We start from the raw sequence: 456734 nt of genomic DNA, 5'->3' as shown, positions 1-456734 counted from the left end.
GACCCGGATCGTCATCGGCGCCCTGCTGCTCGTGTTCATCGTGCTGCAACGTCTGATGAGCGGCCGCCGTCCCGCCACCGACTGACTCAGGCCAGCCCATCAGCCCGTGCCACCGCGGTCGCGCGCCGAGATCACAGCTCGTTTCCCGGCGCGCCCGGCGGTGGACCGACTTCCAGGGAATACCGCCATGGAACACGCATACGAATCTGTCGGCCGGGCCGCCGAGCCCGGGCAGACCGCCGCCGGTCCGCGGGCGGTCCGCCCCCAGCGCCTGGACGATGAGGGACCGGGGGAGAGGTGGCGGTTCGGCTTCCCCGGACGGGCCTGCGCGGAGGTCCACACGCGCGGCGCCCGCCTCCATTCCCTGATCCTGCCGGACCGCTGGGGCCACACCGCCGACGTGGTGCTCGCCGCCCGCGACCCCGGAGCCTGCGAGGGCTCCGCACGCTACTTCGGCGCGACGGTGGGCCGTTACGCCAACCGGATCGCCGGCGGCCGGCTCGTCGTCGACGGCGTCACCCACCGGCTCGCCACCCAGGAGACCGGGCACGCGTTGCACGGCGGCCCCGACGGGTTCGACCAGCGCGTGTGGCGGTGCGAACCCTTCCACACCGTGCACCGCACCGGTGTCCGTCTGTTCCTGCACAGCCCCCACGGCGACCAGGGATTCCCCGGCGCCCTCAACGTGCGCGTCACCTACACGCTGGACCGGGACGACAACCTGACCCTGTCGTACCAGGCGGTCGCCGACGCGCCGACGATCGTCAACCTCACCAACCACGCCTACTGGAACCTCGAAGGAGAGGGCCGGGGCAACGTCCTGGCCCACCATCTCCAGGTCGAGGCCCCCCTCTACACCCCCGTCGACAGCGAGCTGATCCCCGACGGCCCCCACCGCTCGGTCAGCGGCACCCCGTTCGACCTCCGCCGGCCCCGGCGGCTCTCCGACGTACTGACCCATGCGGATGCGCAGCTGGTCCTCGCCGGTGGCGGCTTCGACCACAACTGGGTCCTCGACGGCGCCCGGCGAGCCCGTCCCCGCAAGGCCGCCGTGTTGTACGCCCCCGCATCCGGCCGCCGCATGGACGTGCTCACCACGGAACCGGGCATCCAGGTCTACACCGCCCAAGGCCTGACCGGTGACATCACGGGCAAGGGAGGCAGGCCCTACCAGGCCTACGCGGGGGTCGCGCTGGAGACGCAGCACTTCCCGGACTCGCCGAACCGCCCCGACTATCCGACGGTCCTGCTGCGCCCGGGCGAGCTGTACCGGTCCACCACGATCCACCGTTTCACCACGGTCACCGTCTGAGAGGGGCGGCGCCGGCCGTTGCCGCTGTCCGGTGCCGCAGGGGCACCGGGCGGCGGCTTTCGTGCCCGCGGCGCCCTGCCCCGTACGAGGTGCCCCCGGGACCCGGCTTCCCGTCAAAGGGGCGACGGCCGGGCGAAGGTGCGGGTCAGCCGGGGGTCACGTGCCGGGGGGAACGATCCTGCGGGCCGTGCTGGCGCGCACGATGAGCTCGGGCGCCACCACCAGGTGCGTCGACTCGACGGTCCGGCCTTCGATGTGGTCCAGGAGCAGCCCGATGCTGTCGCGGCCGATCGAGGCGAAGTCCTGACGGATCGTCGTGAGCGGGGGCGGGAAGAACTCGGCCTCGGGGATGTCGTCGAAGCCGGCGACCGCCACGTCCTCCGGCGTGCGCAGGCCGGCCTCCCGCAAGGCCCGGAGGACACCGAGGGCCATCTGGTCGTTGGCGACGAACACCGCGGTGAGGCCCGCGCCCCGCCCGCGTGACGCCCGGAACCGACCCGCGAGCTGCTGGCCGGCCTGGTATCCCGACAGCGGACTCCAGTCGCCGCGCAGCAGGGGCGGCACCTCGGCGCCGGCATCTCGGAGCGCGTCCTCCCATCCGCGGGTGCGGGCCTCGCTCTCGAGCCAGTCGGGAGGGCCCGCGACATGCCACACGGTGGCGTGGCCCGACGCGAGAAGATGTTCCGTGATCATGCGAGCGCCGAGGCTCTGGTCCAGCGACACACCCGGCAGGTCGAGGGTGTGGCCGCCTTCCACGGTGACCACCGGGCACGGTGCTTCCAGTGACGCCAGGGCCCGCACCGCGGCGCGCTGGGGAGTGACGGCGACGATCCCCTCCACGCCCCACCCGGCGAGGTGCTGCATGGCTTCGGCGAGGGCCGTCTGCGTGGCGGTGCGAAGCGTGACGGCGGACGTCAGATAGCCGCGGTCCCGAGCCGCCTCTTGAACTCCCGCCACGGTGCTGGCGGGCCCGTGCAGAGTGGTGTTCACCGCGATGACGCCCAGCGTGTGGGTCCGGCGAGTGGCCAGGGCGCGGGCTGCCGAGTTGCGGCGGTACCCCAGCTGCTCGATGACCTGCGTCACGGCGGCCCGGGTCTTGGCGCTGACGTTCGGGTGGTCGCTGAGCACCCGCGAAACGGTCTGATGGGACACGCCGGCGACACGTGCGACGTCCGTCATGGTGGGCGCTCGCGAGACGTCTGGGAGCTGGGTCAACTCTCTTCCTTTCCTCATCGAGCGGCCTTCCCTCAAGGTACCGAACCGGCCGCGGCCCGCGCATATGTCGGACCGGCCGGGAGTTCGTCGATTCGTCGATCAGGATTGATGTGGGCGTTCACATTATGCAGCGTTGGTCGCATGGAGTGGGCATGAATCTTCTCGTATCTCTTGAGATCACCGCGTGTTAGCGTTAACAATTTGAGCGGGGTAGCCGGTGGAATGGCCTGGCGCGGCCCCCGATCAGTCCAGCCCGCTCATGCGCGACCGCGGGCCGGCGGGACGCCGGCCCGGGGAAACCTCCGCGCATGTCAGACAGACGGTGAGAGCGTAGTGAGCGAGACCATCCTCAAGGACCTCCGTCGCGAGGTCCTCGCGGCCAACCTGCGCATCCCGGAGGCCGGTCTGGCCACCCTCACCTGGGGAAACGTCAGTGGAGTGGATCGAGACGCCGGCGTCTTCGTCATCAAGCCGTCCGGGGTCTCCTACGCCGACCTCACCGAGGACGACCTGGTGGTCGTGGCGCTGGAGGACGGGCGGGTCGTCGACGGACACCTCAGGCCCTCCACCGACACCGAAACCCATCGGTGCCTCTACCGGGCCTTCCCCTCCATCGGCGGCGTCACCCACACGCACTCGGCGCACGCCGTCGCCTTCGCCCAGGCACGCCGCCCGATCCCCGTGCTCGGCACCACACACGCCGACACCTTCAACGGGCCCGTCCCCGTGACGGCGGACCTCACCGCCGAGCAGTGCGCGCAGGACTACGAGTACAACACCGGACAGGTGATCGTCGCCCTGCTCGACGGAGACCCCCGCCGGGCCGACGAGGTCCCCGGCGCGCTCGTCTCACGGCACGGCCCCTTCACCTGGGGTGCCACCGCGAAGGCCGCGCTGGAGAACGCCATCGTCTGCGAGGCCGTGGCGGAGATGGCGCTGCACACGCTGGCACTGGGCTCCCGCCTCGGAGACACCTCCGAACCGCCGGGGCATCTGCTGGAGCGGCACTACACCCGCAAGCACGGACCGGACGCCTATTACGGCAACTCCCCTCACACCCCTGCCCCGGGACTCTGAGGCTGCGCACCGCCCCCCCCGGCGCGGCGACCCGCGGCAGGCTGCCGACGGCCCGCGGCCCGCGGCGCCGGCGGGGGAGGGGTCGTCGGGCGGTCGCGAGGTGCCGTCGCCCGCAGCGCGTGACCTCGCCGCGCGGAGTGAACGCCTCACGGTCGCCGGTGTCCGGGCATCCAGGTGGCCGACCGGTGCGCTGGACGGCACCTCGATCCCGGCCGACGGTGGGTGGGGCTGTGGTGGCAGTGGGCCTGTTCTCGGATGCGGTTCGCTCAACTACCGGTTCGTACCGGTGGGTTGACGGGTCCATCAGGTGCCTGGCTTGATTGGGAGCGCTCCCACTCTGCCCCTCACCCACCGAGGAAGGCTTCACCGTGCCCCCAGTCACCTCCGCCCGCGGCGTGCCACGTCGCGCGGCCGCCGTGCTCGCCGGCTTCGCGCTGGCGGTCGGCGGCCTGTCCGCGACCGCCCTCACCGTTCCGGTCGCGGCTGCCGCCACCGTGGCCGCCGCTGCCGACTCGCCCGTCCGGGTCAACCAGCTCGGCTACCTGCCCGACGGCCCCAAGCGGGCCACCGTGGCCAGCTCCGCGACCGCCCCGCTCGCCTGGCAGCTGCGCGACGCCTCCGGCGCGGTGGCCGCTTCGGGCGCCACCGCGGTGCGCGGCGCCGACCAGGCGTCCGGCCAGTCCACGCACCTGGTCGACTTCGGCGCGTACACCGGCACCGGCACCGGTTTCACCCTGGTCGTCGACGGCCGGACCAGCCACCCCTTCGACATCTCCGCGTCCCTGTACGACGGACTGCGCGCCGACAGCATGTCGTTCTTCTACCAGCAGCGCAGCGGCATCGCGATCGACGCCGCCCTGGCGGGCGGCAGCGCATACGCCCGCCCCGCCGGCCACCTGGGCGTCGCCCCGAACAAGGGCGACACCGGCGTCCCCTGCCAATCCGGGGTGTGCGACTACCAACTGGACGTGCGCGGCGGCTGGTACGACGCGGGCGACCAGGGCAAGTACGTGGTCAACGGCGGCATCTCGGTCTGGGAGATGGTCAACTCCTTCGAGCGGGCCCGCCGTTCCGGCGGCGAAGCGGCGCTCGGCGATGCGACGCTGCGGGTGCCGGAGCGCGGCAACGGGACGCCGGACGTGCTGGACGAGGCCCGTTGGGAGTTGGAGTTCCTGCTGCGGATGCAGGTCCCGGCCGGGAAGCCGATGGCCGGGATGGCCTTCCACAAGATGCACGACGCCAAGTGGACCGCCTTGCCGACCCGGCCGGAACTGGATTCCGAGCAGCGTGAGTTGCACAAGCCGTCGACTGCCGCGACGCTGAACCTGGCGGCCTCGGCCGCGCAGTGCGCCCGGGTGTACGCGCCGTACGACGCCGCGTTCTCCGCGCGCTGCCTGGATGCGGCCCGTCGAGCCTGGACGGCCGCCAAGGCCAATCCGAACGTGCTCGCCCCGGCGGGCGACAGCACCGGCGGCGGTGCGTACGAGGACGCCGACGTCTCCGACGAGTTCTACTGGGCGGCGGCGGAACTCCTGGCCACCACCGGCGAGTCCCAGTACCGGGACGCCGTCACCTCCTCCCCGCACCACGCCAAGCCCGTCGACGCGTTCTGGTGGGGCGGCACCGCGACGCTCGGCCGCATCACCCTCGCCACCGTCCCCGGCGTGACCCTGCCCGCCGACGACGTGACCCGGCTGCGCGGCCTGCTGACCACGGCCGCCGACGGCCATCTGTCCACGATGTCCGGACAGGGCTACGCGGTGCCGCTCCCCGCCACCGGGTACGTGTGGGGCTCCAACAGTTCCGTCACCAACAACGCGATGGTGCTGGCCGTCGCGTACGAGATCACCGGGCAACAGCGTTACCGGGCCGGAGCGCTGGAGTCCTTGGACTACCTGCTCGGCCGTAACGCCCTCGACCTCTCCTACGTCACCGGCTACGGCGAGCGCCACTCCGAGAACCAGCACCACCGGTTCTGGGCGCATCAGAACGACGCCTCGCTGCCGCACCCGCCCGCCGGTTCCTTCGCGGGAGGGCCGAACGCCGGCCTGGAGGACCCGGTGGCCAAGGAGAAGCTGGCGGGCTGCGCACCGGCGGCGTGCTACGTGGACGACATCGGCTCGTACTCCACCAACGAGGTGGCCATCAACTGGAACGCCTCGCTGGCCTGGCTGGCGGCCTTCGCGGCCGAGCGGCGCGGCGCCCCGGCGGCGCCCGCGGTCCAGGTGGCACCGGCGGCCGTGACGGTCCCGGAGGGCGGCTCGGCGACGGTGGGCGTGCGGCTCTCGGCCGCGCCCGCGCAGAACGTGACGGTGACGGTGGCCCGGAACTCCGGCGACGAGGACCTGTCGGCGGCCGCGACCCTGGTCTTCACCCCGGCCAACTGGGCGACGGTGCAGCAGGTTTCGGTCCTCGCCGCGCAGGACGCCGACGCGTCGCCGGGCAGCGCGGCCTTCACGGCCGGTGGTCCTGGCGTGCAGCCGGCGACGTTCACGGCGACGGAGGCGGACGACGACGCGCCGGCCTCCTCCTGCACGGTGGCGTACCGGATCGACAACGCCTGGGGCAACGGTTTCACCGCGACGGTGACCGTGAGGAACACCGGAACCTCGACGATCTCCGGCTGGACCCTCGGCTGGAGCTTCGCGGGTGATCAGCGGATCAGCAACGGCTGGAACGCCACGGTGACCCAGTCGGGCAGCACGGTCACCGCCCGGGACGCCGGGTGGAACGGCACGCTGGAGCCCGGCGGCAGCGTGGGCTTCGGCTTCCAGGCGACGTATTCGGGCACCAACGCGATCCCGGCGCGCTACACCCTCAACGGGGCACTCTGCTCCTGAACGGTCACCACGACGAAGGAGTGGAGCCAGGATGATCCTGGCTCCACTCCTGACGATGCGCCAGCTCGCCCCGCTGTTTAGTTGCCGGGCTGGAAGCGCGAGCACACCTGAGAGGTCAGTCGAGGCAGAACTCGTTGCCCTCGATGTCCTGCATCGTGATGCACGACTCGTTGACGCCATCGGCGCGCTGCGTCAGCACGTGTTTCGCGCCGAGCGCCATCAGCCGTGCGCATTCGGCCTCGAGTGTGGCCAGGCGCTCGTCACCCACGAGGCCGGTACCGACCCGCACATCGAGATGCAGGCGGTTCTTGACGACCTTGCCTTCGGGAACCCGCTGGAAGAGCACGCGCGGGCCCACACCCGAGGGATCAGTGCACCCGAAGTAGATCTCATCCTCAGGTGGCAGGGAGTGGTGGTACTCCTCCCACGTGGTGAAGCCCTCCGGGACTGTCGGTACGACGTACCCCAGCACCTCGCACCAGAAGGCGGCGAGGCGGGCAGGTTCCGCGCAGTCGAAGGTCACTTGGAACTGCTTGATCGTTGACATCGGCGCACGATAGCAGGGGCCCCGCTCATCTCCCCGGGCGGGACCCAGGATCCGATCTCAGCCGACCGGTCCCGCGCCGAAGGCCAGTTGCGGGACAGCCCTCAGGTGCGGGTCCAGCGCTGGTTGCTGCCGCCCGAGCAGGAGTAGAGCTGGATCAGGGTGCCGTTGGCGGTGCCGGTGCCGGCGGCGTCGAGGCAGAGTCCGGACTGGACTCCGACGATGGACCCGTCGGAGTTGAGGCGCCACTTCTGGTTGTCGCCGCCCCAGCAGTTGTAGATCTGGACCTTGGTGCCGTTGCCGGTGCCGGCGGCGTCCAGGCACTTGTCGCCGTAGACCTTGAGCTCGCCCCCGGCGGTGTAGGACCACTGCTGGTTGGTGCGGTTGTTGCAGTCCCACAGGTTGAGCTGGGTGCCGTCGGCGGTACTGGCACCGGGCACGTCCAGGCAGCGGCCCGAACCGACGCCCTTGACCGGTCCGGACCCGGGCGTGGGAGTCGGAGTGGGGGTGGAGGAGCCGGAGTTGAGCGCGTTGAGCACGGAGGTGTAGGCGGGCTTCTTGTTGCCGTTGCCGTCGAACAGCAGCGGCGATTGCTCCGACCGCCAGGAGTCGGTGTCGCGCACGCCCCAGACGGTGATGCCGAGGCAGCGCGGGACGGCCAGGCAGTCGTTGGTCACGTTGGCGTAGGTCGTGGGCGAGGCGCCCTGGATGTCGAGTTCGGTGACGGCCACGTCGACGCCGAGGGCGGCGAAGCTCTGCAGGGTGGTGCGGAAGTTGCTGTTGTACGGGCTGTCGTTGTTGAAGTGGGACTGGAAGCCGACGCAGTCGATCGGCACTCCGCGCTGCTTGAAGTCCCGGACCATGGCGTACATGGCCTGGGTCTTGGCCCAGGTCCAGTTCTCGACGTTGTAGTCGTTGTAGCAGAGCTTGGCGGCCGGGTCGGCGGCCCGCGCGGTGCGGAAGGCGACCTCGATCCAGTCGTTGCCGGTGCGCTGCAGGTTGGAGTCGCGCCGGGCCCCCGAACTGCCGTCGGCGAAGGCCTCGTTCACGACGTCCCACTGGACGATCTTGCCCTTGTAGTGGGCCATCACGCCGTTGATGTGGTGGGTCATCGCCTGGCGCAACGCGCTGCCGCTGAGGTTCTGCATCCATCCGGGCTGCTGCGAGTGCCAGGCCAGGGTGTGGCCGCGTACCTGCTTGCCGTTCTGCACCGCCCAGTTGTGGACGCGGTCACCTGCGGCGAAGTTGAACTGGCCCTGCTGGGGTTCGGTGGCGTCGATCTTCATCTCGTTCTCGGGCGTCACCATGTTGAACTCGCGGCCCGCGATCGTCGTGTACGCCGAGTCGCCCAGCCTGCCCGAGGCGACGGCGGTGCCGAAGTAACGGCCGCTCTGCGCCGCCGCGCCACCGAGCGTGCTCTCGGCGGCGTGTGAGGCCGGCGGAACCACCAGCATGGCGGCCGAACCGAGGACGCCGGCGACCAGCGCCGTGCGAAGAACGCCGGTCTTCCGGCGGACGGTGGATGGGGGAATGGCATGTGAGCCCATGAAAGAGCCTCCAGGACAGAAAGCACGGAAGGATCGGAGCGCGGCAGGGTGCATCCGCGTGAACGACGCCCGCGTCCATTGACAAAGGACGCTCACCGCCGGGGTGTGAAGATCCAAGGCCGGCACCCGGCACCCGGACACAGCCGGGGGGCATCGCCTCGGGCCTCAGTCTGGAAACACCGCAGAAACATGTCAAGACTTTCGAAAGGCTTTCGGAAATCCGGCCCCTCTGTACAGCCCAATAGCCGCTTTTCATAAAGCGATTCTCGTCGAAACTATTTCGACGAGAATCGCTCGACCGCACTGCTGCTGAAAGATCGGGTGAGGGTCAGTAGCCGTAGATCATCTTGTAGGCGACCTCCGGCAGGAACTGTCCGGCCGAGGAGCCGGTCCCGACGCCGCAGTTGCCGTCGGACTCGCCGGGGATCTTGATCCACAGCAGCATCTCGGCACCGCCGCCGCGCTGGGTGGGAGTACCGATCCGGCGGCCGGCGGGGTTGCACCACTCGCCGTTGGAGCCGTTGCCGTTGCGGCTGGTGTCGACGACGAACGGCTTGGTGTAGCCGTAAGAGCCCAGGGCGGAGTTGACCGCGTTGCCGTAGGCGGTGTTCTGGTCGGTGGTGAAGTAGTTGGAGACGTTCAGTACGAAGCCGCGCGCCCCGCCGACCCCGGCGGCGGCGAGCTGCTGCGCCATGGTCGAGGCGCCGATCCAGCCGGGGTTCCCGGCGTCGAGGTAGACCCAGGTGTTGGGTGCCTTGGCATTGAACTGGGCGATCGCGTTCTTCAGCATGGCGTTGCGCTCGGCGATCTGAGCGGCTGTCATGCAGCTCTCGTGGCCGAGCGCGTCGGGTTCGAGGACGACGACGGCCGGGCGGCTGCCGATGCCACTGGCGAAGGCGGCGATCCAGGCGTCGTACGCGGCGCGGCTCCCGGCGCCGCCGCCGGAGTGACCGGCGCAGATGTCCCGGTTGGGGATGTTGTACGCGACCAGGACCGGCAACTTGTCGTGGGAGTCCGCGCGGCCGACGTAGGCGCCGGTGGCGGCGCCGATGTCGCCGCTCCAGTTGCCGAACCAGCGGGCCGCCGGGGTGTTGGCGATGGACGTCCGGATCGCCGCCGCCCGCCCGTCGCCGGGGTTCGCGTTGGTCCACCGCAGCGCGGAGTTGTCGGGGTCGGTGTAGAAGCCGCTGGTCATGGTGGTCGGGTCGGCGGCGTACGCCAGGCCGGCGTTGATCAGGCCGAGACCGGCGGTGAGGGCACCGGCCAGCAGGGCGGATGCGGCGCGGACGGACTTGCGCATGGTTCTACCTCCGGAGGGGGTGGGGAGTAGTTCTTCCATGGAGCGGCTGCCCCGGGCGCACCCCGATCCCGGCGCGGTCCCGCTGCCGCACGAGTGCTAACGCCTGCCCGGCGGTTCCTGGGGGCTCGGGTACGTGATGTCGAACCGCGTGAAGTGGGCTTGGCTGGTGGAGGGACGGCCGTTGGAGGTGGCGTAGAGGCCGAGCTGGATGCTGGTGAACAGCGGGGTGAGGAAGGTGGCTTCGACGGTGGTCAGGTCCTGCCAGGCTCCGTCGGGTGCCGCGTGGGCGAAGGTGTGGCTGAAGCCGCGGATGCGGACCCCCAGGCGAACGGGGCCCGGGGGGACGGGAACGCCGGCCAGGACCTCGGCCCCGCGGCGGAGGCTGAGTCCTTCCGCGGTGCGGAGGAAGAGGAGATGGGCGTCGTCGTCGAGGACTACGGCGAGGCCCGCCTGCTCCTCCGGTGCGGTGGGGGTGAAGTGCAGTTCGGTGGAGACGTCGCAGTCGGGCTGTTCCTGGGGGCGGGCCAGCAGGGACGGGGTGGTGCGTTCGCCGAGGCGTTCGTGGCGGAGCCGGAGGCGGAGCCCGTCGCCGGTGGTCCAGAAACGCTCCGGCGGTGTGCGCAGGCTGCTCCAGTCCGCGGAGAGCGTGGCGAAGTCGTCGTGGACGGTGCGGCGGAGGCCGGTGTGGACGACGGGGGAGAAGACCGGCCAGCCCGCGTCCCAGGTGATCCGGCTGAGGAAGGTCTCGCGGCCGAGGGCGGAGCCGGGGCGGACGCCCAGGAGGACGGCCCGCCAGTCGCCGTTCGGGGTCTGGACGAGGTCGGCGTGCCCGGTGCAGGTGACCGGACCCTCGGCGGGCGGTAGCACCGGATTGCCGGGGGCGCCCTCGTAGGGGCCGGTCACGCGGTCGGCGCGGGCGGCCACCACGCTGTGGTCCACATCGGTGCCGCCCTCGGCGGTGACCAGGAGGTAGGTGCCGCCGGTCTTGTAGAGGTGCGGGGCTTCCGACCATCGGGCGCCGGGGTGGCTCCCCGACCACAGGACGTGCTCGGGTCCCGTCAGCCGTCGTTCCCGGGGAAGGTATTCGCGCATCCAGATCTCGGTGCGGCCCGCGGCCTCGTCCACCACGCGGGCGGCGGTGAACCAGGCCCGGCCGTTGCCGTCGCCGTCGCCGTCGCCGTCGCCGTCGCCCTCGCCCTCGCCGTCGTCCGGCACGTCGTCGAAGAACAGCGACGGGTCGAAGCCCTCGCCCTCCAACCAGTGGGGCTCCGACCACGGCCCCGCCGGGTCGGTCGCGGTGACGACGAAATGACCCGGGCCGTCCATCAGCGTGCAGACGAGGTGGAAGACCCCGTCATGGTGCCGGATCGTCGGCGCGAACAGACCCCGGGAGGGCTCGCACCCGTCGAGGTCGAGCTGGGACGCCCGGTCGAGCGCGGAGCCGATGCGCCGCCAGTTCACGAGGTCGCGGCTGTGGAACACGGGAAGGCCCGGGAACCATTCGAAGCTGGACGTCACCAGGTAGTAGTCCGCTCCCACCCGGCAGACGGACGGGTCGGGCCGGAACCCGGGCAGCACGGGATCACCGTGGTAACCGGTCATGGAACCGGGGCGATCTCGACCGGCACGGACAGCACCCGGTCGGCCGCGGGGTGGCGTACGGGGCCCTCCAGAGTGAAGGAGCCCTGGAGCGGAAGATCGCCGCTGGACCGTCCGACGGCCACGCCGATCTCCCCGGGCTCCACTCTTCTGCGCAGGTCGAGCCCGGTGAAGGAGGTCCGGTCGGCATGGACCGAGAAGGTGACCCGGGCGGCCGCGCCCGGCCGGAGCTCGACCCTGGCGAATCCGGCGAGCCACCGCTGCGGCCGGACGACGGACGCCACGGGGTCGGAGAGGTACAGCTGGACCACCTCGGTCCCGGCCACCTCACCGACGTTGCGCACGGTGACCGACACGGCGGCGGCCCCGTCCGTCGCGGCGACGGGATCCACCGAGAGCTCCGAGCAGGTGAAGCTGGTCCAGCTCAGGCCGTGGCCGAACGGGAACAGCGGGGTCGGGTCCACCGAGCTCCAGTCGGTGTGCCCGCCGAGCCTGGCGTGCAGATAGGTGCCGGGCTGGCCGCCGACCTGGCGGGGGATGGAGACGGGCAGCCGCCCGGACGGTTCCGCGGCACCGCTGATGATCCGGGCCAGCGCCGTCCCGCCCTCCTCGCCGGGGAAGAAGGCCTGCACCACGGCCGATGCGCGCTCCGCCAGCGTGCCGAGCGCGTAGGGCCGTCCGGAGACGAGGACCAGGACGGTCGGCACCTCCGAGTCCAGAACGGCGGAGGCCAGTGCGGCCTGGCCGCCGGGCAGGTCGAGGGTCTCGGCGTCGCAGCCCTCTCCGGAGGTGCCCAGGCCGAACATGCCGGCCCGGTCCCCGAGCACGAGCAGGTTCACGTCCGGATCCTCCGCGGTGACCGTGAACCCGGCGGCGGTGAGCGCCTCGCCGAGCGTCGGGATCTCCAGCCCGAGGTCCCCGGGCAGCGCGACGTGGTTGGGGAAGGAGTAGCAGCCGAGGAAGGACTGGGGGTCGTCGGCGTACGGTCCGCTGATCGCGACCCGGCACGGCCGCAGCGGCAGGATGCCGTCGTTGGCGAGCAGCACGGTGGACCGTTCGGCCAGGAGCCTGGCCAGTGCCCGGTTCTCCGGCGGGTCGAGGTCGACCGGCTCCGGCTTGACGGGTTCCCAGTCGGGGTCGAGCAGGCCGAGCTCGGCCTTCTGGAGCAGGACCCGTTCCGCGGCCCGGTCGATGAGCTCCTCGGGCACGCTTCCCGCCCGCACGAGCTCGGTCAGCGGCTCGCCGTAGCACCGGGCCGTGGGCAGCTCGACGTCGATTCCGGCGGTCAGCGCCAGCGCGCCGGCCGCGCCCCGCGATCCGGTGACACCGTGCCGGGTCTCCAGGAAGGAGACGGCGTAGTAGTCGGCGACGACCACGCCGCTGAACCCCAGCTCGTCCCTGAGCAGTTCGGTCAGCAGCCGTGCGTCGGCGGCCACCGGAACGCCGTCCACGTCGGTGTAGCTGTTCATCACCGACCGGGCGCCCCCCTCGCGCAGCGCCCGTACGAAGGGCTCCACCAGTACGTCGGCGAACTCGCGCGGTCCCGAGGCGACGGGGGCCATGTTCCGGCCGCCGCGCGAGGCCGAGTACCCGGCGAAGTGCTTGAGCGTCGCCACGATCCCGGCGCCCTCCAAGCCCTGCACATAGGCGGTGCCGATCGCTCCGACGAGATAGGGGTCCTCGCCGATGCACTCCTCGGTCCTGCCCCACCGGTAGTCGCGGACCACGTCGAGCACCGGAGCCAGCCCCTGGTGTACGCCGACCCGCCGCATCCCCGCACCGATGGCGGCGGCCATCCGGCGCACGAGTCCGGGATCGAAGGAGGCGCCCCAGGCCAGTGGCCCGGGGAAGACCGTCGCTCCGAACGTCATGAACCCGGTGAGGCACTCCTCGTGGGCGACCGCCGGTATCCCGAACCGGCCGGCTCCGGTCACCTGCCGCTGGAGCGAGGCGAGCCGCTCCATCCCGGCTTCCGCGGTGATCGGCGCGGTTCCGTACACCCGGGTGAGCTGGCCGAGGCCGTGGGCGACGATGTCGTCGAGGCCGGGCGCGGACTCGCCGGATTCGTCCTCCATCGGCGCGACGGGTGCGCCCGGATCCGAGGGAAGCGCCCAGAAGCCGGCGAGCTGACCCGCCTTCTCCTCCAGCGTCATCCGTTTCAGCAGATCGGCGACTCGTAGGGACACGGGCATGAGGGGGTCACGCCAGGGCTCGGTCAAGGAGTTCTCCTAGGAGCGGGGCGGGGCGGTGGAGAGCCGGACCTTGAGCTCGGTCGAGAGCTCCATCCGGGGGCTGACCAGGGGCTGGCCGTCCAGGAGCTGGAAGAGTGTGCGGGCGGCGAGCCGGCCCATCTCCTCCAGCGGCTGACGCACCGTCGTCAGCGGCGGGGACAGCCATTCGCACATCGGCAGGTCGTCGAAGCCGACCACGCTGAGGTCCTGCGGGACGCTCAGCCCGGCCTGCCGGGCGGCTTCGTAGACGCCCATCGCCTGCTGGTCGCTGCCGGCGAAGACGGCGGTCGGCGGCTCGGGGAGGGCGAGCAGTTCCCGGGCGCGCTGGAACCCGCCCTCGTGCTGGAAGTCACCGAACCGGATCAGGTCGCGGTCGACCTCGATCCCGGCCCGCTCCAGCGCGGCGCGGTACCCGTCGATGCGGGCCTGGCTGCAGAGCATCTCCTTGCGCCCGCCGATCGCGGCGATCCGGCGGTGCCCCAGCTCCAGCAGGTGTTCCGTGGCGGCGAGGCCGCCCGCCCAGTTGGTCGCGCCGATGCTCGGCACACCGTTGCCCGGCAGGTCGATCGGGTCGATGACCACGAGCGCCACCCCGGCCTGTTCGACCTGGGCGCGCTGGGCCTGGGTGACCGAGGCGGTGACGAGGATGACGCCGTCGCTGTGGTGCAGGACCGGCAGTGCGGCCCAGCTCGAAGGCGTGGCCTCGCCCGGCGGGACGAGCGATACGACGGTGCCGACGCTCCGCTGGGCGCACTCGGCTTCGACGCCGCGCAGTATCTCCACTGCCCACGCGCTGTCCAGACCGCCGATGATCAGGTCGACCAGGCCGGACCTGCGGGCCCTGGCCTGCGCGCCGGGGTGGAGGTAGTTGTGGGAGCGCAGCAGGCTCTCGATCCGTTCGCGTGTCGCGGGTGCGACGTCGGAGCGGCCGTTGACCACCTTGGACACGGTGGCCTGGGAGACCCCCGCCTCAGCGGCGATGACGGCCAGGGTCGGGCGCTGCTCGCTCAATTCTCTCCTCCGCGCGGACGCCTTGGGTTGGCGACAGGTATCGCAAACTTTCGAAGAGTTTCCGGTCGTCGTGACCTGGTTGTCAACCCACAAGAGGGCTACTGCAGACGGCAAATTCGGTGAGAAGCCTTGACCGGGGGGCTTCACGTTCCTAGTTTGTGGCAGCACCAATTCGAGAATGTTACGAAACATTTTCGAACCGAACCGGCATTCCCCACCCCGGAGGTCCCATGGCCAGCACACCCCCGAGTCGGCGAAGCTTCCTCGCGCTCTCGGGCCTGACCGCTCTGTCCGTCTCGCTCACCGCGGCCTGCGGCGGCGGGGGCTCCGGCTCGGGGTCGGCGGCAGACGGCAAGGTGGCCTTCGCGTGGTGGAACATCGCCACGACGGAACCGGGCAAGTCCCTGTTCCCGCAGATCTCCTCGGCGTTCACGACCGCTCACCCGAACATCACGATCAACACGACCTCGTTGGAGAACGAGGCGTTCAAGTCCAAGCTGACGGCCAACACTTCATCGGGCAAGCTCCCCGATGTCTTCCAGACCTGGGGCGGCGGCGTTCTGCGGCAGCAGGTCGACGCGGGGCTGGTCGAGGACCTCACCGAGGCGTTCGGCTGGTCGTCCGAGCTCACCCCGGTCTCGCTGCAGGCCTATCAGTTCGAGGGCCGGACCTACGCGGTGCCCTACGACGTCGGCATGGTCGGCTTCTGGTACAACAAGAAGCTCTTCGCCCAGGCCGGGATCACCGCTCCGCCGGCCACCTGGGCCGAGTTCCTCGAAGACGTCAAGAAGCTCAAGGCGGCGGGCGTCACTCCGATCGCCCTCGCGGGCAAGGAGAAATGGCCGGGCCACTACTACTGGGCCTACCTCGCGATGCGCGTCGCGGGCCTCCCCGCGCTGCAGCAGGCCGCGACCACCAAGGACTTCACCGGCGCCGGCTTCGTCCAGGCGGGCGCCCACCTCAAGGAACTGGTCGACCTCCAGCCGTTCCAGACGGGCTTCCTCGGCGCCGGGTACTCCACCCCCGGCGGCCAGGCCGCGACCATGGGCAACGGCAAGGCCGCCATGGAGCTGATGGGGCAGTGGGCACCGTCGGTGCAGAAGGACGCGGGCGCGGACCTCGGAGCGGACCTGGGCTTCTTCCCCTTCCCGACGGTCGACGGCGGCGTCGGCCGGGCCACCGAGGTGTTCGGCGGTGGCAGCGGCTTCGCGCTGCGCAAGGGCGCCCCGAAGGAGGCACTGGACTTCCTGAAGTTCTTCGTGCTGGAGAACGAGTCCAAGCTGCTGGCCTCCAACGGCTACCTGCCGGTGGTCAAGGGCGCGGAGAGCCAGCTCACCGAGCCCAACAGAAAGGTGGTGGCCGACAGCCTGGTCAAGGCGACGGGCTTCCAGCTCTTCCTCGACCAGGCCTACCCGCCCGCGGTGGGCCAGGAGGTCAACGACAGCGTCGCCGACCTCATCGCGGGCAAGAAGACGCCCGAGCAGGTCACCAAGTCGATCACCGAGGCTGCGAAGGGTGCCTAGCTCCGTGTCCACCCTGACCGAGGAGCGGACGAAGGGCGCCGTGCCGGCGCGCCCGCCCGCCCCGGCACGGTCGCTCCTGCGCGGGTGGAGAAGCTGGGCGTCGGTCGCCTGGTTCCTCGTCCCGGCTCTGGTCCTCTTCCTCGTCTTCGTCCTCGCCCCGATCGTCGTCGCCGTCTACACCGGCTTCTTCAAGTGGGGCGGGGTCGGCCCCCTGGACGACTTCATCGGCTTCGAGAACTACGCCACGCTCTTGCGCGATCAGGTCTTCCTCGGCGATCTGAGGCGCGGGCTGTACCTCATCGCCCTGTCGATCACGGTGCAGTTGCCGTTCGCGCTGTTCACCGCGGTCCTGCTCAACCAGCGGCTGCGCGGCCGGGCCGTCTACCGGATGCTGTTCTTCGCGCCGTACGTCCTGTCCGAGGTGGTCACGGCGGTCCTCTTCACGATGATCTTCCTTCCCGGTGCCGGAATGGCCGACCACCTCGCCGGCGCCCTCGGCCTGGAGGGGCTGCAGGGGAAGTGGCTCGCCGATCCCTCGACGGTCATGCCGACCCTGTTCGTGGTCATGACCTGGAAGTACTTCGGCTTCCACATGATGCTCTTCCTCGCCGGACTGCAGAGCATCCCGAACGAGATCCTGGAGGCCGCCTCCATCGACGGCGCGGGCGCATGGCAGCGCTTCCGGCACGTGACGCTGCCGCTGCTCGGCCCGACGATCCGGATCAGCGCCTTCCTTTCGATCATCGGGGCCATCCAACTCTTCGACCTGGTGTGGGTCATGACGGCGGGCGGGCCCAACCACTCCTCCGAGACCATGGCGATCTCGATGTTCCAGTTCGGGTTCAAGCGCTACCAGGTCGGCTATGCCAGTGCGATCAGCGTGGTGCTGTTCATGATCAGCCTGGTCTTCTCCCTCTTCTACCAGCGCTACGTGCTCCGCCGTGACCTGAGCGGGGCCGTCACCCCGGGAGGTGGCCGATGAACGCACGCAGGACGGCACGAGGCCTGTCGCTGCACGCCGTGGTCTGGCTGATCGGCGCGTTCGTCGTCGTGCCGCTGGTCTACGCGGTGATCTCCGGGTTCAAGAGCACCGGCGAACTGACGACCAACCCGTTCGGGCTGCCCGGACACTGGAAGGCCGGCAACTACACCGGCATCCTCGGCGACGGAATGTTCTGGCGGCAGATCGCCAACAGTGCGGGCATCGCGATCGGCACGACGTGCTGCACGGTGGCGGCCTCCGCGATGGCGGCGTTCGTGCTGGCCCGCTACGCCTTCCGGGGCAGGGAGCTGTTCTACACGCTGTTCACGATCGGGCTCATGTTCCCGTTCGCCGTGGCCGTCCTGCCGCTGTTCCTGCTGCTGCGCAACTTCGACCTGCTCGACAACCCGCTCGGAGTGATCCTCCCGCAGGCGGCCTTCGGGCTCCCCATGACGATCATCATCCTGCGCGGCTTCTTCCGGACCATCCCGGCGGAGGTCGAGGAGGCGGCCATCATGGACGGCTGCGGCAAGTTCCGCTTCTTCTGGAAGATCCTGCTGCCGATGGCGCGTCCGGCGCTCGGCACCGTGTCGGTGCTGGCGATCGTCGCGAGCTGGAACAACTTCTTCCTGCCGCTGCTGGTGTTCAACGACCCGAAATGGCAGACCATCCCGGTCGGAGTCCAGCAGTTCCAGGGCCAGTACTCGACCGACTACGCGCTCGTCCTCGCCTACATCGTGCTCGCCATGGTCCCCGCCCTCGCGTTCTACGCCGTCGCCGAGCGGCAGTTGATCGGCGGCCTCACGGCGGGCGCCACCAAGGGCTGACCCGTCCCGCCCGACCTCCACCCCCGAGGAGACATGGTGAAACGTCTGATCGCAGTGGCAGTCCCATTTTTGTTAGCGCTAACATCGCAGGCCGTGGCCGCGCCCGCCCCCGCCCCAGCCCCCGCGCGCAACGGCATCGACTTCCGCACGGCGCTCCAGCCCATCGACGGATTCGGCTTCTCGATGGCCTTCCAGCGGGCCGACCTGCTGCACGGCGCGCGCGGCCTCAGCCCGGCCAAGCAGCGCGAGGTGCTCGACCTGCTGCTCAGCGAGGACAAGGGCGCGGGCCTCTCGATCCTGCGCCTGGGCATCGGGTCGTCGACCGACAGGGTCTACGACCACATGCCGACGATCCTGCCGGCCGATCCCGGCGGGCCGGACGCCCCACCGAAGTACGTCTGGGACGGCTGGGACGGCGGCCAGGTCTGGCTCGCCAAGGAGGCCAAGGCCTACGGCGTCAAACGGTTCTACGCCGACGCCTGGAGCGCCCCGGCCTTCATGAAGACCAACGGGAGCGAGAACAACGGCGGCGAGCTGCGGCCCGAATGGCGTCAGGCCTACGCGGACTACCTCGTGCAGTACGCGAAGTTCTACCGTCAGGAAGGCATCGGGATCACCGACCTGGGATTCACCAACGAACCCGACTGGACGGCGACCTACGCCTCGATGCGGTTCACCCCGCAGCAGGCCGTCGACTTCCTCAAGGTGCTCGGGCCGGCCGTCCGCGCATCTGGACTGAAGGCCGGGCTTGTCTGCTGCGACGCCGCGGGCTGGGACCGGCAGGTCGCGTACACCGAGGCCATCGAGGCGGACCCCGCCGCCGACGCTTCCGTGCGGACCGTCACCGGCCACCGCTACAGCGGTCCGACCGCGGTCCCGCAGCCGACCGACAAGCGGGTGTGGATGTCGGAATGGTCTCCGGACGGCGCCACCTGGAACGAGAACTGGGACGACGGCAGCGGCTACGACGGTCTCGCCGTCGCCGCCGACATCCAGAACACCCTGACCGTCGGCAACGCCAGTGCCTACGTCTACTGGACCGGCGCGTCCCTCGGAGCGACCCGCGGGCTCATCCAGCTCGCCAACCCCGGCGACGACTACCGGGTGTCCAAGCGGTACTGGGCGCTGGCCGCCTTCAGCCGGTTCATCCGCCCCGGCGCCGTCCGCGTGCCGGTCACGAACGCCGACCCGGCACTGCGGATCACGGCCTTCCGCAACTCCGACGGCAGCCGCGTGATCGAAGTCCTCAACACCGCGACCACCGAAAGCTCCGCCGAGTTCTCCCTTCGCGGCGGGCACGACCGGCACCCCGACGGCTACGTCACCGACGGTACCCGCTCGATCACCCCGGCCGACATCGTCTCCACGCACGGCACGACCCTCACGGCGACGCTCGCCCCGCGCGCGCTGACCACGATCGTCCTCGACTGATCCGCCCGCACCCCGAGGAGCAACCCGTCATGTCCCTTCCCGTGTCCCGGATCCTCACCGCCCTGTCCGCCGCCGTCTGCCTCTCGGCCGGCCTCGCCGCAGCGCCCGCAGCCGCCGAGCCCCGTCCCAGGACGCTCGGCGAACTGGCCGCGAAGCACCACAAGTACTTCGGCTCCGCCACCGACAACCCCGAGTTCACCGACGCCGCCTACCTGAAGCTCCTCGGCAGCGAATTCGGCCAGACCACCCCCGGTAACGCCATGAAGTGGTACGCCACCGAGCCCGAGCGCGGCGTCTTCGACTTCACCGACGCCGACAAGGTCGTCGCGTTCGCCAAGGCCCACCACCAGAAGGTCCGCGGCCACACCCTCATCTGGCACAACCAGCTCCCCGCATGGCTCACCGAGCGCACCTGGAGCGCCGACGAGCTGCGCGCCGTCCTCAAGAACCACATCCAGACGGAGGTCCGGCACTTCAAGGGCCAGGTGATCCACTGGGACGTCGTCAACGAGGCCTTCAACGAGGACGGCACCTACCGCGAATCGCTCTTCTACAAGACGCTCGGCCCCGGCTACATCGCCGACGCCCTGCGCTGGGCCCACGAGGCCGACCGGCACGCCAAGCTGTACCTCAACGACTACAACGTCGACGGCATGGGCCCTAAGAGCGACGCCTACCACACCCTGATCAAGCAGCTGAAGGCCGACGGCGTCCCGGTGGACGGCTTCGGCATCCAGGGCCACCTGGCGCTCCAGTACGGCTTCCCAGGCGACGTCCGGCAGAACATGCAGCGCTTCGCCGACCTCGGGGTCGACGTCGCGGTCACCGAGCTCGACATCCGGATGGCCCTCCCCGCGACCCCGGAAAAGCTCGCCACCCAGGCCACCTGGTACGCCGACTACGTCAAGGCCTGCCTGGCGGTCAAGAAGTGCGTCGGAGTCACCATCTGGGACTACATGGACAAGTACTCGTGGATCCCCTCCGTCTTCCCCGGCGAGGGCGCGGCGCTGCCCTACGACGAGAACCTGCTGCCCAAGCCCGCCTACCACTCGATCAAGGAGGTGCTGGGCGGATGATCAGGACGGCGATCGTCGGAACGGGCGGGATCGCGGGCATCTGCCACGTTCCGGCCCTCCGCGCGCAGGCGCACCGGGTCCGGATCGTGGCAGCCGTCGACGTGGACGCCGCGCGCGCCGAGGCGTTCGCGGCCGAACACGGCGTCCCCGCGGTCTACACCGACCTGCACACGATGCTGGGGGAGCAGAGCCCTGACCTCGTGCACCTGTGCACGCCTCCCTTCCTGCACGCCGAACAGGCCGTGGCCTGCCTGGAGGCGCAGGCGTGGGTGTGGTGCGAGAAGCCGGTGGCCCGGTCGCTGGCCGAGCTCGACCGGATCCGCCGCGCCGAAGGGCCCGCCTTCGCGGGCGCGGTGTTCCAGCACAGGTACGGCTCGGGGGCCCGGTACCTGCGCGACCGGATCACGGCCGGCACCCTGGGCCGTCCGCTCGTCGCGCAGTGCGTCACCGCGTGGTACCGCGACGACGCCTACTACGAGGTCCCCTGGCGCGGCACCTGGGAGAGCGAGGGCGGCGGCCCGACCCTGGGCCACGGCATCCACCAGATGGACCTGATGCTCGCGGTGCTCGGCGAATGGACCGAGGTACGCGCGATGGCCGGCCGCCTCGCGCGCGAAGTCCAGACCGAGGACGTGTCCGCGGCCCTGGTCCGGTTCGACGACGGAGCCATCGCGACGGTCGTCAACAGCGTCCTCTCCCCCCGCGAGGAGAGCTACCTGCGCTTCGATCTCACCGACGCCACGGTCGAGCTGCGGCACCTGTACGGCTACTCCAACGCGGACTGGACCTTCACCACGAGGTCGCCGGGCGTGAAGTGGGAGCCGCCGGACGACGTGCCCAGCTCGCACACCGCCCAGCTCGCGGCCTTCCTGGACGACTACGAGGCGGGGATCCGGCCCGATCTCGGCAGGCCCACCATGGAACTGGTCACCGCCCTGTACAAGGCCGCGCTCACCGGCCTGCCGGTCCGGCGCGGTGAGATCGACGCGGCCGACCCGTTCTACGGCTCGCTCAGCGGAGGGCGCCCGGGGGTGTTCCGGTGACGTTCGAACTCCTCCAGAACGAGGACTCGCTGACCGTCCGGGCTCGCGACGTCGACCTCTTCCGGTACGTGCACCGGTCGGTCATGGACCCCTTCGAGGCGCCGAAGCCCTACCTGCATCCGGTACGCACGCTCGCCGGCGACGTGGTCACCGGGTACCGGCCGCACGACCACCGCTGGCACAAGGGCATCCAGATCACGGCGTCGTGGGTGTCGGGGCAGAACTTCTGGGGCGGCGGCACCTACCTGCGCGGCCAGGGCTACGTGGACCTGCCGAACCTCGGCACGATGCACAGCCTCGCCGTGTCCGCCGAAACGGGCCACGGCCGCGCCGTGATCACCGAAGCCCTGGCCTGGATCACGATGGCGGGGGAGCGCGTGATCGACGAGCGCCGCACGCTCACCGCACACGACGTGGGGGCCGACTTCTGGACCCTGGACGTCACCACCGCGCTGACCAACGTCCGCGACAGCGGTCTGGTGTTCGGCAGCCCCGGCACGCAGGGCAGAGAGCTCGCCGGATACTCCGGCCTGTTCTGGCGCGGCCCGCGCGAGTTCGCCGGCGGCGAAGTGATCGGCCCCGCGATGGGCGAGCAGGGCGACTGGCTGGCCTTCATCGGCACCCACGACGAGGTCGACCGCTCCTCCACGCTCCTGTTCCTGGACGATCCCGACGCCCCCTGCCACTGGTTCGTCCGCAGCGAGCCCATCCCCGCCGTCAACCCGTCCCTGGCGTTCGACAAGGAACTGCCCCTGGCGCCGGGCGACACCCTGTCGCGCCGCTACCGGATCGTCGTGGCCGACGGCGCATGGACCCCCGGGCGCCTGTCCCGCCACATGGCGGAACACCCGTGGTGACCCCGTTCCCCGGCGGCGTGGGGATCTCCGGGCTGACCGTCTACGACTGGGAGGCCGCCGACGGGCTGTGCGGCGGCACGCCCCACATGCACCTCGTCTGCTCCGAGGCCTACGTCGTCATCGCCGGCGCGGGCAGCGTCCAGACCCTCACCACCTCCGCCTTCACCGACACCCCGCTGCTCCCCGGCGACGTCGTCTGGTTCACCCCCGGCACGATCCACCGCCTCGTCAACGACGGCGGCCTGCGCCTCGTGGTGCTCATGCAGAACAGCGGACTCCCCGAGGCGGGCGACGCCGTCTTCACCTTCCCCGCCCCTGTGCTGGCCGATCCCCACGCCTACCGCCGGGCGGCCGGCCTGAGCGGCGACCGTTCCGCGGCAGCGCGCCGCCGCCGCGACCTGGCACTCGAGGGTTTCCTGGCCTTGCGCGAAGGCGGGCTGCAGGAGTTCCACATCGCGGCCCACCGCCTGAAGAGCGAACTCCTGGACGCCTGGCGGATCCGCTGGCGTGACGGCGCCCTGGCCGCAGCCCTCACGACCGGCCGTCAGCTGGAACGGCTGAAGGCCGGAGACCTCTCCCACCTCGACCACGGCGCAGTGTCACGGCTGGAGCGCCCGGAGCACCAGTGCTTCGGCATGTGCGGCCGGCTCGACACCTATTCCGTACCTGACTTCCCGACGCGGCCCCTCCGCGGTGCGTCGGGGCCGACCCACCTCCCAAAGGAGCTCTTCTGATGCGGTTTCGCCATCCACCCCTGATCCTGAGTCTCGTACTCGCGGTCCTGTCGTCCTTGCTGCTCGGGGCCACTCTCCTCAGTGCCCCGCCCGCCGCCGCGGCGACCGTCGACCCCAATGCCTCGTATGCGCTGGTCAACCGCAACAGCGGCAAGGCCCTTGACGTCTACAACCTGGCGACCAGCGACGGCGCGCGCATCACCCAGTGGACCAGGAACGACCAGAACCAGCAGCTGTGGCAGTTCGTCGACTCCGGCGGCGGCTATTACCGCATCAAGTCCCGCCACTCCGGCAAGGTGCTGGACGTCCAGAACCGCTCCACCGCGAACGGCGCCGCGATCGTCCAGTGGACCGACCTGAACGGCACCAACCAGCAGTGGCGGCTGGCCGACAGCTCGGACGGGTACGTGAGGCTCATCGCGCGCCACAGCAACAAGGCCCTCGAGGTACAAGGCGGCTCCACCGCCGACAACGCGAACATCGTCCAGTACGACGACTGGGGCGGCACCAACCAGCAGTGGCAGCTCGTCCCGGTCGGCGGCGGCACCCCCGGCCCGTGCAGTCTTCCGTCGACCTACCGCTGGGCATCGACGGGCGCGCTGGCGCAGCCCAAGTCGGGGTGGGTCTCGCTCAAGGACTTCACCGTCGCCCCCTACAACGGCAAGCAACTCGTCTACGCCACGACGCACGACACGGGGAACAGCTGGGGCTCGATGAACTTCGGCCTGTTCTCCAACTGGTCGGAGATGGGATCGGCCGGCCAGAACACGATGTCGACCGGCACCGTCGCGCCGACGCTGTTCTACTTCGCGCCGAAGAACATCTGGGTGCTCACCTACCAATGGGGTGCGACCGCGTTCTCCTACCGGACGTCGAACGACCCCACCAACCCGAACGGCTGGTCATCACCGCAGGAGCTCTTCTCCGGAAGCATCGGCGCCGGAGCCGCACCCATCGACCAGACGATCATCGGTGACGACCAGAACATGTACCTGTTCTTCGCCGGTGACAACGGCAAGATCTACCGGGCGAGCATGCCGATCGGGAACTTCCCGGGCAGCTTCGGCTCGTCGTACACGACGGTCATGAGCGACACGGTGAAGAACCTGTTCGAGGCGCCGCAGGTCTACAAGGTCCAGGGCCAGAACCAGTACCTCATGATCGTTGAGGCTCGGGGTGCGAATGAGCAGCGCTACTTCCGCTCGTTCACGGCCTCCAGCCTGAACGGCTCGTGGACCCCGCAGGCCGCCACCGAGAGCAACCCCTTCGCCGGCAAGGCCAACAGCGGTGCCACGTGGACCAACGACATCAGCCATGGTGAACTGATCCGCACCACCGCCGATCAGACCATGACCGTCGATCCCTGCAACCTGCAGTTGCTCTACCAGGGACGCAGCCCCAGCTCCGACGGCGTCGACTACGGCCTCCTGCCCTACCGGCCGGGTCTGCTGACACTGCAGCGCTGACGACGTGACGCGGGTCCGGCTCCGGAGCGGAGCCGGACCCGCGTCACCGTGCCGGGCCGGGCGGTGCCGTGGCTGCGACCACCGCCCGGCCCGGAGTCTCAGGCCGCCGCCGTCACGGGTGCGGCGGCGGGCTCGTGCTCGCAGGCGTCGTCGATGCCGTACGTCTCCCACTCCGGGAACTCGTCCTCGGCCGGGACTGGTTCGCCCGGGCTGAGCAGGCAGGCTTCGAGCGCCGCCCGGAGCGCCTCGGCGCGGAGTCCGGTGCCGATGAAGACCAGTTCCTGGCCCTGGGCGGTGTCCGGCCCGCGGGCCCCCGAGGGTTCGAACCGGGCCACCGCGCCAGCGCGGAACACCAGTGAGGAGATGCCGTACTCCTCGGTCTCCGCGACGTGGTCGCCGTTGAGCTCCTTGACCCATCCCGGGGCCTGCTGGGCCCGCTCCACGTCGAACAGTCCCATACCCAGGAGCTGTTCGAGCGCGACGTGGCCGCGTACGGCGGGCACGATCCGGGCCTCGGGATTGAGCCGGGCGAGGGTGGCGCGCAGTCGCGCGGCGTCGCCCGGCCCGATCAGGTCGAGCTTGTTGAGGACGATGACGTCCGCGAACTCGACCTGGTCCATGAGGAGATCGCTGACGGTCCGCTCGTCGTCCTCGTACTGGTCGAGGCCGCGCGCCACGAGTTCGTCTCCGTCGGCGAGTTCCCGCAGGAAGTTCGAGGCGTCGACGACGGTGACCACGGTGTCGAGGCGGGCGAGGTCGCCTTCGCGGTTGCTCAGGACATGGTTGAGCAGAGTGGTCTTTCCCGCGCCGAGGAAGCCGGACAGAACCGTCACCGGCAGGCGGTCGTACGAGGTCACGCGATCAGCCTTCGGGGCGGATGAGGCCGCGCTCGTACGCCTTCACGAGGCGCTGGGGGACCTGGTGGACGGAGCCGTCGACGGTGATCGGCACGAGCTGGGGTGTGGTCGCCTTCCACTGGGCGCGGCGGTGGCGGGTGTTGCTGCGGGACATCTTCCGCTTGGGGACGGCCATGTGGGACTCCTCGGTCTGGAATGATTGCTTGCGGGTCAGTGTGCGGATGTGTCCGATCGGGCGGGTCGGCGCGGGGGCCGGGTGTCGCCTACCAGGACGACTTCGTCACTCCTGGCAGGAAGCCCGCATGCGCCTGCTGCCGGGCTCGCACTCGCGAGAGCCCGAACTTGCGCAGGTGGCCGCGCGGGCGGCCGTCCACGCTGTCGCGGTTGCGCACTCGGGTGGCGCTGGCGTCGCGCGGTTGCCGGCGCAGCTCCGCGAGGGCGGACTCCCGTTCGGCCGCGGTGGCGGACGGGCGCCGGATGACCTCCTTGAGTTCGGCCCGCCGGGCGGCGTACCGCGCGACGACCTCCTTGCGCTTCTCGTTCTGCGCGATCTTGCTCTTCTTCGCCATCAGACCTTCCCTCCCCGTGCGCGGATCCGGGTCACGGCGGCCTCGATGCCGATCGCGTCCACCGTCTTGATCGCCTTGGCGCTGAGTGTCAGGCGGACGTGGCGCCCCTCGCTCGCCAGCCAGTAGCGCTTGCGCTGGATGTTCGGGTCGAAGCGGCGCGAGGTGCGCCGGTGCGAGTGGGAGATGGTGTTGCCGAAGCCCGGCTCGGCGCCGGTCAGTTGGCAGTGGGCTGACATGCGTGCTGCCGCCTTTCTCGCTCAGATGCGTATTGGTAATGAAAACCAGTGTCATATACTAGCCCCATGGCACGCAACGAGATCCGCCCGGTCATCAAGCTCCGCTCCACGGCGGGCACCGGGTTCACCTATGTCACCCGCAAGAACCGGCGCAACGACCCCGACCGGCTGATGCTGCGCAAGTACGACCCCGTCGTACGCCGGCACGTCGACTTCCGCGAAGAGCGCTGATCCCCCGCACACCCCGCCCCGCCCCATCGAAAGGCCCCCTGCCATGAAGCCCGGAATCCACCCCGCCTACGGGCCCGTCGTCTTCCGCGACTCCGCCTCCGGCACCGCGTTCCTCACCCGCTCCACCATGACCAGCGACAAGACCGTCGACTGGGAGGACGGCAACACCTACCCGGTCGTGGACGTGGAGATCTCCTCCGCGAGCCACCCCTTCTACACGGGCACCGCTCGCGTTCTCGACACCGCCGGCCGCGTCGAACGGTTCGAGCGCCGCTACGGAGCCCGCTGATGTATCACGGTCACCAGCTCCCCGTCGTGATCGTCGCCGGTCTCCACGCCGATGCGCGCAAGAAGGTCGTCGAGCGGCTCCTCCGGACCGTTCCGGGCAGCGTGGCGCTGCACCACGACCTGGCGGCGGCATCCGACGGCACGGTGCTCCGCCTGATCCGCGACGCCGGCGGCACCGTCTCCCGCGGTGAGACACCCCTGGTCAACGACTGCGCGTGCTGCGCGCTGCGCGAGGACCTGGTTCCCGAACTGGAGCGCATGGCGGACAGCGGTCTGACCCGTCTCGCCGTGGTCGAGCTGTGGGACTCGGTCGAACCCAAGGCCATGGCGGAAGTCATCGCCGGGCACGGCGGAGACCGTCTGGTCGTGACGGGCGTGATCACCGCCGTGGACCCGGCACTCGTCCTGCCCTACCTCGCCAACGGCGACGACCTCGCCGAGGCGGGGCTTGCGGCGGCCCCCACCGACCAGCGGACCGTCGGTGACACCTGGGCCCGACAGCTGGAGTACGCGCCCGTCCTCGCCGTCGTCGACAGCGAGGAGGCCGACGACGAGGACCACGCGCTGCTCGCGCAGCTGCACCCCACCGCGCGCCGGGTGCCGGCTGAATCCGTCGACCTCGCGCGGGCCGCGTTCGCCGGCTTCGACGTCGAGGCCGCCGCGGCCGCCCAGCACCCCGCGTGCGCGCTGCTGCCCCAGGAAGCCGACGAAGCGGGCGTCACCACCTTCGTCTGGCGCCGCCGACGGCCCTTCCACCCCGAACGCCTCTACCAGGCACTCGAGGACCTGTGCTGCGCCGCCGCCCGCAGCCGCGGCCGGTTCTGGCTCGCCGACCGCCCCGACACGCTGCTCGCCTGGGACGCGGCCGGCGGGGCGCTGTGCGTGGAGAGCGCCGGGCCGTGGCTGGCGTCACTGCCCGACGCGGCCTGGGACATGGTCCCGCCCATGCGGCAGGCGGCAGCCGCACTCGACTGGCATCCGGACCACGGCGACTGCTGCCAGCACCTCGTCTTCACCTCGCCCGGCCTGGACCGGGACGGGCTGGAACGACTCCTCGACTCCTGCCTGCTGACGGACGCGGAGTACGGGTCGGGACGCGAAGCCTGGAAGCACCTGCCCGCCGCGTTCGACTCCCTCCTCGACGCCGCCTGACACCCGCAAGCCACCTGACCACGGCCCGGCGAGGCCGTAACCGAATCGTTCCTGCAAGGAGAAGCCACCCATGGCCCGACGCCCGCACCCCGGCAAGCCCGTGAAGTCCCGGCCCAACCCGCTCGACGCGGCCAGGATCACCTACATCGACTACAAGGACACCGACCTGCTGCGGAAGTTCATCTCCGACCGCGGAAAGATCCGCAGCCGACGCGTCACCCGGGTGACGGCCCAGCAGCAGCGGGCCCTCGCCACCGCCATCAAGAACGCGCGCGAGATGGCCCTGCTGCCGTACGCCGGCCGCTGACGGAGTCCGAGCGCATCGCCCGGACGCCGCCGACCGGATCGCCCGGGCCCTCGGCAAGGTCTCACCGGCCGACGCCGACGCCTTCCGGAAGAACGCGCAGGTCTTCAAGGACGAGCTGGCGGGGCTCGAGGTGCGGACGGACCGCATCGAGGCTCGCCACTCCGGTACCCCTGTGGCGGTCACCGAGCCCGTCCCGCTCTACCTGACCGAGGCCCGCGGCCTTCAGCGGGGCCGTCGAGGAGGGCGGGACGAGGTCTCGCCCGGGGTCCTGCGCGAGACCCTGGCGCTGTTCACCGGGCGTCAGGTTGACGCTTTGGTCCAAGGAAGCGCCCCCGGAGGGGCGGCGGGTCACGTGACGGCGGCCGGCTCCCGGTCAGGTCCCGTCCCCGGCCCGGAATCCGGTCCCGTCACGGGCAGCGGCATCTCGAAGTGGACGGTCCCGAATCCGCCGTGTTCGCCGGTGGTGCGGGCGTCGAAGACCTCGGTGGCCATGCTGCGCCAGAAGTGTTCCGCGCCGGGGATGTCGACGTTGGTGTGCAGGTAGATGCGCTCGTAGCCGGGTACGGCCGCGGCGAACGCGCAGGCGGTGTGCACCATGGCGCGGGCCAGTCCGTACCGCCGGTGGTCAGGGCGTACGTACACGCGCAGGAGCTGTGCGGTCCGTCCCGAGGGGTAGCGCTCGACGAGGCTTCGCGGGTGTGGCGGGTGGGCGGGGCCGCGCGAGTTGAGTGCGGTGGTGCCGACCACCTCGCCGTCGCCGTGTACGGCCACGACGAGGGTGTGGCGTGGATGCCGCAGGTAGGTGCCGTCGAGGTCGACGACGTCGGGGTGCCAGTCCGGTACGTACCCGTAGCCGAACTCCCGGTAGAAGGTGTCCAGCATGACCCGCCGGGCTCCGGGCAGGTCCTCGGTTCTCGCGTGCCGCACCGTGTACGGCCCGACCCTCTGACCTCGCGTCAGCTCTGTCATCGCACTCCGCCTCTCATGCTCCGGGGGCCGCAGGCTATCGGAAAACTGTCGTATTGGAAATGAAAACGATTTCCTATAACGTCGGCGTCGCACAGAGCCGACGGCAGTCTGGGAGGAAGTCCGGTGGGACATCTGCTGGTGATCGAAAGCTGGGTGGGGTCGATGAGCAGGCTGCTGCCCAGGGCCATCCGCGAAGACGGGCACGAGTTCACCTTCGTCACCCGCAACCTGCACCACTACCTGCGCCCGTCCCCCGCGGGGGACGGGCCGCACCCGCTGCTCACCGCCCGCAACGTCATCACGGCGGACACCAACGACACGGGCGCACTCCTGGCCCGGCTCGAAGGCCTGCACGCCGTCCTCGGCTTCGACGGGGTGGTCTCCTCGTGCGACTACTACCTGCCGGCCGTCGCGCACACCGCCCGGCGGCTCGGACTGCCCGGGCCCTCCCCGGAGGCCGTCGAGGCGGCGTGCCGCAAGGACCTGACGCGCCGTGTGCTCGCCGAAGGCGGCGTCCCCGGACCGCGTTTCGCGCTCTGCGCCGGGGCCGCGGAGGCAGCGGTCGCCGCTCGTGAGATCGGGTACCCGCTCGTCGTGAAGCCGGTGGACCTGTGTGCGGGCATGCTGGTCCGCGCGGTGGGCGACGAGCGCGAACTGGAGCTCGCCTGCCGGGCCCTCACCGAGTTCCCGGTCAACGCGCGCGGCCAGGACCGTGCACCCGTCATCCTGCTCGAGGAGCTGCTGCACGGGCCCGAAGTCAGCGTCGAGACCGTCTCCTTCGGCGGCGCCACGCACGTCGTGGGGGTCACCGACAAGAGCATCGGCGGTGCGCCCGCCTTCATCGAGACCGGCCACATGTTCCCGGCCGGCATCGAGGAGGCCCTGGCGTCGGAGGCCGCCGAGACCGCGCTGCGGGCGGTCAAGGCGCTGGGCCTGGACCAGGTGGTCTGCCACACCGAGATCAAACTGACGCCCGACGGGCCCCGGGTGGTCGAGGTCAACCCCCGCCCGGCCGGCAACCGCATCACCGAACTCGTCCGGCACGTGACCGGCGTCGACCTGGCCGCCGCCTGCGTGGACGTGGCCCTGGGACGCACGCCCGACCTCGCGCCGCGACCCACCGGCGTGTCGAGCGCCGCCATCTCCTTCCTGCTGCCCGACAACGACGGCATCCTCGCCGGCATCGAGGGGGCGGAGGCCGTTCGAACCCGGCCCGAGGTGCTGGAGCTCAGCCTCGCCGAACCCGGCCGCACCGTGCGGCGCGCCACCAGCAACAACGAGTACCTCGGCCACGTGATGACCGCCGACACCGAGGGGGGCGGCGCCCGCGCCGCCGCCGAGCGGCTGCTGGCCGGCCTGCGTCCCTGTTACGAGCACTCGCCGGTGGTGTCTGCGTGACCCCTCCGGCCCTGCACACACCTGAAACGATCCCGGTGGGCGAGCAGCGCCTGCATGCCGAGCCCGTCGTCCGGAGCGTCGACCAGCTCTTCGGCGCGGTCCTGGCCGGGGCGTACGGCCCCGACCCGGCCGGCGAGCGGATCTCGCTCGCGTTCACCACCTCCCAGGCCGTGCGGCACGAAGGACGCAGCAGCGGCTACCGCAACGAGGTGCTCAGCCTGCGGCTCGACGCGGCGGTCGGATCCTGCGCGGTCGAGCCCGGGGCGCTGCCCGGACGTGCCCTCGACGACTGCGTGGGCGCCAGCGTCGCCGACCTCCTCGGGCATCCGTTCCTGCCGGTGCGGATCGCGGCGCTCGACGCCTATCTGGCCCACGTTCGCCCGCACCTTCCGGACAACGGCGCCCGCCCGTACGCGCTCCCGGCGGGCAGTTCGCTGAGCCGTTCGCGTGCCCGGGCGCAGGCGGTCGTCGACCTGCTCCCCGCCGAGGTCTCCCGGTCCGGTGAGCGCCGTCCGGTTCTGGTGGTCGGGGTGGTCAACTCGCTGCTGGAGAGGTTGCGTTCGCGAGGCCTCGACTACCTGCCGTGCGACCTCAAAGGCGGCACCACGGAGTGGGGCGAGCCCGTCCTCACCGACGCGGCCGCACACCTGGACCACTGCGGCGCCGTCCTCGCCTCGGGCATGACCCTCGGAAACGGCTCCTTCCAGGGCCTGCTCGATCATGCTGCCGGGACCGGGAAGCCCCTGGTGATGTTCGCCCAGACCGGCAGCGCCGTCCTGCCCCGATTCCTCGGGGCCGGGGTGAGCGCCGTCTCGGCCGAGGCGTACCCGTTCTTCTGGCTCGACGGCGGCCCCGGGGTCATCCACCGCTACGGAGGCCGTCCGTGACCATCGCTCCGTTCGTGCACCGGTCCCCGGTCCCCGCCGCCAACCTCGGTCTGCTGCCCCTGTTGGGGCGGACTCCTGTCGCCCGTGTCCAGACCGACCTGCCCCACCCCCACCCCGGCTTCTGGGCCAAACTCGAATGCCTCAGTGCCGGCGGGATGAAGGCCCGGGCGGCGATGTCCATGCTCACCGGTGCCCGCAGACGCGGTGAACTGCGCCCCGGCGCCCCGGTCGTGGAGTCCACCTCCGGCACCATGGGCATCGGTCTGGCCTTCGCCGGGCAGGCCCTCGGACACCCCGTCGTCCTCGTGGGCGACACCGAGCTCGAGCCGTCCATGCGGCAGTTGCTGCGCACCTACGGCGCCCGCCTGGAGCTCGTCGACCGCCCCGCGCCGCAGGGCGGCTGGCAGGCCGCCCGCATCGCCCGGCTGCGCGAGGTCCTGGCCCGGACCGAGGGCGCGTACTGGCCCGACCAGTACAACAACCCGGACAATCCCGCGGGATACCTGTCCATGGCCGGGGAACTGATCGGCCAGCTCGACCACCTGGACGTGCTGGTGTGCAGCGTGGGCACCGGCGGACACAGCGCCGGACTGGTCGGCCCGCTGCGCCGGCGCTGGCCCCGCCTGAAGGTCATCGGCGTCGACTCCGTCGGCTCCGCGATCTTCGGACAGCCCGCCAGGCCGCGCCTGATGCGCGGGCTCGGCAGCAGCATCCACCCCCGCAACGTCCGCCACGGGGCGTTCGACGAGGTGCACTGGGTGGGCGCCGCCGAGGCCGTCGACGCCTGCCGCAGGCTGGCCCGTACGAGCTTCGTCAGTGGCGGCTGGAGCACCGGCGCCGTCGCCCTGGTCTCCGCGTGGGCCGCACGGGCCGAGCCCGGCGCCGTCGTCGCAACCGTGTTCCCCGACGGCCCGCACCGCTACCTCGGCACCGTCTACGACGACGACTTCTGCCACGCCCACGGCCTGACCGCCACGGCCCCGGCCACCCGCCCGCTGGAGATCCGGCACCCGTATGCGGCCGAGGCCCTCGGCTGGACCCGCTGCCGGACCGTCGTCGATCCCCTCGCCGATCCCGTCGCCGCCCCCGGCGGCCGAACCCGCGCTGCCCGCGTTCCGGCCCCCGGAGGTGCCGTATGAGACTCACCTGGCACACCGCCTCGCTGGAACTGGCGGAGCCGCTGCGCATCTCCCGCTCCGTGATGGCCCGCCGCGACGCGGTCTGGATCAGTCTGGAACACGGAGGGTTGCGCGGCTGGGGGGAGGCCGTCAGCAGCGTGTACCTCGGGCTGCCCACCGAACGCATCCTTCGCCACCTGAGCACCCTCCGGGCGGCGGTCGAGCGCCTGCCGGACCCGGAGACCGCCTGGGCGGAACTCGCGCCCGCCGGCCCTGTGGGCGCGGAACTGCCCGCAGGGGTCCTCGCCGCCGTCGAGTCAGCCGTACTGGACCTCGTCGGCAAGCGAGCCGGCCAACCCGTCCACCAACTGCTCGGCAGCCCTCTGCCGCCGTCCGCGGCGACGGCACGCACCATCGGCATCGTCCCGCCCGTCGCCGCTGCCGCCCAGGCCACCCGGCTCGCACTGGCCGGATTCAGCGTGCTGAAGGTCAAGGCCGGATCCCCCGACCCGGCCGAGGACCTGGCCCGGGTCGAGGCCGTCCGTGCGGGAGCGCCTGCCGTTGACCTGCTGCTCGATCCCAACGGCGCCTGGACCGAGGACCGGGCCCACGCGCTGCTGCCCCGCTTCGCGGCCCTCGGCGTCACGGCCGTGGAACAGCCGATCGCCGCCGGGCAGCCCGAGGCCTTGGCCCGGGTAGCCGCCGCCTCCCCGATCCCGGTGATCGCCGACGAGGACGCGGTCTCCTACGAGGACGCCGCGGCCCTCGCCGGGCGGGTCCACGGGGTCAACGTGAAGCTCGCCAAGTGCGGGGGCGTACGGGCCGCGCTGCGCATCCAGGCCGCCCTGCACGGCAGCGGCACCGACCTCATGCTCGGCTGCATCACCGCCAGTTCGCTCGGCATCGCGCCCGCCGTCCACCTGGTCGACCGGGCCCGCTGGATCGATCTCGACGGGCACCTGCTGCTCGCCGACGACCCGTGGTCCGGGATCGGCGGCGCCGACGGCACCGTACGCCCCGCACCGCGCGGTGGCCTCGGAGTGCTGCCCCGTGCGGCGATATCCGTAGGCGCCGGAAGATGAGAACCATCGCCGCGGTGTGCGGCTTCCCGCCGGCCGTGCGGCTCCTGCTCGTCAACCAGCTCGGCGTCAACATCGGCTTCTACCTGCTCATCCCGTACCTGGCCACGCACCTGACCGACGACCTCGGACTGTCGGCGGCGGTGGTCGGCCTGGTCCTGGGCCTGCGCAACCTGAGCCAGCAGGGACTGTTCCTGATCGGGGGCTCGGCCGCCGACCGCCTCGGGGCCCGTGGAGTGATCATCGTGGGCTGCGGCGTGCGCACCCTCGGCTTCGCCCTGTTCGCCCTGGGCGACGCTCTGCCCGTGCTGATCGCCGCATCGGTGCTGAGCGGGCTGGCCGGTGCCCTGTTCAACCCGGCCGTGCGGACCTACGTCGCCCAGGAGGCCGGTGACCGCAAGGCCGAGGCCTTCGCCCTGTTCAACGTCTTCGCCACGGCGGGCGCGCTGATCGGGCCGCTGCTGGGGAGCCTGCTGCTGTTCGGCGGCTTCCGGGTGGCGGCGCTCACCGCCGCGGGCGTGTTCGCGCTGCTCACCCTCGCGCAGGCGAGGGTGCTGCCCGCCCGGGCCGTGCCGCCTCCGGCCGGCTCCGTGCTCGGCGACTGGCGGGAGGTCGCGGGAAACCGCCGCTTCGTGGCCTTCGCCGTGGCCATGGTCGGCATGTACGGCATGGAGAGCCAGCTCTACCTGCTCCTCCCGCATGCCGCGCGGCAGGCCACCGGCTGGGCGGGGGCAGTCGGGCTGATCTTCGTCGTCGGGACCCTCGCCAATTTCGCGCTCCAGCTGCGCCTCACCCGGAGGCTGGCCGTGCGGAGCGGCGGCCGGGGCCGGTGGATCGCCGCCGGGCTGACCGTCAGCGCGCTCGGCTTCGTACCCCCGATGCTCGCGGCGGGAGCCGCGGGGACCCACCCGGTGCGGCTGCTGCCGGTCCTGGCCGGGGCGCTGCTCCTGTACCTCGGGCTGATGACCGCCCAGCCGTTCGGCATGGAACTCATCCCCTCCTTCGGCCGCGCCGAGCTCACCGGCACCTTCTACGGCCTGTTCTACGCCGTGTCCGGAGTGGCCGCCGCGGCCACCGGCGCCGGTGTCGGGTGGGCCATGGACGCCGCCGCGTACGGCGGCCCGGTCTGGCTTCCCTACGCCTGCTGCACGGCCCTCGGCCTGACCTCGGCGGCGGCCGTGACCCTCTTGCACCGGCGCCGGGCCCTGCCCCGCGTTCCCGCCCCAGCAGCCGCCTCCGCCGGCCCGGACTCCCCGGCCCCGGAGGACCCGGGCCCTGCGCCGGACGCGACGACCGCCACCCCCGACCCCCGTCCCCTGAGCGAGACCAGATGAACACCGGAAACCTCCTCACCGACCACCCCGAGCTCTACGAAGAGCGCTTCCCCGACCCCGACCGGCTCGCCGCCCGCTGGGCCGAGGACACCCTGCGCCGGCACGGCGCCGGACCCCGGGTCCTGGACGTCGGCTGCGGCACCGGACGCGACGCGGCCTGGCTGCACCACCACGCCGGACGCGAGGTCACCGGGATCGACACGGCCGAGGCCATGCTCGCCCACGCCGAACGCCGGCACCCCGGCCCGGACCACCACCGCGCCGACATGCGGGACTTCGACCTCGGCCGCACCTTCGACGCCGTCCTCTGCCTGGACAGCGCCCTGCTCTACTGCCACACCAACGAAGACCTCACCTCGTGCCTCGCCGCCGTCCGCCGCCACCTCGCCCCCGGCGGACTGCTCATCGCGGAGATGCGCAACGGCGCCTTCTTCCTCGGCAACACCGAACTCCTCGACGGACCGCGCACCGCCTCCTTCGACTGGCGCGGCACCACCCACACGTCCCGCACCACCCTGTGGATCGACCACGGCGCCCAACTCCTGCGCCGCCGCAGGACCTGGAACGCCGACGACGGCACCCCGCCCCAGGAGCAGCACTCCGCCTGGCGGCTGCTGTTCCCCCAGGAACTGCGGTACTTCCTCACCACCGCGGGCTTCGAGGTCCTCGACCTGTACGACCGTCCCGGCCCGCGCACCGAACCGTCGTGGCGTGAAGGCGACTCCCCGCACGGGACGGCGAGTTCCGACCGCCTCCACCTCGTCGCCCGGCTCAGTCCCCAGAACCACCCCCGGTACAGCAACGGAGACAGCACACCGTGAACAACCACCGCTCCGGCCTCGCCCGCCGAGGCTTCCTCCTCGCCACCGCGACGGCCACCGCCGCCGCCCTCGCCCTCACCGCCGGATGCTCCGCCGGCACCGCCAAGACCGCCGACCCGAAGAACGCCGCCGAAGCCGGCACCCCCAAGCGCGGCGGCACGCTGCGCGCCGCCTTCGCCGGCGGCGGGGCGAACGAGACCCTCGACCCGCACGCCGCCAACCTGTTCGTCGACGCCGCCCGCGCCAAGGCCCTCTACGACAAGCTCGCCGACTTCGGCGCCGACCTCGCGCCCGTCCCGCGGCTCGCCGAGCGCTGGGAGCCCAACGGGACCCTCGACACCTGGAAGATCACCCTCCGCAAGGCCGCCTTCCACGACGGCCGCCCCGTCACCGCCGAGGACGTCCTCTACAGCTACCGCCGGATCGCCGACCCCAAGGGCACCTTCCGCGCCAAGGCCTCCCTGGAACCCATCGACCTCGCCGCCAGCCGCGCCCTCGACACGACCACCGTCGAGTTCAAGCTGAAGCGCCCCTACGCCGAATTCCCCAACGTACTCGCCGCGTTCGGCGCCCACATCGTCCCCGAGGACACCACCTCCTTCGACAAGCCCGTCGGCTCCGGACCCTTCACCTTCGCCTCCTTCACCCCCGGCAAGTCCCTGGTGGTCAAGCGCAACGACAACTACTGGGAGGGCGCACCCCACCTCGACCAGGTCGAGTTCGTCGTCGCCACCGAGGAGTCGGCCCGGACCAGCGCCCTGCTCGGCGGCCAGGTCCAGTACGCCCACGAGCTCAGCCCCGCCACCGCCCGCACCCACGAGGGCAAGGGGAAGATCGAGATCACCCGGCTGCCCGGCAGCTCCATGCAGGGCTTCGTGATGAAGACCGACCGGCCGCCGTTCGACGACAAGCGCGTCCGCCAGGCGTTCTTCCTCATCGCCGACCGCAAGGAACTCGTCGACGGTGCCCTGTCCGGCGCCGGCGAGGTCGGCAACGACCTCTTCGGCAAGGGCTACCAGTACTACGCGTCCGATCTGCCGCAGCGCACCCAGGACCTGGAGCGGGCCCGGGCCCTCCTCAAGGAGGCGGGAGCCGAGAACCTCAAGGTCACCCTGGACACCGCACCCGCGGCCACCGGCTTCATCGAGGCCGCCGGAATCTTCAAGGAGCAGGCCGCCAAGGCCGGCGTCACCGTCGAGGTCAAGGTCGGCAACAAGGACACGTACTGGAAGGACATCCTCGACAACGGCACCTTCGCCTCCTACCGGTCCGGGTCCATGCCCATCGAGTCCCACATCTCGCAGCGCCTGCTGACCGGCTCGACCACCAACGCCACCAAGTGGCAGCAGAAGGACTTCGACGACCTCTACCAGCAAGCCCAGTCGACCCGCGACGAGAAGCAGCGCGCCGCCCTCTACGAGAGGATGCAGCGGCGCCAGTACGACGAGGGCGGCTTCCTGATCTGGGGCTTCGCGGACTGGATCGTCGCCACCGCGCCCACCGTGCACGGCATCTCGGCGAAGGCCCCCGCCAACACCCTCGACTGGGCCCGGTTCGACAAGCTCTGGCTCGCGTGACCCGGCACCTGAACTGGGCCGGCCGCCGTCTGCTCCTCGGCACGGGGCAGACGGCGGCCGTCGTCCTGTTCGTCTTCGTCCTCACCGAGGCACTGCCCGGCGACGCGGCGGTCGCCCTGGCCGGGGACCAGCCCGACCCCGAGCGCATCGCCCGGATCCGTGCGGCCCTGGAACTCGACCGACCCGCAGCCGAACGCTTCCTGGACTGGGCCGCCGGACTCGTCCACGGCGACCTCGGCACGTCGCTGGTCAGCGGACGGCCCGTCGCCGCCTACCTGACCGGCGGCCTCGGGCCCACGGTGCTCCTCGCCTGCGCCACCCTCCTCGTACTCCTGCCGCTGTCGGCCGGGCTCGGCGTGCTCTGCGCCCGCCGCGAGGGCGGCCCGCTGGACCGCACCCTCAGCGCCCTGACCCTGGCCGTGCACTCCGTACCCGAATTCGCCCTCGGCGTGCTGCTCGCCACCCTGTTCGGGCTGTGGCTGGGCTGGCTGCCGCCCACCGCGGTCGGCGCCGACCCGCTGACCGAGCCGGCCGTCCTGGCACTGCCCGTCCTCGTACTCATCTCGCGGCCCGTATGCACCATCAGCCGCCTGGTCCGTGCCGGGATGATCGACGCGATGGCCTCGCCGTACGTCGCCCAGGCCCTGCGCTACGGCGTCAGCGGCACCCGCGTCCGCTGGACGCACGCCCTCCCCAACGCCCTCGCTCCGGCAGCGCAGCAACTGGCCCGGACCTGCGACTGGCTGCTGAGCGGAGTGATCGTCGTCGAGGCCCTCTTCGTCATCCCCGGACTGGGAACCGTCCTCATCGACGCCGTCGCGGCCCGGGACGTGCCCGTCGTCCAGGGCATGGCCGTGGTCTTCGGCGTGGTCACCGTCCTGGCCAACCTCGGGGCCGACCTCGTCGCCCGACGCTTCGCCCCCCGCGCGGAGGTGGTCGCGTGAGGCACCGTGCATCCAGGTACGCCCTCGCCGCCGGACTCATCGCCGTCCCCCTGCTGCTGGCCGCCCTCGGACCGCTGCTCGCCGGACCGGCCGGCCCGCGCTCGGTCTCGTTCGACTCGGGCGCCGGGCACTTGCTGGGCACCGACTTCTCCGGCCGGGACGTCTGGCGGCAGGTCCTGCTCGGCGGCCGCTCCGTGGTCCTCGTGGCGCTCGCGGCGACCGGGCTCGCCTATCTGGTCGCCGTCCCGCTGGGGCTGACCGCGGCGCTCACCGGCCGCACCTGGCTGGAGGAGACCCTCATGCGGCCCCTCGACGTCCTCATCGCCGTCCCGTCGCTCCTGCTGGTGCTGCTCGTCGCATCGACGCTCTCGCCGGGGCCGGCCGGGCTCGCCGCCCTGGTGGGACTGGCCGCCGTACCCGACGCGGTGCGCGTGGTGCACGCGGCGGCGGCCGAGATCTCCGCCCGGCCCGCCGTCGAGGCCCTGCGGATGCAGGGCGAGTCCTGGTGGCGTACCGCGTTCGGCTACGTCGCCCGTTCCATGCGCCGGACCCTCGCCGCCGACGCGGGGATCCGGCTGACCGGGGCCCTGTACCTGGTGGCCACCGCCGCGTTCCTCGGCATCGGCGTCCAGCCGGACGCCGCCGACTGGGCGGTGATGGTGGACCGCAACCGCACCGGCCTGTTCCTGCAGCCGTGGGCGGTGGTGGTGCCTGCCCTGCTCATCGCGGCACTGTCGATGGGCACCAACCTGCTCTTCGACGCCGCCCTGCACACACCGGCGAAGGCCGCGAGGAAAGGAGGCCGGGGATGAACCCGGTCGCGGAAGTCGAAGGACTGAGCGTGGAGGTGGCCGGCAGCACGCTCGTCGAGGGCGTTGGCCTGACGGCCCGCGCCGGACGGATCACGGCCCTCGTCGGGCCGTCCGGCAGCGGAAAGACCACCACCGGACGCGCCCTCCTCGGCGAGTTCCCGGCCGGTGCCCGGGTCGACGGCCGTGTCATCACCCCGGGACCCGGCTCCGTCGGCTACGTACCCCAGCACCCCGCGGCCGTCCTCAATCCCGCCCGCCGCGCCGGCGCGCTGCTGCGAGACATCGCCGCCCGGCGGGGCGGGACCCGTCACGAGATCCGCGACCGTGTGGAGCACGCCCTGCGCCGGGCACAGCTGCCCGACCCGGAGATGGTGCTGCGCCGCTACCCCCACCAGCTCTCCGGCGGCCAACAGCAGCGGGTCGTCATCGCCCAGGCACTCCTGCTCGGAGCCGAGCTGATCGTCGCCGACGAACCCACCACCGGCCAGGACCCCGCCACCAAAGAAGGCATCGTCAAGGCCCTGGCCGACGTCGCCGAGCAGGGAATCGCACTGGTACTGCTGAGCCACGACTGGGACGTCGTACGGCAGCTGGCCGACGACGCGGTCGTGCTGCGGGCCGGCCGGGTCGTGGAACGGGGTCCCGCCGACGCGGTGCTGCCCGCCGCGCGGCCCGTACTCCTCAAGCCGCGTGCCTCCGTCCGGCCCGCCGCCACCCGGATCGGGGTACAGGAGCTGACCGCCCGGCACCGCACGGTGCACGGCACCGTTCCGGTGCTGCACGGCGTCACGCTGTCGGTCGGGCCGGGGGAGTGCCTCGCCGTGACCGGCCGATCCGGCAGCGGCAAGACCACCCTGGGCCGCTGCCTGGCCGGCCTGCACTCGGCGTACGACGGGGTGGTCCAGCTCGACGGGGCCCCTCTGCCGCCCAGCCTCCGCGCCCGCACCCGCACCGAACTGGCCGCTGTCCAATACGTGTTCCAAGACCCCAAGGCGGCCTTCGACGAACACCGGCCGGTCCTCGACCAGGTCGCCCGCACCGCGGTCCGGCTGCGCGGCGCCGACCGGGACACCGCACGCCGGACGGCCATACGGACCTTCGAGGACCTGGGCCTGACCGAGGAGCTGACCCTGCGCCGCCCCGGGGCGCTGTCCGGCGGCGAACTCCAAAGGGCCGCCCTGTCCCGGGCCCTGCTGGCCGAGCCCGCGGTCCTGGTCTGCGACGAGATCACCTCCGGGCTCGACACGGCCACCCGCGACGCCATCCTCACCCACCTGGCCGGACTCCGGGAACGGCACGCCCTGAGCCTGGTGTTCATCACCCACGACGGGGCAGCCGCCGACGCCCTGGCCGACCGAACCGCGGTCCTCGACACCGGCCGATTGGTCAGGTGCCGGTAGCCATGACGATGTCTTGCCGCAGTCTTGGCGGCGCTTTGGCGAGTGGCGCCCTCCCCGGCGCTACCGTTCCCGTCATGCCGCCGCTGCCGTCACACCCCCCACGCCACGGCAGGCTCCAGGTCCTGCCGTACCGCAAGCCCACGCGCGGTCGGGACTACTGGATCCTGGACGACGTCCTGGCCGACCCCGATGCCGTACGGGCCCGGGTACTCGAGCGGGACGACTGGGTGGAGGGCTACCCCCACAAGCCCGAGCCGTGGCCGGGGCTGCGCACGATGCCCGGTCTCGAACCGGCGGAGCTCGCGCACGTGGAGAAGTTGGTGTGCAGGACCGTCGGGGCCCGGAAGGTCTGGGCCGTGGATCCCGCCGGCGGTGGGACCTTCAACCACAACTGCGTCCAGGTCGTCGGAAAGGACGAGTGCGAGCCGCGCCCGCACACCGACTCCCGGAGCCTGTGCCGCTACGCGGCGGTGCTGTACCTCAGCCCGGACCTGCCCAAGGACTGCGGCACCAGCTTCTACCGCCAGAGTCTGCCCGGCGGTGTGCTCGGCGGCAATCAGGTGCTCGCCCCGCACAACAACCTGGTCGACGCGCTCGGCAGCCGCTTCGTTCCGGAGGACTCCTTCACCGAGGACCTGCGCGTCCCGCCCCGCTACAACCGTCTCCTGCTGTACTCGGCCAACCTCATACACACCGCGACCGGTTACGCGGGCAGCACCCTGGAGGACAAGCGGATGACGGCCGTCTTCTTCTGGATGGCCTGAGGCGTGGCTCGCGGATCGCACTGAGCCGGCTTCCCGCGAACGGACGGCCGACACCCGTTGCGCCGGCAGGCCGGCTGCGGTCAGTTCGCCTTCTGCTGTGCGTCGATCTCGGAGACCAGGCCCTCGATCAGACCCTTGATTTCGTCCCGGATGGGTCGGACGGCTTCGACGCCCTGGTCGGCCGGGTCCTCCAGCTGCCAGTCGAGGTACTTCTTGCCGGGGAAGTAGGGGCAGGCGTCGCCGCAGCCCATGGTGATCACGTAGTCGGATGCCTGGACGGCCTCGGTGGTCAGCACCTTCGGCCTCTGGGCGGAGATGTCGATGCCGAGCTCGGCCATGGCGGCCACGGCGGACGGGTTGATCTGGTCGCCGGGCACGGAGCCTGCGGACCGGACCTCGACGCGGTCCCCGGCGAGGTGGCGCAGGAAGCCGGCGGCCATCTGGGAGCGGCCGGCGTTGTGGATGCAGACGAACAGCACGGACGCGAGCGGGGTGGCGGACATCGGCTCTTCCTTCGGGGGCGGGTGGGCTGCCGGGGTGCAGGGCGGCGAGCGGTGGGCGCCTCACAGTTCAGCCCGGACTGGTATCAGTCCTCAGTGATGTGACAGTATCAGTCCATGATGACGTCAGTCGACACTGATCTGATCCGGGTTCTGGCCGACCCGCTCAGGCTCCAGATCGTGACCTTGCTCGCCCGCGAGACGCTCTGCACCACCCACCTCGTGGAAGAGACGGGCGCGAAGCAGACGAACCTCTCCAACCACATGAAAGTGCTGCGGGAGGCCGGGGTCGTGGATACGGAGCCGTGTGGGAGGTACATCTACTACCGCCTGCGCCCGGAAGTCATCGAAGCCCTCGCGGGTCAGTTCGCCGACCTCGCCCAGACCGCGCGGGCCACCGCCGAAGCGAACCTCAAGCGGTCCTGTCCATAGCCTTCGCGGCTCGCCTGCCCTGCCTCACCTGCCCGAGGAGACCCTGCCTTGACCGCCACCGTGCCCGCCGCGAGCGACGCCGTAGCCGCCGACACCGCTCCGCAGCCCGCCCCCGGCGCGACCCCGCCCCGCACCCCGCTGATCGCTCGCGCCGCCGCCGAGCTGGTCGGCACCGCGGCCCTGGTCGCGGTCGTCGTCGGGTCGGGCATCCAGGCCACGGAGCTCACCCAGGACGTGGCCCTGCAGCTGCTGGCCAACTCCACTGCCACGGTCTTCGGGCTCGGCGTCCTGATCGCGCTCCTCGGTCCGGTCTCCGGAGCCCACTTCAACCCCGCGGTCACGCTGGCCGAGTGGTGGACCGCCCGCCGCGGCGGCGCCGGCGTCAACGCCCGTGAGCTGGCCGTGTACGTGCCCTCGCAGATCGCCGGCGCGATCGCGGGCACGATCCTGGCGGACGCGATGTTCGGCGAGCCCCTGGTGAAGTGGTCCACCCACGACCGCTCCGCCGGGAACCTCCTCCTGGGCGAGGTCGTGGCCACCGCGGGCCTGATCCTGCTGATCTTCGGACTGGCCCGCACCGGCCGCCTCCGCTTCGCCCCCGTCGCGGTCGCCTCGTACATCGGCGCCGCGTACTGGTTCACCTCCTCCACCTCCTTCGCCAACCCGGCCGTCACCATCGGCCGCGCCTTCACCGACACCTTCGCGGGTATCGCCCCCGCCTCGGTGCCCGGCTTTGTCGGCATGCAGCTCCTCGGCGCGATCGTCGGCCTGGCGCTCGTGGCGGTCATCTTCATGCGAGGCAAGACCGACACGGAGCGGTCCGCGGCATGACGCAGCGCACCGATGTGGTGGTGATCGGCGGCGGCCAGGCCGGGCTCGCCGTCGGCTACCACCTGCGCCGTCTGGGCGTCGAGCACGTCATCCTCGACGCCCAGACCGCACCCGGTGGGGCCTGGCGGCACACCTGGGACTCCCTGCGCCTGTTCTCCCCGGCCCAGTACTCCTCCCTCCCGGGGCGCCTCATGCCCGTCCAGGAGGGCGAGCGCCACCCCGACGCCGCCCACGTCGTCGCCTACCTCGCCGATTACGAGAAGCGCTACGAACTCCCCGTCCAGCACGGTGTGCGGGTCTCCGCTGTCCACCGCGACGGCGTCCGCCTCCGGGTCGAAGCCGACTCCGGCGACTGGCGCGCCCGTGCCGTCATCGGCGCCACCGGCACCTGGACCCGCCCCTTCCTCCCCGCGGTACCGGGCCGCCGCGACTACCGGGGCCGCCAGCTCCACACCGTCCAGTACCGCAGCCCGTCCCAGTTCGCCGGGCAGCGCGTGATCGTGGTCGGGGGAGGCAACTCCGGCGCCCAGATCGCCGCCGACCTCGCCCACGCCGGGACCGACCTGGCCTGGGTCACCCAGCGCCCGCCGCGCTACCTCGCCGACGACATCGACGGCCGCGCCCTCTTCGACGCGGCGACCGCGCGCCGCCGCGCCCTCGACGCGGGCCGCACCGACACCGGCGGCGTCGCCTCCCTCGGCGACATCGTCGCCGTCCCACCCGTACGCGCCGCCCGCGAAGCCGGACTCCTCGCCCCTGCGCCGATGTTCACCCGCCTCACGCCGACGGGGGTCGAATGGGCCGACGGCACCCGGGCCGAAGCGGACGCGGTCGTCTGGTGCACCGGCTTCCGTCCCGCCCTCGCCCCGTTCGCCGCCCTGCGGCTGCGCGGCACCCGCGGCCGTATCGCCATGGACGGCACGCGTGCCGCCGGCGAACCGCGCCTTCACCTGCTCGGCTACGGTGACTGGGCCGGCCCCGCCTCCGCCACCCTCATCGGCGTCGGCCGCCCAGCCCGAGACGCCGCCCGGGAGATCGCCTCCGTCCTCGCGTGACCGGGCTTCGGCGGCCCTGGTGATCTTCCTCCTCGAGGCCCGTGCCGGGCGGTGTGCACCCGTACGCCGACACCGAAACCGAGAACGGGCCTGTCAGCCCGCGACCACACCCGCGTTCGCACACCGGTCGGAGACCCCGCTCGCCGCCACCCACCCCAGCACGACGCCGGCGTTCCCCGCCTGGTAGATGCCCAGCACCTGTTCGGCGTGCTCGGGCAGGGGCGCCTCGATCCGCACGCTGATCACGCCGCCTCCACGGCGCCGGCCAGCAGCGCACCCATCGCGGCGAGCACGGACGGCTCGACCCGGTAGTACACCCACGTGCCGCGCCGCTCCGAGGACAGCAGCCCGGCCTCCTTCAGCTTCTTCAAGTGGTGGGAGACGGTGGGCTGGGAGACGCCGACATCGGAGATGTCGCACACGCAGGCCTCGCCGCCCTCGTGGGAGGCGACGGCGGAGAACAGGCGCAGCCGGACGGGATCGCCGAGGGCCTTGAACATCTTCGCCGCGACCTCGGCCTCGTCCGCGGACAGGGGGCGCTCGTTCAACGGGGGGCAACACGGGGCGACGGCCTCGGGCTCCAGGAGCGGCAGAACCTTAGCGTTCGACATACGTCTATGTTGACACATGTCGAACCAGGGTGGCAGGGGGTCGGGTGCGGGCCGGGTGGGCGCGACGTCCACATGCCCCACAACAGCATCGTTTCGATGAATGTCTATGTTGACGGGCGTCGAAACAGGTGCCATGCTGGCACCACAAGCCATCGACAGCCATCGAAACAACCAGGGAGCCGACCGTGAACGCGCCAGCCACCACAGACCTGCCCGTCGTCGTCATCGGGGCCGGCCCCGCCGGTCTCGCGGCCGCCGCCCACCTCGTCGGCCGCGGCCTGGAACCCCTGGTCCTGGAAGCCGGCCAGGTCGCCGGAGCCGCGGTACGCGAGTGGGCCCACGTGCGGCTGTTCTCCCGCTGGGGCGAGGTCGTCGACCCGGCCGCCGAGAAGCTCCTGGCCCCGACCGGCTGGACCAGGCCCGCCGCGGACACCTACCCCTCCGGCGGCGACTGGGCCGACCTCTACCTTCAGCCCCTCGCCGACGTTCTCGGCGAGCAGGTCCGCTACGACGCGACCGTCACCGGCGTCTCACGCACCGGACGCGACCGCGTCGTCGACGCCGACCGCGAGACCCAGCCCTTCGTCGTCCACTTCCAGGGCGCGGACGGCCACGAGCAGCGGGTCCTGGCCCGCGCCGTCATCGACGCCTCCGGCACCTGGACCACCCCGAGTCCCGCGGGCGGCAGCGGCCTCGCCGCGCTCGGCGAGAAGGCCGCCGCCGACCGGATCACCTACCGGGTCCCGGATCTCAAGGACCCCGCCGTCCGTGCCCGGTACGCGGGCAAGCGGATGGCGGTGATCGGCTCCGGCGCCTCCGCCTTCACCGCCCTCGCCTACCTCGCCGACCTGGCCAAGTCCGAGGAAGGCAAGGGCACCCACACCACGTGGATCCTGCGCCGCGGCATCTCCGGCTCCACCTTCGGCGGCGGCGAAGCCGACCAGCTCCCCGCGCGCGGAGCCCTCGGTCTCGCAGCCAAGGCCGCCGTCGACGACGGCTACGCCGACGCCGTCACCGGATTCCGCACCGACGTCATCGAGAAGAACGACGCGGGCCGGATCGTGCTCGTCGGCGAGGACGGCCGCCGCCTGGACGCGGTCGACGAGGTCATCGTCCTCACCGGCCTCCGCCCCGACCTCAGCTTCCTGAACGAGCTCCGTCTCGGCCTCGACGAACGCCTCCAGGCCCCCACCGGGCTCGCCCCGCTGATCGACCCGAACCAGCACTCCTGCGGCACCGTCTACCCCCACGGCGTCAACGAGCTCTCCCACCCGGAGAGGGACGTCTACCTCGTCGGCATGAAGTCCTACGGCCGCGCCCCCACCTTCCTCGCCATGACCGGCTACGAGCAGGTGCGTTCCATCGCCGCTGCCCTCGCCGGTGACCAGGAGTCCGCCGAACGCGTCGAACTCACCCTCCCCGAGACCGGCGTGTGCGGCGGGGCAGGTCTCTTCGACGAGCCGGAGGCCGCCGAGGGGAACGGTGGCGGCTGCTGCGCCGCCCCGTCCACCCTCACCATCGGCGCAGCGCCCGCTTCCTCCGGCGGCTGCTGAACCGTGCCCGACACCCAGGACGGCGTGGCCGCGACCGGAACAGGGGACCGGTCGCGGCCACGCGCCGTCCTGCCCGCACTCTGCCTCACTCAGATCACCAGCTGGGGCATCGTCTACTACGCCTTCCCCGTCCTCAACCCCACCATCACCGCCGACACCGGCTGGAGCCCCGGCACCACCACCGCCGCGTTCTCCGCCGCCCTCGTCGTCTCCGCCATCGCGGGCATCTACGTCGGCCGCTTCCTGGACCACCGCGGCCCCCGCACCGTCATGACGGCCGGATCCGTCCTGGGCGCCCTGAGCCTGCTGGTGATCGCCGCAGCCCCCAACCCGCCCGCCTTCTTCGCCGGATGGCTGCTCGCGGGAGTCGCGATGGCCGCCACCTTCTACCAGCCGGCCTTCGCCGCCCTCACCCGCTGGTGGGCCCCCGACCACGTCCGTGCCCTCACCATCGTCACCCTCGCCGGCGGACTTGCCTCGACCGTCTTCGCACCCCTGACCGCGATCCTCGCCGACCACATGTCCTGGCGCGCCACCTACGCGGTCCTCGCCGGCATCCTGGCCGTCCTCACCGTCCCGGCCCACGCCCTCGCCCTCGGGGCCCCCTGGCCGCCGCCTCCTCCGAGCCCGCCGCACGTCACCGGGGGCCACGAACAGGTCGTACGCAGCCGCGCGTTCCGGATGCTGGCCGCCGCCTTCACCCTGTCCGCGTTCGCGATGTACGCCGTGGTCATAGGCCTCATCCCACTGCTGATCGAACGCGGTTACACCACCGCCCAAGCCGCCTGGGTGCTAGGCCTCGGCGGCGCGGGCCAAACCCTCGGTCGCTCCCTGTACGCGACCCTCGCCCGCCACGTGGGCGTCACCGCCCGCACCGTCACCCTGATCGCATCGGGCGCCCTCACCACCGCAGCGCTCGCCATCGTGGCCGGCCCGTACGCCCTGCTCGTTGCCGTGTCCGTCCTCGCAGGGGTGATTCGAGGGAACCTCACCCTCCTCCAGGCCACAGCCGTCACCGATCGCTGGGGCACCACTCACTACGGCCGGCTCTCCGGCCTCCTCGGCGCACCAGCCCACGCAGCCGCCGCCCTTGCCCCCTTCGCCGGCGCGGTCCTTGCCGGCCCCCTCGGCGGGTACCCCGCGCTGTTCGCATTGCTGGCCATCCTCTCCACCACGGCCGCTGTGACGGCCTTCGGGGCCCGCGCGCACCAACGCTGATCGGCGGCGGGCCGGGCGTAACGGGCGGGTGCGGCCGGGGTCGTTCCGCTCTTCTTCAGCTGACCGCCGAGGTGGGCAGCTCGGCCGTCACCGGAGGTTCGTGCCCCGCCATGGGCAGGGTGAGGACCATGGTCAGACCTCCGCCGGGGGTGTCCTCGGCGGTCAGGGTGCCGCCGATGGCTTCGGTGAAGCCGCGGGCGACGGCGAGGCCCAGGCCGACGCCGGCGCCGCGCGGGGCGTCCCCGTGGCGCTGGAAGGGTTCGAAGATGCGGTCCTTGGCCTCGTCCGGGACGCCGGGGCCCCGGTCCACCACGCGGAGTTCGACCCGGTCGTGCAGGGCGCTGGCGGTGACGAGGACCGGCCGGCCTTCGGGGCTGTACTTGACGGCGTTCTCCACGATGTTCGCGACGGCGCGCTCCAGCAGGCCCCGGTCGACGGCGACCATGGGGAGCGTCTCGGGGATGTCGAGTTCGACGCTGTCCTCCTGTACGCCGCCCAGGGCCATCGGGACCACCTCGTCGAGGTCGGTCTCACGGATCAGCGGGACGACGGTGCCGGTGTTGAGCCGGGACATGTCCAGGAGGTTGCCGATCAGCGCCGACAGCCGGTCGGCGCCCTCCTCGATGCCCTCCAACAGATCCGCCCGGTCCTCCTCCGACCACTTCACGTCCTCCGAGCGAAGGGAGGTCACGGAGGCCTTGATACCGGCGAGCGGGGTGCGCAGGTCGTGGCTGACGGCGGCGAGGAGCGCGGTGCGTATGCGGTTCCCCTCCGCGAGCCGACGGGCCTCCTCGGCCTCGCCGACCAGGCGCTGGCGGTCGAGTACGACCGCTGCCTGGGCCGCGAAGGCGCCGAGCACGCGCCGGTCCTCGGCGGGCAGCACCCGCCCGGAGAGGGCGAGGGCCATGTTCTCGCCGACGGGCATGTCCACGTCCGCGTCCTCGGGCCGGGCGACGGGGTGGCTGCCGACCGCCGCCGCCGTGGTCCAGGGGGCGACCTCGTCGGCGCGCTCCAGCAGGGCCACGGAGTCCATGGCGAAGGTCTCCCGGAGCCTTTCGAGCAGGGCGTCGAGGGTGTCCTCGCCGCGCAGGACGCTGCCCGCGAGGAACGAGAGGACCTCGGACTCCGCGCGCAGGCGAGCGGCCTGGTGGGTGCGGCGGGCGGCCAGGTCCACCACGGACGCCACGGAGACGGCGACGCCGACGAAGATGGCGATGGCGACCATGTTCCTCGGGTCGGAGATCGTCAGCCGGTAGAGGGGCGGGGTGAAGAAGTAGTTCAGGAGCAGGGAGCCCACCGCCGCCGAGGCGAGCGCGGGCAGCAGCCCGCCCAGCAGGGCCGCCGCCACGGTGCAGGTGAGGAACAGCAGCATGTCGTTGGCGAGTCCGAGCTCGGGAACGACCTGGCTGAGCAGCAGGGTCAGCAGGGCCGGGCCGGCGATGCCCGCCACCCAGCCCCAGACGATCCGGGCGCGTCCGAGCCGTGCCCGGCGGGGGACCGGCAGGCCGCGGCCCTTGGCGGCCTCGTCGTGGGTGACGATGTGCACGTCCAGGTCCGGGCCGGACTCGCGGGCTACGGTCGCGCTGACCCCGGGGCCGAACACGTACTGCCAGGAGCGCCTGCGGCTCACCCCCAGGACGATCTGCGTGGCGTTGACCCCGCGGGCGAAGTCCAGCAGGGCATCGGAGACCTCGTCCCCGATGACGTGGTGGAAGGTGCCGCCGAGGTCCTCCACCAGGGTGCGCTGGACGGCGAGTTCCTTCGGCGAGGCGGCGGTGAGCCCGTCGCTCGCGGCGATGTAGACCGCCAGGACCTCGCCGCCGGCGCCCTTCTCGGCCAGGCGCGCGGCCCGGCGGATGAGCGTACGGCCCTCCGGGCCGCCGGTCAGGCCGACCACGATGCGCTCACGCGCCTGCCAGGTCGTGCGGATGTTGTGCTCTCCGCGGTACTCCCGCAGGTACTCGTCGACCCGGTCGGCGGTCCACAGCAGGGCCAGCTCCCGCAGGGCGGTCAGGTTGCCGGGGCGGAAGTAGTTGGACAGGGCCGCGTCGACCTTGTCGGCCTTGTAGACGTTGCCGTGGGCCATGCGCCGGCGCAGGGCCTGCGGCGACATGTCGACCAGCTCGATCTGGTCGGCCCGCCGGACCACCTCGTCGGGGACCGTTTCACGCTGCCGTACGCCCGTTATCGTCTCGACGACGTCGCCGAGGGACTCCAGGTGCTGGATGTTGACGGTGGAGACCACGTCGATGCCCGCCTGGAGCAGTTCCTCGACGTCCTGCCACCGCTTGGCGTTGCGGGAACCGGGGATGTTGGTGTGGGCGAGCTCGTCCACCAGGGCGACGGCCGGGCGCCGTGCGAGGACGGCGTCGACGTCCATCTCGGCGAACGTGGTGCCCCGGTAGGCCAGGTCGCGCCGCGGCACCAGTTCCAGGCCGTGCAGCATCACTTCCGTACGCGGCCGGCCGTGGTGCTCGACGAAGCCGACGACGCAGTCGGTGCCGCGCTCGATCCGGCGGTGGGCCTCGGAGAGCATCGCGTACGTCTTGCCGACGCCCGGTGCCGAGCCGAGGTAGATACGGAGCTTTCCGCGTCCCATGATCGTGGCTCTTCTTCTGCTCAGGGTTCGAAGCGGTAGCCCATGCCGGGCTCGGTGATCAGGTACCGGGGGTGCGAGGGGTCCGCCTCTAGCTTGCGCCGCAGCTGGGCCATGTAGACGCGCAGGTAGTTGGTGTGCTCCGCGTAGGTGGGCCCCCAGACCTCCAGCAGCAGCATGCTCTGTGTGATCAGGTGACCCGGGTGGGTGACGAGGATCTCCAGCAGGTGCCACTCGGTGGGCGTGAGCCGTACGGTGCGGTCGCCGCGCCGGACCTTCTTCGCGAGCAGGTCGATGGTGAACTCGTCGGTTTCGACCACCGTGACGTCGTCGGGCCGCCGTACCGGATCGGTCTGTCTGCGGGAGGCGGCCCGCAGCCGGGCCAGGAGTTCGTCCATGCTGAAGGGCTTGGTGACGTAGTCGTCGGCTCCGGCGTCCAGGGCGCGGATCTTGTCCTCGGAGGTGTGCCGGGCGGACAGCACCACGATCGGGACCCGGCTCCAGCCGCGTACCCCTCTTATGACGTCGATGCCGTCCATGTCGGGCAGGCCGAGGTCGAGGACGATGATGTCGGGATTGCGTGCGGTGGCCAGCCGCAGGGCCGAGCCGCCGTCGCCGGCCTCGTCGACGTCGAACTTGCGTGCCTGGAGGTTGATCCTCAGCGCGCGGACGAGCTGGGGATCGTCCTCCACCACCAGCACCCGGGTCATCGGTGTGCAGCCTTTCCTTGTTGCGAGCGGAACGGTCGGGAACCGGCGGGGTGCGCGAGTCCGCGCCCCGCCGGTTCCCGTGCCGTGCGGGGGTGGACGGTCAGTTCCTGGTCAGGGCCTTGAGGGCGGTGTTGAGCGTGAGGACGTTGACGCGGGGCTCGCCCATGAAGCCGAGCGTGCGGCCCTCGGTGTTGTCCTTGACGAGCTTCTCGACCTGCTTGACGGGCAGTCCGTTCTTCTCGGCCACCCGGTGGACCTGGAGTTCCGCGTACTCCGGGGAGATGTTCGGGTCCAGGCCGGAGCCGGAGGAGGTGACCGCGTCGGCGGGCACGTTCTCGGCCTTGACCTTGTAGTCGGCGGTGGAGTTGTCGGCGACCACGGCCGCCTTGGCGTCCTCGACCAGCTTGACGAGCTCGGGGCTGTCGGCGGCCTTGTTGGTGGCGCCGGAGAGGATCAGGGAGTACCGGGTGTTGACGCTGTTGGCGCCCAGGCCGTTGGAGGGGCGCGGCTGGAACCACTTGGGGTCCGGCTTGGCGGCTTCCTCGGGGTCGTCCGGGTTCTGCTTGGGCAGGTTGTAGGTCTGCCCGATCAGCTCGGAGCCGACGACGTTTCCGCTCTTGTCCTTGATCTCGGAGCCGTTGGCCTGGTTGTTGAAGAGGGCTTGGGCGATGCCGGTGACGGCGAGCGGGTAGAGCACGCCGCACACGATCGTCAGGACGAGCAGGGCGCGCAGGCCGGCGCCGATCAGGCGGGCGGTGCTGGATACGGAAGTGTTCATTGCCGATCAGCCGATTCCGGGGATGAGGGTGATGAGCAGGTCGATGAGCTTGATGCCGATGAACGGGGCGATGAGGCCGCCGAGTCCGTAGACGCCGAGGTTGCGGCGGAGCATCTTGTCGGCGCTGGTGGGCCTGTACTGGACGCCCTTGAGGGCGAGCGGCACGAGGGCGATGATGATCAGCGCGTTGAAGATCACCGCGGAGAGGATCGCCGACTCGGGGGACGCGAGGCCCATGATGTTGAGCTTGTCGAGACCGGGGTAGACCACGGCGAACATGGCCGGGATGATCGCGAAGTACTTCGCGACGTCGTTGGCGATGGAGAAGGTGGTCAGGGCGCCCCGGGTGATGAGGAGCTGCTTGCCGATCTCGACGATTTCGATGAGTTTGGTCGGGTTGGAGTCGAGGTCGACCATGTTCCCGGCTTCCTTGGCGGCCGAGGTGCCGGTGTTCATCGCGACGCCGACGTCGGCCTGGGCGAGGGCGGGGGCGTCGTTGGTGCCGTCGCCGGTCATGGCGACGAGCTTGCCGCCGGCCTGTTCCCGTTTGATGAGGGCCATCTTGTCTTCAGGGGTGGCTTCGGCGAGGAAGTCGTCGACGCCGGCCTCCTCGGCGATGGCCTTGGCGGTCAGCGGGTTGTCGCCGGTGATCATGACGGTCTTGATGCCCATGCGGCGCAGCTCGTCGAACCGCTCGCGCATGCCCTCCTTGACCACGTCCTTGAGGTGGATGACACCCAGGACGCGGGCGCCGTCGGCGTCCTCGACGGCGACGAGGAGCGGGGTGCCGCCGGCCTGCGAGATCGAGTCGGCCAGCGAGCCGGCTTCCTCGGTGACGTCGCCGCCCTGCTCGGTGACCCAGGTGATGACCGAACCGGCCGCACCCTTGCGGACCTTCCTGCCGTCGACGTCCACGCCCGACATGCGGGTCTGGGCGGTGAACTCGATCCACGTGGCGTGTTCCAGCTCGCCCTGGTGACGCTCGCGTAGCCCGTACTTCTCCTTGGCCAAGACGACGATGGAACGGCCCTCGGGGGTCTCGTCGGCCAGCGAGGACAACTGTGCCGCATCGGCGAGCGCCGCCTGCGTGGTGCCCTTGACGGCCACGAACTCGGAGGCCTGGCGGTTGCCGAGGGTGATGGTGCCGGTCTTGTCGAGCAGCAGAGTGGACACGTCGCCGGCGGCCTCGACGGCACGCCCGGACATGGCGAGGACGTTGCGCTGGACGAGGCGGTCCATGCCGGCGATGCCGATGGCGGAGAGCAGCGCGCCGATGGTGGTGGGGATCAGGCAGACCAGCAGGGCGGTCAGCACGATCATCGACTGCTTGGCGCCGGCGTAGATCGCGAAGGGCTGGAGGGTGACGACGGCGAGCAGGAAGACGATGGTGAGGGACGCCAGGAGGATGTTGAGGGCGATCTCGTTGGGGGTCTTCTGCCGCGCCGCGCCTTCCACCAGGTTGATCATGCGGTCGATGAAGGTCTCGCCGGGCTTCGTCGTGATCTTGATGACGATCCGGTCGGAGAGCACTTTCGTACCGCCGGTCACCGCGCTGCGGTCGCCGCCGGACTCGCGGATCACGGGCGCGGATTCGCCGGTGATGGCGGACTCGTCGACGGAGGCGACGCCTTCGACGACGTCACCGTCGCCGGGGATGACGTCGCCGGCCTCGCAGACCACCAGGTCGCCGATCTTCAGCTCGGTGCCCGGGACCTGCTCCTCGCCGGAGTCGGTCAACCGCCGCGCGACGGTGTCGGTCTTGGCCTTGCGCAGGGTGTCGGCCTGGGCCTTGCCGCGGCCCTCCGCGACGGCTTCGGCGAGGTTGGCGAAGATCGTGGTCAGCCACAGCCAGGCGGTGATGGCCCAGCCGAACCAGTCCGTGGGGTCCTTGAGCGCGAGGACGGTCGTGACGACCGAGCCGACGAGGACGACGAACATGACCGGGGACTTGATCATGACGCGCGGGTCGAGCTTCTTCACCGCGTCGGGGAAGGACTTCAGCAGGGCCTTGGGGTCGAACAGGCCGCCGCCCACCCGGCCGGTGTCCGGCTTGTGTCCTGTGGGGATGTCCTCGTGCGGGGCACGGGTCGGGGTGGCGGTGCTCATGAGGCGAGTCCTTCGGCGAGCGGACCCAGCGCGAGGGCGGGGAAGTAGGTCAGACCGGTGATGATGACGATCGTGCCGACGAGCAGGCCCGCGTACAGCGGCTTGTCCGTACGGAGCGTGCCCGCGGTCTCGGGTACGGGCTTCTGCTCGGCCAGCGAGCCGGCCAGTGCGAGGACGAACACCATGGGCAGGAAGCGGCCCAGCAGCATGGCGATGCCGATGGTGCTGTTGAACCACTGGGTGTCGGCGTTCAGGCCGGCGAAGGCGGAGCCGTTGTTGTTGGCGCCGGAGGTGTAGGCGTAGAGCACCTCGGAGAAGCCGTGCGCGCCGGAGTTGGCCATCGAGTGCGGCGGGGTGGGCAGGGCCATCGCCGCGGCGGTGAAGCACAGAACGAGCGCGGGGGTGATGAGGATGTAGCAGGCCGCGAACTTGATCTCGCGGGTGCTGATCTTCTTGCCCAGGTACTCGGGGGTGCGGCCGACCATGAGGCCGGCGATGAACACCGCGATGACCGCCATCACGAGCATGCCGTAGAGGCCGGAGCCGACGCCGCCGGGTGCGATCTCGCCGAGCTGCATGCCCAGGAGCTGGATGCCGCCGCCCAGGCCCGTGTAGGAGGAGTGGAAGGAGTTGACCGCACCGGTCGAGGTCAGGGTGGTGGCGACCGAGAAGATCGCGGAGGCGCCGATGCCGAAGCGGGTCTCCTTGCCCTCCATCGCACCGCCGGCGGCCTGGAGCGCCGGTCCGTGGTGGGAGAACTCGGTCCACATCATCAGGGCGGTGAAACCGACCCAGATGACCGCCATCGTCGCGAGGATCGCGTAGCCCTGGCGCAGGTTGCCGACCATCCGGCCGAAGGTCCGGGTCAGCGCGAACGGGATGACCAGGATCAGGAAGATCTCGAAGAGGTTCGAGAAGGGGGTGGGGTTCTCGAAGGGGTGGGCCGAGTTGGCGTTGAAGTAACCGCCGCCGTTCGTGCCGAGTTCCTTGATGACCTCCTGGGAGGCGACCGCGCCGCCGTTCCACTGCTGCGTCCCGCCCGAGAACTGACCGACCTCGTGGATCCCGGAGAAGTTCTGGATCGCGCCGCAGGCGACCAGGACGAGCGCGCCGACGACGGCGATGGGAACGAGGATGCGGACGGTGCCGCGCACCAGGTCCGCCCAGAAGTTGCCGAGCTCACCGGTGCGGGAGCGGGCGAAGCCCCGTACGAGGGCGACGGCGACGGCCATGCCCACGGCCGCGGAGACGAAGTTCTGCACGGCCAGGCCGCCGGTCTGCACGACGTGGCCCATGGCCTGTTCGCCGGAGTACGACTGCCAGTTGGTGTTCGCCACGAAGGACGCGGCAGTGTTGAACGCCTGGTCCGGGTCGATCGACTGGAAGCCGAGCGAGCCGGGCAGGACGCCCTGGAGCCGCTGGAGGGCGTAGAGGAAGAGGACGCTCACGGCGGAGAAGGCCAGGACACCGCGCAGGTAGGCGGGCCAGCGCATCTCGGCCGACGGGTTGGCGCCGATGGCCTTGTAGATCCACTTCTCCGGCCTGTAGTGCCTATCGGAGGAGTAGACCCGGGCCATGTAGTCGCCGAGCGGACGGTATGCCAGTGCGAGCGCGGCGATCAGGGCGAGCAACTGGAGCACACCAGCGATCTGGGGACTCATGTCGGCTCAGAACCTCTCCGGCTTGACGAGGGCGAGGACGAGGTACCCGAGCAGGGAGACGGCCACGAGCAGGCCGACGATGTTCTCGGCAGTCACAGCTTCGCCACCCCCCGGGCGATGAGAGCCACCAGCGCGAAGATCGCGACCGTGGTGACGACGAAGGCCAGATCGGCCATCGTGAGCTCCTGATGAAGTGATGAGACGGAATCGGCCGGACTGGCCGAGACAGAGCAAACCCTGAGTGGCCGACCGCGTTAAGACACTTTGATGCGGTCCATACGCGCGCGCAGGAACCTTTGACGCAGCCCTGACGCCGATCGCCCCGACCTGCCGCGAAGTGAGGCTTTCATCCCCTCCGGGCCGGGAGCGGGGGCGAGGAGGAACCGGCCGTAGTGGACGCGTCCCCTACGCGTATGAACTGCGTGAAGAGTGGCGGGAGGGACGTATGGAACTCGCCAAGACGGGTGGCGGTGGTGCGCCGGGACTTCGACGCTGTCCTCACTTTGCCCATATCGGAGGAACACGGCGACATGGCCATACACACAGGAGAAGCGACGTCTGCGGGACGGGGGCCGGGTCGGGAAGAGCCCCCTGATCCCGGCGTCGCGGCGGTGGCGGAGGAGGGGGAGCGGCACCAGCTGACCGCCCTCCAGGGCCTGGCCGCCCTGTCGCTGGACGCCATGGCCTCCGTGGCCTACGGGCCCGAGTCCATCGTGCTCGTCCTCGCCGCCGCCGGCGCGTACGGGATCGGTTTCACCCTCCCGGTGACCGTGGCGATCGCCGCTCTGCTGGCCGTCCTGGTCGCCTCGTACCGGCAGGTCATCGCGGCCTTCCCGGACGGCGGCGGCTCCTACGCCGTCGCCAAGCGGCACCTCGGACGGCGTACGAGCCTGGTCGCGGCGGCCTCGCTGATCCTCGACTACGTGCTCAACGTGGCCGTCTCCGTCACCGCCGGCGTGGCAGCGCTGACCTCCGCCTTCCCCTCGCTGTACGGGGACCGGGTGTGGATCTGCCTGGGCGTGCTGGTCCTGGTCACCGCCGTCAACCTGCGCGGGGTGGTGGACTCCGCCAAGGCCTTCCTGGTCCCCACCGCCGTCTTCGTCGGATCGGTCCTCGCGATGATCACCGTAGGCCTGTTCCGGGACGGACCGGTCTCGACGGAGACCGCCGCCGGGCACGCCTCCGCCCTCGGCGACGGCGCCACCACCGTCGGCGCCCTGCTCCTCCTCAAGGCGTTCGCCGCCGGCTGCTCCGCCCTCACCGGCGTCGAGGCCGTGGCCAACGCGGTGCCATCCTTCCGGGCCCCCGCCGCCCGCCGGGCCCAGCGCACCGAAGTGGCCCTCGGGGCCCTGCTCGGCGTGATGCTGATCGGCCTGTCCGTCCTCATCGGCCGCTTCCACCTCCAGCCGGTCGAGGGCGTCACCGTCCTCGCGCAGCTCGCCGACGCCTCTTTCGGCCACAACGCCGCCTTCTTCGTGGTCCAGTTCGCCACCGTGGTGCTGCTGGCGCTCGCCGCGAACACCTCCTTCGGCGGCCTGCCGGTCCTGATGAGCCTGCTCGCCAGGGACAACTTCCTGCCGCACGTCTTCGCGCTCAAGGCCGACCGGCAGGTTCACCGGCACGGTGTCGTCTGGCTGGCCCTGGTCTCCGCCGTGCTGCTCGTCTTCTCCGGCGGCGACGCCAACACCCTCGTACCGCTCTTCGCCATCGGCGTGTTCGTCGGCTTCACCATCTGCCAGGTCGGCATGGTCCGGCACTGGGTGCTGGAACGCCCGGCGGGCTGGCAGGGGAAGGCCGCCCTCAACGGCTTCGGAGCGCTCCTGACGGGCGTCTCCGCGGTCGTGGTGACCTCGACCAAGTTCACCGAGGGCGCCTGGCTGATCGTCGTCGCGCTGCCGCTGCTCGTCCTCGCCCTCGAGAAGGTGCACCGCACGTACGCGCGGATCGGCGAGCGCCTGGAGCTGGGCCGTGTGCCACAGCCCCCGCGGCGTTCCCGCTCGCTGGTGGTCGTTCCGGTGTCCGGGCTGTCCCTGCTGACCTGCCGGGCGCTGACCGCGGCGCGCTCGCTCGGCGACGAGGTCCTCGCGGTGACCGTCACCCACCCGGCCCCTGAGGACCGCCGGGCCGCCCAGGCGCTGCGCCGCGACTGGGAGCTGTGGAACCCAGGCGTCGAGCTCGTCGAACTCCCCTCGCCGACACGTTCGCTGGGCCGCCCGGTGTCCGGGTACGTCCGCACGCTGGCGGAGCGGCATCCGGGCGTCCAGGTCACCGTACTGATTCCCGAAACCGAGCCGGAGCGGCTGTGGCAGCGGCTCCTTCAGAACCAGCGCGGCTCGGTGGTCGCCCACGCGGTACGCCGGGACACGGACGCGGTGATCTGCCGGCTCCGCTTCCGCATCACCGCCGGCACCGAGCCGACCCCCGCTGACCTTCGCTGAAGTCCTCCGACGCCCGTCGGACCGCTCCCGCCGCCCCCACGTCCACGCCGGCTGAACCCTCAGCAAGGGAAACGCCAGGAACCCCGCCTGTCCTCCGCAAGAGCGGGGGACAGACGGGGTGCTGATGGCGCTCGCCCACCGGGCTAGGCGCCGATGTCGCGCCGGCGCAGGTCCTCCAGGGTTTCGCGGCGCACGAGGAGCCTTGTGGCGCCCTCGTGGACCGCGACCACCGGAGGCCGGCCCACCATGTTGTAGCCGGAGGCCATCGAGAGCTGGTACGCCCCCGCCACCGGTACGGCGATCAGGTCGCCGGGCCGGACGTCGCCGGGCAGTTCCACGCCGGCGGCGAGGACGTCCCCGGCCTCGCAGTGCCGGCCCACGACCGTGGCCGTACGGGGTGCGGCCGTCCCGGCCCGGCCGATCAGCCGGGGTGCGTAGCGGACGCCGTACAGAGCGGGCCGGGGGTTGTCGCTCATGCCGCCGTCGACGGCGACGAACACCGTGTCCCCGGTGTGCTTCACGGCCAGGACCCGGTACAGGACGACCCCGGCCGGCCCTACTACGGCCCGGCCCGGCTCGATGACGAGCCGTGGGACGGGCATCCCGGCGGCGGCGCAGCTCTCGGCCACCTCGCCGCGCAGCTTGCGGGCGAGCGTGGTGACGTCGAGGGCCGGTTCGCCCGGCCGGTAGGCGATGCCGTGGCCGCCGCCCAGGTCGAGTTCGGGCAGGACGCGGCCGTAGGCGTCCCGGATGCGGGCCATCAGCCCGACCATCCGCCGGAGCGCGGTGAGGTAGGGCTTGACCTCGGTGATCTGGGAGCCGATGTGGCAGTGGAGCCCGGTCAGTTCCAGCTGGGGCTGGGCCAGGATGCGGGCGACGGCGTGCAGTGCGGACCCGTCGGTGAGGGACAGGCCGAACTTCTGCCCGTCCGTGCCCGTGCGGATCTTGTCGTGGCCGCCGGCGGAGATGCCGGGCACCACCCGCACCATCACCTTCTGGCGTCCGTCGGGTCCCACGGCAGCGGCGATGCGGGCGATCTCCGACGGGCTGTCGATGACGATCCGCCCGACCCCGAGCCGCAGTGCGCTGTCGAGGTCGCGCGGTGATTTCGCGTTGCCGTGCAGCACGATCCGCTCGGGCGGGAAGTCCGCCATGACGGCGAGTTCCAGCTCTCCGGCCGAGCAGACGTCCAGGCCCAGCCCCTCCTCGTGGACCCAGCGCACCATGGCGCGGGAGAGGAAGGCCTTGGCCGCGTAGAGGACCTCGGCGTCGGGGAAGGCGTCCCGGTACGTCCGGCAGCGCTCGCGCACCTCGCCCTCGTCCAGGACGTAGACGGGAGTGGCGAACCGCTCCGCCACCTCGGCGAGGTCCACACCGCCGACGGTCAGGCCGCCGTGGGGGAGCCGGGTCGTGGAGGCGGGCCAGACGGAGAGGTCGTCGGTACCGGAGTCCGGCGGGGGTATGACCGGGGTGGTCATCGTGTGGTCCTCCTCTCTCAGGCGGCCGGGGCCGAGGAGACGCCCTTCGGGGCCGGGGCCGGGGCCGGGACCGGTGCGGGCCCGCCCGTGGCGGAGCTCGCCGGGACCGCCCCGGTGACCGCGGGAGCGGTGAACGTCGGGTCGATGGTCAGCAGGCCCACTCCGAGAGGCTCGGCCATCGCCCGCAGCGCCGGCTCGGACAGCCGGATCCACGGCTGCTCCGCGCCGAGGGTGGTGACCAGCCGGTCCGGGCCGGTGAACCCGACGGCGGTACGTGCGCCCAGCGGGGTGCGGAACATCCGCACGACCACCTCCGCCGTTCCCGGCCGGACGGGGACGTAGAGGAGCCCGGCCGGGACCCGTTCCTCAGGTTCGGGGTCGTCGTCGTACTGGAACAAGCACATGGGGCCCTCCTCGAGGAGCCTTGAACGGAAGACGGTGCGTGCCCCGGATGCGCGGGGAGGCGGTCCGGGGCGGCACTCGAAAGCTATGCCCAGCCATCCCCGCTCCGGTGCCGCTGCGGCCCGCCCCTGATGGGAACTTGACGACGAACGACGCAGTTCATACGGATCGCTGACGGCCGGAGGCGGATGTGTCACCAACGCGCCGGAATAGCGGCCGGCCGCGTCAGAGGACCGTCGGCGGACCGGCCCCGTGCCGGTGTCGTCCATCACCGTCCAGACCCATCCGCGCCTCGGCCCCGCCGGCGAGAACCTGGGTGGAGCAACTGCTCAAGGCGAGCGGCATGGCCTGGACGATCCCGCGGCCGACGCAGTTCGCCCCGAACGCCCTGATGTGGGCGGCTCCCATCCGTGACGGGGAGACCGTCCGCGCGCCGTACGCCGAGACCGTGCTGCCGACCATCCATCCGGCGGACATCGCGGCGGTGGCGCGGGTGGCACAGACCGAGCCCGGCCACCACGGGCGCACCTGCGCATTGACCGGTCCGGAGCTCAGGTGGACCGCACCTTGAGCGGTCGGGTTTGGAGGGGTTCCCCTCGGATGGCGAGGCGTTCGTCTGTATGATCCTTCCGCTTCGGGACCGGAAGGTCCCCCACGGGGAGGGGCAGGACGTCATGCATGCAACAGGGCTGTCCGGGCCGTCGTACATAGGTCCGTTCCGGGTGGTGGCAGAACTCGGGCAGGGCGGCATGGGACGTGTTCTGCTCGCCGTGGCCCCCGACGGCCGTCTCGTCGCGGTCAAGCAGGTGCACCCCGAACTGGCCGAGGACGCCGGGTTCCGGGCCCGGTTCCGGCGCGAGGTGGCGGCCTCGCGCAAGGTGTCCGGTGCTTACACCGCCGCCGTGATGGACGCCGATACGGAGGCCCGAGAGCCCTGGCTGGCCTCGGCTTTCATACCTGGCCCCACGCTGAGCCAGGCCCTCGACGCCGCAGGGCCGTTACCCGAGGAAGCGGTAAGGGTCCTCGCGGCGGGCCTCGCACAGGCGCTGACCGACGTGCACCGGGCGGGCCTGGTCCACCGCGACCTGAAGCCGTCCAACGTGCTTCTCACCGAGGACGGGGTGCGCGTCATCGACTTCGGCATCGCGCGCGCCGCCGAGGGGCACACGAAGCTCACCCACACCGGCGCCATGGTGGGCTCGCCGCCCTTCATGGCGCCGGAACAGGTACAGGGTCTCCCGCTGACCGGCGCCGCCGACGTGTTCTCGCTCGGCTCGACCCTCGTCATGGCTTGCACCGGCAGGCCGCCGTTCGCGGGATCGTCGGTGCCGGGCGTGCTCTACAACGTCGCGCACGGCGCACCGGACCTCAACGCGGTGCCGCAGGCGCTGCGATCGTTCATCGAGTCGTGTCTGGCCAAGGAACCGGCGGAACGTCCGTCGCCGCCGGAACTCCTCACAGCGCTCGGCACGGTGACGCCGACGTCCCGCCTGTGGCCCGAGGCGGTACACCGTCTCACGGCCGAACAGCGCGCGAACATCGACCAGTTGGCGGCCGGATCCGACGGACCCGCCGTCTCCGCTGTTCCCCCCGTCACCGCGCCCACCAGGCTCCTGCCCCCGCCCGTCGTGTCCCCGCCGCCGATCCCGCCCGCACCGCCTGCCGCCACAGCCCGGCGCAAGCGCACCTGGTGGCTGGCGGGGGCGGCCGCGGTGGTGGCGGTGGCCACGGTGACGGCCCTGAACTTCCTGCCCCCGGACGGCAACGGCGGAGGAGGGGACGGCGGCCGGACGAGCGCACCCCCGGGGAAGCCGGACGCCAAGGCGCCGAGCGGGAGCGACACCGTCCCGACCCCCGGGACGACGCCCCTGTCGAAGGTCCCCGACAAGTACACGCAGCGGGTGCCCTCGTGCAAGGAGGCCAAGGGCAAGGTCGAGGTGCCGGCGGGCTACGGAGATCCGAGCGGCAACCTCGAGGCCGTCGGTGAAATGCCACAGGGGTCGAACCAGTGCTTCTGGAGCAACCGGTACGGAGACAGGGTCATCGTCTCTTGGGACCGGCACCTCTCGGAAGGCGGCAGGACCGGAGCGGAGCTGGCGAAGGAAAAGTACGAGAGCGGTTTCGCCTCCGCCCGCGGGTCGTACGAGCGCGTCGACGCCGGCGTCGGTGAGGAGGCGTACTGGCAGCGGAACATGGCCAATCTGTACGCGCGGGACATCAACATGAGGCTCAACGTCATCGTGGAGACCACGCGCTACTCCGATGACGAGGCCAGGAACATCGCCAAGGCCGCGGGGAAGTCGGCCCTGAAGCTGGCGGAGTCCGCACGATGAAGCCGCTGGGAACGGCCGACCCGGCGACCGCCGGGCCCTACCGTCTCCTCGCCGAACTGGGCAGGGGCGGGATGGGACGGGTGCTGCTCGGCGCCGCACCGGACGGACGGCTCGTCGCCGTCAAACAGGTACACGCACGGTTCGCCGCCGACGCCGGGTTCAGGGCCCGCTTCCGTCGCGAGGTCACCGCCTCTCGACGGGTGTCCGGCGCGTACACGGCAGCCGTGATGGACGCCGACGCGGATGCCCCGACACCGTGGCTCGCCTCGGTCTTCGTCAACGGGCCCTCGCTGGGCGCGGCCGTGGAGAAGGCGGGCCCGCTTCCCGAGGATTCCGTACGCCGCCTCGCCGCCGGACTGGCCACGGCCCTCGCCGAGATCCACCGGACGGGGCTGATCCACCGCGACCTCAAGCCCGATAACGTCCTGCTCGCCGAGGACGGCGTACGTGTCATCGACTTCGGTATCGCGCGCGTCGCCGAGGGCACGGAGGCGACTGAGCTGACGCAGACCGGCTGGGTGGTCGGCTCGCCCGCGTTCATGTCACCGGAACAGGCCGAAGGCCGCGGACTGACGCCGGCCAGCGACGTGTTCTCGCTCGGCGCGGTCCTGGCGATGGCCGCGACGGGCGAGAGCCCCTTCGCGGGGACGTCGATGGCGGGGACCCTCTACAACGTCGTGCACCTCGAGCCCGACCTGTCCGCCCTTCCGCCGGGGCTGCGCGTGGTCGTCAGGCCGTGCCTGGCCAAGGACCCGGCGGCCCGTCCCACCCCGGCGCAGCTCCTCACACTCCTCGGGCCGGTCGCGCCCGCCGACCGGCCCTGGCCGCCCGCCGTGCACCGGACGATCACCGCCCAGCGGGCCGACATCGACCGACTGCTCGGCGACACGGACCGAACGCTTGTGCCGGCCCTGGCCCCGGCCCTTCCCGCCGAAGCGGGAGCGTCCGCGCCGAGACGGACGCCCGCCCCCACGGCACCGCTGCCCCCGCCCCGTCGGCGCCCCGGAAGGACCACCGCTCTGGTCGCGGGCTGTGTGCTCGCCGTCGTCGGCATCGGAACCGGGGTGTACGCGCTGAAGAGCGACGGCGAACCAGTGCCGCTGCGTTATGCGAAGGCGCCGATCTGCTCCGAGGCGGCCGCCCGACTGCCGTTGCCTGCCCGGACGGAGGAGCTTGACCACTACGACGAGACCGGCACAGGTGCCTCGACCGGCTGCGCTTGGGGAAAGATATTCGGCGACCCCACGAAGGTCAGGATCGTCGGCCTGGTCGACAAGGTCCACGCGTCCGTCGGCTGGGAACTGAAGCGTGACGACAACGAAGCCGAGCAGCAGCGCAAGGAGTTCCGGGAGAAAGCCGCCAAGGAAACCCGGGCGACAGACCTCGGCTTCGGCGACGAGGCGTACTGGAGCGCCCCGTACGTGACGTATCCCGATCCCGCAGAACACTGCAGCCTGAACGTCCGCGACGGCAACCTCGTGGTCCGCGTAGCCCTGGGCGGGGAGGAACACCCCGCATCGACCTGCACGTCGGAGGCCGAGAAGATCGCCCGCGCCGCCATCGCGGCCATGCCCCGCTGAGGTGCCGGGCCGGGCTCAGGCAGGTTGGTGTCGTGTCTGAGCAGGCGGTACGGGAGGTGGCGGCAAGGTCAGGCGAGGGTGAGGGGGAGGGCGGTCAGGCCTCGGGTGAGGCGGGTCCGGCGCCAGGTCAGGGATTCCGCGGGGACGGCCAGGCGGGTGTCCGGGAAGCGGGTCAGGAGGGTGCGGAGGGCGACTTCCGCCTCGGCCCGGGCCAGGGGGGCGCCCGGGCAGCGGTGGATGCCGTGGCCGAAGGAGAGGTGGGCGGCGGCGTCGCGGTCGAGGTCCAGGCGGTCCGGGCCGGGGAAGGCGGACGGGTCGCGGTTGGCGGCTCCGGGGGCGATGAGGACCGGATGGCCGGCCGGGATGTCGGTGCCGCCGATGCTCAGGTCCTCCGTGCTGTGGCGGAAGGTGGCCACGCTCACCGGGGAGTCGTGGCGGAGCAGTTCGTCGAGGGCGCCGGGGATCAGGTCCGGGTCCCGGCGCAGGCGGTCGAAAGCCTCCGGGTGCCGGAGCAGGGCCAGGACGGCGTTGCCGATGAAGTGGGTGGTGGTCTCGTGCCCCGCGACCAGGAGGAGGGCGGCCAGGGAGACCGTTTCGTCCTCGTCCAGGCCGCCCTTCTCGCAGGCGCGCACGAGGGAGTGGAGCGGGCCGTCGCCGGGGAAGGTGCGGGCCGTGTCCACGAGGGCGGTGAGGTAGTCGCCGATGTGGTGTGACGCGGCGTCGATGCGGGCGCTGTCCGTGGCGTCGAAGAGGTCGTGGGACCGGTCGGCGAGGGTGGTGCGGTCGGCCTCGGGAACGCCGAGGAGCTCGCAGACGACGGTGACCGGCAGGGGGACCGCCAGGTCCGCCACCAGGTCCACCTGCGTGCCCGGCCGCCACGTGGCCGTGAGCTCGTCGACGACCCGGGTGATGAAGGGGCGCAGTTCCCGGACGCGGCCGGTGGTGAACAGCGGGGTCGCCACCCGCCGGTGGCGGGTGTGCGCCGGGGGGTCGCTCGACAGCATGTTGCGGGAGACGGCCGGGTGCAGGTCGCGGTCCGAGGGGCGGCCGGCGAAGAAGCGGGCCGTGTCCTTGGACAGGCGGGGGTCGGTGAACGCCTCGCGCGCCTCGGAGTGGCCGGTGATCAGGTACGCGTGGTGGCCGCCGGAGCCGGTGGGGATCCGCTGGACGGGGCAGCCCTCGCGGAGCCGGTCGTAGGTGGGGTAGGGGTCGGCGAAGAAGCGCGGGTCGCGCAGGGGGTCCTGCCGCGGGGCGGTCACGAGGCCGCGCCCGCGCGCTCGGGTGCGGGGCGGCGCGCGTAGGCGTCCGCCACGAGCAGCAGCCAGGCGGTCTCCGCCGGGAGGTCGCCCTTGCGGGAGCGGGTGCCGGCGGCGGGCGGGGCCTCGTCGCCGTCGAGGGGGAGGCCGTCGCGCTTCGCTTCGACGGCCGCGGCGATGACCGCCGCCTCCACCTCGGCGTCGCCCTCGGGAGTGCCGGCCGTGCCCCGGAGGGCGGCCTCGGCGGCCGCGGCGTCCCGTACCGGCACCTGACGGTACCGGCGCAGGGCGAGCACGCAGTCGTTGATCTCGATGACCCGGCGGTGGAGGTGGAAGTCGAGGTCGTGGGAGTCGGCCCCGGTGCCGTCCGGGTCGAGCACGACCTCGGGGACCGCCGAGGTGACCTCCCGCCACAGGGGTTCCAGCGCGGTGAACGAGTTCCGCTCCCAGCGGCGGCGGCGCAGCCGGCTGAGCGGCCACAGCAGGGCGGGGAGGGTGAGTCCGACGGTGATGAGGAGGACCGCGACGGCGGGCGCGGTCACGCTGAACGCGCAGCGGAAGGGGGTCAGCGGCGTCGAGCACCGGGCGTGGTCGGGCACGAGCCCCAGGCCGAGGCCGATGGAAACCAGGGCGAAGAGCTTGTACGCGGCGTAGACGAGGGCGAAACCGCAGCCGACGGAAGTCGTGCGCAGGCCCCAGCGCTGGCTGCGGCGGGTCGAGCGCCTGGACTGGGCCCAGGTCTGCAGCAGGAAGTCCTTGGCCGTGTACCCCAGGTAGGAGATGTAGACGAGCACGTAGCACGCGTACAGCGCCGGGTTCCGTCCGGTGAGCTGCTCGGCGGCGAAGAAGACGGTCATGCCGGCGACGCAGCCCGCGAGGGCGATGACGCGCAGCCGGATCTGCCGGTGGGCCCGCTCGCGCTCCAGGTTGAGCTGGAAGAGGAAGGCGAGGACGGAGGTGGCCGCCGTCAGGGTGAAGGTGTTGCTGAGGAGCCGGGCGACGTGGGGGACCACCGATTCGACGGCGTGCTCCACGGCGGGGGCGTAGGAGGCGAAGGCGAGGGCGAACGAGGTCAGCAGCGCCGCGATCGCCCAGGTGCCCGTGGGGCGGTGTCCGCCGCGTCCCCGCACCCAGTAGACGGCGAAGCACAGCAGCACGACGGCCGTGCCCGTGAAGAGGATGTCGATCATTTCCGGTGGCGTTTCTTCCTGTGTGGCTCGGCGAACAGTGCGTCCCAGCTCTCGGCGCCGCTGGCGGGCCGGCTCGACGGGCTTTCGCGTCCCCGGTACATGAGTTGTCGGATCACGCTGGCCATCACCTCGGCCTCGCGCTCGTCCTCGCTGGTGTAGCTGGTCCGGCCGGACATGCGCTGGACGAGGGTGGGGTTGAACCCGATCGCGCGCAGGGTCTCCTGGTCCAGTTCGAGGCTGCCGGGGTGGTCGCAGATGATGTGGCTGATCTCGTGGGCCAGGATGTGGTTCTGGTGGAGGGGGGAGGTGGCCTCCTCGTAGAACAACAGGTCGGCGTCCGGGGTCTCCAGACGGATGCCGCACGGGGCGTCCACGGCGCCCAGGGTGCTCAGCGGGCGCAGGACGATGGGGCGTCCGCGCAGTTCGGCGACGGCGTCGCGCAGATCGCGGGTGCTGAAGCGGTGCGGGAGCCGAAGCGCCTCGACGCGCGCCTCACACGTGGCGCGAAGCTGCTCAAGGTCCATGTGCCCCCATGCTGACATGTTCGCGATTCCGATTCGAGGGCGGGGTCGGGAAACGCCTGCCGCCCCCCTGGCGAAGAGCGGCCACAGGGGGGTGTGTCGGGGCGGGCGTCGTCCGGTCGCCGACCGGCGCGCGGTTCAGTCGTCCAGGTTCAGGTCCTGCTCGGGGTCGTCGGTGGTGAGTCCTTCGAGCTTCCGGGCCTGTTCGATCACGGTGGACAGCATCTTCAGGCTGTCGACGCTCAGGCCGTTGGCGCGCAGGGCCACCTTGCGGACGTCCTGGTCGCGCATGGCGGCGAGGAGGCCGATCTCGGCCATGGTGCGTTCGGCGGCCGCGCTGTCCACGAAGTAGCCCGCCGGCACGCCGAAGAAGTCGGCCAGGGCCTTGATGGTGTGCCTCGTCGGGTTCCGCTTGGCGCCGGTGCGCAGTTGCTGGATGGCGCTCGCCGTCACCCCGCGCCCCTCTCCGCTCGCGGCCCTGCGGATCCCCTCGGCGACCTCCGCGTAGGTGTAGGGCCCCCGGGACGGGGGGTGCACCTCGCGGAAGAGGTGGTCCAGGAGCTGGGCGAAGGTGGGCGACTGGTCATCCTCCACGTACACGGCCTCCTTGGCGTGATGCCGAGCCTTTGCCCACCACAGTGTTCCTCGGACCCCAACTGGAGGGCGCGGGCAACACTTTGGTTGACGCCTGACGGTTACTCTGGTGTACGTTACCAATGCTTCTCCGCCACTGAAGTGTCGAGGGGGGGCGGCGGCGGCGCGGGCACCGGGTCGGGTTCGAGCTTCACGGGGGTGAGCTCGGCCGACGACCCGGGCCTGCCCGTCGTGCGGAGCCCGGGGCGCGCTATGGTTGGGTGCGAGGCCCCGCGTCATCCCCCGTGCGCGGGGCCTCACTTGTCTGCGTACCCACCCGCGTCCCGGCCGCGCGAGCCCGGTCGCTCAGACCGCCGGGAAGCCTCCGAGATGCCGGGCGGGGGCGTTCGTGCGCAGGAGGCCGGCCGCCCCGCCGGGCGGCGTCGGGCGGCCGACCCGGGCGTACGTCAGGCGGCGGGCTTGCCGGGCTGGTCGTGGGTGGAACAGTGGATACCGCCGCCGCCCGAGGCGATCGTGTCGATGGAGACCGGGACCACGTCGCGCTTGGGGAAGTGCTCCCGGAGGATGCCGCGGGCGCGGTCGTCGGCCTTGCGGTCCCCGAACTCGGGCATGAACACCGCGTCGTTGGCGATGTAGAAGTTCGCGTAGGTGGACACGAAGTCGTCGCCGCGGCCCGTGATGCGGTTCAGGTCGGGCTGCGGGAGGTCGATGACCTCGAAGCGGCGGCCGCGTGCGTCCGTCGCCTTCGACAGGACCGACTTCGCCTGGTCCGCCGAGCGCGACCAGGAGTCCGGCGGGGTACTGGGGTGCGCGCGGTCCAGCAGGACGACACCCGGCTCGGTGAACCGTACGAGGCTGTCGACGTGGGCGTCGGTGATGTCCTCGCCGCGCACGCCGGCCAGCCAGATGACCTTCTCCACGCCGAGGGTCTGCTTCAGCTCGGCCTCGACGGCGTCGCGGGACTTGCCCCGGTTGCGGTTGTCGTTGACCATCGAGCTCTCGGTGACCATCAGCGTGCCCTCGCCGTCGGGCTCGAAGGAGCCGCCCTCGGCGACCAGCGGCGCCTGCACCCGGGGGATCCCGTACTTCTGCAGCAGCGCGCGCCCGACCCGGGCGTCGTTGCCGTGCGTCTGCTTGTTGCCCCAGCCGTTGAAGTTGAAGTCGACACCGGTGACCTTGCCCCCTTCCTCGACGAACACGGGGACCGTGTCGCGGGCCCAGAGGTCGTCGACGGCCAGCGGGATGACCTCGGCCTGGGAGCCGACGGCCCGCTGCGCCGCCGGCACCTGCTCCGGGCGGGCCATCATGACCACCGCCTCGTACTTCCCGACGGCACGGGCGATCCTGGCGATGTCCTCGCGGACGTAGCGCAGGTCCTCCTCCCACACCCCCGCGGCCAGGGCCGGCCAGGACATGAAGGTGCGGGTGTGGCTCTCCCACTCGGCGCCCAGGCGGCGCCCGGGGGCGCCGGACGCGGACCGGGCCGAGCCGGCCGGCGTACCGGACCGCAGGGCCGGCTCGCCGGGACCGCAGGCCGCGGAGCCGACGGCGAGGGCTCCGAGAGCGGAGAGGGTGCGCAGGACGGTCCGGCGAGCGGGGGGCGGGTTCGTCACGGAGACTCCGATCGTGGACCGGCGGGACAGGAACGCCGCGCCGGGACGGACGCGGGGGCGCGACCAGGCGCTCGGGCCCGGACCTACGGCAAGGGTGCGCGTCGACCCCGCGGTCGGCCGTTCGGCGAGAAACGAGAAAGCGGAACGGCCCGATGGCGCCACTCTGACACTGACTGGATTTTCAGTCAAACCGCGACGCGCGACCCGGCGCCAGCCGGTCGGCTACGAGGAGACCAGGCGGGTGCTGGAGAGGGCCACGGACGCCCGCGGCCGGCGCCTGGCCGTCACCGAGCTCCCCAGCCCCGACCGGAGCCGGATCCGGGGCAAGGGGGAGGAGTGCCTGTCGAGTTACACCAACTACTACACGCCGAACGGCGCCGTCATCGTCCCGCGGTTCGGCGCTCCGTACGCCGACGGCACGGCCCACGCGATCCTCCGGGCCGCCTACCCGGCCCGCCAGGTGGTCCAGGCCGACATCGACGGCATGGCGGGCGGGGGCGGCGGCATCCACGGCGCCACGCAGTCGCAGCCCGTTCCGCCGGCGCTCCGATGCCCACCGGGGTGCCCCGGCGGGCGGGCGGCGCACCGGTCGGGGGGCGGGCCGCGCCCGGCGCGGCCCGAACGCCCGGTGACGGGCCGCTTACGTCCGGCCGGGAGCGCCCCGGTAAGGTGCCGAACATGGCGTCTCGCAGCACTCAGATCCTCGAAGCGGCCGCCCGGGTGATCGCCCGGCGCGGGGTCCGCGGGCTGCGCGTGGAAGAACTCGCGGCCGAGGCCGGGGTGTCCACCGCCCTGATCTACTACCACTTCAAGGACCGCACCGGGGTCCTGCGCCAGACCCTGGAGTTCATCAACGACCGCGCCGAGCGGTACACCGCCGACCGCGACCCCTCCGAGCCGCCGCTCTCGCCCCGCCAGGAACTGGAGGAGACCCTCCTGCTGGAGCTCCAGGACACCGTGGAGGTGCGGGAGAACAGCGCGGCCTGGGGCGAGCTGCGGGCCAGCGCCGTCTTCGACGAGGTGCTGCGCGAGGACCTCGCCCGGGCCACCCTGGTGTGGGTCCAGGAGGTCGCCGCGTTGCTGGGCCAGGTCCAGCCGATGGTCCCGGCCTCGGCGCTCGCCGCGGCCGCCGAGCGGCTCACCGCCCTGCTGGAAGGGCTCAGCATGCGCTGGCTCAGCGGCGGCATCAGGATCGGCCACGCGCGCGAGCTGATGCTCGGCGCCATCGACGCCGAGCTGGCCGGGCTCAGGCAGGGCTGAGACCCCTCCCCTCCCCGCCCTTGATGACGGGGGCGTTTTGCCGCCACATCTACTGACTGAATGTTCAGTCAGTGCCCAGAGTGAAGCCCCTGTGTTCGAGGACGGCAGTCGGCTCGCGGCCGTCAGCGACCCCCTTCGGGGAGCACCGTCGCCGCGATACCGCGCCCGGAGCGGTCCTGCCCGCGGCGGCGGCCCCGGTGGCACCGGAACCGGCGGTCCCCGCCGGCTCGAACCCGAGGGGCGCGGCACCCGCCTCTTCCTCGTCCACGAGGGCTTCGACCCGGACGACCCGATGCAGATGATGGCCCGGAAGATCATGGGAAGTGGCTGGCGCACCCACGTCATGGATGCACTGATCCGGGTGGTGGAGGGGCTCTGACCCGCCCCCGGCCGCCCCGGTCCCGTTCGATTACTGGTTCGAGCCGTGGAAGCTCTGGCAGGAGCGGACGGTCAGCGAGGCGCTGCCTGGCGCGCCGGCGTCCGCCGCGCCAGGGTCGCCAAGGGCGGCCGCCGGACCCTGGCCCTTCGGCGCTGCCGCCCTCGAACCGGTGTGACCGCCCCGGGGCACCTACCGCAGCAGGGCGCGGGCGAGCGCGGTCATCACGGTCTTGGTCTTGGTGTCGCCGGTCGGCGGCGGGGTGAGGCCGCGTTCGCGCAGGGCCCCGTCGAGCAGGTGCTGCGCGTCCGCCGCGTCCTCCAGGTCCGCGCGTACCGAGACCTCGACGAACCTCAGCCCGCCCCCGGTGGTCCACTCCTCGACGGCCACCGACCGGGGCAGCTCCTCCCACTCCTGCTTCCACTTGACGGCGTGCACCGGGCCCAGTGCCGTCAGGCCCTCGAGGCCGCCGTCGGTCACGCCGGCGGCGCCGAGCAGCTCCAGCTGCTCCTCGATGAGCAGCCCGCCGGGCGGACCGGGGTCGAGGGAGGCGGCGAAGCCCACCTCGGCCTGGAGCGAGGCCGACACCACGTGATGGAAGGCGGGCGCCGCCCGGTCCTCTTCGATCCGGTACTCCCACTCCTCGCCCTCGCGCCCCTTCAGCCAAGGAGGCGGCAGCAGATCGGGACACGGACGCAGTTTGACCGTCATGTCCGCCTCGTCCTTGGAGCCGTGCCCCTCCCGGTCCCGGCGCAGCCGCAGGATGACGCCCCGCTCCAGCAGCGGCAGCGAAATCGTCTCGCCGGAGGTCTTCGCGGGCCTGTCCCAGAAGTGGACGGAACGGCGCCGGCCGTCGTCGCGGTCGAGGCCGAGGGCGTCGAACGCCGCAGCGGCCTCCGTCCCGGCAAAGCTGACCTTGATCTCGGCGGCCTCGGCCGCGGGGGACTGCGTCATGGTGCCGTTATCGCCCCGTCGGCCTCCCGGACCCCTGTGCTCCGGCACTGCGGGCGGCAGGATTCACCCGAGTGCCGCACTCCGTTGCCACGAACGGCCGCCGGGCTGTGGATCGGCTGTGAAAGGGTGCTGTACGGGGGGTGTGGTACGGGTCGCGTGCCAACAAGTTCTATATTCGTACGAAGCATCCATGCGCGGCCCTGCTGCGGAGATTCAGGGGGGTACGACCGCGATGGCCGAGAACGATGCCGCCGCCGGTGCCCGGGCCAAGTCCCGTACGGCCCGCAAGGCACGCCGTACGGCCCGCAACCGCAAGCGCCTCGGCATAGCCGGCGCGGTGCTCGTCATCGGCGGGGCCGCCACCGCGTTCGCGGTCGGGCTCTCGGACTCCTCGGACGCGCAGCGCGACGCACGGCTCTCGTCCCCGGCGGGCGCGGGCGGCCTGACCGGCGGCCCAGGCGCCGGCAAGGGCCCGAAGCCGAACTGGGACGGCAAGGTCGAGGTGCTGGGCGACGGCTCCACCTCCTACACCGGACCGCAGCCGGGACAGCTCAAGCCCGAGAAGCTGAAGCCGGGCGAGAAGCCGCCGCAGTTCGTGGTCTTCTCCTGGGACGGCGCCCTGGAGGGCGACGACCACCTCTTCTCGCACTTCCGTCAGGTGGCCAAGCAGAACAAGGCCCACATGACCTTCTTCCTCACGGGCATCTACCTCCTGCCCGACGCGAAGAAGTCCCTCTACCGCCCGCCGCAGCACGGCCAGGGCGCGGCCGCCATCTCGTACCCGACCGCCCCGCACGTGAAGGACACGATCCAGCAGCTGCGCGGCGCCTGGACCGACGGCAACGAGATCGGCTCCCACTTCAACGGGCACTTCTGCGGCCCCAAGGGCGGCGGGGACTGGAGCCCCGAGGAGTGGAAGAGCGAGATCGACCAGGCCTACGGCTTCATGAAGGCCTGGAAGACCAACACCGGCTTCAGCCGCGAGGCGCCCCTGCCCTTCGACCCGGACCGGGAAGTGGTCGGCGGCCGCGCGCCCTGCCTGGAGGGGCAGAAGAACCTGATCACCGCGATCAAGCCGTACGGCTGGCGCTACGACGCGAGCTCATCGGGCGACTTCCAGATGTGGCCGTCCAAGATCGACGGCATCTGGAACTTCCCCCTCCAGCTGGTCCCGCTCCAGGGCAAGGAGGTGCAGGTCCTCTCCATGGACTTCAACTTCCTCTACAACCAGTCCGGCGACAGCACCCAGGGCGACCCGTCGAAGTTCCCCGCGTGGCGGGAGCAGGTCCGCGGCTCCTACATGAACGGCTTCAACCGCGTCTACAACGGCAGCCGGGCCCCGATGTTCATCGGAAACCACTTCGAGGACTGGAACGGCGGCATCTACATGAAGGCCGTCGAGGACGTGATGAAGGACGTCTGCAACCGCCCGGACGTGCGCTGCGCCTCGTTCCGGGAGGTGGCGGACTGGATGGACGTCCAGGACCCCAAGGTCCTGGCCCAGCTGCGGATGCTCGACCCGGCGCAGGCGCCGGACTGGAAGTCGATCGTCAAGTAGGACCGGAAGACGGAGAAGACGGAGGGGCCGGGCGGCGCACGCCACCCGGCCCCTCCGTCCGCTGTTCCGGCTACTTCACGGCCTTGGCGTAGTCGGCCCACAGGTCGACCGCCCGTGCGCTGCCGGGCTTCGCGGGGGCGTCGCCGCCCAGCCCGGTCAGCGGCAGCGGGATCAGGTCCAGCAGCGACATCCGGTAGACCACCACCGCCGTGGTCTCCTGAGCGGTGGTGCCCACGAACCAGCCCGCCGTGTTCGCCGCGGTCGTGCCGGTCTTGCCCGCCGCTCCCGGCTGGGCCTTGGCCGCAGACTTGGCCGAGCCCTCGCTGACGGCCGCGCGCAGCGCATCCGTCACCGTCCGGGCGGTCTTCTGCGACATCGCCTTGACCGCCTTCGGCGGGTCGAGCGGCACGGCGGCGCCCGCCCGGGTGGCCGAGCGCACCGAGTAGGGGTCGGTGTGCATGCCGTCCGCCGCGAAGGTCTGGTAGGCCCCGGCGATCCGGATCGCGCTGGGCTTGGAGTTCTCCCCGAGCGCGAAGGTGGGGATCCGCGGCCCGAGGCTCGACGCGAGCAGCCCGGAACGCTCGGCGTACGCCTCCACCCGGTCGAGCCCGACGTCGAGGCCGAGCTGGAGCATGGGGGTGTTGACGGAGTTGGCGACGGCCTGCTGCAGGGTGATCTGCCCCCAGCTGCGGTCGCCCTCGTTGTGCCCCTTGAGGACCTTGCCGCTGCGGTCCCAGTACGGGCCCTCGGGCGTCTGCACGGTCGCCTGGTCGTTGCCGTCGTAGACGCTGGTGGGCGAGACGGGCGTACGGGCCTGGCCGCGCGTGCGCAGCACCCCGTCCTCCAGCGCGGCGGCGTAGACGAGGGGCGTGAACACCGTGCCGGCCGGGATCGTCGTCGCGTTCGCCTCGTTGAAGCCCTGCTTCAGGTAGTCGGGGCCGCCGTACACCGCGAGCAGCCGGCCGTCGCGGGCCACGCTGGCCGCGCCGATCTTCGCGAACTTGTCGGTGTCGGGACGCCGCTCGGGGTCGAAGTCCTTCTGGGCCTGCTGGACCGCCGCGGTCAGGGCCGCCATCCGGTTCTTGTCGAAGGTCGTGTAGATCTGGTAGCCGCCGAGGTCGAAGTCGGACTCCTTGAGGTGGCCGGCCTTGATCGCGTACGCCTTGGCCATCTCCACCAGGTAGCCGTTCTGCGCTCCGGGCATGCCCACGAGGGAAGCGTCCGAGGGCTCCGGGAACTTCGTGTAGGTGGCGCGCTCGGTGGCGGAGAGGTGGCCGGTCTCGACCATGCGGTCCAGGATCCAGCTCCAGCGCTCGACGGCGCGGGCGTGGTTCTCCTTGCCGAGCGAGGGGTCGAACAGGCCGGCGCCCTTGAGGAGGGAGGCCAGGAAGGCGCCCTCGCTGGCGTTCAGCTGCGACACGTCCTTGCCGTAGTACGCCTGGGAGGCGCGCTGGATGCCGTACGTGCCGCGCCCGAACCAGCTCGTGTTGAGGTAGTCCTCCAGGATCTGCTTCTTGCCCGCGCGGCTGTCCAGCTTCACGGCGAGCAGCAGCTCGGTGAACTTCCGGGACAGGGTGCGGTCCTGGTTCAGGTAGGCGTTCTTCACGTACTGCTGCGTGATGGTGGACCCGCCCTGGGTCTCACCGCCCGTCAGCGCGGCGCGCACGGCGCGCAGCACGCCGGACGGGGAGACTCCTGGATCGGAGTAGAAGCTGGCGTTCTCGGCCGCCAGGACGGCTCCCTGGACCTTCTCGGGCACCTTCTCCAGCGGCATCTCCTGCCGTTGGACCCAGCCCGTGCGGGCCATCGTCGACCCGTCGGACCAGTAGTAGACATTGTCCTGCTGTGTGGCGAAAGAGTTGAGGTCGTCGGGTATGTCCGTCGTGGCGTAGGCGATTCCGACGAAGCCGGTCATGCCGACGATCAGGTACAGGAGGGCGCCCAGCCACTGGCGGCCGGAGGGTATCCACCTGCGCCAGCCGCTGCGTCCCGGCCGCGGGTACGCCGGACGCAGCCGCCGCAGCGCCGGGCGCGCCTTGTCGAGGGCCGGTCCGAGGAGGGGGGCGAGGCGGCTCGCCAGGCCGGAACCGGAGGGCGCCCGGCGGCTCCGGGCCTTCCTGCGACGGCCCGCGGGGGCCGCGCCGCCGTCCCTCGGGGCCGCGCCACCGCCCTTCGGAGCCGCGCGCCTGCCCCGTGATCGCCCTCTTGAGGACATGTCCTGCCTGCCCACTCCGTATGCCCCCTGTGCTCCGCTTCCGCCTACACCCTAGATGCATTTCCTGTGAAGGCGGTGAGGAGGTGGTGGGAACCGGAGTGCGGCGCCGGAGCGTCTCGCGATGCGGAATCGGAGTCACGCGGCCGGGCGGTCCGGGCGATCATTGCCGGGCAACAGGGGGCGAAACGGAACGCGGCCACACGGTCGCCCAGTTGTGCGAAGATTCCGTCCTCCCGGTCTGTGTGGACCGGGTGACAAGGGGATACACAGTGATACCTAAGAGGTTCAGGCTGGCCGCCATAGGGGCCCTGACCGTGGCCATAGCCTCCGGCAGCCTGTTCGCCTACTCCGCGAGCGCGGGCACGGCGGAGGACGCCGACCGCGCCACCGCGGACGCCTTCGCCCGCATAGCCGACGACGTGCTCTCGCAGCGCACGCAGGCTCTGGTCGACGGCCGTGTGAAGCACCGGGACGCGGCGCCTTCCTCCAAGAAGAAGGCCCGCCTGTCGGACAAGCTGAAGAAGGACGAGGGCGCGGCGATCGCGTCGCTCAAGTCCCGCAAGACCCGCCTCGCGGAGCTCGGTGAGGCCTACACGGCCGCCGACACCCGCGTCGAGGTGGACAAGGCGACCATCACCGGGGGCAAGGCGACCGTCCAGGTCACCGAGCAGACCACGCTCACCTACAAGAAGGTGCGCGGGGACGAGCCGGACACCACGGACTTCAAGACGCGTTACGAGCTGACGCTGACGGGCAAGAAGGGCGGCTCCTGGGAGCTGACCTCCATCAAGTCCCAGGACAGCGCCAACGCTCCCGTCGCGGTCAACGAGCCCGTGGCCGCCAAGGTCGCCGCCACCGTCAAGGACGACGGCAACCAGTACCCGGACGGCACGCCCGCGTCCACGACGTACCCGGCCCCGGCGCCCAAGCCCAAGACGCTGACCGGTGGCGCGTACGACTACAACGCCATGGCGAAGTACGCCGAGAAGTACTGGAGCAGCTACAACCCGGCCTACCGGAAGTTCAGCGGGAACGGCGGTGACTGCACCAACTTCATCAGCCAGGCGCTGAAGGCCGGCGGCTGGAAGCCCGTCCCGGGCTCCTCGTCGGACTACCGCAACTGGTGGTACGACGGCACCCGCCAGTCCGACTCCTGGGTCGGGGTGAACGAGTGGGCCTGGTTCACCCTCTCCAACGAGCGGGCCGCGAACCTGGCGAACGTGTACCAGATGGACATCGGCGACATCCTGCAGCTGGACTTCAACAAGGACGGGTCCAAGGACCACTCCATGATCGTCAGCTACCGCAGCCGTGCGGGGATGCCGTACCTCACGTACCACTCCACCAATACGTACCGTAAGTCGCTCGCGAGCATCATCGCGTCCTACCCGGACGCGCGCTACTTCGCGTACCGCACCTGACGGTCGGCCCCTGAGCCCCTCCCGCCGGCGAAAGCCTCCCCGGCGGGAGGGGCTTTTTTTCGTGCCCGACCCGGCCGAATACCGTCGTCGGCCGCGCCAAACCTCCCGCCCATCAAGATCACTGCATCGAGGTAATGCCATCGGCGTTTCAAGGTCATCCGGGCGCACCGGCCGTTACTGTCACTCGAGATCTGGACGGATTCCCGGATATTCGCCCTCTTTTTTCCTTTTCACCGGTTACGTGCGCTTGTGCCCGTCACCGCGCTTACGAAGGAGAGCTCGTCGCATGACCGTTGACACCAGCCCGGAAGCCCAGCTGGATCCGCCGCAGCAGTCCAGCCTGAGCACCGCGGCCGCCCGCAACCTTGCCAGCACGACCAAGTCCGCCCCGCAGATGCAGGAGATCACCTCCCGGTGGCTGCTGCGGAGCCTGCCGTGGGTGGAGACCAAGGGCGGCACCTACCGGGTGAACCGCCGGCTGAGCTACACCGTCGGCGACGGGCGGATCGAGTTCGTCCAGGACGGTGCCGCGGTCCGGGTGATCCCCCGGGAACTCGGCGAACTGGCCCTGCTGCGCGGCTTCGACGACCTGGAGGTGCTGACCGCGATCGCAGGCCGGTGCGTCCAGCGCGACTTCCGGGCCGGCGAGGTGCTCGTCGAGCGCGGCGCCCCGGCCGACCAGATCCACATGATCGCCCACGGCCGGATCACCCAGACCTCCATCGGCAAGTACGGCGACGAGGTGGCCATCGCCACCCTCGCCGACGGCGACCGCTTCGGCGAGAACGCCCTGCTCGACGGCGACGCCGGCTGGGACTACACCGCCACCGCAGAGACCCCGGGCACCCTGCTCACCCTCTCCCGCAGCGAGTTCGCCGCCGTGCTGTCCGCGGCGCCGACCCTCCAGGCCCACATCGAGCAGTTCAGCTCGCTCCCGCACCAGCGGCAGAATCGTCACGGCGAGGCCGAGATCGCCATGTCGGCCGGCCACACCGGCGAGTACGAACTCCCCACCGCCTTCGTGGACTACGAGCTCAACCCCCGCGAGTACGAGCTCTCCGTCGCGCAGACCGTCCTGCGGGTCCACACCAGGGTCGCCGACCTCTACAACGGCCCGCACAACCAGACCGAGGAACAGCTCAGGCTCACCATCGAGGCGCTGCGCGAGCGCCAGGAGCACGAGCTGATCAACAACCGCGAGTTCGGCCTGCTCCACAACGCCGACTTCAAGCAGCGGATCCAGACGCACTCCGGCCCGCCCACCCCGGACGACCTCGACGAACTGCTCTGCCGCCGCCGCGGCACCAAGTACCTCTTCGCCCACCCCAAGACGATCGCGGCGATCGGGCGCGAGTTCAACGCGCGCGGGCTCTACCCGGACCACGTCGACGTCGGAGGCCAGCAGGTCCCGGCCTGGCGCGGCGTGCCGATCCTGCCCTGCAACAAGATCCCGATCAGCAAGCAGAACACCAGCTCCATCCTCGCCATGCGTACCGGTGAGGACAACCAGGGCGTCGTCGGCCTGCGCCAGACCGGTCTGCCCGAGGAGTACGAGCCGGGCCTGTCGGTGCGCTTCATGGGCATCAACGAGCAGGCGATCATCTCCTACCTGGTCACCACCTACTACTCCGCCGCCATCCTGGTGCCCGACGCCCTCGGCGTCCTGGAGAACGTACAGATCGCCCGCAGGCGCGACTAGAGGACCTGCCCACCGGCCGCGCCCCCCGGCCCACCCCGGGCCCGGCCGAGCACGCCCGGGATCCGGGCCACCTCACCGACCTCACCAAGGAGCCACGGATGCCCGACCCCGGGCCTTCCCCTCTGCAGTCGAGCCTGCCCTCAGCCGCCGCGCACTTCGGGGCGCACGTCCTGGCCGACACCCTGAGCCTGGGCCGGGCCCCGGCCGGCGCCCCGGTCGCGGAAGCCGCCGCGGCCGAAGCCGTCCCCGGAGCAGCGGTCGCCGCGACGCCCGTCGTCACGGCCCCCGCGGCCACCCGGCCCGCCCTGCCGTCCGCGCCCCTCCTGCCCTTCGGCACCCACACCCCGCCGGCGGCCGCGCCGCCGGCGGGTGAGGGAACGGTACGGCAGGCCGGCGAGGCCCTGCAGCGGATCATCCGCGGGCCCAGCGGTCTGGGCACGACCGCCCTGCACCTCGCCCGGCCTGAGGGGCCTCCCGCGCCGTCGGCCGCGCCGGCGCAGGGCAGGCCCATCCCCGGTCTCTACCACCACCCGGTCCCGGAACCGGACCCGGTGCGGGTGGAGGAGGTCAGCCGCCGGATCAAGCGCTGGGCGGTGGACGAGGTCCAGGCGTACCCGCCGGAGTGGGAGGACCAGTTCGACGGCTTCTCCGTGGGCCGCTACATGGTCGCCTGCCACCCGGACGCCCCGACCGTCGAGCACCTGATGATCGCCACCCGGCTGATGGTCGCCGAGAACGTGGTGGACGACATCTACTGCGAGGACCACGGCGGCTCGCCCGTCGGTCTCGGCGGAAGGCTCCTGCTGGCGCACACCGCACTCGACCCCGTCCACACGACACAGGAGTACGCCCCGGCGTGGGAGGAGTCGCTCCTCTCGGACGCGCCGCGCCGCTCCTACCGCTCCGCGATGGAGTACTTCGCCCGGGCGGCCACCCCCTCCCAGGCCGACCGGTTCCGGCACGACATGGCGCGGCTCCACATGGGGTACCTCGCCGAAGCCGCCTGGGCCGAGACGGAGTACGTCCCGGAGGTGGCCGAGTACCTGGCGATGCGCCAGTTCAACAACTTCCGGCCCTGCCCCACCATCACCGACACCGTCGGCGGCTACGAACTCCCGCCGGACCTGCACGCGCAGCCCGCCATGCAGCGGGTCATCGCGCTCGCGGGGAACGCCACGACCATCGCCAACGACCTGTACTCGTACACCAAGGAGCTCGACGCCCGCGGCAAGCACCTGAACCTGCCCGTGGTGATCGCCGAGCGCGAGGGCCTGTCCGACAAGGACGCCTACCTGAAGGCGGTCCAGGTCCACAACGACCTCATGCACGCCTTCGAGGCGGAGGCCGCGCAACTGGCCGCCGCCTGCCCCGTACCGACCGTGCTGCGCTTCCTGCGGGGCGTGGCCGTCTGGGTCGACGGCAACCACTACTGGCACAGCACCAACACCTATCGCTACAGCCTGCCCGATTTCTGGTAAGGATGGATTTATTCGTGACCAGCACTGATCTCACCACCAACCCCTCCGTCGGCTCCGTGCACATCCCCGCGCCGACGACGCCCTACCAGGGCGACATCGCCCGTTACTGGAACAACGAGGCCCGCCCGGTCAACCTGCGCCTGGGCGACGTCGACGGCCTTTACCACCACCACTACGGCATCGGCGACATCGACCACGCCGCCCTCGGCGACACCGAGGACAGCGAATACGAGAAGAAGCTCATCGCCGAGCTGCACCGGCTGGAGTCGGCCCAGGCCGAAGTGCTCCTGGACCACCTCGGCCCCGTCGGCCGCGACGACACCCTCGTCGACGCCGGCTGCGGCCGCGGCGGCTCGATGGTGATGGCCCACCAGCGCTTCGGATGCAAGGTCGAGGGCGTCACCCTGTCGACCAAGCAGGCCGACTTCGCCAACCAGCGCGCCCGCGAACTCGGCATCGAGGACCACGTCCGCGCCCGCGTCTGCAACATGCTGAACACCCCCTTCGAGACCGGCCAGGCCGCGGGCTCGTGGAACAACGAGTCGAGCATGTACGTCGACCTCCACGACCTCTTCGCCGAGCACTCCCGGGTACTCGCGGTCGGGGGCCGCTACGTGACCATCACCGGCTGCTGGAACCCGCGTTACGGCCAGCCCTCCAAGTGGGTCTCGCAGATCAACGCGCACTTCGAGTGCAACATCCACTCCCGCCGCGAGTACCTGCGGGCCATGGCCGACAACCGCCTCGTCCCGCAGGCCGTCATCGACCTGACCCCCGACACGCTGCCCTACTGGAAGCTGCGCGCCACGTCGTCCCTGGTCACCGGCATCGAGGAGGCGTTCATCAAGTCCTACGAGGACGGCTCCTTCCAGTACGTCCTGATCGCCGCCGACCGCGTCTGACCAGGCTCTGAGCGGGCCCCGACCGGGCCCGTCCGCAGACCGGAGGGGCCGGGACCGTCAACCGACGGACCCGGCCCCTCACGGGCATGTGACCATGACCCCCGGTACATCCGCACCACCTGGGGGAAGCATGTCCACCCGCACCACCGCCGCGCGTTCTCTCGCCGCCGCGCTCGCCGCGCTGTTCGTCCTGGCCGGCTGCACCTCACCGGACAAGGAACCGAAGGCGGCGGGCGGTTCCCCCGCGGCCGTGGCGCCGCCGCCCGCACCCGGCGGCACCGGGGCCGGGTACGAGGGGCCCCGCCCGCAGGACCAGAACCTGCTGGCCTGGACCGGCGACCCGAACGACGCGGGCCACGTCACCGCCCAGTCCGCGGCCGGCGTCGCAGGACGCGTCACCCTGGTGCGGATCGTCCTCCGCCAGGAGACCACCTGGTCGAACATCTGGCTGGGGCTGGCCGGCCTCGACCCCAACGCCCAGCTCTCCAACTGCTACCTGGGCGTGTACGACGCCACCGGCACCCTGCGCGCGGCCACCCCGGACATCTCCCCCCAACTGATGACCGACCCCGTCGCCAAGCCGCTCGCCCTCGCCAAGCCGTTCACCGCCGCCCCCGGGACCTACTTCATCGCACTCCTGCTCAACGGCAACTGGGCCACCAACGCCCTCACCCTGAAGTCCACCGGCGCCGGCATCTCGGTCAACGCGGGCCTCACGCCGCCCAACCTGCGCTACAGCACCGTCCTGACCGGCCAGAACTCCCTGCCGGCCACCCTGAACCTCGCCGAGCAGTCCACCAGCACCATCAACACCGGCTGGGCCAGCCAGTGGTACGGGATCTCCTGACCCCGTCGACACCCCCCGCACCCGCCGCCCGGCCGGAGCCGGGCGGCGGGTGCGGGCTCAGGCCGGCACGGCCTCGGCGCGCGGTACGCGGGCGGCCGGGGCGAGCCGGCCCGTGCGGTCGAGGCCGTACAGGGCGGCCGTGCAGCCGAGGCCCAGCACGAACAGGGCCAGCCAGGGCAGCGCCGACATCCCGGCGGAGCGGGCCGCGTCCAGGGCCGCCCCCGTGAGCAGGTTCCCGACGGCGATGCCGACCCCGCAGACCGTGTTGTACAGCCCGTAGTGCGTGGCGACCAGGCGGTCCCCGCAGAGCCGGACGATGGTGTCCATCTCGAACGGGTACGCGATCATCGTCCCGGCGGCCAGCAGCAGTGCCGCCAGCACCGGCGGCACCGCTGCCAGCAGCCGGGTCCCCAGCTGCGACTGGGGTACGGGCAGCGCCGTGGCGGCCAACAGGGGCAGGAACGCCGCCCCCATCGCCAGCAGCCCCCAGGCCAGCGCGCGGCCCGGCTCCAGACGGGCCTTGCACCAAGCGGTGACGCGGGTCTGGAAGAGGATCGTGCTCAGCCCGGACACCGCGAAGAGCACCGCCACCGCGGCCGTGCCGAAGCCGCCCTCGCCGCCCACGCGCCGGACCTCCAGCGGCAGCGCCATGTAGACCTGGAAGGTCATCACGTACGAGCCGATCATCGCCACGGAGAACAGCAGGAACGGCCGGTTGGCGAGGATCCCGCGCCACTGGACGAGCACCCCCTCCCGGGGGCCCCCGGAGCGTTCGGCGGCGTCGTTGCCCCGGCGGGCGGGCAGGGCGCGGATCTGCACGATGCTCAGCACCGCGAAGATGCCGGCCGCGACCAGGCAGGTGACGCGGAAGTCGACGCCCGTCAGCACCATGCCCACCAGTGGGCCCAGCAGGATGCCGGCCTGGTAGAAGACGTTGAACAGGGCGAAGGCCTCCACCCGGCGCTCGCCCGCGTCGGCCGCCAGGTAGGCCCGGGTGGCGGGGTTGAACAGGGCCCCGGCCAGCCCGGTCGCCGCGGAGGCGGCGATCAGCGCCGGAACGGAGTCGACCAGCCCGAGGGTCGCGAACCCGGCGATGCGCAGCGCGAGCCCGGCGATGATCATCGGCTTGTAGCCGAGGCGGTCGGCGAGGGTGCCGCCGATCAGGAACATGCCCTGCTGGCTGAAGTTGCGCACGCCGAGGATCAGCCCCACCGTCCAGCCGGCCAGCCCGAGCGGGCCGGCCAGGTGCGTGGCGAGGTAGGGCATGAGCATGTAGAAGCCGAGGTTGATGGTGAACTGGTTCACCATCAGCAGCTGGACGCTGCGCTCGTACGTACGGACCTGTGCGAGGGTGCCCTTCATCAGGCGGGAACCTCCGACGCGCGCAGGGCCAGCGGGTCCACCACGGCCGCGCAGCGGGTCCAGCGGGTGACCTCCTTCTCGTCCAGGCGGCCGATCGTCTCGGGCTCCGCGGCCGGCGGGGAGTCCAGCAGCCCGTGCGCGGCGCAGTAGTCGTCGTCGTACACGGTGCCGAGGTAGCGCTGCGGCCCGTCGGGGAAGACCGCGGCGATCCGGGTGTCCTCGGGCAGGGTGCGGGCCAGCCAGCCGGCCACCAGGGCGACGGCGCCGACGCTCCAGCCGCCGGCGGCGTAGTGGGAGGCGGCGAGCTGGCGGCAGGTCCACACGGCCTCGCCCGGGGCGACCCAGTGCACCTCGGAGAACTGCTCGTAGGCGACGTTGCGGGGGTAGATGCTCGAACCGAGGCCGCGCATCAGGCGGGTCCGCGCGGGCTGGCCGAAGATGGTGGAGCCGACGGTGTCCACCCCCACCAGCTTCAGCTCGGGGTAGAGCTGGCGCAGGACGCGGGAGACGCCCGCCGAGTGCCCTCCGGTGCCGACGCTGCACACCAGGACGTCGATGTGGTGCAGCTCGGTGGCCAGTTCGAGGGCCAGCGGGGTGTAGGCGGTGGTGTTGTCCGGGTTGTTGTACTGGTCCGGGCACCAGGAGCCGGGGTGCTGGGCCAGCAGCTGGGTGACGCGGTCGCGGCGGGCCTGCTGCCAGCCGCCGGTGGGGTGCGGTTCGGAGACGACGTTGACCTGCGCCCCGTACGCCGTCAGCAGGCGGGTCATCGACGACTCCAGGCCGGGATCGGTGACGAGGGTGACGGGGTGCCCGTGGACCATGCCGGCCAGGGCGAGGCCGAGGCCGAGGGTGCCGCTGGTGGACTCGATGATCCGGGCGCCGGGCTTCAGTTCGCCCCGGGCGCGGGCCCGTTCGACCATGTGCAGGCCGGGCCGGTCCTTGATGCCGCCGGGGTTGAAGCCCTCGAGCTTCGCCCAGAAGCCGCGCCCCGCCGGGGCCAGGGGCTCCGACACGCGCAGCAGGGGGGTGTTGCCGACCAGCCCGGAGAGGCCGGAGCGGGCGGGGGGAGTGACGTCGGTGGCCGAAGAATGCATTGTTCCGCTCTCGTTCGATGGTGCGTCGGTGGTCGCGCTCGTGGGTATTGCCGAGCCTGGGCAGGGCAGGGTCCGCCCGTTTGGGGGCATACGTCAGCCGTTGCGAACGGGCTTACGGGAGCGGACTAGAGCCGCCATCGACAGACGATGGTCAGAGTGGAACGTCCTGAGCGGGCGACGGCCGGCCCGGCGGGGCGCGCGGGCGCCGCCCGGGCCGCCGCCGGAGCGGCGCCCGCGCCCGCCGAAGGCCGTGCGGGCCCGGCGGACAGCGGTGCCGGCCCCTGGCCGGTGGGGGCCGGGTCGGAGGAGGCGCAGCTGGAACCGTGGCCGGGATGCGGGTGTTCGTGGCCCAGGGGCTCTGCAGGCGCTGTCGGCCCGGGCTCCAGTGCTGCTCCGGCGGCTGACGAGCCGTAGGAGACGTCGGTGTGACCGTGCGAGGAGCAGGCGAGGGCCGCGAGGAGCAGCGCGCTGAGCATGCCGACGACCAGCATGCGATACCAGGGTGAATCGGTGTGAAAGGGGCGTACGCGGGGAAGGGTCGACAAGGTTCCTCCGTGCGGCGGGCACCCCTCGGCCCGTGTGGGCGGGGGGCGGCGGGGATCGCGGGACGGGCCCGGAAGGATCCCGGGTCTACACCTGGAGGACGGCGGAGGCCGCCGGGTACGCCGGAGCGGTGGCTCCGGCCGGGTGGCAGGCCGGGCCGTGGTGGCCGGCGGCGTCCCGGCGGGCCACGGGGGCGGGCCGGGCGGCGGTGGCCGCCGGGGGAGTGGCGGTCGCGTCCGCCGGGGAGGCCGTCCGCGGAGGCAGAGGGGCGCAGTCGTGGACCGGGTGCGAGGGGGTGTGGCGGTCGGCGGGGGCCGCCGAGGCCGGGGGCGTGGCCGTTCGGGCGGCCGATGCCGTGGTGGTGGTGTGGGCGGCGCCGTGCGGGCCGGCGCCGTGCGCGCAGAGCAGGCCGAGCAGCAGCAGGGTCAGCCCGAGCAGGTGCAGCAGGCCCGCGGAGGCGCGGATCTGCGGCGTACGGGGGGACCTGGCTGTGACCACGCCGTGATCCTAGCTTGTCCCCCGCGTGACGCACGGTCCCGAACCGGACAATCGCCGACCGCTTCCCGGCCGATGCCGGTAGGCCGCGCGGGTTCGCGTGGGTCCGCGCCGGGTCAGCCCGCCAGCTCCCGTGCGTCCAGCGGGAGGTGCCACGCGTTGCGGCGGCGCACGGTGTGCAGCTGGGCCTCCAGCGGGTTCGGCGGCACGACGAGTACGGGGCACGGCGCGTGCGCCAGGCAGTGGCGGGCCACCGAGGGCCGCAGGGCGCCCAGCAGCCGGCCCCGGCGGCCCGCGCCGACCACCAGCAGGTCGTCGGCGTCCCGGGCCGCGTCGACCAGGACGGCCCGCGGGGTGCCCCGTACGATCTGCCCCGTGAGGGGGACGCCCGGGCCGCCCGGCCCGAAGGCGGCGTCGAGGGCCTCGCACAGCCGCGTGGCCGCCGCCTCCCGGTACTGGGGGTAGGGGGTGCAGGCGCAGGAGCCGCGGGCGGCCGGACCCCCGCCCGGTGTCTGCCAGGCCAGCACCGCCCACAGGCCGGCCCCGCGCAACCGGGCCTCGTCGGCGGCCCGGTGCAGGGCCGCCAGACTTCCGGGCCCGCCGCTCACGCCCACAACCACCCGTCGTCTTCCCACCGCCGGCCCCTCCCGCGTCGCCAACCGTCCGGCTCCCATTGAACGCCCGTCGGCGACGCCCGTACGTCAGCGGTGCGTATGGACCCGGTCGGCCGGCGTCAAGTTCCCGTCAGGAGACGGCGGGCGCGGCGGTCGGGAGGACGGCCCGCAGGCGGGCGCCGTGGTCGGAGGGCTCGGCGGTGAGGGTGCCGCCGTGATGGGCGGTCAGGTCGCGGGCGATCGCCAGGCCCAGGCCGGCCCCGCCGTGGTCGCGGCTGCGGGCGTCGTCCAGCCGGGTGAACCGCTCGAAGATCCGCTCCCGGTCGGCGGTCGGGATGCCGGGACCGTCGTCGAGCACCTCCAGTACGGCCGTCCGAGCCCCGGCCCCGTCGGCGGTGGTGCGCAGGACGAGCTCGACCCGGCGGTCGGCGAACCGCTGGGCGTTGTCGAGCAGGTTGGTGACCACCCGCGTCAGCCACAGCTCGCTGCCCTCCACCTGCACGCCGGCCTCCAGCTCCGTGTGTACGGGCACCCGGTCGCCCAGCCGTGCCGCCACGGCGGACCGCACCACGTCTCCCAGGTCCAGCCGGGCCGCCGCGACGGGCTGGGCGGCGTCGATCCGGGCCAGCAGGAGCAGGTCCGAGGCCAGGTGCTGGAGCCGCTCGGTGTCCTCCAGCGCCCCGCCGATCAGCTCCGGCCACAGCTCAGGGTCCCGGACGGCCAGGGCCACCTCCAGCTGGGTGCGCAGCACGGTGAGCGGGCTGCGCAGTTCGTGCGAGGCGTCGGCGATGAACTGGCGCTGGCGGTGCCCGGAGGACTCCAGCCGGTCCAGCGTGGCGTTCATCGTCTCGGCGAGGCGGGCTACCTCGTCGCGGGTGGGGGGTACCGGGACCCGGCGGTGCAGGTCCCGGTCGGTGATCTCGGCGACCTCCGCGCGGATCGCCTCGACGGGCCGCAGGGCGCGGCCCGTCACCCGCCAGGTGACCAGGGCCACCGTGGCGAGGAGCAGCGGCCCGCCGACCGCGAGCGCGGCGGTGGTGGTGTCGTCGGCCGCGTCCACGTCGCGCAGGGAGGTGCCGACGTACACGGTGACCAGGCCCTGCGGGGTGTCCGTGGTGACCTGTACGACCCTCAGCCGGTGCTCGCCGCCGAGCGGCCGGACCCGCCAGGTGTGGAAGGCGGTTCCGGGGCCCGACGGCCCGCCGGGGCCGAGCGCGGGCGCGCCGGCCAGGTTGGGGGTGGCCCGCAGCACCCGGCCGCGGGCGTTGACCACCTGGACGAAGTCGGCGCCGGGCAGCGGCGCGCGCATCCGGTCCAGGCCGCCGGCGGCGGCGAGCCGGGCGATGGTCAGGGCCTGCCGCTCGGCGTCGCGCTCGGCGTTGCGCAGCAGGTTGGCCTTGAGCAGCCCGAGCAGGGCGAACGAGGCCAGGGCGAGGGCCGCTGCCACGACGACGACCGCGCCGGCGGTGGCCCGGCCGCGGACGGTGGCGGGCCCGATCCGCCGCAGCAGGCGGCGCACGGGTCCGCGTACGCGGCCGAGCAGGCGGCGCACGGCGCCGGGCTCCGCCGGGGTCCCGGCCGGGGTCTGCGCGGGCGTCCGCGCGGGTGTCTGCGCCCGTGTCTCAGCCACCGTCGGCCGCCAGCCGGTATCCGGCACCGCGCACGGTCTCCAGGGCGGACCGGCCGAACGGCGCGTCGATCTTCCGGCGCACCGCGCTGACGTGCACCTCGACCACGTTCGGATCGCCTTCGAAGGCGCTGTCCCACACCTGTTCCAGGATCTCCCGCTTGGGCACCACCTCGCCGGCGCGCCGGGCCAGGCACTCCAGCACCGCGAACTCCCGGGCGGTCAGCCGTATCTCCGTCCCGCCCCGGGAGCACAGGTGGCGCGCGGGGTCGACCAGCAGGTCGCCGAACTCCATGGTCCGCGGGCTCCGGCGGCCCGTACGCCGGCCCAGGGCACGGAGCCGGGCGACGAGGACGAGGTAGGAGAAGGGCTTGGAGAGGAAGTCGTCGGCGCCGGTGTCCAGGGCCTCGGCCTCGTCGTACTCGCCGTCCTTCGCCGTGAGCATCAGGATCCCGGACTCGTTGCCGGCGGCGCGCAGCCGGGCGCAGACCCGGTAGCCGTTGAGGCCGGGCAGCATGATGTCGAGCACGATCAGGTCGTAGTCGTGCTCGCAGGCCATCCACAGGCCCTGCGGCCCGTCGTGGGCCACGTCCACCGAGAAGCCCTCCGACCGGAGCCCCCGCTGGAGGGCGAGCGCCAGCCGTCGTTCGTCCTCCACCACCAGTACGCGCATGCCGACCAGGGTCTCAGGTGGGGTACGGGCTTTGCTGAAGGGGTCTTCAGGCGCCTTCAGGTGGGCTTCAGCATTGCCTCGGCATGCTCGGCGACGAGCCGGGTGTGGTGCCCGGTTGTGCCTGAGGAGTCCCGGTATGTCTGAGTCTTTCCCGCAGCCCGAACAGCCCGAACAGCCCGAAGAGCAGGCGAAGCCCGCGCGCAAGGGGCTGGGCGGCGTGGTCCCCCGGGGCACGGGCGCGCGCTGGGCGGTGGCCGTCGGTGCGGCCGCGGTGATCGTGGGCGGCGGGGCGACGGCGGTCGCCGTGGCCGGCCACCACCACGGCCACGCGGACCGGGCCCGCCACCTCGTCCGCCCCGAACCGGGCCACGCGCACGCCCCCGAGGGCGGGCGCAAGGCCGAGCCGAAGATCCGGGACGGCGCCGGCCCCGCGCGCGGCGGCTCCGCCAGGCACGCCCCGGCACACGCCCCGGCGCCCGCGCCGCTGCCCGCCCTGCCCATCGGCCAGGCGGCGGAGAAGGCGGCCGCGGCGGTGGAGGGCGGCAAGGTCGAGGGCCTGCGCGCGGTCGCCCAGCAGGGCGGCGGCAGCGCCTGGCGCGCCGTGGTCCTCGGCCCGGACGGCGTCCGCCACGCGGTGACGGTGTCCGGCTCCGACGGCACCATCACCGCGAACACCCCGCTGAACCGCCGCTAGGGCCTGTCCGGCGGATCACGGCCGGGGCCGCGGTGTCCGCGGGTGCGTCGCGGAGCGGGACGGGCCGCCCGCTCCGCGCGGGGCCGATCCGGCCCGGGCGGGCCCGCCCGCGAGGGTGACCCGGTGCCGGACGGCGGTGCGCGCGGGGGATTCCGTGCGCCCCCCGGGTGCCGCGCGCGCTCCGGGCCCGCGGGTGCCGGGCGGCCGCGGGCCGGGGTTTGCTGGGCGGATGGCTGACGGCCCCTGCGAGGTACTGCTCATCGGCGGCCGGTCCGGCGTCGGGAAGACCACGGTCGCCTGGGAGGTCTCGGTGCGGCTGCGCGCCGCACGGGTCGCCCACTGCCTGGTCGAGGGCGACAACCTCGACCAGGCCCACCCTGCGCCGCCCGGCGACCCCGACCGCTCCCGCCTGACCGGGGCCAACCTGGCCGCGCTCTGGCGCAACTACACGGCGCTCGGCCAGCGCAGGCTGATCTACACCAACACCGTCTCCGTCCTGGACCCGGGCCTGATCACCCGGGCGATGGGCGGTGCGCCCCGCGTCATCGGGGTCCTCCTCACCGCCGCCGACGCCACCGCCCGGCGGCGCCTGGCCGTGCGCGAGACCGGCAGCCAGCTGGAAGCCCACGTGGCCCGCAGCGATCTGATGTCCCGGCGCCTGGAGGCCGCCGCGCTGCCCTGGGTGGTGCGCGTCCCCACCGACGGCCGTTCCGTGACCGACATCGCCCTCGACGTCGTCGCCGTGACCGGCTGGGCCGCAGAGGACGGGGCATGACCGTCTTCCGATGTGCCGACTGCGGTACGGCCGTCACCGCCGAGGTCGAGGAGGTTCCCCTCCCGGAGCGGGAGGGACCGCTGCCCTACGAGGCCGAGGGCGAGTGCCCGCCGCGGATCCCGCCGGGCCGCTTCGCGTACGACCCCCGGCCGTCCGCCTTCTCCAAGGTGCCCCACCCCACGCTGAAGTCGCACCTCGCCCCGGGCGGGCCGGTCGGCAGCATCGTCATCGGCCCCGGCGACGCCCGGGGCATGACCCCCACCACCGGCGTGGGGCGCGGCGGCTGCTGCGGCCCCGATGGCACGGGCGGGGCCAACATGCTGTGCGCCGGCTGCTCGGCCGCGCTCGCGATCGAGAGCGCCGACTGCTGGACCCCCCGGCAGATCGTCCTCGACCCCCGCCGGGTGGTCGCGGACCGGCCGGCGCCGTGATGTCCGCTCCGCCGATGGCGCGCAGAATGAAGGGGAGCGGCGAGCCCCCCGCCCCCGCGCGGGCCGGTACCGGGACTCGGCGCGCCCCGGGCAGAGGAGGCTTCGCGTGCCGTCGGAGCAGACGGGGGGCTCGGGGGCTGCCGGTCCGATCCGGTCGGAGCCGGGGTCCCTGCTGGAGCACGTGGCGGTGGCCGTCTTCGGCATGGACGGGGACGGCCGGATCCGCTTCTGGGGGCCCGGCGCGCAGGGACTCTTCGGGTACGAGGCCGCCGAGGTGCTGTCCCGGCCCGCGGCCACCCTCTTCCCCGAACCCCCCGAAGGCACCCCCGGCTCCGCCGCACGGCTGACCGAACGGGCCCGGACCCTCGGGTACTGGCGGGTCCGGCTGCCGGCCCTGCACCGGGACGGCTCGGTCTTCGACTGCGGGTTCCGGGTCTTCCCGGTGGCCGGCAGCGCCGAGGACCCGGTGATCATGGGGCTGGCCAGCAGGGGGGACGAGCTCGACCGGGTGAAGACCAACCTCGCCTTCCTCGACGCCCTCTTCGAGACCTGCCCCATCGGCCTGGTCATGCTCGACCAGGACCTGCGCTACGTCCACCTCAACCAGGCCCTGGCCGACATGGACGGCCTCCCCGTCGCCGCCCACCTCGGCCGTGCCACCGACGAGATCATGCTGACCTCCGACGGCGGCGAGTTCCAGCGGATGATGCGCGCCGTCGCCGACGAGGGCCGACCCCTCGTCGGAGCCCTGGTGGGGCTGCGCACTCCCGGCCGCCCCGACCGCGACCAGGTGCGGTCCGTCAGCCTGTTCCCGCTCAGCCGGGCCGGGGAGACCCGCCCCGGGGTGGGCGGCCTGCTGGTGGACGTCACCGACCGCGAGCGGGCCCTGCTGGAGGCCACCGCGGCCCGACGCCGCCTGGCCCTGCTGGACCGGGCCGCGGCCCGCGTCGGCACCACCCTGGACGTGGACACCACCGCCCGGGAGCTGGTCGAGGTGGCCGTACCGGACTTCTGCGACGGCTGCGTGGTCGAGCTGGTGGAGTGGATGAACCCCGCCGAGGCCTTCGACCCCCGGCTGCCCCTGTTCACCCGCCGCATCGCGTCCGGCACCGTGCTGCCGCCGCCCGCGCCCGAGCTGGTGGCCGGCGTGGAGCGGGTCAGGTACCCGGCGGGCTCCGGCATCCACCGCATGTTCGCCGCCGGCCGCCCGCTCTGCGTCCGGGTCGACGAGGAGTTCGCGGCCGGGGCCACGGACCGGCCCGGCCGCGCCCGGCTGCTGCTGGACAGCGGCCTCGCCCGCATCGTCATCGCCCCGCTCATCGCCCGGGGCACCGTGCAGGGCATCGCCATGTTCGGGCGCTCGTCCGCCCGTCCCGACTTCACCGAACAGGACCTGAGCCTCGCCGGGGAACTCGCCTCCCGCGCCGCCCTGTGCCTGGACAACGCCCGCCTCTACAGCCGGGTCCAGGACATCGCCCTCACCCTCCAGCGCGCCCTGCTGCCGAGCGCCCTGGCCCGCAGCGAGCACGTGGCCATCGCCCACCGCTACCTTCCGGGCAGCAGGGCCACCGAGGTCGGCGGGGACTGGTACGACGTGATCGACCTGCCCGGGGACCGGGTCGCCCTCGTCGTCGGCGACGTCATGGGCCACGGGGTGCCCGCCGCCGCCTCGATGGGCAGGCTGCGCATCACCGCCAAGGCGCTGGCCCGCCACGGCCCGGAGCCCGAGCGGCTCCTCGGTGAACTCGACGCGTGCGCCCGGGAGTCCGGCATCGAGCTGGCCACCTGCGTCTACGTGGAGTACGACCCGCACACCGGCCGTGTCCGCATCGCGAACGCCGGCCACCTCCCGCCCCTCGTGCGCCGCCCCGACGGCACCGTCGAGACCCTCGGCGGCGGCCTCGGAGTCCCGCTCGGGGTCGGCGGGGTCCCCTTTCGCTCGGCCGGCGCCCACCTCCCCGACGGGGCCGTACTCGCCCTCTACACCGACGGGCTCGTCGAGGCGCGCGGCCAGGACATCGAGGCGGGACTGGACGCCCTGCGGGGGCTGCTCGCGGCGGCCGGAGGACCGTTGGAGGAGGAGGTGGACCGGATCCTGTCGGCCCTGGTCCCCGACGCGGCGACCGACGACACGGTCCTGCTCCTGGCCCGGATCCGGCACGCGGGGTGACGCGGGCCGGGCCGCGGGGGAACGGGCCGGTGCGGGGCTCAGTCCATGCGCAGGGCCGCCGCGAAGTCCATCTTGTCCTCCAGCCGGGCCAGGTCCCGCCCGGTCAGCGACTCGATCCGGTTGATCCGGTACCGCAGCGAGTTCACGTGCAGGTGCAGGGCCTCCCCGCAGCGGGCCCAGGAGCCGTCGTGCTCCAGGAACGACCGGAGCGTCGGGACCAGTTCGGAGTGGTGGCGCCGGTCGTACGCGTGCAGCGGCGCCAGCAGCCGCCGGCTGAAGGCCCGCCTGACCTCCGCGGGGATCAGCGGGAGCAGCGACATGACGTGCGCCGCCATGTCCCCGGTGCCGCACACGGCGACCGGCTCCGCGTCCGGGCCGGCCGCCACCCGGCGGGCGTTGCGGGCCTCCGCCAGGGTGTGCCGCAGGTCGTCCGGCTCCGCCACCGGGTCGCCGAGGCCCAGGCTCAGCCGTTCCGCGCCGCGCAGCCCGCGCGGCAGCGCACCGCAGGCGGCGTCCCGGACCGCCTCCGGGGTCAGCTCCGCGCCCGCGGCCACCCGTACGAAGGCCACGGCCTCCCGCCCGTCGAGCGCGGTGGCGAGCCCGATCCGCCGGGCGGCGCCGGACCCCAGGCACGCCGGGTGCAGCAGCACCTCCTCCAGCAGGTCCCGCACCGGCGACGGCCCCTCGCCGCCCGGTACGCCGTCCAGCCGGGCCGCCACCGCCTGCCAGCGGGCCCCGCCGCCGGGCGCCTCCGCCTCGAGCCGCCCGGCGGCGTCCCGGACCTGCTCCCGCGCCTCGGCCCCCGTCCCGCCGGAGTCCAGCAGTCCGAGCAGCCTCCCGGCGGCCCGCCGGCGCGCGGTGCGGTCGGCGTCCCGGCCGCCGCGCTCCACCGCGATCAGCCCGGCCAGCCGTTCCACGAGGCCGATGCGCTCGTCGTGCCAGTCCCCGCTGTCGGCCTCCACCGCGACGGCCCAGTCGGTCAGCGCGGGCCCGGCCCCCGGAGCGGACCGCACCGGGAACAGCGAGTAGGGAAGCCCGTGGGCGGCCGTACGGTGCGGGGCGCGCCGGCCGGAGCGCTCGGCTGCCAGGAACCGGCCGGCCAGGGCCGTCGCCGTCCGCTCCGGCAGTGGTGGCCGCGCGCCCGCGATCAGCCGCCCGGTGGGGGACAGCACATGGGCGCGGAGGTCCAGCTCGGACAGCAGCAGTTCGAGGAGCGCCCCCGTCCCGGCGCCGCTGCCCGGCCGGGACGCCATCAGCCGCCGGTGCCGGTCCACCAGCGCGGCCAGGTTCCCGACCCGGGCCCCGCTGCGGCCCCGCGCCACGAACTCGGCGACGGGGCCGAAGGGGACGTCCACGCCCACCGCGAACAGCGGCAGGCCGTGCCGGTCGCAGGCCCGCACCAGCTCGTCCGGCACGTTCCCGAACTCCGCCTCGCCCGCCCCCAGCGCGACGGCGCCCGCTTCCACGATGATCCGTACGAAGGCGTCGGCGCGCCCGAGGTCCGGCCGCAGCCACACCAGTCCCGACAGCACCAGGTCACCGGGGGAGACGAACCGCCCCGGATCCGGCAGGTCGATGGTCACGGCGGCGAGCACGGGCCGCCGGAGCCCCTCGTCGCCGCCGCCGAGGTACCGGAACGGCGCCGGGCCGCCGGAGAGGATCACATCACGCAACTGCATGGCCACAGCCTGCCATGCGCGACCGGAGCCCCAACTGCCGCCCGGAGCAACCAAATGCGCCCTACAGCTACCCGATGATCCGGGCCGCCGCCTCACGCATCTCCACCTTGCGGATCTTGCCGGTGACCGTCATCGGGAACTCGTCCACGACGTGGACGTAGCGCGGGATCTTGAAGTGGGCCAGGCGGCCCGAGCAGTACGCGCGGACCGTGTCCGCCGTCAGCGGCTCCGCCCCCTCGCGCATCCGCACCCACGCCATCAGCTCCTCCCCGTACTTGGCGTCGGGGACGCCGATGACCTGGACGTCCAGGACGTCGGGGTGGCCGTGCAGGAACTCCTCGATCTCGCGCGGGTAGAGGTTCTCGCCGCCCCGGATCACCATGTCCTTGATCCGGCCCGTGATGCTCAGGTAGCCGTCCGCGTCCATGACCGCCAGGTCGCCGGTGTGCATCCAGCCCTCCCCGTCCACGGCCTCGGCGGTCTTCTCCGGCTCGCCCCAGTAGCCGAGCATCACCGAGTAGCCCCGGGTGCACAGTTCGCCCGGGGTGCCGCGCGGGACGGTGGCACCGGTCTCCGGGTCGACGACCTTGACCTCCAGGTGCGGCCCGACCCGGCCCACGGTGGAGACCCGGCGCTCCACGGAGTCGTCCGCCCGGGTCTGCGTGGACACCGGTGAGGTCTCCGTCATGCCGTAGCAGATGGAGACCTCGGTCATCCCCATCCGCTCGATCACCTCGTTCATCACCTCCACCGGACAGGGCGAGCCCGCCATGATCCCGGTCCGCAGGCTCGACAGGTCGTAGCCGTCGAAGCCGGGCGCGGCCAGCTCGGCGATGAACATGGTCGGCACCCCGTACAGGGAGGTGCACGCCTCCGCCTCCACCGCCGCCAGGGTGGCCGCCGGGTCGAAGGCCGGAGCCGGGATCACCATCGCCGCGCCGTGGCTGGTGCACGCGAGGGCGCCCATGACCATGCCGAAGCAGTGGTAGAAGGGCACCGGTACGCACACCCGGTCCCGCTCGGTGTAGCCGCAGAGCTCCCCGACGAAGAAGCCGTTGTTGAGGATGTTGCGGTGCGAGAGGGTGGCGCCCTTGGGGAAGCCCGTGGTCCCCGAGGTGTACTGGATGTTGACCGGGTCCCCCGGGTCCAGGGCCGCGGCCGCCCGCGCCAGGTCCGCCGGGTCGCCCTGGGTGCCGCGTTCCAGCAGCGAGTCCCACAGCGGGCCGCCGAGCAGCACGGTGAACTCCAGGTCCGCGCAGCGCGGGCGGACCTCCTCGATCATCGCCGCGTAGTCCGAGCCCTTGAAGCTCTCCGCCGCGACCAGCAGCCGGATCCCGGACTGGTTCAGCACGTACTCCAGCTCGTGCGAGCGGTACGCCGGGTTGACGGTGACCAGGACCGCCCCGATCTTCGCGGTGGCGTACTGCACCAGGGTCCACTCGGCGCGGTTGGGGGCCCAGATGCCGACCCGGTCGCCCTCGGTGATGCCGAGGTCCAGCAGGCCGAGGGCGAGGACGTCCACGTCGGCGGCCAGCTCCGCGTACGTCCACCGCCGCCCGGCGGCCACGTCGACGAGGGCGTCCCGATCGGGGAAGCGGCGCACGGTGCGGTCGAGGTTGTCCCCGATCGTCTCGTCCAGCAGCGGGACCCCGGAGCTTCCTGACGCGTGACTGGGCGCGACCTGCACGTGTACCTCCACGACTCTGTGGCCCGGCGGGGCCGGCGTGCGGCCATGATCCTCTTCCGCCGGCCGCCGGGCCACCCCCCGGAGCCCCTCATTCTTTCGAGCGTGTGTTCGATATCGGGAGTAGGCTGGTCCCATGCACGCACTCCAGGGCTCCCTCTTCGACCAGACCGACGAGATCCGGCTCGGACCGCTCTCACCGGTACGGAGGACCGAGCTCGGGGCAGGCGCCTGGGCCGACCACCTCCCCGGGTGGCTCACCGGGGCCGACGCCCTCTTCGAACGGCTCGCAGCCGAGGTGCCCTGGCGCGCCGAGCGGCGGCAGATGTACGACCGCGAGGTGGAGGTCCCCCGGCTGCTGGCCCACTACCGGGAGGGCGAGCCGCTCCCGCACCCCGTGCTCACCGAGGCCCGCGACGCCCTCGGCCGGCACTACGCCGCCGAACTGGGCGAACCCTTCGCCACCGCCGGGCTCTGCCTCTACCGCGACGGCCGCGACAGCGTCGCCTGGCACGGCGACCGCACCGGCCGCTCCGCCACCGAGGACACCATGGTCGCGATCCTCTCCGTCGGAGACCCCCGCGACCTCGTGCTGCGCCCGCGCGACGGCGGCCCCACCCTGCTGCGGCTGCCGCTGGGACACGGCGACCTCGTGGTGATGGGCGGCTCCTGCCAGCGCACCATGGAACACGCCGTCCCCAAGACGGCACGGGCCGTCGGCCCCCGGATCAGCGTCCAGTTCCGCACCCGCGGCGTAATGTGAGGCCATGCGCAGCGGGAGCCGTCTGAGGGCCTGGTGTTCCGCCCTCCCGCCCGCCGCGGGCGGAGCGGTCATGGCCTCCGGGATCCTCTCCATCGCCCTGGAGCTGACCGGCCGCACCCGGCTCTCCCTCGCCGCGCTGGCCGTCGCGAGCGGACTGTGGCTCGTACTGGCCGGCGACTTCGCCGCCCGGCTCATCGGCGACCGGGGGCGCTTCCGGGCCGAGGCGGACACCCCGGCCGCCCTCACCGCCGTCGCCGCGACCACCGTGCTCGGCGCCCGTCTCTCCCAGCTCGGCCGGCAGCGCGAGGCCGCCGCCCTGCTCGCGCTGGCCGCTCTCCTGTGGCCCGGGCTCCTCGTCTCCGTCGTACGGCACTGGCGGCGCCGCATGCCGGGCGCCGCCTTCCTCGTCTGCGTCGCCACCCAGGGCCTCGCCGTCCTCGCGGCCGCCCTGGCCGCCGCCCGGAGCGTCCGGTGGCTCGCCCTGGCCGCCCTGGCCTGCTTCTGCCTGGGCCTGCTGCTGTACGGCCTCGCCCTGACCCGGTTCGAGTTCCACGAGGTCGTCAGCGGGGCGGGCGACCACTGGGTCGCGGGCGGGGCCCTGTCCATCACGGCCCTCGCCGGGGCGAAACTCACCGCCCTGCCGCTGTGGACCGGCGCCGCGCACACGGCCCTGCGCACCGCCACCCTGGCGGCGCTCGGGATCTCCCTGGCCTGGTACGCCGTCCTGCTCGCCGCCGAACTCCGCAGCCCCCGCCCCGGCTACGACATCCGCCGCTGGTCCACCGTCTTCCCCCTCGGCATGACCGCCACCGCCTGCCTCACCGCCGCCCCCGTGACCGGCGTCCCGTGGCTGCGCCCCCTCGGCGAGGTCCTGCTGTGGATCGCGGTGGCCTCCTGGGTCCTCACCCTCCTCGCCTTCACCCTCAGCTGCTGCCGGCCCGGCCGGAGGCCGGTCTGACGGCGGCTCCGCCGGCCCCGCTCGAAGCACGGGCCACAGCCGCTCGACTGAGGCCGCATCGCCCGCCTGGCCCCCTGGGCACGCCCCTAGGCTGAACCCATGAACGTCATCCTCTACGGCGGAACCGGAATGCTCGGGCGCGGCGTACTGCTCGAATGCCTGCGCGACGACTCCGTCAAGAGCGTCCTGTCCATCGGCCGTACCCCGCTCGGCGTCAGCCACCCCAAGCTCCGCGAGCACATCCGGCCCGACCCCACCGACCTGACGGACCTCGCCGGTGAACTGTCCGGCTACGACGCCTGCTTCTTCTGCCTGGGCGTCTCCTCCCTCGGCAGGAAGGAGGAGGAGTACCGCGCCGTCACCCACGACCTGACGCTCGCCGTCGCCCGCCCGCTGGCCGCCGCCAATCCGGCCATGACCTTCACCTACATCTCGGGCGAGGGCACCGACAGCACCGAGCAGGGCGGCACCATGTGGGCCCGGGTGAAGGGCAGGACGGAGAACGACCTGCTCGCCCTGCCCTTCAGCGCCTACATGTTCCGGCCCAGCCTCGTCCAGCCCGTCAGCGGCATGCCGTCCAGGACCTGGCTCTACCGGGTGGGGTACGTGGTCACCAAGCCGCTCTTCCCCCTCCTGCGCCTGTTCGCACCGAACCAGCTCACCACCACGAAGGCCATCGGCCGGGCGATGATCGCCGTGGCCACCCCCGGAGCGGAGGCCGGCACCCGGATCCTGCGCCCCCAGGACATCAACCGCCTCGGCCAGTGACCAGTAGTAATTGATTACCGGGGACTCCCTCCCGCACGCGAGAATGAGCCATCTCGAACCGGGAGGAACCCCACATGAGCCAGGACCACCTGACTCTGCACGGCCTGCTGCCCGCGCAGGAGCTGGCGGAGGCCATCGACGCCGGACGCGTGACCCGCAAGCGGCACCCCGAACTGCCGCTGTCCATCTACACGTACACGCGCACCGCCCAGTACGAGCAGGTGTGGAACACGGTCACCACGCGCTGCCGCGGTCTCGTCGCCGACGACGAGACCGGAGCGGTCGTCGCGCTGCCGCTGCCGAAGTTCTTCAACGTCGGCGAGCACACCTCCGGCCGCCCGTACGCGCCCGCCCTGCCCGACGAGACGTTCGAGGTGTACGACAAGGTCGACGGCAGCCTCGCCGTGGTCTTCCACTACGCGGACCACTGGCGGGTCGCCTCCAAGGGATCCTTCACCAGCTCCCAGGCCACCTGGGCGCAGCGCCGCCTAGACACCCGCGACACCTCGGCCCTCGTGCCCGGGACGACCTACCTCGCGGAGATCCTCTACCCGCAGAACCGGATCGTGGTCGACTACGGCGACCGCCGGGACCTCGTCCTGCTCGCCGCCTTCGGCCGGGACGGCACCGAGGTGCCGCTCGCCGAAGCCGCCGGGCACTGGCAGGACATCGGCTCCGTCGTCAAGGTGTGGCCCGCCATGCCGCTCGACGAGCTCCTCGCGCTGGCCGAGTCCAACTCCCTGCCCGGCGGCGGGTCCGCGGCCGGCACCGAGGCCGAGGGCTTCGTGCTGCGCTTCGCCTCCGGCGTGCGCGCGAAGGCCAAGCTCTCGGAGTACGTACGCCTGCACAAGCTGCTGACCGGCGTCACCGAGCGGGACGTCTGGCGGCACCACGGCATCCAGCGCTTCGCGGGGACGTCGGTGAAGCGCCTGGCCCAGGGCCTGGGCCTTTCCGTGGCCGAGCTCGGGGGCGTCCGCTCCAAGGGCGGCCGTCCGCTGGACGAGCTCCTGGAGCAGGTCCCCGACGAGTTCGACGCCTGGGTGCGCGAGGTGATCGCGGGCCTGGAGGCGGAGTTCGCCCGCCGTGAGCGGGCCGTCGACGAGGCCTACGGCACGCTGGCACACCTGGCCGGCGACCGGGCCGCCTTCGCCCGCGCCGTGCGGGAGGTCCCCGACGGCAAGATCCGCTCGGCCATGTTCCTGCGGCTGGACGGCCGCTCGACCGAGCTCGTCAGCTGGCGGGCCGTCCGGCCGGAGACGGCCGACCCCTACACCACCGACGAGGAGAACTGAACGTGTCCGAAGAGCCCGAACTCCCCGTGGTCCACGTCATGACGGGGTTGCCGGCCTCGGGCAAGACGACCGCGGCCCGTGCCCTCCAGGCCGAGGCCGGCGGCCGCATGCGACGGGTCAACCTCGACGACCTGCGGGCCATGCTCGACGTGCCCGACCCCGAGCGCGGCCGTTCGTACCGGCACGAGCAGACCGTTCTCGCCGTCCAGGACGCGGCGGTCCGCGCGGCCGTCGAGGGCGGCTTCGACGTGGTGGTCGACAACACCCACCTGACGTCGCACATCCCCAAGCGGCTCAAGGCGGCGGTCGCCGGCCGCGCCACCTTCGTCGTGCACGACTTCACCGACGTGCCCGTCGAGGAGTGCCTGCGCCGCGACGCGGCGCGGGAGCGGCCGGTCGGAGAGGAGATCATCCGGATCCTCGCCGACAAGCACGCCAAGGCGAAGAAGGGCGGCTGGCGGCTCACCGCGGAGTGGCTGAACGACCAGCCGCCCGTCCGCCCGTACGTCGCCGACCCGGCGCTCCCGCCGGCCGTGATGTGCGACATCGACGGCACGCTCGCCCTCACCGGCGACCGGGGCCCGTACGACTTCTCGCGCTGCGGGACCGATCTGCTGAACGAGCCCGTACGGCACGCGCTCGACGCCTTCCGGCGTGCGGACGGGGACACGATCGTGCTGCTGTCGGGGCGGAGCGAGGAGCACCGGGAGCAGACGGAGTCCTGGCTGCGGCGCCACGAGGTGCCGTACGACGAGCTGTGGATGCGGGCGGCGGGCGACACCCGCCGCGACGACGTCGTCAAGGCCGAGCTCTTCGACGCGCACGTGCGCGACCGCTACGCCGTCCGGGTGTCGCTCGACGACCGCGACCGGGTGGTCGCCGTCTGGCGCCGGATGGGCCTGCCGACCTGGCAGGTCAACTACGGGGACTTCTGAAACGCCGCCGGGCGTACGGGAGGCGGCGCCGTGAGGCACCGTCCCGTACGCCCGGCGGCGCGGTCCGCGAGGGTCAGGCGCGGCACCACTTCACCGGGGTGACGTCCTTGACCCAGCGGGCGGAGACCCAGGCGCGCTTGTGGTCGTACTTCTTGCCGGCCATGCGGTCGTCGTCGTCCTTCTTCTGCTCCACCAGGTACCAGATGCTGTTGCCGTCGACCTTCTCGCCGCGCTTCTTGCACACGAGCACCAGCTTCTGGTGCGGGTGCACCTTGCCCAGCACCCTGGAGTGGGTGGTGGGCTTGCTGCGGATCTTCAGCGGGCCCTGGGAGACGACCCGGCCCAGGGCGTACTTGGGCTTGGGGTAGGTGACGGGCCCGTCGTCGCCTCCCGGCCGGCCCTCTCCGTCCTCGGAACCGTCGGAGTCGTCGGAGCCGTCGTAGTCGTCGTACTCGTCCTCGTCGTCGTACTCGCTGTACTCGTCGTCCCCGGAGCCCTCGTCGCGGACCTGCGCCGCGCCGGGCCCCTCGTCCACCGGACCGTTGTCCGCGACGGCGACGCCCGTGCCGAACAGGCCGAGCACCATGCTGCCGGCGGCAAGAGCGAGGATGGTCCTGGTGGGCTTCAGCATGAGCCGCTCCTCCACGAAGTCTTCCGCCCGGCCGCAGGGCGCGGCTCGGGGCGGCAGCGCGGTGGCTGCCACGGACGACTATGACGAGGCGGAGGGCGCAGCCCCGGCCGACGCACCGCCGATTAGCCCGATATGCCCAATATCTTCCAGGCGGCCCCGGCGCGCCCCGGCAGCCCCGGCGGCGCCCCGAAGCCCTGCGGATGCGCGCGGCCGCCCCCGGAAGCACAGTGGCCCCATGGGTATCGAAGACTACGGCGGCGGCCCCGGAGCCCAGCAGACCGGCGTCCTGGTCGTGACCACCAACGACGTCCCGGGCTACCGCGTCGAGCAGGTCATCGGCGAGGTGTTCGGGCTCACCGTGCGCTCCCGGCACCTCGGCAGCCAGATCGGAGCAGGCCTGAAATCCATGATCGGCGGCGAGCTGAAGGGGCTCACCAAGACCCTCGTGGAGACCCGCAACCAGGCCATGGAACGGCTGATCGAGCAGGCCAGGGCGCGCGGCGCCAACGCGGTGCTGATGATGCGCTTCGACGTGACGGACGCCGCCGACGTCGGGACCGAGGTCTGCGCCTACGGGACGGCCGTGGTGCTGGTGCCCGCCGGGACCTGATCCGCGGGTACGTCCTGCCCCGCCGGCCCCGGAGCGGCGGACGCGCCGCCGGCCGCCGGGTCCCCGCCGCCTCCAGGGGCGGATCCGCTCCCGCCGCGCAGCCCCAGCGCCAGCCCGGCCACCACCACCGCCAGGCCCAGCCACACCGCCGGGCGGGGTGTGGCGCCGCCCGACAGCACGCCGGCGCCCGCCGCCGCGAGCGGGGCGACACCGGTCAGCAGGCCCGCCCGGCCCGAGCCCACGGCCGCCACCGTGCGGTACCAGAGCAGGAACGCCACCGCCGTCACCAGCACCGCGAGGTATCCGACGGCGCCCCACTGGCGGACGGTCAGCTCCGCCAGGGCGGACGGGCGTTCCGTGCACACCGACAGCACCGCCAGCATCACCGCCCCCATCCACACCGCGTGCACGGACACCCCCCACGCGCCGTGCCGCCCCAGCACCGGCACCGCGAGCAGGGTGAACGCCGCCTCGCAGGCCAGCGCCAGCACCGCCCAGCCCACCCCGGCGGCGTCGGTGCGCCCCGTCCCCTCGACCAGCACCGCCCCCGCGACCACCACGGGCGCCGCCAGCAGCACCCGGCGGCTGGGCCGGCGCTTCTCCAGCAGCGGGCCGGCCAGGCCCAGCAGGACCGGTACGGAGGCCACCGCCACGGCGATGACGGCCGGCTCGGCGTGCGCGACGCCCCGGACCACGGCCACGTTGAACAGCACCAGACCGCCGGCCGCGATCCCGGCCAGCCACAGCCACTCCCGCCCCCGGGGGCGGTGCAGCGGCACCCGGGCGGCCCGGGCGAGGAGGACCAGGATCACGGCGGCCGCCACGTAGCGGACCGCCTGGGCGGCGAACAGCGGGGCGCCGACCAGGGAGCGGGAGACGGTGACGCTGCTGCCGACCAGCGCCATCCCGATGATCCCGGGGGCCAGGTCCCGCAGGGGGACGGAGCGTGCGGGCGAGGGGGACGGGGAGCCGGAGGCGGTGGACGGGGTGGGAGTGGAGGTGCTCATGCCGTCCAGCCTGGAGGCACAATGGTCCCGTGAGCAGGTCCAAAGAAGGCACCGCGGAGGGGTCCAAAACGGGCTCGGACTTCCTCCAGCTCGACATCGGCGAGGCACCGCCCGGCAACCGCACCGAGTGGCTCGCCGGCCGGCTGCGCGCCGCCATCGCCGACGGCACCCTGCCCGTCGGCAGCCGGCTCCCCGCCAGCCGGGTGCTCGCCGCCGAACTGCGCGTCTCCCGCGGGCTGGTGACCGAGGCCTACCAGCGGCTCGCCGAGACCGGCCAGGTGGCGGGCCGGGGCCGGGCCGGCACCGTGGTCGTCGCCGCGCCGCCACCCCCGGCGGCCGGGCCCACGGCCGCCGTACCGCGCGGCGGGCTGGTGGACGCGCTGCGCGCCGTGCCCTGCCGGATCGACCTCTCGCCCGGGGTGCCCGACCTCACCGCCTTCCCGCGCACCGCCTGGCTCCAGGCCGAGCGCCGGGTGCTCGCCGCCCTCACCCCCGCCGACTTCGGCTACGGCAACCCGCAGGGCGCCCCCGCCCTCCGGGAGGCGGTCGCCGGCTGGCTGGCCCGGAACCGGGGGATCCGCGCGGATCCCGCCGAGGTCGTCGTGGTCGCCGGGGTCGCGCAGGCCCTCTGGCTGCTCGCGCAGGTGTTGCCCGGGGCCGGCGTGCGCCGGGTGGCGGTGGAGGACCCCGGCTCGCTGGGGGCGCGGCAACAGCTGGAGCACGGTGGGCTGGACGTCGTCGGCGTACCCGTGGACGGGGCCGGGCTGGACGTGGCCGCGCTGCGGGCGAGCGGGGCGCGGGCCGTGCTCATGACCCCGGCGCACCAGTTCCCGACCGGGGTCGTCCTGGACGGGGAGCGCCGCCGCGAACTGCTGGCCTGGGCCGCCGCCGGGGGACTGGTCGTGGAGGACGACTACGACGCCGAGCACCGCTACGACCGCGCGCCCGTACCCGCCCTGCGGGCCCTGGCGCCCGAGGGGGTCTGCTACGCCGGGAGCGTGTCCAAACTGCTCGCGCCGGCCCTGCGGCTGGGCTGGCTGCTGGTCCCGCGCCGCCTGCGGGACCCGGTCGTGGAGGCCAAGCGGTACGCCGACCTCGGCAACCCGGTCCTCGCGCAGCTCGTCCTCGCCCGGCTGATGGACTCGGGCGAACTGGAGCGCCACCTGCGCTTCGTCCGCCGCCGCCACCGCCGCCGCCGGGACGCGATGCTGCGGGCCGTCGCCGAGCACCTGCCCGGAGCCCGGGTGCACGGGGCCGCCGCGGGGCTGCACCTGACCGTCACCTTCGACGGCGCGTCCTTCGACGACACCGCCGTGGCCGGGGCGGCCCTGGCCCTCGGGGTCAAGACGCACCCGCTGTCCTGGCACCGGCTGCGACCCGGCCCGCCGGGCCTGATCCTGGGCTACGCGGCCGGACCGGTGAGCGAGGTCGAAGAGGGCGTAGCCGTCCTGGGCCGGGCCCTGCGGGAGCACGTACGAGATCATCGGCGTTGACAACCGCCGCGCCCGCCACGTGTAATGGCCGACGGTGTCGCGTGACTCCGGCCAAAGAGCAGTGGGCCGGCCGGTGATCGGGCGAACACCCTTCACTCAGGGACACGCCATGAGTCAGTACTCCGCGCCCCGCAGTTGACGTAGAGCGGCCGCACCCGCGGCTCCCGCGTCGCGGCCCGGCCGTCCGGCCGCAGCCGCCTCCCCTTTTCCGCGAGTCCGTACGCCCGCAAGTCCGTACGCCCGCGGCTCCGTACGCCCGCTCCCGCATGCCCCGCCCCGGCGGCTCCCGCTCCACAGCGGCCCGCCGGGGGACCGGCGGCGTGCCGGACCGGCCTGCCCAGAGAGAGAACACGCACGTGCCCACAACACCCGCCCAGGACTTCAACCGTTCCGTCATCGAGGAGTTCCGCGCCAACCACGGCAAGGTCGGCGGCTACTTCGAGGGCGAGGACCTGCTCCTGCTCACCACCACCGGCGCCCGGTCGGGAGCCGAACGCACCACCCCGCTCGGCTTCGTCCGCCACGAGGGCGTCCTGCTGGTGGTCGGCTCCAACCTCGGCGCCCCCGTCCACCCCGCCTGGTACCACAACCTCCTGGCCCACCCGCAGGTACGGGTCGAGCTCGGCCCCGACACCTTCGAGGCCCTCGCCGTACCCGCCGAAGGGGCGCGGCGCGAGGAGCTCTTCGAAGCCGTGGTGCGCGCCGCCCCCGGATACGCCGACTACCGGGCGCGCACCACCAGGGTGCTCCCCGTCGTCCGGCTGGAGCCCGCCGAGCCCGACGGCTGGCGGCCCCCCGCCGAGATCCGCACCCTCGCCGGGAAGTTGCTGGAGGTCCACACCTGGCTGCGGGCCCAGCTGCGCCACGTCGGAGCCGAGACGGAGGCCCACTTCGCCGCCCGCGCCGCCCACACCGGCCCGGGGCGGCCGCCGGCGCCCGGGCTCGGGCTCCAGATCCGCCAGCGCTGCCTGGCCTTCTGCCAGGGCCTGGAGTTCCACCACACCAGTGAGGACGCCCACCTGTTCCCGGGGACCCTGGCCCACCACCCGCACCTGGCACCCGTCTTCGAGCGGCTGCGGGAGGAACACCGCACGGTCGCCCGGATCCAGGGCGGACTCGTGGCCCTGCTGGACGGGGTGGCCATCACCGGACCCGAGCGGTTCCGCGCCGAGCTGGCGCGGATGACGGCGGAGCTGAACGCCCACCTCGACCACGAGGAGGAGGTGCTGCTGCCCCTGCTGGAGGAGGTCCCCTGGCCGCCGCCGCGCCCGTGAGGCGGGGCGGGGCGGGAACGCGCGAAAAGTTTTTTCGAAACGGCGGCAACCGATCGGTCAGTCGCGCGTCGTGCGGGGGTGAAGGGCGAAGTTCCCGCCCCGGACCCGACCGTGGAGAGCCACTGTGAAGAACCTGAAGCGCGTTGTTCCCGCCACCGCCCGCCGGGCGGCGGTCGCCGCTGCCGCCGCCGGGGCGGTCCTCGCCCTCGCCGGGCCGGCCTCCGCCGCGCAGGGCCCCTCCGCCTCGCCGTCGGCCGCGCCCGCGCCCTCCGGTTCCGCGGTGCCGAGCCCCTTCCCGACGCGCACCGCGGGCGGGACGCCCACCCCGGTCCCCTCGCAGCCGGCGGGCGGCGGCAACGGCGGCGGCAGCGCCACGCCGAGCCCCGCCCCGACGTCCCCCGCGAGCGGGAAGCCCACCCCGGTCCCCTCGCAGCCCGCCTCCGCCCAGCCGTCCGCGCAGCCCTCCGGGGCGGCCGGTTCCGGTGAGGGATCCGAGCTGGCGCATACTGGCTCCTCGGCGACCACCATCGCCCTCGGCGCCGGCGCGGCCGCGCTCGTCGCCGCGGGCGGCGGGGCCCTGTTCGCCGTGCGGCGCCGCGCCGCCAACTGAGGACACCCGTGCTCGAACTCGCACCATCCACCAGCCCCCTCATGTCCGGCCCCGCCCGGACGTGGCGGGGCTTGTGGTGGTGGATCACGCGCCGCGAGCGCACCGCACCGGCGGCGGCCGGCACCGGCGGGTACGGGGCAGGCCCCGGCGCGTTCGCGGCAGGGACCCGCGCGTACACGTACGCGCACGACGACACGTACGGCCAGGGCGGCCACGGCGCGTGGGAGGCTCCGCGCCCGCCGACCGTCAGCGAGCTGTACCACGCCCACCGGCTGGGCATGGTCCGGCTCGCGGTGCTCCTCGTCGACGACCTCGGCACGGCCGAGGACGTGGTGCAGGACGCCTTCACCGCCCTCTACCGCCGGTACGGGGAGCAGATCTCGGAGGTGGACAACGCGCTGGGCTACCTGCGCACCTCCGTGGTGAACACCGCGCGGTCCGTGCTGCGCCGCCGGCGCACGGCCCGCGCCTGGATCCCGCCGGTCACCGCCGACGTCCCCTCCGCCGAGGCGTCCGTGGTCCTGGGGGAGGCGCACCGCGAGGTGCTCGCGGCACTGGGCGGACTGACCGTGCGCCGCCGCCAGGTGCTGGTGCTGCGGTACTGGGCGGACATGAGCGAGGCGGAGATCGCCGAGACCCTGGGCATCAGCCGGGGCGCGGTGAAGTCGAACGCCAGCCGCGCCCTGGACGCGCTGGAAAGGATTCTGGAGGGAAGGGTATGACCGGTTCTACGGGTCACGCGCCCGACGGCGAACGCCCCGTGGAGCGCCGGCTGCGCCAGGCCCTGGAAGCCCGGGCCGAGGAGGTGACGGTGGTCTCCCTGCGGCCCGCCGATCCGCCCGGTCCGCACCTGCGGCGGCTGTCCCCGCGCGCGCTGTGGCTGCGGCGCGGGGCGTGGACCCTCGCGGGCGTGTCCGGCCTCGCGGCGGCCGCCCTGGCCGGGTACCTCGTGCTCGGCGGGCCCGATCAGCGGCCGGTCCGTCCCGAGCCGCCGGCCGCGCCGCCGGAGCTCAGCCCGACCGGGCCCTCGGGCTCGCCCCTGCCGAGCGTGTCGCCGTCGGCCCCGGTGCCGTCGAGCGTGCCGTCCGTCCCCGCGGGGGCGGGTACCGGGGCGGGAACGCCCACTCCGCCGCCGTCGACCTCGTCGGCGCCGGTGCTTCCGCCGCGGTCCGCGCCGCCGGCGACCGTGCCCGCCGGGGGCTCGGCCACGCCCTCTCCGGCCGGCGGGGCCGGAATGCCGCAGGGCACCCCGAGCTCCTCCTCGAAGCCGAAGGGCTGACGGGGGCGGGGCGCGCCCCTACTGCCGGGTGCCGTTCTCCACCGCCGCCACCAGCGGGGCCAGCTCCGGCTGGAGCGCGGCCTCGTCCAGGGCCTCCCGCAGGGCGGCGGCGTTCGTCGGGCGGGCCTGGTCCAGGAGGGCCAGGCCCGCTTCGCTGACCTCGGTGTAGATGCCCCGGCGGTCGGTGTCGCAGATGTAGCGGCTCAGCAGCCCGCGGTCCTCGAGCCTGCTGACCAGCCGGGTCGTCGCGCTCTGGCTGAGCACCACCGAGTCCGCGACCTGGTGCATCCGCAGGTGCCCGCCCGGGCCGCCGTGCTGGCGGCTGAGCACGTCCAGCAGCGAGTACTCGCGCACGCTCAGCCCGTGGCCGGCCTGCAGGGCCCGCTCGATGTGCGCCTCGATCCGGCCGTGGAGGAGGGAGAGGGCGCACCAGCCCTGGGCGAGGCCGGTCAGTGCGCTGTCCGTGGCCGTCATGTGGCTCCTCCGTCGTGGGCGTCGTGGGCGTCGTGGGCGTCGTGGGGGCGTGGCGCGCGCGGTGCGGGCGAGTGCGTGGTCGTGCGGTCGCGCGCGTACCACCCAGGATAGGCCACGGGCGCAATAGCCCGCGCTTGCAAATATCCCGCGTCTGCAATTAATGTGGACGAGCGTAACCGGCGGGCGCAAAAACGTTCCCCGGTGCCACCTCCACCCCCACCCCCCGCACCCTGAAGGGCAGCCTCGTCATGCCTCTCGCGCTCCTCGCCCTCGCCATCGGAGCCTTCGGGATCGGCACCACCGAGTTCGTCATCATGGGCCTCCTCCCCGAGGTCGCGGCCGGCTACGGCGTCTCGATCCCCACCGCCGGCCTCCTGGTCACCGGCTACGCCCTCGGCGTGGTCCTCGGTGCCCCGGTGATGACCGTCCTCGGCACCCGCGTCCCCCGCAAGCGCATGCTGATGCTGCTCATGGGCCTCTTCATCGCCGGCAACGTGCTCTCCGCGCTCGCCCCCGCCTTCGGCGTGATGCTGGCCGGACGCGTCGTCGCCTCCCTCGCCCACGGCGCCTTCTTCGGCATCGGCTCGGTGGTCGCCGCCGGGCTCGTGGCACCGGAGAAGAAGGCCGGCGCCATCGCCATGATGTTCACCGGCCTGACCGTGGCCAACGTGGTCGGCGTCCCGCTCGGCACCCTCGTCGGCCAGCACCTCGGCTGGCGCGTCACCTTCCTGATCGTCGCCGCCCTCGGCGTGCTCGGCCTGCTCGGCATCGCCCGGCTGGTCCCCGACCTGCCCCGCCCCGAGGGCGTCCGGGTCCGCCACGAGGCGGCCGCATTCCGCAACGTCCAGGTACTGCTCGCCATGGCGATGACCGTCCTCGGCTTCGGCGGGGTCTTCGCCGCGATCACCTACATCACCCCGATGCTGACCCACGTCGCCGGCTTCGCGGACACCTCGGTCACCTGGCTGCTCGTCCTCTTCGGGCTCGGCATGGTCACCGGCAACCTCCTCGGGGGCCGCTACGCCGACCGGGCGCTCATGCCGATGCTCTACGTGTCCCTGGGCGCGCTGGCCGTCGTCCTGGCCCTCTTCACCCTGACCGCCCACGACAAGGCGGGCGCCGCCGTCACCGTCTTCCTCATCGGCGCCCTCGGCTTCGCGACCGTCCCGCCGCTGCAGAAGCGGGTCCTGGACCAGGCCGCAGGCGCCCCCACGCTGGCCTCCGCCGTCAACATCGGAGCCTTCAACCTCGGCAACGCCCTCGCCGCCTGGCTCGGCGGGCTCGTCATCACCGCCGGGCTCGGCTGGACGGCCCCGAACTGGGTCGGCGCCGCCCTCGCCGCCTCCGCCCTCGTCCTCGCCCTCGTCTCCGGAGCACTGGAGCGCCGTACGGTCCGCCGCGACGGCCACCTGATCGGGGCCGTCGGCGTCGGCGGCGGCGCTCCGCAGCAGGACCACGGCTTCGGCGCGGCGGCCGCCCTGGAGGCGCTGGAGCGGAGGGACCGCGCCGCGTAGGGCGCCGCCCCGGGTCGCGCGACCGTGTCCCCCGTGCCAGGTTGGTACGGGGGACACAGGTGCACGATGAGGCATACGACCGGGCGGTTCCGCGGAGGTCGGGCCATCGCGACGGCAGCGGCCGCCACGCTGGTCGCCTTCGCCGTACCCGCCTGCTCCGCCGGAGCGGAGGGCACCGGCACCACCCCGGGCGCCGGGTCCCGGGCCCCCGTACCGACCGCCGTGTCCCCGTCCCCGACCGGGCCGCCCCCGACACCCCCGTCCGCGTACCCCCTCTCCAGCGCCCCGCACACCGTGCCGTCCGTACGCGAGCACGTGCCCGCCCGGGGCCCCGGCTGGAAGCCCGCCCCCGGCGCACGCGTCCTCGTCGCACCCGCCGACAGCGCGGCCCTGGCCGACGAGGGGAAGCTGCTCGCCGGTGAACTGAGCCTCGGGTACGCCGAGTCGGCCCAGAGTGGGCCCGGCGACGTCCAGCTCGCCCTCGCCGCGAAGGGCTCCGGACCGGCGGAGTCCTACACCCTCACCGTCCAGGACGGCCGGGTCAGGATCACCGGCCCCGACGAGGCGGGCGTCTTCTACGGCACCCGCACCCTCAAACAGGAGATACGCGGCGCCGGTTCGGCCCCCGAGGGCACCGTCAAGGACGCCCCGGCCAAGCCGCAGCGGGGACTCAACCTCGACATCGCGCGCAAGTACTTCACCCCGGAGTGGATAGAGGGCCGGCTGCGCGAGATGGCCGACCTCAAACTCAACCAGCTCGGCCTGCACTTCTCCGACGACCAGGCCTTCCGGATCGAGTCCGCCACTCACCCCGAGATCGTCTCGACCCCGCACCTGACCAAGGCCGAGGTGCGCCGGATCAACGCCCTCGCAGCCCGGCTGCACATCGCGGTCGTCCCCGAGATCGACTCGCCCGGACACCTCGGCGCCGTGCTCCGCGTCCACCCCGAGCTGCAACTGCGCGACGCGGCGGGCCGGGCCGTCAAGGGCGCCGTGGACATATCCGACCCGGCGTCGGCCAAGCTGGTGGACGACCTGCTGCGCGAGTACCTGCCGCTGTTCCCGGCGGGCGCCTGGCACCTGGGCGCGGACGAGTACCAGGCCCTGGTGGTCCGCGACCCCCAGGCCTCCTTCCCCGCCCTCGCGAGCGCCGCGCGGGCCCGCTACGGGCCCACCGCCCGGGTGCAGGACCTGGCGACGGGCTGGCTGAACGACCGGGCGGCCGTGGTCCGGCCGTCGGGCAAGGCCCTCAAGGCGTGGAACGACGGCTTCTTCAGGGGCGGGACCGCCAAGGCCGCCCAGGACATCCAGGCCGAGTACTGGACGGGCAAGGAGATCGGCGCCCGGCCGCCGCTGGAGTACCTGGACGCCGGCCGCAAGGTCGTCAACCTCAACGACGAGTACCTCTACTACGTGCTCGGCGAGCCCAACCAGTTCACCTATCCCACCGGCAAGCGGATCTACGAGCAGTGGACCCCGCTCGTGCTGCGCGGCACCACCCCCGTCCCGGCGCGCTACGACCCGCAGGTCCTCGGCGGCCGCCTCGCCGTCTGGTGCGACCTGGCCTCCTCGCAGACCCCGGACCAGGTGGCCGCGGGCATCCGGCTGCCGCTGGCCGCCCTGTCCCAGAAGCTCTGGGACCCGCGCCCGCCGCAGGCCGCCTGGACCGAATTCCAGTCCCTCGCCGGCCGGCTCGCCGCTGGACGGTGACCGGCATCCGCCGGGCAGCAGCGGAGTCCGCACTCCGCGACGACTGAACTCATGGGGCATCGCCCACCCGGACTCGGGCCTGCCCTTCCGCTGCCACCTGGACGTGGCCGGGGTCATCGACACCCCCGGCGAGGTCTACGTCACACAGCCCCGCCGAGGGTGTGAAGCGGGTGGCTACCAGATGGAGCCGACCCACTCCGGGTGGTCGATGAACGGGTTGCGGTTGTGCTGGTAGGTGTCGTAGATCACCTGGTTGCGGCGCTGCTCGAAGGCGTCCGGCGGGTCCATCTGGTTCCACTGCTTCAGCAGGCTGATCTTGCCGAAGAGCGGGGCGGTCCCGTTGTTGACCCTGTCGTTCATCTCCAGGTCCGCGAAGCCGTCCCCGCCGTCGTAGCGCACCGCCATGTACAGCAGCATCCGCGCGACGTCGCCCTTGACGGCGTCCCGGGGCTCGAAGGAGTCGGCGTCGGTGAAGCTGCCCGGGGCCTCCGCCACGGGGCTGCCGCCCATGTCGAAGTCCTTGTTGCCGCGGGTGCTGTTGACGGTCACGTCCTCGGGGCGCAGGTGGTGCAGGTCGGTGCCCGGGCCGGTGACGGTGCCGAAGTCGCCGTGGCTCTTGGCCCAGACGTGCTCGCGGTTCCAGTCGTTGACCCCGCCGCCGTTGGTGGACTTGGACTGCGAGCGGCCCGAGTAGACCAGGATGACGTTGTTCGGGTTCGCGGGGTCCTGGTCGGTCACCTTCAGCGCGTTCCACACGCCGTCGTAGGTGACCTTGGACTGGGTCTTGACGATGTCGTGCAGGGCGCTCTTCAGCGCGGCGCCGGTCTTGCCCGCCGCGGCCGCGTAGTAGTCGTCGACCGTGACCGGGTAGGCCTGGGGAGCGGCCTGCGCGGTGTCGGCGGTGGTGCGGTGCTGGCCGGCGGTGGCGCTGGCCGGTATGAGGAACAGCGCGGCCGCGGCGAGCCCGGCGGCCCAGGGGGCAGTACGGGAGATTCTCATGACGTGGGGGATACCTCTCCACAAACACCGTCCCCGCCATGGCAGTTGGCGGGGTGTCTGGTGGCAGAGCGAGGATCCTATTGTCATGTGCCCTACAAGTAAAAACCACATGTCGGGGACGTGGAGCTTGGTGTTTGTCCGCGGTGCGCCCCGGGCACGGTAGCGGGTGCCCCCGGCGGCCCCGAGGCGGCCGCCGACAGCTCTCACTGGAGTGGCCCATGGCAGTGAAGATCCTCATCGTGACCGGCGACGCGGCGGAGTCCCTGGAGGTGCTCTACCCGTACCAGCGCCTGCGGGAGGAGGGGTACGAGGTGCACATCGCGGCGCCCGCGGTCAAGAAGCTGCGGTTCGTGGTGCACGACTTCGAGGAGGGCTTCGACACCTACACGGAGAAGCCCGGGTACACGTGGCCCGCCGACATCGCCTTCGCGGACGTGGATCCCGGTGAGTACGCGGCCGTCGTCGTCCCGGGCGGGCGGGCGCCGGAGTACCTGCGCAACGACCCGGAGGTGCGGCGGATCCTGGCCGCGTTCGCCGGGGACGACAAGCCGATCGCGCAGATCTGCCACGGCCCCCTGATCACCGCCGCGAGCGGCGGCCTGGACGGGCGCCGGGTCACGGCCTACCCGGCGCTGGAGCCCGACATGAAGGCGGCCGGGGCCGCGTTCCGGGACTCCGAGGCCGTGGTCGACGGCACCCTCGTCTCGGCCCGGGCCTGGCCCGACCACCCCGCCTGGATGCGCGAGTTCCTGACCGTGCTGCGCGGCAAGGCGCCGCTCGCGTAGCGGCCGGCCGGGAACCGGGCGGGAAGCCGGGGCGGGGGCCGGACGGGGCCCCGCCCCGGGGTTCGTCAGTTGCCGGTCGTGACCTGGGGCGCCGGCTCGTACTTGTAGTTGGCCGGGCCGAAGTTCTTCTTCACGGCCGCTTCCCAGGAGCCGTCCGAGACCATCTTGGTGAGCGCCGTGTTGATCTTCCGCTGAAGGACGTTGTCGCCCTTCTTGAGGCCGATGCCGTAGTTCTCGTTGCTCAGGTTCAGCCCGAGCAGCTTGAACTTGCCCGCGTTGCCCTTGCGCGCCGCGTACCCGGCGAGGATGGAGTTGTCGGTGGTCATCGCGTCGACCAGGTTGTCCTGGAGGGCGACGAGGCACTCCGAGTAGCCGCCGAGCTCCAGGACGCTCGCCTTCGGCGCCAGGTTCTTGCGGATGTTCTCGGCGGAGGTGGAGCCGCTCACCGAGCACAGCCGCTTGCTGTTGAGGTCCTCGGGCTTGGCGATCGAGTTGTCGTCGGCGCGGACCATCAGGTCCTGGTGGGCGACGAAGTAGGGGCCGGCGAACTCGACCTTCTCGCGGCGCTTGTCGTTGATCGTGTAGCTCGCGGCGACGAACTTGACCTCGTTGTACTGGATCAGCAGTTCCCGGTCCGAGCTGTAGACCTGCTTGAACTCGATCTCGTTCGCCTTGTAGCCGAGCTCCTTGGCGATGTACGTGGCCACGTCGACGTCGAAACCGGTGAAGGTGCCGTCGGGCTCGCGCATCCCGATGCCGGGCTGGTCGAACTTGATGCCGATGGAGATGGGCTCCTTCGGGGCTTCACCACCACAGCCGGAGGCGGTGGCGGCGAGGGCGATCACCGTGGCGACCGCACCGGCCTTGGGAACCTTCATGCTGAACTCTTTTCCTCGGGAACGCGGAATCCCGGGGGACGTCGCGGGAACGGGGGCAGGCGTGCGGAACCGCGGGGGCGCGGGGGCACGTGTATGAGGAAGCTAGGAAGGTGACGGCCGCACCGTCACTACATCTGAGGAAAACTTGAGCATAACGATCCGGTTCAGCCGAGGATCTTCCGGCGGATCCGGTGAGTGGCGGGAGAAGGGGGCTGTCCGGAGTGGCGAACGAGGGCATCGGCGCGGCGAGGATCGAGGGCAACACGCTCCTGCTGGGCGAAGAGGTACGGATCCGGTTCATCCGGACATTGCGCCTGCCCGAGTCGGGCACGCACGCACTCCCGCCGGGGCTGGGGGAGTTCCCGCTGCGGCGGGTGGAGGACTATCCGGACACCGTTCCGCCGGAATGGCTCGCCAAGGGCGGCGTGATGCTGCCGGTGTACCTGCGCGAGGCCATGTGGCTCAGCTTCGGCGGCTCGCGGGAGCCCGCCGCGCTCCAGGTCGGCGTGGGCAAGGTGTGCGCCGTGTCCGGCAGGCGGTGGACCGGTCGGCTGGAGCGCAGGCCGCAGAACTACCTGGTGCTGCCCCGCCAGCCCTGGCTCGACGGGATCAACTCCGGCGACGGGACGGTGCGCCAGTTCGTCGCGGTACCGCTCGGCCTCGGCGCCACGGTCGAGGGGCAGGTCACCGGCGAGGAGGTCACCGGCGGGGTGCAGCTCCAGGCGTTTCCGCTCGGCCCCAAGGCCCTGGCGGCCTGGCGGGAGGAGGAGCGGCTGCGGCGCGAGAGCACCGTCGTCGAGCACCTCTACGGCGCGGGCGGCTACGGCGCGGCGCCCGCGATGCCGCCCGCGCCGGGGGCGCCTCCCATGCCGATGGCCGCCCCGGGCGCCGCGCCCGCCCGCCCGGCCGCGCGCCGGGCCCCCGCCCCGGCCATGGGGCTCGGGGTGGGCGGCGCCATGCGCCAGGAGGTCTACAAGGACGAGCGCAAGCTCTCCGCCTGGGCCGACCGGCCGGCCGCGCGGGTCTTCGTCCACCTGGTCACACCGCCCGAGTGGCGCCGCATCACGGGCGAGGACGCGCCGCCCTCGCCCGTGGACCGGGCCGCCTACACCCAGGCCGGCCTGCCCTGGTACGACTACTACGACGAGACCGGCACCGACCTCCCGGCGGCCGGCCCCCTCGCCGAGGTCAAGCCCGTGGGCGACTGGATCGGCGACGACCACACGCCCTGGACGCCCCCGGCGCCCGGCCAGGTCCTGCCGCTCGGGAACGCGCCGCGCCCGGGCAAGCCGGTCCAGGACGGGGACTGGTAACCCCAGGGGTCCCGGGGGCCCCGGAGAGCCCCCGATGATTCAAACTGGTGATCGAGTTCCGGCCGCGGAGCCGCTATGATCACCGTCGGCAAGGCCGTAGCGCAGAGGTCGTCGCGCCCAAGCATCGAGCTGGAGGACGTCGGTTCGAATCCGACCGGTCTTGCCACTTCTTCCGTCATGTCGGAACGGCGGCAGCGCGGCGCGAAGGCGTGCCGGCCTGCCGCGGCTCCGCGAAGTCGCAGGGTCGCCGGGCGCCGGCGAAGGAACCGGTGGAATGCTGATGACACGGCCGACGCCCGTACGGTGCCCCGCAATCGAGCACCCGGACCTGCCCCTCGCCGACCCGGCGGACCTCGGCCCGCTGCTCGCCCGACTCGCCCAGGACCACCCCGTCGAGACCGACGAGACCTTCCCCCTCGGCACCCTGCGCGCCGACGGCCGCGTCGACCTCTGCAAGCAGGGCCTCGGCCCCGCCGGCACGGCCCGGCTGCTGCCCGTCGCGCTGGCCTCCCCGCACGCCGCGCACCTGCTCCTCGGTACCAACTCCCTGACCGACGAAGGCGCCCGCACCCTCGCGACGGCCCTCGCCGACGCCGCCGGCCGCCACGGAGTGCACACCCTCTACCTCGGCTGCAACCGCATCGGCCCCGACGGCGTGCTCGCCCTCGCCGGAGCCCTCGCCGACGACACCGCCGTCCGCGCCCTCTGGCTCAAGCGCAACCCCCTCCACGCCGACGGCGCCCGCACGGTCGCCGCACTGCTGCGCCGCAACACCGCGCTGCGCACCCTCGACCTCGTCAACACCGGCATCGGCGCCCCCGGCGTACGCCTCCTCCTGGACGCCCTGCGCGACCGGGAGGCCCCGCTGGAGCGGGTCTTCCTCGGCGGCAACGGCCTCACCGCCGAAGCGGCGCCGCTGCTCGCCGCGCTCATCCGCGACGCCGGGGTCCGCGAACTGTACGTGCCGGCCAACCACCTCGGCGACGAGGGCGTCGCCGTCATCGCCGCCGCGGCGGCCGAAGCCGGCCCCGAACGCCCCGTCCGCCTCGGCCTCGGCGGCAACGGCATCGGCGTCGCCGGAGCGCGCGCCCTCGCCGCCGCCCTCGGCGGCATCGAGGCCCTGGACCTCGGCCGGACCATGTCCGAGCGCAGCCTCGGCTCCGCCGGCAACGAAACCGGCGACGAAGGCGCGTACGCGCTGGCCGCCGCCCTGCCCGGCAGCCCGCTGCGCCGCCTGGAACTGCGCCACACCGGCATCACCGGCCGCGGAGCCAAGAGCCTGCTCGCCGCACTGCCCGAGGACGCCCCGCTGGAGCACGTCGGCCTCGGCCCCGGCACCCCCCGCCGCCTCAAGCGCTCCTTCGCCGAGCGGCTGCGCCCCGCCCGGGCCTCCCACCCGGACCTGCGGGCCATCGGGAGCGTGTACCGGTGAGCGAGAACGCCCGCACCGCGCCGCCCGGCGGGATCCCGTCCGAGGACGCGGCGGCCTGGCAGCGGATCCGCCGCTACGCCGTGCCCGCCGGCATGATCGAGCGGGCCACGGCACACCGCCTGGCCGGTGACTGGCGCGCCGCCTGCGCCGCCGCCGGCACGGAGACCACCGTCGACCCGACCGCGCTCGCCGCGGAGCACGGGACCGCCGTCGCCGAAGCGGTGGCGGAGGACCTGCGCCACTTCGCCCCCGACCTGCTGCGCTGGCACCTGCCGCGGGTCCTGGGCGGCCGCACGGTCATCGCCCCGAACCGCCGCGTCGTGCTGGCCCGTTACGGCTCCGGCCCGGACGCGCCGCTGCTGTACGTCACCACCCGCGCCATGGTGGACGGCCCGCAGCGGCTGCGCCTGCACTGCGCGCCCGTCGACCCCGGGGCGCGACGCCACTCCTACGCCTCCTGGGTCATCGAGGACTGGACCCGCGCCCGCTGGTTCTGGGACGCCCGGCACACCGCCGAGCTGCGCTCCGGCGTCGGCCCGGCCGCCGACCGGATGCCCTTCTTCCGCGCCGACGGCACCCCGCTGGGCGAGGACGAGCTGCCCACCGCCGACCCCGGCCCCGCCGATCCCGCCGGGCAGGCGGAGTGGGCCGCCGTGCTCCAGTGGCGCGGGGAGACCGTCGAGGCCTTCGCCGCCGCCGGGATCGAACTCGACCTGAGCCTCCCGCCGAACGCCTACCGCTGGAGCGACGCCGCGGCCGCCCTGAAGGCCGCCCCGCTGGACCCGTCCCTGCTCGCCACCGGGGTCCGTCGGCTCGCCGCGGCGGGCGCGGGCGACCGGTTCGAGTTCGCCCCGCACTGGCGCTGCCTGCTCCTGGTGGAACTCGCCGGCCCGGACGGCGGGCTGCGGGCGCGGCTGGTGGACTCGACCGAGGTGCGCGACGTACCCCGGCTGCCCGACCACATCTGGCGGCCGCTGCCCGACCCGTACCTCGTACGCACCGGCCGGACCGCCCCGCGCGAGCTGCACCCCCTCGTCACCGCCGCCCTCTTTCCCGCCGCCGGACCGGCCGTGGGTCCGCCCGGCCCCGCGGCGCCGCGGACCGCCCGGGTGCGCTGCGTGGGCGAGTGGCACGAGGTGGGCTCCCGGGACGGCGTACTCGAACTCCCGCACAGCGCCGAGGAGCAGCAGCGGGAGCGTGCCCTGCGGGCCTTCGGCGGCGAGGTCGCCGGCTGCTTCGCCGTCGGGGAGGCCTGGGCCTCCGGCAAGGGCCGGCTGCCGCGCGCCCTGCGTGCCGAGCGGCGGGAGCTGTTCGAGCGCGTCCAGCACGGCGACGCCCCCGGGGTGCTCGCGCTGCTCGACGCGGGGCTCGACCCCCGGGTGCGCAACGGCAGGGGGCAGGGGCTGCTGCACCTGCTGCCCTTCGTACGGCACGAGGAGCTGCTGCCCAGGCTGCTGGCGGCCGGACTGGGCCTGGAGGAGGAGGACGACTTCGAGCGCACCCCGCTCCAGTGCGCCGTCCAGAACGGCGGGACCGCCTCCCTGGTCCGGGCGCTCCTCGCGGCCGGAGCCCGTACCGACGTGGTCGACGACATGCAGCTGTCGCTGGGCCAGGTGGTGGCCCGCTACAAGCGGACCGACCTGACCTTCGTGAAGGAGCTCGTCGAGGAGCGCCACCCCGGCATCAACTTCGAGGAGTACGACGAGTTCATGGCCGAGCGCGCCGAATGGGGCGACTTCGCCGACGAGGACTACGAAGAGGACGGCTACGCGGAAGTGGGCGACGAAGGCGTGTCCGACGGCGGTGCCCGGACATGAGCACCGCACCCCCGCCCGCGCTGGCCGCCGCCGACGAACTGGGCGCCCGCCTCGGCGCCACCCGCACCGAGCCCGCCGCCAACCACCAGCTGGAGGCCCTCGCCCTCGCGGTGACGGCCAATCAGCCCGTACTGCTGTGGGGCGAGCCCGGCATCGGCAAGTCCGCCGGCATGGAACGGCTCGCCGCGTCCCTCGGGGTCGCCCTGGAGACCGTCGTCGCCAGCGTCCACGAGCCCTCCGACTTCGCCGGCCTGCCGATCGTCGGCGACGACCCCGCCACCACCGGCGTACCGATGGCCCCGCCGGACTGGGCGGTGCGCCTGGCCCGCACCCGACACGGGCTGCTCTTCTTCGACGAGCTGTCCTCCGCCCCGCCCGCCGTACAGGCCGCCCTGCTGCGCGTGGTCCTCGAACGCCGGGTCGGCAGCCTGGAACTGCCCGCCTCCGTACGCATCGTCGCGGCGGCCAACCCGCCCGCCAGCGCGGCCGACGGCTGGCACCTCAGCGCGCCCCTCGCCAACCGCTTCGTCCACCTCGACTGGACGCACGACCCGCGCACCGTGGCCCGCGGCATGGCCGGGACCTGGCCCGAGACCGCCCTGCCCGTGGTCGACCCCGCCCGCTCCGCCGGCGCGGTCGCCCGCGCCCGGGGCGCGGTCTCCGGCTTCCTCACGGCCCGCCCCGGCCTGGTCCACCACATGCCGGGCGACGCCGAGGCGCGCGGCCGCGCCTGGCCCTCCCCGCGCACCTGGGAGATGGCGCTGCGCCTGCTGGCCACCGGGTACGCGGCCGGCGCGGGCCGCGAGGCGCTGTCCGCGGCCCTCACCGGGGCCGTCGGCGACGGGGCGGGCCTGGAGCTGCTGACCTACCTGGAGCACCTGGACCTGCCCGACCCGGAGCGGGTGCTGGCGGACCCCGGCGCCTTCGCGCTGCCCGAGCGCGGAGACCGGCAGCTGGCCTTCCTCATCGCGGTCGTCGCCGCCGTGCAGGCGGAGCCCACCCGCTCGCGCTGGGAGGCCGGCTGGGAGGTCCTCGCCAAGGCCGTCGACGCGGGCGTGCCCGACGTGGCCGCGCGGGCCGCCGCCGACCTCGCGGCGATGCGCGACCTGTCCTGGCCGGTCCCCGCGGGGATCGACGCCTTCGTGGAACTGCTCCAGCTGGCCGGGGCCCTGCCCGGCGCCGGCTGACGGGCGGGGCCGCGCCGGTGGACGTCCCGCTCGACCGGGCCAAGCTGCTCGCCGCCCGCTACGCGGCCGCCGAGGCCCGGCCCTACCTCGCCTCCGCCCTGTACGCGCTGACCGTCGTCCCCTCCCCGGGCCCGTCCGGGGTGCGGACGATGGGCGTCGACCGGCACTGGCGCTGCTACGTCTCGCCGGAGTTCGTCGCCCGCACCCCCGTCCCCGAGCTGTCCGGGGTGTGGATCCACGAGGTGGCCCACCTGCTGCGCGACCACCACGGCCGCGCCGACCGGCTGCCGCCCGCCGACCAGCGCGATCCGGTGCGGATCAACATCGCCCAGGACTGCGAGATCAACGACGACCTCCTCGCCGACGGGCTGCGGCTGCCGGCCGGCCGGATGGAGCCGCGGCTGTTCGGGCTGCTCGAGGGCGGGATGTTCGAGGGCTACCTGCCGGGCGTCCCGCCGACGCCCCCGCACGGGGTGGACTGCGGCTCGGGCGCGCACGGCAGGCGGGCGCCCTGGGAGCTCGGCGGTGGCGACGGCGCAGGCGACGGCGACGGCGACGGCACGGCCCGGATCGGCCCGGTGGAGGCGGAGGCCCTGCGCCGCCAGGCCGCCCAGGCCGTACGCGCCCACCTGCGCTCGCGGGGCCGGGGGAGCGTGCCCGCCGGATGGGAGCGCTGGGCGCAGGAGGTGCTGGAGCCGGCCGTCGACTGGCGCCGCGCCCTGTCGGGGGCGGTGCGGGAGGCCGCCGCCTGGGCCGGCGGGGCCGTGGACTACACGTACCGGCGTCCCTCGCGCCGCGCGCCCGCACTGGGCGGCCGGGTGGTGCTGCCGAGCCTGCGCCGGCCGCTGCCCCGGGTGGCGATCGTCATCGACACCTCGGGGTCCATGGGGGACGCGGAACTCGCCGCCGCCCTCGCCGAGGTCACCGGGGTGCTGCGCGAGGTGGGGGTGGGCGGCAACCGGGTCACCGTGCTCGCCTGCGACGCCGACGTGCACGCCGTGAGCCGGGTGTCCAGTGCCCGGGAGGTGACCCTGGCCGGGGGCGGCGGTACCGACATGCGGGTGGGCGTCGCGGCCGCGCTGGCCCGGCCGGACCGGCCGTCCATCGTCGTCGTGCTGACCGACGGGTACACCCCCTGGCCCGCGGAGTCCCCGTCCTGCCGGCTGATCGCCGCGCTGATCGGGGCGGCGGCGCCGCAGCCGCCGGGCTGGGTCGAGACCGTACGCGTGGACCAGGCCGGCGTGGGGCGCTGAGCGGGCAGGGCCGGGAACTGGCCGGTTGTGTACGGTCGTTCGCACGGTGATCGCGAACGCGTGGCAGCATGGCGCCGGAGACGGCCTAAAGCGGCCACGCGGAGGGGGAGTTCGGTGAGCGGAGTACGCAAGAGCCTGGCCAAGGTGGAGATAGCGCTGCGCTGGGACCCCAGCCCCGCGGGCACGCCCGCGAACGACCTGGACATCGTCGCCGCCGTGTACGGCGCCGCGGACCCCTACGGGGAACCCGTCTACCTCGTCCACTTCGGCAGCCGCGCCCCCGACGGCACCATCACCCTGGCCCGGGACAGCCGCACCGGGCAGGGCTTCGGCTTCGACGAGGTGATGACCCTCGAACTGGACCGGCTGGCACCCGAGCTGGGCCGGGTGGTGGTCGGCGTGGTGATCCAGGACGCCGGGGCGGCCGCGGCGCCGGACCGCAAGACCTTCGCCGACGTCGGCGGCACGGGGCTGCGGATCCGCGAGGGCTACACCGACCTCGCCACGACCGGCTTCGCGGAGCTCGCCGGGGCCACGGCGGCCACCGTCGCCGAGTTCACCCGGGACGCCTCGGGCGGCTGGACGCTGGACGCGCGCACGCGCGGCTTCGACGCGGACCCGCAGGAGTACGCCCGGATCATGGGTGCCGCGGGCGGCTGAGCCGGCTGGGCGCGGTGGGATCCGTACCGGACCGGGCGGCGGTCATCCTGCTCGGGAGTGGCCGCCGCCCCGTCCGGGTGGCGCGCTGCCACCGTCCCCACGAGGCAGCGCGAGTGGGTCGCCGTCCGGTCATCGTGAACGGCGGCCCACCGGTTCAGGGGGTCAGGGGACCTGGGGGCGGATGCCCAGCGCGGGCAGCAGCGCCGCGTCCACGAACCTGACCAGGTAGTCGGAGTCCGCGTTGCGTCCCTCCAGCACGGGCCGGATCCGCAGGACGCCCATCAGCTGCGCCGGCAGGAACTCCACGGCCGGATGGTCCGCGGCGAGCTCGCCCCGGGCCACGGCCCGCTCGACGATCGCACCGAAGGCCTCCAGCTCGGGTTCCACCAGGGCCTCGCGCAGCGCGGCCTGGAGTTCCTCGTCGCCGAACACGGCCACCCCGAGCGCCTGGGTGAGCCGGGCGTCGCGGCCCGAGGTGCCCGCCGCGATCCGGGCGGCCTCGCGGAGGTCCCCCGCCAGGGTCCCGGTGTCCACGTCCGCCAGGGTGCGCTCCCCGCGGCGGGCGCGGCTCGCGCGCAGGGCGGCGGCGACGAGCCGGGGCTTCGTCTTCCACTGCCGGTAGAGCGTGGACTTCCCGCAGCAGGCCCGGGCGGCGACGCCCTCCATGCTCAGGGCCTCGTAGCCGTGCTCGCGCAGCTGGTCGAGGACGACGTCGTAGAACTCCTGCTCGCGCTCCGGGGTGATCTTGGAGCGGCGCGCGGTGACCTGCGGCGTCGACGTCATGGGATGGGTTTCTCCTCGTGGGATCCAGCGGTGGGTCCGTGTTCCGAGTGTACGGCCATCCGAGCTTATCGGGACACCAGCGTATCGATACGCTCATGTATCGATACACTGGCGTGTCGATATGAACCGAAAGAAGTGAGACCGGGGGATGACCTCCCACACCACACCGGACCGGCCACCAGCCGGGAAGAGCGATGCCGGCCGCCGGCTCATACGCGAGCTGCTGCTCGTCGCGGGCCTGTTCGCCGTCTACAAGGCGGGCCGGATGCTGTCGACGGGCCGCACCGACGAGGCCTTCCGCAACGCCGGCCGGGTGTGGGACGCCGAACGCGCCCTGCACCTGCCCTCAGAGGGCGCGGTCCAGCGGCTGCTGCTCCACTCGGACGCCCTCGTGCACACCGCCAACACCTACTACGCGGCCGTGCACTTCCCCGCGACCGCCCTGTTCCTGGTCTGGCTGTACCTGCGCCGCCCCGGGCACTACCTGTGGACCCGCCGGGTGCTCGCCGTCCTCACCGGCGCCGCCCTCGTGCTGCACCTCTCCTTCCCGCTCGCGCCGCCCCGGATGCTGGACGCCGCGCACCTGGTGGACACCGCGCAGGTGTACGGGCCGAGCGTCTACGGCGCCGCCCCCGAAGCCGACACCATGGCCAACCAGTTCGCCGCGATGCCCTCCCTGCACTTCGGCTGGGCGCTGATGCTGGCCCTCGGGATGATCGCCGCGACCCGGTCCCGGTGGCGCGCCCTGTGGCTGCTGCACCCCCTGGTGACCCTGCTCGTGGTCGTGGGCACCGCCAACCACTACTGGGTCGACGCCGCGGTGGCCACCGTGCTGCTGGGCGCTGCCCTGCTGCTGGTCCCGCGCCCGGCCTTCGCCGACGCCGCCGCGGCGGTACGGGGCCTGCCGCGCCCGCGCCGGTCGGCGGAGCCGGTCCCGGGCGCGCCCGGCGCCGGCGCGCCCGCGGCCGCCCCGGACCCCGCCGCTGCCGCGCCTGCGGACGCCCTGGACCCCGCCGCTGCCGCGCCCGTCCCCGCCGGAGGCGAGCGGTGAACGCCACCGTCCTCGCCGTCGCCCTCTGCCTCGCCGCCGCCGCCACCTACGCGGCCGCCGCCGTCGCCCAGGAGCGCCTCGCCCGCCGGGCCGTCGCCCGCACCGCCCGGGCCCTGCTCGGCAACGGCGCCTGGTGGTGGTCGGCCGGACTGAACGCCGCCGCAGCGCTGCTGCACGCCGCCGCGCTGCGCTACGGCCCGCTGACCCTGGTCCAGCCGCTGGGCGCGCTCACCCTGGTGGCCGCCGTCCCGCTGGGGGCGCGCGGCGCCGGGCGGCGGGTCGCCGCCACCGAGTGGCGGGGCACCCTGGCCACCGTCGCCGGGCTCGGGCTGCTGCTGCTCCCCGCCTCCGGCCCGGCCCCCGACGACACCCTCACCCTGGCCGAGGCCCTCGCCGTGTCCGGGGCCACCGTCGCCGCGATCGTCCTGCTCACCGCCCGCAAGGACCCCGGCCCGGGACTCCGCCACGCCACCGCCTCCGGGCTGGCCTCCGCCGTCGCCTCCGCCCTGACCCAGACCGTGGCCGTGGCGGGCGGCCGGGGCGGGGCCCTGCTCAGCGGCCGGGTGATCACCGTGGCCCTGCTCGTCGTGGTCTTCGCCGTCGGCGGGATGCTGCTCTCGCAGCGGGCCTACCGGGGCGGCCTCGGCGCCCCGCTCGCCGTGGTCAACCTGGCCAACCCGCTCGCGGCGGCCGCCATCGGCATGATCCTGCTCGGCGAACGCCTCCAGGGCGGCGCCCTCGGGATCCTGCTCGCCGCCGCCGGAGCCCTCGCGGCCACCCGCGGGGTCCTGCTCCTCACCCGTACCGCGCCCGCCGCCCCGGGCGCCGAAAGCCGCCCCGTACCGGCCGGCCATGTGACAGCATGATCGGCATGGCCGACCGCTCGTACCTCTCCCTCTGGTCCAGGAACTCCGTGCTGTCCATCGGCTCGGTGGGCTCGGTGCTCTCCATCGGCTCGGCGGGCAGCTTCCTCTCCGTCGGCTCCCTCGGGTCCGCGCTCTCGGTCGGCTCGACCGCCTCGTGGCTGAGCGCGGGCTCCGCCTTCTCGGCCCGCTCCACCCTCTCGCTCTTCGCCTACCGCTCCCGGGGCGGGGTCGCGGTGGTCGGCGCCGTCGCGGGAGCGGCGGCGGCCGCCGCCCTGTGGCGCGCCCGCCACCGCTGAGAACCGCCGGGCCCGCGCTCGCGTCCTTCTGGGGCAGAGACGCACACGAAGAGCGGAGAGAACGGCATGGGCATCATCGGCTGGATCATCCTGGGCCTGCTGGCCGGAGGCATCGCCAAGATCCTGCTCCCCGGCCGGGACCCGGGCGGCTTCATCGTCACCACCCTGATCGGCGTGGCCGGCGCCTTCATCGGCGGCTGGCTCTCCGCCAAGTTCCTCGACCGCCCGATCCAGGCCCAGTTCTTCGACCTCGCCACCTGGGGCGCCGCCATCGCGGGCTCCCTCGTCCTGCTCGTCGGCTACCGCATCCTCTTCGGCAACTCCCGACGCTGAGCGCCTGGCCCCCTACGCTGGGCCCCGCGCGACGTACGAGATGCGAGGAGCCCGGAACCACATGAGCGTCACCCTCCCCCAGCTACCGCCGGGGGTACCCCCCGTCCCCACCGCCGACCTGTACGACGAGCACGGCGAGGACCTCGGCATCTGCGCCACCCCGTTCCGCCGGATCGGCGGCCGGCACCTGTACGCCGGACCCGTGCGCACCGTCCGCTGCCACGAGGACAACGCCCTGCTGCGCGAACTCCTCCACACCCCGGGCGAGGGCGCCGTCCTCGTCGTCGACGGCGGCGGCTCCCTGCGCACCGCCCTGGTCGGCGACCTCATCGCCGGCGCGGCCCACGCCTCCGGCTGGGCCGGCCTGATCGTCAACGGCGCCGTCCGCGACAGCGTCGCCCTCGGCACCCTGGACCTCGGCGTCCAGGCCCTCGGCACCTGCCCGCGCAAGAGCGGCAAGACCGGCGAGGGCGCCGTCGACGAGCCCGTCACCATCGGCGGGGTCACCTTCCGCCCGGGCGACACCGTGTACGTGGACGACGACGGCGTCGTCGTGCTGCCCGCCGGGCACTGACACCGTCGGTTTCGCGCCACCTCCCGGCCACCGCCCTGGCGGCGGCGGGCCGCCAGGGGTTTCACTGCGGGCCCATGAGACGACACAGGATCATGGGCCTGCTCGGCGCGCTCACCCTCGCCGCCGGGGCCCTGGCCGGCCCCGCGGCCGCCGCCGGCACCCCGGCCGCCGGAACGCCTGCCGCCGGCGGAACGCCTGCCGCCGGCACCCCGGCCGCCGGACCCGTCCCGCCCGCCGAGTTCGGCACCGACTGGCACGACCCCCTCACCGCAGCCCCGCCCGTCAGCCGCCCCGCCACCCGCTCCTGCCAGGTGACCCTGGCCGAGGCCCAGTTCCGCGACTTCACCCCCTACAAGGGCACCTACACCCCGCCCGCCGGCTGCGGCCGCTCCGACTGGGCCAAGGCCGTCCTGCGCCTCGACGGCAAGGTCAAGGGCCGCCAGTACGACCGCCTCGGCAACCTCACCCTCGGCGGCGTCGAGATCCTGCGCACCTCCACCCCCGAACCCTCGCCCGAGGGCATCGAGTGGTCCGTCGAGAAGGACGTCACCCGCTACCGCGACGTCCTCAGCCGCCCGGGACCCGTCGAGATGCTGATCGGCAACGTCGTCAACGACACCTACACCGGCGTCATCGACGTCAAGGTGACCCTGACCCTCTACGCCGCCGACCGGCACGCCCCCGCCCCGGACACCCCCGACCGGGTCCTGCCGCTCACCGGCTCCGACCGGGGAGGGGCCGCCGTCACCACCCCGCGCAACACCGAGCGGCTCCTCGCCGAGGTGTACGCCACCGGCTCCGGCGGCGGCTGCGAGGAGTACTGGTACATGACCGTCCCCGACGCCGCGCCCTACTCCTGCAAGGCCGCCGACGGCCCCTACCGCGAGGTCCGGATCTCCGTCGACGGACAGCTCGCCGGGCTGGCCGCGCCCTTCCCGACCGTGTGGACCGGCGGCTGGTCCAACCCCTTCCTCTGGTACGTCACCCCCGCCCCGCGCGCCTTCGACGTCCAGCCCGTCGTGTACGACCTCACCCCCTACGCCGCCCTGCTCAACGACGGCCGCGAGCACCGCGTCGAGGTCTCCGTCGCAGGCGTCCCGGCCGGCCAGGCCGGCTGGAGCACCCCCGCCAACCTGCTGCTCTGGCAGGACCACGGCCGCCAGGTCGTCACCGGGGCCCTGACCCGCCACGAGGAGGGCGCCCCCACCGGATCCTCCCGCTGGACCCCCGCCGCCCCCGGCGGCGAACACCGCCTGGACACCGACGGAGCCCACCGCCTCACCGTCGTCGGGCACCTCGACACCTCCCACGGCCGGGTCACCACCACCGTCACCCGCGCCGTGTCCCACACCTCCGCGCACCGCTGGACCGACGGCGAGAACCGGGACGCCCTCACGGCCTCCTGGACCGACGAGGAGAGCGTCACCCGCGGCGCCGCCACCACCCGTACGGCCCGCACCTACACGATGGACGGCGAGACCACCCTCGGCGCCGGGGACCGGCTGCGCACCGTCCTGTCCCTCGGCGACCGCGCCGACACCGTCACCCTGCGCGGCGGCCGGCAGACCGGCCGCACCCTCCTCGACGACCGGTACACGGGCGACGCCTCGTACACGGCGAACGTCCCGCGCGACCAGCGGCACGCCGTCGGCACCTCCACCGAGCGCTACCGCCTGTACGGGCCGGACATCCGCGGCGGCTGTTACGACCGTACGGTGTCCAGCGCGCAGGGCGTTCTGACGGAGGACCGCCTCCGCTGTTGACGGTGGCGGGGCCTACGATGGCCGCCCATGGAGAACAGTGAGGCCGGCAGACGGCTGATCGACGGCCGTTTCGAACTCATCGGCCCCCTGGGCGCCGGAGGCATGGGCACGGTGTGGCGCGCCCGCGACATCGCACTGCACCGCGAGGTCGCCCTCAAGGAGGTGCGCCCGCCGGACCCCGCCACCGCCGCCGCGCAGCCGGACCTCGCCGTCCAGCTGCGCGAGCGGGCCATCCGGGAGGCGCGGGCCCTGGCCCGCCTCGCCCATCCCAACGTGGTGACGATCCACCACATCGTGGAGCCCGCCCCGGGCACCGAAGGCCACCCGTGGATCGTGATGGAGCTGCTCAGGGGCGGCTCCCTGCACGACCGGCTCGCCGCCGGACCGATGCCGCTGCCCGAGGTGGTGCGGCTCGGCCTCGACATCCTCTCCGCGCTGCGCGCCGCGCACGCGGAGGGCGTGCTCCACCGGGACGTGAAGCCGGCCAACGTCCTGCTGCGGCCCGACGGGGCGGGCGTGCTGACCGACTTCGGCATCGCCGCCCTGCACGGGGCGACCGCCCTCACCTCCACCGGGGTGCTGATCGGCTCGCCCGAGTACATCGCCCCCGAGCGGTGCCGGGGCGAGGAGGGCCTGGCGGCCTCCGACCTGTGGTCGCTCGGCATGATGCTGTACGTGGCGGCCGAGGGCACGCACCCGCTGCGCCGGGCCACCAGCCTCGCCACCGTGGTCGCCGTCCTCGACGAGCCGATCCCGGCGCCCGTGCGCTCCGGCCCGCTGGGGCCCGTACTGGAACGGCTGCTCGTGCGCGATCCCGCCGCGCGGCCCGACGGCACCGAGCTGGAAGCACTGCTCCGGAGTGCGAGCACCGCTCTCGCCACGGGTGCCGTGGCCGCCCCCGCGGCGGCGCTCGCGGGCCCCGGGCCCTACGGCCCGCCTCCCACGGTCTCCGGCACCCGCCCCTTCACCCCCGGCGGCGGCTCCCCGTACGGGCCCACCAGCCCCGTCCCCGCCGTCGCCCCGGCTCAGGCCCGGGGGCGCGGCCGCGCCGCGCTGATCGGCGGACTCCTCGCGCTGGCCCTCGCCGGCGGCGTGGCCGGGCTCGTCCAGGCCCTGCCCGACGGCACGTCCGGCGACCCGGACGCGAAGGGCTCCACGGCCTCCGCCCCGGCCACCGGCGGCGCGGCCACCAGCGTCGCCCAGGTGCCCGCCACCCCGAAGTCCGCCCCGCCCAAGGCCCAGGGCACCCCCGCCGCTGCGGCCAGGGGCAACCTGCTCACGCCCGACAAGGTCCGTACCGCCATCGAGGCGTTCAAGCAGCAGACCGGCACCACCACCTTCGTGGAGATGACCGTCTACGAGGGGTACGTGCTGGCCTCCATCCCCACCGCCCCCGGGGCGGACACCTTCGACCGGTACGAGTACCGCGACGGCCAGGTCAAGCGCGACGGACCCGGCGGCACCGTCAAGCAGGACGAGCCGCTCATCGACATGGCGGCCGTGAAGTGGGACGCCCTGCCCGGCCTCCTGGACCGGGCGCAGCAGGAACTCGGCGTCACCGAGCCGACCTCCCGCTACGTCATCGTCGAGCCCTGGCTCTTCGACGCGACCCCCTCCATGCGCCCCTACCTCACCGACGAGTACGGGCGGGGCGGCTACGTGTACGCCGACACCCAGGGCAACGTGAAGAAGGTGTACCGCTCCTGACATCGTGTAGCCGTACACGCGCACCCGTACGCGCACCCCGTACGCACCCGCGTACGGCAGACACGGCCCAAGGAGCACGGTCCACCATGCCCAGCTGGCGCAGCACCCTCACCCAGGCCGGGATAACCGACCCCCGGCTGCGGGCCGACCACACCCACGCCGCCCGCCGGGTGCTGCGCCGCGAACCGGCCCCGTACCTCACCCTGCGGCTGCTCGCCGCACCACCCCTGGTGCCCTGGCTCTCCACGGGCCTGGCCTTCATGAACCTGGTCGACGACGTGGCCGAGACCGGCACCCCGGGCGTGCGGGCCGCCGGACTCGCCGCACTGGCGGGCCGCGTCGAGTCGGCCATGGCGACCGGTGACAGCCCCGACCCGCTGCTGCGCGCCTACGCCCACGCCGTTCGCGGCAGGGGCCTGCCCGGCCACTGGATCACCCGCTTCCTCGACGGCGCGGCCACCGCCGAGGCCGGCTTCGACGGCTTCGCGGCCGAGGAGGACTTCCAGGCGTACCTCGACGCCTACGCCTGGCCCGGGATCATGGTCTTCACCGGCCTCCAGTACCAGGGCGGGCCCGGCGCCGCCCAGGCCGCGGGCTGGCGCGCCTTCGTGGACGCCGCCCAGCGGGTCGACTTCCTCGCCGACCTGGCCGGCGACCTCGCCGAGGGGCGGCTCTGCATCCCGCGCTCCCGCCTCGCCGAGCACTCCGTCACCCGCGCCGACCTCGAACAGGCCCGTGACACCCCGGCGGTCCGCGCCCTCCTCGCCGCCGAGTGCGCCCGCGCGCGCACCGCCCTCACCGCGGCCGAGGGCATCCTCGACCTCACCGAGCCCGGACTGCGCCCGGTGGTCGCCGCCATGACGGAGCTGATGGGACACCAGCTGGCCGCGGTGGAGAAGGCCGGCACCGGCGCCCTGCGCAAGGACGTCGGCTACGGCCTGGCCGCCCCCGTGGGCACCCTGGTCCGCGCACTGCGGAGGCGGTGACCTCTCCGGTGTGACATTCGTACTGTCCAGGACCGTACGGCCGGACCTGCCGGCGGCCGGGCCCCCGCCCGAACCCGCTGACCGGGCGAGGCCGATGTGCTGGACGCCGCCGCCTAGTACGCGCCGTTGACGTTGTCGATCGAGCCGTAGCGGGCGGCGGCGTAGTTGCAGGCCGCCGTGATGTTCGCGACCGGGTCGTACGAGTCCAGGGACGTGCCGGGAACGTGGTAGGCGCGGAAGGTCGGGTCGATGACCTGGAGCAGGCCCTTGGAGGGGATGCCGGCCGCGGCGTTGGAGTCCCAGTTGTTGATGGCGAGGGGATTGCCCGAGGACTCCCGCATCACATTGCGGTGGATTCCGTTGTAGCTGCCGGGGATTCCGTGCGTGGCCATGATGTCCAGCGACTGCCGGATCCAGCCGTCGAGGTTGTTCGCGTACGCGGGGGCGGCCGGTTTGGCGGCGGGCTTCGCCGCTGCCGCCCGCGCCGCCGCGCCGAGGCTCAGTCTGAGGCCGGGGCGGATCACCGAGGGGTTGGAGCCGATGACGCTGCGGTTGGCCTCGTAGAGCGCCTGCCAGCCGCCGCTCACGGAATGCCGGGACGCGATCTTCGAAAGGGTGTCGCCGCCCACCACCGAATAGGTGAGGGACGCCGTCGCCTTTTCCACGGACGCCTTTTCCGCGGCGGCCTTCTCCACCGCCGGCTTCTGCGCGGCGGCCTTCTCCACGGCCGCCTTGACGAGCGATGCCGGAACCGGCTGGGTGCCGGTCGCCCCGGCCGTCGTGGCGCTGATCAGAGGGAGGGCGAGAGCCGCTCCACCCGTGCCGGCGACCGCCAGCTTCCGGGCGATCCAGTGCTGCTTCGGCCGACGGTGCTTACCGTGTCGGGGCATGGCGCTGTTCCTCACGTGGGGGTACGGGAGAGCCCCGGCGGCGGCCGGATTCGGCAGTCGGCCGCGGGGAGTGAGGTGACCGTAGGCGAGCGCGCGGCGCGGGAACAAGACACGAATTCCACCCGTAGATCGACTTCTCGGACGGTGTCCGTTAAATGACCATGAAATAGGGATCACGAAAAGGCTGATTTCCTTTCGGGGGAAAGGGAATCAGCCGTTCCGGATGAATTGATGTTGCTCGGGCCCGCGTGACCCACATCACGGGTCCAGCAGGTTTGAAGCCGCCTCGCGCAATACGGTCAATTGGCGCCCCGATGCTGCCGATTCGGGCGACCCGCGCGAGAGCGATGAAAGCTGATGAATGGGGTATTCCGGGCATGGGTGGGCCCGCTCCGGGCCCTCAGAGGGAGGTCAGCGCCTCCAGGGTGGCGTCCACGGCCCGCCGGGACGCGGGCAGCAGGGGCAGGCGTACGTCCGGGGTGGGGATCCGGCCCTGCGCGTGCAGCACACCCTTGACCACCACCGGGTTCGGCTCCGCGAAGGCCGCCGCCGAGACCCGCGCCAGCCCGTGCCCCAGCTCCCGGGCGCGCACGGCGTCGCCGGCCCGCCAGGCCGCCGCGAGCTCCACGAACCGCTCCGTCGCCAGATGGGCCGAGGCGAGCACCGCCCCCGAGGCGCCCAGCGCCAGCATCGGGGACGCGTACGCGTCGTCCCCGGCCAGGACCGAGAACCCGTCCGGCAGCCGGCCCAGCAGTGCCACCGTCTCCGCGTCGATCCCGCCCGCCGCGTACTTCACCCCGGCCACCCCGGCCAGCGACCCCAGCGCCCGCAGCGCGTCCGCGTCCAGCGGCTGCCCCGTCCGGTACGGGATGTGATACACGATCAGAGGCAGCGGACTCACCTCCGCCAGCCGCGTGAAATGCGCCAGCACTCCCGCCGCCGAGGGCCGTACGAACGACGGCACGGTCACCAGCGCCGCCCGGGCCTCGGGCCACCGCGCCAGCCGCGCCAGCGCCGCTTCGCTCGCCCGGGTCCCGCTCGCCCCCGCCCCCACCGCGAGCGGCGCGCCCCGCTCCCCGCAGACCCGCGCGCAGATCCCGGTGACCAGGTCGCGTTCCGCCTCGTCCAGCGCGGCGGTCTCCCCTGTCGTGCCGAGGGCCACGATCCCGGCGGCCCCCGCGTCGAGCACCTCGTGGGCGAGGGCCTCCAGCGCCTCGGCGGCGACCTCCCCGCCGCGCGTGAAAGGGGTGACGAGCGGGACGTGGATCCCGTCAAGGGTGAGATGGGGGTTATCAGCTGTTTGCCCGGCCGGTGCCGTTTCCTGTCGCATGCAGAAGAGCTTCGCCCGGACCGAGCGCCGAATCCAGTTCGCATTCCTTACGCGACCCGTAAGCTGACCTGATGCTCGACGTACGCCGTCTGCGCCTCCTGCGGGAACTCGCCCGCCGGGGCACCATCGCCGCCGTGGCCGAGGCCCTCGCCTTCAGCCCCTCCGCCGTCTCCCAGCAGCTCGCCGTCCTCGAACGCGAGGCCGGCCTGCCGCTGCTGGAACGCACCGGCCGCCGCGTCCGCCTCACCCCGGCCGCCCAGAACCTCGTACGCCACGCCGAGGCCGTCCTGGAACGGCTGGAGCAGGCCGACGCCGACCTCGCGGAGGCCCGCAGCGGCCTCGCCGGAGTGCTGCGCGTCGGCTCATTCCCCACCGCCACCCGGGCCATCGTCCCGGCGGCCCTGGTCCACCTGGCCCGGCTCCACCCGGGGCTGGAGCCGAGGGTCCGCGAGACCGACCCGGCGGCGGTCGCGCACGCGCTGCGGGCCGGGGAGCTGGACGTCGCCCTGGTCCACGAGTACGACTTCGTCCCCGCGCCGCCGGAGCCCGGGCTCGCCACCCGGCCGCTGTACGGGGAGGCGATGTACCTGGCCGCCCCGCACCCGGGGGCCGGCCCCGCCGCCCCCGCCGGACCGCCCCCGGGCGCCGGCTCCGACCAGGGCGCGGTCCTGCGTACGCACCAGGACGAGCCGTGGATCACCGCCACCCCCGGCACCCTCTGCCACGCCATGACCGTACGGGCCTGCCAGGCGGCCGGGTTCACCCCCCGGATCCGGCACCAGGTCGACGAGTTCGACACCGTCCTCGCGCTGGTCGCGGCCGGGCAGGGGGTGGCCGTCGTCCCCCAGCTGGGAGTGACCGGCCCCCCGGACCCCGCCGTGGCCCTCACCCGCCTGCACATGGAACGCCGCACCAAGGTCGCCTTCCGCAGCGGCGCCTCCGCCCACCCCGCCGTGGCCGCCTTCGCCGCGGCGCTGAGCGCCTCCGTACCACCGGATCTGGCCGGAACCGGAGGCGGCGGGTGACGCGAAGGCCCGCACAACTCCCTTGGGGACCCGTGCCCGTGTACGTTCGATGATCCAGACCGATCCGACCGATCCGACCGATCCGACCGATCCGAACAGAACGGGGTACGACGTGACACATCGCGTACGAGGGGTCATCGCGCGCAGCAAGGGCGCACCGGTGGAGACGACCACGATCCTCGTGCCCGACCCGGGGCCCGGCGAAGCCCTCGTCAAGGTCCAGGCCTGCGGGGTCTGTCACACCGACCTGCACTACCGCGAGGGCGGCATCAACGACGAGTTCCCCTTCCTCCTCGGCCACGAGGCCGCGGGCGTCGTCGAGTCCGTCGGCCCCGACGTCACCTCCGTCGCCCCCGGCGACTTCGTGGTCCTCAACTGGCGTGCGGTGTGCGGCACCTGCCGGGCCTGCAAGCGCGGCCGGCCCTGGTACTGCTTCAACACCCACAACGCCACCCAGCCCATGACCCTGGAGGACGGCACCCCGCTCTCCCCGGCGCTGGGCATCGGTGCCTTCGCCGAGAAGACCCTCGTCGCCGCCGGACAGTGCACCAAGGTGGACCCCGCCGCCTCCCCGGCCGCCGCCGGACTGCTCGGCTGCGGCGTGATGGCGGGCCTGGGCGCCGCCCTGAACACCGGCAACGTCGGGCGCGGCGACTCGGTCGCCGTCATCGGCTGCGGGGGAGTCGGCAACGCGGCCGTCGCCGGCGCCCGGCTGGCCGGCGCCTCGCGGATCATCGCCGTGGACCTGGACGAGCGGAAGCTGGAGTGGGCGCGCGGCCTCGGCGCCACCCACACCGTCAACGGGCGCACGGAGGACGTGGTCAAGGCGATCCAGGAGCTGACCGGCGGGAACGGCGCGGACGTGGTCATCGAGGCCGTCGGCCGCCCCGAGACCTACCGCCAGGCCTTCTACGCCCGCGACCTGGCCGGCACCGTGGTCCTGGTCGGCGTACCGACGCCCGAGATGCAGCTCGAACTCCCGCTCCTGGACGTCTTCGGGCGCGGCGGCGCGCTCAAGTCCTCCTGGTACGGGGACTGCCTGCCCGAGCGCGACTTCCCGCTCCTGATCGACCTCTACCTCCAGGGCCGGCTCGACCTCGACGCGTTCGTCTCCGAGACCATCCCGCTCGACGGGGTCGAGGCGTCCTTCGCCCGCATGGAGCGCGGCGAGGTGCTCCGCTCGGTGGTCGGCTTCTGAGCCGCTGACCCGTGCGCCCGGGCCGGCCGCTCGCGAAGACCGGCCCGGGCGCCGGGCGGCAGGCGGCCCGGCCGCGTGGCCCGCCTGCCCGGGCGGGCCCGCGAACGGGAAGTGGAACGTCAGGTGTGCCCGCGGCCGAGGCGTTCTCCGTGCAGGCCCAGTAGGGGGACGTCGCCTATTGTGCGGCTATGACCGAACAAGCTGAGCAGCAGCCGCCCTTGCAGCCCATGCCCGCCGACTGGCGGCGCGCCCTCGCGGTGGTCGCGCACCCCGACGACCTGGAGTACGGCTGCGCCGCCGCCATCGCCGAGTGGACGGACGGCGGCCGCGAGGTCGCCTACCTCCTCGCCACGCGCGGCGAGGCGGGCATCGACGGGGTCGCCCCGGAGGAGTGCGGCCCGCTGCGCGAGGCCGAGCAGCGCGCGAGCGCGGCGGTCGTCGGGGTCTCCACGGTGGAGTTCCTCGACCACCGCGACGGGGTCGTCGAGTACGGGCTCGGCCTGCGCCGGGACATCGCGGCGGCCATCCGGCGGCACCGCCCCGAGCTGGTGATCACCCTCAACCACCGTGACACCTGGGGCGGGGCGGGCGGCGGCGGGTACTGGAACACCCCCGACCACAAGGCCGTCGGCCGGGCCGTGCTGGACGCCGCCGCCGACGCGGGCAACCGGTGGATCTTCCCCGAACTCGTCTCCGAGCAGGGCCTGGAGCCGTGGGACGGGGTGCGCTGGGTCGCGGTGGCGAACACCGTCACGCCCACCCACGCCGTCGACGCCGGGCCCGGCCTGGAGCGCGCGATCCGGTCCCTGCTGGAGCACAAGGCGTACATCTCCGCGCTGACCGACCAGGACCCCGAGGAGTACGTACGCACCTTCCTCACAGGCAACGTCCAGCAGGCCGCGGCCCGCTTCGGCGGCCGTCCGGCGGTGCCGTTCGAGGTCTTCCCCCGCTGACCGGACCCCCCTAAGCTGACGCTCCATCAGCTGATGTCGGGGGTGCGGTACACGGTGATCGACACGGTCGGCAGAGAGGTGGACGAGGGCGCGGAGCGCATCCGGCTGGACGTCGAGGACGGCATCGCGCTCCTCACCCTCTGCCGTCCCGACAAGCTCAACGGCTGGAGCTGGGAGTCCACCCGCCAGCTGGGCCTGCTCGCCGACCGGATCCGCTTCGACCCGGACGTGCGCGCGGTCCTGCTGCGCGCACAGGGCCGGGCCTTCTGCGCGGGCATCGACGTGACCGCCCCCGGCGGCGCCATCACGGGCGCCTCCGCCGCGGAACGGACCCGGAACTACTACGAGGGCATCCGCTGGGCCCACGAGCGCTTCTCGGTCCTCGCCCGCCTGCCGCAGCCGGTGGTCGCCGCCGTCCAGGGCTACTGCCTGGGCTTCGGCTTCGAACTGGCCCTGATGGCCGACATCCGGATCGCCGCCGCCGACGCCGTCTTCGCCCTGCCCGAGGCCCAGCTGGGCGTGGCGGTGGACGCGGGAGGCGACCTGCGCATCGCCCGGGAGGCCGGCGCGGGCTGGGCCAAGTTCCTCGCCCTGACCGGCCGCAGGATCGACGCGGCCACCGCCGAGCGGCTGGGCCTGGTGCAACTGGTCGTCCCCCCGGCCGGTCTGGACGCCGAGGCCCGCGCCCTGACCGCCGAGATCGCGGCGAACGCCCCGCTCGCCGTCCAGGGCATCAAGCGCTCGATCGACGCCTACGCCGACGCCGCCCTGCCCGCCGCCCTGGACCGGGTCGCCATGACGGCGGCCCTCACCCTCACCTCCGAGGACGCCGCGGAGGGCTACGGGGCCAAAGGCGCCCGCCGGCCCCCGCACTTCAGGGGAGCGTGAGCACCGGCCTCGCAGCCGGGCTTGTGCAGGTCGTGGAAGCCCTGGAACTCCGCGTACATCAGGTCGGCGAAGGACTCGTGCCGCACGGGCCCGCTGCCGCTCCAGCTGGAGAACCGGTACGCCGCCCATTCGCCGTCGGCGTTGACGTCACCGGGGTCGAGGATCAGCCAGGTCTGGTCCCCCACCAGGGAGATCTGGACCGCCCGGCCCCACCGCGCGGACTCGTACGGCTCGTCCTCGTCCCCGTCCTCGTCCCCGTCCCCGTCGCCGTTCCCGTCCTCCTCGTCGAAGTCCTCGTCCCCGTCTTCGTCCTCGTCGAGGTCCTCCTGCTCCCACTCGCTGAGCATCTCGTAGAGGTAGTCCGTCAGCTCCCGCAGCGGACCCACCTCCGCCGCCGGGGCGAGCAGCTCCACGAACTCCCCGGCCCACCGCCAGCCGTCGGTGACCTCCAGGAAGGAGCGGTACGACGGCGGCAGCGGAACCCCCAGCCTGGCTTCGAGCGCGGCTATCCGCTCCGGCGGGGCGGGGTCGAAGCCCAGCCAGCCCAGGGGAGGCTCCGAGGGGGCCTCGGCGCGCATGGCCGTCTCCCGCTCGGCGCTCCAGGTACGGAGGAAGGGTTCCCAGTCGTCGGTCTTCATGCCCCCGATGGTGCCGTACGCCACTGACAACGCCTCAGCAGCCCTTCCCGCACCCGCTCACGGGTGGAACGGCCCGCGTCCCAGCTGCTCGCGCACCGGCACCACTTCCGGCTGGACCAGGGACCGGCGCTGCCAGTTCGCCCCGTCGACCACCAGCGTGTGGCCGGTGACGAAACGGGCGTAGGGCGAGGCCAGGAAGGTGGCGGCCCAGCCCAGTTCGCGCGGGGCGCCCACCCGCAGGGCGGGCTGCCGGGAGTCCTTGGAGTCCGGGGCGGCGCGCTCCAGCCCGCCCCGGATGTCCTCCGTCATGTCGGCGTGCGGGAACAGCCCGGGTACCAGCCCGTTGACGCGGATGCCGTACGGGCCCCACTCCACGGCGAGGGTCTCCACCAGGTTCTTCACCCCGGCCTTGGCGGCGGCGCTGTGGGCGAAGCCCGGGCCGCCGGTCCAGGCGTACGAGGCGCCGACGCTGACGATCGCCCCCGGGCTGCCGGCGGCGAGGTGGCGCCGGCCGAACTCGCGGGTCATGAACCAGGTCCCGGTCAGGGTGGTGTCGACCACCGCCCGCCAGGCGTTGGGGGACAGGTCCTCGGCGGGGCTGGGGAAGTTCGCCGCGGCGTTGTTGACCAGCACGTCCGGCAGTCCCAGCGCGGCCCCGGCGGCGTCGAAGACCCCCGCGACCCGATCGGGGTCCCGGATGTCGCAGACCGCGGCCGCGACCCGGCCCGCGCCGGGCACGGCCGCCAGTTCCCCGCACGCCGCCTCCAGCTGTCCGGCGCGGCGCCCCGCGATCAGCAGGTCGGCGCCGAGCCGCGCGAACTCGGTGGCGATGGCCTTGCCCAGCCCGGTGCCGCCGCCGGTCACCAGGACCACCTGCCCCGCGTACGTGCCGGGGGGCAGGGCGGCGGCGCCGAGCGGAGGGGGCGCGGGCAGGCCGCGCCTGGTCTCGTCCGTCATGGGGCATCGATAGCGCGCCGGCGCGCAGATCGCCATGCCCGTGACGGCGCCCGCCGCTCCGGGCGCTGCCCCGGCCGCTACTTCGGCAGGTACGCCTGCTTGGCCGCGCAGGTCCAGATCACCGGCTTCAGCGTGCCGCCCGCGTTGACGGCCGCGCCGCCGACCCGGCCGTCGTCGGCGACCGACGAGGCGGCGCTGGCCTGGTTCGCGGCGAGCCGGGGCAGGGCGAGCACCGGCCCGGTGCCCGTCCACAGCTGCGCCTGGTCGGGGAGGGTCTGGGTGTCCGGGTGGAACTTGGCGGTGCCGACGGAGATGTTGTTCGTCGGGCCGATCGCCTCGAAGGTGCCGTACGGGTGGGTCTTCAGCGCCGCGGGGGCGCCGACGGGCCCGGAGTACGGCGGGGTCCAGGTCACCGGCCGGAACTGGTAGCCCATGCCGTACCAGTCGTAGCCGACGACCCGGCCGCTCTCGTCGATGTCCTGCACCCAGCTGTCGTTGGAGGTGCGGGCCAGGGCCTTCGCCGGGCCGCCGTCGGCGGGCCAGAGGACCGGGTAGCTCCCCTCCAGACGGGCGCCGGTCTCGGGGACCTCGTAGTCCTCGCGCGCCATGCCGATGACGTCGCCCTTGCTGTTGATGCCGGTGACCAGCTCGACGCGGGTGCCGGGCGCCGCGTCGGCGGGCACGGCGAGGTCGCGGACCTTCAGGCCGTCCTTCCACACGCTGCCCAGCCCCGTCCGGGTCCGCGAGACGACGAAGCCGGCGTCGTTGACGTCGGCCTCCTCGGACATCCAGTCGCTGCCCGGCAGCCGGGTGACCGCGGCGTCGCCCGCCCGGTAGGTGAAGAGGTAGCCGTCGGCGCCGCGGACGGCGCCCACCATCAGGCCGCCCTTGTTCACGGCGAGCACCGCGCCCGAGAGGTTCGTGTCGGGCACCGGGACCTTGCGGAGCCGCGTGCCGGTCCAGTAGACGGGCTTGCCTCCGGAGAGGCCGACGGACAGGTTGCCCGTGCCGAGGTCGAGGACCCCCTCGGTCTGTTCGTGGCCCGCGCTGTAGCCGCCGGTCCCGATGGAGCCCAGGACCTGGATCCGGGGCGTGCAGGCCGGGGCGGCCGCGGCCGGTCCGGCGGCGGTGACGATCCCGGCCAGGACGAGGGCTGCGGCGGCCGCCGAGCCGGCCCGGCGCGTGCGCGTGCGCATGCGTGTGCTGTTCATCTTCCGGTTCCCCCTGTGGTGTGTGCGTGGCGCAGACGCGCGCCCGGAGCGGTCGGCTCCGGGCGCGCGGAATCCCCTGGTGCGTCATATGCCCTGTGCAAGCGGCCTGTTGATGCTATCTCCAGGTGCTGGTGTTCACCTGTGGTTCGTTCGTCCGATTTCCGGAGGGGGTGGGCGGGCCCGGGGCGGGGCAGGAGCCCGCGCGGAGGGGATGGCGTGGACGAGGGTTCCCAAGGGGGCAAGCGACCGCTTAGTATGCCGCCGAGCGTGGTCCCTCGACGGCGGCTGGAGGCCCCGGATGCAGGCATGGCGAGTACACACGACCGGCGAACCCCGCGAGGCCATGCGCCTCGAAGAGGTCCCCGAACCGGTGCCCGGCGAGGGCGAGGTGAAACTCCGCGTGCTCGCGGCGAACGTCAACTTCCCCGACGCGCTCCTCGTCCGCGGCCAGTACCAGATCCGCCCGCCCCTGCCCTTCACCCCGGGCGTCGAGATCTGCGGCCTGACCGAGGACGGCCGGCGCGTCATCGCCAACCCGAGCCTGCCCCACGGCGGATTCGCCGAGTACGTCACCGCCCCGGCCCGCGCCCTGCTCCCCGCCCCCGACACCCTGGACGACGCCGAGGCCGCCGCCCTGCACATCGGCTACCAGACCGGCTGGTTCGGCCTCCACCGCAGGGCCCGCCTCCAGCGCGGCGAGACCCTGCTCGTGCACGCCGCCGCCGGCGGGGTCGGCAGCGCCGCCGTCCAGCTCGGCAAGGCCGCCGGAGCCACCGTCATCGGGGTCGTCGGCGGCAAGGCCAAGGCCCGCACCGCCGAGGAACTCGGCTGCGACCTCGTCATCGACCGCACCACCGAGGACGTCGTCACCCGCGTCAAGGAGTTCACCGGCGGACACGGCGCCGACGTCGCCTACGATCCCGTCGGCGGCGACGCCTACACCGCTTCCGCCAAGTGCGCGGCCTTCGAGGGCCGCATCGTCGTCGTCGGCTTCGCCGGCGGCACGATCCCCGCCCCCGCCCTCAACCACGCCCTCGTCAAGAACTACGCCGTCCTCGGCCTGCACTGGGGCCTGTACGCCGCCAAGGACCCCGCCGCCGTCCTCGCCTGCCACACCGAACTCACCCGCCTCGCCGCCGAAGGCGCCGTCAAACCCCTCGTCAGCGAACGCGTCCCGCTCACCGGGGCCGCCGACGCCGTCCAGCGCCTCGCCGACGGCACCACCACCGGCCGGCTGGTCGTCGTACCGTCCCAGGACCCGGGAGCCGCCCGATGACCACCGACGCCGAGGACCTCCTCGCCCGCACCCGCGCCCTCCTCGCCGCCCACCCGCCCGCAGACACCGCCCCCGCCGACTTCCTGCGCGCCCGCTTCGACGCCGGACTCGCCTGGGTCCACTACCCCGAGGGACTCGGCGGACTGGGCGCGCCCCGCACCCTCCAGGCCGCCGTGGACGCCGAACTGGAGGCCGCCGGAGCCCCCGGCAACGACCCCCGCCGGATCGGCATCGGCCTCGGCATGGCCGCGCCCACGATCCTCGCCTACGGCACCGAGGAGCAGAAGGCCCGCTTCCTGCGCCCCCTCTGGCTGGGGGAGGAGGTCTGGTGCCAGCTCTTCAGCGAACCCGGGGCCGGCTCCGACCTCGCCGCCCTCGGCACCCGCGCCGTCCTCGACGAGGCGGCCGGCGAATGGGTGGTCGACGGCCAGAAGGTGTGGACCTCCAGCGCCCACACCGCCCGCTGGGCCATCCTCCTCGCCCGCACCGACCCCGACCTCCCCAAGCACCAGGGCATCACCTACTTCCTGTGCGACATGCACGCCCCCGGCGTCGAGGTCCGCCCGCTGCGCCAGATCACCGGCGAGGCCGAGTTCAACGAGGTCTTCCTCACCGGCGTCCGCATCCCCGACACCCACCGCCTCGGCGCCGTCGGCCAGGGCTGGGCCGTCGCCCGCACCACCCTGATGAACGAACGCGTCTCCATCGGCGGCATGCGGATCCCGCGCGAAGGCGGCATGATCGCCCCCGTCGCGGCGGCCTGGCGCGAACGCCCCGCCCTGCGCACGCACGCCCTGCACCAGCGGCTGCTCGAACTGTGGGTGGAGTCCGAAGTGGCCCGCCTCACCGGCGAACGGCTGCGCCAGCAGCTCGCCGCCGGCCAGCCCGGCCCGGAGGGCAGCGGCATGAAGCTCACCTTCGCCCGCCTCAACCAGGAGATCAGCGGCCTGGAGGTGGAACTCCTCGGCGAGGAGGGCCTCCTGTACGAGGACTGGACCATGCGCCGCCCCGAGATCGTCGACTTCACCGGCCGCGACGCCGGTTACCGCTACCTGCGCGCCAAGGGCAACAGCATCGAGGGCGGCACCAGCGAGATCCTCCTCAACATCGTCGCCGAACGCGTCCTCGGCCTGCCCGCCGAACCGCGCGACGACAAGGACACCGCCTGGAAGGACCTCTCCCGATGACGACGCAGTCCGCACCGGCGCCGCAGCCCGGCCCGGCGGCCTCCAGCGCCCCCTACGACCTGCTCTACTCGCAGACCGAGGAGGAGCTGCGCGCCGCCGTACGCTCCCTGCTCGCCGACCGCTGCGCCCCCGCCGGCGTCCTCGCCCGGGCCGAGACCGGCCGGCCCCACGACCCCGCGCTGTGGCGCACCCTCGCCGCCGGCATCGGCGCCGCCGGGCTGCTCGTCCCCGAGAAGCTCGGCGGAGCGGGCGCGAGCCACCGCGAGGCCGCCGTCGTCCTGGAGGAGCTGGGCCGGGCCGTCGCACCGGTGCCGTACCTGACGGGCTCCGTCCTCGCGACCGAGATCCTGCTCGCCGTCGCCTGCGACAACGCCGAAGCCGCCGCCCTGGTCGGGGAGGCCGCGTCCGGCCGGCTGGTCTGCGTCCCCGCCCTCCCCCTCACCCTGGCCCCCGGCGCGCCCCTGCCGGCGCCGGTCCACGACAGCGGTGCCGGGGCGCTGAGCGGCACCGTCACCTCCGTCGCGGACGCGGTGGCCGCGGACGTGCTGCTGGTCCTGGCCGACACCGGGCTCTACGCCGTCCCCGCGGACCGCGCCGCCCTCACCCCCCGGGTCCCCCTGGACCTGACCCGGCCGCTCGCCGACGTCACCCTCGACGGCACCGCCGCCACCCGCCTCGCGGACCCCGCCAGCGCGCGGGCGGCCGTCGCCGGAGCCCTGCTGTCCGGCGCCGGACTGCTGGCCTCGGAACAGCTCGGGCTCGCCGAGTGGTGCCTGACCGAGACCGTCGCGCACGTACGGGGCCGCCACCAGTTCAACCGCCCCGTCGGCTCCTTCCAGGCCCTCAAGCACCGCCTCGCACGGCTGTGGCTGGACGTGGCCTCCGCCCGGGCGGCCGCCCGCGCCGCCGCCGACGCGCTGGCCACCGGCGCCCCGGACGCCCCGCTCACGGTCGCCGTCGCCCAGGCGTACTGCTCCGGGGTCGCCGTCCGCGCGGCCGAGGAGTGCGTCCAGCTCCACGGCGGCATCGGCATGACCTGGGAACACCCCGCGCACCTCTACCTCAAGCGCGCCAAGGCGGACTCCCTCGCCCTGGGCACCGCCGGCCACCACCGCGGCCTGGTGGCCGACTTCGCGGAACTCCCGGCGCCCTGACCCGACGGGCGGGGGCGCCTCCACCCGGCGCCCCCGCCTCGGCGCCCCCGCCCCGACGCCCCGCCCCGGATCCGGTGCGCCGCCGGCCGGTTCCTATCCTCACCGCATGACGACAACGATCAGCCGGATCACCGCCGCCGCCCTCAGCGCCCACCGCGGCGAACTCGCCTCCCTGCTCGTCGACATCGTCGACGGCGGGGCCTCCCTCGGCTTCCTGGCCGGCCTGGACCACGAGGACGCTGCCGCCTGGTGGGACACCCTGCTGCCCGCCGTCGAGGAGGGCTCCCTCGCGCTCTGGGCCGCCCGCGGCGCGGACGGCCGCCTGGAGGGCACCGTCAGCTGGTACCGGGAGTCCAAGCCCAACGGCCGCCACCGCGCCGAGCTGCGCAAGCTCATGGTCCACCCCGCCGCCCGGGGCCGCGGCACCGCCCGCGCGCTGCTGGCCGAGGCCGAACGCGAAGCCACCCTCGCCGGGATCGTCCTGCTCTTCCTCGACACCGAGACCGGCAGCGGCGCCGAGCACGTCTACCGCTCCGCCGGCTGGACCGAGGCGGGCACCATCCCCGACTACGCCACCGACCCGGCCGGCGAGCTGCGCCCGACCACCCTCTTCTACAAGCACCCGAAGCACGCCGGCCACCCCGAGCACCCCGGCCACCCCGGCCACCCCGAGACACCTGTCACCCCCAGAGCACCGGGTGACAGGTGACCTCCGACGGCCGCTCCTCGTTGGACCGGTGGACGCCGACCGCCGAGCGAGGGAGAACGTATGTACGCAGCACCCGCCGCCCCACTGACCCGCCGCGCGGTCCTGCGTACGGCCTTCGGCGCGGCCGTGGCGGGCGGCGTGGCCGCGGCCCTGGCGCCCGTGCTGCGCGCCCGGGGCCCCCGCCAGACCCTCACCCCGGCCCCGCTCGCCGAGGAGACGTACCGGGGCCGCCACATCAGTGTCGACCTGGCCTCCGCGCAGGTCCGCATCGACGGCCGGCCCCTGCACGTCATGCGCCGTGCCGACGGGAGCTACCTCAGCGGGGTCAACCACTTCCAGTCCTACGAGACCCCGCTGGAGCTCGCCCGCGCGGCCGTCGACGAACTCGGCACCAGCCAGCTGGCCCTCGCGGCACCCCACCACGGCTGACGGACGGGAACGGGAGGAGCCCCGCGTTGTACACGAGGCAGAACCAGAAGAACCTGACCAGCGCCCAGAAGAAGCGGTTCACGGCCGCCCTGCTGGAACTCAAGCGCAACGGCACCTACGACGAGTTCGTCCGCACCCACGGCACCTACTTCGTGCCCGACCGGGAGCGGAAGCGGCGCGTCGGGCACATGTCCCCGTCGTTCTTCCCCTGGCACCGCCGCTACCTGCTGGAGTTCGAGCAGCGGCTCAGGGCCGTCGACCCGCGGGTCTCCATCCCGTACTGGGACTGGACCACCGACAGCAGCCCCGCCTCGTCCCTCTGGGCCGAGGACTTCCTCGGCGGCACCGGCCGGGAGGGGGACCGCCAGGTGACCACGGGCCCCTTCGCCTACGAGCGGGGCAACTGGACCATCACCGTCGGGGTCAGCGAGGCCCGCTTCCTGACCCGCAACCTCGGCCGGCCGGCCAACCCGATCTCCCTGCCGACCGCCGCCGAACTCCAATGGGCCATCGACGACCCCGTCTACGACTCCGCGCCCTGGGACTCCACCGCCCGCGAGGGCGGTTTCCGCAACAAGCTGGAGGGCTGGGCCGCGCCCAGGAGCGAGCGCTGGCGCAACCACAACAAGGTCCACCAGTGGATCGGCGGCCACATGACCGGCGGCACCGCCCCCAACGACCCGGCCTTCTGGCTGCACCACGCCTTCGTGGACCTGCTGTGGGACCGCTGGCAGCAGCGCCACCCCGGCTCCGGCTACCTGCCGGCGGCCCCCCTGGAGCTGGGCGACCTCCAGCGCGGCCGGGTGATCTCCCTCGACGAGCCGATGCCCCCGTGGGACGTCACCCCGCGCGAGATGCTGGGACACCGGGGCGTCTACCGCTACGAGTGACCCCGGCGGCCCCCGTGTTCCACCGGGGGCCGCGCCCCCGCGAAGGCCCCCACGCACGCACGGAAAGGGCCCCCGCCGCACGGCGGGGGCCCTTCAGCCGGTCAGGCGGGCGAGATGATCACTCGCCGTAGCTGCCGCCCTCGGTGTGGTGCTTGTCGCCGCCACCGGAGGCGTTGACGCAGGTGTTGCCGAAGGCCGGGTTCAGCAGGGCGATCACGTTGACGGTGTTGCCGCAGACGTTGACCGGGATGTGGACCGGGACCTGCACCACGTTGCCGGACCCGACACCGGGGGAGCCGACCGCCGCACCGTGCGCTCCGGCATCGGCGACAGCCAGACCCGCACCCGCGGCCACGGCGGTGCCCGCCACAGCGGTGATGGCGAATGCCTTCGCGATACGCGACATCAAGATCTCCTCATGAGATGTGGGGCGCCGCATTCCTGCGGCGCGTGACATGGCGTACAACGCGGCGGGAGCCGAGTGGTCACGGTCCGTTCGGCTACCGGGTGACACGAAAACGGACAGAGCCGGAGTGCGACCGCACCGGAGTGACCGTTTCGCGGCCGTTTCCCGGCTGCTTCCCGGCCGCACAAGCGACACTCCCGGCCCGCCGCGATCCGTTCCGCGCGACCCGATCGTGCCTTGTCAGGCCGTGGACGCCTGTGCGACGGTGCCCGGGAGGACACCCCGGTGAGGAGAGCACGGATGAGCGCAGCGGGCGGCGGACGGCCCAGGGCCGGTACCGGACACGGCGTCGTGGAGGGCCGCTGGGAGGGTGACGGCATCGCCGTCTTCCGGGGGATCCCCTACGCCGCCGCGCCCGTCGGCGCCCGACGGTTCGACGCTCCCCGCCCCCCGGCCGCCTGGGACGGCGTACGCGACGCCGGGGCGTTCGGGCCCACCGCGCCCAAGGTGCCCTACCCGCCGGCCTTCGCCGCCCTGCTGCCCGATCCGAAGGTCCCCGGTGCGAACTGCCTGAACCTGAACGTCTGGACCCCGCACCCGGCTCCCGGGGCCGGCCTGCCCGTCATGGTGTGGCTGCACGGAGGCGCCCACACCCGGGGCTCCTCGGCGGTCCCCGTCTACGACGGCTCGGCGTTCGCCCGCGACGGGGTCGTGCTCGTCTCGGTCAACTTCCGGCTCGGCGTGCTCGGTTACGGGCTCTTCCCCGACGCGCCCGCCAATCGGGGCCTGCTCGACCAGATCGCCGCCCTCGCATGGGTGCGGGACAACATCGCGGCCTTCGGCGGCGACCCCGCCCGGGTCACCGTCTTCGGCGAGTCCGCCGGCGCCATCAGCGTCGGCGCCCTGCTCGGCGCACCCCGCGCCGAGGGCCTCTTCTCCCGGGCCGTCCTGCAGAGCGGTGCCCCCGAGGCGCTGCCGCGCGACGGGGTGCGGACCATGGTGCGGCGGATGGCCTCGCTCCTGAAGGTGCCGGCCACCGCGCGGGCCTTCGCGGGGGTGGGTCTGCCCGCGCTGCTCGCCGCCCAGGCGGCGGTGCTGCGGCGCTCCTCCCCGGTGCTCGGCGGTCCCGCCTTCGGGCTGGTCACCGACCCGGACTCGCTGCCCGCGGACCCGCTGGAGGCGGCCACCGCCTCCAAGGTGCCGCTGCTGCTGGGCTGGACCGCCGAGGAGCACCGGCTGTGGCTCGCGCCGACCGGGGGCGCGCGGCTGCTGGACCGTATCGGGCCGGCGGCCGTGGCCCTGGGCCGGCTGCGCGGCGGCAAGGACCGGGCGGCCGTACGGGCGCTGCGCGCCGCGCTGCCCGGTGCCTCCCCGGCCGACCTCGCCGGGCACCTGATCACCGACCGGCTGCTGCGCGACCCGCTGCGCAGGATCGCCGGGGCGCCGCGCCCGGCCCCGAGCCACCTCTACGAGTTCCGCTGGCCCAGCGGCGTACCGGGCCTGGGTGCCTGCCACGCCCTGGAACTGGGGTTCGTCTTCGACACCCTGGGGGTGCCGGAGTCCACCTGGCTGGCCGGCCCGGACGCCCCGCAGGCACTGGCCGACGAGATGCACGGAGCCTGGGTCCGCTTCGCCGCCACCGGGGATCCCGGCTGGGCGCCCTGGGACGGCAACGGCCCGCCGAAGTTCTTCGACGGGCCGGAGCCGGAGGCAGTGCGGGGCGCGGAGGCTGTTACTCCACTGGTCCTTCCATGACCTTGCTGATGAACTCCATCGGCCCCAGCCCCATGTTCGGGACGTAGGTCTTGGCGTTGTGCTGGCCGCCGGGGATCACCCTCAGGCTGGTGTGGATGGGGCCCTTGGTGTACGTCTGGACGAACTTCTGCACGTCCGGCAGCGTCTTCTTGTTGCTCTCGTTGTCGCCGACCTGGAAGGCCAGGTAGACGTCCGGGCCCTTCTTGTCGATGAGCTGCTTGGCGAGGAGCTCCGGGTTGTTCTCGGCCTTCTCCTTGTCGTAGCCCTTCCACAGGGAGGAGTCCGGGACGATGTCCGGGCCGGAGGCGATCACGGCCTTGAACTTGTCCGGGTGCTTCAGCACGGCCTTCAGGCCGGCGAAGCCGCCGGTGGAGGAGCCCATGAAGGCCCAGCCGTCACGGGACTTGACGGTGCGGAAGTTCTCCCGCATCAGGTCCGGGACGTCCTCGGTCAGCCAGGTGCCCATCTTGGGCTGGCCGGGGATGTCGGAGCCGTCCCAGTAGATGCCCTTGTCGTCCGGTCCCGGGTTGAGCACCGGCATGGCGAGGATGAAGGGCTTGCCCTTGCCCTCGTGGTACCACTTGCTGATGCTCGTCTGGAGGCCCAGGTCGGTGCCCATCCAGTAGTTGCCCGGGTAGCCGGCGCCGCCGGGCAGGGCGATCATGACCGGGAAGCCGCTCTTGGCGAACTTCGGGTCGTTGTACTCCTTGGGCGCCCACACCCAGACCTTGCCCGAGAAGCCGGACTTCTTGCCGGTGATGGTGGCCACGCCGATCTGCGTGCCGTCGCTCAGGGTCGAGGTGTTCTTGAAGTCGGTCTTCGGGCCGGTGGGCATCGACATCTTCGAGTTGGGCGCCTGCTTGGCCGGCGCGCCGTTCTTGTCGCCGGTGGACCCGCCGAAGGAGACGTCCTTGCCCTTGTCGGTGAAGGGGGGTATCTCGAAGTAGGCCATCGTGCCCGCCGCGATGCCGCCGAGGGCCAGGACCGCGACGCCCGCGACGATCCAGCGCTTCACCTTGGACTTGCGGCGCGGCTCCTCACCGTAGGGCGGCTCGGAGTAGCCGAACTGCGGCTGCTCGTACGGGGGCTGGCCGGGGCCCGGCTGGTACCCCTGGCCGGGACGCTGCTGCTCGAAGCGGGGCGGCTCGTAGTCCGGGCGCTCGTAGCGGGGCTGGGCCTGCGTGGGCTCGTCGAAGCCGCCGGAGCGGTACTGGTCCTGGCCCTGCGGCGGTCGGGGCGGCTGCGGCCGGCCCTGCGGCGGGCCGCCGTACGGGCCGGCTCCCTGCGGGGCGCGGCCGGCCGGCTGCTGGGGCCGGCCGCCCTGGGGCGCGTACTGCGGCGGGCCCTGCTGTCGGCCTTGCTGCCGGCCGGGCTGCTGCCCGTCCGGCCGGTGCGGCGGCTGGTCCTGGCCGTCGGGTTCGTACGACATCTGCGGTGGCTCTCCGGCTGTTGCTGCCCCGTCTGGGGATGGTGTGCTTCCGTTCGAATGATGAACGAAAGCGCTGCTGGGTTCCTCATTTTTACTTCTCTTGGGATTCCGTGGGGAAGGTCATTACCCGTCACCCACGGTGCCCCCGGTGTTCCCTTCCCGTTATCCAAGCATCCCTGGCTCATGCACATGCCGGTGGGTATGGTGCGTCCGCGCCGCCGCCCGAGACCCCCGCACCATCCCCCACGCCCGGAGGTATGTCCCCGTGTTTGGCATGACCATTTCACGACCTCGCCGCAAGACCGCCCTCGCCGCCGCCTTCGGCGCCACCGCCGCCGGAGCCGCCCTCTGGGCCGGCATCGGCACGGCCCAGCCCGCGCACGCCGCAGGCCTCCCCGCCCCCGACCACACCGTCGTCGTGGTGTTCGAGAACCACGCCTACAACCAGGTCATCGGCAGCTCCAGCGCCCCCTACATCAACTCCCTGAAGGCCGGGGGCGCCAACCTCACCAACTCCTACGGCATCACCCACCCCAGCCAGCCCAACTACCTCCAGCTGTTCTCCGGCTCCAACCAGGGCGTCACCGGCGACAGCTGCTACACCCCCGGCTTCAGCTCCGCCCCCAACCTCGCCTCCGAGCTGATAGCCGCCGGCAAGAGCTGGGGCAGCTACAACGAGGGCCTGCCCAGCCAGGGCTCCACCACCTGCTCCAGCGGCAAGTACGCCCGCAAGCACAACCCCTGGTTCGCCTTCTCCAACGTGCCCACCAGCACGGCGAAGACGATGGCGCAGTTCCCCACCGACTTCACCACCCTCCCCAAGGTGTCCTTCGTCGTCCCCGACCTGTGCAACGACATGCACGACTGCTCGGTCGGCACCGGCGACACCTGGCTCAAGAACAAGCTCAAGTCCTACGCGGACTGGGCCAAGACCCACAACAGCCTCCTCGTCGTCACCTTCGACGAGGACAACCGGCTCGCCGGCAACAAGATCCCGACCGTGCTCTACGGCCAGCCCGTCACCCCCGGCTCCACCTCCGCCACCACCTACAACCACTACGACATGCTGCGGACCCTGGAGGGCCTGGCCGGGCTGACCACCCACGCCGGGAACGCCGCCACCGCCAAGGACATCACGGGGATCTGGACCTCCTGACCATGTACGTCGCGGACAGTCGCGGTACCCCCGCGCCCGCCGTGGCCCCCGAGACGCAGGCCGCCGCCCCGGGCACTCCCCCAGCTACCGCTGGGGGGACCCCCACCCCGGGGCGGCGCGCCGCCCTCGCCCCCACGGTCCTCGCCCTCGGCACGGTCTCCCTGATCACCGACGTCTCCTCCGAGATGGTCACGGCCGTGCTCCCGCTCTACCTCGTCGCCGGACTCGGACTCAGCCCCCTCGGCTTCGGCCTGCTCGACGGCCTCTACAACGGCGTCAGCGCCCTGGTCCGGCTCACCGGCGGCCACCTCGGCGACCGCCTCGGCCGCCACAAGGCCCTCGCCGGGATCGGCTACGGCCTCTCCGCCCTGTGCAAGCCGCTGCTGCTGCTCGCCCACACCCTGCCCGCCATCGGCGCAGTCCTCGCCCTCGACCGCACCGGCAAGGGACTGCGCACCGCCCCCCGCGACGCGCTGATCTCCCTGGCCGCCGACCCCGCCGAACGCGGCCGGGCCTTCGGCGTCCACCGCGCCATGGACACCGCCGGCGCACTGATCGGACCGGTCCTCGCCTTCCTGATCCTGCGCGGCGCCGCCGACGGCTATGACGCCGTCTTCACCGTCAGCGCCTGCGTGGCCGCGCTCGGTGTCCTGGTGCTCGTGCTCTTCGTACCCGGCCGCCGCACCATTCCCGCCGCCGGCGCCGCCCCCGTGTCCCTGCGCGGCGCCCTCGGCCTGCTCCGCGTCCGCGACCTGCGCCGGACCGGCCTGTGCGCCCTGCTGCTGGGCCTGTGCACCGTCAGCGACGCCTTCGTCTTCCTGCTGCTGCAACGGGCCGCCGGGATCGCCGACCGCTGGTTCGCGCTCCTCCCGCTGGGAACCGCCGCCGCCTTCTTCCTGCTGGCCCTGCCACTGGGCCGGCTCGCCGACCGCGTCGGCCGCCGCGCCGTCTTCCTCGGCGGCCACCTCGCGCTGCTCGCCGTGTACGCCCTGCTGCTCACCGGCGCGCAGCACCCGGCGCTGCCGTACGCGGTGCTCCTGCTGCACGGCGGTTTCTACGCCGCGACCGACGGCGTGCTCATGGCCGAGGCCGCCGGAGCCGTCCCCGAGGAGCACCGGGGCAGCGGGCTCGCCCTCGTCCAGACCGGCCAGGCCCTCGCCCGGTTCGCGGCCTCCCTCGGCTTCGGCGCCGCCTGGACCCTCTGGGGCGCCCGGCCCGCCCTCGCCGCGGCCGCCGTCCTGCTCGCGGCGGCCCTCGCCGGATGCCTGTGGCTGCGGCCCGCCGCCGCCCCCTAGGGGGTGTCCGCGAAGTGGCGCCTGTCCCGCGACGCCCGGCACGCGCTCTCGCCGCACCGGGCGAAATCCCGAGTACGTCCAGTACGAGGGCTTCCGCCCGGCACGCCGAGAGCACGCACCGGACACCGCGGGACCCGCCCTCCGGGCGGACGGCGCCACTTCGCGGACACCCCCTAGGCCTGATCCCCCTTCCCCGAAAGGCCCCCATGACCCTCCAGCGCCGGATCCTGATCCTGGTCACCTCCGTCCTGCTGCTCGCCGCGGTCGGGGTGTTCGCCGTCGTGCGGGCCTCCTCGCGCGCCGCCGAGAAGGACCAGGCCCGCGCCGGAGGGCCGCAGGTCACCCGGGGGGAGGTCTCCCTGGCCCCGGGCGGCGGCAGCCGGATGGTCTTCCGGAACATGGCCTGGGGCCCGCACCGCGACGAGCTCGCCACCGTCCCGGACGGCGCACCCGCGGGTCCCCGTACCGCCTCCGGCGTCAGCTGCCTGCGCTTCCACGCCGCGGCCGGCACCGGGATCTGCCTCCAGGCCGACAAGGGAGGCGTGCAGGAGAGCTACCGGGCCGTGGTCCTCGACGCCGGGCTCAAGGAGGTGTCGGCGCACCCGCTCGCAGGGATCCCCACCCGCGCCCGGGTCTCGCCCGGCGGGCACCTCGCCGCGTGGACCGTCTTCGTCGGCGGGGACTCGTACGCCGGCACGGACTTCTCCACCCGCACCTCGCTCCTCGACCTGCGCACCGGGAAGCTCGACGCCTCCCTGGAGGACTTCACGGTCCTCAAGGACGGCAAGGAGTACCGCAACGCCGACGTGAACTTCTGGGGCGTGACGTTCACCGCCGACGAGAAGGCCTTCTACGCGACCCTCGCCACCGGCGGCAAGACCTACCTGGTCCGCGGCGACCTGGCCGCGCGGACGGTCACCACGCTCCGCGAGAACCTGGAGTGCCCCTCGCTGTCCCCCGACGGGACGCGGCTGGTGTTCAAGAAGCGGGTGGCCGGCCTGCCCGCCGAGGCGCCGTGGCGGCTGTACGTGCTGGACCTGGCCTCGATGCGGGAGACCCCGCTCGCCGAGGAACGCAGCGTGGACGACCAGGTGGTGTGGCGTGACGACCGGACCCTCGTCTACTCCCTGCCGGGCGACTTCGGAGCCGACCTCTACACCCTGCCCGCCGACGGCGGCGGCGCCCCCGCCCGGCTGGCGGACTCGGCCCTCGCCCCGGCCTTCCTCGGCTGAATCACCGGGGGAGGGGCGGGACGAGGGCCGGGACGCGGGCGCAGCAGGACCGTTACGCCGGGATCAGCGTCCGGCGCCGGCGGCGGCGCGGGGCGGCGCTGGAGAGCCGCAGTTCGATGACCGAGCGGACGGTGGGCCACTCCTCGTCGAGGATCGAATAGAAGGCCGTGCTGCGCACCGCCCCGTCCAGCCCCCGCGAATGGGCCCGGCGGACCCCCTCGCAGGTGAAGCCGAGACGTTCCATCGCGGCACGGGAACGCCCGTTGCGGGCGTCCGCGCGCAGCGAGATCCGCCGCACGCCCCAGGTCTCGAAGGCGTGGCGCAGCATGAGCAGCTTCGCCTCGGTGTTGATGCCGGTTCCCTGGGCGCCCGGGGACAGCCAGGTGTTGCCGATCTCGGCGGCATCGGGGATCGCGGTCGCCGGATCACCGAAGGGGACCCCGGGGACGGCGGGCCACACCAGCGGACCCTGCCAGTAGTCGAGTTCCAGGAACCGGGTCGAACCGACCACCCGACCGTCAGTGGCTCTGACGACGGCGAACGCAAGCGATCGACCCGCTGCCTGATCGGCGAGGGCACGGTCGATGTACTCGTGGGACGCCTGCAACCCGTGCGGCACGGGAGTGAAGGCGTAAGTCGTACGATCCTCGGCCCCGGCCACGGCCAGGGCCTCGGTGTGGTGGGGGGCGAGGGGCTCGAGCCGCACGGAGCGGCCGGCGAGGAGTACGGGTACGGGCACGGAGCCTTCGGTCCTTCTGGGCGGTGGGGTGGTTGCACAGTGTGCGCTCCTGACGTCACCCCCCGCGCAAAACGCGGGTGAAAGGCAACGGGCTGTCAGGTGAACGCGAGTGGCTCAATGTAGCCCCTTAAAGTCCTCTCATGAACCCCCAATTTGGCAATGGCGCGGCATCGTTTTCGGATGACTTCGGTCCCCGGGGGGCGGAGGCCGTCCTACTGGTCCACGGACACCCGTTCAACCGCTCCATGTGGGCGGCCCAGGCGGCGGCGCTGACCGCGGCCGGCTACCGGGTCATAGCCCCTGACCTGCGAGGATACGGAGAGAACCCGGCGGTGGGGGAGCGGACCCTGCTCGCGGACTTCGCCGACGACCTGGCTGCTCTGCTCCGCCGCCTGGGAATCGAACGGGCGGTCGTCGGAGGAGTTTCCATGGGCGGGCAGATCGCGCTCGAGCTCCGGTTGCGCCACCCGGGTCTGGTGAGGGCCCTCGTGCTCTCCGACACCTCCCCCGTTCCCGAGACCGAGGACGGCAAGGAGTTCCGCCGGAAGCTCGCCGAACGGCTCCTCGCGGAGGGTATGCGTCCGTATACCGAAGAGGTCATTGACAAGATGCTGGCGCCCTACAACGTCACCGGCCAGCCGGAGGCCGCCGCCCGGGTCACGGCCATGATGTGCGCCACCGACCCGCGGGGAGCGGCGGCGGCCCTGCGCGGGCGGGCCGAGCGGCCCGACTACCGGCCCGTGCTCGCCGCCCTGCCCGAGGAGGTGCCCTGCCTGGTGCTGGTCGGCGCGGACGACGCCTACACCCCGGTCGCCGAGGCCGAGGCGATGTGCGCGCTCGCCCCGCACGCCCGGCTCACCGTGATCGACGGGGCCGGGCACCTGCCGGGCGTGGAGCGGCCGGAGGCCTTCAACCGGGCCCTGCTGGAGTTCCTCGCCGTTCTGCCGTGAATGAACGCCCTGGCCGTGCGCCGGGGCTGCGGCTAGCTTGGCCGCCATGCGCGAAGTGATCATGGACAACGGCCGGACGCTGGCAGTGGAGGAGTGGGGGGTACCCGAGGGGGTACCGGTCCTCTATCTGCACGGCAGCCCGATGAGCCGGCTCGCTCGCCACCCCGACGATTCCCTGTTCCGGGAGCTCGGCGTCCGGCTGATCACCTACGACCGGCCCGGGTTCGGGTGCTCCACCCCGGTCGAGGGGCGCCGGGTCGCCGATGCCGCCGCCGACGTGGCGGCCATCGCCGACGCGCTGGGCCTGGACCGCTTCGCGGTGTTCGGGGTCTCCGGGGGCGGCCCGCACGCCCTGGCGTTCGCCGCCCTGCACCCCGGCCGTGTCACGCGGGTGGGCGTGCTGGCGAGCCTGGCGCCGCGCGACGCGGCCGGGCTGGACTGGACCGCCGGCATGAACGAGGGGAACCGGCGCAGCGCCGCCGCCGCCCTGGCCGGGCGGCCCGCCGTCATGGAGCACCTCGCGAACGTCGGGACGGCCGGACTGCCGCCGCTGCCGGAGGTCGAACAGGCCGTCCTGTCCCGGCCGGACGTCAGCGCCATGCTGGGCGCGGCCTTCGCCGAAGCGGTCCGTCCGGGGCTGGACGGCTGGGTGGACGACGTCGTGGCGCTCTTCGGCACCGGGTGGGGGTTCGACCCGGCGGCCATCAGGGTCCCGGTGCGGCTCTGGCACGGCGACCTGGACACCCTCGTCCCGCCCGCGCACGGTGAGTGGCTGGCCGCGCGCATACCGGCGGCGACGCTGCGGCGACAGGCCGGCGCGGGCCATGGCGGCCACTTCGACGCCACCCCCGCGATGCTCGGCTGGCTCGCCGGCGAAGCCGAAGACCCCGCCTGAGATCATCCGGGCATGGACATGGACGACGTACTGCGCCGGCTGGCCGCCGTCGGGCCCTTCTTCTCCGTCCCCTGCGGAGCCGAACCGCCCGGGCCGGGATTCCGGCCGCTCGCGGAGCTCTACGGGGAGCGGCTGGGCCCCTACGTCGAGGAGGTGGGCCGCCGGATCCGGAGCGGCCCGGGGCGGGTCGCGGCCTCCACCGCCCAGTTCGGGCTCGCCTCCCGGCTGTGGTCTCTGGGTCTCGGCTGCGCCGCCCTGTCCGGGCGGCTGCCGGACCTGGACCCCGGCCGGGTGTGGTGGAGGATGCCCGCGGCGGGCTCGCTGGAGCTCTGGCTGCCCGAGCCGGCCGCGGACCTGCCCGCCGAGGCCCTCGGGGAGAGCGTCCTCGGGAACCTCGGGCCGCTGGGCGCCGCCCTGCGGGAGCGGTACGGGGTCTCCGCCAAGGTACTGCGCGGCAACGCCGCCTCCGGGCTGGTCGGCGCCCTGCGCGTGCTGCTCGACCGGGTCCCGGCCGACGAGGGCGCAGCCGCGGCGGAGCTGGCGGGGAGCCTCCTCGCCGACGGCGGGGCGCTGGCCGGCACCGGCTCCTTCATCCACGAACCGGGCCTGGGCGTGGCCTTCGTACGGCGCAGCTGCTGCCTCTACTACCGGGTGCCGGGCGGCGGACTCTGCGGGGACTGCGTGCTGCGCACCCGGTGACGCGAAGGGCCGCCGGGGAGCGGACGTACCTTTCCCCGAGGGCCCTGCCACGTTGCGTCCGGGGCGGACGCCCCTCCGCCCGGTCGGCCGCTCAGCGGGTCGGCCGGTCAGCGGGTGCCGCTCAGCCCGTGCAGACGTCCTCGACGTACCGGCCCTCGGCCATCAGCCCGGACAGCCAGCGCGCCGCCCCGGCCTCGTCGCCGCCGGTGTGGAGCCGGTGCAGTCCGCGGAACGCCTCCCTGACGGCCGGAGCCAGGGCCGAGCCGTTACCGCAGACGCGCACGTGCGCCCCGCGCCCCAGCAGCGACCACACTTCGTCCCCCTCCGCGGTGATGCGGTGCTGCACGTGGACCGCGCCGTCCACCGGGGCGAGCGAGAACGCCGGACGCATCGACACCGCGCCCGCCTCCTCGGCCCCGGCCAGCTCCGCACGGTGCAGGTAGTCCAGGTCCGGGTGGTCGCATCCGAAGTAGCACAGTGCGGGCGGCAGCACCGCGCCCCGGCCGAGCAGGTGCATCCGGTCGGCGATGAACCCCCGGAACGGCGCCAGCCCGGTGCCCGCCCCCACCATGATCAGCGGGGTCCCGTCCGAGGCGCGGAACGCCTCCCGGCACGGCTGCACCCGGGCCAGGACCTGGTCCCCGGGCCGCAGCCCGGCCAGGTGCGCCGAGGCCACTCCCTCCCGGTCGGCCGGCACCGCGACCATCAGGTCCGCGACTCCCGGCAGGGCCGCGGCCGAGGAGGAGATCGAGTAGTAGCGGGGCCGCCGTTCGGGCAGCAGCCCGAGCAGGGTGCCCAACGGCACCTCCGACTCGGGGTGGGCGGCCAGCAGGTCGAACAGTGTGCGCCGGGGCCCGGTGATCTCGGCTGCGAACCGCTCCGCCGCCCGGTCCCCGCTCACCAGCGCCTCCAGTGCGGCGCGCCCCGGGGGACACGGGTGGTGCGCGGCCACCGCGGCGACCTGGGCCGCGGTGGCGACGTCCGCCAGCTCCACGAAGTGCGTGAGGAGCCGGCGTACCGTCACCGGCCGGTCGACCGGGAGCCGGAGCCGGGCTCCCGGCCGGGGGCGGATGTCCACGAGCCGGCCGGGATCGACCCGCAGCAGCCCGGCGGCCCTCTCCACACGGTGCGGCGGATTCTCCGGCAGCACCATCAGGTGGTCGCCGGTCCGGTAGACGGCCCCGTCGGGCAGGGCGATGCGCAGATGACGCTTGGAGCGGCGGAGCGGATGGGAGGCGTCGACGAGTTCCGCATTGTGCAGCACCGTCATCGGGACGACCTCGTGCCGCGCCTCCAGGGCGGAGGTCGCACCGCCCGAGAGCAGCCGTACCTCGTACGCGGACGCGTGGGCGTCCTCGCCCGTGCTGCCGGTGACGTCGGGGTCGCCGTGGCGTTCGAGCAGGGTCCGCCACAGCTGCTCGGCCCAGTCGTCGACCGTGCGGGGCAGATCGCCGGCGGCGTCGGCCTCGGCGCGCGGCAGGAGCCGGGTGGCCCCGGCCCCGGCGAGCCCGGTGTCGATCAGCGCCGGGATCCGCTGGTAGGTCTCGGGCCAGTTCCGGTCGCCGACGCCGAGCACCGCGTACTCGGTTCCCGACAACCCGCCGCCCTCCGCCGCGCCCTGTTCCAGCCAGGCGACGAAGCGCGCGGCGTCGTCCGTCGGGCGGCCGTTGTACGAGGCCGTCACCAGCAGGACCGGCCCGTCCTTGGGCAGCGCCGCGACACGGTCGTCCAGCGGTCCGACGCTGCTGGTGAAGCCGAGTTCGGCGCCCTCGTCGGCGAGCCGGCGTGCGATGGTCCGGCAGGTGCCGAGGTTCGAGCCGTGGAGGACGGTCAGTGCGGTGCCCGGCCGTGCCCGGCCGGCGGCCGCCCGCTCCTGCGGGACGCCGCCCTGCCGGACCCCGCCGTCCGCGCCGACCGCCGCTCCGGCGGGGGCGGGCCGTGCGCGGTCGGCGGCCGTGCGCCGCCGGAGCCGCAGCGTGAACCCGTCGGGCTTGAACGTGAGGATCTGCTGGACGGCGAGCCGGTAGTCCTCGTGTCCGGAGAAGTCGTAGCGGTGCAGCAGCAGTCCGAGGACGAGCGTCGCCTCGTGCATGGAGAACTGGCGGCCCAGGCAGGCACGGACTCCGGTACCGAACGGCTTGAACGCGTGGACGGGCCGCTGCTCCGAGCGTTCCGGTGAGAACCGGTCCGGGTCGAAGGACTCGGGGTCGTCCCCCCACACCGGGTCGCGGTGCAGCATGGGGATGAGCACCCGCACCGCCTGCCCCTTCTTGAGCGGGTACGCGCCGCCGAGAACGGTGTCCTCGTACGCCACGCGGCTGAACATCGGCGCGATCGGCCACAGCCGCAGCGACTCGTCGAGGACCTGCCGGACGTAGCGCAGCCGCCCCACTTCGTCGAAGCCGGGCCGGGGATCGGGCTGGTCGCCCCAGAGAGCGTCCACCTCGGACTTGGCCCTGGCCCAGACGTCGGGGTTCTTGACCAGGTTGTGCAGCGCGAACGTCAGCAGGCTGGCCGTGGTCTCGTGTCCGGCGATCAGGAACGTGATCACCTGATTGCGGATGTTCTGCGGGTCCATCCGCTCACCGGTCGCCGCGTGCGGGGCGTTGAGCATCAGGCCGAGCAGGTCGTCGGCGCTGCTGTCCCCGGCGTCCAGCCGGGCGCGGATCACCTCGTCCACGTGCCGGGCCAGGAACGCGGTGTCCTCGGCGTACTGGGCGTCCTCGGCCTCGTACAGATGGCCGGTGCCCGGTTCGCGGTTGTCCATTTTGCGGGCGTGCACCATGGCGCGCAGCAGCGTGGTGATGACCGGGTGCAGCTCGGGCCGCTCGAAGGAGCCGAACTCGTAGCCGAAGCCGCACAGCCCGATGGTGTCCATGGCCAGCCGGGTCATGTCCGCCAGGACGTCGACCTGCTCGCCGCCCGTGCACCCGTCCCATTTGGTGATGAGCCGGTCGGCCATGGCGAGCATGGTCCCGTGGTAGCCGCGCATCTGGCCGAGTCCGAAGGCGGGCAGCAGGATGTCGTGTGCCGACTGCCAGTTGGGCTCTTCGTTGTACGCGGTGAACAGGCCGTCCCCCGCTATGTGGCGCATCTGCTCCAGCACGGGGTAGAGGTGCTTGCCGAAGCGGGTGTCGTCGGAGAGCTCGGCCACGAGGTCGACGCCGACCGCGACCAGGCGGTCCTCGCCCTGGTGGCGGAGGATGAAGAGCGGAGCCTCGGCCTGTCTGGCGAGGGCCATCATGTGGCGGGTGGGGCCGTGGGCCGCCTCGCTCAGCACGCTCTGGATCACAGGTATGTCCACTGGCAGATTCGCCATTTCCGTCGTCGTCTCCCCTGCTGAGGGAACGCATTGATAAAACGCCCCCTTTGATGGAATCCCTGTCGCTCCTCCGGAAGCTAGCAGGGTCGGGAAGCACGGCTGTCCGACATTGTCTGCAGCTGGCAGCTTCTTGTCATCGGGCGTTCGGCCGCGGTGTGCGTCGGCCATTATGGAATGCATCCAGCCCGTCGGAAAGGACGAGACGTGACGGCGAATGAATCCGAGAATACCCGTGCGACCATCGAGGAGTTCCTGAACCGCTATCGCGGCGGTGACATGGCGGGCGCGGCCGCGGTCTTCGCGGAAAAGGTCGACTTCCGCATTCCGGGTGCGGCACACGTGCCGTGGAGCGGACTGCGCTCGACGCGCGCGGAGTTCGCCGACTTCCTGGCGCTGATGGGCAAGGAACTCGACGGGCGCAGCTTCACCGCGTACCACCTGCTGTGCGACGGTGCCGAGGCGGTCCTGCTGGCCCGGATCACTTCCGTGGCGCGGACGACCGGCCGGCCCTTCGAGACGGCGTTCGCGCTGCACCTGACGGTTTCCGATGGTCAGATCAACCGGTACCACCTCTACGACGACACCCATGCGGCGGCGCAGGCCTTCGCGGCCTGAGCCGCGGGAACGGCAACGGCCGGAGAGGGAGTCCCTCTCCGGCCGTTGCGCTCTGCCGGCAATTGCCTGCCAATCGTGAACCGGTCCTAGAAGGTGAGGTTCCAGGCGTCGATCTTGCCGGTGTCGCCGCCCGCGTTGTCGTTCACACGGAGCTTCCAGGTGCCGTTCGCGACCTCGGAGGAGGCGTTGACGGTGTAGGTCTGGCTGATGTTGTCCGTGCTGCCGCCGGCCCGGTTGTGGACCGTGTAGACGGTGCCGTCGGGCGCGACCAGGTCGACCTTCAGGTCACCGATGTAGGTGTGCGCGATGTTCACGCCGACCTTGAGGGTGGCCGGGGCGTTGCCGGTCACGCCGGTGACGGTGATGGGGCTCTCGACCGTGGTGTTGTCGCCGATGGCGAAGTCCGCGGTGTTCTCGAAGTACTTGCCGGCCGGGGGCGTGGAGCCGCCGACCGCCTTCAGCGCGTCGACCTGGCCCTCGCCGAAGAAGGCGTTGTTGGCCGTGGTGCCGGTGCAGCGGCTGTCCGACGGGCAGGGGATGTCGTTGGCCTGGGTGGCCAGCCGGTCGCGGATCTGCGCCGGGGTCAGCGACGGGTCGGCGCTGGCCATCAGCGCGGCGACGCCCGCCACGTGCGGGGTGGCCATCGAGGTGCCGCTCTTGGAGCCGTACTTTCCGCCGGGCAGCGTGGAGTAGACGTCCTGGCCCGGGGCCGCGACGTCGATGACGCCCTGGCCGAAGTTGGAGAAGGAGGCCTTGGTGGTGCCGGTGCCGTTCGCCGCGACCGTGACCACGCCCGGCAGTTCGGTCGGGATGTCGAGGCAGGCGTTGGTGATGGTGCGGGTGACCGGGGTCGAGTCGTTCGGGCTCGCCGTGTCGGTCGTCTTGTGGGCGAGGTCGTAGTTCTCGTTGCCCGCCGCGGCGATCTGCAGCGAGCCCTTGCCCTCGGCGTACGCCTGGGCGCGGGTGACGCCCTCGATGATGGCGGCCTGGTCCACGTTGTCCGGGCAGTTGAACTGCCACGGGTCGGTGTAGTAGCTGTTGTTGGTGACCTTGAAGCCGTGGTCACCGGCCCAGACGAACCCGCAGATGGTGTTCTCGGCGAAGAAGAACGAGTTGCCCGGCTCGGCCACGCGGACGGCCGAGATCTTCACGTTCGGGGCGACGCCGATGACGCCCTTGCCGTTCTTCGCGGCGGCGATGGTGCCCGCCACGTGGGTGCCGTGGGTGTCGACGTCGCGCCAGGCGCCGGCGCGGGTGTCGGCCTTGCCGTAGGCGCAGGAGACCGAGTCCGCGGCGTTGAAGTTCGGCGCCAGGTCCTGGTGCTGGTCGTCCACACCGGTGTCGAGGACGCCGACCTTGACGGAGGCGGAACCGGCGTTGACGGCCCAGGCCTGGTCCGCCTTGATCTGGCTCATGTCGGCGCGGACCGGCTCGCCGGTCGGGGTCGTCGACTGGGCCGGGTTGGCGGGCAGCGCCGGGTTGTAGGCGTCGGCCGGGACGTCCGAGGTACGGGTGGCGCCGACCTTCTGGACCCCGCTGACCCCGCGCATCGTCGTGGCGAAGGTGCCGGAGGCCGAGTGGGCGACGATCACGCCGATCGCGTCGTAGGACGCGAAGACCGTGCCGCCGTTGGCGGTGACGGCCGAGCGCACCGCCGAGCTGTCACCGGGAGCGGTGATCACGAGGTAGGCGCGGGTGCCGGCGGCCCAGGTCGCACTCTGGGAAGCCGGGGCCGCAGCCTTGGGGGCCGCCGCCGGGGCGGAGGCCGGGGAGCCGGAGGGACCGACGGGAGCGGTGCCGGCGAGCGCGGCGGGAGCTCCGAAGGTGAGGGCGGCGCCGAGAGCGGCCGCCAGCACCATCGCACGTCGAGGTCGGCTGGATATGTGGGGTATCAATGCGTCCTCCGAAGACGGCCCGGCGGTGCTGGTGGCACCTACCGGGCCGTACGAAACGAGTGGTGGACGCAAGATGTCAGACGTGCCGCCCCTGAGGGAAGTACCTTTTAGCGCAGCAGAGTTGAAGATCACATGGCTGAAAATGGCGGTTCGCCACTGTTCGTCGGCCTTTGAGGCGTGAACCGGCCGGGCTGGACACCGTGGGGGCGAGTCCTGCCCGGCCGGCTCCCGCGGGTGCGCGGGCCCGGAGGCTCAGGCCGGCACACCGTCCTTGGGGCCGGCCGCCGGACCGGGCACGGCCGGCGGGGCGGGCGGGGCGGGTTCGGCGGGTGTGCCGTGGCCGTCGTCCACCAGCGTGGTCTCGTCGAAGGGCAGCCGCCCGGCGAGGACTTCGGCGGCCCGCTCGCGGTCGAACTCCTTCGTCCACGTCCCGATCAGGACGGTGGCCACGGCGTTGCCCGCGAAGTTCGTCAGCGCCCGCGCCTCGCTCATGAAGCGGTCGATGCCGACGATCATGCCCACCCCGTCGACCAGTTCGGGCCGGTGGGACTGGAGGCCGCCGGCCAGGGTGGCGAGACCGGCGCCGGTGACCCCGGCCGCGCCCTTGGAGGCGACGATCATGAAGAGCAGCAGCGAGATCTGCTCGCCCAGGGCCAGGGGCTTTCCCATCGCCTCCGCGACGAACAGCGAGGACATGGTCAGGTAGATGGCGGTCCCGTCCAGGTTGAACGAGTAGCCCGTCGGCACGGTGATGCCGGTGACCGGGCGGGAGACGCCCAGGTGTTCCATCTTCGCGATCAGCCGCGGCAGCGCCGACTCGGACGAGGAGGTCGACAGGATCAGCAGGAACTCCCGGCCCAGGTAGCGCAGCAGCGCGAAGACGCTGACACCCGTGCAGACCCGCAGCAGGGTGCCCAGCACCACGAAGACGAAGAGCAGGCAGGTCGTGTAGAAGCCGATCATGATGACCGCCAGGGACTTCAGCGCGTCGATCCCGGTGGCACCGACCACGGCCGCGATCGCCCCGAAGGCGCCGACGGGCGCCGCCCACATGATCATCGCCAGCACGCGGAACACCAGCTTCTGCACGTGTCCGATCCCGCGCAGCACCGGCTCGCCCGACGGGCCCATCGCCTGGAGCGCGAACCCGCACAGCAGCGCCACCAGCAGGGTCTGCAGCACCTCGCCCCCGGTGAAGGCGGAGACCAGGGTGGTCGGGATGATCCCCAGCAGGAACTCCTGGGTGCTCTCCGCCCCGCCCGCCTTGGCCTGCGCCTCGCCGGCCCGTGCCGCGGCCTCGGTCAGGTGCAGTCCGCTGCCCGGCTCCAGCAGGTTCCCCACCAGCAGCCCGATGGCCAGCGCCACCGTGGACATCACCATGAAGTACCCGAGGGCCAGCCCGCCCACCGCGCCGACCTTGGCGGCCTTGCGGACCGAGCCGATCCCCAGCACGATCGTGCAGAAGATCACGGGCGAGATCATCATCTTGATGAGGTTCACGAAGCCGGTGCCCAGCGGCTTGAGCTCCACGGCCACGCCGGGTGCGGCGAAGCCGACGGCGATGCCGAGCAGTACCGCGGCGATCACCGCGATGTAGAGGTAGTGGGTTCTGTCGCGTCTGGCGGCCATGTCGCGGCTCCTGGGTGGTGAAGTGGTTCCGGGAGACCATCGCCCACGCTGTGACCCCGGTCACCCTTGCGTTCATTGAGTTCACGGCCCGGTGCACACTGAGCGCCATGCTCCGCTTTCCCCGGCCGCCCCGCAGCCTCGCCGGCCAGCTCTTCGCCATGCAGGTCCTGCTGGTCGCGCTCGTCGTCGCCGGCTGCGCGGTCTTCGCGTACGCCACCGCCCGCGACCAGGCCGAGGACGCGGCCCGGCGGCAGGCCGGAGCGGTGGCCCGGGCCGTCGCGGACTCGCCCTCCGTACGCGAGGCCGTGCGCGCCGGGGCACCCGGAGCCGACCCCTCCGCCGCGCTCCAGCCCTACGCGGAGCGGGTGCGCACCGACTCCGGGGTGGACTTCGTGACGATCATGGCCCCGGACGGGAGGCGCTGGACCCACCCCGACCCGCGCCGCATCGGCGAGCGCTTCCTCGGCAACACCGCCCCGGCCCTGCGCGGCGGCACCTTCAGCGAGACCTACACCGGCACCCTCGGCCCCTCCATCCGCGTGGTCACCCCGCTCCGGGACGCGGACGGCTCCGTCGTCGGCCTGGTCAGCGCGGGGATCACCGTCCGGGCCATCAGCGCCCGCCTCGCGGAGCAGCTCACGGCCCTCGCCTGGGTGGCCGCCGGGGCGCTGGCCCTCGGCGCGGTGGGTACGTACGTGGTCAACGCCCGGCTGCGCCGCCACACCCACGGCATGGACGCCGCCGGGCTGAGCCGGATGTACGACTACCACCAGGCGGCCCTGCACGGGGTCCGGGAAGGGCTGCTGCTGCTCGACGGCCACCGCAGGATCACCCTCATCAACGACGCGGGCCGCGAGCTGCTCGGCCTGCGCGGGGAGGTCACCGGCAGCGGCGTCGCCGACCTGGGCCTGCCCGCACCGCTCACCGGGGCGCTGCTCGCCGACCGGCCCAGGGTGGACGAGGTGCACCTGAGCGCGGAGCGGGTCCTCGTCGTCAACAGCTCGCCGGTGGCCGGCGGCGGCCGCCGCGGCACCGTGGTCACCCTGCGGGACCACACCGAACTCCAGGCCCTGGCCGGGGAACTGGACCACGAGCGCGGGTTCACGCAGGCCCTGCGCTCCCAGGCCCACGAGGCGGCCAACCGGCTCCACACCGTGGTCTCCCTGATCGAACTGGGCCGCAGCGAGGAGGCGGTGGAGTTCGCCACCGCCGAACTGGAGCTGGCCCAGGCCCTGACCGACGAGGTCGTCGCCGCCGTGGGCGAGCCCGTGCTGGTCGCCCTGCTGCTCGGCAAGGCCGCGCAGGCCCACGAGCGCGGCATCGAGCTGGTCGTCACCCCGGAGTGCGGGGCGATCGAGGCGGGGCCGGGGGTGCCGCCGGCCCGGGACCTGGTCACGCTGCTCGGCAACCTCGTCGACAACGCCCTCGACGCCCTGACGGGGGTGCCGGGCGGGCGGATCACCGTCACCGTGCGCCGGGACGCGGCCGGGCTGCTGCTGCGGGTCGCGGACAACGGGCCCGGGCTGCCGGAGGGGGCGGACGTCTTCCGGCGGGGCTGGTCGGGCAAGGGGGAGGGGCGGGGCCTGGGCCTGGCCCTGGTCCGTCAGGTGGCCCACCGGCACGGCGGCTCGGTGGAGGCCGGCGACGCCCCGGGAGGCGGAGCGGCGTTCACCGCGCGCCTCCCGCTCGCAGGCGGTGCGGGATGAGCGGGCCCGTGCGGGTCCTCGTCGTCGAGGACGACCCCGTCGCCGCCGACGCGCACGCGCTCTACGTCGGCCGGGTGCCCGGCTTCACGGCCGTGGCGGCCGTCCACTCGCTGGCCGAGGCCGCCCGGGTGCTGGAGCGCACCCCCGTCGACCTGCTGCTGCTCGACCTCACCCTGCCCGACGGCCACGGGCTGCGCTTCGCGCGCGGACTGCGGGCGGCCGGGCATCCCGCCGACGTGATCGCGGTGACCTCGGCGCGGGACCTGGCCATGGTCCGCGAGAGCGTGTCGCTGGGCGTGGTGCAGTACGTGCTCAAGCCCTTCGCCTTCCCCACCCTGCGCGAACGGCTGCTGCGCTACGCCGAGTTCCGCGCGTCCGCCGGCGAGGCGGCGGGCCAGGACGACGTGGACCGGGCGCTCGCCGCGCTGCGCGCGCCCGTCTCGGCCCAGCTGCCCAAAGGGCTCAGCGCCCCGACCCTGGACCGGGTCGCGGCGCTGCTGCGGGCGGCGCCCGAGGGGCTGACCGCCGCGGGGGCGGCCGAGGCGGCCGGGATCTCGCGGATCACCGCCCGCCGGTACCTGGAGCACCTGGTGGACACCGGGCGCGCGGACCGCACGCCCCGGTACGGCCAGGTCGGCCGCCCCGAACTGCACTACCGCTGGCTGGTGGCGGCCGGCTCGGTGTCGAACGTGTAGAACTTGCGGTGGTCGAGCATGTCCGCGGGGGTCACGTCGTTCCACGGCCGCATCGTGTCGCGCAGGTCGACCACGTTCGGGGTGCCGGCGGCGGGCAGGTAGGTGGAGTTCGGGTTCTTCGCCTGCCAGTCCGCCCACAGCTTGTCCACGAAGGCGTGGTGCATCCAGAAGACCGGGTCGTTGGGGGAGACGCCGGTGCCCATCTGGCCGCCGACCCACACGTGCACCCGGTTGTGGAGGTTGGCGCCGCGCCAGCCCTCCAGGTTGTTGCGGAAGCCGTTCGAGGAGCTGTTCCAGGGGGCCATGTCGTAGACCGGCATGGCCAGTACGGCGTCCACCTCGGCCCGCGTCGGCAGCTGGGCGACGCCCTCGCCGAGTGCGCGGCGCAGGTAGGAGCGGCCGTCCACGCGGACCGCTATCTCCCACTTGCCCGTCGCGTAGGCGAAGGGACCGTCCATGACCTGCCCGTCGCGGGCGCGGCCGGTGCCGCCGAGGAAGTCGGCGGCCCAGAGGGAGGAGCGGGCGGTGCGGTCGGCGGTCCAGTCCCAGTACGGGAGCGAGACGTTCTTGTCCACCGACTGAAGAGCCGCTTCGAATTCCAGCAGAAAGCGGCGGTGCCAGGGGAGGAACGAGGGGGAGCGGTGGCCCACCCGGTCGCCCGAGTCGGTGTCGCTCATGATGAAGCCGTTGTGGGTGGTGACGAAGCGGTCGTAGCGGCCGGTGCGCTTCAGTTCGAGCAGCGCGTTGGTGAAGGCGCGCTTCTCCTCGGCGGTCAGCGTGGCCTGGTTCTTGCGCACGGTCATCACATGCCGCCCATCTGCATCGGGGCGAGCTGGGCGCCCTGGAGCTCGCGCACGGCGGCCCGGGCCAGCGTGGTGGGGTCGGTGAAGGTCTCGTAGTGGTTGACGACGCTGATCCAGGTGCCGTCGGCGTTGCGCATGACGTGCAGCTCGCGGCCGTCTATGCGGACGGTCGGTATCCCGGCGCCGCCGTGGTGGCCGCCGTGGTGACCGCCGCCGGTGGCGGGGGATATCTGGATGCGGCGGCCCTGGTACACCTCGTCGACGGTGCCGGCCGGGGTGGTGGCGGCACGGGAGTCGGTGGCGGCGGCGTGCGCGGTGGCGCCCGCGATGCCGAGGACGGTGAGTGCGCCGGCAGTGGTGCCCAAGGCCTGCCGACGGGTGATCTTGTTCATGGCGGAAGAACTATCAGGGCCTGTACGACAGTTGACCGCTATCCGGACATCGGCGGATAAGTTCTACGTAGAACCATTTGGACGATCTTCCCGTCCGGACCGGCTCCAGTGGCCCGGACGGGAAGATCTGCGGAAGAAATACTACTCGACGGTAATTTTTTCGGCCGGGCGGGGGGTCCTATGGAGGGGGTCACACCCGGGACTCGGCCGGAAGCCGCGCCGGAATCCGCCCCGCGCGACCGGTTTTCGAGGGTTTCCGAAGCCGATATGTGTTGCAGTTTGCCCCTATAGTCCGGATATGGCTCTTCATCAGACGAAGGACACGCACGCCCGGGACGACGGGACGGACGTGTTCACGTCCGCCCTGAGCGGCCAGATCCTCCCGAAGTTCCGGATCCCCGATGACCACTCGCCCTCCGAGGTCGTCTACTCGCTCCTGCACAACGAGCTGCTCCTCGACGGCAACGCCGCCCAGAACCTGGCCACCTTCTGCACCACCTGGTCGGACGACGCCGTGCACCGCCTGATGAACGAGTGCCTCGACAAGAACATGATCGACAAGGACGAATACCCGCAGACCGCCGAGATCGAGGCCCGCTGCGTCAACATCCTGGCCGACCTCTGGAACGCCCCGCCCGGCCACGTCGGCACCGGCTGCTCCACCACCGGCTCCAGCGAGGCGGCCATGCTCGGCGGCCTCGCCCTCAAATGGCGCTGGCGCGAGCGCCGCCGCGCCGAGGGCAGACCGGCGGACCGGCCCAACCTGGTGTGCGGCCCGGTCCAGGTCTGCTGGGAGAAGTTCGCCCGCTACTTCGACGTCGAGCTGCGCCAGGTCCCCCTGGAACCCGGCGCCACCGGCCTGCGCCCCCACCAGCTCGCCGCGTACGTCGACGAGAACACCATCGGGGTCGTCGCCATCCTCGGCGTCACCTACACCTGCGACTACGAGCCCGTCGCCGAGATCGCCGCCGCCCTCGACCGGATCCAGGCCGAGCACGGCTGGGACGTACCCGTCCACGTGGACGCCGCCAGCGGGGGCTTCGTCGCCCCCTTCCTCCACCCCGACACGGTCTGGGACTTCCGGCTGCCGCGCGTGGCCTCCGTCAACACCTCGGGGCACAAGTACGGGCTCGCCCCCCTCGGCGTGGGCTGGATCGTCTGGCGCACCGCCGACCTGCTCCCCGCCCGGCTCGTCTTCGACGTGGACTACCTGGGCGGCGACATGCCCACCTTCGCCCTCAACTTCTCCCGCCCCGGCGGGGAGGTCATCGCCCAGTACTACCTCTTCCTGCGCCTGGGCCGCGGCGGCTACCGGCGCGTCCAGCAGGCCTGTGCCGACACCGCCCGCTACCTGGCCGCCGAGATCGAGGGCATGGGGCCCTTCACCCTGCTCTACGACGGCCAGGGCGCCCTGCCCGCCGTCTCCTACACCCTCACCGACCCGGCCGGAGCCGGCTTCAGCCTCTACGACCTCTCCGACCGGCTGCGGATGCGCGGCTGGCAGGTGCCCTCGTACCCGCTGCCCGCGGACCGGCAGGACACCGTCGTCCAGCGCGTGCTGATCCGGCACGGGGTGACCCGCGACCAGACCGCCCTGCTCGTCGACGACCTGCGCCGGGCCGTGGAACACCTCACCGCCGCGCCGCAGCCCGTCCCCGCCGCCGCACCCCGGTCCGGCTTCCACCACTGACCGGCGGCCCCACGGCCCCACGGCCTCACACCGACGCCTACCAGCGCATCCCCAGGGCCGTCAGCGCGGCCACCCGCTCCGGGGCCAGCTTCGCCGCCCGGGAGCGCTGGTTCGCGATCCACGCGCCCAGCCGCACCTCCTGCCCGCCGACCGGCTCCACGTGCGTGCGCGGCACCCGCAGGTGCCCCTCGCGGGCGTGGAAGCGCCGGGCGGCCTCCAGGTGCCCCGCCCAGGCGGCGGCATGGCTCCGGCGCGGGGGCGGGCGCTCCGCCTCCGTGGCCGGCGACAGCCCCAGCCCGTGCTCCAGCAGCCAGCGCTGCGCCCAGGCCAGCCGGTCCCACCCCAGCCGCTGGCTCCGCACCCACAGCCCCAGGTCCTCGCCCTGGACCACGACCGAGCCCGGGCCGAGCGGCACCGCACCGCCCGCGTCCAGGTGGGCGCGGGTCAGCCGGAACGCCCGCTGCCAGCCGATGTCCCACGCCGGGCACCAGGACGCGTCGATCTCCTCCAGGGCCTCCCGGCGCTCCTGCGGCAGCGCACCCGGCCCCTCCCGCCGGGCGGCGGCCCGGTTGTTCTTCATCCACACCCCGACCGGCATCCCGTGCCAGGTCGCCTCCACCGGCGGCAGCAGGTGCCCGTGCGCGGCGGCCCAGGCGCGGGCCGCCACGAGCCCCTCCTCGAAGGCCACGTCGAAATGGCTCCACACCATGCCGAGTTCCTCCAGCTCACGGGCCCGCTCCCGGCCCAGCGCACCCCTGCGGTACGTGCGCCGCGCGTCCGCGATCCACTGGCCGAGCGGGAAACCCGCCAGCGCCGCCGGCCACTCGGCCCGGCCCTCCGGCACCCGGAACGCGAACGGCACCTTCAGGTCCCCGGCCGACGCCGCGTAGACCCGGGCCGCCTCCGCGCCCCGCCGCCACTGCGTGTGCTCCGGGTTGAGCACGCGCAGCCGGATGAAGGCCGCCAGCAGCGCCGGATCCCGCGGCACGGAGAAGCTCAGCAGCGCCCGGGCGCCCGCCCCGGGGCCCGTGCCGGTCCCGGCCGCCGCCGGGGCCTTCGCCGCCGCGCTCGGCGCCTGCGGCTGGGCCAGGGCCTCCACCAGCCTGGAGTCGTGCGCCCTCAGCGCCTCCAGCAGCCGCGCGAGGTCCCCGTACGCCCGTGACGTCAGCATCGACTCCGGGGACTCCCCGGGCCCCAGCAGCACCGGCACCACCAGGGAGGCCACCTTGCCCTCGCCCGGCCGCATCCGCAGCGCCCGGCCCACCGCCTGCACCAGGTCCGGCATGGAACCGCGTACGTCCGCCCAGAAGACGGAGTCGCACTCCTTGGTGTCCACCCCCTCGCCCAGCACCCGCACGCTGCCCAGGAACGCCTTGTCCGCGACCCGGTCCGCGGCGAACGCCTCCAGCACCCGCCGCCGGTGCGCCGCCGTGTGCTGCCCGCACAGCCAGTCCGCCCAGACCGTGCGCGGATACACCGGCAGCGCCGCCCGGCTCGTCACCCGCATCCGGGCCGCGACCGCCGGAAGCCCCGCCGCGAACGCCTCGGCCTCCTTGGTCAGGTGATGGAACACCAGAGTCCGCCTGAAGCCCTGGTCCGCCGCGGCCTTCACCAGAGCCGCCTGGAGCGCCGCGATCCGCATCCCGCGCACCCGGTCCGAGCGGCCGTCGGCGCCCAGCAGCACCGCCGACTGGAACCCGGGGTCGCTGACATCCACGCACACCACCCGGTACGGGGCGCAGATGCCCCGGTCGATGGCCTCCGACAGCGACAGGGTGTAGCAGCGGGCGCCGAACGGCCCCTGGGGATCGTCCTCCATGGACGCGACGAGCTCGCCGCGGCCCCGCGGCTCCGCGCCGCCGGCCGTCTCCGCCGCGTACGCCCCCGCCCCCGACCCGGCCTCCTCCTCCGGCTCCTCGGCCTCCTCGCTGTCCTCGCCGTCGCGCCACACCCGGGGCGTGGCCGTCATGTACAGCCGCCGCACGGAGGGGATCCGGGCGTTGTCGTGCACCACCGCCCAGGGCTTGCCGATCCTGCCCGAGGTGCGGTGCGCCTCGTCGACCACGACCAGGTCCCAGGACGGCAGCCCCGCCAGGTGCGCCCCCTCGATGGTCCCCAGGCCCAGCGAGGCGTACGTGGCGAACACCGTCACCCGCTCCACCGGCCGCGACCCCCACCGGGCCAGCTGCCCCGGAGCGGTCGTGGTGGGCACCCCCACGTCCTCGCCGCGCAGCGAGCACACCGCGAGGGCCCGGCCCGTGCGGCCCCCCTCCCGCCAGGCGGCGACGGTCTGCACGAGCAGGTCGAGGGAGGGCACCAGCACCAGCACCCGGCCCGCCCGCAGCTCCTCGGCCGAGCGCACGGCGACCAGGGACTTGCCGGACCCGGTCGCCATGATCACCTGGGTCCGCAGGCCCCGCTCGGGCACCCGGCCGGTGGCCGGCAGCTGGAGCGCGCGCACGACGGCGTCGACGGCCTCGCGCTGATGAGGGCGCAGCTCCGGCCTCGCCATACACCTCACCTCACCCGCGTTGATCTGCTCGTTCCGCTCCAGCCCCTATCTTGCCCGGATTCTGAGTCAAAGAGGAGCGCGGGCGGCCGACCGGGTCAGCGCGCCCCGAAGTTCTGCGTCCACCAGGGGCCGCCGGACCCGGAGTGGATGCCCACGCCGATGTCCTTGAAGGAGCAGTTGAGGATGTTCGCGCGGTGGCCCGGGCTCTTCATCCAGGAGTCCATCACGGACTGCGCGGTCTGCTGCCCCTTGGCGATGTTCTCGCCGTACGTCGACCACCGGTACCCGGCGGCCGTCGTCCGCGCCCCCGGGTCGGCCCCGTCGGGGTTGGTGTGGTCGAAGAAGTCCCGCCGCGCCATGTCGTCGGAGTGCCCCTGGGCGGCGTTGCGCAGCTGCGCGTCCTCCTTCAGCGGGCCGCAGCCGGCCGCCGCGCGCTCCGAGTTGACCAGGGCGATGACCTGCCCCGCCACGCCCGCCGGAGCCGGGGCCGGCGGGGCCGGGGGCTTCGCGGTGCTCTTCGTCGGCGCGGGAGCCGCCGAGGTCTTCGCGGTGCTCGCCGAGGCCGATGGGGAGGCCGAAGCGGAAGCCGACGCGGAGGGCGAGCCCGACACCGGAGCGGAAGGCGAGGCCGAGGCGGAGCCGGACGGCTGCGGCCCGGCGGAGTCGGGCGCCGAGAGCGCGGCCAGCGGGGACGCGGGCGCCCCGCCCGCCTCGGTCTTCTTCGAACCGGGCAGCTGCCCCAGGTACACCAGGCCGCCGCCCGCGACGCACGCGGCGACCACCGCGCCGCCGATGGCCCGGCGCCGGTTCCGGCGGCGCTTGCGCTGTGCCGCGCGGCCGTCGGGGCCGTCGGGGCCCTCGGTACCGCCCGCCGCGGCCCCGCCCTTGCGCCGGGCGGCGCGGCCCGGGCCCGACACCACCGGCGAGAGCTGGGTCGCCGCGTCGGCGAAGGCCACGTTCGCCGGGGCGTAGCCGGCGGCCACGGTGGACCGTACGCCCGCCAGCAGCGCCGCCGTGACCGGCACCAGCGCCAGCCCGGCCAGCAGCCCCTCCGCCGGCACCAGGCCGTTCCACAGCCCCGAGCAGCGCAGGCACTCGCGGGCGTGCCGGGCTATTCGCTTGCGCCACAGCGCGGAGGGCCGGCCGTCCCAGGTGCCCGTCATCGCCCGCAGCCCCTCGCAGGGCGGCTGCGTCTCAAGGGCCCGCTCCACCACGCGCGCGGACTCCAGCTGCGCCTTCATCCGCTGCACCCGTACCGCCGTGTGCTGCGGGGTCAGCTCCAGCGCCGAGGCCACGTCGGCCCGGGTCAGCTCGCCCGCGCACTCCAGCCACCACAGCGACAGCAGCGCCCGGTCGTCGGGCTCCAGCCAGCGCGTGGCACGGGCGGTCTCGCGGCGCTGTCCCGACAGGTGGAGCCGGGTGACCGTCAGGTCGGCGAAGTCGGCGCCGGGATCGGCGATGTCCTGGGCGGCCTCCAGCCCGCTCTGCCCGGGGCCGCCGCTGCGGGCCTGCCAGTGCGCCCGTACGCGGTTCATCGCGATGGCCACCAGCCAGGACCGGAAGCTCTCGTCGGACCGCAGCGTGCCCAGCCCGTCGAGCGCGCGCAGCATGGTGTCCTGCACCACGTCGTCCACGTCGTGTGACCCGTTCAGAGCCCGCCCGACCACGTTGTAGACCAGCGGCAGGTGGGCGCTGACCAGCTCGTCCTGCGCGCGGGGATCGCCCGCGCGGGCCGCTGCCACCAGCTCTGCCGTGTGCTGTGTACTCATGTGAAAGTCCCTGTCCGTACCGGCGGTCGATGTTGCCCGATAACTGGGAGACCGTCGAGTGCGGCCCGGATAACGCTTATCCGGAGGAATCTTTTTCGCCGCCGCCCGGGGCGCGCCCGCCGCCGCCCGCCGGAACGGGCTGATGGCGGCGGGCGCGCCCCGGGCCACCCCACCACCCCGCTCCGGCGCCCCCACCGCCGTCGCCGGGCGAGGGGGTGACCGGGCGGCCTTCCCGTGTGTATGGTCTAGACCATCAAGTCGGGCTGTACGACGCACCGTTCCACGCCGTGGAACAGCCGGGAGGGTTCCGTGTCCTGCCATCCGTACGCGGTGCTGGCCGCCCAGCGCCTGCTCCCGGTGCTGCGGAGCGCCGACGCCGGCCGGGCCCTGCGGGCCACCGGGGAACTGCTCGGCGCCGGGTGCCGGGCCGTGGAGCTCACCACGTCCACCCCCGGCTGGGCCCGGGCCGTCGCCCGCGCCGCGGCGCTCCGAGACGCACGGGGGCGTGACGCGGTCATCGGGGTGGGCACGGTGACCACCGCCGCCCAGGCCGGGGCGGCCCTCGAAGCCGGGGCCGCGTTCCTCGTCTCGCCCTACCCCGCCCCCGAGGTCCGCGAGGTCGCCGCACGGCGCGGGACGCCCTTCCTCGAAGGCGGCTTCACCCCCGGGGAGATAGCCGCCGCCGTCCGGGGCGCGGGCGCCGCGAAGGTGTTCCCCGCCCACGTGGGCGGGCCCGGCTTCATCCGCTCCCTCAGGGCCGTGCTCCCGGACGCCGTACTCGTCCCGACGGGCGGGATCCGGCCCGGCGAGGTCCGCGGCTGGCTCGACGCGGGCGCGACCGCCGTCGGCGTCGGCAGCGGCCTGCCCGCCGACCCGGGGGAGCTGGCCGGGGTGTTCGCGGAGCTGGCCGGGCCCTGCTGCGGCGGGGAGGGGTGCTGACCGTGGCCGCCCCGCGCTACGACGTCCTCGTCCTCGGCGAGGTCCTGGTCGAGATCCACGCCGAGACCGCCCTGCGCGCGGCCGCCGACGGCACCGCCGCCCGGATCTCCTACTCCGGCGACGCCCTCAACGCCGCCGCCGCGGCCGCCGCGGCCGGGGCCCGCACCGCGCTCCTGACCGTCGTCGGGGAGGACGAGCTGAGCGTCCCGCTGCTGCGCCGTGCCGCCGAGCTGGGCGTGGACGTCGCCCACGTCCACCGCGCGCCCCGCCCCAACGGCGCCTACCTGCTCTCCGCGGACCCCGACGGGGGCCGGGAGTTCGTGTACTGGCGCACCCGCAGCGCCGCCTCCACCCTCGCCCCGGCCCACGTCGAGGCCTGGCTCCCGCTGCTGACGGGCTGCCGGGCGCTGATCACCAGCGGGATCACCGGCGCGCTCTCCCCGGGCAGCCGCGCGGCCGTGCTCGCCGCCGCCCGCGCCGTCCACGCGGCAGGGGGGCACGTCACGTACGACCCCAACTTCCGTACGCGGCTGACCCGGCGCGCCGAGGCCAGGTCCTTGCTCGCCGGGATCGCCCCGCTGACCGGGCTGCTCAAGACCTCCTGCCCGGGCGACGCGCTCGCCCTGGTGGACACCGTCGACCCGGCCACCGCCGCGGCCCGCTACCGGGCGCTGGGGGCGCGCACGGTGGCCGTCACCGCCGGCCCGGCCCGGCTGCTCCTGGACGACGGCACCCGGGCGGTCCACCACCCCGTCCCCGTCGACCCGGCACCCGTCGACACCACCGGCGCCGGGGACTGCTTCACCGGCACCGCCACCGCCCGGCTCGCCCTGGGCGACCCGCTGTCCCGGGCGGTGGCGTACGGCCTGGCGGCGGCCTCCCTGTCGGTGGCGGGCCGCGGCGGCACGGGCCGCGTACCCGCCTTCAGCGAGACGGCCGCGCTCACCGCCCGGCTTCCGCCGCCCACTGCTCTTCCTCCCAGGCCTCGGCTTCCTCGGCCTCCCGGTCCGGCTGCTCGTACGGGAGCGGGTCCGTGACCCAGCCCGCGGCGAGGACCAGGCGGGAGGTGCGGTGCACCGCCAGGAAGCCGAAGGGGCGGTGGAAGGCCACCGCCGCGTGGCGCACGCGGTAGGGGAAACGGGGCGCGCAACCGGCCGCGAAGCCGATCGCCGTCACCGCGGCGGCTTCGAAGCCCGTCGCGTGGAAGCGGGCGAGCGCCGACTGCCGCGCCGAGCCGATGGCCAGGGGGTCCGGGCTGATCCCGGGGAAGTGGCCGGAGCTGCTGTCCGAGGCGGCGCCCAGGCCGAACAGCCGGGCCTGCTCCAGGAGATCGTGGTCGGCACGGACCTCGAAGGCGGGTGTCTCGATGGAGAGCCGGGGCTCCGGCGACGTCGAGGGGACCATCGTGATGGACAGGCCCGGGCCGGGGCCGCCCGCGGGCAGGAGGCTCGCGGGCGTCGCCGGGCGCGCCCGGGTGACGGCCTCGATCCCGGTGCGGAGCACCTCGCCGGGCGAGGCCTCCGGCCCGCCCAGCACGAGGTGGACGTCCACCCCGGTGTCCCCGACCACCTCCGCCAGCGTGACCGGACCGCAGGGGCCGTGCGCCACCCGGACCCGGTCCAGCAGGGACGTGCTCCGGTGCAGCATGACCAGTTCCCGGCCGGCCCACGGACCGTCGTACACCTTGCCGGGCCACTCCTGGAAGGGCTTGATCCACTTCAGTCGCAGCGCGAGCGCGGAGGCCAGCACCAGTCGGACCGCGTCCGGGCCCTGCGGCAGCGCGATCGGCATGCGCTCGACGAGTCCGTCCGTACGCTCGGCGGTCCACGCGTCCAGGGTCTTGCCGTCGGTGTCCGGGTCGCCGGTCAGAGTGCCCCGGGTGCCCTCGGGGAGGCGGGACAGCCAGGGGGCCTCCAGGGGCAGGTCGGCCCCGGCCCACAGACCCGTCGCCTCCCGCAGGCCCCGTACGCCGGCCAGCCCGGCCAGCAGCTCGCGCGCGGCCTCCGCCGCGTCCTCGGGGGGTATGCCGAGCGCTTCGGACAGCTCCGCGCGGGCCGGTCCGGCCGCTCCGTCCGCCATCAGGGCCAGCAGGGGCCAGACCCCCGCCGCGGTGAAGACCGTACCCCCGTCCCCGCCGGAGGCTTCGGCGGCCCAGCGCGCCGTGAGCCGGTTGACCGCCCGTACTGTCGAGTTCCTCATGCCGCGGAGCGTACGTGCTGGGGCGCCGCCGAGCCGGACGAATTTCCTCGGCCCGGCGGCGCCGGTTCAGCGGCCGCGCAGGCCCTGGTCGACGGCGGTGGTCAGCTCGCCGTCGGCGGTGTCGGCGTCCAGGGACCAGAACATGGCGCCGCCCAGGCCCCGTTCGCGGACGTACCGGGCCTTCGCGCGCAGCACCTGCGGGTCGTCGTACGTCCACAGTGTGGTGCCGTCGAACAGCCAGGCGTGGCCGCCGCGCCGGTCGCGGTGCACCTGGAAGGTGCCGGAGGCGGCCAGCTTCCTCAGCTCCTCGTAGTCCTCGTACCCGGCGGCCCACTTCGCCGGCGCCGGTCCCGTGGCCGGCTTCCCCATGCCGTCCCCGCCGCCGGTGACCCCGGTCCAGCCCTGCCCGTAGAACGGCATGCCGACCACCAGCTTCCGCGCGGGCGCCCCGCGCCGCAGCCAGGAGTCCACCGTGGCGTCGACGCTGAAGTCGCCCCGGGCGTACAGCGCGGACTGCTGGGCGGTGGTCTTCTCCCCGGACACGTGGAAGTCGTAGCCCTGGAGGGTGACGAAATCGAGGTCGCGCATGATCCGGCGGACGTCGAAGCCCGCGTCGATCTTGGCGGGGGCGGCCGGGGCGAAGGCCGTCAGCTCGTACGGGCGCCCGTGCTCGCGCCCGAACGCGTCGAGCTGGGTGCGGAACTCGTGGACCAGCTCGGCGAAGTTGCGCTTGTCCTCCGGCCGGAACTTCGTGTCGGTGTCACCCTCCGAGCCCGGCCACTCCCAGTCCAGGTCGATCCCGTCGAAGACCCCGGCGGCGGCTCCGGCCCCGCCCCGGGCGCCGTCCTGCGGGAGGTCGCCCTTGAGGTAGAGGTCGATGCAGGAACGGACGAGGGCCTTGCGGGAGGCGGGGGTGAGGGCCGCGTCCGAGAAGTGGGTGGACCAGCTCCAGCCGCCCAGCGAGATCAGCACCTTGAGCCCGGGGTGCTCGGCCTTGAGCTCCTTCAGCTGGTTGAAGTTCCCGGCCAGCGGCTGGTCAGCGGTGTCGGCGACCCCGTCCACGGAGTGCGCCGCGTCCAGCGGGCGCGCGTAGTCCGCCCAGGCGTCGGCCTCGCCGGCCACGTTGCCCGTGAAGCACTTGCCGTCGGCGCCGATGTTGCCGAAGGCGTAGTTGACGTGGGTGAGTTTGCCGGCGGTGCCGTTCGCCTCCAGGTCCTGGACCTGGAAGTCCCGCCCGTAGACGCCCCATTGGGTGAAGTAGCCGACCTTCCGGTACGAGCGGGCGTGCCCGCCCGCGGCGTCCCGGTCCCCGTTCCCGGCCGCCGCGGCGGGCGCGAAGGCGGTCAGCAGGGAGAGGGAGCAGGCGGCGACGGCCAGCCGGCCGAGGGTGCTGCGGCGCATGGGGTGCATGGGGCGCGTGGAACGCATGGGCTTCCTTTGCGGATGCGGGGAGTGGTGCTCCTGAGCCGTGCGGGGACGGGCGCGGCCCTGCACCGGCGGCGCCCGTCCCACCCGGGAACGTATTGGTCTGGACCACCCGGGTCAAGGGGGCGTTCACCACGGCCGCGGACCGGGCGGTGACCCGCTGGGGACCCGTCCGAAAAACCTCCTTCACGACGCTGGGCACCTCCACGCCCCCTCGCTACCCTCCGCGCATGATTCCCACGGTGGTCTGGGGCACCGGCAACGTCGGCCGCGCGGCGATCCGCGCCGTCGACGCCCACCCGGCGCTCGAACTCACGGCAGTCATCGTCCACGACCCCGCGAAGACCGGCCGCGACGCCGGCGAACTCGCCGGACTCGGCCACCGGCTGGGGGTGGCCGCCACCGACGACATCGAAGCGGTGCTCGCCGCCCGCCCGGCCGCCGTCGTCTACGCGGCGTCCGGCGACATCCGCCCCGACGGGGCCCTCGCCGACATCAGCCGCGCCATCACCGCCGGCGCGGCCGTCGTCAGCCCCGCCCTCTACCCCCTCTACGACCACCGCAGCGCCCCACCGGAGTTCCGGGACCCCGTCCTGGCCGCGATCGCCGAGGGCGGCGGCTCGCTCTTCGCCTCCGGCGTCGACCCCGGCTGGGGCAACGACGTGCTCCCGCTGCTGATCAGCGGCCTGGGCACCACCGTGGACGCCATCCGCTGCCAGGAGATCTTCGACTACTCCACGTACGACCAGCCGGACTCCGTACGCCACCTCGTCGGCATGGGCCACCCCATGGACCACGAGCCGATGATGCTGATGCCCTCGATCCCCACCATGGTGTGGGGCGGCCAGATCCGGATGATGGCCCGCGCCCTCGGCGTCGAGCTCGACGAGATACGCGAGACCTCGCAGCGCCGCGCCCTCGACAGCACGGTGAACACCCCCTCCATGGGCGTCTTCGAGGCCGGAACCCAGGGCGCCATCCGCTTCGAGGTCCAGGGCATCGTCGGCGGCGAACCCCGCATCGTCATCGAACACGTCACCCGCATCCACGCCTCCTGCGCCCCCGACTGGCCCGTCCCGCCGGAGGGCGGCGCCGGAGCCCACCGGGTGGTCATCGAGGGCCGCCCCCGCATCGAGGTGACCGTCGAGGCCACCGACGAGGGCGGCAACCGCTCGGCCGGCGGGAACGCCACCGCCGTCGGCCGCCTGGTGGGGGCCATCGACTGGCTGGTGGCCGCGGAACCCGGCCTCTACGACGCCCTGGACGTCCCGCTGCGGCCCGCAGTCGGCAAACTCGGAAGGAAGCAGCCATGAGGATCGACATCCCCGACGGACAGCACCCGATCGAGTACGTGTGGGGGGACATGGTCCCCGGCATCGGCATGGCCGCCGCCAACTTCTCCCTCTCCGTCTACGCCCACACGACGCTCGGCCTGCGCGAGTTCGAGGCGGCGCGGCTGCGCATCGCGCAGATCAACGGGTGCGTCTTCTGCCTCGACTGGCGCACCGACCGGGACGGGGAGAAGGTCGAGGAGGAGTTCGCGGACGCCGTCACCGCATGGCGCACCACCACGGCCTTCGACGACCGCACCCGGCTCGCCGCCGAGTACGCCGAGCGCTACGCCCTGGACCACCACAACCTCGACGACGACTTCTGGGCGAGGATGACCGCGCACTACAGCCAGCTGGAGATCGTGGAGCTCAGCATGAGCATCGGCTCCTGGCTGGCCTTCGGCCGGCTCAACCACGTACTGGGCCTCGACAGCGTCTGCGTGCTGCCGGGCGGCTGAACCGTGACGCCCCGGCGCCCGCGGCACGGCCCGGGGCCGCCCGGAGGATCCGGACGGCCCCGGGAACCGGTCCGCTCAGAGAGCTGCTCAGGGACCTGCTCAGGGGCCTGCTCAGGGACCTGCTCAGAGGTCCGTGGCGATGATCTTCTCGATGTTGCGCTCGGCGAGGGCCGTGATCGTCACGAACGGGTTGACGCTGGTGTTGCCGGGGATCAGCGCTCCGTCGATGACGTACAGGCCCGGGTGCCCGTGCAGCCGGCCGTAGTTGTCCGTGGCCTTGTTCAGCACCGCCCCGCCCAGCGGGTGGTACGTGAGATGGTCGCCCCAGACCTTGTTGGTCCCGAAGAGGTCGGTCCGGTAGATCGTCCCCTCCCTGGCGTTGATCTTGTCGAAGATGGTCTTCGCCATGTCGATCGAGGGCTGCTTCCACGCCGTCTGCCAGTTCAGCTCCACCTTCCCCGCCGCCGCGTTCCACGAGAACTGCGCCCGGTTCGGGTTCCTGGTGATGGAGAGGTAGAAGGACGCGTACGTCTCGATCCCCGTCGGCAGCGGGGCCACCTCGGCGAAGGCGCCGCCCGCGTCCCAGTTGTCGATGCCGCCGCAGGGGATGGAGGCCTGCACCTTCCCGGTCGGGTCCCACATGTGGTTGGCGCGGCCGCACATGACGTTGCCGTTGTCGCCCCAGCCCTTGCCCACCTCCTCGTTCAGGTTCGGCAGTGCGCCGGTCGCCTTCAGCCGGACCAGCAGCTTGCTCGTCCCCACGCTGCCGGCGGCGAAGAACACCCGGTCGGCGGTGACGGTCTTGGTGGCGACGACGTCCCCGGTGGTGGCGAGCTGCTCCATGACGACCGTGTAGCCGCCACCGTCCGAGGGGGAGACGGTGGTGACCCGGTGCAGGGGCGAGACGGTGACCTTCCCGGTCGCCCGGGCGGCGGCCAGGTAGGTCTGCTGGAGGGACTTCTTGCCCGCGTTGTTCCCGTAGAGGATCTCCCCGTCGACCGCGGACTTGGGGACGGTGCCCGCCACCTCCTTCTTCATGTAGTCCCAGTCGTAGACGTCGGGGACGAAGACGAAGGGGAACCCGGAGCGCTGGGCGTGCTTGCGGCCGACGCGGGCGAACTGGTAGCAGTCCACCGTCTCGAACCAGTCGGGGTCGATCAGACCCACCCCGAGCCCGGCGTTGGCCCGCGGGTAGTAGGTCCCGTACATCTCCTCGGCGTCCACCGAGGGCAGGATCGCGGCGAAGTTCTGCCGCTTGGGGGTCACGGCCATGCCGCCGTTGACGAGCGAGCCGCCGCCGACGCCCCGGCCCTGGTAGACGATGATGCCGCCCATCTCCTCGGCATCGAGGATGCCCGTGTAGCGGGGGACGTCCTTGTCGATGGGGAAGCCGAGGAAATTGCTGAGCGGCGCCTTGGTCCTGGTGCGCAGCCAGTACGAGCGGTAGTCGGGCCTGGTGGTGTTGGCGAAGATCTTGCCGTCGCTGCCGGGGGTGTCCCAGGCCATGCCCATCTCGACCATGTGCACGGGGACACCGGCCTGGGCGAGCCGCAGCGCGGCGACGGAGCCGCCGTAGCCGGTACCGATCACGAGGACCGGGACGCGGGCGCCGGATTCGATGGGCCCGGCGGCGGTGGTGGTGGCCGGTTCGGCATGGGCCGGGGTGACGTTGACCGCCAGCGCCATCGCTCCGAGAATAGAACCAGTTCCAGCGATGAATCCGCGGCGGGTGACACCTCTGGATACCTTGCTGTGCAGGTTTTTGTCACTCATGTGACGTTCCTCACTCTCGATGGAGTGGGAACAAGTTCTACTGGTGAAAGCCTGCTAAGTCACTACACGCGTCGCGGTGACTTCCGGCTGATTCCGTTCCATGGGGCGCTGCCGAGAGCGCTGCTGCGGGCGCTGCGGCCGCAGGGCTCAGGACAGGCTCCAGTGGCCCACGTCGTCGCCCAGTCCCCGGTCCAGCGCGAACTGCACGGCGGCGAGGCGGGCGCCCTCGGGAAGCCGGAAGGTGACGAACCCGGACGCCGAATCCCCGGGCACCAGGGTGACGGTGTCCGGCAGGCTCGGCCCGGCACCGGTCGCGGTGCCCGTCCCCGTGAACCGCTGCCCCTCGGTGTCGAGCAGGTGCGCGGCCGGCGCGGGGGAGTCCTCGTACGGCACCGTCCCGGTGTTCTCCAGCCGCAGCTCCACCGCCACCAGCCGGTCCGGTCCGGCGCTGCCCGCGGGGTCGACGACCCGGGTCAGGGTCACGTCGAGCCGCTCCCCGGCCCGGTCCCCGTCGAGCGAAACGGTCTCCCCGGACCCGTCGGGCCCGGCACCGACGAGCAGCAGCACGAGGAGGGGCCCCAGCAGGCGCCCCGGACGGTGGCGCACGACGCCTCCCAGGCTCGGCGGTCCACCCCCTCCCCGCCCACGATCCTCCGCCCGCCCCGCTCCCGCCACCGGCGACGCGGAAAATGGATTGGATCTTCCGGCCGCTTCATGGCAGGGTGTGACCCACCGAAGGGGTATAGCTCAGCTGGTCAGAGCGCTGGTCTCCAAAACCAGATGTCGTAGGTTCGAATCCTGCTACCCCTGCCAAGCCTGAACGGGCATTTCTTGTCGAAAGGACCCCGGGAGACCTCTCCCGGGGTCCTTTTTGTCGTCTGGTGGGGACAGGGTGGGGACAGGATCCTGGAACGGCTCGCCCACCCCGGTGAGAAGGCCCCCGAACCATCCGGGTGGCCCGCCACCCCTCCGCCGCCCCTTCCGGGGGTGAAGATCGCGTCTGGCAGACTTGGCCTGGTTGTCCCGGCGGTGCAGGACAGGAAACCGGTGTGATTCCGGTGCGGTCCCGCCACTGTGACCGGCCGCCGCGTGCGCGCGACGGCCGGGAGTCAGACACTGACGCACCGCCTCTTCACTTCGACCGGGGACGAGGATCCCCCGGAGAGGCCTCACCATGTCGCGTGTCCGCGCCGCCGTGCGCTCCTTCCTGCCCTTCGCCCTCGTCGTGCCGCTCGCCGCCTGCGGCGGGCCGCCCGGGGCCGAGCGGTCCGCCGCCGGGGCGCAGACCGCGCCCGGGTTCCCGTACACCGTCACCAACTGCGGTGTCAGCAGCACCTACCAGGCGCCGCCCGAGCGCGCCGTCACCATGAACCAGCACGCCACCGAGATCATGCTCGCCCTCGGGCTCCAGGACCGGATGGCCGGCACCGCCTACCTCGACGACTCCGTGCTGCCCGCCTACCGGCCCGCCTACGACAGGATCAAGGTGCTGGCGAAGGAGTACCCCTCGAAGGAGGTGCTCCTCGGCGCCAACCCCGATTTCGTCTACGGCGGTTACGCCAGTGCCTTCGACAAGGGGCAGGGGCGGGACCGCGAGGGGCTGGCCAAGGCCGGCATCGGCTCCCGGCTGAGCGTGGAGTACTGCACCGAGGGCCCGGTCGGGCTCGAACAGCTGAAGACCGAGATCACCGAGGTCGCCCGGACCTTCGGCGTGCCCGAACGCGGTGAGGCCCTCGTCCGGGAGGAACAGCGGCGCGTCGACGCCGTCAGCGCGCGGGTGAAGGACCGGGCCCGGCCGTCCGTCTTCGTCTACGACTCCGGCGAGGCCTCCGCCTTCACCTCGGGAGGCAACGGCATCGGCAACGAGATCGTCTCCCTCGCCGGGGGCGCGAACGTGTTCGCCGACCTCAAGGACACCTTCGGCGACGTGCCGTGGGAGAAGGTCATCGAACGCGGACCCGAGGTCGTCCTCATCTACGACTACGGCGGCACCACCGTGGAGGCCAAGAAGCAGCGCCTGTTGAACGACCCGGCGCTCGCGCAGGTTCCCGCGGTGAAGAACCGGCGGTTCGCCGTGCTGCCGCTCTCCTCCGCCGTGCTCGGCGTGCGCGTCGCCGACGCCGTCGAGTCCCTGGGCCGCCAGCTGCACCCCGACGCCCCGTGAGGCGCGGACTCGCGCTCGTGCTGCTCGCCGCCGCGCTCACCGCCTCGGCGGTGGCGGGGCTGGCCCTGGGACCCGTACGGATCCCACCCGGCCAGGTCGTCGACATCGTCCTCGGCGGCCCCGGCGCCCGCGGGGCCTTCGCCTCCATCGTGTGGGACGTGAGGATGCCGCGGGTACTGCTCGGGGCGGTCGTCGGGGCCGGACTGGCCGTGGCCGGCGTCGTCCTCCAGGCCCTCGTGCGCAACCCGCTCGCCGACCCCTTCCTGCTCGGCGCCTCCTCCGGGGCCTCGGCGGGGGCGGTGCTGGTCATCGTGTTCGGTGCGGGCGCCGCCGGAGTCGCGGGCGGGATCGGGCTGCCGGCCGCCGCCTTCGCCGGGTCCATGGCCGCGCTCGTCGCCGTCTACGCCATGGCCCGGCGCGGCGGCACCATGACCACCGGCCGGCTGATCCTGGCCGGGGTGGCCGTGCAGTACATCCTGTCCGCGCTGACCAGCCTGGTCCTGGTCCTCTCCGCGCACCCCGACCAGATCCGCACCGCGCTGTTCTGGACCCTGGGCGGCCTCGGCGGGGCGCGCTGGGACGAACTCTCCCTGCCGGCCGTCGCGCTGCTCTTCGGCACGGCCCTGCTCACCGCCCTGGCCCGGCCGCTGGACCTGCTGCTCGCCGGGGAGGAGGGCGCGCGCACCCTCGGCCTGGACACCGGCCGGTTCCGGGCCGCCGTGTTCGTGCTCTCCTCCCTCGTCGTCGGGGTGCTCGTCGCCTACAGCGGGGCCATCGGCTTCGTCGGCCTGATGGTCCCGCACGCCGCCCGGATGGCCGTCGGCGCCGGCCACCGGGCGCTGCTGCCCGTGGCCGCGCTCGCCGGGGCCGTCTTCCTGGTCCTGGCCGACCTGGTCGCCCGTACGGCGGCGGCTCCCGAGGAGGTCCCGGTCGGGGTGGTCACCGCGCTGGTGGGCGGGCCCTTCTTCCTGTGGATGCTGCGCAGGACCAGCCGCACCGAGGGGGTGGCGGGATGACGCGCGGACCGGCGGAACTCGCCGTCGAGGCCCTGCGTTACGAGGTGGACGGGCACACGCTGCTGCACGGGATCGACCTCACCGCCCGCCCCGGCGAGACGGTCGGCGTGGTCGGGCCGAACGGCAGCGGCAAGACCACCCTGCTGCGCTGCGTCTACGGCACCCTGCGGCCCACCGCCGGCCGGGTGCTCCTCGACGGCGCCGACGCCGGGGCGCTGGGCGCCAAGGAGCGCGCCCGGCGGGTGGCGGTGGTCCCGCAGGACGCCACCGGCACCTTCGGGCTGACCGTCCGCGAGGTCGTCGCCATGGGCCGCAGCCCGCACAAGCGCTTCTGGGAGCAGGACGGCCCGGAGGACCGGCGGCAGGTGGCCGGGGCGCTGGAGCGGGTCGGCGCGGCCGGCTACGCGGAGCGGCGCTTCGAGGAGCTTTCCGGCGGTGAGCGCCAGCGCGCCCTCGTCGCCCGCGCCCTCGTCCAGGAACCGGGCCTGCTGGCCCTGGACGAGCCGACGAACCACCTCGACATCCGCTACCAGCTGGAGGTGCTCGGCCTGGTCCGCGGCCTGCCCGCGACCGCCCTCCTCGTCCTGCACGACCTCAACCTCGCGGCCTCCTTCTGCGACCGGCTCTACGTCCTGTCGGCGGGCCGGGTCGTCGCCGCGGGACCGCCGGGCGAGGTACTGGACGAGGAACTGCTGGCGGACGTCTACGGGGTCCGCACCCGCGTCGGGACCCACCCGACCACGGGCGCCCCCAGCATCGTCTACCTCCCGCAGCCGCCCGGTTAGCAACCCGCGCGGGGCGGAAGGCCGCTCACAGGGACATCGTCCCGAGCTCGCGGGCGATGCGTACGAAGGACCGGACCATCGGGTTGCCGTTGTCCGACCGCCAGACCAGGCCCCAGCGCATCTTCGGGGCGTCGTGGAGGTGCAGGTAGGTGATGTCGGGGCGGACATGGAAGCGGGTGACCTGGGCTGCGAAGGAGTGGACGGCTTCACCCGAGGAGATGATCATGAACAGCGAGTCCAGGTCGGTGGCGGAGCAGGTGTTCCGCTCGATCGTCCGGCCACTGGGCGTGTAGAAGGGCATGAACGCGTCCTCCCAGTAGTCGGGCTGCAGCGACTCCCCGCCGACCACGCCGTGGTCGGCGAACACCTCCAGGGACACCGAGGGCCGGACCGCCAGCCGGTGGTCGGACGCCACGGCTGCGACCCGGGTCTCCTCGAACAGCACCGGGCCCACGGTGAGATCCGGTTCCTCGACAGGGAGCCACGCGAGCAGCAGGTCGGCTTCGCCCCTGCGCAGCGGCCCGAACGGATCGATGAAGCCGTTGTAGCGGAGTCGTATCCCGCACGTCGGATGCTGCGCGCGGAAGGCATCCCAGAAGGGCCGCAGTTCGTGTGCGTTGGAGACCAACAGGTTGATCCGCAGGACGTCCGTCTTGCCCTGGGCTGTGAGCCGCGCCCGGTCCATGCTCGCCTTCAGTCCCTGGAAGACGGGGAGCAGGTCGTCGCGCAGCTGCTCGCCGACCGGTGTGAGCCGTACCTGGCGGCTGGTCCGTTCGAAGAGCTCGGCCCCGATCGACCGTTCCTGCTTCTTGATCGCCTGGCTGACCCGCGGCGCCGACACGTGCAGCCGCTCCGCCGTCCTCCCGAAGTGCAGCTCCTCGGACAACGTCAGGAAGATCTCGATATCGCGCAGCTCCACGCGCCCCCCGTTTGCTCAGTGATTCCGGCGCCTGATCCGGCCCTTACAGCGACATTGTCCCGAGTTCGCGTGCGATGCCCGCGAAGGCCCGGACCAGCGGGCTGGCGTTGTCCGACCGCCATACCAGCCCCCACCGCAGGAGGGGCGTGTCGCGGACGGGGATGTAGGTGACGTCGGGCCGGACGTAGAAGCGGGTGACCTGATTGCCCAGGAGGTGGATGACCTCCCCGTCGGCGACGAGCGTGTACAGCTCGTCCAGTGTCGTGACCAGGGCCTTCCGTTCGATGGCGCGGCCGCTGGGCGCGGTGAACGGAACGAAGGCGTTCTCGAAGTAGTCGGGCTGCGGTCCGTCCGGACCGACGATCCCGTGGTCCGCGAGTGCTTCCAGGGTCAGTGAAGAGCGGTCGGCCAACCGGTGGTCGTTGGCCACCAGCGCGACCCTGGGCTCGTCGAAGAGCACCGGCCCCACGGTCAGATCGGGCTCTTCCACCGGGAGCCATGACAGCAGCAGGTCGATCTCGCCGCGCCGCAGCGGGGCGAACGGGTCCATGTAGCCGTTGTGGCTCAGGCGCAGCCCCCACTGCGGATGGCGTGTGCGGAAGGCGTCCCAGAAGGGACGCAGTTCGTGTCCGTTGGTGACCATCAGGCCGATCCGCAGGACGTCCGTCTTGCCCCGGGCCGTGAGCCGGGCCCGGTCCACGCTCGCCTTCAGGCTCCGGAACACCGGCCGCAGATCACCGAGCAGCTGCTCGCCGACCGGTGTGAGCCGTACCTGGCGGCTGGTCCGTTCGAAGAGTTCGGCCCCGATCGAGCGTTCCTGTTTCTTGATGGCCTGACTGACCCGCGCTGCGGATACGTGCAGCCGTTCGGCCGTCCGTCCGAAGTGCAGTTCCTCCGACAGCGTCAGGAAGATCTCGATGTCGCGCAGTTCCACGCGCCCCCACGCCCCGCATGTTCGTTAACCCCAGGCTTAACCAGCGTTGCATGATCAACCGTTGATCAGCATCTTGTCCACACAGGATGCTCGGTGCATGAACGTCGTCACTACCAAGGTGTCGTTGACCGTGGATGACATGGGCGCCTCCATCCGGTTCTTCACCACCCATCTGGGCTTCCGTGAAGTCGAGTCGGCGGAGGGGTACGTCTGCCTCCGCCGGGACGACACCTCCGCCGAGATCGCCCTGTCCGAGCGTGACCCCGAGCTGCCGCCGCAGGCCTGGCGCGGCCAGGGGCTGGCCGACCTGGCCGTGACCCTGACCGTCACGGACGTCGCCGCCGAGTACGAACGGCTGCGCCGCGAGGGAGCAGCCGTCGACGGCCGGATCCGCCAAGAGCCGTGGGGTGAGCAGCTGTTCCAGCTCACCGATCCCAACGGCGTCGTGGTCCGGCTCACCGAATGGGTGCCGCCGGCCGGCGCCGCGTGATGATCACCGGGCTCGCACTGTCCGGCGCGGCCTCGGCGCTCGGCACCATCGCCGACAGCCCCGGCCAGCTGATCCTGGCCCGGGGGTCCGTGTCCGGGCTCGGCGTGGTGGGCGGCCCGCTGCCCGGCGGCGTCCTGGGCGCCGCACTGCCGGCGCTCCTCCTCCTGCGGAGCCGCAAGGCCAAAGCGGCCGCGAAGGAGGCCGCGGCGCAGGAAGCCACGCTGGCCCAGGGCCGGTTCGTCCCGCTCGCCGGCCCCTGACGCCGCCCACCCGCCATCAGAGACAACGAGCTCAAGGAGAGCACCATGCACACGTTCGACACCCCCGGCACCATCGCCGCCGTCCTCGACGTCCCCGCCGGACGCATCCGGTTCATCGCCGCCGACCGGGCCGACACCACCGTCGAGGTCCTGCCCTCGGACGCCTCGAAGGGCCGCGACGTAGAGGCGGCGGAGCAGACCGCGGTCGAATACGGCGACGACGTCCTGCGCATCACGGCCCCCGCGGCGAAGAACCGGATCCTCGGCAACTCCGGATCCGTCGAGGTGACCGTCCAGCTGCCCGTCGGCTCCCGCATCGAGGCGAAGACCGCCGCCGCCGAGTTCCACGGCGTCGGACGGCTCGGCGACGTCGCCTTCGAGGGCGCGCAGGGCACGGTCGAGCTCGCCGAGACCGAGGGCGTCCGCCTCGTGCTCCAGGCCGGCGACGTCTCGGTCGGCCGCCTGGGCGGCTCCGCCCGCATCAGCACCCAGAAGGGCGACATCCGTATTACCGAGGCCGTGACCGGCACGGTCAGCCTGAGCACCGAGCACGGTGAGATCCACGTCGGCGCCACCCACGGGGTCTCCGCCTCCCTGGACGCCGAGACCGGCCGCGGCCGGATCCACAACTCGCTCGGCAACACCGACGGCGCCGACGCCCGCCTGAGGATCCACGCGACCACCGCCTACGGCGACATCACCGCCCGCAGCCTCTGACCCCGCCGTCCCCGGCACCGGAACCGACGAAGGAACAAGAACGAATATGAGCACCACGCAGGACTACCAGGCCGCGGAGCAGCTCCTCCGCCGGGTCGCCCGCCCCGGCGAGCTGGTCGTCGGCGACAAGACCAGGCCGCAGTGGATCGACGGCGGCACCCGCTTCTGGTACGCGGTGGCCAACGGCGCCGGCAAGCGGTTCGTGCTGGTCGACCCGGCGGCGGGGACCCGTGAGCCGGCCTTCGACCACGTCCGGCTCGCCTCCGCGCTCGCGGCCGCCTCCGGGCAGCAGGCCGACCCCGAGGCACTGCCCTTCATGGGCATCGCACTGCTCGGCAACGCCGTCGAGTTCGACGCGTTCGGCGAGTACTGGCGCTGCGACCTGTCCGAGTACACCTGCGAGCGGGCCGAGTTCACGCCGCCCGGCAACCCGCTGGAGGTGCCGTCGCCCGACGGGAAGACCGCGGTCTCCCGCCGGGGGCACGACCTGTGGGCGCGCTCGCTGTCCGACGGCCGCGAGTGGGCGCTGACCACTGACGGCGCGCCCGGCCACCAGTACGGCACCGGCCCGGAGTGCACGGCGAACGGCACCCTGCTGCGCAAGATCGGCCTGCCGTACCTGCCGCCCGCGGTGGCCTGGTCGCCCGACTCGACGAAGGTCCTGGCGCACCGCACCGACGAGCGCGAGGTCCGGCAGACCCACCTGCTGGAGGCCAGGCCCGCCGACGGCGGGGCCCCGGCGCTGCACACCCAGCGGTTCGCCCACCCCGGGGACGAGCACGTCCCGCAGGCCGAACTGGTCGTACTGGACGTCGCCACGGGCACGGTGGTCCGCGCGCAGGGCGATCCGCTGCTCATGACGGTGATGTCGCCGATCACGGCCCGGTGGGCGTGGTGGGCTCCGGACGGCTCGGCGGTCTACTACCTCGCCCGGCCCCGCGACCTGCGCACGCTCACCCTGTACCGGCTGGACCCGGCCACCGGCGAGGTCGCCGAGGTGCTCAGCGAGACCGGGGCCACCCGGGTGGAGCCCAACCAGTGGGCGTACGAGCCGCCCATCGTGCACGTGCTGGCCGAAGAGGTGCTCTGGTACTCGCAGCGGGACGGCTGGGGCCACCTGTACCGGTACGACCTGCGCACCGGCGAGTTGCTCGGGCAGGTCACGTCCGGCCCGTGGGGGGTGCGCCAGATCCTGCGCGTCGACGAGGCCGAGCGGGTCGTGTACTTCACCGCCTCCGGCCTGGTCGACGAAGACCCGTACCGGCGTACGGTGTGCCGGGCCGGCCTGGACGGCTCCGGCTTCGCCAAGGTCACGGACGACGCCCTGGACCACGTCGTCACCCTCCCGGCCGGTCAGGAGTACTTCCTCGACTCCGCGTCCACGGTCGACACCCCGCCGGTGTCGACGGTCCGCGACTGGTCCGGGCGGGTCCTGGCCGAGCTGGAGCGCGCCGACGTCAGCAAGCTCACCGCCACCGGCTGGACGCCGCCCGAGCGGTTCCGCGTCAAGGCGGCCGACGGGGTCACGGACATCTACGGAGTGCTCTACCGGCCCAGGGGCTTCGACCCCGCCCGGCGATACCCGGTGGTGGACAACGTCTACCCCGGCCCGCAGGTCGCCCGGGTGACCCCGTCCTTCGACCCGGGCGGGATGGGCCTCGACGCGGAACCCCTCGCGGCGCTCGGCTTCGTCGTGGTGGCGCTGGACGGGCGGGGCACCCCGGGACGGGGCAAGGCCTTCCACGACGCCTCCTACGGCCGCGTGGCCGATGCGGGCAGTCTGGCCGACCACGTCGCGGCGCTGCGGCAGCTGGCCGGGGACCGGCCGTGGATGGACCTGGACCGGGTGGGTGTGTTCGGCCACTCCGGAGGCGGTTTCGCCGCGGCCCGCGCGATGCTGGACTTCCCCGAGGTCTACAAGACCGGAGTCGCCCTCTCCGGCTCGCACGAAGCCCGCCACTTCAACGCCGGCTTCGTGGAGAGCTACGACGGCGCGGACAGCCCCGAGGCCTGGGCCCGCACCTCCAACGTGGAGATAGCCGACCGCCTGGCGGGCAAGCTCCTGCTGATCCACGGCGAAATGGACGACCAGGTCCACCCGGACCAGACCCTCCGCCTGGCCGACCGCCTCATCGCCGCGGGCAAGGACTTCGAGCTGTTCATCGTGCCCGGCGCCGAGCACACGTTCATCGACCACCTGGCCTACGTCCGCACGCGCTGCTGGGACTTCCTGGTGCGCGAGCTGCTGGGCGAGCAGCCCCCTGCCTACCGCCCCGCACCGATCGCGATCGGCCCCGAGCTGCTCGCGGACCTGTTCGGCTGAGCCGCTCCCGCCCGGCCGGGCGGGACGCCGGTGCACGCCCCCGTCACGGGGGGCGGGGGCGTGCACCGGCACCGGACCGGCCCGCAGGGGACGGTCACCCGCCGTACCGGCGGGGACCCGTACTAGCCGCCGTACGGGCGGGTGATGATCTCCATGGCGTGGCCGGCGGGGTCCATGAAGTACACCCCGCGGCCCCCGTCGTTGTGGTTGATCTCGCCCGGGTGCTTGCGGTGGGGGTCGGCGAAGTACTCGACCCCCGAGGCCCGGATCTTCTCGAAGGCGGAGTCGAACTCCTCCTCCGAGATCAGGAACGCGTAGTGCTGCGGCGTGATGGACTCGGCCGGGATGGTCGCGAAGTCCAGGGTGACGCCGTTGGCGGTGGACACCGGGACGAACGGGCCCCATTCGGGGCCGACTTCGAGACCGAGGATGTCCGCGAGGAAAGCTGCGGACACCTTGTTGTCGAGGGCGTGGACGATCGTGTGGTTCAGCTGGACCGACATGTGTGAATGCCTCCGAAAGGCAGTCACGGCACCTCCATGCCTCACCCGGTCGGTGACCGACACGCGATGCCGTCGGTTGATCCTAAACAGCCCGTCCCGCTGCGGTCCACCCCTTTCGCACTCCTGCGGGCGCCGCCCGGGCCCGGCCGGCACACACTGTTCACGCCCCGCGGGCGGCAGCCCGGCGTGACGGACAACCGGCATGCCTAGACTGCGACTTGGCCGGCCGCGCACCGGACGGACCCAGGTGTCCGGCATGGACCGCACCCACCGCACGAGCACGGAGGAAGAACCCGCATGCGCTACGTCCCCCTGGGCACCTCAGGACTGAAGGTCTCCGCCGTCGGCCTCGGCTGCAACAACTTCGGCGGCCGCCTCGACGCCCCGGCCACCCGCGCCGTCGTCGACGCCGCCCTCGACTCCGGGATCACCCTCCTCGACACGGCCGACATCTACGGCGGCCGGGGCGGCTCCGAGACCCACCTCGGCCAGGCCCTCAAGGGCCGCCGCGACCAGGTGGTCCTCGCCACCAAGTTCGGCTACGACGGCGTCGACATGGGATACGGCCCCGCCGCAGGATCCCGCGGCGGCCGCGCCTACATCCGGCGGGCCGTCGAGGAGTCCCTGCGCCGTCTGGACACCGACCACATCGACCTCTACCAGCTGCACAGCCCCGACCCCGCCACGCCCATCGCCGAAACCCTCGCCGCGCTCACCGAACTCGTCGCCGAGGGCAAGATCCGCTACATCGGGCACTCCAACCTCAGCGGCTGGCAGCTCGCCGAAGCCGCCCACACGGCCCGCGAGACCGGTGCCGCGCCGTTCGTCTCCGCGCAGAACGAGTGGTCGCTGCTCCAGCGCTCCGCCGAGCGGGAACTGGTCCCCGCAGCCCGCCACTACGGCCTCGGCGTCCTCCCGTACTTCCCGCTGGCCAACGGCCTCCTCACCGGCAAGATCCGCCGGGGCGCCCCCGTCCCGGCCGGCTCCCGCCTCGAAGGCCGCGACACCTACCTCACCGAGGAGCGCCTCGACACCGTGGAGGCCCTGGCCGCGATCGCGGACAAGCACGACCGCAGCGTCCTGGAACTGGCCATCGGCTGGCTCTCCGCGCAGCCGGGCTGCTCCTCCGTCATCGCCGGCGCCACCTCGCCCGAACAGGTACGTGCCAACGCGGCCGTGGCCGGCCGCCCCCTGGAGGCGGAGCTGCTGGCCGAGATCGACGAGGTCGCGCGGGCCCACGCGTAGTCGCGCGGGCCCACGCGCAGTCGTACGGGCGTAGGGGCGTACGGCCGGACCCGGGGGTCCCTCCCGTCAGGACGTGACGTCCTTGCGGGAGAACCCCCGGAACGCGAGCGCGAACAGCACCACGGCGTACGACACCGACACCACCACGCCCTTGACCATCCCGCCCCACTCCAGCTGCGGCTGCAGGGCGTCCGCCCAGGCGAACTGCCAGTGGGCGGGCAGGAACTCGCGCCACGCCCCGAGGGCCGTCACCGCGTCCAGCACGTTCCCCACGATCGTGAGGCCCACCGCCCCGCCCACCGCGCCGAGCGGCGCGTCCGTCCGCGTCGACAGCCAGAACGCCAGCCCGGCCGTCACCAGCTGCGACACGAACACGAACGCGACGGCCAGCACCAGCCGCGGCACGGAATCCCCGGCGGGCAGCGCCCCGCCCGTCGGGAGCCGCAGCGGCCCCCAGCCGTACGCGGCCGTGCCCGCCGCCAGCGCCACCGCCGGCAGCAGCACGATCGCCGCCAGGCTGAACCCCAGCGCCACCACCAGCTTGCTCCACAGCAGCCGGGCCCTCGGCACCGGCGAGGCCAGCAGGTACCGCAGCGAGGACCAGCTCGCCTCCGAGGCCACCGTGTCCCCGCAGAACAGTGCCACCGGCACCACCAGCAGGAACCCGGCCGACACGAACAAGCAGGTCACGGCGAAGTTCGCGCCCGAGGCCGTCGCCGTGTCGATCAGGCTGATCCGGCCGTTGCCGCCGCCGGGCCCGTCGTCCGGGCCGCCGCCCACCGCGAACGCGATGATCATCACGAACGGCAGCGCGGCCAGCACCCCGCCCATCACCAGCGTCCGCCGCCTGCGCCACTGCCGCAGCGCCTCCACGCGCAGCGGAAGCGTCCGCCCCGCCCGGTAGCCGGGCGCGGTCTCCCGCACCCGGGTCCCCTCCACGGCGCTCATGCCGTACCTCCGATCAGGGTGAGGAAGGCGTCCTCAAGCCGCCGGTGCGGCCCCACCGCCGCCACCGGCAGCTCCAGCCGTACGAGTTCGCCGATCAGGGTCGCGGGCGACGCGCCGTCGAGCCGGACGAGCAGGCCCTCGTCGCAGCGCGCCGCGGAGGCCACCCCTTCCAGGGCGGCGACCTTCCCCACGGCCACCTCCTCCACCGGCTCCGCCAGTGTCACCAGCAGGGTGTCCCCGCCGCCGGTGATCTCGGCGACCTCGCCGGCCCGCACGAGCCGGCCGCGGTCCATGACCACCAGGTGCGTGCAGGACTGCTCCACCTCCGACAGCAGGTGGCTGGAGACGATGACCGTCCGCCCGCCGGCGGCGTAGCGGATCATCACGTCCCGCATCTCCCGGATCTGCGGCGGGTCCAGACCGTTCGTCGGCTCGTCGAGGATCAGCAGGTCCGGCATCCCCAGCATCGCCTGCGCGATCGCGAGCCGCTGGCGCATGCCCTGCGAGTACGTGCGCACCGCCCGGTCCAGGGCGTCGCCCAGCCCGGCGATCTCCAGGGCCTCCGCCATGTGCGCGTCCTCGGCGGGACGGCCCGTGGCCTGCCAGTACAGCTCCAGGTTGGTCCGGCCCGTCAGGTGCGGCAGGAACCCGGCGCCCTCCACGAACGCCCCGACCCGCGACAGCACCGGCGAGCCGGGCCGGATCGGGTGGCCGAACACCCGGATCTCCCCGGCGTCCGGCGCGATCAGGCCCATCAGCATCCGCAGGGTGGTGGTCTTCCCCGCGCCGTTGGGCCCGAGCAGGCCCAGCACCTGGCCCTTCTCCACCCGGAAGGACAGGTCCCGCACGGCGTAGCGGTCCTGCGCCTTCGCGTACCGCTTCGTCAGCCCGGTGATGTCCAGCGGTACGTCGGCCAGTGCGGGTTCGGGCTGCGCTTCCCGCGCCCGCGTCCCCGCCCGGCCCCCGCCGGTCCGCCGGATCCCGAGGAGCCCTGCGGCCAGCGCCAGCGCGCCCAGCGGCATCACCCAGGTCCAGGCGGGCAGCCCGGCGGCGGCCGTCCGCACCCCGTCCGCGACGGGCACCCGCAGCGGGCCCTCCGCCGAGACGGTGTAGACGGCCGGAGCGGCCGGGGAGGCGTAGCCGAGGTCGGTGGCGGCGACCACCAGCCGCAGCCGGTGTCCGGCCTGGACGGCGTGGTCGATCGCCGGGAGCCGCAGCTCCACGCTGCGGCCCTGCCCGGCGTCCTCCACCCGTACGGGCGCGACCAGCTGGGAAGGCAGCACCTGCTGCCGCCCGTCCGGCCCCACGTCGTACACCTTGCCGAACAGCACGGCGGAGCCGTCGGCAGCCGTCGACCTCACCTTCAGGGTGATGGTCGGTGTCCCGGTGACCCGTACCGCCTCGGTCAGCGGCTCCGACTCGAAGCGGGCGTTCTGCCCCGGGAAGTCCAGCGAGAGCCCGGTCCCGAGGGCGGCGAGCTGTCCGCCGACGCCGGGCAGCGCGGACAGCGCGGGCGGCGCCCCGCCCGCCGGGTTGGCGAAGGTCTGCTCGCGGCCGGAGAGGGCGAAGCCGCGCGGAGCGGAGGCCAGTCCCGGGTAGCGCTCCCCGCTCGCGCCGCGCAGGGTGAGCCGGCCGTCGGTGGAGTCGAACCCGCCGGAGCGCGACACCCGGAACGCCGGTCCGGTGTCCGCCGAGCCGTCGTCCTTCAGGTAGCGGTCGAACCAGGCGGCCACCCGGGCCTCGACGCGGGCGGCCTCGCGCATACCGCCGTCGTGCCCGCCGGCCGCCCAGTCCACGGCGACCGGAGCCCCGTTCGCGGCGATGGCCTTCGCCATGGCGTCCGCCTGGTCCAGCGGGAACAGGGAGTCCTCCTGCCCCTGCACGATCAGCGCCGGCACCTTGATCCGGTCGGCCACGGCCGAGGGGCTGCGCCGCTCCAGCAGCTCGCGCGCCTCGGCGTCGGGCTTCCCGGCCACCGCGACGCGCTCGTACATGGCGCACAGCTGCGGCTCGAACCGGCCGCAGCCGGGCGCCCCCGCCGGTCCCGGCTCACCGGCGCCCGCGGGAGGCTGCGCCGGCTGGAGGCCGCCCGCTGCTCCGGTGGTGAAGAAGATCCCGGCCCAGAGCTTCTTGAACACGCCCTGGGGGAAGAGGGAGTCGGCGAGGTTCCAGTACGTGATCTGCGGGGCGATCGCGTCCACCCGCCGGTCGTACCCGGCGGCCAGCAGGGCCACGGCCCCGCCGTACGAGGCCCCGGCCACGCCCACGCGGGGATCGCCGTCCGCGTCGAGCCGGACCTCGGGCCGCCGGGCCAGCGCGTCGACGAGCGCGGAGACGTCCTTGACCTCGTGCTCGGGGTCGTTCAGCCCGATCTTCCCGCCGGAGCGGCCGAACCCGCGCGCCGACCAGGTCAGGACGGCGTAGCCGTCGCGGGCGAGGCGCTCGGCCTGGGCGCGGACATCGTCCTTGCTCCCGCCGAAGCCGTGGCCGAGGAGCACGGCGGGACGTTTCGCCGAGGGGTCCCCGGCCGTGAAGAAGGAGGTGTCGATCCCGGCACCGGGCGCGCCCGGGCCCGCGGCGTCCAGCCCGGGCACCTGCACGAACCGGTCCTCGCGGCGCACGGCCGGTTCCTCCCCGGACGCCGCGGCCGTCCAGGAGCCGGCGCCCGCCAGGAAGGCGAGGGCGGCGGCACCGGCGAGCAGGCGGTCCCGGGGCCGCCGGGGCAGTCGTAGCTTCATACGGGCACCATAGAGCCCGTGATCGTCTTCCCCGAGCTCCCTCAGGGGGACCTCCGCCCCTTCTCCAGGCGTACCCGCACGGACGGGCGTACCGCAGCCGCAGTAGACCGAGCCCCGTGACCCGGCGCCCCCGGCCGGCGGCGCCCCCCCCGTCGGCGGCGCCCCCCTGCAGGCGGCGCTCCCGGCCTGCGCCGGGGCGCGGTCGGCGGGAGGATGGACGGCATGCTGCTGGCCGAGGTCGCGCGCGTGTCCCGGGAGGTCGCCGCGACCTCCGCCCGGTCCCGGAAGACCGCCCTGCTCGCGGAGCTCTTCGCGGCCGCCCCCGCCGAGGAGGCCGGTCTGGTCATCGCCTACCTCTCCGGGCGGCTCCCGCAGGGCCGGCCCGGAGTCGGCTGGCGCACCCTGGCCCAGGACGCCCCGCCCGCCGCGGAGCCGACGCTGACCGTGACGGCCGTCGACGCCGCCGTGGCCGAGCTGGCCGCCGTGGCGGGGCCGGGGGCGCAGGCCGAACGCCGCCGGATCGTCGCCGGCCTGCTCGGCGCCGCCACCGGGGACGAACAGCGCTTCCTGCGCAGCCTGCTGTCCGGGGAGGTGCGCCAGGGGGCGCTGGACGCCGTCGCCCTGGAAGGGGTGGCCAAGGCCGCCGGGGTGCCGGCCGCCGAGCTGCGCCGGGCCGTGATGCTGGACGGCTCGCTGCCCCGGACGGCGGCGGCCGTGCTGGCCGGGGGCGCCGAGGCGCTGCGCCGGGTGAGCCTGCGCATCGGGCAGCCCGTACAGCCCATGCTGGCCGGGACGGCCCGCTCCCTGGCCGACGCCCTGGCGGCGCTCGCCCCCTGCGCGGTGGAGGAGAAGCTCGACGGGATCCGGGTGCAGGTGCACCGGGACGGGGACGAGGTCCGGATCCACACCCGCTCCCTCGACGACATCACCGGCCGGCTGCCGGAGGTGGCCGAACTGGCCCGGAGCCTGTCCGGCGAGCGGTTCGTACTCGACGGGGAGGTCATCGGGCAGGGGGCCGACGGGCGCCCGGTGCCCTTCCAGGAGATCGCGGGCCGGGTCGGCTCCCGGATCGACGTGGCGGCGGCGCGCGAGGCCCTCCCGGTGACCGCGTACTTCTTCGACGTGCTGGCCCTCGGCGACGAGGTCCTGCTCGACCTGCCGGTCCGCGAGCGGTACGCGGCCCTGGCGGCCCTGGTCCCGGCGTCGGCCCGGGTGCGGCGGCTGGTGGTGGAGGACGCCGGGGCGGGGGCGGCCGCGGCCGTGGAGTTCTGGACGGAGACCCTGCGCCGGGGCCACGAGGGGGTCATGGTGAAGGCCCTGGACTCCCCGTACGCGGCGGGCCGGCGCGGCAAGCAGTGGCTCAAGGTGAAACCGGTGCACACCCTCGACCTGGTCGTGCTCGCCGCCGAATGGGGCCACGGCCGCCGCACCGGACTGCTGTCCAACCTGCACCTGGGTGCGCGGTCCGGCGACGGCGGCTACGCCATGCTCGGCAAGACCTTCAAGGGGCTGACGGACGAGATGCTGCGCTGGCAGACCGGGCGGCTGCGCGAGCTGGCGGTGGAGGACGACGGCTTCACGGTCCGGGTGCGGCCCGAGCTGGTGGTGGAGATCGCCTACGACGGTCTCCAGCGCTCCCCGCGCTACCCGGCCGGGGTGGCCCTGCGCTTCGCCCGGGTCCTGCGGCACCGCCCGGACAAGACGGCGGAGGAGGCCGACACGGTGGAGGCCGTGCTGGAACAGGGCCGCCGGGAGGGCTGAGGGAGGGAGGCCGGGGCGGGGTTTTTGCCTCTGAGGCAAGGAAGATTGCCAGGAAGGCAAGGCTCTGGCTCAATCGGGGTATGACGCCCCGTTCCGAGGAACCAGACGGCACCGGCACCGGCGGCGCGGTCCCCGAGGAGGGCCCCGCCGACGAACTGCCCGCCGTCGCCCCGCAGCTGCGCGAACTGCGCCGGCGCGCCGGGCTGACGCTGGAGGCCGCCGCCGCGCGGGCCAGGCTCTCGCCCGCGCACCTGTCCCGGCTGGAGACCGGCCGGCGCCAGCCGTCGCTGCCGCTGCTGCTCGGGCTCGCCCGCACCTACGGCACGACCGTCTCCGAGCTGCTCGGCGAGACCCCCGCCGTCGCCGATCCCATCGTACGGGCCGGCGGCCCCGGGGCCCGCGAGGCCGACGGGTGGACGTACTGGCAGGCCGGCGGCTCCGGGCGGGGGATGCAGGCGCTGCGCGTGCACGTCCCGCACGGGCGCAGCCAGGGCGAGCTGGTGCGCGTACACCCCGGGGAGGAGTGGCTGTACGTGCTCAGCGGGCGGCTCCGGCTGCACCTGGGGGAGGCCGAGCACCTGCTGGAGCCGGGGGACGGCGCGCACTTCGACTCGCTCACCCCGCACCGGATCGGCGCGGCCGGTCCGGGCGGGTGCGAGCTGCTGTTCGTCCACACCCTGCTGCAGAGCAGCCTCGCCGGGCTGTGCCTCGGCGCCAAGACCACGCGCCCGTCCTAGGGCCTGTCCGGCCGGGAGCCGTCACCGTGTCCGAATCCGAGTCCCGAGGAGACCAGATGTCCACCACCGCAGAGCAGGGCGTTCCGGAGCCGGAGCAGCAGCAGGCGTCCGCCCCGCTGACCGTCCGCCAGCGGTTCGAGTCCAAGTTCCCGCGCGGTCTGATCATCAGGCTCATCGCGTACCTGTTCGTCGGCCACCTCTTCGCCTTCTTCGTCTACCTGCTCTTCGTGCTGGGCGGCCGGAACCAGTAGTCCCGCTCGCGGCCCGGGGCCTTCTCCGGGCGCCGTACCCAGCCGAGCACCAGCACCGAGGCAGCCGCCGCGAAGGCGCACCAGGTGGAGGCGAACTCCAGCCGCCACAGGGCCGCGCAGACCACCGCCCCGGCGGCCAGCACCGCCCCCAGCAGCCGCAGCGTCCGGTCCCCGGCCGGCAGCAGGGCGCCGAGGGTGGCGTAGAGGTAGCCCGCCAGGACCAGCGGGGCCCAGGGGACGTCGACCCCGTAGCCGATCACCCGTCCCCGGATCGCGGCGCTCACCGGCCGCGTGGCCAGGCAGTACGCGAGCACCGCGGCCGTGGCGAGCCCCGCGGCCGCCGGCCCGAGCAGCCGGCGCCGGGCCCCGGGCGCGGCGGCGAGCAGCACCCCGAGCGGCAGCCACAGCGGCAGCACGGGCAGCGCGATCACCGCCCAGGCCGTGGTGGCGGGGCCGCAGCCGCCGCCCGCGCGCCAGACGGCGGCCTCGACCAGCTGGTGCGCGCCGAGCAGCAGCGGGAGCGCGGCGACGGGCAGGTCGCGGGCCCGCCGGGCGCGGACCAGACACACCACCCCGACGGCGGCCACGGCCGTGCCCGCCGTCAGGTCCGCCGCCGCGCTCCAGCACACCCGGGTCCTCCTCCCGCCGTCAGCGCGGGCCCTCCGCCCGATCCGGAGCCGAGGGGTGTTCCAGCGGCGGGGCGCCGATCGAGCAGTGCGTACGGCACTCCGGGTGGCAGGCCCCGGGCGCGGGGGAGCGTACGGTCGCCCACGCCGTGGCGGCGCCCGCCACCAGGGCCCCCGCGCACCACGGCACGGCCCGCCCGAAGGCGGAGTCGAAGGCCCCGGCGGACAGGTACGCGTCCGGACCCATCCCGGCCAGCAGCGGCAGCGCGGCCACCGCGAGCAGTCCGGCGGCCCGCGCGGCGGCGTTGTTGATCCCGCTGGCCAGGCCCGCCCGGCCGGCCGGCACCGAGGCCAGGACGGTGGCGGTCAGCGGGGCCACCAGCACGGTCATGCCCGCGCCCATCACCACCATGGCCGGCAGTACGTCCCGTGGGTACGAGGCGTCCGGGCCCACCCGCAGCATGAGCAGCGTCCCGGCCGCGCACAGCAGCGGTCCGACGGTGAGCGGCACGCGGGGCCCGATCCGCTCCCCGAGCGCCCCCGCCCGCGAGGACAGCAGCAGCATCAGGACGGTGGTGGGCAGCAGCGCGGCCCCGGCGCCGAGGGCGGAGTACCCGGACACCACCTGGAGCTGGAGCACGATGAGGAAGAAGAAGCCGCCGAAGGCCGCGTAGACGAAGAGGGTGACGAGGTTGACGGCGGTGAACTGCCGGGAGGCGAACATGTCCGGCGGCACCATCGGATCCGGCCGGTGCCGCTCGACCCACACGAACAGGGCCGCCAGCAGCACCCCGCCCACCGCCGCGCCGATGACCGGCGCCGCCGCGGACCGGGCCTCGATCAGGGCGTAGGTCAGCAGGCCCAGCGCCGCCGCGCCCAGTACCGCGCCGAGCACGTCGAACCGCCCGCCCGCCGCCGGGTCCCGTGATTCCGGTACGTGCCTCAGCGCCACCGGCACGCACAGCGCGGCCACCGGCACGTTCAGCAGGAACACCCACCGCCAGCCCGGCCCGTCCACCAGCCAGCCGCCGAGGAAGGGCCCCACGGCCGCGCCGACGCCGCCGAACCCCGACCACAGGCCCACCGCGCGGGCCCGGTCGTCCGCCCGGATCGACCCCTGGATCAGCGCCAGCGAACCGGGCGTGAGCAGCGCGCCGCCGATGCCCTGGAGGGCGCGGGCGGCGATCAGGACCCCGGCGTTCGGCGCCAGCCCGCACAGCAGCGAGCCCACCGCGAACCACACCACGCCGAGCACGAAGATCCGGCGGCGGCCGAACCGGTCGCCGAGCGCCCCGCCCACCAGGATCAGCCCGGCCAGGGTCAGCAGGTAGGCGTTCACCGTCCACTGGAGCACGGCCAGGTCCGCGCCGAGGTCCCGTCCGATGCGGGGCAGGGCCACGTTGACCACGGTCGAGTCCAGCAGGGCCATCGCCGACCCGAGCACGGTGGCGGCCACGATCCACCGCCCGCGCGCGGAGCCGAGCGCGACCGCCGGTTCCGGGGCGGGCGCGGGGCGGGGCCCGGACGCCGGTGAGAGGCCGGGCTCGGGCACCGGTTCGCCGGGCAGCTGGCTCATCCCCCCAGGCTGACGCGCCCGCGCCCGAAGGGCCACCGGACGGGGCGCCGCGGCGCGCGGCGAGCCTTACGGACCCGTCCGTTCCGTGGCTCACGAGGCCCTCTTGTAATGGACATGGCACCTCCCAGAACATGACCCGCGCACGTCACGCACGAACTTTCCGCACGATCCGCACGATCTGCACGCGCCGCACACGGCGCAAGAGGAGACGACACGTGCCACAACGCATCCGACGGCGTTCCTTACGCGCGGCGCTCGCCGCTCTGAGCGCGGCCCTGCTGCTCCCGGTCGGCGCGGGCGTCGCCGCCGCCGCCCCGGAGCCCGGCCCCGCGCCCACCGCGGCCGAGCGCAAGCTCGAACCCGCCCTCCGCGCCCAGTTCGACGGCTCCGGGAAGGCCGTCTTCTGGGTCTACCTCGACAGCGCCGCCGACCTGACCGCCGCGGGGCGGCAGCAGACCCGCGCCGCCAAGGCCGAAACGGTTCTGCGCACCAAGAAGGAGCACGCCGCGCGCACCCAGGCCGAGGTGCGCAAGGCCCTGGACGGGGCCGGGGCGGAGTACACCTCGTACTGGATCGTCAACGCCGTCCGCGTCGTCGGCAGCCGCAAACTCGCCGGGACCCTCGCCGAGCGCCCCGAGGTCGCCCGCATCGACGCCGACGACAAGGTCAGCCTCCCCAAGCCCGCCGGGGGCACCCGGGAGAAGACCGCCGCCGACGCCGTCGAATGGAACATCGACCGGATCAAGGCACCCCAGGTCTGGGACCAGCTCGGCGTGCGCGGCGAGGGGATCGTCGTCGCCAACATCGACAGCGGCGTCGACTACACCCACCCCGCCGTCAACAGCCAGTACCGCGGCAAGAACGCGGACGGGACCTACGACCACAACCACAACTGGTTCGACCCGGCGGGCGTCTGCGCCGGCGCCGCGCCCTGCGACAACAACGACCACGGCACCCACACCATGGGCACGATGGTCGGGGACGACGGCGGGGCCAACAAGATCGGCGTAGCCCCCGGCGCCAAGTGGATCGCCGCGAAGGGCTGCGAGTCCAACTCCTGCTCCGAGGCCTCCCTGCTCGCCTCCGGACAGTGGATCGTCGCCCCCACCGACCTGCAGGGCCACAACCCCCGCCCCGACCTCGCCCCGCACGTCGTCAACAACTCCTGGGGCAGCGCCGCGCACGACGACTGGTACCAGCAGGTCGTGGACACCTGGCGGGCCGCCGGGATCTTCCCCGCCTTCTCCAACGGGAACTCCGGCCCCGGCTGCGGCACCAGCGGCTCGCCCGGCGACTACGCGCGCTCCTACAGCTCCGGCGCCTTCGGCAGCGACGGCGCCATCGCCTCCTTCTCCTCCCGCGGCGCCGGCCCCGGCGGCATCGTCAAGCCGAACATCGCCGCCCCCGGCGTGAACGTCCGCTCCTCCGTCCCCGGCGGCGAGTACTCCTCCTTCTCCGGCACCTCCATGGCCTCACCGCACACCGCCGCCACGGTGGCCCTGCTCTGGTCGGCCGCGCCCTCCCTCGCCGGTGACGTGGCGCAGACGGAAGCCCTGCTGGACGGCACCGCCCAGGACACGGACGACGGCCAGTGCGGCGGCACCGCCGCCGACAACAACGTCTTCGGCGAGGGCCGGCTCGACGCCCTGGCCGCGGTGAACTCCGCCCCGCGCGGCGCGGTCGGCGCGCTCGCCGGCACCGTCCGCGACGACGCCGGCGCCCCCGTCGCGGGCGTCAAGGTCACCGCGCACGGGCCGATCGACCGGACCGCCACCACCACCGCCGACGGGACCTACCGCTTCGGCGTCCTGTCCACCGGCGCGTACGAGCTCACCGCCTCGAAGTTCGGCTACGGACAGCGCGGCACCACCGCGACCGTCACCGAGCAGGCCACCGCCACCGCCGACCTCACCCTGACCCGGGCGGCCAGTGCCCGGCTCACCGGCACCGTCACCTCGCCCGCCGGGCCCGCCGCCGGAGCGGCCGTCACCATCGCGGACACCCCCGTGACCGCCACCACCGACGCCCAGGGCCGCTTCGAGGTCACCCTGCCGCACGGCACCTACGACGTGAACGCCACCCACCCCGCCCGCTGCCTCACCACCGGCACGGCCAAGGCCACCGTGGCCGCGGACACCACCGTCACCGTCGCCCTCCCCGAGCGGACCGACGGCTACGGCTACGCCTGCGCCGCGGGCGGCGGCCGCCCGTACTCCGCCGGTGACCGCCGGCTCGCCCTGACCGGCGACAACACCACCGAGCGCGTCGACCTGCCCTTCCCGCTGCCGCTGTACGGCAAGACGTACGCGCAGGCCTGGATCGGAACCAACGGCACGGTCAGCCTCGGCGGCAACCACACCGGCGACGTCAACGGCGACATCCCGAGCGCCGCCACCCCCAACGCGGCCCTCTACCCCTTCTGGGACGACCTCGTCGTAGGCGCCGCCGACAGCGGATCCGGCGTCTTCACCGCCGTCACCGGGACCGCCCCGCACCGCAGTTACGTGATCGAGTGGCGCCAGGTCGCCCACTGGTCCGCGCAGGCCGACACCTTCTCGTTCTCGGCGGCCATCGGTGAGGACGGCAACATCACCTACTCGTACAAGGGGACCGGAGGCACCGGCCTCAAGGGCGGCTCCTCCGCCACCGTCGGCGTGGAGAACCCGGCAGGCACCGACGCCTTCAGGTACTCCTTCAACACCCCCGCCATCACCGACGGCCTCTCCATCGGCTTCCGCACCACCCGCAGCGGCGTCGTCACCGGCCGGGTGCTCGACGCCAACGACGGGGGCGGCGTCCCCGGCGCCACCGTGACCGTCGGCAGCGGCGACTCGGCCGTCTCCGCCACCACCGCCGCCGACGGCGGGTACGTGGTCCAGAGCCCCTCGGGCGCCCGTACGGTCACCCTGACCGCGCCCTCCTACGAGACCGCCACCACCACCGCCGACGTCAAGCCGGCCGACGTCACCGCGGTCAGCCGGCCGCTGCGCACCGGCCGGGTCACCGCCGCCGCGCCGGCCGTGGAGCTGGTCCTCCCCGCCGACCAGCGGCGCACCCGCACCCTGGAGCTCACCAACCCCGGCCTCACCACCGCCTACACGGCCGCCGAGGACGCGCCCTGGCTGACGCTCGCCCCGGTGGCGGGGGACCTCCCGACCGGCGGCAGGGCCCCGCTCGCCCTGACGGTGGACACCGCCGGGCTGGCCCCGGGCACGGTGCTCAGCACCGGGCTGCGGATCACCTCGGCCAGCGGCCGCGCACCCGTGCTCACCGTCCCCGTCAAGATCGTCGTACCGCGCTACCAGACCGCCGTGGACGCCGGCGCCGACCGGGCGGGTACGGACGCGGCGGGCGACGCCTGGTCCCCGGACCGCAAGTACACCGCCGGCTCGTACGGCTACCAGGGCAACTCCTCCGTCCGCTCCACCGGCCGCACCATCGCCGGCACCGATGAGCAGCGGCTCTTCCGCAGCGCCCGCGAGGGCATGTACGAGTACCGCTTCGACGACGTCCCGAACGGCACCTACACCGTGGAGCTGGGCTTCGCCGAGCTCTCCGGCACCCGGCCCGACACGCGCGTCTTCGACGTCCTCGCCGAGGGGAACCAGATCCTGCCCTCCCTGGACATCTCCCTGGAGGCGGGCACCTACACCGCCCTGACCAGGACCTACACGGTCAAGGTCACGGACGGGGTGCTCAACCTCCGCTTCGTCACGCACAACGGCTCCGGCAAGCCCCTGGTCAACACCCTCCGGGTGACCGACCGCCCCGACAAGGAGTAGGGGGTGTCCCGCCCGCCGCCCGGCAATCGGGTGGCGGGCGGCGACTCCACCGGGACATCCCGGCCGGCGTGCCCGGGCCGCCCGGCGGGGCGACGTAGCGTGGCGGACCATGACGCCGCAGATCGAGGCACTCGCGCGGGCCGCCGGGCCGGCCGCGCTCTGGGCGGTGGGATCGGCGGACGCCGTCCACGCCTCCCGCCCCGGCACCCCCGACGAGGACTGGGACGTCCCCCTCGACGCCGGGGCCCTGACCCCGCTGCTCGCGCTCTGGCCCGTCCTCGGCGGACTCGTCACCCGGGGCGAGCTGACCCTGCACACCCCCCTCACCGCCTACGGGGCGGCCGCCTCGGCGGGACTCCCCGGCGGCACCACCGCCCACCACCTGCTCACCCGGGGCGACGGCCCGGACCCCCTCGCCGCCCTCACCCGCCTCGCCGAACACCTCGCCGGCACCCCGCTGGCCGACAGCGCGCGCACCCTGGTCTGGCAGCCCCTCGGCATGACCCGCACCCGCTTCGCCGGCTCCACCCTCCGCACCTGCCCGGCGGACCTCGCCCGGTTCCTGCGCCACCTGCTCTCCACCGCCGACACCGCCGACCGGCCCGTCCCCCGCGCCTGGACCGCCGAGTCCCTGCGGATCCGCACCGGCGAACTCACCCCCTCGCGCGGCCTGCTCTGGCACCCCGCACCCGCCGGGGTCTGGACCCACCACCCCCCGTCCGGCTCCGGCCCGGCCGTGTGGATCTCCCCCCGCCAGAGCCGCTGGGCGCTCCTCGTCCCCGGCCCCGGGAGCGACGGCGCGGGCCCCTCGCGCGCGGCCTTCCGCGAGGCCGCGTTCGCGCCCGCTCCCGCGCGCGCCGCTCGCGGCGCGGACGTACGGTGAGCCCCAAGTCACCGTACGCAGCCCCCGCGAGGAACCCATGTCCGACGCCGCGACCGCCCTGGCCACCGATCCGGACGCCGACACGCTCGACGCCCTGTGCCGGGACCTGGCCGAGGCCGCCGACGCCGTGGGCGAGGCCGCCCGGTACGCCTCCGGACTGGCCCTCGGGCCCCGGCTGACGGCAGGGGCCCTCGTGGGGCGCGGCGGGAGCCGGCGCCGGGCCTGGCGCACCCTGCTGCGCACCCTCACCGACCCGGCCGGGCTCGGCTGGGCCCCGCGCGGCCGGGGGCTGGCCCGGGCCGGCTGGCTGGCCGGGATCCTGGGCGGCCGCGAGAGCCTCGCCGTCAGCACCGCCGTCTGCGGGCTCAAGGGGCGGATCCGCGCGGCGGCCGCGGACCGACCCGGACTGCTGGCGGACCCGGACTGCGCCGCCGTGCTGCGGGCGGTCGCCGAGGACCGGCAGGCCGACGCGGCCCGCGCCTTCCGCACCCTGCTGCGCGAACGGGGCGCCGCACGGGCCTTCGCCCTGCTGGCGCCGGCGTTCGCGGACATCCTGGCCTGGCACGCCCTGACCGACGAGAACCCCTTCAACGACCACGCGGGCTGGCAGGTGGCCACCGGCCGGGCCGTCACCGCCGAACCCCTGGTGGGCCTCGGCGCCGCCCTGCGGGCCTTCTGCGCCCGCAGCCCCGGCCCGGCGGCGCCCGCGCCCGCGGCCGCGAACCCCTGGAGGAGACCGTGAGCGACTGCCCCCTGCCGAGCCGCCCCGCCCCGGCGGACGGCCTGCGCACCCACTCCGCCGCCCTGCGCTCCCACGCCCGGCGGCTGCGGGCGGGGGCGGCCGCCCTGGAATGGCGCGGCCAGGAGGCCGACGCGTACCGCGCCGAGGTCGTCGCCCTCGCCGACCGCTGCGCCCGCGCCGCGGCCGGGCTCGCCCTCGCGGCGGCGCAGCTGGAGGGCCCGCACGTCCGGCGCCGGTGAGCCCCGCGGCGACCGCCGGACGGGTCAGAGGACCAGCGACAGCAGCAGGACGAAGCCCAGGCCCGTGACGGAGATGAGGGTCTCCATCACCGACCAGGTCTTGAGGGTCTGTCCGACGCTCATCCCGAAGTACTCCTTGACCAGCCAGAACCCGGCGTCGTTGACGTGGCTGAAGAACAGCGAGCCCGCCCCGATCGCCAGGACCAGCAGCGCGGTCTCCGTCGTGGACGTGCCCGCCGCCAGCGGTGCCACCAGGCCGGCCGCCGAGATGGTGGCGACCGTCGCCGAGCCCGTCGCCAGCCGGATGGCGACGGCGATCAGCCAGGCCAGCAGCAGGGCCGGAACGGACCAGTCCTTGGAGACGTCCAGGATCATCCGGCCCACCCCCACGTCGATCAGCGTCTGCTTGAAACCGCCGCCCGCGCCCACGATCAGCAGGATCCCCGCGATCGGGGCGAGGGACTTCTCCACCGTGGACGACAGCCGCTCCCGGGTGAACCCGGCGGCCCGGCCGAGGGTGAACATGCCGACCAGGACGGCGGCGAGCAGGGCGATCAGCGGGGAGCCGACGACGTCGGCGGCCTTCTGCACGGTGTCGGCCGGGTCGTCGACAACGATGTCGACCAGCGCCTTGACCAGCATCAGAGCCACCGGCAGCAGCACCGTGAAGACCGTCGCCCCGAACCGGGGGCGGTGCGCGGGCTCCGCCGGCGGGCGCTCGGGGACGACGGGCTCCGGCGCCGGGAGGTCCACCCAGCGCGCCGCGTACCGGGAGAACAGCGGGCCGGCGATGACCACCGTGGGGATCGCGACGAGCACCCCGAGGGCGAGGGTGACGCCCAGGTCGGCGTGGAGCGCGTCGATGGCGACCAGCGGGCCGGGGTGCGGCGGGATCAGCCCGTGCATCACCGACAGGCCGGCCAGCGCGGGCACGCCGATCCGCATCAGGGAGTAGCCGCCGCGCCGGGCGACCAGCAGCACCACCGGGATCAGCAGCACGATGCCGACCTCGAAGAAGAGCGGGAGCCCGATCACGGAGGCGATCAGCACCATCGCCCACGGCATCGCCCGCCCCTTCGCGCGGGCCAGGATGGTGTCCACGATCTCGTCGGCCCCGCCCGAGTCCGCCAGGAGCCTGCCGAGCACCGCGCCGAGCGCGATGAGCACGCCGACGCCCGCGACCGTGGAGCCGAGGCCCGCGGTGAAACTGGCGACCGTCTTGGCCGGCGGGGCGCCCGCGAAGGATCCGAGGGCCAGCGAACCGACCGTCAGGGCCAGGAAGGCGTGCATCTTGAGGCGGGTGATGAGCAGGACGATGACGGCGATGCCCGCGATGACGGCGACGCCCAGCTGGGCGCCGCCGGCCGAGGTGATGGGTCCGGGGGCGGCCGCCGCCAGAGTCTCGACGCTGAGACCGGTCACGGTGGGGTTCCTCAACTCTCGAACGTTCGGAGGGCGGCCAGCGCCCGTTCGGTGATCTCCTCGGGCGTGCCGGCGACGTCGACGGCGATCCCGCGCTCGTCCGCCCGGAGCGGTTCGAGCACGGCGAACTGGGAGTCCAGCAGGGAGGCGGGCATGAAATGGCCCCGGCGGTCAGCCATCCGCTGCTCGATGAGCCGCCTCTCGCCCGTGAGGTGGACGAACACGGCGTCCGGGGCGGCCGCGCGCAGCCGGTCGCGGTAGGAGCGCTTGAGGCAGGAGGCGGCGACCACGCCGCCCTGCGGCGCGGCCCGGGTGCGGATCCACTCGCCGATGGCGTCCAGCCAGGGCCGGCGGTCGGCGTCGTCCAGCGGGGTGCCGGCCGACATCTTGGCCACGTTGGCCGCCGGATGGAAGGCGTCGCCCTCCGCGTACGGGAGGCCGAGCGCCTGCGCGAGCAGCCGCCCCACGGTCGTCTTGCCGGTGCCGGCGACGCCCATCACCACAATGACGCGCTGGGAGCTCACGTCGTACCTCGCTGTCCTCGTTGCTGGGAGCACCACTGAAACCTATTAAGTAGTACTTATTCAAGGGTCGGGCGGGAAAACGTCACATCTTTTGCCGCTCGGGGCGTCACCGTACGCTTACGCCATGACCACCGAAGGCAGTCCGGGCCCAGGACTCCACTCCCAGGTGCTGGACACCCTCGGCCTCGCGATCACGGCGGGGGAGCACCCGCCCGGCAGCGTCCTGCGCACGGACGAGATCGCCGCGCGCTTCGACGCCTCCCGCACCGTCGTCCGCGAGGTGGTCCGCGTCCTGGAGTCGATGCAGCTCGTCGAGTCCCGCCGCCGGGTCGGGGTCACCGTCCGCCCCGCCGAGGAGTGGAACGTCTACGACCCGCGCGTCATCCGCTGGCGGCTCGCCGGCACCGACCGCCCCCGCCAGCTGCGCTCCCTGACCGTGCTGCGCTCCGCCGTCGAACCCGTCGCCGCCGCACTCGCGGCCTCCCGCGCCACCCCCGAGCAGTGCGCGCGGCTCACCGAGGCGGCCCTCGGCATGGTCCGCACCTCCCGCGGCCACCAGCTGGAGGGCTACCTCCACCACGACGTCGCCTTCCACCGGACCGTCCTCGACGCCTCCGGCAACGAGATGTTCGCCCGGCTCGGCGACGTCGTCGCCGAGGTCCTCACCGGCCGCACCCAGCACGCCGTGATGTTCCACGACCCCGACCCGGCCGCCGTCACCCTGCACGTACGGGTCGCCGAAGCGGTACGCGAGGGCGACGCGGCCGCCGCCGAGGCCCTGACCCGGCGGATCGCCCTCGGCGCCCTGGAGGAACTCGACGTGCTCGCCCCCTGAAGCCCCTCCGGCGTCCCCTCGAATCCCCTCCGACGTCCCCTCGAAGTCCCCCCGGACGGCCCCCTGAAGCATCTCCCGGGGCCCGCCCCGGATCCGCCCCGGAACCGACCCGCCGCGCCCGGCGGACGCCCGGGTCCCGACCGGCCCGCCCCCGCACCATGGGAGAAGAGGGCCGGCTCCGGCTTGTCCGGGCGCGCGGGCGGTGCGATCCTTCCGCCATGTCGTCGCCCACACAACTGCCGGACTACGGGGAGGTCCTCGCGGAGGTGAGGGAAGTGCGGCGGGCCGGGATCGTCCGACTGCGTGAGCTCAGGCTCCCGTTGCTCACCGGCATGTCGGCCGGTCCGGGGGCGGGGGGCCCCGGAGAGCCGCACTTCCCCGCCGTCGAGCGGCTGTTGCGCACCGCCGTCGCCGCCATGGGCGGGGGCACCCTCCAGGAGGCCGCCGAGTACAGCCTCGGCCTCGCGCGCGGCACCCGGGACTGGCCCCCCGCCGACCGGCGCAGACGCGCCGCCCAGGTGTACGGCGTCAGTGTGGAGCGCTTCCGCAAGCACCAGGAGCTGATGGTGCTCGGACAGGTGGCCGAGCAGCTCGTCCGCCGCGCCGCCGCCGGCCACTTACCCCCGGACGGCGCCGAAGACCCGCCCGCGTCCCGCGGCCCGGCCCGTCAACTGCCCCCCAGCCACCGCCGGATCACCGTCCGGACCGGCGGCCGCGAGCACACGCTGACCCTGCACGTGCACCCCGTCGACCTGCTGCGCGACGTCGACGCGGTGGTCTCCCCGTCCAACACCCACTTCGCCCTCCCCGAGCCGTACAAGTCCTCCGTCGCCGCCTCCCTGCGCCGCGCGGGCGCCGTACGGGACCCGGCCGGCCGCGTCGTCGAGGACCGCATCCGGGACGAACTGCGCGCCTGGACCGACCGGTACGCCCCGCACGGCCTCCCGGTGGCACCCGGCACGGTCGCCGTCACCGGCGCCGGAGCCCTCGAAGCACAGGGCATCCGCCACATCCACCACGCCGCGGTGGCCGCGCCCCGTCCCGGCACCAACGACTACGACGTCCTGCCGGCCGACGTCACCCGGGCCGTCACCCGCGTCTTCGCCCTGCTGGCCGGCGGCCCCGCCCGGACCTCCGTCTGCCTGCCCCTGCTGGGTGCCGGCCGCGGCGGCCTCGCCCCCGAGGACAGCCTCGCCGCCGTCTGGGCCGCCGTCGAGGCCGAACTCGCCCGGGGCGGCGACCGGGACGTCCACCTCCTGGTACGCCGCCCCGAACGCGCCGACCTGATCGAGGAGTTGCTCACCCAACCGGACGGGCACCCCTCATGACCGACCCCTACGCCCGGCTGGCCGCCGCGGCCGCCGACTGGGACGAGCTGCGCTCCCGCCTGGACCCCGCCTCCCTGCGGCGACTCGCGCTCCTGCTCACCGCGTTGCGCACGGCACCCGGCGAAGGCGCCCGGCGCGCCGCGCTGCTCGCCGCCCGGCTGCTGGGGGAGCGGCTGCCCGACCGGTTCCCCGGCGAGAGCCGGCTCACCGCCGCCCCCGAGGCGCCCGCCGCCGGCCACCTCGGCTACACCGCCGACGACCTGGCCGTCCTCGTCCTCGACGGCCACCGCATGGTCGGACCGGTCCTCGGCGAGGTCCGCGACCGCCTCCTCGCCGCCCCCGCCCTCGGCGACGCCGAAGTCCTGGAGCACGGCCCCGACCCCTACGCCCCCGGCCTGATCCGGCTGCGCGCGCCCGGCGGCCTGATCCGGCTGCCCGCCTTCCAGTTCACCCCGGACGGGCGCGTCCGCCCGACCGTCGCCGAGGTCAACGCGCGGCTGGGTGCGGACGACGACCCCTGGGGCGCCGCCGACTGGTGGCTCTCCCCGAACGCCTGGCTCGGCCCGGCACCCGTCACCCTGCTCGACACCCCCGACGAGCGACGGCTCGTCGCCGCCGCCGAGTTCCTCGCCGAAGGGGAGTAGCCCGTGCCCAACTACCGGCCGCCCGCCGAGCCGGCCGGCGCCCCCGCCAAGGTGACCCTCGCCGCCGGCACCCCGCTGTACCGGGTGCACTCGGCCCGCCGCCCCGGCGACGCCTTCAACCCCGTCCCCGCCCACTGCCTGTACGGGGGCGGCCGCTTCGACTCCACCTCCTGCGACCGGTACGGCTACCTGTACGCCGGACTCACCCCGCAGGCAGCCGTCAGCGAGAGCGTCCTGCACTCGCTGCCCTTCGACCCCTCGGGCGCGGCCCGGCTGGTACCCCGGGTGGCGGTCACCGGCCGCCGGCTGTCGCCGCTGCGCCTGACGGAGTCCCTCGACGTGGTCGCGCTGGTCACCGGACAGGACCTGGCCGCCGTCCACCAGGACAGCTGGCTCGTCCAGGCGGAGGCCCGCGACTACCCGTACACCCGCGACTGGGCGCACTGGATACGCCGCCACACCGACCCGTGGGCGCAGGGGTTCCTGTGGTCCTCCAAACGGGAGCCGGGCGAGCGGGCCCTCGTCCTGTTCGGCGACCGCTGCCCGCCCGCCGTACTCGCCCCCACCGGCGAGGACCCCGTGGACTTCGCCACCGAGCCGGGCCGCCGCTGGCTCGACCAGGTCCTCCTGCCCTACCACGCCCGCCTCGCGCCCTGAGCCCCCGGAGGCACCCGTGCACACCGCCGAGCTGAGAACCGCCCGCGACGAGGCCATGGCAGCACTCGCCGCCGTCCGGGCGGGCACCGACGAGGCCCGCGAACTGTGCGGGCGGGCCGGGGAGCTGAGCTACCGGCTCTACGAGCAGGAGGCCGACCCCGAGGACCTCGACCTCGCCGCCGAGGCCTTCGCCCACGCCTTCCGCGCCCCGGCCGAAGGCCCGTCCTGGCCGGTGCGGCGGGTCATGTACGGGCACCTCCTCGCCCTGCGGTACGACGAGCGGCCCGCCCCGGAACTGGCCCTCCAGGTCCAGGACCTGCTCGCACGGGGCCTGGCCGAACTCCCCGACGCGCAGCGTTCGTCACTGCGCGCCGTGCACGCCCGCCGGATCCTGGCCTGCATCACCAAAGTCCGGATCACGGACGGCGCCGACGACCCCGGCCTCCTCGACGAGGCCCTGCGCCTGGGCCAGGAGGCCCTCGACGACACCGACGGCCAGGACGCCGACCTCCTGGAGGCCCTCGGCTACCTCTGGCAGCAGCACGGCCTGCGCACCGGCGACACCGTGTCCTACGTCCGCTCCGCCGACCACTACGGCCGGGTCCTGGCCGCCGGCGACCGGGGACGGGACCTGCCGCTGGTCCGCCTGTCCCGCGGGGCGTCCCTCACCTTCCACGGCTACCACGCGGCCGACCGCGCCCTGCTGGAGGAGGCCCGCGACGAGACCCTGCGCGCGCTGGCCGAGGCGGGTGGCCACCCCTCCTGGGAACGGGAGGCACGGCTGCGGGTGACCTTCGCCCGCGCCGCGATAGCCGCGACCTGGGCCGAGCAGGCGGAGGGAGACCGGGCCGCCGCCGAGCTGACCGCACTGCTGACCACCGGGGCGGAGATCGACGCGCTGCCCTGGTTCTACCTCGACCGGTTCGGCCGGTTCCTCTTCACCCGCGTGCAGCAGGGGCTCGACCCCGCGGCGCTCGACCTCGCCATCGCCCTGCTGACCCGCGCCGTGGACCGGTGGGAACCCGCCGAGGGGAAGGTCACGCTCGCCGCCCTGTCGCTGGCGACCGCCCAGCACCTGCGCTACGAGACGGACCAGGACCCGGCACGGCTGGACGTGATGGAAAGCGCCGGCCTGCTGGCCCTGGAAGGGGCGGACGAACTCTCCTCCGAGGTACGCGACATGCTCCTCCTGATGGTTTCCGAAGCGCGCAACCGCCAGGGGAGGGGCCGGTCCGACACCCTCACGGCCGAGGAGATCGCGCGCATCTACCGGGACTTCCGCGAGCGCTACGGGAACGGCGCCTCCCCCGACTTCACCTTCGACGAGATCCTGTACGGGGAGGGCTCACCCGCCCGGGGAGCCTGGGAGCTCCGCTTCTCGGAGCTGTTCGATCTGTGGCGGGCGACGGCACCCGGCCCCGAGCGCGCCGAGCGCGCTGTGCACCTCCTGCTGAACATGGTGGTCCTGGACCCCGGCGGCGAGCGGATCGGCCCCGAGCGCGACGCCGAACTGACCGGATTCGTCCGCGCGTACGCGGACGAGGACCCCGCGTGGCGCGGCCACGGGTACGCGGTCCTGGGCAACTACCGCCTCGCCCAGGGCATGCTGAACGACAACGCCGCCCGGCTCGCCGAGGCGGTCGAGTACTTCACGGAGGCCGCCCGCGCGGGCAACGACAGTCCCTGGCTGACGTACGGCGCCACCAGCGCCTCGGGCATGCTCGCACAACTGCACGGGATCACCAGCGGGGTGGTCCCCGACCAGGCCGACTGGGAGCGGCTGCGCTCCGCCCTGAAGCTGACCCCGCAGGTGGACCGCCTGCTGCGGCTCCAGCAGGCGGCGGCGCGGGTGGGCGTCGCCGTCAAGCGGGGCGACCTGGCCGGGGCGGACGGCCACCTGGCGGAGGTGGTCCGGGACGTCGCCGGGGTGGAGGCCGACGACCCCGGCTGGATCGAGGCCTGGGCCGTCCTGGAGACCGCCCGGATGTCCCGCAACAACTTCGCGGCCCGGCTCGAAGTCCCCCTCCTGCCGGTCCCCGCCGGGCGGCCATCGGTGCGCGAACTGCGGCGCCTGGCAGCCAAACTGCCCCGCGGGCACCGGGCCGCGGTGATCGGTGGCCTGGCCCTGGCCTGGAAGCAGGATGCCCTCGTCGCGGCCGACCTGCCCCGGATCCGGGAGACCCTCGGCATCGGTGAGGAAGCCGTCCGGCTCAGCGAGCCGGGCGGCGAGACCTGGATCCGCTACACGTCCGACGTCGGCGCCACGTACTGCACCCTGGTCCTGGCCGAGGAACAGGTGCGCTCCCCGCAGCGTGCCCGCGACCTGGAGCGGGCCATCAGCCTCCTGGAAGGGGCCGTCGAGGCGATGGGTGGCCCCGAGCACCGGCTGTGGGCAGTCTCGGCCCACGCCCTGGCGCAGGCCTACAGGGTCCGCTCGGGACTGGCCCGCCGCGACCGCGAACGCGGGCGCCGACTCGGCCTGGAGGCCATGCGCGGCTTCGCGTGCTCCGCGCTGTTCCAGTCCGGCACCCAGGACGCCGCCGAGGCCGCCCGGCTCGCCACCGGCCTCTCCGAGGAGGTCCTCGGCTGGTGCGTCGCCGACCGGGCCCCGCAGGACGCCCTCCAGGCCCTCGACGCCTGCCGCGGGCTGGTCCTGCACGCCGCCACCACCAGCCGCTCCGTCCCCGAACTCCTCACCGCCGCCGGCCGGGACGCCCTCGCCGCCGAATGGCGCGCTTCCGGCGCCGCGGCCGACCCCGACGCCGCGCCGGGCGAACTGCGCCGCCGGGTGGTGCTCGCCCTCACCGAAGCCCGCGTCCGGCTGCTCGACCCGCCCACCCCCGAGGAGATCGGCGCGGCCCTGCGCGCCCAGGACAAGGACGCCCTCGTCTACCTGGTGGCCGCCACTGCCCACAACCCCGGCACCGCCGTCGTCGTCACCAGCCGCGGGGACGTCCACGAGGTGCCGCTGCCCGGCCTGCGGGCGGACGCCGGCCCCCTGCGCGAGTACACCCCCGGCCGGGGCACGGCACCCCGGGACATCGAACCCGTCCCCGGTCACCACCCCGCCCGCCCCGCCCCGGCCCCGCCGCTGCGCGAGCGGCTGGACCGGCTGTGCTCCTGGGCCTGGCGGGCCGCGCTGCGGCCGCTGCTGGGCACGTTCGACGTCCCCGACCGGCCGGGCCGGGTGCCCCGGCTGGTCCTCGTACCGATGGGCGCCCTCGGCCTCGTCCCCTGGCACGCGGCGTTCGCCGACGGGAGCAGGGGCCGCCGGTACGCCCTCCAGGACGCGGAGATCTCGTACGCGGCCTCCGCGCGCCTGCTCTGCGAGGTCGCCGCCCGCCCGGTGTCCCCGCACACCGGCACCGCGCTGGTCGTCGGCGACCCCACCGGCGACCTGCCGTACGCGGGGGAGGAGGCCGACGCCGTCCGGCGCGCCTTCTACCCCGACGGCGACCGCCTGGGCCTGCGCTCCGGCGACGGCACGCCCGAGGAGGTCGCCCGCTGGCTGCGCGAACGCGCCGACGGCGGCGCCGTCCTGCACCTCGCCTGCCACGGCACGGTCGAGGAGAACCGGCCCCGCAGCTCCTACCTCGCCCTCAAGGGAGGCGTCCTCACGGCCGAAGAGCTGGCCGGCGCCGCCCACGGGCCGCTCGGGCTCGTCGTGCTCGCCGCCTGCCGCAGCCAGGTCTCCGGACGGGGCCTCAACGAGGCCTACAGCCTGTCGTCCGCCTTCCTCGTGGCGGGCAGCCGGTCGGTCATCGGCTCGCTGTGGCCGGTCCCGGACGACGCGACCTCCGTACTGATGTTCCTGACCCACCACTACCTGCGCCGCGAACAGGAGCCGCCCGCCCGGGCGCTGCGCCGGGCCCAGCTGTGGATGCTGGACCCGGACCGGGCCGTCCCCGACGGGCTGCCGCCCGCGCTCGCCGCCCGCCTGCCGCACCTCGACCCGGACGACCTCACCGCCTGGGCCGGCTTCACCCACCTGGGGCAGTGAAGGACCGTTACGGAACCACCGTGCGCAGGGCGAGGGTGCTCGCCGCCCACCGGCCGGGGCCGTGGGTGCCCGCCGGGAGCAGGTCCCGGTCCCCCGGGGGAAGCCCCAGCCGCAGCAGCCCGTCGGCCGGCGCGCGCCGGGGCGCGCCGGTGCGTGCGGCGTCCGGCTCCCAGCGGCTCAGGTGGAACGGCACCGTGTTCAGCTCCCCCTCGGCCACCACCAGCGTCAGCCAGTCCCGTACGGAGGCGCCCGGGCGCACCGGCCGGGAGGCGGGCAGTACCAGCCGCAGCGGCTGCCCGTCGAGGGCGTGGCCGGTCATGCCGGGGCCGATGAACTCCCCCGGGAAGAGGGAGGTGTCCGCGCCGAAGCGGTCGTCCAGGTTGACCAGCACGCACCACAGCGGCCGGGGGCCGGTGTTGCGCAGCCGCACGGTGACCCACGGCTCGCGGGTGCCGTCGTACGCGAGGACGACCTCCCCGTTGCCGTCGGGCCGCAGGGGCTCGCCGTCGCCGGCCTCACCGGGCAGCACCTCCACCTTGACGTGCCCGCTGAGCGGGGACAGCCCCGAGCCGAGGTCGCGGATCCGGTGCCAGTGCACCAGCCGGGTCAGGCAGTCCCCGAGCCGCACCGCGTCCGCGTCCGTGGCGAGCGGCAGCGGCGGCACGTACGGGGACCCGTCGCGGCGCAGCACCCGTGCCCGCGCCCCGCGCACCTCCACCCGCAGCAGCAGCCCGGCCGACTCCTCCTCCGCCGAGCCGGCCGCCACCTCGCGCAGCAGCGGGGAGGCGGGCAGCGGGATCCGCTCCCCGTCGAGGACCACCGCCGCCGGGGGCAGGGCCAGCGCCGACAGGGACACCGCGTGCACCGACCCCGGCTCCGGCGTCCAGCCGTCGGGAACGACCAGGGTCCGGTCCGCCCGGACCGCCGCGGCCCGTACGAGACCGCCGCCCGCCGCCGTGAACTCCGTACCGGCGCCGCCGGTCAGGCCGTGCACCCGCCCGCAGTCGACCTCCCAGCCCTCCGGGCCCTCCCGCAGCAGGTACGGGCTCGGACCCCGGCGCGGCGGGTCCACGGCGAGCCCCTGGTACTCACCGCCCAGCAGCGGCCGGTCCGCGGGCCCGCCCGGCTCGGCCGGGAACAGCACCGGCTGCTGCCCGGCCACCAGCCGCCGGACCGTCGCCTCCGCCCCCGCGAGCAGCTCCCGGACGTCGGCCCACGGCGCGGCCCGCAGCGCGCGGGTCAGGGCGTACGAGAACACGCCCTGGACGACCGGCCCGTCGGGGCCCTCCACGGGACGTTCGAACGCGGGCTGGCCGCTGCGGCTCGCCGCCAGCAGCACATGGCCCACCTGCCGGCCCGGCCCGGTCACGTCCCGCGCGCCGACGGACGGCGACGGCCGCCACGACGGCAGCGGCGGCAGCATCCGCGAGGCCCATCCCTCTCGGCTGGCCCCGCCCGAGAAGCAGCAGTCCAGAACCGCCACCACCCGGGCCCCGCCCGCCGCCGCCCCGTCCAGCAGTACGCCCAGCCGCTTGTCCGGCAGCGGCTCGTCCGCGCAGACCAGCGCCTGGCACCAGCCGGTCGGCTCGATCAGCAGCTCGTCCGGGGTGAGCGCCGGGTACTGCGTACCGTGCCCCGAGAACCACAGCAGGGCGGTGTCACCGGGACCGGCCTGCCCGAGGTGGCCGAGGATCCCCTCCTCCAGGGCGGCGGCCGTTGCCGCGCCGTCCGTGAGCACGCGGGCGCGGACCCGGCCCGGGGCGGCCGCCTCCAGCGCGGCGCGGGCCGCGGCCACGTCGTTCAGACACCCGCGCAGACCGGCGCGCATCCCGGTGCGGTACTCGTTGATGCCCACGAGCAGGGCGTACACCGTCTCCATGGCCCCAGTGTGGTCCGCCGCGCCGGGCGGCCACTGGCCGGAATCCGGTCGCATCGGGGGCGGTTCCGGGTCTGCTATGGCTCAAATCCCTTTTGGGGTCGCAGGATTGACGGAACGTCACTAATCTGCGTGCTCCACTCATGAAATCGGGGGAGGCCATGGGGTACATCGAGCGTCCGCGCAGGATCGTCGGACCCGCCCAGGACCCGCGGGCGACGGGCACGGGCAGCGGCACCGGCACCGGCACGGGCCTGGGCCCCGAACCGGCGGCCGCCGGAGCCGGCCGCCCGGCGGGCCCGGTCGCCGACCGGCTGAAGGACCGTTCGCGGGAACTGCTCGACGCCGTCTCCGGCTTCGACGCCGGCCTCGACGACGCGGCGAGGCGGCGGCTCGCCGACTGGATCCGGGAACACTACGAGAGCGAACACCCGGGCGCGCCCGTCGGCTTCCTCGCCCGCTGCCACCTCGGCCCGCCCTACGTGGACCACGTCCTCGACCTCTTCGGCGCGATCGTCACGCACTACTCGCCCCGCGACACCCTTCCCGACCCCTACGGCGGCGCCCGGATGCTGGTGCGCAACCCGGGCTACGCGTACGTGGAGGTGTACTCCGACGGGCTGCTGCTGCCCGTCCTGGCGGGCGGATCCGTCGTCAGACCCACCGGACCGCGCTCCGGAGGCGCGGCATGAGCGGCGTCGACGCGGGCCTGCACATCAAGCTGGCCGCGATCAACAGACTCGTCCTCGGGGTCTCCGAACAGGTCGTCCAGGTCGGCGCCCAGGTCAAGTACGTCGAAGCGCAGCAGAACCAGGCCCGCGGCGAACTCCAGCAGCTGCGCCAGGAGTTCCTCGCCTTCGCCGCCCAGGCCCGGCTCGTCGCCGCCCTCCAGCGCGCCGAGACCCGCGTCGGCGTCCTCCAGGACCAGCTCGACCACGACTTCGGCCACCACAAGGTGGTACGGCGCACCGCCGTCGGCATGCTCCAGGCCTTCGACCTCGGCCTCGTCTCCGAGGACGTCGTCCGCACCGTCGGCGACGAACTGATGCTCCAGACCCCCCGCTACTGGCTCGCGCCCGCGCTGGTCGCGCTCACCGCCTGGTCCGCCGACGACCCGGCCCTGTGCGAACGGGCCGTGCAGGAGGCCTTCCGCCGCTCCCCGGCCCGTACCTCGCTGTTCTTCGCGCTCGTCCTGCGCCGCCAGGCCCGCCCCGCCGAATCCGCGCGCTGGCTGCGCCACTACCTGCTGGCCCAGGACCCGCGCGCCCTCGGCCGCGAGTTCGCCGTCATCCTCGAGTCCGTGGCCCAGGGCGCCTTCGGCCCGGTCGGCCGCGCCTTGCTGCGCGACGCCCTCGACGACTGGCAGGCGCTGCTCGGCGCCGACACCGCCGCCCAGGACGTCCAGATCGAGCGCTGGGGAGCCGAACTGCGCAGCCTGTGCCCGCCCGTGCCCGGCACCGAGTTCCCCTTCCTGCACACGCTGTCCCCGCAGTGGCCGCAGCTGGGCGGAGTGCTCTCCGCTGCCCGGGGCCAGCAGGCGGTCCTCGACAAGTACACGGCGGTCATGAACACCGAACCCGCCCCCTCGGGGCGCCTGGAGGACGCCGTCGACGACATCCTCGACCGGCTCGTCTCCGAGTACGACAACGAGGAGCTGCCGCTGCGCCGCGACCTCGCCTACCAGGAGGCGGTGATCGCCCACGACGGGGACACCGTCCGCGCCCGGACGGCCACCGACGCCGACTCCTCCTCGTACGACGAAGCCCTCGACTACCTCACCGTCCAGAGCTCCGCCGCCCTCAACCCGGCCGCCATCGGCACCTCCCAGGACACCCGGCGGCTCGCCGTCGCCGCCTGCCGGGACTGGTTCCACCACGCCCACCAGGGCTTCTCCCGGGACTACCGGGCCGGCGTACCGCAGGACGTCCAGATCCGCTTCGGGGCCGCCTACCCGCTGGCGGGCGGCCGGCAGTTCCACCTGCCGCCCTGGCAGGGCTCCTTCCTCAGCACGCTGGCGGAGCTCCAGCAGGGCCTCGGCGACCACTGGGACCGGCACACCGCCCCCTTCGTCGCCGGGCTCGGATACAAGTACGCCCAGCCGGTGGCGCTGGCGGTCGTCGCGGTCCTGGTGGCCGTGCTCATCGGCGGCGCGGGCGGCGGTGCGGTCGGCTCCCTGATGGCCGCGCTGGTCGTCGGCGGCGTCGCCTGGCTGGTCATCCACAACCTGGCGAGCCAGTGCCGCCGGGTCCAGGAGGCCGCGCAGCGGTACCTCGCCGACGCCAAGGGCGAAAGCCTGCGCCAACTGGTCGCCACCCGCGCCGAACTGTCGGCGTGGAACCAGGCGTACCTAGACGCCGACGCCGTCGAAGAACGGGTGCGGGAGCTGATCGACTCCCTGGCCACCGCCACCGAGGGCAACTCCCCCTTCACCGGCCGCACCGTCACCCCGGGAGGCGACCCCGCGTGAGCACCCCCGACCCCGGAACCCGGGAGAGCCCCGACCCGCAGCCCGAGCCCGAGGCCCCAGGAGCCGCGGGACCCGCCGCCGGCGGGCGCCGCCGGCTGTGGGCGGCCGGCACCGAGCCCGTCGAGGAGCGCACCACCGCCCGGCTGCGCCGGATCGTCCAGGGACTGCCCGACTGGTCCCCGCTCCCGCCCGGCGAACAGCTCGTCCGCCGCCCGGGCAGCCGGCGGGAGCGGCCCTGACCATGGACGGAATGTGGGGCCACGGCGGCGCCTACCAGACCTGGACGCGGTTCCTGCGCGACTGGGGCGCGGACGGCGGCGCCGCCACCGCCGAGGCCGCCGCCCGGCTGCCCGTACTGCACCCGGAGGAATTCCACCCCGAGACCTGGGCCCGGTTCTCCGGGCAGCTCACGGACGCCCTGGACCGGCGCCTGCGCGGCTGGGCGGCCGCCCTGACCGCGGCCCTGGACGCCGCCGGCGACGAGTTCGACGCCGGCCGCGCCCTCGCGCAGGCCCGCACCGGCCTCGACGCCGTCCGCGCCCTCGCCGCGCACCCGGCCCTGCCGGCGGACCTGCGCGAACGGCTCGGGGCACTCGTCGAGGGCCACATCGCCGGGTTCCAGCGGCAGCTGGAGGCCGCCCTGGACGGCGGCCTGCGGGCCGGCGCGGACCCGGGCCTGATCGAGGCCCGCCGGCGCACCCTGCGCGAGAACCCGCTGACCGCCCCCGGCCCCGGCGGCGCCCCCGCCCCGGACCGGCCTCCGGGCGACGGCTGGTCGTACGACCCGGCGGCGCCCGCCCGCCGCCGCATCATCACCGACTGACCGGAGACCGCCACCCATGCCCACCTACGCCGAATGCCGGCGCGACCTCGACAGCTACATCTCCGCCCGGGTGCCGGTCATCTGCCTGCGCACCATCGAGCAGCAGCGCGCGCTGCGCCTCGTGCGCACCGCCGCCACCCACGCCCGGCGCGGCAACATGCCCTTCTGGATCTACACCCGGGCCACCGGACTGCGGGACCTGCGCACCAACACGGCCGTGATGGACGACCGCTCCCTCACCGGAGCCATGGAGTACGCGGCCTCCCAGTTCACTTCCCGCCCCAACGCCACCCTGGTCCTCGTCGAACCCGACGGCCTGGACGCGGACACCTCGCTGGCCCGGCACGTCGCCGAACTGGCCCGGCTCGCCGACACCAACATGGGCAGCGTCATCCTGATCACCGACAGCCCGGTGTGGAGCGGCCTCCAGCGGCTCGGGATGACCCTCCAGCTCGACCTGCCCGACGCCGACGAGATGTACGCGACGCTGTCCGCCTTCCTGGACGACCACCGGGGCCACATCCCCATCGCCTGGGAGGAGCAGGACGTCCGGCGCGCCGCCGGGTTCCTCGTCGGGGTCACCGAGGGGGAGGCCGTCAACCTGATGGCGACCGTCGCCGCCAAGGGTTCCGTGGAGGCAGGCGACGTGGTGCTGCTGGCCCAGTCCAAGGACCGCATCTTCAACGACCTCACCGGGCTGCAGAAGGTGCCCCTGAAGGCCTCCGACTACGCGGTCGGCGGCCTGAGCAACCTCCGCGACTGGCTGGGCCGGCGCGGCCGCCTCCTCCAGGCCGACCTGCGCGCCACCGACCTGCGGCCGCCGCGCGGAGTGCTGCTGGTGGGCGTACCGGGCTGTGGCAAGTCGCTGTCCGCGAAGGCCATCGCCGCCCAGTGGCAGCTGCCGCTGTACCGGCTGGACATGGGCTCCATCCACGGCAAGTACCTCGGCGAGTCCGAAGGCCGCTTCCGGGAGGCGCTGGAGACCGCCGACCGGGTCGCCCCCTGCGTGCTGTGGATCGACGAGATCGAGAAGGGGCTGGCCGGAGCGAACGACGGCACCGGGGTGCCGCAGCGCATCATCGGCCAGTTCCTCTTCTGGCTCCAGGAGTCGCAGTCCCGCGCCTTCGTCGTGGCCACCGCCAACGACGTCCGCAGCCTGCCGCCGGAGCTGCTGCGCAAGGGCCGCTTCGACGAACTCTTCTTCGTGGACCTGCCCGACGCCCGGGACCGCGAGGAGATCATCGGCATCTACTACCGCCGCTACCTGAGGGCCGAACCCGGCCGCGAGCAGCTCGCCCGGCTCGTGGACCTCTCCGACGGCTTCGCCGGCTCGGACATCGAGGCCGCCCTGCACGACGTCGGCGCCGAGGTCTACCTGGGCGGCGGAACCGAGCTGATGCGGCCCGACTTCGTGGAGGACACCTTCTCCAACACGGTCCCGCTCAGCCGCAACAACCCGGAGCAGATCGAGGAGATCCGGGCCTGGGGCCGCGAACGCGCCGTCCCCGCCGGGCGCTTCGCGGCCACCACCGCCCAGGGCTCCACCGGGCAGGGCCGCCGGATCGTCTTCCTGGACGACTGACGGCCGGCCCGGCCCCGGTCTGCCCGGCGGCGGTCTACCGGCCCGGTCTACCCGGCGGCGGGCGCGCCGCGCGTGGCGAACTGGGTCCGGTACAGCTTGGCGTACCGGCCGTCCGCCGCCAGCAGCGCGGGGTGCGTGCCGCGTTCGACGATCCGGCCCTCCTCCACCACGAGGATCAGGTCGGCGGCCTGGACGGTGGACAGCCGGTGCGCGATCACCACGGCCGTGCGGCCGGAGAGGGCCTCGGCCAGCGCCTCCTGCACGGCCGCCTCCGAGGTGGAGTCCAGATGGGCGGTGGCCTCGTCGAGGATCACCACCCGCTGCCGGGCCAGCAGCAGCCGGGCGATGGTGAGCCGCTGGCGCTCCCCGCCCGACAGCCGGTAGCCGCGCTCGCCGACGACGGTGTCCAGGCCGTCCGGGAGGGAGGCGACCAGGGTGTCCAGGCGCGAGCGGCGCAGGGCCTCCCACAGCTCGTCCTCGCCCGCCCCGGGCCGGGCCAGCAGCAGGTTGGAGCGTACGGACTCGTGGAAGAGGTGGCCGTCCTGGGTGACCATGCCGAGGGTGTCGCGGATGGAGTCGGCGGTCAGGTCCCGTACGTCGACGCCGCCCAGGCGGACCGCGCCCGCGTCGGCGTCGTACAGCCGGGGCAGCAGCTGGGCGATGGTCGACTTGCCGGCGCCCGAGGAGCCGACCAGGGCGATCATCTGGCCGGGCTCCGCGCGGAAGGACACCTCGTGGAGCACCCGGCTGCCGCCCCGGGCGTCGAGCACGGCCACCTCCTCCAGGGAGGCGAGGGAGACCTTGTCGGCGGAGGGATAGCCGAAGGAGACCCGGTCGAACTCCACCGACACCGGGCCCTCGGGCACCTCCACGGCGTCCGGCTTCTGGGCGATCAGCGGCTTCAGGTCGAGGATCTCGAAGACCCGCTCGAAGCTGACCATGGCGCTCATCACCTCGACCCGGGCCCCGGCGAGCGCGGTCAGCGGGGCGTACAGCCGGGTCAGGAGCAGGGCGAGGGCGACGACGGAGCCGGCCTCCAGGGTGCCGCGCAGGGCGAAGTACCCGCCCAGCCCGTACACCAGGGCGAGGGCCAGCGCGGAGACCAGGGTCAGGGCGGTGATGAAGGCCGACTGGGCCATCGCGGTACGGATCCCGATGTCGCGGACCCGGGCCGCGCGGGCCGCGAACTCGGCGGACTCGTCCGAGGGCCGCCCGAACAGCTTCACCAGGGTCGCGCCGGGCGCGGAGAACCGTTCCGTCATCTGCGTGCCCATCGCCGCGTTCAGCGCCGACGCCTCCCGCTGCATCCCGGCCATCCGCGCGCCCATCCGCCGGGCCGGCAGCACGAACACCGGCAGCAGCACCAGCGCCAGCAGGGTGATCTGCCAGGAGATGGTGAGCATCACGCCCAGCGTCAGCAGCAGGGTCACGACGTTGGAGACCACCCCGGAGAGGGTGTTGCTGAACGCCCGCTGGGCGCCGATCACGTCGTTGTTGAGCCGGCTGACCAGCGCGCCCGTCCGGGTCCGGGTGAAGAAGGCGACCGGCATCCGCTGGACGTGGTCGAAGACCGCCCGGCGCAGATCGAGGATCAGCCCCTCGCCGAGGGTGGCGGACAGCTTGCGCGTCAGCAGGCCCAGCCCCGCCTCGGCCACCGCGATCGCCGCGATCAGCAGCGCCAGCCGGACCACCTCGCCCTCGTCCCCGTGCCCGACGATGGTGTCGACGATCCGGCTGGCCAGCAGGGGAGTGGCCACCGCCAGCAGCGCGCCCACCACGCTCAGCAACAAGAAGAGGGTCAGCCCGCGCCGGTGCGGGCGGGCGAACGCGGCGATCCGGCGCAGGCTCGCCCGGGAGAGCGGGCGGCGGTCCTGCTGGGCGTTGATCGCACTGTGCAGTGAATGCCAGGCGGTGACTTCCATGTCCATGGCTCCACGCTAGAACCTCAACCAAACTTCAGGTCAACGAATCCGCGCGGACTCACCCCCTTGTGTTGCCAACTCACGTTTTGCCAAAGGAATTTCGCTGTCTCCGGGCACTGTCGGCGCCCAGTGGCATCATCGGGGAATGACGCAGCCACCGCAGTCGTCGCAGCCGGACCACGCCGCCCGCCAGGGCGCCGACACCGTGCTGCACCGCTTCGTCGAGTGGGCCCGCCGGACCCCGCGGGCCCCCGCGCTCATCACCGGGGACGAGACCGTCCCGTACGCCGTACTCGACGCGGAGTCCGACCGGCTGTCCCGGCACCTGGCCGACGGGGGCCTGCCCGCGAACGGCCTGGTCGCCCTCGCCCTGCCCCGGCAGCGCGAGCTGGTCACGGCCCTGCTCGCCGTGCTCAAGGCCGGCGGGGTCTACGCGGTCCTCGACGTCGCCGACCCGCGCGGCGGGAGGCGGCAGCTCGCCGCCCTCGCGCCGGACCTGCTGATCGCCCGCCCCGCCGACGAGGCCCGCCTCGGCGCGGGCAAGGGGCTGCGCACGCTCGACCCCGACGATGACCCCGGCCCCGGCCCCGGCCGGCCCCCCGGCCGCACCGCCGAGCAGGGCGGCGCGGCCGTGCTGTTCACCGGCGCCCCCACCCCGCGCCCCGTGCCCGTCGGCCACGCGCTGCTGCTCGCCGCGTACGAAGCCTGGGCGGAGGTGGCCCGGCTGACTGCCGGGGACCGGCACCTGTTCACCGGCGGGCCGGACACCACGCCCTTCGCCGCCGGCTGGACCCGGGCCCTGTGCTCCGGCGGCGCCCTCGTACTGCCCCAGGGCGCCGCCTGGCTGTCCGGTGAGGTGCGCCGCGCCGTCCGCAGGGCGGAGGCCGACGTGGTCCACACCGACCCGGCGGGCGCCGTGGAGCTGCTGCTCGGTGAACCCGCCCCCGGGCCGGGAATCGTCCGGCCCGGGGCCCGCCGGGAGCCGGACGCCGACCTCCGGTCCCTGAGGCTGCTCGCCGTCAGCGGGGACCGCCTCTACCTCGACGAACACAGCGCCCTCCAGGACCGGCTGCGCCCCGGTGCCCGTGTGCTCAACGTCTACGCCCTCACCGAGGCCGCCGGCACCGGCACCTGGTTCGAACTGCCGCAGCTGCCCCGCCCGCTGGACGGGCCCGAGCGGATCTCCCTGCTCGGGACCCCCTTCCCCGGCTGCCGGGTCCGGGTGACCGACGGGGAGCTCGTCGTCGACCCGCCCGGCGGCGGCGGGGCGGTGGCCACCGGAGACCTCGGGGTGCTGCGCCCGGACGGGCTCCTGGAGTTCGGCGGCAGAACCGGTGACCGGATCGAGGGGGAGGACGGCGCCCGGATAGACCCGTACCCGCTGGAGTCCGAGATCCGCGGGCACGCCGCAGTGGGCGCCGCCCTGGTCGCCCGCGTCCCCGTCACCGGGGGCGGGCACCGGCTCGTCGCGTACGTCTCCCCGCCGCCCGGCGCCCCGGCCGCCGCCCTGCCGGACACGGCCCTGCTGAGGGAGTACCTGAAGGGGAAGGTGCCCGCCGGCCTGACCCCGCGCGCCGTGGTCCGGATGCGGGCGCTGCCCCGTACCCGCGCCGGCCGCGAGGACCGGACCCAGGTGCCGCAGCCGCCGCTGCTCCTGGCCCCCGTGGGCGGGGGCCGGGGCGGGGGCAAGTACGGGGGAGTCCGGGCGGCGGGCGCCGGCGGCAGCGAGGAGGTGGTGCCGCTCGCCTTCGCCCTGGGCTGCGGGGCGCCGCTGCTGGGCCTCCTCGCCCGGGGGTTCACGGGAGTCATCTGGCCCGGCTCCACCGACCTGACCGGCGTCCCCGGCACGTGGGCCCTGCTCTTCTGGATCCTCTACCTGTGCGAGAGCCTCGCCTTCGGGGCCGGGGTGATGTTCCTCCTCTCCGGACGCCGGCCCATGCTGGCCCAGCGGCGCGGGCGCGGCATCACCACCGCCGCCCACCTGGCGATCGCGTACCTGCTGATCGCCTGGTGGCCGCAGGACAACCTCTACCGGTTGGCGGCCAAACAGGACTGGCCGCGCCAGGCGGCCCTGGTCTACGCCTTCAACGTCCCGCTCATGGTCGCGGCCCTCGTGGTGGCCGTCTACGCCACCCGGAAGCCGTCCAGCCCCTTCGACTTCGACGACTGACCGCCGGCGCCGGCGGACCCCGGCCGGGTGCCGGGGCCGGGGCAGAAGTCAGCCCCGAAGCAGTCACCGGCCGCGCGGGCCCGCTCCCGCACCAGTGCCTCGGCCGCGTCCAGCGCCTCCGCGCCGCGCGCGGCCACCAGCACGCCCAGCCACGGCACCGGGTCGAACGCCCCCGTCGGGATCGCCGGCACGAACACGGCCCCGAGCGCGGCGCAGCCCCGTACCAGGTCCGCGCACAACGCCTCCACCTGCGCGTCGGGCAGCCGGGCGCCCAGCTCCACCCGGTCCGCGATCCGTACGAGGTGCCCCGCGCCCCGCAGCTCGTCCAGCCGGGCCGCCACCATGAAGGCCGCCGACGGGCCGGTGAGCCGCAAGTTGGCCTCGGTCGGCGCGAGCCGCCCCGCCGCGTCGGTGACGAAGTCCACGTCGAACCAGCCCCGGTAGCCGGACGCGGCGAGTTCCCGGCCCACCGCCGCGCCGAACGCCAGCAGCGGCCCCGCCAGGCGGCCGGGGACCACCCCGGGACCGACCGTCGCGCCCCGGTAGCCGCCGCGGGCCACGTCCATCACCGCCGCGCCGACCTCGTGCGGCCGGCCCGCGCCGTCCACGAACCCGTCGTAGGTCAGGTCCCGCGGCACGCGCGCGTCCGCCGGGCCGTGCACGTACTCCTCCACCAGCAGCGGCCCGCGCGGCAGCCGTCGCAGCACGGCCCGGGCCCCGCCGGCCGCCCGTACCTCCCCGGGGGTGAGCACCGTGGTGCCCGAACCGCCGACACCGTGCTCCGATTTGAGAACGGTGCTCTCGCCCGCCCGGGACCGCGCCGCCAGCAGCCGGACGGCCGCCCGCCGGCCGCGGGCCCGCCACTGCGCGGGGAGCGTGATCCCCGGATGCCCCCCGCCCGCCAGGATCCGCCCGAACAGGGCGTGTGCGGCCGCCTTCGACTCGTACCGCAGCCCGTCCGGCCGCCACGGCAGGCCCGCGAGCCGGGCGTACGGGCCGGTCATCCCCCACGGCACGAGGGGCAGCCCGCCCCCCGTCACCCGCCGGGCCAGCGCCGGCCGGGCCGATACGGCCTCCGACAGCCCGGGGCCCCGCTCCGCGAGCCCGTCGTACACCTCGACGTCCGGGCCCCAGCCCAGCTGCCGGCCGACCAGGGCGACCCAGCCGGGGGACACCGGCCGGGGCAGCACCAGGGCCGCCGGGCGGGGGCTGTAGAAGGCGGCGAGGCAGGCGTAGTCGTGCGCGGCGCGCTGCTCGCGGTCGAGGGAGGCGTCGGCGAACTGCGCGTTGAACTCGGCGACGTTGCCCACGTGCACCGCCGGAACCCCGCCCGTCCAGGCCCGCGCCCAGTCCGCGAGCGGCACGGGCGCGGCCTCGAACCGTACGAGCCCCTCCGGGGCCGCGCCGGGGTGCTCCACGGCGCCCATCGCACGGTAGAAGCCGGCCGCGTGCGGATCGGCGTCGATCAGCAGCCGGCGCAGGCCCAGGGCGGCGGCCCGGCGCAGCGCGTCCCGGTACAGCAGCCGCCCGGTGCCGAGCCCGATGGCCGAGGGCTCCACGAAGAGCAGCCCGAGCCGGGCGGCCGGCCCGTCCCCCGGTCCGGCTCCGGAAGTGTCCTCGGGGGCCTCGGGGGCCTCGGGGGCCTCAAGGCCTTCAGGGGCATCGGCGTCCTCGGCGTCGTCCAGGGAGGCGAGGCCCAACAGTTCCCCGCGAGCGTTTTCGGCCACCACGATCCTCCGGGCGGCCAGCTCCGCCTCCCGTACGCGCAGCTGCGGCGCGCACGCCGCGAGGAACGCGGCGTCGTACCCCCAGTACGCCTTCGACCGCATCACCAGCGCCGTCAGCGCTGCCGCCTCCCCGGCCCGCGCGGCCCTGACCTTTGCCATTTCCTGACCTCCCCATGGTCCGGGGCGGGGCCGTGCGATAGATTCGGCCTCCCCACGGCACCGTCCCGGCCCGTTTCGGACCATCCTTTCCCACCCACGCGGAGACAGGCTTCTCAATGAGCGACATCATCAACGGACTTGGCCGTACGAGCGCCTACGGCGCCCTCGGTCTGGTGCTGCTGATCCTCGGCATCGTCCTCGTGGACGTGCTGACGCCCGGGAAGCTCCCGAAGCAGATCTGGGAGGAGCGCAACCGCAACGCGGCCCTCCTGCTCAGCTCGGCGCTCCTGGGCATCGGCGGCATCGTCTTCACCTCGATCTGGACGACCTACGACGACTTCGGCAAGGGCCTGCTGTCCACCGCCGCCTTCGGCGTCCTGGGCCTGGTCCTGATGGCCGTGGCCTTCCTGGTGCTGGACCTGGTGACCCCGGGCAAGCTCGGCGCCATCGTCGTCGACCCGGAGCCGCACCCGGCCGTGTGGGTCACCGCCTCCTGCAACCTGGCGGTCGCCGCCATCGTGGCCGCCTCCATCGCCTGACCGGCGCCGCGACGGAGTACGACGAGAGCGCCGCTCCCGGTGGGGAGCGGCGCTCTCGTCGTACTCCGTGCCGCGACTACTGCCGGTACCCGCTCAGGAAGCGGCCGATCCGGCTGATCGCCGCGTCCAGGTCGTCGGCGTACGGCAGGGTCAGGATCCGGAAGTGGTCGGGACGGGGCCAGTTGAAGCCCGTGCCCTGGACGACCTGGATCTTCTCCCGCAGCAGCAGGTCGAGCACGAACCGCTCGTCGTCGTGGATCGGGTGCACCTTGGGGTCGATGCGCGGGAACGCGTACAGCGCGCCCTTCGGCTTCACGCAGGACACGCCGGGGATCTCGTTCAGCTTCTCCCAGGCGCGGTCACGCTGTTCGAGGAGCCGCCCGCCCGGGGCGGTCAGCTCGTGGATGGACTGGCGGCCGCCGAGCGCGGCCTGGATGGCGTACTGGGCCGGGGCGTTGGCGCACAGCCGCATGGAGGCGAGCATGGTGAGCCCCTCCAGATAGCTGCGCGCGTGCTGCTTCGGGCCGGACACCACCAGCCAGCCGGAGCGGAAGCCCGCCACGCGGTGGGTCTTCGACAGTCCGCAGAAGGTGAGGACGACCAGGTCGGGGGCGAGGGCGGCGGCGTGGTGGTGGACCGCGTCGTCGTAGAGGATCTGGTCGTAGATCTCGTCCGCGAAGACCATCAGCCGGTGGCGGCGGGCGAGTTCGAGGATGCCCTCCAGGACTTCCCTCGGGTAGACGGCGCCCGTGGGGTTGTTGGGGTTGATGACGACCACGGCCTTGGTGCGGTCCGTGATCTTGGAGGCCATGTCGTCGAGGTCCGGGTACCAGTCGGCGGACTCGTCGCAGACGTAGTGCACGGCCTTGCCGCCGGCCAGGGTGGTGACGGCCGTCCAGAGCGGGAAGTCCGGGGCAGGGATGAGGACCTCGTCCCCGTCCTCCAGGAGCGCCTGGACGGCCATGGAGACCAGCTCGGACACGCCGTTGCCGAGGAAGACGTCGTCCACCGTCACGTCGGTCAGGCCGACGGCCTGGTAGCGCTGGACCACGGCCCGGCGGGCGGAGAGCACGCCGCGCGAGTCGGTGTAGCCGTGGGCCTTGGGGAGCATCCGGATCATGTCCTGGACGATCTCCTCCGGCGCCTCGAAGCCGAAGGCGGCCGGGTTGCCGGTGTTGAGGCGCAGCACGCTGTGGCCCGCCTCCTCGAGCGCGTTGGCGTGCTCGATCACCGGGCCCCGGATCTCGTAGCAGACCTCGCTGAGCTTGCTCGACTGCCGGAACTCCATGCCGTGCCCTCCCTGTTCCCGCTGTTCCCGTACTCCGGACTTCCTGCTTGGTTTTACCAAGTGACAGCTTGGAAAGTCCAACATGTTGTCTAGACTGCGCTGCATGTCACCTCGTCAGCCACGCCGTCGAAGCTACGACCAGTACTGCGCCTCGGCCCGCGCCCTGGACGCGGTCGGGGACCGCTGGACCCTGCTGATCGTCCGGGAGCTGCTGGCCGGCCCCCGCCGGTACACCGACCTCCACGCCGACCTGCCCGGAGTCTCCACGGACGTACTGGCCGGCCGGCTCAAGGACATGGAGGCGCAGGGCCTGGCGACCCGCCGCAAGCTCCCGCCGCCGGCGGCCGCGACCGTGTACGAGCTGACCGCGCGGGGCGCCGGACTGCTGCCCGTGCTCACGGCACTCGCCGAATGGGGCGCCCCCGACCTCGCCGAACGCCGCCCCACCGACGCGCTGCGCGCGCACTGGTACGCCCTGCCCCTGCTGCGCCGCCTCCCGGCCACCGAGGGCCCCGCCGTCGTCGACGTGGCCCTGGACGAGGGGGTGTTCCACCTCCGCCTCGGCGGCGAGGGCCCGGCGTACGGGGACGGCCCGTCCGGCGCGCCGGACGCCCGCCTCGTGCTCGACGCCGACACCTGCCGGGAGCTCGGCGACGGCAGGCTCGACGTGGCCCGGGCCCTCAGCGCGGGCCGCCTGGAAGTACTCGGCGAGGGCCCGGTGGCGGCCGCCCTGCGCGGAGCCTGACACGGTCTGCAACACGCTTTACGTGTTGCAGAAGGCTTCGGGTCGGGTATTTCCCCTGTATGGGCGGGGTGTTGAGGGCTGAGCCGTACTCCCTGCATGTTCACCCACCGGCGCTGCACCGTCGCAGCCGTGATCAGCTGAACCAGCCTTGACCTCAACCGCACTAGAGGTCCTAGCTTAGCGATCATGGAGACCGTAAGCACCCCGCAGAACGGCACCACCCCGCTCGGCCAGCGGCCCATCGCCCTGGTCGCCTGGAGCGCCACCGAGGCGATCCTGCGGCACTCGCAGGCCGCCCTGGCGCGCATCGACATGACCCAGCCCCACTGGTGGGCGCTCAACAACATAGTTCGGGCCGAGCACGGCCTCACCAGGGAGGAGATCCGCGCCGTGGCCGTGCCCTACGGCATGGGCGCCCAGGTGATGGTCCACGCCTCCGACGCCCTCGTCCACCGGGGCTGGCTCGGCATCGGCACGGACGGCCGGCTGACCCTCACGGAGCAGGGTCGCCAGGGCCTGGCGACGGCGAAGGAACACATGGACCGGGTACGCGCGGAGCTCCTCGGCGACATCACGGAGGAGGAGTACGCGACCGCGGTCTCCGTGCTCCAGCGCGTCACCGACAACCTCGTCCAGGGGGTGTTGTGAAGGTGCCCGTCCCTCAACCAGCGCTTTCGACCCGGAGCCCGTGACCTGGCCTGGCTGCGGCCCGACGCGGCCCGCCAGCTCGCCGAGCACTCACCGCCGCCGGCTCCGGCCATCCCTGGACCGGTGCGAAGTTCTCGTCGGCGTGGGGCACCCGCGACGTCCTCGACACGGCCCGGCCTCGTCGCGGAGATCAGCGCCGACACCTCCGTCGACCGGGGCGGTGTCCACCGGCATCCGATCCGTACGTGCGCCTTCGTCTGGACGCGGCCGTGGAGGACGTGCCCCGGTTCGGCGGGGCCCGCCGCAGCCGCGGGATAGTTCCGCCCGCCGGTGCTGGGGTGGGCACCTGCGCGGAGGGGGAGAGGCAGGTGCCCACGGGTGACGACCGGGGGCCGCTCACCGCACCGGCCGCCGGTTCCAGCGTAAATTCACCAGGCGCAAGACACCGGCGCAAGAGATCCGCCGGGACTGACCACGAGGTGCGCGGGTGTTCCTCAGCCGGTCGGTTGCAGCGACTCCGGCACCGCAGGGGCGTGTACACACGCGCTGCCGGCCGAGGTGGTGGGGATGCGCATGCGGCGTAGCAGGTCCCGTGTGGTGCGCCCGGTCAGGGTGCTGCGCCAGGTGATGGGCCGGTCCCCGCCCCGTCTCCCGCCCCCTTCCGCCGTGTTGGGGACGTCCTTCTTGCTTTGTGGGTTCACCCCAGTCTAATCTCGTCACTATGACGATAATCGCTCAGCGGCCCCCGCTCCCTGCGGGCATTGACTCCAGGGGCCTCGATCCGCCGCCGCGCGCACGGCCGTGACGTCGCGCACGAGCCCGGTGCCATGCCGGTGCGCGCACCAGCCGCCCGGCGGCCGTCTGCCGCCGGACCACCGGCAGAGATCGACACAAGGCGGTCCCCATTTCAACGCTGCGGCACCCCGGCGCCTGATCCCTGATGCGCGATCCCTGCTCTCCGATCCACCGCTCGTGCACTTCAAACCCTCGAAGACTCCGGCGCTCGTGGCGCCGCGTGCCGATGCGAAGAAGTGCGTCGATCGAAGTGAACTCGGATGGCGCAACCCCTCTCCTTCCGGAGAAATCCACCAGCTGGGAGCGTTTCGTGCGCCACGCCAGTCCCCCTCCGCCCTCCGCCGCGCTGCACCCTGTTCTCCTCCATGGCCACGGTGGAATCGACAATGACCTCAGGATGGAAAAGTGAGCATGTTCGGAATGCCGGTAAATCCCTTCGACCTCTCCGAAGAAACGCTGAGCCGAATATCCGTCGATGACTCGTGGGCCCCGACCGAGTCGGAGATCCCACACGTCGATGCCAGGGTGATTCGCCATTTCCTCACTCCGGCTGAAGTGGAGGTATTTGCGGCCGAACTCGCTGCCCAGCGTTTTGTGCCGGTGGGTCTAGACGGCATTGCCGCCAACTACGCGGAGGGAGATCCGGTCGGCTCTCTCCGTGCCACGGCTGACTCCGAAGTCTTGGCGGCAGAGTTCTACCGCAGGCTGCGGACGTTTCTGTCGTTTGAAGTAGGACCGGACGATCCGACGGATTCAGGCGGAAGGTCCTGGAAGCCGGCGGCCGTCAATCCGCGTATGCGCTTCATTACGTACGAACAGGGTGGATTGCTTGTCCCGCACTACGATTCGCCCTATTTCGCCCCCGATGGAACGCGAACTCACCTGACGGTCGTCGTCTATCTGTCGTATGAGGCAGTGGGCGGAGAAACGCGGTTCATCGCCGACAAGCAGAACGGCCTTCCCTTTGCGCAACGCGACTTCTCGGACTGGCCGCGGCTCGCAGAGCCTGAGGAAATATTGAGTGCCCACCGCCCCGAACCGGGCGATGCGCTCCTCTTCTGGCACCGGACGCTTCACGACTCGGCCCCGCTTCTTGAGGGTACGAAAACAATTCTCAGAACCGACGTGCTCTACGAGCCCATAGATGTGCCTTGAGCAACAGCACGGCAACCGTCGCACAGGAGGGCCCACGTGGTACGCGCCCGGGCTATTCACAGTAAATCGGATCTCTTGTCATTTTTTGGGCGAGGCTCGGTCGGTTGGGCCTGGTGGGGGCCGGCGGACGCCGGGCCGTTCCGGTGGCCGCGGACCGCGGTCGAGAGCGTCGAGGCGGAGGCGATCCGCGCTGCGCTGCGGGGACCGTGCTCAGGTTCTATTGATACAGGCATCAAAGGTGTCATGATGACATCGTGAGTGTCGATGAGCGTACGAAGTACGAATCCCCGTCGGGGTCTCTGCTGTACGACGTGATCCGCAGCCTCTGGCCGCTGCACCGCACGGTCGTTCGTGCCGTGGAGCGGGAGCTGATGGGCACGGGAATGACACCCGGTCAGCATGCGGTGATGGACGAACTGCGCAGGGGCGGCCCCCGAACGGTTCCTCAGCTGGCCCGCCTGCTGCGCCTGGACCGGCAGCCGGTCCAGCGTCTGGTGAACGAAGCGACATCCCTGGGGCTGGCCGAGAGCACGCCGAACCCGGAGCACCGGCGCTCGCGCCTGATCCGGCTCACCCCGAAAGGGGAAGCCACTATCAGGGGCATCCAGGAAGCCGAGGAAACCGAACTGCGGCGTCGGCTGTCCGATCTGACCGCCCATGACGTCACGACGGCTTTGCACGTACTCCGCCGCCTCGGTGAGGAGTTCAAGGACCTTGCACAGGATGCCCCGCCACCCCCCACCGACCGAGGAGGCGACCCGCGATGACGCATGCGCGGACATACGCGGTCACGGCCGCCACCGTACCCGTCGAGGCGGGCGAGCTCTTTTGCCAGTCGGCCGGCGAAGGACCCCCCGTTGTACTGCTCCACGGCGGATTGCTCGACCTGAACATGTGGAACGAGCAGTTCTCGTGGCTCGCGGGCCTTGGGTACCGCGTCATCCGCTATGACGCCCGCGGCCACGGGCGTTCCTCCACCGTGGCTGGGGACTACGCCAACCATGACGATCTGCACGCGCTGCTCACCCACCTCGATGTCCCGCGCGCCACGCTCGTAGGACTTTCCCTCGGGGCGCGGACCGCCGTCGATACGGCGATAGCTCATCCGGAGTCCGTGTCCGCACTGGTCCTCGCCTCGCCCGGGGTGAGCGGCCGGCCCTTCGCCGACCCGTACGTCACGCACCACACCGCACAGCAGATGTCTGCGATGGGCGACCCGGAGGAGGGAGCGGAGCGGTTCGTGGAGCACTTTCTCCGGATGTGGGTGGACGGGCCGTACCGTGAACCGTCCCAGGTCAGCCGCGAACTGCGCGAGCGGATGCATGCGTCGGCGTCCGCCAACGTCGCGCGGCACGCCCGCGGGCTCGGGGCGGGGATACCGAGAGAAATCGGTGCAGCGGACCGGCTGGCCGCCATCGGCGTGCCCACCCTGGTTCTCGACGGAGAACTCGACAGCAGTGACATCTCGTCAAACGCTCAGGCCATCGCCCAAGCGGTTCCCGATGCCAGGCGCCAACGGTTCGCCTCGGTAGCACACATGGTCAACCTCGAGAGCACGGCACTCTTCAACCTTGCGGTCAAATCCTTCCTCGCGTCCACGACCGACCGTAGCTGAGCACACGTTCACCAGTACGCGCGTGAGCACGTTCAGGGCTCTGGCAAGATTTTCGTAGCTGGAGATCATCTCGCGTTAACGTTTCCTGCAAACTGACGCAGCTGAATCACAGCGACCACCAGCAATACAGCCTCAGGCGGCTCGCCTGAGCACGATGTGCAAGGCTGGCCAGGGCTTCCAGAGCAGCGGCCGCGGTCTCGGCATCGATCTGGCTCTGCTGCAGTTCGTCGGTCACGGACCATGACTCGGCGAAGCGCACGAGGTCATCTGGTGTCGCAGTGACAAGTGCCTTGATCAGAGAGTCCGACAGACTGAACACGAACGGGCCATCGGCTTCCGGCGATGACAACAGCTGCCCGGATCGCGGGCGCTGGCTGGCTTCCTCATAACTGCAGCCTGTCGCGATTGCTTCCAGCTGGGCGATGACGACCACTGGGTCGATGCCTTTGAGGGGAACCACGTCGAGCGCGGCCTGGGACGGTCCACCGGGCATCGCAACCACGGCGGCGGCAGTGTCGTCGTCAGTGGCGGCGAAATAGTCACACAGAGTCATGACGCCGATTCTGGCATCCAAGGCTGACAGCCCCCGACGTGGTGTCCGGGCGGGCGTAAGGACCAGAGCGCGAGGTCAAATTTCAGGGACCATCGACAATCTCGCGGTGGTGGTCGGCCGGTCCGCGCAGCGGCGGCGCAGGTGGGCGATCAGGACAACGCGGTGGCGGAGGAGTGGGACGCCGGCGCGGCCTGCCATCAGGCGTTTCTGGAGTTTGACGTCGGTGATGCGGCCTTCGTTGACGCCGGAGTTGTAAGGGGTGGTGATGCCCTGGGCGACGGCGTGCCGGTCTTCATGCAGGGCTCCGGCGAGGCCGGCAAGTGGGGCCAGTCCGCTGTTCGCGAGGTCGTTTAGCCAGCCTGGCAGGGGTGCGGCGTCCCGGTTGTCGAGCATGGTGGCGAACCGGCGGACCAGGTCGTGGGTGTGCCTGAGCTCTGGACAGTGGTCAAGGAGGCGGGGCAGGCGGTCGTTGATGTGCAGGCTGCGGCGGTCCGGGTGGGTGGTGATCCAGCGGGCGGCTTCGCGCGGGGAGGGTGCTCGCTCGCGCGGCTCGTCGAGGGGCAGGCCCCGTCGTAGGGGTGCGACGGCCATTTTCACGCGCTGGTAGTGGCCGAGGTAGCCCTTGGTCTGGAGTTCCTCGTGGAGGATCTTCGCACTGTGTTCGCCCTCGTCCCAGCGTTGTTGCAGGTAGTCAAGGTAGGGGTCCAGGGCGGAGGGCTTGCGGGGCGGGCGGCGCATCACTTCCTGCCAGGTCCGGGCCCGGGCGTACTTGGCGATGGTGCGGCGGTCCAGGCCGAGCTCCCGCGCTATGGAGCTGTGGCTCCGGCTGGTGCGGGTCAGGGCGTGCACGACCTCGAACAGTCGGCGGGCATGCTGCCCGGCGCGGGTGTTGGCTGCGGTGTTCTCGGTGGTCTCCTCGGCCAGTGCGGGATCGGTCTCGCTGACCGGGGGCAGTGCTGCGGGCAGGCAGCCGCGGTGGGTGGAGGCGATGTCCTGGACGCGGCGGGAGAGGCCCTGCCAGAGGTGAAAGCGGTCACTGACCTGCACGGTATCCGGGGCGCCGGTGGTGATGCCCTGCCGGTAGATGAGGGATCCGTCGCGGCAGGCGATCTCGACACCGGGGCGCTCGCGGAGCCACCGGCTGAGCTGTTCTGCGTCGCGTCCTTCCCAGAGAGTGAGCGGGAGCCTGGTGGTGGCGTCAACCAGGAGGGTGCCGTAGATGTTGCCGTAGAGCGCGAAGTCATCCACCCCCAGCACTCTCGGTGTGACCAGTGGTGGAAGCGGCATCCGCATCAGCTGGGACAGGACGGTGCACCGCGAGAGCGTGATGTTCAGGATCCGCAGCATCCGGGCACCGCCCCGGCCGGCCAGCACCACCCCGACGGCCTCCACCAAGCCTTGCAGGAGCGGGGTACGCCGCTGGTAACGCACGGTCAGGCCCGGCACCTGTTCGGCGAAGGTCACCTTCGGACAGGACGGATTTTCGCAGTACAGACGGCGTACGGACAAGTCGATGCGCAACGGCCGGCCGCCGAGAGCGACATCGGCGAGGCGCCGTACATAGCGGCTGTGGCACCACTCACTGGAGCGACCGCATCCCGTACATCCCGTTGGAACCCCCGACTTCGTGCGGGCCCGGACCGCCACGACAGCATCGGAGACATCGACCGACACAACCAGCACATTGGCCAACTGCGGTAACAGCTTTGCCAGTTCAACAGACCACAGCCACAGGCTGCCCGCTATGCGGCCCGGTCGACCGTGTCACCGAAGTGATCTCCGGCTACGAAAATCTTGCCAGAGCCACGTTCAGGGGTACGCCGACAAGGCGGTCGGGAGCTACGACGACATTGCGCAGGCCACGTCGGGGCCTGTTGGCCGCTCGGCGACGCGTTCCAACAGCAGCTATGACAGGCCGTGGTCGAAAACTGTGCCGGCTCGCCCACCGCCTGACCCGGCGTCAGCAGTGCGGGCCGCCACCCCCTGCCGGGTGACGGCTGCCCCGCTGCAGAAACTCAAGGAGGTCGCCGGGGCCGAGGGCGCGGCCGAGGATCTCATCGTCACAGCGCACGCGCCCGCCCACCCTGCTCGTCGGGCGGGTAGACGATCATACGCACGCCAGGCCTGGGGCTCATTCGCCCGGCACGGTGTCGGGACGGCTGGCCGGGCAGGCCTGTCCGCCCTGCCGCAAGCGCCCGCCGTGCGAGGTCGGTGGTAGCGGGCTTGCAGCGGCTGCGGGTGTCCCAGCAGCTGCCGCGTGCACCCGCGTAGCCGGCCGGCCGCCCTCGACCGGCCGCGGATCGGCTGCGCGAGCGGAGAAGGCCTCGGGAGTACGCCGACCCCAGCGTCCCTCCGGCTCCGCTGGTGACCGGAAGCCGGAGGGACAGCCAAGCTGCTACAGGCCGGCGTTGGGGTTGACGCCACCGGTGCACACGGCACCGCGCTCGCCGAACTGCGCGGGGGAGGCGGTGTTGCTGCTGGAACCGCCGGGGCGGATCGTGCCGTCCAGGTAGAACCACTTCCTGTTGGCGTTGTAGTGGTAGACCACGGCGTTGACCGGCAGGTTGTTCACGTACGAGAAGATGGCCCGACGGCGAGGTCATCGCCCTCAACCGGGACACCAGCCTGCTGAACGAAGCCGGGCACCCCGGCGTGCAGATCTGGCAGGCCGACGTCCACACGTCCACGGACGACAACCTCCCCAAACAGGCTTCGACCTCATCCATGCCCGCCTGCCCCTCTGCCACCTTCCGCAGCGCGGAAGTCCTCCCTCGCCTGGTGTCCTGGCTCGCCCCCGGCGGCCACCTCATCGTCAGCGACGTCACACTGCCGTGAGGAGAGCGCACCGCGGCGCCGGGCAAACGGCGGAGTCCGCAGAGCCGGATGTGCGTTCCGCTCAGCGGAACGCACAGGGAGCGGAGGCGGGGCGGGCGGGTACCGTCCAGGGCGTCCGCGGGGGAGAGACCGCCGGCGGACGGATTACGGGGGACCCCACATGCTCGGCAAGCGCACCGCACGACTCGTCACCGCCGCCGCACTGGGCCTGGGCAGCCTGGCCGCCTTCGCGGGCACCGCCCACGGCGAGCCGATCGGCCACGGGAAGATCGAGCTGCTGGAGCTGAGCCCGTCGCGGGTGTGGAACGATCCCGGCATGTATTTGGCTACCGATAGGTCACCTCGGTCTTGTGACTGCTGCTGGTCAATGATCTTTGCTGGCCGGTGCACCAAAATCCTCACGGCCCGGCCCCGGGCAACCGGTCGGCTCCAGGCGCCGCCGCCCCGCCGCCATCTACGACGTCGGGCGAGTTCTGAATACCGGCAAACCGTACTTCCACCCCAGCCACCACAAGCAGGGAACCAAGCCGAGACGCGTCACGGGTTAAACGGCAAGCTAAAGCGTGTTGCACGCTTTAGGCCAGACCCAGCGCGAACACCGCGAAGCCCGCCGCCAGCAGGCCCGCCACGGTACGGCGTACCGCCGGGGCCCGGCGGGCCCGGGCCGGGGCGGCCTCGAACCGGCGGGCGTAGCGGGCGATGGCGGCCAGCAGCACCGCGAAGACCGGCATCCACGCCGCCCGCGCCGCGATCCAGCCGAGGGTGTCGGGCGCGGTCGTCAGCCCGGCCACCCCGCCCGCGGACGCACCGGGGACGGCCGCCGCCAGCATCGCGGTCTGGTGCCAGCACAGGATGGTCATCGCGGACAGGTTGACCACCACCACCGGGGCCCACAGCGCCGGCCGGGCCAGCAGCCCCGCCAGCCGGTCCCGCAGCAGGATCGCCGCCCCCGACTGCGCCGAGGCCAGCGCCAGCACCAGCAGCGACGGCGGATGCGAGTTGGTCCGGGCCTCGCCGGGCACCCCGACCATCGACGCCGGGTAGTGGAAGACGAGCAGCAGCACCGCGAACAGCGCCGCCCCGCCCGCCAGCAGCAGCCACGCTCCACGCCGCCCGATCCGCCGCCCGCCCCACGCCACGCCCAGCTGGTACGCGAACAGCCAGCCCGGCAGCACGTTCAGCACGGACAGCCAGGACGGCACCGAGCCGGAAAGCGGCCCGTACCGCAGGAAGTCCACCACCGCGACCGACCCGAGCAGCGGAGCCGCCGCCCACCCGCCCAGCCGCTCCGCCGCCCGCACGCAGTACGGGGTCAGGGCCGTCACCACCGCGTACACCCCGACGAACCACAGGGGTTGCACCACCAGCGTGGCCCCCGTCCGCAAGGTGGCCTCCGGCACGCCCGCCGCGTACAGCACGGGCGCGGCCAGCGCCCACACCGCCGTCACCCCGAGCACCGGCCGCCCCAGCCGGACCATCCGCCCCTTCAGCCACGCCCCGGTCGAGCCGGTGCTGCGGCGGAAGGAGAGCGCCGAGGCGTAACCGCCGACCAGGAAGAAGATGCCGAGCATCTGGAGCACCCAGCTCGCCGGAGCGAGCGCGCCGAAGGCAGACAGCGGGCTCGCGTTGTGCAGACCGCCCTCCGCGTCGAGGGTGAAACCGCCGAGCAGCCAGTGGCCCGTGGGCACCGCCAGCAGGGCCAGCGCCCGCAGGCCGTCCACGGCCCGGTCCCGGTGGGCGGGGGTCTGCCGGTCGATCCGGTCCGCCGTGCCCCGCAGCAGTGTCAGCGCGCTCATCGGGCCTCCCCCTTCGCGATCGCGGCGAACGCCGCCAGGGAGCGGGTGCCGGGCACGAAGTAGCCGGTGTGGCCCCGGACGTCGTCGGCGGGGACCCGGCGCGCGCCGAAGGCGGGGGAGGACGGGTCGGCGCCGTGGCCGAGCCCCGCGAACTCGACGTTCGGCACGTCCGCGATCCAGTCGGAGGGCCCGCGGGCCGCCCATACGCGGGCCCGGGTGCCCAGGCCGGCGGCGGTGTCCGCGCGCATGCCGGGGGAGCCGAGGGCCACGACGTCGGCGGCGTCCGTGTGACGGGCCGCCAGCCCGCAGACCACCGAGCCGTAGCTGTGGCAGAACAGCACCGGGTCGGGCGCCCCGACCGCGTCCAGCCCGGCGGTGAACCGGGCCAGCCGGACCGCCCCCGCCCCGGCCAGCCGCCCGGTCGCCGCGTCCAGGCCCACCCCCACCGGGGTGGTGTAGCCCGTCCACGCGATGACGGCGGTCCCGTCGCCGGCTGCCGCCCGCAGCGCGCGGGCCATCCCGGCCGGCCCGGTGTGCGGGGCGCGTGCGGTGTCGTGCGTGGCGGCGTCGTTGTCGGACCCCGGTACGACCACCGAAACGTGCGCCGCGCGCTCCAGGTCCCCGAACACCTCGGCGACCTGCCCCCGTCCGCGCGGGTCGAAGGCCAGGATCTGCCGGCCGGGTCCGGCGAGGGAGGCGTACCGGGCCTCGCCCGTGGCGAGGACGGACAGCCGGTTGGCCTCGTACCGCAGGGGGAGGGGTGCCCCGTCCAGATTGCCGACCACGAGCGGGTGGGCCCGCACCAGCTGGCGGCGGGCGTCCGCGTCCAGGGCGGCGAAGAACCGGGCCACCTCGTGCGGGGAGGCCGTCTCCGGATCGGGCAGTGGCCGCCCGCCCACCGAGCCGGCCCGCCAGGCGGTGCTCCCGGGCGGCGGCCCGGTGACGGCCGGCCGGCTGTCACCGGCGGCCCATCCGGCGGTCCCCGCGACGACGGCCACCGCCAGCGCTGCCGCGACGACCGTCCTACCGAAGCGGCGCATGGCCCTTCCCCTCTCCTCGATCCGGGCCCGTGGCGGGTCCGTGACGAGGAGGAAGGTAGGAAGGAGGTGTCCGGCCGCACGTCGGACCGGGGAGCCAAGCCGGATGTCATACCCCAGTAGGGGGTGGAGGAGAACCGCCGCCGTCACCCGCCGCGGATCCCGGCCGGTGGGACCTCGTCGACGGGGTCGACGGCCTTCTGATCCAGAACGTGACTGGACCGATCGGCCGGTGTGCCCGGACGTCGTGGGCCAGGCCGACGGGGCCGACGACCTCCGGGCCGGGGTGCTGGCGGGCCCCGACCCGGGCCGGTCGGCGGACCCGTCAGCGGGCGGCGGCCGCCTCCAGCAGGACGTCCACCAGGCGCTCCGCGGCGTCCGGACGGCCGTACGCGCGGGCACGGTCGGCCATGTAGGCCCGGCGGTTGGGGTCGGTGAGGAGCGGGCCGATCGCCTCGGCGAGGCTCTGGCCGGTGACCTCGCCGAGCAGCGCGACGGCGGCGCCCGCGTCGGCCAGGTGCTGGGCGTTGTGCGCCTGCTCGTTGCCCGCCGAGGTCGCCAGCGGGACGAACACCGCCGGCTTGCCCAGCGCGGTGAGCTCGGCCAGCGTGCCCGCACCGGACCGGGACAGCACCACGTCGGCGAGCGCCAGTACGTCCGGCAGCTCCGGGCCGACGAAGCCCGTGACGTGGTAGCGGCCCGCGAGGACCGGGTCCAGGCCGGCGGCAGCGAAGCGCAGCTCGTCCACGTTGGCCGGGCCGCACTGGTGGATCACGTTCGCGTGGCTCAGCAGCCACGGGAGCACCTCGCGCACCACGCCGTTGATCTGCTGGGCGCCCTGCGCGCCGCCGGTGACGTAGACGGTCGGGAGGCGGCGGTCGAAACCGGTGAGGTTCAGCGCGTGCACGGCCTTGTCGGGGTGCCCGGACAGCACCTCGGGGCGGACCGGGTTGCCGGTGACGACGGCGCGCCCACGGACCTCGGCGGGCAGCAGCGGCAGCGAGGACTCCGAGGACACGGCGATGCGGGTGGCCGACCCGGCCAGCTTCCGGTTGGCCAGACCGAGCCGCACGGTCTGCTCGTGCAGCACCAGCGGGCGCTTGCACATCCGCGCCGCCAGTCCGGCCGGCACCGCGACGTACCCGCCGGTGGCGAGCACCACGTCCGGGGCGAACTCGGACACGATCGTCCGGGCCTGGGCCACGCCGAGCGGCACCTTCGCCATGTCCTTCATGTTCGCCGCGGACAGCATCTTCAGCGGGTTCGCCGAACGGCGGATCTTGCCGGTGGCGACGGTCTTGAACGCGATCCCCTCGGCGGGGGCGACCCGGGCCTCCAGGCCGTCGGCGGTTCCGATCCACAGCACGTCGAGGGTGCTGCCGGCGGCCGCGAGCCGGCCCTGCAGGGTGCGGATCGCGGTCAGTGCGGGGTAGGTATGCCCACCGGTCCCCCCACCAGTGACGAGCAGCCGGAAGGAACGGGGAAGCGCGGAAGAAAGGTTCACCCGGCCACCCTAACCGCCCTGCTGGGGCGGGCCGCGGCGCCGGGTGCTCCGAGGCGGGCCGCACGGGCGGCCGCCGGCGCCGCCGATGGCTGCGAACACTGACAATCCGCCCATATTCGCTGCGCGGAGCGGGCGGCCGCTACTTCTCGGCGTGCCCGCCCAAGTAGAAGAGCAGCATGATGAACCCGGCGAACAGGTGCGTGCCCGCGATGTAGAAGAAGGCGCGCAGGGCCACGCCCTTCGCCTTCCACTTCTCCCGCTCGGCCGTCGCGGTGCGCTCGTCCCGGGTGGCGTCCTTCATGGCGGTGGGGCTCCTCCGGTGGGATCGCGTGGCTCCGGGCAGTCTAGTGCCGTGCCCGGTAAGGTCCACCGGGTCGCGGCGGACCTTCCCGGCCTAGCCGCCCGGGCGGACCAGGCCCGCCTCGTACGCGAAGATCACCGCCTGCGCCCGGTCGCGGAGGTCCAGCTTCCCCAGGACCCGGCCGATGTGCGTCTTCACCGTCTGCTCCGCCAGGACCAGGTGGGCGGCGATCTCCTGGTTCGACAGCCCCCGCGCGATCAGCTCCAGCACCTCCGTCTCGCGCGGGGTCAGCCCGTTCAGCCGCAGCGCCGGGTCCTTGCGCGGAGCCGGCCGCTGCCGTACGAAGTCCGCGATCAGCCGCCGGGTCACCGACGGTGCCAGCAGCGCCTCGCCCGAGGCGACCACCCGGACCGCCGCGATCAGGTCCGCCGGCGGGGCGTCCTTCAGCAGGAACCCGGACGCGCCCGCGCGCAGCGCCTCGTACACGTAGTCGTCGATGTCGAAGGTGGTCAGCATCAGCACCTTCGGCCGGTGCGTCACCCCCGGCGGCGGGTCCAGCAGCGCGCGGGCCGCGGAGAGCCCGTCCAGCTCCGGCATCCGTACGTCCATCAGCACCACGTCGGGGTGCACCGTGCGCGAGACCAGGATCCCCTGGCGGCCGTCGGGGGCCTCGCCCACCACGTCGATGTCGGCCTGCGCCGACAGCAGCGCGGCGAACCCCGCCCGGACCATGGCCTGGTCGTCGACGATGATCACGCGGATGGTCAACTGGGCTCCTCGGTGCGGGAGTCGAACGGGGCGGGCGGGTCGAGCGGGGCGGCCGGGTCGAGCGGGCCGGGCGGGCCGAGGGGGAGCCGGGCGGCCACCCGGAAACCGCCCTCGGGCAGCGGCCCCGCGTCCAGGGTCCCGCCGGTCAACCGTACGCGCTCGCGCATCCCCACCAGGCCGTGCCCCGTCCCGGAACCCTCCAGCTCCACCACCGCGTCCCGGGCCGGGCCGTTGACGACCAGGACCAGCACCTCGCCGTCCTCGGCGGAGTACGACACCGAGACCCGGGCCGACGCGCCCGGGGCGTGCCGCACCACGTTGGCGAGGGCCTCCTGCACGATGCGGTACGCCGACAGGTCCACGGCCGGCGGCACCGGCGCGTCCGCCGCCTCCGCGGCCAGGGAACACTCCACCGGCTGCCCCGCCCGCACGGTCGCCTCCACCAGCTGCTGGATCCGCGCGATGCCGGGCTGCGGCGCCCGGTCCCCGTCCGCGCCGCCGGAGCCCGAGTCGCCGCGCAGCACCGTCAGCAGCCGCCGCATCTCGCCCAGCGACTCGCGCGCGCTGGCCGCGATCGCCGCGAACTCCTCCCGCACCGGCTCCTCCATGCCGGGCAGCCGGTACGGCGCGGAGTCCGCCTGCACCGTGATCACCGACATGTGGTGGGCCACCACGTCGTGCAACTCCCGCGCGATCCGGGCCCGTTCCTCCAGCAGGGTGCGCCGGGCCCGCTCCGCCCCGCTGATGCTCTCCTGCTCGGCGATGCGCTGCCGCGCGTCACCCAGCCCGCGCAGCGCGCCCGTCACGGCCAGCACGCAGCCGCTGAGCACGAACAGCAGGGCCACGGTGTTCGTCACCCCGTCCGGCGCGAAGAAGCCCAGCACCACCCCGGCCGCACCCGTCGCCAGCCCCACCTGCACCAGCGTCCGCACCGGCTCGCGCAGCCCCAGGCACACCATCAGCGCCAGGTACCCGACCACCACCATCGGCGTCCACGGCCAGGCGAGCCCGGCCACCCGGTCCGCTCCGGCCAGCAGCAGCACCGCCCCGAGGACGTCCGCGCACAGCACCAGGCCCCAGGCCGCCACCGGACGCGACACCGCCAGCAGCAGCGGCACCGTCTGCGCCACGCCCAGGGCCCCGGCCCAACCGCCGCCCATCCCGTAGTCGTTGGTCAGCACCGCGATCGTCACCGGGAGCAGCGACACCACGAAGACGCCCGTCACGGCGAAGGGCAGCATCCGCTGCCACGCCCTGGGCGCCCGCGCCAGCAACGGCTCGCCCGCCCGCGCGGGCGTCCGCAACGCCACGGCGAACTGCGCGAACGCGCCGGGCGCACCCGGCTCGCGGTTCCTCCCGGCCGTCCGCTCCGTCGCGGCCGGCTTTCCCGTACCGGCGGGCTTGCGCACTCTCAGGCTCATGATCCCGCCAGCCTATGCGCCCGGACGGCCGCCTGCGATCCGCAGCCGCTCGTTCCCCCTGCGCATCCCGCTCGTTGAGCGGGCATGGAGCTGCTGCCGACCATCGCGGGACCGGGCGTCGGTGAACGGGCCGACGCCGCGGCCGACGCCGCCTGCCACCTCTACGACGCCGTCGCGCCCTGGAGCGGAGGAGGGCCCGGGAGGTGGAGCCGGACGGCCGCCGAGGACGCCGCCGAGACCATCGAGACCACCGCGCACGCCCTCGCGTACGTCCACCCGCGCGCCGAGGTGATCCTCGCGCCGGTGCACGCGGCCCTGGCGGACCTGCGCCGTCAGCTCGCGCTCGCCCCGGCCGAACCGCTGACGGCCGAGGGCGTCCCGGTGACCCCCCGTACGGTCGGCAACCCCCGCCGCACCCGGTGGGTGCGGGTGGTCACTGCACCAGTGCCCCGGCAACCGCCGTCTGGTACAGCTTCCTGATCTCCGCGCCGAAGTAGGAGCTGTACGAGGTGTCCGCGGTCGGCCCGCCCGTCTTCCAGCCGCCGATCACCCCCACGACGTCGCCGGTCATCGTCTGCGCGTCGTAGCGGGCGAGGAAGGGGCCGCCGCTGGTCCCGCCCGGATAGCCGGTGCAGTCGATCCGCAGGAAGGATCCGGGGCTCTTAGGGTCGCCGCTGGTGAACTTGGTCGTCTTGTTCACGCACAGGCGCGGGCGGGCGGCCGCCGCCGGATGGCCGATCAGGGTGACCTTGGGGTGGTTGAACGTGGCCCCGGTGACGAGCCGGTTCCCGCCGACGACGTCCTCCACCGGCAGGCCGTCGGCGCCCGGCCCGACCTGGGCGAAGGCCACGTCGAGGGTGGCCGCACGGTCGGGCCCGTCGGTGCGGTACCGGGGGGCGATCCACACCTTCGAGCGGCCCGCGGCGTTCCGCAGCACCGGGAAGAGCCCGTACGGGCGCGGTTTCGCGCGCGTGTACTGCGGTACGAAGGCCACCTGGCGGGTGTCCGTGCCGAGCAGGCAGTGCGCGGCGCTGAGCACCATGTCGCGGCTGGGGGAGGCGACCACGCTGGCGGTGCAGAAGTAGGCGCCGTTGCCCTGCATGACGAACATCCGGCCGACGACCGGGATCCCGTTGAAGTCCTGTCCGACGCCGTTCGTGGCCGGCGCCGCCGCCTTGGCGGGCCCGCTCGGCGCGGGTACGGGCGCCGGTACGGGTACGGCGGGCTCGGTCGGCGGCACGGGAGCCGGTACGGGCGGCGCGGGCGCTTCGGGGGCGGGCACGGCGGCGTCGGGTGCGGCCGACGCGTCCGGCTGGGCCGGTCGGGCCGGCTGGACCGGCTGGACCGGGTCGGCCGTCGGGGCCGGCGTGTCCGCCGGGGACGGGGCCGACGCCGGGGACGGCTCCGCGGCCGCCGGACCGTCCGCCGCCGGGGCGGGGACGGAGGCCGGGACGGGGTCCGCGGCCGGTTCGGGTACGGGCAGGGCGGAGGCCATCCGGTCCTCCGTCCAGAATGCGGTGGCCTCCCGGGCGGACCAGTGCTCGGAGGCCGCCTCGGCCCGCTCCGTCCTGGCGACGGGCAGCGCCCCGCCCGGCAGCATCAGGGCGGCGGCCGCCGCGGCCGCCGCCGTCGCCACCGTCAACAAACGTCGCATCTCTCGCTCGCTCCTGTCGTGACTGGGCTGATCCGGCCTGATCCAAAAGACACGGTCCAGTGCTGTGGCCGGGAAGGTTTGCCGGGTCGCGGTGTCCGGTGCGGTGCATCGCAAGGCGGAGGGCCGCGGCTCGTACCGGACGTACTTGCGCGGTCCGACAACGCGGCGAGGTGCCGTGCCGGGCGCCGCGACCCGGTGGACCTTTCCGGGCACGGCACTAGACGGCCTGGGGGAAACGGAACAGCCTGCCCGGGTCGTACGCCCGCCTGACCCCCTCCAGGCGGGGGAGGTTGGGCCCGTAGTAGGCCTCGCGCCAGCCGGCGAGTCTCGGATCGGCGTAGTTCTGGTAGGCGCGGCCGCCCGCCCACGGGCGCAGGTCCCGCCACAGCCCGTCGAGCCAGCCCTGGTGCCGGGAGACCTCGGCGGCCGTCGCCGACTCCGGCCAGTACGCGAGGTACTGCGCCAGGAAGGCGCTGTCCCGGTGCACGAACGCGGTGGCCGCGGCGGGCACCCGGTTCACGGCCCCGCCGCACACCCCGTCGAACTGGACCACCCCGAACCCGCCGCGCGGCACCTCGCGCCCGTAGCGCCGTACCGCGGCCAGCACCGCCGCCACCGCGCCCTCCGGCAGCCCCCCGGGGCCCCAGAAGTCGGAGCGGGCCGCGTACGAGTCCCGGTCCAGACGCCCCCGCGGATCCCGGCCGGGCAGCCGCCCCGGCAGCCTGCACTGCCCGGGGCCGCGGTCCGCGCAGCCGGCCATGGCCCGCACGGTGTCCCCGTAGCCCCGCACGGCGAACCAGCTGTCCCGCGCCTCCCGGCCCACCAGGCCGGCCAGCCGGGTCAGCTCCCGCTCCAGCTCCGCCCGCCCGTCCAGGCACACCGCCCGGAAGGACGGGACGGCGTCCCGGCCGGCCTCCACGGTGAACTCCACCTGGCTCCAGAACGGGTCCGGCAGCCCGCCCAGCCACCGCTGCCAGCCCCGCACCACCGCCGCGGAGTCCCCGGAGGGCCAGTGCAGTTCGGCGTACGCGGCGTCGCCCACCGGATGGGTGCGCAGCCGGAACTCGGTGACCACGCCGAAGTTGCCGCCCCCACCGCCGCGCAGCGCCCAGTACAGGTCGGGGTCACGGTCGGCGCCGACCTCGCGGACCAGCCCGTCCGGGGTCACCACGCGGGCGCCGGAGAGCCGGTCCGAGGTCGTGCCGTACGCCCGCGAGCCCAGGCCCAGCCCGCCGCCGAGGGCCAGCCCGGCGATGCCGACGGAGGGGCACAGCCCGGCGGGGACGCCCAGGCCGCGCGCGGCGAGGGCGGCGTGCACGTCGGCGAGCCGGGCCCCCGCGCCGACCCGCACCTCGTCGCCCCCGACGGTCACCGCGGCCATCGCCCCGGTGTCCACCACCAGCCCGCCGGCGGCCGTGGACCACCCCGCGTAGCTGTGGCCGCCGCCGCGCGGCACCACCGCGGCGGCGGAGCGGCGGGCGAAGTCGAGGCAGACGGCCACGTCCCCGGCGTGCTCGGGATAGGCGACGGCCCCGGGCGCGACGGTGTCGTAACGGGGCTGGAAGAGCTGCCGGGCCTCGGCGTAGTCCGCGTCCCCCGGCAGGACCAGCCGGCCGTCCATCGCGCGGCCGAGCGCCCCGAAGCCGGGCCCCGCCCCGGCCGTCGTGCGCGCGCCCCGCCGCGCCCCGCCGCCCGGTACGCCGTCCGCCCGCGCGCTCGGCCCGGTGGCGGCGACGACGGCGGCTGCCGTACTCGCGAGGACCCGGCGGCGTGGAAGGCTCATCCCTCCTTCCTGCCACCGCCGGGCCCGATCGCCGCGCAGGCGGGCCCGCCGCGCGCCGCTTCCCGCCCGAACGGACCACGGCCGCGCATCGGCTCTAACGTTCCGTCAACGCCGCCAGCGCCGCGCGGGCCGCGCTCTCGCCCTCCTCGTACGCGTGGGCCCGCGCCTCCCGGACGGCGTCGTCGAGCTCGCGCACCGCTTCGCCCCTGCGGCCCGTCGCGGCCAGCGCCTCGCCGTACAGGGTGCGCAGCACCACCCGCCGGGGCGCCGCCGCCGGCGGGACGGCGAGGGCCAGGCCGCGGACCGCGTGGTCGGCGGCCTCCTCGGGCGCGCCCACGGTCAGCAGGTGCTCCGTGAGGTGCTGGTGGGCCAGGGCGGCCGTGTCCGTGCGGCGTGCCCGCTCGGCCAGCGCCAGCGCCGAGGCCAGCAGCTCCGCGGGCCGGGCGCGTTCGCCCGCCCGTACGAGCGCGACGGCGAGGTTGATCCGGGCGATGGCCTCCGCGTTGGCGTCCCCCGCCAGGGCGGCGAGGCCCGGCGCCAGCTCCAGCTGCGCGAGGGCCTCCTCGGGGCGGCCCTCCTCGGACAGCACCCAGCCCAGCAGGGCCCGGGTGCGCGACTGGGCGCCGGGGTCGCCGTCGGCTTCGGCGCAGGCCAGCGCCCGTTCGAGCAGGGGCACCCAGCCGTCGCGGACCTGCCACACGATCAGCGGCCACTGGAGCAGCACCAGCCGCCAGGCGCGGTCGTGCAGCCCGGCGGCGACGGCCGACTCGACCGCGCCGCGCAGCGCGTCCCGTTCGGCGGAGAACCAGGCCAGGGCGTCCGTGCGGTCGGCGAACGGCCGCACGGGGGCGGCCCGCCGGACCCCGGCGGGCAGCGCGCAGCAGGGCTCGCTGCCCGGCTCGGCGGCGGCGCAGGCCGCCAGGAGCGTGTGCAGCCAGTGGTCGAGCAACCGCAGCAGCGCCTCCGGGTCGTGACCCGGCGACAGGCTGCGGGCGTAGAGCCGTACCAGGTCGTGCAGTACGAAGGACTGCGGGCCCGCCTCCACCACCAGCTGGGCGGCCGCCAGCTGGTCCAGGGCGGAGGCGGCCTGGCTGGGCAGGCAGCCGCCGAGCGCGGCGGCGGTGCGGACGTCGAGGGCGGCCCCGGTGTGCGGTCCGAGCTGGTGGAACATCCGCCGGGCGGGTTCCGGCAGGTGCTGCACCGTGAGGCGGAGCGCGGCGGCGACGCCGGTGTTCCCCACGTTCAGCAGGTCCAGTCGGGTGTGCTCGTCGGCGAGTTCGCCGGCGAAGGCGGCGAGGCCCTGGTGCGGGCGGGTGGCGAGCCGGGCCGCCGCCACGCGCAGGGCCAGGGGCAGGCCGTCGCACAGACCGGCGAGGCGCGCCGCGGCCTCCGGCTCGGCCGCGATCAGGTCCGCACCGAGGACGGCGGCGAGCAGTTCGGTGGACTGCGCCGCGGGCAGCTCGCGCACCGGTACGGGGCGCGCGGCGTCGGAGACCACCAGCTCGCCGAGCCGGCTGCGGCTGGTGACGAGGGTGACGCAGCCGTCGCCGCCGGGCAGCAGCGGCCGCACCTGTTCGGAGTCACGGGCGTTGTCGAGCACGACCAGCATCCGGCGCCCGGAGGTCAGCTCCCGGTAGCGGGCGCCGAGGGCCTGCGGGGAGTCGGGCATCCGCTCGGCCGGGAGGCCCAGCGCGAGCAGGAACTCGCGCAGCACGGAGGTGGTGTCCCGGGCCGGTATGGGGCTGTAGCCGTGGAGGTCGGCGAAGAGCCGGCCGTCCGGGAACTCCGCGCGGTGGCGGTGCGCCCAGTGCAGGGCCAGCGCGGTCTTGCCGACGCCGGCGCTGCCGGTGAGCATGACGACGGGTCCGGGGCCGGCGGCCGCGGCCCGGTCGAGCGCCGCCAGTTCGCCGGTGCGGCCCGTGAAGCCGCCGGGTCGGCGCGGCAGCAGCTGGGGCCCCTGTGGGCTTTGGGGCCCCGCCGCCGCGCGGGCGCCCGGGGGCGCCTGCCCGTGCCCGGCGCCGGCCGCGCCGGCGGTCCCCGCGACCCCGTTCGTCCCCGCGACCCCGTTCGTCCCCGCGGCCCCGTTCGTCCCCGCGGCCCCGTTCGTCCCCGCGGTCCCGTCCGTCCCGTCCGTCCCGGCTCCCGTGCCGGGCCCGGCGGTTGCGGCGCCGCTCCGGGCGGCCCCCGCGCCGGGCTCCCCGGCCACCCCGGCGGCCGTGCCGGCCGCCCCGGCCGCCACCGCCAGGGGGGCCGTCGCGGCCCGGGCGGGTTCGCCGGCCCGCAGCAGAGCGGTGTACGCGTCCGAGAGCACCGCTCCGGGATCGACGCCCAGCTGCTCGGCGAGCAGTTCCCGCGTGCGGTGGTACCAGTCCAGGGCGTCCGACTGCCGGCCCGACCGGCCCAGCGCCAGCATCAGCGCGGCGACCAGCGGCTCGCGCAGCGGGTGCAGCACGGCCTCCTCCCGCAGCAGGGCCGCCGCGGCGGCGTGCTCGCCGAGCAGCGAGTGCGCCCCGGCCAGCTCCTCCACGGCGGTCAGCCGCAGCTCGTCCAGCCCGTGCGCGGCGGCCTCCAGCAGCGGCCCGCCCACGGTCCCGCCCAGCGCCGGCCCCTCCCACAGCGCGAGCGCCTCCCGCAGCAGCCGTACCGTCCGGGCCGGTTCGTGCTGTTCCCGGGCGAGCCGGTGCAGCTGCTCGAAGCGGTGGGCGTCCACCAGGGATTCGGGCAGCCGCAGCGCGTACGCCGGTCCCTGGGTGAGGAGTTCGATCCCGTGGGCCCCGGCACCGTGCTCGGCGAGCAGCGCCCGCAGCCGCGAGACGTGGCCCTGAAGGACCGTCCGGGAGTGCCGGGGCGGGTCCTCGTCCCACAGCGCCCGGGTCAGCCGGTCCACGCCGACGGCCGCGTTGGGCCGCAGCAGGAGCATCGCCAGCAGGCTGCGCCGCTTGGCGGGGCCCAACTGCACGGGCCTCCCGCACTCCGCCACCGCGGCAACCGTCCCCAGCACGCGGAACCGCATGCATGCCCCTTCCGTTCGCTTTCCCCGTGGTCCGAGCATATGTCTCCGTATTTCGGTGGATGAGGGGGATCCCGGCCAATCGCCACCGGCCCGTGAAACCGCCCCGCACCGCCCGCACCTGCGGCAACGCACGGGCGGGCACCGGAACGACAGTGTGGCGCCAGTATCGGCGAAGCTCCCTCAGCGGGGCGTCAGGGCCGCGTTTGCGGGCGCTGGAAGGCTTCTCCACGCCGGACGGTCCGCACCGCGGCACCCGCCCTCCCAGCCCCGTGGGGCCGGGGCCGAGCGCGGGCCGCCCGGCATCCTCCGAGGACGAGCGGGAGACAGGGAGCCGCCTCCATGGCCTTGTCCATCGTCCGTGCCCGGCCCTCGCGGCCTCCACCCCCGCCCTGGCGGGCGGCGCCCCGACGGGTGTGGCTCCGGCCGCCCCAGTGCGGGCCGGACCCCGTCGGCTGCCGTCGGCCACTGTCACGTGTCCGGCCTCGGCGGCGGCCACATCCGCGACCAGGGCCTGGCAGAGCTGACCGCTCCCCCCAAGTCCCGGGCGGCCGGCGGTACTGCACCTCCGCCGGCCCGCCCTGCCCCCCCCCACCGCGCGGCGCGCGGGCCGTGGTCGGGCCCGCGCGCCGCGCGCGGCCGCGTCCCGCCCGGGCGTCCGCGCACGCCTCAGGCGGCAGGTTCCCGCGGGCCCTTGCGGGCCAGCAGGAACCCCTGTGGTCCCTGCTCGTGCGCGCCCGGCTCGCGCACCGTCCGGGCGACTTCCGCCAGTCCGGCCCCGGCCAGCAGCGAGGCGATCAGCTCCGGCGGGGTCCCGTACACGTCGAGGTCGACGGGATGGCCGTAGGCGTGCTCCAGCCGGCGCCGCTCGTCCCCCGCCTCGAACGCGACCAGCACATGGCCCCCCGGCGCCAGTACCCGGGCGAACTCCGCGAAGACGGCGGGCAGTTCCCCCGGCGGCGTGTGCACGATGGAGTACCAGGCGAGGACCCCGCCCAGCACCCCGTCCGCCATGTCCAGGCCCGCCATCCGTCCCACCTCGAACCGCAGCCCCGGATAGCTGCGCCGGGCCACCGCCACCATCGCGGGGGAGAGGTCGACGCCGAAGGCCCGTACGCCGAGGCCGTCCAGGTACGCCGTCACCCGGCCGGTGCCGCAGCCCAGGTCGGCGACGGCCCCGCCGCCCCCGCCGCGCACGTACTCGGCGAAGGCGTTCAGCACCGCCCGGTCCAGGGGCCGGCCCTCCAGATCGCGGCTCAGCAGCCGGGCGTAGTCGACCGCGACGGTGTCGTAGGACGCCTGGACGGCACTGAGGCGCGAGGTCTGTGTCATGCCCCTGAACAGTAGCCCGCCCGGCCGCCCGGCTCACCCCCCACGGTCCCGGGCCGGTCAGCCTCCGGCGAGCGGTGAGGGAAGCTCCGCCCACTGGTCGCCCGGCACCCCCGGACTGAGCCGCATCAGCGTGAGCGCCTTCACCGGCAGCGGCCCGCTCCGCAGCGCCGCCGAATCGGCGGTGGGCTCCGTACCGTCCAGCCCGGCCGCCAGGCAGTCGGCGAACGCGCCGGCCGAACCCGCCGTCGAGGCGATGGCACCGGCCGCCAGGGAGCCGAACAGCTTGCGCCGCAGCACCGCCACGTCGTCCGTGACCAGCCGGCCCGCCAGCGGCGGCACCGGCATGCCGTGCCGGGCCAGGCGGGCCGGGCTGATCCGGATGTCGGCCAGGTCGCGGTAGACCAGCCGCAGCGGGCTCCCGTCGGGCGCCAGCACCACCAGCAGGTTCTGCCCGTGGGCCTCCAGCGCCACCCCGAGGTCCAGCACCCGCAGGCACACCGACAGCGCCAGCCGGGCGAACTCGGCCCGCCAGGCCGCCGAACCGGCCGGTCCCGTCCCCGCCAGCGCCGCCACCGGAACGACCCGCTCGCCGGGCCCCGCGTACGCCTCCGGGGGCTCGCGGAGCACCGCCGCCAGGTCCGGGCTGTACGCGGTGGCCGCGCCCAGGGTGCGGGTGATGTGCAGCCGGCCGTCGAGCCGCTCGGTCAGCGCGTGGGCGAAGGCGGAGACCACGGCGGCCGTCTCCACCGAGTACGCGGAGATGTCCCGGACCGAGGAGGTCAGCCGGGTGCTCAGCGCCGTCTTCACATGCGGGCCGCCCCCCGCCGGGGCGAGCGTGCGCAGTGCCATCAGCGGGTGCGCCGCGAACCCCGGAAGGACCTCCTCGCCCTTCAGGACGTGCTCGGCCTGCCAGGGGTGGACCGGCACCAGGATCCGGTCCCCGTCGCGCAGGTGCTCCGGCCACTCCCCGGCCACCAGGCACTCCGCCGCCCGTACCGGGACCAGCCCGAGGTCCACCACCGGCCGGTGCTCCGGCGCGTACGCCAGCTGCTCGGCCACCGTGAAGCCGGGCCGGGAGCGGCAGTTGGGGTGGTACGGGTGCCCGTCCACCACCCGCTGCTCCCACTCCCACCCGGCCGCCGGATCCGGCTGCTCCCCGTCCGGCTGCCCTGCCCGGGACAGGGCCAGGGAGGCGGTGCTGCCGTCGAGTTCGGCGGCGAAGGCGGCGCCGTGCGGCACCCGCAGCGCGTCGACCAGCCGGGCCGCCTGCCGGTGGGGCCGCCCGTCGAGCCGCACCTCGCGGACGCGCGAGCCCGTCGCGTACGGGTCCGGGCGCGGCCCCTCCAGCCGTCCGCCCCCGGCCAGCAGCAGGGTGAGCGAGTCCGGCCCGTGCTCCCGGCCCACCACCCACGGCAGCGGTTCGAAGGCCAGCGCCCGCCACAGCCGGGTCAGCACGGCGGAGCGGGCCCCGTCCAGCGAAGCCTCGTACGCGGCCTCCAGCCCGGGCCGCACGCCGGCCAGCGCGACGGCGACGGCCTCCTCGGCGGCGGTGGCGGGGGAGTGCCCGGAGTCGGGCGGGGAAACGTGCCTGCTGCGGTCCAGGGGTCCGGTCCTTTCGGGTCGGTCAACCGATGATCAGGTCATCATCGCGGATACTGAAGATCACGGCCGGTGGTCCTCCCCGTGCACCGCCGGCACACCGCAGACGGACCGGATGGAACCAGTGGACCTCAACACCGCCGCCGACGCCCACAGCGCCGCCCCGCTCCTGAACTGCCTGCTCAGGGAGGTGGGCGAGGCCGAGGGCGGGCAGGTCCACCGGTTGCGGGGCAGCGGCCGGCTGCTGAGGGTCTCCGGCGGCCGCCGTCCCGCCGGGGCGGAGCTGCACACGGCGGACGGCTGGCATCCGCTCGGCCACGCGGAACTGGTCAAGCTCGTCTCCGACGAACTGCACCGCTACACCGGCGTCTCCAACGACGAGCTGCCCGGCGAGATCGACGACAGCCGCCGGGCCGTCGCCGCGCTGCTGGCCGCCCGGGCGGCCGCCGAGGCGCCCGAGGACCCGTACGTCCTGTCCGAGCAGGCCCTGGTGATGGGCCATCCGCACCACCCCGCCCCCAAGGCCCGGGGCGGCGCGCCCGCCGCGAGCTGGCTGCCGTACGCCCCCGAGGCGCACACCCGGTTCCCGCTCGTGATGCTCGGGCTGCGCGAGGACCAGGTGGCCGAGGAGGGCGGCCGGGCCGCCGCCGACGCGGTCGACGCGCTGGCCGGGATCCTCGACGGCCCCCGCCCGCCCGCCGGTTACCGGGCACTGCCCGCGCACCCCTGGCAGCTGGAGCTGGTCGGCGGATGCCGGGAGGTGCGCGACGCCTTCGCCGACGGGCGGCTGCTGCGGCTCGGCCCGACCCGGCTTCCGGTGTGGCCCACCGCCTCCGTGCGGACCGTGTACGCGCCGGGGCCGGACGCCGACCTGTTCGCGAAGTTCAGCCTCGACGTCCGGATCACCAACGACGTGCGCCGGCTGTGGCGCCACGACCTGCTGAAGCTGCGCCGCACCGACTCCGCCGTGGAGGCCGGCTTCGCCGATCTGCGCCGCCGTACCGGATCGGGCGCGGTGTGGCTGGGCGACCGCGGGTACCGCACCGCCGCCTTCGCCTTCGAGGAACTGGCCGTCATGGTCCGAGACGGCCTGCGCACCGGGGTGGCGGCGGGCGCGGTGCCGCTGCTGTCCGCCGCCCTCGCCGAGGGGTTCCCCGGCAGCCCGCTGGAGTCCGCGCCCGACCCGGCCGGCTGGTGGCGGGCGTACCTGCGCCATGTGGTGCCTCCGGTCCTGGACCTGTTCGCCCGGCACGGGATCGTGCTGGAGGCCCACCTCCAGAACTGCCTGGTCGCCGTGGACGGCCGGGGCATGCCGGTGCAGGCCCTCTTCCGCGACGCGGAGGGCGTGAAACTCCCGGGGGACATGCCGCGCGAGGGCGCCTGGCAGCGGCTCGTGTACTGCCTGGTCGTCAACCACCTCGCGGAGGTGGGCGGAGCCCTGGCCGAGCGGCACCCCGAGGCGGCCGGCGGGGTGTGGCCGGCGGTACGCGAGGAACTGCTGCGCTACGACGCCGCGTACGGCCTGCCGGAGATCGCGGAGCTGCTCGCGGCCCCGGCGCTTCCGGCCAAGACGAACCTCCTGCTGCGCTGGACCCGGGCGGACGGCGCGGATGCGCGCTACCTGCCGCTGCCCAACCCGTTGCGGGGGGAATGAGCGGGCGGCGGACGGGCGTGGGATTCGTGGGATTCGGCCAAGGTGGGCCGGGACGCCGGAACTCCCGTATCGAAAGGTATAGACCAATGCTAGGTTGGGTGGGCAGACCGCGCAGTCCTTGACCACCCGTCAGAGGAGAAGCCATGCCCTCCCCTTCGCGGGGCGGCGGCCCGGCCGCCATGCCCAAGTACCAGCGGATCGCCGCACAGCTGCGGGACGAACTCGACCGCGCCGCCCGGACCTCCGGCGGCAGACTGCCCTCTGAACGCACCCTGGCCGCCCGCTACGAGGTCAACCGGCAGACCGTCCGGGCCGCGCTCCAGCAACTGCGCGCCGACGGACTGGTCGTCACCGGCCGCCGGGGCACCCGGGCCGCGGTCCTCCCTGGCTCCGCGCACACCGCCCCCGCCGCGCACACCGCCCCTGCCGCGCGCGCCGGCTCCCGGGCCGCGCCCGCCCGGCAGGCCGGTCCCGCTCCCCGGCTCACCCGGACCCGGCTCGCCCTGGTCACCGTGCCGCCGTCGCTCGCCGGGCTGCTCGGTATGGGCGGCGGGGAGCGCACCCTGGTCCACCATCACCACGTGTACGGCCCGGGCGGGCGCGCGGTCCGGCACGCGGTGACGTACCTGTGCCCGCGCACCGTGGCCCGCACCCCGGAGCTGGCGGCCTACCTGGACGGGCCGGACGGGGCCCGGGGCGAGGACCTGCGGCCGCTGCACCGCTGGCTGGAGCGGGCCGCCGCGCGCGGCCGGACCTCGGAGACCATCACCATGACCCGCACCAGCCACCCGGCTGGCGCCGCGTCCGCCTGCGGGCTGTCCGTACGCCGCACCGTGCACGACGGCTCCGGCCGGCTGCTGGCCGTCACGGACCTGGCGTTCACCGGCTGGGACCGGCTGACCTTCCACCGCGAGCCCGAGGCGATCGCCTTCCGTGTGACGTAGCGCACGTACGGGGCGGGCGGGCCCCACTTCGGGACGGCGCGGCCTACTCGGAGACGGCCGGGACGGCGGGGACGGCCGGGACGTGCGGGACGTGCGGCGCTGCGGGTTCGGGGGCGCCGGGGGCGCCGGTGAGCAGCGCGAGCAGGCCGGCCACCTGCACCCCCGCCTCGGCGGGGTGCCGGAACATGGCTCCCGCCGAGATCTCGTACCGGTTGCGCCGCCCGTCCCGCACGCGCCGCAGGTACCCGTCCGATTCGAGGTCGGTCACGATCGCCTGGACCGTGCGCTCGGTGAGCGCGCACACGAGGGCGACATCCCTCACACGCGCCGCGGGATCCCGGGCGAGAGTCACCAGGACGCGGGCGTGATTTGTTAGAAATGTCCAGTTTTCTCGGCGTGTCGGGCTCCCCATGCGGCCATGATGCGGCACCCGGTTCGCGTGATACAAGACGTGAAAAGTAATTCCGGTATTTCTTGACGTGTGAGCGGATCCGGTCCAGAGTCGAGGGCAGTCAAGGTCCCGCGCCGCAAGCCGACCAGCCCAAGGAGCGAACCCCCATGCCGGTCCCCGCCCGCCCCTCCCATACCGCCGACCCCGCCGAGGCCCGCACCGACGGCCCCCTCCTCCCCGGTCCCCGCCACAGCGGCCGGGCCGCCGCCCGGGCGGCCGGGCTGCCCCGCATCGACGAACCCCGCGAGGTGGCCCCGGCGGACGCGCGGGAGCTGTCGAAGGTGTTCTTCGGGCGGCTGCGCGAGCTGGAGGAGGGCACCCCCGAGTACCAGTACGTGCGCAACACCCTGATCGAGATGAACGCCTCGCTCGTCCAGTACGCCGTCCGCCGCTTCCGCGGCCGCGCCGACGGCGCCGCCGGGGACGTGGACGACCTCGTCCAGGTCGGCACCATCGGCCTGATCAAGGCCATCGACCGGTTCGACCCGGCCCGCGAGAACGAGTTCGCCACCCTCGCCATGCCGTACATCACGGGTGAGATCAAACGCCACTTCCGCGACACCGCCTGGGCCGTCCACGTCCCGCGCCGGCTCCAGGAGCTGCGCATCGACATAGCCAAGGCGAAGGAGGAGCTGACGGTCCGGCTGGACCGCTCGCCGACGGTCCGCGACCTCGCCGCGTACCTCGACCTCACCGAGGACCAGGTCATAGAGGGCCTGGTCGCCGCCAACGGACACACCAGCGGCTCCCTCGACGCCCCGCACGCCGAGCACGGCGACGGCCCCGCCGAGGGGCACACCCTCGCCGAGGTCCTGGGCGAGGAGGAGCCGGCCCTGGAGCTCGTCGAGGACATCCAGACCCTGGCCCCGCTGCTGGAACGGCTCAGCGACCGCGAACGCACCATGCTCCGGATGCGCTTCGGCGAAGAGCTGACCCAGGCCCAGATGGGGGCCGCCCTGGGCATCTCCCAGATGCAGGTCTCCCGGCTCCTCACCCGGCTCCTCGCCCACCTGCGCACGTCCATGCTGGCCGACCCCGAGCCGGTTCCCGGGCATCACGGCCGCTGACACCCCCTCGCCCCTCCCCGGCGTGAGTTGGATCACTTCACCGTTTGCGGCGGTGAAGGCCGGGCATGCGGGCCGCTGGAGCGGAACCGCACACTCCGGCCGCTGTGCCGGAGTGCGGACCGCGCGGGCCGATCCCGCCCCGCTCCCCGGCCCGCGGCCTCCGGCGGCGGGCCGGACCCGGTACGACCCGCGAGGTGTATGTGTCCACGCTCCAGGCCGAGCACGTCTACAAGGTGTTCGCCAGACGACCCGACCGCCAGGCCGCCGCGGTCCGCGCGCTCGAACGCGGCGCCGACCGCGACGAGCTGCGCGCCGACGGCACCACGGCGGCGGTGATCGACGCCTCGTTCCGTGTCGAGCCCGGTCAGATCTTCGTGGTCATGGGCCTGTCGGGGTCCGGCAAGTCCACCCTCCTGCGGATGCTCAACGGACTGCTGGAGCCCACCTCCGGCCGCATCCTCTTCGACGGCGAGGACCTCACCGCGCTGACCCCGCGCGAGCTGCGCCGCGTACGCTCCACCCGCGTCTCCATGGTCTTCCAGCACTTCGCGCTCTTCCCGCACCGTGACGTCCTGGCCAACGCCGCCTACGGTCTGGAGGTCCAGGGCGTCCCCCGGGCCGAGCGCGAACGCCGCGGCGCCGAGGCGCTCGCGCTGTGCGGGCTCGGCGGCTGGGAGAATTCCTGGCCCGACGAGCTCTCCGGCGGCATGCAGCAGCGCGTCGGCCTCGCCCGCGCCCTGGCCACCGACGCCGACCTGCTCCTGATGGACGAGTCCTTCAGCGCCCTGGACCCCCTGATCCGCCGCGACATGCAGGACCAGCTCCTCGAACTCCAGCGGACCCTGAAGAAGACCATCGTCTTCATCACCCACGACCTCAACGAGGCCATGCGCCTCGGCGACCGGGTCGCCGTCATGCGCGACGGCCGGATCGTCCAGCAGGGCACCCCCGAGGACATCCTCACCCGGCCCGCCGACGAGTACGTCGCCTCCTTCGTCCAGGACGTGGACCGCTCCCGCGTCCTGACCGCCGACGCCGTCATGGACGAGCCCGCCGAGGACGCCGAAGCCTGCGCCTGCCCCACCGTCAGCACCGACACCCCGCTCGCCGAACTCTGCTCCGTCAGCGCCCGCGTCCCCCACCCGGTCGCCGTCACCGGCGCGGACGGCGCCGTCGTCGGCTCCGTGCCCAAGGACCGGCTCGTCGCCTTCATCGGCGACGAACAACGGCCCCCGATGGCCTGCGCGGAGGTGGCCGCCTGATGCCCCGCCTGCACCTCGGAGCCTGGGCCGACAGCGCGGTCGACTTCCTCCAGCGCCACCTGTCCTGGCTCTTCGACACCGTCAGCACCCTGGTCGGAGGCCTCTACGACGGCGTGAACGCCGTGCTGTCCGCCCCCGCACCGCTGCTCTTCGCCGGTCTCCTCGCCCTCGCCGCCTGGTGGCTGCGCGGTCTCCTCGCGGGCCTGCTCGCCTTCGGCGCCTTCGCGCTCGTGGACTCCGTGGCCCTGTGGGACGAGGCCATGTCCACCCTGTCCCTGGTCCTCGTCGCCACCCTCGTCACGCTGGCGTTCGCCCTCCCGCTGGGCATCTGGGCCGCGCGCTCCGACCGGGTCAGCGCCGCCCTGCGGCCCGTGCTGGACTTCATGCAGACCATGCCGGCCATGGTCTACCTCATCCCCGGCATCATCTTCTTCGGCGTGGGCGTGGTCCCCGGGATCATCGCCACCATCGTCTTCTCGCTGCCGCCGGGCGTGCGGATGACCGAACTCGGCATCCGCCAGGTGGACGCCGAACTGGTCGAGGCCGCCGCAGCCTTCGGCACCGCCCCGCGCGACACCCTCGTACGCGTCCAGCTGCCGCTGGCCCTGCCCACGATCATGGCGGGCGTCAACCAGGTCATCATGCTCGGCCTGTCCATGGTCGTCATCGCCGGCATGGTCGGCGGCGGCGGACTCGGCGGCGCCGTCTACCGGGCCATCGGCAGCGTCGACATCGGCCTCGGCTTCGAGGCCGGCCTGTCCATCGTCGTCCTCGCCATGTACCTGGACCGGATGACCGGGGCCCTGGGCCGCCAGGTCTCCCCGGTCGGCCGCCGGGCCCAGGCCCTGGCCCGGTCCGCCGCGAGCGGCACGGCCCGGCTGTGGAACCACCGCCCGCAGCCCGCGTACGCCGTCACCGCGGCCGTCGTCCTCGCCCTCGTCGCCGGCGGACTGAGCACCTTCGGCGGCTCCGGATCGCCGGCCGCCGCGACCGGCGCCGAGAACACCGGCAAGGGCCGCGAGGTCAGCATCGGCTACATCCCCTGGGACGAGGGCATCGCCTCCACCTACCTGTGGAAGGAGCTGCTCGAACGCCGGGGCTTCAAGGTCGACGCCCGGCAGCTGGAGCTCGGCGCGCTGTTCACCGGACTCGCCGGTGGCCAGGTCGACTTCCAGACCGACGCCTGGCTCCCCGTCACGCAGGCCCAGTACTGGGCGAAGTACGGGAACAAGCTGGACGACCTGGGCTCCTGGTACGGGCCCACCTCCATCGAGCTCTCGGTCCCCTCGTACGTGAAGGACGTCCGCTCCCTGGAGGACCTCAAGGGCAAGGGGGCCCGCTTCAAGGGCCGGATCATCGGCATCGAGCCCAGCGCGGGCGCCATGTCCCTGCTGAAGGAGAAGGTCCTCAAGGAGTACGGCCTCGAAGGGGAGTACCAGGTCGTTGACGGCTCCACCCCCGGCATGCTCGCCGAACTGAAGCGGGCCCACGAGAAGGAGGAACCCGTGGTGACCGTGCTGTGGTCCCCGCACTGGGCGTACTCCACCTACGAGCTGACCAAACTGGCCGACCCCAAGGGCGTCTGGGGCGAGGGGGACGGCATCCACACCCTCGCCCGCAAGGGCTTCGCCGACGACGAGCCCGAGGTCGCCGCCTGGCTCCGCTCGTTCAAGCTGACCGAGGCCCAGCTCACCGGCCTGGAGGCGAAGATCCAGGAGATGGGCAAGGGCAAGGAGCAGCAGGCGGTCCGCGCCTGGCTGACCGATCACCCGGAGGTGGCCGCGCTCGCCTGACGGACCACGCGCCGGGGCGCCCGGGACCGTGGCCGTGAGACACGGCCTGGAGGTCCCGGGCGCCCCGGCGTACGCGTACGCGGCTCAGCCCACCGGCACCCGGTCGGCTCCGGCCCGGGCCGCCCGGTCCGGCCCGGAGGCCGCGGCCCCGCCGCGCACCCGCGGGCGCAGCGGCCACCACAGGGAGCGGCCCAGCAGCGCGGCCAGCGCCGGCACCAGCACGGCCGACAGGACGAAGGCGGACAGCAGGATCCCGACCGCCGTCGCGAAACCGGTCTGCTGGGTCCCGGCGTGCGGGCTCACGGCCAGGCTGCCGAAGGACGCGGCGAGCACCAGCCCGGCCGTCGCGATCGCCGGCGCGGTGTGCCGCACCGCGCGGGCCACCGCCTCGCGGGCCGGTCCGGGGCGTTCCATCTCCTCCCGCAGCCGGTCGCTGATCAGGATGTTGTAGTCGGTGCCCAGCGCCACCACGAACAGGAACAGCACCAGCGGCAGCGTGAAGTCCACGCCCGGCCGCCCCAGCCCGTGCTGGAAGACGAGGGCCGAGGCCCCCAGCGTGGCCGCGAAGCCGAGCCCGACCGCGAGCATCAGCACCAGCGGCGCGAGCACGCTCCGCAGCAGCACCAGCAGGATCACCGCGATCAGCACCGCCGCCACCGGGAAGATGACCTTCAGGTCCTCGTCCACGGCCACCGCGATGTCCGCGAACACCGAGGCGGTACCGCCGACATGGGCCTCGGTGCCGGCCGGCAGGTTCGCCCGGACCGTCTCCCGGACCGGCCCGGAGACCAGGTCGCGGGCCTGCTGCCCGCCGGATTCGACGTTCAGCAGCAGGTCGATCCGGGCCGCCTTGCCGTCCTCGCTCAGCACCGTCGGCGCGACCCGGCCCACCCCGGGGACCCGGGCGAGCGCCCCGGCCAGCCCGGCCACGCGCTCCGCACCGAGCGGAGCGCCGTCCTTCGCGGCGACGAGCACGCTCGTCGGGTCCGAGACCCCGGCGGGCAGGGCGCGGGAGATCTCCGCCGCGGTCTCCACCGCCGCGGTCCGCTCGCCGCCCGCGCCGGACTGCCCGTAGTCCATGCGGATCCCGGCCAGACCCGCCGCCAGCGCGCCGAGCAGTACCAGGGAGGCGAGGACCAGCGCCACCGGGCGCCGGGCCGTCAGCCGCCCGAGCCGGCCCGCCGCGCCCTCCCGGGGCTCCCGCTGAAGGGCGCGCGAGGGCCAGAACATCTTGCGGCCGGTCACGGCCAGCAGCGCGGGCATCAGCGTGAGGCTGCCCAGCAGCATCACCAGCACCGACATCGCGATCGCCGGGCCCAGCACCCGGAACTGGCCGAAGGAGGCGATCCCGAGGGTGGCGAACGCCGCGACGATCGTCAGCGCCGCCGAGGTGACGGCCGTGCCCACCCGGCCCGCGACCTCCGTGGCCGCCTCGCGCCCGCTCTGCGCCGGGTGCCGCCGCAGCTGCTCGCGGAAGCGGAACAGCAGGAAGAGGAAGTAGTCGATCCCGATGCCCATGAGCACCACGTTGATCAGACCGGGGGTGGAGGGGGCCAGCCGGATGCCGCTCGCCATCGACGCCATGACCACGCTCCCGGCCGCCGCGCCGCCGATGACCGCCATCGCCAGCAGGGGCAGCAGCGCGGCGAACACACTGCGGAAGACCACCACGTGGAGCAGCACGATCAGCCCCATCACCACCGCGCCGACCACCGTCGACCGGGTCTTCTCGGCGTCGGCGCTGTCCACCGTGGCGGCCAGCCCGCCCGTGAAACCGGTCCGCAGGCCCGCCTCACCGAACGCCTCCCGCGCCTGCTCGCGGAACGCCTTGTAGGTGCTCTGCACCCCGGGGTCCTGCGGATTGCCCTTCAGCTCCACCGACAGCAGCCGGAAGGACCGGTCCGGGGCCGTCATCCCCGCGCCGATCCGGGGCGTCTGGGAGTGGTCCTCCGTGAAGGGCGGATCGTCCTCGTTCCTCGGCATGACGACCTTCTGCCGGGCCAGCCGCTCCGACACCTCCTCGATCCGGCGCTCGTCGGGAGCGGTGAGCGCCGCCCGGTCCTCGCGGGCCACCAGGACCGTCAGCGGGTCCGAGTCCGGCCGGACCCCGAAGCTCTGCTCGGAGATCCGCAGCGCGGCCGCCGAATCGTAGGAGGCGGGCAGGAAACCGTCGTTGCCGGGCTGGGTGGCGCGGAAGACGAACACCTGGCCCAGGATCGTCAGCCCGATGCCCAGCACCGCCCACAGGGCTATCACCTTCCACGGGTTCCTGGTCGAGCATCCCGTCAGGGCGCGGATCACTGTTCTCCTCCGGTCTGTCCGTGCGGTCCGCCCCTTGTGGCCGGCCGGTATCCAGACCATCAGCGGACGGCACGGAAAGCGTCCTGGCGGAGGAGGATCCGGGCGCCGGGACCACGGTCCGGGATCCGGCGCCGGCCAGGACCCTGGTCCTGGTCGGGACCGGTCCCCGCGGCCGGTGTCCGGCATCCGGCCCGATGGGAGAATGGACCCGAGAGGGCGGCCCCACGGCGGTCCGTGGGGAAGGGGCGGGGAGATGGGCACGCGTGCCGAGAGGCTGACGTGGACGCGCAACGACGCACTGGTGGCGGTCGGCGCGGCGGCCGTGGACCTCACGGGCTTCGCCTTCGACACGCAGTTCGAGGGCGCTCCGCTGGGGGTCACCGCCGCGTTCCTCGTCGTGGCCGCCGGGCTGGCCCTGCTGGCCCGGCGCCGCCACCCGGTGGTGACGCTCGCGGTCGTACTGGTCCTGGGCGCGGTGGTGAACCTGGCCACCTCGGTCTCCCCGCACTTCGGACTCACCCCGGCCGTCGCCCTGTACTCGGTCGCCGTGGCCTGCCGGACCCCCGCGGTGGTGTGCGGCGCACTCGTGACACCGCCGCTGACCAGCCTGGGACAGGGCGGCCGGCTCCTCGACCCCGGATACGGCCTCCTCGCCAACGCGGCCGCGACCCTGCTCGTCGTCACCACCGGCCTCGTCGCCCGGCGCTGGCAGGCGGAGACCGAGGCCAAGCGGGCCCTGCTCGCCGAACGGGCGGTGGCCGACGAACGCCGGCGCATCGCGCGGGAGCTGCACGACATCGTCGCCCACCACATCACCACCATGCAGCTGATGGCAGGCGGAGCCCGCGCCAACCTCGCCCACGACCCCGGGGCCGCCCGCGAGGCCCTGGTGACCCTGGAGGAATCCGGCCGGATGGCCCTCGGCGAGATGCGGCAGCTGCTCGACGTCCTGCGGGCCGGGGAGGAACCGGAGACCGCCGTGCCGGCCCCGCAGCCCGGGGCCGGGGACCTGGAGCGGATCGTCGCGGAGTCCCGGGCCGCCGGGATGGACACCGAACTCACCGTCAGCGGCCCCGCCCGCCCGCTGCCGCCCACCGTCGGCCTGACGGTGTTCCGGGTCGTGCAGGAGGCCCTGACCAACGCCCGCAAGCACGCCGGGAACGCCCCGGCCCGGGTACGGCTGGCCTACGGACCGGACGAGCTCTCCGTCGAGGTCTGCGACGAGGGCCCCGCCGACGGCGCCGCCCGGCGCCCGTACCGCGGCGCCGGGTACGGCCTGATCGGCATGCGGGAACGCGTCGCCCTGCACGGCGGCACCCTGGAGGCCGCGCCCCGCGAGGAGGGCGGCTTCCGGGTCGCGGTCCGCCTCCCCCTGCCGGCGGCCGCCGAAGCGCACCACCAGCACCACCAGCACCACCAGACCCACCCGCACCGAGAGGAAACCCGCCGATGATCCGCGTGCTGATCGCCGACGACCAGCCGTTGGTACGGCGCGGCCTGGCCCTGATCCTGGCCCCCGACCCGGACATCGAGGTCGTCGGCGAGGCCGCGGACGGCGCCGAGGCCGTGGCCCTCGCCCAGGAGCTGCGCCCCGACGTGGTGGTCATGGACATCCGCATGCCCGTCCTCGACGGAGTGGCCGCCACCGGGCGGCTCGCCGAAGCCCGCCCCGGGTCCCGGGTGCTGGCACTGAGCACCTTCGACATGGACGAGTACGTGGTCGCCGCCCTGCGCGCCGGCGCCTACGGCTTCCTGCCCAAGGACGTCTCCCCGGAGGAGCTCATCGCGGCCGTCCGCACCGTCCACACCGGCGAGGCCGCGGTCGCGCCGAGGCTGCTGACCCGGCTGATCTCCACCTACGTACGGACCGCCCCGCGCGAGCCCCGGCCCGCCCCGGCGGCGCCCGACGGACTCACCCCGCGCGAGCTGGAGATCTGGCGGCTGCTCGCCCGGGGCCTGGACAACGCCGCGATAGCCGCGGAACTGGACATCAGCGTCTCCACCGTCAAGAACCACATCACCGCCGTCTTCGGGAAGCTGGGCGTCCGCGACCGGGCCCAGGCGGTGATCGCCGCGTACGAGACGGGGCTGGTCGAGGCCGAGCGGAGGAGCACTTGATCACCAAGTGCCCGCAGACACCCGGAATTCCCCGGGCCCTCGCACCCCTGACCAGCCAGAACACTGGATGATCCGCCGGTGCACGGGGGGCTTCCCGCGTGGCACAGTGCCAGGAGCACAGCCGCCGGACCAGGGAGCCCCCATGCGTGATCCGCACACCGCGCCGCCGGTACTCGCCGCGCCGGCCTCCCCGCTGCCGGCCTGTCCGCGGTGCGCGGACGCGCCGGAGCGGATCTCCTGGCGCCAGCGTCCGGGGGAACCGGTCGTCCTGGTCTTCGACCCCTGCGGCCACCGCTGGACGTCCCCCGCACCGCCCGTGCTGGCCGTCACCCCCTTCTGACGGGCACCGAGCAGCGCGGCGGTCCGCAGGGCGGACGCCTCCTCGCGATGGCCGACCGGCGGCGACTGCGAAAATCGCTGTCCGATCACCGGAGCCGGTGATAGACATCCGGCGTGGAAAAGAATCTTGAGTTCCCTGACCTGCTGCGACTGATCGATGAACGGTCGACCGCCTTCCGCGCCGTGGTGGCCGCCGCGCCCGGTCTCGACGCACCGGTGCCGACCTGCCCTGGGTGGACGCTGTTCGATCTGGTGAAGCACCTGGGTGGGGGAGACCGTTTCTGGGCCGCCATAGTCGGCGCGGGGCCTGCCGACGGTCCCCCGGCCGAGGCCGTCGCCGCGCGCGCCGCTCTGGAAGTGCCGCAGGAGCGCGAGGCCCTGCTGGCCTGGCTGGACGCGTCGACGCAGCTTCTGCTGGGCGCCCTGCGCGAGGCGGGACCGGAGAGCGGTTGCTGGACGTGGTGGCCCGCGTCGCAGTCACCGCAGACCGCCGGCGGCACCGCCCGGCACCGGGTCCAGGAGACCGCGGTGCACACCTACGACGCCCAGCTCGCCGGGGGCGCCCCGCAGCCGCTGCCGGTCGAGCTGGCACTCGACGGCGTGGAGGAGTTCCTGTTCACCGTCTGCGCGACGCCGAGTGCCTGGCCGCACAAGCCGACGGCCTTCGACTTCCACGCCGCCGAGGGCCGCTCCTGGCGCCTCACCGTCGACGGCGACGGCGCACGCACCACCCGCATCCCCGCGCCCACCGCCGCGACCGGCGAGGACTCGGACGCAGCCGGCGCCTCCGTCCACGGCACGGCCAGTGAGCTGGTCCTCTACCTGTACGACCGGATCCAGGCCGGCTCCCTGCACGTCGACGGAGACGCAGGGCTGCTCGACCTGCTCCGCGCCTGGGAGCCGGAGGAGAAGTAGGACGCAGCGGGGGCGGCCGGCCGCGCCTGCGGCCGGCGACCTCGTATCCTGCATCTGAACATGCCTGAACACACCTGTGAGCAGCATCGATGAGCCGTGCCGAGCGCCGGGCGGCGGGAACGGGAGAACCCTGATGGACGTGCAGCACTTCGAGCGGATCACCGCGTTCATCGAGGCCCGGCTGACCCCGCTGTTCGACGCGGAGACCGGCAGCGAGCGCGGCTTCGCGATGGACGACACCTCCCGGGCCCTGCGCGCGCTGCGCAACAGCGTGCTGGAGGCCTCCGCCGTCAAGGGGCTCATCGCGACGCGGGAGACCGCCGAGCCGCTCGTGCGCAAGGTCATCGACCAGTCGGTGGAGCACCACTGGGACGTGCTGCGCGGCATCGCCCGCCAGTGGGAGGACCACGCCGACTTCCAGCGGGAGTTCAAGCGCCACGCGTGGGAGCTCGACGGGGCCCCCGCCTCCGCCTGAGCGAGGACGCGCGGCGCGCCCGCCCGCCGGCCGGCTACCGGCTGGGCGCGCCGCCGATCAGGTAGCCGATGCGGCGCTCCAGCCCGCCCCAGCGCCGGTCGTGCCGGTACGCCCGCTTGATGGTCCGGGCCCGGGTCCTGGGGCGGTGCCCGTAGAAGCGGCGCGCCCACGGCGAGGCCGGCCGGGCCAGCCGTACCGCCGCGAACAGGGCGATCACGGGGACGACCACCCCGAACACCGCGAGCCGGGGCTTGCCCTTGAACAGGGCCACCGCCGCCAGCAGCAGGTTGAACAGCACGGTGGCGCCGAGGAACAGACGGTTCGCCTGCTGGTCGTCGGTCAGGCCGTCGACACCCAGCGGCAGGAACCCGCACAGCAGCAGGCCGGCCAGGGCGGAGGTCATGACCACCACCTCGACGCTCAGGGTGCCCTCCTCGGTCCAGTAGACGTCGCTCAGGTGCAGGATCAGCGCGAACTCGTCCAGGACCAGTCCCGTGCCCATCCCGAACAGCACGGCCGCCACCCAGGAACCCCACCCCGTCCGGCCGCCCGCGATCGCGGTGAAGCCGCCGACGGTCATCAGGATCACCCCGGGGACGCAGTGGTGCACGTGCAGGCCGCCCGGGGTGACGTTGCGGAAGGGGCCCTTGCCGGCCCGGATCATCCGGGTGACGACCCGGGTCACCGCGAAGGTCACGACGAACGCCGACAGCGCCAGGAGCAGGGGCAGTTTCCCCGGCTCCTGGATGTTGCGGTACCACCAGTCGCCCATGCCGTCACCCTCCCGGCCGCGGCGGTCCCGCGCACCGTGAGGACCGCCGTTCGGGCGCCCCGGGGGCGGGGTCAGGCCTTCGCGTCCGCCGGCTGCGGCCGGGCCTGTGCCTCCCGGGCGGCCCGGCGGCGCTGCGCGTCCTCGTCGGTGTCCGCGTCGTAGGAGATCAGCTTCGGCAGCAGCGCGGCCAGCAGCGCCACCGACGCCACGCAGGCGAGCCCGCCGCTCCAGAAGGCCGGCCGGGTCCCCGTCCAGCCCGCCATGGTGCCCGCCCGGACCTGTCCGAGCTGCGGGCCGACGCTGTACGAGAGCACCTCGATCCCCGCGAGCCGCCCCCGCAGCTCCTCCGGGATCGTCTGGTTCCAGATCGTGGACCGGCCCAGCGCGCTCAGCATGTCGCCGGCACCCGCCGCCGCGAGGCACAGCAGCACCAGCCAGATGTTCGAGAACCAGCCCGCCGCCGCGATCGCGAGCCCCCACGCGGCGGCTCCGAAGACCACCAGCAGCCCGTGCCGGCGCACCCCCGACACCCAGCCGCTGGTCAGCCCCAGCACCAGCGAGCCCACCGCGCCCGCCGCGTACATCAGGCCCAGGGCCCACACGGCGTCCAGCTCGTCGGCCAGGAACGGGAAGATCGTGTTCGGGAACGCGAAGAACATCGCCGCGAGGTCGACGGCGTACGTGCCCAGCAGCACCGGCCGGCTCCACGCGTACCGCGCGCCCTCGGCGATGCCCCGCAGCGAGGGCCGCTCCGCGCCCCCGGCCGGCGGCGCCGGGCTGAGCCGCGCGCACAGCACCACCGAGACCGCGAAGCCCGCGACGGTCACCGCGTACGCCGACGCGTAGCCGGCGTACGCCACGACCACACCGGCCAGCGCCGGGCCGGCGATCGCCCCGAACTGGTAGCGCAGCGCGTTGAGCGCGGCGGCCGCGCTCAGCTGGTCGTGCGGCACGATCCGCGCCATCAGCGAGTCCATCGCCGGACGCTGGAGACCCGTCAGCGCCGACACCCCGGCCGCCACCACGTACAGCGGCCACAGCAGCGGGTCCGGCAGCAGCGAGTTCACCAGGAGCACCAGCGCGAGCAGTCCGAGCCCGGCCTCCGTCAGCAGGATCAGACGGCGCCGGTCCACCGCGTCGGCCAGCGCCCCGCCGTACAGCCCGCAGACCACCAGCGGGACCAGCTCCACCGCGCCCATGGCACCGACCGCCAGCGGCGAGTCCGTCAGGTGCTTGATCTGGAGCGGCAGGGCGATCATCGCCATGAAGGAGCCGAAGAAGGTGACCGTCCCCTGGAAGAACAGCAGCCGGAAGTCACGGCTGGAACGCCAGGGCGCCAGGTCGGGCAGTACGGAGGACAGGCGGGATTTGCTCACGGTCGGCCATCCTGCGCGCCCGCCGGACACCCGGGCAACGCATTTTCGCCCCGGACGGGTCAAAACGGCATCCGGCGCGTGGCAGCGGCCACTGCCCGTGGCACCCATGGGTCATGCCGCCGGTGTCCCCGTTCCTGCGTACGGCAGCCGCCTACGCCTGGCGCCTGCTGGTCGTCGGCGTGGCCGTCTACGCCGTCTTCTCGTTGCTCGGGCGCTTCCACGAGATCGGCGTGGCGCTCTTCCTCGGCCTCGTCATCACCGCCCTGCTGTCGCCGCCCACCCGGGGCCTCGCCCGGGTCCTGCCCCGCCCCGCCGCCGTCGCCGTCACCCTCATCGGGAGCACCGTCCTGCTGCTGGGCACGCTCGCGCTGGTCGGCGAAGCGGTGGCGGGGGAGAGCGCCACCCTGGTCAGGGAGTTCCGCGAGGGCCTCGTCAGCATCGAGAAATGGCTGGAGCGCCCGCCCTTCCGGCTGGACCCGGGAGCGCTCACCGACCTCCAGGCGAAGATCGGCGAGTACCTCTCCACCCACCGCTCGACCCTGCTGAGCACGGCGGTGAGCGGAGCCGGCCACGTGGTGCAGGTGCTCACCGTCCTGGTGCTCGCGGTGTTCTCCTCCGTCTTCTTCCTGCACGGCGGCGGCGGCCAGTGGGCGTGGTTCTGCGCCCAGCTGCCCGCGCGGGCGCGCGGCCGCACGGTCCTCGCCGGGAACGCGGCCTGGCGTACGTTCACCGGGTACACGCACGGGATCGTGCTGGTCGCGGCGACCAACGCGGTGCTCGTCGGGGTGGCGCTGTACTTCCTCGGGGTCCCGCTCGCCCTCCCGCTCGCACTCCTGGAGTTCTTCGCGGCCTTCGTCCCCCTGGTGGGATCGCCCGTCGCCCTCGCGGTCGCCGCGGTGGTGGCGCTGGCGGCGCGCGGACCGGTCATCGCGGCGGTGGTGATCGCGCTGATCGTGGTGATCGGGCAGATCGAGGGGCACCTGCTGCACCCCCTGGTGATGAGCTGGGCCGTGCGCCTGCACCCGCTCGTGGTGGCGGTCTCGGTCATCGCCGGGGCCATCGCGGCCGGAGTGGTCGGCGCGGTGGTCGCGGTCCCGCTGGTCTCGGTGGCCTGGTCGGTCCGCTGCGCCCTGCGCTCCGAGGCCGGCGAGCCGGGGGACGAACCGCGCCCGGAGCGGCCACCGGAGCCGGAGCCGCGGCCGGAGCCGGGCCCGGACGGCTGATCTCCTCCGACGCGTCTACCGTAGGACGTGGAGGTGGTAGCCATGGCAGAGCACGCCGCCGGTGCGGCGGCGCGGGAGCTGGAGGACGGCCGGCTGCTCAAGGAGCTGGAGACCATCCACCGCACGCGCCACGAGACCCTGCTGCACGGCTCGGACGACGCGCTGGCCACGCACACCCAGCGGCTGAAGGAGCTGGAGGACGAGTACGTCCGCCGTCACCCGCAGCGCGCCCCCACCGCGGCCCGCACCCGCTCCGGAGCCCGCGCCCGCACGGCGGGCGAGGACTGAGCGCGCCCCCGGAAACTGGTCCGCCCCGCGAATGCGCGGGGCGGCAGTGGGCTTGTGCCCGACGGCGGCCGGGTGAAACCCGGAGCGCGGGCGGCTCTCCGCGATCCCCTGACGAGGACCCCCGTATGAGTCATCTTTGCTTCGACTGAGACATCTTTGTATCATTCGGTGCGACGGTGACTCATCAAGGTGCCTGACAGTCAAGGCCGCAGGCGCCCCCTCGAACGGAACCCCATGCGCACCCCCACGCGGGACCCTCGCCGCTGGATCGTCCTCGCGATCCTCTCCGGCAGCCTCCTGCTCATCTCCATGGACACCACGATCCTCAACGTGGCCTTCCCCTCGCTCGTAGCCGACCTCCGGCCCGGCGCCGTGCAGCAGCTGTGGATCATCGACGTCTACGCCCTCGCCCTGTCCGGGCTTCTCGTCACCGCCGGCGCCCTCGGTGACCGGTGGGGCCGCAAGCGGCTGCTGATGGCGGGCTTCGGCATCTTCTCCGCCGCCTCGCTGATCGCCGTGCTCTCCACCGAGGCCTGGCACGTGATCGCCGCCCGCGCCCTCCTCGGCGTCGGCGGCGCGGCCATCATGCCGGCCACCCTCTCGATCCTGCGCAGCGTCTTCACCGACGCCAGGGAACGCGCCTTCGCCCTCGCCGTCTGGGCCGCCGTGTTCGGCGGCGGCATGGCCTTCGGCCCCGTCGTCGGCGGCCTCCTCGTCCAGGACCACGGCTGGCACTCCGCCTTCCTCCTGAACCTCCCCGTCGCCGCCCTGATCGTCGCCGCAGGCCTGCGTTACCTGCCCGAATCGCGCGCCCCGCGCGCCGACGGCGCCTGGGACTGGTGGGGCGTCGGACAGTCCGTCGTCGGCATGCTCGCCCTCGCGGGCGGCATCAAGCAGCTCGGCAAGAGCGGCATCGCCGACCCGCTGCCCTGGGCCCTGCTCGCCCTCGCAGCCGTCGCTCTCACCGTGTTCGTCCGCCGCCAGCTGCGTCTGGACAACCCGCTGCTCCAGGTGCGGCTGTTCGCCAAGCCCGCCTTCAGCGTCGCCGCCACCGCGATCTTCCTCCCGATGGTCGGCATGGGCGCGATCCTCTTCCTCGTCACCCAGTGGTTCCAGTACGGCCAGGGCTACACCCCGCTCGAGGCCGGACTGCGGCTGCTGCCCGCCCCGCTGGCGCTGATCTGCGCGTCGATGGTGGCCCCGGCGCTCATGCACCGCTACCCGATCCGGCACGTGCTGGGCGCCGGACTCGTGGTCCTCGCGGCCGGCATGGCGATGCCCTGGACCGTCCAGCAGTTCACCGAGCCCGGCTACCCGGCCTTCGCGGCGGGCCTGACCGTGATGGGGCTGGGCACCGGCGTCGCGACCACGGTGGCCTCCGTCACCCTGGTCTCCGCCGCGCCGGCCGACCAGGTCTTCAGCGCGGCCGCCATCGAGGAGACCTGCTACGAACTGGGCTCCGCGATGGGCGTCGCCATCCTCGGCAGCACCGCCGCCGCCCTCTACCGGGGCAACCTGCCGGTGCTCGACCTGGACGCCCCGGCCGCGAGCGCCGTACGGGACTCGGTCGGCGAGGCGGCGCACACCGCCGAGCGGCTCGGCGGCGCGGTCGGCCAGGCCCTCCTGGAGACCGCCACGCACGCCTACACCCTGGCGATCACCCCGGCCTTCCTGATGGCCGGAGCCCTGGCCGTCGCCGCGGCGGCCACCGCCTGGACCCTGATCCCGCGCGACCTCCAGCCCACCGAGAACCACTGACCCCCGGCCCCGCTCCCGGCGCCGCCTCCCCTCTCAGTGCGGCGGCACCGGGAGCGGGGCCATGTGCGCCGGGGCGGCCGGGGCCGGGCCCAGGGTGGTCGTGCCCGGCGCGGCCCGGTGTCCGAGCCCGGTGCGGTAGGCGTCCATCGCCGCCTCCGTACGCCCCGCCCGGCGCAGCAGGTCGCCCAGCAGCCGGCACAGGTCCGCCAGGTCCCCGCCCGCCCCGCTGCGCTCCAGCAGCGCCAGCGCCCGTACGTAGTGCTCCTCGGCCGCCTCGGCGTCCCCGCGCTCCTGCGCGATCAGCCCCAGCAGCCGGTGCGCGCCGCCCGCGTGCACCGCGCCCGGGCCCGAACCCTCCTCCAGCAGCCCCGAGACCAGCTCGGCGGCCTCCCCGTACCGGCCCAGACGGCGCAGCACGTCCGCCAGTTCCACCTCCACCTGCGCGGTGTACAGCGCCGCCCGCCGCGCCGTCAGCATCTCCCGGGCGATCCGCAACTCCCGCTCCGCCGCCTCCAGTTCTCCGTGCTGCGCCTGGACGTAGCCGCGCATCCAGTGGCAGTGCGCCAGATCGGTCCGCAGCCGCAGCTGCCGGTAGACCGCCTGGGCCTTGGCGAGCGAGGCGTCGGCATCGGCCACCCGGCCCTCGGCCAGGAAGGTCCGCGCCACCTGCCGGTGCATCCCCGCCACCAGCGCCGGATCCCCGACCTGCGGAGCGAGCGCCAGTGCCAGCTCCGCCGCGTGGGCCGCGCGGGCCTGGGCACCCATGTCGATGTACGGGCCGATGACCGCCGAGTACAGCAGCACCAGCGCCTCCGGGTCCCCGAGCCCGCCCGCGTTGAGCGCGTCGATCGCCGACTCCAGCAGGTAGCAGGCGTACCGCAGCTCCCCGGCCAGCAGGTGGGCGACCGCGCGGCCCCGGATCGGCCGGGCCCGGCGGGGCAGCGGCTGGTCCGCCAGCAGCAGCTCCGCCGCCTCGAAGTGCCCCGCCGCCCCGGTCAGTTCCCCGGCCTCCAGCGCGCAGTCGCCGAGCCCGAGCAGCGCCTCGGCCCGCTCGTCGGCCAGGCCCAGCCGCTCGGCCTCGTCCAGCAGCCGCCGGAACTGCGCCGCGGCCTCCTGCGCCGAGCCGGTGGCCAGGGTGCGCTGGGCGTCCGTCAGGGCGAGCCGCAGCTCGGTGGCCAGGTGCGCCGGACGCCCCGTGGTGAGCTCCTCGTACGAGGTGCCGAGCCGCGCGGCGAGGAACCGCAGCGCGGTCTCGGAGGGGCGCACCTTGCCGGCCTCCAGGGTGGACACGTACGCCGGGGTGTACGCAGGCTCGGCCAACTGCCGCTGAGTGAGCCCGCGTTCGGCGCGCAGCCGCTGAACCCGGCGTCCGATCTCGGCCGGTTCATCCATGAAATCCCCCCGTTGTCACCCTGGGTCCATCAACTCCCCAGTATTGAACGGGAGTCGGCCATTGCGCACGGCCCGGCGCGCCGCCTAGTTTAAGCACCCGGTTCAGCAGAGTTAATCCACTGCTTAACAACCCGTCCGACTCCCTTCCCCCACGGAGGACTTCATGAGGCGACCCGTCCGGCCGGCCCCGCGCACGGCCCCGCGCCCCGCCCTGCGCACGGCGCTCGCCGCGGCCTGCGCGAGCGCCGCGCTGCTGGCCGCCGCGACCGCGCCCGCGGCAGCCGCCGACCCGCCCCGCCCGGCAGGCGTGCGCGTCGAGATACCCGGGCCGGAACAGGGCGGCGACGCCGGATCCGGCCACGCCCTGGTACCCGCCGCCGGGCGGGCCCAGGCCGCGCCCCGCCTCTCCGAGGCGGCGCGCGCCGCCGACGGCCAGGTCACCAAGATGATCGACAACGGCCCCACCGCCGACCGGCTCGACGTGGTCGTCATCGGCGACGGCTACACCGCCGGCGAACTGGACCGCTTCCACGCCGACGCCCGGGCCAAGTGGGCCGAGGTCACCGCCGTCGAGCCGTACACCACCTACCGCGACCTCTTCAACGTCTGGACCGTGGACGCCGTCTCCGCCCAGTCCGGGGTCACCGGCGACCCGGGCCCGGACACCGTCCGGGACACCGCGCTCGGCTCGTACTTCTGGTGCGAGTCCATCGAGCGGCTGCTGTGCGTGGACCAGCCCAAGGTGGACGCGTACGTCGCCAAGGCGCCCGCCGCGGACCTGGTCATCGTCCTGGCCAACAGCGCCAAGTACGGCGGCGCGGGATACAACGAGCCCAGCGCCGCCCTCGGCTACGAGGGCATCTCCACCGCCTCCGCCGGCCACCCCAAGTCCGGGCAGGTCGCCATCCACGAGACCGGCCACTCCCTCGGCAAGCTCGCCGACGAGTACTTCTACCCCGGCGTCCCCGGCTACGAGAAGTACACCGGCCCCGAGCCCGGCGACCCCAACACCTCCACCCTCGACGCCTCCCGGATGGCGGCGGAACGGGCCAAGTGGTACCGCTGGCTCGGCGAGACCTCGCCCGACGGCGGCACCGTCGGCGCGTACGAAGGCGGCGGCTACTACGTCACCGGCCTCTACCGGCCCACCGACAACTCCCTGATGCGGGTCCTCGGCAAGCCCTTCAACCTCCCCGGGGTCGAGGCGATGACCACCGGCTTCCACCGGCACGCGCGCCTGGCCACCCCGCTCACCCCCACCGACCGCACCCTGCGGCTGGGGCACACCGCCAAGGCGGCCGTCCCCCGCCTCCACGGGCCCGACGGCCGGCAGCCGGAGGTCCGCTGGTACCTCGACGGCCGCGAGCTCAAGCGGTTCGCGGGACGCACCGAGGTCCGGGTGGCCGAGCTGTGGCTGCTCGACCTGCGCGGACACAAGCTGTCGGTGGCCGTCGCCGACCGCACCCCCTCGGTCCGCGACCCCGAGGCCGCCCGCGCCCTGACCTCCACGCTCACCTGGGACGTCCGGCTCTGACGCGCAACCCGCCTACGCAGCGGGGGACTCGGGGAAGGTGAGGGAGTCCCAGAGGGCGCAGTGGTGCGAGGCCGCCGCGTCGACCGGGCGGATCCCGCCCGGTCCCGGCGCCAGCTCCAGCACCGAGGGGGCGCCCGGCGCGAACCGGGGCCAGGCGGGGGCGCCCGGCCCGTCCGGCGAACCGGTGCGGGCGAAACGCGTCCAGTAGCCCGTCATCCGCCCGGACAGCGCCCGCTGCGGCCCCGCCAGCTCCACCATCGAGAACAGGTAGGGCAGTTCGAAGCCGTGCGCCGCCCCGAACGGGAAACCGGCGGGCTCCGGCAGCCCGGTGAAATTGGGCGCTCCCCGGTCGGCGAAGAGGTACTGGTACGCGGGCACGTGCCGGGTCAGCGCCCGGCCGTCCCGCAGCGCCGGGCAGGTGAAGGAGGCGTCGGAGAGCAGCGCGGCCCAGGCCAGCGCGGGCGTCGCGAAGGCACCCGCCGGGTACGCCGCCTCCACCTCGGGGGCCGCCGCGCCGAAGGAGGCCCGCAGCCGCGTCCGGTAGGCCTCCCCACCGCCCACCGGATACGCCGCCAGCGTCTGCGCGAGGAAGAGCCGCATCTCGTCGAGGTTGTTCCCCTGCATCACCGGCACCCGGTGGAACCGCCCCGCCCCCAGCGCCCGGACCGGCTCCAGCGGCAGCAGGGCGTTGCCGTACGCGACCCCCGAGAACCGCTCCGCCAGCTCCGCCGTCAGCAGCCGGCCCGTGTCCAGGGCGCGCAGGCAGTCCAGCACCCGGCCCTCGGGCCGGCCGCCGCAGCCGAGGGAGTCGGCCGCCGCCCCGCCGGCCGCGACCGTGCGCTCCTCGGGCACGAAGGGCTCGTACGTCCCCACCGCGGGCAGTACCGAGTACGGCGGCATCGTCGTCGAGCAGGACCCGCTCTGCACGATCGCCCGCTGGAACAGGCCCGCCGAGGCGGGGGAGACCAGGTGCGCGCAGACGCTGAGCGCGCCCGCCGACTCCCCGAAGACGGTGACCCGTCCAGGATCACCGCCGAAGCCGGCCGCGTTCGCCCGCACCCAGCGCAGTGCCGCCTGCTGGTCGGCGAGCCCGAAGTCCGGGGCGCCGCCCAGCTCCGGGTGGCCGAAGAACCCGAAGACGCCGAGCCGGTAGTTGACCGTGACCACCACCGCGTCGCCCGCCACCGCCAGCGGCCCCGGCCGGTACGCGTCCCCCGAGCCGAAGCGGAAGCCGCCGCCGTGGAACCACACCATCACCGGCCGCGCCCGCCCCCGCCCCGCCGGGGCGGTGACGTTCAGGAACAGGCAGTCCTCCGAGCCGTCCGGCCCGCCCGGCCCGAGCGCGGGCAGCTGCGCGCAGTGCGCCCCCGGCGCACCGGCGTCGAGCACCCCCGCCCGCCGCGGCGCGGGCCGCGGCGGCCGCCAGCGCAGCGGACCCGTCGGCGGGGCCGCGTAGGGGATTCCCTCGAACGTGTCGTACGCGCCGTGCGCGCGGCCCCGTACGGGCCCCTCGGCGGTCCCCGCCACCGGCCGTCCGCCGGCTCCGGCCACCGCCACGGCGGCGGGCGGCCCCGAACCGGCGGCGCAGAGCATCAGCAGGACCAGCGCGGGCAGCAGCGCGCCCAGCAGTCCGCGGTGGACGCGCCCGCTGCGGGCGGGACGGGGATCCGGCACGGCTGCGCCCCTCCTCTACGAGTCGGTCAGGCCACTGTGCGCGCCCCGGCCACCCCCGGCCCGCCTTGGTCCCGGCGTGTCCGGTGCGGGGTGCGGACACGCCGGGGAGCCCCCCGATTGCCCGCCCCGAATGGCGCAGTCGTGGCCGGTGCCGCTGAATGTAACAAAGCGTGCGATTCCCATGACGCACGATGACCGGCGCGCGATGTGTAGACCCGCGCGTCGGCGAACGGAGCTTTCCATGAATGACCCCAGCACCCTCGCGGCGACGGAACCCGGCGACCGCGACGGGCTCCCCGCCACCCCGGACCCCACCGACGGCCCCGCCACCCCCGCGCCCCCCGCACCAGACGCCGCCCCGGACCTGCCGGCCGGCCCGGACCTGCCGGCCGCCGGCCCGGACCTGCCGGCCGCCGGCCCGGCCCCCGCCGGCCCGGCCCCCGCCGAGCCGGACCGCGAGCCCCGGCCCGGCCCAGACCCAAGCCCCGCCCCGCACCCCGAGCCCGTACGCACCCTGCTGGAGACGGCGGCGACCTGCCGCCCCGTCGAGGAGGTCACCGCCCTGGTCAGCCTCCTGAAGGAGACCGGCCGGCTGGACCCCGGGCACGACGCGCTCCGCGCGGCCGCCGTCACCCGGCCCGTCGACGACGTCCGCCACATGGTGGCCCTGCTGGGCGAGCACCCCCTGGAGGAGGCCGAGGCCGACATCACCCTGCGGGCGGCGGCCGTCGGACGGCCCATCGAGGACGTGGCCCTGCTGGCCCGCATCCTCGGCCCCGACGGTACCCCGCGCACCGACCGGCCCCCCGCGCGGTCGGCGCCGCCCCCGCCGGTGCAGGACCCGCCGGCGGCGGCCCCCGCCCCGGAGCCGGTGCGGCCCCCCGCCGCTCCGGTGCCCGCGGCCGTCGCCGCGCCACCGCGGCCCGAGCCGGACCGGGTGCCCGCCTCCGCCCCGGCGCGGGGCGCGCTGGGCCACGTACTGCGCTGGCCGACGGCCGCCGCGCTGCTGCTGTGCGGGGTCCTCCACCTGCCCGGCAACCTGGCCCGGCCCCCGGCGCCCGAATCGCTGGCACCGCTCGCGGTGTCCCTGCTCTGCCTGGCACTCGGAGCCCTGCTGGCCGTACGCGACACCCCGGCGGTCTGGCGTGCGGCGGCGGTGGCCGCGCTCGCCGTGGTCACCCTGCACATCGTGGGCGGCCTGGTGTTCTTCGACCCGCTCGACGGCGCGCTCGGCGGCCCGTACGCGTGGTCCGGGGTCACCGTCGTGCTCTGCGCCGGCGCCGGGGCGGTCCTGGCCGGCCTGGCCCTGAAGTACCGCCGCCCGTCCGCCGGCACGGGGGGCTGACCCGCACTGACGCACCCGACGGGGCCCCGGCCGCTCACCGCGCGGCCGGGGCCCCGTCCCGTCCCCCGGACCGGAGACGAGCCTTCCGCAACACCGGATGTGCCGTTCGGGCAACGTGCGCGCGGCCTCACGCGGCATTGCGCGCCGGAGTCCTGGCGCGGCCCCATGACGAGATATCAGAAGAGGGGCCGGTCCGAAAGAAACGGCCTACGCGGTCCAGGCGAGCAGCCGGTCGGCTGGCCAGGTGTTGACCACCCGCTCCTGCGGCACCCCGCACTCGGCAGCCCGTTCGCAGCCCAGGATCTGCCAGTCCAGCTGGCCCGGGGCGTGCGCGTCGGTGTCGACCGCGAAGAGGGTGCCCGCCGCGACGGCCAGCCGCAGCAGCCGCCGGGGCGGGTCCAGGCGCTCGGGGCGGCTGTTGATCTCCACGGCCGTGCCGGACTCCGCGCACGCCGCGAAGACGGCCTCGGCGTCGAAGGTGGACTCGGGCCGGGTCCGGCCCGTCACCAGCCGGCCCGTGCAGTGCCCGAGGACGTCCAGCAACGGATTGCGCACGGCCTTGAGGAGCCGTCGCGTCATCGCGGGCGACTCCATCCGCAGTTTCGAGTGGACGGACCCCACCACCAGGTCGAGCCGCTCCAGCAGCTCCGGCTCCTGGTCGAGCGAGCCGTCGAGGAGGATGTCGCACTCGATGCCGGTGAGCAGCCGGAAGGGGGCCCACTCCTCGTTCAGCTCCGCCACCACCCGCAGCTGCTCGCGCAGCCGCTCCGGCGACAGCCCCCGGGCCACCTTCAGGCTCGGCGAGTGGTCCGTCAGCACCGCCCACTCGTGCCCCAGCTCCGCGGCGGCCCGCCCCATCGCCCCGATCGGGCTCCCGCCGTCGGACCAGTCCGAGTGCAGGTGGCAGTCCCCGCGCAGGGCGGCGCGCAGCGCGGTGGCGGCGGGCGAGGCGGGCGGGCCCTGCGGCATCGCCGCGGCCTCCTCCTCCAGGGCGCCCAGGTACTCGGGGATCCGGCCGGCCAGCGCCTCGCGCACCACCTCGGCGGTCTTGGGGCCGATGCCCTTGACCGCCTCCAGGGTTCCGGCCGCCGCGCGCTCGGCGGTCTCCCGCCCGCCCAGCTGCGCCACGGCGGCCGCCGCCGTACGGAAGGCCCGCACCCGGTAGGTCGGTGCCTGCGCGCGCTCCAGCAGGAACGCGATCCGGTCCAGTGCCGCCACCGGGTCCATGGCGTACCTCCTCCCGGACCCAGTCTCCCCGCGGGTCCGGGGACCGGCGAGCGGACCCGTCAGCGCGCGCCGTCCTCCGGTCCGGGCGGCGCGACCCGCTCCGTGAGGGTGAACAGGGCGCCGTCCGGGTCGCGGAGCAGGAGGGAGCGCTCGGTGCCGTCCGAGGTGACCACCGACACGGTGCGCCCGCCGAGGTCGAGGGCCGACTCGACGGCGGAGTCCAGGTCCGCCACCCGGAAGTGCACGTGCCAGCGGGGCCGCGTGTGCGGGGCGTAGCCGCCCGGCTCCACCGGGCCGCTGTCCAGCCGGGCCACCGGCTCCCCGCCCTGCCGCAGGACGACCCGCTCCTCCTCGTACGAGACCTCGCAGCACCCCTCGCGGCCGCTGGCCCACTCCAGCACCTCGCCGTAGAACAGGGCGGCGTCGAAGGCGTTCCGCGTCCGCAGCTCCAGCCAGGCCGGCGCCGGTCCCACGCCCACCCGCCAGCCCGAGGAGACGGGCCCCTGCCAGACCCCGAAGACCGCGCCGTCCGGGTCCGCGACCAGCGCGGCCCGCCCGCCCCCGGGGAAGGACACCGGGCCCACCGCGACCGTGCCGACGCGCTCGCGGATCCGGGAGGCCGCCACGTCCACGTCGTCGACCGCGAAGTACGGGGTCCAGGCCACCGCCACCGCCAGATCCGTGGCCAGCGCCCCGATCCCGGCGACCGGTACGCCGTCCAGCACGGCCACCGAGAAGGCCGAGCCCAGCCGGGCCCGGCGGAAGCTCCACCCCACGACCGCCGCGTAGAAGCGCTGGGACGCCTCCAGGTCGCGGGCCATCAGACTCACCCAGCAGGGGGCCCCGAAGACGTCCTTCGCAGAAATTTCCACACCACAAGGAGTAGCGTCCGCGCCCCCTCGCCGCAGCGCAGGCGCGCCCGCAGGTCACCACCAGTACGCGGGGTACCTCGGAGCGGTGCGGCGGATGCGGGACCCGGCGTAACCGGTGAGGACCAGCAGCACGGTCGACCCGAAGAGCAGCGGGACGAACCGGGCGGGCGCCGGGGTCTGGAGCACGGTCACCACGGCGGTGGCCACCGCCGGGGAGTGCGGGGTGCGGGCCAGCGTCAGCAGGGCCAGGGTGAGCCCGGCCGCCAGGGCCGCCGCCCAGGCACTGCTGCCCGCCACGGCCAGGACCGCGAAACCGGCCGCCGCGCCGATCAGGTGCCCGACGACCACCCCGCGCGGCTGGGCCAGCGGCAGGGTGGGGGCGCTGTGCACCAGCGCGGCGCTCGCGGCCAGCGGGGGTATCAGGACCGGCTCGTGGATCAGCGCGCCGATCCCGACGAGGCCGAGCAGCACGGTGGTCGCGGCGCTGACGCTGTGGACGGCGGCGGCCGCGCTCGGCCGGGCGGGGGCCCGGGGCGTGACCAGGCGCCTGCGCGGGGAGGGGACGGGAGCGGGAGCGTCGGCGCTCACGCCGGTGGCGGTGGCGGTGGTGCTGGGGTGCATGCGGGGGCAGGTTTCCGGTACGGGCGGGGCAGGGAGGCAGGAGCGGCCGCGCCTGGACGGTGATCGACCGTCGGCCGGGGCCGGAGGGGTAGGGGGTGTCCGATCCGGGTACGGACGGCGCAATCCGGACACGACCCTATCGCCCCGGCCTTCTGGGGAAGCCGTCGGGGTGTGGCAGGAGGGACTGCGGGCAGTCGGAGCACAAACAGCGGATCGGCCGGAAACGGCCGGCCGTGATCGTGTATGACTGCGGAGGCACGAGCTTGCGGCAGGGAAGGACCAGCAATGACGACGCACCCCCATCTCGCCGGGATCCTCACGGACCTCGACGCCGTGATCGCCGAAGCCCCCGCCGACGCGACCGGCGCCCTGTGGCGGCTGACCGGGACCGGGCGCGGGCTGGACTCCAACCTGATCCGGCTGCGTCCCGGAACGGTGATCGCGGAGCACGCCGAGCCCGCCCTCGACGTCCTGCTCGTCGTGGTGGCGGGTGGCGGCCGGATCGACACCGAGGAAGGCCCGCACCGGCTGCGCCCGCACACCGCCTGCTGGCTCGCGCGCGGTGCCCGGCGCTCCCTGACCGCAGGCCCGCAGGGGCTGACGTACCTCACCGTGCACACCCGGCGCCCCGGCCTCGGCATCGGCACCGCCGGGCGGGCCGCGGGCACCGCCGAGGGCGGGGAGACGGCGTGCCTGCTGCACCGGGTCTGCCCCGACTGCGGCCGGCTCGCCACCGAGTCCGGCGCCCGCTACTGCTCCCGCTGCGGCACCGCCCTGCCGGACTGACCCCGCCGGCACGGCCCCTGCCGGACTGCCCCCCGGCCCCGGCCCGCCCCGCCGGCCCCGGACGCCGGGCGGGACCCGGTCGACGAGGGAGGCCCGGCCGCCCCCGTCCGGACCACGCACCGCCGTTCGGCGGCCCCGGAGCCCCCCTGCCCCCTACGCTCGGAGCGGACTCCCGGCCCCTTCCCGGAAGGCAGGTCCCCATGCCCAGCACCCAGGTTCCCGTCATCGACCTCGGGCCGTGGCGCTCCGGCGATCCCGCCGCCCGCGCCCGGACCGCCGCCCGCGTCGACGAGGCGCTCCAGGCGGCCGGCTTCCTGCTGGTCACCGGACACGGGGTGGACCCGGGGCTGCCCGCCCGGATCCGGGAGGCCGCCCGCACCTTCTTCAGGCTGCCGCCGGAGGCGAAGGAGCCGTACGCCGTCAGCGTCGGCGGGCGCGGCTGGCTCGGCCCCGGCGCGGAGGCCAACAGCTACGCGGAGGGGACGGCCTCGCCGCCCGACCTGAAGGAGTCCTGGTCCTGGGCAGCCGAGGACCCGACGGGGGTGCCCTCGGTGGACGCCGAGTGGTTCCGCCCCAACACCTGGCCCGCCGAGGTGCCGGGGCTGCGGCCGCCGGTGGCCGAGTACCTGGCCGCGATGCGGGCCCTCTCGGACGAACTGCTGGAGCTGCTGGCGGTGGCCCTGGCCCTGCCCGAGGACCACTTCACCCGCCACACCGGCCACCCCACCTGGGGGTTCAACGTCAACTGGTACCCGGGCACCGGGACGGTCGGCGAGCCGCTGCCCGGGCAGTTCCGCATCGGGCCGCACACCGACTTCGGGACGGTGACCGTCCTGGACCGGGAGCCGGGCGCGGGCGGCCTCCAGATCCACACCGACGAAGGGGGCTGGCAGGACGCCCCCTGGGACCCGGCGGCGCTCACCGTCAACATCGGTGACCTGCTCGCCCGCTGGACCGGGGACCGCTGGCGGGCCGGCCGCCACCGGGTGCTGCCGCCGCCCGCGCACGCCCCGGCCGAGGAACTGGTGTCGCTGGTCTACTTCTACGAGTGCGACGCGCACACCCGCGTGGAGTCCCTGCCCGCCCCGGTCGGCAGGGTGGCGCACGAGCCGGTCGACTCGCACGTCTACCTGCGCGCGAAGCTCGACGCCATCACGGTGCCCTGAGGGCGGCCCGGTCCGGCCCGGTCCGAGCGGGGCCGATTACCCCTGATCGGACCCCGTTCGGCAGGATGTGCGCATGACCGAGATCCGCACCCCCCGCCTCCTCCTCCGCCGCTGGACCGACGACGACCTCGTCCCCCTCTCGGAGATCAACGCAGACCCGGACGTGATGCGCTGGATCGGCGACGGTTCCGGGCTCGACCTGGAACAGACCGCCGACGCCATCGAGCGCTGGGAGGAGGAGTGGGACGACGAGGGCTTCGGCCTGTTCGCCGTCGAGCTCCTCGCCTCCGGCGAGCTGATCGGCGCCGTCGGCCTGTCCGCCGCCGACGACCTGCCCGAGACGCGGCACCAGGTCCAGATCAGCTGGCGCCTGGGCCGGGCCTTCTGGGGCCAGGGCTACGCCTCCGAAGCGGCCCAGGCGACCCTGGAGTTCGCCCTCCAGGACCGGGGCCTCGACCGTGTCGTCGCCGTCAACCGGCTCGGCAACGAGGAGTCCGAGAACGTGATCCGCAAGCTCGGCATGCGGAGCGACGGGGAGACCTCCGACCCGGAGACCGGCGCCCGGCTCACCCTCCACAGCATCGACCTCACCGAGTACGAGGCCTGAGCGGTCCCAAAGTCAGACTTTGGTAAGGCATAAGATCTGTTTATGGGGCCATAACCCGGGGGCGGGTGCCGGGTTAGGGTGGCCTTAGTTTAGGGTTTCCTTGATCAGTCAGATTGTCGGTCGAAGGGAACCCTGTCATGCCTCGCTCTCTGCGGGTAGCAATCGTCGGCGCCGGCCCCGCCGGTATCTACGCGGCCGACGCGCTGCTGAAGTCCGAGGCGGCGGGCGACCCCGGCGTGTCCATCGACCTCTTCGAGCGGATGCCCGCACCCTTCGGCCTGATCCGCTACGGGGTGGCCCCCGACCACCCGCGGATCAAGGGCATCATCACCGCCCTGCACCAGGTGCTCGACAAGCCGCAGGTCCGCCTCTTCGGCAACGTCGACTACCCGAACGACATCTCGCTCGACGAGCTGCACGCCTTCTACGACGCCGTCATCTTCTCCACCGGCGCCACCGCGGACCGTGCCCTCGGCATCCCGGGCGTCGACCTCGACGGCTCCTACGGCGCGGCCGACTTCGTCTCCTGGTACGACGGGCACCCCGACGTTCCGCGCACCTGGCCGCTGGAGGCCGAGAAGGTCGCCGTCCTCGGCGTCGGCAACGTCGCCCTCGACGTCGCCCGCATCCTCGCCAAGACCGCGGACGAGCTCCTCCCGACCGAGATCCCGCCGAACGTCTACGACGGCCTCAAGGCCAACAAGGCCCTGGAGGTCCACGTCTTCGGCCGCCGCGGCCCGGCCCAGGCGAAGTTCAGCCCGATGGAGCTGCGCGAGCTCGACCACTCGCCCAACATCGAGGTCATCGTCAACCCCGAGGACATCGAGTACGACGAGGGCTCGATCGCCGAGCGGCGCAAGAACAAGCAGACCGACATGGTCGCCAAGACCCTGGAGAACTGGGCGATCCGCGACATCGGCGACCGCCCCCACAAGCTGTTCCTGCACTTCTTCGAGTCCCCGGCCGAGGTCCTCGGCGAGGACGGCAAGGTCGTCGGCCTGCGCACCGAGCGCACCGAGCTGGACGGCACCGGCAACGTCAAGGGCACCGGGCGGTTCACCACCTGGGACGTCCAGTCCGTCTACCGGGCCGTCGGCTACCTCTCCGACGAACTGCCCAAGCTGCCCTGGGACGTGGAGTCCGGCACGGTGCCCGACGAGGGCGGCCGCGTCATCGAGAACGGCGGGCACCTCGCCTCGACGTACGTCACCGGCTGGATCCGGCGCGGCCCGATCGGTCTGATCGGCCACACCAAGGGCGACGCGAACGAGACCGTCGCCAACCTGCTGGCCGACCACGCCGAGGGGCGTCTGCTCACCCCCGCCACCCCCGAGCCGGAGGCGGTCGAGGCCTTCCTCGCCGAGCGGCGGGTCCGCTACACGACCTGGGACGGCTGGTACAAGCTGGACGCCGCCGAGAAGGCGCTGGGCGAGCCGCAGGGCCGCGAGCGCGTGAAGATCGTGGAGCGCGAGGGGATGCTCGGGGCGAGCGGCGCCTGAGATCACGGGTGGGGCCCGCCGTCGGCGGGCCCCACCGGCGTGTCCGGGGTCAGTCCCGGATCGCGGTGATCTTCCTGGTCGCCAGGTCGGCCTGCACGTGGACCGTCGTGGTGGTGTTGCCGCTCCAGGTCAGGGTGACCGCGGCGTTGGTCTTGCCCATCCCGCTGTCGACGGACGTCACCTTCCACTTGAGCGGTACGTTCTGGGCGCGCAGCACCCCGTCGGCGTGGTGGGCGTCCTCCCACTGCCTCAGCTCCCGCTGGAGGGGCTCGGAGAGGTAGAAGGCGCGCAGCCGCTCGGCCGTCGCGCCGTCCCCGTCGTAGACCGCGTCGACGTACGAGCCGTAGAAGTCGGCGATCCGGGTGAACGCCCCCTCCGGGCTGCCGGAGACGGACGGCGGCGCGGCCGCGGTGGCGGAGGTGCCGGCGGCGAGGGCGAAGGAGAGGGCGGCCGCCCCCGCGGTGGCGGCGAGGGCGATGGACGTGACGCGCTTGGTCGGGAGCTGGAGCATCGGTCGGTACCTTTCCCCGGGATCACGTGCCGGTACGGTTCCCGGCTGCCCTGGATGACGGGGACGGACCGCCACCCGGTTCTACTTGTCCGGGAAATGGCGAGATTTCGCCCGTACGGGCGATCCGTTCCCTTGGGTCCGTGCCGCAGCGGAATGCCGCGGGCCGGCCGGAGGTTGCGACGAACGCGATATCCGACTCCGCACTGGAGGGCTCATGAAGATCGGCATCATCGGCGCCGGCAACATCGGCGGCAACCTCACCCGCCGGCTCACCTCGCTCGGACACCAGGTCTCCGTCGCCAACTCCCGGGGCCCGCAGACCCTCGCCGCCCTCGCCGAGGAGACCGGCGCCACCCCCGTCACCGTGGCCGAAGCGGCGCGCGGCGCCGAGATCGTGGTGGTCACCATCCCCTTCAAGAACATCCCCGACCTGCCCGCCGGACTCTTCGACGGGGCGGCCGAGGACCTCACCGTCATCGACACCGGCAACTACTACCCGAAGCACCGCGACGGCCGGATCGCCGAAGTCGAGGACGAGGGCCTGACCGAGAGCCGCTGGACCGAACGCCACCTGGGGCACCCGGTGGTCAAGGCCTTCAACGGCACTTACGCGGCCGACATCATCGACCGGCCGCGGCCCGCCGGACACCCCGAGCGGATCGCCCTCCCCGTCGCCGGCGACCGCGAGGAGGCCAAAGAAGCGGTCCGCGCGCTCATCGACGAGCTCGGCTTCGACACCGTCGACGCGGGCGGCCTCGACGAGTCCTGGCGCCAGCAGCCCGACACCCCCGTCTACGGGCTGCGCGGCGGCGTCGAGGCCGTGACCCGGGCCCTGGCCGAGGCCTCGCCCGTCCGCACGGACGAGTTCCGCGGCTGATTACGTACACCCGATCGACGTAACGCTCTGCATTTATGCGGGAGCCCTGTGCTACGGTCCTGGCAGTTGCAGGTGTGGTTCCCGGAGATCTTCGGACAGGGTCAATCATCACGGCGACTCCGGGTCCGCACAGTGCGGCTCCGGGTACGGCCCCGAAGGAGAATCGATATGGCGTCCGGCACCGTGAAGTGGTTCAACGCGGAAAAGGGCTTCGGCTTCATCGAGCAGGACGGCGGCGGCGCCGACGTGTTCGCCCACTACTCGAACATCGCCACCCAGGGCTACCGCGAGCTCCAGGAGGGCCAGAAGGTGAACTTCGACGTCACCCAGGGCCAGAAGGGCCCGCAGGCCGAGAACATCGTGCCCGCCTGAGCCTCCGGACGGCTTCGCCGCGGCGCCGGGGTCCGCACCAGTGGGTGCGGACCCCGGCGCCGTGCGTTCCGGGCCGATTCGGGCCCGGGGAGCGGGCCCAGCGGGCAGACTGTCCGCGTGACGACAATGAGCAAAGGCGCCAACGTCCCGGTCGCCGCCACCTCCGTCAGAGCCGTGCTCGGCTGGTCCGCCGGGCCGGGAGTGCCCGACGTGGACGCCTCCGCGCTGCTGCTGGCCGGCACCGGACGGGTCCGCTCCGACGGGGACTTCGTCTTCTACAACCAGCCCCGCCACGCCTCGGGAGCCGTACGCCACCTGGGCAAGCGGCCCGGCGCGGACACCCTCGACGTCGACCTCGCCGCGCTGGAGGGCGACATCGAGCGGGTCGTGCTCTGCGCCTCCGCCGACGGCGGCACCTTCGGCCGGGTCCCGGGACTGCACCTGTGCCTGCTCGACGCCGTCTCCGGCGCCGAACTGGCCCGCTTCGACATGGAGGCCGGGCCGGAGACCGCCTTCGTGAGCGGCGAGCTCTACCGGCGGGCCGGGGCGTGGAAGTTCCGGGCCGTCGGCCAGGGGTACGCGAGCGGGCTCGCCGGACTCGCGACCGACTACGGCATCACCGTGGACGACGCCCCGCCGCCCGCGGCCGTCCCCGCGCGGCCCCCGGCACCGGCCGCCGCGCCCGCGCCGGCCCCCGCTCCCCGGCCGGTACCAGCGCCCGCGCCCGCGCCCGCCCCGGTGGCCGGTGAGGCAGCCGTACGGCTGGTCAAGGGCGAGGAGTGGCTCCCCGAAGACATGCGGGGGCGCCTGTCGCTGCGCAAGAAGCAGGTCGCCGTCAGCCTGAGCAAGGCCGGCGCCCAGGGGGTCACGGCCCGCGTGGTCCTGGTCCTCGACGCCTCCGGATCGATGAACACCCTGTACGCGCGCGGCACCGTCGCGAGCGTGGTCGAGCGGATGGCGGCCGTCGCCGCGCAGCTCGACGACGACGGCGAGATGCAGGCCTGGACCTTCGCCACCAACCCGGCCCGGCTGCCGGACCTCGCCGTCGGCGACCTGCCCGAGTGGCTGCGCCTGCACGTACGGGTCGGCCAGATGAGCCTCTTCGGCCGCAAGAAGCCGCCCAAGGGCCTGGTGCCCGGCCAGGTGGACATGCGGCAGGTCGGCTTCCAGAACGAGGAGCAGAAGGTCATCGCCGAGGTGCGGGACTTCGTACGCTCCCACCCGGTGCCGGCCCCGACCCTGGTGCTGTTCTTCTCCGACGGCGGCGTGTACCGCAACGACGAGATCGAGCGGGAGCTGCGGGCGGCCGTGGAGGAGCCGGTGTTCTGGCAGTTCGTCGGACTCGGCCGGGCCGGCTTCGGCGTACTGGAGCGCTTCGACACCATGCCCGGGCGGCGCGTGGACAACGTCGGCTTCTTCGCCGTCGACGACATCGACAGGGTCTCGGACCAGGACCTGTACGACCGGCTCCTGTCGGAGTTCCCCTCCTGGCTGCGCGCGGCCCGGCAGGCGGGCATCCTGCGCTGACCGGCCGCCGCCCGGCCGGGCCGCCGGGCCGGGTGAGCAGCAACGTTTCCGCAGTGGCCACTCGGAGTGAAGGGTCACGTCAAGGTGTACGAGGGCCGCAAGCTGCTGGGCGGGGTCACCCTCTGCCTGGCCCCGGCCAGGAGGTCGGCCGCGACGCCGGCGCCAACGACCAGGGGGGCTCCCACACCTGGACCAGCGGCTGCTGAAGGCTCCCCGCTAGGCTCGGCCTTCGCCGCCCGGGTCCGTACCGCAAGCCCCGGCGGTACGGACCCGAGGGAAGGAAACACCGTCATGCCCGGCCCCGCCGAGATCCGGATCCTGCGCGCCGCCGACCGGACGGCCGCACCGTGGAAGAACGGCGGCGGCGTCACCCGCGAGATCGCGGCCCGGCCCGAGAACGCGGGGACGGACGACTTCGCCTGGCGGGTCAGCCTCGCCGAGGTGGAGGCCGACGGACCGTTCTCGAGCTTCCCCGGTGTCGACCGGATCCTCACCCTGGCCGAGGGCGCGGGCATGGACCTCACGGTCGGCGGCGCCCCGCGGCTCGTCGACGAGCGGTACGCGCCGCAGCACTTCCCCGGGGACCGGCCGACCGACTGCCGGCTGCTGGGCGGCCCCGTCGTGAACTTCAACGTGATGTACCACCGGGACCGGGTCCGGGCCCGGAGCGCCGTCGTCAGGGGCGAACTCGCCCTCACCGCGCTGCCGGACGAGACCCTGCTGGTCGTGGCCCTGGAGGGTCCGGCGACCCTCCACCGCCCGGGGCTGCCGGATGCCCGCACCGAACTCTGCCGCCACGACGCGGTTCTGCTGCGGGAGTCCGCGACCTGTGTGATCCGTACCGAGGGGCGGGTGGCCGTCGTGGGAATGCACACCATCGCCAGGGCGGATTGAGCCACCAGCAGATGGATTCAGGTCGATAAATTTACATGCATTGGTCAAGGGACGGTAAAGGCGGGTACCGTCGCGCATGCTTTCGAACATACGCACTTCGAACAGTTCTTCTGAGGGGGCGTCCCCGAACACCGCCGCGCACGGGGCGAGTTCGCCGAGCCGGCGCACCCTGCTGCGCACCGCCGTGGCCGGCACGGCGACCGCGGGATCCGTCCTCGCCCTGGGCTCCGCCTTCCCGGCATCCGCCGCCCCGCCCGCGCCCACCACCGGATCCCGCCCCACGACCCCCGAGCAGGCCCTGCGCGAGCTCGCCGCCGGCAACCGGCGCTGGCGCACGTTCCGCCAGGAGCACCCCCACGAGTCCCCGTCGACCCGGCTGCGGCTCACCAAGGGGCAGAGCCCCTTCGTCGTCGTCCTCGGCTGCGTGGACTCCCGGGTCCCCCCGGAGCTCGTCTTCGACCAGGGCCTCGGCGACCTGCTGACGGTCCGCTCGGCGGGCGAGGTGCTGGACGAGGCGGTGCTCGGCAGCGTCGCCTACGGCGTCCTGGAGCTCGCGATCCCGCTGGTGCTGGTCCTCGGCCACCAGTCCTGCGGCGCCGTCGGCGCGGCCGTCCACGCCGACGAGACCGGTGAACGGCTGCCGGCGCACATCCAGTACCTGGCCGACCAGATCCGCCCGGCGATCGACCGGAGCCAGCACGGCGACGCCCGCGTCAGCGCCACCATCGACGCCCACGCCCGCCGCACCCGCGACCGGCTCGCCGCCGAACCGGACCTGGCCCGCGCGATCTCCGCCGGGAAGCTCGCCGTGGCGGCGGCCCGCTACGACCTGCACGACCAGCGGGTGCGCACCTTCGACTGACATCCGGCGGGGGGGAGGGGTGGCCGGGCCCGCCGTACGCCGGGCAGAATCGAACGGTGATCACGACCGAAACCGAAACGGACCCCTTCAACGAACACCGAAGGCTGCTGTTCGCTACCGCCTACCGCATGCTGGGGACCGTCAGCGACGCCGAGGACATCGTCCAGGACGCCTGGCTGACCTGGAACAAGGCCGACCGCTCGGAGGTACGCCACCCCAAGGCGTACCTCGTGCGCACGGTCACCAACCTGTCCCTGAACCGGCTCACCTCCGCCCGCGCCACGCGGGAGGAGTACGTCGGTCCCTGGCTGCCGGAGCCCCTGCTCACCGAACCCGACGTGGCGCAGGAGCAGGAGCTCGCCGAGAGCGTCTCCACGGCGATGCTGGTCGTCCTGGAGACGCTGGGACCCGTGGAGCGCGCCGTGTTCGTGCTGCGCGAGGTCTTCGGCTACTCCCACGCCGAGATCGCCGGCTTCCTGGACCGCCCCGAGCCGGCGGTCCGGCAGATCTCCCACCGCGCCCGCAAGCACGTCGCGGAGCGCCGCCACCGCTACGACAGCGACACCGCGGAGCGCGAGCGGATCACGCAGCGCTTCCTGAAGGCCTGCTCCGGGGGAGACCTGAACGAGGTCCTGGCGATGCTCGCCCCCGACGTCACCGCCTGGTCCGACGGCGGCGGCAAGGTCACCGCCGGCCGCCGCCCGCTGTACGGCCAGGACCACGTGGGCCGCTTCCTGATCGGCGTGCTGTCCAAGCCGGCCATGGCCGGGGTCACCGTCGTCCCGGCGGTCATCAACGGCGAGCTCAGCGTCCTCGCCCTGGCCGGGGACGAGCCGATCGGCTCGCTCACCTACGACCTGGAGGGCGGCCTCATGCGCAACATCCGCATCCAGGTCAACCCCGACAAGCTGGCGGGCCTGCGCCGCTGACGGGCCGTCATCGCCCCGGACCGGGCTCCTCCGTGCGCCGCAGCGTGCCGAGGGCCCGGTCGAGGCGGGCCCGGCGGGTCTCCGGGGTCAGGGCCTGGAGCAGCGGCAGCGCCAGCTGGTAGCGGGCGCTCCGGCCGAGGGCCTCGAACGCCGCCCGGGCCCGGGGGTCCGCCTCCAGGGCGGCCGCCAGGTCGGGCGGGACCGCCGCCGTGCGCTGGGACTCGTACGCGGCAGCCCACCGCCCGTCGGCCTGCGCCCTGCGCACCTCCGCGAGCCCCGGTTCGCGCATCCGGCCGGCCGCCGTCAGCGCCGCGACCTTCTCGACGTTGACCTGCGACCACAGGCTCCTCGGGCGGCGCGGTACGTACTTCTGGAGGTAGTGCCGCTCGTCGTGCGAACGCCGCTGGCCGGAGACCCAGCCGTAACAGAGGCCGATGTCCACCAACTCGTCGTCGGTGACCGACGGGATGCCGGACTTCTTCCTGGCCACCTTGATCCACACGCCGTCGGCGCGCGCGTGGTGCCGCTCCAGCCAGCTCTCGAAGGCTCCGGCATCCGCGAAGGCGATGACCTCCACACCGTTGATCTCGTCCATGCGGTCCAGGCTAGTGCCGTGCCCGGAAAGGTCCACCGGGTCGCGGCGCCCGGCACGGCACCTCGCCGCGTTGTCGGACCGCGCAAGTACGTCCAGTACGAGCCGCGGTCCTCCGCCTTGCGATGCACCGCACCGGACACCGCGACCCGGCAAACCTTCCCGGCCACAGCACTGGCGACACCAACTGACAACGGCCTAAGTCCCGTTGGCCGTGCGGGCCCGCTCCTCGATCGCGGTGATCAGCGCCTCGACCCGGAGGCGGAAGATCTCCTCCTCCGTCACCTCGGCGAGTTCGCCGCTGAGCCGGGTGATGTTCGGGAAGCCGCCGGGGTCGACCAGCCGGTACTCACGGCTCCAGGAGGCCTCGTCCGCCTCCCGCACCTCCGGCGGGAACAGCAGGTAGGCGGCGCGCTGGCCGACCCAGGCGAGGATGGAGTCGCCGACCATCCGGTAGTGCGCGGCCGCCTCGGCCCCTTCCAGCCCGGCCTCCCGCACCGCCCCGAGGATCAGTTCGACGACCCGGAACTCATTGGTCCGGCGGGTGGTCCGGCTGGCCATGGCCGAGCCGACCACCGGGTACTTGAGGGCGACCTCCAGCGAACCGGCGGCCAGTGCCCGCAGCCGGTCCTGCCAGCCGAGCCCCTCCGGGATGCCGGCGAGCACCTCTCCGAGGGTGCGGTCGGCGACGGACAGCAGCAGCTCGTCCTTGTCGCGGAAGTGGCGGTAGACCGCCGTCGGATCGGTGCCGAGCTCCTCGCCGAGGCGGCGGACCGTGAAGGCGTCCTCGCTGCCGCGCGCCGCGATGCGCAGACTCGCGTCGATGATCGCCTCGGGGGTGAGCTGGCTTCCGGCCCGCTTGGAACGGCCGGGGGTGTCGGGTGGCTTCGGCATGGTGCGGCCAGTGTATCGATCCGGCGGGGAGTCAGCGCAACACCGTTGACAACACTGTTGCGCTCCCGTTCACTCCTCCTCAACCAGCAAGCCGTGCGGGCCCCGCCCGCCGAGCCGGAGGATGCGCGATGGGCAGCAGCAGTCAGCGGGCCGACACCGTCTTCGTGGGAGGGAAGGTCTTCACCGGTACCTCCCGGGCCCCCGTCCGGGCGGCCGTCGCCGTCGGGGGAGGGAAGATCCTCGCCGTCGCCGGCGAGAGCGAGGTACGCCCCCTCGCGGACCGCGCCACCGAGGTCGTCGACCTCGCCGGAGGCCTGCTGCTCCCCGGCTTCCAGGACGCCCACGTCCACCCCGTGGTGGCCGGAGTCCAGATGCTCGGCTGCGACCTCGGCGAGGCCCGCTCCGCCGGCGAGTACCTGGCCGTGGTGGCCGCCTACGCCCGCAAGCACCCCGAGGCGGCCTGGATCCGCGGCGGCGGCTGGTCCATGGACGCCTTCCCCGGCGGCACCCCCACCCGGGCCATGCTCGACGCGGTGGTCCCGGACCGGCCCGTCCTGCTCACCAACCGCGACGGCCACGGCGCCTGGGCGAACACCCGCGCCTTCGAACGCGCCGGAGTCGGCCGGGACACCCCCGACCCGGCGGACGGCCGGATCGAGCGCGAGCCCGACGGCACCCCGGCCGGGACCCTCCAGGAGGGCGCCATGGAACTGGTCGCCCGCCACGTGCCCCGCGCCACCCCCGACGAGGCGTACGCCGGCCTGCTCGCCGCGCAGCGGCACCTCTTCTCCCTCGGCGTGACGGCCTGGCAGGACGCCATGATCGGCGCCTTCCCCGCCCAGCCCGACAACTACGGCGTCTACCTGCGGGCCGCCCGCGAAGGCTCCCTGAAGGCCCGCGTCGTCGGCGCACTGTGGTGGGACCGCGAGCGCGGCCTCGAACAGATCCCCGAGATCGAGGAGCGCCGCCGGGGCGGACGCGTCGGACGCTTCAACGCCACCAGCGTGAAGATCATGCAGGACGGCATCGCCGAGAACTTCACGGCCGGCATGCTGGAGCCCTACCTCGACGGCTGCGGCTGCGCCACCGCCAACTCCGGGCTCAGCTTCGTCGAGCCGGCGCTGCTCGCCGAAGCGGTGCGGATCCTCGACCGGTCCGGCTTCCAACTGCACTTCCACGCCCTCGGCGACCGCGCCGTGCGGGAGGTCCTCGACGCGCTGGAGGCGGCCCTCGCGGCCAACGGCGCCAACGACAACCGTCACCACCTCGCCCACCTCCAGGTCGTCCACCCCGACGACATCGGGCGCTTCGCCCGCCTCGGCGCCGCCGCGAACATCCAGGCGCTGTGGGCCGCCCACGAACCGCAGATGGACGAGCTGACCATCCCCTTCCTCGGCCCGCGGCGCGCGGCCCTCCAGTACCCGTTCGGCGACCTCCAGCGCGCCGGCACCCGCCTGGTGGCCGGCAGCGACTGGTCGGTCAGCAGCCCCAACCCCCTCTGGGGCGTCCACGTCGCCGTCAACCGCACCGTCCCCGCCGGCGAGGCCGACGCCCCCGCCCCCGGCGAGGTCCGCGAGCCCTTCTTCCCCGAGCAGGCCCTGACCCTGGCCCAGGCCCTGACCGCCTACACCGCCGGCAGCGCCTGGGTGAACCACCTCGACGAGGTCACCGGCACCGTCGAGCCGGGCAAGTACGCGGACCTCGCCGTACTCGACCGCGACCCCTTCGGACTGCCCGCCGAGGAGATCGGCGACGTACGGGTGCTCCGTACCTACGTCGACGGCGAACCGGTCCACACCGCCGCCGGCTGAACCCCTCCCCGCCCCGTCCCCGGCCGATCCCCGCCCACCCCTCACGGAGGCAGAAGATGCCATCACCCCGACCGAGAGCCGCCCTCCCCGGCAGCGGACGCGCCCGGCGCGCCCGGCACACCGTCGCCGCCGGCCTCGCGGCCGCCGCGGTACTCCTCACCGGCGCGTGCAGCGGCACCGCCGCCCCCCGCCCCGACGCCCCGGACTCCCCGGAGCTCACCGACCGGACCCCCGCCGCCGCCGGGAACCTGGACGGCTTCACCTGGTCGACGTACGCCGAGCCGACCAGCATCGACTACGCCTACTCCTTCGACTTCCCGCCCAACCAGATCCTCGCCAACGTCTGCGAGAGCCTGCTGCGCTGGAACCCGGACCTCACGACCTCCCCGAACCTCGCCTCCTCGTACGCCAACCCCACCCCCACCACCTGGGTCTACACGATCCGCCCCGGCGTCCGCTTCCACGACGGCACGCCCCTGACCGCCGACGACGTCGTGGCCTCCCTGCGCCGCAACCTCGACCCGGGGACCGCCAGCGTCTGGGCCTCCACCTTCCGCAACGTCAAGTCCGTCGACCGGACCGGGGACATGGAGGTGACCGTCACCCTCGCCAAGCCCGACTCCACCTTCAACCAGTACCTCGCCGCCGGCCCCGGCACGGTGGAGTCCGCCGCCACCCTCGCCAAGGCCGGCAAGGACTACGGGAACCCGCAGACCGGCGTCAACTGCACCGGCCCCTTCGCCTTCGGCTCCTGGACCTCGGGCCAGTCCCTCACCCTCAAGCGGTTCGACGGCTACTGGAACCCCGAGCTGAAGGCCAAGTCGGGCGAGGTGAAGTTCGTCTTCCTCTCCGACCCGACCACCCGGGTCAACGCCTTCCAGAGCGGCGAGGTCGACGGCGGCTGGATGGTCCCGGCAGGCGCCTACGGACAGCTGCGCTCGAGCCAGGCCGGAACGCTCTACTTCGGCCGCAACACCACCGTCGCCGACGAGGTCGTCGCCGACCTCAAGGGCCCCCTCGGCGACGCCCGCGTCCGCAAGGCCCTGCTGATGGCCACCGACCGGGCGGGCATCATCAAGGCCGGAGCCGGCGGCGTCGGAGAGGTCGCCCACTCCCTGGTCACCGACAACCTCTGGAGCGGGGCACCCGACGCCACCCGCGAGGCCCTCCTGAAGGACCTGCCCCGGTACCCCTACGACCCCGCGGAGGCCAAGGCGCTCGCCGCCGAGGCCGGCGTGTCCGGGCAGGAGGTCGTCCTCGCCACCAGCGCCGTGGACTCCCAGACGACGATCATCACCCAGGCCGTCGCCCAGGCCGCCACGGCCATCGGGCTCAAGCCGAGGATCGAGACCCTCTCCGCCGAGAAGTACTCCACGCTCTTCACCGACCCCGCCGCCCGCGAGGGCATCGACCTCTTCCTCACCTTCTGGTACACCTCCATCACCGACCCGCTGGACATGTACGGCTCCCTCCAGACCGGCAACTTCAGCAACTACGGCGGCTGGTCCGACCCCGCCTTCGACGCCGCCGTCGAACGGGCCGGGGCCGCCCACGACCCCGCCGGGCACGCCGCCGCCAACGCCGAGGCCCAGCGCATCGCCCTGCGGGAACTGCCCTGGCTGCCCCTCTACACCCAGCCGGTGAGCGTCTTCCTGGGCAAGCGCATCACCGGCGTGCAGCCGTCCATCGCCTACCTCTACTACCCGTGGGCGGCCGAGATCGGAGCCAGGGGATGACGGCCGCGGCCGCCCGCCCGGCGGCACTCGCCCGGGCCGGCCGGGTGCTGCGCCGGCTCGCCGGCATGGCCACCACCCTCCTGGTCACCTCCTTCCTGGTGTTCTCCTCCCTCTACCTCGCCCCCGGCGACCCGGCGGGCTTCCTCGTACGCGGCCGCAGCCCCAGCCCCGAACAGCTCGCCGAGATCCGCCGCCAGTACGGCTTCGACCAGCCCTTCCTGCTGCGGTACTGGCACTGGCTCGAAGGGGTCCTGCAGGGCGACTTCGGCCGCTCCCACCTCTTCCACCAGGACGTCGGAGCCCTCCTGTGGTCCCGGCTGCCCTCCTCCCTCCTCCTCGTCACCACCGCCGCGCTGCTGATCGCCTCCGTCGGCGTCGCCGCCGGAGCCCTCGGGGCGCTGCGGCGCGGCACCCGCACCGACCGGACGCTGATGCTGCTGGTCACGGTGGGGGCGGCCGCACCCGCCTTCGTCGTCGCCCTGCTCCTGCGCTCCGTGCTCGGCGTCCGCCTCGGCTGGTTCCCCACCATCGGCAACGGCAGCGGCGTACTCGACCGGCTCCACCACGTCCTGCTGCCCGCCATCGCCCTGTCCGTGACCTTCACCGCCCTGGTGACCCGTGTGACCCGCTCGGCGATGCTGGACGAACTGCGGCGCGAGCACGTGGAGGTCGCGCTCAGCCGGGGCACCCCACGCGCCACCGTGATCCGCCGCCACGTCCTGCGCAACGCCCTCGGGCCCGTCGTCACCGTCTCCGCGCTCCTCGTCTCCGGCATGCTGGTCAGCACCGCCATCGTCGAGACGGCCTTCGGGATGTCCGGCATCGGCTCCCTGCTCGTGCAGTGCGTGGACCAGCTGGACTTCCAGGTCGTCCAGGCGATCGTGCTGCTGGTGGTCACCGCGTTCGTCGTGGTCAACGCCCTCGTCGACCTCGTACTGCCGCTGATCGACCCGCGGACGGCCGCAGCGGGGAGCGCCCGGTGAACATCACGAAGACCCCGCTGCGGGCGCTCTGCCCGCTGCTCCTGGCCCTGTTCGTGCTCGTCGCGCTGCTCGCGCCCTGGCTCACCCCCCACGACCCCGCCTTCGGCCGGCTCGGCGACACCCTGCTCGGCCCCGGCCCCGACCACTGGCTCGGCACCGACCAGGGCGGCCACGACACCCTGTCCGCACTGATCGCCGGCACCCGCACCAGCCTCGCCGGACCGCTCGCCGTGGTCGTCTCCTCCACCGTCCTCGGCGTGGCCGTCGGCCTGTTCACCGCCTGGCGGGGCGGCCGGACCGACCGCCTCGCCGGCCGGGTCCTCGACATCCTCTTCGCCTTTCCCGCGCTGCTCCTCGCCATCCTCGCCGTCGCCCTCTTCGGCAAGGGGATGACGGCCCCCGTCATCGCCATGGCCCTCGCCTACATGCCGTACACGGCACGCCTCGTGCGCGGCCTCGCCCTCCAGGAGAAGGCCCGGCCCTACATCGCCGCCTACCGGGTCCAGGGACACTCCGCCCTGTTCACCACCGTGCGCGCCCTGCTGCCCAACATCGCCCCGACCCTGCTCGCCCAGTCCACCGTCAACTTCGGGTACGCCCTCCTCGACCTCGCCGCACTCTCCTTCCTCGGCCTCGGCGTCCAGCCGCCCACCCCCGACTGGGGAGCGATGATCAACCAGGGCCAGGCCGCCGTGCTCCAGGGCGAACCGCTGTCCGCGGTCGTCCCCGCCGTGGCCGTCGTCGTCGTGGTCGTCGCCTTCACCGTCGTCGGGGAGAACCTCGGCGACCGCCTCGCGGGAAGGGACTCCCGATGACACTGCTCCGGTACGAAGACCTCCGCATCACCCTGCCGGGCACGGCCCGCCCCCTCCTCGACGGCATCGGCCTGAGCGTGGACCCCGGCGAAACCGTCGTCCTCGTCGGCGAATCCGGCTCCGGGAAGTCCGTCACCGCCCGCGCCGCCCTCGGGCTGTTCCCCGCCGGCGCCGAGGTCCGGGGCCGGGTCACCGTCGACGGCACCGACCTGGTCGGCGCCGGCCGGGAGGGCCTGCGCGAGGTGCGCACCGCCAAGGCCGCGATGATCTACCAGGACCCCAGGGCAGCCATCAACCCGGTACGCCGCGTCGGGGACTTCCTCACCGAGTCCCTGCGCCTGGTGCACGGCTGGCCCAAGGCCCGCGCCCGCTCCCGGGCGGCCGAACTCCTCGACGCGGTGGGCCTCCCGGACCCCGTCCGGCACCTGGACCAGTACCCGCACGAACTGTCCGGCGGCATGCTCCAGCGCGTGGTGATCGCCGCCGCGCTCACCGCCGAACCCCGCCTGCTGCTGTGCGACGAGCCCACCACCGCCCTCGACGTCAGCACCCAGGCCGAGATCCTCGCCCTCCTGGGCCGGCTGCGGCGCGAACGCGGCCTCGGCCTGCTCCTGATCACCCACGACATCGAACTCGCCGCCTCCGTCGGGGACCGCGTCTACGTGATGTACGCCGGCCGCATCGTCGAGACCGCCCCCGCCGCCGAGCTCCTCACCGCACCCCGCCACCCCTACACGGCCGGCCTGATCGGCTCGGCGCCGCCCCTCGACGGCGCCCCGCCCGGCCGCCTCGTCCCCATCCCCGGAGCCCCCCTCGGCCTGCTCGAAGCGGCACCCGGCTGCGCCTTCGCACCCCGCTGCCGGTTCGTGGACCCCGGCCGCTGCGAGCAGTCCCCGCCACCGCTGCGCGAACGGGGCCCGGCCGCGGCCGCCGCCTGCCACCGGCTCGGCGAAGCCGCCCTCACCCCCGCGGAGGCCCGATGACCACCCCGCCCCCGACCCCGCTGCTCGAAGTCACCGGGCTGCGCAAGACCTACCGGACCGGCGGGACGGAGGTCGTCGCCGTCGACGGGCTGTCCTTCTCGCTGGAGCCGGGCGGCGCACTCGGCATCGTCGGCGAGTCCGGCTCCGGCAAGACCACCACGGCCCGGATGCTGGTCGGCCTGGAACGCCCCGACGCCGGCCGGATCCTCGTCCAGGGCAGCCTCCTCGCCGGGTCCGTCCGGGGCCGGGCGGCCCGGCTGGCCCGGGCCAAGGCCGTCCAGATCGTCTTCCAGGACCCCTACCTCTCCCTGGACGCCCGGCTGTCCATCGGCGCCGCCCTCGACGGGGTGCTCAGGCTGCACGGCACCCGCGACCCGGCGGCCCGCGCCGCCCGGGTACGGGAACTCCTCGCCCAGGTCGGCCTCGGCGACCGCGAGGCCGCCGCGCCGCCCCGCCGGCTCTCCGGCGGCCAGCGCCAGCGCGCCGCCATCGCCCTGGCACTGGCGGTGGAGCCGGCCGTCCTCGTACTCGACGAGGCCGTCTCCGCCCTGGACGTGTCCGTACAGGCCCAGGTGCTCAACCTGCTCGCCGACGTCCGCCGCGACACCGGCATCGGTCTGGTCTTCGTCAGCCACGACCTGGCGGTCGTCCGCTACGTCTGCGACGAGGCCCTCGTCATGTACCGGGGCCGGACCGTGGAACACCGGCCGGTCGCGGAGCTGCTGACGGCGCCCCGGCACCCGTACACCCGGCTGCTGCTGGCCTCCGTACCCCGCCCCGGATGGGACCCCGACGCCATCGCCCGGCGGCGCAGGGAGCCGATGCCGTGACCGCGGGGGCCCGTCCGCCGTGTGACCGGCCCCACACCCCGGAACCCGCCCCGGCCGTCACATCCGCGGGGCGGGCCGGGTCAGGGGGGTATGACCACGAAGAAGACCGCCCTCGCCGTCCCGCTCGCCGCCGCCCTCCTGGCCGTGGCCGGTACCACCGCCGCCACCCCCGCCGCGGCGCACACCACCCCCTGGCACAGCGCCTGGGGCGCCTCCCCGCAGGCCCCCACGCACACCGACTGGTTCCCCAACTGGTCCGAGGAGGGCTTCCGGAACCAGTCGGTGCGCCAGGTCGTCCGGGCCGGCGCCGAGGGCTCCGAGCTGCGCGTACGGCTCACCAACGCCTACGGGAAGACCCCGCTGAGGCTCACCGGCGCGACCGTCGCCCGCAGCGCCGGCGGCGCCGCCGTCCAGCCGGACTCCGTACGCACGCTGCGGTTCGGCGGCGCCGCCGCGGTGACCGTCCCGGCGGGCGGAACGCTCGCGAGCGACGCGGTGGCCCTCCCCGTCAAGGCCTTCGAACAGCTCACCGTCACCCTCTGGTTCCAGGGCCCCACCGGCCCCGCCACCTTCCACAACGTGGCCATGGGCACCTCCTACCGGGCCGACGGCGACCACCTCCGCGACACCGCCGGCGAGGCCTTCTCGGCCCCGGGCGACCAGAGCTGGTCCTGGTACCACCTGGCCGGGATCGACGTGAAGGGCGGCGGCCGGGACGGCGCCCGCCGCGCGGTCGTCACCTTCGGCGACTCCCTCTCGGACGGCTTCGGCGCGACCCCCGGCACCGACCGCCGCTACCCCGACGCCCTCGCGGGCCGCCTCGCCGGCCAGGACCGGCCGCGCGCCGTCCTCAACGCCGGGATCGCCGGGAACAAGGTCCTGAACGACTCGCCCTGCTTCGGCGAGAGCGCCCTGCACCGCTTCCGGCGCGACGCGCTCGGCCGCCCGGACACCGGCACGGTGATCGTCCTCCAGGGCACCAACGACATCATCCAGCCCGACATGCCCCAGGACCGCTGCACGGCCGGCCCCCGGGCGACCGCGCAGGAGATCATCGCCGGTCACAAGCAGTTGATCCGCGAGGCCCGCCAGCGCGGTGTCCGGATCCTCGGCGGCACCCTCCCGCCCTACGGCGACGCCCAGTACTGGAACCCGGGCGCGGAAGCCATCCGGAACGAGGTCAACGCGTGGATCCGCACCAGCGGGTCCTACGACGGCGTCGTGGACTTCGACCGGGCGGTCGCCGACCCGGAACACCCGCAGAAGCTGAAAGCGGAACTCGCCTTCGCCGACCGCCTCCACCTGAACGACGCGGGCTACCGGGCGATGGCCGAGGCGGTGGACCTCAAGTCCCTGTGACCCACCCGGTCCACGGACGCGCGGGGCGCGCGACCGGTACTCGAGTCAGGCCCGATGCGGGCACCAATCGCGCGCTACCGGGCCTGGCTACCTTTCAGAGACCCACCGCACGTCCAGCACCAAAGGGGTAGGCACGTGAACCACGCGCGCACCACCCGCCGCATCGCGGCATCACTCGAGGACCTCGTCGGCGGCACCCCGCTGTTCCGGCTCCAGCTCGACGGGCTGCCCGAATCGGCCCGGGTCCTCGCCAAACTGGAAGCGTCCAACCCGCTGTCCAGCATCAAGGACCGGGCCGCCCTCTTCATGCTGAGAGCCGCCGAGGAGTCCGGAGCCCTCCGGCCCGGCGCCACCGTCATCGAGTCCACCTCCGGCAACACCGGCATCGCCCTGGCGGCCCTCGCCGCCGCGCGCGGCTACCGCTGCCTGATCGTCCTCCCCTCCAACGCCTCCCGCGAACGCGTGCTGACCCTGCGGATGCTGGGCGCGGAGGTCGAGTTCACCGACCACGGCCTCGGCTTCGCCGCCTGCATCGAGCACGCCGAGAAGCTGCACGCCGACATGCCCGGCTCCTGGTACGCACGCCAGCACATGAACCCCGACAACGCCCGAGCCCACTACGAGACCACCGGTCCCGAGATCTGGCACGACGCCGACGGCCGCGTCGACTACCTGGTGTGCGGGATCGGCACCGGCGGCACCCTCAGCGGCACCGCCCGCTACCTGCGCGAGCGCAACCCGGACCTGAAGGTGGTCGCCGTCGAGCCGGCGGGCTCCGCGCTGCTCTCCGGCGGCGAGGCCGGCCCGCACGCCATCCCCGGCCTCAACGGCGGCTTCATCAGCCCCGTCACCGACATCCACCTCATCGACGAGGTGATCCCCGTCCAGGACGCCGACGCGGCCGCCACCACGCGCGCCATCGCCGCCCGCTCCGGCCTCCTCGTCGGGATCTCCGCGGGCGCCGCCGCGTACGGCTGCATCGAACTCGCCCGCCGCCACGACCTGTCGCACGCGGTCGTGGCCACCGTCTTCCCCGACAGCGGCGAGCGCTACCTCAGCTGGTGGCCCCAGGAGGACACCGCCGGCCGGGGGTGAGCCGGCGCCCGCCCCACCCCGCCCCGCCCCGCCCCACCCCCCGTTCCCACCCGAGTACGAGCCCGAAAATCCCTGCGGCCGCAGGGGGAGAAGAGAGCTGATGAACCCCGAGCGCACCCTGCTGCTCGTCGGTGCGACCGACGAGACCGTGCGGAAGGCCCACGACCTGGGGCTGAGCGTGCTGCTGCTCCAGCACCCCACCAAGGTCAGCGAGGAGCAGAACCGGCTCGCCGCGGCCGTCGAGGTCGTGGACTTCACGGAGTGGGAGCAGATCGAACCCCTGGTCCGGGCCTGGCACGAGAGCCCCGGCTTCGCCGCGGCCGTCTCCCTGACCGAGCCGGGGCTGGAGAACGCGGGCCGGATCAACGACCTGTACGGGCTCGGGGGGACCGGCTACGAGGTCACCGCCCGCATCCGGGACAAGGCCGCCATGCGGCGGTACGTGGCCGAGCACGACCCCGAACACGCCGTGGGCGCGCGGTCCCTGAAGGCCCGGGAGGAGCTGGACGCCTTCGGGGCCCAGTACGGGTTCCCGTTCATCGTCAAGCCCGTCGACGCCACCGCGAGCATCGGCGTCATGCGCGTCGAGGGACCGGAGGACGCCGACCGCGTCTGGGCCGAGGTCACCCGGCTCTCCGGCACCCGCACCGACCGGGTCTCCTCGCTGTTCGTCCTGAAGGACTTCCTGATGGAGGAGTTCCTGGACGGACCCGAGTTCAGCGTCGAGTCCTTCAGCTTCGGCGGCCGCCACGTCATCGTCACCGTCACCGAGAAGTTCACCGCCGACGGCCACTTCGCGGAGCTCGGCCACGCGGTCCCGGCCCGCCTCTCCGACTCCGACGACGAGGCGATACGCGAAGGCATACGCGGCTTCCTCGACGTCATGGGCCTGCGCGACGGCGTGTGCCACACCGAGGTCCGCCTCACCGCCAGGGGCCCGCGCGTCATCGAGGGCCACAACCGGATCGGCGGCGACTCCATCCCCGAGCTGGTGCGCAGCGCCTTCGGCGTCGACCTGGTCACCCTCGCCGTGGGCCACCCCTTCGGCCTGGTCGAAGAGCTCCCCGACCGGCCGCGGGCGCACGGCGGCGCCAGCGTCCGCGCCCTGATCGGCACCCCCGGCACCCGGGTCGAGTCCGTCGCCGGGATCGAGGAGGCACGCGCCGCCGAGGGCGTCATCTCCGTCACCCCCAGCGCCAAGCCCGGCGACGAGGTGCGGGTCCTCCAGGACAACTGGGACCGGCTGGGCCTGATCGCCGTCGCCGCCGAGGACACATCGGCGGCGATCCGCCGGGGCGCCGACGTGATCCGCGAGCACATCCGCATCACCCTCGCCGGCCCGGACGGGGAGACCGTCCTCGCGCAGCCGTCCGTGATCGTCCCGCGCGAGAACCTGCTGATCCTCCACCGCAACCCGCTGGAGCCGTTCCCGTACCGCTCCTGGCTGCCCGACCACACCGGCGACATCGTCGTCCTCGCCGCCCGCGACAAGATCGAACTCGCGGGAGAGAAGGTGCCGGACGGCGACCTCGGCTACACCCGCCTGGAGATCTTCGACGACTTCGACGCGGAGGAGGTCGACGCCCGCGCCGCCGAACTCATCGCCGAGCACGGCATCACCGGTGTGAGCGCCCTGCACGAGGCCGACATGCTGCGCGCCGCGCGGCTGCGCGAGCGCTTCGGACTGCGCGGCGCCTGGCACGACGACGTGATGCCCTTCCGCGACAAGGCGCTGATGAAGACCCGCGCGCAGGCGTCCGGCATCGACGTCGCGGCCTGGGTCCAGGCCCGCACCGCCGACCAGGCCCGCGAGTTCGCCGCCGCCGAGGGCTTCCCCGTCGTCTTCAAGGAGCGCAGCGGCTTCAACGCGGTCGGCCTGCGCATCCTCCGGGACGAGGCCTCCTTCGAGGAGTGCCTGACGGAGGTGTACGCCGCCGGCGAGCGCGACGACGTCCTGCTGGAGGACTTCGTCCCCGGCCGGATGTGCCACGTCGACGGCGTGGTGCGCGACGGCCGGGTCGCGATGGCCTGGCCCTCGCAGTACCAGTACGACCTGTCCTCCTTCGCCTCCGACCCGGGCCCGCGCATCGACCTCACCCTCGACGAGGACGACCCGATCACCCCGCGCCTGCTCGACCTCGCCGAGCGGGTCCTCGCCTCGCTGGCCCCCGAGGGCTCCCGGCTGCGCGACCACACCTTCCACATGGAGGTCTTCCACACCCCGGACGACCGCCTCGTCATGTGCGAGATCGCCTGCCGCCCCGGCGGCGCCAAGATCCGCGAGGTCTTCCACAGCCTGTTCGGCGTGCACCTCGGCGGGTACGCCGTGCGCGCCGAGGCGGGCCACGAACTCCACCCGGCCGTCCGCCGGGGCGGTGACGCCGCCGGCCTGCCGAAGCCGCGCCACATGGCGGGGCAGCTGCTCATGATGAAGCGGCCCGGCCTGGTCCGCGGGCTGCCCGCGGCGCCCGGGCACGATTGGCTCGACGGGTTCTGGCTCTACGCCGAGGAGGGCCAGGTCATCGCCCCGGCCTCCGGCTCCTCCGACTTCCTCGCGGCCGCGGTGGGCACCGGCCCGACCCGCGCGGAGGTCGAGCGCCGGCTGCGCGAGCTCGGCGAGTGGGTGCGCGAACACAGCGTGATCGGCGACGCGTCATGACGGGGGCCCGCCTGTCGGCGAAGGCGCGGTACATGCTGGGCATGGTCGTCGATGCCACCGGCGCCGGCATGTACCTGCCCCTGTCCCTGCTCTACTTCCACCACGTGACGGGGCTGCCGCTCACCCAGGTGGGCACCCTGATGACGGCCGCCGCCGTGATCGGCCTGGTCAGCAACCCGGCGGCGGGCGTCCTCATCGACCGCTTCGGGGCCAAGGCCGTCGTCACCGGCGGGTACCTGCTGCGGGCCGCCGGCTTCTGCACGTACCCGCTGGTGGACAACGGCTACACGATGTTCGCCGTGATCCTGCTGGTCGCGCTCGGCGACACCTCGTACCCGCCCGCGATCCAGTCGTTCATCGCCGAGTTCGTCCAGGGCACGGAGCGGGACAAGCTGCTCGCCGCGCAGCGCAGCCTGCGCAACGCCGGTCTGGGCGTGGGCGGTCTGGTCGCCGGCGGGGTGCTGGCCCTCGGCAGCGACGCGTTCTACTACGTGATCGTGTTCGGCACCGCCGCCGGGTACCTGCTGGCGGCCGTCTGCTTCGGCTCGATCCCGATCGCGAAGTCGGCCGCCCCGGCCGCCAGGACCTCCCGCAAGGGCGGCTACCGGCTGGTGGCGCGCAACCGGCCGTTCCTCGCCCTGACCCTGCTCAACGTGCCGACCGCCTTCGGCTACACGGTGCTCGCGATCGGCATCCCGGCGTACGTCACCCAGGACCTGGGCGCGTCCACCTCGCTGGTGGGCGTCCTGTACGCCGTCAACACGGTCGGCATCGCGCTGCTCCAGATCCCGGTCACCCGGGCGCTCGTCGCCTACCGCCGCTCGCGTGCGGTGGCCCTGGGCGCGGCGGTGTTCGCCTCGTCGTTCCTGGTGTTCGCCGTACTCGCCGCGGTGGGGGACAAGACGGTCATCCTGGTCGGCATCTTCGCCGCGACGGCCCTGTTCACGGCCGGCGAGCTGATGCACGGCGCCACGGCGTCGGCCCTGTGCGCGCAGGCCGCGCCGGAGGAGACGCGGGGCCGGCACCTCGCCGTGTACCAGCTCTCCTGGGCGGTGCCCAGCGCCCTGGCCCCGGCCGTCCTGACGGCCCTGCTCACCCTGTCGCCCCTGGCGATGTGGCTCGTCCTCGCGGCGGGCGCGACGGTCTCGGCCCTGGGCGTCCTGCGCCTGGAGCCGAGGCTGCCGGAGGAGGCGGTGTACCCGCGTCCGCGTCCGGTGCCGGAGGGCAGGCTCGCGCCCGCCGAGCCCGCGGCGGCCTGACCGCCCGGGGCGCGCCCCCCGTACGGAGCCCCCTGCGGGGCCGCGTCACCGCGGCCCGGCAGGGGGCTCGTGCGTACCCGGCGGATTCAGGAGGGGGTGCCCATCGGCATGGTCCCCATCGGCATCGTGCCCATCGGGGCGGGGGTGCCGGAGGGTTCCGGGGGCGTGGACGGCGCCGGGGTGGCGGCGCCGGTGCCCGCCGGGCTGGGCGTCGCCGCGGCCGCGGGGGCGCCCGTGAGGATCTCCACCTTTCCGGTGTCGAGGGAGTAGTAGCCGCCGACCACCACGACCGACCCCTTCTTGACCATGGGGGACAGATCCGCGTTGGCGCGCAGGTCGTCCGCCGTCAGCTTGATCTGGGCGCGGATCATCCGGTCGACCGGGTCGCCGGTGCCGCCCTCCTTGGCCACCTGGTCGTACGCCGGCTTCAGGGCCCGCTGGACCGCCTGGAGGTTGCCCGGCAGGTTCTTCCCGCCGCGCATCGCCTTGTACGCGGCGTCGATGGCGCCGCAGCGCTGGTGCCCGAGCACGAAGATCAGCGGGGTGCCGCCGGTCACCGGCCCGTACTCTACGGAGCCGGTCACCACCGGGCCGACCGCCTGACCGCCGGTGCGCAGCACGTACAGGTCGCCGAGCCCGGTGTCGAAGAGCAGTTCGGGCGGCACCCGGGAGTCGATGCAGGAGAGCACCACCCCGAACGGCTCCTGGCTCTGCGCGACCAGCTGACGCCGGGTGGGGTCCCGGTCGGGGTGCTGGAGCGAGCCGTCCACCCAGCGCTTGTTGCCCTCCATCAGCCGCGCGAAGGCCGCGTCCGGCGTGGCCGGCGCCGCGTTCGGCGCGGCGGCCTCGGGCCGTGCCCCGGTACCCGCGCCCCGGGGGGTGCCGGCGGCCGTGCACGCCGAGAGCGCGCCCGCGACGGCCGCGAGGCCGCCCGCGAGCAGTGCCTTGCGGCGCGGTAGTCCTGCGCTGTCCATCGCCCGTTCCTCCGATTCGTCGTGACCCTGGCGACTATCGGACGCGAGGCGGCCGGTACCGGCGCAGGCGCGAGCGGCGGGGGCCCGTGTTCCCACCGTCGGCGCACAGCGGTACCGGTCAGGATTCGGGCAGCCGGCGCGCCCCGGTGGGGTGGGTGGGGGCCTGCCGGCCGCCGGAGGCGAGCATGCGGACCTCGTCCCGGTCGCTGATCTCCGCGCGGACGATGCCGGTGGCGTCGGCGTACACCGGGTGCCCGCCCGGCCCGGACACGTCGGTGCGCTCCACGACCACGGTGTCCTGGCCCGTCCCGTCGCCGCCGGGAAACGTCAGCTCGTACCGTCGGACGCTCATGTGTCCATCCTGGGCCGTACGCCCCCGGGGCGCCTTTCGGCTTTACCTTCGCTTTGCGATTGTGTGCCGCCGCCGCCAGTGGCCGCGTCGCCGTCCCGCCCGCGGCGGGCTGCCCTGACGGACGCTCAGGCCTCCTGCTCGGCCGGCCCGTAGGCCGCGGTGAGCTCGCGGGCCAGCGCCGTGAAGGCGCGGGCGGCGGCGCTCTGGTAGGCGGTGTCCCGCCGGAGCAGGGTGACGGTGCGGGAGGGCGGGGCCGGGAGCAGCGGGACCCGGATCAGGCCCGGCTGCTCCCGGGCCACGGCGTCCGGCAGGACCGTGGCCAGCCCGGTCCTCCGCACGAGCTCGGTCAGGGCCTGGACGGAGTCGGCCTCGACCGCCACGCGCGGCCGCACCCCCTGCGCCGCGCAGTACGCGTCCACGTGCCGCCGCGTCGCGAAGTCCCCGTTCAGCAGCGCCAGCGGACGGTCCGCCAGCCCGGCCGCCGGCACCGGTCCCGGCGGTGCCGCCAAGGCGGCGGAGGTCACCAGGCCGAGGGTCTCGGTGAACAGGGCGGTGGCCGCGATCCCCGGCGGGTGCGGCCCGGCGAACGCGATCCCGAGGTCGGTGCCGTCCGCCAGCAGGGCCGACTCGATGCGGTCCTGCGCCATCTCCCGCACCTCCACCGTGATGCCGGGGTGCGCCTCGTGCAGGGCGCCGAGCAGCGGGCCGAGCAGGTACGCGGTGAAGGTGGGGGTCAGGGCCAGGCGCAGATGGCCGCGTGAGAGGTCGCCGACGTCGTGGACCGCCCGCTCGGCGGCCGCCAGGTCGCGCAGCGCCCGGCGCGCGTGGTGCGCGTACGCCTCGCCGGCGTCGGTGAGCCGCACCGAACGGCCGCCCCGGTCCAGCAGCCGCACGCCCACCGTCCGCTCCAGCTGCTTGATCTGCTGCGACAGGGTCGGCTGGGAGATGTGCAGCTCCTCCGCGGCGCGCGTGAAGCTGTGGTGCTCGGCGACCGCGAGCAGATAGCGCAGGTGACGCAGTTCGAGAGCCATGAGGACAACTATAGGTGTCATCGATAGCTCGCATGGTTTACAGCTCTTGGACACTATGGGTGCAGCTCATGCAGGGTGGAACACGTCAGCCCCCACCGGGGTGGATCCCAGAGAACGGGAGTGACCGTGCACGACCTCATCGAGGGCGTCGACCGTTTCCGGCGCGACGTCTTCCCCGCCAAGGCGGAGCTGTTCGCCCGCCTGGCCCGGGCCCATCGGCCCGCGACGCTGTTCATCGGCTGCTCCGACGCCCGCGTGGTGCCGGAGCTGATCACCCAGAGCGAGCCGGGCGAGCTGTTCGTCGTCCGCACCGCCGGCAACCTCGTCCCCGCCCACACCCCCGGCCCCGACGCGGTCGCCGCCGGCATCGAGTACGCCGTCGCGGTCCTCGGGGTCGGCGAGATCGTGGTCTGCGGGCACTCCGGCTGCGGGGCGATGACCGCCCTCGCCGAACGCCGCGACCTCAGCGCCGCCCCGGCCGTGGCCGGCTGGCTCCGGCACGCGGACGCGTCGGTGGCCCGCGCCGCCCGGAACGGCGGCGGAGTGGACTCCCTGGTCCGGGAGAACGTACGCGCCCAGCTGGCGAGCCTCGCCACGCACCCCTCGGTGGCCCGCGCCCTCGCGGAAGGGGCCCTCGTCCTGCGCGGCTGGGTCTACGACATCCCCACCGGATCCGTCGAGGAACTCGACGCGACCGCACCCGCGGCCTGACGCACCACCCACCGAGAGGAACTTCCCATGACGCACGCCCAGTTCGCCCCCGCCGTCCGCGAGCGGATCGCCGCCGACGCGGTCGAGGCCAAGACCCGCAAGAACCTCACCTGGCAGCAGATCGCCGACGTCACCGGCCTGTCCGTGGCCTTCGTCACCGCCGCCGTCCTCGGCCAGCACCCGCTGCCCGAGCCCGCCGCGAAGGCCGTCGCCGGACTCCTCGGCCTGGACGAGGACGCCGAGATGTGGCTCCAGACCATCCCCACGCGCGGCACCGGAACCGGCGCGGCGCCCACCGACCCGACCGTCTACCGCTTCCACGAGATGCTCCAGGTCTACGGGACCACCCTCAAGGCCCTGGTCCACGAGCAGTTCGGCGACGGCATCATCAGCGCCATCAACTTCAGGCTGGACGTCAAGAAGGTCGCCGACCCCGACGGCGGCGAACGCGCCGTCATCACCCTCGACGGCAAGTACCTCCCCACCAGGCCCTTCTGACCCGCCACCGGGGCCGGGCGGAACGCGAGGGGTCACGGGGCCGTTCCGCCGGCCGGCGCGGCCAGGCAGGCCAGGGCCGCCGACGTCAGGGCGTCCACCCCGGCCGGGAGGGCCGTGCGGACGTCCGGGGCGAAGTCCGGGGCGTGGTTGGCGGGGAGGCCCGCCAGCTTCCCCGCCGCGCCCTCCCCGGGCGCCGCCGCCCAGGCGGCCGGCCCGATCACCCCCAGCATCCAGTAGGCGAGCCGCACCCCCCGCGCCCCGTGCACCGCCCGCCCCGCGTCACCGAACAGCCCGAAGTCCTCCGTGGCCAGCGACGGCGGCCACATCGCCACCCGCTCCGCCCCCAGCCGCGCCGTGTGCGCCGCCCGCACCGCGGCCGTCGTGGCCGGATCGGGGTGGGTGACGGGGGAGGAGCCCTCGCGGACGATCTCCGGCTCCCGGGGACAGCCCGAGGCGGCGCACTCGGCCCGCACGATCCGCTCGACCGCCTCCGCCGCCCGCACCAGCGCCGCATCCCCGGCCGCCCGTACGGTGATCCCCAGCTCCGCCCGGTCGGGTACGACATTGGCCCGCTCGCCGGCCCGCAGCGAGCCCACCGTGACGGCCACCTGCTCCGAGGGCGCCGCCTCGCGGGCCACCACCGTCTGCAGCCGGGTCACCACGTGGGCCGCCGTCACCACCGGGTCCACCGTCAGGTGCGGGGCGCCCGCGTGCCCGCCGCGCCCGTGCACGACGACCCGGAAGGTCACGCTCCCGGCGGTCATCGGCCCGTACCCGTGGGCGACCATCCCGGCGGGCAGCGGGGCGGCGTGCTGCGCGAGCACCGTGTCCGGGCGGCCGACGCGCTCGTACAGCCCGTCGGCGAGCATCGCCCGCGCCCCCTCCAGGGTCTCCTCCGCCGGCTGTCCCACCACGACGAGCGTGCCCTGCCAGGCCCCGGCGGCGGCGCCCGCCAGCAGCGAGGCGGTGCCGGCGGCCGCGGCCAGATGGAGATCGTGCCCGCAGGCGTGCGCCGCCGGACCCTCGCTCGCGTACGGCAGCCCCGTGGTCTCCCGCACCGGCAGCGCGTCCAGCTCGGCGCGCAGCATCACCGTCGGCCCCTGACCCCGGCGCAGTACCCCGGCCACACCGTGCCCGCCGATCCCGCGCGCGGTCTCGTACCCGGCGGACTCCAGCCAGTCGGCGAACCGGGCGGCCGTGCGCTCCTCCTCGCCCGAGAGCTCGGGGTGGCGGTGCAGATCCAGGTACAGGGTCGTCAACGGCCGCAGGAGCGGCCGGAGTCCGGGGAGAACCGTGGCGGAGGCGGTGGCGGAGACGGTCATGACGACCATGCTCGGCCACCGGCTCCGGGCGGGACTGTCAAGGCACTGACACTTTCTGTCAGAGGAGTGTCAGGAGATGAACAGGTGAAGTGACGGCGCGACCGGGTTTCCTGAAAGGGCACCACAGACCGCCTGAACCAACGAAGGAGAGTCCCATGGAGAAGTCGCCGCTCGCCTCGCTCGCCGACGAGATCCTGGAGCTGGAGTCGGAGACCTTCGAGATCTCGGACTACTCGGACGCCAGCGAGGTCGTGCTCGCCGGCTCCACGAGCTGCAGCTCCACCTCGACCTGTTCCTCCACCACCAGCACCACCTCCTGCAGCGCCTGACACCCCGGCGCCGCACCGCACATGCCGGATGCCCCGGACCCGCAGGAAGGGGTCCGGGGCATCCGGCATGTGCGGTGCGGCGCCCGGCGGGGAGGGCCCCGGGGAACCCCCGGGGCCCGGCCGGCCCGGTCAGGGGAACGGGTGCGGCACCAGCCTGACCTCCGCGTCCGTCAGCGGGCCCTCGCGCAGCCCCGCGCGCATCGCTGCCGTCCGCAGCCGGGGCATGTACGGGGCCCGCTGCCTCGACCAGCCGAAGTCGATCGGCAGCAGCCCCGGCACCACCGCGCACACCGTGCTCAGCCCCATCCGCCGCTGCTCCGGCGTGGTCTGGTCGACGACGATCACATCGTGCCCCGCGTCCGTCAACTCCCGTACGCACAAGAGCAGGTCGTCCCGCAGGTCGCCGGTCCTCGGCCGCCCGCCGGCCTCCCAGCCCGCGTACAGCTCCGCCATCGGCCGCACGCCGAGCGGCTCCCGGTAGGTCCGCGCGTGCGGGGCCATCGCCGGCAGCCCGTACAGCTGGGCGTGGTCCTTCAGGTGCAACACCTTCCCGAAGTCCTGTGCCATCGCCTCCAGTTCACCCTGCCGCTCGGCCACCTGCCGGGGCAGGTGCGGGATGTAGGTGAGCACCTCCGACAGCGCCGCCTCCACCGCCGACGCCGGATCCAGCGCCGCGCCCGCACCGAACGAGTACAGCCCCGGCCCGCCGTCACGGCGTACGGCCAGCCCCGTCACCACCGGCACGGCGAGGTCGATCCGGTTGTCGAAGGCGTGCACGTCGTACCCCTGGAGGGCCGCCCGGTCCACCATCATCCGCACCGCCGGCCCCGGTACGGAGTCCAGGTCGATCTCCGTCAGCCGCTGGCCGCCGTACCAGCCGAGCAGGAACGCGTCCCGCTCGATCAGCTCCAGGAGGGCGCCGAGCAGCGCCTCCTCAGGGCAGCCGCCGATGGCGCAGCCGTTGGAGCACTCGAAGACGAAGTTGTCGGCGGCCAGGCCCGCGCTGTAGTACGCCAGCCGGGCCGGCACCAGTACCGGCCGGTCGTCGCGCAGCGAGTGCCCGTACACCCAGGGGATGGGCCGCTCGGGGTCGAAGGGCGACACCAGCGGGTCGTCCCGGTAGGTCTCGGGCGGGTAGAACCCGCACTCCGCCGGGTTCAGGGCCCGCTCGCCCAGTTCCGCGTAGGAGGCGGTGAGCGCCTCGGCGCCGGTGCGCCGGTGGGTGCCCGCGTACCGCTCCAGCCCCTCCAGGAAGGCCAGGTCGCGGCTGGCCGAGAAGCTGTTGGCCTGCCCGCTCCAGGTGACGTCCGTCAGCCCCGCGTAGCCGCGCATGAAGACGCTGCCCGCGACCGGCGCGGTCGTCGGCGACGTCACGTTGATCCAGGTGCCCCCGCCGAGGACCCCGGTCACCGGATTGGCCAGCGCCTCCCGCGGCACCGGGTACGAGGACGCGGCGCGCAGCCGCTGCGCGGCCGGGTCCGGCTTGGGCCGTGACGCGGGGGTGAAGGGCCGCGGCCCGTCCGAGCCGCGCGGCCCGCAGTCGGGGCAGAGCGGGTCGGCGGCCAGCGGGTACGTGCGCACCTGGAGGGTCTCCAGGTCCAGCCGGGACACCTGCGGCAGCGCCCGGTCGGCGGCCACCGCACCCGGAGCCCGCGCCTCACCGCCCGCCACGGCGGCGTGCAGCGCCACGGCCGCGTCGAGTACGTACGGCGACAGCCGCGGCCACCGCGCCGAGACGGGGGTGCGCGGCCCGGTCCCGGTCTCCAGGGCGTCCCGTTCGCTCTTGCTGCGCAGCCGCTGCCAGCGCATCGCCAGACACCGCCCGCAGGCGGGGGCGGTTCCGTCGCCGCCCCAGGGCCCCAGCAGCACGGCCTGCGCGCCGAGGTGGACGGTGGCGGCCGGGCGGACCCCGGCGAAGGGGTCGGCGGTACGCGGCCCGAGGGCGTCGTGCACCCCGAGCGTGACCACGTACGGCGCCGCCGCGCCGGGGGCGGCGGCAGCGGCGAGGGCCAGCTCCAGCTGCCGGCGGGCCGCCTCCAGCGCGGTGCCGTCGGGGGCCGCGGCCGCCCGTACGGTCTGCGTCGCGGTGCCCGTCATGAGTGGTCGCTCCAGCGGAAGGTCTTCAGCCCGATCCCGCCGAACACGAGCGCGAAGCCGGCCAGCGCCGCGCAGCCGATACCGATCGAGGCGAGGGAGCCGGAGCCGGTGAGGGCCCCGGACGCGGCGTCGTTGAGGTAGCGCAGCGGCAGCACCTGCGAGACCGTGCGCAGCCAGGACGGCATCATGTCGAGCGGCAGGAAGGAGCCCGACAGGAACGCCATCGGCACCATCATGCAGTTGGCGATGGCGGCGACGGCCTCGGGCGTCCTGGCGTAGTTGCCGACGATCACCCCGATCGCCATGAAGGCGGTGATGCCGAGGACCAGCGCGGGCAGCACCAGCGGCCAGCGGGCGTCCAGCTCCAGCCCGAACCCGGGCAGCATGGCCACCGCGACGAACACGGCCGCCTGCACCACGCCGACCACCAGGGCCAGTACGTAGCGCGAGGCCAGCACCGTGGTCAGCGGCGTGGGGCTGAGCCGGATCAGCCGCAGCAGGTCGTCGCGGCGCCACTGCATCAGGGTGAAGGCGATCCCGAAGACGGCGGCGTTGGCGACGCCCCAGGACATCACGCCGGGCGCGATGTACGAGATGTACGGACGGCCGCTCTGCTCCACGTCCTGGCCGCTGAAGATCAGGCCGAAGACGACGAGGAACAGCAGCGGGAAGGCGAAGGTGAAGAACAGGGTGGCCTTGTCCCGGACCTGGGCCCGGTAGCCGGCTGCGGTCAGTGCCGTGTAGGCGCTCATGCGCGGGACTCCAGGGTGGGTGCGGGGGAGTGGCCTTCGGCCGAGGCGCGGCCGGTCAGCTCCAGGTAGACGTCCTCCAGGGTGGCCGTACGGGTCATCACCCCGTCGAGCCCGGTGAGCGCGTCGACGGCCTGGAGCACCTTGCCCGGGACCGAGGTCTCCAGCACCAGCGAGCCGCCCTGTTCGCTGACCCGGTCCACGCCTTCCAGCGCGGCGGCCTCGGCGAGGCCGATCCGCCCCTCGGGGACCAGCAGCCTGGCCCGGGCCCCGGCGGAGGTGATCAGCTGGTGCGGGGAGTCCAGCGCGGCGATCCGGCCGCCGACCAGGATGGCCACCCGGTCGCACAGGGCCTCGGCCTCGTCGAGGTGGTGGGTGGTGTAGACGATGGTGCGGCCCTCGCCCTTCAGGGCGCGCAACACCTGCCACAGATCGCGGCGGGCCTGCGGGTCCAGCGCGGCGGTCGGCTCGTCGAGGAAGATCAGCTCGGGGTCGTGGACCAGCGCGGAGGCGATGGCGAGCCGCTGGCGCTGGCCCCCGGAGAGGTTCTCCACGAGCACGTCGCGCTGCTCGGTCAGCCCGACCAGCGCCAGCGAGCGGTCCGCGGCGGCCGCGTCCTTGCGGTACAGCCCGGCGACGGTGGCGAGGTGCTCGCGCGCGGTCTGCCGGACGAAGAACGCCGAGGCCTGGGTCTGTACGCCGATCCGGGGCAGCAGCGCCGTGTTGCGCGGCCAGGGGCTGTGCCCGAGGACCTCGACGGTGCCCGAGTCGGCCTGGCGCAGGCCCTCGACGATCTCGATGAAGGTGGTCTTGCCCGCCCCGTTGGGGCCGAGGAGTCCGAAGAACTCGCCGCGGCGCACGTCGAGGGAGAGCCCGTCCACGGCCTGGCGGTCGCCGTAGCGCTTGCGGACCTCCCGGACGGCGACGGCCACGGGCGCGTCGGGCGGCGGAGTGCGGTCAGTGGTCATGGGCGTGCGGTTCCCTCGGTGTCGGAATCGGGTGGGGGACGTGAAGCGGTTCAGGGTCTGACGGCGACGAGGACGGCGGCCGCGAGCAGCCCGGCCAGGAGCAGGACCAGCACGGCCGAGCCGATGCCGTAGCCGAGGTACAGCCGCCGGGCGCGTACCGGGTAGGCGGCCGCCGCGCCCTTGTCCCGCATCCGCAGCCGCAGGTACGCCGAGCTGGCGGGCGCCAGCCGGGTCACGCGCAGCGCGTGCCCGAGCAGGGTGTAGCCGTCGAGCGGCGGCAGCGGGACGAGGTTGACCAGGGCCTGCGCGCTGCCGAGCAGCAGCAGCGCGCCCAGCACCCGGCGGGTGGGGTCGCCCGCGGGGAGCGCCGCCCACCAGGCGCAGAACGGCAGCAGGAAGAGCAGGTTGGCGAAGGCGCCCGCGCCGGCCACGGCGAGCTGGTCGCGGCGGCGCGGCAGGTAGCGGTAGTTGTCGACCCGGCAGTACATGATCACCATCGGCAGCCGCCAGCGCAGCCCGATCTCCCCGACGGTCCCGCCGACGTGCCGGGCGGCCGTCCCGTGGGCGAACTCGTGCAGGGCCGTGCTGAGCCACAGCAGCGAGGCCACGGCCAGCAGCGGCGCCGGACGCGGCAGCAGCCACCACAGATCGGCGAACAGGCCGCCCGCCGAAGCCGCGAGCCACACCTCCATGGCCAGGAGGACCAGCAGCAGCGCGCCCAGCACCGACGGCCGCAGCACCGGCCGCAGGACGCGGTGCAGCCGGGCCGTCGTGGCGTCGGCGTCCGCGACCAGTCGCAGGGTGCCGCGCAGCAGGGTCCCGGTCCGCTGCGGCCCGGGACCGGCCTGTGCCTCGGGGACCGGGCCACCCGCCAGCAGCCGCCGGGTGCCGAGCAGTCCGAGCAGCTGCTGCCAGTTCCGCTCGCCCAGCCTGCGGCCGAAGGCCCGCCCGTACGCCTCGCCGATCTCCGCCAGGCTGCGCGAGCCGTCGAGCCGCGACACGAGGAAGTACTCCTTGGGCCCGATCTCGAACGCCGCCCCGGACACCGGGTCCTTGACCAGGTGCACCACGGCGGGGCCGTTCAGCAGCGGCGGCGACAGCAGGACCCCGGGCCGCAGCGCCGGCCGGTGGTCCAGCATCCCGGTGGGCGCGGTCACGGCCCGACCGCCCCGGCAGCTCCGACCGCCCCGGCCGCCCCCGTGCCTTCGCGCAGCACCCGGCCGAGCAGGTGCGAGAGGTAGGCCTCGTCCCGGATCGTCACGTGCAGCCGGTTGTTGGTCATGTGCATGTACGGGGACAGCAGCAGCGGCAGAGCCGCCGCCGGATCGGTCACCCGCTCGTCACGGCTGCCGTCCCAGGACCGGAACACCAGCTCCCCGCGCACCGCCAGCGCCTCCGCGCGGCTCCGCAGCTCCCGGCAGTGCTCCGCCCAGCCCGCCAGGAAGCCCGGCAGCCGGCCGGTCTCCCCGGAGCCGAGCGCCTCCAGCACGGTCCCGAACCGCCGCCCGAGACCGGGGCCGGTCTGCTCGTACGTCCGGTCGTACTCGGCCGAGCCGATGAAACCGGTCCCCGGGAAGGCGCGGTGCCAGAACCGGTAATAGCTGTCCAGGTAGTTCCCGAGCTCCTCACGGTCGGGCAGGAACACCCCGGCCATCACCATCATCAGCTGCGCCGAGGTCCCCAGCAGCACCGTCCGCAGGTGCAGGTTCATCGAGCCCAGGGCCTCCATGACGAGGTCGCTGGAGTGGGCGAAGTGCCACTCCGCGAGCTCCACACCGGCCGGGCCTCCGTACTTCCCGTACTCCGGTTCGTACGGCTCGTACGAGAAGGAGTTGTTCGGCCGCAGGTTCATCCGGCCGTCCTCGCCCATGAACGCGGCCCGGTCCCCGTCCGGGAACTCGATGTCGAACAGGGTGTTGTAGAACTCGTTCAGGAAGCCGGAGTCCACCTCGTACAGCGCCGGCCGGGCCTTCAGGAACGCCGACACGGCCTCCTCGGCACGGCGGCGCACCTCCGGCTCCGCCTCCGGGCTCACCGGCCGCAGCCGCAGCCGTACGTGGGGGCCCTCCAGCCAGTAGTTGATGAAGAAGTGCCCCGCCAGCAGCCCGTCCGCCGTCAGGGAGGCGATCAGCGGTCGCACGCACTGCACCAGCAGCGGCTGCGGGTTGGCGGCGTAGAAGACGTGCATGGCCTGCCACGCGCCACGCGTCGGGTTCAGCTCTGACATGCGGGTGCGCCCTCCTCGGTCCGGACGGTCGTGGTGAAGGTCTCGACGGCGAGCTCGGCGACGTGCTCGCCGCGCGCCGAACGGACGTGCAGTCCGCCGGGGTCCGGGAGCATCTCCCGGAAGACGACCCGGTGGTCCCCCTCGCGCAGCAGCGGCTCGAACGCGGCCAGGGACAGCAGGCTGGAGAAGTCCACGTACTGCGGTTTGGCCCCGAGCGCGGACGGGCCCGCCGACACGGTCGCGAACACCCGCTCCGGCAGCCCGTGCGCCCGGCGCCAGCGCTGCCACTCCAGGAAGTGCCCGGCCTCCCGCGCACCGTGCGCGGGCAGTTCGCCCGCCGTGGCCGTCCAGCTGCGCCGGCTCAGCACCAGGTCCCCGTGCACCACCCGCGGACGCGTGGTCACCCCGGCGTGCGGGACGCCCTCCGGCACCCCCGCCCAGACGTCCAGCGGGGACATCGAGGACGGCGAGAGCAGCAGCAGGGTGCGCGGTACGGCGGGCAGCGCCAGCGGCACCAGGTACCCCAGGTAGACCGGGATCACCTCCAGTCCCAGCCGCCGCGAACGCAGCACCACGCGCCCGGTCTCCGGCACGTGCTCCGCGTACAGGTCGTCCAGGCGCAGCAGCCGGTCCTCGGGCAGGGTCCCGCTCTCGCCCGGGCAGACGATCTCGTACTCGGTGAGCCGCCCGTGCAGGTTCAGGTTGGTGGTGACCGCCCCGCCGGTGACCTCGGCGAACACCGCGCCGGGCGGGGTGACCCCGGCGGCCGTCGCGCGCAGCTCGCCGTCCAGCCCGGCCGGCTCCGGGTAGAGGTGGGTGAACCGGCTGAACGGGAAGGAGAGCCCGCCGTACGAGCGGTTGAGCACGGTCAGCTCCGCGCCCGTCCCCGGGTCCCGTGCGAGCTGGAGGTGGTGGCAGCGCGGCGCGAAGCCGGGCACCACCGGCTCCAGTTCGGCCGCGACCGCCTCCACGTCCTCCCCGGTGAGCCGCAGCTCGCCGCCGCCCGCGCCGTGCTCCTCGTACGCCGCCCAGTGCGCCCGCATCCGGCCGGTGAAGGCCCGCCGCGCCGCGTCCAGGGCCCGGATCCCCGGCAGGCCCAGCCAGTTCTCCTCCGGCACGTACTCGCCGCGCGCGTCGTAGGGGGTGCGCCGCGCGGTGAAGGACAGGTACTGGTCGAAGAAGTCCTCGTGGAAGTCGTGCACCAGCCCCAGCAGGTCCTCGCAGCGCCCGCCCGGGCCGTAGCGGGCCGTGAAGAACCCCTCGAAGGTGATCCGCTGGGCCACCGTCAGGTCGAAGGCCGGCAGGATCCGCTCGACCGCGCGCAGCGACCCGCCGCCCGCACCAGGCTCCGCCCAGGCCGGGGGAGCCGCCGCCAGGTCGCGGCCCGCGCCGGTGTCCTCGTACACCAGCGTCTGCGGCAGCGGCGCGTCCGCCGGCGCGCCCAGCTCCTCCTGCGCCCGGCGCAGTGCCGCGCGCAGGGCGGACAGCAGCTCCCGGCGCTCGGCGCGCCCCGCCAGGGGGTAGCGCTCCAGCAGCCGGGCGGGCTCCTCCAGCAGCGCGGCCAGCCGGTCGGCCCAGGGCCGCTCCAGGCCGGACAGGGCCCGCTGGAAGGACCGTACGGGGTCCCCGCTGTGCACCTCGGTGTCCAGGCAGGGGACCCGGACCATGCCGAGCTGGAGCAGGGCCCCGATGTACGCCTCGCACTCCTCGGGGGCCGCGCCGTGCTCGGCGGCCAGCCAGTCGGCCAGCTCGTGGTGGCGCAGCTCGGGCTCGCCGCCGGCTCCGGCGCCCCCGTCGCGCCCGTCGCGCCCGTCGCGCCCGTCCCGCTCGGCCCGCTCGGCGAAGAGGGCGAGCAGCCGGTCCAGGGTGCCGCTGCGGCGCAGGAAGAACAGCCGGTCCTTGACCGCGTCGAAGGTGACGGCGGCCGTGTCGTCGCCGGCCGTGACCGAGCGCCGCACGTACCGGATCCGGTCGTCCTCCCGGCCCCAGCCCGGGGCCGGGCGCAGCGGCAGGTCCCGGCGGCGCACCGGATCGGCGAGGACCAGCTCGGCGAGGCGCGCCAGCACCACCACGTTCAGCCGGACGTGGCTGCTCCAGGTGTCCTCCACCCGGATGCCGTCCGCCCCCGCCTCCGGGGTGAACCGGCCGGTCGCCACCCCGGTGAAGGTGCTGAAGGGGCTGGTCTTGCAGGCGGTGCGGTAGAGGTACGAGAGCACCGAGCGCTCGGCCTTGCGCGCCCGGCCCCCCGGCTCACCGCCCCCCGCCGTGGCCGCCGCGTACGCGTCGAGCTGCCCCTCCAGGACCGGCGAGGCCAGCAGCAGCCCGTGCCGCAGCCGGTCGTCGCCGAGCAGCTCGCGCAGCGCGGCCCGGCCCCGGCCCAGATCGGCGGCGAGCAGAGGTTCCCCCTCGGCGCGCAGCTTCTCCAGCTCACGGGTCCGCTCCAGCCAGAGCGCCAGCCGGTCGCCCGCCTCCTCGCCCAGGTCCGCCACCGCCCGCAGGGCGGCCCCTGGGTCGGCGGGCACGCGCCCGTTGTGGATCCGGCGTCGCAGCCGCAGCAGTTCGCGCCGGAGCGCCGCGCCCGGACCGCCCGGCTCCGGGTCGGTCGCGCCGACCGCCCGGTGCAGTACCTCGCTCAGCCACTGGGCGTCCGCGCGCAGCACTTCCTCGGCCGCGAGCACGTCGGCCGCCCAGCGTCCGGTGTCCCCGCAGCGCAGCGCGTCGGCCGCGGCCAGGGGCAGGCCGGCGACGCGCAGCATGAAGCGCTCGCCGGTGTGCCATTCGGTGGTGGTGTCCATCCTGTTCCCCCTGCTTCTCTCGTGGCCCGGTCAGGCGATCTCGTGGCGGAAGTCGGCGGGCCGCGGCCGCTCGTGGCCGAGCAGCATGATCAGCAGCGGTGCCTCGTCGGTGTCCGCCAGTCCCAGCCGCTCGGCGTACGAGACGTTGTCGAAGCCCAGCGCCACGCCCGCGCCGAGCCCGTGGGCGGCGGCGGTGGTGTAGAAGGTCTGGGCGATCGCGCCGACGGCCGCCCCCATCAGGCGGTAGCCCCGGTCGCCGACCGCGTCGAGGACCGCCGTGGTCCGCACCGTCGGCACCAGCACGGCGCCCGCCTGCTCCAGGTTGTAGTTGGACAGGAAGTAGTTGGCCTGGAGGAACGGTCCGGGCGGACCCGGCACCACCAGCCGCAGCGCGTGCTCCGCCGGGTCGTAGGCGTAACTGCCCGGCTCGATCCCCTCGACGTGGTTGACGAAGGCGTACAGCGAGGTCAGCGGCGGCCCGCCGGGCCGTTCCGCCTCACTGCCGGGCCGGGTCGCCGCACAGTCCGCCAGCGCCGCCGCCAGCTGCTCCGCCGCCACCGCCCGGGTGGCGTCGAACCGGCCGAAGCTGCTGCGCCGGGCCCGCAGCGCCGCGGCCTCCTCCACCGGGGGCGCCGCCGGGGCGGGGAGGGGGACGGGCCTGCCGCCCCGCGGGGGGTACGCGGCCGCCGCGTCCAGCACGCCGGGCGCCGGACGGTCGCCGGCCCGGCCGAGGGTGGCCCCGTGGATCCGCTCCAGCGTCTCGAAGGCCAGCACGGTACGCGACCGCTCCGAGTCCCGGTGCCGGACCCCGGCGCCCACCGGCGCGGTCCCGGCGGCGGGGCGCTCCGCGTCGCCCTCCCACTCCAGGGGGAGCACCGCGAAGACGCCCTCCTCCTCGGGGGCCACGCCGAGCAGCCGGGCGAGGCGCTCCTCGTCGAACCAGAGCGCGGGCGCGATCCGCAGCCCGTACGCCCGGGCCCACAGCCGCCAGGTCTGCACCAGCGCGCCCACGTCCATGCTGACCGCGTGGAAGGAGAAGCTGTTGTACTTGAAGGAGTTCTGCCAGTACTTGACGCTCAGCACCAGGTACTGCGAGGAGCCCTCGTCCGGGCCGTGGCCCAGCGCCTCCCGCACGTCACCGGTGACGTCGCCGGCCAGCAGCCGGCGCAGCCCGTGCTGGTGCGGGGCGTAGTGGTACAGCCCCGGGGTGAGCGGACCGCCCGCACCGGCCGCCCAGTACACGCCGACCGGGTAGAGGCCGCCGCCCGAGGCGGTGCCCCGCGACCAGTTGGCCTGCGTGTAGTGGGGGAGGGCCGCAAGGTCGGTGTTGGCCTGCACGCCCAGCCGCCGGCCGGTCAGCCCGTACGAGTCCTGGAGCATCCCGGACAGCAGCGGCAGGGTGAACCCCGGCGCGGGGCGCGGCCCGCCGGCCGCCGGGTCCGGCAGCGGCAGGGTCTCCGCGTCCGGGTAGTACTTCGCCTTGCGGGGGCGGTCGGCCCAGTCGGGCACGAAGTCGACGGGTTCCATGGGCACCCGGCCCCGGTACATGATGGCGCTGGCGTAGTCATGGGCGTAGCCCACGGGTCCTCCTCGGTTCGTGCGGCCGTGCCGGGCGGGGCCGGCGGCCGGGTCAGGGGAAGGGGTGCGGGGCCGGATTGAGGTCGGCGGGCTCCAGGTCGCGCCCGCGCAGCCCCGCCTCGCGCAGGGCCGTGCGCATGCGCGGCATCCCCAGCGCGCGCTGCCTCGACCAGCCGAAGTCGATCGGCAGCAGCCCCGGCACCAGCACGCTCACGGTGTGCAGGCCCAGTGCCCGCTGCTCCGGCAGGGTCTGGTCGACCACGACCACGTCGAACCCCCCGGCGGCCACGGCCTCCACGCACCGCGCCAGGTCCTCGGCCACGTCGTCCGACACCCCGCCCGGGCCCAGCAGCGACGACACCGGCCGCAGCGGACCCCGTGAGGGCCCGCGCAGCAGGAAGTCGGCGTGGCGGCCCATCTCCGGCACCCCGTACACCAACGGGTGGTCGTGGAGGGCGGTGACCAGGTCGAAATCGGCCGCCATCGCGCGCAGCCGCTCCTCGTCGCGCTCGGTACGCCCGGGCAGGTTCACCGCGTCCGTGGCGATCTCGCACAGCGCCGAGTCCAGCGCCGACTCCGGGTCCAGCCCGGCCCCCGCCCCGAAGCACATCCGCCCGGGGCCGCCGTCGAACCGCTCGGCGACCGCCGTCACCACCGGGATCGGGAAGCTGATCCGCGTGTCGAAGAACCGCGCCCGGTACCCGTACAGGGCGAGCCGGTCGACCATCGACCGTGTCGAGGCCCGGGAGCTGGTGGCCGGATCGATCTCGGGCAGCGGCTGCCGCCCGTACCAGGTGAGCAGGAAGGCGTCCCGCTCCACCACCTCCATCAGCCCGAAGTAGGCGGCCTCGGCCAGACTCCCGCCCGAGGCGCAGCCGTTGGAGCTCTCCTGCACGAACCGGTTCTCCAGACCCGGCGCGTGATAGTACGTCAGCACCTCCGGCACCAGCCTCGGCTGCCGGTCGCGCAGCGACCAGCCCCACACCCAGGGGATCTCCCGGTCCGGGTCGAAGGGCCGCACCCTCGGGTTGTCCCGGTAGAACGCCTCGCTGTACAGGCCCACCTGCCGCGGGTCGACGGCCTCGGCCCCGAACCCGTTCAGCGAGCCGGTGACGCTGGTCGTCCGCGAGCGCGAGCGCATCCCCGCGTACCGCTCCAGCCCCTCCAGGACGCCGACCCGGGCGCTGCGGTCGAAGGAGTCGGTGTGCCCGCCCCAGAACGTCTCGCGCAGGTACTCGCCCGAGCGCATGGAGAAGCAGCCGATGGTCGCGGAGGTGGACGTCGAGGAGACGTCCTGGACCAGCGAAGGCCCCAGGGCCCCGCACAGCGGGTTCGCGAACGCCGCCACGTCGATGGCGTACGCCTCCACGGGCCGGGTACGGAACGCCCCCGGCCGGTACTTGGGCGCCGGCTCCGGATCCAGCGCCCGGGCCGTGTCCGCCTCGGGCGTCCCGCACACCGGGCACTCCGGATCGGGCACCAGCGGGTACCGCCGCACACCCCCGCTCCGCAGGTCCAGCACCCACACCCCGGGGAACACCCCCTCCGCCGGCCCGGCGGCGCCGGAGCCCGCCGAGACCACCAGCGCGGCCAGCGCGTCGGCGGCGAAGGCGTGCGCGTACGGCCAGGCGCCCGCCGCCCGGGTCCCGCCGCCCAGCTCCAGGGCGTCCCGCAGCGCGACCGACCGCACCGCCTGCCAGCGCCGCTCCAGGCACAGCGCGCACCCCGGCCCGCCCCCCGGGAGGGGGCCCACCACGCCCTGGTGCCCGTACAGCGCCACCGGGACCGCGCCCGCCGGCACTTCCCGGTCCCGGGCGGCGAACGCGTCCCGCAGCCCCAGCGCCGACACGGCCACCGGCGGCCCGCCGAGCGCGGCCACCGCCCGCTCCAGCAGCTCCCTGAACCGCCCGGCGGCCTCCCGCCCGAGCCCGTCCGCCACCGCGGCGGAGCCGCTACGCGTCATCGCCGGACTCCCGGACCGCCGCCGCGGCGAGCAGCACCCGCACGGTGTGGACGCCCACCCCGGCCAGCTCCGCCGACCCGGTCGGGACCGCGTACGCGTCGAGCCCCGCCCCGGCGAGGAGCTCCAGCACCCGCTCCCAGGACGCGGCGGGCCCCGCCGCCAGGGGCGCGGCCGGCTCCCCGGACACCGCCAGCGCGCGCGGGTCCAGGTCCCGCAGCAGGGGATCGCGCCCCGCGTCGGCGGAATCCGCCCCGTACTGCGCCGAGCCCAGCAGCTCCCGCAGGGCCGCGACCGCCGCCGTACGCCGGTCCAGGCCCTCGCCCAGCGCCCAGCGCTCCCCGGCGCGCGCCAGCAGCACCTGCACCCCGGACCGCGGGCCCTCCCCGAGGTCCAGCAGCTCCGGCTCCAGCTCCAGCCGGTCCGCCGACCTCAGCAGGAACCCGAGTTCCGCGTCCTCCCCGTCGCGCTCCGGCAGCGGCACCCGGGCCGCCCGGTCCCCGCGCACCGCCCGCAGCAGCGCGGCGTGCCCGAGCGCCGACAGCAGTCCGGCCGCCGCCGCGTCGGCGGGGGAGGGGCCGGCCCCGGCCCCGGCGCGGGTGCGCTCGAAGAGCCGCTCGGCGTTGTGCGGCCCGAACGGCCGTACCGCGCCGGCCGGGACCAGCGCGGGCTCCTTCGTCAGCAGGGACACCGCCCGCTGGTACGCGGAGGCCTCGCCCGGTATCCCGGAGGCGGTCGCCAGGGCCGCCGCGGCGACCGCGCCCGGCCCTCCGTCGCCGCCGGTGACGTCGCGGGCCGGCACCACGTGCTCCGCGTACACCAGTGCCGCCGCGTCCAGGGCCCGCATCCGGGCCCCCGCCACGTGGTGGACGTCGAACGCGGCCACGGTGCGCGTCTCCCCGTGCCCGAGGCCCAGCTCCACCACCCCGGCCTTCAGCGGGATCTGGGTGAGCTCCTCGTCCGCGTACCGGGTGAACACCCCCGCGTACGGACGCACCACGGCCGAGCGCCGGTTCAGCTCCTCGACCAGCTCGTCCGCCTCCCGGGCGGTCTCCAGCGTCGGCAGTGCGGGCGTGCCCGAGGTACCGGCGGCGGTGAGGTCGAGGGGGGCGGCCTCGGTCTCGCCGGGCGCGCAGAACGGGCAGCGCGGGTGCGGGAAGAGCGGCTCGGCGGTGACGTCCAGCGAGGCCGTGTCCTGGACGAGGAGCCGTCCGGCGGTCTCGGCGGGCAGGGAGCCGGAGGCCGCGCGGAACACCTCGTACCCGAGCAGGTTGCCGATCATCGCGGCCAGCGGCCGTCCCGGCACCGGGCCCTGCGCGAGGGGAGCCTCCGGCAGCGCGAGGGCGCTCCAGAGCGCGGCCGCCGCCGGGCCGCCGCGCGCCGAGCCCAGCCGCAGGGCCGCGCAGGACCAGCAGCCGGCGGTGCCGTGCGCCATGAGCGGGCCGACCACCGCGTCGTTCCCGTACGACCAGGCGGGCAGCAGGGTGCGCCCCTCGGGGACCCCGGCGCGCAGCAGCGGCAGCAGCCGGGCCGGGGCCGCCGCCCCGCCGGTCACCACGACGAAGTCGTACTCCTCCAACTCCGCCCAGCCGAGCGGCTGTCCGGGCAGTGTGCGGATCTCCACCGGGCAGCCGTCGGCGACGGCCTCGGCCGCCTCGGCCCGTACCCCGTCGGCGTCGGCCCCCGGCAGCACGCCGACGGTGGCGCAGCCGTTGCGGACCAGGCTGAGCGCGCACCAGCGGGCCACCGCGTCCTCGCCGAGGACGGCGACCCGGGTGCCGCGGAAGCGCAGGAAGCGGGCTTCGGCGTCATCGGCGTAGTGGTCGGCGTAGGCGATCTGCGGTGCGAATCTGCGGGCCACGTCCGGCGGCGGCGCGGCGGCGGTCCGGTCCGCGCCGGCGGGCTCGGCGACGGAACGGGCGAAGTCCCGTTCGTACAGGGTCTTGACGAGCTCGCCGACCATCGCGCGCTGGGCGTCGCCCAGGCCCTGACACAGCTCGGTGACGGTGTGTTCGCCGGTCAGGTGCGGGACGATCAGCGTGGCGAACCGGTACGCGGTGCGGGCGGTGAGGCGGAAGCCCCCGTCGGAATTGTGGAACAGCACGCCGTCGGGGGTCTCGGTGAAGAGAACGTCCCGGCGGATCCTGGGGCGTGTCGCGGCAACGTACTGGTAGCTGTCCAGGGACATGGAACACCTCTGATTGCGGTCTGGTGGGGGCGAAGACGTGAGGTGGGAAATGCCGGGGAGGCGGGAGGGGCCGCCTCAGCGGGGCAGGAGGGCCGCGGCGCCGGCCCGGCCGCGGGCCAGCCACCGCGCGTACACGCGGAGGAAGGCGTGGATCCGGTAGGGCTCGCCGGGCGGCCCGTCCTCCAGCATCCCGGCCTCCACGAGCTGTTCGAGCACGCTCTCCTGCGCGGCTGTGGCGGGACCGGAGTGGGGCTCGAGCGAGCCCAGCAGCAGGAACGCCTCGCGCAGTTCGGCCGGGAGCGCGGCGACGGCCCGCCCGAGGACCTCCGGCACCGACAGCCGGGGGTCCTCGGCGAGGGCCAGCCGGCCCGGCGGGTCCTCCGCCAGCCAGGCAGCGCAGTCGGCGACGGACAGTCCCGGCCGGGTCAGCAGCCGCCCGGCGGCGATCCGCAGCGCGAGCGGGAAGTACCCGCACACGGCGGCCAGTTCACGTGCGGCCGGCTCCTCGCCGGCGATCCGCCCGGCTCCGACGAGGCCGGTGAGCAGGGCATGGGCCTCGGCCGGGGAGAGCACGTCGAGCCGGTGCACGAAGCCGCCGTGCGTGGCGACCGCCGCGGCCAGGGCGCGCCGGCTGGTCACCAGTACCGTGGCCCCACCGGTCTCCGGCAGCAGCGGTAGTACCTGGCCCGCTCCGGCCGCGTTGTCGAGGATCAGCAGCCGCCGGCCGCCGCCGCCCGGTCCGGGCAGCAGCCCGCGGGCCTCCTCGGCGTCCAGCGGGCTCCCGTCGGGCCGGGCCAGGTCGATGGTGGACACCCCGCCCGGGAAGGCCCCCCGGACCTCGTACGCGCTCTGCTGCGCGAGCGCCGACTTGCCGATCCCGGGTGCTCCGGAGACGACCAGCAGCCGGGGGCCGCCGGTGTCGGCGAGGCGCTCCGCCAGGGCCCGCAGGTCCGCCGCGCGTCCGGCGAACCCGGGCACCGGGGGCGGTGCGCCGGGGCCGGGGGCGCGGTCGCGGACGGCGGGGGAGGGGCGCGGCGGGGCCGGTTCGAGGTCCTCGGGGCGGGCGGCCGGGCCCAGTTCCTCGGCCCGCAGGATCGCCAGCTCCAGGCGGCGCAGGCCCGGACCGGGGTCGACGCCGAGTTCGTCGCGCAGCCGCTCGCGCACGGTGCGGTACTCGGCGAGCGCCTCCGCCTGCCGGCCGGTGCGGTAAAGGGCCTCGACGAGCTGCTCGGTGAAGCGCTCGCGGACGGGCTGGCGGCGGGCGCCCTCGTACAGGTCGACGAGCACCTGATGGCAGTTCCCGGCGGCCAGTTCGAGGTCGCACACCCGCTCCAGGACCCGCAGCCGCTCCTGTTCGAGGGCGGGCACCGCGTCCCGCTGGAGCATGCCCGACGCCACGTTCGACAGGGGTTGCCCCTGCCAGAGGGAGAGGGCCGCGCGGAGCCGGTACAGCTCCTCGGGGGTCCCGGCGGCGGCCCGTGCCTGCGCGGTCAGTAACCGGAACAGCACGAGGTCGAGCGTCTCGGTGTCGTTGTGCATCCGGTAACCGCCCGGCACGGCCTCGATGGTGGTCGCGGATATGCCGTATTTCGCGAATAACCTGCGCAGTCGCAGCACACAGGTCTGGAGTGCGGCCCGGGCGGTCGCCGGAGGCTCCTCGTCCCATACGGCACGCAGCAGATAGCCGGTGGAAACCACGGCGCCGGGATGGAGCAGAAGGGCGGCGAGGAGACTGGTCGGCTTGGATGGTTTGAGAACTACTGTCTCGGGGCCGTGCGCAATACTCAAGGGCCCCAAAAGCTGGAACCGCATTGATGGTCCCCCGTGTCGGGTCACGTGTGTCGCAGATGAACGTGACGGGGGCGTCGTTCCCACGAGCCGTCATGACGGACACGCCTCCGGAAAAGTCCGGATCAGTGCCCGCGGCTGCTCGCCGCTCCCCGTTGGGCGGTGAATAACTGGAACCCTACAGAACGGATCTTGTGAAAGTCGAGTTGGGATACCGATCAATTCCGACGTACCCGGCCTTCTTCTCCTCTCCGTCACGCAGGCAATCCGTGGAGTTACCGCCGGTCCGCCCATTCTGTTCACAGCTAAACGAGTCCCGATGGATGGCTCGCTCGAGTACGAATGGAGGGCGCATTCCCGGCCGGTTCCCGTATGGCCGGATCGGGTGGTGGAATGGCGGATTCCGGATATCTGCTCCAGAACCGGAATCCGCCCTGGGGAGAGGACGACTACTCGAAGCGCGCGGTGTCGCCCGCGCCGCGGCGCAGGATCTCCGCCCCGCCGCCGGAGAAGTCGATGACGGTGGTCGGCCGGGTGCCGCAGTCCCCGGAGTCGACGACGGCGTCCACCACGTGGTCGAGCCGCTCCTTGATCTCCCAGCCCTGGGTCAGCGGCTCGTCCTCGTCCGGCAGCAGCAGGGTGCTGGACACCAGCGGCTCGCCCAGCTCGGCGAGCAGGGCCTGGGTGACGAGGTGGTCCGGGATCCGGACCCCGACCGTCTTCTTCTTCGGGTGCAGCAGCTGGCGCGGCACCTCCGAGGTCGCCTTCAGGATGAAGGTGTAGGCGCCCGGGGTCGCCGCCTTGACGGCCCGGAACACGTCGTTGTCCACGTACACGAACTGCCCCAGCTGGGCGAAGTTCTGGCACACGAGGGTGAAGTGGTGCTTGTCGTCGAGGTTGCGGATCGACCGGATCCGCGCGATGCCGTCGCGGTTGCCCAGCTGGCAGCCCAGCGCGAAACAGGAGTCCGTCGGGTACGCGACGAGCGCGCCGGAGCGGATGGAGTCCGCCACGCCGGTGAGGGTGCGCCGCTGGGGATTCTCGGGGTGAACGTCGAAGTACTTCGCCATCCGCCGAGCCTACGGGACCGGACCGCCGCACTCCGCAGGTCGCGCCCGGTACTCCGTCCGGGTTCACTTGGGGCGCCCGTTCGGGCGCAGTGCCGATTTATGATCATCGTTTCGGCGTCCCGTCCTCTTTGATGCTGCCATCCGGCCGTAGGACAAAGGTGGAGGGCTGCGTGGCGAAGTCACGGACGAAGGCGTGGAGCGGCGCGGTCGCCGCGGTGACGGGGGCCGCCGCGCTGGCCCTCGCCGGCGCACCCGGCCGCACCGCCGAAGCAGCGGCCCCCGGCGCCGCCCCGGAGGCGGCGGTCACCCTGCTGGTCGGCCGCGCCGTGGACGGCGGGATCCGCGCCGACTCCGCCGTGTGGTGCGCCGCCGGAGCCTTCCGCGGCGACCGCTGCGGAACGTGGCGGGAGCAGCGGGTGCTCGCCACGGCCCGGGGCGACGCCGTCCTGTGGGACCCGGCCCTCGGCGACGCCGGCGCACTCCCCACGGACTCGGGCTCCCCGCTGGAGATCAGCCTCGCCCGGGCGGAGGCCGGCCGCCTCACCGACGTCACCGTCACCGACGGGCACGGCCGCCACCTCGCCGGCGCACTCGGCCCGGGCGGCGGGCACTGGCGCAACACCGAACCCCTGCGCGCGGGGGAGGGCTACACCGTCCGCGTCGGCGCCCAGGACGGCCGCGGCGCCCCCGTCGGCGTCAGCATGGTCTTCCGTACCGCACCGCCCGACGCGCCCGCCGACGGCAGCAGGCTCACCGCCGAGTTCGGACCCCGCCCGGGCACGTACGGCGCGGGCGAGGTCGTCACCGCCGAACTCAGCCACCCCGTCCCCGCCGACGACCCCGACGCCCGCGCCCGCGTCGAACAGGCCCTCCAGGTCACCTCCCGGCCCCGGGTGGAGGGAGCCTGGCACTGGGTCGACAGCTCGACCCTGCACTTCCGGCCCCGCACCTACTGGCCCGCCCACACCGTCGTCCGCGTCCGCAGCGGGCTCGACGGGGTCGAACTCGGCGAGCACGGCTACGGCGGCCCCTCCGAACCCCTGGAGTTCACCGTCGCGGACCGCATCGAGGCCGTCACCGACTCCGCCACCCACGAGATGACCGTACGCCGCAACGGACGCGTCATCAGGACCATCCCCGTCACCACCGGAAAGGCCGGCTTCCGCACCCGCAGCGGCGTCAAGGTCGTCCTCGGCAAGGAGTACAAGGTCCGCATGCGCGGCGACAGCGTCGGCATCAAGAAGGGCACCAAGGAGTTCTACGACCTCCCCGTCTTCTACGCGACACGGGTCACCTGGAGCGGGGAGTACGTCCACGCCGCGCCCTGGTCCGTCGAGTCGCAGGGCGAGGAGAACGTCAGCCACGGCTGCACCGGCATGTCCACCGAGGACGCCGCCTGGTTCTACGAGACCGTCCGCGAGGGCGACATCGTCGAGGTGGTCAACAGCGGCGGCGAGCGGATGGACCCCTTCGGCAACGGCATCGGCGACTGGAACATGGACTGGCGCAGCTGGCTCTCGGGCAGCGCCCTGACCCCGGCCGCCGCCGCGCACCGGACGCCGGACGCCCCCTCCCGCCTCGACCCGACGACCTGAGCGGTGTCCCCCCTCGCGCTGCGCCGCCCGGCGCGGTCCGCCACCGGACCGCGCAGGGTGCTGCTCGCGGGCTCCGCCGGGAACTTCACCGAGTGGTACGAGTTCGGCGTCTACGGCGCCTTCGCCACGGTCATCGCCGACCGGTTCTTCACCCCCTCGCCGGGGGCCGGGCAGGGCGGCGCCGGCCCGCTGGTCGCCACCTACGCCTCCTTCGCGGTGTCCTTCTTCTTCCGGCCCGCCGGAGCCCTCCTCTTCGGCCGCATCGGCGACCGCGTCGGCCGCCGCCGCGCCCTGGTCCTCGTCATCGCTCTGATGACCCTCGCCACCACCCTGATCGGCCTCCTCCCGACCCGGGCCGCCATCGGACCCGCCGCCCCCTGGCTGCTCACCCTGCTCCGCGTACTGCAAGGGCTGTGCCTGGGCGGCGAGTTCGGCGGGGCCGTGGCCCTGATGACGGAATCGGCGCCGCCGGGCCGGCGGGGCCGCCACGGCGCCTGGCAGTCCTTCACCGTCGCGCTGGGCCTGCTCGCCGGCGCGGCCGTCGCCGCGCTCCTGGCCGGGCTGCTCTCCCCGGCGGCCCTGCACGCCTGGGGCTGGCGTATCCCCTTCCTGCTGGCCCTGCCGCTCGGGATGGCCGCGTACCGGCTGCGCGCGGGCCTGCCCGGCGAACCACCCCGTCCGGAGCCGCAGCACGCGACCGGCCGGCCGCCCCTTGGAGCCGCGCCGCCGGTGCCGGAGCCGGCGCCCACGCCGTCGCCCGGGCCCGTGCGGCGGGGTGCCGTGCCGTCCGCGCCGGTGTCCGGGCCCGTACTGCCGGGTGCCGTGCCGTCCGCGCCGGTGTCCGGGCCCGTACTGCCGGGAGCCGTACCGTCCGCGCCGGGGGCCGCGCAGCCCGCCCGTACGGGCACGGCCCGCACCGCCACCGCGGTCACCGGCCCCGCCGGAAGCGGCACCGGCCCCGCCCCCGCAGCCCCCGGAGGGACCGGCACCGCCCGGGCCGTCCTCCTCGGGGTCGCGCGGCTCATGGGGTGGTCCGCGGCCGGGTACACCTTCCTCGTGGTGCTGCCCTCCTACCTCCAGGCCACGCTCGGCGCCTCCTTCCGGCAGGCCCTGACCGCGACGGCCCTCGCCAACCTCGGCTTCGCCGCCGCGATCCTGCCCGCCGGGATCCTCAGCGACCGGGTCGGCCGCCGGCCCGTCATGCTCGCCGGCGCCCTCGGCGTGACCCTCCTCGCGCTCCCGCTGCTCCACCTCCTCCAGGACCCCGCGGCCACCGCCCCCGCCAAGGCCGCCGCGGTCCTCGGCGCGGGCGCCACCGTCGGGCTGCTCGCCGGCCCGGGGCCCGCCATGCTCGCCGAGATGTTCCCCGCCCGGGTGCGGTGCACCGGGCTCGGACTGGCGTACGCCCTCACCGGCGCCGTGTTCTCCGGCTGCGCGGGACTCGTCATCACCGCCCTGACCGCCGCCACCGGCGACCACGACGTCCCCGCCTACTACGCCGCCGGCACCTGCGCCCTCAGCGCGCTCGCCCTGGCCGGGCTGCGCGGCGACGACCACAGGAGGCCACTGGAATGAGGGTGATCGGCCTGATGTCGGGCACCTCGTACGACGCCGTCGACGCGGCCGCCGCCCGGCTCACCCGGGAGGACGGCGGCGAGACCCTGCGGCTGGTCCCGCTCGGACTGGTCAGCGCCCCCTTCGAGGACGGCCTGCGCGACGCCCTCGCGGCGGCCCTGCCGCCCTCGCCCACCACCCTCGCCGACGTCTGCCTCCTCGACACCCGCATCGGCCAGGCCTTCGCCGCCCTGGCCGTCCGGGCCGACCGCGAACTGTGCGCCGGCCGCGCCGGCCTGATCGCCTCGCACGGCCAGACCGTCTACCACTGGAACGACGCCGGACAGGTCCACGGCACCCTCCAGCTCGGCCGCCCCGCCTGGATCGCCGAAGCCACCGGCCGCCCCGTCGTCTCGGACTTCCGCCCCCGCGACATCGCGGCCGGCGGCCAGGGCGCCCCGCTCGTCGCCCTCGTCGACCTGATGCTGCTGCGCGGCCGCCCCGGCACGCCCGCCGCCCTCAACATCGGCGGCATCGCCAACCTCACCGCCCTGCCCCAGGCCGGCCCGCCCGTGGCCTTCGACACCGGTCCCGGCAACGCCCTGATGGACGCCGCCGTACGCGAACTCACCGGCGGCCGGCTCGGATACGACGAGGACGGCACCCTCGCCGCCGCCGGCCGGGTCCACGAACCGCTCCTGCTGCGCCTGCTCGCCGAGCCCTACTACCGGCTGCCCGCGCCCAAGACCACCGGCAAGGAGCTCTTCCACCACGGCCACCTGCGCGCCGCCCTCGACGGCTGCGCCCCCCTCCCGCCGCAGGACCTCCTCGCCACCCTCGCCCGGCTCACCGCCCGGACCGTCGCCGACGCCCTGCGCCCGCTGCGCGTCACCGAGGTCGTCGCCTCCGGCGGCGGCACCCGCAACCCGGCGCTCATGGCCATGCTCCGCGAGGAACTGCCCCCGCGCACCGCCCTGCTGGACTCGGCGGTGCTGGGACTGCCCGCCGCCGCGAAGGAGGCGTACGCCTTCGCGGTCCTCGGCTTCCTCACCCTGCACGGACTGCCCGGCAACGTCCCCGGGTGCACCGGCGCCCGGGGGCCACGGGTGCTCGGCTCCCTCACCCCGGGGCGGGGACCGCTGCGGCTTCCGCCGGCAGCGTCCCGGCCGCCGGTACGGATCGCCGTCGGCCCGCCGCCGGGAGCGTGACGGCGTCCGCGCGGGGCGCCGGGCGCCGGACGGCGCGCCGGGAGCAGACGGCGGTGGTACCGGGCGGCAGCGTCCGCACCCACGGCCCCGGCCGGTCCGGCAGCAGCGCGAGCAGGGCCGGCAGGGCGGAGGCGAAGCACAACCGGCCCCCGCCCGGCTCCCAGTGGTAGTAGAGCGGGGTGCCGCCGGCGCCGGAGGCGGCCAGGACCAGCACCGGTTCGGCGCGCGCGTCGACCACGGCCGCCGCGTACGCGCCCCTGAGGTGCGCAGCGAACTCCGCGCCGTCCAGCGCGAAGGCGGAGTGCGCCAGCGCCGCCTCGTTCCGGTCGGCGACCGGGAGGCCGCGCACCTCCAGCCGGGTGGCCAGGGCGAGCCGGCCCTCGATCCCGCCGTCCAGGACCGCGGCGATCCCGCCCCGCTCGCAGACCCGGCCGGAGACCAGCGCCCACCCCTCGCCGCGGCTCAGGGACATCCCGCGGGAAGGGCCGGTGCGGAGCTGCGCGGCGGCGGTGCGCAGCCGGTGCGCCGGCAGGCCGGCGCCGAGGTGGCCGAGGAACGGGTACATGGTGATCACTTCCTTGAGACGGCCCCGCCCGTGGCGGGGAGTGCGCCGTCCCGGCCGCCCGGGACGGAGACCCTGGCGCGGTCCCGGTCCGGTACCGGGATCCGCCGCGCGGCGGGCACGAGTTCGGCGAGAGCGGCTTCCAGGACGCCGGCCGCGACCGGGGCGAGCAGGGAGCCGTGGTGGGCGTACGGATCCCCCAGCCCGCGCAGCAGCACCATGCGGGCCTCGTCCCGGCCCCCGGTCACGGCCGACGCGAGCTCGCGGGGCCGGATCCCCGCGGGCAGGGTCCGGACGGCGCCGGCGCGGGTCAGCAGGTCCTCGTGGGCCGCCTCGTCCGCCGGGCCCAGCAGGCCGACGCGCCGGGAGACCGCGGCGGCGGCGCGCAGGCCCAGGGCGAGCGCGTCCCCGTACGGGAGGCCCGGCCCGGCGAGGCTCCGCACCGCCCGGGCGACGGGCTCGCCGTAGCGCAGGGCGGCGGCGGGTCCCTGCCCGAGCGGGTCGTGGGAGCAGAGCGCGGCCCTGGCCTCCAGGCAGAGCGAGACGAACGAGGCGAGCGTCTGCGGGTCGTGCCCGCCGCCGGGCCGCAGCCGGGAGGCCACCCGCCCGGCCGACGCCGGCACGACGGCCAGCACGGTGCGCAGCAGCGGGCCCAGCCCGGCGCGCAGCCGGTGCGGCGGCACGGTCGCGAGGAACGCCAGGTCCATCCGGACCAGGGCCGGCGCCGCGACGCGGCCGCCGGGTCCCGCCACCGACAGGGCCGTGTCCGTCATGGCCCGCAGCGTGGTGGGCAGGCGGACCAGGGCGGGCCGGGTGCCGTCGGCGTACCGGGCCCGGTCGGCCGCCTCGATCACCCGGCTGCCGCCGAGCGCGACGGCGAGGGCGCCGTCCGGGACCGCGAGGGGGCCGTCGCCGTCGGGCCACAGCACCCCGGTGGGCGCGGCCGCGCCCAGCAGGCGCAGGACGCCCGCCGCGTGCTCGCGCGGCAGCCCGGGGTCGGTGACCAGGGCGATCCGGCGGGGGGCGAGGCCCCGCAGGACGTCGGGGAGTTCGTCCGCCGGGCCGTCCCCGCAGCGGATCTGCACGGGGACGTGCGCCGGGCCGCAGAGCAGGGACCGGTCGATGCGGACGGAGGAGAGGTGTGCGGACATGCCGCTCACGATCCGGCCGCCCGCACCCCAGCGGCATGAGGCCCAGACCCCTTCCCGGTCCCTCCCGTCCGGTCCCACCCCACGGCCCGGTCACTCAGAGCAACGCTCGGTGACTGCTAGTGTCGACACGTGGACGCAGAAGACCGAACCATCCCCCGGGTCTTGATCGTCGACGACCACCCCCTGTTCCGCGAGGGCCTGCGGGCCGCCCTGGAGAGCACCCGGGGCGCGGTCGTCGTCGCCGAGGCCGAGACCGGCGGCGAGGTCCCGGACGCGGTGGACCGGCACCGGCCGGACGTGGTCGTGATGGACCTGTCCCTGCCCGACGTCTCCGGGATCGAGGCCACGCGCCGCCTCGCCGACACCCACCCCGGCCTGCCGGTCCTGATGCTCACCATGTCCGACGACGACGGCAGCCTGCTCGCCGCCCTCCAGGCGGGCGCCCGCGGCTACGTGGTCAAGGGCGCGGGTTCCGAGGAGGTGCTGCACGCCCTGCGCACGGTCGCGGCGGGCGGCGCCGTCATCGGCTCCGAGATCGCCGCCCGGCTCTCGGAGCTCCTGGCCGGCGGCCGCCGGCGCGACGCCGGACAGCTCTTCCCCTCCCTCACCTCCCGCGAGGTGGAGGTGCTCGAACTGATCGCGCGGGGCCACGACAACCGGCGCATCGCCCGGGAGCTGGTCCTGTCCGAGAAGACGGTCCGCAACCACATCACCCACGTCTTCGAGAAGCTCCAGGTCACCTCCCGGGCCGAGGCCGTCGCCCGGGCCCGGGACGCGGGCCTGGGCGCCGACGGCTGAGCCCCGCAGCCAGGAGACCGGGCCGCACGGGAACCGGGCCGCACGCACACCGGGCCGCCCGGAAACCGGGACACCCGCCCCATGCGCCCGGGACCGGGGGCGCACCAGGCTGGAAACCAACGCACCGAGCGGCCGGGGAGGCCGACATGCGCACAGCGAACCGGACCACCGCGAGCACGCCCCGCTCGGGGCCGGAGATGCTGCCCGCCTACGCCGTCTGCGTCCTCACCATGCTCGCCGCCATCACCTGGGGCATCGTCACCCTCACCCACATCGGCCACCCCGCGCTGCGCACCGTACGCCTCCACCTCGCCGCCGACCACGTCCTCGTCGGCCTCGGCATCGCCCTCACCGGCATGGTCTTCGCCGCCCGCCGGACCGCCCGGGTCCTCGGCGGGCTCATGCTCTGCTCCGGCTGCGCGCTCACCCTCGCCCAGGTGGTGCCGCAGACCGCCGTGGTGCACGGAGCGGGCCCGCGCGTGCTCACCGCCGTGTTCATCCTGGTGATGCTCGCCTTCACCCTGATCAACGTCATCATCTACCCCATGCCGCTGTGGCTGCCCACCGGCCGCTTCCCCCGGTGGGGCGCGCCGTACGTGGCCTTCACCGCCCTCTTCAGCGCCGCCCAGCAGTACTACGTCTTCACCCGCCCCGGCTTCGTCCACTACGGCGTCGAGACCCCCATCGCCGGCCCCGGATGGGCCGGCCTGGAACGCCTGCTGACGCCGTGGATGGACACCGCCTCGCGCTGGGTCCCGCCCTTCATCGCGGGCGTCGGCATCCTCCTGATGGCCGTCCGCTGGCCGCGCACCGCGAAGTCCGACCGCCCCTACGCGATCCTGGCGGTGCCCTACCTGCTGTGGATCGCGGTGATCGCCGTGAACCAGTACGGCGACCCGCCGATGGGCTTCGAGGTCGTCATCGTCTACCTCGCCGCCGCGTCCTGGCCGGCGACCGTGGGCTACGTGCACATCCGGGAGCGCACCTGGGCCCTGGACCGGGCGGGGCGGCGCATCCTGACGGCCTTCGTCCTCACCTTCGGCCTGTTCATGGCCTACGCGGGCGGCGCCTTCGTCCTCGACTACTTCGCGCCGGGCTCCCTGACCCCCGAGTCCGGGCTGATGGCCTGCCTCACCCTGCTGGTGGGCGTCCTGCTGCGGCCCACCGCGCGCTGGGCCGCCCGGCTGGTCGACCGCTACTACTACGGCGAACGCGCCCAGCCCTACCAGGCGGTGCGCGCCCTCGCCGACCGGCTCAGCCACGCCCTCGACCCGGGGGACATGCCCCGCCTGCTGTGCGACACGGTCGTGCACACCCTCCGGCTGCCCGCCGCCCGCCTGGTGATCCGCACCCGGCACGGGGACCGCGAACTGGCCCGGCTGGGCAGCCCCGCCAGCGGCGACGAGGCCTTCCCCCTGGTCCACCGGGACAACGCCATCGGCCACCTCTACGTCCCGCCGCGCGCGGGCGAACTCGCCCTCGACCAGCAGGACCGCGAAGCCGTACGGATCCTGGCCGACCACAGCGCGCCCGCCATCGCCTCCCTCCAGCTCTACGAGGAACTCCAGACGAGCCGCGAACAGATCGTCCTGGCCCGCGAGGAGGAGCGGCGCCGGCTGCGCCACGACCTCCACGACGGCCTCGGCCCCGCCCTGTCCGGGCTGCGCCTCCAGGTCGACGCGGCGCGCGCGGCCATACCGCCCGGCACCCGGGCCACGGAATCGCTGGCCGGCGTGTCCGAGGGCATCGGGCAGGCCATCGACGAACTGCGCCACATCACCGGCGGGCTGGCCCCCGCCGCCCTGGACGGCGCCGACCTGCCCCGCGCCCTGCGCCAGCTCGCCGAGCACCTGGGCCGCACCCTGCGCATCACCGTCAGCCTGGCGCCCGAGCCGTTCCCGGGACTGCCGGCCGCCCTGGAGGTGGCCCTGTACCGGATCGCGGCGGAGGCCCTGAACAACGTCGTCCGCCACGCGCGGGCCGGCCACGCCCACGCGGCGGTGGTGCTCACCCCCGAGGCGGTGACGTTGGAGGTCACCGACGACGGCTCCGGCGTCCCCGCGGGCGTGCCCGCCGGCGCCGGGGTGGGGCTGCGCTCGATGGCCGAGCGCGCCGAGGAGCTGGGCGGCACCTTCGACCTGGTCAGCACCGGGACCGGGACCGTGGTCAGGGCGGTGCTCCCGCGTACGGCCGGGACCGGCACGGGACCTGGGGACCATGTGCCCGGGACAGGGGGCTCCGTACGTTGATGGTCCGAAGCCCGAACGGGCCCGGAGATCCCGAGAAAGAGGAACCATCATGTACGCGAAGATCGTGAAGCTCGCTCCGGTGGCCCTGGTCACCGCCGGTCTGATCATGGCCGGTCCGGCCGCCCTGGCCGCCCCCCAGCAGCAGTCCGACGTGGTGTCGGTGCTGGAGCACAAGGCCAAGGGCAAGAAGGGCCCCTACCCGAGCAAGTCGTCCTGCGAGGCGGCCGGCAAGGCGGGCCACTACAAGAGCTACCACTGCAAGATCGAGAAGGACCACAAGTGGTGGCTGTACTACACCACGAAGTGACCGGAGGACAGCTCCTCCAGCCGGGCCCGGGACGCACGTCCCGGGCCCGGCGCCTTGCCGTGCGCGCCCAAGCGCCGGATCAGGTACGGGGCGCGGGCGGCGTCGGCAGGGGAGCGTCCCCCAGCTGTACGAGGGTCAGCAGGACCAGCGCGTCCGTCCAGCCGAGCGGCACGACGGCCTTCGGGAGGCCCTGGGCGTCCACCGTCTCGGGGAGCTCGCCGAGCAGGTTGCGCCGGGCGAGCACCCAGTCGAGCACCGCGCCGCCCTTCCCCCGCTCGCCCATCGCCGACCAGGCGAGCGCGAAGAAGGAAGTGCTCGCCGTCCAGGTGATGTTCCCCCACCGCGTGTCCGGGTCACTGCCCGGCACCAGACCGCCGTTGGGCCGCAGCAGCTCCCGGTAGGTGGTGTCGAGCGCACCGGGCAGACCGGCCGGGGCCTCGTTGAACGGCGGCGCCATGAACGCCGCCGCGCTGTCGTGGCCGTGCAGCCCGTCCACCGTGCGCTGGTAGCCGAGCGGCGCGAACCGCTTGGCGATGCCACGCTCCAGCCGCCCCGCCGCCTCCGTCCAGCGCGCGGCCTCCTGCTGCCGGCCGAGCCCGGCGGCCAGGTCGGCGGCGGCCCGCAGCCCGGACAGCAGCGGCGCCGCCGTGCCGATGTTGGCGGTGTCCGTGGGCAGTTCCCAGTAGTCGGGGGAGGCCGGCGGCAGCCCCTCCGCGTCCAGGGACGCCGCCGCGAAGTCGGCCGCCTTCAGGATCGCCGGGTACAGCACGCGCAGCCGCTCCGCCCGGTCCGCCGCCGGTGCCGTCCGGTACCACTGCCAGGTGGCCCAGGGCACCCAGCCGTTCGCGTCCAGCTGCCACGGCCGGCTGTCCGGCGGCCCCGAGCCGTCCAGCTTGGTCCGGGCCTCCCAGGTACCGTCCGGCCGCTGCGTCCGCGCGTTGTACAACAGGATCCGGTACGCCTCCTCGTCGTGCCCCGTGTGCGCGAACGCCGCCGCCACGAAGGCCGAGTCACGCGGCCAGGAGAAGTCCCAGAACGGGTACCAGGCCGCCGCCAGCGCCCCGTTCGGCCGCAGCAGCGCCCGCATCGACAGCAGCGCCCGCTCCGCGCCCTCGCGCCGGACCCCCGCCGCCCCCGGCACCAGGCCCCGGGCCAGCCAGCGCCGCGACTCGGCGATCTGGGCCAGCGCGCCCGCGTCCCCCGCCCCGACCACCCGGGACTTCTCCGCGCCCTCCGGCAGGTAGCGCCAGCGGCCCGAGGGCAGCACCAGGACGTTGCTGCCCTCGACGTAGCGGGCCCCGACGGCGAAGGCCGGGTCCACGGCCTCCACCGCCCGCCCGTTGGAGAGCAGGCCCGCCGTCCGGGCCGGCTTCATCGAGGCCGGGACGTAGCAGGCCTCGGTCTCCCCGCACCGCTCGGACCCGGCCGGGTTCACGTAGAACGCCAGCCGGCCCGAGCCCGCCTGCCAGCCGCCCCGCTCCTGGTCGTACTGCGTGCCCGCCGGGGAGCCGGCGGCCGCCGCCCGCGTGCCGTGCCAGGTCACCGCCCCGGCCTCGGCGGTGGTGGCCTGGGCGAACAGGTAGTAGCGGGCCCCGGGCCGCAGCGCCGCCGTCAGCGGCACCTCCACCCAGCCCGTGCCGGGCCCGCCCAGGGCGGCCAGGTCCACGGTGGCCGAGGCGATCGCGGAGCCGGCGTCGTCCCGGGCGGTACGCACCTGCACGCGCAGCTTCCCCGTCGCCGCCGCGCTGCCGATGAACAGCGAGACCCGCGAGAGCCGGTCTTCGTCGGTGCTGAACTCCTGGGCCCCCGCCCGTCCGGCGCTTCCCGCGCCCTTGATCCCGTACAGGGCCACGTCGTGCCCCGCCTGACCGTCGAAGGCGGACCGCCCGTCGGGCGCGAGGGGCCCGCTCGCGGCGACCGCCCCGTCCGCCGTCTGCAACAGCGTCGCCAGCAGGGCGGTGGCCAGCAGGACGGACCGTGTGCGCATCACGCATTGCCTCCACTGTGATGAAGCGTCAAGAAGCCCGGCAGAGCGCGTGCGCGTACGCGGCGCGCCGTTCATCCAATATCCCCGGCCGTGCTGCCACCGGGGGACGCGATCGCCGCTGCCGCGCCGGACACCCCGAAGCACCGCCCGGACGGTCCAACGCCCCGTCACCGGGCGGGGTAACGGCCCGGCCCCCGACGCCGCCTCACCAGTGCTCCACAGCCGCACAAGTGACACACCACCGCATTCGAACACGCTCTCCCTGTCCAGCCACGCGCACGCACCCGTGCGCGAACCCGATCCGACCGGCACACACGAGGCGCCGGGCCACACCCACGGGGGAAATGTGATCAGTCGACGGACCGCACTACGGGCAGGCGTCGCCGCCACCAGCATCGTCGGCACCGGCGGAATGCTGCTGCCCGTCGTGAACGCCGCCTCGGCCGGCCAGGCCGGCGCCACGGCCGGAGCCGCCGAGCTCGACCCCTCCGGCATAACCAAGTTCACGCAGAAGATGCCGCTGCCCCCGGTCCTGCAGCCCTACCTGAACACGGGCACCACCAGCTACTACCGCATGACCCTGAAGGAAGCCACCAAGGAGATCGTGCCGGGCCTCAAGACCCCGCTGCGCACCTTCAACGGTTCCTTCCCCGGACCCGTCATCAAGGCCGAGTCGGGCCGGCGCGTGGTGATCAAGCAGACCAACTCGCTCGCCGTCCCCACCTCGATCCACCTCCACGGCGCCCACGTCCCGCAGGACAGCGACGGCGCCCCGATGGACCTGATCCCGGCCGGCGGCGGCACCAAGACGTACACGTACCCCAACACCCAGCCCCACGCGAACCTGTGGTTCCACGACCACGCCCACCACATGGAGTCGGAGAACGTCTTCCGCGGGATGACGGGCACCTACATCCTCACCGACGACATCGAGCGCCGCCTGCGCCTGCCCTCCGGCCAGTACGACGTCCCGATCGCGCTGCGCGACGCCCGCTTCCTGGAGAGCGGCGAACTCATCTACGAGATGGGTGACTTCATGAAGCGCAACGTCATCATCGCCAACGGAAAGGCCTGGCCGTACTTCGAGGTCGCGGCCCGCAAGTACCGCTTCCGCCTCACCAACACCTCCAACCAGCGCTTCTTCGACCTCCACCTCGCCGACGACTCCGAGCTCGTCCAGATCGGCACCGACGGCGGCCTGCTCCCCGCCCCGCACCGCACCAACGTGGTCGCGATCAGCCCCGGCGAGCGCGCCGACGTCGTCATCGACTTCTCCCGGTACCCCGTCGGCACCGTCATCGAGCTGCGCAACAAGAACTTCCCCCCGTTCGAGCCCGCGGACGCGGTCAGCAAGGTCATCCAGTTCCGGGTCACCCGCACCGCGGCCGACTACAGCGCCGTCCCGGACCAGCTGCGCACCCTGCCCGCGCTCGGCCCGGCCAGCGTCAACCGCGAGTTCGACATGCGGATGGACGAGGAGCCCGGCGGCAGCGGCGCGTACATCAACGGCAAGACGTACGACATGGACCGGATCGACACCGAGATCGCCTACGGTGCCACCGAGATCTGGACCGTGACGAACAGCAACAAGCTCGCGCCGCACAACTTCCACATGCACCTGGTGCAGTTCCGGGTGCTGGAACGCAACGGCCGGCCCGTCACCTCCGGCCCCGAGACCGGCCTGAAGGACACCGTGCCGCTCAAGCCGGGCGAGACCGTCAAGCTCCAGGCCACCTTCGACGGCTACCGCGGCACCTACGTCTACCACTGCCACCTGTTCGACCACGGCGCCATGGGCATGATGGCGAACATGCGCATCTCCTGACGCCCCGCACGCCTTCCCCCCGCCCCGGCGGCCGTGTCCGGCCGCCGGGGCGGAGCCGTCCCCGTTGCCGAACCGGGGCCGTGATCGTTTGACCGCCCGACGGGCAGTCGGGCGGTCAACCACACACGAGGGCGGGTCGGCGGGATGCGGATGGAGCGCAGGACGGTACTGCGGGCGGCTTCGGCCGGGGCGCTGGCGGCACTGACCGGGATCGAGGGCCCGCCGGCGGCCGCCCGCCCGGCCGCCCCGCGGACGGACGGCCGGGCCGTGCTGCGCTTCACCCGCGCCACCAACGGCGCGGCCACCGCCACCGCCGACGGACGGCGCTTCATCGCCGAGGTGCAGAACGTCCTCTGGTCGCTGCCCCCGGACGGCTCGCCCGCCACCGCGCTCACCCCGCCCGGCCTGGAACCCGGCCGTCCCGTGTTCTCCCCGGACGGGCGCCGCGTCGCCATGAGCGCCTACCGGGGCGGCACCTTCCACATCTGGGTGATGCGCGCCGACGGCACCGGCCTGCGCCGCCTCACCGACGGCCCCTTCGACCACCGCGCCCCCGCCTGGTCCCCCGACGGACGCACCCTCGCCTTCTGCTCCGAACGCGGCGGCGACCCGGTGGCCGGGAGCCCGTACCGGATCTGGACCGTCTCCCTCGCCGACGGCGGACTGCGCCGCCTCACCGGGGTGCCGGGACAGGAGGGACCCGGCCAGGAGGGCGCCTGGGAGGACCTCGACCCGGTCTACGCGCCCGACGGCAAGCGCGTCCTGTTCCTGCGCGCCACCCCGGCCGGCGCCACCCCCACGGTCGAGGGCAGCCTCCCCGCCCGCACCCTCGCCTCCGTCGCCGCCGACGGCGGCGGCCCCGTACGGACCGAACACACCGTCACCGGCGGCAGCCTGCTGGCCCCCGCCCTCTCCCCGGCCGGCCGCACCGCCTGGCTGTCCGCCGCCCCCGGACCCCGCAAGGCCGAGAAGCTCACCCTGTACGCCGACGGCCGCCCCGTCCCCCTCGACGGCGACCTCGCCCCCGCGCCCCCGCGCTGGATCGGCGACGACCGCCTGCTGATCACCCTCGACGGCCGCTTCCGGGTGATCCGCCCGCACCGCGACGGCCCCGCCCGGGACATCCCCCTCGACGCCACCCTCGAAGTGCCCCGCCCCCGCTACCGGGTCAAGGAGTACGACCTGGAGGCCGAACGGCCCCGCCCCGTACGCGGCATCCACCTGCCCGCCCTCTCGCCCGACGCCCGCAGCGTCGCCTTCGCCGCGCTCGGCGCCCTCTGGACCGCACCCGTCACCGGCGGAGCCCCGCGCCGGATCCTCCAGGCCCCCGCCACCGCCTACGTCCAGGGCCCGGTGTGGACCCCCGACGGGCGCGCCCTGCTCTACACCGACGACCGCGACGGGCTGAACACCGTACGCCGCCGGGAACTCGCCGACGGCCGCGACAGCGCGCTCTCCCCGCCCGGCCGCGTCTACGGCTCCCTCTCCCCGGACGGCACCCGGCTCGCCGCCCTCGACCTCGCCGGGCGGCTGATCGTCCGCGACCTCGCCTCCGCCACCGACACCCCGCTCGTCGCGGCCCTCGGCGGCGGGGGCCTGCCCAGCCCGCCCAGCTGGTCCCCCGACGGCCGCCACCTCGCCCTCTGCGACCGCAACCGGCTCAGCCGCCGCTTCCGCGAGGGCTACAACCTCATCCGGATCGTCGACACCGCCACCGGCGCCGCCCGCCTCCACGCCCTCGCCCCGCACACCTCCCTCTCCGACCGCTACGCCTCCGGCCCCGTCTGGTCTCCCGACGGCCACCACCTGGCCTGCGTCGCCGAATCCGCCCTGTGGCTGCTGCCCGTCACCCCCGACGGCACCCCCGCCGGCCCCGCCCGCCGCCTCACCGACGAGCCCGCCGACCACCCCTCCTGGTCCGCCGACTCCCGCACCCTGCTCTACCAGTCCAACGCCCGGCTGCGCCTGCTCCCCCTCCGCCCCGACGGCACCCCGGACGGGGCACCCCGCACCGTCCCCGTCTCCCTGTCGTACCGCCGCCCCGAACCCGTCGACACCGTCGTACACGCCGGACTCCTGTGGGACGCCACCGGCACCCCGCCCCGCGCCGACGTCGACGTGCTCATCAGCGGCGGCCGCATCACCGCGGTCGAACCGCACCGCCCCCGCCGCCGGGCCGCCCGCACCGTCGACGGCTCCCGGGGCACCGTCCTGCCGGGGCTGTGGGACGCGCACGTCCACCCGTACCCCTACACCTACGGAGCCCGCCAGGGCGCCCTGCACCTGGCGTACGGCATCACCACCGCCGTCTCCCTCGGCGGCTCCGCCTACGAACAGGCCCGTCTGCGCGAGGACATCCGGGCCGGCCGCCTCGCCGCCCCCCGGCTGCTGGCGGGCGGCGAACTCCTCGACGGGTCCCGGGTCGCCTACAGCATGGGCCGCGCCCACCGCACCCATGCCGGACTCGCCCGCTCCCTGGCCCGCGCCGAGGCCCTGGACTGGGACTTCGTCAAGACCTACGTCCGCGCCCCCTACGCCTTCATGGAGGAAGCCGCCCGCTTCGCCCACGACCGGCTCGGCGTCCGCTCCGGCTCCCACCTGTGCGCCCCCGGCATCCAGTCCGGCCAGGACCTGACCACCCACCTGGTCGCCACCGAACGCGCCGAGTACGGCCACGGCGCCACCCCCGCCGGCCACACCCACCAGGACACCCTGGAGGTCTACACCCGCGGCGGCTTCGACCTCGTCGCCACCCCCTTCACCGCCCTGCCCCTGATCGGCGCCGACCCCTCGCTCGCCGCCGACCGCCGGGTCACCGCCATGATGCCGCCCTGGGACGTCGCCGCCCTCCGGACCGCCGCCGCCCAGCCGCCGACCCCCGAGCAGTTCACCGCCCTCGAACGGGAGGTCGCCGTCTACCGCGCCGTCCTCGCCGGCGGCGGCCGTCTCGCCCTCGGCACCGACGCCCCGCTCACCCCCGTCGGCCTCCACCTTCACCTCGCCCTGCGCGCCCTCCACCGGTACGGCCTCTCGCCCGCCGAGGCCCTCACCACCGCCACCCGCACCCCCGCCCGCGTCTACGGCGCCGCCACCCACCTCGGCACCGCCGAACCGGGCAAGCTCGCCGACCTCACCCTCGTCGACGGCGACCCCTTCACCGACTTCGCCGACCTGGTCCGCGTACGGGCCGTCCTGCGCGCCGGCACCCCGTACGCACGCGCCGACCTGGAAGCGGCCTACCCCGACCCCGTCACCCCGGCCCCGGAGCGGGCCTGGCGGCCCGTACTGCGCCAGCTGCACCGCGATTCCTGCTGCACCGCCCACCGGGTCAACGGGCGCTTCCTGTAGGGGGGTTACCCCCACCCCCGGCGGCCGGTCTGCCGGATGGGCCGCAGGCGCCGGCTGGACGAGGCTTGCCCCATGACGAACTCCGGGAACAAGGCCCTCCTCCTCGCCCTCTCCGCCGCGGCCGCCGCCACCGCGATCACCGCCGCCCCCCTCCCCGCCCAGGCGGCCGGAGCCCCCCGCGCCGAGGTGCCCGCCCTCAGCTGGCACCCCTGCGCCAAGCCGGGCGGTCCCGCCACCCAGGAGTGCGCCGACCTTCCCGTCCCCCTCGACTACGACGACCCCCACGGCCCGCAGATCAAGGTGGCCGTCTCCCGGATCCGCAGCGACCGCCCCCAGGCCCGGCGCGGCACCCTCGTCGTGATCCCCGGAGGCCCGGGCGGCTCCGGCGTCCAGCGCCTGACGCAGAAGGGCGCGGCCCTCCAGCAGCAGCTCGCCGGGGCGTACGACCTCGTCGCCTTCGACCCCCGCGGCGTCGGCGGATCCACCACCGCGAGCTGCGGCCTCGCCCCCGAGGACCGCTTCCTCACCGCCCTGCGCTCCTGGCCCGCCCCCGACGGGGACATCACCGAGAACCTCGCCCGCTCCCGCCGCACCGCCGAGGCCTGCGCCCGCAACGGCGGGCCCGTGCTGCGCAGCTTCACCACCGCCAACCAGGTCCGCGACATGGACCGCCTCCGTACCGCGCTGGGCGAGCGCAAGCTCTCCGCCTGGGGAGTCTCGTACGGCACCTACGTGGGTGCCGTGTACGCGCAGACCTTCCCCGGGCGCACCGACCGCTGGGTCCTCGACAGCAGCGGCGACCCCGACCCCAAGCGGGTCGCCCGGGGCTGGCTGGCCAACATGGCCCAGGGTTCCGACGACCGCTTCCCCGACTTCGCCGCCTGGGCCGCCCACCCCGACCGCGACAAGGACGGCCTGCGGCTCGCGCAGCGCCCCGAGGACGTCGAACCCCTCCTGCTCTCGCTCTTCGCCTCCCTGGACCGCACGCCCCGCCCGTCCACCACCCCCGGCGTGCCCCTGACCGGCAACGGCCTGCGCCAGGCCCTGCAGAACACCCTCTACAGCGACTCCGCCTTCCCCGCCTTCGCCCGGCTCGTCGCCGCCCTGCGCGACCCGGCCCACACCCCCGCCCTGCCCCCGGAGCTCGCCCGCCCCCTGCGAGACGAGGACGCCGCCCAGCTCGTCGCGGTCCTGTGCAACGACGTGGCCTGGCCCGGCGGTTCCCAGGCCGGCCGGCAGCGCGCCGTCGACGAGGACCGGGCCCGGCACCCGCTGACCGCCGGCATGCCGGTCAACGTGCTCCCGTGCTCCTTCTGGAAGGACGCCCCCGAGGACAAGCCCACCAAGATCACCAACCACGGGCCCTCCGGCATCCTGATGATCCAGAGCCGTCGCGACCCCTCCACCCCCCACTCCAAGAGCCTCAAGATGCGCGAGGCCCTCGGGGACCGGGCCGTGCTCGTCACCGTCGAGCAGGGCGGCCACGGCGTCTACCTCGGCAACGGCAACGCCTGCGGCGACCGCACCGTCACCCGCTTCCTCACCACCGGCGAGCGCCCCGGCCGCGACACGAGCTGCGCGAACTGAGCACCGGGTCCGCGCGGCGCGCGGACCGCTCGCCGGGGCGGTGGTTGACTGGCCGTATGCCGCTCGACTCCTACGGGGTGCTGTCGGGAACGCTGCACCGCCACTTCCGCGACACCCCCGACACGCAGGGGCACTGGTTCCACGTCAACCTGGAGGTGGACGCGCCCGCCGGCCGGTACCGGTGCGCGGTCGACGTGGACAGCAAACTGTCCACCACCGGCGTCCAGTGGAAGGTGCTCACCCTGGCCGCCTCCGTGCTCGACCCGGTGCCCTCCCTGGACCCCGGCTACCACGAGCTCTCGATGAGCTCCGGCTCCGGCGCCCTCGACTACCAGCGGCACCCCGCCCTCCAGCACCGCCCCGGCTGCTCCTTCCCCGTCCGCCCGCCCGCCTGGCTCCAGGCCCTGATGGACCGGCTGAACCCGCCCCGCCCCTGGATCTCCGGCTCCAACCTCGACGCCGCCCGGGCGCTGGAGCCCATCCTGCTGCCCGGCCGGGAGGTCATGATCTTCGGGGAGCCCTTCGACCACGGGCTCGGCATGCACAACATCCACCAGAACCAGGGCGATCCGTACGGCAGCCAGTGGTGGGACGACAACGGCACCTGGCAGGACGGCGCCACCCTCACCCGCCGGCCCGACGGCCGGTACGACGCCTTCCTCAACAGGTTCTCCAGCCAGGCCGGCCACACGGGGCCCGACGGCCATCCCGTCTAGTGGACGAGCGCTTCGACACCTGGGCCGCGGCAGACGGCTACGAGCGGTACATGGGCCGGTGGAGCCGGCTGGTGGCCGAGGTCTTCACGGCCTCGCTCCGGGTCGCGCCCGGCGCCCGCTGGATCGACGCCGGGTGCGGCACGGGCGCACTGGCCGGGGCGGTGGCGGCCCGCTGCCGGCCGGGGCTGGTGCTGGGCGTGGACCGGTCCGCCGCCTTCGTGGCCGCCGCCCGCGCCGCTGCCGCCAAGGCCGGGCTCCCGGGGCCGGTCTTCGCGGTGGCCGACGCGCAGGCGCTGCCGGTGCGCGCCGGGGCGTTCGACGCCGCGGTCAGCGCCCTCGCGCTGAACTTCCTGCCCGCCCCCGGCGCGGCGGTCGCGGAGGCGGCCCGGGCGGTGCGGCCCGGCGGGCTCGTCACCGCGTACGTCTGGGACTACGCCGAGGGCATGGGGTTCCTGGGACACTTCTGGGACGCGGCCGTGGCCCTCGACCCGTCGGCGGCCGCCCTGGACGAGCGCCGCCGCTTCCCCCTGTGCCGGCCGGAGCCGCTGCGGACGCTGTGGGCGGCGGCGGGGCTGGACGCGGTGGAGGTCGTCCCGGTCGAGGTGCCGACCGTGTTCGCCGGCTTCGCGGACCTGTGGGAGCCCTTCCTGGCCGGACAGGGCCCCGCCCCGGGCTACGTCGCCTCCCTGGGCCCCGCGGAACGCGTACGGCTGCGCGACGCGCTCGCCGGGGCCCTGCCCGTCCGGGCCGACGGTTCGATCGCGCTGACCGCCCGCGCCTGGGCGGTCAGCGGCCGCCGAACAGATCGCTGAAGGGGTCCGAGGCCCGGGCCCGGACGGCGGGCAGCTGCCGGTGGAGGGCGCTTCCCGGGCACTCGGTGGCGAAGACGTCGCGGTGGCCGGAGATCCGCTCCACCGTCACCCGCTCCCCGGCCCTGAAGCGCCCGTTGTCGACGGAGGCGGTCAGCTCCACGGTGCCCGAGGGGTCGTGCCCGTACCGGCCGAGGGCCCAGGCGGCGAGCCGCGCGACGGCCGCCGTGGCTTCCGGCGGGGCCTCCAGGTCGGTGTACCGGCCGATCACCGCGACCCCGAGGGTGTCGGTGTTGAAGCCGAGGGTGTGCGCTCCGGTGACCGGCCGGCCGGAGCCGCCGGCCCGGCCCTCGAAGACCGTTCCGCACTTGTCGACCACGTAGTTGTAGCCGAGGTCCTTCCAGCCGTTGACCCGCTGGTGGAGGGTCTGCAGGCCGCGTACGACGGCGGGGGAGTCGGCGCAGTCGTAGTCGTTGCTCTGGGCGGTGTGGTGGACGAACACGGCCTTGACGTCCTTGCCGTACACGGCGGGCTCCCCGGGGCCCTCGGCCGCGCCCCAGCGGTCGCGGAGGACGATCCGGGGCCGGGAGCCGCCGGCGCCCGCCACCTCGTACACCGCCGGCTCGGGTGCGGCGGCGGGGTCGGGGTCCGGCCCCGGATCGACCAGGTCGAGGCGCAACCCGGACGGCAGCTGTCCGCCGGCGCCCGCCGCGCGCACCTCCACGGCGTCGGACGGCCCGGCCCACCACGGCTCCCCGCCCTCCACCACCGTCCACGGCGACCAGTGGCCGGAGCCCCGCTGCCGGGCGCGGACCCGGTACGTGCCGGGGCCCGGCCCTCCGGGGCGGCCGGCGGGCGCCGTGACGGCCAGCATGCTGAATCGGGTCCGGGCGTCCGTGAGGACGGGCGCGCCGGCCGAGGTCAGGGTGACGGCGCGCGGCGGGGGAGCGGCGGCCGGTTCGCCGCCGGCCGCGGCCACCGTGACGAGCAGACAGCTCAGGGCGGCGGTGACGGGCGTCAGCGGGAATCCGCGGGTGCGCAACTCGGTTCTCTCCAGGGTCCCCGGACGACGGTGGACGAGAACCGGAACAGCGGCTGCTCCGATACGCCCCCGAACCGGTTCCGGGCCCCGAGGACACAAGGCGCCGACCGGGCTGGAAGTGCCCGGTCGGCGCTCTGCGCACTTCGCTGACCGCCCCCTTCAACGAGCCGGCGGCCCGGGGGTCACGGTCGGCGGCCGGCGGATTCCTCAGGTCCGTCCGCTCAGTTGGCGGCGTACACCCGTACCGCGAACTCCGCGATGTCCGCGTCGGAGAGGTTCTTCGCCAGATTGGCCTCGGTGATCATGCCGACGAGGCGGTGGCCGCCTTCCACGTCGATGACGGGCAGCCGCTTGATCTGGTGGACCTCCATGGTGTCCAGCGCCTCGTGGGCGTCGCTGTCGGCGTCGATCCAGTGCAGGTTGCCGGCGAGGTCCCCGGCCCGCATCGACGCCAGGTCCTTGCCGTCGGCGCAGCACTTGACGACGATGTCGCGGTCCGTGATCAGCCCCTTGAGGCGTCCGTCGTTCCCGCAGATCGGCAGGGAGCCGACGTTCAGCTCGCGCATCATGCGGGCCGCGTCCTGCAGGGACTGGTTCGCGCGGATGCACTGCACGCCCTGGGTCATGATGTCCCGGGCCCGCAGGTTCCTGTCCATGGTTCCTCCTCGGATCTCCGAGTGCGTTCCGAAACCTTCCGTACCCTCCCCTGCCCTTCCCTTCGAGGACAACACGGATGGAGCGGCGCGGCGCGCCGGGGGCGCCTCGAACCGGCCCCCGAAGCATTGTTGACCGTTCGTTCCAGATAGCTTTATGATCTTCAATGTGGCAAGGACCAAGGAATTCGATCCGGACGCCGCGCTCCAGTCGGCCCTCGAGCTGTTCTGGCGGCGCGGCTACGAAGCGACGTCGGTGGCCGACCTCGTCGAGCACCTCGGCATCGGACGGGCCAGCATCTACGCGACCTTCGGCAGCAAGCACGAGCTCTATCTGAAGGCGCTGGACCGCTACGCCGAGACGTTCGACCCGCTGCTGCTGGCCCAGCTCTCCGTGCCGGGGCCCGCGCTGCCCGCCGTACGGGCCGTCGTGCGCCGCTTCGCGGCGGAGGCCGCGACCCCCGGGGAGCGGCTCACCGGCTGCTTCATCACCAACACGGCGGCCGAGCTGGCCTCGCACGACCCCGCGGCCGCCCGCCGCGTCGAGGTGAGCTGGGACCGCTTCGAGACCCTGCTCCACTCGGCGCTCGTCCGGGCCCAGGGCCAGGGGGAGCTGGGCGCCGGCCGCGATCCGCGGGCGCTGGCCCGGATGCTGCTCGTCCTGCTCCAGGGCGTCCGTGTCGTCGGCAAGGCCTCGGACGACCCCGCCCGGGTCCGGGACGCGGCGGAGCAGGCGCTGACCCTGCTGGACTGACGGAGTCGGCCCGCCGCTCCTCCGTGCCCGCCCTTTCGCATGCCCTCATACTGAACCGTTCGTTCCAATAAGGGGCCGTCGCCCCTCGAATGGAGTCACCGAAGATGAACCGCTTCACCGGCAAGACCGTCCTCGTGACCGGCGCGGGCTCCGGCCTCGGCCGGGCCATCGCCCTGGCCTTCGCCGCCGAGGGCGCCTCCGTCGTGGCCGCGGGCCGCACCGCCGCCACCCTGGACGAGACGGTCACCCTCGTCGAAGCGGCCGGCGGCACCGCCGCCGCCGTCCCCGCCGACGTCACCGACCCGGGCGGGGTGGCGGACCTCGTCCGCGAGACCGTGGCCCGCTTCGGCGGACTGGACGTCGCCGTCAACAACGCGGGCATACTCCGCGGCCTCGGACCCGTCGGCGAGGTCAGCGAAGAGGACTGGGACGCGGTCCAGCGCACCAACGTCACCGGTGTCTGGCTGGCGATGAAGCACGAGATCGCGCACATGCGGCAGAACGGCGGCGGCGCCATCGTCAACATCTCCTCCAACCTGGGCGCGCACATGCGGATCCCCAACGCCGCCGCCTACATCACCTCCAAGGCGGCCGTCTCCGCCCTCACCCGCGCCGCCGCACTCGACCACATCCACGAGGGCGTGCGCATCAACGCGGTCAGCCCCGGCGCCTCCGCCGGGCCCATGTCGCTGCGGCCCGGCGAGACCGAGGCCGGCCGGGCCGAGCGGATGAAGCAGGAGAACCCCCTCGGCCGCCTCGCGGAGGCCGAGGAAGTGGCCGCCGCCGTGCTCTACCTCGCCTCGCCCGCGGCCGGCTCGGTCGTCGGCACCGACCTCGTCATCGACAGCGGCTCCTCCGCCTGAGCCCCGCCGCGGGCGGCCGGATCGGGCAGCGGCCGCCCCGCGCAGGCGGCGTCCGCGTCCGGCATCCGGCCGTCGAGCAGGAACTCCTCGACGTAGCGGTCCACGCAGGCGTTCCTCGACTGGTAGGTGCCGTGGTCACCGCCGCCCACCGTGATCAGGCGCGATCCCGCCAGCCGCTCGTGGGCCCGTACGGCTCCCTCGTGGTAGGTCGCCGGATCGCGCTCCGAGTTGAGCATCAGGACCGGCGGCAGCCCCCGGCCCGTCACCTCGACGCGCGGCGCGCCGGAGCGCGGCCAGGCGGCGCAGACCGAGGTGAAGGCCAGCTCCCGCGCGCCCGCCATGGGGTGGTCGCGGCTGTCCGCCTCGCTCCTGCGCACCCAGTACTCGGTGTCGCGGTTCCAGGGGGTGTCCTGGCAGACCACGGAGAAGAAGTCGGCGGCGAACCGGGCGTCCATCGGGTGCTTCAGCTTCTGGGCGAGGGCCCGCCGGGTGGCGGCCGGGGCGCTCGCCGGGTCCTCCAGGACACCGAGGAGCGCCGCCAGGTCGGGGAACCGGTTGCCGCTGTAGATGATGCCGGTAGCCGCCGCGTCCAGCTGGTCGGGCAGGACGCGGGTCCCCTCCAGGTCGAGCGGGTGCTCGCGGAGAGAGGCGCGCAGCCGCTCGTACGAGGCCTTGGCCTCCGCCGGGGTCCTGCCCCGGTGGTAGGTCGCGTCGTTCGCGGCCAGCCACGGCAGGAAGTCCTGCTCGAACCGGCGCTGGAAGCTCATCGGCTGCCCCGTCAGGAAGTCCTGCCAGCTGCCGCTGAAGTCGATGTTGCTGTCGAGCACCACCCGCTCGACCCGGCGCGGGAAGCGGGTCGCGTAGACGGCGCCGAGGTAGGTGGCGTAGGACGGGCCGTAGTACGACACCTGCCGGACGCCGAGCAGCGACCGGTACAGGTCCATGTCGTGCACGGCCTGGTCGGTGGTGATGTAGGGCAGCAGACCGCCCGAGTTGCGCCGGCAGTCGCGTACGAAGTCCCGTGCGCGCTCCACGGTGCCGCGCACGGCCTCCTCGGAGCGGTCGCGCAGGTCGCCGGGCGCGAACAGGGCGTCCACCTTCTCCTGGCCGGAGCAGACCACGTTCGTGCTCGCCCCGACACCGCGCTGGTCGAAGCTCACGATGTCGTACGCGGCCGCCAGCTTCGGCGCGTACGAGGCCAGGCCCGCCGGCCGCCCCAGCCCCGAGGCCCCCGGGCCGCCGGCGGCCATCATCAGGACCCCGCGCCGGGCGGCGGGGTCCGCGGCGCGGTGCCGGGACACGGCCACCGTGAGGTCCGGCCCCCGGCCCGGGTGGTACCAGTCGCGCGGTACCGCCATCGAGGCGCACTCCAGCGGACCCGTTTCGCAGGGCCGCCAGTCGAGGCGCTGGTTCGCGTACCGGCCGGGTATCGCGCGGGCCTCGGCCCCCGGCGCGGCGTTCGCCGGGACGGCGGGCAGCGCCGCCACGGCGAGCAGCCCGCAGGCGGCGGCCGCGGCCCGGCGCGCGGTCTTCTTCAACAGGTCCATCTGGGTGGTCTCTTCCCCGTCGCGGTGATCGGTCGTGACGATCCTCCGCGAATCCGGGGCCCGGGACGATCTCCCCACCACCCGTGTCCGGGGTGGTGCTGGTGCCACCCCCGCCGTCAGGCGCGGCGGAGCAGACGCGTCGTCAAGTGGTGCTGGAGCGGCTGCCCCACGGCCGCCATGTCGTGCACGACCGTCAGGGCGTCCCCGTCGAGGGTGTAGTGGCGGCGGGTGCCGGTGACCTCCTTGGCCAGGGGGGTCAGCGACACGTCCTTGGTCTCGATCTCGATCTCCAGCCCGGCCGCGGCCGGGGCGGACACCCGCCCGGTGTACGTCTCGACGATGCCGGTCGGGTGGGCGAGCACCACCTCCAGCGACGCGTCGGGCGTCACCCGCCACCACCCGGCCTCCCGCCCCGCCGGCCGCACCGGGGCGCCGGCCCCGTCGACCAGCCACGCGCGCGCCTCGTAGCGCAGGAAGGGCCGGCCGTCGTGGCTGAAGGTGATCTCCTGCTCGTACCGGAAGTCCTGCTCCAGCGTCGGGTACTCGCCCCGCCCCCGCCCGTGCCAGCGCCCCAGCAGGGGGAGCACCGGCGCCAGCAGCGGATGCGGCTCGGGCCCCTCCCCGAGGACGTGGCTGTCGGGGTACGGATTCTCCTGCGCCGGCTCGAACATGTTCACCTTTGCCCGTTCTGTGGTCGTCCCCCGCGAGCGTGCAGCGTAGCCTGCGGCGCGGAGCCGCTCCGGGACGGTCCGCCGGCCGGACACGGCGAGCGCCCTACGCGACGAACTCCTCGTCCCCGTACCGGACCTCGGCGGACTTCCAGTCGACGCCGAGCCCGGCCGTGAACTTCCGGGCGAGCGGCAGGTCCGCGAGCGGCGCGATGAGGATCAGCCGGCCGTCGAGGGCGACCGATCCGCCGCCGAGCCGCTCCCGCGCCACGGGGTCGGCGAGCAGCGCGTCGCGCAGCCGGGTGGCGCTGACGCCCCCGGCCTGGATCTCGACGGCGTCGGTCTCCGGCGAGGTGCGCGGCAGGCAGCGGAACGTCAGCACCGACTCCTGCTCGTACTGCTTGCGGATGACGTCGGCGATGTGGTGCAGCCCGTTGGCGTCGACGCGGGCGATGTCGAACTCGCGCGACCGCTCGTAAGTGGCCTGCTGCTCGTCCTCGGACCAGAACACCCCGTCGAGCAGGGTCGAGGACTCGGTGCGCGCCCCGTGCGAGCGGATGATCTCCCGGACCTCCCGGTCGAAGCGGTGCAGCCGCGTGCGGAGCCGGGGGTCGGCCGGGTCCGTGATGACGGCGGTGTTGTCGGTGGCGAAGATCTCCGCCGCCGGGCAGCCGTCCGGGCCGGAACCGGGCGAGAAGGCGTCGGCCTGGGCCGTGCCCGCCCCCGCCGATGCCAGTGCCAGGACCCCGACCGCCACCAGTGCGCGCAACCGCTTCATTCGTCAACTCCCTGCCTGTGGACCCGTGCTGCGGCGCTCCCGATCCGCAGCGGGCCTCATCCTAGGAGCCGCGCGGTACCCCGCGGGGGCGTCGGCACCCCATATGGCGGATGGCGGACGGTGGCTACTTGGGCACCTCCCGCGTTAGGCAGCCGCCGCCACGGGTATGGCCCAGCGGGGGAGGGGGTGCGGGGTGCGGGACGGTGCGCGTGGTGCGGCCCGGGGCGCGGCGGCGCTCGGATCGGTGGCGACCCTCGTCCTCGCCGCCTGGCTGGTCTGGCTCCTGCCCGGCCCGCAGCTGGCCGCCGTGCTCGGCTTCGGCCCCGTGGACGGGGTCGTGACGATCGCCGAGTGCTACGAGGCCGCCGACGTGGAGGGCTACGCGGCCGGCACGCAGTGCAAGGGCCGTTACACCCCGGTCCGCGGGGGAGGGGGACCGCAGGAGGAGATCCTGCTGGAGACGGCCGCGGAGGAGCACCGGCCGGGCTCCGAGGTGGAGGTCCGCACCGCGCGGGGGAAGGCGTACGAGCTGTCGGGCTTCGCCGTCGGCAACCTGGGCGTGGCGACCGGACTGCTCCTCGTCCCCTTCCTCGCCCTGGCGGCCTGGCTGACGGCCTGCGCCCGCCGCGGCCGGGCCGTGGACGGGGGCGGCTTCGTGCTCGCGGCGCTGGCCGCGATGGTGGCCGTGGTCGTGCTGGGCCTGGCGGCCGGCCTCCTCGTCGGGCTCCTCACGGCCCTCTTCTGAGCCCCGGTGCTTGCCGGGACGGAGATCGCACGCTTTAATAAATGAACAGGCATTTATTAATGGGGCGGACGGAACGGAGGTGCGGTGATGGCGCGTCCCCGAGGGGTCGAAGACGCCGTGATCCTGGGGGCGGCGGCCCGGGTCATGGGCCGCGTGGGACCCGCCGGGCTCACGCTCGCCGCCGTGGCCCGCGAGGTCGGGCTGGTGCCGGGCACCCTGGTGCAGCGGTTCGGGTCCAAGCGAGGCCTGCTGCTGGCCCTCGCCGACCGGTCCGCCAGGGAGGCCGGCGAGTGGGCCGGGCGGGTACGGCAGGACCACGACTCCGCGCTCGGGGCCCTGACCGCGCTCACGGTGGAGGCGGTGTCCGAGATGGCCACCCCGGAGAGCTTCGCCCACCACCTGGCGTTCCTGTGCGCGGACCTCACCGATCCGGAGCTCTACGAGCGCGCCCTCGCCGTACACCGGGCGCGGACGCGGGCCGTCGCGGAGCTGCTGGCGGAGGCGGCCGCCGCGGGCGAGCTCCGCGCCGGGACGGACGTCGCGGCGCTGGCCCGCACCGTCCAGGCGGTCACCGCCGGCACCGGCCTGACCTGGGCGCTCGACCGTGAGGGCACGCTGCGGGAGCGGCTCCGGCACGAGCTCGGCGTCGCACTGTCCCCGCACGTCCCGTCCCACCACGCCCATGACCAGGAGGAAATATGACGAAGGACGTACGCCCACTGGCCGCGAAGGTGGCGCTGGTCGCCGGCGGCACCCGCGGCGGCGGCCGGGGGATCGCGGTCGAACTCGGCGCCGCCGGCGCGACGGTCTACGTCACCGGCCGCAGCAGCACTGGCGGACGCTCCGCCCTGGACCGCCCGGAAACGATCGAGGAGACCGCCGAGCGGGTCACCGCGGCCGGCGGCCTCGGCATCCCCGTCCGGACCGACCACAGCAGCCCCGAGGAGGTGCGGGCGCTCGTCGACCGGATCGCCGCCGAACAGGACGGACGGCTCGACGTCCTGGTCAACTCCGTCTGGGGCGGGGACCCGCTGACCGACTGGGAACACCCCCTGTGGGAACAGGACCTCGACACCGGCCTGCGGCTGCTGCGGCAGGCGGTGGAGACCCACATCGTCACCAGCCGGTACGCCCTCCCCCTGATGGTCGCCCGGGGCAGCGGCCTGGTCGTGGAGGTCACCGACGGCAACACCGCCCGCTACCGCGGCACGTTCTTCTACGACCTCGCCAAGTCCGCGGTCATCCGCCTCGCCGTCGCACAGGCAGCCGAACTGCGGCCCCACGGCGTCGCGGCCGTGGCCCTCACCCCCGGCTTCCTGCGCTCGGAGGCCCTGCTGGAGCACTTCGGCGTCACCGAGGACAACTGGCGCGACGGCGCCGCCAAGGACCCGAACTTCGCCCACTCCGAAACCCCGGCCTACCTCGGCCGGGCCGTTGCCGCACTCGCCGCCGACCCCGACGTCATGGCCAAGTCCGGCCGCGCCCTGGCCACCTGGGGCCTCTACCGGGAGTACGGCTTCACGGACGCCGACGGCTCACAGCCGGACTTCGCCGCGCACTGGGCCGAGAACCTGGAAGCGGAGTACGGGCCCCTCGGCGACCCGCTCTGACGGGCCGGAGCGCGGCGGGCCCTCGCCGCCGGCTACGGCGCGAGGGCCAGGCCCTCCACCAGCTGCGCACCAGGGAGCCGGGCGAACAGCCCGCCCGGGGCGATCAGCTTGCCGCGCCGGCGGCCGCTGCCGACCAGGACGTACGGCATGTCCCCGACCGCCGCGTCCACCAGCAGCGGCCAGTCGGCCGGCAGGCCCAGCGGGGTGATCCCGCCGTACTCCATGCCGGTCAGCTCCACGGCCGTGGCCATCGGCGCGAAGGACACCTTGCGGGCCCCCAGGTGCCGCCGGACGACCCCGTTCACATCGGCCCGCGCCGCCGACGGCACCAGGCAGGCGGCCAGGGTCGTCTCGCCGCCCCGCTTGGCGGCGACCACCACGCAGTTCGCGGACCGGCCCAGCAGCTCCCGCCCGTAGTGCTCGACGAAGGCGGCCGTGTCCGCGATCGCCGGGTCGGTGTCCACGTAGACGATCTGCCGGGCCGCGGCCGGGTCCTCGCCGTCGAGGCCGCGTACGGCCCCGGCGACCGGGCCGACCAGTTCGGGCAGGCAGTCGGGGGCGGGGCGGGCGTCTTCGAAGGGACCGATGGGGGCGCGCATGGCCGCACGTTAACAGGGTGCGCAGGTGCGAGGCCGTCGCACCTGGTCACAGCGGGTACGACGGCTGTGGCCGCAATGGGTTCCCTGTGCCAACGTAGGCCCCATGGACGGCAATCGGAGCACCTCCACGCACCGGCACCGGCACGACCACCACCCTCACGACCACGACCACCACGATCACGACCACGGCCACGAGCACCGGCACGGACGGCGGCGCGGGCTGCGGCACCTGCTCACCCCGCACCGCCATGACGCCGGCGACAAGGTCGACGCGGCCATGGAGGGCTCCCGCGAGGGCATGCGCACGCTGTGGATCTCCCTCGCGGTGCTCGGGGCGACCGCCGCCGCCCAAGCCGTGACCGTCGCCCTGTCCGGGTCGGTCGCGCTGCTCGGCGACACGGTCCACAACACCGCCGACGCGCTGACCGCCGTACCGCTGGGCATCGCCTTCGTCCTCGGCCGGCGCGCCGCCAACCGCCGCTACACCTACGGCTACGGCCGCGCCGAGGACCTGGCGGGCGTGCTCATCGTGCTGGCCATCACCGCGTCCGCCGCCCTCGCCGCCTGGACCGCCGTCGACCGGCTCCTGCACCCCCGGGAGGTCACCCACCTGTGGGCGGTCTGCGCGGCCGCGCTGACCGGTTTCGCCGGCAACGAATGGGTGGCCCGGCTGCGCATCCGCACCGGCCGGCGGATCGGGTCCGCCGCCCTGGTCGCCGACGGCCTGCACGCCCGCACCGACGGGTTCACCTCACTGGCCGTCCTGCTGGGGGCCGCGGGCTCCGCGGCCGGCCTGCGGGCCGCCGACCCGGTCGTCGGCCTGCTCATCACCCTCGCCATCCTGCTGGTCCTGAAGGACGCCGCCCGCGAGGTCTGCCGCCGGCTGATGGACTGCGTCGACCCCGCCCTCGTGGACACCGCCGAGCACGCCCTGCGGGACGTGCCCGGGGTGCTCGGCGTCGGACAGCTGCGCATGCGGTGGATCGGCCACACCCTGCGTGCCGAGGCCGACATCGTGGTCGGCGCCCACCTGACCGTCGTCCAGGCGCACGAACTCGCGCTCGCCGCCGAGCACGCCCTGATCCGGGCGATCCCCAGGATGGCGGCCGCGACCGTCCACACCGACCACCCGGCCCCCGTCACACACCTGGCGGTCTAGGCCGGTTCAGCGGCCCGCCTCGGTGCGGTGGACGAGGTCCGTGATCAGGGCGGCGATCGCGGGCCACAGCGCCCGCGGCAGGTCGTGGCCCATACCGGCGAAGACCACCAGCTCGGCGCCCGGTACGGCCGCGGCGGTGGCCCGGCCGCCGCTCGCGTCGCACATCGGGTCGTCGGCACCGTGGATCACCAGCGTGGGCAGCCGCAGCGACCGCAGCCGCGCCGTACGGTCGCCCGACGCCACCGAGGCGACGGCCTGGCGGGCGACGCCGAGCGGGTCGTACGACCGGTCGAAGGCGCGGGCGGCGCGCTCGCGCACCGCCGCCTCGTCGAAGGGGAACCCCGGCGAGCCCAGCACCCGCACCGCGTTGACCGTCCGCTCGACCGCCTCCTCACGGCTCTTCGGCGCCGGCCCCGCCAGCGCGCCCAGCGCCCCGGCGTCCGGCCGCCCCACCGCCGGGTCGCCCGTCGTGGACATCAGCGACGTCAGCGACCGCACCCGGCCCGGGTGTTCGATCGCCATCATCTGGGCGATCGCGCCTCCCAGCGACAGGCCGACGACGTGGGCGCTGTCCAGCCCCAGCGCGTCCAGCAGGCCCACCGCGTCGCCGGCCATGTCGGACAGGGAGTACGAGGCCGACGACAGGTCGCCCGCGAGCGCCGCCGGCACGTCGGGCACCGGCGCGTCGGGGAAGTGCGTGGACAGGCCGGCGTCGCGGTTGTCGAACCGGATCAGCTGTACGCCGCGCCCCGTCAGCTCCGCGCAGAAGTCGTCGGGCCAGCCGTGCATCTGGAGGGCGATGCCCATGACCAGCAGCACGGGCGGAGCCTGCCCGTCCCCCCAGCGCTCGTAGGCCACCTCGATGCCCGCCGGGCCCACGCCCACGGCCTTCTCCTCGCTCACCGTCACGCCGTCTCCTCGTCCACAGGGCAGGGAGGGCGAACATACCGGTGGAGAACGGCCCGGCGGGCACTCACCGGGCGGCGCGCCGGTGCGGTACGGTCCGCGGCATGCTCGCCGGACTGCGTACGCCCGCCCCACCGGGCTGGAGCCGCTGGCTCGTTCCGCCCGCCGCCCTCTCCGTCCACCTCGCCATCGGCCAGGCCTACGCCTGGAGCGTCTTCAAACCGCCGCTGGAGACCTCCCTCGGGCTCTCCGGAACCGCCTCCGCCCTGCCGTTCCAGCTCGCGATCGTGATGCTCGGGCTCTCCGCGGCCTTCGGCGGCACCCTGGTCGAACGCCACGGCCCGCGCTGGGCCATGACCGTGTCGGCCGTCTGCTTCACCTCCGGGTTCCTCGTCGCCTCCCTCGGCGCGGCCACCCGCCAGTACTGGATCGTCGTCCTCGGCTACGGCTGCGTCGGCGGGATCGGCCTCGGCATCGGCTACATCTCGCCGGTCTCCACCCTGATCAAGTGGTTTCCCGACCGGCCCGGCATGGCCACCGGCATCGCCATCATGGGCTTCGGCGGCGGCGCGCTGATCGCCGCCCCCTGGACGGCGCGGCTGCTCGGCGCGTTCGGCCGGGACTCCGCCGGGATCTCGAGGACCTTCCTCGTCATGGGGGCCGGCTATGCCGTCTTCATGGCCTTCGGGGTGCTGCTGGTACGGCTGCCGCCGCCGGGCTGGGTGCCGCCCGGGGCCGTACCCCCGAGCGGCGACCAGCCGGCGGCCGGCCCCCGGGTGTCCGCCCGCGGCGCGCTGCGCACCCCGCAGTTCTGGTGCGTCTGGGTGGTCCTCTGCACCAACGTGAGCGCCGGCATCGGCATCCTGGAGAAGGCCGCCCCGATGATCACGGACTTCTTCGCCGGCACGTCGGCGCCGGTCGCCGCGGGCGCCGCGGCCGGGTTCGTCGGGCTGCTCTCCCTCGCCAACATGCTCGGCCGCTTCGTATGGTCCTCGGCCTCGGACCTCGTCGGCCGCAAGCGGATCTACCGCGTGTACCTGGGCGCCGGCGCGCTGATGTACCTCGTCATCGCCCTGACCGGCAACTCCTCCAAGACCCTGTTCATCGCCTGCGCCGCCGTCATCCTGTCCTTCTACGGCGGCGGGTTCGCCACGGTCCCCGCCTATCTGAAGGACCTCTTCGGCGTCCACCAGGTCGGTGCGATCCACGGCCGGCTGCTGACGGCCTGGTCGGTGGCCGGCGTCCTCGGCCCGCTCATCGTCAACGCCGTGGCGGACGCCGGGAAGGCGGCCGGGCGGACCGGCCCCGCCCTCTACGGAACCTCGTTCCTCGTCATGATCGGCCTCCTCGCGGCCGGGTTCGTCGCCAACGAACTCGTACGGCCCGTGCACCCGCGCCACTACGAACCCCTGGCCGCGGGTCCGACGGCCCTGCCCGTCGCGGGGAAGGGAGCAGCCCTGTGACCGGCCGGCGTCGTGTGCTGTTCGCCGTGGCCTGGCTCTGGACCGGGATCCCCTTCGGCTACGGGATGTACGAACTCGCCCTGAAGATGCGCCAGTTGTTCACCGGCTGAGCGGCGCGCCGACGGGCGGGCCCCGGTCCAGCAGGGCGGTGCCGAGCTCGCTCGCCGTGTAGTGCACCTCGCGCCGGTAGCGGTGGCTCGTGACGAGGCCGGCGTCGCGCAGCACCGAGAGGTGCTGGGACACCGCGCCGAGGCTGAGCCCGCTGAGGGCCGCCAGCTGAGTGGTGGTGCTCGGCGAGCCGGTGAGGGCGAGGAGCCGGGCCCGGCTGCGGCCCAGCAGCCGGGCCAGGCCGTCCGCGCAGGTGCCCCGCCGCTCCCACAGGCCGCCCACGGCCCGCGCCGGGTACACGAGCGCGCAGGGCGCGGTCGCGGTCCCGGCCAGCAGGTGGCAGCGCGCGGCGAACGCGCTGGGGGCCAGGACGATCCCCGTACCGCCGAGATCCGGCCCGGCCGGGGGCAGTTCCGGGGACACCAGCCGGTCGCCGGTCCAGCGCAGCGACGGGTGGAGGCGGGCGAACACCTCCTGGATGCCGTCCTCGGCGAGCTGGCGCGTCCTGTACGCGATGTCCGCCTCCAGCACGGCCCGGATCCGCGGCCAGTACGGCCGGACCGCCGCCTCCCACCAGGCCCGCAGGGCCTCGCCCAGCTCCGGCGCGGCCCCCATCAGGGCCAGTTCCTCCTCGAACTCGGCCAGCGGACAGCGCGGCGGCGGAGTGGCGAACCCCGGAGAGGCGGCCGCGGCGCGCAGCGGCGCGATCCGCCCGGCGAGGGAGCGGTCCTCGCGCAGCGGCAACGCCGACTTGATCCACGGCAGATGGACCGCGTGCCGCCCCGGATCGGCGGTGGCCCGCAAGCCCGCGACGGTCTCCCACAGCGGCGAGACCGCGAACCTGATGCCCGCGATGTCGTGCACCCCGAACCGCACTTCACCCACGTACCCACCCCCACCAGCAGGACCTTTTCGCCCAGCCTAAAACATTGGCCCCACCACCCCCGCGCCCGACATCTTCGCGGACATGAAGAACCACCACCCCCTCCACGCCGACTTCCGCCGGCTCTGGACCGCCGACACGGTGAGCCAGGCCGGCTCCGCCGTGACCCTCCTCGCGCTGCCCCTCGTGGCCATCGGCGCCCTGGACGCCACCGCCTTCGAGGCCGGACTGCTCGTGATGTCCGAGTACCTGGCCTTCCTGCTGATCGGCCTGCCCGCCGGCGCCTGGGTGGACCGGCTGCGCCACCGCCCCCTGATGATCGCGGGCGACCTGGGCCGCGCCGCCCTGCTGCTGTCCGTCCCCGCGGCCGCCTGGCTGGACGTGCTGTCGCTGCCCCAGCTGTACGCCGTCGCGTTCGGGATGTCGGTGTGCACGGTCTTCTTCGACGTGGCCGCCCAGAGCGCGCTGCCGCGCCTGGTCGACGCGGACCGCCTGACGGACGCCAACATCAGGCTGGAAGCCACCCGGAACATCACCCAGGTCGGAGGGCCGGGCCTGGGCGGGGCCCTGGTCGGCGCCCTGACCGCGCCGGTGGCCCTCGCCGTCGACGCCGTCAGCTACCTCCTCTCGGCGCTCTTCGTCTCCCGGATCCGCCGGCCCGAGCCGCGCCCGGCCGCCCGGCGCGCCACCAGCCTGCGCGCCGAGATCGCCGAGGGGCTGCGCTTCGTCCTCGGCGACCGGACCCTGCGGGCGCTCACCCTCGCCTCCGCCGTCTCCAACCTGTTCGGCACCCTCGGCGCCGCCATGCTGATGGTGCTGCTCGCGGGGGAGCTCGGGCTGTCCCCGCTGCTGTGCGCGGCCGTGTTCACCGCCGAGGCACTGGGCGGCCTCCTCGGCAGCCTGCTCACGCTGCGCGTCGCCGCCGTGTTCGGCCATGGCCGGGCCATGTGCGCGTCCGTGATCGTCAGCGGGGTGCTGTGGCTGTCGGCCGTCCCCCTCTACCGGGACGACTGGCGGTTCGCGGCCGCCGTCGCCCTCCAGGGACTGGGCTGGACCGCCTTCATGACCTTCAAGATCAGCTCGGTCGCGTACCGGCAGCGGGTGTGCCCCGAGCCCCTCCTCGGCCGCACCGCCGCGACGTTCCGCTTCGTGGTGTGGGGCGCCATGCCCGTCGGCGCCCTGGCAGGCGGACTGCTGGGGCAGTGGCTCGGGGCCCGGCCGGCCATGTGGACCGGCGCCCTGGGGGAGCTCCTCGCCGTCCTCCCCCTCCTCCTCTCGCCGCTCCGGACCGCCCGCGAACTGCCGCCCGCCCCCGCCGCCGCTCCCGCCGCCCCGTCCCTCGTCCGGCCGTGAGGTCCCCGATGCGCTACCACCACGTCGACGTCTTCGCCCCCCGCCCCTACAGCGGCAACAGTCTCGCGGTGTTCCCCGACGCCGGAGCACTGACCGCCGCTCAGATGCTGGCCATCACCCGGGAACTGCGCCACTTCGAATCGGTCTTCCTGGTACGCGACCCCGCGCGCCCGCGCACCTGCCGGGCACGGGTCTTCGACCTCACCGGGGAACTCGGCTTCGCGGGCCACCCCCTCATCGGGGCCGCCGGCGTGCTGCACGCCCTGGACGCCCCCGGTGCCGGTGCCGCCACCTGGACCCTGCGCCTGAGCACACGCACCGTGCGGGTCGCCACCCGCACCCGGGCGCCGCGCCGCCGGTACGCGGCCGTGCTCGACCAGGGGCCCGCGGCGTTCCTCGGCCGCACCGGAGCCGAGGACGCCGCCGCCATCGCCGCCCGCTTCTCCCTGGACGCCCGTGACCTGGACCCCGCACTGCCCCCGGAGACCGTGTCGACCGGACTGCGCTACCTGGTCCTCCCCGTACGGGGGGACGCGCTGGCCCGGGCCAGGATCACCGCCCCGCTCGACGCCCCGCTCGCGGGCCTGGGCGCCGACTACGCGTACCTCCTCGACGCCGAGGCCCTGGAGGGGCGGCACTGGACCAACGACGGTGCGGTGGAGGACGTGGCGACCGGCAGCGGGGCCGGCTGCGCGGCCGCGTACCTGCGCCGCCACGGCCGCACCGGCGACGGCGAGCCCGTGGTGCTGGGCCAGGGGCGGTTCACCGGCCGGCCCAGCGAGATGACCGTCGCCGCGTACGGGAGCGGAACGGACATCCGCGGCGTCGAGGTGGGCGGCCCCGTGGCGCTCCTCGGCGAGGGGACCCTCGCCGAGCTGCCCTGACCGCCGCCGGGGCGAGGGCTCGCCCGCGTATGCGTCAGCGGCGCTTGAGCTTCGCCCACACGGTTTCGAGGGCGGCGATGTCCGCGTCGTCGAGGCGGTCGTCGAAGACCTCCCGCAGCGCCCCCCGCCGGGTCGCGTCCGCCTCGGCGAAGGCGCGGCGGCCCTCGGCCGTGAGGCGTACGCACACGGAGCGGGCGTCCGTGGGGGAGGGGACCCGGTCGACCAGGCCCCGGGCCTGGAGCTGGTCGACGACCCGGGACACCTGGCTGCGGCTGAGGAGGGTCTTGGCCCCCAGCGCGGAGGCGGCGACCGGCTCGCTCTGGCCGTTCAGCCACAGCATCACCTCGAACCAGGACAGCGGCAGGCCGTGGGCCCGCGTGAGTTCCTGGTCGATGCGGGCGGAGAGGGTGGTGCCCGCCCAGATCAGGCCGTAGAAGGCGTGGTCGCGGGCGGTGAGGTCACCCAGGGTGAGGTCTGTGCGCGCCATACCCGGCAGCCTAGCCGCTTGCGTGTGTACACACGTAAATATATTGTGTGTGCACACACCTAATTCCTCCCTCGTCCCCGGAGCCCGCCCCATGAACACCACCGGCACCCCGAACACCGTCCTGATCACCGGCACCTCCTCCGGCATCGGCCTCGCGGCCGCCGTCCTCGCCGCCCAGGCCGGCTGGCAGGTCGTCGCCACCATGCGCGACACCGCGAAGGCCGGCCCGCTGCGCCGGGCCGCGGCCGAGGCGGGGGTCGAGGACCTGGTCCAGGTCAAACGGCTCGACGTGGTCGACCCCGCGTCCATCGACGCCTGCCTGGAGGAGGTGCTCGCCGAGCACGGACGGCTCGACGCGGTGGTCAACAACGCCGGCGCCGGCCGGGTCGGGACGATCGAACAGGACACGGTCGAGGACGTCCGCGCCACCATGGAGGTCAACTTCTTCGGAGTCGTCCAGGTCACCCGCGCCGCGATGCCGCACCTGCGCGCCTCGCGCGGCCGCCTGATCACGGTCACCAGCGTCGGCGGCGTGATCGGCCAGCCCTTCAACGAGGCCTACTGCGCCGCCAAGTTCGCCGTCGAGGGCTTCATGGAGTCCCTCGCCCCCGTCGCCGCGACCGCCGGCGTCGCCGTCACCCTCGTCGAACCGGGCGCGGTGGCCAGCGAGTTCGTCAACACCATCGGCGTGGACGTGCCCGCCCTGCTCACCGCGGCGGGCCCCTACGCCCCGGCGCTGCGGACGTACGTCGAGCGCACGGTCACGTCGTTCGCCGGGGCCCAGACCCCGGCCGAGGCGGCCGCGCCGATCACGCAGGCCCTGACCGCGGAGAAGCCCGCCTTCCGGGTCCAGACCTCCGACTGGGCCCGCGACTTCGTCGGCCTCAAGCTCGCGGACCTGGACGGCTCGGCCGTCCAGGCCATGACAGGGGCCTGGGTGGGCTGACGCCCGCAGGCCCCCGGTCCCATGGCCGGCTACCGCCGCCGGTCCGCCAGCACCTCGGACGACGCGTCCCGCTGGTGCGGCAACGGCGGGACGGACAGCGGCGCCCCCGCCTCGTCCTGCCGGAGCGAGACGGTGCGCGCGGGCGCGGGGATCGAGATGCCCTCCGCCCGGTACCGCTGGTGCAGGCGCTTGATGAACTCGTGCTTGATCCGGTACTGGTCGCTGAACTCGCCCACGCCCAGGATCACCGTGAAGTTGATCCTGGAGTCCCCGAAGGTGTGGAAGCGGACCGCGGCCTCGTGGTCCGGGACCCCGCCGACGATGTCGGCCATCACGCTGTCGACGACGTCGAGGGTCACCCGCTCCACGTGCTCCAGGTCGCTCTCGTAGCCGACCCCGGCCTGGACCAGGATCGACAGCTTCTGCTCGGGCTGGCTGTAGTTGGTCATGTTCGTCCGCGCGAGGCGGCCGTTCGGGATGATCACCAGGTTGTTCGACAGGTTGCGCACCACGCTGTTACGCCAGTTGATGTCGACGACGTACCCCTCCTCACCGCTGGTCAGACGGATGTAGTCACCCGGCTGGACGGTCTTCGAGGCGAGGATGTGCACCCCCGCGAAGAGGTTGGCGAGGGTGTCCTGCAGGGCCAGCGCGACGGCGAGACCGCCCACCCCGAGAGCGGTGACCAGCGGGGCGATGGACACCCCGAGGGTCTCCAGGGCCACGAGGACACCCATCGTCAGCACCACGATCCTCGTGATGTTGACGAAGATGGTCGCGGACGCCGCGACACCCGTACGGGACGCCGCCACCGACTGCACCAGACCCGCCACGACCCGCGCCGCGCTGAGGGTGGCGATGACGATGAGCACCGCCATCAGCGACTGGTCGATCACGCCCCCGACCCGCGCGGTGAGGGGCAGCGCCGAAGCGGCCACCGCGGCCCCGGCGAGCACGGCCGCCCAGGGGACGACGGTCCGCAGCGCGTCGACGATGACGTCGTCCCCGCTCCACTTGGTCCGGCTCGCGTGCTTGGCCAGCCACTTCATCAGCGCCCGCAGCACCAGACCGGCCACACCACCGGTGGCCAGCGCGATGCCGGCCACCACCCAGTCGTGCAGGACGAGGTCCCGGGTCACCGGCCGGCCCCCGCACCGTGGAGGGCGAGGGAACGGGCCGCCGCCGGCCGCCGTATGTGCTGTGTCGTCACCTTGTCACCTGTCAGGTCGTGTTGTGCGCAGCCACGTTGGAGCGGATGTACGCATTCCGAACGGAACTGTCATCCTGCCCCATGCCCCGGCCGCCGCCGCACCCCGACCCCGCCGTTCCACCCGCACCGGACCGCTCCCCACGGGGGAGGGCGGGGTTGCTCCGTGTTGACGAACCGCTCACCTGACCGGCCCACACCCGCGGCCTGTCGGGCCGGCCCGGGTGGCGGGGAGCGGTGATATGTGCAGCGCGTGGAGAGGCACCCGGCCCGGCCAACGGGCCACGGGGGCCCACGCAACCGTTCCCTCGCGCTCCCGCGGCGCTCCTCGGCGTCGGCGGGGAAGGAAGTCATGAACCTGAACGCTCACAAGGTGTCCCAACGGTCCCGGACCCGGTCGCGGGTGCTGCTCGCCTCCATCGCCGCCGCGACCGCCCTCAGCGCCCAGCTGGTGGCGATCGCCCCGGCGGCCTCCGCCGACGGCCCCAAGCCGTCGGGCCACAACGCGCCGTCGGTCCAGGACAAGCAGAGGAACCCGGACAAGGGCAGGGACGACCACAAGAAGAAGCCCTCGCAGTTCCCGCACGGTCTGCGGCAGTTCACCTCCGACAACACCTTCACCGTCCCGGCGGGCGTCACCACCGTGTTCGTCCAGGCCTGGGGCGCCGGCGGCGGCGGTGGCGGCGGCGGTGGCGCCTCCGCCACCAGCCCGGGCGGCGCGGGCGGTGGCGGTGGCGCCGGCGGCTTCACCTGGTGCACCCTCAACGTCCGCCCGCTGGCCGACTACGGCGTGGACGTCGGCGACGGCGGGTCCGGCGGCGACGGCGGGGCCGGCGGCACCACCGGCACCGCGGGCGACTCCGGTGACCAGGGCGGCAACACGACCGTCGTCGCGACGGCGACCAACACCACCCTCGCCACCGCCACCGGTGGCGGTGGCGGTGGTGGTGGTGGCGGCGGCACCACCACCCCGGGTGCCGGCGGCGCCGGTGGAGCGGGAGGCAACGGCTCCTGCACCACGGGCGGCGTGAACCGCGCTGGCGGTGCCGGTTCGCCCGGTGGCGCGGGTACGGCGATCGGCCTGGGCGGAGCCCCCGCCGACGGCATCGTCGCCCTGCCCCCGGGCGGCGCCGAGGGCGGCGACGGCGGGGCGGGAGGCGGCACTCCCAGCCTCGGCGGAAGCGGCGGACAGCCCGGCGGCGACGGCTACGTCGTCATCTGGTGGTAGCTCCGGCGCCCTGACCGCACGGACGTGACACTCCGACCGCCCGCTCCCACGGCCCCGCGGCCGAGGGGGCGGGCGGTCGCCCGTCACGGCGCGGCCGCGAGGAACTCGCGCAGGTCGACGATCGCGTACTCCTCCTCCAGCGCCGCGTCGATGATCCGCGGCAGGGCCTGCGCGTCGAGGACGACCCCGTCACCCGCGCTGCTGCCCACGTGCATCTGCAGGATGGCCCCGGGGCCCAGGGAACCCACAGCCCTGCGGACCGCCTTGTCCACCGTCATCCCGCCGGCCGGACCCAGGTAGCCGTTCGTGTCGTTGGTGAACTCGATCGCCGCATAACCCAGGTCGTTGACGTCCTCCACCGCGTCCTCTGTGGTCGAGCTGTACGGGAACCGGAAGAACGGCAGCGGCTCGGCCCCGGACGCCGTACGGATCGCCGCGTCGGCGGTCCGCACCTCCCGAGCCCGCTCCGCCGTGTCGAGGTCGTCGAAGTAAGGGTGGCTGTGGGAGTGGTTGCCCAGCCCGTGCCCGGCGGCGGCCATCGCCCGCACGGCCGCGGGACGGGCCTTCGCGTACAGGCCGGTGGGGAAGAAGGTGGCGGCCGCCTTCCGCCGCCGCAGCTCCGTCAGGACGGTGTCGAGACCGCTCTCGTCCCAGGCGGCGTTGAAGGTGAGCGCCACCACCCTGCGCGCGGTGGGCAGCCGCCGGATCTCCCGCCCGAGCAGTGACGCCGGCGGCCGCGGTCCCGCCGCGGCGGCCACGGCACCAAGGGCGGGCACCAGACCCGCGGCCAGCAGCGCCGCCATCGCGGCACGTCGTCCCACATCCACCACGGTCCTCCTCCGGCCACCGCACCGCACCGCGCGGCGCTGCCCCGAGTCTGCGAGAGCACCGGGCGGCGCGCCGCGCAGCCGTGCCGGGCACCCGGGTGATCTCCGCCCGCCGTACCGCCGGGACACGGTGCGCCCGGCCCCGGTCCCGGCCGGCGGCACCGTACAGTCCGCTTCGGGCACCCCGCCTCCGTCAGCGCAGGCCGCGCACCGGCAAGGGAGACAGCCGTGAACACCACCGACCAGGACCGCTTCCCGTCGGACCCGGCCCGCCCCCACGACGGGGAACTCACCGGGAGGGCCTCGCTGCACGTGCTCGTGCTCTCGGGCTCCTCCCGGACCGGCTCGGTCAACGCGCGCCTGGCCGCGCTGGTCGCGAGCCTGGTGGTGCGGGCGGGCGCCACCGCCGAGCCCGCCATGCTCGCCGACTTCCCCATGCCGCTGTACGACGGCGACCTGGAGGCCGACGAGGGCGTGCCGCCGGGCGCACTGGCCCTGCGCGAGCGGATCGAGGCGGCGCAGGCCCTGGTGATCGCCTCGCCCGAGTACAACGCCTCCGTCCCGGGCGTCCTCAAGAACGCCGTCGACTGGGTCTCCCGCGTCCGGCCGCAGCCCTTCAAGGACAAGCAGGTCCTGCTGGTGTCCGCCTCGCCCTCGATGGTCGGCGGCAACCGGGGCCTGTGGGCGCTGCGCGTCCCGCTGGAACACCTCGGGGCGCGGGTCTACCCCGACATGTTCAGCCTGGCGATGGCCCACCAGGAGTTCACCGAGGACGGCGCGCTGGGCGACCGGGGGCTCGGCGAGCGCCTCGCCGCGACCGTCGACTCCTTCCTCGACCTCGCCGAGGCGGACACCCGCTACCTGTGCCTCCAGCGCCGCTGGTACGAGTTCCTCGGCGACCGCACCGACGCGCCGGTCACCGCCCGCGCCCAGGACTGAGGCCGGGCCGGAGCGCCCTCAGCGCTGCGCCAGCTCCGACGGCGCCTCCTGGACCACCCAGCCGTTGCCGTCCGGGTCGCGGAAGGTCAGGAACGAGTTCCACGTGTCGCCCTTCCCGTCCTCCCAGCCGGCCGCCCCGAGGTGGCGCACCGGGGAGACGTCCACACCCCGCGCCACCAGTTCCGCGCGGGCCGCCTCGATGTCGGTGACGCAGAGCTGGAGGCCGTGCAGCGTGCCCGGCGCCATCACCGCCGTGCCGGGCGCGGGCGGCATCCCCTTCAGGAGCGCCACCGAGCACCGCGACCCGGGCGGGGTCAGCTGGATGACGCGCACACCGGGGGCGACCTCGGAGTCGAGGTCCACCCCGAAGCCGACCGCGTCGGCGTAGAACTCCTTGGCCCGGTCCATGTCGGTGACGGGTACCGGGACCACTTCGAGCGTCCAGTTCACGCGGAACCTCCTCGGGAGCGCCGGCGGGCCCGGCGCGGCAGTGGGACCGAGTCTCCCCCAGGAAAGGGCGCGGCACCCGCAGGCACAGGCACAGGCACAGGCACGGCCCGGTGCGGGGCGCGTACCCGTGCACGGGGGCGCGCGCTGGTGCCAAGGGGGCGTGCGGGGCGGCGGATGCCACTCTTCCGGAAGAATTCCGGGACCGGCTTGCACGATCGGGCGTGATTTCCGATGGGGTGGTGATGGGGGGCGCTTGCCGCTCCACGGCTGTCGCACACGGGGGCAGGCAGCCGACCACCCCACACACCAGTTGGAAGGTTTCACGCCGAAGTGAATGCTGCCGAGATTGTCGCCCTCGCGCTGATAGTCACCACCACGTTCCATGTTTTTTCGAGCGATGTGACACCCACCGCCCTGGAGGGCGGCGACGAGCAACGGTGGGGGAGTGCATGAGCGAAGGCGAGTTCGACCCGGCGGGGGACCAGACGGTCTCCAGTGAACTGGCGGGCGTCCTGCCCGTGGAGTTCACCGCGTTCCACTCCCAGCAGCACCGAGCGTACCTGCGCTACGCCCACCTCCAGCTGGGCAACGCCAAGGACGCGCAGGAAGTCGTCGACGACGTGTTCACCTTCCTGCTGAAGGTGTGGCGCCAGGCCCTCAAGGAGGCGAGCCTGCACGGCTTCGCCTGGGCCGTGCTCCGCGAACACGTCGAACGCCGGCTGGCGGCCCTCGGCCGCCAGGTGGCCATGGTGGAGACGGCGTGGTTCTCGGCCCTGCGCCGCTCGTCGAGGGAACGGCTCGAACTGCTGGAGTCCAAGCTCGGCCTGTACGCGGCCATCGCGGAGCTGTCCGAGCGGCAGTACGACGTGGTGCTGCTGGCGTTCCTGCTGGGCAACGACTCCGACACGGTCGCACGGATGATGGGGATCTCCCCCGCGACGGTCCGTTCGCACGTACGCGGCGCACGCCGAACCCTGTCCCGCAAGCTCGGGGTGGACTGGATCCCCGGAGAGGAGAATGACCAGTGAGCGACATGCCTGCTGACCGTGACATGCCGCTGTGCGAACTGGACGCGGCCCTGAAGAACGCCGAGGTGATCGCGGAGGAGTACGCGGGCTACGACGAGGGAGCGGCCCGGCGCCGCATCGCCCGCCGGATCGTGGCCGACCGGGCCCGCTCCGCGATCGGCGGCGTCACCGGCCCGGACCTGCCCGCCCGCGGGCAGGCCGCGTCGGCCGAGCACGACGAACTGGTCCTGGACGCCGCCTGCCACGTGCGGGCGGCCCGCGTCCTGGACGACGTCACTTGGTCCCTCGTGGAGAGCCGGGACTTCGCGGAGCTCGCCCTGCACGCCGAATCCTGGCCCCACGGCGTGGACTCGGCCCTGCTGTTCGGCTGTCTGCTCCACCTGACGGAGCGGACGGAGGGCGCGCGGTTCTGGTTCCAGTACGCGGCCGGGGCGGGCTCCCGGACCGCCGCGCACTGCCTCTACCTGCACCACCTCTCCCGCGCGGAGGTCCGTACCGCCCGGCACTGGAAGGAGCAGGCCGGGGCCCTGCCCGCCGAGGAGCACCTGCCGCACCTGCCGCAGATCCCGGAGGACCTCGAAGCGGCCCTGGCCGCCTCCGTGATCTGGACCTCCCCGCCCATCACCACCCAGGACCTCAGCTCCCTCACCAGCGGGCCGGGCCGGGCCGCGCGGCCGCCCTACCGGCTGCCCGCACGGCTGCGCCAGGCGGTCGCGGCGCGCCCCAACCACGAACACCCCGACCTGGGGGACGTGTTCACCCCCAGCCCGCCGGTCGCCGTGGCCGTGGCCCACCACGCACGCCTCAACCCCCTGCACCTGACCGGGGAGGCGAACGCGTGGGCACTCGAAGCGCTCAAGCAGCCGCACCTGACGCACGCCGCCCGCAAGAGCCCCGAAGGACAGCCGGCCCCCGCCGCGCTGGAATCCGTACACCAGGCGCTGCGCGTCCTGGAGGTGGTCAACCGGTACTCGGGCGGCGTCAGCCTCACCCAGATCGCCCGTGAGACGAAACTGCCGCAACTGGTGATCGCCCGGGCCGTGGAACAGCTCGTGCGCGCCAGCCTGGCCGCCCCGACCGGGCCCGACGCCTACATCGCCGGCAACGCCCTGCTGCTCACCGACGCGGCCGGCGGCGACGGGCGCGGCCACCTCAGGGAAACCCTCGCCTGGGTGCGCGACGCCGTCGGCGCGGCCGTCTACGTGGCCCGCTACACCGACGGCGAGGTCTCCATCACCCAGTACGCCGACGGTCCCGGCACACCCGTCGTCGAGGAATGGGTCGACTTCAGGTCGGCGGCCCACGCCTCCGCCGTCGGCAAGGCCCTGCTCACCCAGCTCGACTACGACGACAGGAAGGACCACCTGGACCGCCACCGGATGTCCAAGTTCACCCGGCACACCATCGGCAGCGAGAAGGCCCTCTTCCACCAGCTCGACACGCGCAGGCCCAACGCCCCGCTGCTCGACCTCCAGGAGTACGCCCTCGGCACGGTGTGCGCGGCCGTCCCCATCACCTCGGGCCCGAACGCCGAATGCGTGGCCCTGTCCATCCCCGTCCCCGACCCCGGCCGGCTGAGGCAGGCCGCCCGGATCCTGCAGAGCGAGGCCGCCGCGGTCTTACTCGCCCTCATCGTGGCCGGCAGCGCCCAGCCCGCCCCGGCACCGACCCTCAGCGCACCCGCCTCACCGGGACCCCAGTGGTTCCTGGACCCCGCGGCCGGCGCGGCGGCCCCGGCAGGGCTGCACAGCCCCTTCCTCTCCACCACCGTCTAGCGACAAGGGCCGGCCCCGCACCCGGGGCCGGCCACCGGCACGGCCGGCGACGCGCCGGAGCGGGCCGGGGCATCCGTACCCCGGCCCGCTCCGCCGCGCGTCAGGCCTTCCGCCGGCCGAGACCGGCCGCGACCAGCAGGGCCGCGGCGATCACGACGGCCGCGTCGATCCCCAGGACCAGCCGCACCCCGTCGAACAGGGCGTCCTGCGTGGTGGCCAGGACACCGAGCAGCGGGATGCCGACGGTCAGGCCGACCTGCTGGGTGGTGGTCACCAGACCGGTGGCGAGCCCCTGCTCCTCGTCCGGCACGCCGCTCGTCACGATCACCCCGTACGAGATGATCGCGCCGAGGTGGCCCATGCTGGCCACCGACACGGCCAGCGCCGCGAGCAGGGCTCCCGACTCCGCGCCCACGCCGAGCAGCACGCCGGTGAAGGCGCCCTGGGCGAGCAGGGACCCGATCAGGACGCGGCGGGCGCCGAAGCGGCCGATGAACCGGGGGGCGTACGCGCCGGCGACGGCGGAGGTGACGCCCTGCACGCCGAAGACCAGCCCGGTCAGGAAGGAGGACAGGCGCAGCGTCTCCTGGAGGTAGAGGGTCAGCACGAAGACGACCGTCGACATCATCGAGAACGTCACCAGACCGCCGATGTTGCCCCACGCCACCGTGCGCCGCCCCAGCATCGGCAGCGAGACCAGCGGGGCGGGGGACTTCGACTCCACCACCACGAACGCGGCGAGCAGGACGAGCCCGGCCACCAGGGTGGCCCGGACGTCGGCGCCGCCGAAGCCGCGCTCGGCGGCCGTCGACAGGGCGTAGATCAGGGCGAGGAGGCCGACGGTGACGGTGACGGCGCCCGGCACGTCGAGGCGCGGCCGCTCCGGGGTGCGCGACTCGGACAGCAGACCCGGCGCGAGGAACAGGACGAGCAGCCCCGCGACCGCGAGCAGGCCCATCGTGGAGCGCCAGCCGAGGGTGTCGGTCATGACTCCGCCGAGCACCATGCCGACGGTGAAGCCCAAGGACAGCAGGGTGCCGGAGATGCCGAGCGCCTTGTCGCGCAGTGGGCCCTCGGGGAACGTCGTGGTCAGCAGCGACATGCCGGTCGGCACGATGACGGCCGCCCCCAGGCCCTGCAGGGCGCGCCCGGCCAGGAAGGAGGCGGGGTCCCAGGCGAAGGTGGCGAGCAGGGAAGCCGCGGTGAAGACCGCGAGGCCGGCCAGGAACAGCTTCTTGCGGCCGTACAGGTCGCCGATCCGGCTGAAGAGCAGCAGGAAGCCGCCGGAGGGCAGGGTGAACGCGGTCACCGCCCACTGGAGGCCGGACCGGCTCAGGCCCAGGTCCCTGCCGAGCGCGGGCAGCGCCACGTTCAGGACGGAGAAGTCGAGCGCCACCATGAACTGGGCGGCGCAGAGCACGAAGAGGACCAGCTTGGCCCGGCCGGTGAGCCGGGGCGTACTCTCGGGTGCCGCCGTGTGCGGCCCGCTGACCGTGGGGGTCCGTGTGTCTGTCGTCATGGCCACCACCCTCGCGGCCCGGGAATGCCCGTGAAGAGTGGGAACTTATCCTGTTGGTGGCACCACCAGGGAGCCGAACAGGGGGAGTTCGTGGCAACGCCGATCGACCAGCACCGCCGGGCGGAGCTGCGGGAGTTCCTGATGAGCCGGCGCGCCCGGATCTCGCCGGGCGAGGCCGGGCTGCCGGACGGCGGGGCCCGCCGCCGCACGCCGGGGCTGCGCCGGGAGGAGGTCGCCGTGCTCGCGGGGGTCGGCGTCTCCTGGTACCAGTGGCTGGAACAGGGCCGTGACATCACCGTTTCCGGGCAGGTGCTGGACTCCGTGAGCCGGGTGCTGAAGCTGACCAGCGCCGAGCGGCGGCACCTGTACGTACTCGCAGGGCTCAACCCGCCCGCGCTGCAGGTGGCCCCGGGGGACCGGGACATGTGCGACGGCCTGCGGCGGCTGATCGACGCCTGGATGCCCTTCCCGGCGCACATCATGGACACCTACTGGAACACCGTGATGTACAACGACGCGGCCGCACTGGTCTTCGGGATGAGCCCGGAGACCGTGCAGAACTGCCTGGTCGCCTTCTTCACCGACCCGATCTACAAGGACCGTTCCCCGCAGTGGGACCGGGTCGCGTGCGATGTCGTGGCCCAGTTCCGGGCGGCCTGTTCGGAGCATCCCGGGGACGACGGGTTCCGGGCGGTGGTCGCGGAGGTACTCGAACTCAGCCCGGAGTTCGCCGCGTTGTGGAAGCGCCGCGACATCCGCCCCGGCGGCCAGCTGCAGAAGCAGATGCGGCACCCGGTCGTCGGCGCGCTGCACGTGGAGTCGACCCAGCTGCGGGTTCCCGCGCGGCCCGACCTGTCGATCGTGCTGCACACCCCGCTGCCGGGCACGGACACCGCCGAGAAGCTGGAGTGGCTGACCTCGCCCGAGGGGCGACGCGGCCTGATGTACCCGGTGGCGGGCTGAGCGGCTCAAGCGCCGCGGGAGCCGCGGGCGCCGAGGGCGGCCACCGCGCCGACCATGCGGTCCCAGAAGAGCTCCGCGTCCAGGGTCGTGCCGACCCGCGCGTTCACGGGCCGTCCCACGTACTGGTGGAGGTCCACGACGGTGGCGCCGCGGGTGTAGCCGCCCTGGAGCTCGACCACGACGTTGGCGTCGGAGCAGCCCACGATCGCCGGGTCGATCACCCGGGCCACCGCCACCGGGTCGTGCAGCGGCGGGTGGGGCATGCCCCACAGCCGGCGGTACGCGGCGGCGAAGTAGGTGAGCAGCTCCACGCAGACGGAGCCGATCTCGGTGCCGAGGGCCTCGAAGCGGGCCAGCACCTCGGGCGTGACCAGCGCCTGGTGGGTCACGTCGAGCCCGCACATGGTCACCGGTACGCCGCTGCCGAACACGACGGCGGCCGCCTCCGGATCGGTGTGGACGTTGAACTCGGCCGCCGGCGTGCGGTTGCCCGGCCCCACCGAGCCTCCCATCAGCACGATCTCGCGGATGCGGGCGGCGCTCTCGGGATGGCGGGTCAGCAGCAGGGCGATGTTGGTCAGCGGGGCGGTGGGCACCAGCGTGACCGGCTCGGGGTGTTCCATGAGGATCCGGTGGATGAGGTCCACCGCGTGCTCGGGCACCACGTCCACCGTCGGCGGCGGAAACCTCGGTCCGTCCAGACCCGATTCGCCGTGCACGTCCGCGGCGACGGCCAGCGGCTGGAGCAGCGGCCGGGCGCAGCCGGCGGCGACGGGCACGTCCGTGACGCCGGCGAGGGTCAGGACCCGGCGGGCGTTGAGGGTGGTCTTCTCCAGGGTCTGGTTGCCGGCGACGGTGGTGACGGCGAGGAGGTCGACGCCGGGATCCCCCGCCGCCAGCATGATCGCCAAGGCGTCGTCGTGTCCGGGGTCGCAGTCGATGATGATCGGAACGGGCACGCGCTGGACCTCCTCGTGGGCCTGGGCGGCCCAGTCTGCCGCCGCCGGACCGCGAGGGCCGCCCCTTACGAGCCAAAACACGGCCGGGGCGTGGCGGACATCGCCCCCGGCGCCGGTGTGATGGTCGGATGACTACCCCGGACGGGGGGCGCGTGCGGGTGGCGGGGGCGGCGGCTGCCGCGCCTGCGCCGATGGGGCCGGGGAGTGTGGAACGGTTCGTGCCGATCACGCACAGCAGCGATCGGAAGGACTCCCCATGCTCAGAACGGTGTTCACTGCCGGCGCGGCCGCCGCGCTCGCCGCTGCCGCCCTCACCCCCTCCGCGGGCGCCGCGCCCTCCCTGCCCTTCCCCGCGCCTCCGGGACAGATCACTGTCGACGTGGTCCAGGTCAACGGCTCCGGCTGTCGCCCCGGTAGCGCCAACGTCGCGGTCTCCCCGGACAACACCGCCTTCACGGTGACGTACAGCGAGTACCTCGCCCAGGTGGGCAAGGACACCAAGGCGACCGACTTCCGCAAGAACTGCCAGCTCGGCCTCAGTGTGAACGTCCCCCAGGGCTACACCTACGCCATCGCCCGGGCCGACTACCGCGGCTTCGCCAGCATCGCGGACGGCGCGAGCGCCACCCAGAACGCCTCCTACTACTTCCAGGGCATGTCCCAGACGGCCTACCGGACCCACACCCTGAGCGGCCCGACCGAGGGCAACTGGCAGGTGTCGGACGCGGTGCCCGTGGAGGCCCTGGTCTTCCACCCCTGCGGGGCCAAGCGGAACCTGAACATCAACACCGAGCTGCGCGCCCAGGCCGGCTCCTCCGACACGGCGAACACCACCAGCTTCGTCACGATGGACTCCACCGACGGCAGCTTCAACACCGTCTACCACTTCTCCTGGAAGACCTGCCCGCAGCGGCGCTGACACCGGCCGGGCACCACGGGGCCGTGCCCGGGGAGTTCCCCGGGCACGGCCCCGCCGTCTGTCCGGATCCGATGTGAAGAGCTGTCATAGGGGGCGTTCGGGTGGGAATTTTCCATCACGGAACCGAGTGCGGAGAGTTACGGGTCATGACGTTCAGTGATGGCTCTACTTCCGGGAGGTCCGATGAGCACGAAGAACGCGGCACCGACGTACGGACTTTCCTCGGGGACCCCGCAGTGGGCGCTCGACCCCTACCGCTTCCCCGGCCTCGAGGCCCTGGACGAGCCCGAGGCCTGCTCGGAAGCGGAAGCTCCGGTTACTCGCGAGGAAACCCAGCCTTTGGCTATGGTGAGCGCCCTCCGGTCAAGGTCCCTTTAGATCCCATGCCCAGGCAGGGATCCGGGTCCCGATCGAAGGATGTCCCGCCAATCCGGGACGCGATCTGCATCCAGAGCGACGTGCTGTCGGCAACACCGCCCGACGTCGGCTCAAATGCGAGCCGGCCTGTGCTCGCCCCGCCACCCCGGGGCTGGAGCGCGGCGGTCCTCTCATTCACCTACCTCGCGAAGGCAAGGCAGAGATGGCAAGAGCCACCCGACAGTCCTCCCGGCAGTCCGCCCGACAGGGCATACACCCCGTCGACGAACTCCTTCCGTTCCCCAAACTCGCCCTGTACGGCTTCCAGCACGTGCTCGCGTTCTACGCGGCGGCGGTCATCGTCCCCGTCCTCCTCGGCAACGCGCTCGGACTGAGCCGCCAGGAGCTGGTCCACCTGATCAACGCGGACCTGCTGACCTGCGGCATAGCCTCGATCATCCAGGCCCTCGGGGTCTGGAAGGCCGGGGCCCGGCTCCCCCTCGTCCAGGGGGTCACCTTCACCGCGGTCTCACCCATGATCGCCATCGGCCTGGGCGCCGGCGGCGGCACCGCCGGCCTGCTCGTCGTCTACGGCGCGGTGATCACGGCCGGCATCGCCACCTTCGCCTTCGCCCCGCTCTTCAGCAGGCTGGTGAAGTACTTCCCGCCGGTCGTCATCGGCACGATCCTCACCGTCATCGGCATCACCCTCATCCCCGTGGCCCTGCAGGACGCGGCGGGCGGAGCCCACCTCATGGGCACGCCCGCGTACGGGTCCGCGAAGAACCTCGCGTACGCGCTGGGCACCCTGCTCTTCATCCTGGCCCTGGTCCGCGTCGGCAGGCCCTTCCTCAGCAGCCTCGCCGTCCTCCTCGGACTCGTCGCCGGAACGGCCGTCGCCTGGCTCTTCGGGGACGTCGACTTCGGCGCCGTGGCCCAGGCCGACTGGATCGGGGTCACCACCCCCTTCCACTACGGCATGCCGCGCTTCGAACTGCTCCCGATCGCCGCGATGCTCGTCGTCATGCTGATCACCATGGTGGAGACCACCGGCGACGTCTACGCCATCGGGGAGATCACCCGCAAGAAGGTCGACGCCGACACGGTCGCGCGCGCCCTGCGCGCCGACGGCGCCGCGACGGTCCTCGGCGGAATCCTCAACTCCTTCCCCTACGTGGCCTTCGCCGAGAACATCGGCATCGTCCGGATGTCGAAGGTGATGAGCCGCTACGTCGTCGTCGCGGCCGGCGTGTTCATGGTCGTGCTCGGCCTGCTGCCGAAGGCGGGCAGCCTGGTCGCCTCCGTCCCGCACCCCGTGCTGGGCGGGGCGGCGGTGTCCATGTTCGGCATCGTCGCGGCCGTCGGCGTCCAGATCCTGGCCAAGGCCGACCTGCGCGAGGAGCGCAACACGCTGATCCTGGCGGTCAGCCTCGGCGCGGCGCTGCTGCCCACGACGGTCAAGCCCTTCTTCGAGCGCATGCCCGACGACGTCCGGGCCGTGCTCGACAGCGGGATCACGCTCGGCGCCCTCACCGCCATCCTGCTGAACCTGCTCTTCAACGTCTTCACGAGCCGCAGCACGATGGAGATCGACTGGGACGACATCGAGGAGGACCTCGGCGCCGCCGTCGAGGAGGACGGCCCGCCCGGGCCGGCGGCCTGGGCGCCGGCCCGTTGAACGGCGGGCGGGCCGGGAGGGGACCGTACCCCTCCCGGCCCGCCCGGATGCGGCCGCCGTCCCGCGTCAGCCGCCCGCCGGGTGGCCGGGCGCGGCCTCGTCCTGCTCGCCGACCAGTTCCCAGAAGTGGTCGGCCAGCCGGCGCAGGTAGGCGGAGCGCTCCGCGGCTATCTCCTTCAGCCTGACGTCGTCGTTGCGGGCGACCAGGTGCCCCATGTACCGCTCGGAGAAGGCGGAGAGCTCCGCGTGCATCGTCCGCAGCGCGTCGCCCACGCTCGTCGCGTCGACGGAGGCGATCTCCACCACGGGATCGACGTGCGCCTTCCAGCGTCCGGCCACCGCCGACCGCAGGTGCTCCTCCAGCTCCTCGCCGCGGCCGGTGACCATGGTCAGTGCGCGCAGGGACAGCCCCAGGGCCTCCACCAGCACCCTGGTCTGCCGGGAGTCCCCGTACCACTGCCCCGACGCCTCCGCGGCGCGGTACTCCGACGGGTCCATGCCCAGCCGGTACGCCAGCCGCTCCACGCTCAGCCGGCGGGCCAGCCGGTACTCGGCGAGCGTCCTCGGCGCGGTCCCCATCAGGGTGACCGCGTCGCACCACAGCACATCGGCCAGGGCGAACAGGTGCTGGTCGGAAGGGACGTGGGAGCCCTGCTCCCATGCCGCGACCATGGCGGGATGGACCGGGCTCCCGCAGGCCGCCATGGCCTCGGCCACCTGAACCGTGCTCAAACCCATGCGGGCGCGCGCGGATCTGGCCCCGGTGGGGGAAAACGGAGTGCTGTACACGTACACGCCACCTCTGGGAAACGGAATGCTGAACGAACACCAGGAGCGGGCACAGTAACAGATGTTCAGAAGGTTGTAACCGTTAATTCCCCTTTGTTTTAAAGGTCTTGGCGGGCGATCTCTCGAATGATCAACGACCGGTCGGGGTCTCTTTCACTGGAAGCGGAATCTCATTCCCGGGCTCTGCACCGGACAGGGGGGCGGCGAGCGCGGCGGCCGCCAGGGCGAGCGCCGGCACCAGGAACAGGGCCGTGCGCAAGCTGAGGGGTCAGGAGGCCGCGGGCCCGGTCATCGCCTCCCGCGGGTCTGCGGTGCCCTTGCCGGCGGGCGGGACCCAGCTGGACCGACAGTCTGTGCAACAGCCCGTTTCCATGGCGCAGACGTGTCACGATGTGCGCCTTCCCGGGCGAGCCGGGGTGGACGGTGAGGGGAAAGCCGCTCGACCCGCGGTCGAATTCCGGCCGCTCCGGCGTGTTGTGGCCGTGGGGGAGTCCCCCCGTGGACAAACGGTCGCGGGCGGCGGGGAAGTGAGGATGTGTCGGCATATGGAGCAATCCGCGTCGCCCCGCCCCGATCCTGACACGAGGTCCACACTCGCGACACGTGTTCCCGCACACGCCGTGAACGCGCGCACGAGCCCCCGGAGCCGCCCGTCCGGTGTACGGGAGGGCTCCCATCAGGGAATTCTCCACGAGCGCGGCGGACCGCCCGGCGGGAATCCGGGAAGGCCGCTGGCGAAGTATTGACGAGAACGCAGCAGGAATGCCGTACGCCCTTTGTCTCGCGAACTCCTCCCGCCCCCGGCACCTCGCGGCAGGACGCTTCGCGCCGCATCGCGAATGGTCCCTTGCCGGTGCGCCGCAGGGGCTTACGATCTCGACGGACGGTCTCCTCCCGCGACCGCCGCTCCCCCCGCACCCGTGGAGGTCAACCGTGTTCCGGACGGCCCAAGGACACCGCAGTCACCGCGACGGCGGTCACCGCCACCCCTCCCGCCGGCGCCCGCGCGCCCTGGCCGGCGCTGCCGCAGCCGCGGGCATGTTCCTGGCCGTGGGCTGCTCGTCGGGCGACGGCGGACCGGGGGAGGCGGCGGGGGGCGTGAGCGTCGTCGAGAAGGGCAAGCTGACCACCTGCACCCACCTGCCCTACCCGCCGTTCCAGTTCGAGCGGAACGGCAAGGTCGTGGGCTTCGACGTCGCCCTGATCGACCTGGTCGCGAAGAAGCTCGAAGTCGAACAGAAGATCCTCGACACGCCGTTCGAGAACTTCAAGACGGGGGCCTTCCTCAACTCCGGCCAGTGCGACCTCGCCGCCGCCGGCATGACCATCACCGACGAGCGCAAGAAGAACGTCGACTTCTCCGTCCCCTACTTCGACGCGACCCAGGCCCTGCTGGCGACGAAGAAGAGCGGTATCACCTCCCTCGCCGACCTCAAGGCCAAGGGCAAGAAGCTGGGCGCGCAGGCGGAGACCACCGGCGAGAGCTACGCCAAGGCCCAGGGCTTCAACCCCGTCGCCTTCGAGAGCTCGGACGCGGTGCTCAACGGTCTGCGCACCGGCCAGGTCGACGCGGTCGTCATCGACTACCCGGTCGTCCAGGGCTGGCTCAAGGACCCCGCGAACGCCTCCGAGTTCGTCCTCGGGCAGAACATCGAGACCGGCGAGAAGTACGGCTTCTCGGTGAAGAAGGGCAACACCGCCCTCCTCGCCGCGATCGACAAGGCGGTCACCGACGCCAAGGCCGACGGGACCTACAAGAAGATCTACGAACAGTGGATCGGCCCGCTGCCCCAGGCGATGCCGTGACCTCACGGATCACCCGGCGCCAGCGGCGCCGCGTCTGGCAGGGCGTCCAGTACGCGGTGTTCGCGGCCGTGCTGGTCCTGGTCGGCGCACTCGCCGACTGGGACCGGCTGCAGAACCAGTTCGCGCAGAAGGACCTGGCCCTCAGGCTCTTCCCCGAGATCATCACCATCGCCCTGCGGAACACGGTGGTGTACACCCTCTCCGGGTTCCTGTTCGGGCTCGTGCTCGGCCTGGTCATCGCCATGATGAGGCTGTCCTCGGTGGCCCCGTACCGCTGGGTCGCGAGCGTCTACATCGAGCTGTTCCGGGGCCTGCCCGCCCTGCTGATCTTCATCTTCGTCGGCGTGGCGGTCCCCCTGGCCTTCCCCGGCACCGCCATCCCCGGCGGTACCTACGGGAAGGTCGCGCTCGGCCTCGGCCTGGTCGCCGCCGCCTACATGGCGGAGACGATCCGCGCAGGCATCCAGGCCGTGCCCAAGGGGCAGATGGAGGCGGCCCGCTCGCTGGGCTTCTCGCACGGCCGGGCCATGGTGTCGGTGGTCATCCCCCAGGCGTTCCGCATCGTCATCCCCCCGCTCACCAACGAACTGGTCCTCCTCTTCAAGGACTCCTCACTGGTGCTCTTCCTCGGCGTGACGCTGGAGGAGCGGGAACTGACCAAGTTCGGCCGGGACCTCGCCAGCGAGACCGCGAACTCCACCCCCATCCTCGTCGCGGGCCTGTGCTACCTCCTCGTGACCGTGCCGCTGAGCTTCGTGGTGCGCCGCCTAGAGGCCCGTGCCGACAAGGCCACGTGAGGAACCGATGCCACAGACGACGGGAACCGGGGACACGACGGGCGGCGACCGCCCGGAGATCGAGATCCGGGGACTGCACAAGTCCTTCGGCGACAACCACGTCCTGCGGGGCATCGACCTCGACATCGCCCGGGGCGAGGTGGTGTGCGTCATCGGCCCCTCCGGCTCGGGCAAGTCCACCCTGCTGCGCTGCGTGAACCTGCTGGAGGAGCCGACCGGCGGACAGGTCTTCGTCGGCGGTACGGAACTCACCGACCCCGACGTGGACATCGACGCCGCGCGCCGCCGCATCGGCATGGTCTTCCAGCAGTTCAACCTCTTCCCGCACATCGACGTCACCGCCAACCTCACCCTCCCGCAGCGCAGGGTCCTGGGCACCGGCAAGGAGAAGGCGGCCGCCGTCGCCCGGGAGAACCTGGAGCGCGTCGGCCTCGCGGCGAAGGCCGACGCCTACCCGGCCCAGCTCTCCGGCGGCCAGCAGCAGCGCGTCGCGATCGCCCGCGCCCTGTCCATGGGACCGGAGGTGATGCTCTTCGACGAGCCGACCTCGGCGCTCGACCCGGAACTCGTCGGCGAGGTGCTGTCGGTCATGCGCGTCCTGGCGGGCGAGGGGATGACCATGATGGTCGTCACCCACGAGATGAGCTTCGCCCGGGAGGTCGCGGACCGGGTCGTGTTCATGGACGGCGGAGTGATCGTCGAACAGGGGCCCGCGGAACAGGTCGTCACCCGGCCTCGCCACGCACGCACCCGAGACTTCCTCGACCGCGTCCTCGACCCGGCGGCGGCCGAGGCACCGGCCGGCGAGGAAGCCCCGCCGGAGGACTCGGGTCACTAGGCCCTGTCCGGGCGATCCTCGCGGGCCCACGCAGACGCCCGGACAGGGCCTAGGCCGAACGCCGCAGCAGATAGGCCCCGGCGGCCGAGACCAGGACCGCCATGCAGGCGATGAACACCAACCCCGCGCCCTCCAGCCCGATCGGCTCCACCAGCACGCCCACCCCGATCACCGGCACCGAGATGCCCGCGTACGCCACCACGAACAGCGTCGAGATCACCGCGGCGCGCCGGTCGGCCGGCGAGGCCCGCGCCACCACGGACAGCGCCCCGCGGAACGCCAGCCCCTGAGCGGCCCCGCCGACCAGCGCGCTCAGCACCACCAGCGCCAGCAGGTCCCAGTACAGCGCGCCCGCCAGCAGCGCGAGCCCGGCGAGCAGCCCCGCGCAGCCCAGCGGCAGCGACCGCCGCGCACCGACCCGGCCCACCGCCAGCTGCCCCGCCGTCGAGGCGAAGAAGGCCAGCGCGACGACCAGCCCGCTCACGGCGCGGTTGTGCACCCCCAGGGACTGCGCGAGGAACGCCGGGCTGACCGAGGTGAACACCCCGAACAGAGCGAACCCGACGAACGAGGCGATCGCCGCCGGCCCGAACACCGGCCGCACCGGCGGGGGCAGCCCCGGCCGCTGCGGCCGTACGGTGGCCGGCGCCCGCCGCTGCCGTACGGTCTCCCCGAGCCCCAGCAGGACCGCGACCGAGACCGCCACCAGCACGAGGTGCACCGTGAACGGCAGGTACAGCGGCCGGGGCGCGTACTGCGACAGCAGCCCCGCCAGCAGCGGACCGCAGCCCAGCCCGCCCATGTTCGCGGCCGTCGCCACGAACGTCGCCCGGGCGCCGCCGCCCGGCGGGGCCGACTCGATCACGTAGGCCGTGGCGGCCCCGGTGAACAGCCCGGCCGACAGCCCCGACAGCAGCCGCCCCGCGTACAGCCAGCCCAGCCCGGTGGCGAGGAGGAAGCACCCGGCGCTGGCCGCCGCGCATCCCAGCCCCGCCAGCAGCACCGGCCGCCTGCCCACGGCGTCGGAGGCGTTGCCGGCCAGCAGCAGCACCCCGATGACCCCGAAGGCGTACACGGCGTACACCACGGTGACGGTCAGCTCGGAGAAGCCGAACTTCTCCTGGTAGAGGCCGTAGAGCGGGGTCGGCAGCGTGGTGCCCGCCATGCACACGGCGAACACCGCCCCGCCGAGCACACACTGCCGCCAGCCCCGGCGCATCCGGTCCATGCCGCCGACGGTAACCCCGCGCCCCACCCCGGCCCCGCCCCGCGCGCCCGAATCGCCGCGACGTCGCCCACCCGCCACGCCACGGGCCCGCGCACCGCCGGACACCACGCTGAGCTGCGGCATCACCCCCGGGCAGCCACAGAAAGCCCGGTCGGCCCCGAGCGGCCGGACTCAGTCCCCGCCCGGTGCGTCACCCGCGCCAACCCGGCCCGCTCGGCGCGGCTGCCGCCCGTCACCACGGCCGCACCGCGGCCGGCGTCTCACCGGCCCGGTCGCTGACCCCCCGGCCGATGATGGCCACGGAGGTCACCGCCGCGCCGGCCTTTCCCCAGGAGTTGTCCTCCAGGACCACGGTCCGCTCGCCCAGCAGGCGCAGGCTGTCCCTGTCGAAGATCCACTCCGTCCGCTCGCCGTCGTGGACGCGGGCGACGGCCACGCCCGTACGTCCGGCCGCGTCGGTCGCCTCGGGAACCAGCACGACCCCCGGGATGCGGGCCGCCGCGCGGTACAGGGCGGCGCTCACCCCGGGCGGCGCCTCCACCTGGCGCAGCAGATCGCCGATGGCGACGAACGCCTCCTGGTCGGGGCCGATGGTGGAGCCCGACCCGGGGCCGTGGTTGAGGCGGGTGTCCGCGTAGATCAGCTCCAGGAGCCTGCCGGGGTCCGTGGGAAGGGATTCGAGGAAGCGGTAGGTGGGGCTGTTGATGCCGGCCACGTTCCCGCCGCCCGAGTGCAGCGTCGAGGTGCCCCTGGCGCTCCGCACGACGGGGTCGGCCGAGCCGTCGACGGACAGCCAGCGCTCCGCGGACTCGTCCGTGCGGGAGGCCTCCATCGCCCCGCCCGGCACCTCGGAGAGCGCCGTGGAGTGCCCGGTCGTGCGCGTGTACAGGAACTGGCCGTCCCGGACGGCCGGGGCGGGGGCCTCCTGCGCCGTCAGCGCCACCCGGTCCAGCAGCCGCACGGCCGCCGGATCGGGCGGCGCCGCGGCGGGCGGTCCGCCGCGGCCGGTCACCCCGAGGGTGACGGCCAGGGTGACGGCGCAGGTCGCGGCGCCCGCCGCGAGGAAGAGCGCCGCACGCCGCCGGGGCCGGGCGGGGGCGGGGGCGGCGTGCGCCTCCCGGACGAGGTGTTCCCTGAGCCGGACCCGTCCGCGGAAGGGCAGTTCGGCGTCGGACAGGCCGGGCAGCTGCCCGAGGGGTTCGTCGGCGGCGTTCACAGGTTTCCCTCCCGTGCGGGTCGGGGCGCGGGGAGGTGCCCGCGGGACGGGGACTGGGCGAGGTGGGCGGCCACGAGTACGCGCAGCCGGGCGCGGGCGCGGGAGAGGCGCGAGCGGACGGTGCCCGCGGGCACCCCGCACGCCCGGGCCACCTCTTCGTGGCTGAGACCGGACCACACGTGCAGCAGCAGCACCTCCCGGTCGGTGCGCCGCAGCCGGCCGAGGACGGCGAGGGCCGCGGCGGCTTCCGCGGAGTCGGCGAGGCGGGACGCGACGGCCTCCGCCACGTCGGGTGCCGCCTCGGGCGGCGGCAGCCGGGTCATCGCCTCGCGGTGGCGACGGGCCGCCCGGCGGGTGTTGCGGATGACGTTGGTGGCCACGCCGAAGAGCCAGGCCCGCCGGCTGGTGACGCCGTCGAGCGTGTCGCGCAGCCGCCAGGCCTCCAGGAAGGTCAGGGAGACGATGTCCTCGGCTCCGGCGCGGTCGCCGGTCATGCGGACGGCGTGCGCGAACACCGCGTGGGCGTGTTCGTCGTAGATGTCCGCGAACAGTTGGGGGTTCACGCTGGGAAGTGTCCGCGGACCCCGTCCCGTTGCATGTGACTCCGGTCACGCGACACGCCCGCGGACGCAACGGAACCCCTGATACCGCTCAAAACGGAATCTTGCCTTCGAAAGGGCTGACGCGTCAGCGGATATGGCGGAACGTCATATTACCGTCCGGATCAACGCGCTTACAGCCCGTGGCAGTTGACTGGGGCAACATACGGTTTCAGTAACCGAGACGAACTCCACGGTAATCGTCCCTGACCTCGAGTGTTCGTATAGCTTCAGTTCGTCGCCGCCGCACCCGGGACACGGGGTCCGCGCGGGGAATCGCGGCGACAGGGATGCGACCACTCCCATGACAACAGCCACTCGAACCAGTGCCTTCCGTGTCGATGCGTACACACCGCACTGCCAGGTCATCGCCGACGAGGGCGGCCACGCCGTCATCGGCATTTCCCCCGGCAACTCCTACTTCTCCGCCCAGCGTGTGCACGCTCTCGCCGAGTGGGCGCTCGACAACTTCGAGCAGGCCGACCTGATCTACACCGACCTGCACGTGGCCGAGATGTACGAGGCCATGGGCTATCCCCCCGACGAGGCCCGCCGCAAGACCGTCAAGAACCTGCGCGGCGTGCGCGCCAAGGTGACCAACGCCGTCGCCGACATCGACCCGTCGGGCAGCCGTTTGCGCGGCAGGCCGATGTCCTCACTGCGCGGGATACCCGCCTACGACGCCATGCACGCCGACCTGCTGGAACGGCTGCACACCGACCCGGCGTTCGCGCAGACCTGCAACGAACTCGTCGACATCTTCCTGTCGTCGAAGGTCCTCGGGGGCCAGCAGCCCACCGCGCACCAGCGGGCGGTCTGCCTGGACTACGTGTGCGCCGAGGCGCCGCTCTTCCTCGACACGCCCGCGATCCTCGGCGTCCCCTCGTCGCTGAACTGCTACCACCAGGCGCTGCCGATGGCGGACCTGCTCTACTCGCGCGGCGCCGGACTGCGGGCCTCCCGCAACCAGGGCCACGCCATCGTCACCCCCGCCACCGAAGGAGACCAGCTGTGACCACCCACGCGGAGCCGATCCTCGAATTCCCCTTCACGTGGGACGGAACGCACCTGCCCACCGAGGTCGACGAACTGCCCCCGGTGGTGAAGGTCCGCACCATCGCCGGAGCCGAGGCCTGGCTCGTCTCCTCGTACGAGCTCGTCAAGCAGGTCCTGGAGGACGACCGCTTCAGCCTCAAGAACACCTCCGACCCGGGTGTGCCCCGCCAGTACGCGCTGACGATCCCCCCGGAGGTCGTCAACAACATGGGCAACATCACCGGCGCCGGCCTGCGCAAGGCCGTCATGAAGGCCATCAACCCCAAGTCGCCGGGCCTCCAGCAGTGGATGGACGAGCACGCCGCCGAACTGGTCGAGCGGATGCTCCAGCACGGCGCCCCCGTCGACGTCCGCACCATGTTCACCGACCCGTTCTCCGAGGCGATGCACTGCCAGATCCTCGGCATCCCGCACGACGCGGCCCCGCTCCTCGCGGAGTCGCTGCCGATCGCCTTCATGAACAGCGCCACCGAGATCCCCGCCGCGCGCCTGAACTGGGACCGCGACATCGCCTACATGAAGGCGCGCCTCGACGACACCGAGCAGGGCCTCGTCGGCGACCTCGCCAAGCTGCGGGGCACCGAGGGGTACGAGCACGTCACCGACGAGATGTTCGCGACGGTCGGCGTCACCCTCTTCGGCGCGGGCGTCATCTCCACCGCCGGATTCCTCGCCATGGCGCTGGTCACCCTGCTCACCCACCCGGAGGAGGCCGACTACCTGGCCGACCACCCGGAGCTCATGCCCCAGGCCGTGGACGAGCTGCTGCGGATCAACCTGTCCATCGGCGACGGCCTGCCGCGCCTGGCCATGGAGGACATGACCCTGGGCGACGTCCAGGTCAAGGCCGGCGAGCTGGTGCTCGTCCTGCCCGAGGGCGCGAACTTCGACCCCTCCGTCTTCCCGGACCCGCACCGCCTCGACTTCACCCGCGCCAACTCCTCCGCCCACTTCTCCTTCGGCGGCGGCTCCCACTACTGCCCCGCCACCGCCCTCGGCAAGAAGCACGCCGAGACCGCCCTGCTCGCCCTCCTCAAGGCCATGCCCCGCATGCGGCTGGCCGTGCCGGTCGAACAGCTGGTGTGGCGCACGGGCTTCATGAAGCGCCTGCCCGAGCGCCTGCCGGTGATGTGGTGACCACCACCGTCTGACCTGCCCCGCGCCGCAGGCCGGGCCCCCGCCCCCTCACGGGAGCGGGGGCCCGGCCCGTTCCACCCGGACCGGGTCGCCGACCCGGACCCGGCCCGGGCCGGCGACCGTGGCCAGTGCGTCCAGCCGCCTGCCGTGTCCCCGTGCGACGGCGCGCAGCACCAGGGGCGAGTGCGGCAGCTCCTGCTGGGCCTCGTTGGTCCGCCGACGAGCCCCCGGACGTCGGCCTCGGCCTCGTCGAGCGGCTCCCCGCCGGTGGACTTGACGGGATACCGGCAGAACCGCTCGACCGTGCCGAGCACCGTGCCGTCTTCCACGCGTCGTGATCACACGGGGCAGGGCCGGTATTCCAGGCTGAGTTCGCGGTCGACCGCGTAACTGGTGCGCATGGAAGCCTCCGTGACCTTCTGCCAGGACCCGTACTTGACGTAGAGCTGATCGGCGGTCGGCCCGAGCGGGTTGCCGTACTTGGCCTGGTTGCGCTCCTCCAGGACGCGGACCTCCTCCGGGGTCATGCCCGCGCGGGTGATCTCCTTGGCCTGGTTGCGCATGTCGACCATCTCGCGGGCGACCTCCTCGTCGGAGGCGCCGGACTCGCGCATCGCCGCCTCGGTGCGGTGCATGTCCTCCAGGAGACCGTGGTAGCGCATCCGGGTCCGCTGGGCCTCGACCTTCTCGTCCATCGGCATGACACGGATGCGGCACACCACCGGATCGGCGCTGGGACACGGGTCGTCGGCGGCCACCGGCCGGGCCAGGGGAGCGGTGATGACCGAGCCGCACGCCTCCGCCGCGGTGGCGACGGAGGCGGCGGCCGGGGCGAGCAGGGCGACCGAGGCGAGGAACGGCACGACGGCACGGCGCATGAACGCGGGGGAAGGAAGCATGCGCGCCATCCTGGGCGGGCGCGCCGCACCGGTTCACGCAGGCGCACCGCCGGCCGCCGCGGATCACTCCTACGGGGACGCGTACCCGGTGGCCGCGTCCACGTGAGCCCCGGCCCCCGTCCGCGCCCCCGCCCCCGTCACCGCTGGCAGCGGCCGAAGTCCACGACGTACGTCCCGGCTCCGGCCGAGGCCGCGCCGGCCGGGTCGGCGGCGCCGGGCTGTGCCGAGCCGCCGAACTCGCGCAGCGAGGAGTCGAGGATGATCGCGCGGTGACCCGGGCTGTTCATCCACCACTTGACGGCGGAGTTGGGGGTGCCCGAGCCGCCCCAGCCGTTGTAGGTGATCTCGGAGACGCCCCAGGACCGGGGGTTGGGGCAGTAGCCGGCGCCCATGATGCGGCTCTGCGGGGTGGAGCCGGTCCTCGGGTTGGTGTGCGAATCCTTCCAGGGCCCCCACCACTTCAGCTGCACGGCCGCGACCGCGTGCTGCCGGGCCGCCTCGGTCAGGGACGGGTTGACCGTCAGGGCGGGCAGACCGCGCTGGGTGCGCTGGGCGTTGATGAGGCACAGGACGGCGTCCCGCTCCTGGACGCCCCCGCCCGGGGGACGGGCCGCCGCCGCGGTGTCGCAGCTGACGGCCGTCGCGGACGGCGCGGCCGCCGGCACGAGCACGGCGGACAGGACGGCCGCCACGGCCAGGGAGACCGTGGTACGGGTAGGTGAAGTGCGGCTTCTCACGGGCTTCCACCTCCTGCGGACTCGGAACGCGGGTTGCGAGCGGTGTGGAGGAGCCCAGCGCTGTGGCTGCTCCCTCCAGCCTGGCACCGGGCCCCGCTGATCGCCATCCGGCCCGTGGAGCGGGGCGAGTTGCGGGGCCGCTGTCCCCCTCAGCCTTCCGGCGGCGCCTCCCGGGCCTCCCCGGCCTCACCGCCCTCACCGGTGATCCGCTCCAGGTCGGTCATCAGCGAGTCCAGCCACAACACCGCCGCGTAGTACTGCCTCGGCGCGCCCGGCGGCTCGGCCGCGAACCCGTCGAAGGCCGGGTCCCGCAGCGCGACCGGCGTCCGCGGGGTGTCGCCGCCCGGGTCGAGCCACGCCGACACCAGCAGCATCCGCCCGGCCACCCGGTCCCCCAGCCGCGTCACCGCCGCCGCCGGCTCCCGCTCCAACGGCGGTACGAGGACCCGCGCGGGCACCGCCAGCAGCCGGTCCGCGCCCCACAGGGTGTGGTGGCCGGCCAGCAGCGCGGCCTGCCAGTCCTGCCCGCCCGCCGCCGGCGCCGGCCGGGCCCCCGGCGGCCCGTGCGGCTCGCTCTGGTACTGCGCGTACGCCGACTCGGCCAGGATCAGCGAGTGCAGCAGCGACCGGTGCCCCGGTGCGCCGACCACCGGCTCCCGCACCCCGCCCGCCGCGAGCCGGGCGGTCGTCGCCACCACGATCTCCGCGGCGCCCCGCAACAGCACCGCCGCCGAGCGCCGCAGCTCGTCCTGCGCGCCCCGGGGCCAGGCCAGCAGCCCGAACACCGCGCCGATCGCACTGCCGGTCAGCACGTCCAGCAGCCGGAACTCGGCGAGCTGCCAGGTCGCGGGCGCCAGCTGGGCGAACACCAGGGCGATGACGACCGTGAACAGCGCCTGTGCCCACCCCACCCCCTTGACCGGCCCCAGCGTGAACGCGGCCAGCATCAACGGCGGCAGCGCCGCCGCGTACACGGCGGTGTCCGACCCCGCCAGCGTCAGCAGCCCCGCCGCGGCCAGCGCCCCGACCAGCGTCCCCGTCAGCGCGATCCGTACGGTCGAGCGGGTCTCGCGCACCGTCGTACGCGTCAGCGTCAGCGTCGCCAGCAGCACCCAGAACCCGTGCGGCAGGCTGTCCTCGCCGGCGATCACCCGTGCCGCCGCCAGCGCCAGACTCAGCCGCACCGCGTTCTGGAAGAACACCGACCGCCGCACCGCGTGCCCCGCCAGCCGGTGCCACCACAGCCGCGCCGTGCCCAACCGCGCGTACCAGAACCGGCCCGGCGCCGCCCGCGCCGCACCCGCCCGCCCCCGCACCGCGATCCCGGCCGCCGTCGACATCGCCAGCGCGGCGTCCGCCACCTCCAGCACCGCCGCGTGCCGCCGCAGCACCGCCGGCCCCTCCCCGCCGTCCGGGCCCGCCGCCAGGGCCGCACGGGCCCGCAGCAGCTCCGCGTGCGCGTCCCCGGCCGGCTCCCGGCCCCGCAGCAGGACGGCCGTCTCCCGAGCGGTGTCCCGTACCGCGCCCAGCACCTCCAGCCCCGCCGCTCCTCGGGCCCCCGCCACCGGCGGCAGCCCCGCCAGCCGGACCAGCAGGGTGCGGGCCGCCAGCCCGGTGTGGGCCAGCGCCCGGTCCCGCAGCCCCGGCCCGGCCGGCCGCTCCGCCTCCGGCACCCGCGAGGGCCGCAGCGCCGGCCCGGCCTCCCGCGCCCGCAGCTCCGCCGCCGCGGACAGCGCGTACGGCGGCCCCGCCAGCTCGGCCGCGCACCCCCGCGCGCACTCGGCGGCCCGCGCGGCCAGCTCCCGGTACGGGACGGCCGGCGGATCGGGCAGCACGAACGCCTCCGCCAGCACCAGCAGCGCGAGGCCCGCCGTCGCACCGGCCAGCCGCTCCCCGAGCGAGCCCGGATCGTAGGGCGGGAACGACGGCAGGATGTACATCAGCTGGAGCCCGGGCCCCGCCCCCGCCGCCCTCGGCCCGCCCACCGCGACGAACGCCAGCACGAAGCCGGCCACCAGCATCCCCAGGACCGCGCTCCAGGTCCGCACCGACAGGAACGTACCGATCGTGATCAGCACCCAGCAGGCCGGTACCAGCCGCAGCACCACCGCGGCACGCTGCCGGCCGGTACCGGGGATGTGCGACAGGCCCGCCAGCGCCACCGCGGCGAACAGCGCGTAGGTCGCCGCGACGGTCGACCCGAAGCCGTACAGGAACAGGTAGAACCCCGCGCCGCCGGCCAGCGTGACCTGCACCGAGCGCCGCCCCGCCGCCGCCCAGCCTGCCGGCAGCCTCATCCCGGGAACGCCACCCATGCCACCAGCATCACCCGCCACCGCCCGCCCGGCACGCCGCGGCCGCCCCTGGAGCCGCCCTCCGCCGGGGCACGAGTCACGGTCCAGCACCGCTTCGGATCGAGCTGACACGGTTACGACCAGGACGCGGGCCGGACCGTACCGCCAGAGCATCCCGGCGCCCGGCCGACGCGCCGACGCACCCCGGGGCCCGCGCGGCGGAGCGGCAGGGACCGGGAGCCCCGGAACGCAGGCCTGAGTCTCGACCAGTCGAAGGCCTGCCGACCGGAAGGCTGAGGAGAAGGAGTTCCACCAGTGAAGATCGTTCTGATATCCGGCAGCACCCGGCGCGACTCGGTGAACACCGCCGTACTCGCCACCGTGCGCCACATCCTCGGGAACCTGCCCGGCGAGCACGAGAGCGTGCTGCTCCCCGTCGGCGAACTGCCCTTCTACGAGGCCGAACTGGAGCGCACCGACGGCTCGGCCGCCGTCCGCGCGGCCAAGGAGCTGGTCACCGGCGCCGACGCGCTGTTCATCAGCACCCCCGCCTACAACGGCGAGATGCCCGGCGCGCTGAAGAACGCCCTGGACTGGCTGTCCCGGGCCCAGGGCGAGATGCCGAGCCCGCTCACCGGCAAGGTGGCCGCAGTGACCAGCGCCTCTCCCGGAGCGCGCGGCGGCGTCGACGCGCAGCCGGGCCTGACCTCCTTGCTCGCCCGCTGCGGCGTGCGGATCGCCGAGCACGAGCCGGTGGCCGTCGGCCGCACGGGCACCCTCGTCACCGAGGACGGCCGCTACACCGACGCGGAGGTCGTGGCCCGGCTGGAGAGCCTGACCCGGGCCCTGATCGCCGAGTTCGCCGAGGCCGGCGACCGCGTGGAGGTGCTCGTCTGATGGCTTCCCCGACCTTCGGACTCTTCCGGATCATGAAGGAGGACCTGGAGGTGGTCGTCGCCCGCGACCCCTCCATGCGCAACCGCAGGGAGGCACTGCTGCACGCGGCCCTGCCCGCGCTGTGGGCCCACCGGATCGCGCACCGGCTGCACGAGCGCGGACACCGGATGACCGCGCGGATCATCGCCTGGAAGGCCCGCCGCAGCACCTCCGTGGAGATCCACCCCGGCGCCGTGCTCGGCCGCCGGGTGTTCATCGACCACGGCGCCGCCGTGGTGATCGGCGAAACCGCCGTCGTCGGGGACGACGTGACCATCTACCACCAGGTGACGCTGGGAGCGGTCGGCTGGTGGAGCGACAACAACCGGCCCGAGGGCGACCGCAGGCATCCGGTGGTGGGCCCCCACGTCGTGCTCGGCACCAACGCGACCGTACTGGGGCCGGTCACCATCGGCGCGCACGCCGTCATCGGAGCCCAGGCACTGGTGAACAAGGACGTGCCCGCGGGCGCCCGGGTGCTCGCCGCCACCGCGGTGATCAAGCCCGTCGGCCAGCGGCCGCAGCCCATGGAGGACCTCTACGCGATGACGGCCTCGGCCGGCTCCTGGTAGCCCGGCCCCGGCCCCGGCCGCGCGGCCCCGCACCGGCCCCCGGCCCGCCCGCCGCGAACCCGCTCCACCCCGAAGAAAGTCCCCCCACACCAGGCAGCACCGGGCCGCGCCGGACCAGCTCCGCCCACCCGGCCCGCAGCCGCACGAACCGACTTGTGAGGAACCACACGTGGAAAGCCGTGAGACGCGCCGCATCGCAGACAGCATCGCCGACCTGGTCGGCTCGACGCCGCTGATCCGCCTCCGCTTCGACGACTCGGCCCCGGGCGCCGAGGTGCTGGCCAAGCTGGAAGCCGCCAACCCGATGTCCACCAGCAAGGACCGGGCGGCCCTCTACATGCTGCGCGCAGCCGAGGAACGCGGCGACCTGATGCCCGGCAACGGAACCGTCATCGAGGCCACCTCGGGCAACACCGGCATCTCCCTGGCCGCCCTCTCCGCGGCCCGCGGATACCGCTGCGTCATCGTGCTGCCCGACAGCGCCACCGCCGAACGCGTCGCCCTGCTCAAGGCGCTGGGCGCCGAGGTCGTGCAGACCCCGCGCGACGCCGGCTACCCCGGCGCGATCGCCAAGGCCGAGGAGCTGCACGCGGCGACCCCCGGGTCCTGGTTCGCCTGCCAGCACGAGAACGCCGACAACGTACGCGCCCACTACGAGACCACCGGCCCCGAGATCTGGGCCGACACCGCGGGCCGGATCGACGTACTGGTCTGCGGCGTCGGCACCGGCGGCACCCTCACCGGCACGGCGAAGTACCTCAAGGAGCAGGACCCGCGGATCCGCGTCGTCGCGGTCGAGCCGGAGAACTCCCCGGTCCTCACCCAGGGCGAGGGCGGCCTGCACCGGATCCCGGGCCTCAACGGCGGCTTCGTCGCCCCCACCACCGACGTCTCGCTGATCGACAACGTCGTGACGGTCTCGGACGAGGACGCCATGGCCGGCGCCCGCGCGCTCGCCCGCCAGCAGGGCATCTTCGTCGGCGTCTCCTCCGGCGCCGCCGCCCACGCCTGCGCCCGGCTGGCCGCGCACCCGGACTACATCGGCGCCTCGATCGTCACCGTCCTGCCCGACACCGGCGAGCGCTACCTCAGCCTGTGGAGCGAGGCCCCCGCGCCCGCCGCCCGGCCCGCCCGGCAGCCCGCCCCGGCTCCGGCTCCGGCCCCCGCCCCGGCCCAGGTACTCGCCACGAAGTCCTGACGCCCGCCGCCCGTCCCCCCACTCCTCGAAGGAACCCGGCGTGAATTTCCGTCAGCTCCATCCGAACATCAAGCTGCGGCTCGGCATCGGATTCGTCCAGCGGATGCTCGGCATCATGCTGATGCCGTTGATGGTCATCCACCTCGCCACGCTGTACGGCGCGGCCGCGGCCGGCGTGCTGACCATGGCCGTGGCCGCCGCGGGCATCGCCAGCAACTTCGTGGGGGGCCACCTCGCCGACGTCCACGGCCGCAAGCCGCTGATGGTCGCCGGCGAGGCGGGGGCGGCGCTCACCTTCGCACTGCTCGCCCTGGCCAACTCGCCCTGGTGGCAGTCCGGAGCGGCCACCTTCGTGCTCTTCCTCCTCAACACCTGTCTCGCCAGCGCGGCCACCCCCGCCGCCGAGGCGATGATGATCGACGTCTCCACCCCCGAGAACCGGCAGCTCGTCTACACGGTCAACTACTGGTCGATCAACATGGCGTTCACCACCGGCGCCCTGATCGGCGGCTTCTTCTACGGGGACCACTTCGCCCTCCTGCTGGCCGGCGCGGCCGTACTGTCCCTGGCCACCGCGCTGGTCACCTGGTGGCGGATCGCCGAAAGCGCCCCGGAATCCGCCGAGGGCCGGGCGTCCGGCGTCCCCGCCATGCTCCGCGGCTACCTCGCCGTCTCCCGGGACCGGGTGTTCCTCAGGCTGGTGGGCGCCGCGGTCCTCACCCGTGCCATCGAGGTCCAGATCGGCTACTACATCGCCGTCCGCCTCGCCGACGACTTCCCCGAGCAGGCACTGGCCGGCCTGGAACGCTGGTTCCCCTCCGTGGACGGGGTCGCCATGCTCGGCATCCTGCGGGCCGTCAACACCGTCCTGGTCGTCGGCTTCGCCCTCTTCACCGGCAGCATGTTCCGCAGGCTGTCCGACCGGACCCGCCTCTACGCGGGCATCGCCGTCTTCACCGCCGGCCACATGGTCCTGGCCGTGAGCAACAGCGGCTGGGTCCTGATCGCCGCCGCCGTCGTGTTCACCCTCGGGGAGATCGCGAACGTACCCGTCAAGCAGGCCATCCTCGCCGACCTGGTGGATCCGGCCGCCCGCACCAAGTACCTCGCCGCCTACGGCCTGGTACCCCGCATCGGCCTGCTCATCGGCGCGGTGTGCGTGACCGTCGGCGCCTTCCTCTCCCCGGCCGGCATGAGCGTCCTCTACGGCGCCTTCGGCCTCGGCGCCATCCTCGTCTACCGCTCCCTGCTGCCGCTGCGCGCGTCCCGCCGCACCGCCGCGGAGCACGAACCCGCGGCCGCGCCGCCGGCCGCCGCGCCGGCGGCCGTGCCGGCCCAGAACGGAGCCACGTCATGACCCCGCCCCACGAGCCCGGCCGCATCCTGATGGTGATGCCGTACGAGCAGCTCGTACGCAAGGCCGTCGAAGCCGGCTTCCAGGTCTGGTCGGTCTGGGACCCCGCGCTGCGGACGCCCGAATACCTCGACAAGGTCGCCGCCCACTCCCGGGAACTGGCCCTGGTCGACTTCGGGGACGAGGCGGCCCTGCGCGCCCTCGTCGCCGAGCTGGCCCGCAAGCACGACGTCCAGTACGTCCTGCACCTGGGCAGCGAGGCCACCATGGCCCCCGTGCTCGCCGAAGCCGAGGCCCTCGGCCTGTCACCGAACACCGCCGAATCCGTACGGCTGCTCAACGACAAGCACGCGATGCGCGCCCTGCTCAACGCCCACGGGGTCTCCGCCGTCCGCGCCCGCCGGGCCGAGACCCTCGGCGAAGTCGAGCCGCTGCTCACCGAGTTCGGACTGCCGGCCGTGGTCAAGCCCACCAACACGGCCGGCAGCCGCGGGATCGCCCTGGTCCGCACCGCCGCCGACCTCGGCGAATGGACCGAGCGGGTCAAGGCGGGCGGCTTCGAGGGCCCCTTCATCATCGAGGACTACCTCGAAGGCCCCGAGTTCAGCGTCGAGACCCTCACCGCGGGCGGCACCCACCACGTCGTCGGGATCACCGCCAAGCAGACCACCGGAGCACCCGGCTTCGTCGAGACCGGCCACGTCCACCCGGCCCCCCTCGACCCCGCCGACGCCGCCGCGATCCGCGACACCGTCACCGCCCTCCTCGACCTCGCCGGCTACGCCTTCGGTCCCGCCCACACCGAGGTCATCCTCACCCCCGCCGGGCCGCGCGTCGTCGAGTCCCAGGCACGCCTCGGCGGCGACCGGATCCCGCTGCTCGTGGAGGTCGCCACCGGCTACGACATCGAGGCCGCCATCTTCCGGGCCCTGGCCGGCGAGGACGTCACCGCCCCCGCACCCCACCGGTACGCCGCCATCGGCTTCTTCCAGCTCCCCGCCGGACGCCTGGAGACCGTCGACGGCCTCGGCGAACTGCGCGCCCGGGCCCACGTCCACGGCGTGCACTTCCCGTACGGCCCGGGCGACGTCCTGCCCCGCACCACCGACTCCGGCACCCGCCACGGTTACGCCGTCGTCGACGCGCCGACCCCCGCCGAGGCCGCCGACCGCATCGCCGAGGCCCGCACCGCCCTGCGCACCACGACCACCGAGACCCCGAAGGAAGCACTGCGATGACCGCCCCGACCGCGCGCGCCGCGGACCGTACCCTGCTGCTCGTAGGCGCCACGGACCAACACCTCGAACGAGCCAAGGCGCTGGGCGTCCGCGTGGTGCTCCTCCAGCACCCCGACAAGATCAACGCCTACCAGACCGGGCTGGCCGACGTCCTGCTGATGGTCGACTACACCGACTGGGACACCGTACGGCCGCTCGCCGAGGCCTCCCGCGAGGTGTGGGGCTTCGACACGGTCGCCTCCCTCACCGAGGCCGGACTCGACATGGCCGCACGCCTCAACGCCCACTTCGGCTTCCCCGGCACCGGCCCCGAGGCGAGCCGCCGCATGCGCAACAAGTTCCTGATGCGGCAGCACCTCACGGAACGGGGCAAGCTGTCGATCCACTGGGACCGGGTCACCGACCGCACCTCCCTCGACGCCTTCGCCGCCCGCGCGGGCTACCCCTTCATCATCAAGCCCACCGACGCCACCGCGAGCTTCGGCCTGATCCGCGTCTCCGGCCCCGGGGAACTGGACGCCACCTGGGAGCGGATCGAGGAGCTGCGCGGCCGGCGCTCCGACCGCGGCTCGACCCTCTACACCGTCAGCGAGTTCCTGATGGAGTCCTACCTCGACGGGCCCGAGTTCAGCGTGGAGGCCTTCAGCTTCGCCGGCCGCCACGTGGTGATCGCCGTGACCGAGAAGCTCGTCGACGACACCCACTTCGCGGAACTCGGCCACGCCCTCCCCGCCCGCCTGGCACCGGACGCGCACGCCCGGGTCACGGCCGCCGTCGAGGACTTCCTCGACACGATGGGCGTCACCGACGGGCCCAGCCACACCGAGCTGCGCCTGGGCTCCCGGGGGCCCGTCGTCATCGAGTCCCACAACCGGGTCGGCGGCGGCCACATCAACGAACTGGTCGAGGCGGTCTACGGCATCGACCTCCTCGGCTACGGCGTCGCCTGGCCGCTCGGCCTGGTCGAGGCGCTCCCGGAGCCCCCGAAGGCCCGGGCCGGCGCCTGCACCCGCTTCGTCCTCCGCGACCCCGGCACGGTCACGGCCGTCTCCGGAGTGGCGGAGGTCGCCGCCCGCCCCGACGTGCTCGCCGTGGAGGTCTCCGTGGCGCCCGGCGACCCGGTGCGCCCGCTGCGGGACAACTGGGACCGGCTCGGCTTCGCCGCCGTCAGAGCGGCCGACACCGACGCCGCCATCGCCCTGTGCGAGCGGCTGACCGGGCAGATCCGCATCGACGTGACCCCGGCCGAGGCGCCGGCGGACGCCCGGGACCTGGAGGTGGCCGCGTGACCGCCCTCGTACTGCACCGGTTCCCGCTCGACCCGTTCCCCTACGACCGCTGGCTCGCGGAACTCGACGGCGGCGTGGTGCTGATCGCCGCCCGCGACCGGATCGAGGGCGCCCGCGAACAGGTGCCGGCCGGCGACGGCGGCTACCGCCGGCTGGTGGTGCTCGACGACTTCGAGGACGAGGAACTCCTCGACCGCACCGCCCTCGAACTGGCCGAGGAGTACCGGGTCACCCATGTCATCGCCACCCACGAGGCGGACCTGATGCGGGCGGCCCGGCTGCGGGAGAAGTTCGGCCTGCCCGGGCAGCTGCCCGAGGAGGTCCTGCCCTTCCGGGACAAGGCCCTGATGAAGCGGCGGCTGGAGGCGGCCGGCATCGAGGTCGCCCCCCACGCCCTGCCCGCCACGGCCGACGACGCGCGGGACTTCGCGGACGACCACGGACTGCCGCTGGTCTTCAAGGCCCGCGACGGCTTCGGCTCCATCGGGCTGCGGATCGTACGGACTCCGGAGGAGCTGGAGGAGTACCTGGCCGGGGCCTTCGCGCCCGGCGCGGCGCCCCGCGAGGACCTGCTGGCCGAGGCGTACGTCCCGGGCCGGATGTGCCACGTCGACGGAGTCGTCGTCGGCGGCCGCACGGTGATGGCCTGGCCGTCCCAGTACCAGTACGAGCTGTGCTCCTTCCAGGCCGACCCCGGCGCCCGGGTGGACCTGACCCTGGACCCCTCGGACCCGCTGACCCCGCGTCTGCTGGAGCTGGCGGACACCGCGCTCGGGGCCCTCGGCGGGCCGGCGGACTACGCCTTCCACGCCGAGGTCTTCCACACCCCCGACGACCGCCTCGTCGTCTGCGAGGTCGCCTCCCGCCCTGCCGGCGCGCGGATCCGGGAGGTACTGGACGCCGTGTTCGAGGTGCACCCGGTGGAGCTGGCGACGCGGGCCCAGACGGGACTGCGGCTGCCCGCCCTGGCCAGGCTCGCGGACGGCGCCCGCCTGGAGCCGGTCCGCATGGCCGGCCAGGTCCTGATGATGAAGCGGCCCGGCACCGTGCGCGGCATCCCGGTCACCCCGGAGGAGCCCTGGGTGCAGTACTACGGGGTCTTCGCGGAACCGGGCGAGGTCCTCGCGGAGGCGGCCCTCTCCTCGGACTTCCTCGCGGCGGCGGTGCTGTCGGCGCCGACCCGGCAGCAGTGCGAGCGGCGGCTGCGGGCCCTGGGCGCCCGGTTCGAGGCGGAGATCGTGATCGACTGACCGGCGCACCGTCGGGCGGTCGGCCCGTCGGCCCGTCGGCCCGTCGGCCCGTCGGCCCGTCGGCCCGTCGGCCCGTCGGCCCGTCAGTCCGTCGACCCAGAGAGGAAGTCCCGCACCCGCCGGTGCTGCGCCTGGGGGATGCCGGCCGGGACCGTGCCGGAGTACGTGGCGATCACCCCGCCGGTACGGACGACCGTGACGGGCACCGTCTGCTGCATGGCGATGCCCGGTACGGTCCAGTCGAAGGCGACCGCGTCGTCCCCGACGGCCGGTGCGCGCCGCTCGGCGACCACGACGCGGGCGTCCTGGTCACCGTAGTTCAGGGTGTACACCAGGAACCCGCGGCACCGCGGCACGGCCTTCCCGAGGGACTCCAGCACCGCCGAGGCCTCCTCGACGGTGTGGCTCGACAGCGCCACGGAGTGCAGCTTCGTGAAGTCGGTGTTCCCGTGCCCGCCCGAGGGGCCGCTGCGGGGCGACACATCGGCCACGACCCTGGCCGCCGGCCTGTGCTGGCCCCCGTGGTTGAGCTCGAAGTCGACCAGCGGACGGCACTCCTCGGGCTGCCCGGGAGCGAGTCGGCTGAGCGGGGCGGCGGGCGCGGCGGCCGGCCCGCGGGCCGTGGCGACGTAGCCCCGAAGGTCCCTCCCGGAGGGCAGCACCGACAACAGCTCGGCCTCGGTCAGCGGCTGCGCGCGTGGCGGGCCCGGGCGTGTCACGGGCCCGCAGGCGGTGGTGACGGTCCCACAGGCCAGCAGGGCGGCGACCACCACCGCGACGCGCGTGAGGCGCGGCACCATCGGGAACCTCCTTCATCGGCGACGAGCCCATTGTCGACCAGCGGGCAGGCGCGTTGACCTGCGGGACTGCGCTATAGTTGACCTCGTACTCGCCGCCGCGGAACGCGGGGGAGGGGACATGCGTTGGTGGTCCAAGGAAAGACACCCCACTTCCCGTGGGGGAATGCAGGTGCAAGGCCTGCCCAGCGCTCAGACAAGGCCCCGGCCTCCTCACGGAGACCGGGGCCTTCTGTCATGCCTCCGCGGCGCCCGCCCCCGGAGGGGCGGGCGCCGTCGTTCACGAGGTCAGCTCCGTCAGGTCGGCCAGCACCTCGGAGACCAGGACCGGGTCGATGTCGGCGAACGTCAGCGGGTACGTACGGGACCGCCAGTAGTCGCAGGGCGTCGTGTCGAGCCAGACGGTCTCCAGCGTCTGGTCCGGGAACTCGCCGATCAGCCCGACCGCGATGCCCTCTTCGAGACCGATCACCAGATGGCGCTCCGGGCCCAGCCGGCGGGAGAACCAGCGCTCCACGCCCGCGTCCTGCGGTTCGCCCCGCTCCCAACCGCGCTTCTGCAGCGCGAGCAGCCTGCTCACCGAAACCGTGACGCCCTCGAAGCGGGTGAGCCGCTCGCCGCCCGCCTCCTCCTCGGTCACGGCCATCACCGGCCGGCCGAGCTGCGGGAACGGCTGGACGATCCCCTCGCCGGCGAACACCCCGGACCAAGCCGCCGCCCCGTCCGCGAGGTGCAGCGGATGGGGCAGGCTGACGACCGCCCCGTCCGCGACCTCCACCACCCCGCCCGACACGTCCGCGTACGCACGGTCCCCGGTGACGCGGAACGCGGTCACCGACTCCCCGTCCCGCACCAGCCAGACGAGCCGCCGCACCAGGTGCCACACCAGCGGGTGGGCGACGAACAGCTGCCGGAACTCGGCGCCCGTCCAGGACCGGCCGTCCACCATCGCGGCCTCCAGCCGCCGCACCTGGTCCGGGACGACCGCCCGTACGTCCTTCTTCAGCGCGGCGAACCGCCTGCGCTCGGCGGGCGCGAGCTCCGCGTCGTCACGGACACCGGGCTTGGGCAGGTCCTTCAGCCGCCGGCCGCCCTCGTCCAGCACGTAGGGCTTGAACCGGTCGTCGAAGCCGACCGTGAACCGGCGCGCACCGAAGTCGAGCACCGTGCCGCCGTCCGCGTCCAGCCCGAGGTCCGGCACCAGACGGTCCGACAGCTCCTGCGCGGTCAGCCCCAGTTCCGCCGCGACGGCGGTGATCTTCTCCTGGGCGCGCAGCTTCAGCGCCTTGAACTTCACCCGCTGCGCGATCCCGTGCAGGCTCAGCAGGGCCAGGTCGCTGCCGATGGACGCGAGGACCTCCAGCCCGTCGACCGCGCGCTGGTGCGCGCCCTCGCCCGGCCAGGCCCGGATCACCGGGGTCAGCGCGCGCACGGTCCCGTCGTCCCCGAACCGGCCCAGCGCGTGCAGGGCCCAGGTCTCCTTGGGCGGCATGCCCGCGAGGTGCCACTGCGTGAACAGGTCCCACACGAAGGCCGTCAGGGACTCCCGCGTGCACAGCTCCCGCACCTGCTCCAGCCCCGGGTACTCCGAGGAGGGCGTGGTCAGCGCGAGCATGGTGATGACGTGCTCCACGGCGGAGGCGGGCAGTGCCCCGCCCGACTTCAGCAGGATCTGCGGCAGCGCCGGCACGGTGGCCCAGGGCGCCGGCTTGGGAACCCTCGCCGGGAGCGCGGCGACCAGCGGGTCGGTGCCCAGCAGCGCTTCGAGGGCACCGGCCGCCTCCGGCCCGTACGCCGCCGCGGCCTCCCGCACCGCGTCCGCGCCGTGCGCCGACGCGATCACCGACAGGGCCCGCTCGGCGGCGGTCCGCTCCGGCCCGGCCGGTCCCAGCGCGTCGGGGACCAGCAGCCGGGCGGCACCCGCTCCGTGCCGGACGAACCAGGTCCGGGCCGTCTCGCCCGCGGCCTTGAGCCGCACCAGCCAGTCCGCCATCAGCCGGGCCACGTCCGCGTCGAGGAAGGGCCGCAGGATCGGCCCCATCGTCGCCGGGCCGGCGGCCGCCATGCGCAGGGCCACCGGGAGCGCCGCCTCCTCGTGCCGGGCCACGAGCGGCTTGAACACCGCCAGCCCCTCCTGCGAGTGGGCGGGGCCGTGCCATCCGGGGAGCAGCGGCCGGACCTCGTCGAGCGGGCCGTGGACGAACACCCCGACCGCGTTCCAGGCGTGCACCCGACCGGCCCGCAGCTGCTTGACGAGCTGCTCCATCGGAGCGTAGGGCTGCCATCCCGTCAGCCAGGACTCGGCCCCCGCCCAGGACTCCCGCTCGCCCGGCTGCCAGACCACGGCCGTGACCGGTTCGGCCACCAGCCCGCCGACCACGCGCGGCTTCACGGCCTTGCGCCGGCCCGTCCAGGGCGGGCTGGCCAGCAGCGGCGGCAGCGAATCGGCCGGGACCTCCGCGACCAGTTCCCGGTGCACGAGCGGCTCGACGGCCCCGGCGAGCGGCTCCGCCAGGTCCGGCAGCGCGGCGAGCGCCCGCTCCCGGTGCGCGGCGACGTGGGCCCTCAGCAGCAGCCCGGCCGTCGTCGCGGCCCGGCCCTGCCCGAGCGAGGCCCCGGCCAGCATGCGCAGCGCGCGCACCGGGTGGCGCTGCGCCGCGGCGACCAGGGCGGCACGGACGTACTTGTTCTCGACGCGGTCGAGGAGGAGACCGAAGGCCTCGTCCGTGGGCAGCTCGGCGAGAGCGCCCGCCAGTCTCCTGATGTCGTCGGTGTCGGCGTTCTCCCGGTCGAGGTCGGCGGCCAGCCAAGGGGCCATGGCCACGCCGACGCCCTCGGCCACGGTGGCGATGACCTCCGGGTTCCAGCCGTGCCAGCTCAGGTCCACCCGGTCGCCGAACAGGGCGGCCTGCCGCACGGATCCCAGGGAGCACACCAGCAGCTCCCGCACGGGGCGCTCGTGGTGCTCGCGCGTGGCGGGGTCCGCGCAGCAGTCGTCCACCCACCCCTGTTCCGTGGGCACCAGGAAGGAGGTCGCCACACGCCGGCGGGGGCTGTCCCGGTGGCGGGCCAGCACCTCCACGGCGTCCCGGTAGGTTTCCTCGTCGGCCGCGGCGAGCAGTGCGCGCACCCGGCGAAGGACGGGGAGGGCGCCGTGCCGCCTCCAGCCGTTGCCGTCGTCCTCGGGACGGAGCCCGATGCCCTCGACGACGCTCCGGCTCCGCTGCACGACCCACTGGGTGCGCAGCTCCAGCGCCTCGACGGCGGCGCGGGCCGCGAAGGGCAGGCCGTACTCGCCGGCCCAGGCGTCCGCGACCGTCGCGGCCGCACCCGCCCGCGGCGGCAGCGCCTCCGCCAGCACGGCGGCGCCCAAGGGGCTCGGGCTCCCCGCCCGATGGGCGCGGGCCGCCCGTACCGGCTCGGGCTCGCTCTTCGGGGCGTCGAGCGCCCGCCCGACCGTCTCGGCATCGGCTTCGAGCCACTCGCGCAGCTTCCCCGGTGCTTCCACGTCGGCCGGCGGGACGTCCGCAGCGACCCCGCCGCGTCTCGGGTACAGATTCCGCTTCCAGGCCTCGGGCAGGACGAAAACGTCCTCACCCCCTGGTACGGCGGCCGCCCCGGGCCCGTCGACGTGCTCCCCGCGCCCCATGACGCCCTCCCCTTGTCCGAACGGCCGATTGATCGAACAGTAGAGGGAGCCACTGACAACCGGCCGGGGAGGGCAGCCGGGGGGAGCGGCCGGGGGAACGCCGAGGGGCCGGCCGTGGGCGTTCGTGCGGACGCCCACGGCCGGCCCGCTCAGCGGCGGCGGCCGGTGCTCAGCTGCCCGCGGAAAGGTTGCCGGAGAGGACCGGGATGTTGCTCAGGATGTGGGAGAGCGGCTCGTCGCCCTTGGCCTGGGTGGAGTTCTCGGTGCACTGCTGGTTCTGCGGGTTGGACAGGACGTTGATGTCCTGGACGCCGATGTTCGCGATCAGGGCCAGGATCGACTGCGCGTTGACCTTGACCGGCAGGCCGATGCAGGGCTTGTTCAGGGTGCCCTGGATCACACCGAGCTGCGGGCTCATGTCACCGGTGGTCTTCTGGTTGCCGTAGATCTGCTGGGCGCCGTTGCCGTTGACGGTGTTGATCCCGTTGTCGTTGCCGATGGCCATGGCCGGAGCGGCGACGGCGGCACCCGCGCCGACGGCGGCGGCGGTGGCTGCTGCGGTGACCATCATCTTCTTCAGCATTCGAGAACTTTCCTTCGCTGTAGCCGAAACGAGCCCCGGATCGGGGAGTTCGTGCTGGTAACGGGAGCGCGGCCGCGGACGTGGCGGTGCGTCACCCGAATGGCAGAACACCTGCCCCCGGCCCCCCGTCCCCAGGACGCCGACCGGGTGCCGGGCGCCGCGACACCGCCACACCGGCCGCCGGCCGTCGTTGGCAGGGAAGCCCCCTCACCCCGCACCCCCCTCCCTCCCCACGTGCGACCCCGACCGGACCCGCCCATGACCTCCGTCCCCGCCCACCCACCCGAAGGCCGCCGATGCGCCCCCTGAGCACGGTGCCCGCCCGGCTCGCCCTGATCTGCGTACGCCGCCACGTGCGGGTCCTCCTGCTGTGGCTGCTGCTCCTCGCCGCCGGAGCCGGCGCCGCGGGACCGGTGATGGACGGGCTGGACCGGCGCCCCTGGAGCGTGGCCGCGCACGAATCCGTGCGGGGCAACCGGCTGCTGGACGGCGTCCGCCCCTACGGGGGCCAGATCGACGCGGTGGTGTCCGGCCCGCCGGTGACCGATCCCGGCCTCCGGCGGGAACTGGCCGCCGCCCGCCGGGACCTGGCCGCGACCCCCGGCGTACAGGCCGTCACCCCCCTCACCGAAGGGGCGTACGCCGCCGACCGCCGGGCCGCGCTGCTCGCCGTACGGCTGGACCGGGACCTGGCCGGGGAGGACCGCCGGCGCTGCGAGCGGGCCGTCGAGGCCCGGCTGCGCGCGGTGCGGCGGAGCCTGCCCGGCGCGACGGTGACGCTCGGCGGCAGCGAACGGGCACGCGCCGAGGTGGCGCGGCGGACCGTGGCCGACACCCGGCGCGCCGAACTGATCACCCTGCCCGTCACCCTGGTGGTGGTGTACCTCCTGTTCGGCGGCCTCGTCGCGGCCGCCGTGCCGCTGCTCGCCGCCGTCGGCACGGTCGGCACCGGCATGCTCTGGCTGCTGCTGCTGTCGCGCTGGTACGACCTCACCTCCCCGGTGCTGTCCACGACCACGATGGTGGGCCTGGGCCTCGCCGTGGACTACTCCCTGCTCACCGTCGGACGCTTCCGCGAGGAGCTGGCCGCGGGCCACGACGTCCCGGAGGCGGTGGTGCGGACCATGGGCAGCGCGGGCCGCTCGGTCCTGTTCGCCGCGCTGGTCATCGCCGCCGCCCTGAGCGGACTGGCCGCCTTCCCCAGCGACTTCTACGCCTCCGTCGGCCTGGCCGCGGCGGGTACCGTCCTGCTGTCGCTCGCCGCCGCCGTCACCCTGACCCCCGCGCTGCTGGCGGCGTGCGGGAAGCGGATCGGGGCACGCGCGGCCCGGGAGACCGACGCGGGCGCCTTCGCCGCGCTGGCCCGCTGGACCCGCCGCCGGGCACCGGCCGTCGCCGTCGGCGTGGGGGTCCTGCTGCTCGCCGCCGCCGCGCCCTTCCTGCGGGTCCACCTCGTCAGCCCGGTCGGCGAACTGCAACTGCCCCCGGGAACCGAGGCCCGGCGCTTCGCCGACCTGGTCGCCGAGCGGTTCCCCCAGCACCGGCCCGACGCCGTCGTCGTCGTGGCGCGCACCGGAGCGGCCCGCCTGACCGCCTGGGCGGAGCGCTTCGAGGACGCCCCGCAGGTGCAGCGGGTCGAACCCGCCGGCGCCGCCGGCCCGGGGGTCGCCGTCGTCCGCCTCGTCCCGGTGCCCGACGCGGACGCGGCCACCGCCACCGGCCTGGTCGGACGGCTCCGGGCGGACCGCCCGGCGGACTTCCCCGTGTGGGTGACCGGACGGGCCGCGCTCGACGCCGACTTCAGGGCCGAGGTCGTCGAGCACGCGCCGCGCGCCGCCGCCCTGATCGCCCTGACCAGCTACGTCCTGCTGCTGGCGATGACCGGCTCGGTGCTGCTGCCGCTCAAGGCCATCGTGATGAACACCCTCTCCCTCGGTGCCTCCTTCGGTGCGCTGGTCCTGGTGTTCCAGGACGGCTGGTGCGCCGGGATCCTGGGCGTCCACACCCTGGGCGGCCTGGGCTACTGGCTGCCGGTCGTCGTGTTCGCCCTGGCCTTCGGCCTGTCCATGGACTACGAGGTGTTCCTGCTCTCCCGCATCCAGGAGCTGTACCGGGCCGGCGTCGGCAACGACCTCGCCGTGGAGGCGGGCGTACAGCGCTCCGCCCGCATCATCAGCTCTTCGGCGCTGCTGATGTGCATCGTCTTCACCGGCTTCGCGACGGGGGAGGTGCTGGTGATGAAACAGCTCGCGACCGCCCTGACCCTCGTCGTCGTGGTCGACGCCACCCTCGTCCGCTGCCTCCTCGTCCCCGCCACGATGACCCTCCTCGGCCGCGCCAACTGGTGGTCCCCCCGGCCCTTCCGCCCCCCGGACCGCCGCCCGGCGCCCCCCGCGCCCGGTCCGCGGACCGGCCGCCACACGGACGCCCCCGTCAGAACCAGTTGACGGTGAGCGGGAACGCGGCGGTGACGGTGGTGCCCGCGGCGTCGGTCGCGGTCGCGGTGACCTGGACCGTGCCGCTGCCCCACGGCTTCCCGCTGATCCGTCCGGTGCCCGCGTCGACGCTCAGCCCCCACGGCAGGCCGGTGGCCGCGTACCGGACCGGGGCCCTGCCGCCCGTGGCGCTGAGCTGGACGGTGCAGGACTGGTTGAACTTGCAGGTCTGCGGGCCGGGGTTGGCCAGCACCAGCCCGCCCTGCGTCGGGGTCGGCGTCGGGGTGGGGGTGGGTGTCGGGGTCGGGGTCGGCGTGGGTGTCGGGGTGGGTGTCGGGGTGGGCGTGGGGGTGGGGGTGGGGGTCGTGGAGGCGGTGAACACCTCCGTGATCGGCTGGACGTTGGCGGCGTTGCCCGCGTGCGTGGCCGTGCCGAAGAGGTCCTCGAAGGTCCGCAGCAGATGGTGGTGGTTGAACGCCGTGGAGTACGTGCCCGTCTTCACGTCCGCCCCGTAGAACACGGTGGCGATCTGGTTCGACCCCAGGTAGTTGTCCTCGTCCCAGGTCAGCACCAGCAGACTGTTGTTGGCCTTCGCCCACTGCGCGTAGGCGTCGATGTTGTTCTTCGTCCAGGTGTCACCCGTGCCGACCGAGCACGAGTGCATGTCGTTGCACTGGTTGGGCACCACGAAGGAGAGGTCCGGCAGGGCCGAGAAGTCGTTCTGCGGGAACTGTGCCCACGTCTTGCCGGTGTTCAGTGGGACGTTCTTGAAGGCGAACCACGGGTTGTGCTTCTGCGCGTACTGGCCGCTGGTGCAGGCCGTTGACCCCTCCGACGGCAGGTCCTCGTTGTAGCTGGCGAAGGTCTTGCCGGCCGCGATCAGCTCCTGGCCGAGGTTCGCGGCCGTCATGGACTGCGGGGTGTAGCAGCCGTCCCCGGTGATGCCCTGGGTGGAGCCGGAGAAGAGGTTGAAGTAGTTCGGCTGGCTCGGGTGGGTCAGCGCCTTCATCCCGGTCAGGCTCGCGCCGCCGCCGGCCAGCTGGTTGATGTACGGGGCGTTGCCGCTCCCGATGATCTCCCCGAACTGCTTGTTCTCGTACACGACGACCACCACGTGGTCGTACGACGGCAGTCCGGCGGCTGCCGCCGACCGTGCCGGGGGACCGCTCTCGGCCGCCTCGGAGTTCGCGACGGTGACGGCGCCCAGCAGGCCGAGCGCGCTGAACGCGGCCAGCGCCGCCACGGTGACGGGACGCCTGGATCGCGGTGGGGGAAGGGGCATGGGGTGTTCCTCCTCGTTCACGGAGTTCGGTGGGTTCGCGGATGGCGGGGCCGGACGGGTCAGTGCTCGCGCCGGGCGGCCCCGGCCACGGCGATGTTCAGGAACCGCGGTACGGGCCGCCCCCGGTCGCGGGAGTCCTCCGCGACCGCCGCCCGCACCGCCGCCGCCCTGGCCTCGGGCAGCAGGAGCAGTACGCTCCGCTCCGGCCGCCCGCCGGGCGGCCAGGCGCTCAGGGCCCCCGCCCGGCGGGCGAGGGCGACGGTCCGGGCCAGCTCCGCGGGCCGGTCCGCGGGCTCCCCGCGTACGGCCGCCAGCACCAGGCGCGCCCGCGAGGCGGCCGGGTCGAAGGTGACGTACCGCCGACGCCCCGCCCGCGCCCCGAGCAGCAGGGCCTCGCCGGGCCGGGCGAAGAGCACCGCCCGGCGCAGGGCGTCGTCCCCGTCCGGCAGCGCCCCGGCCAGCAGCCGGGCCAGCCGCTCCCGGTCGGGTTCCGCGCCCGGCGGGCCGTGTACGCCGGCCACGGCGAGCGCCATCGCGCAGTCGGCCGGCTCCGCCGTGGACAGCCCGGCGGCGGCCGTCAGCGAGCCCTGCACGTGCAGGTCCGTCCCGCCGCGGCCGTAGCCCGCCCGGGCCAGCGCCCGCAGCACGGCGTACGGCCGCACCGCCCAGGCGGGTGCGGCCGGCGGCGGCCCGGACAGGGTCAGCGGCAGGTCGCAGCCGTCGGCGGGGTGGCCGAGGGAGCTGAGCCGGACCAGCCCGTCGCCGCGCGGGGCCGCGGCCGCGGCGGCGGGCCAGCCGGCCGCCGCCACCAGCCCGGGGGAGCCCAGGTGGAAGGCGTGGGGCGCGCTCCACACGGCCGCCGGGGGCCGGCCGTGCGCGGCTTCGAGGGCGTACGCGACGAGCCGGAACAGCGGATCGGCGGTCGCCCGACGGGCCAGGCCGCCCGCGGCGGGGGCCGTCACGGCACGTCCTTGCGGGCCAGCATCCGGTACGCGTTCCCGCCGTCGGTGTACCGGGCCGCCGCCGTGCGCAGCGCGTCGAGCACCGCCGCCGCCGCGAAGCACGGCACGGACGCCACCCGTACGGCAGCCGCCAGCGCCCGCGCGCCCGCCGTGGCCGGCGGCCCCCACGGCCGGTCCGGGTCAGGGGCCAGCCGTGCCGCGGTCAGGGCCACCGCCCCGAAGAAGTCGTTGCCCTGGTGGGCCGGGCCGTGCTCCTCCGCGAGCACCGTGAACCCCCGGTCGGCCAGCGCCTCCCGCAGGTTCGCGGCAGGGATCAGGTGCTGGTGCTGCGGCTGGAACCACGGCAGCCACGCCGGGCCGAGCAGCCGGGCCATCCGCGACTCGGGGTCGGGCAGTTCGACCGTCAGGTACCCGCCGCACGGCAGGACGGCGGCCGCCGCGTCGAGCTCCGCCAGCGGATCCCGGGTGTGCTCCAGGTAGTGGTACATGCTGACCACCTCGTACCGGCCGGCCAGCTTCGGGGCGAAATCCGGGAACTGGCCCCGGTAGCCCGTCTCCACCCAGCCGCGCCGCTCCGCCCCGCAGACCCCGTCGCCCATGTCCAGCCCGTCGAACCGGGTCCGGGGCCAGGTCTCCCGCGCCGCGTTGCAGAAGTGGCCGTGCCCGGTGCCGACGTCGAGCCAGGACGCCGGGACCGTGTGGGGCCGCAGCATCTCGGCCCGGCGCCGGTAGGAGGCGCCGAGCCGGCCGAAGACCGTGCCGGCCCCCTCGCCGCCGCGCCCCTCGTAGAAGTCGCGGTAGTAGAACTCCAGCCCCTCCGGGGTGAGCCGGGGATTCTGGAAGACGTGCCCGCAGGCCCGGCACCGCTCCAGAGTGAACCGTCCCGGCTTGCCCTGGAGCAGGTCGGGCACCCGCACCCGCACCGTCAGCGGCCCGGAGCCGCACCACGGGCAGTCGGGGCGCCGCTCCTCGAAGAACCGCCCGGTCCCCCCGTCCAGCTCGGCCCGGTACGCCGCGGCCGCCCCCGGGCTGCGCACCGCGTCCCGGGAGCCGCCCGCCGCCACGGCGGTACGCAGGGCCGCGCCGAGGGAGCGCACCGGCCGGCCGGCGGTGGCCCGGGCCAGATCGGCGGGGCGCAGCGGGGAGCCGGGCCCGCCCAGGACCAGGTACGGCTGGAGCCAGTACAGCCCGGCCGCCGCCGCCCCCCACCGGCCCTGGCGCCGGGCGACCGCGGCGAGCAGCGCCAGCCCGGACAGCTGGGCGGCGGCCAGCGCCCCGGCCGGCAGCCCCTGCGCCCGCAGCTCGGCGGCCCGCCCGGCACCGCCCGCCCTCCCGGCGCGGGGGCCGCAGCTCAGACCCGGGGCGATGGCGAGCCCCGTCGCCCCGGCCGCGTACTCCTTCAAACGCCGGGTGAGCGCGAGGAGTTCCGCCGGGCCGGCCTCCGGGCCCGGCCCGCCCGGACCCGCCGCCCCGGCCCGCTCCAGCACCTCCTCGGCGACCAGCACGGCGAACCCGGCACCCCGCCCCTCCCCGAGCCGGTCCCCCCGGTACCGGGCCGGGTCCACCAGCCGCAGCAGCCCGAGGGCCCGTTCGGCCGGCAGGTCCCCGGGCAGCAGGTCCAGCACCCGCAGCCCCTCCCGGTCCGCGTACGCGCAGGCCGCGAGGAAGACGGCCGCGTCCGGTTCCACCCCGCGGGCGGTGAGCAGCCGCCACCCGGCGGCCCCCGGCACCCCGGCCGACACGGGCGGGGCCGCCGGCAGCACCGGGACCGCCCGCAGCCGGCGGCCGGCCCGTACCGTGCCGGTACCGAGGGCGGCCAGCAGCACCGCGGAGGTCCAGCGGACGCGGGGGAGCGCGAGCGGCGTCATATCAGCTTCTCCAACCGGTCGGCCGCGGCGGCCGCCCCGCCCGCCGCGGCGAATGAGGCCTGGATCCGCCGGGCGGCCCGGCGGGGGCCGGGATCGTCCAGCACGGCCGTGATCGCGTCCCGCAGTTCCTCGGCCCCGGTCCGGCCGAACCGCACCCGGACCCCGGCCCCGGCGTCGGCGACCTGCCGGGCCACGATCGGCTGGTCGTCGCGGATCGGGGCGACCACCAGCGGCAGCCCGTACGCGAGGGCCTCGCAGACCGTGTTGTGGCCGCCGTGGCAGACCACCGCGTCCAGGTGCGGCAGCAGCTCCAGCTGCGGGACGCTCGGCCGCAGCAGTACGTGACCGGGCACCTCCCCGACCAGCGCGGCGGGCGCCGCCAGCACCAGCTGCACCTCCGGCGCCAGCCGCTCGGCCGCGCCCAGCACCGCCCGGTAGAAGCGGGAGCCCGCCTCCTGGTTGAGGGTGCCCAGGGACACCAGAACCCGGCGCCGCCGCGGATCCAGCCGCCGCCAGGGGAACCCGGGCGCGGCCGGCCGGGGCCCGAAGGCCGGGCCGACGTAGGCGTGGTGCGGCGCGGGGACGGCGCCGGGCCCCAGCAGTTCCGGCGTCGAGAAGACCAGCACCAGCAGCTCGGAGAAGCGCGGGTCCCACCCGCCGCCGTCCCCGCCGTCCCCACCGCTCTCCCCGAACTCCGCGAGCAGCCCCGCGACCTGACCGGCCACCCACTCCCCGACCTTGGGGAAACCGGCGAAGGGGGCGGTGAGTTCGGCCGAGGTACTGGCCGAGGTCACCCACGGCACCCCGAGCCGGCGGGCGGCCAGCGGCCCGGCCAGGGCCTGCTGGTCGCAGACCACCACGTCCGGCGCGAAGGCCCGCACCGCCCGGGTCACCCCGGGCACCATCGCCCGCGCCAGCGGGATCAGCGCCTCCTCCCACAGGAACCGCAGTGCGCCGACCCCGCGCAGATCGCGCCACCGCTCGTGCAGCGCGGCGTACCCGCCGCCGTCGGCGTCCTCCCCGGCCGGCAGGATCCCCGCCGACGGGGGCAGCAGCCGGGACAGCGCGGAGGCCGGCCCGGTCCAGGCGACCTCATGGCCCCGCGAGGCCAGTTCGGCCCCGACGGCCGCGGTCGGATTGACGTGCCCCGCCAGCGGCGGCACCGCGAACAGCACCCTCACGGGACCAGAGCCCCCGCCCGCGGCCGGGCCGCCGCCGCTGTGGACGCGGCGGCCGTCGCCGTCACGTCGAGATGCGCCAGAACGGCATCCCGCAGCACCCCGCTGCTCTCCTTGAGGACGTCGTGCCCCAGGCCCGGCAGGATCCGCAGCTCCGCCCCCGGCGCGTGGCGGGCCAGTTCCCGGGCCCCCGGCACCAGTTCGGAGTGCTCGCCGCAGACGACCAGCGCCGGGCAGCGCAGCCGGGCGTAGTCGGCCGGGGTGAAGGTGCGGCTCCCGGCGATGTCGTCGATCAGGGAGGTCCGGTTGAGCAGGTCGTCGGCGATGGCGGTCAGGTGCGCCGCCTTGCGCAGGCGCAGGGCCAGCAGCTCCGCCGGAACCGGGCTGTCCTCCAGGCTCAGCGCGGCCGCCGACAGGGTGTCCACCATGTTCTCCACCCACGCCCCGCTGAGCGGCGGTTCGAGGAGGGTGAGCCCGGTCACCAGGTCGGGCCGGGCCAGTGCGGCGTGCAGGGCGAGCGTGGCGCCGTAGCTGTTGCCGACCAGGTGCACGGGGCGCCCGCCGAGGCCCAGCGGGCCGAGCAGCCCGAACAGGTCCCGTACGGCGGTGCGGCTGTCGTAGCCGCCGGCCGGGCGCTCGGTGCGGCCGTGGCCGCGCAGGTCGTAGAGCAGCACCTCGTGCCCGGCCCGGGCGACCGGCAGGGCCACCGGGCAGTAGAAGGAGGACAGGTTGTCGACGACCAGGCCGTGCAGGAACACCACCAGGGGCCGGCCCGGCCCGGCCGCCGGGGCGGCCGGGAGCCGCTGGACGTGGAAGCGCAGGGAGCCCGCGCGTACGAAGGCCACGGCGGGCTCAGCCGGCCACGGCGGCGGAGGAGGCGGCGCCCCCCGACGCCCCGCGGGCGAGGGAGGCGTGCGTGACCCGCCCGATGTGGGTGACGAGTTCACCGACGGACATGGCGAGGATCGCGTCCATGTCCTTCTCCGCGAGGAAGCCCATCAGGTCCACCCGGGTGCCGTAGCGGTGGTGCAGCGCCTCGGCGAGGGCGACGAACTCGATGCTCTCCAGGGCGAGGTCCTCGTTGAACGTCGTCTTCATCGTGACCTCGTCCGCGAGCAGGTACTCGTCGCCGACGATCTCCACCAGCATGCCGGTGATCTCGGCGAGGATGTCATTTCCCATGGCGTGTCTCCGTGAGGTGGAAGGGGACGTCGGGCGGTGTGCCGTCGCAGGTCCAGGCGACGACGTGGCCGGGCGGTGAGGATCCGAGCAGGGTGGTGCGTACCGGGTACGGGCGGCCGTCCGGGGACCGCACCAGCAGGCAGGCGTCCCCGGAGAACGGGTCGCCGTCCGGGTCCGCGGACACCCGCCACGCGCGCGGACGGCCGCCGAGCCCGCCGCCGTCCGCCTTGGCGGCGGCCTCCTTGGCGCACCACAGGGCGGTCAGCGCGGCGGGCAGGCCGCCGGCGCCGCCCCCGGCGCCTGCCGGGGCACCGGCGAGCGCCTCGGCGAGGGCGAGTTCCCCCGGCCCGAGGGCGACGCGGACCAGCGCGTCCGGGTCGGCGGCCACCGGTTCCACGTCGATCCCCACCGCCCGGCCGGGACGGGCCAGGGCGACGGCGATCCGGTCCTTGTGCGCGATCGTCAGCCGGAACCCGGCGGCGAGCGGCCCCAGCGCCAGCGGCCGGCCCGCCGGATCGTTGCCGACCGGCACCTCTGCCGGGAACACCGGTCCGGCGCCGCCGTCCCACAGCAGCTGCCGCAGCGCGTCCTTGGCCGCGATCCGGCCGAGCAGCCAGGGTCCCCGGGCCCGCGGCGACAGGCGCTCGTACGCCGCCCGCTCGGCGGCGCCCAGGTAGCGGCGCATCACCAGCTCCTGCGAGGCGGGGTCGCTCCAGCGCCTGCGGGCCAGGCACCAGCCGCCGGGCTGCGGTTCGCCGATGCCGCACACCTCCGGGGTGAACTTCATCGGCCAGACGCGTTCGTCGGCCCCGAACCGGCGGTAGGTCCACCCCTCGATCAGGGCCCACACCCCGCCGTCCGGCCGGCGCAGCTCCACGTCCCCGCGCACGGTGACGTCCTGGACCTCCCGGACCCGGGCCGTGGCCCGGACGAGCCCGTCCGCGGCCGGCGGCGGGCCGGAGAAGCGGACGCGGTCCACGGTGGCGGGGAACACCAGCCGGTCCACGGCCAGGCTCAGCTGCATCCAGTGCCCGAACAGCTGGCCCGCCGCGTCGAGCAGGGCCCCCGGGTCGGGGAGCGCCTTCAGCACCCCCTCGATCCCGTCCGAACCGACGGTCCGCACCTCGTGCACCCCGGCGAAGCGCGGGCCGTGGAACATCCACCGGTCCCGGTAGAGGGCGGCGGCGCTGACCGGAGCCGGCCGCGGGTCGCGCAGGGGCGCCGGGTCGGGGGCGGGCGGCGCCTCGTACCGCTCGCCGAGCAGGACGACCACCGAGGCGTACTCCCCGAGCACCACCCGGAACCGTCCGGGGCCCTCGCGGTGGACCAGGACCTCGACGTCCAGGGCCGGTTCGACGGGCAGCCAGCGCAGGGCGCGTACGTCCTCGTAGCCGGTGACCGCGAGACCGGCGGGCGCGTGACGCCGGGCGGCGTCGGCCGCGAGCTCCAGCATGGTGGTCATCGGCACGACCGGGAACCGGTCGGAGTCCTCGGGCCAGCCGTCGGGCTGGAGGTACACGCAGTGGTCCCGTACGCCGGGCAGCGCGGCGAGCGAGAGCCGCAGGGTGTGCTTCCCCGGGACCCTCCCCGCACCGTCGGGCACGGGGCCCACGCCGACCCCCGCGCCGGGGCCTGTGCCCGTGCCCGTGCCCGTGCCCGTACCCGTGCCCGCCCCCGACCGGGGGCCCGCGCCGGACGGTTCCGGCGGGCGGGCGGCCGTGAAGGCCCCGGCGACGCTGCGCGCGGCGGAACGGGTGTCGTCGAGTACCGCGTCGAGGGCGGACAGCAGGACCGGCCGGACCTGCGGGGCGGCGTGAGCCGGACCGGAGCCGGGGGCCGTGGCCGCGGTGAGGAGTCCGCCCAGGGAGGCCCGGGCCGCCTCGCCGAGCCGGACCAGCGGCGACCCGAGGTCCAGTCGCACCCCGCGCACCCCCGGCCCCGTCCCGGCCCGCACCCCCGGCCCCGTCCCGGCCCGCGCCGCCGGGGCTCCGGCCCCGGGCCGCGGGACCGGCGCGGCCGCCGCGCCCTCCGCCAGCAGTTCCCAGCGCGGCGCGTGTCCCTCCGCCCAGAGCGCGGCGCAGGTGCGGGTCAGCGAGGCCAGCCCCGGCAGGCGGGGGGAGGAGGTGGAGACCGCCAGGTGGGGCCGGTCGCGGAGGGTGTCCTCGACGAAGCCCGGCAGGCTGCCGGGGCCCAGGGTCACGAAGCTGCGGACGTCCTGCTCCTCGTACAGGCGCAGCGTCAGCTCGCGGAAGCGCACCGGCTCCAGCAGGTGGCGCACCACCAGGTCCCGCACGTCCCCCGGGGCGGCGGGGAACGGCGCGCAGGTGGTGGCCGACCACACCGGGACGGCGCCCGGCTCCAGCGGGAGCCGGCCGAACGCGGCCCGGACCTGCCCGAGGTAGGGCTCCCACATCGGGGTGTGGAAGCCGGAACGGAACGGCAGCTCCTGTCCCAGGACGCCCTCGCCGCGCAGCCGGGTGACCGCGGCCGCGACCTGCTCCGGGTCGCCGCAGATCACCGACTGGTGCGGGCAGTTGTCGTGGCTGACCACCACCCCCTCCAGCCCGTGCAGCGCCGCCCGCGCCCGCCCGGCACCGCAGCCCAGGGCCGCGTACACCAGGTCCGGGACCTTGAGGGAGCCGGGCCGCAGCGAGTCGAGGAAGGCGTCGGCCGCGTCCTCGGGGTACATGCCGGCGGCCACCATCGCCGCCCACTCGCCCAGGCTGTGGCCCGCCAGTACGTCGGCGCCGATCCCGAGGGCGGGCAGCACCCGGGCGTGGAAGCGGCCCGTCGCGATGGCGTCCAGGGCCCGCTCGATCAGCGAGCCGCCCCGGGTCAGGCGCGGCCGGTCCATGCCCAGCCGGTCCGCGACGTCGTCCAGCACCGGAGCGAACTCCGGCTCCAGGCCCGGGAACAGGAACGCCACCCGGCCGCCCAGCGGCTCGGGGCTGAACCACACGTCCCCCCGCCCCCGCCAGGGCCGGCCCCGCGCCACCGCCTTCGCGGCCAGCGCGAGCCGCTGCGGCGTCGGCCCGGCCACCGCGACCCGGCAGGGCCCGTCCCCGCCGGACACCGGCGAGGGCGCGGCCAGCAGGGCCGACAGCTCCGCCGGGGTGTCCGCCGCCAGCAGCAGTACGCCGCCCCCCGCGCCCGGCCCCACCGGCCCGGCCCCGCCTCCCAGCGGCATGAACCGGCGCACCGGGGGAGCCGCCCGCCCGGTGGCCGGAGCCTCCTCCAGCACCACGTGCGCGTTGATCCCGCCGAAGCCGAAGGCGTTGACCCCGGCCCGGCGCGGCGCCGGCCCGCGCTCCCACGGCTCGGCGGCCGTCACCGGCCGCATCCGGGTCCGGGCCAGGTCCGGGTGGGGGTCCTCCAGGTGCAGGGTCGGCGGCAGCACCCCCTCGTGCACCGCCAGCGCGGCCTTGATCAGCCCGGCCATCCCGGAGGCCTGCATGGTGTGCCCGAGCGCCGACTTCACCGACCCGAAGCCGATCCCCGGCCCCGACGCGGCCCCGGGCGGCCCGAACACCCGGGCCAGGGTGTCCAGTTCGGCCGCGTCCCCCACCGGGGTCCCGGTACCGTGCGCCTCCAGCAGCCCCAGCGCCCCCGGCGCCCGCGGGTCCAGCCCGGCCTCCCGCCAGGCCCGCTCCAGCGCCCGTACCTGGCCCGCGACGAGGGGGCTCATCAGGCTCGCCGCCCGCCCGTCCCCGGCCACCCCCGTCCCCCGGACCACCGCGTACACCCGGTCCCCGTCCCGCTGCGCGTCCGCCAGCCGCTTCAGCAGCACCACCCCGGTGCCCTCGGACAGCAGCGTCCCGTCGGCCGCCCGGTCGAAGGGCCGGATCCGCTCGCTCGGACTGAGCGCCCGCAGCTGGGTGAACACGCTCCACAGCGTGGCGATGTGGCAGTGGTGCACCGCCCCCGCGACCACCGCGTCGCAGCGTCCCGACGCCAGCAGCCCCACCGCCTGGTCCACGGCCAGCAGCGAGGAGGCGCAGGCCGCGTCCAGGGTGTAGGCGGGGCCCCGGAAGTCCAGCCGGTTCGCGGTCCGGGCGGCGGTGAAGCTCGGCACCAGACCGATCGAGGCCTCCGGCCGCTCCGGCCCCAGCGCCTCCTGGAAGGCGGACCGCACCTCAGCGATCCGCCGCTCGCCCAGCTCCGGCGCCAGCTCCCGCAGGGTCTGCGCCAACTGGTGCGCCGTACGTACCCGTTGGTCCAGCCGGGCGGTGGCCGCCCCCATGAACCCGCCGCGCCCCAGCACCACCCCGATCCGCGACCGGTCGGCCGGCAGCCGCTCCTCGCCGCCCGCGTCCGCGATCGCCTCGGCCGTCGCCCGCAGGGCCAGCATCTGGTCCGGCTCGGCCCCCTCCACGGCCGCCGGCATGATCCCGAACCGGGTCGGGTCGAAGCCCGCCAGGCCGTCGACGAAGCCGCCGCGCCGGCAGTAGAAGCGGTCGCCGGCCGCCGGACCGGAGGCGGCGTCCGGGTCGTAGTACACCTGCGGGTCCCACCGCTCCGGCGGCACCTCGCCGATGCAGTCCGTACCGGCGAAGAGGTTGCGCCGGTACGCCGCCAGATCCCCGGCCCCGGGGAACACCGCGCCCATCCCGACGACCGCCGCGTCGGTCGGACGCGGTCCGCGCCCCGGCCGCTCACTCATCGCCCCGCCCCTCCTCCGAAGCGGCCGCCAGGACCACCTGTACGTCGTCCCCGTGCGCGAGTTCGGCGAGGAACGCGGCGGTCCCGGCCTCCGGCGCGATCAACGGGATCCCGCGCCGGGCGTACGCCCGCTCCAGTTCCGGGGTGACCATCCCGCCCGCCTCCGCCGCCCAGGGCCCCCAGTCCACCGCCAGCACCCGGCCCGGGAAGGACTCCGCCCAGGTGTGCGCGAGGGTGTCGAGGGCGTCGTTGGCGGCGGCGTAGTCGCTCTGGCCCCGGTTGCCGTACACCCCGGCGACACTGCCGAACAGGGCCAGGAACCGGGGCGCGGGCCACCGCCCGTGTTCGGCGGCCGCGGCCGCCAGGTGCCGGGCACCGGCCACCTTCGTGCCGAACACCTCCGCGAAGTCCGCGGCCCGCTTCTCGCGCAGCAGCCCGTCCCGCAGCAGCCCCGCGCCGTGCACGATCCCGTCGAGCCGGCCGTGCCGGGCGCGCACGTCCGCCACGACGGCCCGTACCGCCGCCCCGTCCGTGACGTCGGCGCAGTGGTAGCGGACGGAGGCCGCCGCGTCGGCGAGGCCGTCCAGCGTGGCCCGCACCTCCCGCGCGGCGAGGATCTGCGAGGCGGCCGCCTCGATCTCGGCCGGGGTGCGCAGCCCCGAGGCGATCAGTGCCGCCCGCAGCGCCACCCGGTCCCGCGCCTGCCCGAACGCGTCCTCCCCGGGCGGTGGTTCGGGCGTACGGCCGAGCAGCTCGACGTGGCACCCGGTGGCGCGGGCCAGTGCGAGGGCGGTGCGGGCGGTGATCCCGCGGGCCCCGCCGGTGAGCAGGACGACCGAGTCACGGCCGAGCGGCAGGGCCTCCCCGGACGCGGCCGGCGGGGCGGGCACCGCCCGGCGGGCGAAGCGGGTGCCGTCCGGGGCGTACCCGACGGAGGCCCCGTCCCCGTCGGAGGGCTCGCAGGCCAGCTCGGCCAGGAGCAGCCGGGCGGTCCGCTCGGGGTCCTCCTTGGGGTGGACCTCCACGGCGCGGACCAGCGTGCCGGGGAACTCCAGCGCCGCGCTGCGGGCGAACCCGTGCAGACCGGCCCCCGCCGTCCCGGGCGCGGGCGCGGTCACCAGCAACAGCCGCCCGGCCCCGCCGGCCAGGGCCTGCCGCAGCCCCTCGAAGGCCCCGGGCAGCACCGGCTCGGCCCCGGCCCGCAGCGCGGACAGGTCGACGATCCCGTCGAACCCGGCCTCCGCGCCGGCGAGCGGCCGCACCTCGGCACCCCGCTCCCGCAGTGCCCCGCCGAGGGCGGCCGCGAGACCCTGTCCGTCCTCGACGACCCCGATCCGCAGGCCCCGCAGGGCCTCCGGATCTCCGGAGGCCGCGGCCACGGGCACCGCCCGGACCCGCAGCCGCGCGAGCGGCGGCGGTGCCGGCGCCGCGACGGGCTCCGGCTCCGGGGCAGTGGCGGAGCCGGGGGCGGCGCGGGAGACGATCCAGTCCACGATCCCGCGCAGGGTCTTGATCCGGGACAGCTCCTCGACGGCGGACCCGGTGGAGCCGCCGGGCTCCTGCGGGAGACCGATGCGGTCGGCCAGGGCGCCGATGATCTCCACCCGCTTGATGGAGTCGATGGACAGGTCCGCCTCCAGGTCGAGTTCGGGGCCGAGCATGTCCCGGGGGTATCCGGTCCGGGTGTGGACGATCTCCAGGACCGCGTCCATCACCTCCTCGGCCGTACCCGGAACCCCGGTCCCCCCGGCGACGGGCGCCGCCACCGCCACGGGCGCGGCGCCGGGGCGGGCGGACGGCCCGGGCGCCGCGACCTCCGCGGGATGCGCCGCCTCCGTCCCGGGAAGCGCGTGAGCCGGAGCGCCCAGGTAGCCCAGCAGCACAGCCCGTTGTGCCTCCACCAGTTCGCGCGTCCCGCGCAGGTACTCCAGCACCGTCTCCTCGCGCCGGTCCCCGTCCCCCGGGGTCCGTACCGGCGCGGCCGGTTCCACCCGCCGGGCCGGCCGCAGCCCCCCGGCGACCGGCACCCCGTCGGCCGTGCGCACCAGGTGCCCGTCCACCAGCCAGCCCGGCCGCCCCGGCGCCCGCTCCGGCAGCCGCCGGGTACGGCCCCGGAACAGCGCCTCCGGCTCCACCGGAACCCCGGCCGCGGCCAGTTCCGCCAGCGCCGTGACCAGCCGGGCCAGCCCGTGCTCGCCCGGCACGTCCAGCGGGACCGCCGTGTGCGGGCGGTCCCCGAGGATCCGGCCGACCAGTCCCGACAGCACCCGGCCGGGCCCGGCCTCCACGAAGGTCCGCACGCCGGCCGCGTACATGGCCTCCACCTGCTCCGTGAACCGGACCGGCTCCGCCACCTGCCGGGCCAGGAGCTCCCGTACGGCATCGGCGCCCGCCGGGTACGGGCCCGCCGTGGTGTTCGACCAGACCGGTACGGCGGCCCCGGCCAGCTCCGTCGCCGCCAGCTCGGCTGCCAGTGCCCCGGCCGCCCCCGCGACCACCCCGCTGTGGAACGCGCAGGCCACCGGGATGGGCTCCGCCGTCAGCCCCGCCTCCCGCAGCGCCTCCACCGCCGCGGCGACCGCCGGCGTCGGACCCGAAATGACGCACTGCCGGGGCGCGTTGTGGTTCGCCACCACGCACCCGGCGCGCTCGACGGTCTCCCGTACCTCCTCCGGGGCCGCCGACACCGCCGCCATCGACCCCGGGTCCGCTCCGGCGGCGGCCAGGATCGCCTCGGCGCGCCGCGCGCTCAGCCGCAGCAGGCCCGGCGTGTCGTACACCCCGGCCGCCCACAGCGCGGTGAGCTCCCCGTACGAGTGCCCGGCCACGCAGTCCGGCCGTACGCCGAGCCGCCCGAGCAGCAGGTGCGCCGCCGCCCCCGCCAGCCCCAGGGCCGGCTGGGCCACCCGGGTGTCGGTGACCGCCGCCCGCTGCGCGGCCCGCCCGTCGGCGCCGAAGGCCGTCGGCGGGAACATCGCCGACACCACCGGCCCGGGCGCCCCGTCCAGCAGCCCCCGCAGTGCGGGGAACGCCGTGAACAGCTCGCCCAGCATGCCCGGGCGCTGGCTGCCCTGCCCGGGGAACAGGAACGCCACCCGACCCGGCTCGGCCGTCTCCTCCCGTACGTGGACCCCCGCGCCCGGCTCGAACGCCCGGGCCCGCTCCAGCCGGACGGCCAGCTCGTCCGCGTCGGCGGCCACCACCGCCACCCGCACCGGTCCCGACCCCGACGCGGCGGCCTCCGCCGCCAGGTCCCGCAGGCTCCACGGCCGCCCGGCCGCGTCGTTCTCCTCCAGCCGGGCCGCGAGCCGCGCCATCGCCCGGCCCGCCGCCCGCCGGTCCTCGCCGCGGAAGCAGAACAGCTCGGCCGGCCACTCCTCCAGCCCGTGCCCCGGCTCGTCCGCTCCGGCGTAACCGGCCAGCACGGCGTGGTAGTTGGTGCCGCCGAAGCCGAACGCGCTGACCCCCGCGATCCGCCGCCGCGCCGGCAGCGCCCAGGGCCGGGCCCGCTCGTCGAAGAAGAACGGGCTGGTCGCCTCCTCCCAGGCCGGGTTGGGCGCGGCGACGTGCAGGGTGGGCGGCCGTACGCCCGCGTGCACCGCCCGGGCCGCCTTGATCAGCCCGGCCAGCCCGGCCGCGCACTTCGTGTGCCCGAGCTGCGACTTGACCGAGCCCAGGGCGCAGGACCCCGGTGCGGCACCGGAGGCGGTGAACAGCTCGGTCAGCACGGCCAGTTCGGTACTGTCACCGACCACCGTGCCCGTGCCGTGGGCCTCGACCAGACCCACCTCGGCCGGGGAGACCCCGGCCCGGGCGTAGGCCCGCTCCAGTGCCCGGCGCTGGCCTTCGGGCCGGGGCGCGGTCAGGCCGAGCGAGCGGCCGTCGCTGGCGGCGCCGACCGCCTTGACGACCGCGTACACCCGGTCGCCGTCCCGCTCCGCGTCCGCGAGCCGCTTGAGCACCAGCACGCCCACGCCCTCGCCGAGCGCGATCCCGTCGGCGGCCGAGTCGAAGGGCCGGCAGCGTCCCCCGGGGGACAGGGCGCGGACCGAGGAGAACATCAGGTAGTCGTTGATCCCGTTGTGCAGGTCCGCGCCCCCGCACAGCACCATGTCGCTGTCCCCGTCGCGCAGCTGGCGGCAGGCCAGGTCCAGGGCGGCGAGGGAGGAGGCGCAGGCGGCGTCGACGGTGCAGTTCGCGCCGCCCAGGTCGAGCCGGTTGGCGACCCGGCCCGCGATGACGTTGGCGAGCACCCCCGGGAAGGAGTCCTCGGTCAGCCGCGGCAGCTGCTCGTCCAGGCCGTCGGGGACCGAGCCCAGGTAGCCGGGCAGCAGCGACCGCAGTCCGTACGCGCCCGCCAGCTCGGTACCGGCCTCCGCCCCGAAGACCACCGAGGTCCGGGAGCGGTCGAACTCCCGCTCACGGCCGTAACCGGCGTCCCCGAGGGCCCGGGCGGACATCTCCAGGGCGAGCAGCTGGACCGGTTCGATCCCGGCCAGCGACGCGGGCGGGATCCCGTGGGCGAGGGCGTCGAAGGGCACCGGGCCGAGGAACCCGCCCCAGCGGGAGGGGGTGCGCTCGCCCGCGCGGGCCGGGTCGGGGTCGTAGTACAGCGCCGGGTCCCAGCGCTCGGCGGGCACCTCCGTCACCGCGTCCGTGCCGTCCAGGATCCGCGCCCAGTAGCCGGCCAGGTCGGCGGAGCCGGGGTAGGCGCAGGCCATCCCCACGATGGCGACGTCCAGCGGGTCCGGCGCCGCCTCCGCCGCCGCGGACGGCACCGGGAGCTCGGCGGCCCGCCGGTCCAGCAGCCGGCTCGCCCCCTCGGTCACCTGCGCGTGCAGCGCGGCCACCGTCGTGGTCCCGGAGCGCAGCGTTGCGGCCTGTCCTAGCATGAACAGCCCCTCCGCGTACTGCTGTTCCTCGCCGACCGGCTCCAGGGCGGGAGTGTCCGGGGCGCGCCGCAGGCCCTTGCTCGCGATGCGGAGCCGGCCCAGGTTGAGCCGCTCCAGCTCCTCCCACACCTCGCGCTGCGGCGTGCCGTCCCGCTCCAGCCGCCGCCGCGCGGCCTCGAAGGCCTCGGCGTACGGGGTCGCCGCGCAGCGGGTGGCGTGCCCGGGCGCGGTGTGCAGCAGCACGGTGTCCGCGCATTCCACCGCCGTCCGCTGGAAGACCGGCCGCACCGCCCCGCAGGCCACGGCCTCCTCGGTGAACAGGTAGGCGGTGCCCATCAGTACGCCGATCCGCGCGCCCCGTCCGGCCAGCGGGGCGGCGGCCGCCACCGCCATCGCGGCCGAGCGCCCGTCGTGGATGCCGCCCGCGAACAGCACGTCCAGGGACCCCGGTTCGGGACACGACAGCAGACGCTCGATCTGCTCCTCCCAGAGCGGGAAGGAGGCGCGCGGCCCGACGTGCCCGCCGCACTCCATCCCCTCGAACACGAACCGGCGCGCCCCCTCGGCGAGATACCGCTCCAGCAGCCCGGGCGACGGCACGTGCAGGTGCGTCCGGATCCCGGCCGCCTCCAGCGGGGCCGCCTGGGCGGGGGTGCCGCCGGCGATGACCGCCCACGGCGGGCGGGCCCCGGCCACGGCCGCCAGCTGCTCCCGCCGCAGTTCCTCCGGGGCGAAGCCCAGCAGGCCCACGCCCCAGGGGCGGTCCCCGAGCCGCTCGGCGGTCTCGGCCAGGAGCCGGCGTACGTCCGGGCCCTCCATCACCGCGAGCGCGAGGTACGGCACCCCGCCCCCGGCGGCCACCGCCTCCGCGAAGCGGGCTTGATCGCTCACCCGGGTCATCGGCCCCTGCGCGACGGACAGCGCGCGCTCCAGCGGCCGGGCCCGCACGGCGGCCTCCAGGTGCCCGGTGACGGCGGCCCGTACGGCCCGGACCACCCCTCCGGTGGTGCGGTGGCGGGCCGCCAGGCGGGCCGCCGAAGCCCCGTCCTGGCCGACGGGCAGCAGCTGCTCCCGCAGGCCGCGGGCGCCCAGCAGGGCGGACACCGGACCGGCGGGGGGTGCGGGCAGGTCGGGGCGGGTGAACACCCGGTGCCCGTCCACCAGCCGGGTCTCCGAGCCGTCCATGGCCCGCAGGGCCGCGGCCACTTCGGCGGGCAGCGCCTCCTCTCCCTCGGCCGTCAGGGCGAGTTGTACGTCGAGCACCACCCCGGCGGCCCCGCCCGCCACGGCCGCGGCCGCCGTGTGCGGCCCGATCCCGCCCAGGGCCAGTACGGGCACCCCGGGCCCGGAGTCCGCCAGGAGCTGCTGGAGCAGTACGAAGGTGGTGGACCCGCCCACCCGGCCCGCGGCCTCGTGGCCCTTGGCGACCAGGGCGGACACCCCGGCGGAGACGGCCGCGGCGGCCTCGGCCCGGCCGGTGGCCTCGGCCCAGACGCGGGGCCGGCCGGGCGCCGAGGCCCAGGCGGCCACCTGCTCCCGGGTGTGGGCGGCCGGGTCGGCCAGCAGCACGGTGTCCACCTCGGGCGGCAGCTCGCCGGGCCCGGTCGGACACCCCGGGGGAACCCGCACCCCGTACCGGCCACCGCCCACGGCCGCTCCGCCTCCGGCCTCCAGCCGGCGGGCCAGCTCGGCGAAGGCGCGCCGCGCGGCGTCCGGGTCCCGGCCGAGGTCGAGCAGGCCGAGGGAGCCGGCGCGTTCGGCCGCGGTCACGATCGCCGGGTTCGGCTCCTCGAACGGACTGACCGCGACGACCAGTTCACGGGCGGCGGCGGACTGCGGGTGCGGGAGGGTCACGAGCGCTCCTCTTCCAGTGCTGTGTGACATGGCGCAGTACAGGGCGGAAGAACGGGGGAGAGCGATGAGGTGAGGGCGGTGCCGATGGAGCGGACGGCGCCGGGTGCGGCCCCGGCCGGGCGGCGCGACCGGCTTGACCCGTGGTCAAACGCCCGGACGCCGCGATGCATCGTGCGGGGGGCGCCCCGCACTGTCAACAGCCATACGGAATACGCTGCTTCGCCCCGCCCGGACCTCCGGCGCACCCGCCCGCCACCCCGGCGGGGCCTGCCGTGAGCCCCCGCCCCGCCGCTGGCCTGCGCCTTTCCCGGCCGGGCGGACAGCCCCCGCGCACGGGCCGGCGTACCGCATCCGGCCGGGCTCATGCCGCCCGTGCATGTCTCGCCGCCGAGCCGGCATGGAGCCGTCCGCGGACCCGGCGGCAGTTGTTCACCCACCAGCCCTTACAGGTCCATGCCCACGCCGTTACCGTCCGCTCATGACCCCCACCCTCGCGCAACTCCGCTACCTCGTCGCCGTCGCCGACTGCCGGTCCATCACCGGCGCGGCCGCCTCGGTCTTCGTCGCGCAGTCGGCCCTGTCCCGGGCGGTCCAGGCCATGGAACGCGACCTCGGAGTCGAACTGCTGGCACGCCGGGGAAGGGGGGTGGACCTCACACCGGAGGGGGCCCGGGTCGTCCGGCTGGCCCGTACCGTGCTCAACGCGGTCGAAGCCATCGACGACATCGGGACCCCGCACGGCAAGGACTCACGGGCCGCCTTCACCCTCGTCACCACCCCCACCCTCGCGCTGGACCTGGCCACCGACCTGATCGCCGGCTTCAGCGGGCGCCACCCCGGAGTGGACGTCCGGCTCCAGCAGCACGACAGCCGCGAAGCCCTCGTCGAGGAACTCACCCAGGGGCGGGCCGAACTGGCCCTGGTCGACCTGCCCGTCGACAAGGAACTGTCCACGCACTTCATCCAGGAGCGCGAGGTGGTGCTGATCTCGCCGATCGGCACCCGGCTGCCGCACCCCGTTCCCCTGCGCATGCTCGACGGGCTCCCCATGGTGCTGCCCACCCCCGGGACCGGCCGCCGCACCGAGATGGAGGCCATGTTCAGCTGCATGGGCGTCCGCCCCGTGCCCTCCCTCGAGGTCGACGAGCGCCTCGCCTGGGTGACCGGAGTGACCGACGGCCGGGGCTCCCTCATCTGGTACCGGGACGTGGTGGCCAGAGCCTTCGGAAGCAGGGCGGAGATCCGCTCCTTCACCCCGGCGCTGCTGCGCCCGGTCGGCATCGCGCACGCCCGCCGCCCGCTGAGCCGGGCGGCCCGCGCCTTCATCGCCCACGCCGGCCACAAGGCGCCGGTACGGGAACCCGAGCGCTGAGCCGCGGGCACCCGTCCCCATGCCCGGGCGGCATTGAACGATGCTCGAACGGGGGGCGTGCGGGGCTGGCGCCGCCCGGCGCCGCCGCCTCCCATGGTCCGCATGACCGGACTCCTGACACCCCCGAGGGCCGCCGCCCTCGCGAGCGCCGCCCTCGCCGTGCTCCTGCCCGCGGTGGCCTGGATGGCGGACGCCACCGCGTCCCCGGCGCCATCCGCCGTCCAGGCCGCCGCCGCCCCCGAGAAGAAGTGCACCCTGCCCGGCGGCATGACCGAGATCAGCGGCCTCGCGATGAGCCGCAGACACCCCGGCGTCTTCTACGCCGTCAACGACAGCGGCAACACCAACCAGGTCTTCGCCGTCGACTGCACCGGCGCCACCGGAGTGCTCAAGGCCACCCTCACCGTCTCGGGCGTCGGCAACACCGACTGGGAGGGCCTCGCGGTCGGCAAGGACGCCACGGGCGGCCCGGCCGTCCTGGTCGGCGACATCGGGGACAACTTCGGCAGCCGCGCGGAGATCACCGTGCACTCCTTCCCCGAGCCCGAGCGGCTCGCCGACGCCACCGTCACCCCGGTGACGTACCGCTTCGCCTACGCCGACGGCAAGCATGACGCCGAGTCCCTGCTCGCCGACCCGGCCACCGGCCGCGTATACGTCGCCAGCAAGCTGATCGGCGCCGCCGGACAGCTCTACCAGGCCCCGCTCCCGCCGGTCACCGGCCAGGTCAACACCCTCACCGCCGTCCGGCCCGGCCCGGTCTTCGCCACGGACGGCGCGTTCTCCCCGACGGGCGCCTCGTACACGCTGCGCAGCGGAGGCCCGCTGGGCGCCAACACGGCCTCGGTCTACGACACATCGGGCACCAAACTCGCGGACGTGGCCCTCCCCGCCCAGTCGCAGGGCGAGACGGTGACGTACGCGGACTGCGCGCACCTCCTGGTCGGCTCCGAGAACGACCCGCAGATCTGGCAGGTCACCCTCCCCCCGGAAGCCGCCCCGGGCTGCGGCACGACCCCCACACCGACCCCGACGCCCACGCCCACGCCGACGCCGACCCCGACGCCCACCCCCGGTGACCTGAAGCTCGCCAACCCGGGCCCGCAGACGTGCAGGTTCAACCAGTCCTGCACCGTCCAGCTCACCGCCACCGGCGGAAAGCAGCCCTTCCGCTTCGCCGCCGCCGGTCTGCCGTGGGGCCTGACCCTCGACGCCGCCTCGGGCCGCATCACCGGAAAGCCCTGGAGCACCGGCACGGCACAGGTCACCGTCACCGCCACCGACTCCGCCGGAGCGAGCGCGGGCACGGCCTTCGCGCTCACCGTCAACTGGTTCTGAGCCGCGCTGCCGGTACTCCTTCCAGTTCCTTGGTCATCACGCCAGGCCGGCGTCCCGGCGCCCCGGTCGCCACACGGTTTCGGCAGCCGCCCGACTGCCGTATAGTTGATCTCGCACCCGCCGCCGTGAAACACGGTGGAGGGGACATGCGTTGGTGGTCCAAGGAAAGACACCCCACTTCCCGTGGGGGAATGCAGGTGCAAGGCCTGCCCAGCGCTCGACCGAAGGCCCCGGTCTCCTCGCGGAGACCGGGGCCTTCTGCTTCGGCGGGCCCGGTGCTACGGCTCCTGGAGCACGGAGAAGACGTTGCCCGCGGGGTCCGTGAACCAGGCGATCTGCGGCCCTCCCTCCTCGCGTACGACGCCCTTCTCGTCGTGGGTGAATCCGGGGTACCGCTCGAAGCGGATGCCGCGGCGGGTCAGTTCGTCGACGGCGGCGTCGATGTCGTCGACCGGGAAGTTGAGCACCGTGAAGCCCGCCGGGGCGTGGTCGGGCTTCGGGTACACGAGGATCTCGGTACCGCCCGCGATGTGCAGGGTCAGCCTGCCGTTCCGCTCGCTGACCCGCAGGCCGAGGATCTCGGCGTAGAACTCCCTCGCCTGCTGGAGGTCGTTCACGGCGAACCCGCTGAATGCCTTGGTGTTGGTGAACACGCGCCGTCCTCTCCCGTGCCCCCGTGTCAGGGCGCTACGAGTGTTCACCAGCGCGGCGCGGACGCCGGCCGCGAACCGTCCCCACGGCGCGGAATACCCCCGATGGGAGCAGGGCCTACCGCCGGACGGCCACGCCGAGCCTGACCGTGTAGTGCTCGCGGAGCCGGCCGTCCGGGAAGAGGGCGAGCAGGCGGGCGCGCTCGGCGGTGAGGAAGGCGTCCGTGCCCGGCTCGCCCACCAGGAAGAGCGAATGCGTCGACAGCTTGCCGAGGTGCGCCTCGACGGAGATCCGGCGCGACCAGTTGAGCCGTCGGGTGGTGAAGCGCAGGCCGGGCAGCGAACGGGCCGGCTCGTTGACGTACCAGCCGGGGCCGAAGTGCTTCTCGATGCGCGCCTGCTGGTCGGCGATCCACTCCACGTCCGTGTCGGGGTCGTTGGACCAGACGGCCAGCGCGCCCCCGGGCCGCAGGACGCGCAGGGCCTCGGGACCGGAGAGGGCGGGGTCCGTCCAGTGCCAGGACTGCGCGTAGGCCAGCAGGTCGGTGCCCGCCGTGGCCAGTGGCAGCCGGTCGCCGTCGCCGAGGACCAGCGGGATCCCCGGATTGCGGCGGCGGAACTCGGCGGCCATGCCCTCCCCGGGTTCCACCGCCACCACCCGGGCTCCGCGGGCGCGCAGGAGCGCGCTCGCGATCCCGGTCCCCGCGCCGACGTCGGCGACGCGGGCGCCGGCCAGCGGAAAGCCGGCCAGGTCCTCGACGGCGTCGAAGAGGGCGGCCGGGTAGGAGGGCCGGTGGTCGGCGTAGCGCGCCGCCGCGGAACCGAACGAACGAGCACGGGATCCGGTCGTCATACCGTCCATCATGGACGGCCGGTCAAGAGCCCCTCCCCGGCCCGGCTCAGTCGACCTGGAGCTCGCCCATCCGGCTCCAGCCGGTGGCGCCCGCGATGGTGGTGCTGACGATGTCGGGCGTCCGGGTGACCAGCGGACGCATGGTCTCCAGCGCCTTGGCGAAGTGCTCGGAGGTGACGTGCGCCTCGGCCGCGTCGTCCTGGAACGCCTCGACCAGCACGTAGGTGTCCGGCTCCTCCAGGCTGCGGGACCACTCGAACCACAGGTTGCCCGGCTCGGCGCGGGTGGCGCGGGTGAACTCCTCGACCTTCTCCGGCCACTGGTCCACGTATTCGGGCTTGACGGCGAATTTCACCACAATGAAGATCATCCAGCCATTGTAGGCACGGGTCCGGTGCCGGCCGGCCGCCGCCCGGTCAGGGCGACGACTCCTGGAGGTGGGCGGCGATCATGGCGAGGTCGTTGGCGATGGCCACCACGCCCTGGGTGTCGGCGTTCGCCGTCATCGCGCCGGTGACGCCCGCGTAGAAGGGGTCGAAGCGGCCGCCGCCCTTGTCCAGGTATCCGGCGATGGTGATGGCGCCCACCGCGAGCCGGTCGCCCAGCAGGTCGGCCCCGACGGCCGCACCGGTCTTCGCGAACACCTTGCCGCGCGCCGGGCAGTCCCGGCAGTTCTCCGCGAGCAGCCCGTCGACCCCGAGGATCGGCAGGGCCTCCCGGAACCGCCGGGCGTCCGGGGTGCCCTGCCAGTACGCCAGCATCTGCACCAGTGCCTGCGGGGTGATCCGGTCGGCGGGGTTGCCGCCCCGGCCGTCCGCCAGCGCCACCTGCTCGCGGTCCACGCCGACCCGGTCCAGGAAGGAGGCCATCACCGGGAAGCCGTCGCCGCACTGGCGGCTGCCGGTGGTGACGGCCAGCAGGCAGACGTCCAGGTTGGCGCCCAGGTTGTGGCTGACCTTCAGGATCAGCTTCGCGTACTGCTCGTACGGGGGCGAGGTGTACGCGGCCACGCGCGGCCGGCCCGCGTAGTCGCGCGGCAGCCGGGCGACCGGATTGGGCCCCGCCGCGGGGGCGGTGACCTCCACCCCGGCCCGGCCGAGCGCCTGGATCAGCGCCGTCCGGCCGAAGGCGGCCGGGTCCGTGATCGGGGAGGTGCGCAGCAGCGGCCGGGCGTCCGCGGCGATGGTGCCGGACACCTGGATGCGGGTGCCGCCGCCGGTCGCCGTCACCGTGATGTCCGTCGGCTTCCCGGCGGCGACGGTCTTCACCGTCGAGGTGACCTCGTACGGAGCGACCTTGGGCCGCCAGTCCAGCCGGGCGGCCGCGCCCGCCCGGTCCCCGGGGGTGGTCAGCAGGTCGATGAGGTTGTCGTTGACGATGAGCGGCGTCGGCACCGGGTCGAGCTCGGGGTCGGGGGCGAACAGCCGGCTGTCGACGATCACGTCGCCCTCCACCCGGGTGATGCCGGACTCGCGGACCTGCCGGGCGAGCTGGTCGATACCGGCGAGCGGGTTCTCCGGGGTGAGGGTGGCGCCCGGGAAGACGTCGGCGTAGGTGTGGTCGAGGTCCGTGTACGCGACCGTCCCGTCGGGCCGGGTGCGGCCCCCGAGGGTGAGGTCGCCCTGGGCGACGAGGTCGAGGTCCCCGGCGAGGGTGGAACCGTCGCGCTGCCCGACCGCGTAGACGGGGGTCACGAAGCGGTGGTCCCGGCCGAGGGTCTGCCAGGTGGCGGAGACGGGGAACAGCTTCGCCGTGGAGCCCGGTATGAAGAACTGCCCGGGGAACAGGCTGTGCAGCACCCGGCCGTTGGCCGGCTCGGTCTGCAGCAGCCCCCACTGGGCGTAGCGGTACTCGGGTTTGCGCATGATCTCCGTGATGCGCGGGTCGAGGCCGCCTCCGGAGGGGGAGGGCGGCGGTGAAGGAGCCGCCCGCGCGGCACCGGTACCCGAGGCGAGCGCCACCAGCAGCAGTGCGGCGGCACATCCGGCGGTCGCCCGGCGCCGCAGCGCCACGGGCAGGATCGGATTTCCCACGGCGCGCTCCGTTCGTCGCGGCTGCCTTGCACAGCGGCCCGAGCCCCGCCAACAGCGTCCCACGCCCCCCTGAGGCCCGCACGTCACCCGATTGCCGCAGGGGGGTGTCCGCGAAGCGGCTCCGTCCGCCCGGAGGGCGCGCGCCCGGCCCCCGCCCGGTGGCGCGACCGGTACGGGGCGCCCCCGCTCAGCCGGCCACCGGCCCGAACCGGCGCCGGTACGCGGACGGGGTGACACCCGTCTCGCGCCGCATCAGCGCGCGCAGGTTGGCGGCGGTGCCGAGCCCGCTGTGCCGGGCGACCAGCTCCATGCGGGACTCGCCCCGCTCGATCAGCCGGCGCGCCAGGGTGAGCCGTTCCCCCGTGAGCCAGGCCAGCGGCGTCGTTCCCAGCTGCGCCCGGAACCGGCGGTGCAGCGTCGCCGGGCTGACCGCCGCCCGCGCGGCGAGGCCGGCGACCGTGAGCGGTGAGTCCAGCCGCTCCTGGGCCCAGGCCAGGACGGGTGCCAGGGACTCGTCCGGCAGATCGGGGACGGGGCGCTCCACGAACTGCCGCTGGCCGCCGTCCCGGTGCGCCGCGAAGACCAGTCGCCGGCTCACGGAGTTGGCGATCTCCGCGCCGTGGTCGCGGCGGACCACGTGCAGTCCGAGATCGAGCGCCGCCGCGCTCCCGGCGGCGGTGAGGATGTCGCCGTCGTCCACGAACAGCACGTCCGACTCCAGGCGGACGGAGGGGAACCGGGCCCGGAAGGAGTCCGCCCACTGCCAGTGCGCGGTGGCCCGGCGGCCGTCGAGCACTCCGGCCTCGGCCAGCGTGAAGGCGCCGCTGCAGAAGCCGACCAGGCGCGCGCCGCGCGCGTGTGCCCGCCGGACGGCGTCGAGCACGGCGGGGCGGCGGGGCACCTCGACGTCGGGGCGGTTGGGGACGATGAGCGTGTCCGCCGTATCGGCCGCTTCCAGCCCGGTCACCCCCGTGAGCGTGAAGAACCCGTCGCGCATCAGCGTGCGGGGCGCGGGGGAGCAGAGCGTGAAGTCGTAGAGGTCACGGCCGATCTCCGGCCTGCGCAGGCCGAAGACCTCGGTCGCGCAGCCGAGTTCGAAGGGGTTCGAGTTCTCGTCGACGATCACGACGACCCGGTGCGCGCCGCCCGCCGGTCGCGGTGCGGGGGAGGGGACGTGAGCGGACACGTGCGAGGATTCTTTCGGCATGTGCAATTCCTAGCACTCACGCCGACGGCGCGGAGCCGCGCAGCATGGGCCCATGAGCAATGAACCAGTCTCCCTCGCCAAGGCCCTGGCCTCCTTCGACGCCCTGTGGAGCCCCCGCATCGTCACGAGCGTCAACGACTACGACGTCCGCATCGCGAAGGTCGAGGGCGAACACATCTGGCACGCCCACGACGACACCGACGAGTTCTTCCTGGTGCTCGACGGAGAGCTGCGCATCTCCCTGCGCGAGCCCGGCGGGGAGCGCACGGTCGTCCTCCCGACCGGGGCGGTCTTCACCGTCCCCCGGGGCACGGAGCACAAGCCGCACGCACCCTCCGGCGCCGCCATCCTCATGTTCGAACCCGCCGGGACGCCGACCGTGGGCGACCGCCACGACGAGGTCCCGGACCACGTGGACGCCACGACCGGGCACCCCCTCGGCGACTAGTGCTGTGGCCGGGAAGGTTTGCCGGGTCGCGGTGTCCGGTGCGGTGCATCGCAAGGCGGAGGGCCGCGGCTCGTACTGGACGTACGTGCGCGGTCCGACAACGCGGCGAGGTGCCGTGCCGGGCGCCGCGACCCGGTGGACCTTTCCGGGTACGGCACTGAGGCGGGTCGCTCGTGTCATCGGACGCGGGCGGAACCGTCTGTAACGGGCGTCTTGTGACCCCGGGCAGGGCTGGCTACAGTCCGGTGTTACACGTGTAACGCCAGACTGATCCACGAACAGCCTCGCGCGAAAGGGCCGCAATGACGCAATCCCTCCCGGCCGAGCCCGACCTGACCTGGCCGCTCCCTCCCTTCCGGGCGCCCGTGCCGCCCGTGGTCGCCGAGGACGGCGTACGCCGCTTCGACGGGGCCACCTACGCCACCCGGCCGGGGTACCGGCCGCGGCTGTTGGACGTCCAGGTACCCGCCACAGCGCGGGGCCCCGTCCCGGCCGTGGTCTGGATCCACGGCGGCGGCTGGCTGGAGGGCGACCGGCGCTACCCGCCGCCGACCGTCCCCGCCGGGCTACTCCACGGCGCGGTGCTGGCGGCCGGGCTGGCCCTGGTCTCCATCGACTACCGGCACAGCCTCGAAGCCCCCTTCCCGGCGCAGCTGCACGACGTGAAGGCCGCCATCCGCTACGTCCGGAAGTTCGCCGGCGCGTTCGGCATCGACCCGGACCGGGTGGCCGTCTGGGGCGAGTCCGCGGGCGGCCACCTCGCCGCCCTCGCCGGCCTGACCGGCCCGCACACCCCCGGCGCCGCCGCCCTGGAAGGCGCCGAGGGCGTCGGCGGCGGCGACACCTCGGTACGGGCCGTCGTCGACTGGTACGGCGTGTCCGACCTGGGCGCCCTGCGCGAGCACCCCATGCCGCCGATGCCGCCGGGCCCGGAGTACCCCGACCCCTACGAGGCGCTGCTGGGCGGCACGGAGGAGGCGCGGCCGGCCCTGGCCCGCGCGGCGAGCCCGGTGACGTACGCCCGGCTCGCCGCCGGCGGAGCCGGCGCGCCGCCGTTCCTGCTGATCCACGGCACGAGCGACGGCCTGGTCCCCTACAGCCAGAGCGAGGCGCTCGACGCGGCGCTGCGCGCGGCCGGCGGGGAATGCGTACTGGAACCGGTGGAGGGCGCCGACCACATCTTCCTCGGCGTCCCGGACGTCGCCCCGATTGTGACCCGCAGCGTGGCCTTCCTCGCCCGCCACCTGGACGCCTGAGCCGCGCCCATGAGCGAGAGACCCGCTCCCGCGCACCGCACGCCCGGCGTACTGCCGTTCGGCGTGGTGCTGGCCGGCGCGCTGCTCGTACCGGCGGCCCGGCCGCCGCCTCAGGAGGACTGCCGGTGCACCAGGGCGGGTTCGATGCCCGGTACGCCCGGCGCCGTGCCCTGCGCGACCAGCGCGTGCAGGGCGTCCGCCACGGAGGCGGCGGAGGGCAGCTCCAGCGCCACGCTGGTCAGCGCGGGCCGCTGGAGCGCCGACAGCACCAGGTCGTCACAGCCCACGACGGCCACCTCGTCCGGTACGGAGATCCCCTCGGCCAGCAGGGCGTGCATCAGCAGTGCGGCGTACTCGTCGTTGTACGCGAAGACGCCGTCCAGGCCGAGCTCCCGCCACCGCCGGGCCAGCGCCGTCGCGGACTCCCGGGTGTAGGCCAGCTCGACGGGCGTCACGGTCACCGGATGCCGCGCGGCGACCTGCTCGGCGCCGGCCAGCCGCGGCCGCGCGAGGGTGTCGAGGCCGCGCTCGCGCGGGATGACCACGCCGATCCGGGTCCGGCCCCGGGCGATCAGGTGCCCGGTCGCGGTCGCGCCGACGGAGGTGTGGTCGAAGGCGATGGTGTGGACCCCGTCCACGGGGTGCGGGGCGAAGGCGAGCATCCCGCGCACCCCGGCGCGGCGCAGTACCTCGGCCGTCCGCGCGGTGAGCCGGTCGCCGTCGAGACAGAGCACCGCGGCCGGCCGCAACTCGGCCCAGGCGCGGGCGGCTTCGAGCGGATCGTCGAAGCGGCCGGCGTGCATGACGGTGGCGTAGCCGTGCCGCTCCAGCTCGCTGACCAGATCGTCCACCCACTCGCTCACCAGGCGCCCGACCGCCGACACGGAGGCGGGCACCAGGACCAGGTTGCTGCGGCCCGCGCGCAGGGACCGGGCGGCCGCGTTCGGCACGTAGCCGAGCTGCGCGGCGGCGGCCAGCACCCGCGCCCGGGTGCCCTCGCTGACCCGGTGGCCCTGGGTGTCGTTGAGTACGAAGGAGACGGTGGCGCGTGACACCCCGGCCAGGCGGGCGACGTCCGCGCTGGTGGCCGACGCGGGAGCCGATGCCTCTTTGGCCATGGTGTGCTCCATCGCTCTCTGTAGCCCGATGCTGCCTTCTCGTCAGGTTACACGAGTTAAGGCCGAAAGCCCGGGACGCCCGGGACGCGCGACTGGCCCGGACCGGCCGGGCTGTACGTCCCGCGGGTCCACTCGCTCCGTGCGGCGAAGGCGCGGTAGTGGAGCTTCCTGTTCCGTGGGCTATAGTTGATCTCGAGCTCGCCGCCGCGAAACACGGTGACGGGACGATGCGTTGGTGGTCCAAGGAAAGACACCCCACTTCCCGTGGGGGGATGCAGGTGCAAGGCCTGCCCAGCGCTCTGACAAGGCCCCGGCCTCCTCACGGAGACCGGGGCCTTCGTGTTGCGCCGGCCCGGCCGTCATCCGTTCCGCTTCTGCCCGCCGGCCGGGAGGCCCAAGGAGCGGACGAGGTCGTCCAGTTCCGCGCGGAAGAGCTTGTCCGGGCTGGTGGTCTGGTTGCGCAGGTGCCCGTAGACCTCCAGGGTCACCAGGCCGTGCAGCCGGCCCCAGAGGCGCATGGCCAGGGCCACGCCGGCCGGGGGCAGGCCGGGGAACGCCGGGCGGACCTTGTCGAGGAGCGGGGCCTCGAAGTCGGACCACTCGAAGTCGCCGCCCGAGTGGAGGGGTTCGGCGTACGGCCAGGCGGCGGCCGCGAGGGCGGTGAGGCCGAGGCAGACGCGGCGGGCGGCGTCGGGGGCGGCGCCGTCCGGCGGGGCCTGGTAGCCGGGTACGGCGTCTCCGTACACGAGGCGGAAACCCTCGGGGCCGGCCAGGGCCCAGTCCCGCAGGGCGTGCGCCCAGGCCCGGATGCGGGCGGCCGGGTCCGCGGCGGGCGCCCCGTCCCACGCGGCGTCCACGGCGTCGGCCAGTGACGTGTACACATCGCCGATGAGCGCGGTCACCAGGTCGTCGCGCGTGGCGAAGTAGCCGTAGATGGCGTTGGCGGTCATGCCCATCTCGCGCGCGATGGCGCGCAGGGTGATCGCGTCGGGCCCGCCCGAGGCCATCAACTCCAGCGAGACCTTCTTGATTTCGGCCGTCGTCTCGGCCCGCAGCCGCTCGCGGCGCCCCTTGGTGCTTCCCACGGTCGGCCACTCTACAGAGTCACTATCCCGAGCGCCGTATCCATACTTCACACCGTATAGTTTGCGAACGGCGTGCATCGAGATCGATCGCGCCCTTTGCCGACGACGGACACAGGGGAGAGCCATGCAGATCGGAGTCATCGGGGCCACGGGCGGGATCGGCAGCCGCGTCGTCACCGAAGCCCTCGACCGGGGGCACCACGTCACCGCGTTCAGCCGGGACGTCACAGGGATCCGGGAGGACCGGGAGAACATCACCTGGAAGAACGCCGACGTCCTCGACGCCGGCAGCATCGCCGCCGTCCTGCCCGGACTGGACGTGCTGATCAGCGGGTTCCAGCCCGGCAACGCCGCCAGGGACTTCACGGACACCGTACGGCGGTCGATAGCCGATCCCACGGTGTACGCCACCGCCGCCAGGGCGCTGCTGAAGGCGCTCGAGAGCCACCCCCGGACCCGGCTGATCGTGATCGGCGGCGCCGGCAGCCTGGAGGTCGAACCGGGCCTGGTCATGGCGGACTCCGAGGAGCACCTGTTCGCCACCCTGGACCCGCTCGGGCTGCCGAGGGAATACGCGGCCGCCGTGCGCGGCGCCCGGGACGCCCTGGACGTGCTGCGCACCTCCAACCGGCTGTGGACCTACCTCAGCCCCGCCATGGACATCGCGCCCGGGGAGCGCACGGGCCGCTTCCGGACCGGCGGCGACCAGCCGGTACTCGACGCGGACGGCCGCAGCCGGATCTCCATGGAGGACGCCGCCGTGGCGCTCGTCGACGAGGCGGAACTGCCCCGCTTCGTCCAGCGCCGCTTCACGATCGGCTACTGACGGGGGACGGGGCAAGCCGATCACCGGCGCGGCGCGGTGCGGCGCGGTGCGGTGCGGCGGTGCGGTGCGCGGCGCGGGCTCCCCGGACAGGAGTAGCTCCGGGTGCGGCTCCCGGGGGCGTTCGCCAGAATGATCGTGAACCACGGCACCGTACGGGGTCACGGGGTCACGGGGTCCTCCGCCCGGGCCGGCCGTGCGGCGGACCGCCGACGAGACGATCGCGGGGCTGGAGATGGCGGAAGCGACCCGGCCGGCGGGCCGCGACCGGCGCCACCGGCTGCTGCCGCCGGTCGTCGCGTGGCTGATCGCGAACCTCCTCACCTGGGCCGTCGCCAAGGCATCCGTCGCGGGCGACGGCTCCCCGGTGCGGTACTGGTCCACCGGCGGCCGCAGCCGCTGGGATTCCGCCCACTACCTGTCCATCGCCGAAACCGGCTACGAGATGTTCCGGTGCCGGGATCGCTATCCCGACTTCCGCGACGTCGTGTGCGGGAACGTCGCCTGGTTCCCCGGGTACCCCATGTCGGTCCGGGCGGTCTCCGCCACCGGCCTCTCGTACGAACTGTCCGCCGCCGTCGTCACCGAGGCCTGCCTGCTGGGCATGTTCGCGGTCCTGTGGTGGCTGCTCGGCGCACGGCTCACCCGGGCCACCGGTCTCACCCTCGCCGTCGGCACGGTGTTCCCGGGCGGCGTCTACTTCCACGCCCTGTTCCCGATCTCCACCGCCACCCTGGCCCTGCTGGTCTGCGTCGCCGGGGTGAGGCGCGGCTCGTGGCCGGTCGCCGCCGCCGGCGGCTTCGCGGCGGCCGCCTGCCATCCCGTCGGCGCCGTCGCCGTCGGCATGCTGCTCCTGAGCGCCTTCTTCGCCTGGCGCGGGAGCACGTGGCCGGTCCGGTTCGCGAAGGCCGGCGCGGCGGCGGCCCTCTCCGGCTGCGGCGTGTTCTGGGCCAAATGGCTGATGTGGCAGGCGACCGGCCGTTGGGACGCGTACGAGACCATCCAGGCGTCCAGCTACGGACAAGGCGGCGTGCACCAGCCGTTCGACGAGATGGCCCAGGCCTACCGCTTCCCGTTCAAGGACTGGTACACGCCCGAGGGACACCTCCCCTGGCTGGTGCGCCACGCGCTCGACGCGCACCGGACGCAGCTCTGGCTCGACACCGCCTTCGTGCTCCTCGTGCTGGCGACGGCCGTCGCCCTGCTCGTCCGCGACCGGGACCGGGGGCCCGACGTGGGGGAGTGGGCCGCGGCCGTCCTGACGGCGGCGGTCTTCCTCGTGCCGTTCCTCGCCGGAGCGGAGATGTCCTGGTACCGCAACCACGCGCAGATGTTCGTCGGGCTGCTCCTCGTCGCGCGCATGCCGCGCTGGGTCCAGCTGCCGCTGCTGGCCTGCTGCGCGGCCCAGTACGCCCTGCTCGGGGCCATGTTCTTCGCCGGGGTGCTGGTGTGACCGGCACCCCCTACCGCTGTTCCCCGTCCGTGTCACGGGCCACGAAATAGGCGGGCCGGGCCTGCACGGCCGTGTAGATGCGGGCCACGTACTCGCCGAGCATCCCCACGCAGAAGAGCTGGACGGCGCCGAAGAACAGGACCGTGGTGATCAGGGAGGTCCAGCCCGGAAGGGTGTTCCCGGTGGCGTGGGCGACGAGGGTCCAGACGAGGAACGCGAGGCATACGGCGAGGCTGCAGGCGCCGATCGCCGTGGCCAGGCGCAGGGGCGCCGCCGAGAAGCTGGTGACGCTGTCCAGGGCCAGGAGGACCATCTTGTGCAGGGGGTACTTGGTGGTGCCCGCCACCCGCTCCCCGCGCTGGTAGGTGATCCGGCCGCCGGGGAAGCCCAGCCACGGGATGAGCAGGCGGTGGATCTGCCGCTGCTCGGGCAGGGACTTGAGGGTCTCCACCACCTGACGGGACAGCAGCCGGAAGTCGCCGGCCTGGGCGGGTACGTAGGAGCCGGCCAGACGGCGCATCAGCCAGTAGTAGCCGGCGGCCGTCCGGCGTTTGAAGCCGCTGTCGGTGGAGCGGTCCGTCCGGACGCCGTACACCACGTCCAGACCGTCCGCCCGGGCCAGGTCCAGCATGTCCGGGATGACCTCCGGCGGGTCCTGGAGGTCCGCGTCCATGCTGATCACATAGGCGCCGCGGGCACGGTGCAGTCCGGCCGTCAGGGCCGCCTGGTGGCCGCTGTTCCGTCGGAGGGTGACGACGCGGAGCTCGGGCCAGGTGCTGCGCAGGTCCTCCAGCACGCGGGGGGACCTGTCGGTCGAGCCGTCGTCGACGGTGAGGACCTCGTACGGTTCCTCGCACCCGTCCAGGACGGGCCGCAGCCGCGCCGCCAGAGCCGGCAGGGACTCCTCCTCGTTGAAGACGGGAACCACGATCGACAGGAAGACCGGTCCGCCGGGTGGGTCGCACACAGCACTCATGATGCGGGAACCACCCGGACCCGGCATGTCAGCCCGTTGGGGACTCCGGGAACCGGCCGGTCACCACCAGGCCGCCGTCCGCCGTGCGCCGGGCCGGCGTGCCGGTACGGAAGTACCCGTCGGGGGTGAAGCGGCCGGCGTCGTCCGCGGACGCCCGGTAGTGGCCCCGCGGGGTGTACGGGCCACGGAACAGGAGTTCACCGGGCTCCCCGTCCGGCACGTTCCGGCCGTCGGCGCCGACGAGCCGGATCTCGTCGTCGGGCGAGAGCGGGCGGCCCTGCGCGGTGAACACGGACTCGTCCGGACCGGCGGGCCGGGTGAGCACGACCGGACCCTCGGCCAGGGCGAAGACCTGCTGGGGACGGGCGCCCAGCTCGGAGCCGAGCCGTTCGGCGGCCGCCCGGGACACGGGCGCGCCGCCGGTCTGCACCAGGCGCAGACTGCTCACGTCGGCCCGGACCGACGGCAGCGCGTCGAGCCAGGCCGCGGCGGCGTCGGGCGGCAGCGAGGTGACGGTGACCCGCTCCCGCTCGACCAGCGGCAGGCATTCGGCGGGATCCGGTCCCTCGGCCAGGACCACGGTCCCGCCGGCGGTGAGGGTGCCGACGATGCCGGGACAGCCGAGGGCGAAGACCGACGCGGCGGGCAGCGCGGCGAGGTACACGTCCTCCTCGGTGAGGGACACCAGCTCGGCGGCCGCCCGCGCCTGGTAGGCGAAGTCGTTGTGGGTGCGCGGAACCAGCGCCGGTGCACCGGTGCCGCCGTCGCCGTCGCCGAGCAGCAGGAACGCCACCTGCCCGGCGTCCGGCGGGAGCGCCGGCTCGGGTGCGGCGTCGATGGAACCCAGCGGGGCGTACTGGCAGTTCGACGGATCGGTCGTCATACCGCCGTACGGGGACTCGGTGCCCGGCGCCTCATAGGTGAACACCCGCCGCAGGAAGGGCCGGCGGGCGGCGATGTCCGCGGCCATCGCCGTGTGGTCGAAGCCCTGGTACGCCGCCGGGCCGACGTAGCCGACGGCCTGGGTGACCCGTACGAGCTCGGGCACCTCGGACGCGGGGTACGAGACCGGGCAGAGGAGGGGGACCACACCGGCGCGCATCAGCGCGAACACGCTGACGACGAACTCCGGCACGTTCGGCAGCTGGACGACGACCCGCATCCCGGGCCGCAGTCCGCGCAGCCGGAACCCGGCGGCCATGCGGTCCACGCGCCGGTTCAGGTTCGCGTACGTGACGCGGGTCCCGCCGTGCACGAGCGCGGTCCGCGGCCCGTACTGCAGGGCCCACCCGCGCAGCAGGTTGTCCAGCGTGTTGCCGCCCCAGTGGCCCGCCGCCCAGTAGCGGTCGACGAACTCCGGCGGCCAGGGGGTGCAGCCGTCGAGCATGGATGCCATCGGATTCCTTCCGTGCCAGCTCCTGGACCGGAAGCCGTGCGGGTCGTGTTGCGCGGTGACGGGCCCTGACCTTGGCATTCCAGTCCGTCAACAGCCCTGTGCGCAATGCGCCTTCCCGACCATCGGCGCCGGATCCTGTCAGCGGAAGGTCCAAAACGTCACGGTCCGGCAGACCGTCGCCCGGACCGCTCCAGCTCGTCATGGAGCAGACGCCCGAGGAGCGCGCCGGCGAAGACGACCACACCGACGCCCAGCAGCCACGACTGGATGACCAGGACCGTCCCGAAGGGCCCGTAGGAGACCGCGCTCGACGCGATCAGCGGCGAGAAGACGAGCCGGGAGAACAGCCGGAGCCCGAGCAGGCCCAGCATGGTGGCGAGGGCTCCGGGGAGCAGGGCCGGCCAGGAGACCCGGCCGGCGAGCAGCAGGCGCTGGGACCACCAGAAGAACAGGGTGCCGGTCACGAACGTGACGATGCCGCGCGCCGGGGAGTGCGGCCACGGCGGGGAGAACGCCCACAGGTACAGCACTCCGATCAGCGCGGCGAGCCACAGGACGTGCCGCCACCGGTCCCACCAGTGGGCCGGGGGCAGGACCCAGATCCGTTCGTACCCGCTCTGCAGCACGGTGGCGAAGGACAGGCCGAACACGGTGAGCAGGGCCAGGCCGAACCCCGTCGTGGTCCGCCACGCCTGGCCGGGCAGGGCGAAGAGCCGGCCGATCTCCAGCCTGGCGCCCGCCGAGACGCCGAGCCCGTCCCCGAGCCACTGCGCGAACCCCTGCCCGCCGACGGCGCCCGCCGCGGAGACGACGATGAGCAGGGGTACGAGCGTCAGGAAGCCGAGGGCGGCGAAGCCGAGCGAGCGCTGCCACAGGTGCAGGCCCCGGACGTGGACCCAGCGGCCGCCGGCCCGCGTCCGGCGGAGCGCACTGCCCATCCGCCGGACGAGGGACGGCCGCCCGGGCCCCTCAGACCTGATCATCGCGACGCTCCAGGTGCTGCTCCTCCCACCGTAGGACCGGCACTAGGCGTCCGCCACGGCGTGCAGCGGGGTGAGCGACGCGGCCCGGCGGGCCGGGAGGGCGGCCGCCGACACGCCGACGGCGAGGGAGAGGAGGACGACCAGGGCGAGGGTGCCCCAGGGGAGGGAGAAGGAGTACTGCGGGATGGCCCCGTTGGCCAGGCCGCTGACCTTCCAGGCCCCGAACAGGCCGCCCGCGAGCCCGAGCAGGGTGCCGTACGCGGCGACCGTGAGGGATTCGAGGCGGATCATGCTGCGGACGCCGGTGCGGTCCATGCCGATGGCGCGCAGGACGCCGATCTCGCGGGTGCGTTCGGCGACCGACATGGCGAGCGTGTTGACCATGCCGAGCGCGGAGATGACCACGCCGATGGCGAGCAGCCCGAACACCAGGGTGATCAGGTCGCCGGCGACGCCCGCCTGCTCCCGCACCAGCTGCGCACGGCTCTGGACCTTCAGCAGCGGGCTGTTGTCGACGGCCGCGCGCAGCTGCCCGCCGAGGTCCGCGGAGCCGGACACGAGGACCCGCTGGACGGAGTCGCGCAGGTAGCCGTGCTGCTGGACCTCACCGCGGTCGGCGAGCACGTCCTGCGCGGTGGGGTTGTCCTGGTAGACGCCGACGACGGTGTAGGACCGGTCGCGGTCCTCCCCGGCACCGGGGCCGATGGCCGCCCGGACCTGGTCGCCGGTGCCGATCCGGTTGTCGCGGGCGAAACCGGCGGAGACCGCGATCCGGCCCGGCCCGATGTCCTTGGCGGAGCCGCTGGTGAAGCGGAGCTTCATGACGGCCTCCACGCTCTTCGGGTCGACGCCCGAGACCTGCCCCGCCCCGGCGCCGGCGGAGAAGCTGGAGTCGGCGACGGCGGAGGCGGTCCTGACGCCGGGGACGGCGGCGATCCGCCGGACGGCGGCCGCGTCGATGGCGGTGGTGGTGTTGCGGGTGCCGATGACGTAGTCGGCGCTCAGGCCGGCGGCCGCCTGGGAGTCCAGGGCCCGGCCGGAGGAGTGCTCGATGACGGCGAGCCCGGTCACCAGCGCCGTGCTGATCATCAGGGCGACGGCGGTGGCGGCGGTACGCCGCGGGTCGCGCAGGGCGTTGTCCTTGGCCAGGGCGCCCGCCACGCCGAACCGGCCGGTCGCCAGGCCGATGAGCCGGACCACCGGCCCCGCCAGCAGCGGCGCCAGCACGATCAGCCCGGTCACGAGGACACCGCAGCCGAACATCGCGGTACGCAGGTTCTCGTCCGAGGCGTCCTTCGCACCGCCCAGGGAGAGCAGCAGGCCGGCACCCAGCAGGACCACGGCCGCGCCGATCGCGCCCCGGATCCGGGACAGCGTCGCGGAAGGCGGCTGTTCGGCGGTGCGCATCGCCTCGACGGGGGCGATGCGGGCGGCGCGGCGGGACGGCAGCCAGGCGGCGAGGACCGTGACGCCGACGCCCACGACGAGCGAGGCGGCGACGGGAGCGGGGCCGATCACCAACGGGCCGCTGGGCAGCAGGTCCTCCCCCGTGCCGAGCAGCCCGGGCAGCGCGGTGGCGATGCCGAGGCCCAGACCGAACCCGGTCACGGAGGCGACCAGCCCCACCAGGGCCGCTTCCGCGAGCACGGAGCGGACCACCTGGCGCCGGGTGGCACCGATCGCGCGGAGCAGGGCGATCTCCCGGGTCCGCCGGGTGATGAGCATGGTGAAGGTGTTGATGATGAGGAACGAGCCGATGAAGAGCGACACCGCGGCGAAGACCAGGGGAAGCCGGGAGTAGCTGCGGGTCTTGGTGCCGATGAAGACGGACTGCTGGTCGGCCTTGGCGGTCGCGGTGGTGGCCTCCGCCCGGTCGGCGGGCAGCAGTGCGCCGACCCGCCGGGCGAGGTCGAACTGGTCGGTGCCGGGCCCGGCGGACAGATCGATCCCGGTGTAGCGGCCGGGCGTGGCGAACAGCTCCTGGGCGGTGGCCTTGTCGAACACCGCGAGGGTGCCGCCGGACGTGACCCGCGTGTCGCCGGTGGAGACGATGCCGACCAGCCGCGGCTTCAGCACGGGGCCGTCGGAGGCCAGGGTGACGGTGTCGCCGAGGGAGTACCCGCCGGCCTTGGCGGTGCCCCGGTCCAGGGCCACCTCGCCGCCGTCGCGCGGGGCGCGGCCGGCCGTCAGCGGGTAGCGGGCGTCCTTGCCGTCGGGCCCGGGTACGTAGCCGGCGGCGAGTCTGCCCATCGCGTTGTCGGCCCGCATGGGCGAGCCGTCCTTCGCGGCCAGGGTCACCGACCCGTCGACGGCCGGACGGACCGAGGCGACCCCGGGTACGGCGGCCAGCCTGGCCGCGAGGGCGTCGTCGAGGACGCTCGCGCGTTCGTCGGAGGGGACGCCGACCGGGTACTTGGGGTCGACCGTGACCGCGATGCCGGCGTAGTCGCGCGCCATGGAGGCGCGGTAGGCGGCGGTGGTGGTGTCGGCGAAGACGAGCGACCCGGAGATGAACGCGACCCCGAGACAGACCGCGAGGACGGTCATGATCAGGCGCGTCTTGTGGGCGAGGACGTTGCGCAGGGCTGTTCGCAGCATGGTGGGCTTTCGGAAGGCTCGGCGGAGGGGAGGAAGGGACGGGAGCGGGGGAGGAGCGCCGTCAGCGGGCGCGGCCTTGGGCTTCGAAGGCGAGCATCCGGTCCAGGACGGCGGCGGAGGTCGGCTCCCGCAGCTCGTCCACGAGGCGGCCGTCGGCGAGGAACACCACCCGGTCGGCGTGGGCGGCGGCGACGGGGTCGTGGGTGACCATCACCACCGTCTGGCCCAGCTCCCGGACCGAGTCGCGCAGGAAACCGAGTACCTCCGCGCCGGAACGGGAATCGAGGTTGCCGGTCGGCTCGTCGGCGAATACGATCTCCGGACGCGAGACCAGCGCGCGGGCCACGGCGACGCGCTGCTGCTGGCCCCCGGACAGCTCGGCCGGCCGGTGCGCGAGCCGGCCCGCGAGCCCGACGGTGGCGACGACGGTGTCCAGCCACGCGGCGTCCGGCTGCCGCCCGGCGAGCCTCAGCGGCAGGGTGATGTTCTCCAGCGCCGTGAGGGTCGGCATCAGGTTGAAGCCCTGGAAGACGAAGCCGACCTTCTCCCGCCGCAGCCGCGTCAGCTGACGGTCGTTCAGCTCGGAGAGCTCGACCCCGCCGATCCGCGCCGAACCGGACGTCACCGGGTCCAGGCCGGCCATGCAGTGCATCAGGGTGGACTTGCCGGAGCCGGACGGCCCCATGACCGCCGTGAACCGGCCCCGCGCGAACTCGACCGACACCGCTTCCAGCGCGGTGACCCGGGTCCCGCCCTTCCCGTACGTCTTGGTCAGCTCCGTCGCGCGGGCCGCCGGCTCGACGGGGGCCGGGGACGAGGAGGGCGCGGGGAAAGAGGGAAACGCGTGCGACATGGATGCTCCGCCTGGAGTACGACGGCCCGCGAAGCATGCCGCGAGCCGGGGGGACTCATCCATCCTCACCGCCCTGACCTGCGCGGACATCGGCCTCAAGGCGTGAATCGGCCTCTGCCGAAAGACCGGCCCGGCCCGGCTCCCCTCTGCCGGAGGACAGAGGCCGGGGCCACCGTGCTCCGCCCCGGGGCAGAGCAGGGGCCCGGCTTGATCCGGAAGAGACGGGCCGGTGCTGTGGCCGGGAAGGTTTGCCGTGCCGGGCGCCGCGACCCGGCCATGATCCGCCGGACAGGCCCTAGGAGGCCAGCCCGGTCCGGTGCGCCAGCAGCGCCGCCTGGACCCGGCTCGTCGAACCGGTCTTCTCCAGGATCGCCCCCACGTGGGTCTTCACCGTGCCGGTCCCGATGCCGAGCCGCGCCGCGATCTCCTGGTTCGACAGCCCCTCGCCGAGCGCCGCGAGGACGTCCCGCTCCCGGCCCGTCAGCCGGGCGATCCGCTCGTCCGTCGCCGCGCCGCCCGTCCCGGCCGGCTCACGGGCGCCCAGCATCCGGGAGATCACCGCCCCGGTGACGCCCGGGGAGAGCACGGCGTCCCCCGCGGCGGCGGCCCGTACCGCGTTGATCAGCTCCTGAGGGCCCTCGTCCTTCAGCAGGAACCCGGCGGCGCCCTCCCGCAGTGCCCGGACGACGTTGTCGTCGTCGCCGAACGTCGTCAGCATCACCACGCGCGGGGCCGGATCGAGCGCGAGCAGCGGCGCGATCGCCGCCAGTCCGTCGCACACCGGCATGCGGATGTCGACCAGTGCGACGTCCGGGTGGTGGGCGGCGGCCAGTTCGACGGCCTGCCGCCCGTCCGCCGCCTCGGCGACGACCTCGATGCCGTCGGCGTGCCGCAGGATCAGGCGCACGCCGTGCCTGATCATCGTCTCGTCGTCGGCGAGCAGGACACGGATCGGCCCGTCGGGCTCTGTCACGGGGTCTCCCAGGGTGAGGCGTCCCGGACCGACGGGACGGTGAAACGGTCGATGGCGATCAGACGCTGTCCGGCGTCGAAGCAGTAGCGGGCCACCAGCAGGCCGCCCGGGCGGCTCTCGGTCGCGCCGTTGAACGGGTACGCGCAGCCGGCCGTGCCGGCCGGGCGCGGCGGTTCGTGTCCCGTGGCGGCGGCCCGGACCGCCTTGTTGTCCACGACGCCGAGGCCCGTCACGTCGTCGTACGACATCCCGATCCGCGGCAGCGGGCGCGGCCCGGCGTCCGGCCGGGGCGCGCTGCCGTACACGAAGGCGGTCGCCAGGGCCATCAGCACGCACAGCGCCCCCAGCCCCAGGGCGAGGGTCAGCGCGTTCGCGGCCCCGCCCTCGGCGCCGCCGCCCTCCGCACCGGAGGCGGCGTCCGCCCCCCGCGGCCCGGCGGTGTGCGGGACGACGGCGTCACCGGGCTCCGCCGGCAGGGCGGCGTCCACCAGGAACCCGCCCGTCGGCAGCGGGGCGGCGTCGAAGGCCCCGCCGAGCAGCTCCACGCGCTCCCGGAGCCCCGTGAGCCCGCGCCCGGTACCCAGGCTCCCGGCCGGGACGGGGGCCCCGGGCGGCGCGCCGTTGCGCACGGTGATCCGCACCGCCGCCCCGTCGTGCGCGACGCCCACGGTGACGTGCGCGGAGGGGGCGTACCGGTGGACGTTGGTCAGGGCCTCGCGCACCACCCGGTGCGCCGCCCTGCGCACCGCCGCCGGGCGGGAGTCCAGGTCCGGTCCCGTCCAGTCGAGCCGTACGGCGACCCCGCCGTCGCGGGACTCCGCCACCAGCGCCTCGATGTCGGCGCGGGTGCCCGTCGCGTCCGTGAGGACGCCGGGTCCGGCGTCCCGGCCCAGCGGACCGAGCACACCGAGGACCTGCCGCAGCTCGCGCATCGCGTCGCGGGTGGTCCGGCGTACCAGGACGGCCTCCTCGCGCAGCTCCGGAGCGGCCCGGCCGAGGGCCAGCTCCAGCCCGCCCGCGTGCAGCGAGATCAGGCTGAGCCGGTGCCCGAGCAGGTCGTGCATCTCGGCGGCGATACGGGAGCGCTCGTGGGTGCGGGCCTCGCTGTCGGCCGCCAGGCGGGCCCGCTCCGCAGCGTCCCCGCGCTCGCGCAGGGCCCGCACCAGACGCCGCTGCTGCCCCTGCGCCGTACCCACCAGACCGGGGACGATCACCGCCGTCGGGGCCAGGGCCAGCCCGAGCGCCAGACCGTACGGCACGCGCCCCGGTCCCACCACGGGCGCGGCCGCCGTCGCGGTCGCCACCAGCAGGACCGAGGCCGCGGCCAGCAGCCGGGCCAGCAGCCGTGCCCGGACCGTCCGCCGGGCCAGCCCGTACGCGGACACCGCCGCGAGCGGACCGGCGCCGCCGGCCAGCCCGGTCAGTACGGCCAGCGCCAGCAGCACCGGCCCGGGGAACCGGCCGCGCAGCGGGAAGAGCAGGGCACCGGCGGCGATCACCAGCACCTGGAAGGACGGGTGGGGCGCGAGCCCGACCCCGGCGACGGCCGCGAACACGCCCAGGCCCAGCAGGGTCACCCCCGCGGTCACTGCCGCCGTGCGCGCCCACCCGGAAGGGAGGGCCCCGCGCGGGAGGCCTGGGGCAGGACGAGGGATCAGCGGAGTGCGCACCACGCTGACCAGTATTGATGCCGGCGGCGGCAGCGGCATGAGCCTCGCGGTGGATCCCTCCCTCTGCCGAAAGACAGAGACGGCGCGGGAACGGGTCAGGAGATCCGGCGGGCGCCGGCCGACGGCACGGCGTCCAGCACCGCCGGGCGCGCGAACCCGGCCGCCGCGAAGGCCTCCGACACGGCCCGGCCCACGGACCCGGCCCGCCCGGCCGGGACCAGGGCGATCACGGAGCCGCCGAACCCGCCGCCGGTCATCCGGGCACCCAGCGCACCCGCGGCGACGGCGGCGTCCACCGCGAGGTCGGTCTCGGGGCAGGAGACCCGGTAGTCGTCCCGGAGGGAGGCGTGCCCGGCGGTCAGGAGCGGGCCCAGGGCCTGCGGCTCGCCGGCCGTCAGGCGCTCCACGGCCCGGCCGACCCGGGCGTTCTCGGTGACCACGTGCCGCACCAGCGGGACGAGTTCGCCGGGGAGCCGCGCCAGCGCCCCCGCCAGCCCCTGTTCGTCGAGGTCCCGCAGGGCGGGCAGTCCCAGCAGCCCGGCCGCCCGCTCGCACCCCGCCCGCAGGGCGGCGTACGCCCCGTCGGCGAGGTCGTGCTTGACCCGGGTGTCCAGCACCAGCAGCGACAGCCCGTGCCCGGTCAGGTCGAACGGGACCTGCCGGACCGACGGACCCCGGCTGTCCAGGTACAGGGCGCTGCCCTCGGTGCAGCACAGCGAGGCCATCTGGTCCATGACCCCGCACGGCACACCGGCGAAGGCGTTCTCCGCGTACTGCGCCAGCCGCGCCAGCTCCGGCCGCTCCAGCCCGAGCCCGTACAGCTCGTCGTAGGCGACGGCCACCGCGCACTCCAGCGCCGCGGACGAGGACAGCCCGGCACCCGTGGGCACGGTGCTGTCCACGTGCAGGTCGGCCCCGCCGACCGGCAGGCCCCGCTCGCGCAGCGCCCAGACCACCCCGGCCGGATAGCGGGCCCAGCCGCCGGGCCCGGCACCGGGGGCGAGGTCCGCCACCGCGAACTCGGCGACCAGGCCGTCGCCCTGGGCGCTGTGCACCCGGAGCAGCCCGTCACCGCGGCGGCGGGCGGCGAGCAGGGTGGTCCGCGGCAGGGCCATGGGCAGGGCGAAGCCGTCGTTGTAGTCGGTGTGCTCGCCGATCAGGTTGACCCGGCCCGGGGCGGCCCAGACCCCCTCCGGGGCGTGGCCGTGGATCCGCTCGAACTCCTCGCGCACCCGCGCCGTCACCGCGCCTCCCGCAGTCGCCGGGCCGCCGTCTCCGGGGCCACGTCGTTCATGAACGCGTCCATGCCGGACTCCGTCCCGGCCAGGTACTTCAGCTTGCCGGCCTCCCGCCGGACGGTGAACAGCTCCAGGTGGAGGGCGAGTTCCCCGCCGCCGGTCAGCGGGGCCTGGTGCCAGGCGGAGATGTACGGGGTGGGCTCGGCCAGTCCGAAGATCCGGTCGAAGCGCTGGAGCAGGTCCAGGTACAGTCCGGGGAACTCGGCCCGCTCGGCCTCGGTGAGGCCGGTCAGGTCGGCCACCCTGCGGTGCGGGTACAGGTGGACCTCGTACGGCCAGCGGGCGGCGTACGGGACGAACGCCGTCCAGTGCTCCCCGGCGAGCACCACCCGCTCCGTGGCCGCCCGGGCCTCGGCGAGCAGGTCCTCGAAGAGGTTCCGCCCGGTGGCGGCCCGGTGTGCGGCCGCCGCGGCGAGGTGCTTGGCGGTGCGCGGGGCGAGTGTGGAGAAGGCGTAGATCTGGCCGTGCGGGTGGGGGAGGGTGACGCCGATCTCGGCGCCCCGGTTCTCGAAGCAGTACACCTGGCGGGTGCTGGGACGGGCCGACAGTTCGGCGGTGCGGTCGGTCCAGGCGTCCAGTACCAGCCGGGCCCGTGCGGGGGTGAGGGCGGCGAAGCCGGAGTCGTGCTCGGGGGTGAAGCACACCACCTCGCAGCGGCCGGCCGCGCCGGACAGGGAGGGGAAACGGTTCTCGAAGACGGCCACCTCGTAGTCGGCGGCCGGGATCTCGCTCTGCCGCCCCTCCCGGGACGGACACAGCGGGCAGGCGTCGGCGGGCGGCCGGTAGGTACGGGACTGCCGGTGGGCGGCGATGGTGACCCAGTCTCCGGTGGCCGGATCCCGGCGCAGTTCGGGGGCGCTCTCCACCCGGTCGAGCGGACGGAGGTCCTTGGCCCCGCGGTCCCGGCCGGGAGCGCTGTCGTAGTAGATGAGCTCGCGGCCGTCCGCGAGTTCGGTGACGGTCCTGTGCACGTGCACGTCCTCGCCTCTGTGGGTCGTCGTGGAGTTCGCGGGGCGGTCAGGGAACCCGGGCGGTGGAGGCCCGGACGACCAGCTCGGGATCGAAGAGCAGCTCCCCGGTGGGGACGTGCCGGTTGCCGACCAGGGCCAGTACGCCACGGCCGACTTCGAGCGCGAGCCGGTCGGCGGGCTGGCGGACGGTGGTCAGCGGGGGATCGGTGAACTCGGTGACGGCCGTGCCGTCGTAGCCGACCACCGACACGTCCTCGGGCACGGAGCGGCCCAGGCGGCGGATCCCGCGGATCGCCCCGAGGGCCATCCGGTCGCTGGCGGCGACGACCGCCGTGGCGCCGAGCTCCAGCAGCGGTGCGACGGCGGCCTGCCCGCCCTCCACCGTGTACGACTGGCGGATCACCCAGCGTCCGGCGTCCTCGGTCCCGCGCCGGGCCATCGCGGCCAGGAAGCCCCGCACGCGGCGGTCGGCGGGACGGTTCCCGGCCGGGCCGGAGGCCATGCCGATCCGGCGGTGGCCCAGCCGGTACAGGTGGTCGACGGCCAGCTCGGCGGCGAGCAGGTCGTCGGTGGAGAACACCGGGGCCGCCACCCCGTCCGCGAACGCGCCGTTGATCCCCACGTACGGCACCCGGCGCTGGCGCAGCACCTCGTACGCCTCGGTGTCGGCGCCCTCGACCGTGTTCGAGGCGGAGAGGAACACCACCGCCGCGATGCCCTTGTCGACCAGGGAGGAGATGAAGTCGAGTTCCTGCACCCCGCCGGCGAACGCCGGGCAGAGCACCGTCTTCAGCCCGTGCGGGGCGAGCGCGGACTCGATGCGCTCGGCGACGTCGGCGAGGAAGGGGTCCGACACGTGGTCGGTGATCACGGCCACCAACTGGCCCTGGGTGGTGCGCGCGTAGCCGAGCTCGGCCATCGCCCGCTCGACGGCGTCCCGGGTCTTGCGCGACACGCCCTGGCGGCGGTTGATCACGCGGCTGACGGTCGCCTCGCTGACCTGCGCGCGGGCCGCGACGTCGGTGATTCCGACCCTCATCGCCGTCCTTCCGTGATCGTGAGCGACGCCAGACCACCGCGGGGGACGGCCGGGGTGTGCGGCCCTTCCCCGAACCGGGCCGACGTGGACCGATGATACGGCCGTCCGGGGCGTGGATCACCGGTGCGATATCGGCCGCACCGCCCCGGAGCTCCAGGGTCCTGCGGTCACGGTGCGGGCGGGCCGGCCGGCCGGCTACCCGCCGTCGGCCGAGAAGTGCTGGTAGTCCGGGCTCGACCACCAGTCGCCGCCCCAGTGCCAGCCGACGCGGCGGAACGCCCGGGCCAGCACACCGTCCTCGGTGATCATCCCGGGGCGGACCGGATCCCGCCGCAGGTAGGCCCGGCCCGCCGGCGGGTGCACCGCCCCGCGCCGGTCGACGTACGGGTTCTCGACCGGGTTGACGTCCACGGCCAGTCCCCACGAGTGCCGCGACGGCTTCCCGGAGTCCCCGGTCACCGGCCGGCAGTTGAAGGCCGAGGTGTCGTCGTCGGCCATCGCCGCGAGGTCGTCGCCGCCGTACGCGGCCGCCACGCGCATCCGCCGGATCGGGAAGCGGGCCTGAAGGGCCTGGCCGAAGACGTACAGCAGCGGCTCGACCGCGTCCCGGTGGACGACCAGCTCGCCCCGGTGGACCTTCCCGTCGAAGCCCCAGTGGTTCATCCGGATCAGCCGCAGGCCCTCCGCCGGCACCGGGCACCCGGTCCGCAGGCTCGCCCCCAGCCTCCCCGCCGGTACGTCCGACACCACCGCCGCGAGCGCCGCCGCGGCGGTCCGTACCGGCACCCCGGACGGCTCCCGCGCGGAGGGCGCGCAACCGGGCGCCGCGCTCGCGCACAGCACGGCGACCGCGGTCAGGGAGGCGGACACGGGGCGCGGGGGGCGCACCCCGCCACGCTACGGTTCGAGGTCCCCGAAGACATCCGGGGATACGCCCTTGGTGGGACCCTGGAGGGCCTGCTCCGACCAGATGACCTTGCCCTCCGGGGTGTACCGGGTGCCCCAGTGCTCGCTGAGCTGCGCCACGAGGAACAGCCCGCGCCCGCCCTCGTCCGTGGTGGCCGCGTACCGCAGGTGCGGGGCGTTACTGCTGCTGTCCCACACCTCGCAGGTCAGTGCGTGGTCGTGGAGCAGGCGGACCCGCACCGGCGGGCCCCCGTGCCGCAGGGCGTTGGTGATCAGCTCGCTGAGGATGAGCTCCGTGGTGAAGGCGAGCTCCTCCATCCCCCACTCCTCCAGCTTGGCGACCGCCAGGTTCCGCACGACGCCGACCCCGCTCGCCCTCGGCGGCACGTCCCACTGCGCGACCCGGTCGGGGCCGAGGGTCCGGGTCCTGGCGATGAGCAGGGCCACGTCGTCGGTCGGCCGGGTCGGCAGCATGGCGTCGAGGACGGCGAGACAGCTCTCCTGCGGGTCCCGGCCCGGGTGGCTCAGCGCCTCCCGCAGCAGCTCCAGCCCCTCCTCGATGTCCCGGGTCCGCTGCTCCACCAGCCCGTCCGTGTACAGCACCAGCTGGCTGCCCTCCGCCAGGATCAGCTCGCTCGTCTCGAACGGCATGCCGCCCAGCCCGAGCGGGGGCCCGGCCGGCAGGTCGACGATCTCCGTGGTGCCGTCCGGGGCGACCACCAGCGGCGGCAGGTGCCCGGCCCGGGACAGGGTGCAGGCGCGGGACACCGGGTCGTACACGGCGTACAGGCAGGTCGCGCCGAGCACCCCGCCGGCCCCGTCGGTGTCGTCCTCGTCGATGCGCTGCACGAGGTCGTCGAGACGGGCCAGGAGCTCGTCCGGCGGCAGGTCGAGGGAGGTGAAGTTGTGCACCGCCGTACGCAGCCGGCCCATCGTGGCCGCGGCGTGCAGCCCGTGCCCGACCACGTCCCCGACGACCAGGGCGACCCGGCCGCCGGGCAGCGGGATCACGTCGAACCAGTCGCCGCCCACCCCGGACTGCGCGGGCAGGTAGCAGTGCGCCGCGTCCACGGCGCTCTGCTCGGGCAGGCCGCGCGGCAGCAGGCTGCGCTGGAGGGTGACGGCCAGCGTGTGCTCACGGGTGTAGCGGCGGGCGTTGTCCATGGCCACGGCGGCCCGGGCGACGAGCTCCTCGGCGAGCGACACGTCGTCCTCGTCGAAGGGCTCGGGCTTCCCGGCCCGCCAGAAGTTGACCACGCCGAGGACCACGCCCCTGGCCTTGAGCGGCGCCGCGATCAGCGAGTGGATCCCGTACGCGATGATGGCCCTGGTCCGGCGGGGGTCCTGCACCCGCCACCCCGGCGCGTCGGCCAGGTCGGGCACCAGCTCCGTCCTCCCGGTGTCGTAGCCGCGGGCCTGCGGGGTGGTGGGCTTGAACTCGATCAGCCGGCCGAGCGGGTACAGCGGGTGGTCCCCGCGGATGCCGCTGACCGCGGTGCGCCGCATGTCGGAGCCGGGGCCGGGCTCCTCGCCGTCGAGCACCGGGCTGGCCAGGTCGACGGTGACGTAGTCCGCGAACCGGGGCACGGCGACGTCGGCGAGCTCCTGGGCGGTCCGCTCCACGTCCAGGGTGGTTCCGATGTCGCCGGTGGCGTCGTACAGCAGCCGCAGGCGCTTGCGGGCCGCCTCGGCGCGGCCGGTGAGGACCTGCATGTCGGTGGAGTCGCGGATGGTGACGGCCGCGCCCTCCGGCCGTCCGCGGGGATGGGTGGGCCGCTGGTTGACGACGAGCAGCCGGTCCCCGGTCTCCAGCACCTCGTCCGTGGCCACCCGGCCCGACAGCAGCAGGTCGGCCATCCGGCTGTCCAGGCCCGGCACCTCGTCGATACGGCGGCCCTCGGCCTCCTCGGGCAGCCCGAGCAGCCGCTTGGCCTCGTCGTTCGCCAGGACCAGCCGCCCGTCCCCGTCGGTGATCAGCACCCCCTCGCGGACGGAGTGGAGCACCGCGTCGTGGTGCTCGTACATCCGGGTCATCTCCTGGGGGCCGAGCCCGTGCGTCTGCCGGCGCAGGCGGCGGCTGGTCAGGGCGGTGCCGGCGGTGGCCAGGGCCAGGCCGGTGGCCATGGCCAGCAGGATGACCGGGAGCTGGCGGTCGAAGGCGCCGCTCACGTTCTCGACGGTCAGGCCCGCGGACACCAGCGCGACGACCCGGCCGTCCGGCGCGGTGACGGGCACCACCGCCTGGATCTCCTTGCCGAGGGGCCCCTGCACGCTCTCGGTGTGGACCCGGCCGGCGAGGGAGGGCTCGATGGTGCCCACGAAGCGCTTGCCGATGCGGTCCGGCTGGGGATGGCTGTAGCGGATCCCCTTGGTGTCCATGACGACGATGAAGTCGACCCCGGCGGCCTTGCGGGTGACCTCGGCGAGGGGCTGCAGGATGGCGGACGGGTCCGGAGTCCGCAGCGCTTCCTGGAGGTCGGGGGAGTGCGCGAAGGTCTCCGCGACGGCGACCGACCGGTTGCGCGCCTCACGGTCGACGTCGTGGCGGGACTGCAGGAGCAGCGCCAGGAGGGCACCGGCGGCGAGCAACACCACGATCGCCACCTGAAGGACGAACACCTGTCCGGCGACGCTCTTGAATCCCTTGCTCAGGGGTGACCGCACCGAATTGCCCGGTACGGCTGGCGAGGAAGGGTCACGTCCCCAGTTGTAGCACCTGGGCCCCCTCCGGCGCCCGGCGGAGCGCGCCGCGCGCGCCGCCGGTCACCTCGGGTGAGGGTTCTTTCCCCCTACCGGCCCTGTGCGGAGGCCGCCCGGGCGG

At 74.1% G+C, this 456734-nt stretch carries 392 protein-coding genes, 2 tRNA genes, 5 pseudogenes and 1 riboswitch (2 of these 400 only partly in view); of the genes and pseudogenes, 226 read left to right on the top strand and 173 right to left on the bottom strand.

What is annotated here, in order from left to right:
- Both yjfF and ACZ518_RS08560 read left to right on the top strand, forming a co-directional pair.
- Positions 1-85 carry the final stretch of a galactofuranose ABC transporter, permease protein YjfF gene (gene yjfF / locus ACZ518_RS08565; protein WP_469112252.1) on the top strand. It extends 938 nt beyond the left edge of the window, so 85 of the gene's 1023 nt are visible here — the last part of the coding sequence; its start codon lies beyond the left edge, outside the window; it ends in the stop codon at positions 83-85.
- 102 nt (positions 86-187) lie between these two features.
- A complete protein-coding gene (locus ACZ518_RS08560; protein WP_469112251.1) occupies positions 188-1312 on the top strand; it encodes an aldose epimerase family protein in 1125 nt (374 codons plus the stop codon).
- 156 nt (positions 1313-1468) lie between these two features.
- Here ACZ518_RS08560 and ACZ518_RS08555 read toward each other — a convergent pair whose 3' ends face one another.
- Entirely contained in the window at positions 1469-2545 is a 1077-nt protein-coding gene (locus tag ACZ518_RS08555) for a LacI family DNA-binding transcriptional regulator (RefSeq protein WP_469112250.1), read from the bottom strand.
- A 315-nt stretch (positions 2546-2860) separates the two neighbouring features.
- Between ACZ518_RS08555 and araD the strand changes: the two genes are divergently transcribed.
- Together araD and ACZ518_RS08545 are read left to right on the top strand one after the other, a co-directional pair.
- Entirely contained in the window at positions 2861-3604 is a 744-nt protein-coding gene (araD, locus tag ACZ518_RS08550; protein WP_469112249.1) for an L-ribulose-5-phosphate 4-epimerase AraD, read from the top strand.
- A gap of 368 nt (positions 3605-3972) precedes the next feature.
- Positions 3973-6444: a glycoside hydrolase family 9 protein gene (locus ACZ518_RS08545; RefSeq protein ID WP_469112248.1), complete on the top strand. Its 2472-nt coding sequence runs from the start codon at positions 3973-3975 to the stop codon at positions 6442-6444.
- Between the two features lie 115 nt (positions 6445-6559).
- Here the strand turns inward: ACZ518_RS08545 and ACZ518_RS08540 are convergent, their stop codons facing one another.
- The 6 genes from ACZ518_RS08540 to ACZ518_RS08515 all read right to left on the bottom strand — a co-directional run bounded on the left by ACZ518_RS08540 (position 6560) and on the right by ACZ518_RS08515 (position 14676).
- Positions 6560-6991, bottom strand: coding sequence for a VOC family protein (locus ACZ518_RS08540; RefSeq protein ID WP_469112247.1), 432 nt, complete (start codon positions 6989-6991; stop codon positions 6560-6562).
- A gap of 101 nt (positions 6992-7092) precedes the next feature.
- The gene (locus ACZ518_RS08535) at positions 7093-8535 is read right to left on the bottom strand and encodes an endo-1,4-beta-xylanase (protein ID WP_469112246.1); all 1443 of its coding nucleotides are present in this window, start codon (positions 8533-8535) and stop codon (positions 7093-7095) included.
- 328 nt (positions 8536-8863) lie between these two features.
- Complete coding sequence (locus ACZ518_RS08530; protein ID WP_469112245.1) at positions 8864-9835, bottom strand: glycoside hydrolase family 6 protein; 972 nt, start codon at positions 9833-9835, stop codon at positions 8864-8866.
- A gap of 96 nt (positions 9836-9931) precedes the next feature.
- Positions 9932-11437 carry a glycoside hydrolase family 43 protein gene (locus tag ACZ518_RS08525; protein ID WP_469112244.1) on the bottom strand — a complete coding sequence of 502 codons (1506 nt, stop codon included), beginning with the start codon at positions 11435-11437 and terminating at the stop codon, positions 9932-9934.
- Positions 11434-13653, bottom strand: a complete 2220-nt coding sequence (locus tag ACZ518_RS08520) for a glycoside hydrolase family 3 N-terminal domain-containing protein (protein WP_469112243.1) — start codon at positions 13651-13653, stop codon at positions 11434-11436. Before ACZ518_RS08520 ends, ACZ518_RS08525 begins: the two co-directional genes overlap by 4 nt.
- Before the next feature lie 9 nt (positions 13654-13662).
- On the bottom strand, positions 13663-14676 hold the full coding sequence (locus tag ACZ518_RS08515; RefSeq protein WP_469112242.1) for a LacI family DNA-binding transcriptional regulator: 1014 nt from the start codon (positions 14674-14676) through the stop codon (positions 13663-13665).
- A gap of 230 nt (positions 14677-14906) precedes the next feature.
- On the opposite strand from ACZ518_RS08515, the gene ACZ518_RS08510 reads away from it, so the two are divergent.
- From ACZ518_RS08510 to ACZ518_RS08470, 9 genes are all read left to right on the top strand, one after another.
- The gene (locus ACZ518_RS08510) at positions 14907-16199 is read left to right on the top strand and encodes an extracellular solute-binding protein (RefSeq protein ID WP_469112241.1); all 1293 of its coding nucleotides are present in this window, start codon (positions 14907-14909) and stop codon (positions 16197-16199) included.
- Positions 16200-16275: 76 nt separating this feature from the next.
- The gene (locus tag ACZ518_RS08505) at positions 16276-17181 is read left to right on the top strand and encodes a carbohydrate ABC transporter permease (RefSeq protein ID WP_469112351.1); all 906 of its coding nucleotides are present in this window, start codon (positions 16276-16278) and stop codon (positions 17179-17181) included.
- A complete protein-coding gene (locus ACZ518_RS08500) occupies positions 17178-18008 on the top strand; it encodes a carbohydrate ABC transporter permease (protein WP_469112240.1) in 831 nt (276 codons plus the stop codon). The genes ACZ518_RS08505 and ACZ518_RS08500 overlap by 4 nt, the downstream gene beginning before the upstream one ends.
- Before the next feature lie 93 nt (positions 18009-18101).
- Positions 18102-19439 (top strand): glycoside hydrolase family 30 protein, encoded by a 1338-nt coding sequence (locus tag ACZ518_RS08495; protein ID WP_469112239.1) that lies wholly within the window; start codon positions 18102-18104, stop codon positions 19437-19439.
- 29 nt (positions 19440-19468) lie between these two features.
- Positions 19469-20515: a glycoside hydrolase family 10 protein gene (locus tag ACZ518_RS08490; RefSeq protein WP_469112238.1), complete on the top strand. Its 1047-nt coding sequence runs from the start codon at positions 19469-19471 to the stop codon at positions 20513-20515.
- Positions 20512-21558 carry a Gfo/Idh/MocA family protein gene (locus tag ACZ518_RS08485; protein ID WP_469112237.1) on the top strand — a complete coding sequence of 349 codons (1047 nt, stop codon included), beginning with the start codon at positions 20512-20514 and terminating at the stop codon, positions 21556-21558. The genes ACZ518_RS08490 and ACZ518_RS08485 overlap by 4 nt, the downstream gene beginning before the upstream one ends.
- The gene (locus ACZ518_RS08480; RefSeq protein ID WP_469112236.1) at positions 21555-22415 is read left to right on the top strand and encodes a DUF6807 domain-containing protein; all 861 of its coding nucleotides are present in this window, start codon (positions 21555-21557) and stop codon (positions 22413-22415) included. Before ACZ518_RS08485 ends, ACZ518_RS08480 begins: the two co-directional genes overlap by 4 nt.
- Entirely contained in the window at positions 22367-23149 is a 783-nt protein-coding gene (locus ACZ518_RS08475; RefSeq protein ID WP_469112235.1) for a cupin domain-containing protein, read from the top strand. The genes ACZ518_RS08480 and ACZ518_RS08475 overlap by 49 nt, the downstream gene beginning before the upstream one ends.
- Complete coding sequence (locus tag ACZ518_RS08470; protein ID WP_469112234.1) at positions 23149-24615, top strand: non-reducing end alpha-L-arabinofuranosidase family hydrolase; 1467 nt, start codon at positions 23149-23151, stop codon at positions 24613-24615. The genes ACZ518_RS08475 and ACZ518_RS08470 overlap by 1 nt, the downstream gene beginning before the upstream one ends.
- A gap of 98 nt (positions 24616-24713) precedes the next feature.
- Here ACZ518_RS08470 and ACZ518_RS08465 read toward each other — a convergent pair whose 3' ends face one another.
- The 4 genes from ACZ518_RS08465 to rpmB all read right to left on the bottom strand — a co-directional run bounded on the left by ACZ518_RS08465 (position 24714) and on the right by rpmB (position 26277).
- Positions 24714-25472 carry a CobW family GTP-binding protein gene (locus tag ACZ518_RS08465; RefSeq protein WP_469112233.1) on the bottom strand — a complete coding sequence of 253 codons (759 nt, stop codon included), beginning with the start codon at positions 25470-25472 and terminating at the stop codon, positions 24714-24716.
- A 4-nt stretch (positions 25473-25476) separates the two neighbouring features.
- Complete coding sequence (gene rpmF, locus ACZ518_RS08460) at positions 25477-25647, bottom strand: 50S ribosomal protein L32 (protein WP_363176294.1); 171 nt, start codon at positions 25645-25647, stop codon at positions 25477-25479.
- Positions 25648-25735: 88 nt separating this feature from the next.
- Positions 25736-26041: a 30S ribosomal protein S14 gene (gene rpsN, locus ACZ518_RS08455; protein ID WP_469112232.1), complete on the bottom strand. Its 306-nt coding sequence runs from the start codon at positions 26039-26041 to the stop codon at positions 25736-25738.
- Positions 26041-26277, bottom strand: a complete 237-nt coding sequence (rpmB, locus tag ACZ518_RS08450; protein WP_469112231.1) for a 50S ribosomal protein L28 — start codon at positions 26275-26277, stop codon at positions 26041-26043. Before rpmB ends, rpsN begins: the two co-directional genes overlap by 1 nt.
- Positions 26278-26343: 66 nt before the next feature.
- Here rpmB and rpmG point away from each other — a divergent pair, with 66 nt between their 5' ends.
- From rpmG to ACZ518_RS08425, 5 genes and pseudogenes are all read left to right on the top strand, one after another.
- Positions 26344-26508, top strand: a complete 165-nt coding sequence (rpmG, locus tag ACZ518_RS08445) for a 50S ribosomal protein L33 (RefSeq protein WP_427705816.1) — start codon at positions 26344-26346, stop codon at positions 26506-26508.
- A gap of 43 nt (positions 26509-26551) precedes the next feature.
- Positions 26552-26797: a type B 50S ribosomal protein L31 gene (locus ACZ518_RS08440; RefSeq protein WP_469112230.1), complete on the top strand. Its 246-nt coding sequence runs from the start codon at positions 26552-26554 to the stop codon at positions 26795-26797.
- Positions 26797-27948 carry a CobW family GTP-binding protein gene (locus ACZ518_RS08435; protein WP_469112229.1) on the top strand — a complete coding sequence of 384 codons (1152 nt, stop codon included), beginning with the start codon at positions 26797-26799 and terminating at the stop codon, positions 27946-27948. Before ACZ518_RS08440 ends, ACZ518_RS08435 begins: the two co-directional genes overlap by 1 nt.
- A 70-nt stretch (positions 27949-28018) precedes the next feature.
- Positions 28019-28255, top strand: coding sequence for a 30S ribosomal protein S18 (gene rpsR, locus ACZ518_RS08430; RefSeq protein ID WP_469112228.1), 237 nt, complete (start codon positions 28019-28021; stop codon positions 28253-28255).
- Between the two features lie 37 nt (positions 28256-28292).
- Positions 28293-28559 (top strand): annotated as a pseudogene (locus tag ACZ518_RS08425) (metal ABC transporter solute-binding protein, Zn/Mn family); the annotation flags it as partial.
- A gap of 44 nt (positions 28560-28603) precedes the next feature.
- On the opposite strand, the gene ACZ518_RS08420 reads toward ACZ518_RS08425, so the two are convergent.
- Complete coding sequence (locus ACZ518_RS08420; protein ID WP_469112227.1) at positions 28604-29224, bottom strand: GNAT family N-acetyltransferase; 621 nt, start codon at positions 29222-29224, stop codon at positions 28604-28606.
- Positions 29225-29347: 123 nt separating this feature from the next.
- Between ACZ518_RS08420 and ACZ518_RS08415 the strand changes: the two genes are divergently transcribed.
- From ACZ518_RS08415 to ACZ518_RS08365, 11 genes are all read left to right on the top strand, one after another.
- Positions 29348-30622, top strand: a complete 1275-nt coding sequence (locus tag ACZ518_RS08415) for an ATP-grasp domain-containing protein (protein ID WP_469112226.1) — start codon at positions 29348-29350, stop codon at positions 30620-30622.
- Between the two features lie 50 nt (positions 30623-30672).
- Positions 30673-31509, top strand: coding sequence for a hypothetical protein (locus ACZ518_RS08410; RefSeq protein WP_469112350.1), 837 nt, complete (start codon positions 30673-30675; stop codon positions 31507-31509).
- The gene (locus ACZ518_RS08405) at positions 31506-32648 is read left to right on the top strand and encodes a PLP-dependent cysteine synthase family protein (RefSeq protein WP_469112225.1); all 1143 of its coding nucleotides are present in this window, start codon (positions 31506-31508) and stop codon (positions 32646-32648) included. Before ACZ518_RS08410 ends, ACZ518_RS08405 begins: the two co-directional genes overlap by 4 nt.
- Positions 32645-33709, top strand: coding sequence for a dipeptide epimerase (locus ACZ518_RS08400; RefSeq protein ID WP_469112224.1), 1065 nt, complete (start codon positions 32645-32647; stop codon positions 33707-33709). Before ACZ518_RS08405 ends, ACZ518_RS08400 begins: the two co-directional genes overlap by 4 nt.
- Complete coding sequence (locus ACZ518_RS08395) at positions 33706-35040, top strand: MFS transporter (protein WP_469112223.1); 1335 nt, start codon at positions 33706-33708, stop codon at positions 35038-35040. The genes ACZ518_RS08400 and ACZ518_RS08395 overlap by 4 nt, the downstream gene beginning before the upstream one ends.
- Positions 35037-35861: a class I SAM-dependent DNA methyltransferase gene (locus ACZ518_RS08390; RefSeq protein ID WP_469112222.1), complete on the top strand. Its 825-nt coding sequence runs from the start codon at positions 35037-35039 to the stop codon at positions 35859-35861. Before ACZ518_RS08395 ends, ACZ518_RS08390 begins: the two co-directional genes overlap by 4 nt.
- The gene (locus ACZ518_RS08385; protein WP_469112221.1) at positions 35858-37438 is read left to right on the top strand and encodes an ABC transporter substrate-binding protein; all 1581 of its coding nucleotides are present in this window, start codon (positions 35858-35860) and stop codon (positions 37436-37438) included. Before ACZ518_RS08390 ends, ACZ518_RS08385 begins: the two co-directional genes overlap by 4 nt.
- A complete protein-coding gene (locus ACZ518_RS08380; protein ID WP_469112349.1) occupies positions 37426-38382 on the top strand; it encodes an ABC transporter permease in 957 nt (318 codons plus the stop codon). The genes ACZ518_RS08385 and ACZ518_RS08380 overlap by 13 nt, the downstream gene beginning before the upstream one ends.
- A complete protein-coding gene (locus tag ACZ518_RS08375) occupies positions 38379-39194 on the top strand; it encodes an ABC transporter permease (protein WP_469112220.1) in 816 nt (271 codons plus the stop codon). Before ACZ518_RS08380 ends, ACZ518_RS08375 begins: the two co-directional genes overlap by 4 nt.
- On the top strand, positions 39191-40594 hold the full coding sequence (locus tag ACZ518_RS08370) for an ABC transporter ATP-binding protein (RefSeq protein WP_469112219.1): 1404 nt from the start codon (positions 39191-39193) through the stop codon (positions 40592-40594). The genes ACZ518_RS08375 and ACZ518_RS08370 overlap by 4 nt, the downstream gene beginning before the upstream one ends.
- Before the next feature lie 74 nt (positions 40595-40668).
- Positions 40669-41358: a DUF6445 family protein gene (locus ACZ518_RS08365; protein ID WP_469112218.1), complete on the top strand. Its 690-nt coding sequence runs from the start codon at positions 40669-40671 to the stop codon at positions 41356-41358.
- Positions 41359-41438: 80 nt separating this feature from the next.
- Here ACZ518_RS08365 and ACZ518_RS08360 read toward each other — a convergent pair whose 3' ends face one another.
- Positions 41439-41861, bottom strand: coding sequence for an arsenate reductase ArsC (locus ACZ518_RS08360; protein WP_469112217.1), 423 nt, complete (start codon positions 41859-41861; stop codon positions 41439-41441).
- Positions 41862-41975: 114 nt separating this feature from the next.
- Between ACZ518_RS08360 and ACZ518_RS08355 the strand changes: the two genes are divergently transcribed.
- The 3 genes from ACZ518_RS08355 to ACZ518_RS08345 are packed head-to-tail and all read left to right on the top strand — an operon-like array spanning position 41976 to position 44176.
- Positions 41976-42290, top strand: coding sequence for an ArsR/SmtB family transcription factor (locus ACZ518_RS08355; protein ID WP_361768722.1), 315 nt, complete (start codon positions 41976-41978; stop codon positions 42288-42290).
- Between the two features lie 48 nt (positions 42291-42338).
- Positions 42339-43121, top strand: coding sequence for an aquaporin (locus ACZ518_RS08350; RefSeq protein ID WP_469112216.1), 783 nt, complete (start codon positions 42339-42341; stop codon positions 43119-43121).
- Positions 43118-44176: an ArsO family NAD(P)H-dependent flavin-containing monooxygenase gene (locus ACZ518_RS08345; protein ID WP_469112215.1), complete on the top strand. Its 1059-nt coding sequence runs from the start codon at positions 43118-43120 to the stop codon at positions 44174-44176. The genes ACZ518_RS08350 and ACZ518_RS08345 overlap by 4 nt, the downstream gene beginning before the upstream one ends.
- Before the next feature lie 102 nt (positions 44177-44278).
- Here ACZ518_RS08345 and ACZ518_RS08340 read toward each other — a convergent pair.
- Both ACZ518_RS08340 and ACZ518_RS08335 read right to left on the bottom strand, forming a co-directional pair.
- Positions 44279-44419 (bottom strand): annotated as a pseudogene (locus tag ACZ518_RS08340) (GNAT family N-acetyltransferase); the annotation flags it as partial.
- Positions 44419-44787, bottom strand: coding sequence for an ArsR/SmtB family transcription factor (locus ACZ518_RS08335; RefSeq protein ID WP_469112214.1), 369 nt, complete (start codon positions 44785-44787; stop codon positions 44419-44421). The pseudogene ACZ518_RS08340 and the gene ACZ518_RS08335, both read right to left, overlap by 1 nt.
- A gap of 185 nt (positions 44788-44972) precedes the next feature.
- Between ACZ518_RS08335 and ACZ518_RS08330 the strand changes: the two genes are divergently transcribed.
- Entirely contained in the window at positions 44973-46340 is a 1368-nt protein-coding gene (locus ACZ518_RS08330; protein WP_469112213.1) for an NAD(P)-binding domain-containing protein, read from the top strand.
- Between the two features lie 3 nt (positions 46341-46343).
- Entirely contained in the window at positions 46344-47558 is a 1215-nt protein-coding gene (locus tag ACZ518_RS08325; protein WP_469112212.1) for an MFS transporter, read from the top strand.
- Positions 47559-47613: 55 nt separating this feature from the next.
- Here the strand turns inward: ACZ518_RS08325 and ACZ518_RS08320 are convergent, their stop codons facing one another.
- From ACZ518_RS08320 to kdpF, 6 genes are all read right to left on the bottom strand, one after another.
- The gene (locus ACZ518_RS08320) at positions 47614-50157 is read right to left on the bottom strand and encodes a DUF4118 domain-containing protein (protein WP_469112211.1); all 2544 of its coding nucleotides are present in this window, start codon (positions 50155-50157) and stop codon (positions 47614-47616) included.
- Positions 50158-50177: 20 nt separating this feature from the next.
- Positions 50178-50864: a response regulator gene (locus ACZ518_RS08315; protein WP_469112210.1), complete on the bottom strand. Its 687-nt coding sequence runs from the start codon at positions 50862-50864 to the stop codon at positions 50178-50180.
- 100 nt (positions 50865-50964) lie between these two features.
- On the bottom strand, positions 50965-51642 hold the full coding sequence (locus tag ACZ518_RS08310; protein WP_469112209.1) for a potassium-transporting ATPase subunit C: 678 nt from the start codon (positions 51640-51642) through the stop codon (positions 50965-50967).
- A gap of 6 nt (positions 51643-51648) precedes the next feature.
- Positions 51649-53748, bottom strand: coding sequence for a potassium-transporting ATPase subunit KdpB (gene kdpB, locus ACZ518_RS08305; protein WP_469112208.1), 2100 nt, complete (start codon positions 53746-53748; stop codon positions 51649-51651).
- Positions 53745-55409 carry a potassium-transporting ATPase subunit KdpA gene (kdpA, locus tag ACZ518_RS08300; protein WP_469112207.1) on the bottom strand — a complete coding sequence of 555 codons (1665 nt, stop codon included), beginning with the start codon at positions 55407-55409 and terminating at the stop codon, positions 53745-53747. Before kdpA ends, kdpB begins: the two co-directional genes overlap by 4 nt.
- Before the next feature lie 6 nt (positions 55410-55415).
- Positions 55416-55505 carry a K(+)-transporting ATPase subunit F gene (gene kdpF, locus ACZ518_RS08295; protein ID WP_362465155.1) on the bottom strand — a complete coding sequence of 30 codons (90 nt, stop codon included), beginning with the start codon at positions 55503-55505 and terminating at the stop codon, positions 55416-55418.
- Positions 55506-55939: 434 nt separating this feature from the next.
- Here kdpF and ACZ518_RS08290 point away from each other — a divergent pair, with 434 nt between their 5' ends.
- A complete protein-coding gene (locus tag ACZ518_RS08290; protein ID WP_469112206.1) occupies positions 55940-57847 on the top strand; it encodes an APC family permease in 1908 nt (635 codons plus the stop codon).
- A gap of 143 nt (positions 57848-57990) precedes the next feature.
- Here ACZ518_RS08290 and lysA read toward each other — a convergent pair whose 3' ends face one another.
- Together lysA and ACZ518_RS08280 are read right to left on the bottom strand one after the other, a co-directional pair.
- Positions 57991-59325 carry a diaminopimelate decarboxylase gene (gene lysA / locus ACZ518_RS08285; RefSeq protein ID WP_469112205.1) on the bottom strand — a complete coding sequence of 445 codons (1335 nt, stop codon included), beginning with the start codon at positions 59323-59325 and terminating at the stop codon, positions 57991-57993.
- Between the two features lie 17 nt (positions 59326-59342).
- The gene (locus ACZ518_RS08280; protein ID WP_469112204.1) at positions 59343-59729 is read right to left on the bottom strand and encodes an SAV_915 family protein; all 387 of its coding nucleotides are present in this window, start codon (positions 59727-59729) and stop codon (positions 59343-59345) included.
- A 250-nt stretch (positions 59730-59979) separates the two neighbouring features.
- Between ACZ518_RS08280 and ACZ518_RS08275 the strand changes: the two are divergent.
- The 3 genes and pseudogenes from ACZ518_RS08275 to ACZ518_RS08265 form a co-directional block, all read left to right on the top strand.
- A pseudogene (locus ACZ518_RS08275) lies at positions 59980-60277 on the top strand (SDR family oxidoreductase); the annotation flags it as partial.
- Positions 60278-60347: 70 nt separating this feature from the next.
- Positions 60348-62060: a serine/threonine-protein kinase gene (locus ACZ518_RS08270; RefSeq protein WP_469112203.1), complete on the top strand. Its 1713-nt coding sequence runs from the start codon at positions 60348-60350 to the stop codon at positions 62058-62060.
- A complete protein-coding gene (locus ACZ518_RS08265; RefSeq protein ID WP_469112202.1) occupies positions 62057-63640 on the top strand; it encodes a serine/threonine-protein kinase in 1584 nt (527 codons plus the stop codon). Before ACZ518_RS08270 ends, ACZ518_RS08265 begins: the two co-directional genes overlap by 4 nt.
- A 68-nt stretch (positions 63641-63708) precedes the next feature.
- Here ACZ518_RS08265 and ACZ518_RS08260 read toward each other — a convergent pair whose 3' ends face one another.
- The 5 genes from ACZ518_RS08260 to ACZ518_RS08240 form a co-directional block, all read right to left on the bottom strand.
- Positions 63709-64899 (bottom strand): cytochrome P450 family protein, encoded by a 1191-nt coding sequence (locus ACZ518_RS08260; RefSeq protein ID WP_469112201.1) that lies wholly within the window; start codon positions 64897-64899, stop codon positions 63709-63711.
- Complete coding sequence (locus tag ACZ518_RS08255; protein ID WP_469112200.1) at positions 64896-66086, bottom strand: MAB_1171c family putative transporter; 1191 nt, start codon at positions 66084-66086, stop codon at positions 64896-64898. The genes ACZ518_RS08260 and ACZ518_RS08255 overlap by 4 nt, the downstream gene beginning before the upstream one ends.
- A complete protein-coding gene (locus ACZ518_RS08250) occupies positions 66083-66610 on the bottom strand; it encodes a regulator component (RefSeq protein WP_469112199.1) in 528 nt (175 codons plus the stop codon). The genes ACZ518_RS08255 and ACZ518_RS08250 overlap by 4 nt, the downstream gene beginning before the upstream one ends.
- Positions 66611-66745: 135 nt before the next feature.
- The gene (locus ACZ518_RS08245) at positions 66746-67201 is read right to left on the bottom strand and encodes a helix-turn-helix domain-containing protein (protein WP_469112198.1); all 456 of its coding nucleotides are present in this window, start codon (positions 67199-67201) and stop codon (positions 66746-66748) included.
- Positions 67202-67647: 446 nt separating this feature from the next.
- On the bottom strand, positions 67648-68814 hold the full coding sequence (locus ACZ518_RS08240; protein ID WP_469112197.1) for an agmatine deiminase family protein: 1167 nt from the start codon (positions 68812-68814) through the stop codon (positions 67648-67650).
- On the opposite strand from ACZ518_RS08240, the gene ACZ518_RS08235 reads away from it, so the two are divergent.
- From ACZ518_RS08235 to ACZ518_RS08225, 3 genes and pseudogenes are all read left to right on the top strand, one after another.
- Positions 68774-69538 (top strand): agmatine deiminase family protein, encoded by a 765-nt coding sequence (locus tag ACZ518_RS08235; protein WP_469112196.1) that lies wholly within the window; start codon positions 68774-68776, stop codon positions 69536-69538. The two genes, ACZ518_RS08240 and ACZ518_RS08235, sit on opposite strands and share 41 nt — an antisense overlap.
- On the top strand, positions 69493-70074 hold the full coding sequence (locus tag ACZ518_RS08230) for a TetR/AcrR family transcriptional regulator (RefSeq protein WP_469112195.1): 582 nt from the start codon (positions 69493-69495) through the stop codon (positions 70072-70074). Before ACZ518_RS08235 ends, ACZ518_RS08230 begins: the two co-directional genes overlap by 46 nt.
- Positions 70075-70300: 226 nt before the next feature.
- Positions 70301-70453: pseudogene (locus tag ACZ518_RS08225) on the top strand (SRPBCC family protein); the annotation flags it as partial.
- Between the two features lie 189 nt (positions 70454-70642).
- Here ACZ518_RS08225 and ACZ518_RS08220 read toward each other — a convergent pair.
- Complete coding sequence (locus tag ACZ518_RS08220; protein ID WP_469112194.1) at positions 70643-71404, bottom strand: hypothetical protein; 762 nt, start codon at positions 71402-71404, stop codon at positions 70643-70645.
- A gap of 232 nt (positions 71405-71636) precedes the next feature.
- Between ACZ518_RS08220 and ACZ518_RS08215 the strand changes: the two genes are divergently transcribed.
- Positions 71637-72962, top strand: a complete 1326-nt coding sequence (locus ACZ518_RS08215; RefSeq protein ID WP_469112193.1) for a polysaccharide deacetylase family protein — start codon at positions 71637-71639, stop codon at positions 72960-72962.
- Between the two features lie 70 nt (positions 72963-73032).
- Here the strand turns inward: ACZ518_RS08215 and ACZ518_RS08210 are convergent, their stop codons facing one another.
- The gene (locus ACZ518_RS08210) at positions 73033-74877 is read right to left on the bottom strand and encodes a transglycosylase domain-containing protein (RefSeq protein ID WP_469112192.1); all 1845 of its coding nucleotides are present in this window, start codon (positions 74875-74877) and stop codon (positions 73033-73035) included.
- A gap of 569 nt (positions 74878-75446) precedes the next feature.
- On the opposite strand from ACZ518_RS08210, the gene ACZ518_RS08205 reads away from it, so the two are divergent.
- The 5 genes from ACZ518_RS08205 (at position 75447) to ACZ518_RS08185 (ending at position 81524) form a co-directional block, all read left to right on the top strand.
- Positions 75447-76598, top strand: coding sequence for an amidase domain-containing protein (locus tag ACZ518_RS08205; protein WP_469112191.1), 1152 nt, complete (start codon positions 75447-75449; stop codon positions 76596-76598).
- 286 nt (positions 76599-76884) lie between these two features.
- A complete protein-coding gene (locus ACZ518_RS08200; RefSeq protein WP_469112190.1) occupies positions 76885-78297 on the top strand; it encodes a family 2B encapsulin nanocompartment shell protein in 1413 nt (470 codons plus the stop codon).
- 98 nt (positions 78298-78395) lie between these two features.
- Positions 78396-79775 (top strand): family 2 encapsulin nanocompartment cargo protein terpene cyclase, encoded by a 1380-nt coding sequence (locus ACZ518_RS08195; RefSeq protein WP_469112189.1) that lies wholly within the window; start codon positions 78396-78398, stop codon positions 79773-79775.
- A 2-nt stretch (positions 79776-79777) separates the two neighbouring features.
- Entirely contained in the window at positions 79778-80677 is a 900-nt protein-coding gene (locus ACZ518_RS08190; protein WP_469112188.1) for a geranyl diphosphate 2-C-methyltransferase, read from the top strand.
- A gap of 130 nt (positions 80678-80807) precedes the next feature.
- Positions 80808-81524: a hypothetical protein gene (locus tag ACZ518_RS08185; RefSeq protein ID WP_469112187.1), complete on the top strand. Its 717-nt coding sequence runs from the start codon at positions 80808-80810 to the stop codon at positions 81522-81524.
- A gap of 57 nt (positions 81525-81581) precedes the next feature.
- Here the strand turns inward: ACZ518_RS08185 and ACZ518_RS08180 are convergent, their stop codons facing one another.
- The 7 genes from ACZ518_RS08180 to ACZ518_RS08150 form a co-directional block, all read right to left on the bottom strand.
- On the bottom strand, positions 81582-82886 hold the full coding sequence (locus ACZ518_RS08180) for an MFS transporter (RefSeq protein ID WP_469112186.1): 1305 nt from the start codon (positions 82884-82886) through the stop codon (positions 81582-81584).
- Positions 82886-83980: a PLP-dependent cysteine synthase family protein gene (locus tag ACZ518_RS08175; protein WP_469112185.1), complete on the bottom strand. Its 1095-nt coding sequence runs from the start codon at positions 83978-83980 to the stop codon at positions 82886-82888. The genes ACZ518_RS08180 and ACZ518_RS08175 overlap by 1 nt, the downstream gene beginning before the upstream one ends.
- Before the next feature lie 125 nt (positions 83981-84105).
- Positions 84106-84471, bottom strand: coding sequence for a hypothetical protein (locus tag ACZ518_RS08170; RefSeq protein ID WP_469112184.1), 366 nt, complete (start codon positions 84469-84471; stop codon positions 84106-84108).
- Positions 84472-84610: 139 nt separating this feature from the next.
- Entirely contained in the window at positions 84611-85021 is a 411-nt protein-coding gene (locus tag ACZ518_RS08165) for a hypothetical protein (protein WP_469112183.1), read from the bottom strand.
- 113 nt (positions 85022-85134) lie between these two features.
- The gene (locus ACZ518_RS08160; protein ID WP_469112182.1) at positions 85135-85692 is read right to left on the bottom strand and encodes a universal stress protein; all 558 of its coding nucleotides are present in this window, start codon (positions 85690-85692) and stop codon (positions 85135-85137) included.
- Positions 85693-85762: 70 nt separating this feature from the next.
- On the bottom strand, positions 85763-87130 hold the full coding sequence (locus ACZ518_RS08155) for a sensor histidine kinase (protein WP_469112348.1): 1368 nt from the start codon (positions 87128-87130) through the stop codon (positions 85763-85765).
- A gap of 124 nt (positions 87131-87254) precedes the next feature.
- Positions 87255-87932: a response regulator transcription factor gene (locus tag ACZ518_RS08150; RefSeq protein WP_469112181.1), complete on the bottom strand. Its 678-nt coding sequence runs from the start codon at positions 87930-87932 to the stop codon at positions 87255-87257.
- A gap of 136 nt (positions 87933-88068) precedes the next feature.
- Here ACZ518_RS08150 and ACZ518_RS08145 point away from each other — a divergent pair, with 136 nt between their 5' ends.
- From ACZ518_RS08145 to ACZ518_RS08130, 4 genes are all read left to right on the top strand, one after another.
- Complete coding sequence (locus ACZ518_RS08145; protein WP_469112180.1) at positions 88069-88626, top strand: hypothetical protein; 558 nt, start codon at positions 88069-88071, stop codon at positions 88624-88626.
- Positions 88627-88855: 229 nt separating this feature from the next.
- A complete protein-coding gene (locus ACZ518_RS08140) occupies positions 88856-89401 on the top strand; it encodes a hypothetical protein (protein WP_469112179.1) in 546 nt (181 codons plus the stop codon).
- Positions 89398-89832, top strand: coding sequence for a hypothetical protein (locus ACZ518_RS08135; protein WP_469112178.1), 435 nt, complete (start codon positions 89398-89400; stop codon positions 89830-89832). Before ACZ518_RS08140 ends, ACZ518_RS08135 begins: the two co-directional genes overlap by 4 nt.
- A gap of 106 nt (positions 89833-89938) precedes the next feature.
- Entirely contained in the window at positions 89939-92002 is a 2064-nt protein-coding gene (locus ACZ518_RS08130) for a SpoIIE family protein phosphatase (protein WP_469112177.1), read from the top strand.
- A 38-nt stretch (positions 92003-92040) separates the two neighbouring features.
- On the opposite strand, the gene ACZ518_RS08125 is transcribed toward ACZ518_RS08130, so the two are convergent.
- Positions 92041-93681: a PucR family transcriptional regulator gene (locus ACZ518_RS08125; protein WP_469112176.1), complete on the bottom strand. Its 1641-nt coding sequence runs from the start codon at positions 93679-93681 to the stop codon at positions 92041-92043.
- Positions 93682-93748: 67 nt separating this feature from the next.
- The gene (locus tag ACZ518_RS08120) at positions 93749-95380 is read right to left on the bottom strand and encodes an AMP-binding protein (RefSeq protein ID WP_469112175.1); all 1632 of its coding nucleotides are present in this window, start codon (positions 95378-95380) and stop codon (positions 93749-93751) included.
- Between the two features lie 121 nt (positions 95381-95501).
- On the opposite strand from ACZ518_RS08120, the gene ACZ518_RS08115 reads away from it, so the two are divergent.
- The 5 genes from ACZ518_RS08115 to ACZ518_RS08095 all read left to right on the top strand — a co-directional run bounded on the left by ACZ518_RS08115 (position 95502) and on the right by ACZ518_RS08095 (position 100081).
- Positions 95502-96128 (top strand): alpha-ketoglutarate-dependent dioxygenase AlkB, encoded by a 627-nt coding sequence (locus tag ACZ518_RS08115; protein ID WP_469112174.1) that lies wholly within the window; start codon positions 95502-95504, stop codon positions 96126-96128.
- A 4-nt stretch (positions 96129-96132) separates the two neighbouring features.
- Positions 96133-97086 (top strand): tellurite resistance/C4-dicarboxylate transporter family protein, encoded by a 954-nt coding sequence (locus ACZ518_RS08110; RefSeq protein ID WP_469112173.1) that lies wholly within the window; start codon positions 96133-96135, stop codon positions 97084-97086.
- A gap of 99 nt (positions 97087-97185) precedes the next feature.
- Positions 97186-97854: a Rossmann-fold NAD(P)-binding domain-containing protein gene (locus tag ACZ518_RS08105; protein WP_469112172.1), complete on the top strand. Its 669-nt coding sequence runs from the start codon at positions 97186-97188 to the stop codon at positions 97852-97854.
- A gap of 74 nt (positions 97855-97928) precedes the next feature.
- Positions 97929-99146 carry an RNA ligase gene (locus ACZ518_RS08100; RefSeq protein WP_469112171.1) on the top strand — a complete coding sequence of 406 codons (1218 nt, stop codon included), beginning with the start codon at positions 97929-97931 and terminating at the stop codon, positions 99144-99146.
- A gap of 2 nt (positions 99147-99148) precedes the next feature.
- Positions 99149-100081, top strand: a complete 933-nt coding sequence (locus tag ACZ518_RS08095; RefSeq protein ID WP_469112170.1) for a phosphatase domain-containing protein — start codon at positions 99149-99151, stop codon at positions 100079-100081.
- A gap of 73 nt (positions 100082-100154) precedes the next feature.
- Here ACZ518_RS08095 and ACZ518_RS08090 read toward each other — a convergent pair whose 3' ends face one another.
- A complete protein-coding gene (locus tag ACZ518_RS08090; protein WP_469112169.1) occupies positions 100155-100712 on the bottom strand; it encodes an SH3 domain-containing protein in 558 nt (185 codons plus the stop codon).
- 235 nt (positions 100713-100947) lie between these two features.
- On the opposite strand from ACZ518_RS08090, the gene ACZ518_RS08085 reads away from it, so the two are divergent.
- Positions 100948-101322, top strand: a complete 375-nt coding sequence (locus ACZ518_RS08085) for a YbjQ family protein (RefSeq protein WP_362458255.1) — start codon at positions 100948-100950, stop codon at positions 101320-101322.
- Here the strand turns inward: ACZ518_RS08085 and ACZ518_RS08080 are convergent.
- On the bottom strand, positions 101283-102329 hold the full coding sequence (locus tag ACZ518_RS08080; protein ID WP_469112168.1) for a DMT family transporter: 1047 nt from the start codon (positions 102327-102329) through the stop codon (positions 101283-101285). The two genes, ACZ518_RS08085 and ACZ518_RS08080, sit on opposite strands and share 40 nt — an antisense overlap.
- Before the next feature lie 29 nt (positions 102330-102358).
- On the opposite strand from ACZ518_RS08080, the gene pdxR reads away from it, so the two are divergent.
- From pdxR to ACZ518_RS08055, 5 genes are all read left to right on the top strand, one after another.
- Positions 102359-103822, top strand: coding sequence for a MocR-like pyridoxine biosynthesis transcription factor PdxR (pdxR, locus tag ACZ518_RS08075; RefSeq protein ID WP_469112167.1), 1464 nt, complete (start codon positions 102359-102361; stop codon positions 103820-103822).
- 356 nt (positions 103823-104178) lie between these two features.
- Entirely contained in the window at positions 104179-105096 is a 918-nt protein-coding gene (locus ACZ518_RS08070) for a nitroreductase/quinone reductase family protein (RefSeq protein WP_469112166.1), read from the top strand.
- A 124-nt stretch (positions 105097-105220) separates the two neighbouring features.
- The gene (locus ACZ518_RS08065) at positions 105221-105706 is read left to right on the top strand and encodes an LAETG motif-containing sortase-dependent surface protein (protein WP_469112165.1); all 486 of its coding nucleotides are present in this window, start codon (positions 105221-105223) and stop codon (positions 105704-105706) included.
- Between the two features lie 41 nt (positions 105707-105747).
- The gene (locus tag ACZ518_RS08060) at positions 105748-106428 is read left to right on the top strand and encodes an RNA polymerase sigma factor (protein ID WP_469112164.1); all 681 of its coding nucleotides are present in this window, start codon (positions 105748-105750) and stop codon (positions 106426-106428) included.
- Positions 106425-106985: a hypothetical protein gene (locus ACZ518_RS08055; protein ID WP_469112163.1), complete on the top strand. Its 561-nt coding sequence runs from the start codon at positions 106425-106427 to the stop codon at positions 106983-106985. Before ACZ518_RS08060 ends, ACZ518_RS08055 begins: the two co-directional genes overlap by 4 nt.
- Positions 106986-107003: 18 nt before the next feature.
- On the opposite strand, the gene ACZ518_RS08050 is transcribed toward ACZ518_RS08055, so the two are convergent.
- Positions 107004-107459: a MarR family winged helix-turn-helix transcriptional regulator gene (locus tag ACZ518_RS08050; RefSeq protein ID WP_469112162.1), complete on the bottom strand. Its 456-nt coding sequence runs from the start codon at positions 107457-107459 to the stop codon at positions 107004-107006.
- Positions 107460-107707: 248 nt separating this feature from the next.
- Here ACZ518_RS08050 and ACZ518_RS08045 point away from each other — a divergent pair, with 248 nt between their 5' ends.
- The gene (locus ACZ518_RS08045; protein WP_469112161.1) at positions 107708-108973 is read left to right on the top strand and encodes an MFS transporter; all 1266 of its coding nucleotides are present in this window, start codon (positions 107708-107710) and stop codon (positions 108971-108973) included.
- A gap of 66 nt (positions 108974-109039) precedes the next feature.
- Positions 109040-110683 carry a beta-N-acetylhexosaminidase gene (locus tag ACZ518_RS08040; RefSeq protein WP_469112160.1) on the top strand — a complete coding sequence of 548 codons (1644 nt, stop codon included), beginning with the start codon at positions 109040-109042 and terminating at the stop codon, positions 110681-110683.
- Between the two features lie 174 nt (positions 110684-110857).
- On the opposite strand, the gene ACZ518_RS08035 is transcribed toward ACZ518_RS08040, so the two are convergent.
- Positions 110858-111682 carry an endonuclease I family protein gene (locus ACZ518_RS08035; RefSeq protein WP_469112159.1) on the bottom strand — a complete coding sequence of 275 codons (825 nt, stop codon included), beginning with the start codon at positions 111680-111682 and terminating at the stop codon, positions 110858-110860.
- Between the two features lie 218 nt (positions 111683-111900).
- On the opposite strand from ACZ518_RS08035, the gene ACZ518_RS08030 reads away from it, so the two are divergent.
- Positions 111901-112467, top strand: a complete 567-nt coding sequence (locus ACZ518_RS08030; protein ID WP_469112158.1) for a DJ-1/PfpI family protein — start codon at positions 111901-111903, stop codon at positions 112465-112467.
- A 65-nt stretch (positions 112468-112532) separates the two neighbouring features.
- Here the strand turns inward: ACZ518_RS08030 and ACZ518_RS08025 are convergent, their stop codons facing one another.
- The gene (locus ACZ518_RS08025; protein ID WP_469112157.1) at positions 112533-113345 is read right to left on the bottom strand and encodes a glutamate ABC transporter substrate-binding protein; all 813 of its coding nucleotides are present in this window, start codon (positions 113343-113345) and stop codon (positions 112533-112535) included.
- Positions 113346-113566: 221 nt separating this feature from the next.
- Here ACZ518_RS08025 and ACZ518_RS08020 point away from each other — a divergent pair, with 221 nt between their 5' ends.
- From ACZ518_RS08020 to ACZ518_RS07990, 7 genes are all read left to right on the top strand, one after another.
- Positions 113567-114658 (top strand): hypothetical protein, encoded by a 1092-nt coding sequence (locus ACZ518_RS08020; RefSeq protein WP_469112156.1) that lies wholly within the window; start codon positions 113567-113569, stop codon positions 114656-114658.
- 90 nt (positions 114659-114748) lie between these two features.
- Positions 114749-114824: transfer RNA gene (locus ACZ518_RS08015), tRNA-Arg, on the top strand.
- A gap of 114 nt (positions 114825-114938) precedes the next feature.
- Entirely contained in the window at positions 114939-116090 is a 1152-nt protein-coding gene (locus ACZ518_RS08010; protein ID WP_469112347.1) for a leucine-rich repeat domain-containing protein, read from the top strand.
- Positions 116087-117907, top strand: a complete 1821-nt coding sequence (locus ACZ518_RS08005) for an ankyrin repeat domain-containing protein (RefSeq protein WP_469112155.1) — start codon at positions 116087-116089, stop codon at positions 117905-117907. The genes ACZ518_RS08010 and ACZ518_RS08005 overlap by 4 nt, the downstream gene beginning before the upstream one ends.
- A complete protein-coding gene (locus ACZ518_RS08000; RefSeq protein WP_469112154.1) occupies positions 117904-119094 on the top strand; it encodes a sigma 54-interacting transcriptional regulator in 1191 nt (396 codons plus the stop codon). Before ACZ518_RS08005 ends, ACZ518_RS08000 begins: the two co-directional genes overlap by 4 nt.
- A 17-nt stretch (positions 119095-119111) precedes the next feature.
- Entirely contained in the window at positions 119112-120347 is a 1236-nt protein-coding gene (locus ACZ518_RS07995; protein ID WP_469112153.1) for a vWA domain-containing protein, read from the top strand.
- 114 nt (positions 120348-120461) lie between these two features.
- The gene (locus ACZ518_RS07990; RefSeq protein ID WP_469112152.1) at positions 120462-121007 is read left to right on the top strand and encodes a TerD family protein; all 546 of its coding nucleotides are present in this window, start codon (positions 120462-120464) and stop codon (positions 121005-121007) included.
- A 162-nt stretch (positions 121008-121169) separates the two neighbouring features.
- On the opposite strand, the gene ACZ518_RS07985 is transcribed toward ACZ518_RS07990, so the two are convergent.
- Positions 121170-121790, bottom strand: a complete 621-nt coding sequence (locus ACZ518_RS07985; protein WP_469112151.1) for a TetR/AcrR family transcriptional regulator — start codon at positions 121788-121790, stop codon at positions 121170-121172.
- Positions 121791-121938: 148 nt separating this feature from the next.
- Between ACZ518_RS07985 and ACZ518_RS07980 the strand changes: the two genes are divergently transcribed.
- The 8 genes from ACZ518_RS07980 to ACZ518_RS07945 all read left to right on the top strand — a co-directional run bounded on the left by ACZ518_RS07980 (position 121939) and on the right by ACZ518_RS07945 (position 129366).
- Positions 121939-122841: a phosphatase PAP2 family protein gene (locus ACZ518_RS07980; protein ID WP_469112150.1), complete on the top strand. Its 903-nt coding sequence runs from the start codon at positions 121939-121941 to the stop codon at positions 122839-122841.
- Positions 122838-123707 (top strand): hypothetical protein, encoded by an 870-nt coding sequence (locus ACZ518_RS07975; protein WP_469112149.1) that lies wholly within the window; start codon positions 122838-122840, stop codon positions 123705-123707. The genes ACZ518_RS07980 and ACZ518_RS07975 overlap by 4 nt, the downstream gene beginning before the upstream one ends.
- Before the next feature lie 5 nt (positions 123708-123712).
- A complete protein-coding gene (locus ACZ518_RS07970) occupies positions 123713-124003 on the top strand; it encodes a hypothetical protein (RefSeq protein ID WP_469112148.1) in 291 nt (96 codons plus the stop codon).
- A 66-nt stretch (positions 124004-124069) separates the two neighbouring features.
- Positions 124070-124336 (top strand): GlsB/YeaQ/YmgE family stress response membrane protein, encoded by a 267-nt coding sequence (locus ACZ518_RS07965; RefSeq protein ID WP_469112147.1) that lies wholly within the window; start codon positions 124070-124072, stop codon positions 124334-124336.
- A gap of 61 nt (positions 124337-124397) precedes the next feature.
- On the top strand, positions 124398-124910 hold the full coding sequence (gene rraA / locus ACZ518_RS07960) for a ribonuclease E activity regulator RraA (protein WP_469112146.1): 513 nt from the start codon (positions 124398-124400) through the stop codon (positions 124908-124910).
- 74 nt (positions 124911-124984) lie between these two features.
- On the top strand, positions 124985-126673 hold the full coding sequence (locus ACZ518_RS07955; RefSeq protein ID WP_469112145.1) for a peptide-N4-asparagine amidase: 1689 nt from the start codon (positions 124985-124987) through the stop codon (positions 126671-126673).
- A gap of 27 nt (positions 126674-126700) precedes the next feature.
- The gene (locus tag ACZ518_RS07950; RefSeq protein WP_469112144.1) at positions 126701-128380 is read left to right on the top strand and encodes a serine/threonine-protein kinase; all 1680 of its coding nucleotides are present in this window, start codon (positions 126701-126703) and stop codon (positions 128378-128380) included.
- Between the two features lie 86 nt (positions 128381-128466).
- Positions 128467-129366: a squalene/phytoene synthase family protein gene (locus tag ACZ518_RS07945; RefSeq protein ID WP_469112143.1), complete on the top strand. Its 900-nt coding sequence runs from the start codon at positions 128467-128469 to the stop codon at positions 129364-129366.
- A 113-nt stretch (positions 129367-129479) separates the two neighbouring features.
- Here the strand turns inward: ACZ518_RS07945 and ACZ518_RS07940 are convergent, their stop codons facing one another.
- Together ACZ518_RS07940 and ACZ518_RS07935 are read right to left on the bottom strand one after the other, a co-directional pair.
- The gene (locus ACZ518_RS07940) at positions 129480-130256 is read right to left on the bottom strand and encodes a LysM peptidoglycan-binding domain-containing protein (RefSeq protein WP_469112142.1); all 777 of its coding nucleotides are present in this window, start codon (positions 130254-130256) and stop codon (positions 129480-129482) included.
- A 400-nt stretch (positions 130257-130656) separates the two neighbouring features.
- Positions 130657-131586, bottom strand: coding sequence for a dihydrodipicolinate synthase family protein (locus ACZ518_RS07935; RefSeq protein WP_469112141.1), 930 nt, complete (start codon positions 131584-131586; stop codon positions 130657-130659).
- A 71-nt stretch (positions 131587-131657) separates the two neighbouring features.
- Here ACZ518_RS07935 and ACZ518_RS07930 point away from each other — a divergent pair, with 71 nt between their 5' ends.
- The 4 genes from ACZ518_RS07930 (at position 131658) to ACZ518_RS07915 (ending at position 135650) form a co-directional block, all read left to right on the top strand.
- Positions 131658-132611 carry a LysR family transcriptional regulator gene (locus tag ACZ518_RS07930; RefSeq protein WP_469112140.1) on the top strand — a complete coding sequence of 318 codons (954 nt, stop codon included), beginning with the start codon at positions 131658-131660 and terminating at the stop codon, positions 132609-132611.
- A gap of 112 nt (positions 132612-132723) precedes the next feature.
- Positions 132724-133809: an S-(hydroxymethyl)mycothiol dehydrogenase gene (locus ACZ518_RS07925; RefSeq protein WP_469112139.1), complete on the top strand. Its 1086-nt coding sequence runs from the start codon at positions 132724-132726 to the stop codon at positions 133807-133809.
- Positions 133810-133997: 188 nt separating this feature from the next.
- Positions 133998-134762, top strand: coding sequence for a PIG-L deacetylase family protein (locus ACZ518_RS07920; protein WP_469112138.1), 765 nt, complete (start codon positions 133998-134000; stop codon positions 134760-134762).
- A gap of 33 nt (positions 134763-134795) precedes the next feature.
- Entirely contained in the window at positions 134796-135650 is an 855-nt protein-coding gene (locus ACZ518_RS07915) for an enoyl-CoA hydratase/isomerase family protein (RefSeq protein WP_469112137.1), read from the top strand.
- On the opposite strand, the gene ACZ518_RS07910 is transcribed toward ACZ518_RS07915, so the two are convergent.
- From ACZ518_RS07910 to ACZ518_RS07900, 3 genes are all read right to left on the bottom strand, one after another.
- Positions 135602-136288: an SMI1/KNR4 family protein gene (locus ACZ518_RS07910; RefSeq protein WP_469112136.1), complete on the bottom strand. Its 687-nt coding sequence runs from the start codon at positions 136286-136288 to the stop codon at positions 135602-135604. The genes ACZ518_RS07915 and ACZ518_RS07910 overlap by 49 nt on opposite strands.
- A 57-nt stretch (positions 136289-136345) precedes the next feature.
- Positions 136346-137245, bottom strand: a complete 900-nt coding sequence (locus tag ACZ518_RS07905; protein ID WP_469112135.1) for an SDR family oxidoreductase — start codon at positions 137243-137245, stop codon at positions 136346-136348.
- A 77-nt stretch (positions 137246-137322) separates the two neighbouring features.
- The gene (locus tag ACZ518_RS07900; protein WP_469112134.1) at positions 137323-138456 is read right to left on the bottom strand and encodes a hypothetical protein; all 1134 of its coding nucleotides are present in this window, start codon (positions 138454-138456) and stop codon (positions 137323-137325) included.
- 298 nt (positions 138457-138754) lie between these two features.
- Here ACZ518_RS07900 and ACZ518_RS07895 point away from each other — a divergent pair, with 298 nt between their 5' ends.
- The 6 genes from ACZ518_RS07895 to ACZ518_RS07870 all read left to right on the top strand — a co-directional run bounded on the left by ACZ518_RS07895 (position 138755) and on the right by ACZ518_RS07870 (position 144101).
- Positions 138755-139732, top strand: coding sequence for an NADPH:quinone oxidoreductase family protein (locus ACZ518_RS07895; RefSeq protein WP_469112133.1), 978 nt, complete (start codon positions 138755-138757; stop codon positions 139730-139732).
- Positions 139729-140919 carry an acyl-CoA dehydrogenase family protein gene (locus ACZ518_RS07890; RefSeq protein ID WP_469112132.1) on the top strand — a complete coding sequence of 397 codons (1191 nt, stop codon included), beginning with the start codon at positions 139729-139731 and terminating at the stop codon, positions 140917-140919. The genes ACZ518_RS07895 and ACZ518_RS07890 overlap by 4 nt, the downstream gene beginning before the upstream one ends.
- Positions 140916-142073 (top strand): acyl-CoA dehydrogenase family protein, encoded by a 1158-nt coding sequence (locus ACZ518_RS07885; protein ID WP_469112131.1) that lies wholly within the window; start codon positions 140916-140918, stop codon positions 142071-142073. The genes ACZ518_RS07890 and ACZ518_RS07885 overlap by 4 nt, the downstream gene beginning before the upstream one ends.
- A gap of 106 nt (positions 142074-142179) precedes the next feature.
- The gene (locus ACZ518_RS07880; RefSeq protein ID WP_469112130.1) at positions 142180-142782 is read left to right on the top strand and encodes a GNAT family N-acetyltransferase; all 603 of its coding nucleotides are present in this window, start codon (positions 142180-142182) and stop codon (positions 142780-142782) included.
- Positions 142783-142842: 60 nt separating this feature from the next.
- A complete protein-coding gene (locus ACZ518_RS07875) occupies positions 142843-143211 on the top strand; it encodes a tyrosinase family oxidase copper chaperone (protein WP_469112129.1) in 369 nt (122 codons plus the stop codon).
- Positions 143212-143237: 26 nt separating this feature from the next.
- A complete protein-coding gene (locus tag ACZ518_RS07870) occupies positions 143238-144101 on the top strand; it encodes a tyrosinase family protein (RefSeq protein WP_469112128.1) in 864 nt (287 codons plus the stop codon).
- A 118-nt stretch (positions 144102-144219) separates the two neighbouring features.
- Here the strand turns inward: ACZ518_RS07870 and ACZ518_RS07865 are convergent, their stop codons facing one another.
- Positions 144220-144507 (bottom strand): chaplin, encoded by a 288-nt coding sequence (locus ACZ518_RS07865; protein WP_125603764.1) that lies wholly within the window; start codon positions 144505-144507, stop codon positions 144220-144222.
- A 300-nt stretch (positions 144508-144807) separates the two neighbouring features.
- Between ACZ518_RS07865 and ACZ518_RS07860 the strand changes: the two genes are divergently transcribed.
- Positions 144808-146262, top strand: a complete 1455-nt coding sequence (locus ACZ518_RS07860; RefSeq protein ID WP_469112127.1) for a carboxylesterase/lipase family protein — start codon at positions 144808-144810, stop codon at positions 146260-146262.
- Here ACZ518_RS07860 and ACZ518_RS07855 read toward each other — a convergent pair.
- Positions 146240-147691 (bottom strand): alpha/beta hydrolase, encoded by a 1452-nt coding sequence (locus ACZ518_RS07855; RefSeq protein ID WP_469112126.1) that lies wholly within the window; start codon positions 147689-147691, stop codon positions 146240-146242. The two genes, ACZ518_RS07860 and ACZ518_RS07855, sit on opposite strands and share 23 nt — an antisense overlap.
- A 274-nt stretch (positions 147692-147965) precedes the next feature.
- On the opposite strand from ACZ518_RS07855, the gene ACZ518_RS07850 reads away from it, so the two are divergent.
- The 3 genes from ACZ518_RS07850 (at position 147966) to ACZ518_RS07840 (ending at position 151374) form a co-directional block, all read left to right on the top strand.
- Positions 147966-148847 (top strand): alkaline phosphatase family protein, encoded by an 882-nt coding sequence (locus ACZ518_RS07850; RefSeq protein ID WP_469112125.1) that lies wholly within the window; start codon positions 147966-147968, stop codon positions 148845-148847.
- A 2-nt stretch (positions 148848-148849) separates the two neighbouring features.
- Positions 148850-150142, top strand: coding sequence for an MFS transporter (locus ACZ518_RS07845; protein WP_469112124.1), 1293 nt, complete (start codon positions 148850-148852; stop codon positions 150140-150142).
- A gap of 206 nt (positions 150143-150348) precedes the next feature.
- A complete protein-coding gene (locus ACZ518_RS07840; protein WP_469112123.1) occupies positions 150349-151374 on the top strand; it encodes a TolB family protein in 1026 nt (341 codons plus the stop codon).
- Positions 151375-151426: 52 nt separating this feature from the next.
- Here the strand turns inward: ACZ518_RS07840 and ACZ518_RS07835 are convergent, their stop codons facing one another.
- Positions 151427-152113 (bottom strand): GNAT family N-acetyltransferase, encoded by a 687-nt coding sequence (locus ACZ518_RS07835; RefSeq protein ID WP_469112122.1) that lies wholly within the window; start codon positions 152111-152113, stop codon positions 151427-151429.
- A gap of 140 nt (positions 152114-152253) precedes the next feature.
- Here ACZ518_RS07835 and ACZ518_RS07830 point away from each other — a divergent pair, with 140 nt between their 5' ends.
- From ACZ518_RS07830 to ACZ518_RS07820, 3 genes are read left to right on the top strand one after another with little or no spacing between them, the layout of a single operon-like run.
- Complete coding sequence (locus ACZ518_RS07830) at positions 152254-153063, top strand: alpha/beta fold hydrolase (protein ID WP_469112121.1); 810 nt, start codon at positions 152254-152256, stop codon at positions 153061-153063.
- 46 nt (positions 153064-153109) lie between these two features.
- Positions 153110-153958, top strand: a complete 849-nt coding sequence (locus ACZ518_RS07825; protein ID WP_469112120.1) for an alpha/beta fold hydrolase — start codon at positions 153110-153112, stop codon at positions 153956-153958.
- A gap of 12 nt (positions 153959-153970) precedes the next feature.
- Positions 153971-154657, top strand: a complete 687-nt coding sequence (locus ACZ518_RS07820; protein ID WP_469112119.1) for a (2Fe-2S)-binding protein — start codon at positions 153971-153973, stop codon at positions 154655-154657.
- A gap of 121 nt (positions 154658-154778) precedes the next feature.
- Here the strand turns inward: ACZ518_RS07820 and ACZ518_RS07815 are convergent, their stop codons facing one another.
- Positions 154779-157976, bottom strand: coding sequence for a cytochrome P450 (locus ACZ518_RS07815; protein ID WP_469112118.1), 3198 nt, complete (start codon positions 157974-157976; stop codon positions 154779-154781).
- A gap of 207 nt (positions 157977-158183) precedes the next feature.
- On the opposite strand from ACZ518_RS07815, the gene ACZ518_RS07810 reads away from it, so the two are divergent.
- Positions 158184-158594, top strand: coding sequence for a nuclear transport factor 2 family protein (locus ACZ518_RS07810; RefSeq protein WP_469112117.1), 411 nt, complete (start codon positions 158184-158186; stop codon positions 158592-158594).
- Positions 158595-158680: 86 nt separating this feature from the next.
- Here the strand turns inward: ACZ518_RS07810 and ACZ518_RS07805 are convergent, their stop codons facing one another.
- Positions 158681-160450 (bottom strand): S8 family serine peptidase, encoded by a 1770-nt coding sequence (locus ACZ518_RS07805; RefSeq protein ID WP_469112346.1) that lies wholly within the window; start codon positions 160448-160450, stop codon positions 158681-158683.
- 291 nt (positions 160451-160741) lie between these two features.
- On the bottom strand, positions 160742-162118 hold the full coding sequence (locus tag ACZ518_RS07800; protein ID WP_469112116.1) for a cation:dicarboxylate symporter family transporter: 1377 nt from the start codon (positions 162116-162118) through the stop codon (positions 160742-160744).
- 107 nt (positions 162119-162225) lie between these two features.
- Here ACZ518_RS07800 and ACZ518_RS07795 point away from each other — a divergent pair, with 107 nt between their 5' ends.
- Together ACZ518_RS07795 and ACZ518_RS07790 are read left to right on the top strand one after the other, a co-directional pair.
- Positions 162226-163824: a sensor histidine kinase gene (locus ACZ518_RS07795; RefSeq protein WP_469112115.1), complete on the top strand. Its 1599-nt coding sequence runs from the start codon at positions 162226-162228 to the stop codon at positions 163822-163824.
- Complete coding sequence (locus ACZ518_RS07790) at positions 163821-164519, top strand: response regulator (protein WP_469112114.1); 699 nt, start codon at positions 163821-163823, stop codon at positions 164517-164519. Before ACZ518_RS07795 ends, ACZ518_RS07790 begins: the two co-directional genes overlap by 4 nt.
- Here ACZ518_RS07790 and melC2 read toward each other — a convergent pair.
- Both melC2 and melC1 read right to left on the bottom strand, forming a co-directional pair.
- Positions 164477-165322 carry a tyrosinase MelC2 gene (gene melC2 / locus ACZ518_RS07785; protein ID WP_469112113.1) on the bottom strand — a complete coding sequence of 282 codons (846 nt, stop codon included), beginning with the start codon at positions 165320-165322 and terminating at the stop codon, positions 164477-164479. The genes ACZ518_RS07790 and melC2 overlap by 43 nt on opposite strands.
- Positions 165322-165714: an apotyrosinase chaperone MelC1 gene (gene melC1 / locus ACZ518_RS07780; protein WP_469112112.1), complete on the bottom strand. Its 393-nt coding sequence runs from the start codon at positions 165712-165714 to the stop codon at positions 165322-165324. The genes melC2 and melC1 overlap by 1 nt, the downstream gene beginning before the upstream one ends.
- Before the next feature lie 298 nt (positions 165715-166012).
- Between melC1 and ACZ518_RS07775 the strand changes: the two genes are divergently transcribed.
- Positions 166013-167404 (top strand): glutamate decarboxylase, encoded by a 1392-nt coding sequence (locus ACZ518_RS07775; RefSeq protein WP_469112111.1) that lies wholly within the window; start codon positions 166013-166015, stop codon positions 167402-167404.
- Positions 167405-167441: 37 nt separating this feature from the next.
- On the opposite strand, the gene ACZ518_RS07770 is transcribed toward ACZ518_RS07775, so the two are convergent.
- Positions 167442-169916: a helicase associated domain-containing protein gene (locus ACZ518_RS07770; protein ID WP_469112110.1), complete on the bottom strand. Its 2475-nt coding sequence runs from the start codon at positions 169914-169916 to the stop codon at positions 167442-167444.
- A gap of 95 nt (positions 169917-170011) precedes the next feature.
- Entirely contained in the window at positions 170012-171685 is a 1674-nt protein-coding gene (locus tag ACZ518_RS07765; RefSeq protein ID WP_469112109.1) for a sigma-70 family RNA polymerase sigma factor, read from the bottom strand.
- A gap of 309 nt (positions 171686-171994) precedes the next feature.
- Here ACZ518_RS07765 and ACZ518_RS07760 point away from each other — a divergent pair, with 309 nt between their 5' ends.
- Both ACZ518_RS07760 and ACZ518_RS07755 read left to right on the top strand, forming a co-directional pair.
- Complete coding sequence (locus ACZ518_RS07760) at positions 171995-172624, top strand: bifunctional 4-hydroxy-2-oxoglutarate aldolase/2-dehydro-3-deoxy-phosphogluconate aldolase (RefSeq protein WP_469112108.1); 630 nt, start codon at positions 171995-171997, stop codon at positions 172622-172624.
- 2 nt (positions 172625-172626) lie between these two features.
- Positions 172627-173661 (top strand): PfkB family carbohydrate kinase, encoded by a 1035-nt coding sequence (locus ACZ518_RS07755; RefSeq protein ID WP_469112107.1) that lies wholly within the window; start codon positions 172627-172629, stop codon positions 173659-173661.
- On the opposite strand, the gene ACZ518_RS07750 is transcribed toward ACZ518_RS07755, so the two are convergent.
- Together ACZ518_RS07750 and ACZ518_RS07745 are read right to left on the bottom strand one after the other, a co-directional pair.
- Positions 173567-174823 carry a serpin family protein gene (locus tag ACZ518_RS07750; protein ID WP_469112106.1) on the bottom strand — a complete coding sequence of 419 codons (1257 nt, stop codon included), beginning with the start codon at positions 174821-174823 and terminating at the stop codon, positions 173567-173569. The two genes, ACZ518_RS07755 and ACZ518_RS07750, sit on opposite strands and share 95 nt — an antisense overlap.
- Before the next feature lie 66 nt (positions 174824-174889).
- Positions 174890-176224 (bottom strand): glycoside hydrolase family 18 protein, encoded by a 1335-nt coding sequence (locus tag ACZ518_RS07745; RefSeq protein WP_469112345.1) that lies wholly within the window; start codon positions 176222-176224, stop codon positions 174890-174892.
- A 254-nt stretch (positions 176225-176478) separates the two neighbouring features.
- On the opposite strand from ACZ518_RS07745, the gene ACZ518_RS07740 reads away from it, so the two are divergent.
- On the top strand, positions 176479-177561 hold the full coding sequence (locus ACZ518_RS07740; RefSeq protein WP_469112105.1) for an NAD(P)H-dependent amine dehydrogenase family protein: 1083 nt from the start codon (positions 176479-176481) through the stop codon (positions 177559-177561).
- On the top strand, positions 177558-178037 hold the full coding sequence (locus ACZ518_RS07735; RefSeq protein WP_469112104.1) for a carboxymuconolactone decarboxylase family protein: 480 nt from the start codon (positions 177558-177560) through the stop codon (positions 178035-178037). The genes ACZ518_RS07740 and ACZ518_RS07735 overlap by 4 nt, the downstream gene beginning before the upstream one ends.
- A 123-nt stretch (positions 178038-178160) precedes the next feature.
- On the opposite strand, the gene ACZ518_RS07730 is transcribed toward ACZ518_RS07735, so the two are convergent.
- A complete protein-coding gene (locus ACZ518_RS07730; RefSeq protein ID WP_469112103.1) occupies positions 178161-179810 on the bottom strand; it encodes a GMC oxidoreductase in 1650 nt (549 codons plus the stop codon).
- 147 nt (positions 179811-179957) lie between these two features.
- Positions 179958-180416 carry a DUF4352 domain-containing protein gene (locus ACZ518_RS07725; RefSeq protein WP_469112102.1) on the bottom strand — a complete coding sequence of 153 codons (459 nt, stop codon included), beginning with the start codon at positions 180414-180416 and terminating at the stop codon, positions 179958-179960.
- Positions 180417-180546: 130 nt separating this feature from the next.
- Here ACZ518_RS07725 and ACZ518_RS07720 point away from each other — a divergent pair.
- From ACZ518_RS07720 to ACZ518_RS07705, 4 genes are all read left to right on the top strand, one after another.
- Positions 180547-180623: transfer RNA gene (locus tag ACZ518_RS07720), tRNA-Trp, on the top strand.
- Between the two features lie 188 nt (positions 180624-180811).
- Positions 180812-180949: riboswitch (cobalamin riboswitch) on the top strand.
- A 35-nt stretch (positions 180950-180984) separates the two neighbouring features.
- Positions 180985-181974 (top strand): ABC transporter substrate-binding protein, encoded by a 990-nt coding sequence (locus ACZ518_RS07715; protein WP_469112101.1) that lies wholly within the window; start codon positions 180985-180987, stop codon positions 181972-181974.
- Positions 181971-182990, top strand: coding sequence for a FecCD family ABC transporter permease (locus ACZ518_RS07710; protein ID WP_469112100.1), 1020 nt, complete (start codon positions 181971-181973; stop codon positions 182988-182990). Before ACZ518_RS07715 ends, ACZ518_RS07710 begins: the two co-directional genes overlap by 4 nt.
- A complete protein-coding gene (locus ACZ518_RS07705) occupies positions 182987-183775 on the top strand; it encodes an ABC transporter ATP-binding protein (RefSeq protein WP_469112099.1) in 789 nt (262 codons plus the stop codon). Before ACZ518_RS07710 ends, ACZ518_RS07705 begins: the two co-directional genes overlap by 4 nt.
- A 25-nt stretch (positions 183776-183800) precedes the next feature.
- Here ACZ518_RS07705 and ACZ518_RS07700 read toward each other — a convergent pair whose 3' ends face one another.
- Positions 183801-184694 (bottom strand): LysR family transcriptional regulator, encoded by an 894-nt coding sequence (locus ACZ518_RS07700; RefSeq protein WP_469112098.1) that lies wholly within the window; start codon positions 184692-184694, stop codon positions 183801-183803.
- Between the two features lie 43 nt (positions 184695-184737).
- A complete protein-coding gene (locus ACZ518_RS07695) occupies positions 184738-185628 on the bottom strand; it encodes a LysR family transcriptional regulator (RefSeq protein WP_469112097.1) in 891 nt (296 codons plus the stop codon).
- 97 nt (positions 185629-185725) lie between these two features.
- Here ACZ518_RS07695 and ACZ518_RS07690 point away from each other — a divergent pair, with 97 nt between their 5' ends.
- The 4 genes from ACZ518_RS07690 to ACZ518_RS07675 are packed head-to-tail and all read left to right on the top strand — an operon-like array spanning position 185726 to position 189418.
- A complete protein-coding gene (locus ACZ518_RS07690; protein ID WP_469112096.1) occupies positions 185726-186118 on the top strand; it encodes a VOC family protein in 393 nt (130 codons plus the stop codon).
- Entirely contained in the window at positions 186118-186378 is a 261-nt protein-coding gene (locus ACZ518_RS07685) for a hypothetical protein (protein WP_469112095.1), read from the top strand. Before ACZ518_RS07690 ends, ACZ518_RS07685 begins: the two co-directional genes overlap by 1 nt.
- A 45-nt stretch (positions 186379-186423) precedes the next feature.
- A complete protein-coding gene (locus ACZ518_RS07680; RefSeq protein WP_469112094.1) occupies positions 186424-187095 on the top strand; it encodes a DUF4097 family beta strand repeat-containing protein in 672 nt (223 codons plus the stop codon).
- Positions 187096-187141: 46 nt separating this feature from the next.
- Entirely contained in the window at positions 187142-189418 is a 2277-nt protein-coding gene (locus ACZ518_RS07675; RefSeq protein ID WP_469112093.1) for a S9 family peptidase, read from the top strand.
- Between the two features lie 122 nt (positions 189419-189540).
- On the opposite strand, the gene ACZ518_RS07670 is transcribed toward ACZ518_RS07675, so the two are convergent.
- Complete coding sequence (locus ACZ518_RS07670) at positions 189541-189921, bottom strand: VOC family protein (protein ID WP_469112092.1); 381 nt, start codon at positions 189919-189921, stop codon at positions 189541-189543.
- Positions 189922-190218: 297 nt separating this feature from the next.
- Between ACZ518_RS07670 and ACZ518_RS07665 the strand changes: the two genes are divergently transcribed.
- The gene (locus tag ACZ518_RS07665) at positions 190219-191166 is read left to right on the top strand and encodes an aldo/keto reductase (RefSeq protein ID WP_469112091.1); all 948 of its coding nucleotides are present in this window, start codon (positions 190219-190221) and stop codon (positions 191164-191166) included.
- Between the two features lie 66 nt (positions 191167-191232).
- On the opposite strand, the gene ACZ518_RS07660 is transcribed toward ACZ518_RS07665, so the two are convergent.
- Positions 191233-192114 (bottom strand): ABC transporter permease, encoded by an 882-nt coding sequence (locus tag ACZ518_RS07660; RefSeq protein ID WP_469112090.1) that lies wholly within the window; start codon positions 192112-192114, stop codon positions 191233-191235.
- On the bottom strand, positions 192111-194852 hold the full coding sequence (locus ACZ518_RS07655; protein WP_469112089.1) for an alpha/beta fold hydrolase: 2742 nt from the start codon (positions 194850-194852) through the stop codon (positions 192111-192113). The genes ACZ518_RS07660 and ACZ518_RS07655 overlap by 4 nt, the downstream gene beginning before the upstream one ends.
- Positions 194853-195074: 222 nt before the next feature.
- On the opposite strand from ACZ518_RS07655, the gene ACZ518_RS07650 reads away from it, so the two are divergent.
- The 3 genes from ACZ518_RS07650 (at position 195075) to ACZ518_RS07640 (ending at position 197601) form a co-directional block, all read left to right on the top strand.
- On the top strand, positions 195075-196613 hold the full coding sequence (locus ACZ518_RS07650; protein ID WP_469112088.1) for an ATP-dependent DNA ligase: 1539 nt from the start codon (positions 195075-195077) through the stop codon (positions 196611-196613).
- An 80-nt stretch (positions 196614-196693) separates the two neighbouring features.
- Entirely contained in the window at positions 196694-197350 is a 657-nt protein-coding gene (locus ACZ518_RS07645; RefSeq protein WP_469112087.1) for a helix-turn-helix domain-containing protein, read from the top strand.
- A gap of 56 nt (positions 197351-197406) precedes the next feature.
- A complete protein-coding gene (locus ACZ518_RS07640) occupies positions 197407-197601 on the top strand; it encodes a DUF6126 family protein (protein WP_469112086.1) in 195 nt (64 codons plus the stop codon).
- On the opposite strand, the gene ACZ518_RS07635 is transcribed toward ACZ518_RS07640, so the two are convergent.
- On the bottom strand, positions 197565-198230 hold the full coding sequence (locus tag ACZ518_RS07635) for a DUF6629 family protein (protein ID WP_469112085.1): 666 nt from the start codon (positions 198228-198230) through the stop codon (positions 197565-197567). The two genes, ACZ518_RS07640 and ACZ518_RS07635, sit on opposite strands and share 37 nt — an antisense overlap.
- A gap of 19 nt (positions 198231-198249) precedes the next feature.
- The gene (locus ACZ518_RS07630) at positions 198250-199803 is read right to left on the bottom strand and encodes a DHA2 family efflux MFS transporter permease subunit (protein ID WP_469112084.1); all 1554 of its coding nucleotides are present in this window, start codon (positions 199801-199803) and stop codon (positions 198250-198252) included.
- A gap of 215 nt (positions 199804-200018) precedes the next feature.
- On the opposite strand from ACZ518_RS07630, the gene ACZ518_RS07625 reads away from it, so the two are divergent.
- The 4 genes from ACZ518_RS07625 to ACZ518_RS07610 all read left to right on the top strand — a co-directional run bounded on the left by ACZ518_RS07625 (position 200019) and on the right by ACZ518_RS07610 (position 205449).
- A complete protein-coding gene (locus ACZ518_RS07625) occupies positions 200019-203585 on the top strand; it encodes a S8 family serine peptidase (protein ID WP_469112083.1) in 3567 nt (1188 codons plus the stop codon).
- Between the two features lie 109 nt (positions 203586-203694).
- Positions 203695-204468, top strand: a complete 774-nt coding sequence (locus tag ACZ518_RS07620) for a hypothetical protein (RefSeq protein ID WP_469112082.1) — start codon at positions 203695-203697, stop codon at positions 204466-204468.
- Between the two features lie 37 nt (positions 204469-204505).
- A complete protein-coding gene (locus ACZ518_RS07615) occupies positions 204506-205210 on the top strand; it encodes a hypothetical protein (RefSeq protein WP_469112081.1) in 705 nt (234 codons plus the stop codon).
- Positions 205207-205449, top strand: coding sequence for a hypothetical protein (locus ACZ518_RS07610; RefSeq protein ID WP_469112080.1), 243 nt, complete (start codon positions 205207-205209; stop codon positions 205447-205449). Before ACZ518_RS07615 ends, ACZ518_RS07610 begins: the two co-directional genes overlap by 4 nt.
- A gap of 24 nt (positions 205450-205473) precedes the next feature.
- On the opposite strand, the gene ACZ518_RS07605 is transcribed toward ACZ518_RS07610, so the two are convergent.
- Together ACZ518_RS07605 and ACZ518_RS07600 are read right to left on the bottom strand one after the other, a co-directional pair.
- The gene (locus tag ACZ518_RS07605) at positions 205474-206871 is read right to left on the bottom strand and encodes a GntT/GntP/DsdX family permease (protein WP_469112079.1); all 1398 of its coding nucleotides are present in this window, start codon (positions 206869-206871) and stop codon (positions 205474-205476) included.
- 11 nt (positions 206872-206882) lie between these two features.
- Positions 206883-207368 (bottom strand): gluconokinase, encoded by a 486-nt coding sequence (locus tag ACZ518_RS07600; RefSeq protein ID WP_469112344.1) that lies wholly within the window; start codon positions 207366-207368, stop codon positions 206883-206885.
- A 151-nt stretch (positions 207369-207519) separates the two neighbouring features.
- Between ACZ518_RS07600 and ACZ518_RS07595 the strand changes: the two genes are divergently transcribed.
- The 5 genes from ACZ518_RS07595 to ACZ518_RS07575 all read left to right on the top strand — a co-directional run bounded on the left by ACZ518_RS07595 (position 207520) and on the right by ACZ518_RS07575 (position 214859).
- Entirely contained in the window at positions 207520-208230 is a 711-nt protein-coding gene (locus ACZ518_RS07595) for a FadR/GntR family transcriptional regulator (RefSeq protein WP_469112078.1), read from the top strand.
- Between the two features lie 218 nt (positions 208231-208448).
- Positions 208449-209558, top strand: coding sequence for a macro domain-containing protein (locus tag ACZ518_RS07590; RefSeq protein ID WP_469112077.1), 1110 nt, complete (start codon positions 208449-208451; stop codon positions 209556-209558).
- Entirely contained in the window at positions 209555-210202 is a 648-nt protein-coding gene (locus tag ACZ518_RS07585; protein ID WP_469112076.1) for a hypothetical protein, read from the top strand. Before ACZ518_RS07590 ends, ACZ518_RS07585 begins: the two co-directional genes overlap by 4 nt.
- A 3-nt stretch (positions 210203-210205) precedes the next feature.
- Positions 210206-210859: an RES family NAD+ phosphorylase gene (locus ACZ518_RS07580; RefSeq protein WP_469112075.1), complete on the top strand. Its 654-nt coding sequence runs from the start codon at positions 210206-210208 to the stop codon at positions 210857-210859.
- 16 nt (positions 210860-210875) lie between these two features.
- On the top strand, positions 210876-214859 hold the full coding sequence (locus tag ACZ518_RS07575) for a CHAT domain-containing protein (RefSeq protein WP_469112074.1): 3984 nt from the start codon (positions 210876-210878) through the stop codon (positions 214857-214859).
- A gap of 7 nt (positions 214860-214866) precedes the next feature.
- Here ACZ518_RS07575 and ACZ518_RS07570 read toward each other — a convergent pair whose 3' ends face one another.
- Positions 214867-216738 (bottom strand): caspase family protein, encoded by a 1872-nt coding sequence (locus tag ACZ518_RS07570; RefSeq protein WP_469112073.1) that lies wholly within the window; start codon positions 216736-216738, stop codon positions 214867-214869.
- Between the two features lie 158 nt (positions 216739-216896).
- On the opposite strand from ACZ518_RS07570, the gene ACZ518_RS07565 reads away from it, so the two are divergent.
- From ACZ518_RS07565 to ACZ518_RS07545, 5 genes are read left to right on the top strand one after another with little or no spacing between them, the layout of a single operon-like run.
- On the top strand, positions 216897-217427 hold the full coding sequence (locus tag ACZ518_RS07565) for a hypothetical protein (RefSeq protein ID WP_469112072.1): 531 nt from the start codon (positions 216897-216899) through the stop codon (positions 217425-217427).
- Positions 217424-219202, top strand: coding sequence for a hypothetical protein (locus tag ACZ518_RS07560; protein ID WP_469112071.1), 1779 nt, complete (start codon positions 217424-217426; stop codon positions 219200-219202). Before ACZ518_RS07565 ends, ACZ518_RS07560 begins: the two co-directional genes overlap by 4 nt.
- Positions 219199-219441 (top strand): hypothetical protein, encoded by a 243-nt coding sequence (locus tag ACZ518_RS07555; protein ID WP_469112070.1) that lies wholly within the window; start codon positions 219199-219201, stop codon positions 219439-219441. The genes ACZ518_RS07560 and ACZ518_RS07555 overlap by 4 nt, the downstream gene beginning before the upstream one ends.
- A 2-nt stretch (positions 219442-219443) precedes the next feature.
- Entirely contained in the window at positions 219444-220025 is a 582-nt protein-coding gene (locus ACZ518_RS07550) for a hypothetical protein (RefSeq protein ID WP_469112069.1), read from the top strand.
- Between the two features lie 16 nt (positions 220026-220041).
- Complete coding sequence (locus ACZ518_RS07545; protein WP_469112068.1) at positions 220042-221607, top strand: AAA family ATPase; 1566 nt, start codon at positions 220042-220044, stop codon at positions 221605-221607.
- A gap of 47 nt (positions 221608-221654) precedes the next feature.
- Here the strand turns inward: ACZ518_RS07545 and ACZ518_RS07540 are convergent, their stop codons facing one another.
- Entirely contained in the window at positions 221655-223535 is a 1881-nt protein-coding gene (locus ACZ518_RS07540; protein ID WP_469112067.1) for an ABC transporter ATP-binding protein, read from the bottom strand.
- 139 nt (positions 223536-223674) lie between these two features.
- On the opposite strand from ACZ518_RS07540, the gene ACZ518_RS07535 reads away from it, so the two are divergent.
- Entirely contained in the window at positions 223675-225699 is a 2025-nt protein-coding gene (locus tag ACZ518_RS07535) for an AMP-binding protein (protein WP_469112066.1), read from the top strand.
- On the opposite strand, the gene ACZ518_RS07530 is transcribed toward ACZ518_RS07535, so the two are convergent.
- Entirely contained in the window at positions 225654-227585 is a 1932-nt protein-coding gene (locus tag ACZ518_RS07530; RefSeq protein ID WP_469112065.1) for a GNAT family N-acetyltransferase, read from the bottom strand. The two genes, ACZ518_RS07535 and ACZ518_RS07530, sit on opposite strands and share 46 nt — an antisense overlap.
- 116 nt (positions 227586-227701) lie before the next feature.
- On the opposite strand from ACZ518_RS07530, the gene ACZ518_RS07525 reads away from it, so the two are divergent.
- Positions 227702-228124, top strand: a complete 423-nt coding sequence (locus ACZ518_RS07525; RefSeq protein WP_411103949.1) for a DUF350 domain-containing protein — start codon at positions 227702-227704, stop codon at positions 228122-228124.
- 76 nt (positions 228125-228200) lie between these two features.
- Here the strand turns inward: ACZ518_RS07525 and ACZ518_RS07520 are convergent, their stop codons facing one another.
- Positions 228201-229412 (bottom strand): pyridoxal phosphate-dependent aminotransferase, encoded by a 1212-nt coding sequence (locus tag ACZ518_RS07520; RefSeq protein ID WP_469112064.1) that lies wholly within the window; start codon positions 229410-229412, stop codon positions 228201-228203.
- Between the two features lie 103 nt (positions 229413-229515).
- On the opposite strand from ACZ518_RS07520, the gene ACZ518_RS07515 reads away from it, so the two are divergent.
- The 5 genes from ACZ518_RS07515 (at position 229516) to ACZ518_RS07495 (ending at position 234370) form a co-directional block, all read left to right on the top strand.
- On the top strand, positions 229516-230157 hold the full coding sequence (locus tag ACZ518_RS07515; protein WP_469112063.1) for a winged helix-turn-helix transcriptional regulator: 642 nt from the start codon (positions 229516-229518) through the stop codon (positions 230155-230157).
- A 186-nt stretch (positions 230158-230343) separates the two neighbouring features.
- Positions 230344-230805 carry a MarR family winged helix-turn-helix transcriptional regulator gene (locus ACZ518_RS07510; RefSeq protein ID WP_469112062.1) on the top strand — a complete coding sequence of 154 codons (462 nt, stop codon included), beginning with the start codon at positions 230344-230346 and terminating at the stop codon, positions 230803-230805.
- A gap of 1206 nt (positions 230806-232011) precedes the next feature.
- Positions 232012-232755 (top strand): 2OG-Fe(II) oxygenase, encoded by a 744-nt coding sequence (locus tag ACZ518_RS07505; RefSeq protein WP_469112343.1) that lies wholly within the window; start codon positions 232012-232014, stop codon positions 232753-232755.
- 254 nt (positions 232756-233009) lie between these two features.
- Positions 233010-233522, top strand: a complete 513-nt coding sequence (locus ACZ518_RS07500; protein ID WP_469112061.1) for a MarR family winged helix-turn-helix transcriptional regulator — start codon at positions 233010-233012, stop codon at positions 233520-233522.
- Complete coding sequence (locus ACZ518_RS07495; protein WP_469112060.1) at positions 233519-234370, top strand: alpha/beta fold hydrolase; 852 nt, start codon at positions 233519-233521, stop codon at positions 234368-234370. The genes ACZ518_RS07500 and ACZ518_RS07495 overlap by 4 nt, the downstream gene beginning before the upstream one ends.
- A gap of 106 nt (positions 234371-234476) precedes the next feature.
- Here ACZ518_RS07495 and ACZ518_RS07490 read toward each other — a convergent pair whose 3' ends face one another.
- From ACZ518_RS07490 to ACZ518_RS07480, 3 genes are all read right to left on the bottom strand, one after another.
- On the bottom strand, positions 234477-234923 hold the full coding sequence (locus tag ACZ518_RS07490) for a hypothetical protein (RefSeq protein ID WP_469112059.1): 447 nt from the start codon (positions 234921-234923) through the stop codon (positions 234477-234479).
- A 75-nt stretch (positions 234924-234998) separates the two neighbouring features.
- The gene (locus ACZ518_RS07485; RefSeq protein WP_469112058.1) at positions 234999-236597 is read right to left on the bottom strand and encodes an ISL3 family transposase; all 1599 of its coding nucleotides are present in this window, start codon (positions 236595-236597) and stop codon (positions 234999-235001) included.
- Between the two features lie 721 nt (positions 236598-237318).
- Entirely contained in the window at positions 237319-237495 is a 177-nt protein-coding gene (locus ACZ518_RS07480; RefSeq protein WP_469112057.1) for a hypothetical protein, read from the bottom strand.
- An 80-nt stretch (positions 237496-237575) separates the two neighbouring features.
- On the opposite strand from ACZ518_RS07480, the gene ACZ518_RS07475 reads away from it, so the two are divergent.
- Positions 237576-237758: a hypothetical protein gene (locus tag ACZ518_RS07475; RefSeq protein ID WP_469112056.1), complete on the top strand. Its 183-nt coding sequence runs from the start codon at positions 237576-237578 to the stop codon at positions 237756-237758.
- A gap of 575 nt (positions 237759-238333) precedes the next feature.
- On the opposite strand, the gene ACZ518_RS07470 is transcribed toward ACZ518_RS07475, so the two are convergent.
- The 6 genes from ACZ518_RS07470 to ACZ518_RS07445 form a co-directional block, all read right to left on the bottom strand.
- Positions 238334-239554, bottom strand: coding sequence for an acyltransferase family protein (locus ACZ518_RS07470; RefSeq protein WP_469112055.1), 1221 nt, complete (start codon positions 239552-239554; stop codon positions 238334-238336).
- On the bottom strand, positions 239551-240594 hold the full coding sequence (locus ACZ518_RS07465) for an alpha/beta hydrolase (protein WP_469112054.1): 1044 nt from the start codon (positions 240592-240594) through the stop codon (positions 239551-239553). The genes ACZ518_RS07470 and ACZ518_RS07465 overlap by 4 nt, the downstream gene beginning before the upstream one ends.
- A gap of 322 nt (positions 240595-240916) precedes the next feature.
- Complete coding sequence (locus ACZ518_RS07460; protein WP_469112053.1) at positions 240917-242095, bottom strand: UDP-N-acetylglucosamine--N-acetylmuramyl-(pentapeptide) pyrophosphoryl-undecaprenol N-acetylglucosamine transferase; 1179 nt, start codon at positions 242093-242095, stop codon at positions 240917-240919.
- A gap of 139 nt (positions 242096-242234) precedes the next feature.
- Positions 242235-242396: a DUF6126 family protein gene (locus ACZ518_RS07455; RefSeq protein ID WP_469112052.1), complete on the bottom strand. Its 162-nt coding sequence runs from the start codon at positions 242394-242396 to the stop codon at positions 242235-242237.
- Between the two features lie 93 nt (positions 242397-242489).
- On the bottom strand, positions 242490-243164 hold the full coding sequence (locus ACZ518_RS07450) for a response regulator (RefSeq protein ID WP_469112051.1): 675 nt from the start codon (positions 243162-243164) through the stop codon (positions 242490-242492).
- Entirely contained in the window at positions 243161-244585 is a 1425-nt protein-coding gene (locus ACZ518_RS07445; RefSeq protein WP_469112050.1) for a sensor histidine kinase, read from the bottom strand. The genes ACZ518_RS07450 and ACZ518_RS07445 overlap by 4 nt, the downstream gene beginning before the upstream one ends.
- 84 nt (positions 244586-244669) lie before the next feature.
- Between ACZ518_RS07445 and ACZ518_RS07440 the strand changes: the two genes are divergently transcribed.
- Positions 244670-245065, top strand: a complete 396-nt coding sequence (locus ACZ518_RS07440; protein WP_469112049.1) for a hypothetical protein — start codon at positions 244670-244672, stop codon at positions 245063-245065.
- Here the strand turns inward: ACZ518_RS07440 and ACZ518_RS07435 are convergent.
- The 5 genes from ACZ518_RS07435 to ACZ518_RS07415 all read right to left on the bottom strand — a co-directional run bounded on the left by ACZ518_RS07435 (position 245019) and on the right by ACZ518_RS07415 (position 253876).
- The gene (locus tag ACZ518_RS07435) at positions 245019-246239 is read right to left on the bottom strand and encodes a hypothetical protein (protein WP_469112048.1); all 1221 of its coding nucleotides are present in this window, start codon (positions 246237-246239) and stop codon (positions 245019-245021) included. The genes ACZ518_RS07440 and ACZ518_RS07435 overlap by 47 nt on opposite strands.
- Before the next feature lie 217 nt (positions 246240-246456).
- Positions 246457-248022, bottom strand: a complete 1566-nt coding sequence (locus tag ACZ518_RS07430; protein WP_469112047.1) for an FAD-binding oxidoreductase — start codon at positions 248020-248022, stop codon at positions 246457-246459.
- Positions 248023-248116: 94 nt separating this feature from the next.
- Entirely contained in the window at positions 248117-251035 is a 2919-nt protein-coding gene (locus ACZ518_RS07425; protein WP_469112046.1) for an AfsR/SARP family transcriptional regulator, read from the bottom strand.
- A 666-nt stretch (positions 251036-251701) separates the two neighbouring features.
- On the bottom strand, positions 251702-252364 hold the full coding sequence (locus ACZ518_RS07420) for a class I SAM-dependent DNA methyltransferase (protein WP_469112045.1): 663 nt from the start codon (positions 252362-252364) through the stop codon (positions 251702-251704).
- Positions 252365-252421: 57 nt separating this feature from the next.
- On the bottom strand, positions 252422-253876 hold the full coding sequence (locus ACZ518_RS07415) for an IucA/IucC family protein (RefSeq protein ID WP_469112044.1): 1455 nt from the start codon (positions 253874-253876) through the stop codon (positions 252422-252424).
- A 202-nt stretch (positions 253877-254078) separates the two neighbouring features.
- Here ACZ518_RS07415 and ACZ518_RS07410 point away from each other — a divergent pair, with 202 nt between their 5' ends.
- On the top strand, positions 254079-255617 hold the full coding sequence (locus ACZ518_RS07410; RefSeq protein ID WP_469112043.1) for an IucA/IucC family protein: 1539 nt from the start codon (positions 254079-254081) through the stop codon (positions 255615-255617).
- Between the two features lie 143 nt (positions 255618-255760).
- Complete coding sequence (locus ACZ518_RS07405; RefSeq protein WP_469112042.1) at positions 255761-256561, top strand: GntR family transcriptional regulator; 801 nt, start codon at positions 255761-255763, stop codon at positions 256559-256561.
- Between the two features lie 43 nt (positions 256562-256604).
- Here ACZ518_RS07405 and ACZ518_RS07400 read toward each other — a convergent pair whose 3' ends face one another.
- Complete coding sequence (locus tag ACZ518_RS07400) at positions 256605-256865, bottom strand: MarR family transcriptional regulator (protein WP_469112041.1); 261 nt, start codon at positions 256863-256865, stop codon at positions 256605-256607.
- A gap of 254 nt (positions 256866-257119) precedes the next feature.
- Here ACZ518_RS07400 and ACZ518_RS07395 point away from each other — a divergent pair, with 254 nt between their 5' ends.
- The 3 genes from ACZ518_RS07395 (at position 257120) to ACZ518_RS07385 (ending at position 261134) form a co-directional block, all read left to right on the top strand.
- The gene (locus ACZ518_RS07395) at positions 257120-258079 is read left to right on the top strand and encodes a SigB/SigF/SigG family RNA polymerase sigma factor (protein ID WP_469112040.1); all 960 of its coding nucleotides are present in this window, start codon (positions 257120-257122) and stop codon (positions 258077-258079) included.
- 200 nt (positions 258080-258279) lie between these two features.
- Complete coding sequence (locus tag ACZ518_RS07390) at positions 258280-259341, top strand: quaternary amine ABC transporter ATP-binding protein (protein WP_469112342.1); 1062 nt, start codon at positions 258280-258282, stop codon at positions 259339-259341.
- Positions 259341-261134 (top strand): ABC transporter permease/substrate binding protein, encoded by a 1794-nt coding sequence (locus tag ACZ518_RS07385; protein ID WP_469112039.1) that lies wholly within the window; start codon positions 259341-259343, stop codon positions 261132-261134. The genes ACZ518_RS07390 and ACZ518_RS07385 overlap by 1 nt, the downstream gene beginning before the upstream one ends.
- 84 nt (positions 261135-261218) lie before the next feature.
- On the opposite strand, the gene ACZ518_RS07380 is transcribed toward ACZ518_RS07385, so the two are convergent.
- Positions 261219-263435, bottom strand: coding sequence for an MMPL family transporter (locus ACZ518_RS07380; RefSeq protein WP_469112038.1), 2217 nt, complete (start codon positions 263433-263435; stop codon positions 261219-261221).
- Between the two features lie 253 nt (positions 263436-263688).
- On the opposite strand from ACZ518_RS07380, the gene ACZ518_RS07375 reads away from it, so the two are divergent.
- The 5 genes from ACZ518_RS07375 to ACZ518_RS07355 all read left to right on the top strand — a co-directional run bounded on the left by ACZ518_RS07375 (position 263689) and on the right by ACZ518_RS07355 (position 267282).
- Positions 263689-264888, top strand: coding sequence for a sensor histidine kinase (locus tag ACZ518_RS07375; RefSeq protein WP_469112037.1), 1200 nt, complete (start codon positions 263689-263691; stop codon positions 264886-264888).
- Positions 264885-265553, top strand: coding sequence for a response regulator (locus tag ACZ518_RS07370; RefSeq protein WP_469112036.1), 669 nt, complete (start codon positions 264885-264887; stop codon positions 265551-265553). Before ACZ518_RS07375 ends, ACZ518_RS07370 begins: the two co-directional genes overlap by 4 nt.
- A 142-nt stretch (positions 265554-265695) precedes the next feature.
- Positions 265696-265893, top strand: coding sequence for a hypothetical protein (locus tag ACZ518_RS07365; RefSeq protein WP_469112035.1), 198 nt, complete (start codon positions 265696-265698; stop codon positions 265891-265893).
- A 113-nt stretch (positions 265894-266006) separates the two neighbouring features.
- Positions 266007-266807 carry a maleylpyruvate isomerase family mycothiol-dependent enzyme gene (locus tag ACZ518_RS07360; protein ID WP_469112034.1) on the top strand — a complete coding sequence of 267 codons (801 nt, stop codon included), beginning with the start codon at positions 266007-266009 and terminating at the stop codon, positions 266805-266807.
- A 133-nt stretch (positions 266808-266940) separates the two neighbouring features.
- On the top strand, positions 266941-267282 hold the full coding sequence (locus ACZ518_RS07355; RefSeq protein WP_469112033.1) for a hypothetical protein: 342 nt from the start codon (positions 266941-266943) through the stop codon (positions 267280-267282).
- Between the two features lie 34 nt (positions 267283-267316).
- On the opposite strand, the gene ACZ518_RS07350 is transcribed toward ACZ518_RS07355, so the two are convergent.
- Positions 267317-268054, bottom strand: a complete 738-nt coding sequence (locus ACZ518_RS07350; protein ID WP_469112032.1) for a hypothetical protein — start codon at positions 268052-268054, stop codon at positions 267317-267319.
- 71 nt (positions 268055-268125) lie between these two features.
- Positions 268126-269430 (bottom strand): MFS transporter, encoded by a 1305-nt coding sequence (locus ACZ518_RS07345; RefSeq protein ID WP_469112031.1) that lies wholly within the window; start codon positions 269428-269430, stop codon positions 268126-268128.
- A 113-nt stretch (positions 269431-269543) separates the two neighbouring features.
- On the opposite strand from ACZ518_RS07345, the gene ACZ518_RS07340 reads away from it, so the two are divergent.
- The 3 genes from ACZ518_RS07340 to ACZ518_RS07330 all read left to right on the top strand — a co-directional run bounded on the left by ACZ518_RS07340 (position 269544) and on the right by ACZ518_RS07330 (position 272699).
- Positions 269544-270653, top strand: a complete 1110-nt coding sequence (locus ACZ518_RS07340; protein ID WP_469112030.1) for an AI-2E family transporter — start codon at positions 269544-269546, stop codon at positions 270651-270653.
- Positions 270654-270695: 42 nt separating this feature from the next.
- Entirely contained in the window at positions 270696-270941 is a 246-nt protein-coding gene (locus ACZ518_RS07335) for a DUF6158 family protein (RefSeq protein ID WP_469112029.1), read from the top strand.
- A gap of 234 nt (positions 270942-271175) precedes the next feature.
- Positions 271176-272699, top strand: coding sequence for an MFS transporter (locus ACZ518_RS07330; RefSeq protein ID WP_469112028.1), 1524 nt, complete (start codon positions 271176-271178; stop codon positions 272697-272699).
- A gap of 33 nt (positions 272700-272732) precedes the next feature.
- On the opposite strand, the gene ACZ518_RS07325 is transcribed toward ACZ518_RS07330, so the two are convergent.
- Complete coding sequence (locus ACZ518_RS07325) at positions 272733-274091, bottom strand: helix-turn-helix domain-containing protein (RefSeq protein ID WP_469112027.1); 1359 nt, start codon at positions 274089-274091, stop codon at positions 272733-272735.
- A 163-nt stretch (positions 274092-274254) separates the two neighbouring features.
- On the opposite strand from ACZ518_RS07325, the gene ACZ518_RS07320 reads away from it, so the two are divergent.
- Complete coding sequence (locus ACZ518_RS07320) at positions 274255-275625, top strand: M64 family metallopeptidase (protein WP_469112026.1); 1371 nt, start codon at positions 274255-274257, stop codon at positions 275623-275625.
- A gap of 12 nt (positions 275626-275637) precedes the next feature.
- Here the strand turns inward: ACZ518_RS07320 and ACZ518_RS07315 are convergent, their stop codons facing one another.
- The gene (locus ACZ518_RS07315) at positions 275638-277299 is read right to left on the bottom strand and encodes a carboxylesterase/lipase family protein (protein ID WP_469112025.1); all 1662 of its coding nucleotides are present in this window, start codon (positions 277297-277299) and stop codon (positions 275638-275640) included.
- Positions 277300-277540: 241 nt separating this feature from the next.
- Between ACZ518_RS07315 and ACZ518_RS07310 the strand changes: the two genes are divergently transcribed.
- Positions 277541-278644: a hypothetical protein gene (locus ACZ518_RS07310; RefSeq protein WP_469112024.1), complete on the top strand. Its 1104-nt coding sequence runs from the start codon at positions 277541-277543 to the stop codon at positions 278642-278644.
- A gap of 207 nt (positions 278645-278851) precedes the next feature.
- Here ACZ518_RS07310 and ACZ518_RS07305 read toward each other — a convergent pair whose 3' ends face one another.
- The 3 genes from ACZ518_RS07305 to ACZ518_RS07295 form a co-directional block, all read right to left on the bottom strand.
- Complete coding sequence (locus ACZ518_RS07305; protein WP_469112023.1) at positions 278852-279871, bottom strand: PHP domain-containing protein; 1020 nt, start codon at positions 279869-279871, stop codon at positions 278852-278854.
- Positions 279872-279930: 59 nt separating this feature from the next.
- On the bottom strand, positions 279931-280692 hold the full coding sequence (locus tag ACZ518_RS07300) for a VOC family protein (RefSeq protein WP_469112341.1): 762 nt from the start codon (positions 280690-280692) through the stop codon (positions 279931-279933).
- A gap of 105 nt (positions 280693-280797) precedes the next feature.
- Entirely contained in the window at positions 280798-281364 is a 567-nt protein-coding gene (locus ACZ518_RS07295; protein WP_469112022.1) for an HPP family protein, read from the bottom strand.
- 285 nt (positions 281365-281649) lie between these two features.
- Here ACZ518_RS07295 and ACZ518_RS07290 point away from each other — a divergent pair, with 285 nt between their 5' ends.
- The 4 genes from ACZ518_RS07290 to ACZ518_RS07275 all read left to right on the top strand — a co-directional run bounded on the left by ACZ518_RS07290 (position 281650) and on the right by ACZ518_RS07275 (position 285422).
- Positions 281650-282150 carry a hypothetical protein gene (locus ACZ518_RS07290; protein ID WP_469112021.1) on the top strand — a complete coding sequence of 167 codons (501 nt, stop codon included), beginning with the start codon at positions 281650-281652 and terminating at the stop codon, positions 282148-282150.
- Between the two features lie 200 nt (positions 282151-282350).
- Complete coding sequence (locus ACZ518_RS07285) at positions 282351-283316, top strand: isopenicillin N synthase family dioxygenase (protein WP_469112020.1); 966 nt, start codon at positions 282351-282353, stop codon at positions 283314-283316.
- A 73-nt stretch (positions 283317-283389) separates the two neighbouring features.
- Entirely contained in the window at positions 283390-283923 is a 534-nt protein-coding gene (locus ACZ518_RS07280; protein ID WP_469112019.1) for a GNAT family N-acetyltransferase, read from the top strand.
- 137 nt (positions 283924-284060) lie between these two features.
- Positions 284061-285422, top strand: coding sequence for an FAD-dependent oxidoreductase (locus ACZ518_RS07275; protein WP_469112018.1), 1362 nt, complete (start codon positions 284061-284063; stop codon positions 285420-285422).
- 49 nt (positions 285423-285471) lie between these two features.
- Here ACZ518_RS07275 and ACZ518_RS07270 read toward each other — a convergent pair whose 3' ends face one another.
- Entirely contained in the window at positions 285472-285933 is a 462-nt protein-coding gene (locus ACZ518_RS07270; protein ID WP_469112017.1) for a hypothetical protein, read from the bottom strand.
- Between the two features lie 214 nt (positions 285934-286147).
- Here ACZ518_RS07270 and ACZ518_RS07265 point away from each other — a divergent pair, with 214 nt between their 5' ends.
- The 6 genes from ACZ518_RS07265 (at position 286148) to ACZ518_RS07240 (ending at position 291394) form a co-directional block, all read left to right on the top strand.
- Positions 286148-286810, top strand: coding sequence for an NADPH-dependent F420 reductase (locus tag ACZ518_RS07265; protein ID WP_469112016.1), 663 nt, complete (start codon positions 286148-286150; stop codon positions 286808-286810).
- Between the two features lie 168 nt (positions 286811-286978).
- Positions 286979-287182 (top strand): cold-shock protein, encoded by a 204-nt coding sequence (locus ACZ518_RS07260; RefSeq protein ID WP_007268031.1) that lies wholly within the window; start codon positions 286979-286981, stop codon positions 287180-287182.
- Positions 287183-287308: 126 nt separating this feature from the next.
- The gene (locus ACZ518_RS07255; protein WP_469112340.1) at positions 287309-288709 is read left to right on the top strand and encodes a VWA domain-containing protein; all 1401 of its coding nucleotides are present in this window, start codon (positions 287309-287311) and stop codon (positions 288707-288709) included.
- A gap of 291 nt (positions 288710-289000) precedes the next feature.
- On the top strand, positions 289001-289603 hold the full coding sequence (locus ACZ518_RS07250) for a HutD/Ves family protein (RefSeq protein WP_469112015.1): 603 nt from the start codon (positions 289001-289003) through the stop codon (positions 289601-289603).
- A gap of 76 nt (positions 289604-289679) precedes the next feature.
- The gene (locus ACZ518_RS07245) at positions 289680-290465 is read left to right on the top strand and encodes a carbonic anhydrase (RefSeq protein ID WP_469112014.1); all 786 of its coding nucleotides are present in this window, start codon (positions 289680-289682) and stop codon (positions 290463-290465) included.
- Between the two features lie 56 nt (positions 290466-290521).
- Positions 290522-291394, top strand: a complete 873-nt coding sequence (locus ACZ518_RS07240; RefSeq protein WP_469112013.1) for an RNA polymerase sigma-70 factor — start codon at positions 290522-290524, stop codon at positions 291392-291394.
- A 7-nt stretch (positions 291395-291401) separates the two neighbouring features.
- Here ACZ518_RS07240 and ACZ518_RS07235 read toward each other — a convergent pair whose 3' ends face one another.
- A complete protein-coding gene (locus ACZ518_RS07235) occupies positions 291402-291989 on the bottom strand; it encodes a YdeI/OmpD-associated family protein (RefSeq protein WP_469112012.1) in 588 nt (195 codons plus the stop codon).
- 195 nt (positions 291990-292184) lie between these two features.
- A complete protein-coding gene (locus ACZ518_RS07230) occupies positions 292185-292880 on the bottom strand; it encodes a TetR/AcrR family transcriptional regulator (RefSeq protein WP_469112011.1) in 696 nt (231 codons plus the stop codon).
- A gap of 128 nt (positions 292881-293008) precedes the next feature.
- On the opposite strand from ACZ518_RS07230, the gene ACZ518_RS07225 reads away from it, so the two are divergent.
- The 10 genes from ACZ518_RS07225 (at position 293009) to ACZ518_RS07180 (ending at position 306410) form a co-directional block, all read left to right on the top strand.
- Positions 293009-294691, top strand: coding sequence for an amidohydrolase (locus ACZ518_RS07225; RefSeq protein WP_469112010.1), 1683 nt, complete (start codon positions 293009-293011; stop codon positions 294689-294691).
- Positions 294692-294747: 56 nt separating this feature from the next.
- Complete coding sequence (locus ACZ518_RS07220; protein WP_469112009.1) at positions 294748-296427, top strand: ABC transporter substrate-binding protein; 1680 nt, start codon at positions 294748-294750, stop codon at positions 296425-296427.
- Positions 296424-297410 carry an ABC transporter permease gene (locus tag ACZ518_RS07215; RefSeq protein ID WP_469112008.1) on the top strand — a complete coding sequence of 329 codons (987 nt, stop codon included), beginning with the start codon at positions 296424-296426 and terminating at the stop codon, positions 297408-297410. Before ACZ518_RS07220 ends, ACZ518_RS07215 begins: the two co-directional genes overlap by 4 nt.
- On the top strand, positions 297407-298225 hold the full coding sequence (locus tag ACZ518_RS07210) for an ABC transporter permease (RefSeq protein WP_469112007.1): 819 nt from the start codon (positions 297407-297409) through the stop codon (positions 298223-298225). The genes ACZ518_RS07215 and ACZ518_RS07210 overlap by 4 nt, the downstream gene beginning before the upstream one ends.
- Entirely contained in the window at positions 298222-299208 is a 987-nt protein-coding gene (locus ACZ518_RS07205) for an ABC transporter ATP-binding protein (protein WP_469112006.1), read from the top strand. Before ACZ518_RS07210 ends, ACZ518_RS07205 begins: the two co-directional genes overlap by 4 nt.
- Positions 299205-300038 (top strand): ABC transporter ATP-binding protein, encoded by an 834-nt coding sequence (locus tag ACZ518_RS07200; RefSeq protein WP_469112005.1) that lies wholly within the window; start codon positions 299205-299207, stop codon positions 300036-300038. The genes ACZ518_RS07205 and ACZ518_RS07200 overlap by 4 nt, the downstream gene beginning before the upstream one ends.
- 90 nt (positions 300039-300128) lie before the next feature.
- Positions 300129-301397, top strand: coding sequence for an SGNH/GDSL hydrolase family protein (locus ACZ518_RS07195; RefSeq protein ID WP_469112004.1), 1269 nt, complete (start codon positions 300129-300131; stop codon positions 301395-301397).
- Between the two features lie 135 nt (positions 301398-301532).
- Positions 301533-302492 carry a PLP-dependent cysteine synthase family protein gene (locus tag ACZ518_RS07190; protein WP_469112003.1) on the top strand — a complete coding sequence of 320 codons (960 nt, stop codon included), beginning with the start codon at positions 301533-301535 and terminating at the stop codon, positions 302490-302492.
- 100 nt (positions 302493-302592) lie between these two features.
- Positions 302593-305151: an ATP-grasp domain-containing protein gene (locus ACZ518_RS07185; protein WP_469112002.1), complete on the top strand. Its 2559-nt coding sequence runs from the start codon at positions 302593-302595 to the stop codon at positions 305149-305151.
- Positions 305148-306410 carry an MFS transporter gene (locus tag ACZ518_RS07180; protein ID WP_469112001.1) on the top strand — a complete coding sequence of 421 codons (1263 nt, stop codon included), beginning with the start codon at positions 305148-305150 and terminating at the stop codon, positions 306408-306410. Before ACZ518_RS07185 ends, ACZ518_RS07180 begins: the two co-directional genes overlap by 4 nt.
- An 86-nt stretch (positions 306411-306496) precedes the next feature.
- Here ACZ518_RS07180 and ACZ518_RS07175 read toward each other — a convergent pair whose 3' ends face one another.
- The 3 genes from ACZ518_RS07175 to cynR form a co-directional block, all read right to left on the bottom strand.
- Complete coding sequence (locus tag ACZ518_RS07175) at positions 306497-307384, bottom strand: carbonic anhydrase (RefSeq protein WP_469112000.1); 888 nt, start codon at positions 307382-307384, stop codon at positions 306497-306499.
- A gap of 118 nt (positions 307385-307502) precedes the next feature.
- Complete coding sequence (locus ACZ518_RS07170; RefSeq protein ID WP_469111999.1) at positions 307503-307736, bottom strand: DUF6296 family protein; 234 nt, start codon at positions 307734-307736, stop codon at positions 307503-307505.
- A gap of 125 nt (positions 307737-307861) precedes the next feature.
- Positions 307862-308767: a transcriptional regulator CynR gene (gene cynR, locus ACZ518_RS07165; RefSeq protein ID WP_469111998.1), complete on the bottom strand. Its 906-nt coding sequence runs from the start codon at positions 308765-308767 to the stop codon at positions 307862-307864.
- A gap of 126 nt (positions 308768-308893) precedes the next feature.
- On the opposite strand from cynR, the gene ACZ518_RS07160 reads away from it, so the two are divergent.
- A complete protein-coding gene (locus ACZ518_RS07160) occupies positions 308894-309478 on the top strand; it encodes a carbonic anhydrase (RefSeq protein WP_469111997.1) in 585 nt (194 codons plus the stop codon).
- A gap of 27 nt (positions 309479-309505) precedes the next feature.
- Entirely contained in the window at positions 309506-309976 is a 471-nt protein-coding gene (gene cynS / locus ACZ518_RS07155) for a cyanase (RefSeq protein WP_469111996.1), read from the top strand.
- Positions 309977-310008: 32 nt separating this feature from the next.
- Here the strand turns inward: cynS and ACZ518_RS07150 are convergent, their stop codons facing one another.
- Positions 310009-311298, bottom strand: a complete 1290-nt coding sequence (locus tag ACZ518_RS07150) for an amidohydrolase (RefSeq protein WP_469111995.1) — start codon at positions 311296-311298, stop codon at positions 310009-310011.
- Between the two features lie 155 nt (positions 311299-311453).
- Here ACZ518_RS07150 and ACZ518_RS07145 point away from each other — a divergent pair, with 155 nt between their 5' ends.
- A complete protein-coding gene (locus ACZ518_RS07145) occupies positions 311454-311627 on the top strand; it encodes a thiazolylpeptide-type bacteriocin (protein WP_007268044.1) in 174 nt (57 codons plus the stop codon).
- 129 nt (positions 311628-311756) lie between these two features.
- On the opposite strand, the gene ACZ518_RS07140 is transcribed toward ACZ518_RS07145, so the two are convergent.
- The 11 genes from ACZ518_RS07140 to ACZ518_RS07090 all read right to left on the bottom strand — a co-directional run bounded on the left by ACZ518_RS07140 (position 311757) and on the right by ACZ518_RS07090 (position 329047).
- Positions 311757-313724 carry a TOMM precursor leader peptide-binding protein gene (locus tag ACZ518_RS07140; RefSeq protein WP_469111994.1) on the bottom strand — a complete coding sequence of 656 codons (1968 nt, stop codon included), beginning with the start codon at positions 313722-313724 and terminating at the stop codon, positions 311757-311759.
- Complete coding sequence (locus ACZ518_RS07135) at positions 313721-314476, bottom strand: ABC transporter permease (protein WP_469111993.1); 756 nt, start codon at positions 314474-314476, stop codon at positions 313721-313723. Before ACZ518_RS07135 ends, ACZ518_RS07140 begins: the two co-directional genes overlap by 4 nt.
- On the bottom strand, positions 314473-315441 hold the full coding sequence (locus ACZ518_RS07130) for an ABC transporter ATP-binding protein (RefSeq protein ID WP_469111992.1): 969 nt from the start codon (positions 315439-315441) through the stop codon (positions 314473-314475). Before ACZ518_RS07130 ends, ACZ518_RS07135 begins: the two co-directional genes overlap by 4 nt.
- A gap of 50 nt (positions 315442-315491) precedes the next feature.
- The gene (locus tag ACZ518_RS07125) at positions 315492-316580 is read right to left on the bottom strand and encodes a peptidase M50 (RefSeq protein ID WP_469112339.1); all 1089 of its coding nucleotides are present in this window, start codon (positions 316578-316580) and stop codon (positions 315492-315494) included.
- A gap of 14 nt (positions 316581-316594) precedes the next feature.
- Positions 316595-317668, bottom strand: a complete 1074-nt coding sequence (locus tag ACZ518_RS07120) for a lantibiotic dehydratase C-terminal domain-containing protein (RefSeq protein ID WP_469111991.1) — start codon at positions 317666-317668, stop codon at positions 316595-316597.
- Positions 317656-320463, bottom strand: a complete 2808-nt coding sequence (locus ACZ518_RS07115; RefSeq protein ID WP_469111990.1) for a lantibiotic dehydratase — start codon at positions 320461-320463, stop codon at positions 317656-317658. The genes ACZ518_RS07120 and ACZ518_RS07115 overlap by 13 nt, the downstream gene beginning before the upstream one ends.
- 30 nt (positions 320464-320493) lie before the next feature.
- Positions 320494-322044, bottom strand: coding sequence for a SagB family peptide dehydrogenase (locus ACZ518_RS07110; RefSeq protein WP_469111989.1), 1551 nt, complete (start codon positions 322042-322044; stop codon positions 320494-320496).
- Between the two features lie 49 nt (positions 322045-322093).
- A complete protein-coding gene (locus tag ACZ518_RS07105; RefSeq protein ID WP_469111988.1) occupies positions 322094-324004 on the bottom strand; it encodes a TOMM precursor leader peptide-binding protein in 1911 nt (636 codons plus the stop codon).
- Complete coding sequence (locus ACZ518_RS07100) at positions 323994-326189, bottom strand: TOMM precursor leader peptide-binding protein (RefSeq protein ID WP_469111987.1); 2196 nt, start codon at positions 326187-326189, stop codon at positions 323994-323996. The genes ACZ518_RS07105 and ACZ518_RS07100 overlap by 11 nt, the downstream gene beginning before the upstream one ends.
- Positions 326190-326264: 75 nt before the next feature.
- The gene (locus ACZ518_RS07095; protein WP_469111986.1) at positions 326265-327887 is read right to left on the bottom strand and encodes an AfsR/SARP family transcriptional regulator; all 1623 of its coding nucleotides are present in this window, start codon (positions 327885-327887) and stop codon (positions 326265-326267) included.
- A 539-nt stretch (positions 327888-328426) separates the two neighbouring features.
- The gene (locus ACZ518_RS07090) at positions 328427-329047 is read right to left on the bottom strand and encodes an L-threonylcarbamoyladenylate synthase (RefSeq protein ID WP_469111985.1); all 621 of its coding nucleotides are present in this window, start codon (positions 329045-329047) and stop codon (positions 328427-328429) included.
- 170 nt (positions 329048-329217) lie between these two features.
- On the opposite strand from ACZ518_RS07090, the gene ACZ518_RS07085 reads away from it, so the two are divergent.
- Genes ACZ518_RS07085 through ACZ518_RS07075 form a run of 3 tightly spaced genes read left to right on the top strand, consistent with a single transcriptional unit; the run spans position 329218 to position 333404 of the window.
- Positions 329218-330642 carry a L,D-transpeptidase gene (locus ACZ518_RS07085; RefSeq protein ID WP_469111984.1) on the top strand — a complete coding sequence of 475 codons (1425 nt, stop codon included), beginning with the start codon at positions 329218-329220 and terminating at the stop codon, positions 330640-330642.
- Positions 330643-330645: 3 nt separating this feature from the next.
- A complete protein-coding gene (locus ACZ518_RS07080) occupies positions 330646-332217 on the top strand; it encodes an MFS transporter (RefSeq protein ID WP_469111983.1) in 1572 nt (523 codons plus the stop codon).
- Entirely contained in the window at positions 332214-333404 is a 1191-nt protein-coding gene (locus tag ACZ518_RS07075) for an anhydro-N-acetylmuramic acid kinase (protein ID WP_469111982.1), read from the top strand. The genes ACZ518_RS07080 and ACZ518_RS07075 overlap by 4 nt, the downstream gene beginning before the upstream one ends.
- Here the strand turns inward: ACZ518_RS07075 and ACZ518_RS07070 are convergent.
- Complete coding sequence (locus ACZ518_RS07070; protein ID WP_469112338.1) at positions 333316-333969, bottom strand: hypothetical protein; 654 nt, start codon at positions 333967-333969, stop codon at positions 333316-333318. The two genes, ACZ518_RS07075 and ACZ518_RS07070, sit on opposite strands and share 89 nt — an antisense overlap.
- Before the next feature lie 5 nt (positions 333970-333974).
- Positions 333975-335117: a 3-dehydroquinate synthase family protein gene (locus ACZ518_RS07065; RefSeq protein WP_469111981.1), complete on the bottom strand. Its 1143-nt coding sequence runs from the start codon at positions 335115-335117 to the stop codon at positions 333975-333977.
- Positions 335118-335246: 129 nt separating this feature from the next.
- Here ACZ518_RS07065 and ACZ518_RS07060 point away from each other — a divergent pair, with 129 nt between their 5' ends.
- From ACZ518_RS07060 to ACZ518_RS07050, 3 genes are all read left to right on the top strand, one after another.
- Positions 335247-335915, top strand: coding sequence for a response regulator (locus ACZ518_RS07060; RefSeq protein WP_469111980.1), 669 nt, complete (start codon positions 335247-335249; stop codon positions 335913-335915).
- A gap of 146 nt (positions 335916-336061) precedes the next feature.
- Positions 336062-338164: a sensor histidine kinase gene (locus ACZ518_RS07055; RefSeq protein WP_469111979.1), complete on the top strand. Its 2103-nt coding sequence runs from the start codon at positions 336062-336064 to the stop codon at positions 338162-338164.
- Between the two features lie 49 nt (positions 338165-338213).
- Positions 338214-338471 carry a hypothetical protein gene (locus ACZ518_RS07050; protein ID WP_469111978.1) on the top strand — a complete coding sequence of 86 codons (258 nt, stop codon included), beginning with the start codon at positions 338214-338216 and terminating at the stop codon, positions 338469-338471.
- 79 nt (positions 338472-338550) lie between these two features.
- On the opposite strand, the gene ACZ518_RS07045 is transcribed toward ACZ518_RS07050, so the two are convergent.
- Positions 338551-340461, bottom strand: coding sequence for a hypothetical protein (locus ACZ518_RS07045; RefSeq protein ID WP_469111977.1), 1911 nt, complete (start codon positions 340459-340461; stop codon positions 338551-338553).
- A 343-nt stretch (positions 340462-340804) separates the two neighbouring features.
- On the opposite strand from ACZ518_RS07045, the gene ACZ518_RS07040 reads away from it, so the two are divergent.
- From ACZ518_RS07040 to ACZ518_RS07020, 5 genes are all read left to right on the top strand, one after another.
- Positions 340805-342283, top strand: a complete 1479-nt coding sequence (locus ACZ518_RS07040) for a multicopper oxidase family protein (protein WP_469111976.1) — start codon at positions 340805-340807, stop codon at positions 342281-342283.
- Between the two features lie 150 nt (positions 342284-342433).
- Entirely contained in the window at positions 342434-345631 is a 3198-nt protein-coding gene (locus ACZ518_RS07035; RefSeq protein ID WP_469111975.1) for an amidohydrolase family protein, read from the top strand.
- Between the two features lie 72 nt (positions 345632-345703).
- Positions 345704-347218, top strand: coding sequence for an alpha/beta hydrolase (locus ACZ518_RS07030; protein ID WP_469111974.1), 1515 nt, complete (start codon positions 345704-345706; stop codon positions 347216-347218).
- Positions 347219-347274: 56 nt separating this feature from the next.
- Complete coding sequence (locus ACZ518_RS07025) at positions 347275-347934, top strand: DUF2278 family protein (protein WP_469111973.1); 660 nt, start codon at positions 347275-347277, stop codon at positions 347932-347934.
- Positions 347934-348746 (top strand): class I SAM-dependent methyltransferase, encoded by an 813-nt coding sequence (locus ACZ518_RS07020; RefSeq protein ID WP_469111972.1) that lies wholly within the window; start codon positions 347934-347936, stop codon positions 348744-348746. The genes ACZ518_RS07025 and ACZ518_RS07020 overlap by 1 nt, the downstream gene beginning before the upstream one ends.
- Here ACZ518_RS07020 and ACZ518_RS07015 read toward each other — a convergent pair.
- Both ACZ518_RS07015 and ACZ518_RS07010 read right to left on the bottom strand, forming a co-directional pair.
- A complete protein-coding gene (locus tag ACZ518_RS07015; RefSeq protein ID WP_469111971.1) occupies positions 348721-349785 on the bottom strand; it encodes an N-acetylmuramoyl-L-alanine amidase in 1065 nt (354 codons plus the stop codon). The genes ACZ518_RS07020 and ACZ518_RS07015 overlap by 26 nt on opposite strands.
- Positions 349786-350006: 221 nt before the next feature.
- A complete protein-coding gene (locus ACZ518_RS07010; RefSeq protein WP_469111970.1) occupies positions 350007-350441 on the bottom strand; it encodes a CBS domain-containing protein in 435 nt (144 codons plus the stop codon).
- A 166-nt stretch (positions 350442-350607) separates the two neighbouring features.
- On the opposite strand from ACZ518_RS07010, the gene ACZ518_RS07005 reads away from it, so the two are divergent.
- Both ACZ518_RS07005 and ACZ518_RS07000 read left to right on the top strand, forming a co-directional pair.
- On the top strand, positions 350608-351192 hold the full coding sequence (locus ACZ518_RS07005; RefSeq protein ID WP_469111969.1) for a TetR/AcrR family transcriptional regulator: 585 nt from the start codon (positions 350608-350610) through the stop codon (positions 351190-351192).
- Positions 351193-351296: 104 nt separating this feature from the next.
- A complete protein-coding gene (locus ACZ518_RS07000) occupies positions 351297-352055 on the top strand; it encodes an SDR family NAD(P)-dependent oxidoreductase (protein WP_469111968.1) in 759 nt (252 codons plus the stop codon).
- Here ACZ518_RS07000 and ACZ518_RS06995 read toward each other — a convergent pair.
- The 3 genes from ACZ518_RS06995 to ACZ518_RS06985 all read right to left on the bottom strand — a co-directional run bounded on the left by ACZ518_RS06995 (position 351983) and on the right by ACZ518_RS06985 (position 355048).
- Positions 351983-353602, bottom strand: coding sequence for an alpha/beta hydrolase (locus ACZ518_RS06995; protein ID WP_469111967.1), 1620 nt, complete (start codon positions 353600-353602; stop codon positions 351983-351985). The two genes, ACZ518_RS07000 and ACZ518_RS06995, sit on opposite strands and share 73 nt — an antisense overlap.
- 116 nt (positions 353603-353718) lie before the next feature.
- A complete protein-coding gene (locus ACZ518_RS06990) occupies positions 353719-354273 on the bottom strand; it encodes a heme-binding beta-barrel domain-containing protein (protein ID WP_469111966.1) in 555 nt (184 codons plus the stop codon).
- Between the two features lie 103 nt (positions 354274-354376).
- The gene (locus ACZ518_RS06985) at positions 354377-355048 is read right to left on the bottom strand and encodes a hypothetical protein (RefSeq protein WP_469111965.1); all 672 of its coding nucleotides are present in this window, start codon (positions 355046-355048) and stop codon (positions 354377-354379) included.
- 193 nt (positions 355049-355241) lie between these two features.
- Here ACZ518_RS06985 and ACZ518_RS06980 point away from each other — a divergent pair, with 193 nt between their 5' ends.
- From ACZ518_RS06980 to ACZ518_RS06970, 3 genes are all read left to right on the top strand, one after another.
- Positions 355242-355793 carry a hypothetical protein gene (locus tag ACZ518_RS06980; protein ID WP_469111964.1) on the top strand — a complete coding sequence of 184 codons (552 nt, stop codon included), beginning with the start codon at positions 355242-355244 and terminating at the stop codon, positions 355791-355793.
- 87 nt (positions 355794-355880) lie between these two features.
- Positions 355881-356495: a TetR/AcrR family transcriptional regulator gene (locus ACZ518_RS06975; RefSeq protein ID WP_469111963.1), complete on the top strand. Its 615-nt coding sequence runs from the start codon at positions 355881-355883 to the stop codon at positions 356493-356495.
- Positions 356492-357403 (top strand): SDR family oxidoreductase, encoded by a 912-nt coding sequence (locus ACZ518_RS06970; protein WP_469111962.1) that lies wholly within the window; start codon positions 356492-356494, stop codon positions 357401-357403. Before ACZ518_RS06975 ends, ACZ518_RS06970 begins: the two co-directional genes overlap by 4 nt.
- A 32-nt stretch (positions 357404-357435) precedes the next feature.
- Here the strand turns inward: ACZ518_RS06970 and ACZ518_RS06965 are convergent, their stop codons facing one another.
- Positions 357436-358002 (bottom strand): YbaK/EbsC family protein, encoded by a 567-nt coding sequence (locus tag ACZ518_RS06965; protein ID WP_469111961.1) that lies wholly within the window; start codon positions 358000-358002, stop codon positions 357436-357438.
- Positions 358003-358105: 103 nt separating this feature from the next.
- On the opposite strand from ACZ518_RS06965, the gene ACZ518_RS06960 reads away from it, so the two are divergent.
- Complete coding sequence (locus ACZ518_RS06960) at positions 358106-359161, top strand: cation diffusion facilitator family transporter (RefSeq protein WP_469111960.1); 1056 nt, start codon at positions 358106-358108, stop codon at positions 359159-359161.
- 6 nt (positions 359162-359167) lie between these two features.
- On the opposite strand, the gene ACZ518_RS06955 is transcribed toward ACZ518_RS06960, so the two are convergent.
- Complete coding sequence (locus ACZ518_RS06955; RefSeq protein ID WP_469111959.1) at positions 359168-360070, bottom strand: alpha/beta fold hydrolase; 903 nt, start codon at positions 360068-360070, stop codon at positions 359168-359170.
- A gap of 101 nt (positions 360071-360171) precedes the next feature.
- Here ACZ518_RS06955 and ACZ518_RS06950 point away from each other — a divergent pair, with 101 nt between their 5' ends.
- Positions 360172-361530 (top strand): OFA family MFS transporter, encoded by a 1359-nt coding sequence (locus ACZ518_RS06950; protein ID WP_469111958.1) that lies wholly within the window; start codon positions 360172-360174, stop codon positions 361528-361530.
- On the top strand, positions 361527-361640 hold the full coding sequence (locus ACZ518_RS06945; RefSeq protein ID WP_469111957.1) for an MFS transporter small subunit: 114 nt from the start codon (positions 361527-361529) through the stop codon (positions 361638-361640). Before ACZ518_RS06950 ends, ACZ518_RS06945 begins: the two co-directional genes overlap by 4 nt.
- On the opposite strand, the gene ACZ518_RS06940 is transcribed toward ACZ518_RS06945, so the two are convergent.
- Positions 361630-362523 (bottom strand): ArsR/SmtB family transcription factor, encoded by an 894-nt coding sequence (locus ACZ518_RS06940; RefSeq protein ID WP_469111956.1) that lies wholly within the window; start codon positions 362521-362523, stop codon positions 361630-361632. The two genes, ACZ518_RS06945 and ACZ518_RS06940, sit on opposite strands and share 11 nt — an antisense overlap.
- An 82-nt stretch (positions 362524-362605) precedes the next feature.
- Here ACZ518_RS06940 and ACZ518_RS06935 point away from each other — a divergent pair, with 82 nt between their 5' ends.
- Positions 362606-363874, top strand: a complete 1269-nt coding sequence (locus tag ACZ518_RS06935; RefSeq protein ID WP_469111955.1) for an MFS transporter — start codon at positions 362606-362608, stop codon at positions 363872-363874.
- A gap of 8 nt (positions 363875-363882) precedes the next feature.
- Complete coding sequence (locus ACZ518_RS06930) at positions 363883-364758, top strand: PhzF family phenazine biosynthesis protein (RefSeq protein WP_469111954.1); 876 nt, start codon at positions 363883-363885, stop codon at positions 364756-364758.
- A 34-nt stretch (positions 364759-364792) separates the two neighbouring features.
- Here the strand turns inward: ACZ518_RS06930 and ACZ518_RS06925 are convergent, their stop codons facing one another.
- Positions 364793-365245 carry a MarR family winged helix-turn-helix transcriptional regulator gene (locus tag ACZ518_RS06925; RefSeq protein WP_469111953.1) on the bottom strand — a complete coding sequence of 151 codons (453 nt, stop codon included), beginning with the start codon at positions 365243-365245 and terminating at the stop codon, positions 364793-364795.
- 91 nt (positions 365246-365336) lie between these two features.
- Between ACZ518_RS06925 and ACZ518_RS06920 the strand changes: the two genes are divergently transcribed.
- On the top strand, positions 365337-366191 hold the full coding sequence (locus tag ACZ518_RS06920) for an SDR family NAD(P)-dependent oxidoreductase (RefSeq protein WP_469111952.1): 855 nt from the start codon (positions 365337-365339) through the stop codon (positions 366189-366191).
- A gap of 29 nt (positions 366192-366220) precedes the next feature.
- Here the strand turns inward: ACZ518_RS06920 and ACZ518_RS06915 are convergent, their stop codons facing one another.
- The gene (locus tag ACZ518_RS06915) at positions 366221-367330 is read right to left on the bottom strand and encodes a mechanosensitive ion channel family protein (RefSeq protein WP_469111951.1); all 1110 of its coding nucleotides are present in this window, start codon (positions 367328-367330) and stop codon (positions 366221-366223) included.
- A 420-nt stretch (positions 367331-367750) separates the two neighbouring features.
- Here ACZ518_RS06915 and ACZ518_RS06910 point away from each other — a divergent pair, with 420 nt between their 5' ends.
- The gene (locus tag ACZ518_RS06910; RefSeq protein WP_469111950.1) at positions 367751-368626 is read left to right on the top strand and encodes a hypothetical protein; all 876 of its coding nucleotides are present in this window, start codon (positions 367751-367753) and stop codon (positions 368624-368626) included.
- Between the two features lie 83 nt (positions 368627-368709).
- On the opposite strand, the gene ACZ518_RS06905 is transcribed toward ACZ518_RS06910, so the two are convergent.
- On the bottom strand, positions 368710-369453 hold the full coding sequence (locus tag ACZ518_RS06905) for a polysaccharide deacetylase family protein (protein ID WP_469111949.1): 744 nt from the start codon (positions 369451-369453) through the stop codon (positions 368710-368712).
- Positions 369454-369759: 306 nt separating this feature from the next.
- On the opposite strand from ACZ518_RS06905, the gene ACZ518_RS06900 reads away from it, so the two are divergent.
- Positions 369760-370392: an NADPH-dependent FMN reductase gene (locus tag ACZ518_RS06900; RefSeq protein ID WP_469112337.1), complete on the top strand. Its 633-nt coding sequence runs from the start codon at positions 369760-369762 to the stop codon at positions 370390-370392.
- Between the two features lie 18 nt (positions 370393-370410).
- On the opposite strand, the gene ACZ518_RS06895 is transcribed toward ACZ518_RS06900, so the two are convergent.
- Positions 370411-370842 carry a VOC family protein gene (locus ACZ518_RS06895; protein WP_469111948.1) on the bottom strand — a complete coding sequence of 144 codons (432 nt, stop codon included), beginning with the start codon at positions 370840-370842 and terminating at the stop codon, positions 370411-370413.
- A gap of 449 nt (positions 370843-371291) precedes the next feature.
- Between ACZ518_RS06895 and ACZ518_RS06890 the strand changes: the two genes are divergently transcribed.
- Entirely contained in the window at positions 371292-371870 is a 579-nt protein-coding gene (locus ACZ518_RS06890; RefSeq protein WP_469111947.1) for an RNA polymerase sigma factor, read from the top strand.
- A gap of 869 nt (positions 371871-372739) precedes the next feature.
- Positions 372740-373507: pseudogene (locus tag ACZ518_RS06885) on the top strand (IclR family transcriptional regulator domain-containing protein); the annotation flags it as partial.
- A 238-nt stretch (positions 373508-373745) separates the two neighbouring features.
- Here ACZ518_RS06885 and ACZ518_RS06880 read toward each other — a convergent pair.
- Positions 373746-375164: an MFS transporter gene (locus ACZ518_RS06880; protein ID WP_469111946.1), complete on the bottom strand. Its 1419-nt coding sequence runs from the start codon at positions 375162-375164 to the stop codon at positions 373746-373748.
- Between the two features lie 141 nt (positions 375165-375305).
- On the opposite strand from ACZ518_RS06880, the gene ACZ518_RS06875 reads away from it, so the two are divergent.
- On the top strand, positions 375306-376127 hold the full coding sequence (locus ACZ518_RS06875) for a helix-turn-helix transcriptional regulator (RefSeq protein ID WP_469112336.1): 822 nt from the start codon (positions 375306-375308) through the stop codon (positions 376125-376127).
- A 5-nt stretch (positions 376128-376132) separates the two neighbouring features.
- On the opposite strand, the gene ACZ518_RS06870 is transcribed toward ACZ518_RS06875, so the two are convergent.
- On the bottom strand, positions 376133-377086 hold the full coding sequence (locus ACZ518_RS06870) for a nucleoside hydrolase (protein ID WP_469111945.1): 954 nt from the start codon (positions 377084-377086) through the stop codon (positions 376133-376135).
- A gap of 256 nt (positions 377087-377342) precedes the next feature.
- Here ACZ518_RS06870 and ACZ518_RS06865 point away from each other — a divergent pair, with 256 nt between their 5' ends.
- Together ACZ518_RS06865 and ACZ518_RS06860 are read left to right on the top strand one after the other, a co-directional pair.
- Positions 377343-378005, top strand: a complete 663-nt coding sequence (locus ACZ518_RS06865; RefSeq protein ID WP_469111944.1) for a DUF4360 domain-containing protein — start codon at positions 377343-377345, stop codon at positions 378003-378005.
- A gap of 580 nt (positions 378006-378585) precedes the next feature.
- Positions 378586-380040 carry a nucleobase:cation symporter-2 family protein gene (locus ACZ518_RS06860; protein ID WP_469111943.1) on the top strand — a complete coding sequence of 485 codons (1455 nt, stop codon included), beginning with the start codon at positions 378586-378588 and terminating at the stop codon, positions 380038-380040.
- A gap of 66 nt (positions 380041-380106) precedes the next feature.
- On the opposite strand, the gene ACZ518_RS06855 is transcribed toward ACZ518_RS06860, so the two are convergent.
- Complete coding sequence (locus tag ACZ518_RS06855; protein ID WP_469111942.1) at positions 380107-380778, bottom strand: transcriptional regulator; 672 nt, start codon at positions 380776-380778, stop codon at positions 380107-380109.
- Between the two features lie 1089 nt (positions 380779-381867).
- On the opposite strand from ACZ518_RS06855, the gene ACZ518_RS06850 reads away from it, so the two are divergent.
- The 3 genes from ACZ518_RS06850 to ACZ518_RS06840 are packed head-to-tail and all read left to right on the top strand — an operon-like array spanning position 381868 to position 384270.
- Positions 381868-382635, top strand: a complete 768-nt coding sequence (locus ACZ518_RS06850) for an ABC transporter substrate-binding protein (protein WP_469112335.1) — start codon at positions 381868-381870, stop codon at positions 382633-382635.
- Positions 382632-383432: an amino acid ABC transporter permease gene (locus ACZ518_RS06845; protein ID WP_469111941.1), complete on the top strand. Its 801-nt coding sequence runs from the start codon at positions 382632-382634 to the stop codon at positions 383430-383432. Before ACZ518_RS06850 ends, ACZ518_RS06845 begins: the two co-directional genes overlap by 4 nt.
- A 7-nt stretch (positions 383433-383439) precedes the next feature.
- Positions 383440-384270 carry an amino acid ABC transporter ATP-binding protein gene (locus ACZ518_RS06840; protein WP_469111940.1) on the top strand — a complete coding sequence of 277 codons (831 nt, stop codon included), beginning with the start codon at positions 383440-383442 and terminating at the stop codon, positions 384268-384270.
- Between the two features lie 49 nt (positions 384271-384319).
- Here the strand turns inward: ACZ518_RS06840 and ACZ518_RS06835 are convergent, their stop codons facing one another.
- The 3 genes from ACZ518_RS06835 to ACZ518_RS06825 all read right to left on the bottom strand — a co-directional run bounded on the left by ACZ518_RS06835 (position 384320) and on the right by ACZ518_RS06825 (position 387277).
- A complete protein-coding gene (locus ACZ518_RS06835) occupies positions 384320-385498 on the bottom strand; it encodes an MFS transporter (RefSeq protein WP_469111939.1) in 1179 nt (392 codons plus the stop codon).
- A 232-nt stretch (positions 385499-385730) separates the two neighbouring features.
- Positions 385731-386714, bottom strand: coding sequence for a CU044_5270 family protein (locus tag ACZ518_RS06830; protein WP_469111938.1), 984 nt, complete (start codon positions 386712-386714; stop codon positions 385731-385733).
- Entirely contained in the window at positions 386711-387277 is a 567-nt protein-coding gene (locus ACZ518_RS06825; RefSeq protein ID WP_469111937.1) for an RNA polymerase sigma factor, read from the bottom strand. The genes ACZ518_RS06830 and ACZ518_RS06825 overlap by 4 nt, the downstream gene beginning before the upstream one ends.
- 340 nt (positions 387278-387617) lie before the next feature.
- Between ACZ518_RS06825 and ACZ518_RS06820 the strand changes: the two genes are divergently transcribed.
- Complete coding sequence (locus tag ACZ518_RS06820; protein WP_469111936.1) at positions 387618-388328, top strand: cyclodityrosine synthase; 711 nt, start codon at positions 387618-387620, stop codon at positions 388326-388328.
- Positions 388325-389506 carry a cytochrome P450 gene (locus tag ACZ518_RS06815; protein ID WP_469111935.1) on the top strand — a complete coding sequence of 394 codons (1182 nt, stop codon included), beginning with the start codon at positions 388325-388327 and terminating at the stop codon, positions 389504-389506. The genes ACZ518_RS06820 and ACZ518_RS06815 overlap by 4 nt, the downstream gene beginning before the upstream one ends.
- Before the next feature lie 338 nt (positions 389507-389844).
- Here the strand turns inward: ACZ518_RS06815 and ACZ518_RS06810 are convergent, their stop codons facing one another.
- The 3 genes from ACZ518_RS06810 to ACZ518_RS06800 form a co-directional block, all read right to left on the bottom strand.
- On the bottom strand, positions 389845-390414 hold the full coding sequence (locus ACZ518_RS06810) for a hypothetical protein (protein WP_469111934.1): 570 nt from the start codon (positions 390412-390414) through the stop codon (positions 389845-389847).
- A 128-nt stretch (positions 390415-390542) separates the two neighbouring features.
- A complete protein-coding gene (locus ACZ518_RS06805) occupies positions 390543-391142 on the bottom strand; it encodes a CAP domain-containing protein (RefSeq protein WP_469111933.1) in 600 nt (199 codons plus the stop codon).
- Between the two features lie 149 nt (positions 391143-391291).
- Positions 391292-393457 (bottom strand): FUSC family protein, encoded by a 2166-nt coding sequence (locus tag ACZ518_RS06800; protein WP_469111932.1) that lies wholly within the window; start codon positions 393455-393457, stop codon positions 391292-391294.
- Between the two features lie 294 nt (positions 393458-393751).
- Here ACZ518_RS06800 and ACZ518_RS06795 point away from each other — a divergent pair, with 294 nt between their 5' ends.
- From ACZ518_RS06795 to ACZ518_RS06765, 7 genes are all read left to right on the top strand, one after another.
- Positions 393752-394333 carry an NADPH-dependent FMN reductase gene (locus tag ACZ518_RS06795; RefSeq protein ID WP_469111931.1) on the top strand — a complete coding sequence of 194 codons (582 nt, stop codon included), beginning with the start codon at positions 393752-393754 and terminating at the stop codon, positions 394331-394333.
- Complete coding sequence (gene epsC / locus ACZ518_RS06790; protein WP_469111930.1) at positions 394333-394944, top strand: serine O-acetyltransferase EpsC; 612 nt, start codon at positions 394333-394335, stop codon at positions 394942-394944. The genes ACZ518_RS06795 and epsC overlap by 1 nt, the downstream gene beginning before the upstream one ends.
- A 169-nt stretch (positions 394945-395113) precedes the next feature.
- Complete coding sequence (locus ACZ518_RS06785; RefSeq protein WP_469111929.1) at positions 395114-396142, top strand: PLP-dependent cysteine synthase family protein; 1029 nt, start codon at positions 395114-395116, stop codon at positions 396140-396142.
- Positions 396143-396182: 40 nt separating this feature from the next.
- Positions 396183-397499, top strand: a complete 1317-nt coding sequence (locus tag ACZ518_RS06780; RefSeq protein WP_469111928.1) for an MFS transporter — start codon at positions 396183-396185, stop codon at positions 397497-397499.
- A complete protein-coding gene (locus ACZ518_RS06775) occupies positions 397496-398734 on the top strand; it encodes an ATP-grasp domain-containing protein (protein WP_469111927.1) in 1239 nt (412 codons plus the stop codon). Before ACZ518_RS06780 ends, ACZ518_RS06775 begins: the two co-directional genes overlap by 4 nt.
- Positions 398731-400023, top strand: a complete 1293-nt coding sequence (locus tag ACZ518_RS06770) for an ATP-grasp domain-containing protein (RefSeq protein ID WP_469111926.1) — start codon at positions 398731-398733, stop codon at positions 400021-400023. The genes ACZ518_RS06775 and ACZ518_RS06770 overlap by 4 nt, the downstream gene beginning before the upstream one ends.
- Complete coding sequence (locus tag ACZ518_RS06765; RefSeq protein ID WP_469111925.1) at positions 400020-401273, top strand: ATP-grasp domain-containing protein; 1254 nt, start codon at positions 400020-400022, stop codon at positions 401271-401273. Before ACZ518_RS06770 ends, ACZ518_RS06765 begins: the two co-directional genes overlap by 4 nt.
- A gap of 83 nt (positions 401274-401356) precedes the next feature.
- Here ACZ518_RS06765 and ACZ518_RS06760 read toward each other — a convergent pair whose 3' ends face one another.
- The 3 genes from ACZ518_RS06760 to ACZ518_RS06750 form a co-directional block, all read right to left on the bottom strand.
- Positions 401357-402073, bottom strand: coding sequence for a hypothetical protein (locus ACZ518_RS06760; RefSeq protein ID WP_469111924.1), 717 nt, complete (start codon positions 402071-402073; stop codon positions 401357-401359).
- A 277-nt stretch (positions 402074-402350) separates the two neighbouring features.
- Entirely contained in the window at positions 402351-405719 is a 3369-nt protein-coding gene (locus tag ACZ518_RS06755; protein ID WP_469111923.1) for a DUF4132 domain-containing protein, read from the bottom strand.
- 169 nt (positions 405720-405888) lie between these two features.
- Positions 405889-406302 (bottom strand): rodlin, encoded by a 414-nt coding sequence (locus tag ACZ518_RS06750; protein WP_469111922.1) that lies wholly within the window; start codon positions 406300-406302, stop codon positions 405889-405891.
- 296 nt (positions 406303-406598) lie between these two features.
- On the opposite strand from ACZ518_RS06750, the gene ACZ518_RS06745 reads away from it, so the two are divergent.
- The gene (locus ACZ518_RS06745; RefSeq protein WP_469111921.1) at positions 406599-408749 is read left to right on the top strand and encodes an MMPL family transporter; all 2151 of its coding nucleotides are present in this window, start codon (positions 406599-406601) and stop codon (positions 408747-408749) included.
- Here ACZ518_RS06745 and ACZ518_RS06740 read toward each other — a convergent pair.
- From ACZ518_RS06740 to ACZ518_RS06705, 8 genes are read right to left on the bottom strand one after another with little or no spacing between them, the layout of a single operon-like run.
- The gene (locus ACZ518_RS06740; protein WP_469111920.1) at positions 408736-410019 is read right to left on the bottom strand and encodes an alkaline phosphatase family protein; all 1284 of its coding nucleotides are present in this window, start codon (positions 410017-410019) and stop codon (positions 408736-408738) included. The genes ACZ518_RS06745 and ACZ518_RS06740 overlap by 14 nt on opposite strands.
- A 59-nt stretch (positions 410020-410078) precedes the next feature.
- Positions 410079-410981, bottom strand: a complete 903-nt coding sequence (locus ACZ518_RS06735) for a galactokinase (protein WP_469111919.1) — start codon at positions 410979-410981, stop codon at positions 410079-410081.
- On the bottom strand, positions 410978-412849 hold the full coding sequence (locus ACZ518_RS06730; RefSeq protein ID WP_469111918.1) for a class I SAM-dependent methyltransferase: 1872 nt from the start codon (positions 412847-412849) through the stop codon (positions 410978-410980). Before ACZ518_RS06730 ends, ACZ518_RS06735 begins: the two co-directional genes overlap by 4 nt.
- Complete coding sequence (locus ACZ518_RS06725) at positions 412846-414024, bottom strand: glycosyltransferase (RefSeq protein WP_469112334.1); 1179 nt, start codon at positions 414022-414024, stop codon at positions 412846-412848. Before ACZ518_RS06725 ends, ACZ518_RS06730 begins: the two co-directional genes overlap by 4 nt.
- Positions 414025-414026: 2 nt before the next feature.
- Entirely contained in the window at positions 414027-414872 is an 846-nt protein-coding gene (locus tag ACZ518_RS06720) for an alpha/beta fold hydrolase (RefSeq protein WP_469111917.1), read from the bottom strand.
- Between the two features lie 7 nt (positions 414873-414879).
- A complete protein-coding gene (locus tag ACZ518_RS06715) occupies positions 414880-415209 on the bottom strand; it encodes an acyl carrier protein (RefSeq protein ID WP_469111916.1) in 330 nt (109 codons plus the stop codon).
- Positions 415199-419869, bottom strand: a complete 4671-nt coding sequence (locus ACZ518_RS06710; protein ID WP_469111915.1) for a beta-ketoacyl synthase N-terminal-like domain-containing protein — start codon at positions 419867-419869, stop codon at positions 415199-415201. Before ACZ518_RS06710 ends, ACZ518_RS06715 begins: the two co-directional genes overlap by 11 nt.
- The gene (locus tag ACZ518_RS06705) at positions 419862-426614 is read right to left on the bottom strand and encodes an SDR family NAD(P)-dependent oxidoreductase (protein ID WP_469111914.1); all 6753 of its coding nucleotides are present in this window, start codon (positions 426612-426614) and stop codon (positions 419862-419864) included. The genes ACZ518_RS06710 and ACZ518_RS06705 overlap by 8 nt, the downstream gene beginning before the upstream one ends.
- A gap of 478 nt (positions 426615-427092) precedes the next feature.
- On the opposite strand from ACZ518_RS06705, the gene ACZ518_RS06700 reads away from it, so the two are divergent.
- On the top strand, positions 427093-427986 hold the full coding sequence (locus tag ACZ518_RS06700) for a LysR family transcriptional regulator (RefSeq protein WP_469111913.1): 894 nt from the start codon (positions 427093-427095) through the stop codon (positions 427984-427986).
- 102 nt (positions 427987-428088) lie between these two features.
- Positions 428089-429324, top strand: coding sequence for a putative Ig domain-containing protein (locus ACZ518_RS06695; protein ID WP_469111912.1), 1236 nt, complete (start codon positions 428089-428091; stop codon positions 429322-429324).
- Positions 429325-429602: 278 nt separating this feature from the next.
- Here ACZ518_RS06695 and ACZ518_RS06690 read toward each other — a convergent pair whose 3' ends face one another.
- From ACZ518_RS06690 to ACZ518_RS06670, 5 genes are all read right to left on the bottom strand, one after another.
- Entirely contained in the window at positions 429603-429977 is a 375-nt protein-coding gene (locus ACZ518_RS06690) for a VOC family protein (RefSeq protein ID WP_469111911.1), read from the bottom strand.
- A gap of 115 nt (positions 429978-430092) precedes the next feature.
- Positions 430093-430827 carry a class I SAM-dependent methyltransferase gene (locus tag ACZ518_RS06685; RefSeq protein ID WP_469111910.1) on the bottom strand — a complete coding sequence of 245 codons (735 nt, stop codon included), beginning with the start codon at positions 430825-430827 and terminating at the stop codon, positions 430093-430095.
- Positions 430828-430873: 46 nt separating this feature from the next.
- Complete coding sequence (locus ACZ518_RS06680; protein ID WP_469111909.1) at positions 430874-431197, bottom strand: putative quinol monooxygenase; 324 nt, start codon at positions 431195-431197, stop codon at positions 430874-430876.
- 46 nt (positions 431198-431243) lie between these two features.
- Positions 431244-432860: a D-alanyl-D-alanine carboxypeptidase/D-alanyl-D-alanine endopeptidase gene (gene dacB, locus ACZ518_RS06675; protein WP_469111908.1), complete on the bottom strand. Its 1617-nt coding sequence runs from the start codon at positions 432858-432860 to the stop codon at positions 431244-431246.
- A 187-nt stretch (positions 432861-433047) separates the two neighbouring features.
- Entirely contained in the window at positions 433048-434067 is a 1020-nt protein-coding gene (locus ACZ518_RS06670) for a GlxA family transcriptional regulator (RefSeq protein WP_469111907.1), read from the bottom strand.
- Positions 434068-434119: 52 nt separating this feature from the next.
- Between ACZ518_RS06670 and ACZ518_RS06665 the strand changes: the two genes are divergently transcribed.
- Together ACZ518_RS06665 and ACZ518_RS06660 are read left to right on the top strand one after the other, a co-directional pair.
- Positions 434120-434515: a cupin domain-containing protein gene (locus ACZ518_RS06665; RefSeq protein ID WP_469111906.1), complete on the top strand. Its 396-nt coding sequence runs from the start codon at positions 434120-434122 to the stop codon at positions 434513-434515.
- A gap of 302 nt (positions 434516-434817) precedes the next feature.
- The gene (locus ACZ518_RS06660; protein WP_469111905.1) at positions 434818-435771 is read left to right on the top strand and encodes an alpha/beta hydrolase fold domain-containing protein; all 954 of its coding nucleotides are present in this window, start codon (positions 434818-434820) and stop codon (positions 435769-435771) included.
- A 110-nt stretch (positions 435772-435881) separates the two neighbouring features.
- Here the strand turns inward: ACZ518_RS06660 and ACZ518_RS06655 are convergent, their stop codons facing one another.
- Both ACZ518_RS06655 and ACZ518_RS06650 read right to left on the bottom strand, forming a co-directional pair.
- Positions 435882-436889: a LacI family DNA-binding transcriptional regulator gene (locus ACZ518_RS06655; RefSeq protein WP_469111904.1), complete on the bottom strand. Its 1008-nt coding sequence runs from the start codon at positions 436887-436889 to the stop codon at positions 435882-435884.
- A gap of 359 nt (positions 436890-437248) precedes the next feature.
- Entirely contained in the window at positions 437249-437974 is a 726-nt protein-coding gene (locus ACZ518_RS06650; protein WP_469111903.1) for a TetR/AcrR family transcriptional regulator, read from the bottom strand.
- Between the two features lie 124 nt (positions 437975-438098).
- On the opposite strand from ACZ518_RS06650, the gene ACZ518_RS06645 reads away from it, so the two are divergent.
- Positions 438099-438800 (top strand): NAD(P)-dependent oxidoreductase, encoded by a 702-nt coding sequence (locus tag ACZ518_RS06645; RefSeq protein WP_469111902.1) that lies wholly within the window; start codon positions 438099-438101, stop codon positions 438798-438800.
- Positions 438801-438993: 193 nt separating this feature from the next.
- Positions 438994-440250 carry a hypothetical protein gene (locus tag ACZ518_RS06640; RefSeq protein ID WP_469111901.1) on the top strand — a complete coding sequence of 419 codons (1257 nt, stop codon included), beginning with the start codon at positions 438994-438996 and terminating at the stop codon, positions 440248-440250.
- A gap of 10 nt (positions 440251-440260) precedes the next feature.
- On the opposite strand, the gene ACZ518_RS06635 is transcribed toward ACZ518_RS06640, so the two are convergent.
- The 13 genes from ACZ518_RS06635 to ACZ518_RS06575 all read right to left on the bottom strand — a co-directional run.
- A complete protein-coding gene (locus ACZ518_RS06635) occupies positions 440261-441226 on the bottom strand; it encodes a glycosyltransferase family 2 protein (protein WP_469111900.1) in 966 nt (321 codons plus the stop codon).
- A 28-nt stretch (positions 441227-441254) separates the two neighbouring features.
- Positions 441255-442622, bottom strand: coding sequence for an AMP-binding protein (locus tag ACZ518_RS06630; protein ID WP_469111899.1), 1368 nt, complete (start codon positions 442620-442622; stop codon positions 441255-441257).
- A gap of 158 nt (positions 442623-442780) precedes the next feature.
- Positions 442781-443605 (bottom strand): ribonuclease BN, encoded by an 825-nt coding sequence (locus ACZ518_RS06625; protein ID WP_469111898.1) that lies wholly within the window; start codon positions 443603-443605, stop codon positions 442781-442783.
- A 42-nt stretch (positions 443606-443647) separates the two neighbouring features.
- Entirely contained in the window at positions 443648-446203 is a 2556-nt protein-coding gene (locus ACZ518_RS06620; RefSeq protein WP_469111897.1) for an ABC transporter permease, read from the bottom strand.
- Between the two features lie 61 nt (positions 446204-446264).
- Entirely contained in the window at positions 446265-447056 is a 792-nt protein-coding gene (locus ACZ518_RS06615; protein WP_469111896.1) for an ABC transporter ATP-binding protein, read from the bottom strand.
- Between the two features lie 295 nt (positions 447057-447351).
- Positions 447352-448029 (bottom strand): response regulator, encoded by a 678-nt coding sequence (locus tag ACZ518_RS06610; RefSeq protein ID WP_469111895.1) that lies wholly within the window; start codon positions 448027-448029, stop codon positions 447352-447354.
- Positions 448026-449738 (bottom strand): sensor histidine kinase, encoded by a 1713-nt coding sequence (locus ACZ518_RS06605; protein WP_469111894.1) that lies wholly within the window; start codon positions 449736-449738, stop codon positions 448026-448028. Before ACZ518_RS06605 ends, ACZ518_RS06610 begins: the two co-directional genes overlap by 4 nt.
- A gap of 56 nt (positions 449739-449794) precedes the next feature.
- A complete protein-coding gene (galK, locus tag ACZ518_RS06600; protein ID WP_469111893.1) occupies positions 449795-450943 on the bottom strand; it encodes a galactokinase in 1149 nt (382 codons plus the stop codon).
- Positions 450940-451968, bottom strand: coding sequence for a galactose-1-phosphate uridylyltransferase (gene galT, locus ACZ518_RS06595; RefSeq protein ID WP_469111892.1), 1029 nt, complete (start codon positions 451966-451968; stop codon positions 450940-450942). The genes galK and galT overlap by 4 nt, the downstream gene beginning before the upstream one ends.
- A gap of 46 nt (positions 451969-452014) precedes the next feature.
- Entirely contained in the window at positions 452015-453007 is a 993-nt protein-coding gene (locus tag ACZ518_RS06590) for a LacI family DNA-binding transcriptional regulator (RefSeq protein WP_469111891.1), read from the bottom strand.
- 195 nt (positions 453008-453202) lie between these two features.
- Positions 453203-453895 carry a M15 family metallopeptidase gene (locus tag ACZ518_RS06585; RefSeq protein WP_469111890.1) on the bottom strand — a complete coding sequence of 231 codons (693 nt, stop codon included), beginning with the start codon at positions 453893-453895 and terminating at the stop codon, positions 453203-453205.
- A 9-nt stretch (positions 453896-453904) separates the two neighbouring features.
- Entirely contained in the window at positions 453905-456577 is a 2673-nt protein-coding gene (locus ACZ518_RS06580) for a SpoIIE family protein phosphatase (RefSeq protein ID WP_469111889.1), read from the bottom strand.
- 125 nt (positions 456578-456702) lie between these two features.
- Positions 456703-456734, bottom strand: the end of a protein-coding gene (locus ACZ518_RS06575) for a VanW family protein (protein ID WP_469111888.1). Its footprint extends 1795 nt past the window's final position; 32 of the gene's 1827 nt are visible here — the last part of the coding sequence; the start codon falls outside the window, past its right edge; its stop codon occupies positions 456703-456705.

This window comes from Streptomyces sp. NPDC033966 (assembly GCF_055575955.1).
The sequence above is the reverse complement of the archived record's forward strand: the minus strand, read 5'-3'. Positions and strand labels throughout refer to the sequence as shown.

Bases quoted from the DNA above. Each gene is read 5' to 3' on its own strand.
- ACZ518_RS08560 (WP_469112251.1), top strand. From the start codon at position 188: ATGGAACACGCATACGAATCTGTCGGCCGGGCCGCCGAGCCCGGGCAG.
- ACZ518_RS08555 (WP_469112250.1), bottom strand. From the start codon at position 2,545: ATGAGGAAAGGAAGAGAGTTGACCCAGCTCCCAGACGTCTCGCGAGCG.
- ACZ518_RS08540 (WP_469112247.1), bottom strand. From the start codon at position 6,991: ATGTCAACGATCAAGCAGTTCCAAGTGACCTTCGACTGCGCGGAACCT.
- ACZ518_RS08535 (WP_469112246.1), bottom strand. From the start codon at position 8,535: ATGGGCTCACATGCCATTCCCCCATCCACCGTCCGCCGGAAGACCGGC.
- ACZ518_RS08530 (WP_469112245.1), bottom strand. From the start codon at position 9,835: ATGCGCAAGTCCGTCCGCGCCGCATCCGCCCTGCTGGCCGGTGCCCTC.
- ACZ518_RS08525 (WP_469112244.1), bottom strand. From the start codon at position 11,437: ATGACCGGTTACCACGGTGATCCCGTGCTGCCCGGGTTCCGGCCCGAC.
- ACZ518_RS08510 (WP_469112241.1), top strand. From the start codon at position 14,907: ATGGCCAGCACACCCCCGAGTCGGCGAAGCTTCCTCGCGCTCTCGGGC.
- ACZ518_RS08500 (WP_469112240.1), top strand. From the start codon at position 17,178: ATGAACGCACGCAGGACGGCACGAGGCCTGTCGCTGCACGCCGTGGTC.
- ACZ518_RS08490 (WP_469112238.1), top strand. From the start codon at position 19,469: ATGTCCCTTCCCGTGTCCCGGATCCTCACCGCCCTGTCCGCCGCCGTC.
- ACZ518_RS08485 (WP_469112237.1), top strand. From the start codon at position 20,512: ATGATCAGGACGGCGATCGTCGGAACGGGCGGGATCGCGGGCATCTGC.
- ACZ518_RS08475 (WP_469112235.1), top strand. From the start codon at position 22,367: ATGGACCCCCGGGCGCCTGTCCCGCCACATGGCGGAACACCCGTGGTG.
- ACZ518_RS08470 (WP_469112234.1), top strand. From the start codon at position 23,149: ATGCGGTTTCGCCATCCACCCCTGATCCTGAGTCTCGTACTCGCGGTC.
- rpmF (WP_363176294.1), bottom strand. From the start codon at position 25,647: ATGGCCGTCCCCAAGCGGAAGATGTCCCGCAGCAACACCCGCCACCGC.
- rpsN (WP_469112232.1), bottom strand. From the start codon at position 26,041: ATGGCGAAGAAGAGCAAGATCGCGCAGAACGAGAAGCGCAAGGAGGTC.
- rpmB (WP_469112231.1), bottom strand. From the start codon at position 26,277: ATGTCAGCCCACTGCCAACTGACCGGCGCCGAGCCGGGCTTCGGCAAC.
- rpmG (WP_427705816.1), top strand. From the start codon at position 26,344: ATGGCACGCAACGAGATCCGCCCGGTCATCAAGCTCCGCTCCACGGCG.
- ACZ518_RS08440 (WP_469112230.1), top strand. From the start codon at position 26,552: ATGAAGCCCGGAATCCACCCCGCCTACGGGCCCGTCGTCTTCCGCGAC.
- ACZ518_RS08435 (WP_469112229.1), top strand. From the start codon at position 26,797: ATGTATCACGGTCACCAGCTCCCCGTCGTGATCGTCGCCGGTCTCCAC.
- rpsR (WP_469112228.1), top strand. From the start codon at position 28,019: ATGGCCCGACGCCCGCACCCCGGCAAGCCCGTGAAGTCCCGGCCCAAC.
- ACZ518_RS08420 (WP_469112227.1), bottom strand. From the start codon at position 29,224: ATGACAGAGCTGACGCGAGGTCAGAGGGTCGGGCCGTACACGGTGCGG.
- ACZ518_RS08400 (WP_469112224.1), top strand. From the start codon at position 32,645: ATGAGACTCACCTGGCACACCGCCTCGCTGGAACTGGCGGAGCCGCTG.
- ACZ518_RS08395 (WP_469112223.1), top strand. From the start codon at position 33,706: ATGAGAACCATCGCCGCGGTGTGCGGCTTCCCGCCGGCCGTGCGGCTC.
- ACZ518_RS08390 (WP_469112222.1), top strand. From the start codon at position 35,037: ATGAACACCGGAAACCTCCTCACCGACCACCCCGAGCTCTACGAAGAG.
- ACZ518_RS08370 (WP_469112219.1), top strand. From the start codon at position 39,191: ATGAACCCGGTCGCGGAAGTCGAAGGACTGAGCGTGGAGGTGGCCGGC.
- ACZ518_RS08365 (WP_469112218.1), top strand. From the start codon at position 40,669: ATGCCGCCGCTGCCGTCACACCCCCCACGCCACGGCAGGCTCCAGGTC.
- ACZ518_RS08360 (WP_469112217.1), bottom strand. From the start codon at position 41,861: ATGTCCGCCACCCCGCTCGCGTCCGTGCTGTTCGTCTGCATCCACAAC.
- ACZ518_RS08355 (WP_361768722.1), top strand. From the start codon at position 41,976: ATGATGACGTCAGTCGACACTGATCTGATCCGGGTTCTGGCCGACCCG.
- ACZ518_RS08345 (WP_469112215.1), top strand. From the start codon at position 43,118: ATGACGCAGCGCACCGATGTGGTGGTGATCGGCGGCGGCCAGGCCGGG.
- ACZ518_RS08335 (WP_469112214.1), bottom strand. From the start codon at position 44,787: ATGTCGAACGCTAAGGTTCTGCCGCTCCTGGAGCCCGAGGCCGTCGCC.
- ACZ518_RS08320 (WP_469112211.1), bottom strand. From the start codon at position 50,157: ATGGGACGCGGAAAGCTCCGTATCTACCTCGGCTCGGCACCGGGCGTC.
- ACZ518_RS08315 (WP_469112210.1), bottom strand. From the start codon at position 50,864: ATGACCCGGGTGCTGGTGGTGGAGGACGATCCCCAGCTCGTCCGCGCG.
- ACZ518_RS08310 (WP_469112209.1), bottom strand. From the start codon at position 51,642: ATGAACACTTCCGTATCCAGCACCGCCCGCCTGATCGGCGCCGGCCTG.
- kdpB (WP_469112208.1), bottom strand. From the start codon at position 53,748: ATGAGCACCGCCACCCCGACCCGTGCCCCGCACGAGGACATCCCCACA.
- kdpA (WP_469112207.1), bottom strand. From the start codon at position 55,409: ATGAGTCCCCAGATCGCTGGTGTGCTCCAGTTGCTCGCCCTGATCGCC.
- ACZ518_RS08290 (WP_469112206.1), top strand. From the start codon at position 55,940: ATGGCCATACACACAGGAGAAGCGACGTCTGCGGGACGGGGGCCGGGT.
- lysA (WP_469112205.1), bottom strand. From the start codon at position 59,325: ATGACCACCCCGGTCATACCCCCGCCGGACTCCGGTACCGACGACCTC.
- ACZ518_RS08280 (WP_469112204.1), bottom strand. From the start codon at position 59,729: ATGTGCTTGTTCCAGTACGACGACGACCCCGAACCTGAGGAACGGGTC.
- ACZ518_RS08270 (WP_469112203.1), top strand. From the start codon at position 60,348: ATGATCCTTCCGCTTCGGGACCGGAAGGTCCCCCACGGGGAGGGGCAG.
- ACZ518_RS08265 (WP_469112202.1), top strand. From the start codon at position 62,057: ATGAAGCCGCTGGGAACGGCCGACCCGGCGACCGCCGGGCCCTACCGT.
- ACZ518_RS08255 (WP_469112200.1), bottom strand. From the start codon at position 66,086: ATGATCGACATCCTCTTCACGGGCACGGCCGTCGTGCTGCTGTGCTTC.
- ACZ518_RS08250 (WP_469112199.1), bottom strand. From the start codon at position 66,610: ATGGACCTTGAGCAGCTTCGCGCCACGTGTGAGGCGCGCGTCGAGGCG.
- ACZ518_RS08230 (WP_469112195.1), top strand. From the start codon at position 69,493: ATGGCGTCTCGCAGCACTCAGATCCTCGAAGCGGCCGCCCGGGTGATC.
- ACZ518_RS08220 (WP_469112194.1), bottom strand. From the start codon at position 71,404: ATGACGCAGTCCCCCGCGGCCGAGGCCGCCGAGATCAAGGTCAGCTTT.
- ACZ518_RS08215 (WP_469112193.1), top strand. From the start codon at position 71,637: ATGGCCGAGAACGATGCCGCCGCCGGTGCCCGGGCCAAGTCCCGTACG.
- ACZ518_RS08210 (WP_469112192.1), bottom strand. From the start codon at position 74,877: ATGACCGGCTTCGTCGGAATCGCCTACGCCACGACGGACATACCCGAC.
- ACZ518_RS08200 (WP_469112190.1), top strand. From the start codon at position 76,885: ATGACCGTTGACACCAGCCCGGAAGCCCAGCTGGATCCGCCGCAGCAG.
- ACZ518_RS08195 (WP_469112189.1), top strand. From the start codon at position 78,396: ATGCCCGACCCCGGGCCTTCCCCTCTGCAGTCGAGCCTGCCCTCAGCC.
- ACZ518_RS08190 (WP_469112188.1), top strand. From the start codon at position 79,778: ATGGATTTATTCGTGACCAGCACTGATCTCACCACCAACCCCTCCGTC.
- ACZ518_RS08185 (WP_469112187.1), top strand. From the start codon at position 80,808: ATGTCCACCCGCACCACCGCCGCGCGTTCTCTCGCCGCCGCGCTCGCC.
- ACZ518_RS08180 (WP_469112186.1), bottom strand. From the start codon at position 82,886: ATGAAGGGCACCCTCGCACAGGTCCGTACGTACGAGCGCAGCGTCCAG.
- ACZ518_RS08175 (WP_469112185.1), bottom strand. From the start codon at position 83,980: ATGCATTCTTCGGCCACCGACGTCACTCCCCCCGCCCGCTCCGGCCTC.
- ACZ518_RS08170 (WP_469112184.1), bottom strand. From the start codon at position 84,471: ATGCTGGTCGTCGGCATGCTCAGCGCGCTGCTCCTCGCGGCCCTCGCC.
- ACZ518_RS08160 (WP_469112182.1), bottom strand. From the start codon at position 85,692: ATGGGAGCCGGACGGTTGGCGACGCGGGAGGGGCCGGCGGTGGGAAGA.
- ACZ518_RS08150 (WP_469112181.1), bottom strand. From the start codon at position 87,932: ATGCGCGTACTGGTGGTGGAGGACGAACGACGGCTGGCGCTCGCCCTC.
- ACZ518_RS08145 (WP_469112180.1), top strand. From the start codon at position 88,069: ATGTCTGAGTCTTTCCCGCAGCCCGAACAGCCCGAACAGCCCGAAGAG.
- ACZ518_RS08140 (WP_469112179.1), top strand. From the start codon at position 88,856: ATGGCTGACGGCCCCTGCGAGGTACTGCTCATCGGCGGCCGGTCCGGC.
- ACZ518_RS08135 (WP_469112178.1), top strand. From the start codon at position 89,398: ATGACCGTCTTCCGATGTGCCGACTGCGGTACGGCCGTCACCGCCGAG.
- ACZ518_RS08125 (WP_469112176.1), bottom strand. From the start codon at position 93,681: ATGCAGTTGCGTGATGTGATCCTCTCCGGCGGCCCGGCGCCGTTCCGG.
- ACZ518_RS08115 (WP_469112174.1), top strand. From the start codon at position 95,502: ATGCACGCACTCCAGGGCTCCCTCTTCGACCAGACCGACGAGATCCGG.
- ACZ518_RS08110 (WP_469112173.1), top strand. From the start codon at position 96,133: ATGCGCAGCGGGAGCCGTCTGAGGGCCTGGTGTTCCGCCCTCCCGCCC.
- ACZ518_RS08105 (WP_469112172.1), top strand. From the start codon at position 97,186: ATGAACGTCATCCTCTACGGCGGAACCGGAATGCTCGGGCGCGGCGTA.
- ACZ518_RS08100 (WP_469112171.1), top strand. From the start codon at position 97,929: ATGAGCCAGGACCACCTGACTCTGCACGGCCTGCTGCCCGCGCAGGAG.
- ACZ518_RS08090 (WP_469112169.1), bottom strand. From the start codon at position 100,712: ATGCTGAAGCCCACCAGGACCATCCTCGCTCTTGCCGCCGGCAGCATG.
- ACZ518_RS08085 (WP_362458255.1), top strand. From the start codon at position 100,948: ATGGGTATCGAAGACTACGGCGGCGGCCCCGGAGCCCAGCAGACCGGC.
- ACZ518_RS08080 (WP_469112168.1), bottom strand. From the start codon at position 102,329: ATGAGCACCTCCACTCCCACCCCGTCCACCGCCTCCGGCTCCCCGTCC.
- ACZ518_RS08060 (WP_469112164.1), top strand. From the start codon at position 105,748: ATGTCCGGCCCCGCCCGGACGTGGCGGGGCTTGTGGTGGTGGATCACG.
- ACZ518_RS08055 (WP_469112163.1), top strand. From the start codon at position 106,425: ATGACCGGTTCTACGGGTCACGCGCCCGACGGCGAACGCCCCGTGGAG.
- ACZ518_RS08050 (WP_469112162.1), bottom strand. From the start codon at position 107,459: ATGACGGCCACGGACAGCGCACTGACCGGCCTCGCCCAGGGCTGGTGC.
- ACZ518_RS08045 (WP_469112161.1), top strand. From the start codon at position 107,708: ATGCCTCTCGCGCTCCTCGCCCTCGCCATCGGAGCCTTCGGGATCGGC.
- ACZ518_RS08040 (WP_469112160.1), top strand. From the start codon at position 109,040: ATGAGGCATACGACCGGGCGGTTCCGCGGAGGTCGGGCCATCGCGACG.
- ACZ518_RS08035 (WP_469112159.1), bottom strand. From the start codon at position 111,682: ATGAGAATCTCCCGTACTGCCCCCTGGGCCGCCGGGCTCGCCGCGGCC.
- ACZ518_RS08030 (WP_469112158.1), top strand. From the start codon at position 111,901: ATGGCAGTGAAGATCCTCATCGTGACCGGCGACGCGGCGGAGTCCCTG.
- ACZ518_RS08025 (WP_469112157.1), bottom strand. From the start codon at position 113,345: ATGAAGGTTCCCAAGGCCGGTGCGGTCGCCACGGTGATCGCCCTCGCC.
- ACZ518_RS08010 (WP_469112347.1), top strand. From the start codon at position 114,939: ATGACACGGCCGACGCCCGTACGGTGCCCCGCAATCGAGCACCCGGAC.
- ACZ518_RS08000 (WP_469112154.1), top strand. From the start codon at position 117,904: ATGAGCACCGCACCCCCGCCCGCGCTGGCCGCCGCCGACGAACTGGGC.
- ACZ518_RS07985 (WP_469112151.1), bottom strand. From the start codon at position 121,790: ATGACGTCGACGCCGCAGGTCACCGCGCGCCGCTCCAAGATCACCCCG.
- ACZ518_RS07980 (WP_469112150.1), top strand. From the start codon at position 121,939: ATGACCTCCCACACCACACCGGACCGGCCACCAGCCGGGAAGAGCGAT.
- ACZ518_RS07970 (WP_469112148.1), top strand. From the start codon at position 123,713: ATGGCCGACCGCTCGTACCTCTCCCTCTGGTCCAGGAACTCCGTGCTG.
- ACZ518_RS07965 (WP_469112147.1), top strand. From the start codon at position 124,070: ATGGGCATCATCGGCTGGATCATCCTGGGCCTGCTGGCCGGAGGCATC.
- rraA (WP_469112146.1), top strand. From the start codon at position 124,398: ATGAGCGTCACCCTCCCCCAGCTACCGCCGGGGGTACCCCCCGTCCCC.
- ACZ518_RS07955 (WP_469112145.1), top strand. From the start codon at position 124,985: ATGAGACGACACAGGATCATGGGCCTGCTCGGCGCGCTCACCCTCGCC.
- ACZ518_RS07950 (WP_469112144.1), top strand. From the start codon at position 126,701: ATGGAGAACAGTGAGGCCGGCAGACGGCTGATCGACGGCCGTTTCGAA.
- ACZ518_RS07945 (WP_469112143.1), top strand. From the start codon at position 128,467: ATGCCCAGCTGGCGCAGCACCCTCACCCAGGCCGGGATAACCGACCCC.
- ACZ518_RS07940 (WP_469112142.1), bottom strand. From the start codon at position 130,256: ATGCCCCGACACGGTAAGCACCGTCGGCCGAAGCAGCACTGGATCGCC.
- ACZ518_RS07935 (WP_469112141.1), bottom strand. From the start codon at position 131,586: ATGCGACAGGAAACGGCACCGGCCGGGCAAACAGCTGATAACCCCCAT.
- ACZ518_RS07930 (WP_469112140.1), top strand. From the start codon at position 131,658: ATGCTCGACGTACGCCGTCTGCGCCTCCTGCGGGAACTCGCCCGCCGG.
- ACZ518_RS07920 (WP_469112138.1), top strand. From the start codon at position 133,998: ATGACCGAACAAGCTGAGCAGCAGCCGCCCTTGCAGCCCATGCCCGCC.
- ACZ518_RS07915 (WP_469112137.1), top strand. From the start codon at position 134,796: ATGTCGGGGGTGCGGTACACGGTGATCGACACGGTCGGCAGAGAGGTG.
- ACZ518_RS07910 (WP_469112136.1), bottom strand. From the start codon at position 136,288: ATGAAGACCGACGACTGGGAACCCTTCCTCCGTACCTGGAGCGCCGAG.
- ACZ518_RS07905 (WP_469112135.1), bottom strand. From the start codon at position 137,245: ATGACGGACGAGACCAGGCGCGGCCTGCCCGCGCCCCCTCCGCTCGGC.
- ACZ518_RS07900 (WP_469112134.1), bottom strand. From the start codon at position 138,456: ATGAACAGCACACGCATGCGCACGCGCACGCGCCGGGCCGGCTCGGCG.
- ACZ518_RS07895 (WP_469112133.1), top strand. From the start codon at position 138,755: ATGCAGGCATGGCGAGTACACACGACCGGCGAACCCCGCGAGGCCATG.
- ACZ518_RS07890 (WP_469112132.1), top strand. From the start codon at position 139,729: ATGACCACCGACGCCGAGGACCTCCTCGCCCGCACCCGCGCCCTCCTC.
- ACZ518_RS07885 (WP_469112131.1), top strand. From the start codon at position 140,916: ATGACGACGCAGTCCGCACCGGCGCCGCAGCCCGGCCCGGCGGCCTCC.
- ACZ518_RS07880 (WP_469112130.1), top strand. From the start codon at position 142,180: ATGACGACAACGATCAGCCGGATCACCGCCGCCGCCCTCAGCGCCCAC.
- ACZ518_RS07875 (WP_469112129.1), top strand. From the start codon at position 142,843: ATGTACGCAGCACCCGCCGCCCCACTGACCCGCCGCGCGGTCCTGCGT.
- ACZ518_RS07865 (WP_125603764.1), bottom strand. From the start codon at position 144,507: ATGTCGCGTATCGCGAAGGCATTCGCCATCACCGCTGTGGCGGGCACC.
- ACZ518_RS07860 (WP_469112127.1), top strand. From the start codon at position 144,808: ATGAGCGCAGCGGGCGGCGGACGGCCCAGGGCCGGTACCGGACACGGC.
- ACZ518_RS07855 (WP_469112126.1), bottom strand. From the start codon at position 147,691: ATGTCGTACGAACCCGACGGCCAGGACCAGCCGCCGCACCGGCCGGAC.
- ACZ518_RS07850 (WP_469112125.1), top strand. From the start codon at position 147,966: ATGACCATTTCACGACCTCGCCGCAAGACCGCCCTCGCCGCCGCCTTC.
- ACZ518_RS07845 (WP_469112124.1), top strand. From the start codon at position 148,850: ATGTACGTCGCGGACAGTCGCGGTACCCCCGCGCCCGCCGTGGCCCCC.
- ACZ518_RS07840 (WP_469112123.1), top strand. From the start codon at position 150,349: ATGACCCTCCAGCGCCGGATCCTGATCCTGGTCACCTCCGTCCTGCTG.
- ACZ518_RS07830 (WP_469112121.1), top strand. From the start codon at position 152,254: ATGAACCCCCAATTTGGCAATGGCGCGGCATCGTTTTCGGATGACTTC.
- ACZ518_RS07825 (WP_469112120.1), top strand. From the start codon at position 153,110: ATGCGCGAAGTGATCATGGACAACGGCCGGACGCTGGCAGTGGAGGAG.
- ACZ518_RS07820 (WP_469112119.1), top strand. From the start codon at position 153,971: ATGGACATGGACGACGTACTGCGCCGGCTGGCCGCCGTCGGGCCCTTC.
- ACZ518_RS07815 (WP_469112118.1), bottom strand. From the start codon at position 157,976: ATGGCGAATCTGCCAGTGGACATACCTGTGATCCAGAGCGTGCTGAGC.
- ACZ518_RS07800 (WP_469112116.1), bottom strand. From the start codon at position 162,118: ATGGCCGCCAGACGCGACAGAACCCACTACCTCTACATCGCGGTGATC.
- ACZ518_RS07795 (WP_469112115.1), top strand. From the start codon at position 162,226: ATGCTCCGCTTTCCCCGGCCGCCCCGCAGCCTCGCCGGCCAGCTCTTC.
- ACZ518_RS07790 (WP_469112114.1), top strand. From the start codon at position 163,821: ATGAGCGGGCCCGTGCGGGTCCTCGTCGTCGAGGACGACCCCGTCGCC.
- melC2 (WP_469112113.1), bottom strand. From the start codon at position 165,322: ATGACCGTGCGCAAGAACCAGGCCACGCTGACCGCCGAGGAGAAGCGC.
- melC1 (WP_469112112.1), bottom strand. From the start codon at position 165,714: ATGAACAAGATCACCCGTCGGCAGGCCTTGGGCACCACTGCCGGCGCA.
- ACZ518_RS07775 (WP_469112111.1), top strand. From the start codon at position 166,013: ATGGCTCTTCATCAGACGAAGGACACGCACGCCCGGGACGACGGGACG.
- ACZ518_RS07770 (WP_469112110.1), bottom strand. From the start codon at position 169,916: ATGGCGAGGCCGGAGCTGCGCCCTCATCAGCGCGAGGCCGTCGACGCC.
- ACZ518_RS07765 (WP_469112109.1), bottom strand. From the start codon at position 171,685: ATGAGTACACAGCACACGGCAGAGCTGGTGGCAGCGGCCCGCGCGGGC.
- ACZ518_RS07750 (WP_469112106.1), bottom strand. From the start codon at position 174,823: ATGAGGAACTCGACAGTACGGGCGGTCAACCGGCTCACGGCGCGCTGG.
- ACZ518_RS07745 (WP_469112345.1), bottom strand. From the start codon at position 176,224: ATGCGCCGCAGCACCCTCGGCCGGCTGGCCGTCGCCGCCTGCTCCCTC.
- ACZ518_RS07740 (WP_469112105.1), top strand. From the start codon at position 176,479: ATGATTCCCACGGTGGTCTGGGGCACCGGCAACGTCGGCCGCGCGGCG.
- ACZ518_RS07735 (WP_469112104.1), top strand. From the start codon at position 177,558: ATGAGGATCGACATCCCCGACGGACAGCACCCGATCGAGTACGTGTGG.
- ACZ518_RS07730 (WP_469112103.1), bottom strand. From the start codon at position 179,810: ATGAGTGACAAAAACCTGCACAGCAAGGTATCCAGAGGTGTCACCCGC.
- ACZ518_RS07715 (WP_469112101.1), top strand. From the start codon at position 180,985: ATGTCGCGTGTCCGCGCCGCCGTGCGCTCCTTCCTGCCCTTCGCCCTC.
- ACZ518_RS07705 (WP_469112099.1), top strand. From the start codon at position 182,987: ATGACGCGCGGACCGGCGGAACTCGCCGTCGAGGCCCTGCGTTACGAG.
- ACZ518_RS07690 (WP_469112096.1), top strand. From the start codon at position 185,726: ATGAACGTCGTCACTACCAAGGTGTCGTTGACCGTGGATGACATGGGC.
- ACZ518_RS07685 (WP_469112095.1), top strand. From the start codon at position 186,118: ATGATCACCGGGCTCGCACTGTCCGGCGCGGCCTCGGCGCTCGGCACC.
- ACZ518_RS07680 (WP_469112094.1), top strand. From the start codon at position 186,424: ATGCACACGTTCGACACCCCCGGCACCATCGCCGCCGTCCTCGACGTC.
- ACZ518_RS07675 (WP_469112093.1), top strand. From the start codon at position 187,142: ATGAGCACCACGCAGGACTACCAGGCCGCGGAGCAGCTCCTCCGCCGG.
- ACZ518_RS07670 (WP_469112092.1), bottom strand. From the start codon at position 189,921: ATGTCGGTCCAGCTGAACCACACGATCGTCCACGCCCTCGACAACAAG.
- ACZ518_RS07665 (WP_469112091.1), top strand. From the start codon at position 190,219: ATGCGCTACGTCCCCCTGGGCACCTCAGGACTGAAGGTCTCCGCCGTC.
- ACZ518_RS07660 (WP_469112090.1), bottom strand. From the start codon at position 192,114: ATGAGCGCCGTGGAGGGGACCCGGGTGCGGGAGACCGCGCCCGGCTAC.
- ACZ518_RS07655 (WP_469112089.1), bottom strand. From the start codon at position 194,852: ATGAAGCTACGACTGCCCCGGCGGCCCCGGGACCGCCTGCTCGCCGGT.
- ACZ518_RS07650 (WP_469112088.1), top strand. From the start codon at position 195,075: ATGCTGCTGGCCGAGGTCGCGCGCGTGTCCCGGGAGGTCGCCGCGACC.
- ACZ518_RS07645 (WP_469112087.1), top strand. From the start codon at position 196,694: ATGACGCCCCGTTCCGAGGAACCAGACGGCACCGGCACCGGCGGCGCG.
- ACZ518_RS07640 (WP_469112086.1), top strand. From the start codon at position 197,407: ATGTCCACCACCGCAGAGCAGGGCGTTCCGGAGCCGGAGCAGCAGCAG.
- ACZ518_RS07630 (WP_469112084.1), bottom strand. From the start codon at position 199,803: ATGAGCCAGCTGCCCGGCGAACCGGTGCCCGAGCCCGGCCTCTCACCG.
- ACZ518_RS07620 (WP_469112082.1), top strand. From the start codon at position 203,695: ATGACGCCGCAGATCGAGGCACTCGCGCGGGCCGCCGGGCCGGCCGCG.
- ACZ518_RS07615 (WP_469112081.1), top strand. From the start codon at position 204,506: ATGTCCGACGCCGCGACCGCCCTGGCCACCGATCCGGACGCCGACACG.
- ACZ518_RS07600 (WP_469112344.1), bottom strand. From the start codon at position 207,368: ATGGGCGTCGCCGGCACCGGCAAGACGACCGTGGGGCGGCTGCTCGCG.
- ACZ518_RS07595 (WP_469112078.1), top strand. From the start codon at position 207,520: ATGACCACCGAAGGCAGTCCGGGCCCAGGACTCCACTCCCAGGTGCTG.
- ACZ518_RS07590 (WP_469112077.1), top strand. From the start codon at position 208,449: ATGTCGTCGCCCACACAACTGCCGGACTACGGGGAGGTCCTCGCGGAG.
- ACZ518_RS07585 (WP_469112076.1), top strand. From the start codon at position 209,555: ATGACCGACCCCTACGCCCGGCTGGCCGCCGCGGCCGCCGACTGGGAC.
- ACZ518_RS07570 (WP_469112073.1), bottom strand. From the start codon at position 216,738: ATGGAGACGGTGTACGCCCTGCTCGTGGGCATCAACGAGTACCGCACC.
- ACZ518_RS07565 (WP_469112072.1), top strand. From the start codon at position 216,897: ATGGGGTACATCGAGCGTCCGCGCAGGATCGTCGGACCCGCCCAGGAC.
- ACZ518_RS07560 (WP_469112071.1), top strand. From the start codon at position 217,424: ATGAGCGGCGTCGACGCGGGCCTGCACATCAAGCTGGCCGCGATCAAC.
- ACZ518_RS07550 (WP_469112069.1), top strand. From the start codon at position 219,444: ATGGACGGAATGTGGGGCCACGGCGGCGCCTACCAGACCTGGACGCGG.
- ACZ518_RS07545 (WP_469112068.1), top strand. From the start codon at position 220,042: ATGCCCACCTACGCCGAATGCCGGCGCGACCTCGACAGCTACATCTCC.
- ACZ518_RS07540 (WP_469112067.1), bottom strand. From the start codon at position 223,535: ATGGACATGGAAGTCACCGCCTGGCATTCACTGCACAGTGCGATCAAC.
- ACZ518_RS07535 (WP_469112066.1), top strand. From the start codon at position 223,675: ATGACGCAGCCACCGCAGTCGTCGCAGCCGGACCACGCCGCCCGCCAG.
- ACZ518_RS07530 (WP_469112065.1), bottom strand. From the start codon at position 227,585: ATGGCAAAGGTCAGGGCCGCGCGGGCCGGGGAGGCGGCAGCGCTGACG.
- ACZ518_RS07525 (WP_411103949.1), top strand. From the start codon at position 227,702: ATGAGCGACATCATCAACGGACTTGGCCGTACGAGCGCCTACGGCGCC.
- ACZ518_RS07520 (WP_469112064.1), bottom strand. From the start codon at position 229,412: ATGGAGTTCCGGCAGTCGAGCAAGCTCAGCGAGGTCTGCTACGAGATC.
- ACZ518_RS07515 (WP_469112063.1), top strand. From the start codon at position 229,516: ATGTCACCTCGTCAGCCACGCCGTCGAAGCTACGACCAGTACTGCGCC.
- ACZ518_RS07510 (WP_469112062.1), top strand. From the start codon at position 230,344: ATGGAGACCGTAAGCACCCCGCAGAACGGCACCACCCCGCTCGGCCAG.
- ACZ518_RS07505 (WP_469112343.1), top strand. From the start codon at position 232,012: ATGTTCGGAATGCCGGTAAATCCCTTCGACCTCTCCGAAGAAACGCTG.
- ACZ518_RS07495 (WP_469112060.1), top strand. From the start codon at position 233,519: ATGACGCATGCGCGGACATACGCGGTCACGGCCGCCACCGTACCCGTC.
- ACZ518_RS07490 (WP_469112059.1), bottom strand. From the start codon at position 234,923: ATGACTCTGTGTGACTATTTCGCCGCCACTGACGACGACACTGCCGCC.
- ACZ518_RS07470 (WP_469112055.1), bottom strand. From the start codon at position 239,554: ATGAGCGCGCTGACACTGCTGCGGGGCACGGCGGACCGGATCGACCGG.
- ACZ518_RS07465 (WP_469112054.1), bottom strand. From the start codon at position 240,594: ATGCGCCGCTTCGGTAGGACGGTCGTCGCGGCAGCGCTGGCGGTGGCC.
- ACZ518_RS07455 (WP_469112052.1), bottom strand. From the start codon at position 242,396: ATGAAGGACGCCACCCGGGACGAGCGCACCGCGACGGCCGAGCGGGAG.
- ACZ518_RS07445 (WP_469112050.1), bottom strand. From the start codon at position 244,585: ATGAGCCTGAGAGTGCGCAAGCCCGCCGGTACGGGAAAGCCGGCCGCG.
- ACZ518_RS07440 (WP_469112049.1), top strand. From the start codon at position 244,670: ATGGAGCTGCTGCCGACCATCGCGGGACCGGGCGTCGGTGAACGGGCC.
- ACZ518_RS07435 (WP_469112048.1), bottom strand. From the start codon at position 246,239: ATGCGACGTTTGTTGACGGTGGCGACGGCGGCGGCCGCGGCGGCCGCC.
- ACZ518_RS07430 (WP_469112047.1), bottom strand. From the start codon at position 248,022: ATGAGCCTTCCACGCCGCCGGGTCCTCGCGAGTACGGCAGCCGCCGTC.
- ACZ518_RS07425 (WP_469112046.1), bottom strand. From the start codon at position 251,035: ATGCGGTTCCGCGTGCTGGGGACGGTTGCCGCGGTGGCGGAGTGCGGG.
- ACZ518_RS07420 (WP_469112045.1), bottom strand. From the start codon at position 252,364: ATGACACAGACCTCGCGCCTCAGTGCCGTCCAGGCGTCCTACGACACC.
- ACZ518_RS07410 (WP_469112043.1), top strand. From the start codon at position 254,079: ATGGAACCAGTGGACCTCAACACCGCCGCCGACGCCCACAGCGCCGCC.
- ACZ518_RS07405 (WP_469112042.1), top strand. From the start codon at position 255,761: ATGCCCTCCCCTTCGCGGGGCGGCGGCCCGGCCGCCATGCCCAAGTAC.
- ACZ518_RS07395 (WP_469112040.1), top strand. From the start codon at position 257,120: ATGCCGGTCCCCGCCCGCCCCTCCCATACCGCCGACCCCGCCGAGGCC.
- ACZ518_RS07385 (WP_469112039.1), top strand. From the start codon at position 259,341: ATGCCCCGCCTGCACCTCGGAGCCTGGGCCGACAGCGCGGTCGACTTC.
- ACZ518_RS07375 (WP_469112037.1), top strand. From the start codon at position 263,689: ATGGGCACGCGTGCCGAGAGGCTGACGTGGACGCGCAACGACGCACTG.
- ACZ518_RS07370 (WP_469112036.1), top strand. From the start codon at position 264,885: ATGATCCGCGTGCTGATCGCCGACGACCAGCCGTTGGTACGGCGCGGC.
- ACZ518_RS07365 (WP_469112035.1), top strand. From the start codon at position 265,696: ATGCGTGATCCGCACACCGCGCCGCCGGTACTCGCCGCGCCGGCCTCC.
- ACZ518_RS07355 (WP_469112033.1), top strand. From the start codon at position 266,941: ATGGACGTGCAGCACTTCGAGCGGATCACCGCGTTCATCGAGGCCCGG.
- ACZ518_RS07350 (WP_469112032.1), bottom strand. From the start codon at position 268,054: ATGGGCGACTGGTGGTACCGCAACATCCAGGAGCCGGGGAAACTGCCC.
- ACZ518_RS07340 (WP_469112030.1), top strand. From the start codon at position 269,544: ATGCCGCCGGTGTCCCCGTTCCTGCGTACGGCAGCCGCCTACGCCTGG.
- ACZ518_RS07335 (WP_469112029.1), top strand. From the start codon at position 270,696: ATGGCAGAGCACGCCGCCGGTGCGGCGGCGCGGGAGCTGGAGGACGGC.
- ACZ518_RS07330 (WP_469112028.1), top strand. From the start codon at position 271,176: ATGCGCACCCCCACGCGGGACCCTCGCCGCTGGATCGTCCTCGCGATC.
- ACZ518_RS07325 (WP_469112027.1), bottom strand. From the start codon at position 274,091: ATGGATGAACCGGCCGAGATCGGACGCCGGGTTCAGCGGCTGCGCGCC.
- ACZ518_RS07320 (WP_469112026.1), top strand. From the start codon at position 274,255: ATGAGGCGACCCGTCCGGCCGGCCCCGCGCACGGCCCCGCGCCCCGCC.
- ACZ518_RS07310 (WP_469112024.1), top strand. From the start codon at position 277,541: ATGAATGACCCCAGCACCCTCGCGGCGACGGAACCCGGCGACCGCGAC.
- ACZ518_RS07305 (WP_469112023.1), bottom strand. From the start codon at position 279,871: ATGGACCCGGTGGCGGCACTGGACCGGATCGCGTTCCTGCTGGAGCGC.
- ACZ518_RS07300 (WP_469112341.1), bottom strand. From the start codon at position 280,692: ATGGCCCGCGACCTGGAGGCGTCCCAGCGCTTCTACGCGGCGGTCGTG.
- ACZ518_RS07295 (WP_469112022.1), bottom strand. From the start codon at position 281,364: ATGCACCCCAGCACCACCGCCACCGCCACCGGCGTGAGCGCCGACGCT.
- ACZ518_RS07290 (WP_469112021.1), top strand. From the start codon at position 281,650: ATGACGACGCACCCCCATCTCGCCGGGATCCTCACGGACCTCGACGCC.
- ACZ518_RS07285 (WP_469112020.1), top strand. From the start codon at position 282,351: ATGCCCAGCACCCAGGTTCCCGTCATCGACCTCGGGCCGTGGCGCTCC.
- ACZ518_RS07280 (WP_469112019.1), top strand. From the start codon at position 283,390: ATGACCGAGATCCGCACCCCCCGCCTCCTCCTCCGCCGCTGGACCGAC.
- ACZ518_RS07275 (WP_469112018.1), top strand. From the start codon at position 284,061: ATGCCTCGCTCTCTGCGGGTAGCAATCGTCGGCGCCGGCCCCGCCGGT.
- ACZ518_RS07270 (WP_469112017.1), bottom strand. From the start codon at position 285,933: ATGCTCCAGCTCCCGACCAAGCGCGTCACGTCCATCGCCCTCGCCGCC.
- ACZ518_RS07265 (WP_469112016.1), top strand. From the start codon at position 286,148: ATGAAGATCGGCATCATCGGCGCCGGCAACATCGGCGGCAACCTCACC.
- ACZ518_RS07260 (WP_007268031.1), top strand. From the start codon at position 286,979: ATGGCGTCCGGCACCGTGAAGTGGTTCAACGCGGAAAAGGGCTTCGGC.
- ACZ518_RS07255 (WP_469112340.1), top strand. From the start codon at position 287,309: ATGAGCAAAGGCGCCAACGTCCCGGTCGCCGCCACCTCCGTCAGAGCC.
- ACZ518_RS07250 (WP_469112015.1), top strand. From the start codon at position 289,001: ATGCCCGGCCCCGCCGAGATCCGGATCCTGCGCGCCGCCGACCGGACG.
- ACZ518_RS07245 (WP_469112014.1), top strand. From the start codon at position 289,680: ATGCTTTCGAACATACGCACTTCGAACAGTTCTTCTGAGGGGGCGTCC.
- ACZ518_RS07235 (WP_469112012.1), bottom strand. From the start codon at position 291,989: ATGGACGAGATCAACGGTGTGGAGGTCATCGCCTTCGCGGATGCCGGA.
- ACZ518_RS07230 (WP_469112011.1), bottom strand. From the start codon at position 292,880: ATGCCGAAGCCACCCGACACCCCCGGCCGTTCCAAGCGGGCCGGAAGC.
- ACZ518_RS07225 (WP_469112010.1), top strand. From the start codon at position 293,009: ATGGGCAGCAGCAGTCAGCGGGCCGACACCGTCTTCGTGGGAGGGAAG.
- ACZ518_RS07220 (WP_469112009.1), top strand. From the start codon at position 294,748: ATGCCATCACCCCGACCGAGAGCCGCCCTCCCCGGCAGCGGACGCGCC.
- ACZ518_RS07215 (WP_469112008.1), top strand. From the start codon at position 296,424: ATGACGGCCGCGGCCGCCCGCCCGGCGGCACTCGCCCGGGCCGGCCGG.
- ACZ518_RS07205 (WP_469112006.1), top strand. From the start codon at position 298,222: ATGACACTGCTCCGGTACGAAGACCTCCGCATCACCCTGCCGGGCACG.
- ACZ518_RS07200 (WP_469112005.1), top strand. From the start codon at position 299,205: ATGACCACCCCGCCCCCGACCCCGCTGCTCGAAGTCACCGGGCTGCGC.
- ACZ518_RS07195 (WP_469112004.1), top strand. From the start codon at position 300,129: ATGACCACGAAGAAGACCGCCCTCGCCGTCCCGCTCGCCGCCGCCCTC.
- ACZ518_RS07185 (WP_469112002.1), top strand. From the start codon at position 302,593: ATGAACCCCGAGCGCACCCTGCTGCTCGTCGGTGCGACCGACGAGACC.
- ACZ518_RS07180 (WP_469112001.1), top strand. From the start codon at position 305,148: ATGACGGGGGCCCGCCTGTCGGCGAAGGCGCGGTACATGCTGGGCATG.
- ACZ518_RS07175 (WP_469112000.1), bottom strand. From the start codon at position 307,384: ATGGACAGCGCAGGACTACCGCGCCGCAAGGCACTGCTCGCGGGCGGC.
- ACZ518_RS07170 (WP_469111999.1), bottom strand. From the start codon at position 307,736: ATGAGCGTCCGACGGTACGAGCTGACGTTTCCCGGCGGCGACGGGACG.
- cynR (WP_469111998.1), bottom strand. From the start codon at position 308,767: ATGGCTCTCGAACTGCGTCACCTGCGCTATCTGCTCGCGGTCGCCGAG.
- cynS (WP_469111996.1), top strand. From the start codon at position 309,506: ATGACGCACGCCCAGTTCGCCCCCGCCGTCCGCGAGCGGATCGCCGCC.
- ACZ518_RS07150 (WP_469111995.1), bottom strand. From the start codon at position 311,298: ATGACCGTCTCCGCCACCGCCTCCGCCACGGTTCTCCCCGGACTCCGG.
- ACZ518_RS07145 (WP_007268044.1), top strand. From the start codon at position 311,454: ATGGAGAAGTCGCCGCTCGCCTCGCTCGCCGACGAGATCCTGGAGCTG.
- ACZ518_RS07140 (WP_469111994.1), bottom strand. From the start codon at position 313,724: ATGACGGGCACCGCGACGCAGACCGTACGGGCGGCCGCGGCCCCCGAC.
- ACZ518_RS07135 (WP_469111993.1), bottom strand. From the start codon at position 314,476: ATGAGCGCCTACACGGCACTGACCGCAGCCGGCTACCGGGCCCAGGTC.
- ACZ518_RS07130 (WP_469111992.1), bottom strand. From the start codon at position 315,441: ATGACCACTGACCGCACTCCGCCGCCCGACGCGCCCGTGGCCGTCGCC.
- ACZ518_RS07125 (WP_469112339.1), bottom strand. From the start codon at position 316,580: ATGCTGGACCACCGGCCGGCGCTGCGGCCCGGGGTCCTGCTGTCGCCG.
- ACZ518_RS07120 (WP_469111991.1), bottom strand. From the start codon at position 317,668: ATGTCAGAGCTGAACCCGACGCGTGGCGCGTGGCAGGCCATGCACGTC.
- ACZ518_RS07115 (WP_469111990.1), bottom strand. From the start codon at position 320,463: ATGGACACCACCACCGAATGGCACACCGGCGAGCGCTTCATGCTGCGC.
- ACZ518_RS07105 (WP_469111988.1), bottom strand. From the start codon at position 324,004: ATGACGCGTAGCGGCTCCGCCGCGGTGGCGGACGGGCTCGGGCGGGAG.
- ACZ518_RS07100 (WP_469111987.1), bottom strand. From the start codon at position 326,189: ATGTCCCTGGACAGCTACCAGTACGTTGCCGCGACACGCCCCAGGATC.
- ACZ518_RS07090 (WP_469111985.1), bottom strand. From the start codon at position 329,047: ATGGCGAAGTACTTCGACGTTCACCCCGAGAATCCCCAGCGGCGCACC.
- ACZ518_RS07075 (WP_469111982.1), top strand. From the start codon at position 332,214: ATGAGGGTGATCGGCCTGATGTCGGGCACCTCGTACGACGCCGTCGAC.
- ACZ518_RS07070 (WP_469112338.1), bottom strand. From the start codon at position 333,969: ATGTACCCGTTCCTCGGCCACCTCGGCGCCGGCCTGCCGGCGCACCGG.
- ACZ518_RS07065 (WP_469111981.1), bottom strand. From the start codon at position 335,117: ATGTCCGCACACCTCTCCTCCGTCCGCATCGACCGGTCCCTGCTCTGC.
- ACZ518_RS07055 (WP_469111979.1), top strand. From the start codon at position 336,062: ATGCGCACAGCGAACCGGACCACCGCGAGCACGCCCCGCTCGGGGCCG.
- ACZ518_RS07050 (WP_469111978.1), top strand. From the start codon at position 338,214: ATGTACGCGAAGATCGTGAAGCTCGCTCCGGTGGCCCTGGTCACCGCC.
- ACZ518_RS07035 (WP_469111975.1), top strand. From the start codon at position 342,434: ATGGAGCGCAGGACGGTACTGCGGGCGGCTTCGGCCGGGGCGCTGGCG.
- ACZ518_RS07030 (WP_469111974.1), top strand. From the start codon at position 345,704: ATGACGAACTCCGGGAACAAGGCCCTCCTCCTCGCCCTCTCCGCCGCG.
- ACZ518_RS07025 (WP_469111973.1), top strand. From the start codon at position 347,275: ATGCCGCTCGACTCCTACGGGGTGCTGTCGGGAACGCTGCACCGCCAC.
- ACZ518_RS07010 (WP_469111970.1), bottom strand. From the start codon at position 350,441: ATGGACAGGAACCTGCGGGCCCGGGACATCATGACCCAGGGCGTGCAG.
- ACZ518_RS07000 (WP_469111968.1), top strand. From the start codon at position 351,297: ATGAACCGCTTCACCGGCAAGACCGTCCTCGTGACCGGCGCGGGCTCC.
- ACZ518_RS06995 (WP_469111967.1), bottom strand. From the start codon at position 353,602: ATGGACCTGTTGAAGAAGACCGCGCGCCGGGCCGCGGCCGCCGCCTGC.
- ACZ518_RS06990 (WP_469111966.1), bottom strand. From the start codon at position 354,273: ATGTTCGAGCCGGCGCAGGAGAATCCGTACCCCGACAGCCACGTCCTC.
- ACZ518_RS06985 (WP_469111965.1), bottom strand. From the start codon at position 355,048: ATGAAGCGGTTGCGCGCACTGGTGGCGGTCGGGGTCCTGGCACTGGCA.
- ACZ518_RS06975 (WP_469111963.1), top strand. From the start codon at position 355,881: ATGGCGCGTCCCCGAGGGGTCGAAGACGCCGTGATCCTGGGGGCGGCG.
- ACZ518_RS06970 (WP_469111962.1), top strand. From the start codon at position 356,492: ATGACGAAGGACGTACGCCCACTGGCCGCGAAGGTGGCGCTGGTCGCC.
- ACZ518_RS06965 (WP_469111961.1), bottom strand. From the start codon at position 358,002: ATGCGCGCCCCCATCGGTCCCTTCGAAGACGCCCGCCCCGCCCCCGAC.
- ACZ518_RS06960 (WP_469111960.1), top strand. From the start codon at position 358,106: ATGGACGGCAATCGGAGCACCTCCACGCACCGGCACCGGCACGACCAC.
- ACZ518_RS06950 (WP_469111958.1), top strand. From the start codon at position 360,172: ATGCTCGCCGGACTGCGTACGCCCGCCCCACCGGGCTGGAGCCGCTGG.
- ACZ518_RS06935 (WP_469111955.1), top strand. From the start codon at position 362,606: ATGAAGAACCACCACCCCCTCCACGCCGACTTCCGCCGGCTCTGGACC.
- ACZ518_RS06930 (WP_469111954.1), top strand. From the start codon at position 363,883: ATGCGCTACCACCACGTCGACGTCTTCGCCCCCCGCCCCTACAGCGGC.
- ACZ518_RS06925 (WP_469111953.1), bottom strand. From the start codon at position 365,245: ATGGCGCGCACAGACCTCACCCTGGGTGACCTCACCGCCCGCGACCAC.
- ACZ518_RS06920 (WP_469111952.1), top strand. From the start codon at position 365,337: ATGAACACCACCGGCACCCCGAACACCGTCCTGATCACCGGCACCTCC.
- ACZ518_RS06910 (WP_469111950.1), top strand. From the start codon at position 367,751: ATGAACCTGAACGCTCACAAGGTGTCCCAACGGTCCCGGACCCGGTCG.
- ACZ518_RS06890 (WP_469111947.1), top strand. From the start codon at position 371,292: ATGAGCGAAGGCGAGTTCGACCCGGCGGGGGACCAGACGGTCTCCAGT.
- ACZ518_RS06880 (WP_469111946.1), bottom strand. From the start codon at position 375,164: ATGACGACAGACACACGGACCCCCACGGTCAGCGGGCCGCACACGGCG.
- ACZ518_RS06875 (WP_469112336.1), top strand. From the start codon at position 375,306: ATGAGCCGGCGCGCCCGGATCTCGCCGGGCGAGGCCGGGCTGCCGGAC.
- ACZ518_RS06865 (WP_469111944.1), top strand. From the start codon at position 377,343: ATGCTCAGAACGGTGTTCACTGCCGGCGCGGCCGCCGCGCTCGCCGCT.
- ACZ518_RS06860 (WP_469111943.1), top strand. From the start codon at position 378,586: ATGGCAAGAGCCACCCGACAGTCCTCCCGGCAGTCCGCCCGACAGGGC.
- ACZ518_RS06855 (WP_469111942.1), bottom strand. From the start codon at position 380,778: ATGGGTTTGAGCACGGTTCAGGTGGCCGAGGCCATGGCGGCCTGCGGG.
- ACZ518_RS06850 (WP_469112335.1), top strand. From the start codon at position 381,868: ATGTTCCTGGCCGTGGGCTGCTCGTCGGGCGACGGCGGACCGGGGGAG.
- ACZ518_RS06840 (WP_469111940.1), top strand. From the start codon at position 383,440: ATGCCACAGACGACGGGAACCGGGGACACGACGGGCGGCGACCGCCCG.
- ACZ518_RS06835 (WP_469111939.1), bottom strand. From the start codon at position 385,498: ATGGACCGGATGCGCCGGGGCTGGCGGCAGTGTGTGCTCGGCGGGGCG.
- ACZ518_RS06820 (WP_469111936.1), top strand. From the start codon at position 387,618: ATGACAACAGCCACTCGAACCAGTGCCTTCCGTGTCGATGCGTACACA.
- ACZ518_RS06810 (WP_469111934.1), bottom strand. From the start codon at position 390,414: ATGGCGCGCATGCTTCCTTCCCCCGCGTTCATGCGCCGTGCCGTCGTG.
- ACZ518_RS06800 (WP_469111932.1), bottom strand. From the start codon at position 393,457: ATGGGTGGCGTTCCCGGGATGAGGCTGCCGGCAGGCTGGGCGGCGGCG.
- epsC (WP_469111930.1), top strand. From the start codon at position 394,333: ATGGCTTCCCCGACCTTCGGACTCTTCCGGATCATGAAGGAGGACCTG.
- ACZ518_RS06775 (WP_469111927.1), top strand. From the start codon at position 397,496: ATGACCCCGCCCCACGAGCCCGGCCGCATCCTGATGGTGATGCCGTAC.
- ACZ518_RS06770 (WP_469111926.1), top strand. From the start codon at position 398,731: ATGACCGCCCCGACCGCGCGCGCCGCGGACCGTACCCTGCTGCTCGTA.
- ACZ518_RS06760 (WP_469111924.1), bottom strand. From the start codon at position 402,073: ATGGTGCCGCGCCTCACGCGCGTCGCGGTGGTGGTCGCCGCCCTGCTG.
- ACZ518_RS06755 (WP_469111923.1), bottom strand. From the start codon at position 405,719: ATGGGGCGCGGGGAGCACGTCGACGGGCCCGGGGCGGCCGCCGTACCA.
- ACZ518_RS06750 (WP_469111922.1), bottom strand. From the start codon at position 406,302: ATGCTGAAGAAGATGATGGTCACCGCAGCAGCCACCGCCGCCGCCGTC.
- ACZ518_RS06745 (WP_469111921.1), top strand. From the start codon at position 406,599: ATGCGCCCCCTGAGCACGGTGCCCGCCCGGCTCGCCCTGATCTGCGTA.
- ACZ518_RS06740 (WP_469111920.1), bottom strand. From the start codon at position 410,019: ATGCCCCTTCCCCCACCGCGATCCAGGCGTCCCGTCACCGTGGCGGCG.
- ACZ518_RS06730 (WP_469111918.1), bottom strand. From the start codon at position 412,849: ATGACGCCGCTCGCGCTCCCCCGCGTCCGCTGGACCTCCGCGGTGCTG.
- ACZ518_RS06715 (WP_469111916.1), bottom strand. From the start codon at position 415,209: ATGGGAAATGACATCCTCGCCGAGATCACCGGCATGCTGGTGGAGATC.
- ACZ518_RS06710 (WP_469111915.1), bottom strand. From the start codon at position 419,869: ATGAGTGAGCGGCCGGGGCGCGGACCGCGTCCGACCGACGCGGCGGTC.
- ACZ518_RS06700 (WP_469111913.1), top strand. From the start codon at position 427,093: ATGACCCCCACCCTCGCGCAACTCCGCTACCTCGTCGCCGTCGCCGAC.
- ACZ518_RS06695 (WP_469111912.1), top strand. From the start codon at position 428,089: ATGACCGGACTCCTGACACCCCCGAGGGCCGCCGCCCTCGCGAGCGCC.
- ACZ518_RS06685 (WP_469111910.1), bottom strand. From the start codon at position 430,827: ATGACGACCGGATCCCGTGCTCGTTCGTTCGGTTCCGCGGCGGCGCGC.
- ACZ518_RS06680 (WP_469111909.1), bottom strand. From the start codon at position 431,197: ATGATCTTCATTGTGGTGAAATTCGCCGTCAAGCCCGAATACGTGGAC.
- ACZ518_RS06670 (WP_469111907.1), bottom strand. From the start codon at position 434,067: ATGCCGAAAGAATCCTCGCACGTGTCCGCTCACGTCCCCTCCCCCGCA.
- ACZ518_RS06665 (WP_469111906.1), top strand. From the start codon at position 434,120: ATGAGCAATGAACCAGTCTCCCTCGCCAAGGCCCTGGCCTCCTTCGAC.
- ACZ518_RS06660 (WP_469111905.1), top strand. From the start codon at position 434,818: ATGACGCAATCCCTCCCGGCCGAGCCCGACCTGACCTGGCCGCTCCCT.
- ACZ518_RS06655 (WP_469111904.1), bottom strand. From the start codon at position 436,889: ATGGCCAAAGAGGCATCGGCTCCCGCGTCGGCCACCAGCGCGGACGTC.
- ACZ518_RS06645 (WP_469111902.1), top strand. From the start codon at position 438,099: ATGCAGATCGGAGTCATCGGGGCCACGGGCGGGATCGGCAGCCGCGTC.
- ACZ518_RS06635 (WP_469111900.1), bottom strand. From the start codon at position 441,226: ATGAGTGCTGTGTGCGACCCACCCGGCGGACCGGTCTTCCTGTCGATC.
- ACZ518_RS06630 (WP_469111899.1), bottom strand. From the start codon at position 442,622: ATGGCATCCATGCTCGACGGCTGCACCCCCTGGCCGCCGGAGTTCGTC.
- ACZ518_RS06625 (WP_469111898.1), bottom strand. From the start codon at position 443,605: ATGATCAGGTCTGAGGGGCCCGGGCGGCCGTCCCTCGTCCGGCGGATG.
- ACZ518_RS06620 (WP_469111897.1), bottom strand. From the start codon at position 446,203: ATGCTGCGAACAGCCCTGCGCAACGTCCTCGCCCACAAGACGCGCCTG.
- ACZ518_RS06615 (WP_469111896.1), bottom strand. From the start codon at position 447,056: ATGTCGCACGCGTTTCCCTCTTTCCCCGCGCCCTCCTCGTCCCCGGCC.
- ACZ518_RS06605 (WP_469111894.1), bottom strand. From the start codon at position 449,738: ATGCCGCTGCCGCCGCCGGCATCAATACTGGTCAGCGTGGTGCGCACT.
- ACZ518_RS06590 (WP_469111891.1), bottom strand. From the start codon at position 453,007: ATGAGGGTCGGAATCACCGACGTCGCGGCCCGCGCGCAGGTCAGCGAG.